Annotated in this window: 414 protein-coding genes, 3 tRNA genes, 1 other RNA gene, 17 pseudogenes and 3 riboswitches (1 of these 438 cut by a window edge); of the genes and pseudogenes, 224 read left to right on the forward strand and 211 right to left on the reverse strand. The window is 63.9% G+C overall.

The features are described from left to right. Nucleotides 1–171: 171 nt before the first annotated feature. Nucleotides 172–1,956, forward strand: a complete 1,785-nt coding sequence (locus tag KMZ29_RS01645; RefSeq protein WP_215622192.1) for an alkaline phosphatase — start codon at nt 172–174, stop codon at nt 1,954–1,956. 389 nt (nt 1,957–2,345) lie between these two features. On the opposite strand, the pseudogene KMZ29_RS01650 reads toward KMZ29_RS01645, so the two are convergent. Continuing rightward, nucleotides 2,346–2,836: pseudogene (locus KMZ29_RS01650) on the reverse strand (OmpA family protein); the annotation flags it as partial. A 60-nt stretch (nt 2,837–2,896) separates the two neighbouring features. Then, nucleotides 2,897–3,484: a TetR/AcrR family transcriptional regulator gene (locus KMZ29_RS01655; RefSeq protein WP_215622193.1), complete on the reverse strand. Its 588-nt coding sequence runs from the start codon at nt 3,482–3,484 to the stop codon at nt 2,897–2,899. Between the two features lie 99 nt (nt 3,485–3,583). Here KMZ29_RS01655 and KMZ29_RS01660 point away from each other — a divergent pair, with 99 nt between their 5' ends. After that, a complete protein-coding gene (locus KMZ29_RS01660; protein WP_215604418.1) occupies nt 3,584–3,949 on the forward strand; it encodes a nuclear transport factor 2 family protein in 366 nt (121 codons plus the stop codon). A 151-nt stretch (nt 3,950–4,100) separates the two neighbouring features. Here KMZ29_RS01660 and KMZ29_RS01665 read toward each other — a convergent pair whose 3' ends face one another. The 8 genes from KMZ29_RS01665 to sdhC all read right to left on the reverse strand — a co-directional run bounded on the left by KMZ29_RS01665 (nt 4,101) and on the right by sdhC (nt 11,544). Continuing rightward, nucleotides 4,101–6,053 carry an OmpA family protein gene (locus KMZ29_RS01665; protein WP_215622194.1) on the reverse strand — a complete coding sequence of 651 codons (1,953 nt, stop codon included), beginning with the start codon at nt 6,051–6,053 and terminating at the stop codon, nt 4,101–4,103. 246 nt (nt 6,054–6,299) lie between these two features. Then, complete coding sequence (locus KMZ29_RS01670; protein ID WP_215622195.1) at nt 6,300–6,527, reverse strand: hypothetical protein; 228 nt, start codon at nt 6,525–6,527, stop codon at nt 6,300–6,302. Between the two features lie 116 nt (nt 6,528–6,643). After that, a complete protein-coding gene (locus KMZ29_RS01675) occupies nt 6,644–7,030 on the reverse strand; it encodes a VOC family protein (protein WP_215622196.1) in 387 nt (128 codons plus the stop codon). A 51-nt stretch (nt 7,031–7,081) separates the two neighbouring features. Beyond that, on the reverse strand, nt 7,082–7,936 hold the full coding sequence (locus KMZ29_RS01680; RefSeq protein WP_249779806.1) for an FkbM family methyltransferase: 855 nt from the start codon (nt 7,934–7,936) through the stop codon (nt 7,082–7,084). A gap of 83 nt (nt 7,937–8,019) precedes the next feature. After that, nucleotides 8,020–8,802 carry a succinate dehydrogenase iron-sulfur subunit gene (locus tag KMZ29_RS01685; protein WP_215604421.1) on the reverse strand — a complete coding sequence of 261 codons (783 nt, stop codon included), beginning with the start codon at nt 8,800–8,802 and terminating at the stop codon, nt 8,020–8,022. Between the two features lie 103 nt (nt 8,803–8,905). Then, nucleotides 8,906–10,741: a succinate dehydrogenase flavoprotein subunit gene (gene sdhA / locus KMZ29_RS01690; RefSeq protein WP_215622197.1), complete on the reverse strand. Its 1,836-nt coding sequence runs from the start codon at nt 10,739–10,741 to the stop codon at nt 8,906–8,908. Nucleotides 10,742–10,744: 3 nt separating this feature from the next. After that, on the reverse strand, nt 10,745–11,119 hold the full coding sequence (gene sdhD, locus KMZ29_RS01695) for a succinate dehydrogenase, hydrophobic membrane anchor protein (RefSeq protein ID WP_369810154.1): 375 nt from the start codon (nt 11,117–11,119) through the stop codon (nt 10,745–10,747). A 26-nt stretch (nt 11,120–11,145) separates the two neighbouring features. Beyond that, complete coding sequence (sdhC, locus tag KMZ29_RS01700; RefSeq protein ID WP_215622199.1) at nt 11,146–11,544, reverse strand: succinate dehydrogenase, cytochrome b556 subunit; 399 nt, start codon at nt 11,542–11,544, stop codon at nt 11,146–11,148. 247 nt (nt 11,545–11,791) lie between these two features. On the opposite strand from sdhC, the gene KMZ29_RS01705 reads away from it, so the two are divergent. Further along, entirely contained in the window at nt 11,792–12,646 is an 855-nt protein-coding gene (locus KMZ29_RS01705; RefSeq protein ID WP_215622200.1) for a sulfite exporter TauE/SafE family protein, read from the forward strand. Between the two features lie 162 nt (nt 12,647–12,808). Here KMZ29_RS01705 and KMZ29_RS01710 read toward each other — a convergent pair whose 3' ends face one another. Beyond that, on the reverse strand, nt 12,809–14,335 hold the full coding sequence (locus KMZ29_RS01710; protein ID WP_215622201.1) for a malonate--CoA ligase: 1,527 nt from the start codon (nt 14,333–14,335) through the stop codon (nt 12,809–12,811). Nucleotides 14,336–14,423: 88 nt separating this feature from the next. On the opposite strand from KMZ29_RS01710, the gene KMZ29_RS01715 reads away from it, so the two are divergent. From KMZ29_RS01715 to KMZ29_RS01730, 4 genes are all read left to right on the forward strand, one after another. Next, nucleotides 14,424–15,185 carry an SDR family oxidoreductase gene (locus tag KMZ29_RS01715; protein WP_215622202.1) on the forward strand — a complete coding sequence of 254 codons (762 nt, stop codon included), beginning with the start codon at nt 14,424–14,426 and terminating at the stop codon, nt 15,183–15,185. 596 nt (nt 15,186–15,781) lie between these two features. Further along, nucleotides 15,782–16,366 (forward strand): fasciclin domain-containing protein, encoded by a 585-nt coding sequence (locus tag KMZ29_RS01720; protein ID WP_215622203.1) that lies wholly within the window; start codon nt 15,782–15,784, stop codon nt 16,364–16,366. Between the two features lie 193 nt (nt 16,367–16,559). Further along, a complete protein-coding gene (locus KMZ29_RS01725) occupies nt 16,560–17,192 on the forward strand; it encodes a cytochrome b/b6 domain-containing protein (RefSeq protein WP_215622204.1) in 633 nt (210 codons plus the stop codon). A 27-nt stretch (nt 17,193–17,219) separates the two neighbouring features. Further along, the gene (locus tag KMZ29_RS01730; protein ID WP_215622205.1) at nt 17,220–18,005 is read left to right on the forward strand and encodes a molybdopterin-dependent oxidoreductase; all 786 of its coding nucleotides are present in this window, start codon (nt 17,220–17,222) and stop codon (nt 18,003–18,005) included. Here KMZ29_RS01730 and KMZ29_RS01735 read toward each other — a convergent pair. Next, entirely contained in the window at nt 17,992–18,951 is a 960-nt protein-coding gene (locus tag KMZ29_RS01735; RefSeq protein ID WP_215622206.1) for a shikimate dehydrogenase, read from the reverse strand. The genes KMZ29_RS01730 and KMZ29_RS01735 overlap by 14 nt on opposite strands. A gap of 174 nt (nt 18,952–19,125) precedes the next feature. Then, on the reverse strand, nt 19,126–20,316 hold the full coding sequence (locus tag KMZ29_RS01740; RefSeq protein WP_215622207.1) for a YbfB/YjiJ family MFS transporter: 1,191 nt from the start codon (nt 20,314–20,316) through the stop codon (nt 19,126–19,128). A 262-nt stretch (nt 20,317–20,578) separates the two neighbouring features. Here KMZ29_RS01740 and leuB point away from each other — a divergent pair, with 262 nt between their 5' ends. After that, nucleotides 20,579–21,691 carry a 3-isopropylmalate dehydrogenase gene (leuB, locus tag KMZ29_RS01745; RefSeq protein ID WP_215622208.1) on the forward strand — a complete coding sequence of 371 codons (1,113 nt, stop codon included), beginning with the start codon at nt 20,579–20,581 and terminating at the stop codon, nt 21,689–21,691. Between the two features lie 66 nt (nt 21,692–21,757). Here leuB and KMZ29_RS01750 read toward each other — a convergent pair whose 3' ends face one another. Together KMZ29_RS01750 and KMZ29_RS01755 are read right to left on the reverse strand one after the other, a co-directional pair. Further along, a complete protein-coding gene (locus tag KMZ29_RS01750; RefSeq protein WP_215622209.1) occupies nt 21,758–22,144 on the reverse strand; it encodes a hypothetical protein in 387 nt (128 codons plus the stop codon). Between the two features lie 159 nt (nt 22,145–22,303). Further along, entirely contained in the window at nt 22,304–23,008 is a 705-nt protein-coding gene (locus KMZ29_RS01755; protein ID WP_369810065.1) for a hypothetical protein, read from the reverse strand. Nucleotides 23,009–23,215: 207 nt separating this feature from the next. Between KMZ29_RS01755 and KMZ29_RS01760 the strand changes: the two genes are divergently transcribed. Together KMZ29_RS01760 and KMZ29_RS01765 are read left to right on the forward strand one after the other, a co-directional pair. Next, nucleotides 23,216–24,250, forward strand: coding sequence for an aspartate-semialdehyde dehydrogenase (locus KMZ29_RS01760; RefSeq protein WP_215624096.1), 1,035 nt, complete (start codon nt 23,216–23,218; stop codon nt 24,248–24,250). Nucleotides 24,251–24,302: 52 nt separating this feature from the next. After that, on the forward strand, nt 24,303–24,869 hold the full coding sequence (locus KMZ29_RS01765; protein WP_215622211.1) for a TIGR00645 family protein: 567 nt from the start codon (nt 24,303–24,305) through the stop codon (nt 24,867–24,869). A gap of 21 nt (nt 24,870–24,890) precedes the next feature. On the opposite strand, the gene KMZ29_RS01770 is transcribed toward KMZ29_RS01765, so the two are convergent. Further along, nucleotides 24,891–25,538 carry a carbonic anhydrase gene (locus KMZ29_RS01770; protein ID WP_215622212.1) on the reverse strand — a complete coding sequence of 216 codons (648 nt, stop codon included), beginning with the start codon at nt 25,536–25,538 and terminating at the stop codon, nt 24,891–24,893. A 132-nt stretch (nt 25,539–25,670) separates the two neighbouring features. Between KMZ29_RS01770 and KMZ29_RS01775 the strand changes: the two genes are divergently transcribed. Next, nucleotides 25,671–26,552, forward strand: coding sequence for an HpcH/HpaI aldolase/citrate lyase family protein (locus KMZ29_RS01775; RefSeq protein ID WP_215622213.1), 882 nt, complete (start codon nt 25,671–25,673; stop codon nt 26,550–26,552). 6 nt (nt 26,553–26,558) lie between these two features. On the opposite strand, the gene KMZ29_RS01780 is transcribed toward KMZ29_RS01775, so the two are convergent. From KMZ29_RS01780 to KMZ29_RS01800, 5 genes are all read right to left on the reverse strand, one after another. Then, the gene (locus tag KMZ29_RS01780) at nt 26,559–26,906 is read right to left on the reverse strand and encodes a c-type cytochrome (protein WP_215604440.1); all 348 of its coding nucleotides are present in this window, start codon (nt 26,904–26,906) and stop codon (nt 26,559–26,561) included. Nucleotides 26,907–26,936: 30 nt separating this feature from the next. Next, nucleotides 26,937–27,350: a DUF6455 family protein gene (locus KMZ29_RS01785; protein ID WP_215622214.1), complete on the reverse strand. Its 414-nt coding sequence runs from the start codon at nt 27,348–27,350 to the stop codon at nt 26,937–26,939. Nucleotides 27,351–27,454: 104 nt separating this feature from the next. Beyond that, on the reverse strand, nt 27,455–28,246 hold the full coding sequence (locus KMZ29_RS01790) for a glycosyltransferase family 32 protein (RefSeq protein WP_215622215.1): 792 nt from the start codon (nt 28,244–28,246) through the stop codon (nt 27,455–27,457). Between the two features lie 48 nt (nt 28,247–28,294). Then, the gene (leuD, locus tag KMZ29_RS01795) at nt 28,295–28,900 is read right to left on the reverse strand and encodes a 3-isopropylmalate dehydratase small subunit (RefSeq protein ID WP_215622216.1); all 606 of its coding nucleotides are present in this window, start codon (nt 28,898–28,900) and stop codon (nt 28,295–28,297) included. Between the two features lie 146 nt (nt 28,901–29,046). Next, a complete protein-coding gene (locus KMZ29_RS01800) occupies nt 29,047–29,445 on the reverse strand; it encodes a metallopeptidase family protein (RefSeq protein WP_215604444.1) in 399 nt (132 codons plus the stop codon). Nucleotides 29,446–29,562: 117 nt separating this feature from the next. On the opposite strand from KMZ29_RS01800, the gene KMZ29_RS01805 reads away from it, so the two are divergent. Then, a complete protein-coding gene (locus KMZ29_RS01805) occupies nt 29,563–29,880 on the forward strand; it encodes a hypothetical protein (RefSeq protein ID WP_215622217.1) in 318 nt (105 codons plus the stop codon). Nucleotides 29,881–30,133: 253 nt separating this feature from the next. Continuing rightward, the gene (locus tag KMZ29_RS01810; RefSeq protein ID WP_215622218.1) at nt 30,134–30,487 is read left to right on the forward strand and encodes a hypothetical protein; all 354 of its coding nucleotides are present in this window, start codon (nt 30,134–30,136) and stop codon (nt 30,485–30,487) included. A gap of 9 nt (nt 30,488–30,496) precedes the next feature. Here KMZ29_RS01810 and KMZ29_RS01815 read toward each other — a convergent pair whose 3' ends face one another. Further along, nucleotides 30,497–30,799, reverse strand: a complete 303-nt coding sequence (locus KMZ29_RS01815; RefSeq protein WP_215622219.1) for a DUF1330 domain-containing protein — start codon at nt 30,797–30,799, stop codon at nt 30,497–30,499. A gap of 191 nt (nt 30,800–30,990) precedes the next feature. On the opposite strand from KMZ29_RS01815, the gene KMZ29_RS01820 reads away from it, so the two are divergent. Further along, on the forward strand, nt 30,991–31,617 hold the full coding sequence (locus tag KMZ29_RS01820) for a hypothetical protein (protein WP_215622220.1): 627 nt from the start codon (nt 30,991–30,993) through the stop codon (nt 31,615–31,617). Nucleotides 31,618–31,697: 80 nt separating this feature from the next. Here KMZ29_RS01820 and KMZ29_RS01825 read toward each other — a convergent pair whose 3' ends face one another. The 7 genes from KMZ29_RS01825 to ffh form a co-directional block, all read right to left on the reverse strand. Then, nucleotides 31,698–31,898 carry a hypothetical protein gene (locus KMZ29_RS01825; RefSeq protein WP_215622221.1) on the reverse strand — a complete coding sequence of 67 codons (201 nt, stop codon included), beginning with the start codon at nt 31,896–31,898 and terminating at the stop codon, nt 31,698–31,700. A gap of 167 nt (nt 31,899–32,065) precedes the next feature. Continuing rightward, entirely contained in the window at nt 32,066–33,472 is a 1,407-nt protein-coding gene (leuC, locus tag KMZ29_RS01830) for a 3-isopropylmalate dehydratase large subunit (protein ID WP_215622222.1), read from the reverse strand. Between the two features lie 418 nt (nt 33,473–33,890). Beyond that, nucleotides 33,891–34,271 carry a 50S ribosomal protein L19 gene (rplS, locus tag KMZ29_RS01835; RefSeq protein ID WP_215622223.1) on the reverse strand — a complete coding sequence of 127 codons (381 nt, stop codon included), beginning with the start codon at nt 34,269–34,271 and terminating at the stop codon, nt 33,891–33,893. A 227-nt stretch (nt 34,272–34,498) separates the two neighbouring features. Then, nucleotides 34,499–35,233 (reverse strand): tRNA (guanosine(37)-N1)-methyltransferase TrmD, encoded by a 735-nt coding sequence (trmD, locus tag KMZ29_RS01840; protein WP_215622224.1) that lies wholly within the window; start codon nt 35,231–35,233, stop codon nt 34,499–34,501. 106 nt (nt 35,234–35,339) lie between these two features. Then, nucleotides 35,340–35,855, reverse strand: coding sequence for a ribosome maturation factor RimM (gene rimM / locus KMZ29_RS01845; protein WP_215622225.1), 516 nt, complete (start codon nt 35,853–35,855; stop codon nt 35,340–35,342). Between the two features lie 19 nt (nt 35,856–35,874). Continuing rightward, entirely contained in the window at nt 35,875–36,210 is a 336-nt protein-coding gene (gene rpsP / locus KMZ29_RS01850) for a 30S ribosomal protein S16 (protein ID WP_215622226.1), read from the reverse strand. A gap of 133 nt (nt 36,211–36,343) precedes the next feature. Continuing rightward, nucleotides 36,344–37,894 carry a signal recognition particle protein gene (ffh, locus tag KMZ29_RS01855; protein ID WP_215622227.1) on the reverse strand — a complete coding sequence of 517 codons (1,551 nt, stop codon included), beginning with the start codon at nt 37,892–37,894 and terminating at the stop codon, nt 36,344–36,346. A 438-nt stretch (nt 37,895–38,332) separates the two neighbouring features. Here ffh and KMZ29_RS01860 point away from each other — a divergent pair, with 438 nt between their 5' ends. Continuing rightward, entirely contained in the window at nt 38,333–39,307 is a 975-nt protein-coding gene (locus KMZ29_RS01860; protein ID WP_215622228.1) for an MBL fold metallo-hydrolase, read from the forward strand. Nucleotides 39,308–39,594: 287 nt separating this feature from the next. On the opposite strand, the gene KMZ29_RS01865 is transcribed toward KMZ29_RS01860, so the two are convergent. Both KMZ29_RS01865 and KMZ29_RS01870 read right to left on the reverse strand, forming a co-directional pair. Then, complete coding sequence (locus KMZ29_RS01865) at nt 39,595–40,296, reverse strand: SIMPL domain-containing protein (protein WP_215622229.1); 702 nt, start codon at nt 40,294–40,296, stop codon at nt 39,595–39,597. A 5-nt stretch (nt 40,297–40,301) separates the two neighbouring features. Beyond that, nucleotides 40,302–41,054 carry a GyrI-like domain-containing protein gene (locus tag KMZ29_RS01870; protein ID WP_215622230.1) on the reverse strand — a complete coding sequence of 251 codons (753 nt, stop codon included), beginning with the start codon at nt 41,052–41,054 and terminating at the stop codon, nt 40,302–40,304. 227 nt (nt 41,055–41,281) lie between these two features. Between KMZ29_RS01870 and dapF the strand changes: the two genes are divergently transcribed. Together dapF and mtaB are read left to right on the forward strand one after the other, a co-directional pair. Next, the gene (gene dapF / locus KMZ29_RS01875) at nt 41,282–42,154 is read left to right on the forward strand and encodes a diaminopimelate epimerase (protein ID WP_215622231.1); all 873 of its coding nucleotides are present in this window, start codon (nt 41,282–41,284) and stop codon (nt 42,152–42,154) included. Nucleotides 42,155–42,157: 3 nt separating this feature from the next. Then, nucleotides 42,158–43,447, forward strand: coding sequence for a tRNA (N(6)-L-threonylcarbamoyladenosine(37)-C(2))-methylthiotransferase MtaB (gene mtaB, locus KMZ29_RS01880; RefSeq protein WP_215622232.1), 1,290 nt, complete (start codon nt 42,158–42,160; stop codon nt 43,445–43,447). A 121-nt stretch (nt 43,448–43,568) separates the two neighbouring features. Here the strand turns inward: mtaB and KMZ29_RS01885 are convergent, their stop codons facing one another. Beyond that, a complete protein-coding gene (locus KMZ29_RS01885) occupies nt 43,569–44,267 on the reverse strand; it encodes an RluA family pseudouridine synthase (RefSeq protein WP_215624097.1) in 699 nt (232 codons plus the stop codon). A 52-nt stretch (nt 44,268–44,319) separates the two neighbouring features. On the opposite strand from KMZ29_RS01885, the gene ftsY reads away from it, so the two are divergent. Together ftsY and KMZ29_RS01895 are read left to right on the forward strand one after the other, a co-directional pair. After that, nucleotides 44,320–45,267, forward strand: coding sequence for a signal recognition particle-docking protein FtsY (gene ftsY / locus KMZ29_RS01890; protein WP_215622233.1), 948 nt, complete (start codon nt 44,320–44,322; stop codon nt 45,265–45,267). A 126-nt stretch (nt 45,268–45,393) separates the two neighbouring features. Continuing rightward, nucleotides 45,394–45,996, forward strand: coding sequence for a septation protein A (locus KMZ29_RS01895; RefSeq protein ID WP_215624098.1), 603 nt, complete (start codon nt 45,394–45,396; stop codon nt 45,994–45,996). 124 nt (nt 45,997–46,120) lie between these two features. Here the strand turns inward: KMZ29_RS01895 and KMZ29_RS01900 are convergent, their stop codons facing one another. The 6 genes from KMZ29_RS01900 to ccmA form a co-directional block, all read right to left on the reverse strand. Continuing rightward, nucleotides 46,121–46,486, reverse strand: coding sequence for a ComEA family DNA-binding protein (locus tag KMZ29_RS01900; RefSeq protein WP_215604465.1), 366 nt, complete (start codon nt 46,484–46,486; stop codon nt 46,121–46,123). A gap of 266 nt (nt 46,487–46,752) precedes the next feature. Next, nucleotides 46,753–47,340, reverse strand: a complete 588-nt coding sequence (locus KMZ29_RS01905) for a DsbE family thiol:disulfide interchange protein (protein WP_215622234.1) — start codon at nt 47,338–47,340, stop codon at nt 46,753–46,755. Beyond that, entirely contained in the window at nt 47,340–47,516 is a 177-nt protein-coding gene (gene ccmD, locus KMZ29_RS01910; RefSeq protein ID WP_215622235.1) for a heme exporter protein CcmD, read from the reverse strand. The genes KMZ29_RS01905 and ccmD overlap by 1 nt, the downstream gene beginning before the upstream one ends. Nucleotides 47,517–47,521: 5 nt before the next feature. Continuing rightward, nucleotides 47,522–48,253, reverse strand: coding sequence for a heme ABC transporter permease (locus tag KMZ29_RS01915; RefSeq protein WP_215624099.1), 732 nt, complete (start codon nt 48,251–48,253; stop codon nt 47,522–47,524). Nucleotides 48,254–48,346: 93 nt separating this feature from the next. Continuing rightward, nucleotides 48,347–49,015, reverse strand: coding sequence for a heme exporter protein CcmB (gene ccmB, locus KMZ29_RS01920; protein ID WP_215622236.1), 669 nt, complete (start codon nt 49,013–49,015; stop codon nt 48,347–48,349). After that, on the reverse strand, nt 49,012–49,614 hold the full coding sequence (gene ccmA, locus KMZ29_RS01925; RefSeq protein WP_215622237.1) for a heme ABC exporter ATP-binding protein CcmA: 603 nt from the start codon (nt 49,612–49,614) through the stop codon (nt 49,012–49,014). Before ccmA ends, ccmB begins: the two co-directional genes overlap by 4 nt. A 223-nt stretch (nt 49,615–49,837) precedes the next feature. Here ccmA and acnA point away from each other — a divergent pair, with 223 nt between their 5' ends. The 3 genes from acnA to KMZ29_RS01940 all read left to right on the forward strand — a co-directional run bounded on the left by acnA (nt 49,838) and on the right by KMZ29_RS01940 (nt 54,304). Beyond that, nucleotides 49,838–52,558, forward strand: coding sequence for an aconitate hydratase AcnA (acnA, locus tag KMZ29_RS01930; protein WP_215622238.1), 2,721 nt, complete (start codon nt 49,838–49,840; stop codon nt 52,556–52,558). Nucleotides 52,559–52,682: 124 nt separating this feature from the next. Continuing rightward, on the forward strand, nt 52,683–53,447 hold the full coding sequence (locus KMZ29_RS01935; RefSeq protein WP_215622239.1) for a DUF1223 domain-containing protein: 765 nt from the start codon (nt 52,683–52,685) through the stop codon (nt 53,445–53,447). A 485-nt stretch (nt 53,448–53,932) separates the two neighbouring features. Further along, a complete protein-coding gene (locus KMZ29_RS01940; RefSeq protein WP_215622240.1) occupies nt 53,933–54,304 on the forward strand; it encodes a DUF2794 domain-containing protein in 372 nt (123 codons plus the stop codon). 173 nt (nt 54,305–54,477) lie between these two features. Here the strand turns inward: KMZ29_RS01940 and KMZ29_RS01945 are convergent, their stop codons facing one another. From KMZ29_RS01945 to KMZ29_RS01960, 4 genes are all read right to left on the reverse strand, one after another. Next, complete coding sequence (locus KMZ29_RS01945) at nt 54,478–55,008, reverse strand: GNAT family N-acetyltransferase (protein WP_215622241.1); 531 nt, start codon at nt 55,006–55,008, stop codon at nt 54,478–54,480. 83 nt (nt 55,009–55,091) lie between these two features. Beyond that, the gene (locus KMZ29_RS01950; protein ID WP_215622242.1) at nt 55,092–55,883 is read right to left on the reverse strand and encodes a Bax inhibitor-1/YccA family protein; all 792 of its coding nucleotides are present in this window, start codon (nt 55,881–55,883) and stop codon (nt 55,092–55,094) included. Nucleotides 55,884–56,127: 244 nt separating this feature from the next. After that, on the reverse strand, nt 56,128–58,698 hold the full coding sequence (locus KMZ29_RS01955; RefSeq protein ID WP_215622243.1) for an ABC transporter permease: 2,571 nt from the start codon (nt 58,696–58,698) through the stop codon (nt 56,128–56,130). Then, entirely contained in the window at nt 58,695–59,429 is a 735-nt protein-coding gene (locus KMZ29_RS01960) for an ABC transporter ATP-binding protein (RefSeq protein WP_215622244.1), read from the reverse strand. The genes KMZ29_RS01955 and KMZ29_RS01960 overlap by 4 nt, the downstream gene beginning before the upstream one ends. On the opposite strand from KMZ29_RS01960, the gene KMZ29_RS01965 reads away from it, so the two are divergent. The 13 genes from KMZ29_RS01965 to KMZ29_RS02025 all read left to right on the forward strand — a co-directional run bounded on the left by KMZ29_RS01965 (nt 59,428) and on the right by KMZ29_RS02025 (nt 73,797). Then, nucleotides 59,428–60,132, forward strand: coding sequence for an arylesterase (locus KMZ29_RS01965; protein WP_249779807.1), 705 nt, complete (start codon nt 59,428–59,430; stop codon nt 60,130–60,132). The genes KMZ29_RS01960 and KMZ29_RS01965 overlap by 2 nt on opposite strands. A 135-nt stretch (nt 60,133–60,267) precedes the next feature. Beyond that, nucleotides 60,268–60,804: an RNA 2',3'-cyclic phosphodiesterase gene (gene thpR, locus KMZ29_RS01970; RefSeq protein ID WP_215604478.1), complete on the forward strand. Its 537-nt coding sequence runs from the start codon at nt 60,268–60,270 to the stop codon at nt 60,802–60,804. A gap of 136 nt (nt 60,805–60,940) precedes the next feature. Then, nucleotides 60,941–62,122 (forward strand): cell division protein ZapE, encoded by a 1,182-nt coding sequence (gene zapE / locus KMZ29_RS01975; RefSeq protein ID WP_215622246.1) that lies wholly within the window; start codon nt 60,941–60,943, stop codon nt 62,120–62,122. A gap of 267 nt (nt 62,123–62,389) precedes the next feature. Then, entirely contained in the window at nt 62,390–63,358 is a 969-nt protein-coding gene (mdh, locus tag KMZ29_RS01980; protein WP_215604480.1) for a malate dehydrogenase, read from the forward strand. Nucleotides 63,359–63,513: 155 nt separating this feature from the next. Then, entirely contained in the window at nt 63,514–64,710 is a 1,197-nt protein-coding gene (gene sucC / locus KMZ29_RS01985) for an ADP-forming succinate--CoA ligase subunit beta (RefSeq protein ID WP_215622247.1), read from the forward strand. 4 nt (nt 64,711–64,714) lie between these two features. After that, nucleotides 64,715–65,194 (forward strand): DUF1579 family protein, encoded by a 480-nt coding sequence (locus KMZ29_RS01990; RefSeq protein ID WP_215622248.1) that lies wholly within the window; start codon nt 64,715–64,717, stop codon nt 65,192–65,194. 34 nt (nt 65,195–65,228) lie between these two features. Further along, nucleotides 65,229–66,113, forward strand: coding sequence for a succinate--CoA ligase subunit alpha (gene sucD / locus KMZ29_RS01995; protein WP_215622249.1), 885 nt, complete (start codon nt 65,229–65,231; stop codon nt 66,111–66,113). A gap of 134 nt (nt 66,114–66,247) precedes the next feature. Next, on the forward strand, nt 66,248–69,205 hold the full coding sequence (locus KMZ29_RS02000) for a 2-oxoglutarate dehydrogenase E1 component (RefSeq protein ID WP_215622250.1): 2,958 nt from the start codon (nt 66,248–66,250) through the stop codon (nt 69,203–69,205). 119 nt (nt 69,206–69,324) lie between these two features. Beyond that, complete coding sequence (gene odhB, locus KMZ29_RS02005; protein WP_215622251.1) at nt 69,325–70,551, forward strand: 2-oxoglutarate dehydrogenase complex dihydrolipoyllysine-residue succinyltransferase; 1,227 nt, start codon at nt 69,325–69,327, stop codon at nt 70,549–70,551. A gap of 67 nt (nt 70,552–70,618) precedes the next feature. Then, entirely contained in the window at nt 70,619–71,023 is a 405-nt protein-coding gene (locus tag KMZ29_RS02010) for an MAPEG family protein (protein ID WP_369810066.1), read from the forward strand. Nucleotides 71,024–71,050: 27 nt separating this feature from the next. Then, nucleotides 71,051–71,797, forward strand: a complete 747-nt coding sequence (locus tag KMZ29_RS02015; RefSeq protein WP_215622252.1) for an SDR family oxidoreductase — start codon at nt 71,051–71,053, stop codon at nt 71,795–71,797. Between the two features lie 35 nt (nt 71,798–71,832). Continuing rightward, the gene (lpdA, locus tag KMZ29_RS02020) at nt 71,833–73,236 is read left to right on the forward strand and encodes a dihydrolipoyl dehydrogenase (RefSeq protein WP_215622253.1); all 1,404 of its coding nucleotides are present in this window, start codon (nt 71,833–71,835) and stop codon (nt 73,234–73,236) included. Between the two features lie 30 nt (nt 73,237–73,266). Beyond that, nucleotides 73,267–73,797, forward strand: a complete 531-nt coding sequence (locus KMZ29_RS02025) for a hypothetical protein (protein ID WP_215622254.1) — start codon at nt 73,267–73,269, stop codon at nt 73,795–73,797. 10 nt (nt 73,798–73,807) lie between these two features. Here the strand turns inward: KMZ29_RS02025 and KMZ29_RS02030 are convergent, their stop codons facing one another. Together KMZ29_RS02030 and KMZ29_RS02035 are read right to left on the reverse strand one after the other, a co-directional pair. Next, complete coding sequence (locus tag KMZ29_RS02030; protein WP_215622255.1) at nt 73,808–74,398, reverse strand: DUF4337 domain-containing protein; 591 nt, start codon at nt 74,396–74,398, stop codon at nt 73,808–73,810. A 104-nt stretch (nt 74,399–74,502) separates the two neighbouring features. Next, nucleotides 74,503–75,405: a tyrosine recombinase XerC gene (locus KMZ29_RS02035; RefSeq protein ID WP_249779985.1), complete on the reverse strand. Its 903-nt coding sequence runs from the start codon at nt 75,403–75,405 to the stop codon at nt 74,503–74,505. A gap of 231 nt (nt 75,406–75,636) precedes the next feature. Between KMZ29_RS02035 and KMZ29_RS02040 the strand changes: the two genes are divergently transcribed. Next, the gene (locus KMZ29_RS02040; protein WP_215622256.1) at nt 75,637–77,847 is read left to right on the forward strand and encodes a primosomal protein N'; all 2,211 of its coding nucleotides are present in this window, start codon (nt 75,637–75,639) and stop codon (nt 77,845–77,847) included. A gap of 166 nt (nt 77,848–78,013) precedes the next feature. On the opposite strand, the gene KMZ29_RS02045 is transcribed toward KMZ29_RS02040, so the two are convergent. Next, entirely contained in the window at nt 78,014–78,523 is a 510-nt protein-coding gene (locus tag KMZ29_RS02045) for a septal ring lytic transglycosylase RlpA family protein (RefSeq protein ID WP_215622257.1), read from the reverse strand. Nucleotides 78,524–79,183: 660 nt separating this feature from the next. Here KMZ29_RS02045 and KMZ29_RS02050 point away from each other — a divergent pair. The 5 genes from KMZ29_RS02050 to KMZ29_RS02070 all read left to right on the forward strand — a co-directional run bounded on the left by KMZ29_RS02050 (nt 79,184) and on the right by KMZ29_RS02070 (nt 84,237). Further along, entirely contained in the window at nt 79,184–79,744 is a 561-nt protein-coding gene (locus tag KMZ29_RS02050; protein ID WP_215622258.1) for a F0F1 ATP synthase subunit delta, read from the forward strand. Beyond that, entirely contained in the window at nt 79,744–81,273 is a 1,530-nt protein-coding gene (atpA, locus tag KMZ29_RS02055) for a F0F1 ATP synthase subunit alpha (RefSeq protein WP_215622259.1), read from the forward strand. Before KMZ29_RS02050 ends, atpA begins: the two co-directional genes overlap by 1 nt. A gap of 88 nt (nt 81,274–81,361) precedes the next feature. After that, complete coding sequence (locus KMZ29_RS02060; RefSeq protein ID WP_215622260.1) at nt 81,362–82,240, forward strand: F0F1 ATP synthase subunit gamma; 879 nt, start codon at nt 81,362–81,364, stop codon at nt 82,238–82,240. Nucleotides 82,241–82,288: 48 nt separating this feature from the next. Further along, nucleotides 82,289–83,719, forward strand: a complete 1,431-nt coding sequence (gene atpD, locus KMZ29_RS02065; RefSeq protein WP_215614248.1) for a F0F1 ATP synthase subunit beta — start codon at nt 82,289–82,291, stop codon at nt 83,717–83,719. 110 nt (nt 83,720–83,829) lie between these two features. After that, entirely contained in the window at nt 83,830–84,237 is a 408-nt protein-coding gene (locus tag KMZ29_RS02070) for a F0F1 ATP synthase subunit epsilon (protein WP_215622261.1), read from the forward strand. A gap of 54 nt (nt 84,238–84,291) precedes the next feature. Here KMZ29_RS02070 and KMZ29_RS02075 read toward each other — a convergent pair whose 3' ends face one another. The 13 genes from KMZ29_RS02075 to KMZ29_RS02135 all read right to left on the reverse strand — a co-directional run bounded on the left by KMZ29_RS02075 (nt 84,292) and on the right by KMZ29_RS02135 (nt 96,254). After that, nucleotides 84,292–84,792: an RNA pyrophosphohydrolase gene (locus KMZ29_RS02075; RefSeq protein WP_215622262.1), complete on the reverse strand. Its 501-nt coding sequence runs from the start codon at nt 84,790–84,792 to the stop codon at nt 84,292–84,294. A gap of 101 nt (nt 84,793–84,893) precedes the next feature. Next, complete coding sequence (locus KMZ29_RS02080) at nt 84,894–85,397, reverse strand: RNA pyrophosphohydrolase (RefSeq protein ID WP_215622263.1); 504 nt, start codon at nt 85,395–85,397, stop codon at nt 84,894–84,896. Nucleotides 85,398–85,476: 79 nt separating this feature from the next. Beyond that, nucleotides 85,477–86,679 (reverse strand): divergent polysaccharide deacetylase family protein, encoded by a 1,203-nt coding sequence (locus KMZ29_RS02085; protein WP_215622264.1) that lies wholly within the window; start codon nt 86,677–86,679, stop codon nt 85,477–85,479. Between the two features lie 164 nt (nt 86,680–86,843). Next, nucleotides 86,844–88,196: a S41 family peptidase gene (locus KMZ29_RS02090; protein ID WP_215622265.1), complete on the reverse strand. Its 1,353-nt coding sequence runs from the start codon at nt 88,194–88,196 to the stop codon at nt 86,844–86,846. Then, nucleotides 88,193–89,566 carry a murein hydrolase activator EnvC family protein gene (locus KMZ29_RS02095; protein ID WP_215622266.1) on the reverse strand — a complete coding sequence of 458 codons (1,374 nt, stop codon included), beginning with the start codon at nt 89,564–89,566 and terminating at the stop codon, nt 88,193–88,195. The genes KMZ29_RS02090 and KMZ29_RS02095 overlap by 4 nt, the downstream gene beginning before the upstream one ends. Before the next feature lie 41 nt (nt 89,567–89,607). Beyond that, a complete protein-coding gene (gene rlmH, locus KMZ29_RS02100; protein ID WP_215622267.1) occupies nt 89,608–90,090 on the reverse strand; it encodes a 23S rRNA (pseudouridine(1915)-N(3))-methyltransferase RlmH in 483 nt (160 codons plus the stop codon). A 138-nt stretch (nt 90,091–90,228) separates the two neighbouring features. Then, nucleotides 90,229–90,576 carry a ribosome silencing factor gene (rsfS, locus tag KMZ29_RS02105; RefSeq protein ID WP_215604503.1) on the reverse strand — a complete coding sequence of 116 codons (348 nt, stop codon included), beginning with the start codon at nt 90,574–90,576 and terminating at the stop codon, nt 90,229–90,231. A 214-nt stretch (nt 90,577–90,790) separates the two neighbouring features. Continuing rightward, complete coding sequence (locus KMZ29_RS02110) at nt 90,791–91,372, reverse strand: nicotinate-nucleotide adenylyltransferase (protein ID WP_215624102.1); 582 nt, start codon at nt 91,370–91,372, stop codon at nt 90,791–90,793. A gap of 85 nt (nt 91,373–91,457) precedes the next feature. Further along, nucleotides 91,458–92,750 carry a glutamate-5-semialdehyde dehydrogenase gene (locus tag KMZ29_RS02115; RefSeq protein ID WP_215622268.1) on the reverse strand — a complete coding sequence of 431 codons (1,293 nt, stop codon included), beginning with the start codon at nt 92,748–92,750 and terminating at the stop codon, nt 91,458–91,460. Nucleotides 92,751–92,876: 126 nt separating this feature from the next. Continuing rightward, on the reverse strand, nt 92,877–94,019 hold the full coding sequence (gene proB, locus KMZ29_RS02120; RefSeq protein ID WP_215622269.1) for a glutamate 5-kinase: 1,143 nt from the start codon (nt 94,017–94,019) through the stop codon (nt 92,877–92,879). 86 nt (nt 94,020–94,105) lie between these two features. Beyond that, entirely contained in the window at nt 94,106–94,474 is a 369-nt protein-coding gene (locus KMZ29_RS02125) for a VOC family protein (protein ID WP_215622270.1), read from the reverse strand. A gap of 89 nt (nt 94,475–94,563) precedes the next feature. After that, entirely contained in the window at nt 94,564–95,619 is a 1,056-nt protein-coding gene (gene obgE / locus KMZ29_RS02130; protein WP_215622271.1) for a GTPase ObgE, read from the reverse strand. 152 nt (nt 95,620–95,771) lie between these two features. After that, nucleotides 95,772–96,254 (reverse strand): MaoC family dehydratase, encoded by a 483-nt coding sequence (locus tag KMZ29_RS02135; protein WP_215622272.1) that lies wholly within the window; start codon nt 96,252–96,254, stop codon nt 95,772–95,774. A 230-nt stretch (nt 96,255–96,484) separates the two neighbouring features. Between KMZ29_RS02135 and KMZ29_RS02140 the strand changes: the two genes are divergently transcribed. Further along, the gene (locus tag KMZ29_RS02140; RefSeq protein WP_215622273.1) at nt 96,485–97,399 is read left to right on the forward strand and encodes a DMT family transporter; all 915 of its coding nucleotides are present in this window, start codon (nt 96,485–96,487) and stop codon (nt 97,397–97,399) included. 92 nt (nt 97,400–97,491) lie between these two features. On the opposite strand, the gene KMZ29_RS02145 is transcribed toward KMZ29_RS02140, so the two are convergent. From KMZ29_RS02145 to rplU, 3 genes are all read right to left on the reverse strand, one after another. Next, nucleotides 97,492–98,088, reverse strand: a complete 597-nt coding sequence (locus KMZ29_RS02145; protein WP_215622274.1) for a GNAT family N-acetyltransferase — start codon at nt 98,086–98,088, stop codon at nt 97,492–97,494. Between the two features lie 189 nt (nt 98,089–98,277). After that, entirely contained in the window at nt 98,278–98,550 is a 273-nt protein-coding gene (rpmA, locus tag KMZ29_RS02150; protein WP_215622275.1) for a 50S ribosomal protein L27, read from the reverse strand. Between the two features lie 81 nt (nt 98,551–98,631). Then, complete coding sequence (gene rplU / locus KMZ29_RS02155; RefSeq protein WP_215604511.1) at nt 98,632–99,117, reverse strand: 50S ribosomal protein L21; 486 nt, start codon at nt 99,115–99,117, stop codon at nt 98,632–98,634. A gap of 424 nt (nt 99,118–99,541) precedes the next feature. On the opposite strand from rplU, the pseudogene KMZ29_RS02160 reads away from it, so the two are divergent. Together KMZ29_RS02160 and KMZ29_RS02165 are read left to right on the forward strand one after the other, a co-directional pair. Further along, nucleotides 99,542–99,852: pseudogene (locus KMZ29_RS02160) on the forward strand (ROK family protein); the annotation flags it as partial. Nucleotides 99,853–100,170: 318 nt separating this feature from the next. After that, nucleotides 100,171–100,260: transfer RNA gene (locus KMZ29_RS02165), tRNA-Ser, on the forward strand. A 149-nt stretch (nt 100,261–100,409) separates the two neighbouring features. Here KMZ29_RS02165 and KMZ29_RS02170 read toward each other — a convergent pair. Further along, a complete protein-coding gene (locus KMZ29_RS02170) occupies nt 100,410–101,333 on the reverse strand; it encodes a DMT family transporter (RefSeq protein ID WP_215622276.1) in 924 nt (307 codons plus the stop codon). Nucleotides 101,334–101,445: 112 nt separating this feature from the next. Here KMZ29_RS02170 and KMZ29_RS02175 point away from each other — a divergent pair, with 112 nt between their 5' ends. The 3 genes from KMZ29_RS02175 (at nt 101,446) to KMZ29_RS02185 (ending at nt 106,536) form a co-directional block, all read left to right on the forward strand. Continuing rightward, nucleotides 101,446–102,051 (forward strand): TetR/AcrR family transcriptional regulator, encoded by a 606-nt coding sequence (locus tag KMZ29_RS02175; RefSeq protein WP_215624103.1) that lies wholly within the window; start codon nt 101,446–101,448, stop codon nt 102,049–102,051. 551 nt (nt 102,052–102,602) lie between these two features. Next, nucleotides 102,603–103,562, forward strand: a complete 960-nt coding sequence (locus KMZ29_RS02180) for an AraC family transcriptional regulator (protein WP_215622277.1) — start codon at nt 102,603–102,605, stop codon at nt 103,560–103,562. A gap of 331 nt (nt 103,563–103,893) precedes the next feature. Beyond that, nucleotides 103,894–106,536, forward strand: a complete 2,643-nt coding sequence (locus tag KMZ29_RS02185) for an autotransporter outer membrane beta-barrel domain-containing protein (protein WP_215622278.1) — start codon at nt 103,894–103,896, stop codon at nt 106,534–106,536. A gap of 217 nt (nt 106,537–106,753) precedes the next feature. On the opposite strand, the gene KMZ29_RS02190 is transcribed toward KMZ29_RS02185, so the two are convergent. The 4 genes from KMZ29_RS02190 to KMZ29_RS02205 form a co-directional block, all read right to left on the reverse strand. Then, complete coding sequence (locus KMZ29_RS02190; protein WP_215622279.1) at nt 106,754–107,089, reverse strand: DUF3240 family protein; 336 nt, start codon at nt 107,087–107,089, stop codon at nt 106,754–106,756. Beyond that, the gene (locus KMZ29_RS02195; protein WP_215622280.1) at nt 107,086–110,163 is read right to left on the reverse strand and encodes an efflux RND transporter permease subunit; all 3,078 of its coding nucleotides are present in this window, start codon (nt 110,161–110,163) and stop codon (nt 107,086–107,088) included. The genes KMZ29_RS02190 and KMZ29_RS02195 overlap by 4 nt, the downstream gene beginning before the upstream one ends. After that, the gene (locus KMZ29_RS02200) at nt 110,163–111,242 is read right to left on the reverse strand and encodes an efflux RND transporter periplasmic adaptor subunit (RefSeq protein WP_249779986.1); all 1,080 of its coding nucleotides are present in this window, start codon (nt 111,240–111,242) and stop codon (nt 110,163–110,165) included. Before KMZ29_RS02200 ends, KMZ29_RS02195 begins: the two co-directional genes overlap by 1 nt. Nucleotides 111,243–111,534: 292 nt before the next feature. Next, a complete protein-coding gene (locus KMZ29_RS02205) occupies nt 111,535–112,230 on the reverse strand; it encodes a TetR/AcrR family transcriptional regulator (protein ID WP_249779808.1) in 696 nt (231 codons plus the stop codon). 95 nt (nt 112,231–112,325) lie between these two features. On the opposite strand from KMZ29_RS02205, the gene KMZ29_RS02210 reads away from it, so the two are divergent. The 7 genes and pseudogenes from KMZ29_RS02210 to KMZ29_RS02240 all read left to right on the forward strand — a co-directional run bounded on the left by KMZ29_RS02210 (nt 112,326) and on the right by KMZ29_RS02240 (nt 117,698). Then, nucleotides 112,326–113,510: a lipid-transfer protein gene (locus tag KMZ29_RS02210; RefSeq protein ID WP_215622281.1), complete on the forward strand. Its 1,185-nt coding sequence runs from the start codon at nt 112,326–112,328 to the stop codon at nt 113,508–113,510. A 10-nt stretch (nt 113,511–113,520) separates the two neighbouring features. Beyond that, entirely contained in the window at nt 113,521–113,976 is a 456-nt protein-coding gene (locus tag KMZ29_RS02215; protein WP_215622282.1) for a MaoC family dehydratase N-terminal domain-containing protein, read from the forward strand. Further along, nucleotides 113,973–114,389 (forward strand): MaoC family dehydratase, encoded by a 417-nt coding sequence (locus KMZ29_RS02220; protein ID WP_215622283.1) that lies wholly within the window; start codon nt 113,973–113,975, stop codon nt 114,387–114,389. The genes KMZ29_RS02215 and KMZ29_RS02220 overlap by 4 nt, the downstream gene beginning before the upstream one ends. A gap of 13 nt (nt 114,390–114,402) precedes the next feature. Next, nucleotides 114,403–115,229: pseudogene (locus KMZ29_RS02225) on the forward strand (SDR family NAD(P)-dependent oxidoreductase). Nucleotides 115,230–115,344: 115 nt separating this feature from the next. Continuing rightward, the gene (locus tag KMZ29_RS02230; protein WP_215622284.1) at nt 115,345–116,490 is read left to right on the forward strand and encodes an acyl-CoA dehydrogenase family protein; all 1,146 of its coding nucleotides are present in this window, start codon (nt 115,345–115,347) and stop codon (nt 116,488–116,490) included. 75 nt (nt 116,491–116,565) lie between these two features. Continuing rightward, a complete protein-coding gene (locus KMZ29_RS02235; protein WP_215622285.1) occupies nt 116,566–117,345 on the forward strand; it encodes an enoyl-CoA hydratase-related protein in 780 nt (259 codons plus the stop codon). Between the two features lie 146 nt (nt 117,346–117,491). Further along, nucleotides 117,492–117,698, forward strand: coding sequence for a hypothetical protein (locus KMZ29_RS02240; protein WP_215622286.1), 207 nt, complete (start codon nt 117,492–117,494; stop codon nt 117,696–117,698). A 69-nt stretch (nt 117,699–117,767) separates the two neighbouring features. Here the strand turns inward: KMZ29_RS02240 and KMZ29_RS02245 are convergent, their stop codons facing one another. Beyond that, a complete protein-coding gene (locus KMZ29_RS02245; protein ID WP_215622287.1) occupies nt 117,768–118,973 on the reverse strand; it encodes an EAL domain-containing response regulator in 1,206 nt (401 codons plus the stop codon). 461 nt (nt 118,974–119,434) lie between these two features. Between KMZ29_RS02245 and KMZ29_RS02250 the strand changes: the two genes are divergently transcribed. After that, the gene (locus tag KMZ29_RS02250; RefSeq protein ID WP_215604524.1) at nt 119,435–119,644 is read left to right on the forward strand and encodes a cold-shock protein; all 210 of its coding nucleotides are present in this window, start codon (nt 119,435–119,437) and stop codon (nt 119,642–119,644) included. 434 nt (nt 119,645–120,078) lie between these two features. On the opposite strand, the gene KMZ29_RS02255 is transcribed toward KMZ29_RS02250, so the two are convergent. Beyond that, nucleotides 120,079–121,242 (reverse strand): hypothetical protein, encoded by a 1,164-nt coding sequence (locus tag KMZ29_RS02255; protein ID WP_215622288.1) that lies wholly within the window; start codon nt 121,240–121,242, stop codon nt 120,079–120,081. Between the two features lie 331 nt (nt 121,243–121,573). Here KMZ29_RS02255 and KMZ29_RS02260 point away from each other — a divergent pair, with 331 nt between their 5' ends. Then, nucleotides 121,574–122,197 carry a LuxR C-terminal-related transcriptional regulator gene (locus KMZ29_RS02260; RefSeq protein WP_215622289.1) on the forward strand — a complete coding sequence of 208 codons (624 nt, stop codon included), beginning with the start codon at nt 121,574–121,576 and terminating at the stop codon, nt 122,195–122,197. Nucleotides 122,198–122,203: 6 nt separating this feature from the next. On the opposite strand, the gene KMZ29_RS02265 is transcribed toward KMZ29_RS02260, so the two are convergent. Next, entirely contained in the window at nt 122,204–122,446 is a 243-nt protein-coding gene (locus KMZ29_RS02265) for a hypothetical protein (protein ID WP_215622290.1), read from the reverse strand. A gap of 274 nt (nt 122,447–122,720) precedes the next feature. Then, complete coding sequence (locus KMZ29_RS02270) at nt 122,721–123,113, reverse strand: response regulator (protein ID WP_215604528.1); 393 nt, start codon at nt 123,111–123,113, stop codon at nt 122,721–122,723. A gap of 196 nt (nt 123,114–123,309) precedes the next feature. Between KMZ29_RS02270 and KMZ29_RS02275 the strand changes: the two genes are divergently transcribed. The 6 genes from KMZ29_RS02275 (at nt 123,310) to KMZ29_RS02300 (ending at nt 129,362) form a co-directional block, all read left to right on the forward strand. Next, on the forward strand, nt 123,310–123,705 hold the full coding sequence (locus KMZ29_RS02275) for a flagellar biosynthesis repressor FlbT (protein WP_369810155.1): 396 nt from the start codon (nt 123,310–123,312) through the stop codon (nt 123,703–123,705). A gap of 507 nt (nt 123,706–124,212) precedes the next feature. Further along, entirely contained in the window at nt 124,213–126,963 is a 2,751-nt protein-coding gene (locus tag KMZ29_RS02280; RefSeq protein WP_215622291.1) for a hybrid sensor histidine kinase/response regulator, read from the forward strand. Between the two features lie 57 nt (nt 126,964–127,020). Then, complete coding sequence (locus KMZ29_RS02285; protein ID WP_215622292.1) at nt 127,021–127,494, forward strand: chemotaxis protein CheW; 474 nt, start codon at nt 127,021–127,023, stop codon at nt 127,492–127,494. Between the two features lie 44 nt (nt 127,495–127,538). After that, entirely contained in the window at nt 127,539–127,916 is a 378-nt protein-coding gene (locus KMZ29_RS02290) for a response regulator (protein ID WP_215622293.1), read from the forward strand. A 234-nt stretch (nt 127,917–128,150) separates the two neighbouring features. Then, entirely contained in the window at nt 128,151–129,032 is an 882-nt protein-coding gene (locus tag KMZ29_RS02295) for a CheR family methyltransferase (protein ID WP_215622294.1), read from the forward strand. A 3-nt stretch (nt 129,033–129,035) separates the two neighbouring features. Next, on the forward strand, nt 129,036–129,362 hold the full coding sequence (locus KMZ29_RS02300) for a PilZ domain-containing protein (RefSeq protein ID WP_215622295.1): 327 nt from the start codon (nt 129,036–129,038) through the stop codon (nt 129,360–129,362). 31 nt (nt 129,363–129,393) lie between these two features. Here the strand turns inward: KMZ29_RS02300 and KMZ29_RS02305 are convergent, their stop codons facing one another. Continuing rightward, on the reverse strand, nt 129,394–129,753 hold the full coding sequence (locus KMZ29_RS02305) for a hypothetical protein (RefSeq protein ID WP_215622296.1): 360 nt from the start codon (nt 129,751–129,753) through the stop codon (nt 129,394–129,396). Nucleotides 129,754–129,912: 159 nt separating this feature from the next. Here KMZ29_RS02305 and KMZ29_RS02310 point away from each other — a divergent pair, with 159 nt between their 5' ends. Continuing rightward, complete coding sequence (locus KMZ29_RS02310) at nt 129,913–130,548, forward strand: response regulator transcription factor (protein WP_215622297.1); 636 nt, start codon at nt 129,913–129,915, stop codon at nt 130,546–130,548. A gap of 42 nt (nt 130,549–130,590) precedes the next feature. On the opposite strand, the gene KMZ29_RS02315 is transcribed toward KMZ29_RS02310, so the two are convergent. Together KMZ29_RS02315 and KMZ29_RS02320 are read right to left on the reverse strand one after the other, a co-directional pair. Then, the gene (locus KMZ29_RS02315) at nt 130,591–134,100 is read right to left on the reverse strand and encodes a PAS domain S-box protein (protein WP_215622298.1); all 3,510 of its coding nucleotides are present in this window, start codon (nt 134,098–134,100) and stop codon (nt 130,591–130,593) included. 69 nt (nt 134,101–134,169) lie between these two features. After that, nucleotides 134,170–134,604 (reverse strand): response regulator, encoded by a 435-nt coding sequence (locus tag KMZ29_RS02320; RefSeq protein WP_215622299.1) that lies wholly within the window; start codon nt 134,602–134,604, stop codon nt 134,170–134,172. Between the two features lie 257 nt (nt 134,605–134,861). Between KMZ29_RS02320 and araD the strand changes: the two genes are divergently transcribed. Further along, on the forward strand, nt 134,862–136,598 hold the full coding sequence (gene araD / locus KMZ29_RS02325) for an L-arabinonate dehydratase (RefSeq protein WP_215622300.1): 1,737 nt from the start codon (nt 134,862–134,864) through the stop codon (nt 136,596–136,598). A gap of 99 nt (nt 136,599–136,697) precedes the next feature. After that, nucleotides 136,698–137,417 (forward strand): ribonuclease activity regulator RraA, encoded by a 720-nt coding sequence (locus KMZ29_RS02330; RefSeq protein ID WP_215622301.1) that lies wholly within the window; start codon nt 136,698–136,700, stop codon nt 137,415–137,417. Nucleotides 137,418–137,435: 18 nt separating this feature from the next. Here KMZ29_RS02330 and KMZ29_RS02335 read toward each other — a convergent pair whose 3' ends face one another. The 6 genes from KMZ29_RS02335 to KMZ29_RS02360 all read right to left on the reverse strand — a co-directional run bounded on the left by KMZ29_RS02335 (nt 137,436) and on the right by KMZ29_RS02360 (nt 146,551). Further along, entirely contained in the window at nt 137,436–139,592 is a 2,157-nt protein-coding gene (locus tag KMZ29_RS02335; RefSeq protein ID WP_369810156.1) for a S9 family peptidase, read from the reverse strand. A 234-nt stretch (nt 139,593–139,826) separates the two neighbouring features. After that, complete coding sequence (locus KMZ29_RS02340; protein WP_215622303.1) at nt 139,827–141,014, reverse strand: pyridoxal-phosphate-dependent aminotransferase family protein; 1,188 nt, start codon at nt 141,012–141,014, stop codon at nt 139,827–139,829. A 198-nt stretch (nt 141,015–141,212) separates the two neighbouring features. Beyond that, entirely contained in the window at nt 141,213–142,055 is an 843-nt protein-coding gene (locus tag KMZ29_RS02345) for an LssY C-terminal domain-containing protein (RefSeq protein ID WP_369810157.1), read from the reverse strand. Nucleotides 142,056–142,121: 66 nt separating this feature from the next. Next, nucleotides 142,122–142,847 carry a thermonuclease family protein gene (locus KMZ29_RS02350; RefSeq protein ID WP_215622305.1) on the reverse strand — a complete coding sequence of 242 codons (726 nt, stop codon included), beginning with the start codon at nt 142,845–142,847 and terminating at the stop codon, nt 142,122–142,124. Between the two features lie 679 nt (nt 142,848–143,526). Further along, on the reverse strand, nt 143,527–144,696 hold the full coding sequence (locus tag KMZ29_RS02355; RefSeq protein ID WP_215620307.1) for an IS110 family RNA-guided transposase: 1,170 nt from the start codon (nt 144,694–144,696) through the stop codon (nt 143,527–143,529). Between the two features lie 121 nt (nt 144,697–144,817). Then, nucleotides 144,818–146,551 carry a hypothetical protein gene (locus tag KMZ29_RS02360; RefSeq protein WP_215622306.1) on the reverse strand — a complete coding sequence of 578 codons (1,734 nt, stop codon included), beginning with the start codon at nt 146,549–146,551 and terminating at the stop codon, nt 144,818–144,820. Nucleotides 146,552–147,007: 456 nt separating this feature from the next. On the opposite strand from KMZ29_RS02360, the gene KMZ29_RS02365 reads away from it, so the two are divergent. After that, on the forward strand, nt 147,008–147,868 hold the full coding sequence (locus KMZ29_RS02365; protein ID WP_215622307.1) for a caspase family protein: 861 nt from the start codon (nt 147,008–147,010) through the stop codon (nt 147,866–147,868). A gap of 209 nt (nt 147,869–148,077) precedes the next feature. On the opposite strand, the gene KMZ29_RS02370 is transcribed toward KMZ29_RS02365, so the two are convergent. Together KMZ29_RS02370 and KMZ29_RS02375 are read right to left on the reverse strand one after the other, a co-directional pair. Further along, the gene (locus KMZ29_RS02370) at nt 148,078–148,359 is read right to left on the reverse strand and encodes a GIY-YIG nuclease family protein (protein WP_215622308.1); all 282 of its coding nucleotides are present in this window, start codon (nt 148,357–148,359) and stop codon (nt 148,078–148,080) included. A 232-nt stretch (nt 148,360–148,591) separates the two neighbouring features. Beyond that, complete coding sequence (locus KMZ29_RS02375; RefSeq protein ID WP_215622309.1) at nt 148,592–149,494, reverse strand: efflux RND transporter periplasmic adaptor subunit; 903 nt, start codon at nt 149,492–149,494, stop codon at nt 148,592–148,594. 401 nt (nt 149,495–149,895) lie between these two features. On the opposite strand from KMZ29_RS02375, the gene KMZ29_RS02380 reads away from it, so the two are divergent. The 3 genes from KMZ29_RS02380 (at nt 149,896) to KMZ29_RS02390 (ending at nt 154,088) form a co-directional block, all read left to right on the forward strand. Further along, complete coding sequence (locus KMZ29_RS02380; RefSeq protein ID WP_215622310.1) at nt 149,896–152,997, forward strand: HsdM family class I SAM-dependent methyltransferase; 3,102 nt, start codon at nt 149,896–149,898, stop codon at nt 152,995–152,997. After that, nucleotides 152,994–153,689, forward strand: coding sequence for a Fis family transcriptional regulator (locus KMZ29_RS02385; protein WP_215622311.1), 696 nt, complete (start codon nt 152,994–152,996; stop codon nt 153,687–153,689). Before KMZ29_RS02380 ends, KMZ29_RS02385 begins: the two co-directional genes overlap by 4 nt. 72 nt (nt 153,690–153,761) lie before the next feature. After that, a complete protein-coding gene (locus tag KMZ29_RS02390; RefSeq protein ID WP_215622312.1) occupies nt 153,762–154,088 on the forward strand; it encodes a transcriptional regulator in 327 nt (108 codons plus the stop codon). 139 nt (nt 154,089–154,227) lie between these two features. On the opposite strand, the gene KMZ29_RS02395 is transcribed toward KMZ29_RS02390, so the two are convergent. After that, nucleotides 154,228–156,690, reverse strand: coding sequence for an adenylate/guanylate cyclase domain-containing protein (locus KMZ29_RS02395; protein ID WP_215624107.1), 2,463 nt, complete (start codon nt 156,688–156,690; stop codon nt 154,228–154,230). Nucleotides 156,691–156,857: 167 nt separating this feature from the next. Continuing rightward, a complete protein-coding gene (locus tag KMZ29_RS02400) occupies nt 156,858–158,924 on the reverse strand; it encodes an AsmA family protein (protein ID WP_215622313.1) in 2,067 nt (688 codons plus the stop codon). Between the two features lie 216 nt (nt 158,925–159,140). Between KMZ29_RS02400 and KMZ29_RS02405 the strand changes: the two genes are divergently transcribed. After that, complete coding sequence (locus KMZ29_RS02405; RefSeq protein WP_215604555.1) at nt 159,141–159,815, forward strand: Crp/Fnr family transcriptional regulator; 675 nt, start codon at nt 159,141–159,143, stop codon at nt 159,813–159,815. Between the two features lie 14 nt (nt 159,816–159,829). On the opposite strand, the gene KMZ29_RS02410 is transcribed toward KMZ29_RS02405, so the two are convergent. The 4 genes from KMZ29_RS02410 to KMZ29_RS02425 form a co-directional block, all read right to left on the reverse strand. Further along, the gene (locus KMZ29_RS02410; RefSeq protein WP_215622314.1) at nt 159,830–162,967 is read right to left on the reverse strand and encodes an efflux RND transporter permease subunit; all 3,138 of its coding nucleotides are present in this window, start codon (nt 162,965–162,967) and stop codon (nt 159,830–159,832) included. Beyond that, a complete protein-coding gene (locus KMZ29_RS02415; RefSeq protein ID WP_215614317.1) occupies nt 162,967–163,881 on the reverse strand; it encodes an efflux RND transporter periplasmic adaptor subunit in 915 nt (304 codons plus the stop codon). Before KMZ29_RS02415 ends, KMZ29_RS02410 begins: the two co-directional genes overlap by 1 nt. A gap of 178 nt (nt 163,882–164,059) precedes the next feature. Continuing rightward, entirely contained in the window at nt 164,060–164,719 is a 660-nt protein-coding gene (locus tag KMZ29_RS02420) for an OmpA family protein (protein ID WP_215622315.1), read from the reverse strand. Nucleotides 164,720–164,886: 167 nt separating this feature from the next. Continuing rightward, entirely contained in the window at nt 164,887–166,365 is a 1,479-nt protein-coding gene (locus KMZ29_RS02425) for a caspase family protein (protein ID WP_215622316.1), read from the reverse strand. 211 nt (nt 166,366–166,576) lie between these two features. On the opposite strand from KMZ29_RS02425, the gene KMZ29_RS02430 reads away from it, so the two are divergent. The 4 genes from KMZ29_RS02430 to KMZ29_RS02445 all read left to right on the forward strand — a co-directional run bounded on the left by KMZ29_RS02430 (nt 166,577) and on the right by KMZ29_RS02445 (nt 170,545). Continuing rightward, the gene (locus KMZ29_RS02430) at nt 166,577–167,893 is read left to right on the forward strand and encodes an ISNCY family transposase (RefSeq protein ID WP_215620016.1); all 1,317 of its coding nucleotides are present in this window, start codon (nt 166,577–166,579) and stop codon (nt 167,891–167,893) included. Between the two features lie 391 nt (nt 167,894–168,284). Then, nucleotides 168,285–169,091, forward strand: coding sequence for an N-acyl homoserine lactonase family protein (locus KMZ29_RS02435; RefSeq protein WP_215622317.1), 807 nt, complete (start codon nt 168,285–168,287; stop codon nt 169,089–169,091). Nucleotides 169,092–169,135: 44 nt separating this feature from the next. Further along, nucleotides 169,136–170,044 carry an NAD(P)-dependent oxidoreductase gene (locus KMZ29_RS02440; protein WP_249779987.1) on the forward strand — a complete coding sequence of 303 codons (909 nt, stop codon included), beginning with the start codon at nt 169,136–169,138 and terminating at the stop codon, nt 170,042–170,044. Nucleotides 170,045–170,200: 156 nt separating this feature from the next. Continuing rightward, on the forward strand, nt 170,201–170,545 hold the full coding sequence (locus KMZ29_RS02445) for a RidA family protein (protein WP_215622319.1): 345 nt from the start codon (nt 170,201–170,203) through the stop codon (nt 170,543–170,545). Nucleotides 170,546–170,581: 36 nt separating this feature from the next. On the opposite strand, the gene KMZ29_RS02450 is transcribed toward KMZ29_RS02445, so the two are convergent. Continuing rightward, a complete protein-coding gene (locus KMZ29_RS02450) occupies nt 170,582–171,097 on the reverse strand; it encodes a MarR family winged helix-turn-helix transcriptional regulator (RefSeq protein WP_249779988.1) in 516 nt (171 codons plus the stop codon). Nucleotides 171,098–171,234: 137 nt separating this feature from the next. Here KMZ29_RS02450 and KMZ29_RS02455 point away from each other — a divergent pair, with 137 nt between their 5' ends. The 5 genes from KMZ29_RS02455 to fahA all read left to right on the forward strand — a co-directional run bounded on the left by KMZ29_RS02455 (nt 171,235) and on the right by fahA (nt 176,978). Continuing rightward, nucleotides 171,235–172,851, forward strand: a complete 1,617-nt coding sequence (locus KMZ29_RS02455; RefSeq protein WP_215622321.1) for an FAD-dependent oxidoreductase — start codon at nt 171,235–171,237, stop codon at nt 172,849–172,851. A gap of 10 nt (nt 172,852–172,861) precedes the next feature. Further along, nucleotides 172,862–173,092 carry a DUF2783 domain-containing protein gene (locus tag KMZ29_RS02460; RefSeq protein ID WP_215622322.1) on the forward strand — a complete coding sequence of 77 codons (231 nt, stop codon included), beginning with the start codon at nt 172,862–172,864 and terminating at the stop codon, nt 173,090–173,092. A 156-nt stretch (nt 173,093–173,248) separates the two neighbouring features. Beyond that, nucleotides 173,249–174,202 carry an MBL fold metallo-hydrolase gene (locus KMZ29_RS02465; protein WP_215622323.1) on the forward strand — a complete coding sequence of 318 codons (954 nt, stop codon included), beginning with the start codon at nt 173,249–173,251 and terminating at the stop codon, nt 174,200–174,202. Nucleotides 174,203–174,204: 2 nt separating this feature from the next. Then, nucleotides 174,205–175,551 (forward strand): homogentisate 1,2-dioxygenase, encoded by a 1,347-nt coding sequence (gene hmgA, locus KMZ29_RS02470; protein WP_215622324.1) that lies wholly within the window; start codon nt 174,205–174,207, stop codon nt 175,549–175,551. Between the two features lie 152 nt (nt 175,552–175,703). Beyond that, nucleotides 175,704–176,978, forward strand: a complete 1,275-nt coding sequence (fahA, locus tag KMZ29_RS02475; protein WP_215622325.1) for a fumarylacetoacetase — start codon at nt 175,704–175,706, stop codon at nt 176,976–176,978. 102 nt (nt 176,979–177,080) lie between these two features. Here fahA and KMZ29_RS02480 read toward each other — a convergent pair whose 3' ends face one another. Together KMZ29_RS02480 and KMZ29_RS02485 are read right to left on the reverse strand one after the other, a co-directional pair. Beyond that, nucleotides 177,081–177,392, reverse strand: coding sequence for a DUF1272 domain-containing protein (locus KMZ29_RS02480; protein WP_215622326.1), 312 nt, complete (start codon nt 177,390–177,392; stop codon nt 177,081–177,083). A 96-nt stretch (nt 177,393–177,488) separates the two neighbouring features. Beyond that, entirely contained in the window at nt 177,489–177,932 is a 444-nt protein-coding gene (locus KMZ29_RS02485) for an Lrp/AsnC family transcriptional regulator (protein ID WP_369810067.1), read from the reverse strand. Between the two features lie 157 nt (nt 177,933–178,089). On the opposite strand from KMZ29_RS02485, the gene hppD reads away from it, so the two are divergent. Continuing rightward, a complete protein-coding gene (hppD, locus tag KMZ29_RS02490) occupies nt 178,090–179,208 on the forward strand; it encodes a 4-hydroxyphenylpyruvate dioxygenase (RefSeq protein ID WP_215622327.1) in 1,119 nt (372 codons plus the stop codon). A gap of 134 nt (nt 179,209–179,342) precedes the next feature. Here hppD and KMZ29_RS02495 read toward each other — a convergent pair whose 3' ends face one another. From KMZ29_RS02495 to KMZ29_RS02515, 5 genes are all read right to left on the reverse strand, one after another. Continuing rightward, a complete protein-coding gene (locus KMZ29_RS02495; protein WP_215622328.1) occupies nt 179,343–180,455 on the reverse strand; it encodes a CaiB/BaiF CoA transferase family protein in 1,113 nt (370 codons plus the stop codon). Nucleotides 180,456–180,485: 30 nt separating this feature from the next. Beyond that, nucleotides 180,486–181,802 carry an LLM class flavin-dependent oxidoreductase gene (locus KMZ29_RS02500; RefSeq protein WP_215622329.1) on the reverse strand — a complete coding sequence of 439 codons (1,317 nt, stop codon included), beginning with the start codon at nt 181,800–181,802 and terminating at the stop codon, nt 180,486–180,488. A gap of 209 nt (nt 181,803–182,011) precedes the next feature. Next, nucleotides 182,012–182,812, reverse strand: a complete 801-nt coding sequence (locus tag KMZ29_RS02505) for an FAD binding domain-containing protein (RefSeq protein WP_215622330.1) — start codon at nt 182,810–182,812, stop codon at nt 182,012–182,014. A 164-nt stretch (nt 182,813–182,976) separates the two neighbouring features. Next, nucleotides 182,977–185,316: a xanthine dehydrogenase family protein molybdopterin-binding subunit gene (locus KMZ29_RS02510; RefSeq protein ID WP_215622331.1), complete on the reverse strand. Its 2,340-nt coding sequence runs from the start codon at nt 185,314–185,316 to the stop codon at nt 182,977–182,979. A gap of 105 nt (nt 185,317–185,421) precedes the next feature. Next, nucleotides 185,422–185,922 (reverse strand): (2Fe-2S)-binding protein, encoded by a 501-nt coding sequence (locus tag KMZ29_RS02515; protein ID WP_215622332.1) that lies wholly within the window; start codon nt 185,920–185,922, stop codon nt 185,422–185,424. Nucleotides 185,923–186,440: 518 nt separating this feature from the next. On the opposite strand from KMZ29_RS02515, the gene KMZ29_RS02520 reads away from it, so the two are divergent. Continuing rightward, nucleotides 186,441–188,411, forward strand: a complete 1,971-nt coding sequence (locus tag KMZ29_RS02520; protein WP_215624108.1) for a methyl-accepting chemotaxis protein — start codon at nt 186,441–186,443, stop codon at nt 188,409–188,411. Nucleotides 188,412–188,479: 68 nt separating this feature from the next. Here KMZ29_RS02520 and KMZ29_RS02525 read toward each other — a convergent pair whose 3' ends face one another. Next, a complete protein-coding gene (locus KMZ29_RS02525) occupies nt 188,480–188,860 on the reverse strand; it encodes a DUF3175 domain-containing protein (RefSeq protein ID WP_215622333.1) in 381 nt (126 codons plus the stop codon). 187 nt (nt 188,861–189,047) lie between these two features. Between KMZ29_RS02525 and KMZ29_RS02530 the strand changes: the two genes are divergently transcribed. From KMZ29_RS02530 to KMZ29_RS02540, 3 genes are all read left to right on the forward strand, one after another. Continuing rightward, nucleotides 189,048–190,544 (forward strand): MFS transporter, encoded by a 1,497-nt coding sequence (locus KMZ29_RS02530; protein WP_215622334.1) that lies wholly within the window; start codon nt 189,048–189,050, stop codon nt 190,542–190,544. A gap of 48 nt (nt 190,545–190,592) precedes the next feature. Further along, complete coding sequence (gene otsB / locus KMZ29_RS02535; protein ID WP_369810158.1) at nt 190,593–191,402, forward strand: trehalose-phosphatase; 810 nt, start codon at nt 190,593–190,595, stop codon at nt 191,400–191,402. Between the two features lie 205 nt (nt 191,403–191,607). Next, on the forward strand, nt 191,608–193,068 hold the full coding sequence (locus KMZ29_RS02540; RefSeq protein WP_215622335.1) for a trehalose-6-phosphate synthase: 1,461 nt from the start codon (nt 191,608–191,610) through the stop codon (nt 193,066–193,068). A 138-nt stretch (nt 193,069–193,206) separates the two neighbouring features. On the opposite strand, the gene KMZ29_RS02545 is transcribed toward KMZ29_RS02540, so the two are convergent. Further along, nucleotides 193,207–193,515, reverse strand: a complete 309-nt coding sequence (locus tag KMZ29_RS02545) for a hypothetical protein (protein WP_369810159.1) — start codon at nt 193,513–193,515, stop codon at nt 193,207–193,209. Between the two features lie 235 nt (nt 193,516–193,750). On the opposite strand from KMZ29_RS02545, the gene KMZ29_RS02550 reads away from it, so the two are divergent. The 14 genes from KMZ29_RS02550 to KMZ29_RS02615 all read left to right on the forward strand — a co-directional run bounded on the left by KMZ29_RS02550 (nt 193,751) and on the right by KMZ29_RS02615 (nt 205,084). After that, a tRNA-Ser gene (locus tag KMZ29_RS02550) sits at nt 193,751–193,840 on the forward strand. A 129-nt stretch (nt 193,841–193,969) separates the two neighbouring features. After that, complete coding sequence (locus KMZ29_RS02555) at nt 193,970–195,193, forward strand: tyrosine-type recombinase/integrase (protein WP_215622336.1); 1,224 nt, start codon at nt 193,970–193,972, stop codon at nt 195,191–195,193. Next, nucleotides 195,190–195,600: a hypothetical protein gene (locus KMZ29_RS02560; protein ID WP_215622337.1), complete on the forward strand. Its 411-nt coding sequence runs from the start codon at nt 195,190–195,192 to the stop codon at nt 195,598–195,600. Before KMZ29_RS02555 ends, KMZ29_RS02560 begins: the two co-directional genes overlap by 4 nt. A 97-nt stretch (nt 195,601–195,697) precedes the next feature. Then, nucleotides 195,698–195,931 carry a helix-turn-helix transcriptional regulator gene (locus tag KMZ29_RS02565; protein WP_215622338.1) on the forward strand — a complete coding sequence of 78 codons (234 nt, stop codon included), beginning with the start codon at nt 195,698–195,700 and terminating at the stop codon, nt 195,929–195,931. Nucleotides 195,932–196,205: 274 nt separating this feature from the next. Beyond that, nucleotides 196,206–197,288, forward strand: a complete 1,083-nt coding sequence (locus tag KMZ29_RS02570) for a hypothetical protein (protein WP_215622339.1) — start codon at nt 196,206–196,208, stop codon at nt 197,286–197,288. A 753-nt stretch (nt 197,289–198,041) separates the two neighbouring features. Then, on the forward strand, nt 198,042–198,563 hold the full coding sequence (locus KMZ29_RS02575; protein WP_215622340.1) for a hypothetical protein: 522 nt from the start codon (nt 198,042–198,044) through the stop codon (nt 198,561–198,563). Between the two features lie 25 nt (nt 198,564–198,588). Further along, nucleotides 198,589–199,035 (forward strand): hypothetical protein, encoded by a 447-nt coding sequence (locus tag KMZ29_RS02580; protein WP_215622341.1) that lies wholly within the window; start codon nt 198,589–198,591, stop codon nt 199,033–199,035. Then, nucleotides 199,032–200,621 (forward strand): terminase large subunit domain-containing protein, encoded by a 1,590-nt coding sequence (locus KMZ29_RS02585; RefSeq protein WP_249779810.1) that lies wholly within the window; start codon nt 199,032–199,034, stop codon nt 200,619–200,621. The genes KMZ29_RS02580 and KMZ29_RS02585 overlap by 4 nt, the downstream gene beginning before the upstream one ends. Further along, entirely contained in the window at nt 200,618–201,004 is a 387-nt protein-coding gene (locus tag KMZ29_RS02590) for a hypothetical protein (RefSeq protein ID WP_215622342.1), read from the forward strand. The genes KMZ29_RS02585 and KMZ29_RS02590 overlap by 4 nt, the downstream gene beginning before the upstream one ends. Nucleotides 201,005–201,047: 43 nt before the next feature. After that, nucleotides 201,048–201,866, forward strand: coding sequence for a hypothetical protein (locus KMZ29_RS02595; protein WP_215622343.1), 819 nt, complete (start codon nt 201,048–201,050; stop codon nt 201,864–201,866). A gap of 505 nt (nt 201,867–202,371) precedes the next feature. Further along, nucleotides 202,372–202,587, forward strand: a complete 216-nt coding sequence (locus KMZ29_RS02600; protein WP_215622344.1) for a hypothetical protein — start codon at nt 202,372–202,374, stop codon at nt 202,585–202,587. Nucleotides 202,588–202,782: 195 nt separating this feature from the next. Then, complete coding sequence (locus KMZ29_RS02605) at nt 202,783–203,139, forward strand: hypothetical protein (RefSeq protein ID WP_369810068.1); 357 nt, start codon at nt 202,783–202,785, stop codon at nt 203,137–203,139. A 68-nt stretch (nt 203,140–203,207) separates the two neighbouring features. Then, a complete protein-coding gene (locus KMZ29_RS02610) occupies nt 203,208–203,837 on the forward strand; it encodes a hypothetical protein (RefSeq protein WP_215622346.1) in 630 nt (209 codons plus the stop codon). Then, nucleotides 203,834–205,084 carry a DUF445 domain-containing protein gene (locus tag KMZ29_RS02615; protein ID WP_215622347.1) on the forward strand — a complete coding sequence of 417 codons (1,251 nt, stop codon included), beginning with the start codon at nt 203,834–203,836 and terminating at the stop codon, nt 205,082–205,084. Before KMZ29_RS02610 ends, KMZ29_RS02615 begins: the two co-directional genes overlap by 4 nt. Nucleotides 205,085–205,231: 147 nt before the next feature. Here the strand turns inward: KMZ29_RS02615 and KMZ29_RS02620 are convergent, their stop codons facing one another. Further along, nucleotides 205,232–206,035, reverse strand: a complete 804-nt coding sequence (locus KMZ29_RS02620; RefSeq protein ID WP_215622348.1) for a hypothetical protein — start codon at nt 206,033–206,035, stop codon at nt 205,232–205,234. A gap of 495 nt (nt 206,036–206,530) precedes the next feature. Here KMZ29_RS02620 and KMZ29_RS02625 point away from each other — a divergent pair, with 495 nt between their 5' ends. After that, nucleotides 206,531–207,361 (forward strand): acyl-CoA dehydrogenase family protein, encoded by an 831-nt coding sequence (locus KMZ29_RS02625; RefSeq protein ID WP_215622349.1) that lies wholly within the window; start codon nt 206,531–206,533, stop codon nt 207,359–207,361. Nucleotides 207,362–207,444: 83 nt separating this feature from the next. Here KMZ29_RS02625 and KMZ29_RS02630 read toward each other — a convergent pair whose 3' ends face one another. After that, entirely contained in the window at nt 207,445–208,356 is a 912-nt protein-coding gene (locus tag KMZ29_RS02630) for a helix-turn-helix domain-containing protein (protein ID WP_215614379.1), read from the reverse strand. A 144-nt stretch (nt 208,357–208,500) separates the two neighbouring features. Here KMZ29_RS02630 and KMZ29_RS02635 point away from each other — a divergent pair, with 144 nt between their 5' ends. From KMZ29_RS02635 to KMZ29_RS02645, 3 genes are all read left to right on the forward strand, one after another. Continuing rightward, nucleotides 208,501–208,893 carry an MAPEG family protein gene (locus tag KMZ29_RS02635; RefSeq protein WP_215622350.1) on the forward strand — a complete coding sequence of 131 codons (393 nt, stop codon included), beginning with the start codon at nt 208,501–208,503 and terminating at the stop codon, nt 208,891–208,893. Between the two features lie 221 nt (nt 208,894–209,114). Next, complete coding sequence (locus tag KMZ29_RS02640; RefSeq protein WP_249779680.1) at nt 209,115–209,261, forward strand: tryptophan-rich sensory protein; 147 nt, start codon at nt 209,115–209,117, stop codon at nt 209,259–209,261. Nucleotides 209,262–209,320: 59 nt separating this feature from the next. Beyond that, entirely contained in the window at nt 209,321–209,797 is a 477-nt protein-coding gene (locus KMZ29_RS02645) for a hypothetical protein (RefSeq protein ID WP_215624111.1), read from the forward strand. Nucleotides 209,798–209,874: 77 nt separating this feature from the next. Here the strand turns inward: KMZ29_RS02645 and KMZ29_RS02650 are convergent, their stop codons facing one another. Continuing rightward, a complete protein-coding gene (locus KMZ29_RS02650; RefSeq protein WP_215622351.1) occupies nt 209,875–210,552 on the reverse strand; it encodes a nitroreductase in 678 nt (225 codons plus the stop codon). 240 nt (nt 210,553–210,792) lie between these two features. Here KMZ29_RS02650 and KMZ29_RS02655 point away from each other — a divergent pair, with 240 nt between their 5' ends. The 3 genes and pseudogenes from KMZ29_RS02655 (at nt 210,793) to KMZ29_RS02665 (ending at nt 214,497) form a co-directional block, all read left to right on the forward strand. Next, complete coding sequence (locus tag KMZ29_RS02655) at nt 210,793–212,307, forward strand: IS1182 family transposase (protein WP_215620168.1); 1,515 nt, start codon at nt 210,793–210,795, stop codon at nt 212,305–212,307. Between the two features lie 373 nt (nt 212,308–212,680). After that, nucleotides 212,681–213,427 carry a DUF2786 domain-containing protein gene (locus tag KMZ29_RS02660; RefSeq protein WP_215622352.1) on the forward strand — a complete coding sequence of 249 codons (747 nt, stop codon included), beginning with the start codon at nt 212,681–212,683 and terminating at the stop codon, nt 213,425–213,427. 107 nt (nt 213,428–213,534) lie between these two features. Further along, nucleotides 213,535–214,497 (forward strand): annotated as a pseudogene (locus KMZ29_RS02665) (alpha/beta hydrolase). Between the two features lie 24 nt (nt 214,498–214,521). Here KMZ29_RS02665 and KMZ29_RS02670 read toward each other — a convergent pair. Next, complete coding sequence (locus KMZ29_RS02670; protein ID WP_215622353.1) at nt 214,522–216,591, reverse strand: ATP-dependent helicase; 2,070 nt, start codon at nt 216,589–216,591, stop codon at nt 214,522–214,524. Nucleotides 216,592–216,958: 367 nt separating this feature from the next. Here KMZ29_RS02670 and KMZ29_RS02675 point away from each other — a divergent pair, with 367 nt between their 5' ends. Further along, on the forward strand, nt 216,959–218,011 hold the full coding sequence (locus KMZ29_RS02675; protein WP_215622354.1) for a hypothetical protein: 1,053 nt from the start codon (nt 216,959–216,961) through the stop codon (nt 218,009–218,011). Nucleotides 218,012–218,024: 13 nt separating this feature from the next. On the opposite strand, the gene recQ is transcribed toward KMZ29_RS02675, so the two are convergent. From recQ to KMZ29_RS02690, 3 genes are all read right to left on the reverse strand, one after another. After that, a complete protein-coding gene (recQ, locus tag KMZ29_RS02680; protein ID WP_215622355.1) occupies nt 218,025–219,908 on the reverse strand; it encodes a DNA helicase RecQ in 1,884 nt (627 codons plus the stop codon). A gap of 179 nt (nt 219,909–220,087) precedes the next feature. Continuing rightward, entirely contained in the window at nt 220,088–220,519 is a 432-nt protein-coding gene (locus KMZ29_RS02685; RefSeq protein WP_215622356.1) for a limonene-1,2-epoxide hydrolase family protein, read from the reverse strand. Between the two features lie 5 nt (nt 220,520–220,524). Continuing rightward, nucleotides 220,525–220,857, reverse strand: coding sequence for a c-type cytochrome (locus KMZ29_RS02690; RefSeq protein WP_215622357.1), 333 nt, complete (start codon nt 220,855–220,857; stop codon nt 220,525–220,527). A 168-nt stretch (nt 220,858–221,025) separates the two neighbouring features. On the opposite strand from KMZ29_RS02690, the gene KMZ29_RS02695 reads away from it, so the two are divergent. Genes KMZ29_RS02695 through KMZ29_RS02705 form a run of 3 tightly spaced genes read left to right on the forward strand, consistent with a single transcriptional unit; the run spans nt 221,026 to nt 225,108 of the window. Beyond that, entirely contained in the window at nt 221,026–221,901 is an 876-nt protein-coding gene (locus KMZ29_RS02695; protein WP_215622358.1) for an S-methyl-5'-thioadenosine phosphorylase, read from the forward strand. Nucleotides 221,902–221,926: 25 nt separating this feature from the next. Beyond that, nucleotides 221,927–223,036 carry an S-methyl-5-thioribose-1-phosphate isomerase gene (mtnA, locus tag KMZ29_RS02700; protein WP_215622359.1) on the forward strand — a complete coding sequence of 370 codons (1,110 nt, stop codon included), beginning with the start codon at nt 221,927–221,929 and terminating at the stop codon, nt 223,034–223,036. 17 nt (nt 223,037–223,053) lie between these two features. Beyond that, complete coding sequence (locus tag KMZ29_RS02705; protein ID WP_215622360.1) at nt 223,054–225,108, forward strand: bifunctional aldolase/short-chain dehydrogenase; 2,055 nt, start codon at nt 223,054–223,056, stop codon at nt 225,106–225,108. A gap of 49 nt (nt 225,109–225,157) precedes the next feature. Here KMZ29_RS02705 and KMZ29_RS02710 read toward each other — a convergent pair whose 3' ends face one another. Next, nucleotides 225,158–225,790, reverse strand: a complete 633-nt coding sequence (locus tag KMZ29_RS02710) for an HAD-IA family hydrolase (protein WP_215622361.1) — start codon at nt 225,788–225,790, stop codon at nt 225,158–225,160. A 153-nt stretch (nt 225,791–225,943) separates the two neighbouring features. Here KMZ29_RS02710 and KMZ29_RS02715 point away from each other — a divergent pair, with 153 nt between their 5' ends. The 3 genes from KMZ29_RS02715 to KMZ29_RS02725 all read left to right on the forward strand — a co-directional run bounded on the left by KMZ29_RS02715 (nt 225,944) and on the right by KMZ29_RS02725 (nt 229,387). Then, complete coding sequence (locus tag KMZ29_RS02715) at nt 225,944–226,882, forward strand: hypothetical protein (RefSeq protein ID WP_215622362.1); 939 nt, start codon at nt 225,944–225,946, stop codon at nt 226,880–226,882. Nucleotides 226,883–226,893: 11 nt separating this feature from the next. After that, nucleotides 226,894–227,655, forward strand: a complete 762-nt coding sequence (locus tag KMZ29_RS02720) for a S1 family peptidase (protein ID WP_215624112.1) — start codon at nt 226,894–226,896, stop codon at nt 227,653–227,655. Nucleotides 227,656–227,875: 220 nt separating this feature from the next. Continuing rightward, nucleotides 227,876–229,387 carry a flavin-containing monooxygenase gene (locus tag KMZ29_RS02725; RefSeq protein WP_215622363.1) on the forward strand — a complete coding sequence of 504 codons (1,512 nt, stop codon included), beginning with the start codon at nt 227,876–227,878 and terminating at the stop codon, nt 229,385–229,387. Between the two features lie 183 nt (nt 229,388–229,570). Here the strand turns inward: KMZ29_RS02725 and KMZ29_RS02730 are convergent, their stop codons facing one another. Further along, nucleotides 229,571–231,118 (reverse strand): acyl-CoA synthetase, encoded by a 1,548-nt coding sequence (locus tag KMZ29_RS02730; RefSeq protein WP_215622364.1) that lies wholly within the window; start codon nt 231,116–231,118, stop codon nt 229,571–229,573. Between the two features lie 470 nt (nt 231,119–231,588). Between KMZ29_RS02730 and KMZ29_RS02735 the strand changes: the two genes are divergently transcribed. The 9 genes and pseudogenes from KMZ29_RS02735 (at nt 231,589) to mddA (KMZ29_RS02780) (ending at nt 238,696) form a co-directional block, all read left to right on the forward strand. Further along, the gene (locus KMZ29_RS02735; RefSeq protein WP_215622365.1) at nt 231,589–232,725 is read left to right on the forward strand and encodes an acyl-CoA dehydrogenase family protein; all 1,137 of its coding nucleotides are present in this window, start codon (nt 231,589–231,591) and stop codon (nt 232,723–232,725) included. Nucleotides 232,726–232,928: 203 nt separating this feature from the next. Then, complete coding sequence (locus KMZ29_RS02740) at nt 232,929–234,086, forward strand: acyl-CoA dehydrogenase family protein (RefSeq protein ID WP_215622366.1); 1,158 nt, start codon at nt 232,929–232,931, stop codon at nt 234,084–234,086. Nucleotides 234,087–234,196: 110 nt separating this feature from the next. Further along, complete coding sequence (locus KMZ29_RS02745; protein ID WP_215622367.1) at nt 234,197–234,877, forward strand: hypothetical protein; 681 nt, start codon at nt 234,197–234,199, stop codon at nt 234,875–234,877. A gap of 435 nt (nt 234,878–235,312) precedes the next feature. Further along, entirely contained in the window at nt 235,313–235,678 is a 366-nt protein-coding gene (locus tag KMZ29_RS02750; RefSeq protein WP_215622368.1) for a fibronectin type III domain-containing protein, read from the forward strand. 89 nt (nt 235,679–235,767) lie between these two features. Next, nucleotides 235,768–236,091 (forward strand): alpha/beta fold hydrolase, encoded by a 324-nt coding sequence (locus KMZ29_RS02755; protein ID WP_215622369.1) that lies wholly within the window; start codon nt 235,768–235,770, stop codon nt 236,089–236,091. Then, a complete protein-coding gene (locus KMZ29_RS02760) occupies nt 236,088–236,405 on the forward strand; it encodes a hypothetical protein (protein ID WP_215622370.1) in 318 nt (105 codons plus the stop codon). Before KMZ29_RS02755 ends, KMZ29_RS02760 begins: the two co-directional genes overlap by 4 nt. A gap of 88 nt (nt 236,406–236,493) precedes the next feature. Beyond that, nucleotides 236,494–236,787 (forward strand): response regulator transcription factor, encoded by a 294-nt coding sequence (locus KMZ29_RS26915; RefSeq protein ID WP_305855083.1) that lies wholly within the window; start codon nt 236,494–236,496, stop codon nt 236,785–236,787. 163 nt (nt 236,788–236,950) lie between these two features. Then, nucleotides 236,951–237,778, forward strand: a pseudogene (locus tag KMZ29_RS26555) (DMT family transporter); the annotation flags it as partial. A gap of 151 nt (nt 237,779–237,929) precedes the next feature. Next, a pseudogene (mddA, locus tag KMZ29_RS02780) lies at nt 237,930–238,696 on the forward strand (methanethiol S-methyltransferase). A 16-nt stretch (nt 238,697–238,712) separates the two neighbouring features. Here mddA (KMZ29_RS02780) and KMZ29_RS02785 read toward each other — a convergent pair. The 9 genes and pseudogenes from KMZ29_RS02785 to KMZ29_RS02810 all read right to left on the reverse strand — a co-directional run bounded on the left by KMZ29_RS02785 (nt 238,713) and on the right by KMZ29_RS02810 (nt 246,300). After that, nucleotides 238,713–240,262, reverse strand: a pseudogene (locus KMZ29_RS02785) (AMP-binding protein). A gap of 156 nt (nt 240,263–240,418) precedes the next feature. Next, nucleotides 240,419–240,883 (reverse strand): annotated as a pseudogene (locus tag KMZ29_RS27060) (dehydroquinate synthase/iron-containing alcohol dehydrogenase family protein); the annotation flags it as partial. A 21-nt stretch (nt 240,884–240,904) separates the two neighbouring features. Continuing rightward, a complete protein-coding gene (locus tag KMZ29_RS27065; protein ID WP_440131712.1) occupies nt 240,905–241,318 on the reverse strand; it encodes an iron-containing alcohol dehydrogenase in 414 nt (137 codons plus the stop codon). Nucleotides 241,319–241,600: 282 nt separating this feature from the next. Then, nucleotides 241,601–241,991: pseudogene (locus KMZ29_RS02795) on the reverse strand (MAPEG family protein). Nucleotides 241,992–242,128: 137 nt separating this feature from the next. Then, nucleotides 242,129–242,839, reverse strand: coding sequence for a lipocalin-like domain-containing protein (locus KMZ29_RS26835; RefSeq protein ID WP_256442524.1), 711 nt, complete (start codon nt 242,837–242,839; stop codon nt 242,129–242,131). Then, a complete protein-coding gene (locus KMZ29_RS26840; RefSeq protein ID WP_501986036.1) occupies nt 242,734–243,000 on the reverse strand; it encodes a lipocalin-like domain-containing protein in 267 nt (88 codons plus the stop codon). The genes KMZ29_RS26835 and KMZ29_RS26840 overlap by 106 nt, the downstream gene beginning before the upstream one ends. Further along, nucleotides 242,982–243,188, reverse strand: a complete 207-nt coding sequence (locus KMZ29_RS26570) for a hypothetical protein (protein WP_249779811.1) — start codon at nt 243,186–243,188, stop codon at nt 242,982–242,984. Before KMZ29_RS26570 ends, KMZ29_RS26840 begins: the two co-directional genes overlap by 19 nt. Then, a pseudogene (locus tag KMZ29_RS02805) lies at nt 243,178–245,648 on the reverse strand (FtsX-like permease family protein). Before KMZ29_RS02805 ends, KMZ29_RS26570 begins: the two are co-directional and overlap by 11 nt. Further along, a pseudogene (locus KMZ29_RS02810) lies at nt 245,645–246,300 on the reverse strand (ABC transporter ATP-binding protein). Before KMZ29_RS02810 ends, KMZ29_RS02805 begins: the two co-directional pseudogenes overlap by 4 nt. A gap of 378 nt (nt 246,301–246,678) precedes the next feature. Here KMZ29_RS02810 and KMZ29_RS02815 point away from each other — a divergent pair. Together KMZ29_RS02815 and KMZ29_RS02820 are read left to right on the forward strand one after the other, a co-directional pair. Further along, a pseudogene (locus tag KMZ29_RS02815) lies at nt 246,679–247,890 on the forward strand (MFS transporter). Between the two features lie 294 nt (nt 247,891–248,184). Next, nucleotides 248,185–248,418: an HAD family hydrolase gene (locus KMZ29_RS02820; protein ID WP_249779812.1), complete on the forward strand. Its 234-nt coding sequence runs from the start codon at nt 248,185–248,187 to the stop codon at nt 248,416–248,418. Nucleotides 248,419–248,482: 64 nt separating this feature from the next. Here KMZ29_RS02820 and KMZ29_RS02825 read toward each other — a convergent pair. From KMZ29_RS02825 to KMZ29_RS02835, 3 genes and pseudogenes are all read right to left on the reverse strand, one after another. Then, nucleotides 248,483–250,224, reverse strand: a pseudogene (locus KMZ29_RS02825) (N-acyl-D-amino-acid deacylase family protein). 89 nt (nt 250,225–250,313) lie between these two features. Next, entirely contained in the window at nt 250,314–251,525 is a 1,212-nt protein-coding gene (locus tag KMZ29_RS02830; protein WP_215622371.1) for an MFS transporter, read from the reverse strand. A 234-nt stretch (nt 251,526–251,759) separates the two neighbouring features. Beyond that, complete coding sequence (locus tag KMZ29_RS02835; protein WP_215622372.1) at nt 251,760–251,918, reverse strand: hypothetical protein; 159 nt, start codon at nt 251,916–251,918, stop codon at nt 251,760–251,762. A gap of 254 nt (nt 251,919–252,172) precedes the next feature. On the opposite strand from KMZ29_RS02835, the gene KMZ29_RS02840 reads away from it, so the two are divergent. Then, nucleotides 252,173–252,418: a hypothetical protein gene (locus KMZ29_RS02840; RefSeq protein ID WP_215614433.1), complete on the forward strand. Its 246-nt coding sequence runs from the start codon at nt 252,173–252,175 to the stop codon at nt 252,416–252,418. A 148-nt stretch (nt 252,419–252,566) separates the two neighbouring features. Here KMZ29_RS02840 and KMZ29_RS02845 read toward each other — a convergent pair whose 3' ends face one another. From KMZ29_RS02845 to KMZ29_RS02860, 4 genes are all read right to left on the reverse strand, one after another. Further along, complete coding sequence (locus tag KMZ29_RS02845) at nt 252,567–252,851, reverse strand: hypothetical protein (protein WP_215622373.1); 285 nt, start codon at nt 252,849–252,851, stop codon at nt 252,567–252,569. Next, nucleotides 252,852–253,091, reverse strand: a complete 240-nt coding sequence (locus tag KMZ29_RS02850) for a transcriptional regulator (RefSeq protein WP_215622374.1) — start codon at nt 253,089–253,091, stop codon at nt 252,852–252,854. Nucleotides 253,092–253,216: 125 nt separating this feature from the next. After that, a complete protein-coding gene (locus tag KMZ29_RS02855; protein WP_215622375.1) occupies nt 253,217–254,221 on the reverse strand; it encodes a DUF6925 family protein in 1,005 nt (334 codons plus the stop codon). Nucleotides 254,222–254,371: 150 nt separating this feature from the next. Beyond that, nucleotides 254,372–256,606, reverse strand: a complete 2,235-nt coding sequence (locus tag KMZ29_RS02860) for a TonB-dependent receptor (protein WP_215622376.1) — start codon at nt 256,604–256,606, stop codon at nt 254,372–254,374. 113 nt (nt 256,607–256,719) lie between these two features. Further along, nucleotides 256,720–256,920: riboswitch (cobalamin riboswitch) on the reverse strand. A gap of 168 nt (nt 256,921–257,088) precedes the next feature. Here KMZ29_RS02860 and KMZ29_RS02865 point away from each other — a divergent pair. From KMZ29_RS02865 to KMZ29_RS02875, 3 genes are read left to right on the forward strand one after another with little or no spacing between them, the layout of a single operon-like run. Next, on the forward strand, nt 257,089–258,114 hold the full coding sequence (locus KMZ29_RS02865) for a FecCD family ABC transporter permease (RefSeq protein ID WP_369810108.1): 1,026 nt from the start codon (nt 257,089–257,091) through the stop codon (nt 258,112–258,114). Next, nucleotides 258,111–258,893, forward strand: a complete 783-nt coding sequence (locus tag KMZ29_RS02870) for an ABC transporter ATP-binding protein (protein ID WP_215622378.1) — start codon at nt 258,111–258,113, stop codon at nt 258,891–258,893. The genes KMZ29_RS02865 and KMZ29_RS02870 overlap by 4 nt, the downstream gene beginning before the upstream one ends. Further along, nucleotides 258,893–259,735, forward strand: coding sequence for an ABC transporter substrate-binding protein (locus KMZ29_RS02875; protein WP_215622379.1), 843 nt, complete (start codon nt 258,893–258,895; stop codon nt 259,733–259,735). The genes KMZ29_RS02870 and KMZ29_RS02875 overlap by 1 nt, the downstream gene beginning before the upstream one ends. A 94-nt stretch (nt 259,736–259,829) precedes the next feature. On the opposite strand, the gene KMZ29_RS02880 is transcribed toward KMZ29_RS02875, so the two are convergent. The 6 genes from KMZ29_RS02880 to KMZ29_RS02905 form a co-directional block, all read right to left on the reverse strand. Beyond that, the gene (locus KMZ29_RS02880) at nt 259,830–260,870 is read right to left on the reverse strand and encodes an MBL fold metallo-hydrolase (RefSeq protein ID WP_215622380.1); all 1,041 of its coding nucleotides are present in this window, start codon (nt 260,868–260,870) and stop codon (nt 259,830–259,832) included. A 33-nt stretch (nt 260,871–260,903) separates the two neighbouring features. Further along, nucleotides 260,904–261,389, reverse strand: a complete 486-nt coding sequence (locus KMZ29_RS02885) for a GlcG/HbpS family heme-binding protein (RefSeq protein WP_215622381.1) — start codon at nt 261,387–261,389, stop codon at nt 260,904–260,906. A 47-nt stretch (nt 261,390–261,436) separates the two neighbouring features. Then, complete coding sequence (locus KMZ29_RS02890) at nt 261,437–261,895, reverse strand: DsrE family protein (RefSeq protein WP_215622382.1); 459 nt, start codon at nt 261,893–261,895, stop codon at nt 261,437–261,439. Nucleotides 261,896–261,907: 12 nt separating this feature from the next. Next, nucleotides 261,908–262,381, reverse strand: a complete 474-nt coding sequence (locus KMZ29_RS02895) for a DsrE family protein (protein WP_249779813.1) — start codon at nt 262,379–262,381, stop codon at nt 261,908–261,910. Then, on the reverse strand, nt 262,378–264,126 hold the full coding sequence (gene soxB, locus KMZ29_RS02900) for a thiosulfohydrolase SoxB (protein ID WP_215622383.1): 1,749 nt from the start codon (nt 264,124–264,126) through the stop codon (nt 262,378–262,380). Before soxB (KMZ29_RS02900) ends, KMZ29_RS02895 begins: the two co-directional genes overlap by 4 nt. A 352-nt stretch (nt 264,127–264,478) precedes the next feature. Continuing rightward, a complete protein-coding gene (locus tag KMZ29_RS02905; RefSeq protein WP_215622384.1) occupies nt 264,479–265,690 on the reverse strand; it encodes an acyl-CoA dehydrogenase family protein in 1,212 nt (403 codons plus the stop codon). Between the two features lie 238 nt (nt 265,691–265,928). Here KMZ29_RS02905 and KMZ29_RS02910 point away from each other — a divergent pair, with 238 nt between their 5' ends. The 7 genes from KMZ29_RS02910 to KMZ29_RS02940 all read left to right on the forward strand — a co-directional run bounded on the left by KMZ29_RS02910 (nt 265,929) and on the right by KMZ29_RS02940 (nt 275,227). Then, nucleotides 265,929–266,579 (forward strand): glutathione S-transferase family protein, encoded by a 651-nt coding sequence (locus KMZ29_RS02910; protein WP_215622385.1) that lies wholly within the window; start codon nt 265,929–265,931, stop codon nt 266,577–266,579. 162 nt (nt 266,580–266,741) lie between these two features. Beyond that, nucleotides 266,742–267,563, forward strand: coding sequence for a helix-turn-helix domain-containing protein (locus tag KMZ29_RS02915; protein WP_215622386.1), 822 nt, complete (start codon nt 266,742–266,744; stop codon nt 267,561–267,563). Nucleotides 267,564–267,687: 124 nt separating this feature from the next. Further along, entirely contained in the window at nt 267,688–268,554 is an 867-nt protein-coding gene (locus KMZ29_RS02920) for a beta-keto acid cleavage family enzyme (RefSeq protein WP_215604602.1), read from the forward strand. Nucleotides 268,555–268,667: 113 nt separating this feature from the next. Continuing rightward, on the forward strand, nt 268,668–270,269 hold the full coding sequence (locus KMZ29_RS02925; protein WP_215622387.1) for an AMP-binding protein: 1,602 nt from the start codon (nt 268,668–268,670) through the stop codon (nt 270,267–270,269). 126 nt (nt 270,270–270,395) lie between these two features. Continuing rightward, nucleotides 270,396–272,012, forward strand: a complete 1,617-nt coding sequence (locus KMZ29_RS02930) for an acyl-CoA carboxylase subunit beta (RefSeq protein ID WP_215622388.1) — start codon at nt 270,396–270,398, stop codon at nt 272,010–272,012. 8 nt (nt 272,013–272,020) lie between these two features. Then, nucleotides 272,021–273,991: an acetyl/propionyl/methylcrotonyl-CoA carboxylase subunit alpha gene (locus KMZ29_RS02935; RefSeq protein WP_305855084.1), complete on the forward strand. Its 1,971-nt coding sequence runs from the start codon at nt 272,021–272,023 to the stop codon at nt 273,989–273,991. A gap of 195 nt (nt 273,992–274,186) precedes the next feature. Beyond that, entirely contained in the window at nt 274,187–275,227 is a 1,041-nt protein-coding gene (locus KMZ29_RS02940) for an IS110 family RNA-guided transposase (RefSeq protein ID WP_215621526.1), read from the forward strand. A 269-nt stretch (nt 275,228–275,496) separates the two neighbouring features. On the opposite strand, the gene KMZ29_RS02945 is transcribed toward KMZ29_RS02940, so the two are convergent. The 5 genes from KMZ29_RS02945 to KMZ29_RS02965 are packed head-to-tail and all read right to left on the reverse strand — an operon-like array spanning nt 275,497 to nt 281,052. Further along, nucleotides 275,497–276,519, reverse strand: coding sequence for an ABC transporter ATP-binding protein (locus KMZ29_RS02945; protein ID WP_215622389.1), 1,023 nt, complete (start codon nt 276,517–276,519; stop codon nt 275,497–275,499). Next, the gene (locus tag KMZ29_RS02950) at nt 276,516–277,520 is read right to left on the reverse strand and encodes an ABC transporter ATP-binding protein (protein ID WP_369810109.1); all 1,005 of its coding nucleotides are present in this window, start codon (nt 277,518–277,520) and stop codon (nt 276,516–276,518) included. The genes KMZ29_RS02945 and KMZ29_RS02950 overlap by 4 nt, the downstream gene beginning before the upstream one ends. Before the next feature lie 8 nt (nt 277,521–277,528). After that, nucleotides 277,529–278,422, reverse strand: a complete 894-nt coding sequence (locus KMZ29_RS02955; RefSeq protein ID WP_215622391.1) for an ABC transporter permease — start codon at nt 278,420–278,422, stop codon at nt 277,529–277,531. A 26-nt stretch (nt 278,423–278,448) separates the two neighbouring features. Then, nucleotides 278,449–279,396, reverse strand: a complete 948-nt coding sequence (locus tag KMZ29_RS02960) for an ABC transporter permease (protein ID WP_215622392.1) — start codon at nt 279,394–279,396, stop codon at nt 278,449–278,451. 60 nt (nt 279,397–279,456) lie between these two features. Beyond that, nucleotides 279,457–281,052 carry an ABC transporter substrate-binding protein gene (locus KMZ29_RS02965; protein ID WP_215622393.1) on the reverse strand — a complete coding sequence of 532 codons (1,596 nt, stop codon included), beginning with the start codon at nt 281,050–281,052 and terminating at the stop codon, nt 279,457–279,459. Nucleotides 281,053–281,259: 207 nt separating this feature from the next. Between KMZ29_RS02965 and KMZ29_RS02970 the strand changes: the two genes are divergently transcribed. After that, a complete protein-coding gene (locus KMZ29_RS02970) occupies nt 281,260–282,576 on the forward strand; it encodes an ISNCY family transposase (protein WP_215620016.1) in 1,317 nt (438 codons plus the stop codon). A gap of 311 nt (nt 282,577–282,887) precedes the next feature. On the opposite strand, the gene KMZ29_RS02975 is transcribed toward KMZ29_RS02970, so the two are convergent. The 3 genes from KMZ29_RS02975 to KMZ29_RS02985 form a co-directional block, all read right to left on the reverse strand. Beyond that, complete coding sequence (locus KMZ29_RS02975; protein ID WP_369810069.1) at nt 282,888–283,883, reverse strand: HD-GYP domain-containing protein; 996 nt, start codon at nt 283,881–283,883, stop codon at nt 282,888–282,890. 107 nt (nt 283,884–283,990) lie between these two features. After that, nucleotides 283,991–284,158, reverse strand: a complete 168-nt coding sequence (locus tag KMZ29_RS02980; protein WP_215622395.1) for a hypothetical protein — start codon at nt 284,156–284,158, stop codon at nt 283,991–283,993. A 1-nt stretch (nt 284,159) separates the two neighbouring features. Next, nucleotides 284,160–284,480 (reverse strand): PilZ domain-containing protein, encoded by a 321-nt coding sequence (locus KMZ29_RS02985; RefSeq protein ID WP_215622396.1) that lies wholly within the window; start codon nt 284,478–284,480, stop codon nt 284,160–284,162. 419 nt (nt 284,481–284,899) lie between these two features. Between KMZ29_RS02985 and KMZ29_RS02990 the strand changes: the two genes are divergently transcribed. Both KMZ29_RS02990 and KMZ29_RS26575 read left to right on the forward strand, forming a co-directional pair. Further along, nucleotides 284,900–285,757 carry a helix-turn-helix transcriptional regulator gene (locus KMZ29_RS02990; RefSeq protein WP_215622397.1) on the forward strand — a complete coding sequence of 286 codons (858 nt, stop codon included), beginning with the start codon at nt 284,900–284,902 and terminating at the stop codon, nt 285,755–285,757. Nucleotides 285,758–285,891: 134 nt separating this feature from the next. Beyond that, nucleotides 285,892–286,137 (forward strand): PilZ domain-containing protein, encoded by a 246-nt coding sequence (locus KMZ29_RS26575; RefSeq protein ID WP_249779814.1) that lies wholly within the window; start codon nt 285,892–285,894, stop codon nt 286,135–286,137. Between the two features lie 146 nt (nt 286,138–286,283). Here the strand turns inward: KMZ29_RS26575 and kce are convergent, their stop codons facing one another. The 5 genes from kce to KMZ29_RS03015 form a co-directional block, all read right to left on the reverse strand. Next, nucleotides 286,284–287,207, reverse strand: coding sequence for a 3,5-dioxohexanoate:acetyl-CoA acetone transferase (kce, locus tag KMZ29_RS02995; RefSeq protein ID WP_215622398.1), 924 nt, complete (start codon nt 287,205–287,207; stop codon nt 286,284–286,286). 65 nt (nt 287,208–287,272) lie between these two features. Beyond that, the gene (locus KMZ29_RS03000) at nt 287,273–288,301 is read right to left on the reverse strand and encodes a 3-hydroxyacyl-CoA dehydrogenase (protein ID WP_215622399.1); all 1,029 of its coding nucleotides are present in this window, start codon (nt 288,299–288,301) and stop codon (nt 287,273–287,275) included. A gap of 23 nt (nt 288,302–288,324) precedes the next feature. Continuing rightward, the gene (locus KMZ29_RS03005; protein ID WP_215622400.1) at nt 288,325–290,844 is read right to left on the reverse strand and encodes a branched-chain amino acid ABC transporter ATP-binding protein/permease; all 2,520 of its coding nucleotides are present in this window, start codon (nt 290,842–290,844) and stop codon (nt 288,325–288,327) included. Nucleotides 290,845–290,854: 10 nt separating this feature from the next. Continuing rightward, the gene (locus KMZ29_RS03010; protein ID WP_215622401.1) at nt 290,855–291,733 is read right to left on the reverse strand and encodes a branched-chain amino acid ABC transporter permease; all 879 of its coding nucleotides are present in this window, start codon (nt 291,731–291,733) and stop codon (nt 290,855–290,857) included. A gap of 117 nt (nt 291,734–291,850) precedes the next feature. Then, on the reverse strand, nt 291,851–293,107 hold the full coding sequence (locus KMZ29_RS03015; RefSeq protein WP_215622402.1) for an ABC transporter substrate-binding protein: 1,257 nt from the start codon (nt 293,105–293,107) through the stop codon (nt 291,851–291,853). 187 nt (nt 293,108–293,294) lie between these two features. On the opposite strand from KMZ29_RS03015, the gene KMZ29_RS03020 reads away from it, so the two are divergent. Together KMZ29_RS03020 and KMZ29_RS03025 are read left to right on the forward strand one after the other, a co-directional pair. Further along, complete coding sequence (locus KMZ29_RS03020) at nt 293,295–293,993, forward strand: GntR family transcriptional regulator (RefSeq protein ID WP_215622403.1); 699 nt, start codon at nt 293,295–293,297, stop codon at nt 293,991–293,993. 30 nt (nt 293,994–294,023) lie between these two features. Beyond that, a complete protein-coding gene (locus KMZ29_RS03025; RefSeq protein ID WP_215622404.1) occupies nt 294,024–294,800 on the forward strand; it encodes an SDR family oxidoreductase in 777 nt (258 codons plus the stop codon). Nucleotides 294,801–294,822: 22 nt separating this feature from the next. Here KMZ29_RS03025 and KMZ29_RS03030 read toward each other — a convergent pair whose 3' ends face one another. Then, nucleotides 294,823–295,299, reverse strand: a complete 477-nt coding sequence (locus tag KMZ29_RS03030) for a DUF6789 family protein (protein ID WP_215622405.1) — start codon at nt 295,297–295,299, stop codon at nt 294,823–294,825. Between the two features lie 209 nt (nt 295,300–295,508). On the opposite strand from KMZ29_RS03030, the gene KMZ29_RS03035 reads away from it, so the two are divergent. The 5 genes and pseudogenes from KMZ29_RS03035 to mddA (KMZ29_RS26590) all read left to right on the forward strand — a co-directional run bounded on the left by KMZ29_RS03035 (nt 295,509) and on the right by mddA (KMZ29_RS26590) (nt 300,781). Continuing rightward, nucleotides 295,509–296,183 carry a spermidine synthase gene (locus KMZ29_RS03035; protein WP_215622406.1) on the forward strand — a complete coding sequence of 225 codons (675 nt, stop codon included), beginning with the start codon at nt 295,509–295,511 and terminating at the stop codon, nt 296,181–296,183. 98 nt (nt 296,184–296,281) lie between these two features. Continuing rightward, complete coding sequence (locus KMZ29_RS03040; RefSeq protein ID WP_215622407.1) at nt 296,282–297,700, forward strand: extracellular catalytic domain type 2 short-chain-length polyhydroxyalkanoate depolymerase; 1,419 nt, start codon at nt 296,282–296,284, stop codon at nt 297,698–297,700. Between the two features lie 156 nt (nt 297,701–297,856). Further along, nucleotides 297,857–298,873 (forward strand): alpha/beta fold hydrolase, encoded by a 1,017-nt coding sequence (locus tag KMZ29_RS03045; protein ID WP_215622408.1) that lies wholly within the window; start codon nt 297,857–297,859, stop codon nt 298,871–298,873. A 162-nt stretch (nt 298,874–299,035) separates the two neighbouring features. Continuing rightward, a pseudogene (locus KMZ29_RS26585) lies at nt 299,036–299,863 on the forward strand (DMT family transporter); the annotation flags it as partial. A gap of 138 nt (nt 299,864–300,001) precedes the next feature. Then, nucleotides 300,002–300,781 carry a methanethiol S-methyltransferase gene (gene mddA, locus KMZ29_RS26590; RefSeq protein ID WP_249779912.1) on the forward strand — a complete coding sequence of 260 codons (780 nt, stop codon included), beginning with the start codon at nt 300,002–300,004 and terminating at the stop codon, nt 300,779–300,781. A 16-nt stretch (nt 300,782–300,797) separates the two neighbouring features. Here the strand turns inward: mddA (KMZ29_RS26590) and KMZ29_RS03055 are convergent, their stop codons facing one another. The 6 genes from KMZ29_RS03055 to KMZ29_RS03080 all read right to left on the reverse strand — a co-directional run bounded on the left by KMZ29_RS03055 (nt 300,798) and on the right by KMZ29_RS03080 (nt 308,384). After that, nucleotides 300,798–302,348 carry an AMP-binding protein gene (locus tag KMZ29_RS03055; protein WP_215622410.1) on the reverse strand — a complete coding sequence of 517 codons (1,551 nt, stop codon included), beginning with the start codon at nt 302,346–302,348 and terminating at the stop codon, nt 300,798–300,800. A 16-nt stretch (nt 302,349–302,364) separates the two neighbouring features. Beyond that, nucleotides 302,365–303,519, reverse strand: coding sequence for an iron-containing alcohol dehydrogenase (locus KMZ29_RS03060; protein WP_215622411.1), 1,155 nt, complete (start codon nt 303,517–303,519; stop codon nt 302,365–302,367). 169 nt (nt 303,520–303,688) lie between these two features. Continuing rightward, entirely contained in the window at nt 303,689–304,081 is a 393-nt protein-coding gene (locus KMZ29_RS03065) for an MAPEG family protein (RefSeq protein WP_215622412.1), read from the reverse strand. A gap of 112 nt (nt 304,082–304,193) precedes the next feature. Further along, nucleotides 304,194–305,282 carry a lipocalin-like domain-containing protein gene (locus tag KMZ29_RS03070; protein WP_215622413.1) on the reverse strand — a complete coding sequence of 363 codons (1,089 nt, stop codon included), beginning with the start codon at nt 305,280–305,282 and terminating at the stop codon, nt 304,194–304,196. Continuing rightward, nucleotides 305,272–307,734: an FtsX-like permease family protein gene (locus KMZ29_RS03075; protein ID WP_215622414.1), complete on the reverse strand. Its 2,463-nt coding sequence runs from the start codon at nt 307,732–307,734 to the stop codon at nt 305,272–305,274. Before KMZ29_RS03075 ends, KMZ29_RS03070 begins: the two co-directional genes overlap by 11 nt. After that, entirely contained in the window at nt 307,731–308,384 is a 654-nt protein-coding gene (locus KMZ29_RS03080) for an ABC transporter ATP-binding protein (RefSeq protein WP_215624116.1), read from the reverse strand. Before KMZ29_RS03080 ends, KMZ29_RS03075 begins: the two co-directional genes overlap by 4 nt. 319 nt (nt 308,385–308,703) lie before the next feature. On the opposite strand from KMZ29_RS03080, the gene KMZ29_RS03085 reads away from it, so the two are divergent. Both KMZ29_RS03085 and KMZ29_RS03090 read left to right on the forward strand, forming a co-directional pair. Continuing rightward, entirely contained in the window at nt 308,704–309,975 is a 1,272-nt protein-coding gene (locus KMZ29_RS03085; protein WP_215622415.1) for an MFS transporter, read from the forward strand. 294 nt (nt 309,976–310,269) lie between these two features. Beyond that, nucleotides 310,270–310,503 (forward strand): HAD family hydrolase, encoded by a 234-nt coding sequence (locus tag KMZ29_RS03090; RefSeq protein ID WP_249779812.1) that lies wholly within the window; start codon nt 310,270–310,272, stop codon nt 310,501–310,503. A 63-nt stretch (nt 310,504–310,566) separates the two neighbouring features. Here the strand turns inward: KMZ29_RS03090 and KMZ29_RS03095 are convergent, their stop codons facing one another. The 3 genes from KMZ29_RS03095 to KMZ29_RS03105 form a co-directional block, all read right to left on the reverse strand. After that, a complete protein-coding gene (locus tag KMZ29_RS03095) occupies nt 310,567–312,309 on the reverse strand; it encodes an N-acyl-D-amino-acid deacylase family protein (protein ID WP_215622416.1) in 1,743 nt (580 codons plus the stop codon). A gap of 89 nt (nt 312,310–312,398) precedes the next feature. Further along, nucleotides 312,399–313,610: an MFS transporter gene (locus tag KMZ29_RS03100; RefSeq protein ID WP_215622371.1), complete on the reverse strand. Its 1,212-nt coding sequence runs from the start codon at nt 313,608–313,610 to the stop codon at nt 312,399–312,401. A 234-nt stretch (nt 313,611–313,844) separates the two neighbouring features. Further along, on the reverse strand, nt 313,845–314,003 hold the full coding sequence (locus KMZ29_RS03105; protein WP_215622372.1) for a hypothetical protein: 159 nt from the start codon (nt 314,001–314,003) through the stop codon (nt 313,845–313,847). 254 nt (nt 314,004–314,257) lie between these two features. Here KMZ29_RS03105 and KMZ29_RS03110 point away from each other — a divergent pair, with 254 nt between their 5' ends. Further along, nucleotides 314,258–314,503 carry a hypothetical protein gene (locus tag KMZ29_RS03110; RefSeq protein ID WP_215614433.1) on the forward strand — a complete coding sequence of 82 codons (246 nt, stop codon included), beginning with the start codon at nt 314,258–314,260 and terminating at the stop codon, nt 314,501–314,503. Between the two features lie 148 nt (nt 314,504–314,651). Here KMZ29_RS03110 and KMZ29_RS03115 read toward each other — a convergent pair whose 3' ends face one another. The 4 genes from KMZ29_RS03115 to KMZ29_RS03130 all read right to left on the reverse strand — a co-directional run bounded on the left by KMZ29_RS03115 (nt 314,652) and on the right by KMZ29_RS03130 (nt 318,691). Continuing rightward, nucleotides 314,652–314,936: a hypothetical protein gene (locus KMZ29_RS03115; RefSeq protein WP_215622373.1), complete on the reverse strand. Its 285-nt coding sequence runs from the start codon at nt 314,934–314,936 to the stop codon at nt 314,652–314,654. After that, nucleotides 314,937–315,176, reverse strand: coding sequence for a transcriptional regulator (locus KMZ29_RS03120; RefSeq protein ID WP_215622374.1), 240 nt, complete (start codon nt 315,174–315,176; stop codon nt 314,937–314,939). Between the two features lie 125 nt (nt 315,177–315,301). Further along, a complete protein-coding gene (locus tag KMZ29_RS03125) occupies nt 315,302–316,306 on the reverse strand; it encodes a DUF6925 family protein (RefSeq protein ID WP_215622375.1) in 1,005 nt (334 codons plus the stop codon). A 150-nt stretch (nt 316,307–316,456) separates the two neighbouring features. Next, entirely contained in the window at nt 316,457–318,691 is a 2,235-nt protein-coding gene (locus KMZ29_RS03130) for a TonB-dependent receptor (protein ID WP_215622376.1), read from the reverse strand. Nucleotides 318,692–318,804: 113 nt separating this feature from the next. Further along, a riboswitch (cobalamin riboswitch) is annotated at nt 318,805–319,005 on the reverse strand. Between the two features lie 168 nt (nt 319,006–319,173). Between KMZ29_RS03130 and KMZ29_RS03135 the strand changes: the two genes are divergently transcribed. Genes KMZ29_RS03135 through KMZ29_RS03145 form a run of 3 tightly spaced genes read left to right on the forward strand, consistent with a single transcriptional unit; the run spans nt 319,174 to nt 321,820 of the window. Continuing rightward, complete coding sequence (locus KMZ29_RS03135) at nt 319,174–320,199, forward strand: FecCD family ABC transporter permease (protein ID WP_369810108.1); 1,026 nt, start codon at nt 319,174–319,176, stop codon at nt 320,197–320,199. Next, nucleotides 320,196–320,978: an ABC transporter ATP-binding protein gene (locus KMZ29_RS03140; RefSeq protein WP_215622378.1), complete on the forward strand. Its 783-nt coding sequence runs from the start codon at nt 320,196–320,198 to the stop codon at nt 320,976–320,978. Before KMZ29_RS03135 ends, KMZ29_RS03140 begins: the two co-directional genes overlap by 4 nt. Next, nucleotides 320,978–321,820, forward strand: coding sequence for an ABC transporter substrate-binding protein (locus tag KMZ29_RS03145; RefSeq protein ID WP_215622379.1), 843 nt, complete (start codon nt 320,978–320,980; stop codon nt 321,818–321,820). The genes KMZ29_RS03140 and KMZ29_RS03145 overlap by 1 nt, the downstream gene beginning before the upstream one ends. A 94-nt stretch (nt 321,821–321,914) precedes the next feature. On the opposite strand, the gene KMZ29_RS03150 is transcribed toward KMZ29_RS03145, so the two are convergent. The 12 genes from KMZ29_RS03150 to soxC form a co-directional block, all read right to left on the reverse strand. Next, a complete protein-coding gene (locus KMZ29_RS03150) occupies nt 321,915–322,955 on the reverse strand; it encodes an MBL fold metallo-hydrolase (RefSeq protein WP_215622380.1) in 1,041 nt (346 codons plus the stop codon). Nucleotides 322,956–322,988: 33 nt separating this feature from the next. Further along, a complete protein-coding gene (locus tag KMZ29_RS03155) occupies nt 322,989–323,474 on the reverse strand; it encodes a GlcG/HbpS family heme-binding protein (protein ID WP_215622381.1) in 486 nt (161 codons plus the stop codon). Between the two features lie 47 nt (nt 323,475–323,521). After that, nucleotides 323,522–323,980, reverse strand: coding sequence for a DsrE family protein (locus tag KMZ29_RS03160; RefSeq protein WP_215622382.1), 459 nt, complete (start codon nt 323,978–323,980; stop codon nt 323,522–323,524). Between the two features lie 12 nt (nt 323,981–323,992). Then, nucleotides 323,993–324,466 (reverse strand): DsrE family protein, encoded by a 474-nt coding sequence (locus tag KMZ29_RS03165; RefSeq protein ID WP_249779813.1) that lies wholly within the window; start codon nt 324,464–324,466, stop codon nt 323,993–323,995. Beyond that, nucleotides 324,463–326,211: a thiosulfohydrolase SoxB gene (gene soxB / locus KMZ29_RS03170; protein ID WP_215622383.1), complete on the reverse strand. Its 1,749-nt coding sequence runs from the start codon at nt 326,209–326,211 to the stop codon at nt 324,463–324,465. Before soxB (KMZ29_RS03170) ends, KMZ29_RS03165 begins: the two co-directional genes overlap by 4 nt. A 201-nt stretch (nt 326,212–326,412) precedes the next feature. Continuing rightward, complete coding sequence (locus tag KMZ29_RS03175; RefSeq protein WP_369810070.1) at nt 326,413–326,727, reverse strand: hypothetical protein; 315 nt, start codon at nt 326,725–326,727, stop codon at nt 326,413–326,415. After that, a complete protein-coding gene (soxA, locus tag KMZ29_RS03180; RefSeq protein WP_369810110.1) occupies nt 326,724–327,572 on the reverse strand; it encodes a sulfur oxidation c-type cytochrome SoxA in 849 nt (282 codons plus the stop codon). The genes KMZ29_RS03175 and soxA overlap by 4 nt, the downstream gene beginning before the upstream one ends. A gap of 93 nt (nt 327,573–327,665) precedes the next feature. Next, nucleotides 327,666–327,977 (reverse strand): thiosulfate oxidation carrier complex protein SoxZ, encoded by a 312-nt coding sequence (soxZ, locus tag KMZ29_RS03185; RefSeq protein ID WP_215622418.1) that lies wholly within the window; start codon nt 327,975–327,977, stop codon nt 327,666–327,668. A gap of 23 nt (nt 327,978–328,000) precedes the next feature. Then, on the reverse strand, nt 328,001–328,492 hold the full coding sequence (soxY, locus tag KMZ29_RS03190; RefSeq protein WP_215622419.1) for a thiosulfate oxidation carrier protein SoxY: 492 nt from the start codon (nt 328,490–328,492) through the stop codon (nt 328,001–328,003). 40 nt (nt 328,493–328,532) lie between these two features. Further along, nucleotides 328,533–328,871 (reverse strand): sulfur oxidation c-type cytochrome SoxX, encoded by a 339-nt coding sequence (soxX, locus tag KMZ29_RS03195; protein WP_215624118.1) that lies wholly within the window; start codon nt 328,869–328,871, stop codon nt 328,533–328,535. Nucleotides 328,872–328,966: 95 nt separating this feature from the next. Then, a complete protein-coding gene (locus tag KMZ29_RS03200) occupies nt 328,967–329,638 on the reverse strand; it encodes a c-type cytochrome (RefSeq protein ID WP_215622420.1) in 672 nt (223 codons plus the stop codon). Further along, nucleotides 329,622–330,908, reverse strand: coding sequence for a sulfite dehydrogenase (gene soxC / locus KMZ29_RS03205; RefSeq protein WP_215622421.1), 1,287 nt, complete (start codon nt 330,906–330,908; stop codon nt 329,622–329,624). Before soxC ends, KMZ29_RS03200 begins: the two co-directional genes overlap by 17 nt. A 251-nt stretch (nt 330,909–331,159) precedes the next feature. On the opposite strand from soxC, the gene KMZ29_RS03210 reads away from it, so the two are divergent. From KMZ29_RS03210 to KMZ29_RS03235, 6 genes are all read left to right on the forward strand, one after another. Next, a complete protein-coding gene (locus tag KMZ29_RS03210; RefSeq protein ID WP_215624119.1) occupies nt 331,160–331,453 on the forward strand; it encodes an ArsR/SmtB family transcription factor in 294 nt (97 codons plus the stop codon). Then, nucleotides 331,450–332,451 (forward strand): MBL fold metallo-hydrolase, encoded by a 1,002-nt coding sequence (locus KMZ29_RS03215; protein WP_215622422.1) that lies wholly within the window; start codon nt 331,450–331,452, stop codon nt 332,449–332,451. Before KMZ29_RS03210 ends, KMZ29_RS03215 begins: the two co-directional genes overlap by 4 nt. Nucleotides 332,452–332,484: 33 nt before the next feature. Beyond that, nucleotides 332,485–333,165: a DUF938 domain-containing protein gene (locus KMZ29_RS03220; RefSeq protein ID WP_215622423.1), complete on the forward strand. Its 681-nt coding sequence runs from the start codon at nt 332,485–332,487 to the stop codon at nt 333,163–333,165. Nucleotides 333,166–333,283: 118 nt separating this feature from the next. Next, nucleotides 333,284–334,525 (forward strand): MFS transporter, encoded by a 1,242-nt coding sequence (locus KMZ29_RS03225; RefSeq protein ID WP_215622424.1) that lies wholly within the window; start codon nt 333,284–333,286, stop codon nt 334,523–334,525. A gap of 41 nt (nt 334,526–334,566) precedes the next feature. Further along, nucleotides 334,567–334,929, forward strand: coding sequence for a nuclear transport factor 2 family protein (locus KMZ29_RS03230; protein ID WP_215622425.1), 363 nt, complete (start codon nt 334,567–334,569; stop codon nt 334,927–334,929). Between the two features lie 169 nt (nt 334,930–335,098). Next, nucleotides 335,099–336,328 (forward strand): MFS transporter, encoded by a 1,230-nt coding sequence (locus KMZ29_RS03235; protein ID WP_249779815.1) that lies wholly within the window; start codon nt 335,099–335,101, stop codon nt 336,326–336,328. Between the two features lie 38 nt (nt 336,329–336,366). Here KMZ29_RS03235 and KMZ29_RS03240 read toward each other — a convergent pair whose 3' ends face one another. Continuing rightward, nucleotides 336,367–336,912 (reverse strand): carboxymuconolactone decarboxylase family protein, encoded by a 546-nt coding sequence (locus tag KMZ29_RS03240; RefSeq protein ID WP_215622426.1) that lies wholly within the window; start codon nt 336,910–336,912, stop codon nt 336,367–336,369. Between the two features lie 160 nt (nt 336,913–337,072). On the opposite strand from KMZ29_RS03240, the gene KMZ29_RS03245 reads away from it, so the two are divergent. Together KMZ29_RS03245 and KMZ29_RS03250 are read left to right on the forward strand one after the other, a co-directional pair. Then, complete coding sequence (locus KMZ29_RS03245) at nt 337,073–338,257, forward strand: acyl-CoA dehydrogenase family protein (RefSeq protein ID WP_215622427.1); 1,185 nt, start codon at nt 337,073–337,075, stop codon at nt 338,255–338,257. Between the two features lie 119 nt (nt 338,258–338,376). Beyond that, nucleotides 338,377–339,516 (forward strand): acyl-CoA dehydrogenase family protein, encoded by a 1,140-nt coding sequence (locus KMZ29_RS03250; RefSeq protein WP_215622428.1) that lies wholly within the window; start codon nt 338,377–338,379, stop codon nt 339,514–339,516. Between the two features lie 148 nt (nt 339,517–339,664). Here the strand turns inward: KMZ29_RS03250 and KMZ29_RS03255 are convergent, their stop codons facing one another. The 15 genes from KMZ29_RS03255 to KMZ29_RS03325 form a co-directional block, all read right to left on the reverse strand. Further along, complete coding sequence (locus KMZ29_RS03255) at nt 339,665–340,705, reverse strand: amino acid ABC transporter substrate-binding protein (protein WP_215622429.1); 1,041 nt, start codon at nt 340,703–340,705, stop codon at nt 339,665–339,667. 54 nt (nt 340,706–340,759) lie between these two features. Beyond that, nucleotides 340,760–341,353, reverse strand: a complete 594-nt coding sequence (locus tag KMZ29_RS03260) for a L,D-transpeptidase (protein ID WP_215622430.1) — start codon at nt 341,351–341,353, stop codon at nt 340,760–340,762. Between the two features lie 221 nt (nt 341,354–341,574). Beyond that, the gene (locus KMZ29_RS03265) at nt 341,575–341,703 is read right to left on the reverse strand and encodes a DUF2474 domain-containing protein (protein ID WP_215622431.1); all 129 of its coding nucleotides are present in this window, start codon (nt 341,701–341,703) and stop codon (nt 341,575–341,577) included. Continuing rightward, entirely contained in the window at nt 341,703–342,716 is a 1,014-nt protein-coding gene (cydB, locus tag KMZ29_RS03270; protein WP_215622432.1) for a cytochrome d ubiquinol oxidase subunit II, read from the reverse strand. Before cydB ends, KMZ29_RS03265 begins: the two co-directional genes overlap by 1 nt. Then, a complete protein-coding gene (locus tag KMZ29_RS03275) occupies nt 342,716–344,122 on the reverse strand; it encodes a cytochrome ubiquinol oxidase subunit I (protein ID WP_215622433.1) in 1,407 nt (468 codons plus the stop codon). The genes cydB and KMZ29_RS03275 overlap by 1 nt, the downstream gene beginning before the upstream one ends. A gap of 158 nt (nt 344,123–344,280) precedes the next feature. Beyond that, entirely contained in the window at nt 344,281–344,847 is a 567-nt protein-coding gene (locus KMZ29_RS03280) for a thioredoxin family protein (RefSeq protein WP_215622434.1), read from the reverse strand. A 24-nt stretch (nt 344,848–344,871) separates the two neighbouring features. Continuing rightward, nucleotides 344,872–345,573, reverse strand: coding sequence for a cytochrome c biogenesis CcdA family protein (locus tag KMZ29_RS03285; protein ID WP_215624121.1), 702 nt, complete (start codon nt 345,571–345,573; stop codon nt 344,872–344,874). 148 nt (nt 345,574–345,721) lie between these two features. After that, nucleotides 345,722–346,201, reverse strand: a complete 480-nt coding sequence (locus KMZ29_RS03290; RefSeq protein ID WP_215622435.1) for a cupredoxin domain-containing protein — start codon at nt 346,199–346,201, stop codon at nt 345,722–345,724. A 193-nt stretch (nt 346,202–346,394) separates the two neighbouring features. After that, on the reverse strand, nt 346,395–346,598 hold the full coding sequence (locus tag KMZ29_RS03295; protein WP_215622436.1) for a hypothetical protein: 204 nt from the start codon (nt 346,596–346,598) through the stop codon (nt 346,395–346,397). A 183-nt stretch (nt 346,599–346,781) separates the two neighbouring features. After that, nucleotides 346,782–347,393 carry a sigma-70 family RNA polymerase sigma factor gene (locus KMZ29_RS03300; protein ID WP_215622437.1) on the reverse strand — a complete coding sequence of 204 codons (612 nt, stop codon included), beginning with the start codon at nt 347,391–347,393 and terminating at the stop codon, nt 346,782–346,784. A gap of 562 nt (nt 347,394–347,955) precedes the next feature. Next, nucleotides 347,956–348,996: an IS110 family RNA-guided transposase gene (locus KMZ29_RS03305; protein ID WP_215621526.1), complete on the reverse strand. Its 1,041-nt coding sequence runs from the start codon at nt 348,994–348,996 to the stop codon at nt 347,956–347,958. Between the two features lie 189 nt (nt 348,997–349,185). After that, nucleotides 349,186–349,929 carry a response regulator gene (locus tag KMZ29_RS03310; RefSeq protein ID WP_215622438.1) on the reverse strand — a complete coding sequence of 248 codons (744 nt, stop codon included), beginning with the start codon at nt 349,927–349,929 and terminating at the stop codon, nt 349,186–349,188. Next, the gene (locus tag KMZ29_RS03315) at nt 349,926–351,671 is read right to left on the reverse strand and encodes an ATP-binding response regulator (protein ID WP_215622439.1); all 1,746 of its coding nucleotides are present in this window, start codon (nt 351,669–351,671) and stop codon (nt 349,926–349,928) included. The genes KMZ29_RS03310 and KMZ29_RS03315 overlap by 4 nt, the downstream gene beginning before the upstream one ends. Then, nucleotides 351,641–353,725: a sensor histidine kinase gene (locus KMZ29_RS03320; protein WP_369810071.1), complete on the reverse strand. Its 2,085-nt coding sequence runs from the start codon at nt 353,723–353,725 to the stop codon at nt 351,641–351,643. Before KMZ29_RS03320 ends, KMZ29_RS03315 begins: the two co-directional genes overlap by 31 nt. A 7-nt stretch (nt 353,726–353,732) precedes the next feature. Continuing rightward, nucleotides 353,733–354,728 (reverse strand): TRAP transporter substrate-binding protein, encoded by a 996-nt coding sequence (locus tag KMZ29_RS03325; RefSeq protein WP_215622440.1) that lies wholly within the window; start codon nt 354,726–354,728, stop codon nt 353,733–353,735. Nucleotides 354,729–354,943: 215 nt separating this feature from the next. Here KMZ29_RS03325 and ugpB point away from each other — a divergent pair, with 215 nt between their 5' ends. The 10 genes from ugpB (at nt 354,944) to KMZ29_RS03375 (ending at nt 365,881) form a co-directional block, all read left to right on the forward strand. Further along, nucleotides 354,944–356,272, forward strand: a complete 1,329-nt coding sequence (gene ugpB, locus KMZ29_RS03330; protein ID WP_215622441.1) for a sn-glycerol-3-phosphate ABC transporter substrate-binding protein UgpB — start codon at nt 354,944–354,946, stop codon at nt 356,270–356,272. Nucleotides 356,273–356,320: 48 nt separating this feature from the next. Then, entirely contained in the window at nt 356,321–357,271 is a 951-nt protein-coding gene (locus KMZ29_RS03335; RefSeq protein ID WP_215622442.1) for an aminoglycoside phosphotransferase family protein, read from the forward strand. 259 nt (nt 357,272–357,530) lie between these two features. Next, nucleotides 357,531–359,150: an ABC transporter substrate-binding protein gene (locus KMZ29_RS03340; protein ID WP_215622443.1), complete on the forward strand. Its 1,620-nt coding sequence runs from the start codon at nt 357,531–357,533 to the stop codon at nt 359,148–359,150. 118 nt (nt 359,151–359,268) lie between these two features. Then, nucleotides 359,269–360,282: an ABC transporter permease gene (locus KMZ29_RS03345; protein WP_215624123.1), complete on the forward strand. Its 1,014-nt coding sequence runs from the start codon at nt 359,269–359,271 to the stop codon at nt 360,280–360,282. Between the two features lie 10 nt (nt 360,283–360,292). Further along, entirely contained in the window at nt 360,293–361,192 is a 900-nt protein-coding gene (locus KMZ29_RS03350) for an ABC transporter permease (RefSeq protein WP_215622444.1), read from the forward strand. Between the two features lie 8 nt (nt 361,193–361,200). Further along, nucleotides 361,201–363,045, forward strand: a complete 1,845-nt coding sequence (locus KMZ29_RS03355) for a dipeptide ABC transporter ATP-binding protein (RefSeq protein WP_215622445.1) — start codon at nt 361,201–361,203, stop codon at nt 363,043–363,045. A gap of 135 nt (nt 363,046–363,180) precedes the next feature. Beyond that, nucleotides 363,181–363,336 (forward strand): DUF4089 domain-containing protein, encoded by a 156-nt coding sequence (locus KMZ29_RS03360; protein WP_369810111.1) that lies wholly within the window; start codon nt 363,181–363,183, stop codon nt 363,334–363,336. Nucleotides 363,337–363,343: 7 nt separating this feature from the next. Beyond that, nucleotides 363,344–364,741, forward strand: coding sequence for an AtzE family amidohydrolase (locus KMZ29_RS03365; protein ID WP_215622447.1), 1,398 nt, complete (start codon nt 363,344–363,346; stop codon nt 364,739–364,741). A 1-nt stretch (nt 364,742) separates the two neighbouring features. After that, nucleotides 364,743–365,147, forward strand: a complete 405-nt coding sequence (hpxZ, locus tag KMZ29_RS03370; protein ID WP_215614481.1) for an oxalurate catabolism protein HpxZ — start codon at nt 364,743–364,745, stop codon at nt 365,145–365,147. Then, nucleotides 365,144–365,881 (forward strand): GntR family transcriptional regulator, encoded by a 738-nt coding sequence (locus tag KMZ29_RS03375; protein ID WP_215622448.1) that lies wholly within the window; start codon nt 365,144–365,146, stop codon nt 365,879–365,881. Before hpxZ ends, KMZ29_RS03375 begins: the two co-directional genes overlap by 4 nt. Nucleotides 365,882–365,988: 107 nt before the next feature. On the opposite strand, the gene atzF is transcribed toward KMZ29_RS03375, so the two are convergent. The 3 genes from atzF to KMZ29_RS03390 are packed head-to-tail and all read right to left on the reverse strand — an operon-like array spanning nt 365,989 to nt 370,177. Next, nucleotides 365,989–367,812, reverse strand: a complete 1,824-nt coding sequence (gene atzF, locus KMZ29_RS03380) for an allophanate hydrolase (RefSeq protein WP_215622449.1) — start codon at nt 367,810–367,812, stop codon at nt 365,989–365,991. Then, nucleotides 367,809–369,461, reverse strand: a complete 1,653-nt coding sequence (locus KMZ29_RS03385) for a regulator (RefSeq protein ID WP_215622450.1) — start codon at nt 369,459–369,461, stop codon at nt 367,809–367,811. The genes atzF and KMZ29_RS03385 overlap by 4 nt, the downstream gene beginning before the upstream one ends. After that, nucleotides 369,458–370,177: a cysteine hydrolase family protein gene (locus KMZ29_RS03390; protein WP_215622451.1), complete on the reverse strand. Its 720-nt coding sequence runs from the start codon at nt 370,175–370,177 to the stop codon at nt 369,458–369,460. The genes KMZ29_RS03385 and KMZ29_RS03390 overlap by 4 nt, the downstream gene beginning before the upstream one ends. A 276-nt stretch (nt 370,178–370,453) precedes the next feature. Here KMZ29_RS03390 and KMZ29_RS03395 point away from each other — a divergent pair, with 276 nt between their 5' ends. Next, the gene (locus KMZ29_RS03395) at nt 370,454–370,933 is read left to right on the forward strand and encodes an SRPBCC family protein (RefSeq protein ID WP_215622452.1); all 480 of its coding nucleotides are present in this window, start codon (nt 370,454–370,456) and stop codon (nt 370,931–370,933) included. A gap of 54 nt (nt 370,934–370,987) precedes the next feature. Here KMZ29_RS03395 and KMZ29_RS03400 read toward each other — a convergent pair whose 3' ends face one another. Then, a complete protein-coding gene (locus KMZ29_RS03400) occupies nt 370,988–371,479 on the reverse strand; it encodes a MarR family winged helix-turn-helix transcriptional regulator (RefSeq protein WP_215624124.1) in 492 nt (163 codons plus the stop codon). Nucleotides 371,480–371,686: 207 nt separating this feature from the next. Between KMZ29_RS03400 and KMZ29_RS03405 the strand changes: the two genes are divergently transcribed. Next, nucleotides 371,687–373,555 carry a feruloyl-CoA synthase gene (locus KMZ29_RS03405; protein WP_215622453.1) on the forward strand — a complete coding sequence of 623 codons (1,869 nt, stop codon included), beginning with the start codon at nt 371,687–371,689 and terminating at the stop codon, nt 373,553–373,555. Between the two features lie 135 nt (nt 373,556–373,690). Here KMZ29_RS03405 and KMZ29_RS03410 read toward each other — a convergent pair whose 3' ends face one another. Together KMZ29_RS03410 and KMZ29_RS03415 are read right to left on the reverse strand one after the other, a co-directional pair. Further along, on the reverse strand, nt 373,691–374,974 hold the full coding sequence (locus tag KMZ29_RS03410; RefSeq protein ID WP_215622454.1) for an NAD(P)/FAD-dependent oxidoreductase: 1,284 nt from the start codon (nt 374,972–374,974) through the stop codon (nt 373,691–373,693). A gap of 59 nt (nt 374,975–375,033) precedes the next feature. Next, the gene (locus tag KMZ29_RS03415) at nt 375,034–375,396 is read right to left on the reverse strand and encodes a hypothetical protein (RefSeq protein ID WP_249779817.1); all 363 of its coding nucleotides are present in this window, start codon (nt 375,394–375,396) and stop codon (nt 375,034–375,036) included. Nucleotides 375,397–375,769: 373 nt separating this feature from the next. On the opposite strand from KMZ29_RS03415, the gene KMZ29_RS03420 reads away from it, so the two are divergent. The 6 genes from KMZ29_RS03420 to KMZ29_RS03445 all read left to right on the forward strand — a co-directional run bounded on the left by KMZ29_RS03420 (nt 375,770) and on the right by KMZ29_RS03445 (nt 381,427). Further along, nucleotides 375,770–376,942 (forward strand): ABC transporter substrate-binding protein, encoded by a 1,173-nt coding sequence (locus tag KMZ29_RS03420; RefSeq protein WP_215622455.1) that lies wholly within the window; start codon nt 375,770–375,772, stop codon nt 376,940–376,942. 320 nt (nt 376,943–377,262) lie between these two features. Further along, complete coding sequence (locus KMZ29_RS03425; RefSeq protein WP_215622456.1) at nt 377,263–378,180, forward strand: branched-chain amino acid ABC transporter permease; 918 nt, start codon at nt 377,263–377,265, stop codon at nt 378,178–378,180. Next, nucleotides 378,177–379,124, forward strand: a complete 948-nt coding sequence (locus KMZ29_RS03430) for a branched-chain amino acid ABC transporter permease (protein ID WP_215622457.1) — start codon at nt 378,177–378,179, stop codon at nt 379,122–379,124. Before KMZ29_RS03425 ends, KMZ29_RS03430 begins: the two co-directional genes overlap by 4 nt. Next, nucleotides 379,117–379,884, forward strand: a complete 768-nt coding sequence (locus KMZ29_RS03435; RefSeq protein WP_215622458.1) for an ABC transporter ATP-binding protein — start codon at nt 379,117–379,119, stop codon at nt 379,882–379,884. Before KMZ29_RS03430 ends, KMZ29_RS03435 begins: the two co-directional genes overlap by 8 nt. Then, the gene (locus KMZ29_RS03440; protein WP_215622459.1) at nt 379,877–380,611 is read left to right on the forward strand and encodes an ABC transporter ATP-binding protein; all 735 of its coding nucleotides are present in this window, start codon (nt 379,877–379,879) and stop codon (nt 380,609–380,611) included. Before KMZ29_RS03435 ends, KMZ29_RS03440 begins: the two co-directional genes overlap by 8 nt. A gap of 639 nt (nt 380,612–381,250) precedes the next feature. Beyond that, on the forward strand, nt 381,251–381,427 hold the full coding sequence (locus tag KMZ29_RS03445; protein ID WP_215604681.1) for a hypothetical protein: 177 nt from the start codon (nt 381,251–381,253) through the stop codon (nt 381,425–381,427). Between the two features lie 19 nt (nt 381,428–381,446). Here KMZ29_RS03445 and KMZ29_RS03450 read toward each other — a convergent pair whose 3' ends face one another. Both KMZ29_RS03450 and KMZ29_RS03455 read right to left on the reverse strand, forming a co-directional pair. Then, nucleotides 381,447–382,883 (reverse strand): glutamine synthetase family protein, encoded by a 1,437-nt coding sequence (locus KMZ29_RS03450; RefSeq protein ID WP_215622460.1) that lies wholly within the window; start codon nt 382,881–382,883, stop codon nt 381,447–381,449. Nucleotides 382,884–383,026: 143 nt separating this feature from the next. Further along, nucleotides 383,027–384,382 (reverse strand): aromatic ring-hydroxylating dioxygenase subunit alpha, encoded by a 1,356-nt coding sequence (locus tag KMZ29_RS03455; RefSeq protein ID WP_215622461.1) that lies wholly within the window; start codon nt 384,380–384,382, stop codon nt 383,027–383,029. A gap of 118 nt (nt 384,383–384,500) precedes the next feature. On the opposite strand from KMZ29_RS03455, the gene KMZ29_RS03460 reads away from it, so the two are divergent. Together KMZ29_RS03460 and KMZ29_RS03465 are read left to right on the forward strand one after the other, a co-directional pair. Beyond that, entirely contained in the window at nt 384,501–385,286 is a 786-nt protein-coding gene (locus KMZ29_RS03460; RefSeq protein ID WP_215622462.1) for an IclR family transcriptional regulator domain-containing protein, read from the forward strand. Between the two features lie 45 nt (nt 385,287–385,331). Continuing rightward, nucleotides 385,332–385,676, forward strand: a complete 345-nt coding sequence (locus tag KMZ29_RS03465) for a 5-carboxymethyl-2-hydroxymuconate Delta-isomerase (protein WP_215622463.1) — start codon at nt 385,332–385,334, stop codon at nt 385,674–385,676. A gap of 23 nt (nt 385,677–385,699) precedes the next feature. Here the strand turns inward: KMZ29_RS03465 and KMZ29_RS03470 are convergent, their stop codons facing one another. Continuing rightward, nucleotides 385,700–385,861: a hypothetical protein gene (locus tag KMZ29_RS03470; protein ID WP_215622464.1), complete on the reverse strand. Its 162-nt coding sequence runs from the start codon at nt 385,859–385,861 to the stop codon at nt 385,700–385,702. A 55-nt stretch (nt 385,862–385,916) separates the two neighbouring features. Next, a complete protein-coding gene (locus tag KMZ29_RS03475; protein ID WP_215622465.1) occupies nt 385,917–386,816 on the reverse strand; it encodes a helix-turn-helix transcriptional regulator in 900 nt (299 codons plus the stop codon). Nucleotides 386,817–386,975: 159 nt separating this feature from the next. Between KMZ29_RS03475 and KMZ29_RS03480 the strand changes: the two genes are divergently transcribed. The 7 genes from KMZ29_RS03480 (at nt 386,976) to boxB (KMZ29_RS03510) (ending at nt 396,183) form a co-directional block, all read left to right on the forward strand. Beyond that, the gene (locus KMZ29_RS03480; protein ID WP_215622466.1) at nt 386,976–388,520 is read left to right on the forward strand and encodes a benzoate-CoA ligase family protein; all 1,545 of its coding nucleotides are present in this window, start codon (nt 386,976–386,978) and stop codon (nt 388,518–388,520) included. A 189-nt stretch (nt 388,521–388,709) separates the two neighbouring features. Next, nucleotides 388,710–389,528: an alpha/beta fold hydrolase gene (locus KMZ29_RS03485; protein ID WP_215622467.1), complete on the forward strand. Its 819-nt coding sequence runs from the start codon at nt 388,710–388,712 to the stop codon at nt 389,526–389,528. Nucleotides 389,529–389,552: 24 nt separating this feature from the next. Next, the gene (locus tag KMZ29_RS03490; protein WP_215622468.1) at nt 389,553–390,077 is read left to right on the forward strand and encodes a DUF309 domain-containing protein; all 525 of its coding nucleotides are present in this window, start codon (nt 389,553–389,555) and stop codon (nt 390,075–390,077) included. Nucleotides 390,078–390,183: 106 nt separating this feature from the next. Beyond that, entirely contained in the window at nt 390,184–391,872 is a 1,689-nt protein-coding gene (gene boxC, locus KMZ29_RS03495; RefSeq protein WP_215622469.1) for a 2,3-epoxybenzoyl-CoA dihydrolase, read from the forward strand. 97 nt (nt 391,873–391,969) lie between these two features. Further along, nucleotides 391,970–393,424: a benzoyl-CoA 2,3-epoxidase subunit BoxB gene (gene boxB / locus KMZ29_RS03500; protein WP_215622470.1), complete on the forward strand. Its 1,455-nt coding sequence runs from the start codon at nt 391,970–391,972 to the stop codon at nt 393,422–393,424. 19 nt (nt 393,425–393,443) lie between these two features. Further along, on the forward strand, nt 393,444–394,649 hold the full coding sequence (boxA, locus tag KMZ29_RS03505) for a benzoyl-CoA 2,3-epoxidase subunit BoxA (RefSeq protein WP_215622471.1): 1,206 nt from the start codon (nt 393,444–393,446) through the stop codon (nt 394,647–394,649). Between the two features lie 82 nt (nt 394,650–394,731). After that, nucleotides 394,732–396,183 (forward strand): benzoyl-CoA 2,3-epoxidase subunit BoxB, encoded by a 1,452-nt coding sequence (boxB, locus tag KMZ29_RS03510; protein WP_215622472.1) that lies wholly within the window; start codon nt 394,732–394,734, stop codon nt 396,181–396,183. 83 nt (nt 396,184–396,266) lie between these two features. Here boxB (KMZ29_RS03510) and KMZ29_RS03515 read toward each other — a convergent pair whose 3' ends face one another. Together KMZ29_RS03515 and KMZ29_RS03520 are read right to left on the reverse strand one after the other, a co-directional pair. Then, nucleotides 396,267–397,073, reverse strand: coding sequence for an SDR family oxidoreductase (locus tag KMZ29_RS03515; RefSeq protein WP_215622473.1), 807 nt, complete (start codon nt 397,071–397,073; stop codon nt 396,267–396,269). A gap of 105 nt (nt 397,074–397,178) precedes the next feature. After that, nucleotides 397,179–398,237 carry a polysaccharide deacetylase family protein gene (locus KMZ29_RS03520; RefSeq protein WP_215622474.1) on the reverse strand — a complete coding sequence of 353 codons (1,059 nt, stop codon included), beginning with the start codon at nt 398,235–398,237 and terminating at the stop codon, nt 397,179–397,181. 251 nt (nt 398,238–398,488) lie between these two features. Here KMZ29_RS03520 and KMZ29_RS03525 point away from each other — a divergent pair, with 251 nt between their 5' ends. The 10 genes from KMZ29_RS03525 to phoB all read left to right on the forward strand — a co-directional run bounded on the left by KMZ29_RS03525 (nt 398,489) and on the right by phoB (nt 408,230). Further along, nucleotides 398,489–399,883, forward strand: a complete 1,395-nt coding sequence (locus KMZ29_RS03525) for an OmpA family protein (protein ID WP_215622475.1) — start codon at nt 398,489–398,491, stop codon at nt 399,881–399,883. Nucleotides 399,884–399,888: 5 nt separating this feature from the next. After that, on the forward strand, nt 399,889–400,185 hold the full coding sequence (locus KMZ29_RS03530) for a hypothetical protein (protein WP_215622476.1): 297 nt from the start codon (nt 399,889–399,891) through the stop codon (nt 400,183–400,185). Nucleotides 400,186–400,441: 256 nt separating this feature from the next. After that, entirely contained in the window at nt 400,442–401,497 is a 1,056-nt protein-coding gene (locus KMZ29_RS03535; protein ID WP_215622477.1) for a lysylphosphatidylglycerol synthase domain-containing protein, read from the forward strand. Nucleotides 401,498–401,531: 34 nt separating this feature from the next. Next, a complete protein-coding gene (locus KMZ29_RS03540; RefSeq protein ID WP_215622478.1) occupies nt 401,532–402,833 on the forward strand; it encodes an ATP-binding protein in 1,302 nt (433 codons plus the stop codon). 142 nt (nt 402,834–402,975) lie between these two features. Next, the gene (gene pstS, locus KMZ29_RS03545) at nt 402,976–403,986 is read left to right on the forward strand and encodes a phosphate ABC transporter substrate-binding protein PstS (protein WP_215622479.1); all 1,011 of its coding nucleotides are present in this window, start codon (nt 402,976–402,978) and stop codon (nt 403,984–403,986) included. A 116-nt stretch (nt 403,987–404,102) separates the two neighbouring features. Further along, a complete protein-coding gene (gene pstC / locus KMZ29_RS03550; RefSeq protein ID WP_215624125.1) occupies nt 404,103–405,092 on the forward strand; it encodes a phosphate ABC transporter permease subunit PstC in 990 nt (329 codons plus the stop codon). A gap of 2 nt (nt 405,093–405,094) precedes the next feature. After that, nucleotides 405,095–405,940 carry a phosphate ABC transporter permease PstA gene (pstA, locus tag KMZ29_RS03555; protein WP_215622480.1) on the forward strand — a complete coding sequence of 282 codons (846 nt, stop codon included), beginning with the start codon at nt 405,095–405,097 and terminating at the stop codon, nt 405,938–405,940. Further along, on the forward strand, nt 405,937–406,758 hold the full coding sequence (gene pstB, locus KMZ29_RS03560) for a phosphate ABC transporter ATP-binding protein PstB (protein WP_215622481.1): 822 nt from the start codon (nt 405,937–405,939) through the stop codon (nt 406,756–406,758). Before pstA ends, pstB begins: the two co-directional genes overlap by 4 nt. Nucleotides 406,759–406,768: 10 nt before the next feature. Further along, nucleotides 406,769–407,482 (forward strand): phosphate signaling complex protein PhoU, encoded by a 714-nt coding sequence (gene phoU, locus KMZ29_RS03565; protein WP_215622482.1) that lies wholly within the window; start codon nt 406,769–406,771, stop codon nt 407,480–407,482. A gap of 46 nt (nt 407,483–407,528) precedes the next feature. Continuing rightward, entirely contained in the window at nt 407,529–408,230 is a 702-nt protein-coding gene (gene phoB / locus KMZ29_RS03570; RefSeq protein ID WP_215604705.1) for a phosphate regulon transcriptional regulator PhoB, read from the forward strand. A 152-nt stretch (nt 408,231–408,382) separates the two neighbouring features. Here the strand turns inward: phoB and KMZ29_RS03575 are convergent, their stop codons facing one another. Then, on the reverse strand, nt 408,383–408,895 hold the full coding sequence (locus KMZ29_RS03575; RefSeq protein WP_215604706.1) for a GcrA family cell cycle regulator: 513 nt from the start codon (nt 408,893–408,895) through the stop codon (nt 408,383–408,385). Nucleotides 408,896–409,340: 445 nt separating this feature from the next. On the opposite strand from KMZ29_RS03575, the gene KMZ29_RS03580 reads away from it, so the two are divergent. The 5 genes and pseudogenes from KMZ29_RS03580 to KMZ29_RS03600 all read left to right on the forward strand — a co-directional run. After that, on the forward strand, nt 409,341–410,549 hold the full coding sequence (locus KMZ29_RS03580; RefSeq protein ID WP_215622483.1) for an aspartate aminotransferase family protein: 1,209 nt from the start codon (nt 409,341–409,343) through the stop codon (nt 410,547–410,549). Then, a complete protein-coding gene (argF, locus tag KMZ29_RS03585) occupies nt 410,549–411,475 on the forward strand; it encodes an ornithine carbamoyltransferase (RefSeq protein ID WP_215604708.1) in 927 nt (308 codons plus the stop codon). Before KMZ29_RS03580 ends, argF begins: the two co-directional genes overlap by 1 nt. 177 nt (nt 411,476–411,652) lie before the next feature. Then, nucleotides 411,653–412,660 carry an Hsp33 family molecular chaperone gene (locus KMZ29_RS03590; RefSeq protein ID WP_215622484.1) on the forward strand — a complete coding sequence of 336 codons (1,008 nt, stop codon included), beginning with the start codon at nt 411,653–411,655 and terminating at the stop codon, nt 412,658–412,660. 229 nt (nt 412,661–412,889) lie between these two features. Beyond that, nucleotides 412,890–414,527, forward strand: coding sequence for a hypothetical protein (locus KMZ29_RS03595; protein ID WP_215622485.1), 1,638 nt, complete (start codon nt 412,890–412,892; stop codon nt 414,525–414,527). A gap of 4 nt (nt 414,528–414,531) precedes the next feature. Beyond that, a pseudogene (locus KMZ29_RS03600) lies at nt 414,532–414,690 on the forward strand (Hsp33 family molecular chaperone HslO); the annotation flags it as partial. Nucleotides 414,691–414,906: 216 nt separating this feature from the next. Here KMZ29_RS03600 and apaG read toward each other — a convergent pair. Then, nucleotides 414,907–415,299 carry a Co2+/Mg2+ efflux facilitator ApaG/CorD gene (gene apaG, locus KMZ29_RS03605; RefSeq protein ID WP_215622486.1) on the reverse strand — a complete coding sequence of 131 codons (393 nt, stop codon included), beginning with the start codon at nt 415,297–415,299 and terminating at the stop codon, nt 414,907–414,909. Nucleotides 415,300–415,537: 238 nt separating this feature from the next. Here apaG and KMZ29_RS03610 point away from each other — a divergent pair, with 238 nt between their 5' ends. From KMZ29_RS03610 to KMZ29_RS03620, 3 genes are read left to right on the forward strand one after another with little or no spacing between them, the layout of a single operon-like run. Then, nucleotides 415,538–416,779, forward strand: coding sequence for an OpgC domain-containing protein (locus KMZ29_RS03610; RefSeq protein ID WP_215622487.1), 1,242 nt, complete (start codon nt 415,538–415,540; stop codon nt 416,777–416,779). Next, the gene (locus tag KMZ29_RS03615; protein WP_215622488.1) at nt 416,779–417,540 is read left to right on the forward strand and encodes an SGNH/GDSL hydrolase family protein; all 762 of its coding nucleotides are present in this window, start codon (nt 416,779–416,781) and stop codon (nt 417,538–417,540) included. The genes KMZ29_RS03610 and KMZ29_RS03615 overlap by 1 nt, the downstream gene beginning before the upstream one ends. 22 nt (nt 417,541–417,562) lie before the next feature. Next, a complete protein-coding gene (locus tag KMZ29_RS03620; protein WP_215624126.1) occupies nt 417,563–418,504 on the forward strand; it encodes an SGNH/GDSL hydrolase family protein in 942 nt (313 codons plus the stop codon). 84 nt (nt 418,505–418,588) lie between these two features. On the opposite strand, the gene KMZ29_RS03625 is transcribed toward KMZ29_RS03620, so the two are convergent. Then, nucleotides 418,589–419,782 (reverse strand): O-succinylhomoserine sulfhydrylase, encoded by a 1,194-nt coding sequence (locus tag KMZ29_RS03625; RefSeq protein WP_215622489.1) that lies wholly within the window; start codon nt 419,780–419,782, stop codon nt 418,589–418,591. 70 nt (nt 419,783–419,852) lie between these two features. Further along, nucleotides 419,853–419,932, reverse strand: a riboswitch (SAM riboswitch). Nucleotides 419,933–420,045: 113 nt separating this feature from the next. Here KMZ29_RS03625 and KMZ29_RS03630 point away from each other — a divergent pair. The 5 genes from KMZ29_RS03630 (at nt 420,046) to KMZ29_RS03650 (ending at nt 427,114) form a co-directional block, all read left to right on the forward strand. Beyond that, the gene (locus KMZ29_RS03630) at nt 420,046–421,152 is read left to right on the forward strand and encodes a 2'-deoxycytidine 5'-triphosphate deaminase (protein WP_215622490.1); all 1,107 of its coding nucleotides are present in this window, start codon (nt 420,046–420,048) and stop codon (nt 421,150–421,152) included. Between the two features lie 210 nt (nt 421,153–421,362). Then, on the forward strand, nt 421,363–423,135 hold the full coding sequence (locus tag KMZ29_RS03635) for a PHA/PHB synthase family protein (protein WP_249779918.1): 1,773 nt from the start codon (nt 421,363–421,365) through the stop codon (nt 423,133–423,135). A gap of 287 nt (nt 423,136–423,422) precedes the next feature. Then, nucleotides 423,423–424,118, forward strand: coding sequence for a VIT1/CCC1 transporter family protein (locus KMZ29_RS03640; protein ID WP_215624127.1), 696 nt, complete (start codon nt 423,423–423,425; stop codon nt 424,116–424,118). Nucleotides 424,119–424,316: 198 nt separating this feature from the next. Further along, nucleotides 424,317–425,369, forward strand: a complete 1,053-nt coding sequence (locus KMZ29_RS03645) for a hypothetical protein (protein WP_215622492.1) — start codon at nt 424,317–424,319, stop codon at nt 425,367–425,369. A gap of 302 nt (nt 425,370–425,671) precedes the next feature. Continuing rightward, nucleotides 425,672–427,114, forward strand: a complete 1,443-nt coding sequence (locus KMZ29_RS03650) for an MATE family efflux transporter (RefSeq protein WP_215622493.1) — start codon at nt 425,672–425,674, stop codon at nt 427,112–427,114. Nucleotides 427,115–427,269: 155 nt separating this feature from the next. Here the strand turns inward: KMZ29_RS03650 and KMZ29_RS03655 are convergent, their stop codons facing one another. From KMZ29_RS03655 to KMZ29_RS03675, 5 genes are all read right to left on the reverse strand, one after another. Continuing rightward, complete coding sequence (locus KMZ29_RS03655; RefSeq protein WP_215622494.1) at nt 427,270–427,764, reverse strand: hypothetical protein; 495 nt, start codon at nt 427,762–427,764, stop codon at nt 427,270–427,272. A 117-nt stretch (nt 427,765–427,881) separates the two neighbouring features. After that, nucleotides 427,882–428,283 carry an SRPBCC family protein gene (locus KMZ29_RS03660; RefSeq protein WP_215622495.1) on the reverse strand — a complete coding sequence of 134 codons (402 nt, stop codon included), beginning with the start codon at nt 428,281–428,283 and terminating at the stop codon, nt 427,882–427,884. Between the two features lie 238 nt (nt 428,284–428,521). Beyond that, on the reverse strand, nt 428,522–428,881 hold the full coding sequence (locus tag KMZ29_RS03665; protein ID WP_215622496.1) for a VOC family protein: 360 nt from the start codon (nt 428,879–428,881) through the stop codon (nt 428,522–428,524). Between the two features lie 56 nt (nt 428,882–428,937). Continuing rightward, nucleotides 428,938–429,777 carry a helix-turn-helix transcriptional regulator gene (locus KMZ29_RS03670; protein ID WP_215622497.1) on the reverse strand — a complete coding sequence of 280 codons (840 nt, stop codon included), beginning with the start codon at nt 429,775–429,777 and terminating at the stop codon, nt 428,938–428,940. 9 nt (nt 429,778–429,786) lie between these two features. After that, a complete protein-coding gene (locus KMZ29_RS03675) occupies nt 429,787–430,368 on the reverse strand; it encodes a methylated-DNA--[protein]-cysteine S-methyltransferase (RefSeq protein ID WP_215622498.1) in 582 nt (193 codons plus the stop codon). Between the two features lie 144 nt (nt 430,369–430,512). Between KMZ29_RS03675 and KMZ29_RS03680 the strand changes: the two genes are divergently transcribed. The 5 genes and pseudogenes from KMZ29_RS03680 (at nt 430,513) to KMZ29_RS03700 (ending at nt 433,317) form a co-directional block, all read left to right on the forward strand. After that, nucleotides 430,513–430,586: transfer RNA gene (locus KMZ29_RS03680), tRNA-Gly, on the forward strand. Nucleotides 430,587–430,863: 277 nt separating this feature from the next. Next, nucleotides 430,864–430,983 (forward strand): annotated as a pseudogene (locus KMZ29_RS03685) (VOC family protein); the annotation flags it as partial. A 67-nt stretch (nt 430,984–431,050) separates the two neighbouring features. Then, nucleotides 431,051–431,413, forward strand: a transfer-messenger RNA (tmRNA) gene (gene ssrA, locus KMZ29_RS03690). Between the two features lie 118 nt (nt 431,414–431,531). Next, a complete protein-coding gene (locus KMZ29_RS03695) occupies nt 431,532–432,104 on the forward strand; it encodes a hypothetical protein (protein WP_215622499.1) in 573 nt (190 codons plus the stop codon). A gap of 46 nt (nt 432,105–432,150) precedes the next feature. Continuing rightward, nucleotides 432,151–433,317 carry an NADH:flavin oxidoreductase/NADH oxidase gene (locus KMZ29_RS03700; RefSeq protein ID WP_215622500.1) on the forward strand — a complete coding sequence of 389 codons (1,167 nt, stop codon included), beginning with the start codon at nt 432,151–432,153 and terminating at the stop codon, nt 433,315–433,317. Nucleotides 433,318–433,574: 257 nt separating this feature from the next. Here the strand turns inward: KMZ29_RS03700 and KMZ29_RS03705 are convergent, their stop codons facing one another. Beyond that, nucleotides 433,575–433,925: a RidA family protein gene (locus tag KMZ29_RS03705; protein WP_215622501.1), complete on the reverse strand. Its 351-nt coding sequence runs from the start codon at nt 433,923–433,925 to the stop codon at nt 433,575–433,577. Between the two features lie 120 nt (nt 433,926–434,045). Next, on the reverse strand, nt 434,046–435,704 hold the full coding sequence (locus KMZ29_RS03710) for an FAD-binding dehydrogenase (protein ID WP_215622502.1): 1,659 nt from the start codon (nt 435,702–435,704) through the stop codon (nt 434,046–434,048). Nucleotides 435,705–435,984: 280 nt separating this feature from the next. Here KMZ29_RS03710 and KMZ29_RS03715 point away from each other — a divergent pair, with 280 nt between their 5' ends. The 6 genes from KMZ29_RS03715 (at nt 435,985) to KMZ29_RS03740 (ending at nt 441,347) form a co-directional block, all read left to right on the forward strand. After that, nucleotides 435,985–436,527 (forward strand): hypothetical protein, encoded by a 543-nt coding sequence (locus tag KMZ29_RS03715; RefSeq protein WP_215622503.1) that lies wholly within the window; start codon nt 435,985–435,987, stop codon nt 436,525–436,527. 131 nt (nt 436,528–436,658) lie between these two features. Further along, on the forward strand, nt 436,659–436,850 hold the full coding sequence (locus tag KMZ29_RS03720; protein WP_215622504.1) for a hypothetical protein: 192 nt from the start codon (nt 436,659–436,661) through the stop codon (nt 436,848–436,850). Between the two features lie 22 nt (nt 436,851–436,872). Beyond that, a complete protein-coding gene (locus KMZ29_RS03725; protein ID WP_215622505.1) occupies nt 436,873–437,484 on the forward strand; it encodes an SCO family protein in 612 nt (203 codons plus the stop codon). 83 nt (nt 437,485–437,567) lie between these two features. After that, nucleotides 437,568–438,473: a transporter substrate-binding domain-containing protein gene (locus KMZ29_RS03730; RefSeq protein ID WP_215622506.1), complete on the forward strand. Its 906-nt coding sequence runs from the start codon at nt 437,568–437,570 to the stop codon at nt 438,471–438,473. 151 nt (nt 438,474–438,624) lie between these two features. Continuing rightward, the gene (locus KMZ29_RS03735) at nt 438,625–440,265 is read left to right on the forward strand and encodes a lysine--tRNA ligase (protein ID WP_215622507.1); all 1,641 of its coding nucleotides are present in this window, start codon (nt 438,625–438,627) and stop codon (nt 440,263–440,265) included. Between the two features lie 296 nt (nt 440,266–440,561). Beyond that, complete coding sequence (locus tag KMZ29_RS03740) at nt 440,562–441,347, forward strand: class II aldolase/adducin family protein (protein ID WP_249779819.1); 786 nt, start codon at nt 440,562–440,564, stop codon at nt 441,345–441,347. Nucleotides 441,348–441,480: 133 nt separating this feature from the next. Here KMZ29_RS03740 and KMZ29_RS03745 read toward each other — a convergent pair whose 3' ends face one another. Then, a complete protein-coding gene (locus tag KMZ29_RS03745; RefSeq protein ID WP_215622509.1) occupies nt 441,481–442,242 on the reverse strand; it encodes a carbonic anhydrase in 762 nt (253 codons plus the stop codon). Nucleotides 442,243–442,356: 114 nt separating this feature from the next. After that, a complete protein-coding gene (locus KMZ29_RS03750; protein WP_215624128.1) occupies nt 442,357–442,983 on the reverse strand; it encodes a S24 family peptidase in 627 nt (208 codons plus the stop codon). Between the two features lie 209 nt (nt 442,984–443,192). On the opposite strand from KMZ29_RS03750, the gene KMZ29_RS03755 reads away from it, so the two are divergent. Beyond that, nucleotides 443,193–443,537, forward strand: coding sequence for a DUF952 domain-containing protein (locus KMZ29_RS03755; protein ID WP_215622510.1), 345 nt, complete (start codon nt 443,193–443,195; stop codon nt 443,535–443,537). Beyond that, nucleotides 443,534–444,628 carry a quinone-dependent dihydroorotate dehydrogenase gene (locus KMZ29_RS03760; RefSeq protein WP_215622511.1) on the forward strand — a complete coding sequence of 365 codons (1,095 nt, stop codon included), beginning with the start codon at nt 443,534–443,536 and terminating at the stop codon, nt 444,626–444,628. The genes KMZ29_RS03755 and KMZ29_RS03760 overlap by 4 nt, the downstream gene beginning before the upstream one ends. Before the next feature lie 153 nt (nt 444,629–444,781). On the opposite strand, the gene KMZ29_RS03765 is transcribed toward KMZ29_RS03760, so the two are convergent. From KMZ29_RS03765 to KMZ29_RS03775, 3 genes are all read right to left on the reverse strand, one after another. Then, entirely contained in the window at nt 444,782–445,516 is a 735-nt protein-coding gene (locus tag KMZ29_RS03765) for an MBL fold metallo-hydrolase (RefSeq protein WP_215622512.1), read from the reverse strand. A 17-nt stretch (nt 445,517–445,533) separates the two neighbouring features. After that, the gene (locus KMZ29_RS03770) at nt 445,534–446,808 is read right to left on the reverse strand and encodes an MATE family efflux transporter (protein ID WP_215624129.1); all 1,275 of its coding nucleotides are present in this window, start codon (nt 446,806–446,808) and stop codon (nt 445,534–445,536) included. A 189-nt stretch (nt 446,809–446,997) separates the two neighbouring features. Further along, nucleotides 446,998–447,297, reverse strand: a complete 300-nt coding sequence (locus tag KMZ29_RS03775) for a DUF6460 domain-containing protein (protein WP_215604739.1) — start codon at nt 447,295–447,297, stop codon at nt 446,998–447,000. Nucleotides 447,298–447,548: 251 nt separating this feature from the next. Between KMZ29_RS03775 and KMZ29_RS03780 the strand changes: the two genes are divergently transcribed. The 3 genes from KMZ29_RS03780 to KMZ29_RS03790 all read left to right on the forward strand — a co-directional run bounded on the left by KMZ29_RS03780 (nt 447,549) and on the right by KMZ29_RS03790 (nt 452,658). Continuing rightward, the gene (locus tag KMZ29_RS03780) at nt 447,549–448,475 is read left to right on the forward strand and encodes a class I SAM-dependent DNA methyltransferase (protein ID WP_215622513.1); all 927 of its coding nucleotides are present in this window, start codon (nt 447,549–447,551) and stop codon (nt 448,473–448,475) included. A 138-nt stretch (nt 448,476–448,613) separates the two neighbouring features. Beyond that, on the forward strand, nt 448,614–449,846 hold the full coding sequence (locus tag KMZ29_RS03785) for an ABC transporter substrate-binding protein (protein ID WP_215622514.1): 1,233 nt from the start codon (nt 448,614–448,616) through the stop codon (nt 449,844–449,846). A 100-nt stretch (nt 449,847–449,946) separates the two neighbouring features. Then, on the forward strand, nt 449,947–452,658 hold the full coding sequence (locus KMZ29_RS03790; protein ID WP_215622515.1) for a ligase-associated DNA damage response DEXH box helicase: 2,712 nt from the start codon (nt 449,947–449,949) through the stop codon (nt 452,656–452,658). A gap of 189 nt (nt 452,659–452,847) precedes the next feature. Here the strand turns inward: KMZ29_RS03790 and KMZ29_RS03795 are convergent. Beyond that, nucleotides 452,848–453,732 (reverse strand): annotated as a pseudogene (locus KMZ29_RS03795) (IS4 family transposase) (its annotated part continues 228 nt past the right edge of the window); the annotation flags it as partial.

The raw sequence follows: 453,732 nt of genomic DNA on the forward strand, positions 1-453,732 counted from the left end.
TGCGCACACTCGGCCAGCGCAAGAAGAAGCTGGGGCTGTGAGGCTCTGCTGCGGGCGTCCGTAATCAAGACGTCATTCGGGGCAGTTAGACTTGCGCGCCCGGTCGTGAGAATGCTTGCGGAGGCGCGGCCGTCGCCGCCCGCGGGCAGATTTCGACGCGGAGCCTGGATCATGAACAAACTTGCCGCCGCAGTATCCTTCGCCGTGCTGCTTTCGGGATCGCCGGTTGCTGCCCAAACGGTGTTTCCGATCGACCGCGCCACCATTCTCTCGGGCGCGCGGTTCGACTTCAAGATTGAATTCCCCGATCGCGTCGACCCGGCGAAACTGAAAGTCACGATCAACGGAGAGGATTATTCCACCGTCTTCGGCCGGACTGCGACGTTCATCGAACGCGAAGACGGCAAGGAGCAGTCCGCGCTGATGCTTCGCGATGTCGCGCTGGCCAGGCCCGGGCCCGCCACCGTGGAAGTCAGCGACGGCACCCGCAGCCGCAGGGTGGAATGGACGGTCTACGACACAGGGCCGCGCAAGGCGAAGAACGTGATCCTGTTCATCGGCGACGGGCTTTCCCCGGCCCATCGCACCGCCGCGCGGCTGCTTTCCAAGGGAATTACAGAAGGCAAGAGCCTTGGTAAACTTTCCATCGACGACATGCCCCACATGGCGCTGGTGGCGACCGCCGGCTTGGATTCGATCATCACCGATTCCGCCAACGCGGCCAGCGCATACGCCACGGGTCACAAGACTGCCGTGAATGCGATGGGCGTCTATGCCGACCGCACCGCCGATCCGTTCGACGACCCCAAGGTCGAAACTATCACCAGTCTCGCGAAGCGGCGGCTCGGCCTGGGCGTCGGCCTTGTCACGAACACCGAAGTCGAGGATGCTACGCCGGCCGCGATGGTGGCGCATACCCGCCACCGCGCTGCCTATGACGGGATCGTCGAACAGTATTTTGCCGCCAGGCCCGACGTGTTGATGGGCGGCGGCAGCGCGAATTTCCTTCCGCAGGGCGCGCCCGGCTCCAAGCGCAAGGACGACATCGATTACATCGCCCGGTTTCGCGAAGCCGGCTACCCGGTGGCGACGACCGCGGGCGAACTCAATGCGCTGGCGGCCAAATCCGATACGCGCCAATTGCTCGGTCTGTTCGCCACCGGGAATATGGATGGCGTGCTGGACCGCAAATTTCTGAAGGGCGGCGGCGTCAAGAAGTTTCCCGAGCAGCCGGATCTGACCGAACAGGTCCAGGCCGCGCTGAACGTCCTGTCGAGGAAGGATGCCGGCTTCTTCCTGATGGTGGAATCCGGAATGATCGACAAGTACGCGCATTTGCTGGATATGGAGCGCGCGGTCTACGACACCATCATGCTCGACAATGCGGTACGCCTCGCTCGCGACTGGGCGCGGGCGCGCGGTGAGGACACCCTGATCCTGGTGTTGGCGGATCACAATCATCCCAATGGCCTTGTTGGCACCATCAATGACGACATGAGCGTGACGCCGAACGTGCAGCTGCGCGAGCGTGTGGGCGTCTATGACAAGGCGGGATTTCCCAATTATCCGGCTCCCGATGCGGAGGGCTATCCGTCGCGCGTGGATGTCAGCCGGCGGCTCGCCATCTTTTCTGCCAGCCTGCCGGATCACTACGAGACCTTCCGCCCGAAGCTCGACAACCCGAATGAACCGACGGTGAAGGGTGAAGCGCCGGGGACCTTCAAGGCCAATGAAAAATACAAGGATGTTCCGGGCGTCGCGCTGCGTTCCGGCAATCTGCCGGCCATGATGCGTGCCAGCGTGCATTCTGGAGAGGACGTGATTCTGACCGCGACCGGGCCGGGCAGCGAACGGGTCCACGGATCGATGGATAACACGGACGTCTTCCGCGTGATCGCCGATGCGCTTGGCCTGGCGCCGACGGCGTCCGGCGCGATCGAAATGCCCGCGCGCTAGAAGAGCATGATCCGGAAGAAAGTGGGAACCGGTTTTCCGAGAAAATCATGCTCAAACAAAGCGATGAGATCATGAACCGATTCAATCTAATCGGATCATGATCTAGGCGAGCGGCGGCGCCGAGAACATCAGTTTGATGAAACTGCGAAAAGTCAAAATCTGCCGTTCCAGCCGTCGCGGATCGTTCAGCGTCTTCGACATGATGATGCCGCCATCGACGATGCAGGACAGCATGTCGGCGAGATCATCCAGGTTGACCGCCTCCCGCGGAGGATAGACAGCGGCAATGCCGTTGAAGATTTTGCGAAAGCGCGCATTCCAGTCGCGCACCGCCAAAAAAACGGCCGGGATTGCTCCCGGCCGCTTCCGTTTGGCGAATACTTGCCCTGCCGCGGCGGCGCGGTGCCCGGCGGCGGGGGCGGCAGCGATGCCGCTCCGCCGTTGAGCAATGGCGTGATGTTGCGGATCGTGACGCGGCGATTGATGCGGCTCGGTCCGTCGATCTGCTCTTTCAGATATTGTTCGCCGTAGCCTTGCGAGGTCAGGTTTTCTGCCGGCACGTTGAATTGCTGGGCCAGCAGCGTGGCGGCGGATTCGGCGCGGCGGTCCGACAGCGACAGATTGTCGACGTCCGATCCCACCGCGTCGGTATGACCCTCGATCAGGAACACGGCGCGCGGGTTGGTCGCGATCGCGCGATTGAGGCCGTCCGCGATCGCCTGCAACTTCGCCGCCTGGTCGGGGGAATCTCCCACGATCCGGTTTCGAAGTTGATGCTGTTGAGATCGATGCGCGGCATGCGCTGCCGCACCGACGCACTGTAGCGGATTTCGTCGAGCGTGTAGCGATGTTCGATCCGCTCCACCGGCGGCGCGATCATGCGGCTGCGCACGCCCGGCCAGCGCAAGAAGAAGCGGGGGCTGTAGCGGTCGCCTCGGTTCTATTTCACCCGCAACGCGTCCAGCAGCGAGCGGAACGCACGCGCGTACTCGGCGCCGGCCTTGCCGATGTCCTGACCAGTTGAGCAGGCAACTGCGGCTTCCGTCACCGCACCGAGCAGGAGCCGCGCCAAAGGCTCGACCGGCTGGCGCGCGATCAGGCCAGCGTCCATCGCCGCGGCGAGCGCGCGCGGAAACTTGCCGCCGAAATGCTTGGCATCGATGTCGCGCCAGCGCTCCCATCCGAGCACGGCAGGTCCGTCGCGCAGGATGATCTGGCCAGTCGCCCCCTTTGAGCAGGCCGAAAAATAGGCCTGTGTTCCCGCTGCTATCGCGGCCAGCATGTCCTTCTCAGCGCGCGAGATGCGGTCAAGGTCGGAGACGAGTTCGAGGGAGGCCTGTTCGAACACCGCCTCGAACAGCGCCTCCTTGGTCGGGAAATGATGATAGACCGCGCCCTTCGCGACGCGCGCGCCGGCGGCGATATCATCCATCGTTGTCGCGGCAAATCCACGCTCACCGAAAATGCGCTTCGCCGCCCTGACGATCGCCGTCCGTGTTTTCTCGCGCCGCTCGGCCTGTGTTGCCATGATTGCTGTCTAGCGCAGTTTCGTGTCCGGGCCAATTGACTTGTCGACCGACAGTCGGTAAATGCCGACTATTGGTCGGTATCTAGAGGAGACTTGACTATGCCGTCGCTCGCCACACTGCAAGCTTTTGCTGCCACCGTCGAATCCAACGACCATGTCGGCGCCATCCTGAAATTCTATGCGCCTGATGCTCAAACGCAGGAGAACGACCGTTCCCCCCGGGTTGGCCGCGATGCGCTGGCAGAGCGGGAACGCGCTGTGCTCGCGTCCGTTGCCGGCGTCAAGACCACACGGCTCGGGCCGCTCTTGCTCGACGGCGACCAGTCGGCGATCCGCTGGCGGTTCGAATTCACGGGCAAGGACGGCAAGGTGCGGACAATGGAAGAGGTCGCGTGGCAAACCTGGCGCGGCGAGCAATTGATCGAGGAGCGCTTCTTTTTCGACCCGCAGCAGATGAAGGGATGAGGTGAAGATCGAGCCGGCATTTGGAATTCATTTGCTTCGCCAAAGTGATCCACGGTGCGGCGATCTGGTCCTGCGCCCAAGCCCGCCTCGCGATCAGATATGGAAATGGCCGGGATCGCTCCCGGCCATTTCAGTCTTGAAACTATTTGCCCTACCTCGGCGGCGCGGTGCCCGGCGGCGGGGGCGGCAGCGATGCCGCTCCGCCGTTGAGCAATGGCGTGATGTTGCGGATCGTGACGCGGCGATTGATGCGGCTCGGTCCGTCGGTCTGCTCTTTCAGATATTGCTCGCCGTAGCCTTGCGAGGTCAGGTTTTCCGCCGGCACGTTGAATTGCTGCGTCAGCAGCGTGGCGGCGGATTCGGCGCGGCGGTCCGACAGCGACAGATTGTCGACGTCCGATCCCACCGCGTCGGTATGACCCTCGATCAGGAACACGGCGCGCGGATTGGCCGCGATCGCGCGATTGAGGCCGTCCGCGATCGCCTGCAGCTTCGCCGCCTGGTCGGGGGGAATCTCCCACGATCCGGTTTCGAAGTTGATGCTGTTGAGATCGATGCTCGGCATGCGCTGTCGCACCGACGGGCTGTAGCGGATTTCGTCGAGCGTATAGCGACGATCGATCCGCTCCACCGGCGGAGCGATCATGGTGTCGTAGATCAGATCCGGCGACGCTTCGTCGGCTTCGACGATGTAGCGATTCTGCGGAATGCGCAGGATCGGCGGCGGCAGGTCGACATAGAAGCCGCCGATCGCGCGCGGGTCGCGATAGCTGTTGTCGATGATGATGATCTCGCGGCCGCGCTCATCCCGGCGAATCCGGCGCAATAGCTGACCGTCACGACCGACAACGGTGATGATCTGGGTGCCGTCGGGACGGATCACGATGGTGCGCGTTTCACCGCCGACTTGCTGGGTCCGGATGTCACGCGCGCCATAGCGGAAGCGATCCATTTCGTCGTGGCGGATGAACGCCTGCCCGCCGGGATCACGAACGATGATCCGGCCCGGCTCGGTAATCACCGTGCGTCCGCCCTGCTCGACTTCGCGTCGTTCACTCCGGAAGCCCTCCAGGGTCTTGGACCCCGGTGCTGGCGCCGCGCCCGGAGCGATCGGGGTCAGCGCCTGGGTGGGGGGCGGTGCGGGCGGAATCGGCGCGGTTACCGTCGGCGGTGGGCGGCGGGCTACCGGCGCGCCGGCCGGCAGTGACGTCTGTCCGCCAGCGCCGGGTGTCGGCGCGGCATTCGGCGTTGCCGGGGGGGCTGTCGTCGTTCCCGGAGCCGGCGGCGGAGCGGCAGTTGCCGGGCTGCCCGCGGGCGGCGGGGTTTGCTTGGCTCCTGCCGGCGGCGGCGGCGGAGGTGGCGTGACTGCGCCAGCGCCTGCCGGGGGTGGCGGAGGCGGGGGGGCTTGAGTCCGTGGCGCTGTTCCGGGCGGCGTGCCCGGAGGCGGTGGGGCCTGCTTGGCTCCTGCTGGCGGCGGCGGAGGTGGCGTGACTGCGCCTGCGCCCGCCGGGGGCGGCGGCGTCTGCGTTGCCGGCGCGGTTGTGGGCGGCGGCAATTGCTTGGCGCCCGCGGGCGGCGGCGGCGGTGGCACGGAAGTCGGCGCGCTCTTCTGCTGCGGCACCACAGGTGCGGTGCTCGGCGGGGCCGGGGGCTTCGGCGGAACGGGTGCTGCCGTCGGCGGAGGCGGCGGTGCCGTCCGCGCCGCTGGAGGCGGCGGGGGAGGTGGAGGCGTCGCAGGCTTGGGCGGCGGCGGCGGTGCAGCCGTTGGGGGCTTCGGCGGCGGCGGCGGCGGCGGTGCCACGCGCGCAGGCGGGGGTGGTGGCGGCGGGGGTGCCTGGCGCGGAGGCGGAGCCGAGACAGGGGGCGGCGGCGGAGGCGGCGCAACCCCGGGCGGTGGCGGCGGGGGAGGCGGTGGCGGCGCTTGACGCGGAGCAACAGCGGGCGGTGCCGCCTTCGGCGGGGCCTTGGGCTTGCCGTCGGGACCAAGTTCCTCCTTGGCCTGCGCCACCACCATTGGGGCGGTTTGCGCGTGCGTTGCAGGCGCCGCGAATTGCATTGCCGTAAGGGCTGTCGTGGCGAGCAGCACGAGGCGAAGGTGTGTCATGATGGTCTGGTCCCGGGAATTATTGGCAACAAAGTCTGACGATCAACAAATAAGCGTGGGGCCGGATTGTGGCGGCCTTTGATGGCAAAGCGGCTTTTATTTCGGAACGTGCAACGTCCGAATGCGCAATTGTTCATGGCGCATTCAGACGCTTGTTTCGAATCGCATACTAGACCGTATTACATCGTCTCCTGCGGCAAATCAGGTGTGCCTGGATTCACATCCGGCTCCGAGCCCGGCAGATCGTCAACTCCGGCATCGGTCGCGGGGATAGGGCGTGTGCGGACCTTGCGGTCCCGGCACCGGCAATTCCTCGGGCGTGCGGCCCGGCAGTTCCTCCGGCTGCGGCGGCTCACCCGGCTCCTGCATCGGCGGCGGCACCTCGGGCCGCGGACTGCCCGGCGGATTCTCCTGCGGCGGCTCGGATGGCTGTCCGGGCTTGATCGGCGGATCTTCCGGCGGATCGATTGGCATTTACATCGCCGCCCAGGCGGAGTCGGTGTTGTCGTTGGTCATGTCATCGCTCCCTCGGGCTGGAGCGATAACGGCGGCGATGCCGCGATGTTCCTCATTCGGGCTGCGGGAACCGGTCACTCCGGCGCGTGGCACACGGCTTCGATGTTGTGGCCGTCGGGATCGAGCACGAAGGCGCCGTAATAATTGGGGTGATAGTGGGCCCGGATGCCGGGCGCGCCGTTATCGCGTCCACCGGCCGCCAATGCAGCTCTGTAGAACGCGTCGACAGTGGCGCGGTCCTTGGCGTGGATCGCAACATGCAACGGCTTGTTCAAGCCGCCCTCGCCGCCGATCCAGAAATCCGGCTTGCCGTCGGCGCCGAAACCGGCCGCGGGGTCATGGCCGGTCTGCTCCTGCGTCACTTCCATCACGAGGCTATAGCCGAGCGGCGCCAAAGCCTCGAGATAGAAAGCCTTGGCGCGCGCATAATCGGAAACCGGAAAGCCGACATGGTCGATCATCGAGAATCTCCTGCGGTTGAGGACTGCGACACCTATTGATGTAGGCGGAATTCAGCCGCGAACCAGCAGCGTGTTGCTGCGGGTCTTGCCGGTCTCGGCGTAGCCGCGCGCGCGCATGTCGGCGATACAGTCTTTCAGCCATTCGTTTCGCGACAAATGCTCGATCACAACCGCGCGCGGCCACAGCGATGACGGCGCCTGTTCGAAGAAGCCGGTCAGAACGCGATCCTCAAAGCCCTCGACGTCGATCTTCAGCGCATCGACGTGATCGACGCCTGCGTCGGCGAGAATGCGCTGCAACCGCAACGACGGCACCCTGATGGCGTTGCCTGCGGGATCGCCGGACACGATATGGCTGGCGCCGAGATTGTCGCCGTCGGTCTCGATCATCAGCTCGCCGTCCGAAGGGCCTGCGGCGGCGGCCACCAGCGTGACCTGGGTGTAGCCGGATGCGGCGCAGTTGAACTTGAGCCGCGCATGCGTCACCGGATGCGGCTCGATCGCAATCACCTTGCCGGTCGCGCCGACCCGGCGCGCCAGCACCATGGCGTAGGTGCCGACATTGGCGCCGACATCGACGAACACGCCACCGGCAGGCGTATGCGCGCGCAGAAAATCCAGCTCCTCGATGTTGTAATCGGGATTGAACAACGCGCCGCGCTCGGTGGCGCTGGCCTGATGATAGAAGCGGAACGACGCACCCTGATAATGGACGTCGACCGGACCCGCGCGCAGCAGGTTGACCAGCCGCGACAGCATCGGGCGGAACGCACCGCGTTTCAGCCGCGAGCGTTGCGCCAGCCGGATGATCGCCGCCTGCGCGGCATTCGGCGCGAAAGCGCCGAATGGAGGGGAGGTGGGATCGTTGGCCGCGGCAGTGCCGGGGGGCAGGGTTGGCAGGGTCAAGATCTTCTCGCCGAAGAATTGCGAACGCCGCGCCTACATAGCCGGTTTCGCGGACGACTCCAACGACGCGGGCGGGGTCCGCGTCAGATCTGGCGTTCGACCATCTTCAGCTTGAGTTCGGCGATCGCCTCGGCGGGATTGAGGCCCTTCGGGCAGGCCTTGGCGCAGTTCATGATGGTGTGGCAGCGATAGAGACGGAACGGGTCCTCGAGATTGTCGAGCCGCTCGCCGGTCGCTTCATCGCGGCTGTCCTTGACCCATCGGTTCGCCTGCAGCAAGGCGGCCGGCCCGAGATAGCGGTCGCTGTTCCACCAATAGCTCGGGCATGAGGTCGAGCAGCAGGCGCAGAGAATGCATTCGTAGAGACCGTCGAGTTTTCCGCGATCCTCGTGGCTCTGCCGCCATTCCTTCTGCGGCGTCGGCGTGACGGTCTTCAGCCAAGGCTCGATCGAAGCGTATTGCGCGTAGAAATTGGTGAGGTCGGGCACCAGGTCCTTGACCACAGGCTGGTGCGGCAGCGGATTGACCTTGACCGCACCGTCCTTCACGTCGTGCATCGACTTGGTGCAGGCCAGCGTGTTCTGGCCGTCGATATTCATGGCGCAGGAGCCGCAGACACCCTCGCGGCAGGAGCGGCGGAAGGTTAGCGTCGGGTCGATGTGATTCTTGATCCAGATCAGGCCATCAAGGACCATCGGCCCGCAATCCTTGGTGTCGACATAATAGGTATCGACGCCGGGATTTTTGCCGTCGTCCGGGTTCCAGCGATAGACCTTGAATTCGCGCGTCTCGGTCGCGCCGGCCGGCTTCGGCCAGGTCTTGCCGCCGGTGATTTTCGAATTTTTCGGAAGCGCGAATTCAACCATCTCTCTAGCCTTTCGTCATTCCGGGGCGCTGCGAAGCAGCGAACCCGGAATCTCGAGATTCCGGGTCTGGTCCTTCGGACCATCCCGGAATGACGGGTTATCCTCAATACACCCGCGCCTTCGGCGGGATGTACTGAACGTCGTTGGTCATCGTGTAGTCGTGCACCGGGCGATAATCGATTGTGGTCTTGCCGCCATCGTCGATCCACGCCAGCGTGTGTTTCATCCAGTTCTTGTCGTCGCGGTCCGGGAAATCCTCGCGGGCATGGGCGCCGCGGCTCTCGGTGCGGTTCGCGGCCGAGTCCATCGTCACGACCGCCTGCACGATCAGATTGTCGAATTCCAGCGTCTCGATCAGATCGGAATTCCAGACCAGCGAGCGGTCGGTCACCCCGATGTCGCTGATGCCGCTATGCACCTTGTGAATCAGGTTGTGCCCTTCGTTCAGCACCTCGCCGGTGCGGAACACCGCGCAATTGTTCTGCATCACATGCTGCATGCTGTCGCGCAGCTTCGCCGTCGTCGTGCCGCCGGCGGCATAGCGGTAACGATCGAGCCGGCCGAGCGCCTTGTCGGCCGATCCTGCCGGCAATTCCGGCTGCTTGCCGTTCGGCGTCAGCTTTTCGGCGCAGCGCAAGGCGGCGGCGCGGCCGAACACCACGAGATCGATCAGCGAATTGGAGCCGAGACGGTTGGCGCCATGTACCGAGACGCAGGCCGCTTCGCCGACCGCCATCAGGCCGGGCACCACGAAATTGTCGTCGCCGTTCTTCTTGGTCAGCGCTTCGCCGTGGAAGTTGGTCGGAATCCCGCCCATGTTGTAATGCGCGGTCGGCACGATCGGGATCGGCTCGCGCGTCACATCGACGTTGGCGAAAATCTTTGCCGATTCGGAAATCCCCGGCAGCCGCTCCTGCAGCACCTTGGGGTCGAGATGGTCGAGGTGCAGGAAGATGTGGTCCTTGTTCTTGCCGACGCCGCGGCCTTCCCGGATTTCGATGGTCATCGCGCGCGAGACGACGTCGCGCGAGGCGAGGTCCTTGGCGGATGGCGCATAGCGCTCCATGAAGCGTTCGCCCGCGGAATTGACGAGATAGCCGCCCTCGCCGCGCGCGCCTTCGGTGACCAGACAGCCGGCGCCGTAAATTCCGGTCGGGTGGAACTGGACGAACTCCATGTCCTGCAGCGGCAGGCCGGCGCGCAAGGCCATCGCGCTGCCGTCGCCGGTCTGGGTGTGGGCGCCGGTGCAGGAATGATAGATGCGCCCATAGCCCCCGGTGGCAAGAATGGTGGTTTGCGCGCGGAAGCGATGCAGTGTGCCGTCGTCGAGCTTGAGCGCGACCACGCCGCGGCAGGTGCCCTGGTCGTCCATGATCAGGTCGATGGCGAAGAACTCGATGTAGAATTCGGCGGCGTGGCGCAGCGCCTGGCCGTACATGGTGTGCAGCATGGCGTGGCCGGTACGGTCGGCGGCGGCGCAGGTGCGTTGCGCCTGGCCCTTGCCGAAGTCCACGGTCATGCCGCCGAACGGCCGCTGATAGATCCTGCCGTCTTCGGTGCGCGAAAACGGCACGCCCCAGTGCTCGAGTTCGTAGACCGCCTCCGGCGCCTGGCGCACCATGTATTCGATCGAATCCTGGTCGCCGAGCCAATCCGACCCCTTGACGGTGTCGTACATGTGCCAGCGCCAGTTGTCCTCGTGCATGTTGCCGAGCGCCGCCGAAATGCCGCCCTGGGCCGCCACCGTGTGCGAGCGGGTCGGAAAAACCTTGGTGATGCAGGCGGTGCGCAGGCCCGCTTCGCTGCAGCCGACTACGGCGCGCAGGCCAGCGCCGCCGGCGCCGACAACCACGACATCGTAGGTATGATCTTCAATCGGGTAGGCGTGGCCATTGGTGGCAGGCGCGCCGTTCCCCTTGCCATTTCCGCCAACGGCCATGGGCTAAACTCCAGATGACAGTTTGAGAATGGCGTAGATCGAAGCCAGCGCCACCGCGATCGAGAAGAAGTTATTGGCCATTACGCTGGCGAGCTTCAGCTTCTCGTTATGGATGTAATCCTCGATCACTACCTGCATGCCGATCTTCATGTGCCAGGCGCTGGCGACGATGAACAGAAGCAGGATGATAGCGATCGGCAGCGAGCCGAGAATCTGCGCGGCACCGGCCTGGTTGCGGCCGAGCAGCATCAAAACCACCACGATGACCGGCACGATCAGCAGCGTCATCGCCACAGCGGTGAGGCGCTGGCGCCAGAAATCGCTGGTGCCGGAATGCGAAGCGCCGAGGTTGCGGACGCGGGCGAGCGGCGTGCGCATGGATTTTGCGGGTGAAGTTGGCGCGGTCATCGTCCGCCTCCGATGGCATAGGCGGCGATCCAGACCAGCACCGTCAGCGAAACGCCGCCGATCAGCGCGCCCCAGGTCAGCGTTTCACGTTCGCTGGCCTTGAAGCCGTAGCCGAGGTCCCAGACGAAATGCCTCAAGCCCGAAAGCAGGTGATGCAGCAGCGCCCATGTGTAGCCGAATACGATCAGCTTTCCGATGATGCTGCCGGTAAAGGCCTGCACATTGGCATAGGCGGCCGGGCCGGAAGCCGCCGCGATCAGCCACCATGCCAGCAGCAGAGTACCGAAATACAGCGCGACGCCGGTAACGCGGTGGACGATGGAAAGCGCCATCGTCAGGGTCCAGCGATAGGTCTGCAGATGGGGCGAAAGCGGTCGTTCGATCCTGGCGGTCATCGGCGGCTTTGACGGTTGGCGGGCCCGCGATGGGCCCTTCGGGGGATCGCGATAGACGAGGTCTATTTACGAAGTCGAAACAGTGAGCGCAACGATGAAAATCGCCAATTCCGAACCGCGGTTCACATCTATGGATGAGCCTTGCAATTAGGGGCGTTGACAAGCGCGGCGAGCACTGGTGGCTGGTATACCTGAAGCACGATTCATGAACGCGCGCAGACCTGGCGCGGGCCGAAGGAAACCGGAGATGGCAATCGCTGGCCTTGATGTCCTGGAGCTTGCCGAACTGGCGCTCCTGCTGGTGGCGGTGGGGGCGCTGTCGGGCTTTCTGGCCGGGATCTTCGGGATCGGCGGCGGCGCCATCCTGGTGCCGGTGTTTTACGAATCCTTCCGGCTCGCCGGCGTGCCGCTGGAAGTGCGGATGCCGCTGTGCATCGGGACATCGCTCGCCATCATCATTCCGACCTCGATCCGTTCGTATCGCGCCCATTACGCCCGCGGCGCGGTGGATATAGCTATTCTGCGGACCTGGTGGCTGCCGATAGTGACCGGCGTGATCGCCGGCAGCGTCACCGCGCGCTACGCGCCGGAGCGGCTGTTCAAGATCGTGTTCGTCATGGTGGCATGGTCCGCCGCGGCGCGGTTGCTGCTGTCGCGCGAGACTTGGAAGTTCGGCGACGACTTGCCGCGGGGGCCGCTGATGAAGCTTTACGGCTTCTTCGTCGGCCTGCTCTCGACGCTGATGGGCATCGGCGGCGGATTGTTCTCCAACCTGTTGATGACCTTTTACGGCCGGCCGATCCATCAGGCGGTTGCGACCTCCTCGGCGCTGGCGGTGCTGATCTCGATTCCCGGCGCCATCGGTTACATCTATGCCGGCTGGCCGGCGGCGATGCGCTATCCCGAGGTCGCCGCGCTGCAATTGCCGTTTGCGATCGGCTATGTCTCGCTGATCGGCGCCGTGCTTGTCATGCCGACCAGCCTTTTGACCGCGCCGCTCGGCGTCAAGGCCGCGCACGCGATGTCCAAGCGCACGCTGGAAATGGCGTTCGGAACTTATCTGTTTCTCGTCGGCGGCCGGTTTGTGATCAGCCTGCTCTAGCGGCAGAGCAAGTTCGTGAACATGTCTATCGTCATTGCGAGGAGCAAAGCGACGAAGCAATCCATCCTAGATGCGGACCGAGCTTTGGATTGCTTCGCGGAGCCTGTCATCGGGCGCGCGTTCGCGCGACCCGTTGGCTCGCAATGACGGTTACGGGTGAACCTATTTCGCGTAAATCTTCGAATAGGTATCGCGCAGAATATTCTTCTGTACCTTGCCCATGGCGTTGCGCGGCAATTCCTCGACCACGATCACCCGCTTCGGCATCTTGAATTTTGCCAGCCTGCCGTCGAGCGCTTTCAGCACCGAGGCTTCGTCGACCTTGGCGCCCTTGTCGCAGACCAGGACCGCAGTGACGCCCTCGCCGAAATCGGCGTGTGGCACGCCGATCACGGCGGATTCGATCACGCCCGGCATGGCGTCGATCTCGCTCTCGATTTCCTTCGGATAGACGTTGAAGCCGCCGGATATCACGAGATCCTTGCCGCGGCCGACGATGTGCACATAGCCCTTGCCGTCGATCTTGCCGAGGTCGCCGGTGATGAAGAAGCCGTCGTCGCGGAATTCGGCCTTGGTCTTCTCCGGCATCCGCCAATAGCCCTTGAACACGTTGGGGCCCTTGACCTCGATCATGCCGATGGTTTCGGGCGCCAGCTCCTTGCCGGTTTCGGGATCGGTGACGCGCACCGAGACGCCGGGCAGCGGGTGGCCGACTGCGCCAGGCACCCGCTCGCCGTCATAGGGATTCGAGGTGTTCATGTTGGTCTCGGTCATGCCGTAGCGCTCGAGCACGGCATGGCCGGTACGTGCAAACCATTCGCGATGGGTGTCGGCGAGCAGCGGCGCGGAGCCCGAGATGAACAGCCGCATATGGCTGGTGGCTTCCCTGGTCAGGTCAGGGCTTTGCAGCAGCCGCGTATAGAACGTCGGCACGCCCATCAGCACGGTTGCGCGCGCCATCAGCCTGATAATCAGGTCGGGGTCGAATTTCGGCAGGAAGATCATCGACGCGCGCGCGAACAGCGTGACGTTGCTCGCCACGAACAGGCCGTGGGTATGATAAATCGGCAGCGCGTGGATCAGGACGTCCTTGTCCGTGAAGCGCCAGTAGTCGACCAGCGAGAGCGAATTCGACGCAAGATTGTCGTGCGTCAGCATTGCGCCCTTGGAACGGCCTGTCGTGCCCGAGGTGTAGAGGATCGCCGCGAGATCGTCATTGGCTCGCGCGACGGTGTCAAACTCCGGCTTCGCCGTGGCGGCGGCGTCCGTCAGCGAGCCCTTGCCGTCGGCGCCCAGCGTCTCGACCCTGGCGCCGACCTTCGCGGCGATCGCGCCGATGCCTTCCGCCTTCGACGGATCGCACACCACCAGCGACGGCTCGGCGTCGGTGATGAAATATTCCAGTTCGTTCAGCGTATAGGCGGTGTTGAGCGGCAGATAGACGGCGCCGGCGCGGACGGTTGCGAGATACAGCACCAGACCCGGCACCGATTTCTCGGTTTGCGCTGCGACGCGGTCGCCGGGCTTGACGCCTCGCGACACCAGCACATTCGCCATCTGCCCGGCGCGGGCCACGAGATCGCCATAGCTGATGCGCTGGCCATCGAGCATTTCGATCGCGAGGCGCGAGGGATCGTCGATGCCGTCGAACAGGCGGGAAAACAGATTGGCGTTGACGTTGGCGTTCATGCAACATTCCCTGAGGGGGCAAAGGCCGGAAAATTCCGCTGGCTGGATTAGCAAAAAGGCCCTTCACAAAGCAACGGAGACAGTTTGCATGTCAAATAACGGGAAACGCGTGGCCTGGGTGACGGGCGGCGGCAGCGGCATCGGCGAGGCCGGTGCGGAAGCCTTGGCCGCGGACGGCTGGACGGTAGTGGTTTCCGGGCGCCGGAAGGATGCGCTCGACGCGGTGGTGGCGAAAATCACCGGGAGAGGCGGCAAGGCCGAGGCGATTCCGCTCGATGTCAGCAAATCCGACGACGTGACCAAGGCCGCGGAACAGATTCTTGCCAAGTACGGCCGCATCGATCTGCTGGTCAACAGCGCCGGCATCAACGTGCCGAAACGCAGCTGGGCCGACATGGAGCTGGAAGGCTGGAACAAACTGGTCGATATCAATCTCAACGGCGTGCTGTATTGCATGCACGCAGTGCTGCCCGCGATGCGCAAGCAGAAGGACGGCTGCATCATCAACGTCGCGTCCTGGGCCGGACGTCACGTGTCGAAAATGCCGGGGCCGGCCTACACCACGACCAAGCATGCGGTGCTGGCGCTGACCCATTCCTTCAACATGGATGAGTGCGTCAACGGGCTGCGGGCCTGTTGTCTGTCGCCGGGCGAGGTCGCAACCCCGATCCTGAAGCTGCGGCCGGTGGTGCCGAGTGAAGCCGAACAGGCGAAGATGCTGCAGCCCGAAGATTGCGGCCGCACCATCGCCTTCGTCGCCAGCATGCCGCCGCGGGTCTGCATGAACGAGATCCTGATCAGCCCGACCTGGAACCGCGGCTTCATCCAGACCCCTGGTAACAGGGACTAGCTGGGGCGGGGCGGGGTCAGGCCGGGGGCACGACGGAGCACTTTCTTCCCGTGGCCGGACCCGCCGCGGCACGAGTGCCGCGAGCCCAGAATTCTACTTTGCATGGGCTCGTTTTCGCGTTTTTGGCAGAGGCCGCGGCAGGCGCTTCGCCGCGTTCACTTCGAATGTGTCATCCTTCGCCATGCAACGCCTGGCGATGCTCTGCTCCCCCCTCCACGCGCCCTTGCGCGTGGCGGGGTCGAGACGAGCGAAGCTCGCTGTTAGGGGGCGGGGGTGGGGGGTGTCTCCGCAAACTCGCTGGCAGAATACGCGCTGACAGACCCCCTTTCGATGACGTGCGATTGATAGTTCGGGCGCAGCGGCTTCTCGCCGACGGCGATATCGCCGAGGGCGGTTGCGCTTCGGTGCGGCCCCACACGGGCTGCGTCGAAAATAGTTTCAGGCATCACGATAAATTATTCTGCGAAACCGGTCCGGCAACATCCCGTAACTCGGCCCAACGGCGACGCTCTGATCACCCACGGACAAGCGTCGCTGTTGCCCCTTCATCGCCGGCGGACCTCCGCCGGTCACCTCAATCATCGGGAGACGTTTCCATGTCCAAGCGTATTGCACTCTTTTCCGCCGCCGCCTTCGGCGCCCTGGCTCTGACCGCCGCCGTCGTCGCGCCCGTCAGCGCGCAAGACAAGATGATGAAAAGCGAAATGTCCGGCGAGAAGACCGTGATGGTCGGCGGCGCCGCGATGTTCCCCTCGAAGAACATCATCCAGAATGCCGTCAACTCCAAGGATCACACCACGCTGGTTGCGGCGGTGAAGGCCGCCGGCCTGGTTGCGACGCTGGAAGGCAAGGGCCCGTTCACGGTGTTCGCGCCGACCAACGCCGCCTTCGGCAAGCTGCCGGCCGGCACCGTCGACACCCTGGTGAAGCCCGAGAACAAGGCGACCCTCACCAAGATCCTCACCTACCACGTGGTTCCGGGCAAGCTCGAAGCCGCCAGCCTGACCGACGGCAAGAAGCTCAAGACCGCTGAAGGCGAGGAACTGACAGTGAAGCTCCAGGACGGCAAGGTCTGGATCGTCGACGCCAAGGGCGGCACCTCGATGGTGACGATCTCGAACGTCAATCAGTCGAACGGCGTGATCCACGTGGTCGACACCGTCCTGATGCCGGCGTCGTAATACCGCACGTATCCTGACCTTGTCCCAACAGGATGCGCGAGGCGCGAGCCGGGGCAACCCGGCTCGCTTTTTTGTGACCGCCATAGGCCACAGGCATCAACCTGATAGCTGCCTTGGCAGTAACGAAGCGCCTTCTTCCGGCGTATAAGCATGTATCGGCCTCTCCTCAGCGTGGAACAGCCAGGGAATCACCATGTCCAGCCTCGCAGTCAACGACCAGCACACCGTGGCCGCCACGCCGGCGAAGGTCATCCAGCCGGCCTGGGTCCGGACCCTGCACTGGATCAACGCGGTGGCGATGATCCTGATGATCATGTCGGGATGGCAGATCTACAACGCTTCGCCGCTGTTCGATTTCAAGTTTTCGAGCTCGATCACGCTTGGCGGCTGGCTCGGCGGCGCGCTGCTCTGGCATTTCGCGGCGATGTGGCTGCTGATGGTCAACGGCCTCGTCTATCTCGCGCTGGGTCTTGCAACCGGTCGCTTCCGCAAGAAGCTGCTGCCGATCACGCCGGAGGGCGTGATCTCCGACGCCAGGGCGGCGCTGACCGGCAGACTGTCGCATGACGACCTCACCAAATACAATTACGTGCAGAAGCTGCTCTATGCGGGGATCATCGTGATCGGCGTCCTCGTCGTGCTGTCGGGTCTGGCGATCTGGAAGCCGGTGCAGCTGCAATATCTGACGGCGCTGTTCGGCGGCTATGACGCCGCGCGCTACGTCCACTTCATCTGCATGGCGGCAATCGTCGCGTTCCTGATCGTGCATGTCGCGCTCGCGGTGCTGGTGCCGAAAAGCCTGCGCGCCATGATCATCGGCCGCTGAGTCCAAATCTATCTGGGAGCATATGTCATGGGCCGACTTCGTTCGCTTCTGATCCCCGGCGTCGACAAGCAGTTGCTTGTCAGGGACGCCACCAGGCTGATGCCGGACCTGACGCGCCGGCGCTTCATATCCGGCGGCGCCAGCCTCGGCGCGCTGACGCTGCTGACCGGCTGCGACGTCTCCGACTCGTTCTCCGCCGAGGAGATGCTGAAGCAGATCTCGAAATTCAATGACGGCGTGCAGGCGGCGATCTTCAATCCGAATGCGCTGGCGCCGACCTTTCCGGAAAGCGCCATCACCAAGCCGTTCCCGTTCAACGCCTACTACGGGCTCGACGACGCGCCGACCATCGACGGCAGGGAATGGAAATTCGAGGTGCGCGGCCTCGTCGACAACAAGAAGTCATGGACGCTGGAGGAGCTTTACAACCTGCCGCAGGTCAAGCAGGTCACGCGCCATATCTGCGTCGAGGGCTGGAGCGCGATCGGAAGCTGGACCGGCACGCCGCTGCGCGACTTCCTCAAACTGGTCGGCGCCGACACCCGCGCCAAATATTGCTGGTTCCGGTGCGCCGACGCGGAGGGCTACAACTCGCCGCTCGACATGGCCACCGCGCTGCATCCGCAGACTCAGATGACCTTCAAGTTCGGCGACGAGATCCTGCCGCGCGCCTACGGCTATCCGATGAAGATTCGCGTGCCGACCAAACTCGGCTTCAAGAATCCGAAATACGTGGTCTCGATGGAAGTCACCAACGACTACAAGGGCGGCTTCTGGGAAGACCAGGGATACAATTCGTTCAGCGGGAGCTAGAGCGAGCGTTCATCTTCTTCTTCCCTCCCCACCACGCGCAAGGGCGCGTGGAGGGAGGGGGAGACGACGAGGCGGCGTATCTCGTCGCCATCATGCCGTCGAATGCCATTCCCAGTTCGGCGATCGACGGCGCCAGTCCCGTGAACAGTTCGAACGCATCAGCGGCTTGATGGATTGCAAGTTCGCGCCCGGTCATCACGCGGGCGCCTTTGGCCTTTGCCGCCGTCAATAGCGGCGTCCAGAGCGGTGAATAGACCGCGTCGGCGACCCACAGCCCGGCATGCAGCAGGGTGTCCGGAACCGGCGTGCCAACGCCCGGCAACATCCCGACCGGCGAGGCGTTGACCACTCCCGCGACCGCGTACAGCGCATCCTCGACGTTGGGAGGAACGCTTGCTATTGCCCGACCTTCCAGCCGGGCAGCCAGCTGCGCGGCCTTGGCGTGGTCGCTATCGAAGATCCGCAGTTCGGGGACGCCGAGCCCGGCCAGCGCGAACGCGATCGCCTTGCCGACACCGCCGGCGCCGATCACGGCGACGGCGCCGCGTGGGGAGACGGTCACGAGTGGGGTAACGGCTCGCGCGAAACCGGTCGTATCGGTGTTGTGGCCGATCAATCGTCCGTCGCGAACAATGATGGTATTGACGGCGCCGATCAGTGCCGCACCCGGCGACAATTCGTCGAGCAGATCGAGCACGGCTTCCTTGTAGGGAAACGTGACGTTGATGCCGGCGAAACCCAGTCGCCGAACGCCCTCGAGCACCATCTTCAGCTCTTCGCGCCCGGCGCCGGCTATCTCGACGAGCTGATAATGGCAGCGAAGGCCCAGCGCCTCGGCAGCCCGTTCGTGCATGGCCGGCGCGGCCGACTGCGCGATCGGCGCGCCGAGTAAACCGGCAAGAAAGCGGCGGCCTGAGGCGCGCGGGCTGTGCGTGGCGGATGTCATCGTCTCAGGCACCAGGCATCGACATGGGTCGTGCAGAATAGCACATCAAGACTAACGTAACGACAGCCCAGCGATGATCCAGCTCAATTGATTTGTCAGGCGACCAGCCCGACATCGCCGCTGTCGTCTCGAGATGAACGTCGCGGGCAGCGCAAGAAGGCGCTCTGGGCGGATCTATGATTTCCGCGCCAGCCGTCCCTGAAACGCGGCGGCGATCGCGCCCACCGCCAGCATCGCCGCCGAGACGTTCAGCGCATAGGACAGGCTGCCCATCGCGTCCGTGACGGCGCCGACTGCAATCGGCCCCAGTGTCTGGCCGATCCCGAACGCGATGGTCATCGCCGCGATGCCGGCCGGCCATGCCGCCGGCGGATAGTTGAAGCGGACGAAGGCCGTGGTCGATCCGACCACGGCGAAGAAAGCGACGCCGAACACCAGCGCCGAGATCGCCAGCAGGAATGCGGAATGGCCGAAAATCGGCAGCGCCGCCCCGACCGCGTTGACGCCGAGAATGATGGTCGTGGAGAGGCCGCCGCGGTCGAGCGCCAGCACGCGGCGCCATACCCAGGGTGTGACGAAGGCGCTGAGGCCGATCAGGCTCCAGAACGCGCTTTGCGCCGCAGCACCCCCGCCGGCGTCGCGGACATAGGCGATCATGAAGGTCATGTAGGCGATGTATCCGGCGCCGAACAGAAAATAGCCGACGAGATAGGTCAGCACCGGGCGGATCGCGAATTTGGTGGCCGCCGCATCGCCGATGCTGGCGGTGGTATCGAGCGGCGCCAGCAGCAGCGGAACGGTCATGGCGACCGCAAGCAATGTCATCGCCCACCACACGATCCACCACGATCCCGGCCCGAACGCCTGCAGCACGAACGGTGCGACCAGTCCTGACGACAGGATGCCGACCCCCGGCCCGGCGTAAAACAGGCTCAGCAGGAAATTGGCGCGCTCGGGCCGCGATTGCGCGATCGTCGCCGCCAGCGCCCCGCCGCCGACGAATCCTGCGGCCGCGCCGAGCCCCGCCAGCAGCCGTGCAAAACTCAGCACGATGAAATTGTCCGAGAAGGCGCACAGCGCCAGCGACAGCACGCAGGCGAGCGTTCCCCAGCGCACCGTTGCTGCGAGGCCGAAGCGCTTGATCAGGCGCGACGCCAGCAGTGCACCGGCGAGATAACCGGCGGCGTTGATGGTGTTCATGAAACCCGCCGCGGAATAGGACCAGCCGAGCGTGTCGCGCATGTCCGGCAGCACCAGCGCATAGGCGAAGCGGCCGATGCCGAGACCGACGGTGGGCCCGAGCGACAGGATCAGGATCAGCCGCGCGGGGTGCGTGAGCGGCGAGGGACGGTCGGGCGCGTGCAAGGGGATTCTCCAGCCGGCATTCTGGCAGGCAAAGCCGTGGTTGCACAGGCTCGCGGCCGGCAAAGGTGTCTTGCTGTCAGCGCAATGCCGCGCCGGCGGCCTTACGATCCGGCCTGGCGGCGGGGCGATTCAGGGCATTTGTCGCCCGCCGGTGCCTCCTTGCCAATCCGCTTCCGGCGCTTTAGCACTCCCCGCGCGGATTTCGCGGTCTTCGTCATGCCCGGGACGAAGCCCGGACGACGAGTTGGATGAGGAATGATCAATGGCGACCCATAAACTGCTGCTTCTCCCCGGCGACGGCATCGGCCCCGAAGTGATGGCGGAGGTGAAACGCCTGATCGACTGGCTCAACGCGCAGGGCATTGCGCATTTCGCGACCGAGCAGGGGCTGGTCGGCGGCTCGGCCTATGATGCCAGCAAGCAGAGCATTACCGATGCCACCATGGCGCAGGCGATGGCTGCCGACGCCGTGATTTTCGGCGCGGTCGGCGGTCCGAAGTGGGACAGCGTTCCCTATGACGCGCGCCCCGAGGCCGGGCTGTTGCGGCTGCGCAAGGACCTCGCTCTGTTCGCCAATCTCCGCCCGGCGGTGTGTTATCCGGCGCTGGCCGACGCCTCGAGCCTGAAGCGCGAAGTGGTCGAGGGCCTCGACATCATGATCGTGCGCGAGCTCACCGGCGGCGTCTATTTCGGCGAGCCGAAGACCATCATCGATCTCGGCAACGGCCAGAAGCGCGCCATCGATACCCAGGTCTACGATACCTATGAAATCGAGCGCATTGCGCGGGTCGCGTTCGATCTGGCGCGCAAGCGCCGCAACAAGCTGACCTCGATGGAAAAGCGCAACGTCATGAAGTCGGGCGTGCTCTGGAACGAGGTGGTCACCCAGGTCCATGCGCGCGAATACAAGGACGTCCAGCTCGAGCATCAACTGGCCGATTCCGGCGGCATGAATCTGGTGAAATGGCCGAAGCAGTTCGACGTCATCGTGACCGACAACCTGTTCGGCGACATGCTCTCCGACATCGCGGCGATGCTGACGGGCTCGCTCGGCATGCTGCCGTCGGCCTCGCTCGGCGAGGTCGACGTCAAGACCAAAAAGCGCAGGGCGCTGTACGAGCCGGTGCACGGCTCGGCGCCGGACATCGCAGGGACGGGTGCGGCCAATCCGATCGCGATGATCGCCTCGTTCGGGATGGCGCTGCGCTATTCCTTCGACATGGGCGCGCTGGCCGACAAGCTCGATGCCGCGATCGCGGCCGTGCTGGCCAACGGCCTGCGCACCGCCGACATCAAGTCGGAGGGCACCACGTCAGTGAGCACGACGCAGATGGGTGAGGCGATTCTGAAAGAGCTGCAGGCGCTGCACGCGTAAGCAACTATCGCACCCGCCATAAAAAATGCCCGGCCTGGCCGGGCATTTTCGTCTGAAGCGATGCGCTCAATACAGCGGGAACCGCTGCGGATATCCGCCCATGTCCGACGGCGGGTTCAGCGGCTGGCGGTCGATCGGGCGGTTCAGGTTCTCGCGGGCGAACGATGGGTACCCGAGCTCCGGCGGAAATGCGTAATCCTGGAACTTGCGCTCGCCGGGCAGCACTTCGGTGCCGGCATCGAGCCAGGAGCGCGTGGTGACATAGACGCGGGTCCGCGGTCCCTGCTGGTAGGATCGGTTGGGACCGTTCGCGCCATAGTAGGGACGGCCGTCCCGGTCGTATCGCTGCTTGGACTGCGCGCTCGCCGGCGTCATGTCGAAGCTGATCGCGACAACCGCGGTGGCGGCGAGCAAGGCTGCGAGCTTGGTCGCAGCGGGGAATTTCAGGGTCATCAGGTCCTCACGGGCGGCCGGACCGCCATATCCGATTTGCAACCATCTTAGCTGTGGTGGGTATAGCGCCACTAGGTCAATTGGGCCACACCGCATCATAATAATGCGGCGCGAAACCGGGAAGTTGCATGAAAACCAATATCTTGCCGGAGTGCCGCCTCAAAGTGTGCCGCGCAGCCCCGGGTTTTCCGGGCCCGTTACCCAGTCGGATGACGGGGCGGCGGCGCAGCTGCTGCGCCTGAGTTCGGCGCGTGCGAACAATTCAGCCAGTTTCGGGTCGTTTCCGGCCGTCAACAGCATCAGCCGGCTCAGAATACAGGAGATCGCGGCGCGCCGCGCCGGCAGGGTCTCCCCCTGGCATGACCAGCCGGAAATCTGCAGATCGGGGTCATTGAGACGCTTGATGAAGCCAAGGCAACCCCGGCCGCTTCCGGCGGTGCCGGCGAGACGAAGCAGCGTCACCATGCCGAATTTGCTGTCGACGACGCCAGCCGCCTCCGGCTCTGACCGGCCCGCGAAGCTCATTCGCTCGGCGATTTCGGCCATGGCGAGCCCTGACTGGCTCGGTTCGGCCCCGCGACGATAGATCTCGAGTTCGGCAACCGGCCTTTCGCCCGGGGTACCCCAGCGGAGGATGTCCTTGCGACCGCCCTCAGGATGCCGAAGGACCTCATAAGAGACTGTTTTATCTAACGAATCGAACTTGCTAACGGCAAATGCCGGATGCGAGCGCGGAGCCTCGCTCCAGCCCGTCTCCGCGGCGGGCTCGGCATCGGCAATCTCGGGCAGCTGGTCCCACACATGCGCGCCGAGGATGGCAAGCAAGGCGAGCGCCCCCACATAGGCCGCAAGACGCGCCAGCATGCCGCAGCATTCGTCGGCGAAGCTGCTCAGCGCCGGATGTATCCTGTTCGGGTAATATGAGTTGGCAGGTAAAGCCACAAACGATCGCATCGAATGCCCAAGGGCCGCGGTCTAACGTTGTCTTGAGGGCATTTCTCGCATAGAAGCGCTGCCTCTTCCCTTTCCGCCTGGAGCGGTGGGCAGGCATTTTTCGTCGGAGAGTGAATGATGGGTTACAAGATCGCGGTGGTCGGTGCGACCGGCAATGTCGGGCGGGAAATGCTCAACATTCTGGACGAACGCAAATTCCCGGCTGACGAGGTGGTGGCGCTGGCGTCGCGCCGCAGCATGGGCGTCGAAGTGTCCTATGGCGATCGCACCCTGAAGGTCAAAGCGCTCGAGAATTACGACTTCTCCGACGTCGATATCTGCCTGATGTCGGCGGGCGGTTCGGTGTCGAAGGAATGGTCGCCGAAGATCGGCGCCGCCGGCGCGGTCGTGATCGACAACTCGTCGGCCTGGCGGATGGATCCGGACGTGCCGCTGATCGTTCCCGAGGTCAATGCGGATGCGGTGGCGGGCTTCGTCAAGAAGAACATCATCGCCAATCCGAACTGCTCGACGGCGCAGCTCGTGGTCGCGCTGAAGCCGCTGCACGACAAGGCCGTGATCAAGCGCGTGGTGGTCTCGACCTATCAATCGGTGTCGGGCGCCGGCAAGGACGCCATGGACGAGCTGTTTTCGCAGACCAAGGCGGTCTACACCAACGACGAGCTGATCAACAAGAAATTCCCCAAGCGTATCGCCTTCAACGTGATTCCCGAGATCGACGTGTTCATGGAGGACGGCTACACCAAGGAGGAGTGGAAGATGATGATGGAGACCAAGAAGATTCTTGATCCCAAAATCAAGCTCACCGCCACTTGCGTGCGGGTGCCGGTGTTCGTCGGTCATTCCGAAGCGGTCAATATCGAGTTCGAGAATCCGATCTCGGCCGATGAAGCGCGCGACATCCTGCGCAATGCACCCGGTTGCCTGGTGATCGACAAGCGCGAGCCCGGCGGTTACGTTACGCCATATGAGGCGGCCGGCGAGGATGCGACCTACATCAGCCGCATCCGCGAGGACGCGACGGTGGAGAACGGCCTCGTGCTTTGGTGCGTGTCGGACAATCTGCGCAAGGGCGCCGCGCTGAACGCGATCCAGATCGCCGAATGCCTGATCAACCGCAAGCTGATCAGTGCCAAGAAGAAAGCAGCTTAAGAAAGCAGCGTAAGAGCGGCGCGAGCGCCGGGACCGCGGAGCCGGAATCGCGATGACCGAACAGCCTGCTCCCTACCGGCCGAATCCGAAGCTCAAGCGCGTCGAAACCGGATTCGAAGGTATATTGTTCAGCAGCCGCTGGCTGATGGCGCCGTTCTATCTCGGCCTCGTCATCAGCCTCGCAGTGCTGTTGTACAAGTTCATCTTGGAGCTGTGGGAGTTCATTCTGCATGTGCCTCACGCCAAGGAGGCCGATGTCATCCTCGGCGTGCTCAGCCTGATCGACATTTCGCTGACCGGCAACCTGATCCTGATCGTGGTGTTTTCCGGCTACGAGAATTTCGTCTCGAAAATTGATCCCGGCGGCCATCCGGACTGGCCGGAATGGATCACGAAGGTCGGTTTCGGAGGGTTGAAGCAGAAGCTGCTCGCCTCGATCGTCGCGATTTCGGCGATTCAGGTGCTGAAGGCATTCATGAACATCGACGCCGCCTTCGACGCCCAGAAGATGGGCTGGCTGGCAGGCGTGCATCTGCTGTTCGTGATCTCGACGTTGCTGCTGGCACTGTCGGACCGGTGGGGCGGCGATCACGGGGCCGGCGACAAGGCCGGGCATTAGCGAGCAGAGTTTCGCTATTCCCTACTTCCTCACTTGATCCCTGACGCTGCGAAACTCCTTCGCCGCCCGATCGAGTACCAACAGCGAGCCCTCGGCGACTCCGAAATAAGCGCCGTGCAGGCCCAGCCCGCCTTCTTCCACCAGCGCCCGGACGAACGGAAACGTCATCAGGTTCTCCAGGCTGCGGAAGATCGCGGCCTTCTCGATCCGGATGGTGAAGTCCTGCATCGACTCGCGCTCGCGCTGTTCGACCACTTCGCCCGGCTTGATGAACATCTGCATCCACCTGCCGATGAAATCGCCGGGCGACAGCGGTTCGATATTGTCGATGAAGGCGCGGATGCCGCCGCATTGCGCATGGCCGAGCACCACGATGTGCTTGATGCGGAGAACGTTGACCGCATATTCCAGCGCCGCCGACACGCCGTGCGCGCCGCCGTCGGGCTGATACACCGGCACCAGATTGGCGACGTTGCGCACCACGAACAATTCGCCGGGGCCGGCATCGAAGATCACTTCCGGTGACACCCGGGAATCGCAACAGCCGATCACCATCACCGCCGGCGACTGGCCGCGTTCGGACAATTCACGATAGCGCGTCTGCTCGGTGGGCAGCCGCTGCGAAGTGAAGGCCCGGTAGCCCTCGAGCAGATGTTTCGGGAATGCCATGCGAGTTGCTAACCATATGGCGCGAGCCGGAACAAGGCTTCCGGACGACCCGCCGAAATGTTATCGCCTGAGGCTCGAACCGCCAAGGAACTGCCCAAGCAACCGCCAAGCGAACGCCGAGGGAACCAGCCGATGATCCGACCGCGCCGCAGCCTTCTGTTCATGCCCGGGTCAAATGCGCGGGCGCTGGAAAAAGCGCGTAATCTCCCCGCCGACGGCATCATTCTCGACCTCGAGGATTCCGTGGCGCCCGACGCCAAGGCGATAGCGCGTGACCAGATCGCGGCAGCCGTCGCCGCGGGCGGTTTCGGCAGGCGCGAGGTCCTGATCCGGGTCAATGCGCTGGACTCGCCGTGGTGGATCGACGACGTCGGCATGGCCGGCAAGGTGCGGCCCGACGGCATCCTGGTGCCGAAGATTTCCAGCGTCGATGATCTCACGGCCATCGCCAATCGCCTCAGCGACATCAACGCCGACCTGTCGATCCGGGTCTGGGCAATGATCGAGACCGCGCGCGCGGTGCTGCATGCCGAGGAACTCGCAGCCGCCTCGCGCGATTCCGAGACGCGGCTTGCCGGCTTCGTGTTCGGACCGAACGATATTTCCCGGGAGACGCGGATACGGATGCAGCCGGGGCGCGCGACGATGCTGCCGATGATCACGCACTGCATTCTTGCGACGCGCGCTTACGGTCTCGAAATTCTCGACGGCCCCTACAGCGATTTCAGCAATTTCAACGGCTTCGGCCAGGAATGCACACAGGCGCGCGATCTCGGCTTCGACGGCAAGACCCTGATCCATCCGGGCCAGATCGAGGCCTGCAACGCGATCTTCACGCCGCCGGCGGAGGAAGTCGCCCTCGCCCGCAAGATCATCGCCGCGTTCGAACGGCCCGAGAATGCCTCACGCGGTGCGATTTCGCTCGACGGCCAGATGGTGGAACGGCTGCATGCCGATATGGCCAGGCGCACCATAGCGATCGCCGACGCGATCACGGCGATGGGGCGCAACTAAGCGGGATCAATTGCGCTTCAGGCTCAGGATGTAATTGATGAGGTTGTCGGTCTCATCGGGTTTCAGGATGAGATTCGGCATGCTTCGGTGGCTGGTCTGAAGGAATACCCGCAGCGAAAGCGCCGTGGTCGATAGCTGGTTGGCTACCATGACGAAGTCCGGTCCGGGCTTTGCCGCCCCGATGGTTGCCGCTTCGATGGCGTGGCACTCCTTGCACCAGGCCTCCGCCAAACGATGCCCCGCCGCGGCGCTGGAAGATTGTGCGCCGCCGGCATTGTGCATCCGGATGAGGAACAGCGCCGCCAGCGCAATCACGACGGCCAGCACAATGCGTATCCAGACAGTGCGCGACATGTTCATTCCGCCTGACGCCGTGCGCCGACCTTACTGCTTCACCAGCCGCTCCAGGCTATCGATGGTCGGCGCGTTGAGGCAATACTCCTCATAATGCTCGGCGGCGGTGCCGGCGGCAAGATCGCGGTCGCATTCGCGCTTGTTCGCGCACAGGGCGCAGACGCGCTCCATGTCGCGCAGCACCAGAGGCTGGGTGCGCGCCAGATCGGCTTCGTCGATGCCGAGAACCTTGAGCATTTTCGGCAGCTCATCGGCGGCATGCGGTCCCTGACGGACCAGCGTATCCAGCACGCCGGGTGAAACCCGCAGGTCGCTGGCGATTCGGTCGAAATCGGCAGTGTCCATCTGACGGATCTCGCTCAGCTCCCGCCGGTGCCGCAGCCAGTCGGCAAACGTATTCATCAGCAGTTCGACGCGAGGAAACGGGTGTTCTTGGGCGGTCATCGGACCCTCCGCTGGTAAGCAGGATTTAATCCATATGAGCGCAAGGAAACAAAATGTCGTTGCGTTAGATCAAACAAGTCCGGCGGACCGGCCCGCCGAGGGCGTCAAGGCTGGCCGAACCGTTCCGCCGCCCACGCATACAGGCTGCCTGGAAGGGGCGGCTGGCCGGCACGGCCTTTCGGCGAGATGTGAAGCCCTGTTATGTCGGGATCGCCGATCAGGGCCGTGAAATCCGTAGGCTCGAAGAACAGTCTTGGTTCGGCATGAATCGCGTAGAACGATTTCTTCGGCAAGGCGTAACCGAGCTCGCCGTGGCGGGCCGCGAGCGCGGTCAGCGCTGCCGGACCATAGATCGCGACGCGGATATCGGAGAGGCGGTTCGATTTGCCGCGCAGCTTGCGCAGGCCGAAGATCACACGATGCCGCAGCGCCAGCCAGTCCGGCGTCAGTTCGTCCTGCCGCATCAGCCCTTCGAACGCCGTGACGATGGCGTCGTCTGAGGGCAGATAGAGCACGGAGTTGCCGAGCTGGCGCGGCCGTTCCCAGGCGAAGTAAGGTTTGCCGGGATCGATATCGACCGGCTTCAGCAGCAGCACGTCGGCGTCGAGCCACAGTCCGGCGCCGCGCGCCATCAGCCGCATCCGGAAAAAATCCGAGAACTGCAGCGTGGTCCAGTCGCGCCAGGTGCCGTCCGGCTGCGGCGGGCGGAGTTTTTCGGAGAAGGCGTGCGGCAGGATCGCTTCGGCTTCGGCATTGCCGACGCCGTCGGGCAATCCCGCCAGCGGTTCGAAACTGTAGACGGTGACCTTGTGGCCTGCCGCGACCTGCGATCGCAGACAGGTCTGCCGGAGCCGATCGAGCGGACCATGCCAGAAGGTAACGACATCAGGCCGCATGCACGTCACCTTCCGCGGCGCTTTCGAGCGAAGGGGCTTGCGGTGGGATCAGGCCCAGGCGCGCGCGGTCTTCGCCTTCGCCTCATAGGCGTCGATCGAGGCCTTCTTCTCCATGGTGAGGCCGATATCGTCGAGGCCGTTCATCAGGCAGTGCTTGCGGAACGGATCGATCTCGAACTTCACCGTGCCGCCGTCAGGGCCGCGGATCTCCTGCTTGGCGAGATCGATGGTCAGCGTCGCATTGGCGCCGCGTTCGGCATCGTCGAACAGCTTGTCGAGGTCTTCCTGGGTGACACGGATCGGCAGAATGCCGTTCTTGAAGCAGTTGTTGTAGAAGATGTCGCCGAACGAGGTCGAGATCACGCAGCGGATGCCGAAATCGAGCAAGGCCCATGGCGCGTGCTCGCGGCTTGAGCCGCAGCCGAAATTGTCGCCCGCGACCAGCACCTTGGCGTTGCGATAGGCCGGCTTGTTGAGGATGAAATCCGGGTTCTCGCTGCCGTCATCCTTGTAGCGCTGTTCCGAGAACAGGCCTTTGCCGAGGCCGGTGCGCTTGATGGTCTTGAGGTACTGCTTGGGGATGATCATGTCGGTATCGACATTGATGATCTTCAGCGGCGCCGCGACGCCTTCCAGCGTGGTGAACTTGTCCATCGGGTGCACTTTCCGGCTAGGATGAAAGGATAGGCCGTTTCGGGCGGTGGTTTATCGCGAATACGGCCGGTATTAAAGGGTAAATCGCGCGTATTCCGCAAAAGTGGGCACCGGTTTTGCGATAGAGAATACGGGCCAGAATTGAGCTAATCGACGGTCGCCTCGATCGCCTCCATGTCGGCGTCGGAGAGGCCGAAATGGTGGCCGATCTCGTGAATCAGCACGTGGCGGACGATGTGGCCGAGCGTTTCGTCATGTTCGGCCCAGTAATCCAGGATCGGGCGGCGGTAGAGCCAGACCATGTTGGGCAGCCGGGCGATGTCGTCGTTGCTGCGGAATGGCAGCCCGACCCCCTGAAACAGGCCGAGCAGGTCGAATTCGCTCTGCGCCTGCATCTCGTCGAGCACTTCGTCGGTCGGAAAGTCGTCGACGCGGACGATCACGCCCTCGCACAGCTTGCGAAAGCCCTTCGGCAGGCGCTCGAAAATCTCGTGCGCCATGGCTTCCATTTCGGCCAGCGACGGCGCTTTGGCTTTGGTCCACATGGCGCCTGTTTAACGCGGGTTCCGCCAGTATGCCTACCGGTTTTGCGCTTCCGGTGGAGTTGACCTCGGCGCGGCAATCGGTGACGTTGCGCCGACCAACAGGTTCGGGTGGGCGTCATGATGCGGATTGGGACGGCGGCACTATTGGCTGCTTTTGTCGGGCTCTTGCTGCCTGGGGCGGCCGCGCAGGCGCAGACCGCGCCGTCGGGGATCAGGGCTGCGCAGGCAGCGCCCACCGATATCTCGGCCCGGCAGCGCCGCGTGATCCGGCGCGTGCCGGTCTATCCGCGTGAGCAGTGGGAGCCCGACGTCTATCCCCGTTACAATCCCGGCCCCAATGCGGTGCGGGACTGCACCGCCACCTATGTGCAGGAATACCGGCCGAGCGGTATCGTCATCACGCCTCGCATGAACTGCTACTGGCGGCGGGGCTGAGGTTCTCCTCAACGCATCAGTCGGACGCGTCCTCCCTGCATCGGTTCTGCACCATGCTCGTGCGCGTCAAGCAAGGGCGGGAACCGGCTGGCGCGTTCCGCGTTCATCGATGCGGCTCAACGTTGATTTAAATCATGGTGCCGCTGGTGATATCCGCGCAACTGAAGTCTGTTCTTTTGTTGGGCATGGTGTGCCCGCCGGAAACTCGCGGGAAGACCCGGAGTTGATCAGTCGAGGAATGGAGGAGGCTTTCATGAAGAAATGGACTGGTACGGCCATCCTGGCGCTGACGCTGATGATCGGCGGTTCGGCTGCGATCGATTCTGCCGCGGCAGCGCCGTTGCAGACCGAGGTGCAAAAATCGCAAGCGTCGAGGGCGACCGACTTCAGCGCGCACCGCTACTATCGGCGCTATTACGGCTACGGCTATCGGCCCTATTACCGTTACGGCTATCGGCCGTATTACCGGCGCTATTATTACGCGCGGCCATACTACTATCGGCCGTATCCGTACTACTATGCGCCGTATCCCTACTACTATGCACCGGCGCCGTTCGCGCCCGGTTTCGGCTTCGGGTTTGGGTTTGGGCCACGGTGGGGGTGGTAACCGTCGAGGTCAGCTAGCCCCCGGCGCAAAGCCTTTCGCCAGCAGCACGACGCCGTGTGCGCCGGCTTTGCGGTCTTTCGAGATTTCCAGATATTCCGGCGAGGTCGCCCAGGCCTGAAAGGCGGCCTCGTCCGGAAACGACATCAGCACCAGCTTGTCGCGATCCCACGCGCCTTCCAGTACCAGCGGATTTTCGTCTGCCGACAGCAGCCGCCCGCTGAACTTTTTGAACACGTCGAAGAAGCGCGCCTGATAGCGGTCATAGGCCGCGCGGTCGGTCATCTTCAGTTGCACGATCGCATAAACGGTCATCTCGAATTCCTGTCCGGCATTGCCGCGCGCTTGCTGCCGCAAGCCGCGTTCATTTTCAAGCTCGCTCCCATTCATGGGGCGTTCACATCGTCAACTTTAATTTAATGTTGGGAGCGACCGCAAATGAACGTGCCGAAAGGCATGCCGCTGCATGGCTTCGCCTTCGTCACCGATTCCGGGAGGTTTCACGCATGATGAAGGTTCCAGATCCGAGGCGCGGCGTTCGTCGCTTCGGTGTTGCGGCAGCCGCGATGCTGGTGCTCACGGTTGCGACGGGCCAGCGCGCCGAGGCGCTCTCTCTGATCAATCCGGGCGCTGCGCCATCGGCGAAATATGCTTCCGACGCACTGACGACTGAAGTCAAAGGCGGTCATGGCGGCGGCCGAGGCGGCGGCGGTTTTCATGGCGGCGGTGGCGGTGGCTTCCGTGGTGGAGGCGGCAGCTTTCATGGTGGCGGTTTCCGGGGCGGCGGTGCGGCCATTCATGGCGGCAGCTTCCGCAGTGGCGGCGCCGTGTTTCGCGGCGGCGGGTATAGCGCCCCTCATATCTACCGCGGCGGCGGCTACCGTTATGGTGGGGCGGCAATCGTCCGGCATCATCATTTCGCGCCGCGGCGGGCCTACTGGCATCATCGCCACCATATCCGTCCGCGCTACTACGGCTACGCGCCGGTTTACTATCCGCAGCGCTATTATTACCCGCGCCGCTACTGCCGGATCGTCTGGACCTATTACGGCCCGCGCAAGATCTGCCGCTATCGCCCGTGGCATCATCACTGGCGTTACCGCGGGCATCACCGCTACCCGATCTATTGGTGATCGTCGAAACGTCGGCTGAATGATTCAGGCGCCCGCTTGGGCGCCTGATGTCTGCTTGCCAAGAGCAAGAATTGCCGCGCTCAATCCCAATCCTTGAATTTCCAGGGCCTGAGCTTCCAGGGCGTGAACGTCTCCATCCGCCACTGTTCCATCCGGTCCGAGCGGTGACCGAGACGCGACCCTTCCTTGACCACCGGCTCGACGGCGCGCCGCACGACGCGCCGCCGCACCTGGCGCGTCGCATCGCTGATCATATCGACGAATTCGGACTTGTCGGCCACGGCGCGCTCCTTGCGAAGCTTCATCTCCGCATAGAGCAGTCTGCTCCCGGTTCTTTAACGAGAGGTTGCCGGGAAGTGTCGAGGTTGATGCAAGAGTGGGCGCATTCTCTTGAGCGAACCGGTTTCTGCCCCGGATCATCTCCGGGGCAGGCTTTCGCTCGAAAACGCTACCGCCACTCCCTGATATCGACGAAGTGCCCGGCGATCGCCGCCGCCGCCGCCATCGCCGGCGACACCAGATGGGTGCGGCCCTTGAAACCCTGACGGCCCTCGAAATTGCGGTTCGAGGTCGAGGCGCAGCGCTCTTCCGGCGCCAGCTTGTCGGGGTTCATGGCGAGGCACATCGAGCAGCCCGGTTCGCGCCATTCGAAACCGGCCTTGATGAAGATCTTGTCGAGGCCTTCGGCTTCCGCCTGATCCTTCACCAGCCCTGAGCCCGGCACGATCATCGCGTTGAGATTGGCGTTGACGGTCTTGCCTTCGACCACCTTCGCCGCCGCGCGCAGATCCTCGATCCGGCCGTTGGTGCAGGAACCGATGAAGATACGGTCGAGCTTGATGTCGGTGATCTTGGTGCCGGGCGTCAGGCCCATATATTTCAGCGCACGATGTTTCGACAGCCGCTTGGCTTCATCCGGAATCTTGTCGGGATCCGGCACCACGCCCGATATCGACACCACGTCCTCGGGTGAGGTACCCCAGGTCACGATCGGCGGCAACTTTGCCGCGTCCAGCCTGATCTCGTGATCGAAATGCGCGCCCTGGTCGCTTCGCAGCGTTTCCCAGTAGCGCATCGCGGCATCCCAGGCGTCGCCCTTCGGCGCCTTCGGGCGGCCCTTCAGGAACTCGAACGCCTTTTCATCCGGCGCGACCAGGCCGGCGCGCGCGCCGCCTTCGATCGACATGTTGCAGACGGTCATGCGGCCTTCCATCGAGAGCGCGCGGATCGCCTCGCCGGCATATTCCAGTACATAGCCGGTGCCGCCGGCGGTGCCGATCTCGCCGATGATGGCGAGGATGATGTCCTTGCCGGTGACGCCGTCGGGCAATTTGCCGTCGACGACGGCGCGCATGTTCTTGGCCTTCTTCTGGATCAGGGTCTGCGTCGCCAGCACGTGCTCGACTTCGGAGGTGCCGATGCCGTGCGCCAGCGCGCCGAATGCGCCATGCGTCGAAGTGTGGCTGTCGCCGCAGACGATGGTGGTGCCGGGCAGCGTGAAGCCCTGCTCGGGGCCGATCACGTGGACGATGCCCTGGCGCTTGTCGAATTCGTTGTAATATTCGATGCCGAACTCCCTGGCGTTCTCCGCCATCACCCGCATCTGTTCGATGCTCTCGGGATCCGGATTGGGCTTGGAACGGTCGGTGGTCGGGATGTTGTGGTCGACCACGGCCAGCGTTTTCTCCGGCGCGTGAACCTTGCGGCCGGTGGCGCGCAAGCCTTCGAAGGCCTGCGGCGAAGTCACCTCATGGACCAGATGGCGGTCGATATAGAGCAGGCAGGTGCCGTCGTCGGCCTCGTGAACCAGATGGTCGTTCCAGATCTTGTCGTACAGCGTGGTCGGTTTGGACATGGTGTCAGGCCTCGAAGCGAGAATTCAAATCGGAAAATTCAGTCGCGCGCGGTGAAGCGGCGCGCAGGACGTCAGGCCGCGAGGGCGGCCGTCGTCAGCCGGCCGAAGAAACGCCAAGGCAAACGACTGCGATCGTCGAGCACGACGCGAGCTGCGATTATTTGGCGATCCGAAAACATTCTAATCTTATAGCACACGGGGTGTTGGAGCGCGATATGCGTTTGCAGCCACCGTCATTGCGAGCCAACGGGTCGCGCGAACGCGCGCCCGATGACAGGCTCCGCGAAGCAATCCATACCTTTTGCAGGAGCCAGGAGATGGATTGCTTCGTCGCAAGCGCTCCTCGCAATGACGACTCCCGCAACAAAAAAGCGCGGGGTGAGCCCCGCGCTTTTCGTCACATCTCCATGAGGGAGAACTACTCGCCGACGGCGGCGGCGCGGTCGGTCTTTTCGGTGATGCGGGCTGACTTGCCGCGCAGGCTGCGCAGGTAATACAGCTTGGCGCGGCGCACCTTGCCGCGCCGGACCACCTTGATCGAGTCGATCATCGGCGACATCACGGGGAAAACGCGTTCCACGCCTTCGCCGTAGGAAATCTTGCGTACCGTGAAGCTCTCGTTGAGCCCTCCGCCGGAGCGGCCGATGCAGACGCCTTCATAGGCCTGCACGCGCGAGCGGTCGCCTTCGACCACCTTCACGTTGACGATCACGGTGTCGCCGGGGCCGAATTCCGGAATGGTCTTGGTGGCGGCCAATTTGTCGAACTGCTCTTTTTCGAGCTGTTGAATTAGGTTCATCGCAAAATCTCCATCGGCGTCGCGCCCCAGCCGCCAAGGCGCGGGCTGCGCGGGTGTTCGTTTATCCTGTAGCGCGTATTCCGCAAAAATGGACACCGGTTTTGCGGAAAGAATACGCGCAGTTCAATAAATTCGAGCATTTTCTGGCGGCAAACCGGAATGCCACTTTGCCGGAAAATGCTCGGTGCGCGGATTTGGCGCCCGTATACGGCAAAGGCAACGGCTTGTCACCCGTCCGTCGTGTTTTTTGGACGTTTTTGGCCGGGCCGCTTGGCCCACAGATCGGGCCGCCGGGTCCTGGTGAGGGCCTCGGCTTCGGCCTGCCGCCAGGCCGCCACCTTGGCGTGGTCGCCGGAAGTGAGGACTTCCGGGATTTGCCGGCCCTCGAAGGCCTGCGGGCGGGTATATTGCGGGTATTCCAGTAGGGAATCGGAAAAACTCTCCTCGGTCCCGGAAGCGAGCTTGCCCATCACGCCGGGCAACAGCCGGACGCAGGCGTCGATCAGCGCCATGGCGGCGATTTCGCCCCCCGACAGCACATAGTCCCCTATTGAAATCTCCTCGAGCCGGCGGGCCTCGATCACCCGCTGGTCGACACCCTCGAACCGGCCGCAGACGATCAGCGGCCCGGGTCCGGCGGCGAGTTCGACCACCCGGGACTGGGTCAATGGCTGACCCCGCGGGCTCATCAAAAGGCGCGGCCGATCCGGCGCGATCTCCGCCGCGTCGATCGCGGCGGCCAGCACGTCGGCGCGCAGCACCATGCCGGGGCCGCCGCCGGCCGGGGTATCGTCGACGCTGCGATGGCGGTCGGTCGCCGAGTCCCGGATATCCCGCGCCTCCAGCGCCCACAGCCCGGATGCCAGCGCCTTGCCCGCCAGACTGACGCCGAGCGGGCCGGGGAACATGTCCGGAAACAGCGTCAGCACGGTCGCGCGCCAGGATTTTGTCTCGGAAGCCATCTTCGAACGATCGCGAATGATTTCAGACCGTCATACGCGGGCTTGACCCGCGTATCCATCGCCTTTGCAAGAGATGGATCGCCGGGTCGAGCCCGGCGATGACGAGTTAGGAGTGATCTTCGCCCTCAACCTCCCGCGGCAATTCGATCACCACATGCCCGGCCTTCAGATCGACCGTCGGCACCACGGCGTTGGTAAACGGCAGCAGCAGCGTTGCGCCATAGGGCGGCTCGATCTCGATGATGTCGCCGGCGCCGAAATTGTGGATCGCGATCACGCGGCCGATCGGCTCATTGGCGGCGTTGACCGCGGCGAGTCCGACCAGGTCGGCGTGGTAATATTCGTCTTCGTCGGTATCGGGCAGTTTTTCCCGCGCGACGTAGAGCTCGAGGCCGTTGAGCCGTTCGGCATCCTCGCGGGTGGCGACGCCCTTCAGCGTCACCACCAGATGGCCCTTGGCTTCCCGCGCGGTCGCCACTTCAAATTGCCGCGCGCCGTCCTTTGTCATCAGCGGCCCGTAAGCCTGCACGGCAAACGGGTCCTCGGTGAAGGTCCATAGCTTCACCGCGCCGCGCACGCCATGCGCAGCGCCGATCCGAGCGACGCAGATCGGTGCTGCCACCGTCGCGCGCCGTTACGCTTTAAGCCGACTTGGCGGCGGCTTCGGCGTTGGCCTTGCGCTCCTTGCGCGGCACGGCCTTCTCCGGATTGTTACGCGCGGTGCGCTTGACGACGCCGGCGGCGTCCAGGAAGCGCGACACGCGGTCCGACGGCTGCGCGCCCTTGGCGAGCCAGGACTTGACCTTGTCCATGTCGAGCTTCAGCCGCGCTTCGTTGTCCTTCGGCAGCAGCGGATTGAAGTGGCCGAGACGCTCGATGAAGCGGCCGTCGCGCGGGAAGCGCGAGTCGGCGACGACAACGTGATAGACCGGACGCTTCTTGGTGCCTGCGCGAGCGAGGCGGATAACGACTGACATTGAGTTCTCCTGGTTGAGTTCGAAATTCAATACGCGAGTGATTTCCGTCATTGCGAGCGCAGCGAAGCAATCCAGCTTTCTTGCCTGTGGCACGATGGATTGCTTCGCTGCGCTCGCAATGACGAACGAGAGGTCATTTCTTCTTCCCCAGACCGGGGAAGCCGCCGAGGCCCGGCAGGTTCGGCTTGCCGCTCAGGCCCGTCAGCCCCGGCAAATTAGGCAGGCCGGTGCGCAGGCCCGCGGGAAGGTCCTTCGGCAGCGCGGGCATGCCGCCCGGTCCGGCGCCGCCCGGCATTTTCTCCGCCAGCGCCTTCATCTGTTCCGGCGACGGCATGCCGCCGCCAAAACCCATGGCCTGCGCGATGCCGGCCAGGGGGCCGCGCTTGCCCGAACCCATCGCCTTCATCATGTCGGCCATGTTCCGGTGCATCTTCAAGAGCTTGTTGACTTCCTCGACCTTGACGCCGGCGCCGGCGGCGATGCGCTTCTTGCGGCTCGCTTTCAGGATATCGGGGCTTTTGCGCTCCTGCCGCGTCATCGAATCGATTACCGCGATCTGGCGCTTGATGATCTTGTCGTCGATCCCGGCGTTGGCGATCTGGTTCTTCATCTTGGCGATGCCGGGCATCATGCCCATCAGCCCGCTGATGCCGCCCATATTCGCCATCTGCAGCAATTGTTCGCGCATGTCGGCGAGGTCGAACTGGCCCTTGCGCATCTTCTCGGCGACGCGCGCGGCCTTTTCCGCATCGATGTTCGCCGCCGCCTTCTCCACCAGCGACACCACGTCGCCCATGCCGAGAATGCGGCCGGCGATCCGGCTCGGATGAAAATCTTCCAGCGCGTCGGTCTTTTCGCCGGTGCCGATCAGCTTGATCGGCTTGCCGGTGACCGCGCGCATCGACAGCGCCGCGCCGCCGCGGCCATCGCCGTCGACCCTCGTCAGCACGATGCCGGTGAGGCCGACGCGCTGGTCGAAGGAGCGCGCGAGATTGACCGCGTCCTGGCCAGTCAAGGAATCCGCGACCAGCAGCACCTCATGCGGATTGGCGGCGGTTTTGATTTCCGCGGCTTCCGTCATCATCTCTTCGTCGAGCGTGGTGCGGCCGGCGGTGTCGAGCAGCACCACGTCGTAGCCGCCGAGCTTGGCGGCTTCCAGCGCGCGCTTGGCGATCTGCGCCGGCTTCTGGCCGGCGACGATCGGCAGAGTCTGGATCTCGAGATCGCGACCGAGCACCGCGAGCTGCTCCATCGCCGCCGGGCGGTAGATGTCGAGCGAGGCCATCAGCACCTTGCGCTTGTCGCGTTGGGTCAGGCGGCGCGCGAGTTTCGCGGTGGTGGTGGTCTTGCCGGAGCCCTGCAGGCCGACCATCATGATCGCGACCGGCGGCACCGCGTTGAGGTCGATGGTCTGGCCGTCGGAACCGAGCGTGGCGATCAGCTCGTCATGGACGATCTTGACCACCATCTGGCCGGGGGTCACCGACTTGACCACGGTGGCGCCGACCGCCTGCTCGCGGACCCGGTCGGTGAAGCTGCGGACCACGTCGAGCGAGACGTCAGCCTCGAGCAGCGCGCGGCGCACCTCGCGCATCGCCGCGTCGACATCGGCTTCCGACAGCGCCCCGCGCCCCGTCAGCCGATCGAGAATGCCACCAAGCTTTTCCGACAGATTGTCGAACAATTCAGCACTTCCTTCGTCATGCCTGTCGCAGGCACTGCATTACTCACCGTCGTCATACCCCGCGAAAGCGGGGTATCCAGTACGCCGCAGCTTCTCGGCTCAAGCGAGCTGCTCTGGGATACTGGATCACCCGCTTTCGCGGGTGATGACGACCTGTTGTGTCTCGGCAGTACGCCGGGACCGCATTCCAAACAATTTTGCGCCCGAGGGCGCATCGCGCTGTCGGGCGTTGACCTCCGGCCTCCTGGGCCGGGCGGCGGGTCGAAAAGAACGTCTTTCCGAGAGTTGCGGCGGTTAAACCTCCGCAAGCCCGGAAAGTCAAGGAAAGTCGCGGCAAAATGGCGTTTTCGTGAAGCCGGAAGGCCAGCCACCCCCTTGCCGATACGGGCATTTTCAGGCCAATCGGGACCATTGAATGCGGCAGTCTGGATTTGCAGCATGTATGACGGGCCTGTCTCCGACCACTTCGACGGCAAGCAGTTTTTCGATCCCGACGGCGTGCCGCCGAAATCGCTCCGCGAGGTGCTGCGCTGGCAATTCGGCTGGGACCGGCAGCGGCGCGCCTGGCCGGAATGGGTGCCGAGCCCGCACGCCGACACGCCGCCGCCGCGCGTCGATGGCGGCAAGGTGCGGCTGTCGTTCGTCGGCCATGTCAGCTGGCTGATCCAGACCTCGGGGCTGAACATCCTGATCGATCCGGTGTGGTCGGAGCGGGCCTCGCCGGTGCGCTTTGCCGGACCGAAGCGCCGCAACGATCCCGGCATTGCCTTCGACGCGCTGCCGGAGATCGACATCGCGCTGGTGTCGCACGGTCACTACGACCATCTCGACCTCGCCACGCTGTCGAAGCTCGCGGACAGGCACGCCCCGCGCGTGATCACGCCGCTCGGCAACGATGTCGCGATGCGCCGTGCCAATGCCGCGATCAAGGCCGAGGCGTTCGACTGGCACGACCGCGTCGAACTCGGCGGCGGCATCGCGGTAACCCTGGTGCCGACGCGGCACTGGACCGCGCGCGGCCTGTTCGACCGCAACAGGGCATTGTGGGCGAGTTTCGTGGTCGAGACGCCGGCGGGCAAGATCTACATCGTCTGCGATTCCGGCTATGGCGAGGGCAAGCATTTCCGAAAGGTGGCCGAAGCGCACGGCCCCTTGCGGCTGGCGATCCTCCCGATCGGGGCCTATGAGCCGCGCTGGTTCATGAAGGACCAGCACATGAATCCGGCTGACGCTGTAAAGGCGCTGGCCGACTGCGGCGCCGAGCAGGCGCTGGCGCATCACCACGGCACCTTCCAGCTCACCGACGAGGCGATCGACGCGCCGGCCGCGGCGCTGGGTCAGGCGCTGGATGAGGCGAAGATTCCGCGCGAGAAGTTCGTGGCGCTGAAGCCGGGCCAGGTGTTCGAGATCTAGAGAAGGCAACGCGCGTGCCGAAGCAGCCCTTCTGACGAGCAGGCGCACTTGGAGCGGGATGGTATCGGGTTGGGGGCGACGACGGACCATTCCCCTTTTCGGGCCCGGACGCGGCGCAGCACGCGTGCTGCGAGACGGGGAACTCTACTTTGCATGGGGTTGTTTTCGCGTTTTTTTGTCGCGGCCCTAAGGCAGGCGCCACGCCCCGGCCGGGGCCCGGATCGCCGGTGCTTCGCGCTGAGGGCGAATCGATTGAACTCCAACCCATCATGCTCTGGCTGGAACAGCTACGGCTCTCTCGCCTTGATCGCCCAGGACACGCTCACCGTCACCGAAAGCGTCTCCTCGCCTTGCGCCACAGGGGCTGCCGCCACCATGCCGGCGGCCATCCTGCGATAGGGCACCGGCGGGGCATTGCCCTCTTCGGAAATGCTGAGCGGCGCGCCGAGCGTGACGCCGGCGGCCCTGGCGTAGATCTCGGCCTTGCGGCGGGCATCGGCGACCGCCTTTTCGCGGGCCTCGTCGAGCAGTTTCGACGCCTGCAACACCATGAAATTGATGCCGCCGATCTCGTTGGCGCCGGCGCCCACCAGCGTGTCGATCACGCCGGCGACCTTGCTGACGTCGCGCACCTTGATCGTCACCCGATTGCTGGCGCGGTAGCCGACGACGGCCGACGGCCCGGCGCGGTTCGGCGCATATTGCGGCTGCAGCGACAGCCGCGAGGTCTGGATGTCCTTTTCCTGGATATTGGCGGCCTTCAGCGCCAGCAGCACCTTGCCCATCGCGGCGTTGTTGGCCTCGGACGCCTCGCGCGCGGTCTTGGCTTCCGAGGTGACGCCGCCATCGACCTGCGCCAGATCGGGCGGCACCGATACGGTGGCTTCGCCGGTGACGGAGATCGCCGGCGGCGCGGTTTCGGCCAGCGCGGGCGCGGCAAGCAGCGCAATCGCGGCGAGGGCGGCGGCGAGGGGACCAGGATGTTTCATGGCTCTCACTTCAGCGGCACGTAGACGTTGATGACGAGCTTGTCCTCGGCGGTCTTCAGGGGATCGGTGAGGTATTCCTCGATGAAGGTGTCCTTGGCTTCGAGCTTCTTCTCGTCGAGGTGGTTGGTGATCGCCTCATAGGTATTGTCCATATTGTCGTAGGACCCGCGATGGACGAATTTCAGCGACTTGCCCTCGGGCGATTTGCCGATGCTCATGTCCTTGGTCAGGTTCTTAGGATCCTGCTCGATCGGGATTTCGGCGAGGAAGGTGAAGCCGGTATCGTCGGTCGAGGTGTAGACGATCATCGGATTGCCCGTTGCCTTGATGCCCTGCTTTTCGAGCAGCGCGGTCAGCGCCTTGAAGGAATCGATCAGGGTGTCGAATGCCGAATCCCAGCCGGCGTTGCCCTTGATGATGACGACCTTTTTGGGCTCCAGCGTGATCTGTTCGCCGAAGGGATCGGCGGTCTGAACCGGCGCGGCCGCCGGCGGCGTTGCCGGGGTCTGCGCGGTGGCCGGGGGAGCCGCGGGCGGGACGGAAGGGCTTGCTGCCGGGGCGGGGGTCTCCGTCGGCGCCGGGCTCGGGGTCGCCGACGGGGCCGGCGCCGGTGTCGCCGGACTGCTCGCTGCGGGAGGGGCCGGCGTGGCTGTTGGGTTGGCCGCCGGCGATTGCGCCAGCGCGGCGCCACCCCAGGTCAACGCCGCCAGCGGTATCAGCGCGATCATGGTGGTGCGGTAAGAACGCATAAAATTCATTCGGATGGTCCCCTGGGCCGTGTGGCTGCTGCCGTTTGCCGGCCCGCCCCGGATCGGGCCCGGCAAAATGCAGACATCGCAACGTTAACACGCAAGGGTCGATTCCGTCTCATGACAGATATGTCATGCGCGCCGCCCGCCGGGCGCGGGGGTCAGACACAGATTCGCCGCACTGGCCAATCGGGGGATATTCGCCATATAAGACAGGCATAATTTACGGAAACTCGATGAGCGCGCTCGCCAACCACGCATTCGCCAAGATGAACGGTATCGGCAACGAGATCGTCGTGGTCGATCTGCGCGACAGGCCGGGCCCCGTCACGCCGGAGGACGCGCGCGCGGTCGCTTCCCCCGCCGGCGTGCACTACGACCAGCTGATGGTGCTGCAGCCGCCGCGGCTTGCGGGCACCGAGGCTTTCATCCGCATTTTCAACAATGACGGCTCCGAATCGGGCGCCTGCGGCAACGGCATGCGCTGCGTGGTGCGGCGGCTGTTCGAGAAGACCGGCCAGACCGCCGTCACCTTCGAGACCAGGGCAGGGCTGCTGAACTGCTGGCAGGGGCCGCGTCCGGATCTCTACACCGTGGACATGGGCGCGCCGAAGTTCGGCTGGCAGGATATTCCGCTGGCGGAAGAGTTCCGCGACACCCGCTACATCGAACTGCAGGTCGGGCCGATCGACGCGCCGGTGCTGCATTCGCCGTCCGCCGTCAACATGGGCAATCCGCACGCGATCTTCTGGGTCGACGACGTCAACGCCTACGACCTCTCCCGCTTCGGGCCGCTCTTGGAAAACCATCCGATCTTTCCCGAGCGCGCCAATATCACGCTGGCCCATATCGTCGATCGCGATCACATCACGATCCGCACCTGGGAGCGCGGTGCGGGGCTGACCAAGGCCTGCGGCTCGGCGGCCTGCGCCACCGCTGTTGCCGCGGCGCGGCTGAAGCGCGCCAACCGTGCCGTCGAGATCACGCTTCCCGGCGGCAAGCTCTCGATCGAGTGGCGCGAGGGCGACGATCACGTGCTGATGACGGGCACCGCCGATTTCGAATATGAGGGGCGGTTCGATCCGGCGCTGTTCGCCAGCGTCGCCTGAATCATGAGCGTCGAGATCGTCACCTTCGGCTGCCGCCTCAATGCGTTCGAATCCGAAGTGATCGCGCGGGAGGCGGAGCGCGCCGGGCTTGCCGACACCATCGTCATCAACAGTTGCGCCGTCACCAACGAGGCCGTCGCCCAGGCGCGGCAATCGATCCGGCGGCTGAAGCGCGAGCGGCCGGAGGCGCGCATCGTCGTCACCGGCTGCGCGGCGCAGACTCAGGCTTTGATGTTCGCCGACATGGCCGAGGTCGATCGCGTCGTCGGCAATGACGACAAGATGCGCGGGCAAGCCTGGCGCAATGCGCGGGCGGCGTTCGATACGGCGCCGGCGTTCGGCATCGAGGCAAGCGAAAAGATCGCAGTCGCCGACATCATGGCGGTCAGACAGATGGCGCCGCATCTGCTGGAAGGCTTTGCGAAGGGCTTGCCTCGCGTATTCGTGCAGGTGCAGAACGGCTGCGATCACCGCTGCACCTTCTGCATCATTCCCTATGGCCGCGGCAATTCGCGCTCGGTGCCGATGGGCGCGGTGGTCGATCAGGTCCGCGTGCTGGCCGAACGCGGCCATGCCGAGATCGTGCTGACCGGCGTCGACCTCACGAGCTACGGCGCCGACCTGCCGGGCGCGCCGAAGCTCGGCCAACTGACCAAACAAATCCTGCGGCATGTGCCGGAATTGAAGCGCCTGCGGATTTCTTCGATCGATTCCATCGAGGCCGATCGCGATCTGCTCGACGTGATCGCCGACGACGAGCGGCTGATGCCGCATCTGCATCTGTCGCTGCAGTCGGGCGACGACCTGATCCTGAAGCGGATGAAGCGGCGGCATTCCCGCGCCGACGCGATCGAGTTCTGCGCGCAGGTGCGGCGGCTGCGGCCGGACATCGCTTTCGGCGCCGACATCATCGCGGGGTTTCCGACCGAAACCGAAGAGATGTTCGCGCGTTCGCAGGATCTGGTGCAGGAATGCGGGCTCACTTTCCTGCACGTGTTCCCCTATTCGCCGCGGCCGGGCACGCCGGCGGCGCGGATGCCGCAGGTGAACGGCAACGCGATCAAGGAACGCGCCCGGCGATTGCGGGCAACCGGCGAGGCCGCGCTGCAAGAGCGATTGGCATCAGAGGTCGGCGCGACGCGTCAGGTGCTGATCGAGAGCGCCACGCAAGGCCGCACCGAACATTTCGTGCCGGTGGCGATCGAGGGCGAGGTGCCCGGCGCGGTGCTGGAGTTGGCGATCACCGGACATGACGGCGCGCGGCTGATCCCAGACTGTCGTCGCACGGCTTGACCGGGCGACCCAGTACGCCGGGACTTCTCGTTTGATTTCAGACGTCTCTGGAATACTGGGTCCCCCGCTTTCGCGGAGGACGACGGCGGTGTGTTTGGCGGTACTGCGCCACTTCCCGCAGTCACTCCCCGTTCCACCCGCACGCTCTAAGCCGCTCCTGCAAATGCCCCGGCGCAGGCGCCACCACGCGCACCGGTTCCTTGTTCTTCGAGATCGGGATCACGATTTCGCGGGAATGCAGGTGCAGGGTCGGTTCGCCGAAACGGGGGCCGTTGCCGTAGATATTGTCGCCGACGATCGGCCAGCCCGAGGCCGCCGAATGCACGCGCAATTGATGGGTGCGGCCGGTGACCGGTTCGAGCGCGAGCCAGGTGAGGCCATTGCCGCGCCCCAGCACCCTCCAGTTGGTGACCGCTTTCTGCCCTTCCGGATCCGGTTTCTGCCACCAGCCGCGTTCGGCGTTGAGGCGGCCGAGCGGCATGTCGATGGTGCCTTCATCTTCGGCAGGACCGCCCTCGACCACCGCCCAATAGGTTTTTGAAATCTTGCCATGTTTGAACAACAGACCGAGCGAGGCCGTGGCCTTGCGGTGGCGTCCCAGCACGAGACAGCCAGAGGTGTCGCGGTCGAGCCGGTGGGCCAGCACCGGCGGCCGCGGCAGGCCGAAGCGCAGCGCGTCGAAGGAGGATTCCAGATTGGCGCCGCCCTTGGGGCCGCGATGCACCGGCAGCCCCGCCGGCTTGTCGATCACCAGCATCAGCCCGTCGCGGTGGAGCACGCGGGCCTGGATTTCATCCGCCGTTAATTCGGGAACAACCATCGATCGGTCGAGACTTTCGCTCATGGCGCGAAACCGCTAACACACCCCCAGCATGAACGATACCACTCCCGAAAAGACAAAACTGAGCTGGTGGCGGCGGCTGTCCGGCGGCCTGAAGCGCACCTCGAGCTCGCTCGGCTCGGCGGTGGCCGATCTCGTCACCAAGCGCAAGCTCGACCGCGCGATGCTCGAGGATATCGAGGACGTGCTGCTGCGCGCCGATCTCGGCACCGAGGTCGCGGCACGCATTTCGGCCGCGGTCGGCCACGGCCGTTACGACAAGACGATTTCGGCTGACGATGTGAAGACCGTGGTCGCGACCGAGGTGGAGAAAGTTCTGTCGCCGGTGGCGAAGCCGCTCGTGATCGACGAGACGCAAAAGCCGTTCGTCATTCTGGTGGTCGGCGTCAATGGCTCCGGCAAGACCACCACGATCGGCAAGCTTGCCGCCAAATTGAGCGCCGAGGGGCGCAAGGTGATGCTGGCGGCCGGCGATACCTTTCGCGCCGCGGCCATCGAGCAGTTGAAGATCTGGGGCGAGCGCACCGGATCGCCGGTCATTGCCGGCGCGCAGGGTTCGGATTCCGCGAGCCTTGCCTTCAATGCGCTGACGGCGGCGCGCGAGCAGAAGCTCGACGTGCTCTTGATCGATACCGCCGGCCGGCTGCAGAACAAGGCCGAATTGATGAACGAACTCGAAAAGGTCGTTCGCGTCATCAAGAAGGTCGACGCCTCGGCGCCGCATGCGGTGCTGCTGGTGCTGGATGCCACAGTGGGACAAAATGCGCTGTCGCAAGTGGAAGCGTTTCATCGTACCGCAGGCGTCACCGGTCTGGTCATGACCAAGCTCGACGGCACCGCGCGCGGCGGCATCCTGGTGGCGCTGGCCGAGAAGCACAAACTGCCGGTGCACTTCATCGGCGTCGGCGAGGGCATCGACGACCTCGCGCCGTTTACCGCGCGGGATTTTGCGCAGGCGATCGCAGGGATTGAGTCTTAGGTTTTTCTTGTCATGCCTCGCGAAGGCGGGGCATCCAGTACGCCGCGCCGCTGGTTGGAATCGAGGCGCCTCTGGAATACTGGATCATCCGCCTACGCGGATGATGACAGCAACATGGGATACGTTATGGACAAGACCACGCCGCATCCGCTGTTCAAGCTCGCGACCGAACTCGGTCCGCTGATCGTCTTCTTCGTCGCCAACGCCAAGTTCAACCTGTTCGTCGCCACCGGCGCGTTCATGGTGGCGATCGTCGCGGCGATGATCGCGTCCTACGTGGTGGTGAAGCATGTGCCCATGATGGCGCTGGTCACCGGCGTTATCGTCATCGTGTTCGGCACGCTCACCCTGGTGCTGCACGACGAGACCTTCATCAAGGTCAAGCCGACCATCATCTACGGCCTGTTCGCGGCGATCCTCGGCGGCGGGCTGTTGTTCGGCCGCTCCTTCATCGCGATCATGTTCGACCAGATGTTCAACCTCACGCCGCATGGCTGGCGTATCCTGACCATGCGCTGGGCGCTGTTCTTTTTCGCGATGGCGATCCTGAACGAAATCATCTGGCGTACCCAGAGCACCGATTTCTGGGTCGCGTTCAAGGCGTTCGGCGTGATTCCGCTGACGATGGCCTTTGCGATTGCGCAGATGCCGCTGACCAAGCGTTACCATCTGGCGCCGGCCTCGCTGGAAGCGAGCGAAGCCGACGCGGGCGACGTGACGAAGGGGTAAAGCCCGTCATTGCGAGGAGCGCAAGCGACGAAGCAATCCATCTTGCCTTGCTATGGATTGCTTCGCGGAGCCTGTCATCGGGCGGCGCTGCGCGCCGACCCGTTGGCTCGCAATGACGGAAAGATCAGCTCTTCTGCTTGGCGATGATCTTGTCCTTGATGCCGTCATAGGTCTTCTCGGGCAGGATCTTCTTCTGCACCAGCTCGTCCTTGCCCTTGTAGGGCCGGCCCTTGATGATCGCAGCAGAATAGGCCTTGCCGACACCCGGGAGCGCATCGAGCTGTTCGGCGGTTGCCGAATTGATGTCGAGCAGTTCGACCTTGGGGGCGGGCGCCATCTTCGATTCGGCGGCAGGCGCTTTCGGCGCGGGAGCCATTTTACTGTCGGATTTGGCGGCGGGCTGGGTGGCCTGGGCCATGACCGGCGTAGCCGTCAGCAAACCAAGGGTGAGTGCAGTTGCAGCAAGTGAAGCAAGCGTGAAATGACGCATCGGGTGTCCCTCCAAGGACGGTTCAAGTAACGCCCATCAAGCTAGCTTCGAATTCGTGGCGGCGCCATGGCCGCCAAATGAACGGCAGATAAAAGCGAAAATATATTTGCTGTTAGCGTCATTCCGGGGCGGCTCCAACGGGTCGGCGCTTTTGCGCCGCCCGATGACAGGCTCCGAGCCGAACCTCGGATGTGCCATTGCACATCGGGGAATCTCGAGCTTCCGGGTTCATCGCTGTGCGATGCCCCGGAATGACGACTGCGTCGTCACTTCAGCGCCTTGTCGATCTCGGCCCTGAGCACGCTGTCGAAATTCGCCGGGGTCACCGGGCCGACCATCTTGTAGACGATGGTGCCGTCGCGTCCGACCACGAAGGTTTCCGGCACGCCATAGACGCCCCATTCGATCGAGGCGCGGCCGTTGCCGTCGACGCCGACAATGCCGAACGGATTGCCGTAGCGGCCGAGGAAGCGCCGGGCGTTGTCGGGCGAATCCTTGTAGTTGATGCCGACGAGCTGCAGCCGTTTGTCCTTGCCGAGTTCGGTCAAGAGCGGCGCCTCGTCGTGGCACGGCACGCACCATGAGGCCCAGACGTTGACGACGCTGACCTTGCCCTTGAAGGCGGCGGGATCGAGCCCGGGCACCTGGACGCCGTTGTGGACGAGACCCTGCAGCGGCGGCAGCGCGGTTTGCGGCGCCGGGCGGCCGATCAGGGCGGAGGGGATTTTGGAGGGATCGCCGCCGTACAGCCGCAGCAGGAACAGGCCGGCCAGCGCCATGAAGGCGACGAGCGGCAGCGCCACCAGCCAGCGCCGGCTTCGCGGCGATCCGTCCGGGGACCGGGGCTCGCTCATCAGATCTCCGTCGCGCCGCGCCCGGAGCGCCGGGTGACGCCGCTGGCTTCGAGCTCGCGCAGCCGCGCCTTCTGGCGACGATAATCGATCGCGATCCAGACGATCAGGATCAGCACCACGGCTGTCGCCAGCACGTAGGATGTCACGACGAAGGAAGCGTAGGGACCGAGCGACATCGGGTTCACGCTGAACGCTGGCTGGCTTGCATCATCTGCAAGCTGCGCACCCGGCGGCGCAGGATTTCGTTGCGCATCGCCGCCAGGTGCAGCGTGACGAACAACAGCGAAAACGCCACCGCCATCACCAGCAGCGGAACCAGAAAGGCGCGGTCGAGCGCGGGTCCGCCCATCCGCATCACCGATGCCGGCTGGTGCAGCGTGTTCCACCAGTCGACCGAGAATTTGATGATCGGCAGATTGAGGGCGCCGACCAGCGTCAGGATCGCGGCGGCGCGCGCCGCGCGCGACGGATCTTCCACCGCGCGCCACAGCGCGATCAGGCCGAGATACATCAGAAACAGGATCAGCACCGAGGTCAGCCGCGCATCCCATTCCCAATAGGTGCCCCACATCGGCCGCCCCCACAGCGAGCCCGTGACTAGCGCCAGGAAGGTAAAGGCGGCGCCGATAGGTGCTGCGGCCTTGGCGGCGACGTCCGCGAGCGGATGGCGCCACACCAGCGTGCCCAGTGCGGCCAGGCTCATCACGCCCCAGACGAACATCGACAGCCAGGCATTCGGCACGTGCACGAACATGATCTTCACGGTCGAGCCCTGCTGGTAGTCGTCGGGCGCCATCGCCGATTGATAGAGGCCGACCAGCAGCAGGACGGCAGTCAGCGCCGCAAGCCACGGCAAGACGCGCGCGGTCAGCGCCAGGAATTTCGTGGGGTTGGCAAGGTCGATCAGCGTCATGGCATCCCTGATAATCGCCGCGGGTGCGGCGGGCAACGTGACTTCCTTTGTGTCATTTAGCCTCTGCGAGAGTTGATCGGTGTCAATTGGGGCTTAGTCGAGGCCGTGCCGGAGGCTCGCCGCGGCAGCGAATGGTCCGATCACGAGGCTGACGAGCGAGAGCGCGCACAGGATCGAAAACGGGGTTCCGAACGACAATGGCCCGGTAATCGCGGCTTGCGAAGCGGAGACGCCGAAGATCAGCACCGGGATCGACAGTGGCAGCACCAGCACCGCCAGCAGCAGTCCGCCGCGATGCAATGTCACGGCGAGCGCCGCGCCAATCATGCCGGTAAAGGTCAATGCCGGGGTTCCCGCCAAAAGCGTCAGCGCGACGGCTGAGGTCGCTGTCGCATCGAGATTCAGCAACAGGCCGAGCACCGGGGTGGCGACGATCAGCGGCAATCCCGCGGCCAGCCAGTGCGCCAGCGCCTTTGCGGCGCAGGTCAGTTCGAGCGGCGTCCGGCTCATCACGATCAGGTCGAGCGAGCCGTCGTCATGGTCGGCCATGAACAGCCGGTCGAGGGTGAGCAGGCTGGCGAGCAGCGCGCCGAGCCAGAGAATCGCAGGCCCGAGCCGTGTCAGCAGCGCGAGGTCGGGCCCGACCGCGAACGGCATCAGCACCACCACGGTGAGGAAAAACAGCACGCCGATCAGCGCCCCGCCGCCCACCCGCAGCGCGATCCTGATGTCCCGTCGAATCAGGGCGGCCAGCACGGTCATGACGCGCCTCCGATCCGCAGTTCGCGGGCGGCAATTCCCAGCGGTGCATGGGTGGCGGCGATGATCAGGCCGCCGCGGGCGAGATGGTCCGCCATCAGGGCGGCGAACATGGCCTGCCCGGCGGTATCGAGCGCGTTGGTCGGTTCATCCAGCAGCCAGATCGGCCGCCTGGCGGTGAGCAGCCGGGCGATCGAGAGCCGCCGCCGCTGCCCGGCCGAGAGGAATGCCGCCGGCAGGTGGGCGGCATGATCGAGTCCGACTGCGGCAAGGCTCTCAGCGACGGGGAAGGCCTCGCCGCCGAGGAAATCGCGCCAGAAGGCGAGATTTTCCGCCACGCTGAGGGCAGGTTTCAGCGCGTCGCGGTGGCCGAGATAATGGGCCTGTTCGGGCAGGGTCAGTTCGCCTTCGCCGCCCTCGAGCCCGATCGACCCGCCCGCAGCCGCCAGGAGGCCCGCGATCAGCCGCAACAGCGAGGTTTTGCCGGAGCCGTTGGGGCCGATAATGGCCAGGGCCTCGCCTGCGGACGCCTCGAAATCGAGACCCGAGAACACCTCCCGGCCGCCCCGCACACACCTGACGCCCCGTCCCGAGAGCCGCATTTTGCCCTTTCACAGCCCTTTGGAAACTATCGGTACCGCATCGGAATTTGTGGGTACCGCGATGCTGCAGCACGATTGCCGGTGTGGCGGTGCCCTTGGAAAGATTCTATAAGCCGGAACTTGATGCAGCACACAATCCGCCGCTGCAAGCCATCAGGCCCAGCCTCTCCGACGGTGTTTAAATACCCTTGCCGGGTATAACTGACAATTGGGATTGCCTCACATGACCTCGCTCGACAGCTTCAAATGCCAAAAGACCCTCAAGGTCGGCGCCAAGACCTACGTCTATTACAGCCTGCCCGCCGCCGAGAAGAACGGTCTGAAGGGAATCTCCAAGCTGCCCTATTCCATGAAGGTGCTGCTGGAGAACCTGCTGCGTAACGAAGACGACCGCACGGTCAAGAAGGCCGACATTCAGGCGGTCGCGAAGTGGCTGAAGAAGCGCGCGCTCGAGCATGAAATCGCATTCCGCCCCGCGCGCGTGCTGATGCAGGATTTCACCGGCGTGCCGGCGGTGGTCGATCTCGCCGCGATGCGCAACGCCATGCAGGCGCTCGGCGGCGACGCCGAAAAGATCAATCCGCTGGTGCCGGTCGATCTCGTCATCGACCACTCGGTGATCGTAAACTTCTTCGGCGACAACAAGGCGTTCGGCAAGAACGTGACCGAGGAATACAAGCAGAACCAGGAGCGCTACGAGTTCCTGAAATGGGGCCAGAAGGCGTTTTCGAATTTCTCCGTGGTGCCGCCCGGCACCGGCATCTGCCATCAGGTCAATCTCGAATACCTCGCCCAGACGGTGTGGACCAGGAAGGAGAAGATGACCGTCGGCAAGAAGAAGGGCACCTTCGAGGTCGCCTATCCGGATTCGCTCGTCGGCACCGATTCGCACACCACCATGGTCAACGGCCTCGCCGTGCTCGGCTGGGGCGTCGGCGGTATCGAGGCGGAAGCCTGCATGCTCGGCCAGCCGCTGTCGATGCTGCTGCCGGAAGTGGTCGGCTTCAAGCTCAAGGGTCAGCTCAAGGAAGGCGTTACCGCCACCGACCTGGTGCTGACGGTCACGCAGATGCTGCGCAAGCAGGGCGTGGTCGGAAAGTTCGTCGAATTCTTCGGCCCCGGCCTCGATCATCTCTCGGTCGCGGACAAGGCCACCATCGGCAACATGGCGCCGGAATACGGCGCGACCTGCGGCTTCTTCCCGGTCGACGCCGCGACCATCGATTATCTCAAGACCTCGGGCCGCAAGTCCGACCGCGTTGCGCTGGTGGCGGCTTACGCCAAGGCGCAGGGCCTGTTCCGCACCGCCAAATCGGCGGACCCGGTATTCACCACGACCCTGACGCTCGATCTTGCCGACGTGGTGCCGTCGATGGCCGGTCCGAAGCGTCCCGAGGGCCGCGTCGCGCTGCCCGCGGTCGCCGAAGGATTCGCCGCTGCCATGACCAGCGAATACAAGAAGGCCGCGGATTCTGCGACGCGCTATCCTGTCGAGAACCGCAATTTCGATCTCGGCCATGGCGACGTCGTGATCGCCGCGATCACCTCCTGCACCAACACGTCCAATCCGAGCGTGCTGATCGGCGCCGGCCTCTTGGCGCGCAACGCCGCCGCCAAGGGCCTGAAGGCAAAGCCGTGGGTCAAGACCTCGCTGGCGCCCGGCAGCCAAGTGGTCGCGGAATATCTCTCCAATTCCGGACTGCAGGCCGATCTCGACAAGGTCGGGTTCAACCTGGTCGGCTTCGGCTGCACCACCTGCATCGGCAATTCCGGCCCGCTGCCGGAAGAGATCTCGAAGTCGATCAACGACAACGGCATCGTCGCCGCTGCCGTGCTGTCGGGTAACCGCAACTTCGAAGGCCGCGTCAGTCCGGATGTGCAGGCCAACTATCTGGCCTCGCCGCCGCTGGTCGTCGCTTACGCGCTGGCCGGAACGGTCACCAAGGATCTTGCGGTGGAACCGATCGGCACCGGCAAGGACGGCAAGCCGGTCTACCTGAAGGACATCTGGCCGAGCACCAAGGAGATCAACGCCTACATGAAGAAGTTCGTCACCGCGACGATCTTCAAGAAGCGCTACGCCGACGTGTTCAAGGGCGACACCAACTGGCGCAAGATCAAGACCACCGAGAGCGAGACCTATCGCTGGAACATGAGCTCGACCTATGTGCAGAACCCGCCTTATTTCGAGGGCATGAAGAAGGAGCCGGAGCCGATCGTCGACGTCGTCGATGCGCGGATTCTCGCAATGTTCGGCGACAAGATCACCACCGACCACATCTCGCCGGCCGGCTCGATCAAGCTGACCTCGCCCGCCGGAAAATTCCTCAGCGAGCATCAGGTGCGCCCGGCCGACTTCAACCAGTACGGCACACGGCGCGGCAACCACGAGGTCATGATGCGCGGCACCTTCGCCAACATCCGCATCAAGAACTTCATGCTGAAGGGCGCCGACGGCAATATTCCCGAGGGCGGCCTGACCAGGCACTGGCCCGACGGCGAGCAGATGTCGATCTACGACGCGGCGATGAAGTACCAGGCCGAGCAGGTGCCGCTGGTGGTTTTCGCCGGCGCCGAATACGGCAACGGCTCGTCGCGCGACTGGGCCGCGAAGGGAACGCGGCTGCTCGGCGTCCGCGCCGTGATCTGCCAGAGCTTCGAGCGCATCCACCGCTCCAACCTCGTCGGCATGGGCGTGCTGCCGCTGACCTTCGAGGAGGGTGCGTCGTGGTCGTCGCTCGGATTGAAGGGTGACGAGAAGGTAACGATCCGCGGGTTGCAGGGCGATCTGAAGCCGCGGCAGAAGCTGACGGCGGAGATCGTGTCCGGCGACGGCGCGCTGCAGCGGGTGTCGCTGCTGTGCCGCATCGATACCCTCGACGAACTCGATTATTACCGTAACGGCGGCATCCTGCATTACGTCCTGCGCAAGCTGGCCGCGTAATCGTGATCGGTGGCTCACCTCGAAGTGAGTAGCGAGTGAAGCGAAGGCGGCCTATCAAAGGCCGCCTTCGCGCGTTTAGGCCTTAATTCTTAACGCCGATGCAGGTATTCCTCGGTTTCCCAGAATGACAGTGATGATGGCCTATAATTGCATTTCGCGGTGGTCGAGTGCGCTCGGCGTCTGCGCGATCATCGCGATCATCCGCCCCGCCCATGCCGAGCCGCGCGCGGTGGTGGAGCTGTTCACCTCGCAGGGATGTTCGTCATGTCCGCCGGCCGACAGGATCATCGGCGAACTGGCCAAGGATCCATCCATCATCGCGCTGAGCATGCCGATCGACTACTGGGATTATCTCGGCTGGAAGGACACCTTGGCGGATTCGCGCTTCAGCGCGCGCCAGAAAGCCTATTCGAGGATGCGTGGTGACCGCGACGTCTACACGCCGCAGGTCATCGTCAACGGATCGGTGCATGTGATCGGCAGCGATCGCGGCAAGATCGAAGGTGCGATCGGCGACACCAGCAAGGCCGAGCGCGTGATGTCGGTGCCGGTGTCGATGACGCTGGCCGGCAAGCAGATTACCGTTTCGGTCGCGGACTCGAACAAGGGCCCCGCGGCCGCGCATGGCGAAGTCTGGATCTGCTCGGTCTCAAAAGCGGTGCCGATTGCGATCGGGCGCGGCGAGAATCGCGGCCAGAAGGTCACCTACTACAATGTGGTGCGCAACCTGCTGAAAGTGGGCGACTGGAACGGCTCGTCCGGCAGCTGGACCGTGCCGCTGGAAAACATTTCCCGCGAAGGCGTCGATGCCGCGGTGGTCTATCTCCAGGACGGCAGCCGCGACAAGCCCGGGCTGATGCTCGGCGCGGCCTACACGCCGCTGCACTGAACTCTCCCTACCCGTCATTCCGGGGCGCGCATCAGCGCGAACCTCAGATGTGCAATTGCACATCGGGGAATCTCGCGCGAATGACTTCCGGATTCCTTCGCTCGTTTTCACTCGCGCCCCGGAGTGACGCCGCTTCCTGAAGAGACAACATCCCCCAAAAAGAAAAAGGACCAACTTTCGCTGGTCCAGTATGGGGATAAACTATCCTGCGAACTGGCCCGATCCCGACGACCCCGGGGGGCTGGGGGCTGAGGAATCCGGAACCGAAAGGACCGGGCCGACGCAGTGATTCTTTCTCGCAATCCAGCGGGGCGGTCGCTGGGCGGAAGTAGGGCGGCATTATGATTCCGCTAACGATCCCGTGACGGCCGATTCCGGGCCGGAAAAGGTTCCGTTGCGCGCGAATCCCGGCGGCGCCGCCATCGCCTCTTGCAGCCGCCCGCAGTTGGCGCGATCATGTCGGCCGGATGACAGGAGGCGCTCCCATGAGTTCAATATCGGAGGAAGCCGACCCAAGCGAAATTCGCGCAGCGGCGCGCGGTGCCGCTGCGAGCCCGTTGCCGGGCCTGGTGACGTTCAATCGTGTGGAACTCAACCGTATCCTGAATCTGTACGGGCGCATGGTCGCCGACGGCGAATGGCGCGACTACGCTATCGACTTTCTCAAAGACCGTGCGGTGTTCTCGGTGTTCCGCCGCGCTTCGGAAGTGCCGATCTATCGCATCGAAAAAGATCCGCGGCTGGCGCGCAAGCAGGGGATCTACAGCGTGATCTCGGCTGGCGGGCTGATCCTGCGCCGCGGCCACGAACTCGACCGCGTGCTGCTGGTGATCGACCGCAAGCTGGCGGTAGTGTGACGTTCAGATCGATCCTGTAGTCTGTAGACCGGATGTAGCGAAGCGAAATCCGGGGCAGAGGTCGCATTGGTCCCGGATTACGCCCATCGGGTTACTTTGCATGGGGTTGTTTTCGCGATTTTTTGACTAGGTCCTGCGGTTGCATCGCCAAAGGGCCGGGTCCGGGACACGGCTTATCCCGCGGGCAGCGTCTTGCCGCCGTCGCCGAGGGCGCGCTGCATCATCACGGTGTCGAGCCAGCGGCCGAATTTGAAGCCGACATCGGGATGGGTTCCGATCATCTGGAATCCGCACTTGGCATGCACGCCGATCGATCCGGCGTTGGCGGAATCGCCGATCACCGCGATCATCTGCCGGTAGCCGCGGGCCTCGCATTCGGCGATCAGCCGCTGCAGCAATTTCAGGCCGACCCCGCGCCGATGGATCGCGGGCTGCAGATAGACCGAATTCTCCACCGTGAAGCGGTAGGCCGGCCGCGGCCGGTAGGCGCCGGCATAGGCGTATCCGACCACCCGGCCCTCGAGGGCGGCGACGAAATAGGGAAAGCCGCCCTCCGTCAGCACGTTGAAGCGCCGCGTCATCTCGTCGAGGTCAGGCGGGATCAGCTCGAAGGTCGCGGTGCCGTAGCGGACCGCGTGCTCGTAGATTTCGGTGATGGCGGGGAGGTCGGCCGTGGCGGTGGGCCGGATTTCGAGAGTCTGCATGGCCGGAGATTATTTTTGCCTGCCGCAAAAGAAAAGCCCCGGCCGCAGGGCCGGGGCTCGAATTCGTCCGCTCAGGCCGGCGGTCAGTCGCGCTGGCCGAGCAGCTGCAGCAGCAGCGTGAACAGGTTGATGAAGTTCAGGTAGAGCGACAGTGCGCCGGTAATCGCCGCACGCTCCGCCACTTCACCGCCCTGCGAGGCATAGCCGTAGATGTAGTCGTTCTTCAGCCGCTGGGTATCCCAGGCGGTGAGGCCCGCGAACACCAGCACGCCGACCACCGACACCACGAACTGCAGCATCGAGCTGGCGAGGAACAGGTTGACCAGGCTCGCGATGATGATGCCGAACAGGCCCATGATCAGGAACGAGCCCATGCCGGTCATGTCACGTTTGGTGGTGTAGCCGTAGAGGCTCAGCGCGCCGAAGGTGGCCGCGGTGATGAAGAACACCCGCACGATCGAGGTGTGGGTATACACCAGGAAGATCGACGACAGCGAAATGCCCATCAGCGCCGAGAACACCCAGAATAGCATCTGGGCGGTCGCGGGCCGCAACCGTTCGATGCCGGCCGAGATCGCGAACACCATGGCGAGCGGCGCCAGGATGAACAGCCATTTCAGCGGGCTGACATACATCGCGTAGCCGAACGGCGTCAGGAAGGCGTTGCCGAACTTGGCCGCGGCGCCTGCCTGGTCGGTTGTCACCGCCGCCATGTAGACGCCGAGCGCGGCCAGGCCGGTAATGGCCAGCCCGATACTCATGTAGTTGTAGATGCGCAGCATGTAGGAGCGCAGACCGGCGTCGACGGTCGCAGCGTCAATGCGCCCGGCGGCCCGGCCGAAAGGAGAAGCGTAGTTGCGGTCTAGGTCCGACATGGTCGAATTCCCGTTGGTTGGCCCGGCGGAACGCAAAGGGTTTGCGGCGCCGGTTCGAAACTATCCCAGATAGCGCGGCTCGCTGACATTAATTTCATGTCATCGAGCCTGCGTCTGGCTCAGGCTGGTATGTGGGAAACTAACACATTCATCGCAAGCTTCGATGCGCGGCTGAATGTCGCTCCGCGGTACTAATTCGGCCAAATTGCCCGTTAACCCTGCGGCCAGTCGCCGCTGCAAATTGTCATAAATTCCGCAGCACGGTGGCCGGCTTCTGATTCAGGGCCAGCAGGGTGCCGGCGAGCCCCAGTCCCACCGTCACCACCAGCGCCGCCGCCACCACGCCCGCGGCGCTGCCGGCCTGCCAGATGAAGCTCAGCGTCATCAGCCGGGTGACGATCAGCCAGGCCGCAATGGAACCGGCGATCACCCCGAAAACGGCGGTCGCCAGCCCGATCAGCAGATATTCCAGCGCGTAGGCGCCGAGCAGCCGCACCCTTGTGGCGCCCAGGGTCTTGAGAATGACGGCGTCGTAGACCCGGTGGCGATGGCCGGCGGCGAGCGCGCCGCCCAGCACCAGAATGGCCGAGATCAGCGTCACCGCGCTGGCGCCGCGGATCGCCAGCACCAGGTTGGTCACGACCGTGCCGATGGTCTCCAGCGCCTCGCGGACCCGCACGCTCGTCACCATCGGGAAGGCGTCGGCCACCGATTTGATGATCCTGGCGTCGCCGGCCGAGTCCGGGTGGGTCTCGGTCAGGGTCGCGACATGGGTATGGGGCGCGCCCCTGAAGGCGTTGGGTGAGAACACCAGCACGAAATTGATGCCGAGGCCCTGCCAGTCGATGGTGCGCATATTGCCGATCCTGGCCGGGATGTCGCGGCCAAGCACGTTGACGACGATCTCGTCGCCGATCTTGAGCTTGAGCCCGTCGGCGATCTTTTTCTCGATCGAGACCAGCGGCGGCCCGTTATAATCGGCGCCCCACCATGCGCCCTCGACCACCTTGGAGCCCTTGGGGAGTTCGCCGGTATAGGTCAGGCCGCGGTCGCTCTGCAGCACCCATTCGGTGTCGCTCGAGGGCTTGAGGTCTTCCGCCTTGACGCCGCGGGCGGCGACGATGCGGCCGCGCAGCATCGGCACGTCCTCGACGGTGGATTGCGGCGCGGTCTCTTTCAGGAATGCGCCGAAGCGGTCGGCCTCGTTGGTCGGAATATCGATGAAATAGAACGACGGCGCGCGCTCGGGCAGCGCGGCCAGGAATTGCCGCCGCAAATTGCCGTCGATCTGGGTGATGGTGACCAGCACCGCCAGGCCCAGCCCGAGCGACATCACCACCGACGGCGTCAGCGCGCCGGGCCGGTAGATGTTCGCGATCGCCAGCCGCAGCATGGTGATGCGGCTGCGCGGCAGGCGGCGGGCCAGCGCCATCAATCCGGCGGCGATGCCGCGCAGCAGCGCGAACACCAGGACCGAGGAAGCGACGAACACGGTGGCGACGCGCTTGTCGTAAGCGAGCCCGATCGCCACCCCGACCAGCAGCGCGATCACCACCGCCATCAGCGCCAGATAGCGCCAGCGCGGGCGATGCCACTCGCTGGTGACCGCCTCGCGGAACAGCGCCGCGACAGGCACGTCATGGACCCGGCCGAGTGGCCACAGCCCGAAGGCGAGCGCGGTCAAGAGCCCATAGACGAGTGACAGCGCCAGTTCATCCGGATGCAGCGCCGGCACCACCGGCAGCGGCAGAAGCTTGCCTAACATGCCGACGATGACGAACGGCAGCGCCGCGCCGGCGGCGAGGCCGATCGCCGAGCCGATGGTGGCGAGCACGACCACCTGCGTCAGATAGATGGTGAAGACGTCGCGGCCGGTGGCGCCCAGCGCCTTGAACGCGGCGATGACGTCGCGCCTACGATCGATATGGCTCTTGACGGCGTTGGCGACGCCGACGCCGCCAACCAGCAGGGCGGCCAGGCCGACCAGCGTCAAAAACTGGGTGAAGCGGTTGATGGTGCGCTCGAGCTGCGGCGAGGCGTTGCCGCGGCTGCGAATCTCCCAGCCGGCCTCCGGCAGGGTGCTTCGCGCATCGTTGGCGAGCGCGGTCGCGGCGCGATCGTCCGCGGCGTTGTCCGGCAGCCTGACCCGGTAGATCCAGCGCACCAGGCTGCCAGGCTGCAGCAATTCGGTCGCGCGCAGGCCGGCTTCGCTGACCAGGAAGCGCGGGCCGAGGCCGACGCCGCCGGCGAGCTTGTCGGGTTCCGCGCCGACCACGCTGCGGATCTGGAAGGTCGCGCTGCCGATGCCGATGCGGTCGCCGACCTTGAGGTCGAGCCGCGCCAGCAAGGTCGAATCGGCGGCTGCGCCGAATGCGCCGTCACGCTCTGCAAGCAAATCCGCCACCGGCATTTTGGGATCGAGCGTCAGTTCGCCGAGCATCGGGTAATTGCGGTCCACCGCCTTCATCTCGACCAGGGCGAGGCGGCCGTCGCCGCTGCGCGCCATGCCGCGCAATGTCGCCGCGACGGATACTTCGCCGCGCGAGCGCAGAAATGCGACTTCCTCCGGCTTGGCTTCGCGCTGGATCAGGGAGAAAGCGACATCGCCGCCGAGCAGCGTGCGGCCTTCGCGCGCCAGTCCCTCGCCGAGGCTCGCCGCGACCGAGCCGACGCCTGCAATCGCCATCACGCCGAGCGCGATGCAGGCGATGAAAACGTAGAAGCCGCGCAGGCCGCTGCGCAGTTCGCGGAGCGCGTAGCGCAGCGCCAGCGATGCGGCGCGGCTGCCGGAGGCGGGTTCGGCGGCCATGCTCATGAAGCGGCTTCGCGATCCGCTGGCTGGGCTTCGATGCGGCCCGAACGCAGCCGCACCACGCGGTCGCAGCGATGTGCCAGCGAGGTGTCGTGGGTGACCAGCACCAGCGTCATGCCGCGCTCGGCATGTTTGGTGAAAAGGAGATCGACGATCTGCCTGCCGGTGGTCTCATCGAGATTGCCGGTGGGCTCGTCCGCCACCAGGATCGCGGGGTCCGGCGCCAGCGCGCGGGCGAGCGCCACGCGCTGCTGTTCGCCGCCGGACAATTGCGTGGGATAATGATGCAGCCGGTCGCCGAGGCCGACCGACGCCAGCTCCTCGGCCGCGCGCCGCGCCGCATCGGGGTTGCCGGCGAGTTCCAGCGGCACCGCGACATTTTCCAGCGCCGTCATGGTCGGGATCAGATGAAACGACTGGAACACGATGCCGACATGGCGGCCGCGAAAGCGGGCCAGCGCGTCCTCGTCGAGGGCATTGAACGGGGTGCCGTTGACCACCACCTTTCCGCTGTCAGGACGCTCCAATCCCGCCATCACCATCAGCAGGGTGGATTTTCCCGAGCCTGACGGTCCGATCAGGCCGATTGCTTCACCCGGCGCCACGCGCAGGCTGATATCCTTCAGGATATGGACGCGGGCCGCGCCGGCGCCGAGCGAGAGATTGACGTCCGAGATGGCAATGGTGTCCGGCTCAAGGCCGGCCAGTGAAGAGGATTCGATGAGACTGTCCATGGTCCGGTCATATGGCACTTCCTTGAGCGAGGTCGAGGGGGCGGCGCGGATGTTCGTGCACATGCTCGTGTTGGGCCTGGTCCTGCTGGTGCCCGGAACGGCCCTGGCCCAGACCACCGCGACCCGGGAGAGCAGGCCGGTCAAGATGGTCGTATTGGGCGATTCGCTGAGCGCCGGCCTTGGCCTGTCGGCCTCTGCCGCATTCCCGGGCCGCTTGCAAAAAGCTCTGGAGTCCAAGGGGATAGCGGTCGACATGATCAATGCCGGGGTGTCCGGCGACACCAGTTCGGGGGGCCGCGACCGGCTCGACTGGTCGGTGCCGCAGGGAACCGATGCCGTGATCGTCGAGCTCGGCGCCAACGACGCCCTGCGCGGTACCGACCCCAGGATCACCCGATCGGCGCTTTCGGATATTCTGACCCGCCTGAAGGCGCGCAAGATCGCGGTCCTGTTGTGCGGGATGGTTGCGCCGCCGAATTACGGGGCCGACTATTCGGCCCGCTTCAACGCGATCTATCCCGATATCGCCAGGGAATTCGGCGTGCCGCTTTATCCGTTCTTTCTGGAGGGCGTTGCCGCTGACGCGAGACTCAACCAGGCCGATGGGCTGCATCCGACCGCGGAGGGGATCGATGTCATCGTCAAGAACATCCTGCCTACGGTGGAGGCATTTCTCGGTGCGGTCTCCGGGCAACGCAGTTGAAAAACAGGCAGCGATAACCCTTGAGCACCGTGTTTTCCCGGATGCGTGCGCCGGATGCTTCGCAGAGTCACATAAGTCGGGTAGAAATTAGTAATCGGTGATTCGTCACCGGGTTTCAGCATCGGGAGTCGTGCGATGCCGCGTTTGTTTACTGGACTGGAAATTCCGGCCGAGATCGGCCAGACGCTTTCCGGCTTGCGAGGCGGCCTACCGGGCGCCCGCTGGATCGACCCCGAAAATTATCACGTCACCTTGCGCTTCATCGGCGATATCGATGGCGTCGCGGCCAACGAGATCGCCTCCTTGCTGGTTCGAATCAACCGCAAGCCGTTCGAAGTAGCACTGCAGGGCCTGTCGAGTTTCGGCGGGAAAAAGCCGCGCGCGGTGGTCGCTTCCGTGGTGCCGAGCCGGCCGCTGATCGAGCTGCAGGCGGAACTGGAACGCCTGATGCAGCGCATCGGGCTCGATCCCGAAGGCCGCAAATTCACGCCGCATGTGACGCTGGCGCGGCTGCGCGATGCCTCCAACCAGGATGTCGCGGATTATCTCTCGGTGCGCGGCTATTTCCCGACCAAGGTGTTCACGGCTTCGCGCTTCGTGCTGTTCTCGTCGCGCGCCTCCACCGGCGGCGGGCCCTATGTGGTCGAGGATTCCTACGCGCTGAGCGCGTGAGTCGCACTTGCGCCGGCTTGACTGGGCGAGCGCGTATCCCGGAGCCGCCGCTGCATGGGTCGGTGCCTGCCCCTGCATACCCCTCACACCATTTCACGGCTTGCAATTTTCCTCCCGCTGGGGCCGTTAGCGGGCCATGCTGTCTCCGCCCTACGCCTCGTTCCGCGCCCATTACCAGAGCCTCCTGTCCTCGGGCGCGATCGAGCCCGACGCCGCGCAGGCGGACGCTGCCGATGCGTTCGCGGACCTCGAACAGCGGCTGACCGGCTACAAGCCGCTGCGCAAGCAGGGCCTGCTGGGCCGGCTGTTCGCCGACAAGGACGGGCCGCCGCGCGGCCTCTATGTTCACGGCGAAGTCGGGCGCGGCAAGACCATGCTGATGGATCTGTTTTTCCAGCAGAGCCCGGTCGTGCACAAGCGCCGTGCGCACTTCCACGAATTCATGGCCGAGGTGCATGAGCGGATCTATGGCTACCGCCAGAATATCGCGCGCGGCGAGATCGTCGACGCCGATGTGATCGGGCTCACCGCCGCGTCGATCTTCGACGAGGCCTGGCTTTTGTGTTTCGACGAATTCCATGTCACCGACATCGCGGACGCGATGATCCTGGGCCGGCTGTTCTCGAAACTGTTCGAGCTCGGCACCGTCGTGGTCGCGACCTCCAATGTCGCGCCGCCCGAGCTCTACAAGGGTGGTCTGAACCGGGCGCTGTTTCTGCCCTTTATCGCGCAGATCTCGGCGCATATGGACGTGATGCGGCTCGATGCGCGCACCGACTTCCGGCTGGAAAAACTCGTCGGCGTGAAGATGTGGCGGGTGCCGCCCGATCTTGCCGCCGATGCCGCGCTCGACCAGGCCTGGGCGAAGATGACCGGCAACGCGCCCTGCAAGTCGCGCGACATTTCGATCAAGGGCCGCATCCTGCATGTGCCGTGTTCGGCGCATGGCGTGGCGCGGTTTTCGTTCCCGGACATCTGCGAAAAGCCGCTCGCCGCTTCCGACTATCTGCGGCTCGCGCACGACTATCACACCCTCATGATCGACCGCATTCCGGTGATGGATTACGCCGACCGCAACGCCGCCAAGCGGTTCATCACGCTGATCGACACGCTCTATGACAACGCGGTGAAGCTGATGGCCTCGGCTGAGGCCGATCCGCTGTCGCTGTATGTCGCGACCGAGGGCCATGAGGCCAACGAGTTCAAGCGGACGTCGTCGCGGCTGATCGAGATGAGCTCGGAATCCTATCTGGCGCTGCCCCACGGCCACAAGGATTCCGCAGCGAGCGGGTCCAGCACCGGATTGGTGGAGACGTGACGGCGTCAGCCGTCATTCCGGGGGCGCTAGCGCGAATCCGGAATCTCGACCGATAACCTTGGGATTCCGGGTTAGCGTCTTCGACGTGCCCTCAGACGCGCAATGGCGCGTCGGGGAATGACGAGGGTTGGATGTGGCCCCTGACTGAAATCGAGGCAGGGCCGATAATTGGGCATAGGTTGACTTGAACGGGTCCCGCGAAAGGGATAACCAGCCGTCCAGCTTCCTCTCACCCTCCTCCTTAGACCTCTGAAGGACAGATTTCCCATGGCGCGCGACAAGATTGCTTTGATTGGCTCCGGTCAGATCGGCGGAACGTTGGCTCATCTCATCGGCCTGAAAGAGCTCGGCGACGTCGTCATGTTCGACATCGCCGAGGGCGTGCCGCAGGGCAAATCGCTCGATATCGCGCAATCCTCCCCGGTCGACGGCTTCGATGCGCATTTCACCGGCGCCAATTCCTATGAGGCGCTCGACAACGCCAAGGTCTGCATCGTTACCGCCGGCGTGCCGCGCAAGCCCGGCATGAGCCGCGACGATCTCCTGAGCATCAATCTCAAGGTGATGGAGCAGGTCGGCGCCGGCATCAAGAAATACGCCCCCGACGCCTTCGTCATCTGCATCACCAACCCGCTCGACGCCATGGTATGGGCGTTGCAGAAGGCCTCCGGCATGCCGCACAAGAAGGTGGTGGGCATGGCGGGCGTGCTGGATTCCTCGCGCTTCCGCTATTTCCTGGCCGACGAGTTCAACGTCTCGGTCGAGGACGTCACCGCCTTCGTGCTCGGCGGCCATGGCGACACCATGGTGCCGCTGGTGCGATATTCGACGGTGGCCGGCATTCCGCTACCCGATCTCGTCAAGATGGGCTGGACCTCGCAGGCGCGGATCGACGAAATCGTCGACCGTACCCGCAACGGCGGCGCCGAGATCGTCAACCTCTTGAAGACCGGTTCGGCATTCTATGCGCCGGCCGCTTCCGCGGTGGCGATGGCCGAGAGCTACCTCAGGGACAAGAAGCGCGTGCTGCCCTGCGCCGCCTATCTCAACGGCGAATACGGCGTGAAGGACATGTATGTCGGCGTGCCCGTCGTCATCGGATCGAAGGGCGTCGAGCGTATTGTCGAGATCGAACTCGCCGGCAAGGACCGCGAGGCCTTCGACAAGTCGGTCGGCGCGGTGCAGGGTCTGGTCGACGCCTGCAAGAAGATCGCGCCTGACCTGCTCGGCCGTTGATCGGCTTCATCTAAATCCGCCGGCGATCGAGCCGATCTTCGGCGGGCTAACTTCCGGCACGGCTAGTATTGCAGTCCCTGTGGTATATGGTATACCAGCCGCAAAACCGGGGTGGAATTCCAAATTCACCACATGAGGGTTCGGGGAACGTCCAGATGAATATCCATGAATACCAGGCCAAGGCGTTGCTGCGGGAGTTCGGCGTGGCAGTGCCGCGCGGGGTCGCCATTCTCAAGGCGTCCGACGCCGATCTCGCCACCGATGAGCTCGGCGGACCGGTCTGGGTGGTGAAGAGCCAGATCCATGCCGGCGGCCGCGGCAAGGGCAAGTTCAAGGAAGCCTCCGCCGGCGACAAGGGCGGCGTCCGCGTCACCAAATCGGCCGCCGAGGTCAATCAATTCGTCAAGCAGATGCTGGGCGCCACCCTGGTTACCGAGCAGACCGGGCCGGCCGGCAAGCAGGTCAACCGGCTCTACATCGAGGAAGGCTCGGAGATCGACAAGGAGTTCTATCTCTCGATCCTGGTCGACCGCGAAAGCTCCGAAGTCTCGTTCGTGGTTTCCACCGAAGGCGGCGTCAATATCGAGGAAGTCGCGCACAAGACGCCGGAGAAGATCGTGACCTTCTCGGTCGATCCCGCCACCGGCATCATGGGCCATCACGGCCGCACCGTCGCGAAAGCGCTGGGACTTGGCGGCGACCTCGCCAAGCAGGCGGAGAAACTGGCGGCGCAGCTCTATGCCGCCTTCGTCGCCAAGGACATGGCGATGCTGGAAATCAATCCGCTGGTCGTCACCAGGCATGGCGATCTGCGCGTGCTCGACGCCAAGGTGTCGTTCGACGACAACGCGCTGTACCGCCATCCCGACGTGGTGGCGCTGCGCGACGAGACCGAGGAAGACGCCAAGGAAATCGAGGCGTCGAAATACGATCTCAACTACATCACGCTGGACGGCACCATCGGCTGCATGGTCAACGGCGCCGGCCTTGCGATGGCGACCATGGACATCATCAAGCTCTACGGCTTGGCGCCGGCGAACTTCCTCGATGTCGGCGGCGGCGCCGACAAGAACAAGGTCACCGCGGCGTTCAAGATCATCACCGCCGATCCCAATGTGAAGGGCATCCTGATCAACATTTTCGGCGGCATCATGAAATGCGACATCATCGCCGAAGGCGTGGTGGCGGCGGTGAAGGAAGTCGGCCTGAAGGTGCCGCTGGTGGTGCGGCTGGAAGGCACCAATGTCGAAGCCGGCAAGAAGATCATCGCCGATGCCGGGCTCAACGTGGTGGCCGGCGACAATCTCGACGATTCCGCGCAGAAAATCGTCAAGGCCGTAAAGGGAGCCTGATCCGATGCCCCAGGACCATCTCGCCGCACCGACGCCGCTGGAGGAGCATCGCAAGCTCGCCGCGTTCGCGGGCGAGTGGAGCGGGGAAGAGATGGTGTATCCGTCGCGCTGGAACGAAGGCGGCCCCGCCACCTCGCACGTCTCGGCCCGTATCGATCTCAACGGCTTCTATCTGATCCAGGACACCAGGCAGACCCGCGACGGCAAGGAAAGCTTCGCCACCCATGGCGTCTTCACCTACGACCGGGAAGACCGACTCTACAAATTGTTCTGGCACGATTCGCTCGGCTATTACCCGCCGTCGCCGGCCTCCGGCGGCTGGACCGGCAAGACCCTGATCCTGGTGCGCGGCTCGCTGCGCGGCAATGCGCGCCATGTCTATGAGATCATCGACGACAACAGCTACACCATGAAAATCCAGTTCTCGCCCGACGCCGAAGGATGGGCCGACGTCCTCACCGGCGTGTACCGCCGCATTCACTGATCCCTGCCGCTCTTCCGCGAAAGCAATCCCAACCATGTCCATCCTGATCGACAAGAACACGAAAGTCATTTGCCAGGGCTTTACCGGCAAGAACGGCACGTTCCACTCCGAGGCCGCGATCGCCTACGGCACCAGGATGGTCGGCGGCACCTCGCCGGGCAAAGGCGGTTCGAAACACCTCAATCTGCCTGTCTTCGACACCGTAAAGGAAGCGCGCGAGAAGACCGGCGCCAACGCCAGCGTGATCTACGTGCCGCCGCCGGGTGCGGCGGACGCGATCTGCGAAGCCATCGATGCGGAAATTCCGCTGATCGTCTGCATCACCGAAGGCATCCCGGTGCTCGACATGGTCCGGGTGAAGCGCTCGCTGTCGGGCTCGAAGTCGCGGCTCATTGGCCCCAATTGTCCGGGCGTGATGACCGCGGGCGAATGCAAGATCGGCATCATGCCGGCCAATATCTTCACGCCGGGCAGTGTCGGCATCGTCTCGCGCTCAGGCACGCTGACCTATGAAGCGGTGTACCAGACCAGCCAGGAAGGCCTCGGCCAGACCACCGCGGTCGGCATCGGCGGCGACCCGGTCAAGGGCACCGAATTCATCGACATACTGGAGATGTTCCTGGCCGACCCCAAGACCACCTCGATCGTGATGATCGGCGAAATCGGCGGTTCGGCTGAGGAAGACGCCGCCCAGTTCATCAAGGACGAGGCCAAGCGGGGCCGCAAGAAGCCGATGGTCGGCTTCATCGCTGGCGTCACCGCCCCTCCCGGCCGCCGCATGGGCCATGCCGGCGCGATCATTTCCGGCGGCAAGGGCGACGCCGGTTCCAAGACCGCGGCGATGGAATCGGCCGGAATCACGGTCTCGCCATCCCCGGCGCGGCTCGGAAAGACTCTTGTCGAAAAATTGAAGTCTTAATTCAATTCTTGGTTCTTTTCGAGGCGAACATTCGCCTCAAATAGGGTAAAAGACGTCCTATGACGCTGATCCGGTGTCCGGATCGGCCGTTGCGCCGTATTCCATGCGCTATCGAAATTACCCAGGACGCCAGTATGTCTCGCCAGGACGCGAACGCCGCCTTTGCCCTCTCCTCTTTTTTGCAGGGCACCAATGCTCCCTACATCGATGATCTCTATGCCCGTTACGAGAAAGACCCCGCCTCGGTCGACGCCGATTGGCAGGCGTTTTTCAAGAGCCTGAAGGACGCGCCGGCCGATGCCCGGAAGAACGCCGAAGGACCTTCCTGGGGGCGGGACAACTGGCCGCTGACGCCGCGCGACGACCTGACCTCGGCGCTCGACGGCAACTGGGCGCAAGTCGAAAAGGCCGTCGGCGCCAAGCTTGCGGCCAGGGCGCAGCCCAAGGGCGCCGAGCTGACGGCGGCCGACATTCATCAGGCGACGCGGGATTCGGTGCGCGCGCTGATGCTGATTCGCGCCTACCGCATGCGCGGCCATTTCCACGCCAAGCTCGACCCGCTCGGGATCGAGCCGCTGCGCGACCACGAGGAACTCGATCCGCGCTCTTATGGTTTCACGGAGGCCGATCTCGACCGGAAGATCTTCCTCGATCACGTGCTTGGCCTCGAATACGGGACCCTGCGCGAGATCGTCGCGATCTGCGACCGCACCTATTGCCAGACGGTCGGCGTCGAATTCATGCACATCACCAACGCCGCGCAGAAGGCCTGGATTCAGGAGCGCATCGAAGGTCCGGACAAGGAAATCAGCTTCACCCGCGAGGGCCGTCGCGCCATCCTGATGAAGCTGATCGAGGCCGAGGGCTTCGAGAAATTCTGCGATCTCAAATTCACCGGCACCAAGCGGTTCGGCCTCGACGGCGGTGAATCGCTGATCCCCGCGCTGGAACAGATCATCAAGCGCGGCGGCAATCTCGGCGTGAAGGAAATCGTGCTGGGCATGCCGCATCGCGGCCGCCTCAACGTGCTCACCCAGGTGATGGGCAAGCCGCATCGCGCCCTGTTCCATGAGTTCAAGGGCGGCTCGGCCAATCCCGACGCGGTCGAGGGGTCCGGCGACGTCAAGTACCACCTCGGCGCCTCGTCGGACCGCGAGTTCGACAACAACAAGATCCATTTGTCGCTGACCGCGAACCCTTCGCATCTCGAGATCGTCGATCCGGTGGTGCTCGGCAAGGTGCGGGCCAAGCAGGACCAGCATGGCGACCCGCCGGACATGCGCATTTCCGTGCTGCCGCTTCTGATGCATGGCGACGCCGCGTTCGCCGGCCAGGGCGTGGTCGCGGAATGTTTCGGGCTGTCCGACCTCAAGGGCTACCGCACCGGCGGCTCGATTCATTTCATCGTCAACAACCAGATCGGCTTCACCACCTATCCGCGCTATTCGCGCTCCTCGCCCTATCCGTCGGACGTGGCGAAGATGATCGACGCGCCGATCTTCCATGTGAACGGCGACGATCCCGAAGCCGTGGTGTTCGCGGCCAAGGTCGCCGTCGAATTCAGGCAGAAGTTCCACAAGCCCGTCGTCATCGACATGTTCTGCTACCGCAGGCATGGCCATAACGAGAGCGACGAGCCGGCATTCACCCAGCCGGTGATGTACAGGAAGATCGCGGCGCATCCGTCCACGCTGGCAATCTATTCCAAGCGGCTGATCGCCGAAGGCGTGATGACCGAGGGCGAAGTCGAGAAGGCCAAGGCCGACTGGCGGGCGCGGCTCGATGCCGAACTCGATGCCGGCTCCGGCTACAAGCCGAACAAGGCCGACTGGCTGGACGGCAAATGGGCCGGCTTCAAGTCCGCCGATCAGGAAGAAGATCCGCGCCGCGGCGTCACCGGCGTCGACGTCGCGGTGCTCCGGGATATCGGCCGCAGGATCACCAAGGTGCCCGACGGTTTCAGGGTCCACCGCACCATCCAGCGCTTTCTGGAAAACCGCGAGAAAGCCATCGACAGCGGCGCCGGCATCGACTGGGCGACCGGCGAGGCGCTGGCGTTCTGCACGCTGCTGGAGGAAGGCCACCACGTCCGGCTGTCCGGCCAGGACTCGGAACGCGGCACCTTCTCGCAACGGCATTCGGTGCTGATCGATCAGGAGGACGAGAGCCGCTATACGCCGTTCAATCATCTCGGCGTCGATCAGGGGCATTACGAAGTCATCAACTCGCTGCTGTCGGAAGAGGCGGTGCTCGGCTTCGAGTACGGCTATTCGCTGGCGGAGCCGAAGGCGCTGGCAATCTGGGAAGCGCAGTTCGGCGATTTCGCCAACGGCGCGCAGGTGCTGTTTGACCAGTTCATCTCCTCGGGCGAGCGCAAATGGCTGCGCATGTCCGGCCTCGTCTGCATGCTGCCGCACGGCTATGAGGGGCAGGGACCGGAGCATTCCTCCGCCCGGCTCGAGCGCTTCCTGCAGATGTGCGCCGAAGACAATATGCAGGTGGTCTATGCCACCACGCCTGCCAATTTCTTCCACGTGCTGCGGCGTCAGCTGCATCGCGAGATCCGCAAGCCGCTGATCCTGATGACGCCGAAGTCGCTGCTGCGGCACAAGCGCGCTGTCTCGCGGCTCGACGAAATGGGCGCGGGAACCACGTTCCACCGCATCCTCTACGATGACGCGGTGATGCTGCCGGACGAGAAGATCAAGCTGGTGCCGGACGACAAGATCCGCCGCGTGGTGCTGTGCTCGGGCAAGGTCTATTACGATCTTTACGAAGAGCGCGAAAAGCGCGGCATCGACGACGTCTACCTGATGCGGGTCGAGCAGCTCTATCCGGTGCCGCTGAAGGCGCTGGTGCAGGAACTCGGGCGCTTCAAGAGCGCCGAACTGGTCTGGTGCCAGGAAGAGCCGCGCAACATGGGCGCGTGGCATTTCATCGAACCCTATCTCGAATGGGTGCTCAACCAGATCCACGCGCCGCACAAGCGTCCGCGTTACGCCGGACGTGCCGCGGCCGCGGCGACCGCCACCGGTTTGATGTCGAAGCATCTGGCGCAGCTCAAGGCTTTCTTGGACGAGGCGCTGAACTAGCATTTACCTACGTCGTCGTGCCCGCGCTTGTCGCGGGCATCCACGTCTAACTTTTGAAAACCGACTAAGGCGTGGTTGGCCGGGACGAGCCCGGCCATGACGCAAGAGGAAAACCAACGATGACTGAAATTCGCGTTCCGACACTCGGCGAGTCCGTGACCGAGGCCACCATCGGCCGCTGGTTCAAGAAGGCCGGCGATGCCGTGGCGGTCGATGAGCCCTTGGTTGAGCTCGAGACCGACAAGGTCACGATCGAGGTTCCGGCGCCGTCCGCCGGCACCCTCGGCGACATCATCGCCAAGGATGGCGAAACCGTTGCGGTCGGCGCTTTGCTCGGCCAGATCAATGAGGGCGCTGCCGCCAAGCCGGCTGCTGCCCCCGCCAAGGTCGCGGCGCCAGCGCCCGCTGCCACGCCCGCCGCCGCGCCAAAGGCGCCGCCGTCAGACATGCCGCTGGCGCCGTCGGTGCGCAAGATTTCCGCCGAGAGCGGCATCGACGCCGCCACCGTCCCCGGCTCCGGCAAGGACGGCCGGGTGACCAAAGGCGACATGCTGGCGGCGATCGAGAAGGCGGCCTCGGCGCCGACACCGGTCAATCAGCCCGCAGCCTCGGTGCAGGTGCGCAGCCCCTCGCCCGCCGACGATGCCGCACGCGAAGAGCGCGTGAAGATGACGCGGCTGCGCCAGACCATCGCCCGCCGCCTCAAGGACGTGCAGAACACCGCCGCGATGCTGACGACCTTCAACGAGGTCGACATGACCAACATCATGGCGATGCGGGCCCAGTACAAGGACGTATTCGAGAAGAAACACGGCAGCAAACTGGGCTTCATGGGCTTCTTCACCAAGGCCTGCGTGCAGGCGCTGAAGGACATTCCGGCCGTCAATGCCGAGATCGACGGCACCGATCTGATCTACAAGAATTACTATCACATCGGCGTTGCGGTCGGCACCGACAAGGGCCTGGTGGTGCCGGTGCTGCACGACTGCGACCACAAGTCGATCGCCGACATCGAAAAGGGCATCGCCGATTTCGGCCGTCGCGCCCGCGACGGCCAGCTCAAGATCGACGAGATGCAGGGCGGCACCTTCACCATCACCAATGGCGGCATCTACGGTTCGCTGATGTCGACGCCGATCCTGAACGCTCCGCAGTCCGGCATTCTCGGCATGCACAAGATCCAGGAGCGCCCGATGGCGATCGGCGGCAAGGTCGAGATCCGCCCGATGATGTATCTGGCGCTGTCCTACGATCACCGCGTGATCGACGGCAAGGAAGCGGTGACGTTCCTGGTGCGGGTCAAGGAAAACCTCGAGGATCCGGCGCGGCTGGTACTGGATCTGTAACGGGTTGCGGCCCGCGATGTCCGGCTCCGGGCCGGCATCAGCGATGCCGGTGCCAGGCCGAGGGGAAATGATGCAGCCGCTGCCGACCGAAATCGTGATGCTTGGATTGGGGACCATGTTGCTGTTGGTGCAGCTGTTCCTGCAGTCGATTTCCTCCACCGTGGAGATGGGCGGCGACTACAAGGCCGGCCCGCGCGACGAGCCGAGGGTGGTGCAGGGGATATTCGCAGGGCGCGCCGATCGCGCCTTCCGCAATCTGCTGGAGACGTTTCCGATCTTTGCCGCATTGGCGCTGGCGCTGGTCGTCACTGGACGGAACGGTGGCCTCGGGACGCTCGGCGCGGAAGCGTGGGTTGTCACCCGCGTCCTGTACGTGCCGCTCTATGTCATCCAGATTCCGTACGCGCGCAGCCTGGTCTGGCTCGTCTCGGTGCTGGCCTTGGTGGCGATGCTGGTGCGGCTGTTTCAATAGAAGGCGTTTGACTGTGGGGGGTGAATCTTGACGGACAGGGTTGTAGTCATCACCGGTGGAAGCCGCGGCATCGGCCGCGCCACCGCGATTGCGGCCGCCGCGCGCGGCTTTCGGGTTTGCGTCGGCTATGCCAGCAATGAAACCGCGGCGCGCCACGTCGTCGCCGCCATCGAGGGCAAGAACGGCAAGGCGATCGCGGTGAAATGCGACGTCGGCAGCGAGAGCGACATCCTCGCGATGTTCAAGGCGGCGGATGCCTTCGGCACGCTGGGCGCGCTGGTCAACAATGCCGGCATCGTCGGGACTACGTCGCGGGTGGACGAGATGTCCGCCGAGCGCATCCAGCGCATGATGGCGGTCAATGTCACCGGCAGCATTCTGTGCGCGCGCGAGGCGGTGAAGCGGATGTCGACCCGCCACGGCGGCAAGGGCGGCGTCATCGTCAACCTGTCGTCGGTGGCCGCAAAGCTCGGCTCGCCCAACACCTATGTCGATTACGCGGCGTCCAAGGGCGCGATCGATTCCTTCACCATCGGCCTCGGCCACGAGGTCGCCGGTGAGGGCATTCGCGTCGCCGCGATCCGGCCCGGACTGATCGACACCGAAATTCACGCCAGCGGCGGCGAACCCGATCGCGCCCATCGGCTTGCGAATGCGGTGCCGATGAAGCGCGTCGGCACCGCGGACGAAATCGCCAGCGCCATCGTCTGGCTGATGTCGGACGACGCGTCCTACGTGACCAGCGCCATTCTTGACGTATCGGGCGGGCGCTAACACCCGCCACACCATCCAGCTACAGGACTTCTATCATGGCCTCCTACGATCTCGTTATCATCGGCACCGGACCCGGTGGATATGTCTGCGCGGTGCGCGCGGCGCAGCTCGGCATGAAGGTCGCCGTGGTCGAGAAGAACGCAACCCTCGGCGGCACCTGCCTCAATGTCGGCTGCATGCCGTCGAAGGCGCTGCTGCATGCCTCCGAAATGTTCGAGGAGGCCGGGCACTCCTTCGCGAAAATGGGCGTCAGCGTCTCCGCGCCGAAGCTCGATCTGCCCGCGATGATGAATTTCAAGCAGCAGGGCATCGACGGCAACGTCAAGGGCGTCGAGTTCCTGATGAAGAAGAACAAGATCGACGTCATTCACGGCAAGGGCAAGGTGCTCGGCGCCGGCAAGGTGGAAGTCACCGGCGGCGACGGCAAGGCGCAACTGGTCGAGACCAAAAACATCGTGATCGCCACCGGCTCCGATATTGCGCGGCTGAAGGGCATCGAGATCGACGAGAAGCGCATCGTGTCGTCGACCGGCGCGCTGTCGCTCGACAAGGTGCCCGGCAAGCTCCTGATCGTCGGCGCCGGTGTGATTGGGCTCGAACTCGGCTCGGTATGGCACCGGCTCGGCGCTGAGGTTACCGTGGTGGAATTCCTCGACCGCATCCTGCCCGGCATCGACGGCGAGATCGCCAAGCAATTCCAGCGCATCCTCGAAAAGCAGGGTTTTGCATTCAAGCTCGGCGCCAAGGTCACCGGCGTCGACACCTCGGGCAAGACGTTGTCGGCCACCGTCGAGCCGGCCGCAGGCGGTGCTGCGGAAAAGCTGGAAGCCGACGTGGTGCTGGTCTGCATCGGGCGCGTTCCCTACACCGACGGCTTGGGTCTCAAGGAAGCCGGCGTCGCGCTCGACGATCGCGGCCGCGTGCAGATCGACGCGCATTTCGCGACCAGCGTGAAGGGCGTCTACGCGATCGGCGACGTCGTCGCGGGTCCGATGCTCGCGCACAAGGCTGAGGACGAAGGCGTTGCCTGCGCCGAAATTCTCGCCGGCCAGGCCGGGCATGTGAACTACGACGCTATCCCAGGCGTTGTGTATACCACTCCGGAAGTGTCCTCCGTCGGCAAGACCGAGGAAGAGCTGAAGCAGGCCGGCGTGGCTTATACATCAGGCAAATTCCCGTTCACCGCCAATGGCCGCGCCAAGGTCAACCAGACCACCGAAGGTTTCGTGAAGGTTCTCGCAGATGCGAAAACCGATCGGGTGCTCGGCGTGCACATCATCGGCCGCGAGGCTGGCGAAATGATCCATGAAGCGGCAGTATTGATGGAGTTCGGCGGTTCCGCCGAGGACCTGGCGCGCACCTGTCATGCCCATCCGACCCGATCGGAAGCCATCAAGGAAGCCGCGCTTGCGGTCGGCAAGCGCGCGATCCATATGTGATCGACGCCCGGCCGGGCGGGAACAAAACTCATGATGCACCGCCTGCTACAGCCACTCTGGGTTCTGCTTGCGATCATATTTTTGATCGAGGCCTGGCTGTGGGATCATCTCGAGCCGATCGTGGCCTGGGTGGTCGAGCGGATTCCGCTGCGCGAGTTCAAGCATTGGCTGACCGCACGGATCGACAGGCTGTCGCCGGCGATGACGTTGATCGTGTTCATCGTGCCGGTGATTCTGCTGTTTCCGCTGAAGCTGTTCGGCCTCTGGCTGCTGACTCACGAATACTGGCTCAGCGCGATCACGACGATCGTGTTCGCGAAATTCCTCGGCGTCGGCGTCACCGCCTTCATCTTCGATGTGACGCGGCCGAAACTGCTCGAGATGGAGTGGTTCGAAAAGCTCTATGAACTCGTGCTGACGCTGCGGGCGAAAGCCGCCGCATTGGTCGATCCGATCAAGCGGCGGATCAAGGAAATCCTGCGCGGCGACGGCGACGGCTGGTCATCGCGGACGCTGCGGCTGATCCAGCGTTTTCGCAAGAGCGTGCACGAGGCACGCTGAGTTCGCCCCGCTACATCAGATGCACGGCATGCGGCGCGAACAGGCCGATCGCCGTGAAGGCGAGTCCGGCGATTGCCAGCAAGCCTGATACCCAGGCCAGCGCGATCATGCCGGTGATGATGGTCGCCGACGCCAGCACGATGCCGATCTGAAACGCCGCCGAGGCGACCTCGTAATGATGGTATCGCGCCATCGCGAGGTCGCGATCGTGCTCGGCATGCTTGGCGCGTTCGGCCAGTTGCTCCGAGCCTTCGCCGGTTTCCGGCTCCGAGCGGTAGCGCGCCGCGGTCTTCTTCCAGGCCTCGATCTGCTTCTGCAGCGCCGCCTTGGTGGCATCGTCGCCCATGACACCGAGACTTAGCCTGGCCTGATCAGATGTCGCCTCGACCACGGTGCGGCGGATGCTCTTGGCCTGGAAGAACGCCCAGAGGTTCGAGGCTTCGACGTTCTTGCTGATGGACAGGGTCTGCGCGCCCTTGCCCAGCGTCTCCGACAGAGCCAGAAACAGCGCGATCACCGCGATCAGCAATGCGATGTTCTTGTTGGAGCCGGATGCGTGCTCGGCGTGCTCCGCGTGCTCCATGCTTTCATGTGCGCCCATGATTCTCTCCCCCGTGTGGACTCATCCACGATTGACTGAACAATACCGCCTGCGCAAGAGCCAAGCGGATATGACGGAAGTGTGTCAGGTTTGAAGGGATGCGTTCAGGCCCGGGGGTGCGCGGTGTTGTAGACTTCCAGCAGCCGCTCGCTGTCGATCCCGGTATAGATCTGCGTGGTCGACAGCGAGGCGTGACCGAGCAATTCCTGGATAGCACGCAGGTCGCCGCCGCGGCTCAAGAGGTGGGTTGCGAAGGAATGGCGCAGCGCATGTGGCGTCGCACTATCGGGCAGGCCGAGCGCGCCGCGCAGCCGCTCCATGGTCAGCTGAATGATTCGCGGGCTGAGCGGACCGCCGCGCGCGCCGACGAAGATCGGCCCCTCCGGCGGCAGCGAATGCGGGCACACCGCGACATAATCCTGAACCAGCGCCAGCACATTCTGCAGCACCGGCACCATGCGGGTCTTGTTGCCCTTGCCGGTCACGACCAGTACGTCGCCCGCGCCGGGCAGCGGCACGTCACGGCGCTTCAGGCCCAGCGCCTCGGAAATGCGCAGGCCCGAACCGTAAAGCAGCGCCATCACCGCGGCGTCGCGCGCCCAGATCCAGGGATCGCGGGTCTCGCCGGCGCGTTCGTCGGCGTCGGCAAGACGCCTGGCCGCCGCCATCTGGATCGGTTTCGGCAGGCTCTTGCCGATCTTGGGTGCGCGGATGGCGGAGAGGGCGCCGACCTTGCCCACGCCCTCGCGTTCGAGGAAGCGGCCGAACGAGCGCAGGCCCGCCAACGCCCGCATCAGCGAACGGCCGCCGATATCGTCGGCGCGGCGCATTGCCATGAAGGCCCTGACGTCGCTGGCTTCGAGCGCCGCAAACCGCGCCAGCGTCACGCGCGCGCCCCAGTGTTCGCTGAGAAAGACCAGGCACTGGCGGACATCGCGGCAATAGGCTTCCAGCGTCTTCGGCGACAGCCGGCGTTCGGCGCGCAGATGCGACAGCCAGCGCGTCATCTGCAGCGCGATGTCGTCGGCGGCGCAGTCGAGCTCGATCGGCTGAATCGATGGAATTGGCAATGGAATTGGCTTGGCCATGGCGCTGCCTTGCTGATTCTGATGGACTATATCGCATCTCTTTCGTTTACCGTTCGCTAACTTGGCCAGGCCGCAGGGCCCTGACACTGGCCGCCACCGGCGCCGGGCCTTAAGTTAGTCCGGCCTTCGATCTCGAGCCTGATTCTCACGATGGACCATTCCGCGCGCCCCAGTTCGTCAAACGCATCGTCGACCCGCGTCGTCGATGTGCTGGTGCCGGTCGCGCTCAACCAGAATTATTCCTACCGCGTGCCGCGCGGCATGGAGCTGGCGCCGGGTGACGTGGTGGCCGTACCACTGGGACCGCGCGAGGTGGTCGCGGTGGTCTGGGCGGAAAACGCCAACCCCGATCCGCGCCTGCATAACCGCCTCAAGGACGTCGGCGAGAAGCTCGACGTGCCGCCGCTGAAGCAGGAGCTGCGTGCGCTCGTCGACTGGGTCGCCAACTACACGCTGTCGGCGCGCGGCATGGTGCTGCGGATGTGTCTGCGGATGGGCGAACATCTCGGGCCCGAACGGGTGCGGATGGGCGTGCGGCTGGTCGGGGCGGCGCCGAAGCGCCTGACACCGGCCAGGCGGCGGCTGATCGACATTCTCTCCGACCGCCTGCTGCACGGCAAATCCGACGCCGCGAAGGAAGCCGGCGTCAGCGCCGGCGTGATCGATGGCCTCGTCGATGAAGGCACGCTCGCGACTGAACCGATGCCGCGCGCGCTGGCGCCGCCAGCGCCCGATCCGTCCTTCGCCGAGCCTGAGTTTTCCCGCCAGCAGCGCGCCGCTGTCGATGCCATGCGCGCGCTGGCGGCGAACGGCAGTTTTCATGTCGCGCTGCTCGACGGCGTCACCGGCTCGGGCAAGACCGAAGTTTATTTCGAGGCGATTGCGGAAGTCATCCGCCGCGGCAAGCAGTCGCTGATACTGATGCCGGAGATCGCGCTGACCGGCCAGTTCCTCGACCGCTTCGCGCAGCGCTTCGGGGTGCGGCCGCTGGAGTGGCATTCCGAACTGACCCCGCGCACGCGGCAACGCAATTGGGCGGCGATCGCGGCGGGCGAGGCGCCTGTCGTGGTGGGCGCGCGCTCGGCGCTGTTTCTGCCTTACGCGAATCTCGGATTGATCGTGGTCGATGAAGAGCACGACCAGGCCTACAAGCAGGACGAGGGCGCGCATTACCACGCCCGCGATATGGCGGTGGTGCGCGCGCATATCGCCAAAATCCCGATCGTGCTGGCCTCCGCGACGCCGTCGGTCGAAACCGAGGTCAACGCCCGCAAGGGCCGCTACCAGCGCGTGGTGCTGCCGTCGCGGTTCGGCGGCCAGCACATGCCGCATATCGAGGCGATCGATCTGCGCCGTGAAGCGCCCGCGCGCGGCCGCTTCATCTCGCCGTTTCTGGCCGAGCAGATCAAGATTGCCATCGAACGGCGCGAGCAGGCGCTGCTGTTCCTCAATCGCCGCGGCTATGCGCCGCTGACATTGTGCCGGGCTTGCGGGCATCGTTTCGCCTGTACGATCTGCGACGCCTGGCTGGTCGATCACCGCTTTCGCCAGCGTCTGGTCTGTCATCACTGCGGCTTCTCGATGCCGCGCCCGCATGTCTGCCCGCATTGCCAGGCCGAGGAATCGCTGGTGGCGGTCGGCCCCGGCGTCGAACGTCTGCAGGAGGAAGCCGCTGCGCTGTTTCCGGATGCGCGCACCATGGTGCTGTCGAGCGACCTGATCACCTCGATCGAAACCATGCGCAGCGAACTCAACGAAATCGCCGAAGGCCGCGTCGACATCATCATCGGCACCCAACTGGTGGCGAAGGGTCATAATTTCCCGCGGCTCAATCTGGTCGGCGTGATCGACGCCGATCTCGGGCTCGGCAATGGCGATCCGCGCGCCGCCGAGCGGACGTGGCAATTGCTCAATCAGGTGATCGGCCGCGCCGGGCGCGACCAGGGCCGCGGCGTCGGCTACCTGCAGACCCACCAACCCGAGCATCCCGTGATGAAAGCCCTGGTGGCCTGCGACCGCGAGGCTTTTTATGCCAGCGAAATCGAGGCCCGCGAACGCGCCGGCTATCCGCCGTTCGGGAGGCTCGCGAGCCTGATCATCTCCGCGGGCGACCGGCCCACGGCGGAAGGCTTTGCGCGCAAGCTGGCGGCGATCGCGCCGATCGACGAGCGGATCCAGGTGCTCGGCCCCGCCGAAGCCCCGCTCGCGGTGATCAAGGGCCGCTATCGTTTCCGGCTGCTGGTGAAATCGTTGCGCAATGTCGACCTCTCGGAATATCTGCGCGAATGGCTCGCCACGGCGCCGAAGACAAAGGGCAATCTCAAGCTCGAGGTCGACGTCGATCCGCAAAGCTTTTTGTGAGCGAGCCGCAATTCGGGTTCTGGCTGAGAAGCCGGCGAAACAAAAAAGCCTGCCGTCATTGGCGACGGCAGGCTCTGTTTCGGCAGGCAGGAAGTCCTGCCGCCGTACGCTACGCAACGCTTACCGAACTCGGAGGACGGAAGAGGCGTTCTGAATGCCGGACAGGTTAGATGACCTCGGCGGTGACCCGGCCGACGCCGGCGTTGGTCAGGCCGACCGCGCGGGCGGCGCCGGTCGAAAGGTCGAGCACGCGCCCCTTAATGAACGGGCCGCGATCGTTGATGGTGACGACGACGCTGCGGCCGCCATGAGTCACCCGGAGCTTGGTGCCGAACGGCAGGGTGCGGTGGGCCGCGGTCATGGCGTTCTCATTGAAACGCTGGCCGGACGCGGTCTTGCTGCCGGACTCGTTGCCATAGAACGACGCGATCCCGGTGAAGCTGCGCCCGGAACCGGACGACGGAGCGATCGCGGCGTTGGCGTCGCGCCAGGAAGCCTTGGACGAAACGTCGGTGGTCTTGGCCGCGTGGTGGGAGTGGTGATGACGATGATGGTTCCTGGATTTTGCGGAAGCTTCGGTGACGCTGCCACCGACCAGGAGAGTTGCGGCGAGGAGTGCGATCGCCGTACGCGACTGGGTTACATTTCCCAGCGTCGGGTTCTTAGAAGTCAGCATATAGTATGTCCCTCGAGATAGTATTGCCACATATGTGACAAGTGGAACCCCCGTCCCAATTTGAGTGATTGTCATTTGGTGGCTCAATAAGGCATAAAATGGGCAGTAGAATTGATTTATATCCCGCTGAAATATCTTGTGACCGAGTTCCGGTAATCGGTTAATGTTCCGTAATCCTACGTTTTACTCGGATGTTAACCTATTCATTACATATTAATATTGAAGACCGAAGTCATCGCCGGTAATGGCGAGCGTTCGGCAAGTAATGTGAGAAGGGCATCGCGCCGGCCCCCCTGCCGTCCCCTGCCGACCGATCATGGCGGGCATGCGTTCGCAGGGGCAGAGCGATTGTCCCTGCCGGTGACCGCGACATGGAAATCCGGGCCGACGGTGCCGCTCAGTTGGCGTCGCGAATCCGCCGAAAATCCGCGGCGCGGAACGGAGCCAAAGAACCTGCGACAAGGCATCGCCAAGCGACGCCGTCATGTTGCACCTGCGCTCTTGCTATGTTAGCAAAGCCGCGATTTTAACGGTCCCGGTATCACTCGTGCCGGTCGAAAATCGAAGTCCCGCTTGAATTCCAAGGGCTTGGATCGCTAGGCGCCGCATCGTGGCGATGGTTTTTCCCTTGCGAGTTTAACAGCTAAAAAGAGCGCGCTAGTGGCTGCTGAAGATCCGTCGGTTTCGGGAGTATCCGGTCGTTATGCAACGGCCTTGTTCGAGTTGGCGCGCGATGAAAAATCCATCGACGCAGTCAAGGCCGATCTCGATCGGTTCGAGGCTATGCTGGCCGACAGCGCCGATCTGAAGCGCCTGGTCCGCAGCCCGGTGTTCTCGGCGGAGGCGCAGTCGAAGGCGCTCGCGGCCGTGCTCGAAAAGGCCGGTATTTCCGGCATTTCCTCCAATTTTCTCAAGGTCCTGACCGCCAACCGCCGGCTGTTCGCCGTCTCTGACGTGATCCGCGCGTTCCGCGCGCTGGTGGCGAAGTTCAAGGGCGAGGCCACCGCCGATGTGACGGTTGCCGAAAAGCTCAGCGACAAGAATCTCGACGCCCTCAAGGCCGCCCTGAAGTCGGTGACGGGCAAGGACGTCGCGCTCAACGTGAATGTCGATCCCTCAATCATCGGCGGCCTGGTAGTCAAGCTGGGCAGCCGCATGGTGGATAGTTCGCTTCGCACCAAACTCAATTCGATCAAGCACGCGATGAAAGAGGCAGGCTGATGGACATCCGCGCCGCGGAAATTTCCGCGATCCTGAAGGACCAGATCAAGAATTTCGGCCAGGAGGCTGAAGTTTCCGAAGTCGGACAGGTGTTGTCCGTTGGCGACGGTATTGCCCGCGTCTACGGCCTCGACAACGTCCAGGCCGGCGAAATGGTCGAATTCGAAAATGGCACCCGCGGCATGGCGCTGAATCTCGAAACCGACAACGTCGGTATCGTGATCTTCGGCGCCGACCGCGAGATCAAGGAAGGCCAGACCGTCAAGCGCACCCGCGCCATCGTCGACACCCCGGTCGGCAAGGGCCTGCTCGGCCGCGTGGTCGATGCGCTCGGCAATCCGATCGACGGCAAGGGCCCGATCCAGGCCGACAAGCGCATGCGCGTCGACGTCAAGGCGCCCGGCATCATTCCGCGCAAATCGGTCAACGAGCCGATGGCCACCGGCCTGAAAGCGATCGATGCGCTGATCCCGGTCGGCCGCGGCCAGCGCGAGCTGATCATCGGCGACCGCCAGACCGGCAAGACCGCGATCGCGCTCGACACCATTTTGAACCAGAAGCCGCTCAACTCGCAGCCCGACGAGAAGATCAAGCTGTATTGCGTCTATGTCGCGATCGGCCAGAAGCGCTCCACCGTCGCGCAGTTCGTCAAGGTGCTCGAAGAGCAGGGCGCGCTGGAATATTCGATCGTGGTTGCCGCCACCGCGTCCGATCCGGCGCCGATGCAGTACATCGCGCCGTTCACTGGCTGCACCATGGGCGAATACTTCCGCGACAACGGCATGCACGCCGTCATCATCTATGACGACTTGTCGAAGCAGGCCGTCGCCTATCGCCAGATGTCGCTGCTGCTGCGCCGCCCGCCGGGTCGCGAAGCCTACCCGGGCGACGTGTTCTATCTGCATTCCCGCCTGCTCGAGCGCGCGGCCAAGCTGAACGACGAGCAGGGCTCCGGCTCGCTGACGGCGCTGCCGGTCATCGAAACCCAGGCCAACGACGTGTCGGCCTACATCCCGACCAACGTCATTTCGATCACCGACGGCCAGATCTTCCTCGAGACCGACCTGTTCTTCCAGGGCATCCGCCCGGCGGTGAACGTCGGTCTGTCGGTGTCGCGCGTCGGATCGTCGGCGCAGACCAAGGCGATGAAGAAGGTCGCCGGCAAGATCAAGGGCGAGCTCGCGCAGTACCGCGAAATGGCGGCGTTCGCCCAGTTCGGAAGCGACCTCGATGCCTCGACGCAGCGCCTGCTCAACCGGGGTTCGCGCCTGACCGAACTCCTGAAGCAGCCGCAGTTCTCGCCGCTGAAGATGGAAGAGCAGGTCGTGGTGATCTATGCCGGCGTCAACGGCTACCTCGATCCGCTTCCGGTTTCCAAGGTGCGCGCGTTCGAGGATGGCCTGCTGTCGCTGCTGCGCGGCAAGAACGTCGATATCCTCAACACCATCCGCGATAGCCGTGACCTTAGCGACGATACTGCCGCCAAGCTCAAGGCGGTGGTCGAGGGTTACGCCAAGACCTTTGCTTGATTTGCCGTCGTGGCCCGGCGCACGCCGGGCCTGACGTAAGAGTGGCTTGCGGTCGGATCGAGGATCGGATCGCCGGGGTGAACTGAGAATGGCTTCACTTAAAGACATGCGGGTCCGCATCGCCTCCACCAAGGCGACGCAGAAGATCACCAAGGCCATGCAGATGGTCGCAGCCTCGAAGCTGCGCCGCGCGCAGACCGCCGCCGAGGCGGCGCGGCCCTATGCCGAAAGAATGGACGCGGTGATTTCCAATATCGCGACCGCAGCCGCGGGTTCGCCCGGCGCGCCGGCGCTGCTGGCTGGAACCGGCAAGGACCAGGTGCACCTGTTTCTGGTCTGCACCGGCGAGCGCGGCCTGTCCGGCGCCTTCAATTCGTCGATCGTGCGTCTCGCCCGCGATCGTGCCCTGGCGCTGATGAACCAGGGCAAAGAGGTCAAGTTCTTCTGCGTCGGCCGCAAGGGCTACGAGCAGCTGCGCCGCAACTTCGAGAAGCAGATCGTCGAAAACATCGAGCTGCGCTCGGTTCGTCAGCTCGGATTCGTCAACGCCGAAGATATCGCCAACAAGGTGCTGGCGCGCTTCGATGCCGGCGAGTTCGACGTCTGCACGTTGTTCTATTCGCGCTTCAAATCCGTGATTGCGCAGGTCCCGACCGCGCAGCAGATCATTCCGCTTGTGGTGGAAGCCCCGGCTGCCAATGCCGGTCCGGCGACGGCTTACGAATACGAGCCGGAGGAAGACGAGATTCTGGGCAGGCTGCTGCCGCGCAATCTCGCAGTGCAGGTCTTTCGCGCGCTCCTGGAAAACAACGCCTCGTTCTACGGCGCGCAGATGAGCGCGATGGACAACGCCACCCGTAACGCCGGCGACATGATCCGCAAGCAGACCTTGATCTACAACCGCACCCGTCAGGCGATGATTACCAAGGAGCTGATCGAGATCATCTCCGGCGCCGAGGCGATCTGACCGCCGCAACGGTCGTCTGAGATTTAAGAATTCGAAGGAGAGAGTTTCATGGCCACACCCGCCAACCAGACCGGACGCATTACGCAAGTCATCGGCGCAGTCGTCGACGTGCAGTTCGAGGGCCATCTGCCGGCCATTCTGAACGCGATCGAAACCAAGAACGGCGGCAACCGCCTCGTGCTCGAGGTCGCCCAGCATCTCGGCGAATCCACGGTGCGTACCATCGCAATGGACACCACCGAGGGTCTGGTCCGCGGTCAGGAAGTCAGCGACACCGGCTTCCCGATCCGCGTTCCCGTCGGCGCCGGCACGCTCGGCCGCATCATGAATGTGATCGGCGAACCGGTCGATGAACAAGGCCCCGTCAAGGCCGAGGATATGCGCGCGATCCATCAGGAAGCGCCGCTGTATACCGATCAGTCCACCGAAGCCGAAATTCTCGTCACCGGCATCAAGGTCGTCGATCTGCTGGCGCCTTACGCCAAGGGCGGCAAGATCGGCCTGTTCGGCGGCGCCGGCGTCGGCAAGACCGTGCTGATTCAGGAGCTGATCAACAACGTGGCCCGGGCGCATGGCGGTTATTCGGTGTTCGCCGGCGTCGGCGAGCGCACCCGCGAAGGCAACGACCTCTATCACGAGTTCATCGAGTCCGGCGTCAACAAGAAGGGCGGCGGCGAAGGCTCCAAATGCGCGCTGGTATACGGCCAGATGAACGAGCCGCCGGGCGCCCGCGCCCGCGTCGGCCTGACCGGCCTCACGGTCGCCGAACATTTCCGCGACCAGGGCCAGGATGTGCTGTTCTTCGTCGACAACATCTTCCGCTTCACCCAAGCCGGCTCCGAAGTGTCGGCGCTGCTCGGTCGTATCCCTTCGGCGGTGGGTTATCAGCCGACGCTCGCCACCGACATGGGCGCGCTGCAGGAGCGCATCACCACCACGCACAAGGGCTCGATCACCTCGGTGCAGGCGATCTACGTGCCGGCCGACGACTTGACGGACCCGGCGCCCGCGACCTCGTTCGCGCACTTGGACGCTACCACGGTGCTGAACCGCGCGATTTCGGAAAAGGGCATCTATCCTGCGGTGGATCCGCTCGACTCCACCTCGCGCATGCTCTCGCCGCTGATCGTCGGCGAGGAGCACTACCAGACCGCGCGCATGGTCCAGCAGGTGCTGCAACGCTACAAGTCGCTGCAGGACATCATCGCCATTCTCGGCATGGACGAACTGTCCGAAGAGGACAAGATCGCCGTGGCGCGCGCGCGCAAGATCGAACGCTTCCTGTCGCAGCCGTTCTTCGTCGCTGAAGTCTTCACGGGTTCGCCCGGCAAGTTCGTCGACCTCGCCGACACCATCAAGGGTTTCCGCGCCATCTGCGAAGGCAAGTACGATCATCTCCCCGAAGCGGCCTTCTATATGGTCGGCAACATCGAAGAGGCGGTCGAAAAGGGCAAGAAGCTCGCAGCTGAGGCAGCCTAAGGGGCGAATGGCGAATAGGGAGTGGCGAATAGCAGAGATCTTCGCCGTTCCATTCGCTGCTCGTCATTCGCTACTCGCCAACCCCTATTCGCCATCCGCAGGACTACTCCATGGCCACCTTCCACTTCGATCTCGTCTCGCCTGAAAAACTCGCCTTCTCCGGCGAAGTCGAGCAGGTTGACGTGCCCGGCATCGAGGGCGATTTCGGCGTGCTCGCCGGCCATGCGCCGGTGGTGGCCGCGATCCGGCCGGGGATCCTGACGGTTACATCGGGCGGTGCGAAGCAGAAGGTCATCGTGCTCGGCGGTCTCGCCGAAGTGTCCGACAAGGGGCTCACGGTGCTGGCCGACGTCGCCACCTCGCTCGAGGACCTCGATCGGGCCCGGTTCGCCGATACCATTGCCGAGATGGAAGCCAAGCTCACCGAGAAAGACGGCTCGGAACTGGACCGCGAGATCGAGCGGCTTGATCACTTCAAGAGCATCCAGAACGAGCTCAGCACGACGGCGATGCACTAAGCGGCCGGCTGCGCCAGACGCGGCCTGCACTTTATTGCCAAGCCGAGCAGTTGGTCACTGCGCGAAATTCGCAAATTCCCGCGCCACCGTCCGGTACACCTCGCGCCTGAACGGCACCACGAGATCGGCGACCCGATCGAGCCGTTCCCAGCGCCACTGATCGAATTCCGCCGGCTGGCCGTTGCGCGGTGTCAGCGGATCGATCTCGTCGTCACTTCCGGTAAAGCGCAGCGCGAACCATTTCTGGCGCTGGCCGCGGAATTTCGCCAGCCGGTGTGTGGACGGTCCGGGGAACGGCGGAAACTCGTAACTCAGCCAATCGGTTTCACCGAGATAGGTCGCGCTCTTGACGCCGGTCTCCTCCCACAGTTCACGCATCACCGCGTCGCGGGGATTTTCATCGGCGTCGATGCCGCCCTGCGGCATCTGCCACTCCAGGCCCGGAAGGATGATCTCCGGTCCGTCGTCCCGGAAACGCCGGCCGATCAGAACCCGACCGGCCGCGTTGAACAGGGCGATCCCCACATTGGGGCGGTAGGGCTTGCTATCTGCCATGAACACCCGTCATTCCGGGATGGTCCGAAGGACCAGACCTCAGGTGCGCAATTGCGCATCTGAGGTTCGCTCGTTTCACTCGCGCCCCGGAATGACTCACGTCAGCTGCCCGCGAGTTTCGAAAATTCCTTCACCACGCGCTCATAGACCGGCCTCTTGAACGGCACGATCAGGTTGGGAAGATTCTTCATCGGCTCCCAGCGCCAGCTCACGAACTCGGCCTTATGGCCGCCGCCGGGGCTGGCGACGTTGATCTCCTTGTCCTGCCCCGTAAACCGGACCGCGTACCATTTCTGCCGCTGGCCGCGGTAGCGTCCCTTCCAGGTCCGCCCCGCCACCGTGCGCGGAATGTCGTAGATCAGCCAGTCGGCAACCTCGCCGAGCTTTTCCACCGAGCGGACGCTGGTCTCCTCATAGAGTTCGCGCTTCGCCGCCGCCCAGGTATCCTCGCCGGGATCGACGCCGCCCTGCGGCATCTGCCAGACGTGAGTCTCGTCGACATGCTCGATGCCTCCGGCGCGGCGACCGATGAAGACCAGCCCCGCTGCGTTGATCAGCATCATGCCGACGCATGTCCGATAGGGCAGGTCCTCGTAACGCGCCATTACGTCTAAGCCTCTCGTCGTCAAAGCTTCAAGCAGTCTACGGCCGGGTCTGGCGGAGACGGCCCCCCGTCCGCTTTTCTCAGCCCGATTTTGATTTCAGCATCGCGGTTGTCAATGGCACAAGCATGATGCCACGGCTATCGAGCGCCCTGATCCAGACGCCGAGCCGCTCGATCGAAATCGGCAGCGCCGAGGCGACCCCGATCGCGGTTCCGCGTTGCTTCGCCAGGCTCTCGAGCTTGGCCAGGGTACGGTCGATCTCCACAGCGGTTGGCACCGCGTCGATGGTGAAATCGGCCTTGGCGAAGGGCATCGCCTGGGCAGCCGCCAGGGTGGGGGCGGTGCTGCGCGGCGAACCATCGTCGAAATAGCCGAGCCCGCGCTTGGCGGCCTCGCGGATGATGGGCTGCATCACGGCGTCGGTGGCCACGAAGCGGGCGCCCATAAAATTGGCGATGCCGGCATAGCCCTGAAACCGGCTCATATGCCAGTACATCCGGTCGATGTTCTGTTCGGGCGCCAGCGTCGTCAGCAAGGTTTGCGGGCCGGGGTCGTTGTCGGGATAGTCGAACGGCTCCATCGGCACCTGCAGCAGAATTTCATGGCGCTGCGCGCGCGCCCGTTCGGCCAGTTTGGAGGGATCGGAGCCGTAGGGCGTAAACGCCAGCGTCACCGCGGGCGGCAGCTTCATGATGGCGTCGGTGGTCTTGGCTGCGCCGACTCCAAGGCCCGCGACGACGATCGCCACTATCGGCATTTTGGCCGCCTTGGCGCGGTCGGCTTCGGCGGCGTAGGCCGTGAAGGGCTTTAGTCCGTCTGCCACCACCGGGATCATGCCATAGCGCGATTTTTCCAGCAGTCGCTGATCGACGGCTGCCATCATGGCGGGCGCGGCGCTCGCCTCGGCCTTGTCGGCGGCGTCGCCGGCCCCGATCACGACGTCCTGGCGCTTGCCGCTGGAGCCGTCGATGATGGTTACGGTCTTGTGTTCGCCCGGCGCGGCCTGCTGGGGCGCGGACTTGGCGCTACCCGCATGATCGCCCGGCACCGCCGTAACGGGTTTTTCGCCCGACGGCGCGGTCTGTCGGATCGCGATGCGCGCGACGGGCTCGCCGCCCAGCGGATTGTCACCGAAAATGGCGAAGCCGGCAAAAGCGAGCAGAAACAGACCGAGCAGAACGGCCAACACCTGGATACCGGTAAACGGAAGCCGAAAACGGCGCTCCCGGCGCACCGAATCCTGTCCGAGCGGCGCGCTCAGATCGTCGGCCGTATCTGCCATGGGCCTCCCCGAATCAACCAATTTGACGATACCACGGCGGAGCAAGGGCGCGGCAGAGCGCCGCTGCGAGAGCCCGTGATTCGGGCCCGGCCGGAGGGATCCCCTCCCAACAAAAAGGGCGGCCCAAGGCCGCCCTGTTCGCATCAGCCCGTCAGGGGCTCAAATCAGTTCGCCACCTTGTTGGCGGGCTTGTCGATCGCGGCCTTGTCGCCAGTCGGCGCGGACGCATTGACCTTGACGCCGTGCAGCAGGTCGGCGGCCATCTTCAGCGCTTTGTCGTTCTTGGCGTCCGGCGGCACGTAGGATTGCGAGCCGGTCTTCTCGTCGCCCTCGGACTTCAGATGGCCGCGCAGCGAGGCTTCGCCCTTGGTGTCAGTCCGCGCCTTCAGTTCGTCGGGCACGTCCTGCACCACCTCGATATCGGGAACGATGCCCTTGGCCTGGATCGATTTGCCCGACGGCGTGAAGTAGCGCGCAGTGGTCAGACGCAGCGCGCCGTTGCCGCTTCCGAGCGGAATGATGGTCTGCACCGAACCCTTGCCGAACGAGCGGGTGCCGACCAGCGTCGCACGCTTGTGATCCTGCAGCGCGCCGGCGACGATTTCGGAAGCCGAAGCCGAACCGCCATTGATCAGCACGATCACCTGCTTGCCCTTGGTCAGGTCGCCCGCATGCGCGGCGCGGCGCTGGGTCTCCTCGGCGTTGCGGCCGCGGGTCGAGACGATCTCGCCGCGCTCCAGGAAGGCGTCGGAAACTGTCACTGCTTCCTCCAGCAATCCGCCGGGGTTGTTTCTGAGGTCGATGATGAAGCCTTTCAGCTTGTCGCCGAGCTGGGTCGAGAGGTTGCCGATTTCCCGCTTCAATCCTTCGGTGGTCTGCTCGTTGAAGGTGGTGATGCGGATATAGGCGATGTCGTCGCTTTCGACGCGCGCGCGCACCGAGCGGACGCGGATGTTGTCGCGGACCAGCGTGACCTCGATCGGATTGTCCTGGCCCTTGCGAACGATCTTCAGCCGGATCTTGGTGTTGACGGGGCCGCGCATCTTCTCGACGGCCTGGTTGAGGGTGAGGCCCTGCACGGCTTCGTCGTCGAGATTGGTGATGATGTCGTTGGCCATGATGCCGGCCTTGGACGCAGGCGTGTCGTCGATCGGCGAGACCACCTTGATCAGCCCGTCTTCCATCGTGACTTCGATGCCGAGGCCGCCGAATTCACCGCGGGTCTGCACCTGCATGTCGCGGAAGCTCTTGGCGTCCATGTAGCTCGAATGCGGATCGAGGCCGGTCAGCATGCCGCTGATGGCGGATTCGACCAGCTTGCTGTCATCGGGCTTCTCGACATAGTCGCTGCGGACCCGCTCGAACACGTCGCCGAACAGATTGAGCTGGCGATAGGTGTCCGAGGTCGCGGCGCGCGCGCTCGATCCCATCAGCACCGCGCGGGGCTGGGTCACGAAGAGCGTCAAAGCCGCACCGGTAGCGGCGCTAAGGAGAATTACAGAAGTCTTGCGCATCATCCGCGAACCTTTTCGCCTTCACTTGCGGCCCACCATGGGCCTGGATCGATTGGAGTGCCGTCCTTACGGAACTCGACATAGAGCACGGGCTGACTCGCGTTCGTCGCGAGGATGGATGCAACCTGGGATCTCGTTCCCATGGTCGCGACCGGCTCCCCCGTAAGTACAAACTGGCCGATGTTGACCGAAATGCGCTCCATCCCGGCGATCAAGACATGATACCCGCCCCCGGCATTAAGGATCAAGAGTTGTCCGTAGCTGCGGAACGGGCCGGCATAGACAACCCAGCCGTCACACGGTGTTGTGACCTGGGCCCCTGCCCGGGTTGCCAAAGAAATGCCTTTTTCTACGCCGCCGGCACCGTCGGAACCGCCAAATTCCCTGATCTTGGTGCCGTTAACCGGCAATGCGAATAGCCCCTTGGCGGAGGCAAAGGCGATGGCCGGGCTAAGCCGGGCCGGGTCCTTCAAAGCCCCCAGATTGGGCTTGCCGGCCGGCGCGCCCTGCAGGCTGGCGGTTGCAGCCGCCTTCGCGGCGCTCTTCAAGTCCTGCTCCATTTTGCCGATCAGGCCCTGCAGGCTGTCGACCTGCCTGGACAGCGCGATGGCGCGCGCGCCTTCCGCCTCCATGTCCTTCTCGATCGCGCTCTGCTTGCGCTGCCGCTCGTCGACCAGGGCGGCGAGCCTCGTCTGGTCATCCTTCAGTTTGTCGCGGTCGATCGCGAGCCGGTCGCGCTCGGCGGCGATGGTCTTGCGCAGCGTCACCAGCTCGGTGAGATCGCCGGCCAGCTTCTCCGCGCGCCCGCGCAATTCGGGCACCACCGATCCGAGCAGCATGGCGGTGCGCAGCGATTGCAGCGCATCTTCAGGTCTTACCAGCAGGGCTGGCGGCGTGCGCCTTCCCGCGCGTTGCAGCGCTGCCAGCACTTCCACGATCTCGGAACGGCGCGAATCCAGCGAGCCGCGAATCTGCTGCTCGCGGCTATCGAGCGGGCGCAGCCGTGCTTCGGCGTCGTCGATCCGCGTCTCGACGCCGCGCACCTGGGCGGCGATGTCGATCAACTGCGCATTGAGCTTGCTGCGATCCTGCCCGATCGCGGCGATATCAGCCTTGAGACGGGCCTGCAGTTCCGCGGCGCTCTTCTGCTGCGCGCGGGTGGCTTCGAGTTCCTGCTCGCGCTGCTTGATGGCGTCGGGTGAAACCGCCGCCGCCTGCGGCGGCGCCGCAGCGACCTGGGCGGCCGCCGGCAAGGGATGGATGCCGGCAAAGCCTGCGGACAATAATGCGATCGAAAGCGGAATGCGGACCGAACACAGCAGGCCGCGGCGGGCGGTGTCTGGGTACGAATGAATGGTCCGTGTCGGCCGCATCGATCCCGATCTGTGCTCTCTAAAGTTTCCGCCGGTGCCGTTCAGGCGCGGTGATAGGGGTGACCCGCCAGAATGGTCGCGGCCCGATAAACCTGTTCCAGAAGCATCACGCGAACTATCTGGTGCGGCCAGGTCGCTGCGCCGAACGCAAGCCTGAGCTTTGCCTTGCGCCGCAAATCGGGCGAAAGTCCGTCGGCGCCGCCGATCATGAAAATAGTGTTGGCGACCTGGTCGTCCCGCCAGCGGCCAAGGTGCCGCGCAAACGTCGCACTGTCGATATTGTCGCCGCGCTCGTCGAGCGCCACCAGCGCCGATTTGTCTGGAATCGCAGCGGAAATCGCCGCGGCCTCCTCCGAAATCCGGGTTGCGGCGTCGCGCGCGCGGCTCTCCGGAATTTCATGAACTTCGAGCCCACGAAAGCCGAGTTTGCGGCCGATGTCGTCGAACCGTTCGCGGTAGCGCTCGGCGAGTTCCCGCTCCGGGCCCTGCTTCAGCCGGCCGATCGAGATGACGAGAAGGCGCATGGCTGTTCTTCCGGCAGTCTGGAAACTCGTGTGCCCCAGAATGCGTCAAAGCGACAACTCACGCGCGCTCCAACGCGCGTGCCCCCACGCCAGCATGCGCCCGAGCCGACTTCACATCGGCTCAGCAGCCCGGATCGCCTACGCCGCCGTCGGGCCCTGCGTCCACAATCTTTCCAGATTGTAGAATTCGCGCACCTCGGGTCTGAACACGTGCACGATCACATCGCCGGAATCGATCAGCACCCAGTCGCAGTTGGGCAAGCCCTCGACGTGGAGATTCTTGATTCCGTTTTCCTTGAGGCCTTTGGCCACATTCTCCGCGATCGCGCCGACGTGCCGGTTGGCCCGGCCGCTGGTGACGATCATGTAGTCGGAAAAGGCAGATTTGCCGCGAAGGTCGATGGTGACCGTTTCCTCCGCCTTCATGTCGTCGAGGCGGGAGAGGATCATATTCAGCGTCTTGTCGGCGTCGGGTTGCGCCTTCAAGGCTGCAGCTTGGGTCGATGTTTTACGCGCGGTTTTGGCAGTCGTCTTGGAAACCTTGGGTAAAACAGACTTGGACAATACAGATGTGGCCAGGGACCATTCCTTTCACTGTATCGCGAACACCGAATCTCGGCGTCCACGGGCTATTCTAGGCATGTGGGGTTAATGGTTTCAATATTCCAGTGAACCCCGGCATTTACTTCCATCCCGACTGTTACTTCTTTGCCTTCCAGCTGCCGTCCGGGTTCCGCAGGCCGGTCGATGACAGGCTCAGTTTCATGCCGGTCAGAAACACCCAAGCCGGTGCGCGGTGGTCCGCGAGCCTGGCTGCCTGGCTCTCGGGCAGGCGATAGCGCGCCAGCGCCTGCGCCGCGGGCGCCGCCAGCGCGCGAAAACTCTGCGGCGGCCGGTCGATCACCGCGATCGGCACCTCGGATGCGATGCGCCGCCAGTTTTGCCAGCGGTGGAATTGCGCAAGGTTGTCGGCGCCCATGATCCAGACAAAGCGCAGGCCGGTGGCGCGGCGGCGCAGATAGCTGATGGTGTCGACAGTGTATCGGGTTCCGATGACGGATTCGAGACAGCTGATGTCGATGCGCGGATCGTTCGCCACTTGCCGTGCCGCCTCGGCGCGTGCGTCGAGATCGTGCAGGGCCCCATGCTCCTTGAGCGGATTGCCGGGCGTCACCAGCCACCAGACGCGGTCCAGCTTCAACCGCTTGATCGCGAACAGGCTGATGGCGCGATGCGCGAGGTGGGGCGGATTGAACGAGCCGCCGAGCAGGCCGATGCGCATGCCGTTGGTATAGAGCGGAATAGACTGAGCAACCGAAAGCGCGGCGACTGAAGCTGGCTTCAACGGGACCACCGCGATGTTGTTATCACGGCCGCGTCTGTCCGGTGCCGTGGACGCGATATTTGAAGCTGGTCAGTTGCTCGGCGCCGACCGGGCCGCGGGCGTGGAATTTCCCGGTGGCGATGCCGATCTCCGCGCCGAAGCCGAACTCGCCGCCGTCGGCGAACTGGGTGGACGCGTTATGCAGCACGATCGCCGAATCGACTTCGTTGAGGAATTTGCGGGCGATGTTTTCGTCCTCGGTCACGATTGCATCGGTGTGGTGCGAACCGTGGTTGTGAATATGCGCGATCGCCTCGTCGACGCCGTCGACGACCTTAGCCGACATGATCGCGTCCTCGTATTCGGTGTCCCAGTCTTCGTCGGAAGCCGGTTTCACTCTGGCGTCGGCGCGCTGCACGGCGTCGTCGCCGCGCACCTCGCAGCCGGCGTCGATCAGCATCGTCACCAGCGGCTTGAGCGCGGTGGACGCGCCGGCGCGATCGACCAGCAGCGTTTCGGCCGCGCTGCACACGCCGGGGCGCCGCATCTTGGCGTTCAGCACGATCGACTTCGCCATTTCGAGATTCGCGGCTGAATCGACATAGACGTGGTTGACGCCTTCCAGATGCGCAAACACCGGCACCCGCGCTTCGGCTTCGACCCGCGCCACCAGGCTCTTGCCGCCGCGCGGCACGATCACGTCGATGCCGCCGTTCAATCCGGTGAGCAGCAGGCCCACGGCGGCGCGGTCGCGCGTCGGTACCAGCGTGATGGCGGCTTCGGGCAGGCCGGCTTCGCGCAAACCCTGCACCAGGCAGTCGTGGATCGCGCGGCAGGAGCGGAAGCTGTCGGAGCCGCCGCGCAGGATCACCGCGTTGCCGGATTTCAGGCACAGCACGCCGGCGTCGGCGGCGACGTTGGGGCGGCTTTCGAAAATCACGGCGACGACGCCGAGCGGAACGCGGACGCGTTCGATGATCATGCCGTTCGGGCGCTGCCAGCTCTCGGTGACGACCCCGACGGGGTCGGCGATGCCGCGCACGGTGGCGACGCCGTCGGCCATAGCATCGATGCGCGCCGGCGTCAGCGTCAGGCGATCGATGAAAGCTGAGGTGGCGCCGGTGCTGCGGACTTCCACGACATCCTCGGCGTTGGCTGCGAGGATGGCGGCCGCGTTGGCGCGGATCGCGCGTTCGATCGCTTCCAGCGCCTGATTTTTCTGCTCCGGCGAGGCCAGCGCCAGCACCCGCGCGGCCGCGCGCGCCCGGCCGGCCAGCTCGGTCATCAGGACCGGCAGATCGGCAGTTCCGTCGATAGCCTTCAGTGGCGCGCTCATGGCCGTTCCGTGGTCAGTTAAGGTCATGTCCTAGCACGGAAATCCACGTTCTGCGAAGTGCGGAGAGGGCATGGCTGGCGGGCGGCGCTCGACACGGTTGCCCGCCGGGCCGGCTAGGCCATTGGCCTACTTGGCGGAAAGGGCGCCGCTCCGGCCGACCACGAGGTCGTCGCGGTGGATCATCTCCGCCCGGCCGCTGATGCCGAGGATCATCATCACATCGGACGAGGAGCGGCCCTTGATCTTGTCGGCATCCTCGGCGTCGTAGGCGACGAGGCCCCGGCCGATCTCATGGGTGTCGGGCCCGCGCACGACGACGGCGTCGCCGCGCGCGAACTGCCCGTCGACCCGGATCACGCCCGCTGGCAACAGGCTTTTCCCCGCCCGCAGCGCCGTAACTGCGCCGGCGTCGATGGTCAGCGTGCCCTTCGGCTCCAGCGAACCCGCGATCCAGCGCTTGCGCGCGGTGACCGGATTGGCGGGGGTCAGGAACCAGGTGCAGCGCCCGCCCTCGGCGATCGCCTGCAGCGGATGCTCGATCTTGCCGGAGGCGATCAGCATATGCGTGCCGGCGGTGGTGGCGATCTTGGCCGCCTCGATCTTGGTGTACATGCCGCCGCGCGACAGTTCGGATTCGGCGGCGCCCGCCATCGCCTCGATTTCGGAGGTGACGGATTCCACGATCGGAATCAGCTTGGCGTTCGGATTGGCGCCGGGCGGCGCGTCGTAGAGGCCGTCGATATCCGACAGCAGGATCAAGAGGTCGGCGCTCGCCATGGTGGCGACGCGGGCGGCGAGCCGGTCGTTGTCGCCATAGCGGATTTCATTGGTGGCGACGGTGTCGTTCTCGTTGATCACGGGCACTGCGCGCCATTCCAGCAATTTGGCGATGGTCGAGCGCGCATTGAGATAGCGGCGGCGTTCCTCGGTGTCCTGCAGCGTCACCAGAATCTGCCCGGCGCCGATGCCGTGATCACCCAGCACCTCCGACCAGATCCGCGCCAGCGCGATCTGTCCCACCGCCGCGGCGGCCTGGCTCTCCTCAAGCTTCAGCGCGCCGCGCGGCAGCTTCAAGCGGCTGCGCCCGAGCGCGATCGAGCCCGACGAGACCACAAGCACGTCGCGGCCCTCGCCGTGCAGTTTGGCGATATCGGCGGCCAGCGCGGAAAGCCACGCCGCCCGCACTTCGCCGGCGTCGGAATCGATCAGCAGCGAGGAGCCGACCTTGACGACGATGCGGCGGAAATTCTTGAGCTTGGGGCGGGCCATGGATGCAGTCGGGTGAAGCGGGCGATTGGCAAGCAATACGCGCCACCTCCATGATTTGGAAGTGGCGCGGGGAAGTTTACGGAAGCTCAGCCCACGACATAGGCGTTGAGCTTGTTGCCTTCGGGGTCGCGGAAATAAGCCGCGTAGAAACCCTCGCCGCGCGGGCCGGGAGGGCCTTCGTCGGTGCCACCGAGCGACAGCGCGAGCTGGTAGATGCGATCGACCTGGGCCTTGTCCTTGGCGGCCAGGGCAGCCATCACGCCGTTGCCGACCGTCATGGGCTTGCCGTCGTATGGCTTGGTCAGCGCCAGGCCCGCGCCACGCCCCGGCTTGCCCCAGGCAATAAACGTCTCCGAGTCGATAAAGCGTCCAATGCCCATCTCGGCAGCGATCTTGTCATAGAAGACCGCGGCCTTCTTGAGGTCGTTGGTGCCCAATGTGACGTATCCGATCATCGATCGTTCTCCCGGCGAGAGTTCTGGAATGGCGGATTTTCGCAGCCCGAGAGAATCGGCGCAAGTCAGACACACGCAAGCATTGAAAGTCAGCCCTGCGGCGTCGCCGGGCTCCAGGGCTCGGCCTTCGCCGGTCCCTTGGCTTTCGCCGACACCGGGGCCTCGCCGATCACCTCGACCAGCGCCCGCAGCGCTTCCTTGACGCCGTCGCCGGTAAAGCCCGAGATCAACAGCGGCGTCTTCTTGGCGGCGCGCTTCAGCCGGTCCTTCTGCTTCTTCAGCTCGTCCGGCGTCACCGCATCGATCTTGTTGAGCGCGACGATCTCGATCTTGTCGGCGAGATGTCCCTCGTAGGCCTCGAGTTCGTTGCGCACGGTCTTGTAGGCCTTGCCGGCATGCTCGCAGGTCGCATCCACCAGATGCAGCAAGACACGGCAACGCTCGACATGGCCGAGAAAGCGATCGCCGAGGCCTGCGCCTTCATGCGCGCCCTCGATCAGGCCGGGAATATCCGCCAGCACGAATTCGCGGCCGTCGACGTTCACGACGCCGAGCTGCGGATGCAACGTGGTAAAGGGATAGTCGGCGATCTTCGGCTTGGCCGCGCTGACCGCGGCGAGGAAGGTCGACTTGCCGGCATTGGGCAGGCCGACCAGGCCGGCGTCGGCAATCAGTTTCAGCCGCAGCCAGATCCAGCGCTCTTCGCCCGGCTGGCCGGGATTGGCGTTGCGCGGGGCGCGGTTGGTCGACGATTTGAAATGCGCGTTGCCGAACCCGCCATTGCCGCCTTCGGCGATGACGAATTTTTCGCCGAGCGTGGTGAAGTCGTGCAGCAGCGTTTCGCGGTCCTCGTCGAAAACCTGCGTGCCGACCGGCACCTTGAGCACGATCGGCTTGCCGTTGGCGCCGTGGCGGTCCTTGCCCATGCCGTTGGTGCCCTTCTGGGCCTTGAAGTGCTGCTGATAGCGGTAGTCGATCAGCGTGTTCAGTCCATCGACCGCCTCGATGACGACGTCGCCGCCGCGGCCGCCATTGCCGCCGCTTGGGCCGCCGAACTCGATATACTTCTCGCGGCGGAATGCCACGCAGCCGTTGCCGCCGTCGCCGGAGCGGATATAGACCTTGGCTTCGTCGAGGAATTTCATGTTGTATAGGTAAGCCAGAGGGGCCGATGCGGCAACCTCTGGCCGGTCCAAATATCGCAAAAAGCCAATATTTTAGGGCTTTCCCGGATGCCTGCGGCGGCTGTTAACTATCTCGCCGAGCGGAACGCGCTTCCTTACGCATCAGTCCCGATTTACGGCTGTGGCCGCCGGCGGATCAGGAACTTCTGCAGTCCCTCCAGCACCAGCTCGCGGCGCTGATTGAACACGGTGCTGCGCAGCGTCACCACGCCGGTGGTCCGGCCGGGCACCAGCTCCGTTACTTCCAGCGCCGGATAGATGGTGTCGTCGGCGTAGACGGGTTTGAGAAACCGGCTCGACTGCTCGAGAAAGCCGACCAGCGACTCCTCCACGATATAGGGAAACAGCCCCGCGCCGGGCGCGGTGTGGACCAGAGTCTGGAAACCATGCGCCAGCAGGTTGGGCATGCCGCGCGCGCGGCAATACTCGACGTCGTAATGGACAGGATGGGTGTCGCCGCTGGCGGTCTGGAACGCCGCGAACACCGCCGAGGTCTGGGTCCGGCTGGGGATCACGAAGCGCTCGCCGAGCACGAAATCCTCGAACCAGCGTTGCTGCGGCACCATGCGGTGCCCGGCGGGATCGAACTCGGTCATAGGCGGTTTCCTGCAGTTTCTTGTATGGCCGCTAATGGCATACGGTTATCGCAGGGCTGGTCCTGCGACAATTGGTTCAATTCGTCATGCCCGGGCTTGTCCCGGGCATCCACGCCTTTAAAACAGCGCGGCACAGAAGACGTGGATGGCCGGGCATAGGCGAGCGGAAGCGACGCCGTCCTTCAGACGGCTATGCCCGGGCATGACAAGAGTAACCGCGCGGTTCATTCATGAGTCTCTTCGCAAGACTTTCGACCTATGACGAACCCTCTGCGCGGCTTGCCGGCATCGGACTGATGCTGCTGGCGATCTTCATGTTCTCGTTCGGCGATGCGCTGGGCAAGTTCATGGTCGCGACCTATTCGGTCGGGCAATTGCTGTGGCTGCGCGCCTGCGCGGCGCTGGCGGTGCTGGCACCATTGATCTGGCGGCAACGCGCCGCGTTCACGCAGCTGGAAAGGCCGTGGCTGCAATTGCTGCGGGTCACGCTCTCCACCCTCGAAGTCGCGGCGTTCTTTCTCGCCACCGTCTATCTGCCGCTCGCCGACGTCATCACCTATTACCTGGCGGCGCCGATCTTCGTCACCGCGCTGTCGCCGCTGGTGCTGCGCGAGCATGTCGGCTGGCGGCGCTGGAGTGCGGTGCTGGTCGGGTTCTGCGGCGTGTTGATCGCGCTACGGCCGTCGGCGCAAACGGTGAGCTGGCCTGCCATGATCGCGCTCGGCGGCAGCCTGTCGTTTTCGCTGCTGATGCTGATCACCCGCTTGCTGCGGGCGACGCCCGATATCGTGCTGGCGTCGTCGCAATTTGCCGGCACCTTTGCGCTCGGCGCGCTGCTGTCGCCGTTCGGCTGGGTGACGCCCAGCCTCGGCAGCCTCGGCCTGTTCGCCGCGGCCGGCTTCATTTCGGTCGGGGCGCTGTTGTGCGTCAATCGTTCGCTCAAGCTCGCGCCGGCCAGCGTGGTGGTGCCGTATCAATATTCGATGATCGTCTGGGCTGTGATGTTCGGCTATTTCGTTTTCGGCGACGTGCCGGAACTCGCCACCATCGTCGGCGCGGCCATCATCATCGGCGCGGGGTTCTATATTTTCCTGCGCGAGCAGCGGCTCGGGCGCAAGGAAGCGGTGGTCAGCCCGCCGGTGTGAGGGCAACCCCGTCATTGCGAGCGAAGCGAAGCAATCCATCTACCCGCAAGACAAGTATGGATTGCTTCGCTGCGCTCGCAATGACGAGGAATTCAACCCTCCCGCCGCGTCGAACTGCCCCAGTTCTTCAGCGACGACCAGACGCTGCGCGAGAGCCTGAAGCGATCGACCGGGGTCGACGAGCCCAGCGCCTCGAAGCGGTGCAGCTCGACGCCGCTCCACTGGAAGCCGCATTTCTCCAGAATGTTGCGCGACGACGGGTTGGCGACCCGCGCGCCGGAGACGAGGTGCTCGACCTCGAATTCCTCGAAGGTGAAATCGATCACCGCCCGCGCCGCCTCGGTGCCAAAGCCCTGGCCCCAATGCTCGACGCCGAGCCAGTAGCCGAGTTCCGGCGTCTCCGGCTCACGCCAGTCGACGCCGACCATGCCGACCGGCACGAAATTGTTTTCGATCAGGAACACGGTCTCGTGAGGGTCGTTCGCGGTCGCGCGCACGAACTCGATCGCATGATCCTGCAGGTAGGGATGCGGCAGGCGGCGGGTCATCTCCGCAATGCGGCGGTCATTGGCCAGACGCGCGATCGCTTTTACGTCCGCGAGCGTCGGCCTGCGCAGCATCAGCCGTTCGGTCTCGAGGACGCAACTACTCGCCTCGCGCCATGTCGGAGTCGGGATATCCTGCAGCATGTCGGGCTCCTGGTTGCGAACGCAATACGCAATTCTTGAATTATGGCGCGTGTTCCGGTCGAAAACCGGTGTCCGCTCTTGCGGAACACGCGCAATAAAAAAGGGAGGCCGGTTTCCCGCCTCCCCTTAGGAGCCTTTCAGGAGCTCCGCCGGTTCATCAGGACCCGGCGGACTCGATTTGCCCACCGTTTACTCGGCCGCGGCTTCCGTCATCGGAACCACCGATACGAAAGTGCGGCCGTTGGCTTTTGCGCGGAACTCGACACGGCCTTCGACCTTGGCGAACAGAGTATGGTCGGTGCCCATGCCGACATTAAGGCCGGGATGCCAGGTCGTGCCGCGCTGACGTGCAATGATGTTGCCGGGGATCACGTGCTCGCCGCCATACGCCTTGATTCCGAGGCGCTTGCCTGCCGAATCACGTCCGTTCCGCGATGAACCGCCTGCTTTTTTGTGAGCCATGGCCCGTCTCCAACTTCGCTTTAATCTCTAGATCAATTCCCTGACGGAATCATTTCACTTTTTGTCACGCTTCAAAATTTATCACTTCTTCGCGGCGGGCTTCTTCGCCGGGGCCTTCTTGGCAGCGGGCTTGGCCGCGGCCTTTTTGGCGGGCGCCTTTTTCTTGGCGGCCTTCGGCGCCTCGTCGTCGCCATCGGCGGGGGCGGCCACAACCGGCTTCTCGCGCTTCGGACGCGGGCCGATGGTCGGCTTGTTGTCGTTGGTCAGGATCTCGGTGATGCGCAGCACCGTGATCTCGTCGCGATAGCCGCGCTTGCGGCGCGAATTCTTGCGGCGGCGCTTCTTGAACGCGATGACCTTGGGGCCGCGCTTGTGCTGCAGCACTTCGGCCGCAACGGAAGCACCGGCCACCGTCGGCGTGCCGAGCACCGGCGAGTCACCGCCGACCAGCAAGACTTCACCAAGCTGCACGATCGTTCCGACATCGCCGGCGATCTTGCCAATCTCGAGCACATCATCCGGAACGACGCGGTATTGCCGGCCGCCGGTTTTGATGACTGCGAACATCGTTTTATTCCTTCGTGTTCGATCCCGGCCTCGGACGGATCCGGGCCGGCTTTTTCTTCAGTCGTTATGGGTTCAATTTTCGCGCGGGCCGGGGAGCGATCCCCTGAATTTCGCGCAAAAACAAACAGCGCGAGAAGAACCCGCGCCGGATTGGCCGGACTTATAGCCGGTGGAGGCCCTGAGTCAAGGAAAAGCGGGGCAAAAATGGGCCAAATCTGCCGGATTCGAGGTAAAAATGACGAATAGCGAGTGGCGAATGGAAGGCTCTATTCGCCACTCGCCACTCGCCACTCGCCATTCGCTACTCGCTCCCATGAAACCATCGGGTTCCCGCGCCGTTGTCGAAGCGACCGACCACGGGCAAGGGCAAAATGGCTGAAGAGATCATAGCGGCCACCGGCATCGCCCGCCACGGCGCCACCCGGGCATCGCCTGCCCCGGCGTCATCGGCGAGGACGGTTCGATCGAGAAGGGCGCGCAGAACCTGCCGGGCAACTGGGAGAGCAGCAAATTCAACTTGCCGGTGAGCCTGGTCGAGCGATTCCGGCGATCGGCGATCACGACACCGCGGTCCTGATGCACAATGACGGCGTGGCCCAGGGCCTCTCGGAAGTTCCGTTCATCCAGAACGTCGGGCGCTGGGGTGTGCTCACCATCGGCACCGGATTGGGCAATGCGCGCTTCACCAACCGGCGCAAGGACAAGGACGACAGGAAAGAGAAGGGCAAGGATTGAGCGGAAGAAGCGGGAGCCGGGCCCGGTAACCTTGACCGGTTACGTTAAAACCGGGTTCGCGTTGCCGTTCGCGCGCGGATCGCTACCGTCGAATTGTCGCTCAGCCTGGCCAGCGAAGCCGCACTTCCGGCCAGAATTTCAATGCGGCGACACGGGACCGCCAGGGTTTTGTCGCGTCTGGCGGTCCCACCCTTGCGGTGCGCAGCCTTGAACCCCGGGACCGGCATTTTCCCGCCGTCAGCGCCTTGTCTGCCCCGCCGTCCTCGCCTAGAACTCGCCCCGACCGCGGGTCCGATGAATCACCCGAAAATGGCGCCTGGAGAGGTGGCAGAGTGGTCGAATGCACCGCACTCGAAATGCGGCATAGGTGCAAGCCTATCGGGGGTTCGAATCCCTCCCTCTCCGCCATCGCTCAAAAGGCTATTTCTCAGTGTTTTCTGACATCAGCTGTTCGGCAGTCCATATTCTCGCCCTTGGGGCGTCGCGCCAAGCCACGTCATCGCGAACTGACGGCGGCGTTTGAACGGGAGGTGGCCAAACACAGATAAGCGCGCCAATCAACGCCGACGCGCAGAGAGCTGAAATAGAACAATGCCGAGTGCGATCATGATGGCCGCCGTCCCGAAGCCATCAGGCAATCGCTCGTCGAAGATAGCGACCGCAATGAATGTACCGGAAATGGCCGCCACCGACCCGATCTGGCTCAGATAGGTTGGCCCTGCTATCTGCTGAAGGCGCAGGACGGCCACATATTGGATCGTGAACGAGAGGGTCGCGAGCGCCGTGATCGCCGTGACCGCCGGCATGGTCCATAGGGAACGCACCGCGCCTCCCTCGATCCAGATCGCAAAGGGAAAGGTGGCGAGAGCCCCGCACAGCAGTATTGAACCGGCCAGCAGCAACGGCGTTGCGCCGTGCGGCCAGTACCGGGAGCGGAAGATGTTTCCAATGGCCAGAACGACCGGCATCATGCAGGCGACAAGAATCGCCAGCCGATCGACGGGAACGATCTCCCCGCCCTTGGCCCGTGCCAGCAACAGGCCGCCAGCAAGGCTCAGCGCAACGCCGGACAACCGGAATCCGCTGTGGCGTTCCATCCGGAGAGCGAGTGACATCAGGTAGGTCAGGAGGGTCGGGAAGGCCATGGCCAACGCGATGAAGGCAGCCCCGACATGTCCCACGGCGAGATAGCCGAGTGCCATGCCCAAGGCCAGCAGGGCCCCGGCCGCGATGCTGTAGGGAAGGACGCCCACCAGTTTTCGCCGCAGATCGCCGCCGCGCGCCGCCAAGAGGATGAGGACCAGCCCTGAAGCGCTCAACGAGACCGTAAGATACCAAAGCATCGCCGCACCGCTTGCGGCAGCCTGTTTGGACAGGATGACGTTGAACGCAAGCAGTGTCCCGACGAAGACCAGAAGGGCGGGAGCCTGCCTGGATTTGCCAGACAACGATATGGCTGTTTGGTTCTGCGAAATGGTCATTGCGTCTCGCCTTCCTTCTGTAATGGCACCGGTGACGGCTCGTCTCTGCACCCGGTTCATTCGTGCCGTGATTGTTCTTGACCTACAATACGTACGTACGTATTGTAAAGACATGCCGAAGCCATCCTTGAAAAACGAGATCATCGCCGCCGGATTGCGGGTCATGTTCCGCAAGGGCTACGAGGGCGCGAGCGTGCGCGACGTCGTGGCCGAGGCCGGGGCGCCGCAAGGCTCATTCACCAATCATTTCCGCTCGAAGGAGGCGTTCGCGGAGGCGGTTCTCAATCACTATTTCGACCGCACGCGCGGGCTTGTGATGGCTGCCCTGGGCGATTCCTCGCTGACGCCGCGCGACCGGCTTCGCCGTTACCTCGATGTCATCACGGATCGTCTGGCCGCCGACAACTATATGCGCGGCTGTCTGATCGGCGATTTCAGCATCGAAGTCTCGCAGGCAAGCGATGCGCTTCGGCAGCAGCTCGCGGAAATCTATCGGGAATGGCTCGTCCCTTTCGCGGATTGTATTGCCGAAGGGCAGCGATCGGGGGAGATTGACGACCGGTTTTCTCCGCAGGATTTGGCGGAATTTCTGCTCACCTCCTGGGAAGGAGCGATCCTGCGAATGAAGGTCGAGCGCGATCCCGAGCCGCTAGAGCGCTTCAAGCGCATTGCATTCGCGACGGTGTTTTCAAGTGCTGAAAGGACGGTCACGAAGTGATTAACCTGATCGGATGCTCGCGCGGGCAGGTCGCTCGCCTCGCCACGCCAATCCGCTGTGACGTCAAGTAGAGTTCGAACTGCTGACCAGGGTATGCTGCTTGCGACAGCGGCAATGCGTGCTGCCGTTTGAGCGCGAACGATACCAGTTTACGCCATCGGCTCCACGAGACTGGTGCGGATCGAGTTCGATGATGTTGCGCCGATTTCAAGCAATGTGAAGAACGCGCATCGTTGACTTATTGTGCGCGCTCCGAAATGGAAAGTATCCATTTTAGGAATTGCGAACATTTCTTTCGCCTGAACTCGAACCGACTGCAATCTCAACGCGACAGATTCGATCGGGCGTTCTTGCTACGTCGTAACGCTGATCTACGGACCGGTCTACGAAGTTGTTGAGTCCGATGAGTCGGTTGTGATTCCGTGAATGTAGTTGGTTTTCATGGGAGTGCGCCGATGTGGCAGCCCAAGCACCGTGTTGCCGTATCGCATGGTTGGGGCTTTTCGTCGAATATCATGAGAACTTTTTGAATAGTGAGAAGGGCCCGCTCGGTGCAAAAAACTGTGTTTTCATCCAACGACCTGCCGGATCATCTTGGCGAGAAGGCCAGGTTTGACCTTTGGCAGGACATCCATGTCGCGGAGATATGGTCGGTCGAATACGGCGTGTCTGAAAAGCTGCCTTTCGAAGCTGATATCGAAGCCACGGCTCTCGGGCCATTGGTTCTTGGCCACATGGCCGGAACGATCAAGCACGCGACTAGGAAATCGAGCAATATCGCCGACGATGGCAATGATAGTTATCTCCTGCTGATCAACAAGGCCGACACTCTGCTGACGGGGCTACAAGTTGGCCGCGAATACGCCGTCGGCCAGGGAGAAGCGGCCCTGGTCACTGCGTCGGAATCGCTAAAGATGCTCGGTGCCGACAAGAATGTCTGGATGAACGTGGTGATCCCACGAGATGTCCTTACGCGTGCATTCCCACAGATCGATACCAGACTGGCGTTGAAGATCGGCGTCGAAAACGAAGCTCTCGATCTTCTCAAGCGCTATTGTCAACTTCTTGAAACCGGCTGCCCTCTCACGGCGTCCGATCTCGTAACACATGCAACAACAACGATCGTCGATCTAATCGGCCTCGCGACCGGCGCGAAAGGCGAGATGGCCGAGTTGGCGGGCTTGCGCGGCCTGAGAGCAGCCAGGTTGCAGGCGGTTCTGACCAAGATCGCAGACAATTTCACCGTCCATGACATCTCTGCACAGGACATCGCGCAGGAACTCAAGCTATCGGGACGCTATGTCCATGATCTCTTGCAGGAGACCGGTGTGAGTTTCTCCGAGCGCATTCTCGAATTGCGCCTGCAGCAAACTTACAAGATGCTGTCGGAACCCCGTTGCGATGGGATGCGGATCAGCGAAATTGCCATGATGTGCGGCTTCAACGACGTGGCGTATTTCAATCGCTGCTTTCGCCGCCGCTTTGGCTGCACACCAACGAGTGCGAGATAGGCGTCGGCCAAAAAGGTACTCAATTCCAAAAAAGTATTGATGGGCCGCCTTTGCCCCACGGAAGGAGGCAGGCAGTCGCATCTCCCCGGGACTGAACATCTAGCAGATATGGCGCCGGTGTCCCTGCGATGATGGTGGCGCGGTTGCGCGGCCACCTCCGTAAGTTGACTGCATAGTGTCCTGACGAACGTGTTGCCTTACGGGTACATCGCCTGGGAAAGCACTGCGTCTCTCTCCAGGACAATTCCAGAGCATTCCAGCCCAAGACGGCAGCGGTGGGACAATGCGACATACGGCGCAAGTGTCGCCGTATGTCGCATGGGATGGGTTTATGTCGTCGAAGATCATAGGAAATTACCTGGCGAACTCCAGCCATCTGGCGTTGGCGATCGGTTCCGCCGCGCTCGTCGGTGTTGCCTTGTCCGCTCCCGCTGCGGCGACCGATTGGACGGGAGCCACGTCCACGGACTGGTTCACTGCCGGAAACTGGGACACCGGCGTCGTCCCGACATCGGGCAACGATGCTCTTATCAACACGACGGCGCCAAATCCAACGGCAGTGAACGGGGCGAATGCGGTCGCCAAGGTCGTATCGGTCGGCGTGACCGGCTCCGGCATGCTGACGATTTCGAACGGCGGTACCCTGAATAGCAACCTGGCCTTGGTGGGTAACATGGTCGGATCGACCGGCACCGCGACGGTCACCGGCGCGGGCTCGGCCTGGGCGGCCCAAGGCATGGCTGTCGGTTACCATGGTGCGGGCACGCTGACGGTTTCGAATGGCGGCGCGGTCACCACCTCCGTCTGGGAGGTCTCTATAGGGGACTCTGCAGGTTCTACAGGCGCGGTGACAGTCGACGGCGCGGGCTCGACCTTGACCGGCAGCGATGTTGTTGTCGGCAACCATGGTGCGGGCACGCTGATGATTTCGAACGGCGGCGCGGTCGCCGCCACCACCTGGACTAGCCGCTTGGGGAACTCTGCTGGCTCGACCGGCACGGCGACGGTCACCGGCGTGGGCTCGACCTGGACCAACGGCAGCAACCTATATATCGGCGTTGCCGGCACCGGCGCGCTGACGATTGCGAATGGCGGCGCGGTATCGGCTGGTGGCATCGTCACCCTTGCCTTCCAGGCGAGTTCCGTCGGCACGCTCAACATCGGCGGCGCAGCCGGCGCGGCGGCGGTGGCGGCCGGCACGCTCAACGCTGCGACCGTCCAGTTCGGCGCCGGCGCCGGCGCGATCAATTTCAACCACACGAGCACCAGCTATGCCTTCGCCTCGGCGATCAGCGGTCTCGGCACAATCAACCAGGTCGCCGGCACGACGATCCTGACCGCCGATTCGAGCGGCTTCACCGGCGCAACCAATGTGAGCGGCGGCCGGCTGGCCGTGAACGGCTCGCTGGCCAACTCGATTGTGACGGCGTCGGGCGGCGGCATGTTGGGCGGCAATGGCATCGTCGGGGGCATCGTTGCCAATGCCGGCGGCATCATCGGGCCGGGCAATTCCATCGGTACGCTGAACGTCAACGGCAACGTCGCCTTCGCAGCCGGTTCGACCTATCAGGTCGAGGTGAACGCGATGGGGCAGTCCGACAAGATCGCCGCATCGGGAACCGCGACGCTGAACGGCGGCACGGTGTCAGTGCTCATCGCACCCGGCGCCTTCACTCTCGGCGGCCAATACACCATCCTGACGGCAGCCGGCGGCATCAATGGCGCCTTTGCCGGCGCGAGCGCGGCGACCGCGACGCCCTTTCTGGCCTTGGGCCTGACCTACGATCCCAACAACGTCTATCTCGGTATCAGCCGCAGCAATGTCACCTTCGCCTCGGCGGGATTGACCCCGAACCAGATCGCCACCGGTGGCGGCGCGGACAGCCTTGCGCTTGGCAGTTCGCTGGTCGGTGCCCTGGCGTATCTCGATCTGACGCAGGCCCGCGGGGCCTTCGACCAGCTCTCCGGCGAGGTGCATGCCTCGGCCAAGGGAGTGATGGTTGAGGATAGCCGGTTCCTGCGCGAAGCCGCCATGGATCGCCTGCGCGCGGCCTTTGATGGCGTCGGCGCGGTCTCGATGCCGGTCATGGCCTATGCCGATGGCGAGCCCATGCTTGCGTCCGCCACCACCGACCGCTTCGCGGTCTGGGGCCGCGGCTTCGGTTCCTGGGGTCAGTGGAACGGCGACGGCAACGCCGCCACCATCAAGCGCGATATCGGCGGCTTCTTCATCGGCGCCGACGGTCTCTTCGCCGACACATGGCGCGTCGGTGCTGTCAGCGGCTACAGCCGATCGAACTTCCGCGTCGCCGATCGCAACTCCTCCGGCTCCAGCGACAACTATCATGCTGGCCTTTATGGCGGCACGCAGTGGGGCGATCTCGCCTTCCGCTCCGGCCTCGCCTACACGCGGCACGATATCTCGACCGGTCGCTCCGTTGCTTTCCCGGGCTTCGCCGACACGCTCAAGGGCGATTACAGCGCCGGCACCACCCAGACCTTCGGCGAACTCGGCTACCGCATCAAGGCTGGGCAGACTCCTCTCGGCAATCTCGCCTTCGAGCCCTTCGCCAATCTCGCCTATGTCAACCTTTCGACCAATGGGTTCACCGAGAAGGGCGGAGCCGCGGCGCTCACCAGCCAGGGCGACAATACCGGCGTCACCTTCACCACGCTCGGCCTTCGGGCCTCGACGGGCTTAACCCTCGGCAATGGTGAGAACATGACCGCGCGCGGCATGCTCGGCTGGCGCCACGCCTTCGGTGACACCACACCGGTCTCGACCGTGGCCTTCACGGGCGGATCGCCCTTCAGCATCGCTGGCGTGCCGGTCGCCAGGGACGGCGCCGTCGTCGACCTGGGTCTCGATCTCAACCTCACCCGGAACGCCACACTCGGCCTCACCTATGGCGGCCAGTTCGGCTCCGGTGTCACCGACCAGACCGTGCGCGGCAACTTCGCCGTGAGGTTCTGAGGTGATCATGAATCAAGATATCATCGCTCAAGTCTTATCAAACGGCTGATACCAAAACCGAACTGAAAACTTCAGACATAGCGCGAAAGGCACGAGCATTTGCTCTCTTGATTTCCTGCGTCGCGACAGATCAAGGCGCGAGCGCGAAGAAACCAGGCGATTAGGCATATCTACTGTCGCGGTTTGGGTAACGCGCAGCCCCTCATGGAGTTGGACGTCAGTTTTCCGTTTCGTCCTCGTGGTCCTCAATCACACCAAACTCCACGACCGGCGTGATCCAATAGACGAGTCTCGTTCCCGCAAAGGCCGTCTTGAGCCGGGCGAGCAATCGCGCGGCGTCCTGCCGTTCCAGAATGGTCCGCACCAGCACCTCGTCGGCGTGACCTTTGACCTGCTCGGTCGTCGAATGCAGCTGTACCGTCGGGCCGTGACCGGCGCCGTCGGAGGCCGTGAATCCGGATACCAGGTCGCGCTGCTCGCTGAGATAATCGAACAGCTCCTCGCGAAGCGTGCGAGCGGCGATCAGTGTCAGGCAAACAGGCTCAGTCGTCATTTGGTCCCCTTCGCGACGCTGCCGAAGCGGCGATAAAGGATCGGCAGAAGGATCAGCGTCAACAGCGTCGACGACAGCAACCCGCCGATTACCACGATCGCCAGCGGCTTCTGGATTTCCGATCCGGGGCCGGAAGCGAACAGCAGCGGGATCAGTCCGAGCGCGGTAATGCTGGCGGTCATCAGCACCGGCCGAAGCCGGCGTTTGGCGCCCTCCACGACGATGCGATCCTCCGGGATGCCACGGGCGCGCAGCTGGTTGAAGTAGGAGACCAGCACCACGCCGTTCAACACGGCGATGCCGAGCAGCGCGATGAATCCAACTGAGGCCGGAACCGACAGGTACTCGCCCGTCAACACCAGCGCAAAGACCCCGCCGATCAGAGCGAAGGGGATATTCACCAGGACCATCAGCGCCTGGCGGATCGATCCGAACGTGGTGAAGAGCAGAACGAAGATGAGTCCAATGGCAACCGGCACCACGACCGACAAACGCGCAGCGGCGCGTTGCTGGTTTTCGAACTGGCCGCCCCAGGTCAGCCGATAGCCCTGCGGCAGCGCCAGTTCTGCCGCCACCTTCTGCTGTGCAGCCTCGACGAAGCCGACCATGTCGCGCCCTCGGACATTGGTCCGAACCACGCTCATTCGGGCGCCGTCCTCGCGGTCTATCTTGACGGGACCGTCGACCCGATGAATGCGGGCAACCTGGGAGAGCGCCACGTGCTGCCCCGACGCCAACGTCAGGGGCAGATTGGCCAGCAAGGTAGGCGCCTCGCGGGTCTTCTCGCTGCCGCGAACCAGGATCGGGGTGCGGCGTCCGTCTTCCAGCGCCGTGCCGATGGTCCGGCCCTCGATCTGGGTGCGCAGCGAGGCGGCAATCGCATCCACCGCCAGACCGAGACGGCCCGCCTCCAGCCGATTCACCGCGACCGTATAATACTGCGCGCCTTCGTTGAGCGTGGTGTATACGTCCTCGGCGCCATCGATGCCGGACAGGATCGCGGACAGTTTGCTTGCGATCTCGTTGAGCCTGGCGATGTCAGGACCGAAGATCTTGATTGCGACGTCGCCGCGCACGCCGCTGATCATCTCCTGGACACGCATGTCGATCGGTTGCGTGAAGCCGAGTGACAGTCCCGGAAAGTCATTGAGCACCTCGCGAAGCTGCCGAATGAGAGCGGGCTTGTCGGCGGTCTTTCTTTCCTCCTGCGGTTTCAGGACCAGAAACGTGTCGGTCTGATTGAGCCCCATCGGGTCGAGGCCGAGTTCGTCCGATCCGGTTCGGGCGATGATTCCCGCGACGTCGGGTACCCTTGCGAGAATCGCGGCCTGAAGCCTTGCGTTGATCGCATTGGCTTGATCGAGATTGACGGACGGAATGGCTTCGACACTGACGATGATGTCGCCTTCGTCCATGGTCGGCATGAAGGTCTTGCCGAGCTGGGTGTAGGCAAAGCCCGCCGCAACGAGGGCCGCCACTGCCGCGGCCATCACCTTGCGCTCATTGGCCAGTGCCCAGCCAAGCGCGGGCGCATAGCCGCGTGAGGCCAGGCGGATCAGCCAGGGTTCCCGGTGCGGAGCCGCCTTGAGAAGAAACGAGGTCGCTACCGGAATGACCGTGAGCGCCAGCAACAGCGAGCCGGCCAGCGCAAAGATGATGGCGAGCGCCACGGGGATGAACAGCTTTCCCTCGAGGCCCTGCAGCGCAAGCAGCGGCACAAAGACAATGATGATGATGAGCACGCCGGTTGAAACCGGCTCCAGCACCTCGCAGACCGACCGGAACACGATATGGACGAGCGGCGTCGTCTTTCCGTCCGGATCCTTGCTGAGATTTCCAACGATGTTTTCGACCACCACCACCAGCGCGTCGATCAGCATGCCGATGGCGATCGCGAGGCCGCCCAGGCTCATCAGGTTGGCCGACATGCCGACCGCGCGCATGACGATCAGTGCGATCATGATCGCAAGCGGCAGGCTGAGCGCGATCACCAGCGAGGCCCGCCAGTTGCCGAGAAACAGCAACAGCAGGACGATGACCAGAACCGTGGCTTCGCCCAATGCCCGGACCACGGTTCCGACGGCGCGGCCGACCAGCCGGCTGCGGTCGTAAAACACGTTGATGGAAACGCTCTTCGGCAGCGAAGGCTGCAGTTCCTGCAGGCGCTGGCGGACGTCGCGCACGAGCTGGCCGGCATTGGCGCCGCGCAAGCCGAGCACGAGTCCTTCGACCGTTTCGCCGCGGCCGTCAATCGTGACGGCGCCATAGCGCGTCAGCGAGCCCACCTGGACGCGGGCTATATCGTTGACCCGGATTGGAACGCCGTCCCTGGTGTCGACCACGATCGCCTTGATGTCATCGATCGAGCGGATGCTGCCCTCGATGCGGACGAGTGCGCTGTCTTCGCCCTGGTTGACGCGGCCGGCGCCGTCATTGCGGCTGTTGGTCTCGATCGCTCGCCGGAACAGGTCATACGAAATGCCGCGTGCCGCGAGGGCATCGCTGATCGGGACGATCTCGAAGGCGCGGACATGACCGCCGAGCGAGTTGACGTCGGCGACCCCCGGAACGGTTCGCAGCGCCGGGCGGATCACCCAATCGAGCAGGCTTCGCCGCTCCGCCAGCGAGAGATCGGGACTGTCGATCGTAAACATGAACATTTCGCCGAGCGGGCTTGTGATCGGAGCAAGCCCGCCGGTCACGCCATCCGGAAGATCGCGCGCGATATTGGACAGGCGTTCCGAGACCTGGTTGCGCGCCCAGTAGATGTCGGTGCCGTCTTCGAAATCGACGGTGATGTCGGCGAGCGCGTACTTTGTCGTCGAGCGAAGGATCTTCTTGTTGGGCAATCCCAGCAATTCAAGCTCGATCGGAACCGTGATCCGCTGTTCGACCTCCTCCGGCGTGAGGCCCGGCGCTTTCATGATGATTTTCACCTGCACGGGTGAGACGTCGGGAAACGCGTCGATCGGCAGACCAGGCAGAACGACGAAGCCCGCGCCGATCAGCAGCAGGACGCTCAAGCCGACGAACATGCGCTGCGAAAGCGCGAATGCGACCAAGCGCGCGAGCATCACTCGCCGGCTCCGAGCCGCAGCAAGATCCCCCGCAAGGCAGAGATGCCGCTGACGGCCACTTCATCCTTGTCCGTGATCGCGCCCGCGACCACGACATGGTCCTGATCCTCGGCCAGCAGCGTCACGGGAACCAGACGAAATCCATCCTCGGTCGCAACGAAGACCGATGTCGCTTCCCCGCGCCGGACCAGCGCGCTGTAGGGGATTTCCCAGGCACTTTCGCCGGCGGAAAGAAAGCCGATCCGTGCCGCGGCGGTCTGCCCGGGGCGCAGCTCACCGGTATTCGGCACTTCCGCCCGCACCAGAATGGTTTGGGTCGCAGCGTCAGTCGTCTCCGAAACCAGTATGACCTGGCCCGGGGTGGCGTAGCCGTCGATTTCCACCCGCGCGCCCGGCCGGATGGCGCGGACGCTCGATGCCGGAATCGCAATTTCGGCCCACAATGCCGACAATCGTGCGAGCTTGACCAGCGGTGCCGATTGCTCCACCCGCTGGCCCGGGGAGACCACGATTTCAACCACCGTTGCCGGCTGCGGTGCCGCCACAGAAAGTGTCGCCGTAATCGCAGTCTCGCCGGTCAGGCGCGAAATCGCCGCATCAGAGAGGCCGCTGAGCCGAAGCATTTGCCGTCGTTCCGCCACCGCAATGCTTGCCTGCCGGGCTTCGGTTTGGCTGGTTTCCAGAACGCGCAGCGGCACCGCCTTCGCTTCAAACAGTTCGGTGTTGCGTTTGAGCTGCTGGGCGGCAAGAACCTCCTGCGCAAAGGCATGCAGGTATTCCCGCTGCAGCGATACAAAGCCCGGACTCTCGAGCGTGACCAGCGGCTGGCCGGAGTTGACCCGGTCGCCTCGCGCCACCGAAAGATTGGTGACCATGCCGGCCTGGGGAGCGCTCACGACCCACAATTGGGGGGTGGGGATGACGATCTGGGCGGGATAGGGCAGCGTCTGATCGGTTCGGCTCGAGACCGGATGGGTGACGCGAACGCCCAGGGTTTGGGCCTGCGCGGGACTGAGCTTCACCGCGTCCTCGGCCATCAAAACGGATGGAAGGCCCATGAACGCGAGTGCGAGCATGGCTCGCGCCGGGCTCTGCCAAGAGCGCAGACACAAGCTCGCCTGGCGGAGATGCATCATCAGTTCCATGTATTGGCGATCGAGCGAAATCGGGCTTTCGTCGGGAGGTGGCTTATTCCGGTCCGCCCCTGCAGCCGTTGATTTGTGTCAATCAAGTCGGCCAGTTGTGGGCCGTGCGAACTACTATGTCCATGAGGGCTGACAGGATGCTGTTGAACCATGTCAGCTGATTGTCAGCTATGTCTTTTTCCGATTCGACTGGGCCGGTCTGTTGGCTTCCCGGCCGCGGCGTTCACCGTGATCCGCCGCCGGTCCGCCTGCGCTTGGCGGGTGCCGCCGCCGCCCGCTTTCTTGCCGGTTTCGCGGCAAGCCCCTCGGTGAGCCGGAGCGCGAATTCTTTGGCGATGGCTTCCGCCGACAGTTCACCGCCGGGCTGGAACCAGTGGCCGATCCAGTTCAGGGATCCCGCGATCATGAAAGCGGTCATCTTGGGGTCGCACGGCTTGATCGAGCCGTCCGCCATTCCTTCCGCGATGTACTTGCGGAACGTCCGGTCGATGCCTCGCTTGGCGGCGCGGACGACCCGGCTGTTCTTCTCGCTGAGATCGCGCGGGTCGAACCGCACCAGGCTGGCGCCGTAGTCGGTCGCCATGTTCTCGGCATAGGCGCGCACCAGTCTGCGAAGCTTGACGAGACCGTTGTCGCCGCTGGCATTGATCTCGGCGATGAAGTCGTCGACCTGCTCCTGCCCGATCGCCCAGCATTCGAACAGGATCTCTTCCTTGCTGCGAAAGTAGTTGTAGAGCGCGGGCTTGGTGATGTTCAGCCGCTCGGCCACCTCGTTCAGGGTCGCGCGATGATAGCCCTGCTCGAGAAACAGCTGCACCGCGGTCCGCAGCACGGCATCGCGCTTCTCGTCGCGGGCGCGGCGGCGGCTCTCGAACGGCATCCAGGGCGAAGAATCGGAAGGCAGGTCCCGCGCGTCCATATCGATTTCCGGCCGCCTCGCGTTGACTCGATCGTATCCGACGTATATTACCCACGGGTAATAAAAAGTCCAACGGGTAATTTACGGAGGGTCCGATGTCATCTCGCGCCTATGTTGCCGGTGTCGGCATGATCCCGTTCGTCAAGCCCGGCGCCAACGAGCCGTATCATGTGATGGGCGCCGAGGCGGCCAGGCTCGCGCTCGGCGATGCCGGCCTCGACTACGGCCAGATCCAGCAGGCCTATGTCGGCTACGTCTACGGCGATTCCACCTGCGGGCAGCGCGCGCTGTACCCGGTGGGGATGACCGGCATCCCGATCGTCAACGTCAACAACAATTGCTCGACCGGCTCGACCGCGCTGTTCCTCGCGCGTCAGGCCATCGAATCGGGTGCCGCCGATTGCGTGCTGGCGCTCGGGTTCGAGCAGATGAAGCCCGGTGCGTTGGGTGCGGTGTTCACCGACCGGCCGAGCGCGTTCGACGATTTCGACTCCGCTGCGGACAAGCTGGTCGACGCCCCCGGCGTCCCGCTGGCGCTGCGCTATTTCGGCGGCGCCGGCCTCAGCCACATGAACAAGTACGGCACGCCGCTGGAGTCCTTCGCCAAGGTCCGCGCCAAGGCGAGCCGTCACGCCAAAAACAATCCGCTGGCGCTGTTCCGCAAGGAAGTCACCGCCGACGACGTGATGAAGGATCAGGTGATCTGGCCGGGCGTGATGACGCGGCTGATGGCCTGTCCGCCGACCTGCGGCGGCGCGGCCGCTATTCTGGTGTCGGAGAAATTCGCCAGCCAGCATGGCCTGCGCAAGGACGTCCGGATCGCCGCGCAGGCGATGACCACCGACACGCCGTCGACCTTCGGCGCAAGCGACATGATGCAGGTCGTCGGCTTCGACATGGCGCGCGACGCCGCCAGCAAGGTGTATGAAGCCGCGGGCATCGGCCCTGGGGATCTCGACGTGGTCGAGTTGCACGATTGCTTCGCCCAGAACGAGTTGATCACCTACGAAGCCCTGGGTCTCTGTCCCGAGGGCGGCGCGGCGCAATTCATCGATGATGGCGACAATACCTATGGCGGCAGAATCGTCACCAATCCTTCCGGCGGCCTGCTGTCGAAGGGCCATCCGCTCGGCGCGACCGGACTGGCGCAATGCTACGAGCTGACGCGTCAATTGCGCGGAACGGCCGCGGCCACCCAGGTCGACGGCGCGCGGTTGGGATTGCAGCACAATCTCGGCCTTGGCGGTGCTTGCGTAGTGACTTTGTACGAGCGCGCGTGAGGCAGCAGACATGGTCGATCAATCCGCCGTCGGGCGCAACTTCACGCCGGTCGTCGCGCGCGTCGAGCCCGGACGCCTGCGCTATTTCCTCAACACGCTCGGCGAGCGCAATCCGGTCTACCGCGATGAGGCGGCCGCGCACGCCGCGGGCTATTCCGCGATTCCGGTGCCGCCGACCTATCTGTTCTGCCTCGAACTGATGGATAACGAGCGCCCGTTCGAGTTCCTGACCGACCTGAACATCGATCTGGCCCGCGTGCTGCACGGCGAGCAGCGCTTCACCTATCACGCCCCCGTGGTGGTCGGCGACACCCTGACCTTCAAGTCGTGTGTCACCGACGTTGCCGACAAGAAGGGCGGCGCGATGACGATGGTGGTCGTCGAGACCGAGGTCACCAATCAGCACGGCGTTCGCGTCGCCGATACCGCGCGCACCATTGTGGTGCGGAACCAGGGGGCATCATGAGCGAAACGGCAACCAACGCTCCTGATGTCGGCGAGCGGATCGTGCACAAGACCTTCCCGCCGATCTCGCGTCACACGCTGGCACTCTATTGCGGCGCCTCGGGCGACCACAATCCGATCCATGTCGACATCGATTTCGCCAAGGCCGCGGGTTTCCCGGACGTATTTTCGCACGGCATGCTGGTCATGGCCTATCTTGGCCAGGCGCTGACCGATGCGGTTGCCCCGGATCGCATTCGTTCCTTCTCGACGCGCTTTGCGGCGATCACGCAGCTCGGCGCACGCCTGACCTGCGAGGGCCGCGTCACCGAATTGTTCGAGGACAAGGGCGAAAAGCGAGCCAGGCTCGCTTTGACCACCAAGGACGACAGCGGCGAGATCAAGCTCGCCGGCGAAGCCATCATCGCGCTTTGATCAAGGAAACCAAATGCCGAAACTCAAGGGGAAAGTCGCGCTCGTCACCGGATCGGGACGCGGCATCGGCCGCGCCATCGCCCTGAAGCTCGCGAGCGAGGGCGCCAAGGTCGTGGTCAACGATCTCGATGCGGCGCCCGGCGACGCCGTTGCCGCTGAAATCAAGGCGGCCGGCGGCGAGGCGATCGCGGTCAATGGCAGCGTGTCCGAGGCCGGCTTTGCCGATCGTTTCGTCAACGCGGCCATGGAGACCTTCGGCGGCCTCGACATCATCGTCAACAACGCCGGCTACACCTGGGATTCGACGATCCAGAAGATGACCGACGAGCAGTTCCAGGCCATGCTCGATGTGCATCTGGTCGCGCCCTTCCGCATTCTGCGAGCCGCGTCCGAACCGATCCGGATCATGGCCAAGAAGGAGGCCGAAGCCGGCCGCGAGGTCTTCCGCAAGGTTGTCAACATCTCGTCGATTGCGGGGCTCTACGGCAATGCCGGGCAGGCGAGCTACTCTTCGGCCAAGGCATCGCTGATCGGGTTGACGCGCACGATGTGCAAGGATGGGGACGCTACAAGGTCAACGTCAATTGCGTGGCCTTCGGCCTGATCAATACCCGCCTGACCCAGCCGATCGAGGTCCAACAGAAGACCATCGATGTCGCCGGGCGCGACATCAAGGTCGGCGTCCAGCCGCAAATGCTCGACGCCATGTCGCGGATGATTCCGCTCGGCCGCGGCGGCACGCCGGAAGAAGCCGCCGACGCCGTCTACCTCTTTTGCAGCCCGGAATCGAACTACATCAGCGGCCAGGTGGTGGTCGCCGGCGGCGGCCTCCTGATTTGAGGCGCGGGCATTTCGAAGCGGGAAGCTCTGGTCCCGTTGCAGATATTGGCGTTACATGCGGTTGCCGTTGCGCAACGCGTTGTTGCAACCATTCTCTCGTGTGAGGCGATACCGAATGACCTACCGTTCGTCCTGGATGACCGAGGAGCTGGACGTCTTCCGCGACCAGTTCCGCAAATTCCTCGCCAAGGATCTGGCGCCGCACGCCGAGACATGGCGCAAGCAGAAGATGGTCGACCGCTCGGCCTGGCGGGCGCTCGGCGAGATGGGTGCCTTGCTGCCGAGCGTGCCGGAAGCCTATGGTGGCCTCGGCGCCGCCTTCGCCTATGACGCCGCCGTGATCGAGGACATCGAAAGCGTGGTGCCGGAAGTCACCACAGGGGTTTCGGTGCATAGCGGCATCGTGGCGCATTACATCCTGAATTATGGTTCCGAGGAACAGAAGCGCCGCTGGTTGCCGAAAATGGCAAGCGGCGAGTTCATCGGCGCCATCGCCATGACCGAGCCCGGAACCGGCTCCGATCTCCAGGGGGTGCGGACGACGGCGCGCAAGCAGGGCAATAACTACGTGATCAACGGCCAGAAGACCTTCATCACCAATGGCCAGGCCGCCGACCTGGTCATCGTGGTGGCGCGAACCGGCGGGCCGGGCGCCAAGGGCCTCTCCCTGATCGTCGTCGAGACCGCTGATAATGACGGCTTCAGGCGCGGGCGCAATCTCGACAAGATCGGTTTGAACGCTTCCGACACCTCCGAACTGTTTTTCGACAATGCGGTGGCGCCTCCCGAAAACCTTCTCGGCGGCGAGGAAGGCAGCGGCTTCGTTCAGTTGATGCAGCAATTGCCGCAGGAGCGGCTGTTGCTCGCCATCGGCGCCGTGGCTTCGATGGAGCGCGCGATCAAGCTGACGGCCGATTATACCAAAGAGCGCAAGGCGTTCGGTCAGCCGATCATCGAATTCCAGAACACTGCGTTCACGCTTGCCGAACGCAAGACCGAAGCCACGATCGCGCGGGTATTCGTCGACTGGTGCATCGAGCGGCTGATTGCCGGCGAACTCGATACCGTCACCGCGTCGATGGCGAAGTGGTGGTGCTCGCAAAAGCAGGTAGAAACCGCCGACGAATGCCTGCAGCTTCATGGCGGCTACGGCTACATGCAGGAATATCCGATATCGCGGATGTTTGTCGACGCTCGCATCCAGAAGATCTACGGCGGGACCAACGAGATTATGAAGCTCTTGATCGCGCGTTCCCTGTAGCGGGCATCGCGGTCCGCAAGCGGACAGCCAGACGGCGGCTGGCGGCGCCAGCGATTGACGAGGGAACGAGATAGCATGTCGATGGTTCTCACCGAACGGCGCGGTTCCGTCACGGTCCTGACGCTCAACAACCCCGCGCAGTACAACGCTCTCGCCGCCAGCCTGCTGGGCGATCTGGGCCAGGCGCTCGATGCGGCAATTGAAGATTCCGACGTGCGGGCGATCCTGCTGACCGGGACCGGCAAGGGCTTCTGTGCCGGGGCGCAATTGGGCGGCGGCAACACTTTCGCGGCGGGAGAGCAGATCGGCGCGAGCATGCGCGCGAGCATCAATCCCGTGATCGAGAAGATGCGCGCTTCATCCAAGCCGATCGTGGTCGCCGTGAACGGCGCTGCGGCGGGAGCGGGGGTCGGTATTGCGCTTGCGGGCGACATCGTGATCGCCGCGCGCTCGGCGCGCTTCATTCTGAGCTTCGTGCGGCTTGGCGCCGCGCTCGATGGCGGAACGTCCCTGTTCCTGCAAAGGTCGATCGGCGTCGCGCGAGCCCGCGCGCTGGCGCTGACGGGCCAGCCGCTCCCTGCCGAAAAGGCGGAGCAATGGGGCTTGATCTGGAAAATGGTGGAAGATGCCGACTTGCTGAACGAGGCCCTGGCGATCACGCAAGGGCTTGCCGACGGCCCGCCCGTCAGCATCGGCCTGATCAAGAGCCAGATCGACGCTGCCTGGAACGCGTCGCTGGCGTCCACGCTCGATGACGAGGCCTCCTCGCAGAGCCGTGCCTTCGTCACGGAGGACCTGCGTGAGGGGGCGGCGGCCTTTGTCGAGAAGCGTCCGGCGCGCTTTACCGGTCGGTAGCGGCGGCTGACGGGCGGCGCCGGCAGGCCGGAAAACCGCCGGAACCGCGCCGAATACCGTATCTGCATCCCTGTTAACCAGTGAAGTTTGTTGCGTTTTCGGCCTATTGCGCCTAAAAGCCCGGTCTCACCCGGAAAGATCAGGCGATGGCCCATAATTACGCGATCAACGACGACGTCCTCCACCAGTTGCAGGGGCCGCAGGGCCGCGCCAGCGTCAAGCCGCGCAGCGTCTACACCATCGTCACCTGCCTGCCGATCGAGGCCGACGGCCGCCCGCGCTACCGCATCAAGAGCAAGACCGAGAACGTCGAGCGCGTGGTGACCGAGGAACAGATCAGCCGGCTCGGCTGATCTGCCGCCTCTGCTTCGGCGCCTGACGAGGACGGAATTCGACCGCAGCCCCTTGCTGCGCCGATCGGTTCACTTCGTCACGAGCACCGGATGGATCAGGGCGGAGCGCGCGAATTTCTTGAGCCCCATGGGCTTGCCCAACAGATAGCCCTGGACCTGGTCGAAACCCATCTCGTTCGCCGCGACAAAATCGGCGCGGCTCTCGATTCCCTCGGCAACGACCCGGACGCCAAGACTCCTGGCGAGTTCAATGATGCTGCGGCATACCGTCTGCTTTAGCCGGTCGTTTGCGCAGCCCGTGACGAACTGCCGGTCAACCTTGAGTTCGGCGAAGGGAAAGGTTTCGATCCCCATCAGCGCCGGCCAGTCGGCTCCAACATCGTCGATCGAAATTGCAACGTTGTGAAGGCGCACTTCCCTCGCGACATCAATCAGCAGCTTCTGATTGAGGATGACCTCGGCGCTGTTGATCTCGATGAGCAGGCCACCGAACGCCGGATGAGCCGGCATCCTTCGACAGAGATCGCGCACGGCCTGGCGATCCATGAGAAAGGAGGCCGGCAGATTGATCGAGATATCCGTCGGATTGTGCTTTTCGAGCAGGTGGTGCCAATCCTCCATGGCGCGGTCGATCACGAATTCCGACAGGCGCAGCAGGTGCGGATCGTCGTCTTCCGGGATGAAATAGGCCGGTGGGACCACGCCCCAGGTCGGATGCCGCATTCGTACCAGCGCTTCGGCGCCGCAGCGCACGAGGGTGCGGGCATCGATCTTCGGCTGGTACCACAATTCGAGCCAGCCGGCGTGCAATGCTTCCGCCACGTGAACTGCCGGGCTCGGTACTGGATCCTCCGGCAGGAGCATGGCAATGCGTTCGCGCAACGTCTCGGCGGCGAACGGCGTGGTGATCGGCGGTAGCATCGCAAGGCCGTATTCCTCGCCGACCTGGCGTACCGCCTTGACGATGATCGACTCGCGGGCGCCGATGGCGAGAACCTTGCCGCTGAACTCTCGGCGGACAAGGATTTCGAGAAGTTTGCCGGCCTCGATTCCATCGACCGACACTCCGAGGATAATGATATCCGGAAGTTGAGTCGCGAGGATCTCTCCCAATTCGTCGGCCTTCGCGCATTCGCTGGTGACGAAGCCGAGATCTTCAAGGACGTCGGCAAGGAACGCGCGGAGGTGCTTCTTGCTGTCTGCAACACATGCACGAGGAGAGACTTTGCGGCGCCCAAAGGTTGCGTGAATTCCCTCCGGCTTGCCGCGGAACATCGGATCCGTCATCGCTAGTCTCCTCCTCCTGAAGCGGAAAGTTTCTTAGCGGCGTGCGTGGCTTCAAATATGGTGATCTTGCGCGCAGAATTGAATTATTCGAGTAACGTTAAACTGCGCAATGTGAGTAAAATTTGCGGAGGTTGCGTGCAAAGATTTCACGATTGCAGCGTGCCCGGATCGAGCAGGACGGGAACATCGGGCATGGCCGACGATCAGGAACCGGATCGGCGGCCCCCATTGAACGACGGCCATTGCTCTTATTAGCATTTTATCATGCTGGCCGGTTTCGCTTGCTATTTCGGGTGGTGTGGCGTAAACGGACGTCATTCGAACAATCGATTTGCTTGTTGATCGCGCCGAACCGGCTCTACTCCCCAAGACATCGCTGAAATCGGATCTAAGCTCGCGCGAAGGTCGTGCGGGCAGTTCGCGCTTTTGCGCATCTTGGAGAAGTAAAAATGGCTACCGGAACAGTTAAGTGGTTCAACGCGACCAAGGGCTTCGGCTTCATTCAGCCCGACGATGGCGGCAACGATGTGTTCGTGCACATCAGCGCCGTTGAGCGCGCCGGCATGGGCTCGCTCAACGAAGGCCAGAAGCTTTCGTTCGAGGCGACGGTCGACAGCAAGCGCGGCAAGACCAGCGCGGAAAACCTCCGCGCGATGTGACGCAGGCCGATTCGGGATTACCGCGGACGTACCGGGGTCCCAGATCGGTCGCGCTTGCAGCGACACGAGATCAGAGCCCGCCGGCTGAAACCGGCGGGCTTTTTCGTGCGCCAAATTGCGCGCGTTTGACTGGCGCCGCCCGGCGCGTTTGTTGGGCCAAATGTGAAGCATGTCACATGCGGCAGAGGGGTTCGGCGCTAATCACGGGCCGGCCGGGGACGCTCCCAGCATCGAGGACCGGGCAGATGAACACACGGCGGATGGCGTATTGGTGGCTGAGGTTCGTGGTCTCGGGACGCTTTCTCGAGAAGTTCCTGAACCTGCGTCGCGTCAAGAATTCATAAGGCGCCCTGTGGCCGGATCACGCCGCAGCCGCGCAACGTGCGCCTTGCGGAAGCGCCGATCGGACGCCGCCGTTGAGGCGCGCGGATTTTTCAGGCCGCGCGGACCAGCTTGCGGCAAAAGGCGGCTCCTTCGGCCAGCGCGTCGCGCCCCTTCCACGCCAGATAAGTCAGACGACCGGAAAGCGATTGGTGGCTGCGCAGGCTGCGCGATCCCAGCACGTGGCCGATCTTTTCGGGAAACCGGCTGATCTCCAGTGCAACGAGAGCGGCGATGGCGTCGATCAGCCTGTCGAGCCGTTGCCCCCATTCGGATTCGTCGAGCCGATCGATGCGGACCCGCAGGGCATATTCGGTGTCGTAGAACTCGGTCAGGATTTCCTTGGCGACGAGCACGCGGTTGTTCTTCAGGGCGACGCGCAGCGTCGTCCGCCTGTTGTCGAGCCGGTCCAGCACCATCGAGACCGTGATTGCGTAGGGCGTGGCGGCGATGTCGGAGGCGTTCTTGCTGGGCGCCGCTTTGGTGGCAAGGCGGATCAACTGCCAGGGAGTCTTCAGACGCTTGGCCACCAGCGTCAGGGCAAAGGGGAGAACCTCGGCGTTCTTCCTGGCGAACGCATCCAGCAGAGTCGCAATCTTGGCGACCTGTGCGTCGTCGAATTTGGCGATCCTGTCCGGCAGCCCCTCGTTGAACTTGGCAAGAGCTTCCTGCGCGCGTATCACGGCAAGCATCTTGACCAGATCGTCATAGGCCGAACGCGCGGTGGTGTAGGCCGCGAGCTTGGCGCGAGTCTGGGTGGCGGCATCCGGCGATCCGATCGTGTTCTCGAGAGACTTGACGACCTTGATCTGGAACGTGGCGGCCGCCTTGCGGGCGCCTCGCTGATTGTCGCTGGCGATCAGATCGTTGATCTCCTTGATGTAGTCGCGCGCCATCGTCGGCAGCAAATCCCGGCTGATCCACTCCCATGTCGGAGCCAGCGAACCGCGCGATATCCGTCCCGAATTGGCGTGCTCCGGATCGGCGTCGATCAACAGCGGCTCCAGCGGCGCGAAGAAATATCGCGAGGGATTGCTGACGCGGATTTGAGTCGATCCGTCCTTGCGGAACTCTGCGCGCAATTTCTCCAGCACCGGAGCTGCGCCGGGAATTTCAGCGCCGCAGATCTCCAGCCGTTCGAGTTCGGTCAGCAGGGTGCCGCGCGTCACCGGCGACAGACGCTGCAGAAATTCCTGGATCCGGTCGGCTAGTGCCATTGCCACATGATTTCGCGATTGGAGTCGGCGATCGGCCCGTCGCCCGCGGGCGGGACCGTGCCGTGCATAGAAGCATGAAAACAGTTGGCGGCAGATTAAGACGTTAAAGGACGGTCCCGTGAAACTACGGGGATATGCCCGGCGCCCAGGGGGGACTTCTACGACCCGTCGAAATACGGGGTTTCTGGCACAAGTCGCATATTTCTGGCGCTGGACGAATGGTTTGGCGGAAAATCGCTGCCGGCGGCGACTGACGGTTCGCTAAAATCCCCGTAGTCTTACTGAGTACAAAATTAACCCTCATACAGGACCGGCTCGTTAAACAAATTGTATGTCGCAGCAGGAAAACCGAATCGCCGATTCGCCCTTTTCGAAGTGGACGGAGGGCGACACGCCGGCCGGCAGCGACGAACTCGAGATGATCCGGCTGTCGGCCGCGCGATCCAAGGCGATGGACGAAGCGGGGGCTGCAATCGCGCGCCAGCTCAACGGGCCGCTGACCGCGCTGCTGCTCTACATGGGCGAAATCAAGCAGCACAGCCACCAGCTTTCGCAGACCGACGGCAATCGGGTTTACCTGCAGAAAGTGGTGGAGAATGCGCTTCAGCAAACCGAGCGCGTCTGCGCCATGATAAAGCAAATTGCCGGAACGACTGAGGAAACCGTCACCGCGCCGGGCCGCGCGGCCGGGTGGGAGGCGCGAACCGGCCGCTCCAATGAGCGCGCACCGGGCGTCATGTTTGCGTCGGAGCCAGGTCAGAAACCCCTGACCAGGCGGGAGCGTGAGGTTCTGAACCTCATCAGCGAGGGGTGCTCCAACAAGGAGGGGGCCTTGCGGATGCGCATCAGCCCGAGGACCTTCGAAAGCCATCGTGCCGAAGCCATGCGAAAGCTCGGCGCGCGCAATACGGCGGACCTCGTCCGCACCGCGCTGCTGCATCCGGGCGCCGTATAGAGCCGCTCAGTAGAGGTCTTCCACGAAGGCCCGAACGCGGGACGAGGGCCGCAGCGTCCTGGTCTTGGCCTCGGCCGGGACGATCGTGATGGTCCACCGCGGCGGAACGCTCGACTTGCTTTCCAGCACCGATCGCACGTAGCCCGTGACCGCCGACCCGTCGGATCTGGCCGTTGCGGTGCGGCCGTTGAACTGCGCGATGCGAAAACGCCGGACTTCTTTCTGGTCGGTCGTTTCGAACGTAAACATCAGGTTCTCCTTTGTTTACGCAAATATCGTCGCTTATCGTTATCCGTGTGTGAAAATCATAAACCGTAGAAGTACTGCCGCACGCCCGGCCGCGGCGGCAAAGAGCGAGATCGGCCTCGGCGGTCCGCAGTGCAAATCCGCGCAGACCGAGGATGAAGATCAGGAAAATGCCGGGGAGTGATTGAACCTGCTCAGCGTCCGGATCGGGCAGCGGCGGACGGTTGCCGTCCAGTCGCCCGTGCCTTGGTTAGGTGCTCAAGATCGCGCGAGAGGACTATTCGGCCGACCCCGGAAACACCGCTTCCATCTTGGTCTTCAGCGTGGCGGCGTTGAACGGCTTGACGATGTAATTGCTTACGCCGGCCTTCTTGGCGGCAATGACGTTTTCGGTTTTCGATTCCGCGGTGATCATGATGAAGGGCGTTTGCGATAGCTCCGGGCTGGCGCGGACTTCCCTGAGCAGGTCGTAGCCGGTCATCGGCTCCATGTTCCAGTCGGAGATCACCAGGCCGTATTTCTTGCCCTGCATTTTGGCGAGCGCGGACGATCCATCGCTGGCGTCGTCGACATTCTCGAAGCCGAGCTGCTTGAGCAGGTTGCGGATGATCCGGATCATGGTGTTGTAGTCATCGACCACCAGGATCGGCATCGATAAATCAAAGGCCATGTCATCTACTCCGCGCGGTTCGCAAATTGCCGGACACGGGTGAGACACTCGCGGCATGCGAAAGGGAAACTTCGATGCATTTTGTAGCGAATTCGCACCCGTCAGCCTATAACAACTACCAGCGGTCATTGAACAGCGCGTTAATTCAGGTAAAACACCACGCGCGTTGCAAGGTGCCCGTAGTTTTACGGCTTCGATCGAGGCCGAGGTTGGAGAAACTAGATGCCGGGCCGCGAGGGCGAACCAGCCGCTCATACTGGGGCTTGACCTCATCAATTCCGGTACCCGCACCTCATTTGCGATCGACGGCGAGGCGCCGATCCTTCGCGAGAGGGATACCGTAACTGCGGAGACCGCCAACACGCCGGTCAAGCGGCTCTATTTCTGCGTTCAGATGATGTATCTGAAAAACGACGATCCGCGTTATCGGACTCAATATCTCGGCCTCATCAGGGATCTGCGGGCCGGCCTTCCGGGGGCGGGCGAACAGATCGATGCCGTCAACACCCATGTTGCGAGCGGCGCGCTCTACAAGGCGCTCAAGGAAATCGGGCATATGATGAAGCGCGAGCAAGAACTGCAGGCGGCCTGAGCCGCCCGGCGCCCGCCTTGCGCGCCGGATCATTGTCCGGACCGGATCGGTGCCGACACTCCGGCGCTTGCCGGAACACCGAAGCCGGCCGGCGGGCCGTTCCGGCTTCCCGCGATCCGATCGAGATCGCCGGCTCCCGCATTCCCGGCACCGCCTTCCAATTCCCCGGGATGGCCGGGGCCAGCCGATCAAGCGCAAGGACGAGTTGGTTGTGGCCGATGTTCGGGGCAACCAATGTCATTCGCGTTTACCCCGTCTTCATCTCGCCCTGTAACCAATGTGTTTGGTTCATCCGTATTCGCACGGAGACCAAAATTAACGTGGTTGTGAAACCGGCAAGGTTACCGATTGCAAGGACGAATATCCGCTGAACGCGCTTAAGCGACGCCACCGACCCAATCCGATCCGCGCCGCTCGATAATGAATACCGGTCGCTGGGGCCGTTGAAGATCTGACGCGAAATACGGTTGACGGTCGCCCGCAACCACACTTGGAAGGCGTATTCTGATGGACGATCTGTTGCGGGAGTTTTTGACCGAAACCAGCGAGAGCCTGGATACGGTCGACAACCAGTTGGTGAAGTTCGAGCAGGATCCGAACAACGCCAAGATTCTGGATAATATTTTCCGGCTGGTCCACACCATCAAGGGCACCTGCGGCTTTCTCGGCCTGCCGCGCCTCGAAGCGCTCGCCCATGCCGGCGAGACGCTGATGGGCAAATTCCGCGACGGAATGCCGGTCACCTCCGAAGCCGTCTCGCTGATCCTCTCCAGCATCGATCGCATCAAGGAAATTCTCGCAGGGCTCGAGGCCACCGAGGCCGAGCCCGAGGGCACCGACCAGGATCTGATCGATCCCTTGGTCGAACTGAGCATGCGCGCCTTCGAGCCGGAATCGCCAGCGTCGGCTTCGCCGATCGCGTCAGCGTCGGCTCCGCCGATCGCGCCGGCCGCTGCCATCGCCGATGCTCCCGCGGTGGCGCAGGGCACGCTGGTGCCGCAGGTGCTGGAGCGTCCGCTGCGTCCCGGCGAAGTGTCGCTGGATGAACTGGAGCGCGCGTTCCGCGAGACCGCCATCGAGGCCGCGCCTCCCATGGCGCCCGCGCCCAAGCCCGCGCAGCACGCTGCGCCAGCGGAAGAGAAGAAGCCGGCGGCGAAGAAGGCCGTTGCCGAGAAAAGAGCTGCTGCCGATCCCGAGGCAGCCGAAAATTCCGTCGCCAACCAGTCGATCCGCGTCAACGTGGACACGCTGGAACACCTGATGACGATGGTGTCGGAACTGGTGCTGACCCGCAATCAGCTGCTGGAGATCTCGAGGCGCAACGAGGACACCGAGTTCAAGGTGCCGCTGCAGCGGCTGTCCAACGTCACCGCCGAACTGCAGGAAGGCGTCATGAAGACGCGGATGCAGCCGATCGGCAACGCCTGGCAGAAGCTGCCGCGGATCGTGCGCGACCTTTCCGGCGAACTTAACAAGCAGATCGAACTGGAGATGCACGGCGCCGACACCGAGCTCGACCGCCAGGTGCTCGATTTGATCAAGGATCCCCTGACGCACATGGTGCGCAACTCGGCCGACCATGGCCTGGAGACCCCGGCCGAGCGCGCCGCGGCCGGCAAGCCCGAGCAGGGCACCATCCGGCTGTCCGCCTATCACGAAGGCGGCCACATCATCATCTGCATCGCCGACAACGGAAGAGGCCTCAACACCGAGCGGATCAAGGCCAAGGCGGTCGCCAACGGCCTCGTCAGCGAAGCCGAACTCGAGAAGATGACGGAAGCGCAGATCCACAAGTTCATCTTCGCGCCCGGCTTCTCGACCGCAGCCACCGTCACCTCGGTGTCCGGCCGCGGCGTCGGCATGGACGTGGTGCGCACCAATATCGACCAGATCGGCGGCACCATCGACGTCAAGTCGGTGGCCGGCGAGGGCTCGTCCGTCACCATCAAGATCCCGCTGACGCTCGCCATCGTCTCGGCGCTGATCGTGGAAGCCGCCGGCGACCGCTTTGCCATTCCCCAGCTCTCGGTGGTCGAACTGGTGCGCGCCCGCGCCAATTCCGAGCACCGCATCGAGCGCATCAAGGACACCGCGGTGTTGCGGCTGCGCAACAAGCTGTTGCCGCTGATGCACCTGAAGAAGCTCTTGAAGATCGACGACGGCTCCTCCTCCGATCCGGAGAACGGCTTCATCGTGGTGACGCAGGTCGGCAGCCAGACCTTCGGCATCGTGGTCGACGGCGTGTTCCACACCGAAGAAATCGTGGTCAAGCCGATGTCGACCAAGCTGCGCCACATCGACATGTTCTCCGGCAATACCATCCTGGGCGATGGCGCCGTGATCATGATCATCGATCCCAACGGCATTGCGAAAGCGCTCGGCGCCGCAGGTTCAGCCTCCCACGAAATCGCCGACGAGAACGCCGCGTCCCGCGCCAGCGCCGCCGAGCAGCTGACCTCGCTGTTGGTGTTCCGCGCCGGCTCGACCCAGCCCAAGGCGGTGCCGCTCGGGCTCGTCACCCGGCTGGAGGAGCTGGCCACCGACAAGATCGAACTCTCCAATGGCCGCTACATGGTGCAGTACCGCGACCAGCTGATGCCGCTGGTGCAGATGGAAGGCGTCAGCGTCCAGAGTTCCGGATCGCAGCCGATCCTGGTGTTCGCCGATGACGGCCGCTCGATGGGGCTGGTGGTCGACGAGATCATCGACATCGTCGAGGAACGGCTCAACATCGAGGTCGCCGGTTCCAGGGATGGCATCCTGGGCTCGGCCGTGATCAAGGGCCAGGCCACCGAAGTGATCGACGTCGGCCACTTCCTCCCGATGGCGTTCGCCGACTGGTTCTCCCGCAAGGAGATGCGCCCCTCGGTATCGGCGCAGTCGGTGCTGCTGGTCGACGATAGCGCGTTCTTCCGCAACATGCTGGCGCCGGTGCTGAAGGCTGCGGGCTACAAGGTGCGGGTGGCGCCCAGCGCCCAGGAGGGCCTCTCCGCGCTGCGCTCGGGCCAGGCCTTCGACGTGGTGCTGACCGACATCGAGATGCCCGACATGAACGGCTTCGAGTTCGCGGAAGTTATCCGGGCCGATGCGCATCTGAGTTCGGTGCCGATCATCGCGCTGTCCTCGGTGGTGTCGCCGGCGGCGATCGAGCGCGGCCGGCTGGCCGGCTTCCACGACTACGTCGCCAAGTTCGACCGCCCCGGCCTGATCGCCGCGCTGAAGGAACAGACCGCCGAGATCTCCAGGGCTGCGGCATAAACAAGTTTAGCCGGACGGCATGAACAAGTTCAGCCTCGGGCCTAAAGGAAGAAGACCATGACCGACAAGACCCAGAGCACCGAAGGCGCCGTCTCCGAATACGTCACCGCGATGATCGGCGGCCAGCTGTTCGGCTTGCCGATCTCCCGCGTCCAGGACGTGTTCATGCCGGAACGGCTGACCCGGGTGCCGCTGTCGTCGAGCGAGATCGCCGGCGTGCTCAATCTGCGCGGCCGCATCGTCACCGTGGTGGACATGCGCGCCCGGCTCGGCCTGCCGAAGAACGACGACGGCAAGCCGCCGATGGCGGTCGGCGTCGACCTGCGCGGCGAATCCTACGGCCTCCTGATCGACCAGATCGGCGAGGTGCTCAAGCTTAACGACGACGGCCGCGAGGAAAACCCCGTCAACCTCGATCCCCGCATGGCCAAGCTCGCCGGCGGCGTGCATCGCCTCGACGGTCAGCTCATGGTCGTCCTCGACGTCGATCGCGTTCTCGAAATCGTGCCCAAGACCTCGCTTGCCGCATAGCTCGAATTGCCGTTGCAACCGCCCAGCTGGGAGAAATGGCTAAAATGAAGACATGTCTGGTCGTCGATGATTCCAGCGTCATCCGCAAGATCGCGAGGCGCATCCTGGAGGAGATGGATTTTCAGATCATCGAAGCCGAGGACGGCGAGAAGGCGCTCGAGGTCTGCAAGCGCGGCCTGCCCGATGCGATCCTGCTCGACTGGAACATGCCGATCATGGACGGTTACGAATTCCTCGGCAATCTGCGCCGAATGTCCGGCGGCGCCGCGCCCAAGGTGGTGTTCTGCACCACCGAAAATGGAATCGATCATATCGCGCGCGCCATCGATGCCGGCGCCAACGAATACATCATGAAGCCGTTCGACAAGGACATCGTTGCGGCCAAGTTCCAGGAAGTAGGCCTGCTCGCGGTGCCGGTGTAGCCGGCACCGTCGTTTCGTAAGTCTGTATTGGGTTGCGTCGGGTAAAGATATGCGTGCTGCACCAGCTGCCGGGGGAAATCCCCGCCAAGACTGCATTCGGAGAGGCGACTATCCGCATTGCCGGATCTCTCGCCTGCGATCGGCGCACCCAGCCTTGCTGACGGGCCTTCCCGATACGCCGCCCTCGTCCGGCGATATCAACGCAATTTTCCCGATCCGCTTGAGAGGCCGCCAGTGACCCCGTCAGATTACGAATACCTGCGCAAGCTTCTCAAGGACAGTTCCGGTCTCGATCTGTCTGCCGACAAGCAATATCTGATCGAAAGTCGGTTGCTTCCGCTTTCGCGGAAGACAGGCCTGTCCGGCATCAGCGAACTCGTGCAGAAGATGAAGGGAGGATCCGCATCTCTCATCTCCCAGGTGGTCGAGGCCATGACCACCAACGAGACGTTCTTCTTTCGCGACAAGGTTCCGTTCGATCATTTCCGCGATTCGATCATGCCGGAGATCCTGCAGGCGCGCGCGAGCCGCAAGAGCATCCGGATCTGGTGCGCCGCCGGTTCGACCGGTCAGGAGCCGTATTCGCTGGCGATGTGCCTGAAGGAAATGAGCGCCGCACTCAGCGGCTGGCGCGTGGAAATCGTTGCGACCGATCTGTCGCAGGAAGTGCTCGAGAAGTCGAAGGCGGGAATCTACAGCCAGTTCGAGGTGCAGCGCGGCCTGCCGATCCAGATGCTGGTCAAGTATTTCAAGCAGACGGGGGAGTTGTGGCAGCTCAATGCCGATATCCGCGCGATGGTTCAGCACCGGCAGCTCAATCTGCTGCACGACTTTTCCCAGCTCGGCGTCTTCGACGTGATCTTCTGTCGCAACGTCCTGATCTATTTCGATCAGGACACCAAGATCAACATTTTCAACCGGCTTGCCAGGGCGACCGAATCGGACGGCTTTCTGGTGCTGGGCGCTGCGGAAACCGTGGTCGGGCTGACCGATGTCTTCAAGCCCTTTCCGGACCGGCGTGGTCTGTACCGGCCCAACGGTGCGCGAGCGACGCCGGCAAAGCTGCCGGCCGCCGGCGCGGTCGCTCCGAAGGTCGCTGCGATGGCGGGGTTGTGACGAATGGCGGACGACGCCAAAGCACCTGAACGCGTGACTTTCAGCCGCGGCTATGGCGTCTGCATCATGGGCATCGACGGGACCTGGCGCCGCGACTGCCTGCTCAACGCCATTTCCGACAACGACGCCATCCTCACGGTCGAAGGCTCCATCCAGGGCCTCAATCTCAAGGAGTTCTTTCTGCTGCTGTCGTCGACCGGACTCGCCTATCGGCGATGTGAACTCGTTCGCGTCAACGGCGCCGAGATCGACGTCTCGTTCCTGAAGGGAAAGCACAGGAAGAGAAGACCGGGCGCGTCGTCGGCGCAGGATGCTCTCGCCGAATCCTGACGGCAGCGGCGGCAAATTGCCGGAAGTATCGCTATCCGGTGCCTTTCAGCTGCGGCCGGTTCGCCCGGTTCGGGAGGCGGTCGCTTCCCGCGAAGCCGCACGCACCGTGGTTTGACGGCCTGGCATCCAGCAAGAAGCGCAGGGCGGCGCCAAGACCCGCGTTGCAGGTATGCAGGGCATCGCTCGCTTTTACGTAGCGAGGTGTGACGTCATCCAGGACAACAACGTTGGCGGCAGCTTCCTGGTGGCCGAGAGCCGTTTCCCTTGCGAGCGTCGCTTCGAGCATGCTGGCCTGGACGTGCTCGATCAGCGACACCAGTTCCGAGATGATCGAATGATGGCCGCCATCTCGAACGTCGGACTGGATCGAAGCTCCTGCGGCCTTCTGCATGACCGCTCTCCTTCGCTCCGTTCTACGTCCGTGCCGCTACTTGTGCGTTAAGTCCTCGTCCCGTACAAATACGGTGGGCTTAAATCTGTACTGCCTGCAGTCTGGTGCAGTGCTGTGCGGTGAGTGTGCGTCTTTTTTCACGATCGATGGACATGGCACATGGCTGAGAATCCTGCTCCCCGAGGTGAGATTTTCGTGGTCGACGACGATCCCGCCGTCCGTGAGACGCTGTCGATGGTGCTGTCCGCAGGGGGCTACCAGGTGATTTGCTTTGCGGACGGCGCCGCGCTGTTGGCGGTGGCGCGGACGCGAACGCCCGCCTGCATCCTGCTCGACGTGCATATTCCCGGCAAATCCGGCCTCGATATTCTGCGCGAACTTCACGGCGAAGACTATCCCGCACCGATCTTCATGATCTCCGGTCAGGGCGACATCGCTATGGCGGTCAGTGCGATCAAGAATGGTGCGCTGGACTTCATCGAAAAGCCGTTCCGCGGCCGCGAAATCGTGGCCCGGCTGGACGAGGCGATCGGGGCATATGCACGCCGCCAGGCGGAAAGCTCCGCGTCGAAAATCGCATCGCTGCATTTTCCGGGACGCGAACCGTTGACGCGGCGCGAACGCGAGGTGCTGGAGCAATTCACGTTGGGCGCTTCCAACAAGGAAGCCGGGCGTCATCTCGGAATCAGCCCGCGCACCATCGAGGATCATCGCGCCAACATCATGAAGAAGCTCGGCGCGAGGAATGCCGCCGATCTCATTCGTATCGTGATGACCGCATCGCGCAGTTCCTGACCGGCGGCCCGTCAGATCCACGCCTGCGCCGGTGCGCGGCCCTTAACCGTCGAGCGCTTTCCGGATCATCGCGGCCATGTCCGACTTGCGATACGGCTTGGCCAGCAGCAGGACGCTGGAGTCGAGCCGGCCGTGATGGATGATTGCATTTTCGGTGTAGCCCGAGGTGAAGAGCACCTTCAGGTCGGGCTTGGTCTGTTGCAGTTCGTTGGCGAGTTGGCGGCCGTTCAGGGCCCCGGGCATGATCACGTCGGTGAAAAGCAGGTCGAATTTGTTGCCGGCCTCGACGATCGCCAGCGCCTCCGCGGCATTCGCCGCATCCAGCGTGACGTAACCCAGGGAATGCAATTGCGTCAGCACATAGTCCCTGACCAGCTTGTCGTCCTCGACGACGAGGATGGTCTCGCAGCCGCCTTGCACGGCGGGTGCGAGGCCGACATCGGAAGCGAGCAGGGCTCCGGTGGCCGGCGGCAGATACATCTTGATCGTGGTGCCGTGGCCCTCCTCGCTGTAGATCATGATGTGTCCGGCGGACTGCTTCACGAAGCCATAGACCATGCTGAGGCCGAGGCCGGTGCCCTTGCCGGGCTCCTTTGAAGTAAAGAACGGGTTGAATACCTTGTCGAGCATGGCGGCGGGGATGCCGGTTCCGGTGTCGCTCACGGCGATCAGCACGTAGCGTCCGGGTCGCACGTCGCTGTGCATGTTTGCGTAGCTTTCGTCGAGAACGGCCGTGCTGGTTTCGAGGATGAGCTTGCCGCCGCCGGGCATCGCGTCGCGGGAGTTGAGCGCGAGATTGAGGATGGCGGTGGCCAGCTGATTGGGATCGACCGTCGCCATGCACGTTTCGTCGTCGAATACCGATTCGATCTCGATCTGCTCACCCAGCGTCGGCCGCAACAGTTTGGCGGTGTCGATGATCAGCGTATTGACATCCGTCTCCCGCGGCTGAAGCGGCTGCCTGCGGGCGAATGCAAGCAGATGCTGGGTGAGATCCGCGCCTCGCGACGCGGCTTCGTCGATCATCCTGGTGATGGCGGCGAGTTGCGGCTCCTTGGCGACCGCGTCGGCCAGAATTTCGATGGTGCCGGTAATGACCGTCAGGATATTGTTGAAGTCATGTGCAATTCCGCCGGTGAGCTGGCCGACCGCTTCCATCTTCTCGGCCTGGCGAATCCGGTCTTCCGCCGCGATCTTGTCGGTCAGGTCGCGGATGAATCCGTTGAACACGACCCCGTCACGGCGCCGCAACGCGGTGATGCTCAGTTCGACCTTGACCTCTCTTCCGTCGCGTCGCAGCGCTTCGATCTCGATACGGCGTCCGAGGATCGGGCCTTCTCCGGTGCGCAGGAAGCGCTCCATACCCGCATTGTAATCGGCACGATGGGTCTCCGGAATGATCAGGTCACCGAGCTTTTGCCCGAGCGCTTCGCCGTGCGACCAGCCGAAGATCTTTTCCGCCTGGGAATTCCAGTTCCGGACGCGGCCGCTCTCGTCGATCTGGACGAAAGCGTCGAGCGCGGTATCGATGATGCCGCGCGCCAGTTGTTCGCTTTCGCGCAGTGTTTCCTGGGCCCGGCGGCTTTCGGTCATGTCGCGGCCAACGAAGAAATACCGCCTCACCGGCTCCGACCATGTGCCCATCCACGACAGCGTCACGATCCGCCCGTCCTTGTGGAGGTAGCGTGAATCGGTGTTTCGCGCGCGTTTTCCGCGACGGGCCAGCCGCATCTCCTCGCGGCTGATGTCGAGGTCGTCAGGGTGGAGGAATTCGCTGGCGTTGCGGCCGATCATTTCTTTCGGCGTAAATCCCAGAATGGCCTCGGAGCTCGGGCTCACCTGAACCAGAACGCCCCTCGGATCGATCACCAGGATCAGGTCCTGGGAAGTTTCGAAGATGCGGCGGCGCTCCTCGATCTGCTGGCGGAGCGCGTGCTGGGTTCGCCTGTTTTCCGTGATGTCGCGGGCGGTCTTCGATGCGCCGATGATCTGCCCCGACGGCGACTTGATCGGCGATATGCTGAGCGAAACCTCGACGGTGCGGCCATCCTCGCGCAAGCGCTCGGTTTCGTAATGCTCGATCGTTTCGCCCCAGCCGATCCGGCGCAGGATGTCATGCACCTCGGCGGTGCGGGTGGGCGGCACGATCAGATCGATGCTCTTGCCCACCGCTTCGGCCGCGGAATATCCGAACAGCCGTTCGGCGGCCGGGTTCCAGCCGGTAATCGTGCCGTCGAGGGATTTCGTCACGATGGCGTCGTTGGAGGACTCGACGGCGGCGCTGAAAAGACGCTCGCGCGCGGCGTGGTGGTCGCGCGCGGCTTCGGTGCGGCGGTGGTCCTGAACCTCGCGTTCGAGTGCGGTGGTTTTTGCATTGGCTTCGTCGATCACCCGCGCAAACGCCCGTGCGAGCACCCCCGTCTCACCGCCCGCATCGACCGGAATGGCGGCCGGTCCTCTGCCGCCGGCCCCCTCGACGGCCGCCGTCAATCGAATGATCGGCCGGGTCAGCGACCTCGCGATCAATACGGCGAGCACGGCCGCGCACAGCACCGCGATCAGTCCGACCAGTGTCGAGCTGTTCTGGATCGCCGCGGCCGGCGCCATGATGACGGCGTTGGGGACGCTCTCGATCACGCCGACCCATTCCCTGCCGGCCAGAACCGCGGGAGCCAGGGCTACACCGCCCCGCCGTCCGGCGCGATCCGCCACGGCCCGCGCCACCACTTGTGTCGTTCCGGGCAAATTTGCCAGGTCCGGCAGGTCGGTCTGCCAGTTGGCCGCCGTGCCGACCTGCGAGCCGAATTCCCGGGCCGGATCGGGGTGAACGAGATAGTCGCCGCGGCCGTTGACGACGTATATCGCTCCACCCTGCTGCGCCGATGACCGGACGCGATCCAGCGCCGGCCGCATGTCGACGTCGACGATGACGATACCGAACGGTTTGCCGTCGGGCGCGAAAACCGGCGTCGCGACCCGCAGCGTCGGAACATGCGGTGTCTCGACTGTGCCGTTCTCCTCGTTCAGATCGATCGACGAGACGTATGTTTCACCTGGATGCAGCCCGATCGTGTTCTTGAAATAGGACCGGTTGCCGGCTCGCTGCAAATCCGCATCGGGTGCGATCCGAACCGCTCCGTTCGGGCCTGAGCGATCGACACGGACGACTTCACGCCCGTCGTTTTCGATTCCGATGATGCGGAATCGCGAGTAAACAGGCTTGGCTTCGAGTTCAGCCGAGAGACGTTCTGCGATCCGTTTGAGCCACGCCGCTTCGGAGGTGCCTCCGACGGGATCGATGCCGCCCGCCAGATGTCCGCGGATGAACGCATTCAAGCCGGGCGCAGACCGATAGCTGGCGACATCGCCACGTGCCCCCGCCGCGTGGGATTCGAGATCGGCCGCAACCAGCCGCGAATGCGTTTCGATCCGATCGAGGGCGCGCGGCAGCAGTGCTTGCTCCAGATTGCGATAGCTCAGCCACCCGACTGCGGACACCGCGATCGCAACCAGCAATATCATGGCGATGGATAGTCTGGTTGTCAGCGTCATCTCTGGTTTCGCACCATTACCATGCCGTCGGCGCGCACAGCTGAACGGAACGGGCAACGTCGTTTGGCATCACAGGCCGGAAGCGACGTCACCGGTTGCGATGGATGATGACGATGGACGTTTTGCTGCCTCGAGACAACCCGCAACGGCCGCCAGCAAGGCGGCCGGTTTGAAGGGCTTTTGCAGGCTCCTGACCGCGCCAAGCTTGGTCGCCATGGCCAGGAAATCCGGCCCCGAACCGGCATCCCAGCCGACCGGATTGCCGGAGATGACGATGACCGGGATCCGCGGCTGCTGTTGTTGAACCAGCCGCATGGTTTCCAGGCCGTCCATTCCCGGCATGAAGATATCCAGAAACAGCAGGTCGAAATCTCCGGTTTCGAAAATCGCCAGCCCTTTGCGGCCATCGCCGGCGACGACAACGCTGTGGCCGGCCCGTTCCAGCAGAAGCCGGATGGTCGCTTGCACTGCACGATCATCGTCCACGACCAGGATCTTTGCCAAGGCGCTTCGAATCCAGAATCAGGTCAACAGCAAGTTGAAAAAGATTCGCCGAATTCGCGTTCCTGCGCAAGCACTTCCGGGGGCGGGGGATCTGCCGCTGCTGTTGAAGACGATCGCTGGCATCGCCTCATCCGCCCGGTTCGGCGCCGACAACGGAGAGATTGCCGGGCCGGGGGGTGATTCGCTCACCCGGAACGGGACTTGCTCCGCATGGAGCGCCTGTGAGATGACCCGTGGGGTCTCGAACAGGTGTGATCATGGAAAAAAAGAAAAGCCCGGAAACGCTCCGCAGCGCGCGCTGGTTCGCGCCCGACGATCTCCGCGCCTTCGGCCACCGCTCTCGCGCGATGCAGATGGGCTATGCGCCGGAGGAGTGGAAGGGCCGCCCGGTGATCGCGATCCTCAACACCTGGTCGGACGCGCAGCCTTGCCACATGCATTTCAAGAGCCGGGTCGACGACGTCAAGCGCGGCGTGCTGATGGCGGGCGGCTTCCCGATGGAATTGCCGGCGCTGTCGTTGTCGGAATCCTTCCTGAAGCCGACCACCATGCTCTATCGCAACATGCTCGCCATGGACGCTGAGGAATTGCTGCGCGGCCACCCGGTCGATGGCGTGGTGCTGATGGGCGGCTGCGACAAGACCACGCCGGGCCTGCTGTTAGGTGCCACCTCCATGGGCCTGCCGACGATCTATCTGCCGGCCGGGCCGATGCTGCGCGGCAACTGGAAGGGCAAGACGCTGGGCTCCGGGTCGGACGCCTGGAAATACTGGGACGAGCGCCGCGCCGGGAAGATCTCAGACAAGGACTGGGTCGATGTCGAGGCCGGTATCGCCCGCAGCTACGGCACCTGCATGACCATGGGCACCGCCTCGACCATGACCGCGATCGCCGAATCGATCGGCATGACGCTGCCGGGCGCCTCTTCGATTCCCGCCGCCGACGCCGGCCACATCCGCATGGCCTCGGAATGCGGCCGCCGGATCGTGGAGATGGTGTGGGAGGATCTGACGCCGCAGAAGATCCAGACCCGCAAGGCGTTCGAAAACGCCATCACGGTGGCGATGGCAATGGGCTGCTCGACCAATGCGATCATCCATCTGATCGCGCAGGCACGCCGCGCCGGCCAGGACATCGGGCTCGACGATTTCGAAACCGCCAGCCGCAAGGTGCCCGTCATCGCCAATGTGCGGCCCTCAGGCGACAAGTATCTGATGGAGGATTTCTTCTATGCCGGCGGCTTGCCCGGGCTGATGAGCCGGATCAGGCAGCATCTGCATCTCGATGCCATGACCGTGACCGGCCGGACGCTCGGCGACAACATCGCGCGCGCCGAAGTCTACAACGACGACGTGATCCGCACCGTCGAAAATCCGATCTATGCCGAGGGCGCGCTCGCCGTGCTCAAGGGTAACCTCGCCCCGGATGGCTGCGTGATCAAACCCAGCGCCTGCGAGCCGCGCTTCCTCAAGCACAGCGGCCCCGCGCTGGTGTTCGACGATTACCCCGCGATGAAGAAGGCGGTCGACGATCCAGATCTCGACGTGACCGCCGATCACGTCATGATCCTGCGCAATGCCGGTCCGCAGGGCGGGCCGGGCATGCCGGAATGGGGCATGCTGCCGATCCCCACCAAGCTGGTGAAGCAGGGCGTGCGCGACATGGTGCGGCTGTCGGATGCGCGCATGAGCGGCACCAGCTACGGCGCCTGCATCCTGCATGTGGCGCCGGAATCCTATGTCGGCGGCCCCCTGGCGCTGGTGAAGAACGGCGACCGCATCACGCTCGATGTCGCTGCCCGCACCATCAATCTCGATGTGCCGGAAGCGGAATTGGCAAAACGCCGCGCCGAATGGAAGCCGCCGGAAACGCGCTACGAGCGCGGCTATGGCTGGATGTTCACCAGGCACATCAAGCAGGCCAATGAAGGCTGCGATTTCGATTTTCTCGAAACCGGATTCGGTGCGCCGGTTGGCGAACCGTCGATTTACTAACACCGTCATTCCGGGATGGTCCGAAGGACCAGACCCGGAATCTCGAGATTCCGGGTTCGATGCTTCGCATCGCCCCGGAATGACAAGGGGATGGAAACCATGACCATGCTCAGCGACGCGACCCGCAACAAGCTAAAAACCGTCTCGACCGCCACGGTCGCGACCGCGCTGTTCAAGCGCGGCTTCCGCACTCAGTGCATTCAGGACGTGCATCCGCTTTCTCCCGATCAGCCGACGCTGGTCGGCGAGGCCTTCACCTTGCGCTACATGCCGGCGCGCGAGGATCTCAACAAGCTCGACGTGTTCCGCGACCGCTCGCATCCGCAGCGCAAGGCTATCGAAGACTGCCCGCCCGGCGCGGTGCTTGTCATGGACAGCCGCAAGGACGCCCGCGCGGCGTCGGCCGGCGCCATCCTGGTGACGCGGCTGATGCAGCGCGGCGTCGCCGGCGTCGTCACCGATGGCGGCTTTCGCGACTCCGCCGAGATTGCAAGACTCGGCTTCCCCGCCTTTCACCACCGGCCAAGCGCGCCGACCAACCTGACGCTGCATCAGGCGATCGAGATCAATGGCCCGATCGGCTGCGGCGACGCGCCGGTGTTTCCCGGCGACGTGATCCTCGGCGACAGCGACGGCGTGATCGTGATCCCGGCGCATCTCGCCGACGAGATCGCCAATGAAGCCTTCGAGATGACCGCGTTCGAGGATTTCGTCACCGAACAGGTGCGCCACGGTCGCGGCATCTTCGGGCTTTACCCGGCGACCGACGAGCAGACGCTGATCGATTTTGCCGTTTGGAGAAAGATGAAGGGGCGGTAGTCCTTGGCTTCTCCCGGGTTACGAAATTGCCTCGCCCTTCTCCGCCATTCCCACCGCCCACAGCGCAAACGCGTAGGCGATCGCGACTTCATCGAGCCGGTTGAAGCGGCCCGAGGCGCCGCCGTGGCCGGCGCCCATATTGGTGCGCAGCAGCACCGGGCCGCCGCCTCGCATGGTGGCGCGCAGCCGCGCGATCCATTTCGCCGGCTCCCAATAGGTCACGCGCGGATCGGTCAGCCCGCCCATCGCCAGGATCGCCGGATAGTCCTTCGCCGCGATGTTGTCGTAGGGCGAATAGGACAGGATGGTGCGAAAATCCTTTTCGCTCTCGATCGGATTGCCCCATTCCGGCCATTCCGGCGGCGTCAGCGGCAGGGTGTCGTCGAGCATGGTGTTGAGCACGTCGACGAACGGCACCTCGGCGACGATGCCGGCGAACAATTCGCCGGCGCGGTTGGCGACCGCGCCCATCAGCATGCCGCCGGCGCTGCCGCCATGGCCGACGATGCGTTTTGCGCCCGTGTATTTCGCTTCGACCAGCGCGCGGGCACTCGCTGCAAAATCGTCGAAACTGTTGGTCTTCTTCTCGCGCTTGCCGTCGAGATACCAGCCCCAGCCCTTGTCGGCGCCGCCGCGGATATGCGCAATGGCATAGACGAAGCCGCGGTCGACCAGCGACAGCCGGTTGGCGGAGAACGAGGCCGGCATCGCCATGCCGTAGGAGCCGTAGCCATAGAGCAACAGCGGCGCGGTGCCGTCGCGCTTGAGGTCCTTGGCGTGCAGGATCGACACCGGCACCAGCGCGCCGTCATGCGAGGGTGCCATGATGCGGGTGGTGACGTAGTCGGCGGGGTTGTGGCCGGACGGAATTTCCTGGCGCTTGCGAAAGGTTCGGGTGCGGCTTGCCATGTCGTAGTCGTAGACTTCCGACGGCGTCGTCATCGACGAATAGGCAAAGCGCAGATTGGTGGTGTCGAATTCGTAGCCGCCCATGGTGTCCAGCGAATACGCCGCCTCGTCGAAGGCGATGGCGTGCTCCTCCGAAGTCTTGAGATCGCGGATGATGATGGCGGGCAGCGCATTGGCGCGTTCCAGCCGCACCAGGTGGCCGCTGTAGAGTTCAATATCGAGGATATAGATGCCGGCGCGGTGCGGAATCAGGTCGCGCCAGTTGGCGCGCTCCGGCGAGGCCAGCGGCGCGGTGACGATCTTGAAGTCGATGGCGTCATCGGCGTTGGTGAGGATGAACAGTTCATCGCCGCGGTCGGTGACCGAGTACTGCACGCCATCCTCGCGCGCCGCGACCACGCGCGGCGGGGAAGCCGGATCGGCGAGATCGACCAGCCGCTGTTCGGAGGTCTCATGATCGCCGCCTGATATCACGCAGAAACGGCCGCTGGTGCTCTCATGGATATGGGTGAACCAGCCGGCATCGTGCTCTTCATAGACCAGCACATCGTCGGCCTGCTTTGTGCCGAGCCGATGCAGCCAGACCTGCATCGGGCGGTGGTTGTCGTCGAGCTTGACATAGAGGAAGGCTCTGCTGTCCGCGCTCCACACCACCGTGCCGTCGGTCTCCTCGACGAGGTCGTCGAGGTCGCTGCGATCGGCCCAGTTGCGTATCCGGATCGTAAAATATTCCGATCCCTTGATGTCCGCGCTCCAGGCCTCCAGCTTGTGGTCCAGCGAATGCCGGCTGCCGCCGAACTTGAAATAGTCGTGGTCGGCGGCGAGCTTGTCGCCGTCGAGCACGATCTCGGTCTCGCCGCCGCCTCGCGGCATGCGGCCGAACATTTCGTGCTGCCCGCCCTCGCGGAACTTGCGCAGATAGGCGTAAGGACCATCCGGCGCCGGCACGCTGGAATCGTCTTCCTTGATGCGGCCGCGCATTTCCGCGACCAGTTTTTTCTGCAAGGCAGCGGTGTGGCCGAGCAGGCTTTCGGTGTAGTCGTTTTCCGCCTCGAGATATCTTCGGATATCGGGGTCGAGGATCGAGGGATCGCGCAGCACCTCCTGCCATTTGGCATCCTTCAGCCAGGCATAATCGTCGACGATGGTGATGCCATGGGTGGTGAAGGAATGCGGCCGGCGCGGCGCCGCCGGCGCGGGCGTTGAAGTCTTTCCTTGCGTCACTTGGTCCTCGTTCGGTTCCGCTGAGATCGCGGCTCGACCCATCATATCGGTTTCAAGCCAGCGGATTGCCAGAACCGCCGCCATTACGCCAGAGGGACGCCTCATCCTTGAGGAGTGCGCCTCTTGGCGCGCGCGTCTCGAAGGATGAGTAACACGGGCCTCATGGTTCTCCCGGCGAGGCGAAGCATCGTCCGGAGACGGCGCAAGAGCGCCTCCTCACCATGAGGGGAGAGAGCGCCTAGCTATCCGCTTGCCCCGGCGCCAGCGCCGAACACTTTAAGGGCTCACACTTTCCCCGAGCCAGTCGATCGCGGCTTCGGTGCCGCCCTTGCCGTGCGGAATACCGAGCGCATTGAGGCCGACCTCGATGACCCCGAGCGTGCCCAGGATCATCGGCGCGTTGACGTGCCCCATATGGGCGATCCGGAACGCCTGGCCCGAGAGTTCGCCGATCCCGACGCCCAGCACCACGCCGCATTTATCCTTGCAGTAGCGCTGCAGCGCCACCGGATCGTGGCCGTTGGACATCACCACGGTGGTCACGGTGTTGGAGCGTTCGTTCGGCTCCGCGACGTTGAAGCCGAGCACCTGGCCCTCAGCCCAGACCGCGACCGCGCGGCGCACCGCTTCGGCGAGCAGGCGATGGCGCTGGAACACGTTCGGAAGCTGCTCCTCGAACAGCATGTCGATGGCCTGGCGCAGCGCGAACAACAGATGCACCGGTGCTGTGCCGGCATATTTCTGGTAGTGCTCGCTGCCTTCGCGCTGGGTCCAGTCCCAATAGGGGGTGCGAAGTCCGGCCGTCTTGTGCACCTCGCGGGCGCGGTCGTTGGCAGCGACGAAGCCGAGGCCGGGCGGCGCCATCAGGCCCTTCTGCGAGCCGGACATCGCGACGTCGATGCCCCACGCATCCATCTCGAACGGCATGCAGCCGAGCGAGGCCACAGCATCGACCATGAACAGCGCCGGATGACCGGCCGCCTTGATCGCCTTGCCGATCGCCTCGATGTCGTTATAGGCGCCAGAGGCGGTATCGACCTGCACCGCGAGGATCGCCTTGATCCTGTGATCCTTGTCCTGCCGCAGCCGCGCCTCGACCTCGGCCGGGCGGATGGCGCGGCGCCAGTCCCCCTTCAGCACCTCGACTTCGACGCCCATCTCGGCGGCAGCATTGCCCCAGCCGATCGCGAACCGGCCGCTTTCCAGCACCAGAATCTTGTCGCCGCGCGACAGCACGTTGGTGAGCACCGCTTCCCAGGCGCCATGGCCGTTGGCGATATAGATGTAGGAGCGGCCCTTGGTGGCGAACAGTTTCGACAGATCGCGCAGCAGGCTGTCGGTCATGCCGATCATCTGATCGGAATAGATGTCCAGCGCCGGACGATGCATCGCCCGCAGCACTTCGTCGGGCATGGTGGTAGGCCCGGGGATAGCCAGAAATTCCCGGCCCGCGCGAACGGTCATTTTCTTGTTCCTTTTTGGGTCTGCTCTAGGAGGGGATGCAGGGGAATGAAGGGAAATTCAAGTTGGAATAGGATGATAATAGATTGAACCCGTCATTGCGAGGAGCGAAGCGACGAAGCAATCCAGCTTTTTTCTTCGCGCTGTAAGCTGGATTGCTTCGCTGCGCTCGCAATGACGGCGGTTATGGCGCGCTCCCCGCTATTTGCGCAACGCCCCGGCCACCGCCTGCCAGACCTGATCCTTGATCTCGGTCGCGGTCGGGCTCGGAATCACGACGGCGGGGCCGGTGCGCTTGCGGCAGGCCTCGACCAGCCGCAAAATCCACACCTCGCCGTCGGTGTAATAGGGATCGCCGCCGCCATTGCGCCCGGCCATGGTCGGCCCGACGCCGGTGACCTGGTATTTCGCCTGCACCATTCCGGCCGCCTCCAGATCGGTGGCGAGAAATTTCCGCTCGGCGTCGACATCGGCGTCGATGTGATGGGTGACGGCGCCGGTGTAATGGCTGACGCCGACGCCTTTGTCGAAGGCGGCGTCGCCGAGCCAGACCGGCCGCTTTTCCTCGCCCTGGTCCAGTACCTTCCAGAACCGCACATGATGGCGGTGATCGGCGCTGCGTCCATCCGGCTTTTCGAAGGCGAGGTCCTCGCGGCGGCCGAGGTAATAGAGATTGCTGACCGGCGCGTCGTGATAGGGGCGGTCGAGCAGCACGCTGCCGGCGATTTCGACCGATGATTTCAGCGTGATCGGGTCGGCGGGATACCAGCCGGCGGCGTGCATGGCGCACAGCACGTCCTTGGTGTCGCCGACCAGCCCGACATTGATCGGATCGCCGGGAATGCCCTGCGCGGTCTTTGTCACCATCGGCAGATCGGCGAGGCCCTTCTGGTGCTCGTAATGGGTCCAAAGCGCCGGCAGCACGAGATAGGCGACAATCGCGTAGGCGGCGACCGCCGCAAGCGCAATCAGCGCCGCGCGCTTCAGCCGCCGGTGTTTCGGTGCGGCCTTGGGTTGCACGATATCGGTGTCGGTCACATCCAGCGCTCCGCGATCCCGGATTGCTCCGCAATCCCGGATCGCGAAGCCTAGCACGATTGGGCAATCGCGCTATCGCCGCGTCTCGCGGCAGCCGGCGGCTTCGGCGTCCTCGACCGAGCAGAACCAGCGCGTGCCCTTGCTGACTTTCATCTGGATCTTGGCGTACCAGCGGCTGGTAGGCTGGTGATAGATGCATTCGCCGGAGCGGTTGACGTTGCCCTTGATGGTGCAGTCCGGCGAGGGCGCCACCGGCCCGGACGCGGACGCCAGCAGGATGGCGCGTGCGTTTTCCGGCGGGTTCACGGCGCCGAGAATGGCGGTCTTCTTGTTGCGGACGCGCCAGTCCCACGGCGCGATGAACGCGCCCTGCCACATCCCGGCCTTGGCCTCGCGCGCGGCCTTCTCGTCCGCCTCGTAGTCTTTGGAAAAGCGCAGATAGGCCAGCGCCCAGCCGTTCGCCACCATCCATTTCTGGATGTCCTCGCCGCCGACCTCGCAGCGCGCCACCTGGCGGCCGCGGCGGTCGGTCTGCCTGACGTGGCAGGCCCAGCTCTTGCCGCCGGCATGCTTGATCAGTTCGTCGCGCGCCACGACCCCGCAGGTCCAGCGCTCGCCCTTGGTGTTGAGGCAAAGTTGGTCCGCCGCCGGCGCGTCGATGCCGCCGAGCCGGATCCGGGCATGGCCGATCTGGATGTGATCGCCCTCGCGGATCCTGGGAACCCCTGAAATGTCGGCGGCGCCGGCGATGGCGGGCAGCAGCAACAGAACGAGCGCGGGCAGGAATTTCATCAACATGCAATCAGGTCGCATCAAAGAAGCGAATCGTTATCAGCGTACCCGAAGATTGTGGTGCGGATTGGGCTCGCGTACCAGCGCTGACGCGCCGCGGGCGCTTTCAACTTTTCGCTACCGTCATTGCGAGCGGAGCGAAGCAATCCATGGGGCCACAAGGAAGGTGGATTGCTCACATGGGGAATGTGTGTGTCAAGGATGAGCAGTCACCTTTTTGTTCGACTGCGGCCACCTTTCCGTCCCGACCGTGGGCTGTGCAGGATGACGCGCGCAGATCAAGTCAAGGCCGGCCCGTTAGGGCCGCCGCGCAGCGGCTTGGCCTTGAGTTGAGCGAGCACGTCATCATGCTTGGTGCGTCGGGCACGACAGGAGCTCCTGGTGTTGGCGGTTCCGTCAGGGCATCTGCAATCCTCGCAGTTACGATCCAGGGTTCGAGCCGGTTCGGCGATCTGGGTTGCTTGCCAGATCAAACTCACATTCGGTCGTCGCTTGATGCGACTGCACCAGGATTCCGCTTGCGGCGGGCAGGCTCGAGAGGACGAGACCATTCTTCGTTGCGGCGTTTGAAGCCATGCAATCCATCGGTTCGTCCACCCGGATCTTCCGAGGCTGATCGGGCCTCGGCAGATGGGTTATGGTTGTTTCGTTGCGTCCGGGGCTTGCTGTTGGGCTCGGTTCTGGATCAGGCGGCGGGCTTCATCACGGCCTCCTCGAGGATGACGCCCTGGGTGACATACTTCCACAACGCCACGAGAAGCTTGCGCGCCAGCGCCACGATCGCGCGCTTGCGGCCTTGCGGGCTTCGCTCCTTGAACCAGCGCGTCAGGGCCGACTGCGGCTGGTGACGTACCCACAGCCAGGCGAGCTGGATCATCGTGGTCCGCAGCCTGGGATTGCCGGCCTTCGACACGCCTTGCTCGTGTCGGATGCGTCCGCTTTGCCAGGGCGTTGCCGCAAGGCCCGCATAGGCGGCGACCTGGCGGCGGTTGGCGAACTGCCGATAGAACGCCTCCGACCAGAGCACGGCGGCGAAGTTGGCGCCCACTCCCTTCAAGGCGAGCAGCATCGTGACCGGGTCCGGCGCGGCCTTCTCGCTTGCAGGCATTCTCGCCGCCGCCAGCAGGGCTTCCTGCGCGGCCTCGACCGACTTGATCTGGTCCAGAAGCAGCTCGATCCGATCGAGCTCGCGGCCGATCTGAGCCTTCAGATGCGACGGCAGCTCCCGTCCATCTCCGGTGCGCAACGCTTCAAGCCGCGCCCGCCGGTCGCGCCGCAGCGGTCCGTAGTCGGATATCCCCTGCGCGAACAGAAGCCCCTTGATCCGGTTCACATGCGTGACGCGCTCCTCGATCAATGTCCGCCGTTCGCGGCAGAGCCTCCGGCGATCCTCCTCCTCGGGCGAGGGCGCAACCACCATCGCGCAGACCCGCGGCTCGCCGCGCTTGTAGGCCAGAAGCGCCCGCAGCAGCGTCTCGCCGTCGAGCCTGTCCGTCTTGGCCCGCCTGCGCCGCCGCGGCGTCGCGATCGAAGCGGGATCGACCACGTGGCTCTCGATCCCCTCCTGTTGCAGAACGCGGTGGAGCCAGAACCCATCCAGCCCGGCCTCCTGGATCGTGATGATCGGATAGCTTTGGCCGGTCCGGACCTCCGCCTTGCGCTTGAGCTCCGCAAACAGCGCCAAAAGCTCGGCCACATGGCCAGCTGCGACGCTGCGCTTGGACATCTTTTCGCCTTTGCCCGGCGACAGCGACGTCACCAGCCAATTCGAACGGCTCAGTTCCAACGACACAAAAATTGCGCCAATATGCGTGCGGATAGCGGTCGGTTCGTCGGAAGGATGATCGAGCAACATCGTCGTCTCCAGGTTGAGTGGTTTCAGCAACCTCAGTCTGGCTCCAGACCCGGCCGCTATCCACTCCCCATGGAATCTTCGTCGCTTGCGCTCCTCGCAATGACGGCTAGTGGTTCAGGTCCTACGCTCTTGCCTCCATCATCGCCTTTCGCGCCAGCGCCAGTCCCATCAGCACGAAGGCCGAGGTGACCTCGGGGCCGCCGACCAGGATGCGGGTCGGGGTCTTCATCTTGTTCCACTCATAGGCCTTGAACGGCCCATGCCGGCCGCCTTCGCCGAGACCGCCGACGATGCAATGCAGTGCTGCGGTGAAGGTCGCGGGGTCGGCGCCGAGATGGCCGAGCGCGATCAGCGCCAGTGCGGCGTCGAACGCGTTCATCTCGTGGGCGGTGAGCTCGGTCTGCACATAGGCCAGCACCCGGCCGCGGATGAAATCGAAGCTGTCGTCGGGATCGATCGCGCGCTGCGCGGCAGGAGGCAGCGCGATGAAGGCGGCGTAGCAGCGGCCGAAATAGGCGCAGTAGAGTTCCGGCAGGTAATAGATATGCGAGCGCGGATCGGCGAAGGCGCCGCTTGCGGCCAGCCGCTTCTGGAAACCGATGATGCGCTGCACGGTCTTCAGCCGCGCCGGCGTCTCCAGCACCTTCCACCGCGCCAGGTTGCGGAAACTGACCTCGAGGATGTCGAGATTGAGCGTCGGGTCGAGATCGTTGCCGAAGGGACGTTCGCCTTCGAGATTGTCGATCCAGGTGACGACGCCGCCCTCGTAATCGATGTTGTCGTTGAGCGGCACCGTCACCTTGGGCTCGTTGGCGCCTGCCGTGACCTGATAGCCGGCATAGAAATCGAGCAGCGGCTGGTCGAGGATCGGATCGGTGCAGCCCGCCTGCGTCGCCGCCGAGAACGAACAGGCGGTGGTGTCGCAATCCGGCACGTAGATGCCGAAGCCGAGGTCCTGCTTGATCTGGGCGAAGAACTTCGAGAACCGCGGATGCGGCAGCGGCGCCAGCGCGGTGATCACGTTGAAGGCCGCGCCGTCATGGGCGCGCACTTCCTCGCGGCTGGTGGCAAGGCAGAACTCGACCATGTCGGCGATCGCGCGCCGCGACGCGCCGGCCTGATCCTCCGAGGCCAGCCCGGTCTCGACGAAGCTCAGCAGCGCCTCGGTGAAGAAGGCGTCGTAATAGGCCGAGCGGTGCCGGATCTGCATCGGCTCCCACATCGGCTCGGCGATGCCTTTCCACGGCGGGTTGATCAGCGCGCGCGCCGGCGAGCGGGCGATGAAGGTCCGCGCCAGGTTGAACAGCAAGGTCGAATTCTTGTAGCCGCGCGAATTGAGCCCGGTCAGCGCCATCGCCATTTCGCGGCCGCGCAGGTCGGGATCGCCGATCAGGTTGAAGGCGGCATAGGTCGGGATGAAGCCGTTGCGCCCGAACGATTTCAACAGATGCTCGCCGCAGCTGCGGATCGCGCCGTCGATCCTGGCGAGATCGGGCGCGCGCGACGGCGGCGGCGCTGCCCTCGGCCGGGGATGATTGAGCTCGATGGTGTCCAGCAGTTCGGCGACCGGCGCGCCGATTGCGGCCCAGTCCGGCGTCTCGTCGTCGCGCGCCTGCCGCAGGGCCGCGCGCAAGGTCCGCAGCTTCGGCTCGTCGCGCAATTCGGAAAGCCCGGTCCGGCGCAGCAGCGGCCGCAGCGCCGGATTGCCGAGCGCGGTGCGATAGAACTTGCCGAGATGCGGGTCGCCGCCGGCGTATTTCAGCAGCAGGGGATCGCACACATCGTAGAGGGACGGGCCGTCCTTCCGGGCCGTCAGCGCGCGGAAGGCGGCGCCGGCGATGCTGTGCAAGGTCATGAGGTTTCTCTCGGAGCTTCTTTGTCGCGGTCCGTTTCGCACGTCCCGCCAGGCTGCCTGGAACACCGCTGACCGCGCGGCTGCCGCCTTCGAAACCCTGCACGCCCTGAATTTTCAAGTTATTCGAAAAACTATACGAAGGCCCGCGAATTACAAATGTGACCGACGTCACAGCGAAAAAGCGCGATCTGGCGGCAATCTCGGCCCAATAAAGCAGCACGACGGGAAACGTAACTCACTGTAGTATCGAAGGAATTTACATCAACCCCGCGGTCCGCAGGGGCCCATTCGCCAAACGAGGTTGCCGGAAATGCCCCTACAGGCTAAAGCTTTCCCTGTTGCAGCGCCGCAAATTGAGCGCAATTGGGCGGCAAACCCCCGGCAACCCCTCAAACCTAATTGGCGTTGACGCGACTAACGGAGCGCGGCTGCGCCGATGAGCAGGAATGAACCGAGATGAAGTTCTGGCATATCAGCATCTCCCGCCGCTCGCTCACCATTGCCGCTGCACTGGTCGGCGTGCTGTCGCTGGCGATCGGCGCCCATGCCGCGCTGAACAAGCGCGCGCTCGATGCGGCCAAGGCGATCGCCTCGGAGCAGGGCGCTGATACCGCCGGCAAGGCTTCCAGGATCGCGCTCGTCATCGGCAACGGCCATTATCCCGACGCCAATGCGCCGCTGGCCCAGCCGATCAACGACGCCCGCGCGCTGACCGCGAGCCTGCGCCAGTCCGGTTTCGACGTCGACGTCATCGAAGACGCCACCAAGGACGACATGCGCCGCGCCGTCGCCCGGATGAAATCCAGGATCAAGAAGGATTCCGTGGTGATGCTGTTCTTCGGCGGCTATGGCGTGCAGGCCGGCCGCGAGAGCTACATGATCCCGGTCGATGCCAAGATCTGGAAGGAATTCGACGTGCGCCGCGACGGCGTCAGCGTCGAATCCGTGCTGTCGGCGATGAAGGAGCAGGGCGCCCGCGCCAAGCTCGTCGTGATCGACGCCTCCCGCCGCAACCCCTATGAGCGCCGCTTCCGCGCCTATTCCCACGGCCTCGCCCCGATCGTCGCTCCCGACAACGCGCTGATCCTGTCCTCGGCCACGCCGGGCAAGGTCGCCGACGATTCGAAAGCGCCCAACAGCGTGCTGATGACCGAGCTGCTCACGCATCTCAACCCGGAGCTGACCGGCATCGAGGCCGCCTTCAACAAGACCCGCATCGCCATCTCCCGCGCATCCGAAGGCGAGCAGGTGCCCTCGGTGTCGTCGTCCCTGCTCGAAGACGTCACCTTCGCTGCCATGGCGAATGCTGGCAGCTGAACCCCGTCGTCCCTGCGAACGTAGCCGGTTAAACAAGCGAAACTCCATCAGCACGTCGTCCCTGCGAACGCAGGGACCCATACTCTGCGGCCCCAATTGTTTGGCGTGGTGGATATTGCCTTCATCTATTATCGGCATCGGTGGTTATGGGTCCCTGCGTTCGCAGGGACGACGATAGTGGTGTGTTGCTTCGCAGGGGCGACGGATCGCTAAATAATCAAATCGCTGAGATCGCGCCATTCGAGATTCTCGCGCTCGATCAGCTCGATCTTCCAGTCGCGTTTCCATCGCTTCAATTGCTTCTCCCGCGTGATCGCCTCGTCCGCGCGCTCGTAGGATTCGACATAAACGAGCCGGTAAACGCCGTAGGCCTTGACGAACGAGGAGCCCTCGCCGTTGCGATGCTGTTCCAGCCGCTTCCGCAGCGAATTGGTCACCCCGATATACAGGGTGCCGTGACGCCGGCTCGCGAGAATGTAGACGTAATACATGCTCGAAACACACTTACAGCGAACTACATCCGTCGTCGCGGCGAGAGCGCCGCTGACTGGTAGCGCACCCTCTCAACCCGTCGTCCCTGCGAACGCAGGGACCCATACGCCGCGGCCCCTCGGTTTAGGCGCCGGCGGACGACGGCTTCCTTGAATCGCCAACACGTGCTTATGGGCCCCTGCGTTCGCAGGGGCGACGATAGTTGGTTGTCCCGTAGGGGCGACATAACCCCTACTTCTTCGCGCCCGCCGCGCTCATCGCCACCGGCCGCACCGGATCGCCTTCGCGCAACAGCGCGCCGGCGCGGGCCACCACGGTGTCGCCTTCCTGCAGCCCCTCGCGGATTTCGACCTGGCCGGCCGACATCAGGCCGACCTCCACCCGCTTGGTCTCGACCCGCGCCCGCCGCACCACCTGCACCACGGTGCCGGCCGAGCCGTAGAGGATCGCGGTCAGCGGCACCGAGATGCCGCAGCTCTGCCCGGTCTTGATCAGCGCGCGGCCGGACGAATTCACCAACAGCCGCCGCGGCAGCACCACCGAGACGAACACCTGGCCGAGCTGGCTGTTGGGCTCGATGGTCGAGGCCACCCGCCGCACCTTGCCCTCGACCTCGCCGGCGCCGATGATCTTGATCCGCGCGGTCTGGTTTACCGCGAGTTTGGAAATATCCCGCACCGGCACCATGCCGACCAGGTCGAATTCGCTGCGCGCGATGATGGAAAACAGCGCCTCGCCCTTGCCCCCTGCGATCGAGCCGATCACCGCCGAGGACGTCGAGATCAGCCCGGCCACCGGCGACTGCACCACCTGCATGCCGCCCTCGGGCAGCGCCAGCCGGGCCAGCGCCTGGCCGGCGGTGACGGTGTCGCCCGGCTCGGCCAGGATTTCGGAAACCTTCAGGCCCGGCCGCTCCGGCCGCACCGACGTCTCCTCCCGCGCGATCAGGATGCCGGAAACCTCGACGATATCGGAGAAACAGGCCTTGGCCGCCTTGAACACCGTGACCGCGGCGCCCTTCGGCGCGGCCTCGGGCTCCTCGGCGGCGAGGGCGGGGGAGGCGAGAAAGAGCAGGGCGGCGAGGGTGGGGGCGAGGAGGTGGCGTGAGGCGTGGTGTGCGGGAAAATTGTTCATCGGCAATCCAGTCCCGTTTGGGGGCCTATCGATATCAGAAGGGGGGCTCGGACGCCAAGCGGTATGGCCCCCATGTGGGTGAAGCGCTTACCCCTCGCCGACATGGCCGGGCTTCATCCCTCCGATGCTGTCTTTGATTCCAATGAAGCGAAAGGGGTAGCTTATTAGCGCTGCCACTCAAAGAGTTCGGTTGCCGCATAGCAAGATCGGACGTTCGAATTCGCCAGCTTCCGCGTGGACGGCTGATCGACCCCGCACAATGCCATCGCTCCGGTTGTTTGGCAGTATGCTCCGGCCGATTCGTGCTTGGCTTGCGGGAATGCTTCCTTCGGCAACTTTGTGTCGATAGGATGTTAATCCGTGGGAACTAGAATTCGTCCGCATCGGGTTGGAAAGTGGGTATGGCAGGTACTGAACTCAATCAGTGGATGACGGCTCTGGGCTACAACTTGGCCTCGGACTCGATGCACCGCGCCAGTTCCCAGCTTCGAGCCCGTCATCCGTATGCTCCCGAATTGCTTGATCTGTTGAACCCGGCCGGTGAAATTCGCGCTGAGGCGGTGTTCGATGTCGAAGGCGTTCCGACGGTCTGTTTCTTCGTTGACGATGGATCGTTGATAAACGATGCGCATCGTTTGGCGGAGATTCGGCAGCGCATTTGGAATCAGAACCTCATTTCCTTGATCTTGATCTTGACTCCGACGCACCTCGTGCCGGTGCCTGTCACTCGCAAGGTGCCGGCCGCCGATCCCATTCTCAAATCACAAGTTCGTCCGGATGGCCCGCTCTCGTGTGCGGACATTCAATCCGGGGATGTATGGTCCCGTTTCAAGTCATGGTTTCAGGTCGATGATCGTGTCGACCGGAAGCTGCTGTCGAATCTGCGCGTTACAGTACGTGAACTCTGCGAGAAAAAACGCGGACAATTGGCGATCGACGACGCTCAATACTTAGTCTCTCAACTGCTATTTGTTTCCTATCTCGAACATCGTGGAATTGTTGGTGATCGCTACAGGGCTGAACGAAAGGTGGGTCGTCTATTCGATCTTATTCAAACTCGAAACCGACAAGGCGTTGTTCGTCTGCTCGGCAAACTGAAATCAGACTTCAATGGCGACTTCCTAGAGCCGAAGGTCGGCTCGAAAGACCTATGGCTCGACCTCCAAGACAGCAGTTTCGAGGTGCTCCTGGCATTCCTCGCCGCAAACGATATGGAGACCGGACAGCTCAGCATTTGGCCTTACAATTTCCGTTTCATCCCCGTCGAACTGCTGTCTGGCATATACGAAGCGTTTCTCGGAAAGGAGTCGCAGAGAAAGGCTGCTGCGTTTTACACGCCCCGTCATCTGGCCAACCTCGTCGTTGATCAAGCGCTAAACGACTCCGTCGATCTGCTGAGTGAGCGTATCTACGACGGCGCCTGCGGGTCGGGCATCTTACTAACAACTGCTTTCCGAAGAATAATCGGTGAAGCTGAAGCCCGAAAGAAAGGGGCGCAGGTCTCGCTATCCGAACGTATTGCACTGCTCAGGAGTTGCATCTTCGGAAGCGATATCAGTGATTCTGCTTGTCGCGTAACCGCATTCAGTCTCTACCTGTCGCTACTTGAACGGTTGGAGCCGACAGATATTGCGGCGTTGTGTGACGACGAAAACGTAAAGCTACCAAACCTGCGCGGCTCCAATCTATTTGGTGGCCCACAGGCGGGCGAATTCTTTTCTCGCAAGAATCCTCTAGTCAAACGCGGCGGCTTCACGTTGTTTCTCAGCAATCCGCCCTGGGTTGAGCCAAAGCAGAACGAAAGCTCAGCTGCCGACGATTGGGCGGCGGAAGAGGGCGCGCCACGTGCGCTGCGCCAACTAGCTGCTGATTTTGCTTGGCGGGCGGTGGATTGCCTTTCGCCGTCGGGTCGACTGTGTATGATTCTTCCAATGAGCCTTTTGTTGAAACCTACGAGTCAGGAATTCCTGACCGAGTGGTTGCAACGCATTAAGTGGCACCGCGTCATCAATTTCGGTGATCTCAAAGAACTACTCTTCGATCAGGGCCGTAAATCCTGCGTCGTTTTGATCGGTACACCAAGGCCCGAGAACGAAAATGCTAGATGGATAATCCCCCCGAACGAAATATTCGAGTATTGGGTGCCGAAGGCAGATGTGAGCCTCGCCTTCGGTCGCCTCACACTCCATAGCGGCGACCGACATCGGGTGCAGACGCAAGCGATCGCGCTGTCCAACAAGCAGTTGACGACACGAATGTGGGGTGACGACTTTGATTTGGCTCTCTGGGCCGATTTGCGTCTGCGAGGCACGTTCAATGACCTTGTCTCGGGTTCGAATAGACGGTGGGCTCGTCGAAAAGGATTTCATCGCACCGATAACGCCGTACCTGCCGACAAATGGGTTAGCAGCAAACCGCTTTGGGAAATGATGTTTGTTCGGCCGGGCGATCTTTATCACAATGTCGTTCCTGATTTGTCGAGCAGACGTGCTTTTCCAAAAGGCGAAATCCAAAGAGTGCCCAAACTTAGTGCTGAAGTGCTGGATGCATTCGACGGCCCGCGGATTTTGTTTCCAGATGGTCCGTCGCCAGACCTCGAGATTCGCGCTGCATTTATCGATAAGCCTGCGTCTTTCATGAGCAGCGTAGGTGTCATCGCGGGCCCCATGGAAGATGCCGATTATCTCCGTTTTGCAACCGTTTTCTTGCGTTCGGATCTCGTTAGATATTTTATGGTGACGCAGCTCTACCAGCTCCTGAGCGACCGCGACCGAGTCTCGCTTAGCGACGTGGGCAACTTTCCATTTTATCTGCCTGAACGGCATCCTGATCCCGCGAGAGCAAGAAAGATCGTCAAAGAGTTGGCGGGCTACGTTCAAGAAATTGAGAACACGAGCGTGTTGATGCGTAGCCATCGGTGGGAGACGCTGCGGCCGATCGCAGAGACGAAGTTATTGGAGTATTTTGGGCTAAGTGAATCAGCTCAGGCAATTGTCAAAGAAACGATCGAGGTCGTTCTTCCCGCAATCCGCCCTTATGGCATGTCAGACGTATTTGAACGTGCTGGAAGACGGCCGTCAAATGATGCGATACGATCTTACGTGGGAACGCTCATCGCCGAGTTGGAATCATGGCGTGACGCACGAAAAGGGAAGGGCAAATTTTCGGTTGAGGTGCTGCTGACAATCCGGGAGAGGTCCGGCCCGTTTGGTATTGTTCGTGTCCATGTGGGCTCGAGCAGGAAGAGCAAGGCGGAGATTCAAAGAAAGGAAGCTGCGGCGAACAGTGCTATTGCAGAGTTGCAGGCTCGCAAATTGCTGCCGATGTCGCTTTCAGAAGATTTGTATTTCGTTGCTGATACGGTCATTGTAGCTGACGATACAGTGTTTCTCGTAAAGCCACAGAATGAGCGTGCTTGGTTACGCCGGCAAGCATTGCGAGATGCCGAGCGAATCGTCGAAACAACGACGCGTCCCGCTGCGCTAGCTCAGGACGTGGCATGACGAAGTCGGGCAGCTGGCTTTCGGCATTTCCCCAAGAGGACGTTCGAGTCGCGGTCGACGCTTTGCGCGGAGTATGGGCGGAGCTCACGACGCTGAGCCCAGAAACATTTCACGCCGACGCAAAAGAACCCCGATTAACCGAATTACTGTGCGAGCATATTCGGTCGGTCTTTAAGACGCGCACGAAGCTTACCGGACAGTGGAGTTACGAGAGAAGAATCGGCAAGATCAAGCAACGCAAGGGCGGCGGTGTTGAAATTGCTGATAGAAGGCGCACAGACATCGAATATTTCTCTGATCGATACGATCCAGCACTTGAGCTCGTATTTGAATTCAAGAAAATCAACGGAAAGGCCGCGCGCAGGAATACATATGTAGGTTCAGACGGAATGCTTCGCTTTGTAACTGGCAGCTATAGTGTCAAGCAACCGCTTGCGGTCATGGTCGGAATTTTGACTGATAAGGAAACGGCCTGCGTAAAGCCTCTTATTGATCTGCTGAAAACGCCAGAGCTAATGACGTCGTTGCAGATGAAGCCGGCGCCTTCCGAATCGCTGAAGGTTCCATCGCTCATTTTGCCAAGAATCGCTCAATTTGACACGGAGCATCAACGCGCGGCAGAGCTCGCGGCGGAGCACGGGACGATAACCATCGCCCATCTGTTCCTTGGTTTTCCCGTTGCGACAACGTAGTAGAGTGCGGTCGCTTGGGGTTGCAGTATGCTATGTGGCATGAACCATCCAATCCGAACAAGGGAGCAAGCAATGCCCCTGACCAGAAGCTTTCGCGAGACGGTGCAGGCGCGCGCTCGCCGCGACATCAAATTCCGGCAGGCCTTGCTTGCCGAGGCGATGCAGGCGTTGCTCGATGGTAATCTCGACGAAGGGCGCGCCACGCTGCGCTCGTGCATCAACGCCACCGTCGGTTTCGAAAAACTCGGCGCCGCGCTCGGCCGGTCGCCCAAGAGCCTGATGCGCATGTTCGGGCCATCGGGCAACCCTACGGCCGAAAACCTGCTCGGCGTCATCGGCGTGCTGCAGGAGAAAACGGGCGTTCGCCTGCAGGTGCGCGCGGTCGCCGACGCGGCCTGACGGGAAGCTGCCTACCCCCGATTTTCCGAAATTACGCCCTCCGAGCCGGGCATTTTACTTTGCATGGGGTCGTTTTGCGATTTTTTGTTGAGGCCCTGCGGTAGGCGCTGCGTCTGGGGCGGGAGGCGGCGCGCTTAAGTCACGACGGCAGCTTCCGTCGCCGGTCCGCCACGGGCTGCGCTTCTTTCGCCGCCGCCGCGCCTTCTTCCTTCCAGCGCAAAATCTCCACCGCCAGGATCGGATGGTTGAAGCCCTTCAGCGTCAGATCTTCCAGCTGCCGGCCTTCGGCCCATGGCTCGACCATGCCGAACACGCGCTGGCTGACCACGATCTGGCCGGCCTTGGCTTCGTCACACAGCCGCGAGGCGAGGTTGGTGACGCTGCCGATCGCGGCGTATTCGAGCCGCTGCTCGAAGCCGATCTGGCCGAGCGTCGCATAGCCGAGCGCGATGCCGACGCCGAAGCCAAGACTATGCCCGCGGTTGCGCCACTTCTGCGTCAGCTGGCCGATGGTGTCGCGCATCTCGACCGCCATCTTCACCGCGCGCTTGACGTGATCGTCGAACTGGATCGGCGCGTTGAACAGGATCATCACGCCGTCGCCGGCATAGCGGTCGAGCGTGCCCTCGTAGCGGAAGATCAGCTCGCCGAGCGCGGCGTGATATTCGCGCAGCACGTTCATCGCCTCTTCCGGCTCGGTCGCCTCGGTGAAGGCGGTGAAGCCGCGCAGGTCGCAGAACACCACGGTGACTTCGCGGCGGTGGCTGTCGAGCAGCGAATCATGGCCGTCGGAGGAGGCGATCAGCTGCGCCACCTGCGGCGGCAGGAAGCGCTCCAGCCTTCGGATGCGCTCGATCTCGCCGAGCTGCTTCTCGACCCGCTCCTCCAGCGACTTGTTCCAGTTCTTGAGCTGCTCGGTCTGTTCCTGCAGTTTGGCCGCCTGCTGCTGCACGGTGGTGTGCGCGGTTTCCAGTTCGCGGCCCTTCGCGTCGACTTCGGTGAACAGCCGCGCATTGCGCATCGCCAGCACCGACTGGTGTGCGAACGTCTTCATCAGCCCGATCAGATTGGGCGAGAATTCGCCGGCCGCGCGGCGCAGCACCACCAGCGAGCCCAGGATGCCTTTTTGATCGACCAGCGGCACCACCAGCACGGAATGAAAGCCGGCCTCGGCCGCGACGTCGCGCAGCCGATCTTCGGCAACGCTCGCGAGATCGGGGATCGCGATCGGCTCGCCCTGGCTTGCGGCCTGGCCGAGCACGCTGGAATCCTGGTCGATCTGCAGGTGCCGGCCTTCGGCCGTCTTGTCGATGCCGATCGCCTCGGTCAGGTTGAATCGCTGTCTGGTCGCGTCGTAGCCGTAGATCAGCACGGCGTCGGCATGGGTGATTTCCAGCGCGCGCGCCGCCACCGTCGGCAGCACCGCGTTGAGATCGAGCGAGGACGACACCGCGCGGCCGACCTCCTCGAGCACCTTGAGCTCGTTGATCGAGCGCGCCAGGTCGCGGGTGCGCTCCTCGACCTTGGTCTCGAGGCCCTCATAGGTCTCCTGCAGCCGGCCGGCCATGCTGTTGAACTGGTCGGACAGTTCTTCCAGTTCGTCCTTGGTGTGCACCTCGATGCGGTGGCTGAAATCGCCGGCGCCGAGCCGCCGCGCGCCGGCGCGCAGCGCGGTGATCGGAATCAGCATCCGCCGCGCCAGCACCGTGCCGGCGAGGATCGCAACCAGCAGGCCGAGCGCGATCAACAGCGCGCTCCGCACCAGCTGGTCCCGGATCGGCGCCAGCGCCTGCGCGGTCGGCTGCTCGAACAGCACGTACCAGCCGAGTTTCGGCACCGCGCTCGATGTCGTCAGCACCGCCTGGCCGTCGATGCCGGTGCCCGAGGTGGGCGGCACGCCGTCCGGCTTCAGCAGGGCGGCGACCTGCGGCAGGGCGGCGAGTTCCCTGCCGACCTCCGGGCCCTTCGAGCCTGCCAGCACCTGGCCGCGCGCATCGGCCACATAGGCGTAAGCGGCCTTGCCGACCTGGGCGTCGCCGAGGAAATCGTTGAGAAAGCGCAGGTCGATCTCGGCCAGCGTCACCCCGGCGTTGAAGCCGGAATGCGACACCGCGATCGACATGAAGGGGCGCGAGCCGACGAAATAGGCCGGCGCGAAGATGACCCCCTTGGCGGCGGTTTCGGAAAAGCGGATGTCGCGGGAAAAGTCGGCGTTGCTGTTGGTCGAGATCGTCGTGCGCGTCAGCCGCAGCTGCTCGCGGCCGCTGCCGTTGAGGAAGGAAAGCTGGCTCACCGCCGGCACCTGGTTCAGAAGCTGGGCGTAGTCGGAGCGGTGCTGTTCCAGCGTGGTCGCGCTGGCGCGGGTCACCCAGCTGATCTGCCGTTCCAGCTCCGAAATCGCCTGCTCGATCCGCAGCGCGGTGGCTTCCGCCTTCTCGCCCATCGCGTCGACCAGCGCGACCCGGGTGCCGCGATAGCTGATCCAGGTCTCCATCGCGCCGTTGACGGCCAGCACGAACACCACGAGCCCGACCAGCGCGGCGACGTATTTGGCGAACAGGCCTTCGCGGAGAAACCAGATTTTGTCCCTGACGCCGTTCATCCAGATCCTCATGCGCTCCCCATCAGAGGTTTGCGCTCAGCCGGGCTGTGTTTAGCACAATTCGAGGGGGTTGGCCGGGCTGTCGGCCAGCGTGGTTAGCCGCCATTTTGGCTAGCGGGGGAGGGCCGGGGTGGGGATACCGCGGCGGCGGTGGGGAGGTGAGAATGTCAGCGGTTGAACAATTGCCGCAGCACCTCGTTCATCGCCGGGCTGTCCTGCGGGGCTTGCGGGATGGTCTCGTTCTGCGGCGCAGGCGCCGGCGGCGCGGCCGGAACGGGGGAGCCCGGCGCGGGAATGCTGCGGCCTTGGCTTGGGACTTGGCTTGGGACTTGGCTTGGGACCTGGCTTGGACCCTGGCCTGGCGGCGCTTGTCCGAGCCCCAGCCCGAGGCCCTGCTGGATCAGATTGCCGAGGGTTTCGCCGAGCTTGTCGGCGGACAATCCGCCGCCGGCCGCTCCGCCGCTACCCGATCCGCTGCCGGCGGTTCCGCCTCCGGTCAATCCGCCGAGCAGCCCCCCCAGGCCGCCGCCGTCCTTGCCGAACAGGCCCTTGCCCATCTCCTTGAGCTTGGCATAGGCGGCGTCGGGATTGTCGAGGATGCCGGCCATGTCGGGATAGATGCGCGGCTGCGCCCACGGCCCGTCGATCATCACGGGAATGCCGAGCCCGACCGGATCGGAGGCGCGGCCCTGGCCTTCGGTGGTCATCACCAGTTTCGGGTCGACCCGGAACGCGATCTGCTTGGTGCCGAGGTCGATGGTGCCGACGCCGGTCATCTTCACCAGCGGTCCCACCAAATTGAGATCGGTGGTGACGGCCTGGCCCTTGTCGATGCGGAACGAGGCGGACAATTGCGAGAGGTCGGTGACCTGGTCCTGCTTCTCCTGCCAGCCCGACAGCGTGCCCGAGGTCAGCGAGCGGATCATCTTGGCGACGTTGAGCCCGATGATGGCGCCGTCCTGGAACACGACGAACGCCGTGCCATTGAGGTTCGCCATGATGGCGCGCTGGCTCGAGCCCGTGGCGCGCACGGAGATTTTCGCCTGCATCTTGCCGTCGAGCTTGTCGAAATCGGCGGTACTGGTCAGCAGCGGCAAGGCGCGGACGCCGGCAAGGTCGCTGTGCAGCGTGAAACTCGGCTCGGCCGCGGCGGCGTCCGCAGTGACCTCGCCGCTGGCCTGGCCGCCATAGGCGCCGAGATTGGAGAACCGCACCTTGAGCACGCCGCTGCCGAGCGTGGCATCGATCGCGGCCGGCGCGAAATGCGCGCCCGCAATGTTGAACTCGGCGGCGGAAGCCCGCACCTGCGCGTCGACATAGTTCAGTCCGCTGATGTCGAACGTCGCATTGCTCCAGGCCTGCGTAGCGGGCGAGGGCGTCGCCTTGGCGCCGGAAATGTCGAGCCGCTGGAAGTCGAGATCGAGCTTGACCAGCGGTTTGCTGGCGAGATCGACCGATGCCCAGCCGTTGAACGCGCCGTCGCCGAGCGTGCCGGACAGGCCGTTGATCATCACGGTCGAACCATTGAGCCGGACCTCGGCCTTGGCCGCCAGCGAGGCCTGCAACAGGCTGGGCGCGTCGAGGCCGATCTCGACCGGAATGTTCTGCCGTTCCAGCGGCGGTGGCGGCGCGGTGGCGCGGATGTCGAATTTGAGCGGATGGCCGCCGGTCTTCGCAGCGCCGGTGATCTTGATCTTGCGATCGGCGCCCATCCTCATCTCGGCGTCGATGCCGTCGATGCGATTTTCCACGCGGTCGCGCAGGTTGGAGAACACCACCACGCCGTCGGTCACGGTGATGCGATCGATCGCGGCCTTGCCGGCTTCGCTCGGGGCGGCCGCCGGCCTGGCGGATGAAATCAGCTGTCCCGAGCGTTCGCGCAGCAGCGGCAATTGCAGCACCGGCTTGTTGATGACGAGTTCGGTGACTTGCGGGCGGCCCGACCACAGGCTCGACAGCGTCACGTCGGCCTGGAGGCTGCCGACGGTCAGGCGGCTCGTGCCGTTGCGGTCCTTGGGGTCCTGCAGCGTGACGTCGTTCAGCTTGACGTTGAGGGAAGGCCAGATCCCGATCCTGGTGGCGCCGGCAATGGTCAGTTTGTAGCCGGTCTCGCGCTCGACCCGGGTCTGGATCTCCGACGTCAGGAATCCCGAGGGGACGCCGACGATCAGCAGCAATGCCGCCACCACGATCACGGCGGCGACGGCGGCTCCGGCGATTTTCAGTGCTTTCATCTCGACATTCCAGACCGGGCAGCTGCGCTCGAATTCGGCCCGGCCATAGCGGCGGGCCACGTAAATTGAGCTTATCCCGGAAGGGGAAACGGCTCAAAGCCAGTAAAAATAGTCCGGGGGTGCTGCAAAGTTATGTGACTTATGACACACTTCACAGGCCACAAGCTTCGCTAACGGTTATTTTGTCGATCTCGAATCCTTCTGGAAGGCATTGCAATGAGCAAAGCGGCCGAATTTGCGGTCATTCTCAAGATGAATCCGATGTTCGCGGACTTGGGTTCCGACGAATTGCAGCGGATCTCGAGCCTCTGCCACACCCAGCACCTCGGGGTGGGCGAGATGCTGTTCCAGAAGGGCGACGCCGGCGACGCCCTGTTCGGGGTCCGGCGCGGGCAGATCCGCATCGAGACCGGAGCATCGGACGGCAGCCGCCTGACCCTGAACTTTCTCGGCCCCGGCGACCTGTTCGGCGAGGTCGCGGTGCTCGACGGCCAGAGCCGCACCGCGGACGCCACCGCCGGCGAGCCCACGGAACTATTCGTGCTGCGGCGCGAGGATTTTCTCAGCTTTCTCGAACGTGAGCCCCGCGTCGCGGTCAAGATCATCGCGCTGTTGTGCCAGCGCATCCGCTGGATGAGCGAGCGGATGGAGGAATCCATGCTGCAGCCGCTGCCGGTACGGCTGGCGCGCCGGCTCTGCGCGCTGTCGTCCGATTTCGGCTCCGAGGTGCACATCTCGCAGGAACAGCTCGGCGTGTTCGTCGGCGCCGCCCGCGAGAGCGTCAACCGTCAACTGCAGCTGTGGCGCAAGGACGGCATTCTCGACCTGCAGCGCGGCCGCATCCTGCTGCAGAACATGACCAAGCTGACGGCGGTGGCGCGAAACGAATAGGGCTATAGCGCCGCCTACTCCGCCGCGGGCGAATGCACGATGCTCGGCGGCGGCTTGTGGTCGCCCGGCTCCTGCTCGTTCTCGCCGCTGGAGACCAGCAGTTTCCTGCCGAAGCGCCAGATCAGCGCGCCGAGATCGTCCATCATCATGAACATCGCCGGCACGAACACCAAGGACAGCACGGTGGAGAACACCAGCCCGCCGATCACGGCGAGCGCCATCGGCGAGCGGAATTCGCCGCCGGCGCCGAATGCCAGCGCGGACGGCATCATGCCGGCCGCCATCGCGATCGTGGTCATGACGATCGGGCGTGCGCGCTTGATGCCGGCATCGATGATCGCAAATTCGCGCGGATTGCCCTCGCGGATCGATTCGACCGCGAATTCCACCAGCATGATGGCGTTCTTGGTGACGATGCCCATCAGCATCAGGATGCCGATCCAAACCGGCGTCGTCAGCTGCTTGCCGGTCAAGAGCAGCGCCGCGATGGCACCGCCGATCGAGAGCGGCAACGAGAACAGGATGGTGATGGGCTGCAGGAAGGTGCCGAACAGCAGTACCAGCACCGCATAGACCATCATCAATCCGGTGGTGATCGCGGTGGCAAAGCCTTCCGACAGTTCGTTCAGGCTTTCGGCGTCGCCCGAGGGGCTGACCTTCACGCCCTTGGGCAGGCTCTTCATGACCGGCAGGTCGTAGATCAGTTTGGTGGCGTCGCCGAGCGCGGCGGAGCCGACGAGGTCGGCCGCCACCGTGGCCTGGCGTTCCCGGTCGTAGCGGTTGATGCTGGTCGGGCCCTGATCGAGCTTGATGTCGGCGACGACGGAGAGCGGCACGCCGCCCTTCTCGCCGCGCTGGCCGAGCGGCACCCGCAACTGCTCGAGGATCTGCAGGTCGCCGCGCGCGGCGTCCTCGAGCTGCACGCGGACCGGCACCAGCCGGCCGCCGGCGTCGAACTTCGCCAGCGCCGGGCCGACGTCGCCGATGGTGGCGACCCGGATGGTCTGCGACAGGCTCTCGGTGGAGACGCCGAGCCTTGCTGCGAGCTCCGCCCGCGGCTGGATGCGAAGCTCGGGGCGGTCGAGCGAGGTTTCGGAGATCACGTTGGCGATGATCGGAATCCGTTTCATCTGCGTCGCCAGCTCGCTGGCGACGTTGCCGACGATGTTGCTGTCGACGCCGGTGACCACCAGCGAGATCGCGCGCAAGCCGTTTTCGTCGAGGAACCAGAATCGGATGTCGGGAACGCTTTCGAGGTCCTTGCCGATATCGAGTTCGAGCAGGCGTTGCGTGTGTGCATCGTCGCGGTCGGCCTTTGGCGTGTAATTGATGATCAGCGCGGCTCGGCGCACCTCGAAGATGCCGGGCGGCACGCGGCCGCCGTCGACGAACACGCTCTTGACCTCGGGCCGCTTGCGCAGGCGCGCGACGATCTCCTCGGTCACCTTCTCGGTGTAGGCGAGTTGTGTGCCCGGCGGCAGCTCCATCGCCAGCAGCGAGCGCGCGGTATCCTGCGCCGGCAGGAAGCCCTGCGGCAACAGCGTGATGCTCCAGATCGAGGCGGCGAAGATACCGAAACCGGCCAGCACGGTAATGAAGTAGTGCTTCACCGACCAGGTGACGAGCCGCGTATAGGTTTGCAGGATGCGCCCCGGCGGCGGGTCTTCGTGCGGATGATCCTTCAGGAAATAGGCCGCCAGCACCGGCGTGACGAAGCGCGCGGCGAGCAGCGAGAAGAACACCTGCACCGACACCGTGATGCCGAATTGCTTGAAGAATTGCCCGGCGATCCCCGACATGAAGCTTGCGGGCGCGAAGATCGCGATGATGGTGAGCGAGATCGCGATGACGGCGAGGCCGATCTCGTCGGCGGCCTCCAGCGCGGCGCGATAGGGCGACTTGCCCATCCGCATGTGGCGCACGATGTTCTCGATCTCGACGATGGCGTCGTCGACCAGAATGCCCGTCGACAGCGTGATGGCGAGGAAGCTGACGAGGTTCAGCGAGAATCCGAGAAGATCCATCGCCCAGAACGCCGGGAAGATCGACAGCGGCAGCGAGATCGCGGCGATGATGGTGGCGCGGATGTCGCGCAGGAACAGCAGCACGACGATGACGGCGAGGATGGCGCCTTCGAACAAGGTCGAGATCGCGGCTTCATAGTTGCCCTTGGTGAATTCCACCGAGGTGTCGATCAGCTTGAGGTCGACGTCGGGATAGGCAACCTTGAGCGCATCGATGCGCTTCTGCACGGCCGCGGCTACGACCACGTCGCTGGCGCCCTTGGAGCGCTTGATGCCGAGCGCCACGACGGGCTCGCCGTTCAAGCGCGCGAAGGTCCGGCGATCGGCGATGGTGTCGGTGACGGTGCCGAGATCGTCGAGACGAACCTCGCCGCCGCCGAACAGCGGGATCATGGTGCCGGCGAGATCGTTGAGGGTCTTGGCGCCGGCCAGCGTGCGGATCGCCTGGTCGTTCTTGCCGATCTCGGCGCGGCCGCCGGCGAGGTCGACATTGGTGCCGCGCAGGATCTGGCTGACATTGACGGCGGTCAGCCCCGCGGCCTGCAGCCGGTCGGGATCGAGCGACACCAGGATTTCGCGCTCGACACCGCCGATGCGCTCGACCTGGGCAACGCCGCGCACGCCCTGCAGCGCGCGTTTGACGACGTCGTCGACAAAATAGGACAGTTGCTCGGGCGTCTTGCCGGGCGAGATCGCGGCATACGTGACGATCGGCAGGCCGATCACGTCGACGCGCTGGATCAGCGGCTCGTTGACGTTCTGCGGCAGGTTGGCGCGCACGCGGGTGACGGCGTCCTTGACGTCGTTCAGCGCGCGATCGGTGTTGGTTTCGAGCGCGAACTGGATCGTAGTCAGCGACAGCCCGTCCGTGATCGAGGATGAGATATGCCGCACGCCCTCGACGCCGGAGACGCCGTCTTCGATGGTCTTGGTGACCTGCGACTCCAGCTCGGCCGGCGCCGCGCCGAATTGCGAGACCGCGACCGAGATCACGGGGATGTCGGCGCTCGGCAGCCGCGTCACCGCGAGTTTGGTAAAGCTGACCCAGCCCAGCACCAGCAGGATGATCGAGAAGACGATCGAGGGAAGCGGGTTCCGGATCGACCAGGCCGAGATATTCAGAGCCATCAGCGCACCCGTACCCGATCGAGTTCCTCGGCGAACATGGTCTTGATCTGGTCGCCGTCATGCAGCGAGGTGCCAGCGTCGGCCACGACGATTTCGCCGACGTCGAGGCCCTCGAGGATTTCCGTCGAAGTATCGGACACCAGTCCGACCTTCACTTTGCGCGTCTCAATCGTGTTTCCTTTAACCACCTGCACGGTCAGATGGTCGATGGCGGTACGCGGAATGGCGACGCCGCAACTGCGCTTGGCGTCGATATTGGCGCGCGCAAACATGCCGATCTTGAGCGACGGGTTATTGGTCAGCGAGATCCGGATGTGGCCGAGCTGGGTGCTGCGGTCGATCTGCGGCGAGACCAGCCGCACGCGCCCGATCAGGTCGGGCACATTGTCCCGGCTGACGCGCGCCGACGCGCCGGGATTGAGTTTCAGCATGTGGATCGCCGGTACTTCGGCATCCAGTTCGATTTCGTTGTTGACGGAGATCCGGAACATCGGCCCGGCTTGCGGCGAAGCGGGCGCGCCGGCGATGGTCCTGACTTCGGTGACGAGGCCGGCCGCCGGGGCGCGCAGCACCGTCGGCCCGGGTCGTCCGCCGGCCTGCTGAGGTGGAGGTGTCAGCCGCGCCAGTTCCTGATTCTCGGTGACCATGTCGCCTTCGCGGACCAGCACTTCGGAAACCCTGGAGCCTTCCTGTTCGACGCCGACCACCGCTTCCCGGCGCGGCACGATGAAGCCGGTGACCCGCACCATGTCGGAGAAGCAGGCGTTGGTGGTCTTGGTGACGATGACGAGGGCGTTGGACGGGGTGTCTTTTTCCTCCGGCCGCGGACGGTGCTCGAACCAGTAATATCCGGCCCCCAGCACGACAACGACGACCACGCCGATCGCAGGTTTGAGATATTCGGAGAGCTTCATCGCCGGATCAATCCAGACCTATCGGGTGGGACGGGTGGAGACGCTTTTATAGCGTTTTCCAGCGACGTGGATACCGGCTCGCGCCAGGAAAATGCGTCAAATAAACACAGAGCCTCCGATCCGATCTGGTCGGAACGGAGGCTGCAGCCGCAAAACTCTACTCGGCACCACAATTCACTTACTTGGATGCGGTGGTCGTGCTCGCCATGTTGACGACCTGTACGCGGCGGTTCACTTCCGCGAGCGGGTGGCCGGGATCCTTGAGCTTGCTCTTGCCGTATCCGACGGTCACGAGGTCAGCGCCGGCAATGCCGAACTTGTCGGTCAGGTAGCGCTTGATCGAGTCGGCGCGCCGTTCGGACAGGTCTTGATTGTACGCCTCGCCGCCGGCGGCGTCGGTATGGCCTGCCACCACGAAGGTCGAGCCCTTCAGATCGGGATTGGAAAGGGCCTTTCCGAGAGCCTGAACCGAGGGCAGCGACTTGGCGCTGATGTCGGCCGAGTTGTAGTCGAAGGTGATTTCCAGATCGATATTCGGCTTGTCCTTGGCGAGGGTGGCGATTTCCTCGCGCTCGTTGACCGACAGCGAACGCGAGGGCCGGCCACGGATCTTCTGGACAAAGCGTCCTTCCTCGGCGCTGACCGCCGGGTCGACCTTCGGACCCACGGAGAGGCCGCGGGTCAGCGGCTTCTTGGCCGGCGCAAGCGCGCGGACGATCTGATCCTCGGTGACGTCCTCGGCGGCGACGGCCTTCGCCATTCCGAAAGAAAGCGCGGCGCCAATCGTCACGATCGAAAGGATTGCGGTGAGATTCTTCCTTCCAGACGTCTTGGTCATTTGCCAGTCCCTCCTGCGCCGTCGGCGCGGTTCCAATCGATGCTCGATGAGCCGCCGGACAGAGCGGGCGGAGCCCGGCCACCTCCCGGCGTGGCTACTTCCTTGGGTTTGTCTCTGGCGCCTGCCTGGGGGTTCGAGGCCGCGCCGGCCCCTTACTCAAATAATCGTTAACGTACCCCGTAACTCGCGAATTCCTTGACAATATTCGGATCCATGGCCTTGGCATTGGATATATCCAATTCGCCCTCGGAAATCGAGCCGTTTCGCTGCTTGGCGAGGCCGCGTCCGTACAGCGACGAGGTCAATCGCGGGTTGATCTTGAGGGCGGCGTCGAAATCAGCAATTGCATTCTTGGTCTGCCCGCTCTTCAGGTTGACGAGACCGCGGCTGTCGAGGGCATCGACAAAGTTCGGGCGCAGCCGCAGCGCTTCGTTGCAATCCTTCAGGGCGGCCTGCAGGTCGCCGATCACGGTGCGGGCCCAGCAGCGGTTGTTATAGGCTTCCACATCCTTGGGGTTGAGCCGCAGCGAGTTGTCGAAGTCCTTGATGGCAAGGCTGTAGGCGCCCTTGCTGGCATAGACCTGTCCGCGCCGGTACAGCGCGCCGGCGTCGTCGGGATTGGCGGCGAGCTTCTGGGTCAGGCTCTTGATGGTCGGGTCATCGGCCAGCGCGACGGCAGTCGGCCCCTCGGCCGGCTTTTCAGGCGGAGCGAGGGTGACTTCGGCCGGCTTGGGCGGCGGCGGCAGGACCGGCGTCTCGACCCGCGGCGGCGGTGGCGGTTCGACGCGCGGCAGCGGCGGGGGAGTAACCTGGGGAGCGGCTTGAGGCGGCGCTGGAGGAGTCGCCGGGGGTAATGCCGCCACCGGACCCGGGGCGGCCGGCTTGGCGGCGGTGCCCGGAATGAAGGAAAAATCCTCGGCCAAAGAGGAGGAGATCCACGGCACCTGCTCGCTGCGGGAGGCGCGGGTGACGCCGACGCGGGTGCGGTTGAGGGTTTCCTCGGCCATCAGGTCGGGAACGCGAATTTCCTTGAGCAATTCCCGCACGAACAGGCTGCGGTCGCTGCCATTGTCGCTGACCACCGAAGAGAGCGCGGCCGAATACATCACCAACGTTCCGTTCGGCGCAATCACAGGCGCCAGCCCCGCGGAAAAGCTGCGGAACCGGCGTTCGAACGGGTTGCGCCTGGAGGCGTCGATCAGGGCGATCTTGACCCCGGCGCCGCGGCTGTTGATTTCGCCCAGCACCGTCTCCAGGCTGAAGCCGTCGCGGCGAACGTCCGGCTCGGTCCAGATCTGGGCATCGACCGGAATCATGTAGCTTTGGCGGCCGGACTGGACGCCGAACCCGCTGAAGAACAGCAACACGACCGAGCCGGGCTTGATCCGTCCGTAAAGCTTGTCGAAGGCGCGCCGCATCGCGTCGCCGGTCAGATTTTCTCCGACCTCGACGTTGAAGCCGTCGCGCTTGAGTTCGTCGGCGATGGCGCGGGCGTCGTTGATCGGTTCCTTGAGCGGCGCCTCGGCGTCGGGATATTTCGCGTTGCCGACGACAAGCGCAAAGCGCTCCGCGCCCGCAGCGACCGACGGGACAATCGGGATAACCGACAAAACCGAAATCAGAAATAATGCGAGGCGGATTTTCATAAAACGGCAGTCCAGCCAACAAAGCGCCGACACCAGCTTGCGCCTCGGCGACCTTACTCTACGCAAACCGCATTATCAAACCGGGGGCGCCGAGCTGTCAGTAGCTCGTGATCTGTCGCCTGTTTGTAGCTCGTGAAGTGTCGTGTTTTTGGTGCCCCGGAACAAAGGGGGCACGATGGGCACGGCATCCATTCACGAGGGTGTACGACGGATGCGGTTTTCGAGTTTGCTGGATCGGACTGAGGCGAAGGAGCTGACGCAGGAGGCGGCGTCTGAGCTTCTGGGGATCAACGTGCGGACGTTCCAACGTTGGGCGGAACGCTTTGAGGCGGAGGGCGATGACGGGCTGGTCGACCGGCGCATGGGCCGGCGATCACCGAGGCGTGCGCCGGAGGAAGAGCTGGAGCGGATGCTGGGGCTGTTCCGGGACAAGTACGCCGATTTCACGGTGAAGCACTTCCACGAGCAGCTGCAAAAGCGACATGGCTATGTGCTGGGCTACACGGTGACGAAGCTGGCCTTGCATGCTGCGGGCTTGGTGCAGAAGGCGCCGAAGCGTTCGGCGCACCGCAAGAAGCGTCCGCGCCGGCCGCTTCGGGGCATGCTGCTTCACCAGGACGGGTCGCGCCACGTCTGGATCGAAGGTCTGCCGGCGATGGACCTGATCGTCACGATGGACGATGCGACGAGCGAGATCTACTCGATGCTGCTGGTCGAGGAAGAAGGGACGGCGTCGACGTTCCGGGCCTTGGGCGAGGTGATTGGCGAGCGTGGTCTGTTCTGCGCGCTCTACACCGATCGCGGCAGCCATTACTTCTACACCCCGAAGGCCGGCGCGAAGGTCTCGAAGACGCAACAAACCCAGGTGGGACGGGCTTTATCGCATCTTGGGATCGAGCATATCGCGGCCTATTCGCCGCAGGCGCGCGGGCGTTCAGAGCGGGTGTTCGGCACGCTGCAGGGCCGGCTGCCGAAGGATCTGCGGCTCGCCGGGATCAGGACGGTCGAGGCCGCCAATGCGTGGTTGAAGGCGCATTACATCGCCGAGCATAATGCGGCGTTTGCGATCGTGGCCGAACAGCAAGGCACGGCGTTCGTAGCCGACCGGCACGAGGCCTGGCGCGAAGCGCTGTGCGTGATCGAAGAGCGAACCGTCGCCAACGACAACACGATCGCATGGAGCGGCCGGCGGCTGCAGTTGCCGGAGAGCCGGCTCAGGCCCCACTTCGTCAAGGCCGTGGTGCGGGTTCACGGGTATCCCGATGGCACCGTGGGCGTGTTCCTTGGCCCGCACCGATTGGCGAGGTTTGCCGCCGATGGACAGCAGATCAGCCCCGACGCGCCTCAGCCTGGCAGCGTGCTCGGAGCCGTCAAGGACAAGCCCTTACGGGCGCGCAAGTGCGCGTCCTTGACCGCTCCTGCGCGCGCCGCCGTCGAGATAGCGCGGGTCGGGGCGGAGAAACGGGCTTCAAGTCAAACAAAGAAACCAACCCGAGGGGCTAACCTGCCACCAATATCCATGGCATGACCAAACCGGCGGAACCGTCCACGCCTTCCGGCTCCTCCGAAACTCAATAACGAAGGCGACAGATCACGAGCTACAAAAATACGACAACTTCACCCGCTACGGACAACCGGGGGCGCCGAGCCTGTCAACTGGTTGTGAAGCTGATCGTAATTGCGACAATTAATCGCGACGAGGCATGGGAATAAACCGTGACACGGATCGGGCGGTCCCGTGATCGCGGGTGCAGGCGTTCGGGTGCGGGTGCATTGCAGCGGGCAGGGCAGGGGATCGGGCGCATCGCGGGTTCTCCTGCCGCGCGACCGTGGAGCCGCCGCGAACCGTTCGGTTTGACCTTTCGGATCGGTGGTGGCTTGGTGCCGCAATCGGAAAATCAGGAAGAAAAGTACAGCCGATGGGAAACGCCTACGAGATCTACGCCCTGCGCTATGCGACGATGTCGCCGCGCACCCCCCACATGAACTACCTGCTGCCGGATCCCCACGAAACCACGGCGCAAGACCTCGATTATTTCGTCTGGCTGATCCGCGGAAACGGCCGCGATATTCTGGTCGACACCGGCTTCAATGCGGAGGAGGCGCAGGCGCGCAGCCGCAAGCTCACGCTCAATCCGGTCGATGCGCTGGCGCGCTTCGGCGTCGACGCCGGCGCCATCAGGGATGTCGTCGTCACGCATCTGCATTACGATCACGCCGGCAATCTCGATCGCTTCCCCAATGCGCGGTTTCATCTGCAGGACCGCGAGATGAGCTATGCGACCGGGCGCTGCATGTGCCAGGGCCTGCTGCGGCATCCGTTTTCGGTGGAGCACGTCACGCTGATGGTGCGGCACGTCTTCAGCGAGCGCGTCACCTTCCACAACGGCGATGGCGAGGTTGCGCCCGGCGTGACGCTGCATCGGGTCGGCGGCCACTCCGACGGCCTGCAGGTGGTGCGGGTCGAGACCGCGCGCGGCCCGGTGGTGCTGGCGTCGGACGCCTCGCATTACTACGGCAACATGCATCGCCGCAGCCCGTTCCCGATCATCTACAATCTCGGCGACATGTTCGAAGGCTGGGATATCGCGCAGCGCCTGGCCGGTCATCCCGACCGCGTCATTCCCGGGCATGATCCCCTGGTCTGCGACATCTATCCGCGCGCCGGCGACAACGCCGATGCATTTGCCCTGCACCTGCCGCCGTCACGTTCCTTCGTCAAATAACAAGGCGTTTTCGAGCGAAGCGGGTACCGGTCCGCAATCGGGAAATCGCCAAAACAATAAAGAGCAAACTCATGCCAGACTACAAGACCATCGGTTTCATCGGCCTCGGCGTGATGGGCGAGCCGATCTGCCGCAACCTCGTCAGGAAAAGCGGCGCGCCCGTGATTGCCTTCGACCTTTCACCGGAGCCGCTGGCACGGCTGGCCGCCGATGGCGCCGCTGTCGCCGTGTCTGTCGCCGACGTCGTCAACAACAGCGACATCGTGTTCCTGTGCCTGCCCAGCGCCAAACACGTGCACGCGGTGTTCAATGGCGACGGCATCCTGAAGAATATCCGCAAGGGCCAGGTCGTGGTCGATCTCGGCACCTCTTCGGTCAACCAGACCCGGGATTTCGCAAAACAGTTGCAGGCCAGGGGCGCGACCTGGGCCGACGCGCCGATCGCGCGCACCCGCCAGGCGGCGCAGGACGGCACGCTCAGCGTCATGGTCGGCGCCACGGGCGAAATCTTCGCCGCGATCGAGCCCCTGATCCGCTGCTTTGCCACCGACGTCACCAACTGCGGCGGCGTTGGCGCCGGGCAGGTGACAAAAATCCTCAACAACATGGTGCTGTTCGAAACCGTCAATGCGCTTTCCGAAGCGGTGGCGCTGGCCAAACACAACGGCGTCGATCCGGCGCTGCTGCTCGATACCCTGTCGAAGGGATCGGCCGACAGCTTCGCGCTGCGCAATCACGGCATGAAGGCGATCGTACCGGGCAGTTTTCCCGAACGCGCCTTCTCGACCGAATATGCCTTGAAGGATCTGTCTTACGCGCTGGAACTGGCCCGTGACGCCGGCATCGAAATCCGCGGCGCCGAGCTGACCGGCAGGATTTTGCAGGAAGCGATCGATGCCGGCTCGGGCGGGGCGTATTTTCCCGTCATCGCGAAGTATGTTGATCGGGGATAGTTGTCGTCATTCCGGGGCGATGCCAACGGGTCCGCGCAAAGCGCGGCCCGATGACAGGCTCCGCATCGAACCTCAGATGTGCAATTGCACATCGGGGAATCTCGAGATTCCGGGTTCGCATCTCCGATGCGCCCCGGAATGACAATGGAGCTAGCCATGATCACCCGCTTTCCCGGCCTTACGCCGACACGCAGCCGCGCCGTCGTTCATGGCGACCTCGTGCTCACGGTGGCGGTCGCGCCCGATCCGGTGACCTCCTCGATGTATGAACAGAGCGCAAAGGCGCTGGCCCGCATCGACGAGAGCCTCGCGCTGTGTGGCTCGGACAAGAGCAAGATCCTTTCGGCGATCGTCTACATCACCGACATGAAGCGCAAGAGCGAGATGAACCGCGCCTGGGACGAATGGGTCGACGCCAGGAATCCTCCGATGCGGGCCTGCATCGGCGTCGATCTCGAACCGCCGCATATTGTGGAGATCGTGGTGACGGCAGTGAAGTGAGCCGGCCTCTATGGCGCCCGGCCGTGACGCAAACTGTCAATACGCGTCCTTGACGCCCGCTTCCTTCGCCGTCTGCACCAGGTCGAGGCTTTTCTCGATCTTGCCGAGCATGGCTGCGAAAGTTTTCCGCTCCTGCGCCGAGAGGCAGGACAGGATCTCCTGCTCCCGGCGCAACAGGCGCGGGATCAGTTCCCGGTACAGCGCCTTGCCCTTTTGCGTCATGCGCAGCGCAAACTCGCGACGGTCGTCCGCGTTCGCGACCCGTTCCACGAGCTGCCGCTGCATCAGCGTGGTGACGGCGCGGCTGATGGTGGATTTGTGGGTTCGGGTGCAGTGCGAAATGTATTGCGCGCTGCAGGCCTCGTCGCGGAAACCGAGCGTCGCCAGCACGCGCCATTCCGGAATGTCGAGCCCGTAGCGCTCCTGATATTCGCTGGAGAGCGCGGAGGAGACCTCGGCCGCCAGCCGGTTCAGCCGGAACGGCACAAAGCCGAAGAGGTCGAGCTTCGAGCTTTCTCCGGGCACGTCTTCTTCGCGCGAACCGGCGCCCACTTCGCTCGAAAACGCCTTTGGCAAGAATCGCTCCAATTTGAGTTGACGGCCGCACACCCAAAGGGTTTAAGATAGTTGCAGGTGCGACTAATTAGCAGAGTCGCAGGCCCTTGGCTAGTCGCAAGGTTGGTAGCCGCATGGCGCAGCAGTCCCACATCCAGTTCGGTTACCAGCGTCATTCCGATCAGGATCGCCGTGACGGCGACGCGGCGCGTCATCAGGTGGTCGTGGTCGGCGCCGGACCGGTCGGGCTGTCGTTCGCGATCGATCTGGCGCAGCGCGGCCATCGCGTCGTGCTGCTCGACGATGCCGACCGGATCGGCGAGGGCTCGCGGGCGATCTGCTTCTCCAAGCGCTCGCTGGAATATTGGGACCGGCTCGGCATCGGCCAGCGCATGGTCGACAAGGGCGTGGTCTGGAGCGTCGGCAAGATCTTTCACGGCGCCTCGCAGCTCTACCAGTTCAACCTGCTGCCGGAGGAGGGGCACAAGCGGCCCGCCTTCATCAACCTCCAGCAATTCTATGCCGAGGCCTATCTGGTGGACCGGGTGCGGGAGCTTGCCGCGATCGACCTGCGCTGGCGCAACAAGGTGACCGGGCTGGAGCAGCGCAACGATCATTCGGTGCTGACGGTCGACACCCCCGACGGACCCTATCGGCTGCGCGCCGACTATCTCGTCGCCTGCGACGGCGCCCGGTCGCCGCTGCGGCAGATGGTGGGCGCGGAATTCGCCGGCAAAGTCTTCGAGGATCAGTTTCTGATCGCCGACGTCAAGATGAGCGCGGAATTTCCGACCGAGCGCTGGTTCTGGTTCGACCCGCCGTTCCATGCCGGCCGGTCGGCACTGTTGCACCGGCAACCGGACGACATCTGGCGGATCGATCTGCAGCTCAGTCCGGATGCGGATCCCGCGGTCGAGAAACGGCCGGAGAATGTGCGGCCGCGGATCGCGCGCATGCTCGGGCATGACAAGTTCGATTTCGAATGGATATCGCTGTACAAGTTTCAGTGCCGGCGGATGGACAAGTTCATCCATGGCCGCGTGATCTTTGCTGGCGATTCCGCGCACCAGGTCTCGCCGTTCGGCGCGAGGGGCGCCAATTCGGGTCTTGAAGACGCCGAGAACCTCGCCTGGAAACTCGACCGCGTGCTGCGGAAGTTGTCGCCGGAGGCCTTGCTCGAGAGTTATCATCTCGAGCGCAGCGCTGCGGCCGACGAGAACATTCGCGAATCGACCCGATCGACCGACTTCATGGCGCCGGTTTCGCGGCAGGAAGCGCGGCTGCGCAAAGCGGTGCTGTCGCTCGCCAAGGAAACCGAATTCGGCAAGCGCATGATCAATGCCGGCCGGCTCTCGGTTCCCTCGATCTACGATTCGCCGTTGTCGACGGCCGACTCAGAGACGTGGCGCGGCGGCCCGCGGCCCGGCGCTTCGATGCCGGACGCGCCGGTTGCCGAGCGATCCGGCGATCCCACATATTTGACCGACGCCTTCATCGAAGCGGGAAAGCGGTTCACGTTGCTGGAGTTCGCCAATGGCGCGGCGCCCGAGGTGCCTGATGGCGTCGGCGTGATCCGGATCGGCGGCAAGGATGGCCTTGCCGATCCCGCCGGCCTGGTTGGCGCGCGCTACGATGCCGAGCCCGGCACCGCCTATTTGCTGCGGCCGGACGGCTATGTCGCCGCGCGCTTCCGGCAGCCGACTCGATCAGCGCTCGACGCCGCGCTGGCGCGCGCTACCGGCACGAATTGAGGTTCCGGTCATGGCATTATCCACCTCATCGAATTTCGCCAAGCCGGACGATGCGTTTCGCGCCGTGGTCGAAGCGCATCGCGGCCTGAGCGACGAGCAGAGCGCCGATCTCGACGCGGCGCTGGTCCTCATTCTGGCCAATCACATCGGCGATCTCGCCGTGCTGCGCGAAGCGATTTCGCTGGCGCAGCGGCGGATGGCGGATGCGAGCCAGCAACAACAGCAGCAACAACAGCAATAGTAGCATGAACATGCCCAAGACCGTCATTGCGAGCGAAGCGAAGCAATCCATCTTTCTCGTTTCTTGCGAAGAGAAAGAGAAAGCTGGATTGCTTCGTCGCTTCGCTCCTCGCAATGACGGGAATGGACACAGAGTCTCACACAGGGAATTGAACTAATGGCAAAAGGTTTCGCATCGACGACCGACATGGCGGAGAAGAAAATCACCTTCTCCGAGATCGGCACCGACCTCTATGCCTTCACCGCCGAGGGCGATCCCAATTCGGCCGTGATCGTCGGCGACGACGGCTGCCTCGTGTTCGACGCGCAGGCGACGCCGGCGATGGCCAACAAGGTGATCGAGCGGGTGCGCAAGGTCACCGACAAGCCGATCAAATATGTGGTGCTGTCGCATTATCACGCGGTGCGGGTGCTTGGCGCCTCCGCCTACAAGGCGCAAGGCATCATCGCCTCGCAGGAAACTTACCGGCTGATCGAAGAGCGCGGCCAGCAGGACTGGGATTCCGAATACGGCCGCTTTCCGCGGCTGTTCCAGGATGCCGAGAGTATCCCCGGCCTGACCTGGCCGACGCTCACTTTCGAAGGCGAGATGTCGATCTATCTCGGCAAGCGCGAAGTGCGGCTGATGCAGCTCGGCGCGGGGCACACCTCCGGCGATATCGTGGCGTGGGTGCCGGATGCCGAAGTGATGTTTTCCGGCGACCTGATCGAATATCATTCCGCCTGTTATTGCGGCGACGCGCATCTGCGCGAATGGCCGATGACGCTCAACGAAATTCGCGCCTTCAATCCCAAGGCGATCGCGCCGGGACGCGGCGACGCGCTCAAGGGTGTCGCCACCGGGCGCGAGGCGATCGCGATGACGCGCGATTTCGTCACCACGCTCTACGGCGCGGCCGAATCGGCGGTCGCCAAGGGGCGCAGCCTCAAGGAAACCTGGGCGGCGGCCCGCGAGGTGATGGATCCGAAGTTTTCCAGCTTCGCGATCTACGAGCACTGCCTGCCGTTCAACGTCTCGCGCGCGTTCGACGAAGCGTCGGGGATCGACGATCCCGTGATCTGGACCGACAAACGCGACCAGGAAATGTGGGCCGCCTTGCAAGGAGGATGACCATGAACATAAACACCTCTCCCGACGTGATCGGCCGGAGCTCCGTCAATATCACGCCGGGCTACATGTCCGGCTTCGGCAACAGCTTCGAGACCGAGGCGCTGCCCGGCGCGCTGCCGATCGGGCGCAACTCGCCGCAGCGTTGCGCCTATGGGCTCTATGCCGAGCAACTCTCGGGCTCGCCGTTCACGGCGCCGCGCGGCAGCAATGAGCGCTCCTGGCTCTATCGCATCAGGCCGTCGGTGAAACATTCCGGCCGCTTCGCCAGGGTCGATGCCGGGCTGTGGCGCACCGCGCCGTGCTTCGAGCAGGAAATATCGGTCGAGCAGTTGCGCTGGGACCCGGCGCCGATTCCGAAGGAAGACAAGACCTTCCTGCAGGGCGTGCAGACCATGACGACGGCGGGCGACGCCAACACGCAAGCAGGCATGGCGGCGCATGTCTACCTCATCACCAAATCGATGGTCGATCAGCATTTCTACAATGCCGACGGCGAGATGATGTTCGTGCCGCAGCAGGGAAGCCTGCGCTTCGTCACCGAGTTCGGGCGGATCGATGCCGGGCCTGCCGAGATCGTGGTGATCCCGCGCGGCGTCAAGTTCCGCGTCGAACTGTCAGGCGGTCCGGCGCGCGGCTATCTCTGCGAGAATTACGGCGGCGCCTTCACGCTGCCGGAGCGCGGCCCGATCGGCGCCAATTGCCTCGCCAATCCGCGCGATTTCCTCACGCCGGTCGCGGCCTACGAGGACAAGGACACGCCGACCGAACTGTTCGTGAAATGGGGCGGCTCGCTGTTCAAGACCACGCTGCCGCATTCGCCGATCGACGTCGTCGCCTGGCACGGCAATTACGCGCCGTATAAATACGATTTGCGCACCTTCTCGCCGGTCGGCGCGGTCGGTTTCGACCATCCTGATCCGTCGATCTTCACGGTGCTGACGGCGCCTTCGGAAACCCCGGGCACCGCCAACATCGACTTCGTCATCTTCCCGGAGCGCTGGATGGTGGCGGAAAACACCTTTCGTCCGCCGTGGTATCACATAAATATCATGTCGGAATTCATGGGGCTGATCTACGGCGTCTACGATGCCAAGCCGCAAGGCTTCACGCCCGGCGGCATCAGCCTGCACAACATGATGCTGCCGCACGGCCCGGACCGCGAGGCCTTCGACCATGCCAGCAACGGCGAATTGAAGCCGGTCAAGCTGACCGGCACCATGGCCTTCATGTTCGAGACGCGCTTTCCCCAGCGCATCACCGCGCATGCGGCGAAGTCGTCGACATTGCAGCACGATTACGCGGATTGCTGGAAGGGACTGGAAAAGCGGTTCGATCCGAACAAGCCGTAGGTTCCGACCCATTCCCTGAGCGTCATTCCGGGGCATCGCGCCGCGATGAACCCGGAATCTCGAGGTTCCCCCGATGTGCAATTGCACATCTGAGGTCTGCGCCTGGCGGCGCATCCCGGAATGACGGTGAACAACAAGCAGGACCGACAAATTTGCCCCACCCCAACGATCCCACCCTTCGCTCCTTCATCCCAGTCGATCCCGCTTCCGACTTCCCGATCCAGAACCTGCCTTACGGCGTGTTCTCGACCGCCGCCGCGCCTGCACCCCGAGTCGGGGTCGCGATCGGCGATCATGTTCTCGATCTCGCGGTGCTGGAGGGGGAAGGGCTGATCGATCTCGCGCCGGCCTTCGACGTATTCGCGCAAGGCTCGCTCAACGCTTTCATGGCATTGGGGCCTAAGGTGTGGTCGCGTACCCGGGCGCGAATCAGCGAGCTATTGCGTCACGACAATCCGCAGCTGCGCGATAACAAGATCCTGCGCTCCAGCGCGCTGGTGCCGATGGCGGACGCCAGGCTGCACCTGCCGATCGCGGTCGCCGGCTACACCGATTTCTATTCGTCGAAGGAACACGCCACCAATGTCGGCGTCATGTTCCGCGGCAAGGACAACGCGCTGCAGCCGAACTGGCTGCACATGCCGATCGCCTATAACGGCCGCGCCTCCACGGTCGTGGTCTCCGGCACCAAAGTGCGCCGGCCGCGCGGCCAGTTGAAGCCGCCGAGCGCCGAGGTGCCGAGTTTTGGACCGTGCAAGCGGCTCGACTTCGAGCTGGAAATGGGCGTGGTGGTCGGCCAATCCTCGGTGATGGGCGAGATGCTCACCGAGAAGCAGGCGGAGGCGATGATCTTCGGCTTCGTGATGCTGAACGACTGGAGCGCGCGCGATATCCAGCAATGGGAGTACGTGCCGCTCGGGCCGTTCCAGGCCAAGGCCTTTGCGACCTCGATCAGCCCGTGGATCGTCACCCGCGAAGCGCTGGAGCCGTTCCGCGTTCAGGGCCCGGTGCAGGATCCGGCGCCGCTGCCGTATCTGCGGCAGACCGAGCCCAACAATTACGACCTGCAGCTCGACGTCGCCCTGCGCGCGGCGCAAATGAATGAAGCCGCCAACATCTGCCGCACCAACTTCAAATACATGTACTGGTCCTCGGTGCAGCAACTGGTGCACCACGCCTCATCCGGCTGCGCCATGAACGTCGGCGATCTCTTAGGGAGCGGCACCATCTCCGGCCCGGACAAGCACCAGCGCGGCAGCCTCCTGGAAATCAGCTGGAACGGCACCGAACCGGTCGAGCTGGCTGGTGGCGTCAAGCGGACGTTTCTCGAAGACGGCGATTCGCTCAGCTTCCACGGCTGGTGCCAGGGCGACGGCTACCGTGTCGGCTTCGGCGAGGTCGAGGGGACGATCGTGGCGGCGGAATGACTTTGCCGTCATTGCGAGGAGCGATAGCGACGAAGCAATCCATCGCGCCGCAGGCGGAAAGGTGGATTGCTTCGCTTCGCTCGCAATGACGATGTGGGCGCGTCAGCGCATCTCCGGCGCAATATTCCGCAGCTTCGCCGAATGCGCGGCGACCTCGTCGGGGCTGTATTTGAGGTGCACGCGCTTGTCCGACGGCGGATGCTTCTGCACGGATACGCCGGGCCGCCATTCATTCGCGGGGCGGATCGGCCGCGGCACGAAACCGCCGCCGCAGTTCGGGCATACATTGTGGAGCCTGGTCTCCACGCAGTCCGCGCAGAACGTGCATTCGTAAGAGCAGATCCGTGCTTCCGTTGAATTGGGCGGCAGGTCCTTGTCGCAATATTCGCAGTTCGGCCGGAGTTGCAGCACCATGGGTGTCTCGTCAGGTTGAGGCGAGGCGGATCATTGCAAATCGGCGGCTTGATTCGAATGCCGAATCTCCCTCGATTTCGGCCATCTCCCTCGAAATTACCGCGCCAATTCCTTGAGCGGCAGCCTTGCGCTCTCCTTCAACCGGTCCAGCACGATCGAGGAGCGGACATGCGCCACGCTCTGGTGCGGCATCAGCACGTTGTTGACGATGTCCGACAGGCTCTTGAGGTCGCGCAGCACCGCTTTCAACAGATAGTCGGCGTCCCCGGTCAGCGAATAGGCCTCCTGGATATCGTCAACGCGGTTGACCAGCGCGCGAAACTTCTTCGCATTGTCGGGCGAGTGGGTCGCGAGCGTAATCTGAATGAAGGCGATGACGTTGAAGCCGAGCGCCTCGGCGGCGAGGTCGGCGTGATAGCCGGCGATCAGCTTTTCCTCCTCCAGCCGCATGCGCCGCCGTGAGCATTGCGAGGCCGACAGGCCGGCCAGATCGGCGAGCTGCTGGTTGGTCAGGCGGCCGTCATCCTGCAGCGCGCTCAATATCTTGAGGTCAAAGGCGTCGACCTAGATCATGCGCGAAAATCCTGATTTGTGCACGAACCGTGCATGATGTGGCGACATTGCCAACCATTTGCACGCACATTGCGCCTCCGGCGACCGACTATTCAAGCTTCAAATCAGGGGAGATTCGCCAGCCATGGGTCCATTTCCGCACGACGCGCCGGCGGCCGCGATATCAGCCGACAATCCCATGGGCACCGACGGCTTCGAGTTCGTCGAATATGCCCATCCTCGGCCCGAAGAGCTGCACGCGCTGTTCCGGCTGATGGGCTATGCGCCGGTCGCCCGCCACCGGACCAAGAAAGTCACGGTCTATCGCCAGGGCGATATCAATTATCTGGTCAACGAGCAGCCGGGCACGCACGGCGCCAACTTCGTTGCCGCGCACGGACCCTGCGCGCCGTCGATGGCGTTTCGCGTCGTCGACGCAAAGCGGGCCTACGAGCGCGCGCTGTCGCTCGGCGCCGAGCCTGCGGACATATCTCCTGTTCAGGAGGTGCTCGATGTCCCCGCCATCAAGGGTATCGGCGGCAGCCTGCTGTATTTCGTCGACCGCTACGGCGCCAAGGGCTCGGCCTATGACGCCGAGTTCGAATGGACAGGAGCGAAAGATTTGCGGCCGGAGGGTGCCGGGCTGCATTATATCGATCATCTCACCCACAACGTCCATCGCGGCCGGATGGATGTCTGGACCGGCTTCTACGAAAAACTGTTCAACTTCCGGCAGATCCGCTTCTTCGACATCGAGGGCCGCGCTTCCGGCCTGTTCTCGCGGGCGCTGACCAGCCCCGACAGCAAGATCCGGATTCCGATCAACGAGGACGCCGGCGATTCCGGACAGATCGAGGAATATCTTAGCGTATATCGCGGCGAGGGCATCCAGCACATCGCCTGCGGCTCGAGGGATATCTACCGGACCGTCGAGAGGCTGCGCGCGGATGGCCTGCCGTTCATGCCGTCGCCGCCCGACACTTATTTCGAGAAGGTCGATGCGCGGCTGCCCGAGCACGGCGAGGACGTCGCCCGGCTGAAGCGCGACGGCATCCTGATCGACGGTGAAGGCGTGGTGGAGGGCGGCCACACCAAGGTGCTGCTGCAGATCTTTTCCGCCAACGCGATCGGGCCGATCTTCTTCGAGTTCATCCAACGCAAGGGCGATGACGGCTTCGGCGAAGGCAACTTCAAGGCGCTGTTCGAATCGATCGAGGAAGACCAGATCCGCAGGGGCGTACTGAAGGTGGATAACGCGGCGTAGGTTTCGCTACGTCATTCCGGGGCGACGCGAGAGCGTCGAACCTCAGATGTGCAATTGCACATCGGGGAATCTCGCGCCAATTCTTCTGGATTCCGGGTTCGCGCTAACGCGCGCCCCGGAATGACGCTGGAGCGTCATCTCCCCGCCTTCCACTCGCTCGCAAGGCTCGCGATGTCAGCCGCTTCCGGCTCGCGGATCGCGGACGGCGTGCGGGAAAAACGCGGCGCGGGCGCGGGCTGGGTGACGCCGTGGCGCTCGACGAAGATCTTGCGTGCGGCCATGTGCGGATGTTTCGGGGCTTCCGCCATGGTCAGGATCGGCGCGAAGCAGATATCGGTGCCTTCCATGATCCTGCACCACTCCTCGCGTGTCTTGCTCTTGAACACTTTTGTGAGCTTTTCCTTCAGCGCGGGCCAGGCCTTGCGGTCCATCTGGGCGTCGAAGGCGGCGTCGGCGAGGCCGGCATGCTGGCGCAGCAGCGCGTAGAATTGCGGCTCGATCGAGCCGATCGAGATGAAATTGCCGCAGGCGCATTCGTAGACGCCGTAGAAATGCGCGCCGCCGTCGAGGAAATTGCTTTCGCGGCCTTCGCTCCAACGGCCGATCGCGGTCATGTCGAAGAACATCGACATCAGCGACGCGGCGCCGTCGCACATCGCGGCGTCCACCACCTGTCCCTTGCCGGACTTCGAGGCTTCCAGCAGGGCGGCGAGCACGCCGACCATGAGGTAGAGTGCACCGCCGCCGAAGTCGCCGACCAGGTTGAGCGGCGGCACCGGCTTTTCCTTCGGGCCGATCGCGGCCAGCGCGCCGGTGACCGAGATGTAGTTGATGTCATGGCCGGCGGCCTGCGCCAGCGGACCTTCCTGGCCCCATCCGGTCATGCGGCCATAGACCAGGCGCGGATTGCGCGCCTGCACCATTTCGGGCCCCAGTCCCAGCCGCTCCATCACGCCGGGACGAAAGCCTTCGATCAGCGCATCGGCATTGGCCAGGAGGTCGAGCACCTGCGCCACCGCGGCCTTGTCCTTGAGGTCGAGCTCGACCACCTTTCGTCCGCGGCCCGCGACCGACTTCATGTTCTTCTTGGCGCCGACGCGATCGAGCGTGACCACTTCCGCGCCCATGTCCGCCAGCATCATACAGGCAAAGGGCCCGGGCCCGATGCCGGCGAATTCGACGATGCGGAATCCCGCCAGCGGGCCGGAGGTGCGGGTGGAGGATTTGGGGGCTGATTTATCGAGCACGTTGTTTTTTCCGTTGATGAAGTAGGAGGATTAGGAGGTTGCGGAGGTCTTGCCGCCGTGGCGGGCAGGATCGCTGAGGGTCACCTTGGCGGCATCGGCCCACAGCTTGGCGTTCTGCTTCTGGCGCTCGGTGGCGGCGCCTTCTTCGGCGATCTTGCGGCCGAGCGCGACATAGACCGGAATTTCCTCATCGCGCATCGGCTCCATCGCCTGTTTGCGCGCCATCGCCTTCTCGATATAGGGCGCGAGCTCTTCCTGTTTCTGCTTCTCGCGTTCGATCTCGCGCTGACGGAATTCCGGCATCACGTCCTTTGCGAACAGCTCGAGCGCCTCGCAGATATGCTTGTGCTGGTTGCGGCCGCCCTGCTGGATGAACACGGTCTGGTCGACGCCTGACTCCTCGAAGTGCCGCAGATGGGTCCGCAGCTGGTCCGGCGTGCCGATGCCGTGATCGGCGCCGGCCGGCGGCAGCGCATGCCGCGCCTTTTCGAAATTGGCCCAGATGTCGGTGCGGCCCGGTTTGTGTTCGCCGAAGATATAATGATGTGCGAGGCCGTAGCGGAAGAACCGCAGGCCGTCCTCGCCGCGGCGGCGCGATTCCATCTCGTCCGGATGTACCGAGAAGCCGGTCACCATCGCGACGTTGGGATTGACCGCGTGACCGATCGGCACGCATTCCTCCTTGAAGATGCGGTAATAGTCATCGACCCACTGCCTTGCCTCGCGCGGATCGACGAAGGCAAAGGTCAGCGCGCCGATGCCGCAGCGCGCCGCCATCTTGATGGTCTCGCGGTTGGAGCAGGCGACCCACAGCGGCGGATGCGGCTTCTGCAGCGGTTTCGGCACCACGTTGCGGCAGGGCATCTCGAAGAACTCGCCCTTGAAGCCGGGATAGGGGTCCATCGCCATCATGTTGGTGCACTGCTCGACGCCCTCCTTCCACATCCGGCGCTTCTCGACCGGATCGAAGCCGACATTGAAGCCGCCGAGCTCCATCAGGGAGGCGCTCTCGCCGGTGCCGAATTCGACCCGGCCGTTGGAGACGAGGTCCAGCGTCGCGATACGCTCGGCGACCCGCGCCGGGTGGTTGTATTTCGGCGGCATCAGGCAGATGCCGTGGCCGAGGCGAATCTTCTTGGTGCGCTGCGAGCAGGCCGCGAGGAAGATTTCCGGCGCGGAGGAGTGCGAATATTCCTCGAGGAAATGGTGCTCGACTTCCCAGGCGTAGTCGATGCCGAGCCTGTCGGCGAGTTCGACCTGGTCGAGCGCCTCCTGAAACAGCCTGACCTCGTCGCCCTCGTTCCACGGCCGCGGCAATTGGTGCTCGTAGAAAATGCCGAACTTCATGGTTCCTCCCGGGAGCCGCGCATTCCGCAAAGGTGGGTACCGGTTTTGCGATCAGAATACGCGCAAGATTATTTCGTTTAATTAGTTGATTAGCTAAATTGTCTCGCCTTGTGGGCAGCGTGGCAAGCGTCTTTTGACCGCAATGGTGGCAAATGCAGAGCGGCGCGCTGCTAGCGCGCCGCTTGCATGAGCCTTGTGTTTAGACGCTATCAGCCGGCGGCGGTCACCGCGCGTTGCGCCATCACTTTGATCAGATTGGCGCGATAGTCCGACGAGCCATGGATATCGCTCATCAGGCCATCAGCGGAAATCTTGACGCCGTCGAGCGCGCTCGCCGACCAGTTGGCCTTCAGCGCCGCCTCGATCGCCGGCACCCGCATCACGCCGCTCTGCGAGGCGCCGGTGGCGGCGACGCGGACGTCGCCCGCCTTGGTCTTGACCACGAACACGCCGGTCAGCGCGAAGCGCGATGCCGGATGCGGGAACTTGGAATACCCCGCCTTGGCCGGAACCGGGAACGACACCTGGGTGATGATCTCGCCGTCCGCCAGCGCGGTCGAGAACAGGCCCTTGAAGAACTCGTCGGCGGAGATCGAGCGCTTGTTGGTCTTCACGGTGGCGCCGAGGGCGAGCACCGCCGCCGGATAGTCCGCCGCCGGATCGTTGTTGGCGATCGAGCCGCCGATGGTGCCGCGATGGCGCACGGCCGGATCGCCGATCTGCGAGGCCAGATGGGCGAGCGCGGCGATGGCCTTTTGCACAGGGCCGCTGGTGGCGACGTCGTAATGCGTCGTCGCCGCCTTGATGGTCAGCATGTCCCCGGAAGCCTCAATGCCGATCAGGTCCTTGAGTTTGCCGAGATCGATCACGTCGGATGGCGAGGCCAGCCGCTGCTTCATGACCGGGACCAGGGTGTGGCCGCCGGCGAGATACTTCGACTCCTTGCCCTTCGAAAACAGTGCTGCCGCTTCGTCGACGGAAGAGGGGCGATGATAAGTGGTCTCGTACATGGTGTTGCTCCCTGTAACTTTCCCTTTGACCCTCTCCGTCATTCCGGGATGCGCGCCTTGCGCGCAGACCCGGAATCTCGAGAGGTCTAGCCGAGTTTCAGATTCTCAGATGTGCAATTGCACATCCTAGTTCGACGCTTCGCGTCGCCCCGGAATGACGAATGCTAACCGTGAATGGCGTGCCACACCCGATCGGGTGTCGCCGGCATCTCGAGCTTGTTGTTGCCGATGGCGTCGGTGATGGCGTTGATGACGGCGGCGGATGCGCCGATCGCGCCGGCCTCGCCGCAGCCCTTGACGCCGAGCGGATTGCCCGGACACAGCGTCGTGGTGTGCGACAGTTTAAACGACGGCAGGTCGTCGGCGCGCGGCATGGTGTAGTCCATGAACGACGCGGTCACGAGCTGGCCGGAGCTGTCATAGACGGCGCCTTCGAGCAGCGCCTGGCCGATGCCCTGGGCAAGGCCGCCATGGACCTGGCCTTCGACGATCATCGGATTGATCAGCCGTCCGAAATCGTCGGCCGCGACGAAGTTGACGAAGGAGGTCTTGCCGGTAGCGGAATCGACCTCGAGCTCGCAGATATAGGCGCCGGCCGGGAAGGTGAAGTTGGTCGGGTCGTAGAACGCGCCCTCCTTCAGGCCGGGCTCCATGCCGTCGGGCAGATTGTGCGCGGTGTAGGCTGCGAGCGCGACCATCGGCAGCGCGATCGACTTGTCGGTGCCGGTGACCTTGAACTCGCCGTTCTCGATCACGATGTCGTTCTCGGACGCCTCGAGCTGATGCGCGGCGATCTTCTTGGCCTTGGCTTCGACCTTCTCCATCGCTTTCAGGATCGCGGTCAGGCCGACGGCGGCCGAGCGCGAGCCGTAGGTGCCCATGCCGAACTGCACCTTGTCGGTATCGCCATGGACGATCTGCACCTGGCTGATCGGGACGCCGAGGCGTTCCGCGACCAGCTGGCAGAAGGTCGTCTCATGGCCCTGGCCGTGGCTGTGCGATCCCGTCAGGATCTCGATGGTGCCGACCGGATTGACGCGGACCTCGGCGGATTCCCACAGGCCGACGCCGGCGCCCAGGCTGCCGACCGCCTTCGAGGGTGCGATGCCGCAGGCCTCGATGTAGCAGGAGACGCCGAGGCCGCGCAGCTTGCCCTCGGATTTGGCCTTCGCCTTGCGCGCGGGGAAGCCGGCATAGTCGATCGCCTTCATCGCGGAATCGAGCGAAGCGCCGAAATCGCCGATGTCATAGGCCATGATGACCGGGGTCTGATGCGGGAATTGCGTGATGAAGTTCTTGCGGCGCAATTCCGCCGGATCGACCTTCAACTGCCGCGCCGCCGTCTCCATCAGCCGTTCCACCACGAAACTGGCTTCGGGCCGGCCCGCGCCGCGATAGGCGTCGACCGGGGTGGTGTTGGTGTAGACGCTGATCACCTCGGCGAAGATGTTGGGGATGTTGTACTGGCCCGACAGCAGCGTCGCATAGAGATAGGTCGGCACCGAGGAGGAGAACAGCGACATGTAGGCGCCGAGATTTGCGTAGGTCTTGACGCGCAGGCCGGTGATCTTGTTGTCCTTGTCGAACGCCAGTTCGGCCTTGGTCAGATGATCGCGGCCATGGGCGTCGGTCAGGAAGGCCTCGGAACGATCGCCGGTCCACTTCACCGGGCGCCGTACCTTCTTGGAGGCCCACAGCGCCACCATTTCCTCGGGATAGATGAAGATCTTCGAGCCGAAACCGCCGCCGACATCGGGTGCGACCACCCGCAGCTTGTGCTCCTGTGCGATGTTGTAGAACGCCGACAGCACGAGGCGCGCGACATGCGGATTCTGCGAGGTCGTGTACAGCGTGAAATGCTCTTCGGCCTCGTTATATTCCCCGATCGCCGCGCGCGGCTCCATCGCGTTCGGCACCAGCCGGTTGTTGGTGATGTCGAGCGAAACCACGTTGGCCGCGGCCTTGAACGCCGCGTCTGTCGCCGCTTCCTCGCCGATGGTCCAGTCGTAGATCACGTTGCCCGGCGCTTCCGGATGCAGCTGCGGCGCGCCCGGCTTGATCGCGGCGCGAATATCGGCGGCGGCCGGGAGTTCTTCGTAATTGACCACGACGGCTTCCGCGGCGTCGCGGGCCTGGTTCTTGGTCTCGGCGATCACGACCGCGACCGCCTGTCCGACGAAGCGCACGGTTTCCGGCGCCATCGCCGGCCATGCGCCCATCTTCATCGGCGAGCCGTCCTTGGAGGTGATGGCCCAGCCGCAGATCAAATTGCCGACCTTGTCATCGACGATCTGCTTTCCCGTGAGCACGTCGACCACACCGGGCATCTTCTTCGCCGCCGAGGCGTCGATGCTCTTCACCTTGGCATGCGCGTGCGGGCTGCGGATGAAATGCGCATAGGTCATGCCGACGAGCTTGATGTCGTCGACGTAGCGGCCCTTGCCTGTGATGAAACGCCGGTCTTCCTTGCGCACTACGCTGGCGCCAATACCCTCAACACCCATCGCATCTCTCCCTGTCGGACCGCATCGCCGGCGCCAAAATGCTGTGGGCGCAGACCGCAGTCGGTTTTTCCGAATTCCGAAGCTCTCGTCGTGCAGGACGCGGGACTATTCCGCCGCCTGCGCGACCTTCATGCGGCCGGCGGCGTCGAGCACCGATTTGACGATATTGTGGTAGCCGGTGCAGCGGCAGATGTTGCCTTCCAGCTCGTGCCGGACGGTGGCCTCGTCGAGCTTGCCGCCAGATCCTTGAGAATGATGGCGGTTGACGATGTCGATCGCCGACATGATCATGCCCGGCGTGCAGTAGCCGCACTGCAGTCCGTGATTGTCGCGGAAAGCGGCCTGCATCGGATGCAATTCGTCGCCCTTCGAGATGCCCTCGATGGTGGTGACATTGCTGCCTGCGGCTTGTCCCGCCAGCACGGTGCATGACTTGACCGCCTTGCCGTCGATATGGACGACGCAGGAGCCGCACTGGCTGGTGTCGCAGCCGACGTGGGTGCCGGTCAGGTTCAGTTGCTCGCGCAGGAGATGGACAAGGAGAGTCCGATCCTCGACCTCGGCCGACACGGCCTTGCCGTTCACTGTCAATTTGACTGTAGACACGCGTGATCCCTCCCGATGATTTTTAATTGTTCTAATTAGAAGCACGGGGACGGAACTTTGCAACTAGGATTTTCGTCGCGGAGGTCATTGTGATGTCGTCTTTCAGCCATCGCCCGGGCGAAGGCCGGGACCGATACGCCGCGGCTTCGCCGTGTGGACGCGGGGCCTCGTGGTGCAGGAAATGATTCCGGGAATGGCGCTCGATAAGCTTCAGGCCTTGACCGGGCCCAGGCTGCAACGGTCCCCAATTGGCCGGCGCTGGCGCCGCCGGCCGCCCCCGAGGCCCGCGCCGCATCGGCATTTCGGGCTACGAAGTCGCGCCTTGGATGAGGAATTTGGTCCAAATTTACGCCCCTTTATTGATTCTGCCCTAGTTTTCGGCACCGGGTCGGGGGCCGCGCTCCCGATTCCGCTGGTTCTTGGAACGAAGACGGGGGCTTGGGGTGGGATTGTCTGAACATACCGCATCAACATCGATATCGTCGAAACTCCCGACTTTGCGATTCCGCGCCAAGATCATGCTCGGCTTCGCCGTCGTGCTCGCCATCTCGGCCGCCAGCATGGGCATCGCCTATCTCGGCTTCGAGCGCGTCGCCGCCGGCGTGGCGTCCTACCGCAACAGCGTCTCGGAAGCCGATCTTGCGCGCAATATCGACCGCGAGCTGATCTCATATCGCGCGCTGGCGCGATACTTTATGATGACCGGCAAGGAAGACGACGGCAAGGCGGCGCTGTTCGCCGAGGCCAGCTTGAAGGATGCCATCGACCAATCGATGAAGGGCACCGCCGATCCGGCGCGGCGCGATCAGATCGCCCAGCTTGCCAAGGAATTCGGCACCTTCTCCGGGATTTTCGCGGGCATTCTCAAGGCCAAGCAGGAAAGTGCGCTCATCGCGCAAAACCAGCTCATGCGCAGTCAGATGTCCCTGCACTACAAGCTCGACGATCTCGCCAGTGCGGCGGCGGAAGCCGAATTGCCGGCGGTCGAATTCGGGGCAAAGCAGGTGCTCGGCCAGTTTCAGGCCATCAAGGAGCTGGCCAACACCTTCGTCATCAACGGCGACTATGCGACTGCGACCAGCGCATTGGCCCGCCTGAACTTCATCCTGAACGCGCTGCACGCGATACCGACGAGCGACGAAAAGATAAAGTCCACCATCAAGGAGGTCGATTCGCTGTTCGCGGACTTCCGCAACGCCCTCGGCAAGCTCGTTGAAAACACCAAATTGGCCGAGAAGCTCAGCGGCGAAATGTCCAAATCCGCCGATGCGATCATGCAAGGTGCGAGCGCCTTGAAGGTGGGCCTGGTCTCCGACCAGCAACGGCTGGAGGCCGAATCCAATGCGAGCATCGGCGACACCGAACGCCTGATCCTGATGCTGGCGGCCGGCGGCTTCCTGCTCGGCGGGGTGTGGGCGCTGCTGCTGGGGAGGGGAATTTCCAGGCCGATGATCGCGATGTGCAAGGCCATGCGGGAGCTCGCCGGCGGCAATTTCGATGTCGTGCTGCCCGGCCTCGGGCGCAAGGACGAGCTCGGCGAGATGGCAGGCGCGGTGGAGGAATTCAAGATGCAGGCCATAGCCAAGGCCGAGCGCGATGCTGCAACCCAGGAGGCGCAGAACAAGGCGAGCAGCGCGGCACGCCGTGCCGAACTCATTCGCTTCGCCGACGATTTCGAATCGGCGGTGGGCGCCATCGTCTCAAACGTTTCGGCGTCGGCGGTCCAGCTCGAGTCCGCAGCCGGAACGCTGACGCGCACCGCCGAAACCACCCAGAGCCTGTCCAGCCAGGTTGCCGGCGCATCGGAAGAGGCCTCCAGCAACATGCAGTCGGTTGCCACCGCGACGGAGGAGCTTTCCGCTTCCGTCGACGAGATCGGCAGGCGGGTGCGCGAATCCAACAAGATCGCGGAAGCCGCGGTGACTCAGGCCCAGCAGACCGACGGCCGCATCGGCAAGCTGTCGCGCGCGGCTCAGGAGATCGGCGACGTGGTCAAGCTCATCACGGCGATCGCCGAGCAGACCAATCTGCTGGCGCTGAACGCCACCATCGAAGCCGCCCGCGCCGGCGAGGCCGGCCGCGGCTTCGCGGTCGTCGCCTCCGAGGTCAAGTCGCTGGCCAGCCAGACCGCAAAAGCGACCGACGAGATATCGTCGCACATTTCCGGCATGCAGGGTGCGACGCAGGAATCGGTAGCCGCGATCAAGGAAATCGGCGGCACCATTGGCCAGATCTCGGACATTGCCGCGTCGATCGCCAGCGCTGTGGAGCAGCAAAGCTCTGCGACGCAGGAGATCGCGCGCAGCGTTCAGAACGTCGCGCAAGGCACCCACGAAGCGGCTGCGAATATTATGCAAGTCAATCGCGGCGCCACCGAAACCGGGTCCGCCTCCGAGGAGGTGTTGAACTCGGCCAAGACGCTTTCCAGCGAGAGCGCGCGGCTGCGCGAAGAGCTCGATCGCTTCATGGCGAATATCAGGGCGGCTTGAGACAGACTCTCTCGATGTCGTCCCGGCCTTGCGCCGGGACGACGATGAGATATTCGCGGCGCCGAAAGTCACTCTCTCCCAAACTGTCGCTTCAACTCCGTCTTGGCCCGCTCCAGCCGCCCGCGCTGGGCCTTCGGCAAGGTCCTGCCGGCGCGGTTGATGTAGAAGGTCAGCATCGAGAGCGCCGAGCGGTAGGCGCCTGCCTTGCGGCGTGAACTGCGTTCCGCCGAGTGCTTCAACGACGCCGCGATCTTCTTCGGATCGGTCAGTTTGAAGACGCCTTGCTCCAGATCGAGCGCGTTGCTTTCGCGGGTCACCCGCTGCGACCAGCGTTTCTCTGACGCCTTTCTCACAGTCGTCTTTTGTCGCGCCGGGCCTGCCTTTCGTGGAGTGGTCTTCTTCCGTACAGGGCTTGTGCGCGAATGCGCTGGTTTCCGTGATGCAGCCATGATTCAGCTCCATGTTATTGCTGCGAAAAACATAAACGCTGACGATCGGTTCCCTTGCCGCAGTGCGGGAACCCCTGACCCATCCAAACGTTGTTAAATATGGCAGGATGACCGTAGCCGCAATTCGAGCCGGGTGGAGGGCCCTGGAACTCAGCGTTCCCGGGTGGTTTTGCATTGGTCCGATTCAATGGATTTGCAACTGGCACAGCGTAACTCGGTCTTGAATCACGGCGCTTCCGCGCCTGCGCCAGCAAACAGCGACGGCATCGTCGAAACCGACATTCCCTCGCGGCTCGATGGCCTGCGCTGGAGCGGCTTTCACACCCGCGTGGTGCTGGCGCTCGGCATCACCTGGATTCTGGATGGGCTCGAGGTCACGCTGGCGGGCGCGCTCTCCGGCGCGCTGAAGGAAAGCCCGGCGCTTCGCTTCAGCAATCTCGATGTCGGCTTTGCCAACAGCGCCTATCTCGCCGGCGCCGTGCTTGGCGCGCTCGGGTTCGGCTGGCTGACGGACCGGATCGGGCGCAAGAAACTGTTCTTCATCACGCTCGCGCTCTATCTGACGGCAACCGCAGCCACCGCGCTGTCATGGAATGTCGGGAGCTACGCGCTGTTCCGCTTTCTCACCGGCGCCGGCATCGGCGGCGAATATACCGCGATCAATTCGACGATCCAGGAACTGGTGCCGGCGCGCTATCGCGGCTGGACCGACCTTGTGATCAACGGCAGCTTCTGGATTGGTGCTGCGATGGGCGCGGTGAGCGCCATTGTGCTGCTAGATCCCGCGGTGATCGATCCCGATCTCGGCTGGCGGCTGGCATATCTCGGCGGCGCCGGTCTCGGCCTCGTGGTGCTCCTGATGCGGATGTGGATTCCGGAAAGCCCGCGCTGGCTGATGATTCACGGTCGTCCCGATCAGGCGCATGCTGTTGTCGCCGATATCGAGCGGTCGGCGACCGGCAACGCGCAAGATCGGCCGCAGCACGCCTGGCCGAAGATCAGATTGAAGATGCGCCATCACACCCTGCTGCGCGAAGTGGCGCACACGCTGTTCTCGCTTTATCGCGCGCGTTCGCTGGTCGGACTGGCGCTGATGACGGCGCAGGCGTTTTTCTACAATGCGATCTTCTTCACCTTCGCGCTGGTGCTGACCGATTTCTTCGGCATCGCGTCGAACCAGGTCGGCTGGTACATCCTGCCGTTTGCCGCCGGTAATTTTCTCGGGCCGCTGTTGCTCGGCCGCCTGTTCGACACGCTGGGACGCCGCGCGATGATCGCGTTCACCTATGGCGTCTCGGGCGTGCTGCTGGCGCTGTCGGGCTATCTGTTCTCGATCGGCCTGCTGAGCGCCGAGACCCAGACCATCGCCTGGATGGTGATCTTCTTTTTTGCGTCCCCGGCCGCCAGCGCGGCCTATCTCACCGTCAGCGAAACCTTTCCGCTGGAGGTCCGGGCGCTGGCGATCGCGCTGTTCTATGCGATCGGCACCGGCATCGGCGGCGTCGCCGGCCCCGCCTTGTTCGGAGCGCTGATCGATACCGGATCCCGCGACAGCGTGTTCGCCGGCTATCTCCTGGGATCCGGATTGATGATTGCGGCCGCCGCGATCGGGTGGCGTTACGGCATCGCTGCCGAGCGCCGGGCGCTGGAATCGGTTGCGCGACCGCTGGCTTTTGTGGAGTAGGATGAAATGGATCAGGACTTGATCGATCAGGATTTGGCCGACTTGCCGATGCAGGAAGACATGTCATCAGATGACGATGGGTCGCCGGAGACCGTTCCGGTGCCGCGCGCGCTGCTGCCGCATCTCGAGCGATCCGCGATCCTGCTCGACATCGACGGCACGCTGCTCGATCTGGCGCCGACGCCGCGCGAAGTCTGGGTGCCGCCGGGTCTCGCTGAAACCCTGAACCGGTTGCTGGAGCGCACCTCGGGCGCGCTGGCCTTGGTCAGCGGACGTTCGTTGAACGATATCGACCTGATCTTTGCGCCCGGGCAGTTTCCTGCGGTAGGCGGTCACGGCGCGGAGATGCGGGTTACGGCCGACAGCGAAGCGGTCGCCACCCATGCGCCGCCGATGGACAAGGAATTGAAGCGGAGGCTCGCGGCCATTGCCAGGCTCAGCCCGGGAATCCTGCTCGAAGACAAAGGCTATTCGCTGGCACTGCACTACCGTCTCGCGCCGCAGGCGGAGCAGGCGATCTATGAAGCGGTGTCGTTGATCCGGGCCGATCTGCCCAACGCGCCGATCGAAGTCCTGCCCGGAAAATGTGTCTGCGAGATCAAGCATTCCGGTTTCACCAAGGCGTCGGGCGTGCGGGAACTGATGACGCATGGACCGTTCAGGGGGCGCCGCCCTCTGTTCATCGGCGATGATGTCACCGACGAATCGGTGTTCGCCATCATGCCCGATCTCGATGGCCTCGCATTTTCGGTTGGCAGGCGGGCCAAGGGTGTGGCCGGTCATTTCGACGAGCCCGGCGATGTCCGGCAATGGCTTGCGCGTCTGCTCGACGACGAAAAAGCCGCTTCGCGGCCATGATTTGAAAAGCCCGGAATTTCTTGCGGCTCGATGCCGCGGCAGTTTAGCGAACATCGCGCTGTTCCACGCGGAATCTTCCTGCAGCAAGTTGGTCCGGTTCCATCGCGGCAGCGCCTGAATTTGGTTTCATTTCGTTGAAAGGGTGACCAGGAACCATATTGATGAATGACCGTTAACCCGCGAGTGACCAACAGGAGGGGACCCTGTGAACCTCGTCGTCGTTTCAAATCGCGTCGCGCGCGGCATGGCCAACGAACCCATGACCGGGGGCCTCGCTGCCGCTCTCTTGCCGGTGGTGGAAAAATCCGGTGCGATCTGGGTCGGTTCCAGCGGCCGCGTCCGCGATGGCGCGCAGAAGGAACCGTTTGCCGAGATCGAAGCGCTGGGCGCAGGCGCGGTGGCGCTGCTGGATCTGCCGGCCGCGCATTACGGCGGCTACTACGAAGGCTTCGCCAATTCGGCATTGTGGCCGGCACTGCATTCGCGCACCGACCTGATCCGCGCTTCCAGGGAAGATTACCTGTCCTATCGCGAAGTGAATGCGTTCATGGCGCGCGCGCTGCTGCGGTTCCGCAAGACGGACACGGCGTTCTGGATCCAGGATTATCATTTCCTGGCGCTGGGCGCGGAACTGCGCGATCTCGGCGTCAGCCAGCCGATCGGATTTTTCCTGCACACCCCCTGGCCCGACCGCGCCACCATCGGCGCCGTGCCGCAGCATCGCGACCTGGTCGCTGCGATGCTGGCTTACGACCTGATCGGCTTCCAGACCGAACATGATTGCGAGAATTTCCTGTCCTATGTCCAGTCGGACCTCGGTCTAACCGTGGCGGATGGCGTCGTCGCCTCGCGCCACGGCATTTCGCGCGTTGCGGTATTTCCGATCGGCATCGATCCGGAAAAATTCGCCCAACAGGCCGCCAAGGCAGCGTCGCATCCCGACGTGTCGCGGCTGCGGCGAAGCCTGAACGGCGAGAAGCTGGCAATCGGCGTCGACCGGCTGGACTATTCCAAGGGGTTGGTGAACCGCATCAACGCGTTCGACCGGATGTGGACCTTGCAGCCGTCGCTGGCGCGCACGGCTTCGCTGCTGCAGATCGCAACGCCGTCGCGCGGCGCCATCGAAGCCTATGGCGATCTGCAGAGCGAACTTGCGAGATTGGTCAGCGACGTCAACGGCCGCCACGGCGAGGTGGACTGGACGCCGATCCGCTATCTCAACAAGGGCTTTGGCCAGACCGTGCTGGCTGGTCTTTATCGTACCGCCCAGGTCGGCGTCGTGACCCCGCTGCATGACGGGATGAATCTCGTCGCCAAGGAATATGTCGCGGCACAGAACCCGGCCGATCCCGGCGTGCTGGTGCTGTCGAAATTCGCCGGTGCGGCCAACGAGCTCGATGCGGCGCTGTTGGTCAATCCGCACGATATCGAGGGCATGGCGCGAACCATCGCGACCGCGCTGTCGATGCCGCTGACCGAACGGCGCATGCGCTGGGAAGCGATGATGGCGAAACTGCGCGCGAGCACGATCCAAAGCTGGTTCGCCGATTTCGTCGATGCGCTGCAGGAAAGCCATGCCGACAAGGAGGCGAGCGTGCCGCTGATGGCGGAGCCGCCGACCCTGTGGCCGCTCCACTCGGCCAATCTCGGCGCGCGGTATCATTAGAGCGTTTTCAAGCGAAAGCCTGCCCCGGACTTGATCCGGGGTGGATACCGGTTCGCGTGAAGAAAACGCGTCAAGACAAAAAGACAGAGCCCCGTTCCGATTCAATCGGAACGGAAGGCTCTAGCGGGTGAGTGCAGGTCAGTAGCAGTACGATACGCCATCGAGGACGGCGCAGCGCGCCTTGTTCGGCGCGCTCGGATTATCCATCGGCACCACGCCGTTGCCCTTGCCGACGAAGACGCCCGGCCCGACGATGACCGATGACTTGTTGCCGATGATGACGCCCGGATTCGGCGAGGTCAGGCTCGAGCGCGAACCATCGGTCCAGATGATGGCGTCGCCGGACAGGATGCCGCGCCGGCCGTCATCGCAGGCGACATCGACGCCCTGGCGGGTGCAGGCCTGTGCCAGCGCCGGCCCGGCGCAAACGGCCGGTATCGCGGACATCAGAACCGAGAACACCAGCGCCCGATGGATGGTCATGCCGCGCCCCGCTTGTTGAATCGCCACGATCATTCATCGTCGCCGGTAACCGGTTTTCGGTTCAAGGGTCTTTGAGATGCACCGCCCCGGCGTTAGCCCTCATAAATTATCAAGATTATTCAATATGTTGCGGAAATGTCGCCGGCCGCGCCCACAGTCCCTTGCAAAAGTCGCCGGGCCCCTTCAAGAGAAGCCATCCGGAGAGATGGCCGAGTGGCTTAAGGCGCACGCTTGGAAAGCGTGTGTGCGGGAAACCGTACCGTGGGTTCGAATCCCACTCTCTCCGCCAGCCCCACCATAAAAGCCCAGTATTCAGCGGCTTTTTGCGCGCCGGCTTCAATCTACCCCTGCCTGTGCCCATTAAGCATATTGCCCAATCTGGGTGGGGCCGCGGTGCCGCAGGCGATAAGCTTTCGGCATGCTCGAAAAGCTCAGCCCCGCCGCGATCACGCGCAAAGCCGAATACCGCAAGCCCGGCAGATATGCCGACGGCGGTGGCCTTTACTTGCAGGTCACGCCCAAGCGCGGAGACGACGGCGTCACCCGCGCATGGCTCTTTCAATACTCATGGCAGGGCAAGGTGCGCCAGATGGGCCTCGGCTCATTCGTCAATGTGTCGCTGGCGCAGGCTCGGAAGCGAGCCAAGGCGGCGCGCGACAAGGTAGCCGATGGCATCGATCCGATTGGCGAGAAGAAGGCCGAGCGCAAAGCGGCGTCCGTGAAGGTAGCCCAGCCCCAGAGCTTCGAAGCTTTTGCTAACGATTATATCGCTACCCACTCGCCCTCATGGCGCAGCGAGATACACCGCAAGCAATGGACCTCGACGCTAAAGACCTACGCATTTCCGATCATCGGCAGGATGGCCGTCCCTGATATCGAGACCGCCGATGTGCTTCGCGTCGTCAAGCCGATCTGGACGACCAAGCAGGAGACCGCTGATCGTGTGCGCGGCCGAATTGAGAAGATCCTGCACGCTGCGAAAGCGCAAGAGCTTCGCTCCGGCGACAACCCCGCAGTCTGGAGAAATCATCTATCCCACCTGCTTCCCAAGAGGAAGAAAAAGACCAAGGACGATCATTTTCCGGCGATGCCTTACGAAGAGCTTCCGGCATTCATGTGCGAGCTTATCAAGCGGCAAGGTATCTCGCCAAGAGCGCTTGAGGTGTGCATCCTCACCGTCGCTCGGACAGGCTCCCTGATCGGGATGAGGCAAGACGAGCTCGACATGCGAAATGAGCACACATGGACTATTCCGGCTTGGCGCATGAAGCGAAGCGAGGAAGAGCATATCGTGCCATTGCCGGAGCGAGCGCGAGAAATCATCAAGACCATTCCGCGCGAAAAAGGCAGCCCCTACATCTTCATGGGCACAAAGCCGCAGACCCACCTTTCGAATATGGCAATGCTCGAACTACTTCGTGGAATGCTGCCGGACAAGGATTACGTCGTGCACGGGTTCAGGTCTTCTTTCAACGATTGGGCTAGCGAGCAGACCGACGCGAAGCATATCGTCGTCGAGAAGGCTATGGCGCATGCGATCAAGGACAAGACCGAGGCTGCGTATCGGCGTGGCGAATTGCTGGAATTGCGTCGCACGCTCATGGATCAATGGGCCAACTACATCTATGGCGGCAAGCAATGACGCCGGATGATGCCGACAATGAGCGCGCTCGTCTCAATGCGGAGATTGCCGCGCTCATGGCGCGAGTAAAGAAATTGGAGGCCGAGCGTGACGCATTGCCGAAAAGAAAAGTGGGGCGACCTGCCGGCTATCAATCGCCGGAGGAGAGTGTCAAGCATAATTATTCTGCGACGCGCCGCGTCTTGAGTGCGATCCAGCGCCACGAGATCGCGCAACGAAAGCTCAAGCTCTCCGTCAAGGTGCCGCTCCGCAAGATGGACGAATTTATTGAGATCGCTTGCAAAGCATTTCCAAAGGCCAAGGCCGAGCGGGTGCGCACGCTTGTCAATATTTATCGCAAGAGCGGTGAGGACAAGGTATTTTCCGGAGGTCGCCTCAAGCGATTGATCGCCGACTTTGATGCTTAATCCGGCGGCTCGCTCGAATAAGCCAGCATTTTAAATCGACCAGCAAATCTTACGATGCTCCTCGGCTTCTGACGAAGCTCACCGAGGAGTAAATTCGATGAGTATAGTATTCCTGCGCCTGCCTGCCGTGAAAGAGCGGACCGGCTTGAAAGAGACGACGATCTACAAAGGAATTGCCGAGCGCACCTTTCCGCCATCCATTCCCTTGACCGAGCGCTGCGTCGGCTGGCGCGAAGATCAGATAGTCGCATGGTGCGAGGCGAAGGCTGAGGGCAGGGCCATCCGCTTCGATGCGCCGGCCCCTGCCAAGCGCAAGCGATTGCGGGCATGATCTCGCCCCGGTTGCTTCACTCGATCCAAAAATGCCAGCTTGAATGCAGAAGGGGCGCACCCCGACCAAGGATGCGCCCCGATAATTGATCGGAAAGCCTCGCCAGCTTTGCCGATCCGCATCAGCCGCCCGCCAAGGCGCTGATGCTGCAACCGCATGATTAGGATGCGCTGCCGTGCAGCAAAGATGCCATAGAGCGCCTTCCGGTGCCACCCGTGCCAAGATCGGCCAGCAGACGCGCTCGGCTGACGCCCAGAGACAACCGTCAGAGGGCTTGCGGCCTGATGACGGCTCCGATCCCGCGCCACATTATCCGACGGCATCAGACGGCCTCGGCCGCCCGACAGCGCTGCACCCCTATCGCGATGTTGTCGGCGTCTGGCTCCGTGATCCGCTCGGACCCGATGATCTGGCCCAACTTCAAAGCCTTTGCGGCGGTAAGCTCGGCCATCGCATTCGCAAGCCGCGCTTCCGGCGCGACGATCGGCCCGATCTTGAATATGCGCAGCGCCTGACCCTGCGACAGCCGACCGCCGCCGCCCTCGAATATCTCGGCAAGCGCAATGACGTGCTGCTCGTCTATTCCGAACTCGCCTTGGACCGCATTTATGACAGTAGAGATGACCAGCAAGCCGCTCTGCAATTTGTTATTGAGCACTCGCTGATAAGGGATCGGCGGGGTCAATTCATGCGCGTCTGCCTCGGCCCGAAAGGCCTGACGCTTTATTCCGGCCAGCGCGGCTCCAAGCATCTGGCCGTCACCTATGCCGATAAGAAATCCAAGGTAGCCAAATCGTCAGTTCCGCCGCTGCATGATGAACGACGCACCCAAGGCCCTCAGGCCCACCGGCGTAAGGGCATATCCACCTTGGCCGACTTGCTGCGATTGGATGAGCAGCAATTCTGGAACCAGCATCAGCACTATTACCGCGTCCATGATGTCGAAGGGCTTGGCCGCGCCTACCTCAACTATCTGGATCGCCAAGAAAACCCAACCAGTCTCGCGCGGAGGAAGGCCAAGCTCAAGCGGATCGGCAACACCGTCATCAATATCGATAAGCGGATGGGCCACCAGCTTATCCGGACGCTTGGCTCATTCAGGCCTGCGCAGATCACGCTCAGCAAAGCAGCCAAGAAAGCCGGAACGCCGATACAGCGGATGCTAGGGTATTGGAGCATCCATGCGGCGCATTCCATCCAGAACCTCTATGACCGGCTAAACCACATCATTCCACTGGATCGCTTCATCAGCCGCATCAGTGTGGATGCTAATTCCGAGATGCGCTGCTCGATCAGGGGCCCGGACTTGAAGCCGCCGCGAGCTTCCGGCCGAGCCACGCCCCGACGGATGTCATAATCAGCAAAGCGCCGAGAATAACGCAGAAGGTAATTGGATCGAATGCATTTGGATGCCTAACCCACCAACAGCCGATGAATGCCCCTATCAAGCTTACCGAAAAGCAGGCTAGGAAGCTGCTATCACGGCGCGTCACAAACACCCCAATTGGAAAGCCCAGCACGAGCCCGGGAATTGCTGCGGCCAAAAGCGCACCCACGCCGAACGCTAGAAAAATGATGACTACACCAGCATCAGTCATTGGGATTGCCTCAACCAGAATTTGATATCATCGCGACCAATCCTCAATAGAACCTAAATGCTCCAAGAATGCTGGTCGCCCGGAACTCATCAGATGCTAGCCATAACTTAGCAGCACGATCCCCAGCCCAGAATTTCTCCCAAGCTCCGCGCGAAGAAAACAGCAGCCAGCACACGCGCCAGCAACAGCGCAATGAACAGCACGCCGCCCGCGCAAGCGAGAAAGCGACGATGCCAGCGCATAAGCGGCGATGCACCTCGCACAATCCAGCCATTGTGAACCTACCCATGATCCGGATTTGGCACGGATCGAAATCGATCATTTTGACGATGATCCGGACAAACCTAGCCAACTGAGAAGCAAAGCGATTTGCTCGATTGAGGGAAAGCCTGCGGACATGCAGTCCGCCTAACCGGTAAGCAGAAGCACGCTAATTTAAAGCGGTTGATCACGACAAGCGCGATGACGCTAGCTCTACCCATGACGCGCTGCCCATTAGCTCGCAGCGAGAATTGGGTAAAATCGAGATGCTGAAAAGACTAAGAGCGAATGCGAGAAAAGCACCTGCGCCTTATCGAGGCAGCAGCGCCGATGGCCGTCATTCATCACGCATCAGCACAGGCCGCGATCTACTGCCCAATGAAGATGGGCGATCACGATGGGCTCGATTGCTCAAGGCAACCTATCGAGCGCTGATCCAGCATTGCGGTGGTGATGATATCATCAGCGATATGCAGCGCATGGCATGCCGCCGCGTCGCTGCACTCGAGGCCGAGCTTATCCATATCGAAGATCGGATAGCGAAGCTCCGGCGCTCTCGCAGAGAACCACCAGCCTCATTGCTGGCGACCTATGCATCGCTGACTGCCCAGCAGCATCGATTGAGCAAAGAGCTTGGGTGGTCTCGGCATGCGAAGCCGCTCAATGATGAACCGAAGGACCTACAGAGCTATCTCGCGAGCAAGGCCAATGCTCATCACCATCGCAATGGACGCATTCATGCGCTGACCATCGAGCATGAGGACATCGACTGATGCCCCTCGCTCGCAAATTGATCCGATGGTGGAAGCGGCTCTTGCGATGCCGGAGGCCATGATGGTCAACCGGATCATTCATCGCATCAGGCCGGGCTACCCTCGCTACCTGACCCAGGATCGTCTGCGCAAGCTCCGCGAGGATTTCAATCTGCATCGCTGGAACGCCCGGGTGCGGGGCATCGAGTTCACTCTGTCGTTCGGCGAATGGCTCGGCATCTGGATTGCGTCTCGCAAGCTTTTGCGGCGTGGATGCCGACGCGGGCAATATGTGATGGCGCGGATCGGAGATCGCGGTGCTTATGCCGTGGGTAATGTGAACATCGTCCTCGCCACCGAGAATATTGCGGAGGCTCGTCGCGGCAAGCCCGGCACGCCCCACTCGGCGGAGACCCGCTGCCTCCTCTCGCTGAACTCGATCCTTTGGTGGTCGGCACGGCGCGAAGCCGCTCGCACGGAGGCGCGTCCATGATCGCGCGCATCAGGCCAGCCCCAAATCCCCGCCATCGCGCGGCACAGCCCCCGACGAGCCGCGCTGGAAAGCCGGATGGCATCTCAATCCTTGATGCCGTCCGCGATGAGCGGCTTTTCTGGCCTTGGTTCTCTAAACGGCCGAATAGCTGGGCCGCTTGGCTGACCTTTCTGTGTGCACTCTTCGCGCTGGAAATGACGCCAGACCAATTGCGGCTCTACCGGCAATGCACAGGCCGCAAGATGCCGCCGCAGGGGGTGGCGCGTTTTTCGTACCTCATATGTGGGCGAAGGGCTGGGAAGTCCTTCATTCTGGCGCTCGTCGCCACCTTCTTGGCTTGCTTCTTTAACTACGCGCCCTATCTGGCGCGCGGTGAGCGCGGCACCGTCATGATTGTCGCCAGCGACCGCCGCCAAGCTCGGACCATCCTCCGGTATATCCGCGCCCTGCTCAAAGAAGTGCCGCTACTCAAGCGCATGATCGAACGCGAGACGGCGGAAGGCTTCGATCTCACGAACCGGGTGACAATCGAAATCAGCACCGCCTCCATGAAATCGGTGCGCGGCTATACGGTGGTGGCCGCATTGCTCGACGAGGCCGCCTTCTTCTCGACTGAGGAAGGATCGGCATCACCCGACGCGGAGATCGTGAAGGCCATCAAGCCCGCGATGTCCACCATTCCGAATGCCATGCTGCTGGTCGCAAGCTCGCCCTATGCCAAGCGCGGGATCCTTTACGAGGCCTATCGCGATCACTTCGGCAAGGAGGGCGATCCGACGCTCGTCTGGCAAGCGGACACGCGCACCATGAACCCGAGCGTGCCGCAAAGCGAGATCGATGACGCCTACGCGGCCGATCCGGCCTCAGCCTCCGCAGAATTTGGCGCGCAATTCCGGACCGACATTGAAAGCTATATAACCGTTGAGGCTGTGCTGGCCTGCGTCTCGGAAGGCCTCTTTGAGCGGCCTCGCGTGAGCGGCGTCACCTATTCCGCATTCATTGACCCGTCGGGCGGCTCCGGCCAAGACAGCTTCACCTTAGGCATCGGCCATTTCGATAAGGCGACCGATATTGCGATCGTCGATGCGATCCGCGAGCGCAAGCCGCCGTTTTCGCCGCAGGCTGTCATTGAGGAATACGCCGCGCTGCTCAAGTCTTACAACATCACCAAGATCGTCGGAGATAAATTCGCCGGTGAATTTGCGCGCGAGCCCTTCCGCGCTTTCGGCATCACCTACGATCCGAGCGCCAAGCCTAAATCGGATTTGTATAGAGACACCTTGCCTCTGATTAACAGTCGCAAGGTAGACTTGCTGGATCACAAGCGAATGGTCCAGCAATTCGTCGGCCTCGAACGGCGAACCGCGCGAAGCGGCAAAGACAGCATCGACCACGGCCCCAATCAGCACGACGATATAGCCAACTGCGTCGCCGGATTGATCGCGACCATGAAGATCAGACCTTTCAGGTACGATAGTGACCTTCATTGGGTGTGCGGTGATGATGACACAGACTTCAATGCCGAGTGGCGCGCCGAAGGCCTCCGGCATCATCTCCTATTCGGCGGAAGAGGACTATTCAGATGATCGAACTCTATGACGAAAAGGGCCACAAGCTGGCTTCGGGCACGATCGTGCCGGATGGCGGCAAGATCAAGGTGCCGGTGCAATTGATGGATGCCGACCGTGATCTCGCGGACATCAGGGACATTGTGGACATCGCGAGGCTTGCGGCCAGTCAGCCCACCGTCACAGTGACGCGAAATCGGCCCGGCTCGGTGGCGCTGACCGATGCCGACCGGGCCACCCGTGAGAAAGCGCTGGATGCTCGCGATAAGCGGCTCGTCGATGCTTGGAAAAATCCTCAGGCGGCGGATATCGCCAAATCCGAGACAAAGCAGCCGACGACGCCGACAGGCGATGCGGCAGATCGGCGCGACGCTCGCCTCCGCGACGCATGGAGGAACTGACATGCAGCTTCCGACCCTAGCACGAGTAAAGCTGGATCGGCTCATGGCGCGCGAACAGGAGGCACGCGATGCCGCGTCTTCTGTTACGCGTCGAGCATCCGATCTCGGCAGAGCGCTGGCGACGGCTCCGGCATCAGAAGCCGCCAATATCGAACACGAACTGACCCGGCTTCGCGCTCGGCAATCGGAGCTTGCCGCCAAGCACCGGAACCAAGCCGATCTGATTGCCGCGATCACTCACTGGCTTTCGAGCGCGACCGGCACCCTGGAAACGGTGAAGCCTGCGAAGGCGGCGCTGCAAAAGGGAGAGACGATATCGGCGGCGGTCGTCCGTCTCCGGGCGCGTATCCACGCGCTGACGACGGAGCGCGTCAAAGTCATGCAGGCCGGAGTACCGATCGCCGACCTCAAGGCGCAAGCCGCTGCTTACGTCGATGCTCTGGTAGACCGCGGTCGCCCGCGGATCATCGCGGATCATCGTCGCGACTTTGAGGTGCAATTTCGTGTGGGCGAGACTTGGAGCGATGCCGGACTTGCCGGACGCCTTCCGGCGATCCTCGCGTGGCTTGATCCGGATCAATTCCTAGCCAAGCTGAACCAGACCATCGATGCGATGCCGACGCCGCCATTCGCCATGTCAGGGAAGGCCCGCGCGCAAAAACTGATCGCGCTCGAGGCCTCGCTCCTGCAATGCGAGCGCGAGGAAGAGGCATTGATCGAAAGCTCCGAAGAAACCGGACCAGTGATTTTGCGCCGCCTGACGGCCGATCCGCGCGCCGTGCTCTGTCTCGGCATCAATCGGGGTCAAGCGGCAAAGCAAGAAGGGAAAGTGGAGCGAGTCAAAGCAGACGACGCAGCATGATCTTCAATCCCCTCTCGTGTCCCAAAGCGAGCCACCAGCGAGAGGGCGGTCTCCCGGATTGTACGTCGATCCGATCCGGGAAGCGGACAAGTCGGCGAGTGTCCGTTTTCATGAAACAACCCCGACATCCCATGGCCGAATTCCAGCGGCGCGATGGGCTGGCCCGTCGCCGCTCTCTCACCTGCCAGCGGCGACGGGAGCAGTTTCGGATGGTGATGCATGACCGCCATCCGGTTCGAGCGCTGGTGGTCGCGCTCGCGGGAAGGCCGTCGCTGCGATCTAGGGGAATGGATCGGCAAGTGGCGGCCTTCTCGCTTGGGCATGCCAGTGGACGCCCTTGCTGGCGCGTCCAGAGGCCGACTGACGCATTACTGCAACTCGCCGCCTATCTCGGCTCCCGGACTGGCTGATATCGGGCTGGACGGAGCGCGCGGCTAGATTTTTGAGGTGGCCCTATTGCAGCCGTGAGAATCGCGTCTAGGTGTTCCTTTAAAGGAGCCACTCAATGTACCAAGTTTCATTTTTTAAGGATAAGTCAGACCCTTTTACCTTCGCAGTGACGCCGGACAAATCTGGATCGGTCTTGCCATCACCGGGTAAATGGCAGCACTGGTTTTCGCAGATGGTTTATCCAGAGCACGCCATGCCGGAGAGCGAGCTAAAAAAGCTTGAAACCGGCTTTAAGAGCGACGGCTATTACGTCTTCCCGCGCAGAAAATAAGGGAAGCGGGCAGCAACGCCCGCATACTGAAAGGTCGCGGCCTCCGTTAGCGCCAAGCGAAGTTGGCGATTTCCTGTGCGCTGGATTTTCATGAGCCACAATCCCTAGGGGCTGGACTCATCGTTCCCTTTTTGTTCTAATTCGCTCATGGCGAATGAGCGACCCGCTAGCTGGCGAATGCCCTCCCCCAAGCAGATGGAAAAGCTGGCGCGGGAGGCTGCGCGTCAGCCGGATCGCGAGAAGCCGGAACCTGGCCCCGGCGATCCCCTGCCGGATGAATTATGGGATGCGGTCTTGGCCGACCCGCGCGCGGCTGGAAGGCCGCCGCTGCCGGTCCAGCAATGCTGCCTCTCGGAAATTCCGCGCCATGTCCTGCGAGTCGAATGCATGCGCTGCTTTCGCATTATCGAAATTCAGAAGGCCGATGCGGTCAAATATTATGGGCCGCACGCCGTCTGGAAGGATGTCGGCCAGCGGCTGCTAGACCAGACCTGCAGCAACCGCACAGGCCGGCACGAGGAGGACGGATGCTGGCCTGATTGGAGGGGATGACGCCTTAGCCGATACTCCACCTTATCGAGGGGCTCAACCCATGCTAGAGTTGAGTGGGGAGAAATTTCATGAGCCGGGGCATCATCGGACTTTTTATCACGCTGACGATTGTCTGGCTTGCCTTCAGCGCGAACAAGGATACGTCTACGGCGACGAAATTACCGCCGCCGGATCATGCGAACACTGTGGTCGCCGCGTCGCAATTGAACGAGCAGTGGGAAAAGTCTTTCGACAAGACAGGCAAATATCCCGAGCGCCAAGACCCGAGTTTCCATCACTCAATGTATGGATCACTGCTCCGCATTCCAGAAGAAAGCGATAGCTACTCGGCTGCGCGGCAGCTCGTCGACAAATTCGCTGTCCGACAATTGAAGATCAATGCTCAAGAGCGCAAGGCCAAGATAGAGCGCATCAGTAACGATGCTGACGGCCGCAAGCGCTTCGCTGACACACTCGACACCGGTTTCCTAAAAGCTGGCCGCGACGCTTCCTTCAAAGTCTCCGGAGCGAAGAACACGACGCTAGAAATGGTCTACATACTCATCAATCGACCGTTCGTTTACCAGATAACTAACGAAAGCAAATTCCTCGAGAATGCTTGGAACATGGGCTTCAAGAAAGTGATTTTCAGAAGCGGCTATGGATATGGGAGCAATGCTTGGACCTATGATGTCCCAAAAGAATGGGCCTTCAATTGAATACCATACCGGCGCAATTCGATTGGGAGCGCGGCTTCAATCGTAACCTCATTTTGGGGAAGCTTAAAGAAGCTAGAAAGCCCGATGGCCGATCATTCGATGCAGGAGAATATGAATATTGGCTGCCCGTGCTCAGTTCGGCAATTCGATCAAAGCGAGAGGCGGAGCCACTTAAGGCAAAATGCATCCGCGCGTCCTTATCCGATGCCTCGCTTACGCTGAACGATCCCGACGCATTCATCGTTCGGTGCGATCAAGAATTTGAAAGGCTTTCGAAAAGGCCGCTGTCGAAGTTTATACTTTATACCACCGTTACCTACTCGGGCCCGAAACTAATCGATTGGATAGGGGACGATAACGCCCGCATCTATTGGCAGCCGAGCATGAGCGGCAATTTTATGCGCAAGGCAAAGAAAGCGCAGAAAGTCCAGGAATATCATCGAAAGGCTAATAAGGTCGCTGCCGAGCATGATGCGCTTACTCCTATAATTGTGCATGTATTTGCCTATGATGCCTTCGACGCATTCGAACGAGCGAATGATTATGTCGATCGCTTTCGCGGAATGCTGAATTTGCTCATCAATTCGGGCAACTCTATCAACCCTTTTGGCCGGCTAGCAGCCCCTCATGCAGTGAACAAATTCCGCCGCGGGCCTTTTCATTCGATCCATCGCCCGGACGGATCGCTAGCTACTGAAACTTTTTGGTATGAGCCGCGCTGGGCGCACAATGCGTCATCAGTAGAATTTAAAGATCCTCCTGATTATAGGCGAAGCCTGCAGCGCTGGTGGCGCAAACTTCAAGAAAATCCTATGCGCGAATTCATTTCGGATGCTCTCCTGCGATATTGCCGGGCGCTTGACCTTCATGAGGCTGACGCTTCCCTCCTTGGGATGTGGCAAGTCTTGGAGAAGGTGACTGGCACAGACAAATATGATCTTCTGATTGATCGATTGGTCCGCCTATTCCGAGATCATGAAGATGCGCGGGAGATAGCGAACCATGTTCGTCTTCGTAGAAATCAGACCGTGCATTCTACCCACAACATCAGCCGCGAAGCGGGCGCAATTTTGATGCAGACCGAAATGCTTGCCAGCCAAGCAATCTTTTTTTATCTGGAAAATGCTGCCAAATTTGAAAATCAGAGAGAGATTTTTGACTTTCTCGATCTTCCATTGGATCGACAGAAACTTCGGCGGCAACGCAAAATTTCAGACTTCTTCGTTCGGTACCAGAGCGGGCCATGAGGGGGGCTGTGCCAATATTCGCAATCGGAGCTTTCGTCTCCCAGGATCATCCCTCAGGTCATTGTCGGCGTCACTTCGCTGCGGGGCATGGCGCAAAGGGAACGCCGATCCCCGAAGCTAGATTGCCGAGCGCTTTCCACATATGCCTCAATTAAGGAAGCGATTGGAGCGTGACTTGCCGCGACCTGCTCGCATCTCTTGATACTCTTTGAGTTCTCTGGCGAGTTCGGTCCAATGGTCAGCAGCGCGGGAGACGGCTGAAACTAATTCGTCGACCGTGTTTTCATCTGCCTGCTCTAAAGATGCAGAATTGAAGACCAGACTTAATACTCTCCTTGCTCGCTTCAAGAGGTCCGACACACACTCAAAATGGTCAAGGTCTGCAAAGCTGGAATTGTGGCCTCCCACAAGGGAGAGACTCTCAGCGCCTTCCTCCAGACTACTATCTTTGCGGCGGACGTCATCCAGCCCTGCACGCTCGCGCCGAGCAGCAAGCGCTCCTTGTAGCTTACTAACGGACCATTCTAACTTGACCGACCTCTCCAAATATTTCTTCTGATCCTCTGGCGGTAGAGCGGCTACTGCGACATGGTGACTGTAGCTGAGAGCCTCATTACGAAATGAGCTTGTGACGCGGCGAGCGACACGGCCAAGGTTCATCAAGCTTCCGAACTCATAAGGTAGTTTTTTGGCGATGGCAGCGGCTTTGCGCTGGCCATATTTTTCATCACCGTATGCCCACCAATCGCCGATGGCCCACTGCATACCTCCGTGAATGTCGCTAAGCTTGGTCCCTAGTTCTTTCCACTGATCGGGATCGAGGCTGTAAGGTAGTATCAGCCCTTTAGCCGATATCTCCGCGCCGTGAGGTAGCGTCCTGTCGATTGGATCGCCAGATTGCGGGGGGCTGACATATTCTTCGCCTTTGGCATCTCTTGAGTAATCTGCCAATCTTCCTTTCCCGAGGTACATGGCTTGTGTCCTTCTTTGATTTGAAGGCGTCATTCAAGCCGATCCGGAAGCTCCTGCCATTGTTCGGTTATTGAAAATATCTGCCGAATTAAACGACAACGTGCCGTGCCCATCGAATTACCCATGATGCAGGCGCGGAATAGGGCGAGCTTCTGCGGACCCTAACGGGCTTGCGTCGCCAGTAACTATTTGGGGATCAATGGCTTGCCGGGCTTAGACGGGCCTAGACGGCGGCTATCTGAATGGACACTCTCTCCGCCAGCATTCTGCCGCTTGGTCGTGGACGTTTTTTGCTGCCCATAATCCGCTGCTGGGTCTTATCAATATCGTTCCGCAAGTATGGCGGATTGGGCTTGGGCTGGCTCACGCATCTCATGCTTTGCGAGGAACTCGCCTATACGTCCAACGATCTTGCTGCTGTTGTGCTGATTAACGGTCGGCGCTTCGATGTTGGAAGCACTAGGAAATGCTCAATTGCGTCAGCGCTACCTTGACGGCCTGGCGCGAGGCGAGTTGATCATGAGCGTCGGTGTTTCGGAGCCTTCAGCCGGATCTGACGTTCGCGCAGTGCGGACGCGCGCAAGGCGCGAAGGAGATGTCTGGGTCATCGACGGGGAGAAGACCTGGATCACAAACGGCGCGCATTTCGATCTCATGATTTGCACGTGCCGCACCAGCGACGATCCCGCGCGTGGTCTCAGCCATTTCTTGATAGATCGGGACGAGCATCCTGTTGCAACACGGCCTATCGAGAAACTGGCGCTCAATCGGCACTCGACGGCGCAGGTTTTCTTCGATGGTGTGGGAGTGCCGGCCGCGAATATGATTGGACGCGAAGGCGATGCCCTAAAGAACACACTCGTTCTGTTTGAGCGGGCGAGGCTCCATGTGGCGGCTGGATCTCTCGGTATCGCGCGTCGCGCGCTCGACGAGTCTGTTCGGTACGCCCATTTGCGCAAGCAGCGCGGGAAACCGATCGCCGCACATCAGCTGATCGCGGCAAAACTGGCGGACATGGCTATTTGGGTTGACGCTGCGCGGCTGCTGATTCACCGGGCCGCGCAGATGCTCGATGCCGGCCTTCGCGCTGATATGGAGGCAGCTATGGCCAAGGCGTTTGCGACCGAAGCTGCTGTGGACATCTGTCGCCAGGCAGTACAGATTCACGGTGGCAATGGGGTAACGCGCGGCTACATCGTCGAGCGGTTGGCGCGCGAGGCGCTTCTGTTGCCGATTCCCGACGGCACGACGGAAATCCAGCAACTGATCATCGGCCGCGCACTGACGGGCATCTCGGCATTCTGACGTGGGGGCCTCGTGTGTCCGATCGTCGGCGACCACGGGCGGTCCGCCGAGCGGGAGACGTGTGCAGCTTGTCGCAGCTTCTCCTAGGGCGCGGAATCAGCCCGAACGAGTGAGGCGAAATGCGAGCCGAAGAGACGATAACACCAAAAAGGCTCTTCCTCTAAACGTCCAAAGAGAGATTTGGGACTGAAGCCGGTCAAGCGTCTCATGTCTCTGATCATATGCGATTGGTCCGAAAAACCTGCGTCGTAGGTAATCGCGGACCATTGCGGTTCGGCACGCCCCATAGCCAGCGTCTGTTCGAGAAGGCGTTCCGCGCGCTGGTAGAATTGAAGTTTTCTGCGCGAATGCCCTGTCCACTTCTTGATCCGACGTTCAGCTTGGCGTGCGCTGAGCGATGTAACGAGGCCGGAAGCCTTGCGCCCAATGCCGTGCACCCAATCCTGCACGCTGCGACCCAGGTCATCATGTGGTAATCGCCCTGTTTGCTGGCACCGCTCGATGTAGTCCTGCAAGAGGTCGAAAGCAGCCTGCGGCTTTCCAGTACTCAGCGCCTTTGCGAATGTGTCGACGATCTCATCGTTGGGTATCCGGCTCAAGGGCACTGTTTGATCGACGAGGCTCGAGATGTCACAGCGCGACAGGGCGGCGAACGTCGCCGGATAAAGGCCGACCGACAGAGAGACCACGCCCGAGGGGTTCCAAATGACCGAGGAGTTTGTCTGCGGACCGCTGAGGTAAATCCGTGGCAAAGGCTTCTGAACCTGGAGGCTCGTCTGTGCGGTTGAGCCTTTGAGCTTGAAGCCTGCCCCCTCGAAAAACAGCGTCAGCACACAGAACGGGAAAGCCGGATAAAAGTTGAATCTCTCGTTCGGCGCTAGCTCCCGACCGCGAGTATCACGAACAAACCCAGCAAAAATGTTGTGCGCGACCGACGGGCGCGGTGAGAATATGGCGCAAGGCTCAGAGTGTTCCGGAAACTGTGGCCTTCCCATGCGTTCCCCACCGGCAGTGTCGTTTCCATTCTATCTCGTCGGGGAAGGGGATATCAGACTCCTGGCGAACACCGCAACGCCACCTAAGCCAACACGCGCGAGGCATTGAGCCAGAGGCGATTTTCCTCCGAGGACTTCTCCACAATGACAACCGACATTATTTCGCTCGTAGCAACAGCGCTGCTCTGCCTTGGAATACCGTTGATCTATGGGGCAGGACGATTTCTTCAACCCGGTGGTTTCGCTTGGGCGGCGGGCAATCGTGAGTCGAAGCTGGACATCCCAGCCTGGACCCAACGCGCCGTCCAAGCTCACGCTAACTTGGTTGAGAACCTGGCTCCCTTTGCCATCCTGGTGTTGGCGGCCCAGGTATCCGGCAAGGCCAACGCTGCGACCGCGCTCGGAGCGACAATCTTCTTTTGGGGGCGCGTGGCGCACCTCTTCGTGTACATCGCAGGCATCAAGTACCTGCGATCGCTCATCTGGTTCGGCGCGTGGGGTGGTGGCGCCTTGATAGTTGCGCAGCTTTTCAGATGATGGCGCTAGGAAGATCGCCCCCGAAACAGGCTCGGTCGGGCCATCTTCGGCAGACGAAACTCCATTTTCCGGCCGTTGCTCAAATAGTGGGTTTTGCTCCAGAAAGGTCGAAAATGCTTTGCCTTTCAATGGGAGCTGACTGACACTCTCTCCGCCAGCATTCTGCCGCTTGGTCGTGGACGTTTTTTGCTGCCCATAATCCGCTGCTGGGTCTTATCAATATCGTTCCGCAAGTTCTGGTGAACATTGCAACCATCGTGGCCTTCTCTCGGATTGACCGGATGGCGGGCTGGTGCCTCATGCCTCTGGCGGCATGGGTTTGCTTTGCGACCGCTCGTAACTTTGCGAGCTGGAAGCTGAACCCGTGAAGCGAAGCGTCAAACGGTCGCGCCTGAGCAGAAAGAAATGGGTGACCGTGAATGACCGTATGCAGGCGGGATATCGCTACGAGCTGACCGATCCCGTCGGTCGCAACTTCGATCCGGAATTCAAGCCTGAACTGACGCCCGCAGAAATGCTCGCGCTTGGTGTGTTCTGCGGCAAGTACATGACCGACTGCCGCAAGGAGTTCCCCGCGAGCTGGTTCAAGAAAGCAAAACTGTCGCCGAAAGGCCGCGACTGCTCGCTCAACTATTTTGGCGTCGACGCCAGCCGGCCGCTATCGGAGTGGCGCTCCAAAGGCTGGCTTCATGACGATGATCCGCGCGGCTGGTTTCAATGGTACTGCCGCTACTACATGGGTAGGAGGATGCCTGATGAGGACAGACGGCAGATCAAGCGCTGGAAGGCATTTCGCCGCCACGTCAGTCAAATCAAAATGAACTGCGAGCCTGGCGATCCGTTTTGCCGCCCGCGGCAACGGCAAGCTCTGTTGCACTGGGCGTACGATAGTCGGAAGATTTGAAACTCAACATTTTTCGCACCCGGAATGTTGAGCCACATTACGACATGGGTTTTCGACCGGGAAACGCCTGCGCGCGCCTACTTATCAAACCCGACGAACACCGTAGCTTCCTCGACGGACTTTCGCTCCGACACGACCGCATTTGCCGGAAACGTTTCATCCGGCCAGCCCAGCGCGATGCTTTTCATGATGATCTGATCGTCGGCTATTCTCGCGTGCTCGCGCACCACGGGGGATTGCATGATGCCCTGGCTGTTGATCACGGCGCCCAGCCCGCGAGACCAGGCGGCATTGACCAGCGCGGTCGCCACGGCGCCGCAATCGAAGGGCGTGTCGTCGCTGCCGTCCAGCACCCTGTCGTAGGTAATGATCACGCATACCGGCGCGTCGAATTGACGGAATCCGCGCAGCACCCAGTCCTGGCGCTTGTCCTTGTTGTCGCGCTCGATCCCCATCGCGGCGAACAATTGCTTGGCGACGCCGATCTGCCGGTCGCGGTGCTTGCCTGCAAAGGCCTGCCCCGTGCGGAACTCGCGCGACTGCGGTATGCCCGCCACCATCCGCTCGGTGTTGCCGGCGCGGATTCGATCCAGCGGCTCGCCGGTAATGACGTAGAAATTCCAGGGCTGGGTGTTCATCGACGACGGGGCGCGCATCGCCAAACCAATGATTTCCGCAATCAACGCCTTGGGTACTGGATCGGGTTTGTAACCGCGGATACTCCGGCGACCGAGAATAACATCATCAAACTGCATCTGTGCCGAATTCCCCTGACAAGTTCTGAAACAGCTCGGATTTTCGCGGCTTCTGCACCCTCGCGCAAGCGGCAGCGGCGTGTCCTCAACGGTCCAGCCACGCGGAACATGATCGCATCAATATTGCGCGCGCACGCAGTCGTCTAGCGAATTCCGGGATGATGAAATTGTGCCGCTGATTTGCCCGACGAGGCTGAGCAAGAACTCGGCATTTTGAGGAGTTGATGTACGATTCGGTTCATGACGAATCGCACATTCAAGACCGGCGCGAGCCGGGATCAGACCAGCCTGCTTCCTCCACGGATTGAGGATTATGTCGGGCCGAACAACCCGGTGCGGGCGATCGAGAGCTTTGTGTGTGCCCTCGACCTTGCAAAGCTCGGTTTCCTCCATGCGGCGCGCGGGGCGGACGAGATGGGGCAGCCACCGTACGATCCGGCCGATCTGTTGAAGCTGTATCTGTACGGCTACATCAACCAAGTCAGATCATCGCGCCGGCTGGAACGGGAAGCAGGTCGCAATCTGGAGCTGATCTGGCTGTTGAAGAACCTGAGGCCGGGCTATCGGACGATCGCCAACTTCCGCAAGGAGAACTGGGCAGCGCTGAAGGCCGCGAACCGCAGTTTCGTGCTGCTGCTTCGCGAACTCGATCTGATCGGAGGGAGCCTTGTTGCGCTCGACGGCGCCTTGTTCCACGGCAACGCCAGCAAGGGAAGCATCTTCACGCAAAGGAGGCTGACCAAACAGATCGCCGCCTTGGACAAGGAGATCGAGGCCTATGGCAAGGCTCTCGAAGCCAATGATGCGGAAGAGGCCAAGCAGCGAAGCGACGGTTCGCGGGGCGACGGCAAGGGTGGTAGTGGCGACGTCGGCGAGAAGGTGAAGGAGCTGATGGCCCGGCGCGAACGCGCGCAAGCCGACCTCAAGGACTTGGAGACAAGCAACAAGGGGCAACTCTCGAAGACCGATCCCGACGCGAGGCTTCTGAGCAAGGGCGATCAGACCATTGCGGGCTACAACGTGCAGAGCGTTGTCGACGACAAGCACATGCTCATTGTTACCAGCGAGGTCGTCAATCGCAGCGATGCAGGCCACCTTCATGAGATGGCAAACGCGGCAAAAGAGGTTCTCGATGTGGAGACCCTGCGGGTGGCGGCCGATACCGGCTATTACAATAGCGAGGACCTGAAGGCCTGCGAGGATGACGGCATCAAAGCCTATGTGCCGATGCATGAGGGCAATGGCAAGCTCGAGGAGGGTCGCTTTAGCCGCAAGGATTTCCGCTACGATGCGAGCGCCGACGTCTACCGTTGCCCGACCGGAGAACTGCTGCGTCCAACGGAAGGGCGCTGGAAGAATGCGAGCGGCCGCGTCGAGATCCGCTACCTGGGGCGCAAGGCGGCCTGCGCAGCCTGTCCTCTGAGAGCGCAGTGTCTCGCCCCGAAGGCACCTTACCGGAGCATCGCTCGCTGGGAACACGAGGATGTTCTCGAACGTCACCGCGCGAGGATGGAAAGTGAGGAGGCCAAAAAATTGATGCGCCGCCGTTCCGCCATCGTCGAGCATCCCTTTGGAACGCTCAAATGCCGCGCCGGGTATCAGCACTTTCTCGTGCGCGGCTTCGACAAGGTCCGTGGCGAATGGAGCCTGATGGCCCTCTGCTACAATTTCACTCGCGTGCTCAACATTCTCGGCTTCGACCGCTTCGTCGCGTACCTTGAAAAGGCGCCATTGCCCGCGAAAACCTTCCTATAAGCACTCTGCGCGCCCTTCAGCTTGCTTTGCGGCCCTTCCGGACTAGAATCCTGCTGTGGCTCGCAGTCAGTCCTTTCCGCGCCACCCCAGCCTCATAATTAGCATTCTTGCCCAGCCTCGTCGTGTCAAGTTTTGGGTCCAAACCGTCGTTTGCAGCGGCTGCCGGCTACTTTGCATGGGGTTGTTTTCGATATTTTTGATAGGAGCCGCGGCGACCCGGCGCGACGGCGCACAGGCCTCTTCAGGCTGTTGCTCAAATCGTGGGTTTTGGCCTAAGAAGGTCGAAAATTCCCGATCTTTCAACGGGGATTGACTGACACTCTCTCCGCCACGCCTTGGCCGTCAGTTTGGTCGGAGCTTCCTGGGGTAATCGGTGGACCAAAGCTCCAAGCTCGCCGAGCTCGACAAGCTCAAGATGCGCATCCAGGCCTTGCGCGCAAAGACCATCGACAACGGCTGCACCGAGGACGAGGCGCTGTCCGCCGCCGCCAAAGTCGCCGAGCTGCTCGATCGCTACGACTTGTCGCTGACCGACATCGACATTCGCGAGGCGCCTTGCGATCGCCGCGTGTACGAGACCCACCGCAAGAAGCGAATCCCGCTCGACGACTGCATCGGCGCCGTCGCGAATTTCTGCAACTGCCGGGTCTGGCGCGAGAAGAACCAGGCGGGCGAGAACCGCTATGTTTTTTTCGGTCTCCGTTCGGATATCGAAGTCGCGCACTACCTGACCGAACTGATCGACATCGCCGTCCGCACCGAGCTCGGCCGCTACAAGACCACGTCAGGCTACGGGCGGTTCCGGCACAATCAGCGGCATTTGGCCAACGCCTCGTTTGCGCTGGGAATGGTCGCGTCGATCGCGGACAAGCTGACGGCGATGAAGGCCGGCCGCGACAAGGTAAACCACAGCACCGGGCGCGGGCTTGTCGTCCTCAAGACTTCGATCGTCGATGCCGAGTTCGGCAAGCTCGACTTGAATTTGCGGTCGTCGCGCAGCGCCGGCCGCATGGTGTCGCTGACGGCCTATGAAGCCGGGGGCGTCGCCGGAGCGTCGCTGGCCATCAATCCGGCGCTCGGCGAGCGGGCGAAATCAGGGCCGGCGAAAGGCAGCCGCTAGGCGTGCGCAAGGCGCGATGTGGTGCTCCCGCCAGATGCGGCTGGATCGTTGCCGGGGCGGCGAACCGAACCTATGCTGACGCAAAATGAAACCGTCCGGGAGACCCCATGATTACACCGCTCGATCCCGTCATTGCCGAGATCATTCCGAAATTGCCGCTGCGCGATCCCGATACGATGACGCCGCAAAGTGCGCGCGATGCCCTCCGCGCGCTGGCCGCCGCGCGCGCCGCCGTTCCGCCGCCGCCGGTCGCGAGCGCGATCGATGCGGAAGTGCAGGGCGCGGCCGGGCCGCTCGCCGCCCGCGTCTATCGTGTATCGGACGAGAAATCGCCGACCGTGGTGTTTTTCCACGGCGGCGGCTGGGTCGCCGGCGACCTCGAAACGCATGACCGGCAGGCCCGGCTGCTCGCGATCGAGACCGGCGCCGTCGTGGTCTCGGTCGACTACCGGCGCCCGCCGGAAACGCGCTTTCCCGGCGCGTTCGAGGATGCCTTCGCCGCCGTGCGCGACGTTGTCGGGCGCATGGGTGAATTCGGCGGAGACCCTGCGCGCGTCGGCGTGGCCGGCGACAGCGCCGGCGGCAATCTGGCGGCGACGGTTGCGATCGCCTGCCGCGACGCCGGCGTCGATCTTGCCGCGCAGCTGCTGGTCTATCCCGTCACCGATGTCGCCGGCAATTTCGCGGACGCAGAAGAGAACGCACGCTTTCCCTCGCGCACGGAAAACGCCGAAGGCTATTTCCTGTCGCGCGCGGTGATGGAGTGGTTCTCCGGTCATTATCTCGAAGACGCCAAACACGGCGCGGACTGGCGGGTTTCGCCGTTGCGCGCGACGAGCCACGCCGGGCTGGCGCCGGCGGTGGTGTGCACGGCGTGATTCGATCCCCTGCGCGACGAGGGCAAGGCCTATGCCGATGCGCTCGCCGCCGCCGATGTTCCGACCAAGTACCACCATGGCGCCGGCCTGATCCACGGCTATTTCGGCCTCGGCGACGCGTCCGACATCGCGCGGCGCGAGGCGCAACGCGCCCGTGCCGATTTCAGGGCGATGCTCGAACGGGGTGCGTAGAAGCAGGAGCGCGTCGGCGCAGGATCAGCGCCACATGCCGCGCATGCGCGCGCCGACGTCGATGCGCGGGCCGCTGCTGGCAGCGCGGGCCGCGGTCCCGGCCGTGGCCTGCGGCCAGGTCGTCTTTTCGAACAGGTGAAGCAGCCGGTCCGGAATGAACCGCGTCCGCGAGGCATAGACATGGCGATCGCCCTGCGCGCTCTGGCCGTGGGTGAAGAACCGTTGCGGCACCATCAGATGCAGGTCGTCCTTGGCCCGGGTCATCGCGACATAGAGCAGGCGGCGTTCCTCTTCGAGTTCGGCGGAGGTTCCGGTGCCGAGATCGGACGGCATGCAGCCGTCGACCACATTGAGCACGAATACCGATTTCCATTCCTGTCCCTTGGCGGAATGGATGGTCGAGAGGATCAGATAGTCCTCGTCCAGCAGCGGCACGCCGGCCTGGTCGCTGGTCGCATCGGGAGGATCGAGCGTCAGCTCGGTCAGGAAGCGCTCGCGTGACGGATAGCCGCCGGCGATCTGTTCGAGCTGGATCAGATCGGCCCGCCGGGTCTCGGCATCCTCGTGGATCCGGTCGAGATGCGGCTCGTACCACAGGCGGGCGCGCTCGATATCGGCCGGCCAGCCGGAACGGCCGATATCCGCAATGGCGGCGATGAAGTTTGTCCAGTCGTCGCCGGCGCGGCGAGGCGCGGGTGACGACGCCAGCGCGGCCAGCGGGTCGGCGCTGCCGGCCATGTCGTCGAGAACCTTCTGCGCCGAGGCGGGGCCGACTCCCGGGATCAGGTGCATCAAGCGGAAACCGGCGACGCGGTCGCGCGGATTCTCGACGAAGCGCAGCAATGCCAGCATGTCCTTGATGTGAGCGGCGTCGAGGAATTTCAGTCCGCCGAACTTGACGAAGGGGATATTGCGCCTGACCAGTTCGAGTTCCAGCGGCGCGCTGTGGCTGGAGGTTCGAAACAGCACCGCCTGCTGCTTCAACAGCGTGCCGGATTCGCGGTTTTCCAGCACGCGTTCGACGATGCAGCGGGCCTGGTCGGCTTCGTCTCGTGTCGTGACCAACTGAGGCTTGAAGCCGGATGTCCGGTCGGTCCACAGGTTCTTGGTGAAGCGTTCGCGCGCGAGATCGATGACGCCATTGGCGGCGGCGAGGATGGTCTGCGTCGAGCGATAGTTGCGGTCCAGCGTGATGATGCCGGCCGGAGGACTGAACTGGCCGGGGAAGTCGAGAATATTGCGCACGGTCGCGGCGCGAAATGAATAGATCGACTGGGCATCGTCGCCGACCACCGTCAGCCCGTGGCCGTCGGGCTTCAGCCCCAGCAGGATCGAGGATTGCAGCCGGTTGGTGTCCTGGTACTCGTCGACCAGAACGTGGTCGAACCGGCCGCCGATCTCCCGGGCAAGGCCGGGGTCGCTCATCGTCTGCGCCCAATACAGCAGCAGGTCGTCGTAATCGAGCACGTTCTGCTTCTGCTTGGCCTCGACATAGGCCGCGAACAATTCCTTCAGTTCGCCCGCCCAGCCGGCGCACCAGGGGAACGATGCGCCCAACACCTGCTCGATCGGCGTCTCGGCATTGACGCATCGCGAGTAGATCGCAAGGCACGTCCCCTTGGTCGGGAACCGGCTCGCGGTCCTGGAGAAGCCGAGCTCGTGCCGGATCAAGTTCATCAGATCGGCGGAGTCATCGCGATCGTGGATCGTGAAGGCGGGATCGATGCCGATCTGATCCGAATAGTCGCGAAGCAGACGCGCGCCGATGCCATGGAAGGTGCCGGCCCAGTGCAGGGCGTCGGTCATGACGCTGGCATTGCCGCCGAGCACCTTGCGGGCGATCCGTTCGACGCGCTTGGTCATTTCGGCGGCGGCCCGTCGTGAAAACGTCATCAAGAGAATGCGCCGCGGATCGGCGCCGCTGACGATGAGATGGGCGACCCGATGCGCCAAAGTGTTGGTCTTGCCCGATCCGGCGCCGGCAATCACCAGTAGCGGCATACCGGGACGGCCGCCATTCTTCAACGTGACGCCGTGCTCCACGGCCCGCCGCTGCTCAGGATTGAGGCCTTCCAGATAGTTCGCCGCTGGCACGTTCGAATCGTTCCCCGAGGTTGGGCTTGACCGTCACTGATTCCCGCTTTGTTCGCAATGGCGTAGCAAAGCTTCCTGCGCGGGCGCGTTCCCTATGCGCGCAAATTCACAGCGCAATCGGCCCCGCGATCACTGCTTCGCCATCGGCCTCGCCAAACGACGTCTCCGCGTCTAGAGATTCCGGATTTGATGCGGACGCCCTATTTTTGCCGCCGCCGAACTGGAGAACCATCGGCACGTCCGGCCTGCCGATCGAGCTCTCGGGAGTATATTCCCGTCCGCATTGCAGAGAGCCCGGACGGATGGGTGACGCGTTCTGTCTCCACGCACGGCGTATCAAGCCGTGCGCCCCAGGAAAGCAAGCTTCATGACGGATCCCTCCATGACGCCTGAGACACCCGGTATTGCCGAAACCGCACATTTCCTCCGGCGTTTTGCCGACCTGATGTCCGTTGGGCAAAACGCGACCTATCTGCACCACGCCGCGGTTCTGCTCGAAGACCTGATGGCCCGCCTGACCGCGGCATTGGATGAAGAACAGCTCTGGCGCTACAAGTATGAGACCATCGCCCAACACGCCGACGAGCTGGAAACCGAGTGCGGGGCGCTCAAGAATGACATCGACGGGCACCTGGACATCCTTTCGTCGACCGTCACCGAGCGCGATACGCTGAAGGCAACGCTGCAGGGGCGAGAGACGGAGCTCTCCGGGCTCCGCGGCGAGATCGCGGCGAAATCGCAAGCGCATCAAGATGCTCTTGCCGAGATACGTGGTGCTTTCGACCGGGAGCGCCAGGCGCTGAACGCCGCGGCAGAGGCGCGCGGCAAGGAACTTGACCAGCTTCGCCAGCAACTCGCCGAACAGGCGAGGGCGCGTGAGACGGAACTCTCCGAGTTTCGTCGCGACTTTGCCCACGAACGTGACGACCTCGCGGCGCGGCTGAAGGTGAGCGGCGATGAACTTGCGGCGCTTCGCATCGTCTCCGAGCGGGAACATGAAGCGCTGCGGGCCAAGGTGGCATCGCTCGAAGCCAAGCGCGCCGAACTCCGCTCGGCATTCGATCGGATCAGCCAGCTCAAGAACCAGACCGTCGAACCCCAGGACGGCGCCGGCCGTGCCGTTTCCGCAGCGCCGGGGCCGGAAGCGCCGTCGCGACCGGCGCTTGCCGTCGGTGAAGCCGACGTGGTGGTGCCGCGCGCCACGCTGCGCCAGGTGCGTTCCCAGTTCGAATACCTCGCCAACGAATTCACCTTCGCCGGCGACGTCGCCTCGCAGGTGATGTGCGAACTCGGCGCCTTCACTATGGAGTTGGCCCTAGGCGCCGGCCGCAAGGCCGATCCGCTGCCGGTCGGCGATGTCGCGCTGAGTATCCTGGCGTCCCCCGGCTCGGCGGCTCCGGTTGGCGCCGGGACGAGGTGAGGGGGCCGCCGGCTCACGCCTCGGCGCTACCAGCCTTCACCAGCGCGATCAGCTCATCCCCGTAATGTTCGAGTTTCTTGTCGCCGATGCCGGGGATGTCGCGCAGTTGCGTCAGCGTTGCGGGACGCGAGGCGGCGATGCCGTCGATGGTGGCGTCGTGCAGCACCACATAGGCCGGCACGCCGCGCTGGCGCGCCACTTCGGAGCGCCACGCCCGCAGCGCGCCGACCAGGGTCGGGTTGGCGGCGGCGCCCCGGCCGGCGATATCAGGTGCAATATCGCCGCGCCTTGATTTGGTTCGCGTCGCCCGGACACGGGTACCGGCGGCCTGCTCGCGCAGCATTACCTCGGTCTCGCCCTTCAAGACGCCGCGCGCGCTCTCCGTCAGCTTCAGCGCGCCGAAGGCCTCCGAGTCGGCGGCGAGATGGCCCATCGCCACCACCTGGCGGATCACGCCGCGCCACTGCTTTTCGTTGAGTTCGGCGCCGATCCCGAACACCGACAGTCTGTCGTGACCGAATTGCGTGACCCGTTCGGTCATGCGGCCGACCAGCACGTCGATCAGGTGCATGGCGCCGAAACGCTGCCCGGTGCGGTAGGCGCAGGACAGCAGTTTTTGCGTGACGACCTTGCCGTCGCGCACCACCGGCGGCGACAGGCAGTTGTCGCAATTGCCGCATTTGGCGGCCTTCGGCGTCTCGCCGAAATAGCCGAGCAGGCGGGTGCGCCGGCAGTCCGCGGTTTCGGCGAGGCCGACCAGCGCCTCCAGCTTGCCGATCGACACCCGCTTGAACGCTTCGGCGCCATTGGACTCCTCGATCATGCGGCGCTGCTGCACGATGTCCGAGAGGCCATAAGCCATCCAGGCGCTGGACGGCTTGCCGTCGCGGCCTGCGCGCCCGGTCTCCTGGTAATAGGCCTCGATGCTTTTCGGCAGATCTAGATGCGCCACGAAGCGCACGTCGGGCTTGTCGATGCCCATGCCGAACGCGATGGTGGCGACGATCACCACGCCGTCCTCGTTGATGAAGCGGTCCTGGTTGCGGGCGCGAATGTTTGCGTCGAGGCCGGCGTGATAGGGCAGCGCGGCGATGCCGGCCTTGTTCAGCGCGGCTGCGGTATCCTCCACCTTGGCGCGCGACAAGCAATAGACGATGCCGGCATCGCCCGGGTGACGCTCGGCGATGAAGGCTTTCAGTTGCGCCGGTGCATTCTGCTTCTCGACGATTTCATAGCGAATATTCGGGCGGTCGAAGCTGGCGACGAAGCTCGGCGCGCCGCCAAGCCCGAGCCGGTCGACGATCTCCTTGCGGGTGAGTTCATCGGCGGTCGCGGTCAGCGCAATCCGCGGCACGTCGGGAAAACGCTCCGGAATCACCGTGAGCCCGATATACTCAGGGCGAAAATCATGCCCCCATTGCGACACGCAATGCGCCTCGTCGATCGCAAACAGCGCGATGTCGGCGCGGCCGAGCAAGGCGAGGCAGCGCGGCGTCAACAGCCGCTCCGGCGCGACGTAGAGCAGGTCAAGCTCGCCGGCCACAAGCTGCGCCTCGACTGCCGAAGCTTCCTCGTAGGACAGCGTGGAGTTCAGCACCGCCGCCTTGACGCCGGCCTCGAGCAGGCCGGCGACCTGGTCGCGCATCAGCGCGATCAGCGGCGAAACCACAATGCCGCAACCCTTTCGCAACAATGATGGCAATTGATAGCACAGCGACTTGCCGCCGCCGGTCGGCATCAGCACCAGGCAATTGCCGCCGCCGGTAACGTGCCGCACGATCTCTTCCTGCGCGCCGCGAAAGCCCGGCAGGCCGAACACGTGATTGAGCACCGAGAGCGCGTCGGGCGCCGCGTCGGACTTGGCGTTACGGGCTGCGGCCTTGGCGGGAACGGGCATGCGGGACAGGTGGTTCGATTGCTTGCGAAGGCCGGGTTTCGGGGCCGGCGCGCCGAAAGGATGGAGCTCAATAGAGGCGATCAAGGTCTATTTGATTCGGGCCGCCGCCCCTATTCACTTCCAGGCCGGCTGTGAGGAAATTCCGGCCAAAGGCGGCCAAAAAGCCCGACTTTGCGGCGCTATTTCGGCTCGACGATCGCACGAGCGTAGGTTGCGAGATCGAAGTAGTCGCGCCAGATCCTGATCTTGCCGTCGGCCAATTCGAACACGCCGCAGCAGGGCAGATCGACACTCTTGGCCCCTAGGCGGGTTCTGTCGAGACGCTCGGCCATGACGATGTCGCCTCGTGAGACGATGTTCAGGACATCCCAATTCGTCTCTGTCCAATCCTTGATGAACCCGCCGATGAACCTGCGCAGGTTGTCGTGACCGCTGACCGGCTTGTTCATCATGTTGTGATAGGTGCCGTCGGGGGCGAAGAATGCGACGATCTCGTCAACGTCCAGTCGCGACCATGCGGCGATGAAATCCCGTACGGTCTGTTCGTTGGTTCTCATGGTTATTCCCCTTGAAATGTCGCGAATGGAAAGGTCGCGGGCAAGCCGCAGCAATCGAGCTATTTTGGCTTTTTGCGTTGCTGGATGGCTTTGAGGTAGTTGACCGCCGCCTCGGCGTCAGGCCGGTCAAACCGGAACGTCGGCATGCCCGGGTGAATGGTGATCAGGCCGTCCTGCAGTCGTTGCACGAAGTCGGTGTCGTACAGTTTATCCCCGAAGGTGCGGAACGGCGGCGCCTCGGCGAGGGGGCTTTGGCCAGTTGAGCCGACAGCGTGACAGCGGGCGCACATGGATTCGAGTAGAGCCTTGCCGTGTCGCTGCTCGCGGTCGAGGGCGTGGCCGGCCTGGCTCCAGGCCACCGTCAGCAACAGCGCGAGACAAATTTTGTTCATGGCCAGTCCCTATGTTGGCGGCAATCTAGCACCGGGATTCGCCATCGGGGCGACTGATTTGCCCTTGTCGACAAGCCTCCGAAAATACTCGATATTGCAGAGACATGGATACAGTTGTGAGCGCTTCGCCGGCATGCTGAATCGCCACCAACGAGGCGGAAGAGAGTCATGACCAAGGCGGTGCTCGGTATCATCGGCGGCTCCGGCATTTATGACCTGCCGGGGCTGGAAAATGCGCACGAGGAGGCGATTTCGAGCCCTTGGGGCGTGCCGTCGGCGCCGGTCCGCCGCGGCTCTATCGCCGGCCTTCCGGTCGTGTTTCTGCCGCGCCATGACAAGGGCCATCGGCTGTCGCCCTCCGACATCAACTACCGCGCCAATATCGATGTGCTGAAGCGCGCCGGGGTCACCGACCTGGTCTCGTTGTCGGCGTGCGGTTCGTTCAGGGAGGACTTGCCGCCCGGCACCTTCGTGCTGGTCGATCAGTTCGTCGACCGCACCCACAAGCGCGAGAGTTCGTTCTTCGGCAAGGGCTGCGTCGCGCATGTCTCGATGGCGCACCCGGTGTCGCCGCGGCTGCGCATCCATCTGGCCGCCGCCGCCGAGGCCGAGGGCATCGCGATCGCGCGCGGCGGCACCTATGTCTGCATGGAGGGACCGCAATTCTCCAGCTATGCCGAGAGCATGACCTACAAGAACCTGGGCTATTCCGTGATCGGCATGACCAACATGCCGGAGGCCAAGCTCGCCCGCGAGGCGGAGATCTGCTACGCCACCGTTGCCATGGTGACCGATTTCGATTGCTGGCATCCCGACCATGATGCGGTGTCGGTGCAGGATATCATCCGCGTGCTGTCCACCAACGCCGAGAAGGCGAAGAGCCTAGTGGCGCGGCTTGCCCGGGAATTCCCCCAGGCGCACGAGCCGTGCCCGATCGGTTCGGACCGCGCGCTCGATACCGCCTTGATCACCGCTCCGGAAGCGCGCGATCCGGAGCTTCTGAGCAAGCTCGATGCGGTGGCGGGACGGATTTTGCACGCGTGAGACTTGAACCGTCGATGAGTGCGTCATGAAGGTCGGGGACAGGCACTTCCGAAGCATCTGGCTCGAGCAGGACGGCTGGTCGGTCGGCGCGATCGACCAGCGCCGGCTGCCGCACGATTTTGTCACGGTCCGGCTGGCAACCTCCGACGCCGCGGCGGATGCGATCCGGTCAATGCTGGTGCGCGGTGCGCCATTGATCGGCGCGACCGCGGCCTACGGGATGGCGCTGGCGATGCGGGCCGACTCGTCGGATGCCGCGCTCGATCAGGTCTATCAGACGCTAATTGGCACGCGGCCGACGGCGATCAACCTGCGATGGGCGCTCGACGAGATGCGGCGCCTGTTGCGGCCGTTGCCGCCGCAGCAGCGGACCGAGGCCGCCTACGCGCGCGCGACCGCGATTGCCGAAGAAGACATCGCCATCAACCAGGGTATCGGCCGGAACGGCCTCGAGCTGATCGAAAAGATCGTCGCCACGAAGCAACAGGGCGAGCGCATCAACGTGCTGACCCATTGCAACGCCGGCTGGCTGGCGACGGTCGACTGGGGCACCGCGACCGCGCCGATCTATCTGGCGCACGACCGCGGCCACCCCATCCATGTCTGGGTCGACGAGACCCGCCCGCGCAATCAGGGCGCCTCGCTGACCGCCTGGGAGCTCGGCCATCACGGCGTGCCGCATACCGTCATCCCCGACAACACCGGCGGGCATCTGATGCAGCATGGCATGGTCGATCTCGTGATCGTCGGCACCGACCGCGTCACCGCCGACGGCGACGTCTGCAACAAGATCGGCACCTATCTGAAAGCACTTGCCGCGCATGACAACGGCGTGCCGTTCTATGTGGCGCTGCCATCGCCGACCATCGATTTCAGCGTCGCTGACGGGGTCAGGGAGATTCCGATCGAGCAACGCGGCGCCGAGGAAGTCACGCACATGACGGGGCGGACCGCCGATGGCAGGACCGAGACGGTGCGGATTGTGCCTGACGGTTCGCCGGTTGCGAATTATGGTTTCGATGTCACGCCGGCGCGGCTGGTGACGGGGCTGATCACCGAGCGCGCGGTGCTGAAGCCCGATCGCGCCGCGCTGGCAGCCGCGTTCCCCGAGCGGACAGCGGCAGCGGCCGAATAGGAGAGGAAAGAAAACGCATGCAGAGCGCCTGGAACGATCGCGACGCCGAAGCGGCGGTGGCCCGCTACGAAAACCTCGGCCGCGACGTGGCGCTGCGGGTCTATACCACGCGGCTATTGGGCCAGGATCCGCGGCTGGTGCTGCATGGCGGCGGCAATACCTCGGTGAAGACGGAAGTCGCCGATCTCAATGGCGATGCGGTGGACGTGCTCTGCGTCAAGGGCTCCGGCTGGGACATGGGCTCGATCGAGCCGGCCGGCCTGCCGGCGGTGCGGCTGGCGCCGCTGATCAAGCTCCGTGCCCGCGAGAAACTTTCCGACGAGGAAATGGTGCGGCTGCAGCGCGCCAATCTGATCGACCCGATGGCGCCGAATCCTTCCGTCGAGGCGCTGCTGCATGCCTTCATCCCGCACAAATTCGTCGATCATACTCATTCGACCGCGGTGCTGGCGCTCACCGACCAGCCGGACGGTGAGGCGCTGTGCCGTGAAGTCTACGGCAAGCGCGTCGGCTATGTGCCCTACATCATGCCGGGCTTCGGTCTGGCAAAGGCCGCGGCGGATGTGTTCGCCGCGGACCCTTCGGTCGAGGGCCTGGTCCTGGTCAAGCACGGCATCTTCAGTTTCGGCGCCGATGCGCGGGAGGCCTATGAGCGCATGATCGCGCTGGTAAGCCTGGCCGAAGCGCGGCTGGCGAAAAATCGCAAGCCTGCCTTCGTCAGCGCGAAGCTGCCGGCCCGCCCGGCGCCGGTCGCCGCGGTCGCGCCGATCATCCGCGGCGCCTGCAGCCTGCCGGACGGCAAGGTCGACGGCGCCTGGAAACGCTTCGTGCTCGATTTCCGTGGCGATGCTGCGGTGATGAATTTCGTCAACGGCGCCGACGTGGCGCGCTACGGCCAGGCCGGCGTGGTGACGCCGGACCACAATATCCGCATCAAGAACAAGCCGCTGGTGGTCGCCGCGCCCGAGGATGGCGATCTAACCGGTTTCAGCAACGCGGTCCGCGACGCGGTCGCAGTCTATGGCGAAACCTACAAGGATTATTTTGCCCGCAACAACGCCCGTGTCGGCGGCATCAAGACCATGCTCGATCCCTCGCCGCGCGTGGTGCTGGTGCCCGGCGTCGGCCTGTTCGGGCTCGGTCGCAGCAAGAAGGACGCGAAGGTCGCCGCCGACCTCGCCGAGGCCGCGATTGCCACCATCACGGACGCGGAAGCGGTCGGTCGTTTCGAGCCGCTGCCGGAATCTGATCTGTTCGACGTCGAGTACTGGTCGCTGGAGCAGGCCAAACTCGGCAGCGCCAAGGAGCCGCCGCTCGCCGGGCAGGTCGCCATCATCACCGGCGCGGCCGGCGCGATCGGATTCGCAACCGCCAAGGCGTTTGCGGCGGCCGGCGCCGAAGTGGCGCTGCTCGATGTCGACGAGGCCGCAGCAAAGGCCAAAGCCAAGGCGATCGGCGGCGCGGCGCTTGGGCTGAAATGCGACGTCACCGATGCCGCATCGGTGCGCGATGCGTTCGCGCAGGTCGCCGCTGCCTTCGGCGGGGTCGATATCGCCATATCGAATGCCGGCGCCGCCTGGCAGGGCCGGATCGGCGAGGTCGACGAGGCGGTGCTGCGAAAAAGTTTCGAGCTGAATTTCTACGGCCACCAGCGCGTGGCGCAGGCCGCGGTCAAGATCATGCGGACGCAGGGCACCGGCGGCTGCCTGCTGTTCAATGTCTCCAAACAGGCGGTCAATCCCGGCCCCGACTTCGGTCCCTACGGCCTGCCCAAGGCGGCGACGCTCTTTCTGGTGCGGCAATACGCGGTCGATTACGGCAACGAAGGCATCCGCGCCAACGCCGTCAATGCCGACCGGATCCGTTCCGGGTTGTTGACCGAGGAGATGATCGCGTCGCGCTCGAAGGTTCGCGGGCTGAGCGAGCAGGCCTATATGCGCGGCAACCTGCTCGGCCGCGAAGTGGAGGCCGAGGATGTCGCGCAGGCGTTCCTGGCGCAGGCGCTGGCGCTCAAGACCACCGCCGACGTCACCACCGTCGACGGCGGCAACATCGCCGCCGCGCTGCGGTGAATGGCGCCGACGCCAAACGCCTCAAACGTCGGGAAGAGGCGCAGCAGCGCTAGCGCAGTGCCAGTCCCGTCGCCGCCTCGAGTTCGGCGATGGCCTGCGGCGCATTGGCGACCTTGATCGTGGTCATGCCCATGTCGCGCGCCGGCTTCAGGTTGACGCCGAGATCGTCGAGATAGACGCAACGTTTGGGATCGACGCCGAGCGTTTCCACCATCATTTGATAGATTCGCGGATCGGGCTTGCGCAGGCCGATCTTGGCGGACTCGATGATGTGATCGAACAGCGCCATCACCTCCGCGACATAAAGCGAGCGGCCGCTGTGGCTGCCGATCGCGTTGGCGGGAAGGTTGTTGGTGATGCAGCCGGTCTTGAAGCTGGACTTCACCCGCGTCAGCGCCTCGACCATTTCTGGCCGCAGATCGCCCGACAGCAGCGGCAACACCTCCTTGCCGCGCACCTCCGCGCCGAGCGCCCGCGATTCCGCGGCGAATAGCTGGTCGAAGGTTTCGAGGTCCACCTCGGCGCGCTCGAACTTCGCCCAGGCATTCTCCCAGTGATTATGGGCGTTGGTGCGCCGGATGATGTCGGCGGGCAGCCCGCGTTCGGTCTCGAACCGCGCGAAAGCCTCGAACGGCGAAGTGGTGAGCACCCCGCCAAAATCCCAGATTATTGCCTCGATCATCTTTTCCCGCCAATGCGAACGCCGATTTTGCAAGACGGCTAACACGGCCTCCGGGCAAGGACCAGCCCGCCGGCCTTTTGCCGCTCTGCAGAATTTGGAGTGGCTAGCGCCTTCCTGTAAGTTGCTGCCGCCGTCCCGCCGCGAGGAAACGCCATGAAAGCCTTTGACACCATCATTACTGAGTCTGCGGGTTTTATCGCCGGGCCGTGGCGGCGGCCGCGCCAGATGCTGCATGCGCAGGTCTACGATTCCCATGCCTCGATCCACGACGATGCGACCGCGCAGAAACTCGGATTCCAGGGCGGCACCATCGAGGGGCCGACGCATTTCAGCCAGTTTGCGCCGCTCTGCGTGAGCGTGTGGGGCAATGCCTGGTTCGAGACCGGATGCATCTCCGCGCATTATCGCAATCCCTCCTTCGAGGGCGAGGAGGTGCAGGCCGTCATGGCAAAGCCGGCCTCGGGTGAGACGCAATGCGCGATCCAGATGGTGAAGCGCGACGGCACCGAAGTGCTGCGCGGCACGGCCTCGGTCGGCGACGCCAGGCTGCCCACCGCGCTGGATCAGCGGTTGACCGAGCTGAAGCCGCTCGCCGATCCCGTGATCCTGCGCGACGTCAAGGTCGGCATGAAGACCAAACGTCAGACCGTGCGGATGGATGTCGACCAGAACATGGGCGACCTCTATCCATTCTCGCTGGCGGAAAAGCTCAAGCTGATCACCGAGCCGAGCCCGTTTTACGCCGGCGCCGGCAATCCCTGGGGCCATCAGATTATTCCGATCGAGATGCTCAGCGTGCTCTTTCAATATAGAGCGAGGGAGGATCGCCTGCCGGTCAGGGGCCCGGCCGTGGGCCTGTTTGCCGACCAGGAAATCCGGCTGCTGCGGGGCCCGCTGTTCGCCGGCGAGGACTACCAGACCGAGCGGGAAGTCGTCGCCTTGAGCGGCAGCCGCCGGACCGAGAGTCTCTGGGTGCGGACCACGGTGTTTGCGTCTGGTAATTTGCCGGTCGCCACCATGTTGCTGAACCTCGCCAGCATCAAGGATTCCTATTCGCCGTATCAGAAGGAACATAGCGAGCTCTACGCGTGACGCCTGCTGCGATGAAAATCCCGGCCGCGATGATCACAGGCCTGGCGCTGCTGCTCACCGCGCCGGCTCACGCCATCGTCGGCGGCGGCGCGCCGTCGGCCGAGAGCGTCGGCCGCGCTGTTGTCACCATTGTCGGCTCGCGCGGCAATTTTTGTACGGGCACGTTGATTGCACCGAAACTGGTATTGACCGCGGCGCATTGCGTGCAGCCGGGGGCGACCTACAAGATCGTCGACTATGGCGCGGACCGGCAGCCGCAACTGCAGGACGTGAAGAATGTCGCCATCCATCCGGCCTTCAGTATGAAGGCGATGAATTCGCATCGCGCTACTGCCGACGTAGCGTTGCTGCAGCTCGATGCCGCTGCGAAGGGGAAGAGCCCGGCGCTGCTCGGCATCCCGGCTATTCCCATTGTCGTCGGCAGCCGCTTCACCATCGCCGGCATCGGTGTCGCCGTTCGCGGCGATGGCAAGAGCGGCGGGACCATTCGTGCCGCCGGCCTGGTCGCGACCGGCAAGCCGGGGACGCTGCAAATTCGCCTGGTCGATCCAGTCGGGCAGGGCACGCGCGACGGACTTGGCGCCTGCACCGGGGATTCCGGCGGACCGGTGTTCGAGGACAAGCAGGGCGGCCCCGCCATCGTCGGCGTTGTCAGCTGGTCGACCGGGCCGAACGGCGCCGCGGGCTGCGGCGGCCTCACCGGCGTCACGCCGCTGACGCTCTACCGGGACTGGATTCTGCAGACCGCGCGCCAATGGGGCTCTGTGCTGTGAATTCGCCGATTGATCTGGCGCATTGTGCGGCCGATCATTGGTCATTAGAGCGTTTTCAAGCGAAGCATGTCCTCGGACTTGATCCGGGGGTGGATACCGGTTCGTGTGAAGAAAACGCGTCAAAACAAAAAGATGGAGCCCCGTTCCGATTCAATCGGAACGGAAAAGGCTCCAGAGGCAAGCTGCTAACGAGTTGCAAATCGGGAGAAGAACGAAAACCATGAATGTAACCGCGCCCCTCCGCACCATGTCCGCCGCGCAGGCGGTCGAGCATTTCGATGTCCTGATCGTCGGCGCCGGCATTTCCGGCGTCGGCAGCGCCTATCACCTCACCAAGCAGCTTCCGGGCACCAGCTTCGTCGTGCTGGAAGAGCAGGAAAGTTTTGGCGGCACCTGGCTGACCCACAAATACCCGGGCATCCGCTCCGACAGCGACCTGCACACCTTCGGCTATCGCTTCAAGCCCTGGGTCGGCCCGCCGATCGCGACCGCCGACGAAATCCGCGCCTATATGAGCGAGGTGATCGACGAGAACGATCTCGCAAGGCACATCCGCTACCGCCATCGCATCAATTCGGCGAAGTGGTCGAGCGAAACCAATCGGTGGACCGTCGAAGCGGTCGACCAGGCCAGCGGCGAGGCCCGCGCCTTCACCGCGAACTTCCTCTGGATGTGCCAGGGCTATTACCGTCATTCGGAAGGCTACACTCCGGAATGGCAGGGGATGGCGGACTACAAGGGCCGCATCATCCATCCGCAGCGCTGGCCCGAGGATCTGGACCTGTCGGGCAAGAAGGTCGTCGTGATCGGCTCCGGCGCGACCGCGGCGACGCTGATCCCGGCGATTGCGGACAAGTGCGAGCATGTCACCATGCTGCAGCGTTCGCCGACCTATTTCAGGACCGGCCGCAACGCCATCGAACTGGCCGAACAGCTCCGGCAGTTGCAGGTCAAGGAAGAATGGATCCACGAGATCGTGCGCCGCAAGATCCTGTTCGATCAGGATCTGTTTACCCGCCTCTCCTTTACCGAGCCGGAGAAGATCAAGCAGGAACTGCTCAACGGCATTCGCGCCGCGCTCGGGCCCGGTTCGGACGACATCGTCGAGAAGCATTTCACCCCGAAATACCGGCCGTGGCGGCAACGCATCGCCTTCGTGCCCGACGCCGACCTGTTCGAGGCGGTCAAGAGCGGCAAGGCTTCGGTGGTGACCGACGAGATCGACCGCTTCACCAAAGACGGCATTCTGCTGAAATCCGGCGAGACGCTGGTCGCCGACATCATCGTCACCGCGACCGGGTTCAACCTCAATGTGCTCGGCGACATCGCTTTCGAGATCGACGGCAAGCCGCTCGATTTCTCCGACACCGTCACCTATCGCGGCATGATGTTCACCGGCATCCCGAACATGGCCTGGGTGTTCGGCTATTTCCGCGCCAGCTGGACGCTGCGCACCGATCTGGTGGCGGACTTCGTCTGCCGGCTGCTGGCGCACATGAAGGAGAAGGGCGCGAAGAAGGTGGTGCCGGCGCTGCGGCCGCAGGAAGGCAACATGCCCTTGCATTCCTGGATCGACCCGGAGAATTTCAATCCCGGCTATATGATGCGCAATATGCATCTGTTGCCCAAGCGCGGCGACAAGCCGGAATGGCAGCACAGCCAGGATTACTGGGCCGAGAAGGATGAAATCCCGGCGATCGATCTCGACGATGCGGCGTTCGTGTACGATTAGGAACAGCATCGACCATCGTCGTCCCGGCCTTGAGCCGGGACCCAACCCCGGTTGTCTGTTGTGGGATGAAGGTCTCTACTCCGGAGCTCGAACGATAAGTCGCGGCGCCGCGATGAGCGCTTGCGCTCACGCTGGGGTCCCGGCTTGAGGCCGGGACGACGGAGAGGGTATTTCGCGAGTTCCTTACGAGGCTGTGGCCTGATCGGTGACTTTCGCCGCGCCGAAATTCGCGCGCAGGGTCGGCTTGTGGATCTTGCCGGTGGCGTTGCGCGGCAGCGCGTCGATGAATTTTATCAGGCGCGGGCGCTTGAAGCGCGCCAGGTTGTTCTCGCAATGCGCGTGAATTTCCGCTTCGGTGATGCTGTGGCCGGGCTTGACCGCGATGATGGCCATTCCGGTTTCGCCCCATTGCTCGCTCGGGATGCCGATCACGGCGGCTTCGGCGATCGCGGTGAGCTGATGCAGCACGTTCTCGACCTCGGCCGGATAGACGTTCTCGCCGCCGGAGATGTACATGTCCTTCCAGCGGTCGACGATGTAGTAGAACCCTTCGTCGTCGATGCGCGCGGCGTCGCCGGTATGCAGCCAGCCGTCGGTGAATGACGAGGCGTTGGCGTCCGGCCGGTTCCAGTAGCCGGGCGTGATGTTCGGCCCCTTCACCCATAATTCGCCGAGTTCGCCGACCCCGGCATCCGACCCGTCGGGGCGGACGATCCGCACTTCAGTATGCAGCACCGGCTTGCCGGAGGAGCCGGCCTTGCGCGCGGCGTCCTCCTTGTCGAGCGTCAATACCGCCGGCGACGTCTCGGTCATGCCGTAGCCCTGCTGCAGCGCGACGCCGCGCTGTTCCCACACTTTCAACAGCGGCACCGGCATCGGCGCGCCGCCGACGCCGCCGATGATGAGGCGGCTGAAGTCGGACGTCGCGAACGAAGGATGCTGCGCCATGAACTGGTAGATCGAGGGCACGCCGAAGAACTGGTTGATGCCGCGTGCGGGATCGCTGATCAGCTGCAGCGCTGCGCCGGGATCGAAGGCGCGCATGATCAGCACGGTGCCGCCGGCATGCAGCACCGGGTTGGTGTAGCAATTGAGCCCGCCGGTATGGAACAGCGGCAGCACCGTGAGCAGCACCGTCGACGGCGAGACATAGGCCGGGCCGCCGAGATTGACGCAGTTCCAGAACGTCATGCCGTGGGTGATGATGGCACCCTTGGGCTGGCCGGTGGTGCCCGAGGTGTACATGATGGTCGAGATGTCATCGAGCGTGACGATTTCGCACTGGTCGAGCGGCTCTGCGGCGGCGATCGCCGCCTCGTAGGACCCGTCGGGTCCGAGCAGCAGTGCGGAGGCCACGTTGCACTTTTTCGCCACCGTCAGCGCGACTTCGGCCAGCTCCGCATCGTGGATCATCAGCACAGGCGCGGCGTCACCGACGATGTATTGCAGCTCGGGCACGGTGAGGCGGGTATTCAGCGGCAGGAACACCGCGCCGATCCGCCCACAGGCGAACTGCACCTCCAGCGTATCGGTCGTGTTCAGCGCCAGCACGGCGACGCGGTCGCCGCGCTTGACCTTCAACCGGTCGCGCAGATGCGCGGCGAGGCGTGAAATCCGGGAATCGAATTGCGCGTAGGTGAAACTGCGTCCGCTGCCGAGGTCGACCACCGCCGGCTTGTCCGGCGTGCGGCGGCCGTAATGCGCGATCCAGTCGTAATGGCGAACCGGCAAAGCTTCCTCCATGTCCAGCGGTCTGGCGCCGCCTGACCGCTTCGATGATACTCTAGCAGATCAAGGGGATATGGGGATTCTGTCTTGCGCGGAGTAGCTGCGGTAGGGTGCGATCATTCATCTCTCAGCGTCGTCCCCGCGAACGCGGGGACCCATAATCCCGGTCGTCTGTTGTTGCAGAAGGTATCTCACACCGGGGTCTCACCGATAGGCCGCGGCGTATGGGTCCCTGCGTTCGCAGGGACGACGGAAGAGGACTTTCCAACAAACTACAAACACGGTTTCGCGATCTCGCGGCTCTTGCCGCCCAAAAACTTCGCCCTCCCCTTGATCCCGGCCACCTGATGCTGCGACGGTTGGCGGCCCGGCAGAAGCGGATGGCGGACTCCGCGGCTCCAGCCACTCGACGCAAGTTAGAGCAGCCGTTTCCGGACATCGTGCACCGCAACAGAATCAACGGAGGCAAGCGAATGGCCAGTCCATTCTACACCGCCGAACACGAAGCCTATCGCGACGTGGTGCGCCGCTTTGTCGAGAAGGAAATCGAGCCCTACGCCCATGAATGGGACGAGGCCGGCGAGTTTCCCCGCGAGCTCTATGCGAAGGCCTCGGCGATCGGCCTCTTGGGTCTTGGATTCCCGGAAGAATATGGCGGTGTCGACGCCGACCAGTTCATGAAGATCGTGGCCTCGCAGGAGCTGGCCCGGGCTGGCGCCGGCGGGGTCAATGCGAGCTTGATGAGCCACACCATCGGCTCGCCGCCGATCGCGCGCGCCGCCCGTCCCGAAATCAAGGCGCGGGTGCTGCCGCAGGTGCTGTCGGGCCAGAAAATCTCCGCGCTCGCGATCACCGAACCGAGCGGCGGATCCGACGTCGCCAATCTCAGGACCAAGGCGCGCCGCGACGGTGACCATTACGTCGTCAGCGGCGAAAAGACCTTCATTACCTCCGGCATGCGCGCCGACTATCTGACGGTAGCGGTGCGCACCGGCGGCGAGGGCCCGGGCGGCGTCAGCCTGCTCTTGATCGAGGGCGATACGCCGGGCCTGTCGCGCACCAGGCTGAAGAAGATGGGCTGGTGGGCGTCGGACACCGCGACGCTACATTTCGACGATTGCCGCGTGCCGGCCGAGAACCTGATCGGCGAGGAAGGCCAGGGCTTCAAGCTCATCATGCAGAATTTCAACAGCGAGCGCATGGGCATGGCGGCGAGCTGCACGGCCTATGCCCGCGTCTGCGTCGAGGAGGCGATTGCCTATGCCAAGGAGCGCCAGACGTTCGGCAAGCCGATCGCCCAGCACCAGGTGATCCGCCACAAGCTGGTGGACATGGCGCAGAAGGTCGCGGCGTCGCAAGCGATGCTGGAAATGCTGGCGTGGCGTCTCGGGCAGGGCGAAAGCCCGGTTGCCGAGATCTGCATGATGAAGAACCAGGCGACCCAGACCATGGCGTTCTGCGCTTCCGAAGCGGTGCAGATTTTCGGCGGCGCCGGCTTCATGCGCGGCATCAAGGTCGAGCGCATCTACCGCGAGGTCAAGGTCAACGCCATCGGCGGCGGCACCGAGGAGATCATGAAGGATCTGGCCTCAAGGCAGATGGGATTGTGAGCGATTAGCTCCCCTCCCTCCACGCGCGTTGCGCGTGGAGGGAGGGGAGCAGAACGAAGCGGGCGAGCCCGGAATGACGCGCAACAAGAGTGCCGTCATTCCGGGGCGCGCGTCAGCGCGAACCCGGAATCTGGAGATAAGTAAAGCAACATCGAGATTCCAGGTTCGACGCTCCGCGTCGCCCCGGAATGACAGGAGAAAAAATGCTCTTCACCGCAGACCACGAAGAACCCCGCCGCATCCTGCAAAAATTCATCGCGGCCGAGATCAATCCCTACGTCGACGAATGGGAGAAGGCGGAACAGTTCCCCTCGCATGAGCTGTTCAAGAAGCTCGGCAATCTCGGCTTTCTCGGCCTCAACAAGCCCACCGAATTCGGCGGCCAGGGGCTCGATTACAGCTATGCGCTGATGATGGCGGAAGAGCTCGGCGCGATCCATTGCGGCGGCGTGCCGATGGCGATCGGGGTGCAGACCGACATGGCCACCCCGGCGCTGGCGCGGTTCGGCTCGGACGAAGTACGGCGCGAATTCCTGGCGCCGGCGATTTCAGGTGACGCGGTCGCCTGTATCGGCGTGTCGGAGCCGGGCGCCGGCTCGGACGTGGCGTCGATCAAGACCAGCGCGCGTTCCGACGGCGACGATTACGTCATCAATGGCGGCAAGATGTGGATCACCAACGGCGTCAAGGCCGACTGGATCTGCCTGCTCGCCAATACCGGCGACGGGCCGGTCCATCGCAACAAGTCGCTGATCTGCGTGCCGATGAAGAGCAAGGGCGTCGAGGTCGCGCGCAAGCTCGACAAGATGGGCATGCGCTCGTCCGACACCGCGCAGATCTTCTTCGACAATGTGCGGGTGCCGAAGCGCAACCGCATCGGCGAGGAAGGCAAGGGCTTCACCTACCAGATGATCCAGTTCCAGGAGGAGCGGCTGTGGGGCGCCGCCGCCTGTCTCAAGGCGCATGAAACCATTATCAACGAGACCATCGAATACACCCGCAACCGCAAGGCGTTCGGCCAGAGCATCCTCGATAACCAGACCGTCCACTTCAAGCTGGCGGAAATGCAGACCGAGATCGAGCTGTTGCGCGCGCTGATCTACCGCGCCGGCGAAGCGCTGGTCGCGGGCGAGGACGTGACGCGGCTCGCGACCATGGCGAAACTGAAGGCCGGCCGGCTCGGGCGCGAACTCACCGACGCCTGCCTGCAGTTCTGGGGCGGCATGGGCTTCATGAACGAGACGCCGGTCAGCCGCGCCTATCGCGACAGCCGCCTGACCTCGATCGGCGGCGGCGCCGACGAGGTGATGCTGTCGGTGCTGTGCAAGATGATGGGCACGCTGCCGGGAATGAAGCCGTAAGGCGGAGGGATTGATGCCCCAACGTCATTGCGAGGAGCGATAGCGACGAAGCAATTCGACTTTCCTGTTTGCCCGCAAGCTGATAGCATGCCGTTCAACGGGAGCGTCCCATGGTCGTTGCAGCGTTGCGCCGGACTTCCGTCGCGATTGGCTGCGCGGCGTTTATCGCCGGACCGGCGCTGGCCCAAGCGCCCGCGGCGCTCCCCGGCTACAATGCCGCCATCGGTGAAAGCTCGATATCCGGCATTTCCTCCGGCGCGTTCATGGCTGTCCAGTTCGCCACCGCCTGGTCTTCGGTGATCAAGGGCGTCGGCGTGGTCGCCGGCGGGCCGTATTGGTGCGCGAAAGCCGGCGGGTTCTTCAGCTACTGGTCTTCCATTACCAACGCGACAGGCCCATGCCTGTCCGGGCCGCCTCCCGGAATGAGCAGCTTCTTCGCCAAGGCCGACGCCAAGTCGGCTTCCGGCGCGATCGACTCGCTGCAGTTCGTGCGGCGCAGAAAATTTATCTGTTCCATGGCTATAACGACAAAGTGGTGGCACGATCGGTCGCCGATGCGGCTGCGGATTTCTATCGCCACTCTCGGCGAGGCCAATCGCGGCAACCTCTACTACCAGACCACGATCGGAGCCGGGCATTCGCTGGTGGTTGCGCAGGATCCGCCCCGCGCCGACCTCAATGAATGCAAGGCGAGTATCAGTCCGTTCATCGATCAATGCGGCTATGACCAGGCCGGAATCATTCTCCAGCACATTTACGGCGCGTTGAGTAGCCGAATGCCGGTCCGTTGAGCGGGACGATCAGGCCGTTCGATCAGTCGCTTTACACCAAACCCGGCAGCGCGGGTTCGTTGAGCCTGGGCAAGACCGGCTACGTGTTCGTGCCCAGGGAATGCGAGAATGGCGAGGCGTGCCGCGTCCATATCGCCTTGCACGGTTGCAACCAGCAAGAAGGCCCCGAAATCGGACGCGTTTCGTCGAGCGCACCGGATACAATGCCTGGGCAGATACCAATCGTCTGATCGTGCTCTATCCGCAAACCACTGCGAAATGGTACCCTACAATCCCCACGCTTGCTGGGACTGGTGGGTTACGTCAATTACGACGACAGTTATGTCACCAAGTCCGGGGCGCAGGTCAGGACGATCAAGGCGATGCTCGACGCGTTGACCGCGCGCGCCGCGCCGGCGGCCGTTTCCTCGCCGGCGCCCCGCCGCGACATCGATCATGCTCAGGGTCATCGACCGGTCGGACACCGGCGCCGATCTGGCATGGGCTCCGCAGGCTGGCGCGACAGCCTACCGCGTGTTCCGTGCCGGCGCCGACGGCCCGTTTGCAGCGGTGGCGGAGGTGGCCGGGCCGAGTTTCGCCGATTCCGGCCTGACGCCAAAAACCGCCTATCGATGGCGCGTCGCGGCGATCGTGAACGGGGTTGAAGGCCCGGCTTCGGGTGAAGCCGCGGCTACGACGCGACCGGTTCCCGCCACCCTGCGCCATACCCGGCGCTTGCCCGATTGGCGAATGATGAATGGGCGCAGACTGCTAATTCTGCATGCTGCCGGGTTTTTGATGGCAGCATGCATCAGCTCATAAGAGTGCTATATTTATTTATCAGGAGTTCCATGTCGAGGTCTGGCCAACAGGTAAGATTCTGCAAGTCTCGTGACGGCGCCCAGATCGCGATGGCTTCGATCGGCCGCGGACCGCCATTGCTGCGAACCGCCCACTGGCTCAGCCACGTCGAGCACGACGCGCGAAGCCCGGTCTGGACGCACTGGCTTGAGGAGCTGTCGCGCGACCACACCTATATTCGATATGACCAGCGCGGCTGCGGATTGTCCGACCGCTCGCCGCCGTCCACCTCTTTCGAGGCATGGATCGAGGACCTGGAGGCCGTCGTCGAGGCGCAAGGCTTGAAAAAATTTCCGCTGTTTGGGATGTCCCAGGGTGGCGCAATCGCAATTGCATACGGCCGCTCGGCATCCGGAGAGGGTGTCACATCTTGATCCTGTTCGGCGCCTATGCCAGGGGCATGCTGCGCCGGAATGTAACGGAGCAAGAGCGCGAGGAGGCCGAGACCCTCATCAAGCTCATCCGGCTTGGTTGGGGACGCGACAAACCGGCGTTTCGGCAAGTTTTCACATCGCAGTTTATTCCGGACGGGACCCGCGAGCAGCACCAGTGGTTCAACGATCTGGAGAGCATCTCGGCATCGCCGGAGAACGCGGTAGCAATTGTCGAGCAGTTGTATCAGGTCGACGTCAGTGCGGAAGCGGCAAGCCTGCGTGTCCCGACATTGGTGATGCATTCGCGAAAATGACGCGCGGGTTCCCTTCGAACAGGGGCGGCAACTGGCGGCGCTCATCCCGTCGGCCCGTTTCGTTCCGCTGGAAGGGCGCAACCATGTCTTGCTCCCCAGTGAACCTGCATGGGAACAGTTTCTCGATGAGTTCCGCTCGTTCCTGGGCGGCGCCGGCGGCACTTCGCCGGCCTTGCGCCAGGCCGGCCTGACGGCGAGTGAGCACGCCGTTCTGACGTTGATGGCGCGAGGCCTCGACAATACGGCGATTGCCACAGCGCTGACCAAGAGCGAGAAGACCGTCCGCAATCAGGTTTCGAGCATTTTTGCCAAGCTGGGAGTCCGCACACGGTCCCAGGCCATCGTGCTTGCCAGAGATGCAGGCATTGGCGAGGCGTCATAGGACAACCGGCTCAGGCCCTCTCGTAATTTCGAGCGGTTTACCGCCGCCACGTGGGACGCCGGCCTCATGACCGCCGGCCGTTAGCGGGCACACTTCCCAACGCTCAAAAAGCGGTGTGAAGCATGACCGGCGACGGCGGCGGTTCCCTCTGACATTATCTGAGATGAAGGCAGCCAGGGTCGGCGCGGTGCTTCGATCTCCAGCCTTGGCCCTCGCCTTGGCGGCTCTATTCTGGTCGGGAAATTTCGTGGCCGGCCGGGCGCTTAGCGGCGCCGTCGATCCGGTGACGCTCAACTTCCTGCGCTGGCTGATCGCGCTCGCCATCATCGCGCCTTTCGTCTGGAGAAGCGCATTCGCCGCTCTGCCGGCGCTGCGCCGGGAATGGCGGCTCATCCTCGCGCTTGGCGCTACCGGGATCGCGGCGTTCCACACCCTGATTTATGTTGCGCTGCAAAGCACGACCGTAACCAGCGCCCTCCTGATTCTGTCGCTTGCCCCGATCGCGACGCTTCTCGGGTCCGCATTGCTGGGATTGGAGCGGCCGTCCGGCAGGCAAATCGGCGGCGCGCTGATCTCGATTGCCGGCGCCTGTGTCCTGATCACGCGCGGAGAGCTTGCCGGTATCCTTTCCCAAGGCTTCAGTGCCGGAGATTTGTGGATGCTGGCGGCGGTCGTGATCTGGGCGGCCTATTCGCTGATCTTGCGCCGTCGTCCCTCGGATCTGCCGCCATCGGTCGCGCTGGCCGCAAGCGTGGCTGCCGGCATTGCTCATGATGCTGCCGCTGCTGTTGCTTGCCGCGACGAACCCGCTTGCGGCCCTCGGCTCCGTCAGCGTGCTGCTGAGCATCGGATACATCGCGGTATTCGCTTCGGCGATCGCATTCCTGCTGTGGTTCCGGGGGTGTCGGAGCTGGGACCGGTCCGGGCCGGACAGTTTGTCAATTTGATGCCCGTCTTCGGTGCAGGCCTGGCGTTCCTGGTGCTGGCCGAAGCGCCGACTTGGGCACAGGCGGCGGGCGCCGCGCTGGTGCTGTCCGGTATCGCCTTTGTCGAGCGCCGTCCCCGCAATGAGAGCCCTATCCACGACGACGCGCGGTTTGCGCGTCACGTTTACAGCCAGGAGGAGCACATGAGGCCGACTAATCATATTTCTCTACGGTCTCGCATCCTACGTCGTATTCTTCGTCACGTTTCTCTACGCCATTGGTTTCGTCTCGGGCTTGATGGTGCCGAAGACCATCGATACCGAACGGTCGGTGCCGGTGACGGAGGCGCTGATCGTGAACATCCTGCTGATGTCGCTGTTTGCCATCCAGCACAGCGTCATGGCGCGCAAGCAATTCAAGCAATGGTGGACGCAGTTCGTGCCGAAGTCGGTCGAGCGCAGCACCTATGTGCTGTTCGCCAGCCTCGCGCTTGTCCTGCTGTTTTGGCAGTGGCGACCGATCCGGCGGTGGCGTGGCAGATCGCCGATCCGCAGATCGCCATGGCGATCACCGGCCTGTCATTCGTTGGCTGGCTGATCGTGCTGACCAGTACCTTCCTGATCAATCACTTCGAGCTGTTCGGACTGCATCAGGTCGCGAACAATCTCGCCGGCCGCGCGATGCCCGCGCCGCGCTTCCGTACGCCGCTTTACTATAAGTTCGTGCGGCACCCGATCTATCTCGGCTTCATCATTGCGTTCTGGTCGGCGCCGACGATGACGGTCGGACACCTTCTGTTCGCGGCGGTCACCACCGCTTACATATTCGTCGGAATTTGGCTGGAAGAACGCGATCTGGTCGATCTGTTCGGCGACGACTATCTTCGGTACAGGAACCGCGTGTCGATGCTGCTGCCTTGGCGCAAATCCGCACCAAGCGACGCAGCGGATGGACGCATCGTTGGTGTGGGGCGCGGGCCTTAGCGCGCTCCCGGCGCCGTCACACGATGCGCGTCGTCTTGTCGCCCCAATAGCGATCGCGCAGCAGCCGCTTGTAGAGCTTGCCGGTCGGCAGCCGCGGCAGTTCCGCTTCGAAGTCGATCGAGCGCGGCACCTTCTGGCGCGACAGCGACTGGCTGCAGAACTGGATCAGTTCCTCGGCAAGCTCGGGGCCCGGCTGAATGCCCGGCATCGGCTGCACCACCGCCTTCACCTCCTCGCCGAGATCGGCATTGGGGACGCCGAACACCGCGGCGTCCGCGATCTTGGGATGGGTGATCAGGAGGTTCTCGCATTCCTGCGGGTAGATGTTGACGCCGCCGGAGATGATCATGAAGGTCGAGCGGTCGGTCAGATAGAGGAAGCCGTCGCTGTCGACATAGCCGACGTCGCCGACCGTGCTCATGGTGCCATCAGGCGAGCGGGCTTCCTGGTCTTGTTCGGATCGTTGAAATATTCGAACGGGGTGGCGGTCTTGAACCAGACCGTGCCCGGCGTGCCCATCGGGCACGGCTTCATGTCTTCGTCGAGAATGTGCAGGTCGCCAAGCAGCACCTTGCCGACGCTGCCGCGGTGGGCGAGCCATTCCGCGCTGTTGCAGGCGGTAAAGCCGAGCCCTTCGGTGGCGCCGTAATATTCGTGGATGATCGGGCCCCACCACTTGATCATGTCTTCCTTCACCGCCGCGGGGCACGGCGCCGCCGCATGGATCGCGATCTCGAGCGACGACAAATCGTGGCGCTTGCGCGCGGCCTCCGGCAGCTTCAGCATCCGCGAGAACATCGTCGGCACCAGCTGGGTATGGGTGACGCCCCATTTCTCGACCAGCTCGAGGTAACGCTCGGGATCGAAGTGCTCCATGATGATGGCGGTGCCGCCGCTGCGGATCGTGAGATTGACCGCGGCCTGCGGCGCCGAGTGATAGAGCGGCGCCGGCGACAGGTAGATCATGCCTTCGCGGTAGTGCCAGAGCTTTTGCAGAAAATCGAAGATCGGCAGTTGCTGGGTCGCCGGTTGCTCCGGCAGCGGGCGCAGAATGCCCTTCGGCCGGCCGGTGGTGCCCGACGAATAGAGCATCGCGGGTGCCGATGCATTCATCCGCGATCGGCGTCTTCGGCAGCCCGCGGGTTGCTTCCTGCAGGCCGACGATGCGCTCGCTCTCGCCCGGACCATCGGCGACGATGCAGAGTTCGACCTTGGGGCATTCCTTCAGCGCTTCGCGGGCCACGTCGAGCTTGGCAACCGAGGTGATGAGGATGCGGGATTCGCTGTTGTTGACGATGTAGGCGAGTTCGCCGGGCGTCAGATACGAATTGACGCAAGTGTAATACAGCCCGGACCGTTCGCCGGCGCCGCAGGCTTCCAGGTAGCGGCCGTTGTTCTCCATGAATACGGCATAATGGTCGAGCCGCTTCAGGCCGCGTTGACGCAACAGGTGCGCCAGGCGATTGCAGCGCGCCTCGAGCTCCCGATAGGTCACGGCCTCGCCGGTACTCGCCATGATGAGGCGGGCTGCAGCGGACGAAGATGAGCATGCTTGCCGGTGTACATCGTGTCTCCAATTTTCTTATGCGGCCAGAAGAAGAATTTCGCGCACCTGCGCCGGTGAATCGATCTTGCGCGGGTTGCGCGGATCCACGGCGTGCCCATCGCCTGTTCCGCGATGCGGTCGAAATGCTCGGGACCGATCCGGACGTCCTGCAGGCTGCAGGGCATGCCGAGGGCCGCGGATGAAGGACTCCAGCACGTCGCCGGCGTCCTTGCGGGTTGACCCATCGCCGCGGCGACCAGCGCCTGCCGCCCGGCATTGGCGGATTTGTTCCAGCGCAGCACCGACGGCAGCATCACGCAGGAAGTATATCCGTGCGGCACGTCGTAGACGGCGCGAGCACATAGCCGATGCCGTGGCTCGCCCCCATCGGCACCCCCGACGACAGCGGGCCCATCGAGAGGCCAGGTGCCGAGCTGGCAGTCCATCCGCGCGTCGAGATCGCGCGCGTCGGCCTTCACGCGCGGCAGGCCCTCGGCCAGCATCGACAATCCCTTGATCGCCTGGGCGTCGGCGTAGGGATGCGCCTCGCGCGAACACAGGCCTTCGACGCAATGGTCGACGGCGCGGATGCCGGTCGAAAGAAACAGCCATTCCGGCGTGTGTACGGTCAGCGCGGGGATCGAGGATCGCCGCGCGCGGCATCACCAGGTCGTGGCGTAGCATTTCCTTGACCTTGGTGCGCCCGTTGGTGACGCCGGCAATTGCGCTGAACTCGCCGCCGCAATCGTGGTCGGCACGCTGACCTGGCGCACGACAGGCGGGTTGATCGGCGGCGCGACGCCCTTGTGGGCCCGGACCCTGTCGATATCCTCGACGCTGCGAACATCGTTGGCGAGGCAGATCTGCACCGCCTTGGCGCCGTCGGTGATCGAGCCGCCGCCCACCGTGACGATGAGATCGGCATTGGCGGCGCGGGCCTGTTCGGAAGCCGCGATCACCCCCTCCCGCGGCGTATGCGGCCGCATCGCATCGAAGGTGCCCACGCAACGCGGGCCGAGCGCCGTTCGGATTTTCTCGATCTCGTCGGTCTCGCGGTTGAGCGTGCCGCTGACCATCAGGAAGGCGCGGGTCGTGCCCAGGCGGTTTCATCTGCGCGACCACAGCCTCGGCGGCGGCAGTCCCGAAAACCACCTCGTCCATGGCGCCGAAACGACGCGGCCCTTGTACACGCTTGTCCTCCCGGACGTTTGGCCTTGTTACGGCCCTTGGAGAACAATCTAGCGGAGTCCGCGCGGAGGGAAACCACAAAATGACGACGGTCCTCCGCGGCCGTTCTTTGGCGAACGCCCCTCCGAGACCATTGCCCGGACCCGCCGCTGATCGGGCGGCGTCCACGGTCACGTATGAATGAGGCGCCAGACGATGGCGCCGAGCGCGCCAGCCAGAGGACGCCGGCCGCGAGCCCCTGCACCGCAAAGCCCGGCCCGCGCTTCGCCGCGGCCCGCGAATAGCCGGCTAGGTAGAGAATGCGGCCGGCGATCCACACTAGGCCCAATACGGCTGCGGCGGCATCGCTGATGTAGACCGCAAACAGCCAGAGCGAGGGCAGGAAGACCGGCATCCATTCCAGCGTGTTCATCTGCACCCGGAACACCCGATCGAAATCGGGATGGCCCGACGTGGCCGGCGCCTTCACGCCCAATGCAACGCGCGCCTTCGATACCTGAATGCCGGTGACAAGTAGAACAGGATGGCGAAGCAGGTGACGAGCGCGGTGAAATGGTACATCGCATATTCCCCATTTTCGAGTCATTCCGGAGGCGCGAACGGAGTGAGCGAACCGGAATCTCGAGATTCCGGGTTCGCATCTTCGATGCGTCCCGGAATGACGGATTCAACTCAATAGCCGGTCAGCTCCAGATATCCTAATCCGGTGTGGCTGCCGGCGAAGCTGATCGGTCCCTCCCAGTAAGGAAGCTCGTACCCATCCAGCTCCTCGCGTTCAGAGGCGTGGTCTCGATGCGCAGGCCGCGCGCGGGATGACGATGCTCCATCCGGTCGGGATCTTGCGGCCTTCGATCTCGGTCGAGGCCCGTCGGCGTCATCGTGTTTTCGCTGGATGCGATTTCGCTGGAGCGGCCGTCGGGCTCGATCCAGTTGCCGAACAGATCGGCGCGGCCGTCCTTCTGACGCAGCCGGTACAGCATGAGCTTTTCGCCGGAGTCGAGATGCAGCGAGAACCAGTCCCAGCCGGTCTGATCCGGGCGAGCGGCTGGCTGCTCCATTCGCGGTCCATCCAGGCTTGCCCAGCGACCTCCCGCGGGTTTGTCGCCGATGCTGATGCGGCCGGTCGCCTTGAAGAAGGGCTGGCTGTAATAATACGAGGCCTGCCCGCGCTCCGATTTGCGGCTGTAGCCGGCGTTGCCCTGCAGCACCAGCGGCCGGTCGGCATCGAGCCGCAGCGTGTAGCTGAAAATCGGCGCCCGATGCGGTGAGTTCGAGCGGCGCGAGCATGGCGTCGCGCATCGCTTCACCCCGCGCATTGCCCAGGAATCGATCCAGGCTTGAAACGGCTTTGGTTCGACGCCGGCCTGACCGACGCCGCCGCGGGCGAAGGCTTCGCTATAGCGGTGAATGTCGGCGCGGGTGACGCGGCGTGGCCCATCCAGATCTGCTGGTTGGCCCAGCCCTCTTGTTGCGCACCCGGCCGCGAGGCTTGGCGAAACAAGGTCCACTGCGCGCCATAGGCCGCGCCGGTCGAGTCCTTGAGATTAGCCGTCACGTACCACCACTCGATGCGAAACTCCGGATGCGGACCGTGATCGGCGGAAACGCGAAGGTCTTGCCGGGCACCACGGGCGCGAACCCTTCCGCGTTTTCGCCGAGACCGGCAAAGCCCTGTGCCAGCGCCGGAACTCGGCCGAACCCGATCAGGGCAAGGCCGCCCGCGAAGGCGCGGCGGGATATTCTGACACTATCGTTCATCGGCGAAGATCTTGATCAGGCTGGTCGGCTGCATCCGCGCCAGCTTGAGAACCGGCAGCAGCGCGGCCAACAGCGAAGCCGCCATCGCCACGCCAAGTAGTTGGCAGCAATTGCAGCGGGAACACGTGAAACGGCAGCCGCCAGCCGAAGGCCTTCACGTTCACCACCGCGATCAGGCACCACGCCACCAGCAGGCCAGCGGCAGCGCCAGCAGGGCGGTGATCAGCGCCACCGACAGGGTTTTGACAAGCTCGATCGACGCCAGCTCCCGCCGCGTGATTCCGATCGCCCATAATGGCGCCAGCTGCGGCAGCCGCGAATTGCTCAGCGTCAAGAGGCTGGTGAGGCAGCGCGATGCCGGCGACGCCGAGGGTGAAAGTATTGAGCGCTGCCGTCACCGCGAAGGTGCGGTTGAAGATCCGCTTCGACTCCGCCTTCATCGTGGCCTGATCGGCGAGGTTGCGATCGTCGAGGCCAAATCGTTGGCGCAGGCCGGAGATCAGCGCCGGAATTTCCGCAGGCGGGACCCGCAAGCCAAATCGGGTAGTGGGGATGGCGGGGAAGCGCCGTGTCAGCGCCGCGTAATTGACGGCGATCTGACCCTTCGGGTTGCCATAGTCGGCGTAGATGCCGATCACCTCGAGCGGCCAGTTGCCTCCGGGGGCGGGCACTTCGATGCGGTCGCCGATTCCAAGTTTCAGGCGCCGCGCCAGTTGCTCGCTGACGAGGCCGGCATCGCCTGCGCGGAGGCGAACCCAGGCGTTCGCAGTTGATTCCAGCAACGGCCAGTGCTCGCTATAGGTGGGATGATCGGGCAAGCCCAATATCTCGATCGGCGCGCCGGCCATTTGCGATTCGGCCCGGCCGCCGGGCAGGATCGCCTGCACTTCCGGCCGGTTTCGCAGCCATGTCTTGATCTCGGTGGCCTGGGCATCGCTGGCCGCGTTGACATAGACATCCGCCGCCAGCCGTCCGTCGAGCCAGCCGACAAAGGTCCGGCTGAAACTTCGACCATGGTGCCGACCACCGACATTGACCGCAAGCGCGAGCAACAGCGCCATCAGCGCCAGCGGACAATCCGGAAAGCTGCTGGCGGCTGTCGGCCCAGAACCAGACCGCGAGCGGGCGACGCGCGTTGCGCTGGTCGAGCGCGAGCAGGCGCTCCAGGATCGCCGGCAGCAGGAAGCGCGGCCGCCAGCATCAGCGTCGCCAGCACGGCAAATCCCGATACCAGGGAATCGCCGAACCATAGAAAGCCTCCGGCGGCGGCGAACACGGCGAGCGCGACCGCGCTCTGCACGATCAGCCAGCGCTGCTGCGCCTGTTGCCACGCCTGGGGTTGGGCGGCCACCAGCACCGGAAGGCGGATCGCTTTGGTGAGGACTGGCGGCTGCCGCCGCCAGCGCGCCGATCACGCTGATGGCGAGGCCGGCAACCACCATTCGCTCTCAGCGTCAATTGGCCGGGGATCTGCGCGCCATAGAGTCCGCGCAACGATGCTGCGACATCGGGCAGCAGCGACGCCGCAATTCCGTAGCCGCAGACCAGGCCGCTGGCGCCGGCCACCAGCGCCAGCGATACCAGTTCGATCACCAGCACCGCGTTCAGCATGCGGGCGGACACGCCGCAGGCGCGCAGGGTTCGCAGCATCGGCCGCCGCTGTTCGAAGGCAAGGCCCACAGCCGAATTGACGATGAACAGTCCGACCACAAAGGACAAGAGGCCGAACGCCGCCAGGTTGAGGTGAAAACTGTCCGGTGAGGCGTTTCGAGGGTCGCTTTCCCGCATCCGCCTTGATCAAGTGAAGCCTGTCCGCCGACGACGTTCTCCAGCGGCGCCCGGTTTGCCCTTGATCTTGCCGACCACGAGGCGGGAGAGCTGGTCCGGCATGTCGAGGAGCCGCTGGGCGATGCCGATATCGACCACCAGCACGCCGGGCGCGAGCTGCGCCTGCACGCGCAGCGGCGGCAGCTCGGTGCCGCCGCTCGCCAAAGGCCGCGCGCCTTCCGGCAGATGGAGATCGGAGAGCACTTCCGGCGCCACCAGCATTTCTCCCGGCGGCGTGACAAAGGACTGCAGGCCGGCGCGTCCGATCGTCGGCGCATTGCCGACCTCGGCGGGCAGCGTGACCGGCTCGATGCCCAACAGGCGGAACGAGCGGCCGCCGATCTGGATACGGCCTTCGAGCACCGGCGACACCGGCCAGCCGGCGCGGCGCAGGCTGACGAACAGCGCCTGCGGGAAGTTCGCGCCGTCGCGGCCGACCAGCATGGCGGTTCGGGCGCCGCCGAAGGTCGCGGCCGCACGGTCGTAACTCGAGCGCGCCTGCGCGTTCAGCGCCTGCACGCCGCTCCACAACGCGGTCGCGGAAATCAGCCCGATCAGCAAGGTCGCAAGCTGCATCGGATGCCGCCGCCAATGGCTCAGGAGAACCGCGAGAGTCCAGACTGCGCGCTTCATGCGACCAGTCCGGCATGGAGATGGATGCGGCGGTCGAGCGTGGCGGCGAGACGCTCGCTGTGCGTCACCATCAGAAAGCCGCAGCCGGTTCGCGTCACCAGGTCGCGCGTCAGCGCCAGCACATCATCCGCCGTCGCCTCGTCGAGATTGCCGGTGGGCTCGTCGGCGAGCAGCAGCAGCGGCTTTGTCCGCCAGCGCGCGGCCGATCGCGACGCGTTGCTGCTGGCCGCCCGACAATTGTTCGGGATAGCGCTTCAGCAAGGCGCCGAGCCCGAGCCGCTCCACCAGTTCGGCATGCCAGGCCGGATCATGACGGCCGGCAATGCGGGACTGAAACACGAGGTTGTCTTCGACGCTGAGACTCGGGAATCAGGTTGAAACTGCTGGAACAACCAGTCCCGCCGGTCGCGCCGCAATGCCGCCCGGCCGGCATCGCCGAGGTCGGAGACGGAAATGTCGGCGAGCGTGATCTCGCCGCCATCGGCCGCATCAGCCCGGCGATCAGGTGCAACAGCGTGCTCTTGCCGCTGCCGGATTCGCCGGTCAGGGCGACGCGCTCGCCTGCCGCAACGGTGAGATTGACCCCGCGCAGCACCACCACCTCCTCGCCGGCAGAGCGATAGGTCTTGGTCAGATTTCTGACGCTCAGCACGATGGGGTTGCCGGTTGCCATGCCAAGACGGATGCGAAGCCTCTCGAAAGTCCATACTCACGTTCTGGTCCAGCATACCAAGCCCCTTGCGGGAGATCACGGGCTCAATCATGGCGGCGACGCGACCGTGTTCCGGTTGCAGGGCGGGCCGAAACAGCGTCAGGCGGCATCCGGCAAACCAATGCCGAGGTGCCGCGCACGGCAGGCGCCTGGGCCGCGATCCCTCAGAAAATGCCGGGTTGCATTGCCGTATGTCCCACAGGTAGCATTGCAGGCAGGCCGATCAACAGGCCAGCAAATGAAATCGGGGAGAAGGCATGACCGCGCAAAACGACGCCCAAGGGCGCCTGGAAAATCACGTTTCTCCTGTTTCTGTTCATGCTGGTCAATTTCGCCGACAAGATCGTGGTGGGCCTCGCCGGCGCGCCGATCATGGACGAATTGAAGCTGCAGCCGGAGCAGTTCGGCCTGCTCGGCTCCTCGTTCTTCCTGACTGTTCTCGATTTCGGCGATCGTCGTCGGCTTCATCGTCAACCGCGTCGCCACCCGCTGGGTGCTGCTGGCGATGGCGGTGATATGGTCGCTGGCGCAGTTCCCGATGGTCGGCACCGTCAGTTTCACCACGCTGCTGATCTGCCGCGTGATCCTCGGCGCCGGCGAGGGGCCGGCGTTTTCGGTGGCGGCGCATGCGATCTACAAATGGTTTCCCGACGAGAAGCGCACCCTGCCGACCGCCATCCTGTCGCAGGGCTCCGCGTTCGGCGTGATCCTTGCGGTGCCGGCGCTGAACTGGATCATCGTCAATCACAGCTGGCACTATGCGTTCGGGGCGCTCGGCATCGTCGGCCTGATGTGGGTGGTGGCGTGGATGGTGATGGGCAAGGAAGGCCCGCTGGTGCAGACCGTCGCGATGGCGGCGGCCGATCCCCGTGTGCCCTATTTCCAGCTCCTGACCTCGCGGACCTTCATCGGCTGCTGCGCCGCGACCTTCGGTGCTTATTGGCGCTGTCGCTCGGGCTGACCTGGTTTACGCCCTTCATCGTCAAGGGCCTCGGCTTCTCGCAGAAGGACGCCGGGTGGATTTCGGTGCTGCCATGGGTGTTCGGCGCCGTCGTCGTGCTGCTCACGGGGTGGATTTCGCAGGTGATGCTGGCGCGCGGCTTCACCACCCGCGGCGCCCGCGGCGTGCTCGGTTCGGTGCCGTTGATTGTCGGCGGCGTGATCCTCGCGGCTCTTCCGCATGTCAACGGCGCCGGCCTGCAGATCGCCTTTCTGGTGATCGGCTCCGGGCTCTGCGGCTCGATCTATGTGGTCTGCCCGCCGATGCTCGGCGAGTTCACGCCGGTGCAGCAGCGCGGCGCCGTGATCGCGATCTACGGCGCGATCTACACGCTGGCGGGCATCCTGGCCCCTTGGGTAATGGGCAGCATGATCCAGCACGCCGCGGTGCCGCTCGACGGCTACATGACCGGCTTCACCATCAACGCCGTCGTCCTCGTGGTATCGGGATTGCTCGGCCTGTTGCTGCTGTGGCCCAACACCGAGCGCGCTCGGCTGATGGCCCTGGCCGCGCAGCCGAAGTTCGCGTGAGGTCACAACTATAGCAGCGTCGTCCCTGCGAAAGCAGGGACCCATAACCACCGATGTCGATTGTGCGAAAGCAACTAACCTCATCGCCCTGCGGATAAGCCGCGGCGTATGGGTCCCTGCTTTCGCAGGGACGACACCGAGTGTGTGTTGTTACCTACTGCAAACCACCCTGCGCGCCGCGTACCAGCCGGCCCGGCCGCGCGTCGGTGGCCGCGCCGTTGCGTTGCGTCACCATGCCTGAGACAATGGCGGCGACGCGGCCACGCTACCTGAGGTCGCCGGGACGCATGCCGTATGACCGAACTCGTCATTTTCGATTCCGACGGCGTTCTGGTCGACAGCGAGGGGATCGCCAATACCGTGCTGGCTCGGGCGGCGGCTTCGGAAGGTGCCGCGATCAGCGCCGAGGAATCGCTCCGTCTGTTTCGCGGCTTGAAAATGGCGGACTGCGTCGTCGAAATCGAACGCCAGTCGGGACGGCGGGCTACGCTTGCTTCGCGGGGGGAGGGGAGAAGGAAAGCGGGATGAGCCGGGCATTCTACTTTGCATGGGGTTGTTTTCGCGATTTTTTTGTAAACCCCTGCGGTAGGCGCTAGCTCGCTGCGGCGCCGAACTTCCGCGCGTCGCCCTGCGCGCCGCGCACCAGCCGGCCCGGTCGCGCGCCGGTGGCCGTTCCATTGCGCTGCGTCACCACGCCGGAGACGATGGTGGCGTCATAGCCGTCGACCTGCTGCAGCAAACGGCGGCCGCCTACGGGTAAGTCGTAATGTACCTTCGGCGGATGCAGATGCAGTTTGTCGTAATCGATGACGTTGAGATCGGCCTTGTAGCCTGGCGCGATGACGCCGCGGTCGGTGAGGCCGACCGACAGCGCGGTCTTGCGCGACTGCGCGGCTACCACGAACGGGATCGACAGTCTTTCGCCTCGCGTCCGGTCTCGCGTCCAGTGCGTCAACAGATAGGTCGGGAAGCTGGCGTCGCAGATGATGCCGCAATGCGCGCCGCCGTCGGAGAGGCCCGGCACCGCATTCGGATCGGTCAGCATCTCGCGGGTGGCATCGAGATTGCCGTCGGCGTAATTCAAGAACGGCACATAGAGCATGCCGCGGCCATCGTCCGACAGCATCGCCTCATAGGCCAGTTCTTCCGGCTGCCGGCCCTCGCGGCGGGCCGTGCGCCCAGCGCGTTCTCCGGCGGCTGTTCGTAGTCCGGGGGATCGCCGAGCAGATACATCTTGTCGTAGTTCGGCCGGAAGAACAGCGGGTCGTCGGTCGAGGTCGGCGTCTCGCTCAGGATCGCGGCGCGGACGTCGGGCTGATGCAGGCGCTTCAATCGCTCCGTCAGCGGCAGGCTGGCGATCGCCTTGTAGCTCGGATGGGTCTGGAACGGATTGCGCGACAGTTCGAGGCCGAGCAGCAGCCCGACCGGGCGCGCGGCGATCTGTGCGGTGATCGACAGCCCGCGCGCGGAAGCCTCATTGATGGCGTCGAGCGTCTGGCGCCAGCGCCGCGGCGCCCTGTCGTTCTGGGTGATCGAAAACGACACCGGGATCCCGGTGTTCTCGGCCACCCGCAGCATCATCGGCAGGTCTTCGTGGATGGTCGACAGATCGAGCACGAACTGGAACACGCTGCGGCCGGTCTTCTGCATGGCGCCGGCGATCGCCGTCAGTTCGTCCTCGCCGGCCTTCAGCGTCGGCGTGAAGTCGCCGGTGGAGGTGCGGTGGTTGAGGGTGCGCGAGGTCGAAAATCCCAGCGCGCCGGCGCGCACGGCATCGCCGGCGAGCGCCGCCATGGCGGCGTTGTCTTCGGCGGTCGCGGGATCGCGTCGCGCGCCGCGTTCGCCCATCACGTAGACGCGCAACGCGGCGTGCGGCAGTTGCGCGCCGATATCCATGTCGAAGCGGCGCTGCGACAGCCAGTCCATGTAGTCCGGAAAACTCTCCCAGGCCCAGGGGATGCCGGCGCTCAAGACCGGCTCGGGAATGTCCTCGACGCCCTCCATCAGCTGGATCAGCCGCTGATGATCGGACGGTCTGCACGGCGCGAAGCCGACGCCGCAATTGCCCATGATCGCGGTCGTGACGCCGTTCTGCGACGATGGCGTGATGTCCTGGCTCCAGGTGACCTGGCCGTCATAATGGGTGTGAACGTCGACGAAGCCGGGGGTCACCAGTTTGCCGCGGGCGTCGATCTCTTCCTTGCCCCGGCTTGCGACCTTGCCGACCTCGGTGATGCGGCCGCCGGTGACGGCGACATCTGTTTCGAACAGGTTGCCGCCGAGGCCGTCGGCAATGCTGCCGCCACGGATCACGAGGTCTGGATCGGAGGTCATGCGTTTCATCCCGGATTTGAACTTTTGTTGCCGCATCATGGGTTGTCGCTCGAAGCTGTCAACCGCACGGGATGAGGTTCAGGAATGCGTCAGGCGGGGCGGGCCTGCGGTTTGCGGTCGGTGGCCAGCGCCAGCAGCACCGTCAGGATCATGAAGACGACGGAAGCGCCGAATACCCAGTGCGGCATGCTCTGGTCCATGATCCAGCCGAACAGCAGCGGACCGAGGATGCCGCTGAAGTTGAAACCGGTGGAGACGATGCCGAAGGCGCGGCCGGCCGCGCCCGGCGGCGCCGCGTCGCGGACCATCATGTCGCGCGACGGCGCGATCACGCCGCCGAGGAATCCGGCGATCGCCATCATCGCCGTCAGCAGCAGCGATGGCAGCGCGACCGTCGCGATGATGAGCACGATCATCGCATTGATGGCGAAACAGCCGGCGGCGACCTGCCCGTGACGCCTTGTGCGGTCGGCGAGATGGCCGCCGGCCAGCACGCCGATGGCGCTGGCGGCGAGATAGGCGGTCAGCGCCATGTTGGCTGCCGAGAATGATGCGCCATAGCCGCTCATCAACGCGACCACGCCGAAATTGCTGATGCCGGCGTTGGACAGGCCAAGCAGCATGAAGAAGATCGTCAGCATGATGATGGTCGGCGTGATGATGTTCTGCTTCGGCGCGTGCACGCCATCGACCTTGCGGTCGGCGGCGCTGGCGTCGGGCAGGCCCATCGCGATCAGCAATAGCGCCGCCAGCGGCCCCACCGCGCCGGCCGCGATCAGCGCGCCGAGCCCGCCGACGGTCGCCACCAGGGCCGCGATGATGGCGGGCGCCACCGCGCCGCCGAGGAAGCCGGCAAAGGTGTGGATCGAAAAGGCGCGGCCCATCCGTGCCTCGTCCATATGCGCCGACAGGATCGCGTAATCGGCCGGATGATAGACGCTGTTGGCGAGGCCGAGCAGTGCGGCGCAGGCGATCAGCCAGAAATAACTCAACTGCAGGCCGAGCATGATCAGCGCGCAACCGCCGAGCATGAGGCCCATCAGCAGGACCTTGCGCGCACCGATATGGTCGGCGAGGTATCCGGTCGGCGCCTGCGTCAGGCCGGAGACGACGCCGAACACCGTGAGCGCGAAGCCGAGTTCGATATAGCCGACGCCGAGCTGCTCCTTCAGGAACGGGAACAGCATCGGCAACACGAACAGATGAAAATGGCTGACCCAATGCGCGATCGAGATCGCCACCAGCGTGCGCAGCGAGGTGTCCGACTTCGCTTGTTGCGGTGCGGCCAGAACGTCGGCCATATTGAACTGAAACCCCGTTGAAATGAACGGCCCGGCAAGGCAGGCGCCAAATTATCGGCTGGGCCGGTTATTTGTCCATGAATACCGCTGCATGGCAGCCCTCGCGAAGCGCGCCGGAACGGCGAAGTTCGGGAAGACAACGCCGCTTCCTTGCGCGACGGTAGTGTGCTCCCGATGGGAGAGGTGCGATCGAGATTCGCAGCGCCCTCCGATCTCAAGCTTAAGGAGGCTTCTCTACAACGGCTCGTCGTCCTCGCCGCTGCGATCGCGCTTCGGCGTGGCGATGTCGCCATCCTCGTAGTCGTCATCGTCGGCTGGCGCCGGCGGTGGTTCTTTCTTCGATTTGCTGTCGTCCTTGTTCGGACGTTCGGTCTTTTTCCCGATTCCACCCATTTCGTTCCCTTTTGATCGGGTCGGTCACATCGGCGGATCGACCTCAATGTCACCGCCTTTTGCTGGGCATATTAGGCCTAATCCGACAATATTTCCTGCCTTTTTCCGTTGTTCGGTGTAAACGGAAGCATAACCCCGAGCATGATCCAGAAAATGGAGACCCTCAGGACAAACGCGTAGCGTTTGTCCCGGGCATGCTCAAACAACAGATGAGATCATGATCCCGTTCAATCGGATCATGATTTGGAGCCAAGATGAAAAAACCTAAGATCGAAGCCGTCGAAGAACAGCAGCCCCGCAAGATCCTGCGCGCCGATAAAGCGCCGACCACCGGGTACTCGCTGGTCGTGGACGGTCACTTCAAGTCGCACCACGACACCGTCGAGGCCGCCGAAGAGGCGGGCATGGCGCTGAAGAACAAGTTCCCGATGCTTCAGGTGCAGGTCTACGATGCCGCGACCAAGACGCGGTCGATGGTGCAATGGCCGGTGCCGGCCTAAGCATTCGCGCCGGGCGTCATCCTTCGGGACGCGCGCAGATGCGCGCTCCCCTTAGGATGAAGTCTTAGACCCTCATGGTGAAGAGCGCGGCAACGCCGCGCGTCCCGAACCAAGAGGCCGGGCAGGTGCGACCAGGCAACATGATCGCTTAAGTCCGGTGTCCGCCCTTCTGCTGGCTCGCCAGCCAATCCGACAGTGCCGGGGCTTTTTCGCCCGACTTCTTCGGTGATTTGGCGCGCGTCGTTTTCGCGGCGGGAGGTCGCAGCGGCTCGGCGGCTTCGCGGGCGAGCCGCAGTGCTTTCAGCCTGGCCATGTTGTCGAGCACGGCTTTCGTTGCGGCGTCGCGCTCGGTGCCGCCGGCCCTGGCCTGGCTTGCTGCGCGCGTAGCCTTGTTGAAACGCGCATCGGCGCGGTCGCGATCTTCTTTTGTCATCTAGGTCGTTTTCTTTTTCTTGGGTTTGGCCTTGGCCTTTACCTTCGGCTCCGGCGGGTTTTCTCGGTCGGCGGCTTCCTTTGCCAGTCGCAGCGCGCGCAGGTCCGCCGTCCGCTTCCGAATCGCGATGTCGGCCGCCGCGATATCGGCCATCGCCTTGATGCCTTCGGCATTCTGGGCGGCCTTTCGGCTCAGTCTGATCTCTCTCAGTTCGGCCGGCGTTTTCGGTTCGTCGTTCATCGGGTGCCTCAAATTCACGGCGCCCAGCATGGGTGCAGCAACCTGTCCAATAACACTATATATGCATCTGGACAGGGCAAGTTTAGGCCGCCTTTCGGAGCAAAAGAGCCGCTTTTCGGCCCAAATCAGCGATCGTGGTGAAGGTCGGCTTCGTCCGCGTCGCTCTCGAGGCCAGCCGGATCGAAGTTCTCGATCCAGGACTGCAAGGCCGGCGAGAGGTGTCCGGCGGCCTTCATCTGCCGCAAGGCGATCCGGATCGTGGTGCGGCCATGGCGGTCCTGCGCCAGCGCCGATGGCGGCTCGTTGGCATCGATCGCTTCCATGATGCGCCGCTTGATCGCTGAGGTCTCGGGCTGTCCGAACCGCTCGATTATTTCCTGAAACGAATCATGGCGGGCCGCGTCGAACGGCCGGGGCTCGCCCAACCCATCGCGCGCCGGATGCGGCGGATAGAGATGCGCGCAGGGAACCCAGCCCTCGGGGATCGGCTCGGTCGCGGGATGGGTCCGGCCGCTCTTCAACAGCTTCGGCAGGACATGGGTGTGCGGCCCGTCGGGGCTTTTTCCCGAAGCGTGCGGGATCGGTTGATAGACCTCGATCCGGCCGAGCCGGCTGAGGAAGACGCGGTGCGGATTGGCCGCCAGAATCAGTCCCATCGCGGGATTGCCGGGCTCGAACACCGCCCGGCCGGCGTGCTGGCGCAACTGTGCCGCGGTGTCGCTATCGCCGACGCGGACGCAGAAATCCGCATGTGGCGCGCCGAGGCCAAGATCGAACAGAACCGATTCGCGATCCTCCGCGCGCAGGGCGTCTCGGTCGGCGCCGAGTTCGGTCAGCACGGTTCGGCCGCCCATCGCGCCATCGTCGTCGGTCAGGCACAGCGCGATGCGCTGATTCCAGCCCGATTTGGTGATGCTTTCGGAGGCGAGAGGCCGGTTACGCGGATGATGCCTGATGACGATGCCGCCGCGCGGCGTGACGGCCGACACGGCGTCGTCGGCCTGCCGCAGTGCGACCGGCTCATCGCGGTCGCGCGAGAATTCGGCGATGGCGCCGAAGGTGCCGAGGCTCCATTGCGTGTCGGGATCGGCGATCGCCCCCTGCAGCAGATCGATCGTCGCAACACGCATCGTTCGCTATTCTCCCGGCATCCGGCCGGGGAGAATAGCGTCACGGGAGATCGGGGCAAGCCGGTCCGGGCAGGACCGGCTTTAGTTCTTGTTTTGACGCGTTTTCTTCACGCGAACCGGTATCCACTTCGCTCGAAAACGCTATGGCCGTCAGAACGTTGCGCCGGCCTTCACCATGTAGGTCCGGCCCGGCAGCGGGTAGGCGCTGAAGCGGCCGGCGGTAAAGCTGCTCGCCACCGCGTAGTCGTAATACAGCGCGTCGAGGATGTTGTTCACGGAGAGCGACCAGTAGAAGTGCTCGTATTCGCCGCTCAGCTTGAAGTCGATGGTGGCGCTGGCCGGAATCCGCCGCTGGGTGTTGGCCTGGTCGTTGTCCATGAAGCGTTCGCTCCAGCCGCGCACGGTGGCATCCGCAACCAGATATTTCTGCCAGATGTTCCAGGTCACGCCGCCGCTGGCGGTATATCGGGACACCAGCGGAACGTCGTTGCCGGCAAACTGGCCTTCGCGGAACACCGCGCGGGTATAGGCCATGCCGCCCCGCAGCATCACGCTGTCGCTGACGCGCAGCGATGCGCTGGTCTCCGAGCCGTAACGGCGGGTCGGATCGAGGTTGACGTTGTAGAACAGCGCCGGGATGAAATGGATCTCGTTCTCGAGGTCCATGCCGTAGATGCTGGATTGCATCTGGAAGCCGCCCGACCTGACGCGGAAGCCGCCTTCGATGTCGTGCGAGGTCTGGGTCTTCAGCCTGAAGTCGCCGGGGAGCGCGTTGAAGAATGGATCGAAGGCGGGTCCGGAGGACAATCTCTCATCGACATTCGGCGTGCGGAACGCACGGGCGGCGCGGCCGAATACCGAGAAGACATTGTTGAAGCGATGTTCGAGGCCGATATGCAGGGCGTATTGGCCTTCCTGACTATCCAGCGGCAGGTTTTGCGCACTGCAGGTAAAGAAAAATGCGCAATTCGGATCGTTGTTGAGAATATCCCTGGCTTTCAGCGTCGTTTGCTGCACACGGGCGCCATACGAGAAATCGGTCGTCGGCAACAGTCCGATGGTCTGCTGCCAGTAACCGGCCAGCGTCTGCTGCTGGAGATCATAGGTGTGGATCGGCGGCGTGCCCTTGTTTACCGGGCGCTCCTGGTGAAAGGTCGCGTCGTAGTAGTCGACGCCGGTCAGGATCGACGACGGCAGCCCGAAGATCACGTTCTTGATGCTCAGGCGCGGGGTGATCGCCCAGGTCTGCAGATGGCTGTCGACGTAACTGTTACCGAAGGGATTGAAGAACCCGGCCTGCTGCTTCTTGTCGCGCACGCCGCCGTCGACGATCAGATCGACGCCGTTCATCAAGGTCTTGGTGAAGCCGGCGGTGGCGTTGGCGCCCTGCTGGTTGCCGTAGTCGAACGGCGTGTTGGTGCCGCGGCGATTGGTGACGAGCTCGTTGAGACCAATGGATGGATCGACCAGCCGGCCGCCGGGGAAGCCGAGCTTCTGGTCGTCGCCGGACAGGGTCAGGAACGCGGTGAGATCGGACGTGGTGTAATTGAGGTTGCCGATGCCGTTGCGCTGGTCGAGGGCATTGTTGACCCGGTAGCCGTCGGACTTGATGCCGTTGCCGTAGAACGACGCCGACCACGGGCCGTAATTGGTCGCGGCCGAGAACGAAACCATGCGGGCGTTGAAGGATCCGGCGCCGCCCTCGGCGCGGATCGCGGCCGGCGGGCCGCCGACGCCGTTTTTCAGGATGATATTGATGACGCCGCCGACCGCGTTGTCACCGTAGAGCACCGCGCCGCTGTTGCCGCGGGTGATCTCGATGCGTTCGATCGAATCGCGCGGAATGGTGGAGAAGTCGACGCCCTGCATGTCGATGTCGTTGACCCTGCGGCCGTTGATCAGGAGCAGGGTATTGGAGCTGGCGAAGGCGCCGAATCCGCGCAGGTCGACGCTGGTCTTCACGCCGTTGACGCCGCCATACAGGCTGGTCAGTTGCACGCCCGGCGTCTGCGCGATGATTTCCTGCAGCGTCGCTGCCGGCGAATGCGCGATCTCCTCCGCGGTGATCACGGTCGCGGATGTGCCGACGATGCCGTTGAATTGCCGGACAGCCGTGGCGCCTGCGGTTCTGCCAGCGGACGGCGCGGCATTGCGCCGGCTGGTCGGCGCGGGCGCTATGCGGCGCGACCCCTGTTCCTGATCGGTCCTAGGCTTGGCCCGGGTGCGGTTCTCGTCATTGGGGGCGCTGATTTCGATCGGCGGCAGGGCGGCCGCGACCTGCTGCGCGCGTGCCGTGGAAACGCCGAAAGACAGAACGGGCACAAGGAAAGTGGTGGCAAGCCAACAGCTGCGGCGCCGCTGTGCGGCCAGAGAGATGGAAGACATGGTTAGACCTCGGTATGACGTCAGTGGCACGTCACAGCGAACGAAGTCTCACCTTTGTGCTTCAAGCACTTCTGGTGAAGCTAATGTCTGTACTCCCCGACCGACATCTTCGCGTGTGACCACGATTGACGGCAGGTCTCCTGGCTCGCGGGTCGTAACCCTTCGTCGCCTTCCCAGGACCGAGATTCCCAGTGGCATAGGACGAAAGATTCACCGCTTACAGTTGCGGGGGCAGCCGCGGCATTGGGGAAGTTTCCCCGCACCGCATTCCCTTTTGATCCCCAAACGAGGGAACCGTCGCGGACATCTAGAAGTTTGCCGGGCGAGGAGTCAATGCTCATCGTTCGGGCCACCGCCTGCGCGGGATCGGGTACGCATTTTGTTCGCGGCCCCGCTTGTGCCCGACCTCAATCGTTGTAAGAGCATGGGAAAGCGGCACGGCTTGCCGCCCCGGGAATGAATTGATGAGCATTCAGAACGTCATGGCGATGGCGGACATCGCGGCGCGGCGGCGCGCCGGCGTGATGGCCGCGCTCGTGATGCTGGTCGTGCTGCTGGTGCTGATCTCGCTCGGGACCGGGCCGGTGTGGCTGTCGCCACCGGCCGTGGCCGAGGCGCTGTTCGGCGGCGGCAGCGACGTGGCGCAGGTGATCGTGCGCGAGATCCGGCTGCCGCGTACGATTTTGGGATTCGCGATCGGCGCGATACTCGGACTGTCCGGCGCTGCATTGCAGGGATTGCTGCGCAATCCCCTGGCCTCGCCGTCGTTGTTCGGCGGGCCGCAGTCGGCGGCCTTCGGCGCGGTGCTGGTGATCGCGCTCGGGCTTGCCGACGTGCGCTCCTACGCGCTCCCGGTCGCGGCGATTTTTGCGGCATTCGCTTCCGTTTTCGTGCTGCTCGCGATCGCCGGCCGCAACGCCGGCCTCTTGATCCTGATTCTGGCGGGCCTTGCGATCTCGAGCCTTGCGGGAGCCGCGACCGCATTGGTGATGAACCTGTCCAGCAATCCCTTCGTGGTGCTGGAAATCGCGTTCTGGCTGCTCGGCTCGCTGGAGGATCGCAGTTTTCAGCATGTTGCACTGGCGCTGCCGTTCATCGTCGCTGGCGCGATCATCCTGATGAGCCAGCGCAGCGCCTTCCGCGCGCTCAGCCTCGGCGAGGAGACCGCCCAAAGCCTCGGCGTCGATGTTGGCCGGCTGCGGCTGGTGGTCATTGCCGGCGTTGCGCTCGGCGTCGGCGGCGCGGTCGCGGTGTCAGGCACCATCGGCTTCATCGGCCTGGTCGCGCCGCATCTGATGCGGCCCCTGATCGGCCACGATCCGGCGCGGCTGCTGGTTCCAAGCGCGCTCACCGGAGCTGCGCTGCTGCTGGCCGCCGATATCGCGGTGCGCATCATTCCATCGACCAGCGACATCAAGGTCGGCGTATTGACCTCGATCATCGGCGTGCCGTTCTTCCTCTATCTGATCATGCGCGAACGCCGCGCGCTCGGCGGAGGCGTCACATGACCGCTTCCGCCTTTCTCACCGCGCAGGGTGTGAACGTCCGGCTGGCCGGCCGCGCCGTGCTCAACGATATCTCGCTGTCGCTATCGCCGGGGCATCTGGTCGCGCTGGTCGGACCGAACGGCGCCGGCAAGACCACGCTGTTGCGCGCATTGGCGGGGCTGCTGCCGTCGGACGGCGCCATCCACATCGGCGGCGAGGCCTTGTCGTCGCTCTCGCTGCGCGAGCGCGCCCGGCGCTTCGGCTATCTGCCGCAGGGCCACATCGTGCACTGGCCGCTGCCGGCACGCGATATCGTGGCGCTCGGCCGCTATCCGCATGGTGCGACCGACCCGGCGCGGCTGAGCCCCGGGGATGTCGAGGCGGTGCAGCGGGCGATGCAGGCCGCCGACGTCGTTGCCTTCAGCGATCGTCGCGTCACCGAGCTGTCCGGCGGCGAACGCAGCCGCGTTGCGCTGGCGCGCGTGCTTGCGGTGGAAGCGCCGGTGATCCTGGCCGACGAGCCGACCGCCTCGCTCGATCCGCGTCACCAGTTCGACGTCATGAAAGGCCTCCGCGCCGCTGCCGATCGCGGCGTGCTGGTGATCGTGGTGACGCACGATCTCGGGCTTGCCGCGCGGTTCGCCGATCATGTCCTGGTGCTGTGCGAGGGTCGCCTCGTCGCGCAAGGCGCGCCCGCCGTGGCGCTGTCGGAACAGGTGATGGCCGATGTGTTCAGGATCAGCGCCTATCGCGCGGAATACCGGCACGAGGCCGTGATCGTGCCGTGGGCGGAAATCTGATGCCGGAGCGCCCCGGATCGCTGGCTGCTGCGGTCGCCATCGCTGCGTTGGCGACGTTCGGCGCTGCGCCGCCCGCGTCCGCCGTGGGCCCACGCATCGTATCGATGAACGTCTGCACCGATCAGGCGCTGCTGACGCTCGCCGATCCCGACCAGATCCTCGGCCTTAGCCGGTTTTCCAGGGATGCCTGGGTGGCCGGCGACGTCAACCGTTATCCGACGCTGTCCGGAGGCGCCGAGGATGTGCTGGTGCTGAAGCCCGACGTGGTGGTCGCCAGCCTGTTCGACAAGCGCTCGACGCGGGAACTGTTGAAGGCGAACGGGCTGCATCTCGCCGAGCTTGCCGTGCCGCGCAATCTCGCCGAGGTGAAGGCCCAGATTCGCGAGCTCGGCGCCATTGCCGGACATCCCGATCGCGCCGCGCAACAGGTCGCCCGGCTCGATGCGGCGCTCGCGCGCGCGCGGCAGGCCGTCGCCGACAGGCATTACCGGGTGCTGCCGCTGTCGCGGCGCGGCTGGGTGGCGGGCAGCGACAGCTTTGTCGGCTCGCTCCTGGCCGAGACCGGGCTGTTCAACACCGCCCGCGAACTCGGTTTTGCATCTGGCGGATTCGCCTCGCTCGAGGAAATCGTGAAGCTGAAGCCAGATCTGCTGCTGGTGTCGCAGGCCGGCGACGTCGCGCGCGATGACGGCCAGGCCTTCCTGCTGCACCCGGCGCTCGAGCGGTTCTATCCGACCGCCAATCGCATCGTCATCCCGGAACGGCTGACCGAATGCGGCGGCGTGATGCTGGCGGAGGCACTGGACGTGCTGGTCAAGGAGTTGAGGCGGGTGGGGAAGTAAGGGTTTCAAATCGTCATTGCGAGCGAAGCGAAGCAATCCAGCTTCACTTGAAGAAAGCTGGATTGCTTCGTCGCTTCGCTCCTCGCAATGACGGTCACCCCGTCAGCACCGGGCCGCCGGCCTTCTTCCAGGCGTCGATGCCGCCGGCGATGTGCGCGGTGTTGGCGAGGCCCGCTTCCTTGGCCGCAGTCACAGCCATCGCGGAACGTTCGCCGAAGGCGCAGAAGAACACGATGCGGCGTCCGGTCGCCGCCGCCACCTCGCGCAGCATGCCGCCGGGCCTCAAGGCTTCGCCGATGCCGGGATAGGGCGCGTGCAGCGCGCCCGGCAGGGTGCCATGCTTGGCGCGTTCGCTGGTTTCGCGGAGATCGACCAGAAGGATGTCTGGCCGGCCGAGGCTGTCGATTCCCTCGCGCGCGGTGAGCGATTGCCCCTGTTTGGCCAGATCGTCCTGATGCAGGCCGACATGCATGTTGGCCGGCACCGCCACGTCCATCAATTTCGGGTTGGGCAATTTCAGATTGCCCATCAGCTCGATGTATTCATCGACCGAGCGCACCTGCAGCCGCGGATTGAAGCGCTTTTCCTCGCCGATAGTCGAGACGGTATCGCCCTTGTAGTCATGGGCGGGGAATACCATCGTCTCGTCGGGCAGCTTGAGCAGCCGGTTGAAAATGGAATCGTATTGCGCCCGCGCGCTGCCGTTCTGGAAATCGGTGCGGCCGGTGCCGCGGATCAGGAGCGTATCGCCGGTGAAGACGCGGTCGCGCATCAGGAAGCTGTAGGAATCGTCGGTATGGCCGGGCGTGTACATCACATCGAGGCCGAGGCCCTCGATCATCACCTTGTCGCCGTCACTGACCCGCATCGCCACCACGTCGGCCTTGCTCTGCTCGCCCATGATGGTGACGCAGTGGGTGCGGTCGCGCAGCTCGCCTAGCCCGGTGACGTGGTCGGCGTGCAGATGGGTATCGACCGCCTTGACCAGCCGGAGATCGAGCTCCCTGAGCAATTGGCAATAGCGATCGACCTTCTCCAGCACGGGGTCGAGGATCAGCGCCTCGCCGCCGGCGCGGCTGGCCAGCAGGTAGCTGTAGGTGCCCGAAACGCTGTCGAACAATTGCCGAAAGATCATGGTCGCCTGTTACCGTTGTGGTTCGGCATCATATCAGAAATCGAGCTTGTCGCGGATAGCATCGATCCCCGCCTTGGCGCATTCGTCGTCCTTGTCGCCGCCGGGCGCGCCGGAGACGCCGATGCCGCCGAGCAGCGTTCCGGCGGCCTCGATCATCAGCCCGCCGCCGAGCATGGCGACATTCGGCAAGCGGGCCAGGCCGGGGTCCAGCTGACCGGATTTGATCGACTTCGAAAGATCAGTGGTGGAGGCGCGGAAACTCAGGGACGTATAGGCCTTGCGGGTGGCGGTATCGGGCGCGGGCAGCCCGGCATAGCGGTCGCGCAGCATCACTTGCGGCTGGCCGAAGCGGTCCACCACCGCGACCGCGACCTGAAAGCCGTTGTCGCGGCACTTCCTCAGCGCCGCCTGCGCCGCTTCCAGCGCCACTTCCGGCGACAGCGATTTATAGACCACCAGCGCATCGTCGCCCGCCGCGGCCGGCGCCACGCCGAGCGCAAGCATCATCGCGCCGATCATGGCTGGATATCGCAGCTTCGGTCTTTCAGGTCTTGCGTGCTTCATCGTCACGGCCGGATATAGCTCCAGCCCTGCTCCTGCAGCTCCATCAACTGAACCACGCCCGAAGGGACGATGGTGGCGTCGGACAGGATGGAAACCGCCTTGCCTTCGGCCTTCTCCATGCCCTGCTTGGTGTTGTTGCAGGCCGAAAACTGGATCTTGCCGGGAAAGGCCAGCTCCTTGAGGCGCTTGATGCGGTCCTGCACCGGTGAGGTGTCGGCCCGCAGCATATGGAGGCCGGGCCCATAGGTGACGATGTCGACATCGACGTCTTCGCCCTTGCCGCGATAATATTCGATCACGTTGGTGGCGTTGTTCAGCGCGAGGTTCATGACCTGCGGATCGTTCTGGTCGACCTGGATCGCGAGGCGATGCGGTTTTTTCTCCTCGGCCGCGGAGCCGGCCGAGGCCAGCGCCAGCGACATGAAGGCCACGGTGGCCAGACGGTGAAGGAAGCCGCGCATCACAAAACTCCTCTAAGGCCGAACCAAGGTATAGCCGTTCTCGGTGAGCGACAGGATTTGCCCGACGCCGACCTGTACCGGCGTCGCGGCGGCGATGAATTCCGGCCGTTTGCCGGTGTCGCGCTCGACCGAATCCACGGTATTCAGGCAGACATCGAAGCGCACGCCCTGCGCGACCAGGCTCTCGACCAGTTTGCGGTTGCTGTTGCCGGGGGACAGCAATTCGATGCCGGGGCCGAACGTCACCACTTCGACCGCGACCTTGTCGGGATCGTAGAGTTTCAGAAGGTTATTGGCGACGCTGATGACGAGGCCCTGCTTCTTCGGATCATTGTCCGAAAGCTGCAGTACGATTCGATGCTCGGCGAACGGCTTGTCCGGCAGCGGCGCCTGCTCCGCGCGGGCGAGCGACGCGAACGTTGCCGCGATCACGGCAAAACCGAAGGCGCGAGCGATCGATCGTCCATGTGCCGGGATAGTTCTCATCCCTGTTCCGTAATGCCTGGATTGCCTTCAACGCCCTTCAGGGTGACGCCGGTGCCGCGCTGGGTCGACGTTTTCCCCGAGCGCAGATGTTTTGCGAATACATCCCACACCGGCACGCCCTGCTGCTCGTTGACGGAAGCCCATCCCGCCACCTTGTAGCTCTTGCCGGCCTCGAGCGGCTTGCCGTTGCCGAGTTTCAGGTCGGAAATCCGGCGACCGACGCTCTCGGTCGGAGCGCAGGAATAGGCGAGGCCGCCGACGCGAACCATGTCGCCGCCCTGCTGATAATAGGGATCGACGTTGAAGAGATTGTCGCAGACGTCTTCGAGGATGTCCTTGATCTGGCCGCCGGTCATGCTCAGCGCGTAGGTCTCGGGGTAGGCAATGGCGGTTTCCGACAGCACGTCTTCCATGGTCACCGGCTGGCCCGGCAGCACGCTGTTGCCCCAGCGGAAGCCCGGCGACAGCGCGATCTCGGCGTCGAACTCGGCGAGCAGCGCATCGCAGATCAACTGGTCCACGGTGCCGCCAAAATTGCCGCGGCGATAGAGCAAGCGATCCGATGTCGCGACCTTCGCGGCGTAAGCGGCGGCGTGCGGCTCGCGCATCTTCGCGATCAGCGACTGCATCGCCGGATCCGGCTTCAGCAGCTCCGAAAACACCGGCAGCAGCCGGTAGCGCACGCCGGCGACTTTGCCCTTGGCGATATCGAGATCGAGCACGCCAAGGAATTTTCCGCTGGAGCCGGCATTGGTCACGAGCGTCGTGCCGCCGGCATTGGTCACCGGGATCGGCTGCGGAACGGCGTCGTGGGTGTGGCCGCCGAGGATGACGTCGATGCCGGTGACGCGGCTCGCCAGCTTGAGATCGACATCCATGCCGTTATGCGACAACAGCACCACGGCGTCGACCTTGTCGGTGTTGCGCAAGCTATCGACCAGCTTCTGCAGTTCGGCGTCGCGGATGCCGAACTTCCAGTCCGGTGTGAACCGCTTCGGGTGCGCGATCGGCACATAGGGAAATGCCTGCCCGATCACGGCGACGCGGCTGCCGCCGATCTCCCTGATGGTGGCCGGCTTGAACACCCGCCCCGAGGCCGGATCGAACGCCTTGGCGTCGTTGAAGGCGGCTTCCTCGGTGAGGAAGACGTTCTGCGCCAGGAATTCGCCCTTGAAGCGATCGAGGTTGCTGCGCAGCGCCTTTTCGCCATAGGTGAATTCCCAGTGGCCGGTCATGGCCTCGATGCCGAGCAGATTGGCGGCCTCGACCATGTCGGCGCCCTGCATGGTGTTGGAAAGGCCCGAGCCCTGCCACAGATCGCCGCCGTCAAGCAGCAGCGAGCGGCCCGGGCCGACGTCGCTGCGCAGGCGATCGATCAGCGTCTTCAGATGTGCGAAGCCGCCGAGCTTGCCGAATCGAACGGCTGCCTTCTCGAAATCGAGAAAAGTGAAGGCGTAAGCGTCGGCGCTGTCAGGCTTGATGCCGAAGCGGTCGAGAAAGGCGCGGCCGACCAGATGCGGCGGTTTTCCGGCCATCGCGCCGATCCCGAGATTGACGCTCGGTTCGCGAAAATACAGCGGCAGCAGCTGCGCATGGGTGTCGGTCATGTGCAGGATGCGCGCATTGCCGAAGCGCTCGAGATCGTAGTTTGCGGCACCTTCGGCGCTGCGCGCCAATCGCGGCAGCCCGCCCGCAAGCGCGGCTGCGCCCGCAAGAGCAAGAAAATCCCGGCGGCGGATGGTCATGCGATGTCTATTCCTGTCAACAGAACTGGAGCCCTCACCTCGTCATTGCGAGGAGCCAACGGGTAGCGCGAATGCGCGCCCGATGACCGGTTCCGCGACGAAGCAATCCAGTTGTTCTCCCGGTGAGACTTCTGGATTGCTTCGCGGAGCCTGTCATCGGGCGCGCGCTCGCGCGACCCGTTGGCTCGCAATGACGTCATCTCTCAACGTCGTCCCTGCGCACGCAGGGACCCATAGCCACCGGTGCTTGTTGTTGCAGAAGCCGTCTCACACCGAGTCTCACCGCGAAGCCGCAGCGTATGGGTCCCCGCCTTCGCGGGGACGACGATGAAGTTAGTGGCTCGGCCCGCAATCACGCCGGCGCGCCGTAGCGTTTCAGCAGTCCTCGCCCGAGCTGCGCGAGATGGACCTGATCCGGGCCGTCGCCGAGCCGCATGAAGCGCGCATAGGTATAGGCCTCGGCCAGGAAGGTGTCCTGGGAAACGCCGGCGCCGCCATGGATCTGGATGGCGCGGTCGATCACGCGGGCGGCCATGCTCGGCACCACGACTTTCGCCGCCGCGATCATGTCGCGCGCCGCCTTGTTGCCCTCGCGGTCCATCTTCTCGGCAGCCCGCAGCGTCAATAGACGCGCCTGTTCGATTTCGCACCAGGAATGGGCGATGTCCTCGCGCACCGATCCCTGCTCACCCAGCGGTTTGCCGAAGGCGATGCGCGATTGCGCGCGGGCGCACATCAGTTCCAGCGCACGCTGCGCGCAGCCGATCAGCCGCATGCAATGATGGATGCGGCCGGGGCCGAGGCGGCCCTGCGCAATTTCGAAACCGCGGCCCTCGCCGAGCAGCATGTTGCTGACGGGAACCCGGACATTGTCGTAGATGATCTCGGGATGGCCGACCGGCGCGTCGTCATAGCCGAACACCCGCATGTCGCGCACGATGCGGATCCCCGGCGTCTCCCGGGGCACCAGCACCATCGATTGCTGCAGATGCTTGTTGGGATTGTCGGGATCGGTCTTGCCCATCACGATCAGGATCCTGCAATCCTCGCTCATCGCGCCCGAGGTGAACCACTTGCGGCCGTTGATAACGTAGTCGTTGCCGTCGCGGCGGATGCTGCACTGGATATTGGTGGCGTCGCTGGAGGCCACCTCGGGCTCGGTCATCGAGAAGGCCGAACGGATTTCGCCCGACAGCAGCGGCTCGAGCCAGCGTTTCTTCTGCTCCGGGGTGCCGTACAGCGCGAGCACTTCCATGTTGCCGGTATCGGGCGCCGAACAATTGAAGATTTCGGAAGCCCAGGAAATCCGCCCCATGATCTCGGCCAGCGGCGCATATTCGAGATTGCCGATGCCGGCGCCATGATCGCCGGGCAAGAACAGATTCCACAGCCCCTCGGCGCGGGCGAGGCGCTTCAGGTCTTCCAGGATCGGCGGGCGGTGATGGCGATGTCCGTTCTCGACCTGCTCCTGATAAAGGCCTTCCACGGGATAGACGTGCCGGACCATGAAGGCCGACAGCTTCGCCTGCAGCTCGATCGCCCTGGGACTGTGCTCGAAATCCATCTTCGCGGTCTTTCTTCTCGGGAGTGAGCAAACGATATACGCCGGAGTGTATCGGCGAGCAGCGGAACGAACGTGTCTCTTCGACTGGATGCGCCGCATTGGTACCCCGTCTTGCGCTGAGTAGCTGATGGGCGCGTTCGATCGCATCGACCGCGGCCTCCCAGAGCAAAAAGATATCGTTGCGGACGGCGTGTCGGCGTTCCAAACTGGCTTGAATCAACATCAAGGGAAACGCCGGATGATCACGCTTTATCACTGCCACGCCGCGCGCTCGTTCCGGCCGCTGTGGATGCTGGAAGAGATGGGGCTGCCGTACGATCTGAAGATGCTGCCGTTTCCGCCGCGGGTATTGGCCAAGGAATATCTCGCCATCAATCCGCTCGGCACCATTCCGTTCATGATCGACGGCGATACCAGGATGACGGAGTCCTCGGGCATCTGTCACTATCTCGGCACAAGGCACGGACCGACGCCGCTGATTGTCGGGGTCGACGAGCCGGCCTATGGCGCGTTCCTGAACTGGATGTATTTCAGCGACGCGACGCTGACCTTTCCGCAGACGCTTGTGCTCCGCTACAGCCAGCTGGAGCCCGAGGAAAGGCGCAATCCGCAGGTGGCGGGAGACTACGCCAAATGGTTCCTGGGGAGGCTGCGGGCGGTCGAAGCCGCCACGGCGAACGCGGAGACGCTGGTCGCCGGCCGCTTCACCGCGGCCGATATCGTCATCGGCTATGCCTTGCGGCTGGCCGAAAACATCGGGCTATCCAAGGATTTCGGGCCCAATGTCGCCGCCTATTGGCAGCGCCTGCAGGCGCGCGACGGCTACAGAAGGGCGGTCGCCGCCGAGACTCTGGCCGGCGAGCAGCAAAAGGTCGCGCGGCGCTCCTGAAGGGTTCCCCCCGGAGCGTCCAAATCGGCCGAATCCTGAGCATTCCCCGGTATTTATCGCGGGTGACATCCGCCGCGATTTCTGTATTCTGCCGTTCGCTCCACCAGAGAGCTCCGCACCAACGCGGCAAGAAGTAGATCTCGCTCCCGGGAGGGAACGCTTATGAACGATTACGACCGCCGCGAATCCGGGCGGCTGATGCTGATCAGCCCCGAACGGGTGTTCTATGCGGGCCTGCTCGGCAGGCCGCGAAAGCGCACCAGTGGCGGATACAACATCTACGCCGCGATGCGCGGGCAGCTCAAAATCACCGAAGGCAAGTCGGAGGTAACGGGCGAGGTGGCGGTGGTGTCGCCCTATTCGACCCACAGCGTCGAGAGCGATCACACATCGATCATCTGCCTCGTGATCGAACCGGAAACGGTCGAGCCCGCGGCGATGGCGGCCCTGAGCGCCAGGATTTCCGGGACCGATGCGCCCGACTTCGCGCGGCGGATTCGCGATGCCTACGAGGCCTTGCGCCTCGGCGAGCGCAACGGCGGCTTTACCACCGCCGATTTCGACCAGCTCTGTTTCGGCGAGAATTTGCCGGACCGCAACATCGATTGCCGCATCCGGCGAGCGGCCGCAAGACTCAACGACTTCTCCGGCGTCAAGATGACCGCGGCCGACTGCGCCGCATCGGTCAGCCTGTCGCCGTCGCGCTTCCTGCATCTGTTCAAGGAACAGACCGGCGTATCGTTCCGCGCGTTTCGCGCCTGGAAGCGGGCGCGGCATCTCTTGCATTTCGTCAACGAGGACATCAACCTCGCGCATCTGGCGCAGGACATCGGCTATCCCGATTCGACCCATTTCAGCCATTCGATCCGCCGGTTCTACGGCCTGCAGCCGCGCGCGATCTTTTCGGGCTCCAGGGATCTGGCGATCTATCGCAGCGACGCGGGCGTGCTCGACAGCGCCGGATTCCGTCAGGGACGGCCCTGATGCCGATCGTCACGGGGCAATAGCGGGTGGACGCAAGAAGCCGATGACGGCGCGACGCATGATCCGCCGCGAACATCATGCATGCGCGCGCCCCCCGCGACCTGAACCGATCGAAAGCTGATCCATGAGCGACAAGGCTGTCATCACCTGCGCGCTGAACGGCGTGCTGACCGATCCGAAACAGCACCACGTTCCCGTTACCCCGGAGGAAATGGCGCGCGAAGCCAGGGCTGCCTTCAACGCCGGCGCCAGCGTGATGCATATCCATCTGCGCCAGCAGGCGCCGGGCAAGGGGCATCTGCCGTCCTGGGAGGTCGGCGTGAGCAGAGAGATCCAGCAGGCGATCCGCGAGGCCTGCCCGGGGGTGATCATCAATCACACCACCGGCACATCGGGACCCAACTACCAGGGCGCGCTCGATTGCGTGCGCGAGACCAGGCCGGAAATGGCGGCCTGCAACGCAGGCTCGCTGAATTATCTCAAGGTGAAGGCCGACAACACCTGGGCCTGGCCGCCGATGATGTTCGATAACGCGGTCGAGAAGGTGCAGGACTATCTCGACGTCATGAAGCAGGCGAACACCATTCCGGAATTCGAATGCTTCGACGTCGGCATCGTGCGCTGTGTCGGGATGTACCGGCAGACCGGCATGTATTCCGGGCCGCTGGAATACAATTTCGTCATGGGCGTTGCCTCCGGCATGCCGGCCGATCCGGAATTGCTGCCGATCCTGTTGAAGCTGAAACTGCCGGACGCGCATTGGCAGGTTACCGCGATCGGACGCGCCGAAATCTGGCCGCTGCACCAGCGCTGCGCCGATCTCGGCGGCCATCTGCGCACCGGGCTGGAGGATACGTTCTATCTCGGCGACGGCACCAAGGTGACCTCGAACGGCCAGCTGATCGAGGGCATCGCCGCCTGTGCGCGCAAGGCCGGCCGCGAGATCGCAAGCCCGGCCGAAGCGCGGCAGATTTTCGGGATCAGGCATTAGTCAGCCGATCGTCATTGCGAGCGAAGCGAAGCAATCCATCTCGCCACGCAAAGAAAGAATGGATTGCTTCGTCGCTTCGCTCCTCGCAATGACGAAATGAGGGAGTTAACCGAATGACCAATCTCGCAGCGACCGGCGGCGTGCCGGGACCGGGCCGTATCGGCCGGGTGGCGATCGGCGATCTCCTGAAACGCGCCGCGGCGCGGTTTCCAGACCGGGTCGCGCTGACCGACGGCGCGCGGCGCGTGACCTTCACCGAGCTCGAGCGCGACGCCAATCGCTTTGCCAACTATCTGGTGGCGCGGGGCCTCAAGCCCGGCGAGAAGATCTCCACCATCAACAACAATTCGGTCGAATTCGTCAAAGCGCTGTTCGGCATCCATCGCGCCGGCCTGGTCTGGGTTCCGATCAACACCATGCTCGGCCCGGCCGACATGGATTACATCCTCGATCATGCCGGGGTGCGCTTCGCGCTGATCGACGATAATCTGCATGCGCAAGAAGATCGCCGCGCCGCGCTGCAAAAGCGCGGCATGGACTTGATCGCGGTCGACCTCGCCGGCACCGCCGCCGCGCAGGGGCTGCAGAATTTCAACGACCTCCTGAAAGGCCAGTCCGAGATCGAGCCCGAGATCGAGATCGACGATCGCGATCTCGCCATGATCATCTACACCTCGGGCACCACCTCGCGCCCGAAAGGCGCGATGCATTGCCATCTCGCGGTGGTGATGGCGGTGATGAGCAACTGCGTCGAGATGCATCTCGACCGCACCGACGGCATCACCGGGCAGTTCCCGCTGTTCCACTGCGCGGGCCATGTGCTGCTCCTGAGTTACCTCTCGGTCGGCGGGCGCATGGCGCTGATGCGCGGCTTCGATCCGGTGGTCTGCATGGAAGCCATCGTGCGCGACAAGCTGACCGTCTTCGTCGGGCTGTCGCTGATGTATCAGGCGATTCTCGATCACCCTCGCCGCAGGGAATACGACCTGTCCGGCCTGCGCACCTGCATCTATACCATGGCGCCGATGGGACGCCCGCTGTTGGAGCGCGCGATGGCCGACCTCTGTCCGAACTTCGTTCTGTCGAGCGGCCAGACCGAGATGTATCCGGCCACCACGATGTCGCGGCCGGAAGTGCAGCTCAACCGCTTCGGTAATTACTGGGGCGAATCGCTGATCGTGAACGAGACCGCGATCATGGACGACGACGGCAACCTCCTGCCGCACGGCCAGGCCGGCGAACTGGTGCATCGCGGACCCAACGTGATGATGGGCTATTACAGGGATCCGAAGGCGACCGAAGAGGCGCGCAAGTTCGGCTGGCACCACACCGGCGATCTCGCCGTCATCGACGAGAACGGCGAGGTGCTGTTCCTCGACCGCAAGAAGGACATGATCAAGTCCGGCGGCGAGAACGTCGCTTCCGTCAAGATCGAGGAGACATTGCTGGCCCATCCCGCGGTGCAGAACGCCGCCGTGGTCGGCCTGCCGCATCCGCAATGGGGCGAGGCGGTGTCGGCCTTCGTCAAATTGAAGCCGGGCGCGGTCGCCGACGAGGCCGGGATAGCCGAGCATTGCCGCAAGCATCTCGGCGGCTTCCAGGTGCCGAAATTCATCAAGATCGTCGATGAAATGCCGATGACGGCGACCGGCAAATTGCGCAAAGTCGAACTGCGGCAGGCCTACAGCGAGCATTTTGCGAAGAAGAGCGCATGACCAGACACCGTCATTCCGGGGCGCGCGAAGCGCGAGCCCGGAATCTCGAGCTAATTATCTCTGGATTCCGGGTTCAGCCCTGCGGGCTGCCCCGGAATGACGGGGCAACAGGAATGATCGACATTTATGGCCGTCATTGAATCGACCATCGCCACGGGCAGCGCTGCCTACCAGGCCAACCGCGAAGGCATGCTGGCGCTGATCGCGCGGATGCGCAGCCTCGAAGAGCGGGCGCGCGCCGCCTCGGCCGCCGCCAAGGACCGCTTTCACAAGCGCGGGCAGTTGCTGCCGCGCGAGCGCGTGGCGCTGGTGCTCGATCCCGGCGCGCCGTTCATCGAGCTGTCGACGCTGGCGGGTTACATGTTCGACGTGCCCGACGCCGCCAGGAGCGTTCCCGGCGGCGGCCTGATCGCCGGCATCGGCTTCGTCGCCGGCATCCGCTGCATGGTCAGCGCCAATGATTCCGGCATCGATGCCGGTGCGCTGCAGCCGTTCGGCCTCGACAAGACCTTGCGGGTGCAGGAACTGGCGCTGGAGAACAAGCTGCCTTTCGTGCAGCTGGTCGAAAGCGCCGGCGCCAATCTGTTGCGCTACCGGGTCGAGGATTTCGTCCGCGGCGGCAACATCTTCCGCAACCTGGCGCGGCTGTCGGCGGCAGGCCTGCCGGTGGTGACGGTGACGCACGGCTCATCGACCGCGGGCGGCGCCTACCAGACCGGCCTGTCCGATTACATCGTGATGGTGCGCGGCCGCACCCGCGCCTTCCTCGCCGGACCGCCGCTGTTGAAGGCGGCAACCGGAGAGATCGCCACCGAGGAAGAACTCGGCGGCGCCGAGATGCACACCAGCATTTCCGGCCTCGGCGACTATCTGGCCGAGGACGACCGCGATGCGCTGCGCATTGCGCGCGACATCATGGCCAATCTGCAATGGGACCGGCCGGCCCCGGACCAGACCTCGCATCGGCCGCCGCGCCATGATCCGGAGGAATTGCTCGGCATCATGCCGATGGACCACAAGCGGCCGGTCGACATGCGCCAGGCGATTGCCCGGTTCATCGACGACTCCGATTTCACCGAGTTCGGCACCAATTACGGACCGGCCACCGTATGCGGCCACGCCCGCATCGAAGGCCAGGCGATCGGCATCATCACCAATAACGGCCCGCTCGATCCCGACGGCGCCAACAAGGCGACGCATTTCATCCAGGCCTGCTGCCAGTCGCGCACGCCGCTGCTCTACCTCAACAACACCACCGGCTACATGGTCGGCAAGGCCTATGAAGAGGCCGGCATGATCAAGCACGGCTCCAAGATGATCCAGGCGGTGACCTCGGCCACCGTGCCGCAGATCACGATCTATTGCGGCGCGTCGTTCGGCGCCGGCAATTACGGCATGTGCGGCCGCGGCTTCCATCCGCGCTTCTGCTTCTCGTGGCCCAACGCCAAGACCGCTGTGATGGGCGGCGAGCAGGCCGCCGAAACCATGGCGATCGTCACGGAAGCCGCCGCCATCAGGCGCGGCAAGCCGATCGAGAAGGAAAAGCTCGACGCCATGAAGGCGCAAATCATCGGCGTGTTCGACGGCCAGATGGACGTATTCTCCACCAGCGCGCGGGTGCTCGACGACGGCGTCATCGATCCCCGCGATACCCGCAAGATCCTGGCCGAGGTGCTGGCGATCTGCCGCGAGGCCGAGGCGCGCAACCCCCAGCGCATGCAGTTCTCGGTCGCGCGGCCATGAAGGCTCAAATGAAGAAGATGCCGTTCCACAAGATACTGATCGCCAATCGCGGCGAGATAAGCTTGCGGATCATGCGTACCGCGCGCCGCCTCGGCTATGGCGTGGTCGCGGTCTATTCCGACGCCGACCGCGAGGCTTTGCATGTGCGCGAGGCGGATCAGGCCATCTGCATCGGCGAGGCACTGCCGGCGCAATCCTATTTGCGGATCGAGGCGATTATCGCGGCGGCCAAGGCCAGCGGCGCCGACGCTATTCATCCCGGCTACGGCTTTCTCGCCGAGAACGAGGAGTTCGCCCAAGCCTGCCGCGACGCGGGTCTGGTGTTCATCGGGCCGTCGCCGGAAGCCATCAAGGCGATAGGCAACAAGGCCGGCGCCAAGGACATCATGCGGGCGGCCGGCGTGCCCTGCGTGCCCGGCTATCAGGGCGTCGACCAGAGCGACGGCGCGATGTTCGCCGAAGCCGAGCGGATCGGTTTTCCCGTCATGATCAAGGCCGTCGCGGGCGGCGGCGGGCGCGGCATGCGGCTGGTCACGGATGCAGCGATGTTTCTCGACACGCTACGCAGCGCGCGGTCCGAAGCGCAAGGCGCGTTCGGCGACCCGACCGTGATCCTGGAGCGGGCGATCGCCGATCCCCGCCACATCGAAATCCAGGTGTTCGGCGATCGTCATGGTAACGCCATCCATCTCGGCGAGCGCGACTGCTCGGTGCAGCGGCGGCACCAGAAGCTGATCGAGGAGGCACCGTCGCCGGCGGTCACGCCGGATTTGCGGGCGCGGATGGGCGCCGTCGCGGTGGCCGCGATCAAGTCGATCGGCTACGAAGGCGCGGGCACGCTGGAGTTTTTGCTCGATAAGTCAGGCGAATTCTATTTCATGGAAATGAATACGCGGCTGCAGGTCGAGCATCCCGTCACCGAGGCGATCACCGGGCTCGACCTGGTCGAACTGCAATTGCGGGTCGCCGGCGGCGAGCCGCTGGGGCTCAAGCAGGAAGACATCCGGTTTTCCGGCCACGCCATCGAGGTGCGGCTGTGTTCGGAGGATGCCGGCCACGATTTCATGCCGCAATCCGGCCGGATGGCGCTGTGGCAGATGCCGCAAGGCATCCGCGTCGAGCACGCGCTGCAATCCGGCTCCGAGATTCCGCCGTTCTACGATTCGATGATCGCCAAGCTGATCAGCCATGGCGAAAGCCGCGACGAAGCCCGGGGCAAGCTGATTTGCGGTCTCGAGCAGGTCGCGGCCTTCGGCGTCACCACCAATCAGGGATTTCTGATCGACTGCCTGCGTCATCCCGCTTTTGCGGGGGGCGAAGCCACCACGGCGTTCATCGGAGAGCATCGCGACGAACTATTGGCGGGAACAAAGGATCCGTCGTCCGAGGCGACGCTGGCGGCGTTGCTGCTCTACGTAACTGCTCCTGACGCGCCGCCGTGGCGCAAGGGCCGGACGCTGGCGACGGCGTTCCCGCTTCCCGTTCGCCTGGAGCTCGACCATGGCAACTATGATCTCGAAGTCGTGCGCGAGCGCGACGGCGGCTATGTCGCAAGCCTCGGCGGCAGCGCGCACCGTTTCGAGATCGACGACCTCGGCGGCGATACCATCCGCTTCCGCAGCAACGGTGTGATGGAGACCGCGAAGTTCCTGCGCAACGACGACCGGCTCTATTTCCTGCACCGGGGAACGACCATAGCGGTGCGCGATCTTACCCTGGCCGCGCCGGCAACGGCGGCGGCAACCGGCGGCGACGGCAAGGTTCGCGCGGCGATGAACGGCCGCGTCGTCGCGGTGCTGGTCAAGCCGGGCGACAAGGTCGCGGCCGGCCAGCCCGTGATGACGCTGGAAGCGATGAAGATGGAGCATGTCCACACCGCAGGGATCGCGGGCACCATCTCCGCCATCGATGTCGCTGAGGGCGAGCAGGTGACGACGGGGAAGATCGTCGTCGAGATCGAGGCGGCGGCGGCAACATAGTTCTCCGTCGTCCCGGCCAAGCGAGCATCGCGAGCGCCGAGCCGGGATCCATACCGCGTGATTTATCGATTTTGGAAAGCCGTTCGACGACCTGTCGTAACCACGAAGGCCGGTGGTTGATGGGGTGGACGGCCCCCTACGGCATCAGTTGTGCCAGAATGAGGTTGTTGCAAATCTCAGACAAAGGAGCCGTCCGTGGAACAGATTATCCGAATTGGCATGGATACGTCGAAGCATATTTTCCAGCTGCATGGGGTTGATGCGACCGAACGGCCGGTGTTGCGCAGGCGGCTCGGCCGGGCGCAAATGGTGGCATTTTTTACCAAGCAGCCGCCGACCGTGATCGGGATCGAGGCCTGCGGTGCGGCGCATTATTGGGCGCGCGAGCTTGGCAAGCTCGGCCACGAGGTGAAGCTGATCGCGCCGCAACACGTGAAGCCTTACGTCAGGCGGAACAAGAACGACGGGCGAGATGCCGAGGGGCTGTGTGAAGCGATGGGCCGACCGACGATGCGGTTTGTGCCAGTGAAGACGGCCGAGCAGCAGGCAGCTTTGATGCTGGCAGGTCTCCGCGAGCAGATGGTCGCCCGTCGCACCCAGCTCAGCAATATGATCCGGGGCTATGCGGCAGAGTTCGGCCTTGCGGTGGCCAAGGGCCTCGACAAGATCGAACCGCTTTTAGCTGGCATCGCGCAAGATGACAGCGTGCCGGCGCTGGCGCGCGAGTCGTTTGCGGTCCAGGGCCGCGAGTACGCGCAGTTGCAGGGAGAGTTGAAGGCAATCGAAGCCAGGCTGAGGGCCTGGCACCGCGGCAATGCCGATAGCCGGCGCTTGGCGAAGATTCCAGGAGTCGGGCCGATCGGCGCCACGGCGCTGGTGATGAAGACGCCTGATCCGCGTGCCTTCTCCTCGGGCCGGCATTTTGCGGCCTGGCTCGGACTGACCCCGAAAGACCACTCCACTGCCGGCAAAACCCGGCTCGGCAAGATCACCCGTGCCGGCGATGAGAGGTTGCGCAGCGTGCTGGTGGCAGGAGCGACCGCCGTGATTCAGCAGGCGAAGTACGGCCGTGGCCATCCATCGCCCTGGCTGATCGCTTTGCTCAAGCGCAAGCCGCCAAAACTCGCGGCGGTGGCGCTCGCCAACAAGATTGCCCGCATCGCCTGGAAACTGATGGTTACGGGGGATAATTACGACGGCGCGCGGATGTCTGAGGCATCGGCGTCAGCCGCCTAAGAGATCAGCCGGTAAGTTCGTCTTATCGGCTGAGCCGGAGCTGCAAGAGGAGCAGATGGTAGGATCGATCGATCCGAGGTGCGAGACAATCCGTGGGACCCATTGGCCCAAGACAGGTCGTGTGGTTGTTTGGAACTCGCGTCGCGGAAGCCATCTTGGCCAGCGGTCCAAGCGACCGCACCAACAGGCCGGACATATGGATGCAAGCGATCCGATCAGACCTCAAAAAACTCTTGTGGCACGGGGGCCGTCCACATATGGGTCCCGGCTCAAGGCCGGGACGACGTTGATAGAACGATTTCAGCCTCTCGCCCCGTGCCCTCATTGAGGAAACACGCCACCTGGTGCTTGGTCCCGGCTTCCGCCAGTACGGGACGCTCGACCTTGCAGCGGTCCATCACGTAGCGGCAGCGGGTGTGGAAGGCGCAGCCGGAGGGCGGATTGATCGGGCTCGGCACGTCGCCGTCGATCAGCGGCTTCAGCCGCCTCGTCTTCGGATTGGCCACCGGAACCGACGACAGCAGGGCCTGGGTATAGGGATGGCGCGGGTTGGCGAACAGCTCGGCTTTTTCGGCGACTTCCACGATGCGGCCGAGATACATCACGGCGACGCGATGGCTGATATGGGCGACCACGGCGAGGTCGTGGGCGATGAACAGATAGGAGAAGCCGTGCTTGCGCTGCAGATCGATCAAGAGATTGATCACCTGGGCCTGGATCGAGACGTCGAGCGCCGATACCGGCTCGTCGCACACGATCAGGCTTGGTCCGAGCGACAGCGCGCGGGCGATGCAGATGCGCTGCCGCTGGCCACCGGAGAACTGGTGCGGATAGTTGTTCATCTGGTCCGGCCTTAAGCCCACCTGCTGGAACAGTTCGGCGACCCGTTCCTGCTTTTGGCGGCCCGATGCCAGCCCGTGCACGCTGAGCGGCTCGCCGACGATATCGCCCGCCGTCATGCGCGGGTTCAGCGATGCGAACGGGTCCTGGAACACGATCTGCATCGAACGGCGGTGCGGACGCAGATCCGTCTTGCCGAGGTGGGTGACGTCGACGCCATTGAGACGGATGCTGCCGCTGGTCGGCTCGACCAGCCGCAGCACGCTGCGCGCGACCGTCGATTTGCCGCAGCCGGATTCGCCGACCATCCCCAGTGTTTCGCCGACCCCGACCGAAAAGCTGACGCCGTCGACGGCATGCACCGTGCCGACGCGGCGGCGCAGGATGCCGCCCCGCACCGCGTAATGTTTGACGAGGTCGGTGACCTCGAGCAGGGGACGCGCGTCGGTCATAGCGGCACCGCCGTTTCCGCCGCGCGCCAGCACGCCGCAAAATGGTGGTCGCCCCAGTCCTGCAACGGCGGATATTCGGCGCGGCAACGGTCGACTGCCAGCCCGCAGCGCGGCGCGAAGGCGCAACCCGCCGGCAGGTTGGTCAGTGACGGCACCATGCCGGGAATTTCCACCAGCCGGGCATCGTTCTTCGAGCCGAGCGCAATCACGGCCGGCATCGATGCCATCAGGCCGCGGGTGTAGGGATGCCTGGGGCTTTCGAACAGCGCCTCGACGGTGGCCTCCTCGACCTTCTTGCCGGCATACATGACAATGACGCGCTGCGCCGTCTGCGCGACGACGCCGAGATCGTGCGTGATCAGGATCAGCCCGGTGCCGAGTTCCTTCTGCAGTTCGACGATCAGCGCCAGGATCTGGGCCTGGATGGTGACGTCGAGCGCGGTGGTCGGCTCGTCCGCGATCAACAGCGCCGGCCGGCACGCCAGCGCCATCGCGATCATCGCGCGCTGGCGCATGCCGCCGGAAAGCTGATGCGGATACTCGGTTGCCCTTCGCTCCGGTTCCGGAATCCGGACCAGGCGCAGCATTTCGACGGCCTTGGCCCATGCCTCCTTGCCGGTCGTCTTCCGATGCAGCCGCACCGCTTCGGTGATCTGGTCGCCGATCCGCATCACCGGGTTGAGCGAGGTCATCGGCTCCTGGAAGATCATCGAGATGCGATTGCCCCGGATCGCGCGCATCGCGGCATCGTCGAGATCGAGCAGATCGGTTCCTTCCAGCGTCACCGATCCGCCGACGATGCGGCCGGGCGGATCGGGCACCAGCCGCATCACCGACAGCGCGGTCACGCTCTTGCCGCAGCCAGACTCGCCGACGATCGCCAGCGTCTCGCCGCGGCGGACGCTGAAGGAGACGTCGTCGACCGCCTTGAACAGTCCGGAGTTCGTGAAGAACACCGTCTGCAGGTTCTTCACGTCGAGAACCGCTTCTTCCGCTTGCATTTCGGTCATCAGCCGCGCTGCCTCGGATCGAGAATATCGCGCAGCGCGTCGCCGAACAGATTGGTGCCGAACACCGCGAGGCTGATGGCGATGCCGGGGAAGATCACCAGCCACGGCGCGGTGCGGACATACTCCGCTGCCGATTCGGACAGCATGCGTCCCCACGACGGGTAGGGTTCGGGAATACCGAGGCCGAGAAACGACAGCGAGGCCTCGGTGAGGATGGTGGAGCCGAGCTGTGCGGTGGCCAGCACGATCAGCGGCGCCAGCGTGTTGGGCAGCACATGGCGTATCGCGATGCGCGTTTCGCTCATCCCGATCGATTTGGCGGCTTCGACGAACGGCAGCTCGCGCAGCGCCAGCGTATTGGCGCGGATCACGCGGGCGACGGTCGGGATCAGCGGGATTGCGATCGCCAGGATCACGTTGGGGAGCGACGGTCCCAGCGCCGCGGTCATGACGAGGGCGAGGACCAGGAGCGGCAGCGCCTGCAAAATGTCGGTCACCCGCTGGAACACCAGATCGACCCAGCCCGACAGATAGCCGGACACGAGCCCGACCAGCACGCCGATCGACGATCCCAGCGCCGTCGAGCCGATACCAACGGCCAGCGATATGCGCGCGCCGTGCACGATCCGGCTCCAGACGTCGCGGCCGAACGAGTCGGTTCCCAACCAATGCTGCGCACTGGGGGCCGCCAGGCGATGCGCGGAATCGACGCTGAGCGGATCGAAGCGGCAGATCAGGTCGGCCGCCGCCGCCACCCACACGAATGTCAGCATGATGAACAGGCCGATGGTGCCGAGCAGGTACCGCTGCCCGAGGAACGCCAGCCGGCGCCAGCCGTGCGTTGCATGAGCGCCGGCGCGCCTCAGTTCGCTGTCGTAGTTGATAACGGCCAAACGGTGTCTCCAAATCTTCCTGAAAGTCAGTCCGTATACCGGATACGTGGATCGATCGCTGCGTAGAGCATGTCGACGGTGAAGTTGGCGACCACGACCACGACCGCGATCAGCATCACGAGATTTTGCACGATCGGATAGTCGCGCCAGCGCAGCGCCTCGACCAGGAAGCGGGCGACGCCGGGAATATTGAACACCGTTTCGGTGACGATCAATCCGCCGATCAGGAACGCCGCCTCGATGCCGATCACGGTGATGACAGGAAGGATGGCATTCTTGAGCGCGTGATGATAGTTCACCGCCGTTTCGGAAGCGCCCTTGGCGCGCGCGGTGCGGATGTAATCCTGCCGCAGGATTTCGAGCATCGAGGAGCGGGTAATTCGCATGGTCAGCGCGGCGCTGCGAAAGCCGACCGCCATCGCCGGCACGCAATAGATCGCGAAGGCCTCGGTCCATGTTGCCGGGTTCGGGTTGAAGATCGGCATCGATCCGAACAGCGAGACCGACGCCATCAGGATCAGCAGGCCGAGCCAGAACGACGGCAGCGACAGGCCGCTCAGGCTGACGACGCGCAGGGCATAATCGAGCCGCGTGCCCTGATGGACCGCGCTGATGACGCCGAGGGGAATGCCGATCGAGGCGGAGAACAACAGCGCGAGGCCGGCCAGCCGCGCGGTGATCGGAATCCGCGGCAGGATCTCCTGCAGCGCGGGCTTCTCGGAAACGTAGGAATAGCCGAGGTCGCCATGCAGAAGCCCGCCGATCCACTGCATATACTGCACCGCAATCGGCTGGCTGAGGCCGAGCTCTTTTTCCAGGTTGGCCTTGTCGGCCTGGTCGACGAAACCCGCGGCGTCAAACAGGATGTCGACGATATTGCCCGGCACGACGCGCAGCAGCACGAAGATGATGACCGAGATCCCGAACAGGGTCACGAGCATCAAGGCGAGGCGCCGCACGATATAAGCAAACAACCTGGCTGCTCCCGTTAACGCGGATGAGTGGCTGGCAGATTCTTCCGCTGACGGCGGATGCTACTTGTCCATCCACACATCCTCGTAGCGGTAGCCATTGTAGGAGCTGTTCACCATGATGGTGATGCCCTTGACGTAGGGCTGCCAGCACGAACCGGCGCGGCTGTGGTAGATAATGGGACGGGCGACGTCCTCCTGAAGCTTCTTGTCGATTTCCCAGACCAGTTTCTTGCGCTTGGCGGCGTCGGCCTCCTGGGATTGCTGGTCGATCAGCTTCTCGATGTCCTTGTTGCAATAGTTGGTGTAGTTGCGCTCCGAACCGCAGGAATAGTTCTCGTAGAACGACTGGTCGGGATCGTCGACGGCATTGCCGGTCAGGTTGAGGCCGAGCGAATAATCCTTGCGCGCGACTTTCGAGAACCAGTTGGCGGTCTCGACCACGTCAAGCTCGCCATCGATATAGATGCCTTTGAGCTGATCGATCAGGATGACGGCGGGATCGCGGTAAATCGGAATGTTGCGGGTCGCGATCTTGACCGCGAGGCGCTTCTCCGGTCCATAGCCCGCTTTCTCCATCAGCTTGCGCGCCGTTTCCCGGTTGGCGTTGATATCGGGGCCGTAACCCGGAATCGATTCCAGCATTTCCTTCGGCATGGCCCACAACCCGCCCGGCGCGGGAAGCATGGTGCCGCCGATATCGGCCTGACCCTGGAACATGATCGAAATGAACGCCTTGCGATCGAGCGCCAATGCCATCGCGCGGCGAATGTCCAGATTGTCAAAGGGCGGCGAGGACGAGTTGACGATGATATTGGTGCTGACGTTGACCGGCTCGACCACGCATACCGCGTTCGGCGCCTGCGTCTTGACGTCCTTGAGAAGCGGAATCGATACCTCGGTCGGGAACGTCATATCGAACTTCCCGGCAATGAAGGCGAGAATGGCGGTCGAACGGTTGGTGATGATGGTGTACTCGATGCCGTCGAGATGAGGCAGGCCCTTCTTCCAGTAATCCGGATTGCGGGTGATCTTGATCGATTCGTTGGCCTTGAACTCGACGAACTTGAATGGACCGGTGCCGATCGGCTTGGTGCGCATGTCGCCGGGCGAAACATGGCAGGGATAAACCGGCGTATAGCCCGAGGCCAGCAGCGCCAGCAGCGCCGGTTGCGGCCGCTTCAGGTTGAACGCGACCTCGAAGTCGCCGTTCGGCGTGATGTCGGCAACCTGATTATACCAGGATTTGCGCGGGTTCTTGCGGAACTTCTGCTCGGACTTGCCCATCAGCATGTCGAATGTGCATTTGACGTCGGCGGACGTGAAAGGCTTGCCGTCGTGCCATTTGACGCCCTGCCTGAGCTTGAAATTGAGGGTCTTGCCGCCGTTGGCCCAGGCCCAGCTCTCCGCAAGATCAGGGACGATCGACTCCAGGCTGTTCTGCTTCACGTCCTGCTTGTACATGACGAGATTGTTGAAGACCGCCATGAAGGGACCGTTGACCGAGAAGGTCGCCTCCTCGTGGATCGAGGCGCTGGCCGGACTGTCGCGGTGATAGACCTTCAGGATACCGCCCTGCTTCGGCTCGCCGGCGAGCGCAAAACCAGAGACAGTCAGCAACGACGCCACGACGGCAGCAAGCGCACGGACGCTCCGCATGTTCCCCTCCCTCATATTTCAGCCTCATCGGGCCGATTGCGCAGGAGGTTACCCATGACGATGCGTCCACGCAACCGGCAAGGCCGGGGTGTGTCAGTAGCTCGTGATCTGTCGCCTGTTTGTAGCTCGTGAAGTGTCGTGTTTTTGGTGCCCCGGAACAAAGGGGGCACGATGGGCACGGCATCCATTCACGAGGGTGTACGACGGATGCGGTTTTCGAGTTTGCTGGATCGGACTGAGGCGAAGGAGCTGACGCAGGAGGCGGCGTCTGAGCTTCTGGGGATCAACGTGCGGACGTTCCAACGTTGGGCGGAACGCTTTGAGGCGGAGGGCGATGACGGGCTGGTCGACCGGCGCATGGGCCGGCGATCACCGAGGCGTGCGCCGGAGGAAGAGCTGGAGCGGATGCTGGGGCTGTTCCGGGACAAGTACGCCGATTTCACGGTGAAGCACTTCCACGAGCAGCTGCAAAAGCGACATGGCTATGTGCTGGGCTACACGGTGACGAAGCTGGCCTTGCATGCTGCGGGCTTGGTGCAGAAGGCGCCGAAGCGTTCGGCGCACCGCAAGAAGCGTCCGCGCCGGCCGCTTCGGGGCATGCTGCTTCACCAGGACGGGTCGCGCCACGTCTGGATCGAAGGTCTGCCGGCGATGGACCTGATCGTCACGATGGACGATGCGACGAGCGAGATCTACTCGATGCTGCTGGTCGAGGAAGAAGGGACGGCGTCGACGTTCCGGGCCTTGGGCGAGGTGATTGGCGAGCGTGGTCTGTTCTGCGCGCTCTACACCGATCGCGGCAGCCATTACTTCTACACCCCGAAGGCCGGCGCGAAGGTCTCGAAGACGCAACAAACCCAGGTGGGACGGGCTTTATCGCATCTTGGGATCGAGCATATCGCGGCCTATTCGCCGCAGGCGCGCGGGCGTTCAGAGCGGGTGTTCGGCACGCTGCAGGGCCGGCTGCCGAAGGATCTGCGGCTCGCCGGGATCAGGACGGTCGAGGCCGCCAATGCGTGGTTGAAGGCGCATTACATCGCCGAGCATAATGCGGCGTTTGCGATCGTGGCCGAACAGCAAGGCACGGCGTTCGTAGCCGACCGGCACGAGGCCTGGCGCGAAGCGCTGTGCGTGATCGAAGAGCGAACCGTCGCCAACGACAACACGATCGCATGGAGCGGCCGGCGGCTGCAGTTGCCGGAGAGCCGGCTCAGGCCCCACTTCGTCAAGGCCGTGGTGCGGGTTCACGGGTATCCCGATGGCACCGTGGGCGTGTTCCTTGGCCCGCACCGATTGGCGAGGTTTGCCGCCGATGGACAGCAGATCAGCCCCGACGCGCCTCAGCCTGGCAGCGTGCTCGGAGCCGTCAAGGACAAGCCCTTACGGGCGCGCAAGTGCGCGTCCTTGACCGCTCCTGCGCGCGCCGCCGTCGAGATAGCGCGGGTCGGGGCGGAGAAACGGGCTTCAAGTCAAACAAAGAAACCAACCCGAGGGGCTAACCTGCCACCAATATCCATGGCATGACCAAACCGGCGGAACCGTCCACGCCTTCCGGCTCCTCCGAAACTCAATAACGAAGGCGACAGATCACGAGCTACAAAAATACGACAACTTCACCCGCTACGGACACCGGCAAGGCCGGGGTGGGCATCGATCCTTCGGACTAAATGCAATTCCGCGTGGCGGCTAATTCGATGGCGGGGCCATTTTGGTGCAGCGCGCAAGCGGGTTTGACCTGCTGGAACCGGTCAAACCTCCAGTTTGTCGCCGCCCTTCAGGTCGAGAATTTCGTGGCCTTCGTCCGAGGTCGCCACCTGTAATCCAAGCCAATCTCTTCAGCGGTTCAGCGCTACGTCCCTGAATGCGGCTACGAGCGGCCTCTCCAGCTTTCCTTCCATGCTGCGAAGGATTTCATAGGCCTGTTCCCGGGGCATGGTCGGCTTGTAGTTGCGGTGTTCGATCAATGCCGCAAAGATATCGGAAATGGTCAGTATCCGAACGATGTCGGATATGCTGCCGCTACAAAGCGCGTCGGGATAACCACTTCCATCGAGATATTCGTGGTGATGCCGCACTGCATCAAGGATCTCCGGGGAAATGCCGGCATTCCCCTTCAGCACGTCGTATCCAGCTGCGGGATGGGTTTCGATCAGCGCGCGCTCCTGGTCGTCGAGGCGCCCAGGCTTGTCCAGGACCGCGAGCGGAATTTTGGCCTTGCCAATGTCATGAAACATCGCGGCCGAATACAGCCGCTCGAGGTCCGCTTTCGGCACACCCAGGCTCAGTCCGAAATCGACAGCTATGCCCGTAACCAGAAGGCAGTGTTGATAGGTGCCCTCGTGGTGACGGCGAACCGTCTCGAGCCAGCTGGACAGCCCATCCTCAGCGATGCTGTCGGCAATCTTGCCGGCGGCACCTTTCGCGCCCCTGATATCGATGGCCTTGCCGCTCAACACTGCCGAGAACATCGAGGACAGGGCGGTCGCACCAGCCGTCGCGGCTTCGCAGGCGCCCGGCAAAGCCTCGGTAGAGATCGTCCGGGAAGGATTGGTATCGACCAGTGCGGCCAGCAAGCTCGCCTGATTGACGGGATTGACAAGTACGCGCGTCGCCCCAAGCGCATAGGCCTGAACGGAAAACAGGCGCGCCTTCTGATCAATGACGAAAATGCGCCTGCGCACGTGACTTGATTTTCCAAACATCTCCTTAAGTGCCGCAATATTGTCAACGGCCCGCAGGTCCGCCGTGACGACGACGGCATCGGATTCGTTGCGTCGAGTGCTAGCGTCGTTCAGCAACTCGGTTGTTACGGCGTAATGCTGCTCCAGCATGGCGCGGAGGCCCGTAAGCTTGCTAACGGTATCTGCGACAACATGAACGGGCATGGACGTCAGGTCTCACTTCTGTCTGTCGTCATCCAAAGTGATGATGATTGCAGTCATCGTGTAAGAAAGCGTTCGAGTTCGGTGCATATCTGGTGGGCCAGATCCTCCGTGATTTCGAATCGTATTTCTTCATCGGCGGTATTGATCTGCACGATGCCGGAAAGCGGTTCGGTCGATTTGGTCAAGACAAGGATTTCGGTTATCTTGTGTGGGTCGCTCATCTCAGGCTGGCTCGTTGGTTGTTTGGGGTTTCAGAGGTTTCTTCCGGATGAGCTTCCGCTCCAGGAATTCGACACCGATCTGGTCGCCGGCGACCCGCACCAGTTTGCAGCGGCGGAACGCGCTGCCCGTGGACGAAAGCAGCAGGAAAAATTCCTTGAGGTCCAATCCCTCGATGGACCCATCGATGCACAGGCGCGCGCCGGTCTGTGAAACGTCGATCATCACGCAGTCTCGCCGCCAGGTGCCGTCAATTCCCATGACATAAACATGGATGCCGCGTTCGAAATTGACGCGCTCGCTCTTTCTGTCTCCAAAAGCCATCTGCAAAATCCGATCGATAAAATATCCTCGTCAGGCGCTCCTCGCATTTACTTCGCAGAGCTGCGAAAAATCGCCGCAGTCGCGGGGCGTTTGATTTCGACGGCTTCGCGAAATCAATCTTGTGCTCTTCGTATCCTGCCTTCTGGTCTCGATTCTCCCGATCGGCAGCGCGGCAAGGCCGTCGGACAAATGTGAGGCGCCGGCGTCTTGCAGGACTGCTATCCAAAATTGTCCGCAGCGGGCATCGTTGCCCTTGCTACGCTATGCAGCCCCGGCGGGAGCCGTATTCACAACTAGAACTCGACAATTTCCATAGGATGCTCTCTAAACTACAACGTACGGTAAATTACCTCGACTACGTCGATTTTCATCAGTGCCAATTGTGAAAAGTAATTTAGTCTGCGCTCGGGGAACTTGAGATGGGAAGCTCTCCGGAAGATTATGGAGGGACAAAATATCCTATGATACGCACTGCGGTGCGACAACGAGCTCTTGCCGAATTCCTGCGCAAGCATCGCGAGTCGATCGTCAAGCCAGTCGATGACAAGCACGTCGGCGAACGGAGACGAAGAACGGTAGGACTTCGCCGCGAAGAAGTTGCTGAGATGGCGGCGATTAGCTCTACCTGGTACACGCGGCTGGAGCAGGGAAAGGAAGTAGCGCCTTCCAGCGCTGCGCTCGGACGCATTGCCGACGTGCTGCAGTTGGCACCCGCAGAGCGGGCTTACCTTTTCGAATTGGGCCGACGAGTTGATCCGAACGATGCTTCGAACTTCGCCGATGATCTCGTCGGCAAAACGATCGAGAGCTGTGTCCGTTCCATCTCGTACCCGGCCTTTGTGCTCGACAGATATTGGACGATGCTGTTCTGGAATGACGAATTGGCGGAACTGTTCCCGCCATGGCTGAACGATCCGGAAAGGAACTTGCTGCGACTTATGTTTCTCAATTTGAATGCGAGAACGCTCGTCGTCGATTGGGAGCCTCGGGCGCGCAGCCTCCTGGCACAGTTCCGGGTTGATTTCGGCAAGTATATTGATGATCAGAAGATGCTTGATCTGGTCAGCAAGCTAAGCGAGGAGTCGGATCACTTTCGGAGATTGTGGCAAGAACAGCGGGTTCTGTCTTCGGACGGGATCGAAAAGTCATACAATCATCCCCAGTGGGGCTTGCTGAAATTTCGTCAAACAACCTTCCTCGCCGCCAGTGATTCCTCGATCAAGCTGGTCATCTTGAAGCCGTGCAATGAGGCTGCGATCACCTGCCTCGGGCGATGAGACTTGTCGTGGGACGTGTTATCCCAGGATAAGAAGGCAAGTGCACCCTATGCATTTTCCTAACCATAAAGCTCCACGAAGCGTTTAGACCATTCTGCGAAACTGTGTGTGAGATTCAGTCACAGGAAGCAGCGATGCACCCGAGACGCTTCACACGAGTGCGGCCGACAGGCAGAAATGCCGATGTGGCCAAATTGATCGTTGGCCCGAAGGATCCCGTCATTGATTGCAGGGTCATAGACTATTCCCCTGGCGGCGCGTGCCTCGAAGTGTTCGGACAGCCCAGATTGCCCAATCGATTTGAGCTGCTATTCGGCGGCACCAGGAAGCGTTGCCGGATTGTCTGGAACTCCGGCCGCCGCCTTGGGGTTGCCTTCTGACAGAATTGCGTATCGCGTCGAAAGGCGGGGCTCAACGCCGCGCCTCTCGATCCGCACTCAATATATGCCGGTCACGAACACATGCAGCAGCGGCCACTTCCGCAGACGTCGGGTGCTGGGTTGGCGCTGCAGGCTTGACGAACCGGTCAAACCTCCAGTTTGTCGCCGCCCTTCAGGTCGAGAATCTCGCGGGCCTCGTCCGAGGTCGCCACCTCGAGGCCCAGCCCCTCGATGATCTTGCGCGCGAGCGTTACCTGCTCGGCGTTTGAGGCCGCCATCCGTCCGGGCGCCGCCCACAGCGAATCCTCGAGCCCGACGCGGATGTTGCCGCCCATGGCGGCGGCCATCGCCGCGATCGGCAATTGGTTGCGGCCTGCGCCCAGCACGGACCACACCATCTTGTCGCCGAACAGCCGGTCGGCGGTGCGCTTCATGTGCAGCACGTCTTCCGGATGCGCGCCGGTGCCGCCCTGCAGGCCGAACACGGTCTGCACGAACAAAGGCGGCTTCACCATGCCCTGCTCGAGGAAGTAGTTGAGGTTGTAGAGATGCGCGGTGTCGTAGCACTCGAATTCGAAGCGGGTGCCGGTCTCCGACAGCGTCTTCAGGACATATTCGATGTCCTGGAAGGTGTTGCGGAACACGATGTCCTTGTTCTGCAGATGCTTCAGTTCCCACTCGTGCTCGAATTTCTTGAAGCGGTTCAGCATGCCGAAAAAGGCAAAATTCATCGAGCCCATGTTCAGCGACGCTACTTCCGGCTTGTAGACCGCGGCGGGGCGGACGCGCTCGTCCACCGTCATGGTCGGCGCGCCGCCGGTGGTGAGGTTGATCACGCAGTTCGAGCGCTGCTTGATGATTTTCAGGAACGGCGCAAAGGCCTCGGGGCTCTGGTCGGGCTGACCGGTCCTGGGATTGCGCGCGTGCAGATGAACGATGGCCGCACCCGCTTCGGCGGCATCGACCGCGGCGTCGGCGATTTCCTGCGGCGTCACCGGCAGAGCCTTCGACATCGAGGGGGTGTGGATCGCGCCGGTCACGGCGCAGGTGATGATGACTTTTCGGCTCATGTCTTGTTCACTTTCTTCGCGGTCGTATCTAATTCGTCATTCCGGGATGGTCCGCAGGACCAGACCTAAGGTGCGCGATTGCGCACCGGGGAATCTCGAGATTCTTTGATGTGCAAGTGCACATCAGAGTTCGTCGCTGTCGCGACGCCCCGGAATGACGTTTGAGTAGCCTTGTGGGCTGCCAGCGCCGCCAGGCGCTCGTTGCGCCGCTGCGTCAGTGCGGCGATGCGCTCCGGCGTCGGCTGATGCGGCCACGCCGCGATCACCCGGTCCACATTCGGGCTTTGGTAGACTTCGGGGCCGGCGCAAGCCGAGGCCAGCTCCTTGTAGAATCCGGTATAGCGCGCGCAATAATCGGGAATGCCGCCGGGCGCATTAAGCTCGATGGTCTCGAACGGTCCGAGAAACGACCAGCGCAGCCCGAGGCCGTCCTTGACGGTGTGATCGAGGTCTTCCGCGGAGATATAGCCTTCGCCGACGAGACGAAATGCTTCCGCCAGCAGCGCGCCCTGCAGCCGGTTCAGCACAAAGCCTGATATCTCGCGGTTGATCGTGACTGGCACCTGGCCGATCTCGCGATAGATCTTTCGCGCGCGCTCGATCGCGTCGGGCGAGGTCCACGGCGCGCCGCACAATTCGACCAGCGGCACCAGATGCGGCGGATTGACGGGGTGGCCGACCAGGCAACGCGCCCGGCCCGGCAGCGTCTCGGTGAAGCGCGATGCCGTAATCGCCGAGGTCGAGGACACCAGCAGCGCGTCTGATGGCGCGAGCTTGTCGAGCTGGGCGAAGATGGCCTTCTTGTCCTCGACGATCTCCGGACCGTTTTCCTGGACGAATTCGACGTCCAGCAGCGCTTCCTGCAGGCTTCCCGCAATCGAGATCCGCGCGACGGCGCCGTCGGGATCGTCGGCGAGGCCATGGCGGGCCAGCGCCTGCAACTCGTCGCGGATCAGGCGGGGCGCCGCCTTCAGTGTCGGAACATGCGGATCGGTGAGTCGCACGTTCCACCCCGCACGCGCGAAGATGGTGGCCCAGGCGCGTCCGATCAGGCCGCTTCCGACGATGGCGACGTTGCGTTCAGTGCTTGCCATTTTTCCTTCTCACAGCCCTCATCTCACAGCCAGAGCACCTTGCGGCGCAAGTCGAGATCGTCGCGCAGGTCCTTCGACGGCCCCTGGTGGATCACCCGGCCGCGCTCCAGCGCCACCGTAGTATCGGACAACGCCAGCGCCAGATCGAGATGGTGATCGACGATGATGATGGCGATTTCCTTGCGCAGCCGGTCGAAGGTCTCGAACAATTGCTCCACCACGGTCGGCGCGAGGCCCTCGAAGGGTTCGTCGAGCAGCAACACCCGGACGTCACCCGACAGCGCGCGAGCGACCGCGACCATCTGCTGCTCGCCGCCGGAAAGATAGTCGGCGGGGCTGTCGAGTCGTTCGCGAATCCGCGGGAAATATTCGTAGATGCGCTCCCGCGTCCAGTGCACGCCGTTGCCGGTCTGGCGCTTCAGCCCGCCAAGCTCGAGGTTCTGTTCCACGCTCATGCCGGCGAACAGGCCGCGGCCCTGCGGCACGTAGCCGATGCCGAGCCGCGCATTCTGCGCCGACGAATGGCCGATCAACTCGCTGTCGGCGAGTTTGATCGACCCGTTCGATGCCGGCGCGATGCCGACCAGCGTCTTCAGCAGCGTCGACTTGCCGGCGCCGTTGCGGCCCAACAGCGCGATGATCTCGTTCTCGTGCAGCGTGAAATTGACGTCGTTGAGGATGTGGCTCTTGCCGTAGAACGTGTCGACGTTGCCGACCGTCAGCAGCGCGTTGACGCGGGCGGCGGTTTCGCGCGGGCGCGCGGCAATTTCCGTCGCGCCGGAGCCGATATAGACTTCCTGCACCTTCGGGCTGGTACGGGCTTCCTCGACGGTGCCGTCAAGCAGCACCCGGCCTTCATTCATGACCGTGACATGGTCGGCGAGCTGGAATACCCGGTCGATATCGTGTTCGACCAGCAGCACCGGCAGATCCGACGATATCCGCTTGATGATGGCGCCGATCCGCTCGCGCTCCGCCGCGGCAAGGCCGGCGAGCGGTTCGTCGAGCAGCAGCACGCGGGGCGCGGTCGCAAGCGCCACGCCCATGTCGAGCAGCCGCTGGCCGCCATAGGACAAGTTGCCCGCTTCGGCCTTCTCGATGCCGGCAAGGCCGAGATAGCGGATGGTGGCGTCGGTCTCGACGTTGATCGCATCGATCGACAGCGCGTTCGCGAGGGGATCGAAGCGGCGGGGATGCCGCGCCTGCACCGCAAGCCTGATGTTTTCGCCGACGCTCAGGGCCGGAAACAGGTTGGTGATCTGGAACGAGCGGCCGATGCCGGCGCGGGCGATCTCCTCCGGCGTTTCGCCGGCGATCGGCTGGCCCATCAGCGATACGGTGCCCTGGTCCGGCGGGAACATGCCGGACAAGAGGTTGAACGCAGTGGTCTTGCCGGCGCCGTTGGGCCCGATCAGTGCATGCAGGGTGCGGTCGGCAATCCTGATGTCGATCCCCTGCACCGCCCTGATGCCGCCGAAATTCTTGACGATGTGTCGGGCCGACAGCACCGGCCCTGCGATGTGGGATTTGGGTCGCAGGAATTCCGGCAGCGGCAGCGCTTCGATGCGGCGCGCCGACATCGCGGCGTCTTCGGTCGTCTTCTTGCGGAACGGCGCGATCAGCTGTTCGCCGACGCCGACCAGACCGGTCGGCGAAAACACGATGAAGCTGACGAATATCAGGCCGAACCAGAACAGCCAGTTCTCGGTGTAGATGCCGAGGAACTCGCGGAACAGGATGAAGAACAGCGCGCCGAGCGCGGGTCCCAGGAAACTGCGCATGCCGCCGATCACGACCATGGCCAGGAGATCGCCGGAGAACGAGACCGAGATCGGATCGGCCGAGGTCATGCGGTTCTGGTAAAGCAGCAGGATGCCGGCAAGCCCGGTGATCCCGGCCGACAGCACGAAAGCGGCGAGCTTGTAGCGGTTGGTCGGATAGCCGAGGAAACGCGCGCGTTGCTCGTTCTCGCGGATCGCCACCAGCACGCTGCCGACCGTCGAGTTATGGAAGCGCCATAGCAGGATCAGCACCAGGAAGGCGATTGCAGCGACGAACCAGTAGTAATTCGTGGAGGATTCCAGATCGACGCCGAGCAGCGTCGGCCGCGTGATGCCGCCGAGGCCGTTCTCGCCGCCGGTGACGTCGGTCCAGCGGAACGCGACCGCGTACAGCATCGCCGCCAGCGCCAGCGTCAGCAGCGAGAAATATACCCCGCGCCGCCGCAGGATCAGGAAGCCGAACGTGGCGGCGATGGCGGTGACGATCAGCACGCCGGCGATGGTGGGACCGAAGAACGAGCCCGGCATCACATTGCGCTGGACCAGCGCCGCCGCATAGGCGGCGAGGCCGAACCAGGCGCCATGGCCGAACGACACCAGGCCGGTATGGCCGACCAGGATGTTCAGCGCCATGCAGGCCAGCGCATAGGTGACGACCTCGGTCGCCGAGGTCATGGTGAGGCCGAGCGCGAGCAGCAGCGGCGGCAGCACAAGCAGTCCGAGGGCGGCGATCAACAGTGGAATCGGCAGGCGCTTCATCATGATCGGCGCCTCACTCGAACCGCGTGATGCGTTCGCCGAACAGGCCGCGTGGCCGGAACAGCAACACCAGCAGCATCAGCAGGTAGATCGCCGCGGTCGATGCCGCGGAATAGCCGATGCCGACCATCACGCCCTTGACGAGGCCGACCAGCAGCGCCGCGGCAACCACGCCCCAGAACGATCCCAGCCCGCCGATCACCACGACGACGAAGGCCGGCGTGATGATTTCCTGGCCCATCGCCGGATGAATCGAATAGATGGGCGCCAGCAGCACGCCGGCGAAGCCGGCAAGCCCGATGCCGAGCGCCGCCACCGCGGACATATAGGGCTGCAGCGAAATGCCGAGCGCGCCGACCATGTCGGGGTTCTGCACGCCGGCGCGCACCACGCGGCCGAAGGAAGTCTTCTGCAGCAGCAGCCACAGTCCGGCGATGCAGGTCGCGGCGATGCCGAGCAGCACCACGCGATAGAACGAATAGATGAAGCTGCCGATCGCAACCTGTCCGCGCAGCCATGGCGGGATCGAATAGGACAGAGGCGGGGCGCCGAAGATCATCCGCAGCGCCTGCTCCGCCACCATGGCGAGGCCGAATGTCATCAGGAGCGAGAGGATCGGGTCGGAGCGATAGAAGCGGCGGAACAGCGTGCGCTCGATAACGATGCCGAGCATCGCCACCGCCACGGGCGCTGCCACGAACGAGCCGCCGAAGCCGAGCCAGGGCGACAGCACCAGCGTGAGATAGGCGCCGATCGCATAGAACGCGCCGTGCGCGAGATTGACGATGCCGCCGAGCGAGAAGATCAGCGACAGGCCGAGTGCGATCAAGAGGTAATAGACGCCGTCGAGCAGGCCGTTGAGGATTTGCTGGGCTAACAACATGGCGGACATGGCTGTGGTCCCGCTGCTGGAATACGCGCGGGCTGCGCGCCAGGGAGATCTATGAGGGGAAGGCGGAGGAAAAACAGCGTCTCCCCGGAATTCCGGAGAGACGCTGATGTCAGTTGGTTAGCTCGGGAACGTGCAGCTGTTCTCTTCCTTGGTAGCGGCGATCACTTCGAGATCCTCGTTGGGGCCGGGCACCGCCGGGCTGGAAGCGAAGATGTCCCACTGGTTCTTGATCTTGTCGGCTGGAAGTGCGGTGACCGCGTACATTTCGTGCATCAATTGATGATCCGATGCGCGGAAATAGCCGGGCCGGGTCTTCAGCAGGTCGAACTTCGCGCCCTTCTCGAAGTGCTGGATGATCTTGGGCGATTCCGCCGATTTCAGCTCATTGATGGTCTGCGCCACGATCTTGATGGCGATGTAGTCGCCCCAGGCCTGGTTCTCCGGCGGCTTGTTGTATTTCTTGGTAAAGGCCGCCACGAACGCCTTGCTGCCGGGGGTGTCGAGCTGGTGATGCCAGACCACCGGCCAGGTGCCGACGAAGTTGCCCTTGCCGGCGGCCCAGGCCAACGCGGTGTCGAAACCAAAGCCGCCGACCGGGATGGTCAGGCCGAACTCGGCATACTGCTTGAGGAAGTTGGTGGTCTGGTTGCCGGCGAGATTGATCGCGACCAGATCGGGCTTGGCTTCGCGGATTTTCAACAGATAGGCGGAGAAATCGGCGGCGTCGGTCGGCACCAGATCGTCACCGACGAATTGGCCGCCATTGGCTTCCATGAAGCGCTTTGAAACCTTCAGCAGGTCGTGGCCGAAGGAATAATCCGCCGTCAGCGAGTACCACTTCTTGCCCTTGACCAGGCCGTCGCGCAGGAACGAGCGGCCGACGGTCTTCACATACATCGAATTCTGCGACTCGACGTGGAACATATAGCGCTGGCAATCCTTGCCGCGCAGCGCGTCCGAATTGCCGCCGGTGTTGATGTACAGGGTCTTGGTGCGCGAGGCGACCTGCGCGATGGTCAGGCACGAGGCGGATGAAATCTCGCCGATGATGCAGGCCACCTTGTCGCGCTCGATCATGCGCTCGGCCTTGGTGGATGCGGTCTGCGGATTGACCGAATCCTCCTTCAACAGTTCCACCTTGCGGCCCATCATGCCGCCCGCGGCGTTGATCTCCTCGACCGCAAGATCGGCCGCCATCGCGGCGTATTCGCCGAGCGGTCCGAGAAAACCGGTGCGCGGCGTCAGATGGCCGATCCTGATGACCTCGGCTGTCTGTGCGCGCAAGATCGCCGGCGCGGAGATGCCCGACACCAGGGCAATGCCGCCGGCGGTCTTCAACAGGCTGCGGCGCGTGAATTGATTATTATTGGACATCGGCCTTCATCTCCCTGGTACGGCCGCGTGAGCTGCGGCAGTTTCTTCTTTCGGCCAGCGCCGCATGGTTCGCCTGAGAAGCGGCCTTGTGTCGCTTGCCGTGATCTGTGATCACAGTTAGAGTTGCAAAAGTCAGGGCCGTTGTCGAGTCCCCTCGGGAGGATCGTGGCCGCATGGGAGATCCGCGTTGAATTTGCCCACCGCCCTCAACCTGGTGGAACCGCTCGACCGTCAGACGCTGGGCGAGCGCGCCTATGCCAAACTGGCCGATCTCCTGATTTCCGGCCGGCTCGCGCCGGGCGAGAAATTATCGCTGCGCGCGGCAGCCGATGTGCTCGGCGTCTCCATTATGCCGGTGCGTGAGGCGGTGTCGCGGCTGGTTGCCGACAAGGCGCTGGAGGTAACGCCGAACCGCGCGGTCCGCGTTCCCCTGATGTCGGCGGCGCAGTTCCGCGACCTGACCAAAGTGCGGATCGCCATCGAGGGCCACGCGGCGGCGCAGGCCGCGCTGCATCGTGACACCGATGACCTCAACTCGATCGCCCGCGCGGAAGAAGCGATGCGGACGGAGAGCGAGTCGTCCGCGCCCGACCTGCCGCGCGCGGTCGAACTCAACAAGACCTTTCACTTTGCGGTTTACGAAGCGGCGCATTCGCCGATCCTGGTGGAAATCATCCGCGCGCTCTGGCTCAAGGCGGGACCGGTGATCAATCTCGATCTGCGAGCCAACCCCGAGCGGCTCGCCAAGGGCGATGCGATCCGGTTTCACGCCAATGTGCGCAACGCCATCGCCGCCGGCAGCGGCGAGGCCGCGCAGGCCGGAATTGCCGGCGACATCCGAAGTGCTGCGGACTTCATCCTGTCGCGCGGCGGCCTCGCCGACTGACATTCTTTCAAACGACATCTCGGAGCGACCATGGATCTCGAACTCAAGGGTTTGCGCGTGCTGGTAACCGCCGGCGCCAACGGCATCGGGCTCGCCATCGCGCGGCGTTTTGCAGCCGAAGGCGCCAGGGTTCATACCTGCGATGTCGATGAAATGGCGTTGTCGGCGCTGGCTGCCAGCGATCCCGCGATCACGTCGACCCCCTGCGATGTCTCCGACCGCACGGCGGTTCAGAAGCTCTTTGCGGACGCGATGGCAAAACTCGGCGGCCTCGACGTGCTGGTGAATAACGCCGGCATCGCCGGCCCGACGGCCAAGGTCGAGGAGATGAATCCGGAAGACTGGGACCGCTGCCTGGAAATCTGCCTGACCGGGCAATTCAACTGCGTCAGGCTTGCGGTGCCGCATTTGCGCAAGAGCAGGAACGCATCGATCGTCAATATCTCCTCGGCCGCCGGCCGACTCGGCTTTGCCATGCGCACGCCCTATGCCGCGGCGAAATGGGGCGTGATCGGCTTCACCAAATCGCTGTCGATCGAGCTCGGACCGGACAACATCCGCGTCAATGCGATCCTGCCGGGCCTGGTCGCCGGCGACCGGCAGCGCCGGGTGCTGGAAGCCAAGGCGCAGCAGCGCGGAATTTCCTACGCCGAAATGGAACGCACGGCGTTTTCCTACACCTCGATCAAGGACTATGTGACGCCGGAGCAGATCGCCGACCAGATCCTGTTCATGTGCAGCCCGCGCGGCAAGACGATTTCCGGGCAGGCGATCTCGGTCTGCGGCGATACCCAGATGCTGGGATGAGCGAGAGAGGATGGCTGGCCGGTTAGCGGCTGTCCTGCTCCGCCGCGCCGCCTGCATTGAGTGCGGAATAGATCAGGCCCAGGATCACGCTATAGGACAGCACCATCAGCAGCGAAAATACGGCCGGCTGAAAGCCGAGGCCGGCTTGAGTGGCGAACAGGCCGCGCCCCAGCATCGGAAAGAACACGAGGCCCATCAAGATCCAGCCGAGCACACCGAAGACGAATCCCTTGGCGGCGCCGCTTTGACCCGGCAACAACGGGTAGGCGTGGCCGAACAGGAAGCCGAGCACGACAGAACCGTTCAGGAACGAAAGCGCCCATAGAACCGACGGATGGACCGCGCTTCCCACCAACTGGCTCAGGGTCTGCTGCAGTTCGTCATAGGGCTGGAACGACGGCAGCCAGCCCATTCTGGATTTCAGGAACATCAGGCCGGAATGAGCAAGGCTTCCGCACAACCCGGCAAATGTCGTTCTCCAGAACCGGTCAGCGTTCATGGGGGATTGCGGCGGCTGTGGCGATCATCTTTCAGCCTTTAGCATATATCAACGATGCCGGGATCGATTTGCCGCCGCTGATGTCACCAAATGGTAGCCGACGCAAACGCAGCGTTTCCAGTTCTGCATTTTCCTCCGGCGAACGGCTTGAGCGGGAATGTTCTGCCGGCCACCTCGCGCGAGATAGCCAAAGCAGCTAAAAGCATCGCATGATTCCATGGAAGCAGATCGATATCGCTCGCGTGCCTGGCGCAGAGGTCGAACTTCGCCTGATGCAGCGCGGCGACGAATTCTCCATGAAGATCGGGCCGAACGAATTGATGAACAGCCGTCTCAGCGGGTCGGAGGAGGCGCTGGCCACGCTCGCCTGCCGAAGGCTGGAAGCCATCAAGGCGCCGCACCTTCTGATCGGCGGGCTCGGCATGGGGTTCACGCTGCGCGCCGCGCTCGCAGTGCTGGGACCGAAGGCGCGGATCACGGTGGCCGAACTGGTGCCGGCCGTGATCGCGTGGGCGAAAGGCCCGATGGCGGAGATTTTTGGTGACAGCCTCAGCGATCCGCGCGCCAGCATCCTGTGCGCTGACGTCATCGAGGTGATTCAGTCTCACCCCGCCACGTTCGATGCGATCCTGCTCGACGTCGATAACGGCCCGGAGGGATTGATCCGGAAAGCGAACGACGCGCTCTACGATCCCAGCGGATTGAAGGCGATCCGCCGGGCGTTGCGGCCGGGCGGCGTCCTCGCGGTCTGGTCGTCGGGGCCGCATCCGGCCTTCTCCAAACGGCTTCGCGACGCCGGCTTCGCGGTGAACGAGGTTGCCGTGCGCGCCACCGCCAGGCGCAGCGGCGCGCGCCATGTCATCTGGTTCGCGACGCGGCCTTGAAGGCGAGTTCCGCGGTCCCGTCATGAAATTGGCACGAAACCGGCATGCGCCCTGAGGTAGGCTTCCTCTGATAGCATGCCGTTCAACGGGAGCGTCCCATGGTCGTTGCAGCGTTGCGCCGGACTTCCGTCGCGATTGGCTGCGCGGCGTTTATCGCCGGACCGGCGCTGGCCCAAGCGCCCGCGGCGCTCCCCGGCTACAATGCCGCCATCGGTGAAAGCTCGATATCCGGCATTTCCTCCGGCGCGTTCATGGCTGTCCAGTTCGCCACCGCCTGGTCTTCGGTGATCAAGGGCGTCGGCGTGGTCGCCGGCGGGCCGTATTGGTGCGCGAAAGCCGGCGGGTTCTTCAGCTACTGGTCTTCCATTACCAACGCGACAGGCCCATGCCTGTCCGGGCCGCCTCCCGGAATGAGCAGCTTCTTCGCCAAGGCCGACGCCAAGTCGGCTTCCGGCGCGATCGACTCGCTGCAGTTCGTGCGGCGGCAGAAAATTTATCTGTTCCATGGCTATAACGACAAAGTGGTGGCACGATCGGTCGCCGATGCGGCTGCGGATTTCTATCGCCACTATCTCGGCGAGGCCAATCGCGGCAACCTCTACTACCAGACCACGATCGGAGCCGGGCATTCGCTGGTGGTTGCGCAGGATCCGCCCCGCGCCGACCTCAATGAATGCAAGGCGAGTATCAGTCCGTTCATCGATCAATGCGGCTATGACCAGGCCGGAATCATTCTCCAGCACATTTACGGCGCGTTGAGTAGCCCGAATGCCGGTCCGTTGAGCGGGACGATCAGGCCGTTCGATCAGTCGCTTTACACCAAACCCGGCAGCGCGGGTTCGTTGAGCCTGGGCAAGACCGGCTACGTGTTCGTGCCCAGGGAATGCGAGAATGGCGAGGCGTGCCGCGTCCATATCGCCTTGCACGGTTGCAACCAGCAAGAAGGCCCCGAAATCGGACGGCGTTTCGTCGAGCGCACCGGATACAATGCCTGGGCAGATACCAATCGTCTGATCGTGCTCTATCCGCAAACCACTGCGAAATGGTACCCCTACAATCCCCACGCTTGCTGGGACTGGTGGGGTTACGTCAATTACGACGACAGTTATGTCACCAAGTCCGGGGCGCAGGTCAGGACGATCAAGGCGATGCTCGACGCGTTGACCGCGCGCGCCGCGCCGGCGGCCGTTTCCTCGCCGGCGCCCGCCGCGACATCGATCATGCTCAGGGTCATCGACCGGTCGGACACCGGCGCCGATCTGGCATGGGCTCCGCAGGCTGGCGCGACAGCCTACCGCGTGTTCCGTGCCGGCGCCGACGGCCCGTTTGCAGCGGTGGCGGAGGTGGCCGGGCCGAGTTTCGCCGATTCCGGCCTGACGCCAAAAACCGCCTATCGATGGCGCGTCGCGGCGATCGTGAACGGGGTTGAAGGCCCGGCTTCGGGTGAAGCCGCGGCTACGACGCGACCGGTTCCCGCACCCTGCGCCAATCCCGGCGCTTGCCCGATTGGCGAATGATGAATGGGCGCAGACTGCTAATTCTGCATGCTGCCGGGTTTTGATGGCAGCATGCATCAGCTCATAAGAGTGCTATATTTATTTATCAGGAGTTCCATGTCGAGGTCTGGCCAACAGGTAAGATTCTGCAAGTCTCGTGACGGCGCCCAGATCGCGATGGCTTCGATCGGCCGCGGACCGCCATTGCTGCGAACCGCCCACTGGCTCAGCCACGTCGAGCACGACGCGCGAAGCCCGGTCTGGACGCACTGGCTTGAGGAGCTGTCGCGCGACCACACCTATATTCGATATGACCAGCGCGGCTGCGGATTGTCCGACCGCTCGCCGCCGTCCACCTCTTTCGAGGCATGGATCGAGGACCTGGAGGCCGTCGTCGAGGCGCAAGGCTTGAAAAAATTTCCGCTGTTTGGGATGTCCCAGGGTGGCGCAATCGCAATTGCATACGCCGCTCGGCATCCGGAGAGGGTGTCACATCTGATCCTGTTCGGCGCCTATGCCAGGGGCATGCTGCGCCGGAATGTAACGGAGCAAGAGCGCGAGGAGGCCGAGACCCTCATCAAGCTCATCCGGCTTGGTTGGGGACGCGACAACCCGGCGTTTCGGCAAGTTTTCACATCGCAGTTTATTCCGGACGGGACCCGCGAGCAGCACCAGTGGTTCAACGATCTGGAGAGCATCTCGGCATCGCCGGAGAACGCGGTAGCAATTGTCGAGCAGTTGTATCAGGTCGACGTCAGTGCGGAAGCGGCAAGCCTGCGTGTCCCGACATTGGTGATGCATTCGCGAAATGACGCGCGGGTTCCCTTCGAACAGGGGCGGCAACTGGCGGCGCTCATCCCGTCGGCCCGTTTCGTTCCGCTGGAAGGGCGCAACCATGTCTTGCTCCCCAGTGAACCTGCATGGGAACAGTTTCTCGATGAGTTCCGCTCGTTCCTGGGCGGCGCCGGCGGCACTTCGCCGGCCTTGCGCCAGGCCGGCCTGACGGCGAGTGAGCACGCCGTTCTGACGTTGATGGCGCGAGGCCTCGACAATACGGCGATTGCCACAGCGCTGACCAAGAGCGAGAAGACCGTCCGCAATCAGGTTTCGAGCATTTTTGCCAAGCTGGGAGTCCGCACACGGTCCCAGGCCATCGTGCTTGCCAGAGATGCAGGCATTGGCGAGGCGTCATAGGACAACCGGCTCAGGCCCTCTCGTAATTTCGAGCGGTTTACCGCCGCCACGTGGGACGCCGGCCTCATGACCGCCGGCCGTTAGCGGGGCACACTTCCCAACGCTCAAAAAGCGGTGTGAAGCATGACGGCGACGGCGGCGGTCCCTCTGACATTATCTGAGATGAAGGCAGCCAGGGTCGGCGCGGTGCTTCGATCTCCAGCCTTGGCCCTCGCCTTGGCGGCTCTATTCTGGTCGGGAAATTTCGTGGCCGGCCGGGCGCTTAGCGGCGCCGTCGATCCGGTGACGCTCAACTTCCTGCGCTGGCTGATCGCGCTCGCCATCATCGCGCCTTTCGTCTGGAGAAGCGCATTCGCCGCTCTGCCGGCGCTGCGCCGGGAATGGCGGCTCATCCTCGCGCTTGGCGCTACCGGGATCGCGGCGTTCCACACCCTGATTTATGTTGCGCTGCAAAGCACGACCGTAACCAGCGCCCTCCTGATTCTGTCGCTTGCCCCGATCGCGACGCTTCTCGGGTCCGCATTGCTGGGATTGGAGCGGCCGTCCGGCAGGCAAATCGGCGGCGCGCTGATCTCGATTGCCGGCGCCTGTGTCCTGATCACGCGCGGAGAGCTTGCCGGTATCCTTTCCCAAGGCTTCAGTGCCGGAGATTTGTGGATGCTGGCGGCGGTCGTGATCTGGGCGGCCTATTCGCTGATCTTGCGCCGTCGTCCCTCGGATCTGCCGCCATCGGTCGCGCTGGCCGCAAGCGTGGCTGCGGCATTGCTCATGATGCTGCCGCTGCTGTTGCTTGCCGCGACGAACCCGCTTGCGGCCCTCGGCTCCGTCAGCGTGCTGCTGAGCATCGGATACATCGCGGTATTCGCTTCGGCGATCGCATTCCTGCTGTGGTTCCGGGGGGTGTCGGAGCTGGGACCGGTCCGGGCCGGACAGTTTGTCAATTTGATGCCCGTCTTCGGTGCAGGCCTGGCGTTCCTGGTGCTTGGCGAAGCGCCGACTTGGGCACAGGCGGCGGGCGCCGCGCTGGTGCTGTCCGGTATCGCCTTTGTCGAGCGCCGTCCCCGCAATGAGAGCCCTATCCACGACGACGCGCGGTTTGCGCGTCACGTTTACAGCCAGGAGGAGCACATGAGCCGACTAATCATATTTCTCTACGGTCTCGCATCCTACGTCGTATTCTTCGTCACGTTTCTCTACGCCATTGGGTTCGTCTCGGGCTTGATGGTGCCGAAGACCATCGATACCGGAACGGTCGTGCCGGTGACGGAGGCGCTGATCGTGAACATCCTGCTGATGTCGCTGTTTGCCATCCAGCACAGCGTCATGGCGCGCAAGCAATTCAAGCAATGGTGGACGCAGTTCGTGCCGAAGTCGGTCGAGCGCAGCACCTATGTGCTGTTCGCCAGCCTCGCGCTTGTCCTGCTGTTTTGGCAGTGGCGACCGATCCCGGCGGTGGCGTGGCAGATCGCCGATCCGCAGATCGCCATGGCGATCACCGGCCTGTCATTCGTTGGCTGGCTGATCGTGCTGACCAGTACCTTCCTGATCAATCACTTCGAGCTGTTCGGACTGCATCAGGTCGCGAACAATCTCGCCGGCCGCGCGATGCCCGCGCCGCGCTTCCGTACGCCGCTTTACTATAAGTTCGTGCGGCACCCGATCTATCTCGGCTTCATCATTGCGTTCTGGTCGGCGCCGACGATGACGGTCGGACACCTTCTGTTCGCGGCGGTCACCACCGCTTACATATTCGTCGGAATTTGGCTGGAAGAACGCGATCTGGTCGATCTGTTCGGCGACGACTATCTTCGGTACAGGAACCGCGTGTCGATGCTGCTGCCTTGGCGCAAATCCGCACCAAGCGACGCAGCGGATGGACGCATCGTTGGTGTGGGGCGCGGGCCTTAGCGCGCTCCCGGCGCCGTCACACGATGCGCGTCGTCTTGTCGCCCCAATAGCGATCGCGCAGCAGCCGCTTGTAGAGCTTGCCGGTCGGCAGCCGCGGCAGTTCCGCTTCGAAGTCGATCGAGCGCGGCACCTTCTGGCGCGACAGCGACTGGCTGCAGAACTGGATCAGTTCCTCGGCAAGCTCGGGGCCCGGCTGAATGCCCGGCATCGGCTGCACCACCGCCTTCACCTCCTCGCCGAGATCGGCATTGGGGACGCCGAACACCGCGGCGTCCGCGATCTTGGGATGGGTGATCAGGAGGTTCTCGCATTCCTGCGGGTAGATGTTGACGCCGCCGGAGATGATCATGAAGGTCGAGCGGTCGGTCAGATAGAGGAAGCCGTCGCTGTCGACATAGCCGACGTCGCCGACCGTGCTCATGGTGCCATCAGGCGAGCGGGCTTCCCTGGTCTTGTTCGGATCGTTGAAATATTCGAACGGGGTGGCGGTCTTGAACCAGACCGTGCCCGGCGTGCCCATCGGGCACGGCTTCATGTCTTCGTCGAGAATGTGCAGGTCGCCAAGCAGCACCTTGCCGACGCTGCCGCGGTGGGCGAGCCATTCCGCGCTGTTGCAGGCGGTAAAGCCGAGCCCTTCGGTGGCGCCGTAATATTCGTGGATGATCGGGCCCCACCACTTGATCATGTCTTCCTTCACCGCCGCGGGGCACGGCGCCGCCGCATGGATCGCGATCTCGAGCGACGACAAATCGTGGCGCTTGCGCGCGGCCTCCGGCAGCTTCAGCATCCGCGAGAACATCGTCGGCACCAGCTGGGTATGGGTGACGCCCCATTTCTCGACCAGCTCGAGGTAACGCTCGGGATCGAAGTGCTCCATGATGATGGCGGTGCCGCCGCTGCGGATCGTGAGATTGACCGCGGCCTGCGGCGCCGAGTGATAGAGCGGCGCCGGCGACAGGTAGATCATGCCTTCGCGGTAGTGCCAGAGCTTTTGCAGAAAATCGAAGATCGGCAGTTGCTGGGTCGCCGGTTGCTCCGGCAGCGGGCGCAGAATGCCCTTCGGCCGGCCGGTGGTGCCCGACGAATAGAGCATCGCGGTGCCGATGCATTCATCCGCGATCGGCGTCTTCGGCAGCCCGCGGGTTGCTTCCTGCAGGCCGACGATGCGCTCGCTCTCGCCCGGACCATCGGCGACGATGCAGAGTTCGACCTTGGGGCATTCCTTCAGCGCTTCGCGGGCCACGTCGAGCTTGGCAACCGAGGTGATGAGGATGCGGGATTCGCTGTTGTTGACGATGTAGGCGAGTTCGCCGGGCGTCAGATACGAATTGACGCAAGTGTAATACAGCCCGGACCGTTCGCCGGCGCCGCAGGCTTCCAGGTAGCGGCCGTTGTTCTCCATGAATACGGCATAATGGTCGAGCCGCTTCAGGCCGCGTTGACGCAACAGGTGCGCCAGGCGATTGCAGCGCGCCTCGAGCTCCCGATAGGTCACGGCCTCGCCGGTACTCGCCATGATGAAGGCGGGCTGCAGCGGACGAAGATGAGCATGCTTGCCGGTGTACATCGTGTCTCCAATTTTCTTATGCGGCCAGAAGAAGAATTTCGCGCACCTGCGCCGGTGAATCGATCTTGCGCGGGTTGCGCGGGATCCACGGCGTGCCCATCGCCTGTTCCGCGATGCGGTCGAAATGCTCGGGACCGATCCGGACGTCCTGCAGGCTGCAGGGCATGCCGAGGCCGCGGATGAAGGACTCCAGCACGTCGCCGGCGTCCTTGCCGGGTTGACCCATCGCCGCGGCGACCAGCGCCTGCCGCCCGGCATTGGCGGATTTGTTCCAGCGCAGCACCGACGGCAGCATCACGCAGGAAGTATATCCGTGCGGCACGTCGTAGACGGCGCCGAGCACATAGCCGATGCCGTGGCTCGCCCCCATCGGCACCCCCGACGACAGCGGGCCCATCGAGAGCCAGGTGCCGAGCTGGCAGTCCATCCGCGCGTCGAGATCGCGCGCGTCGGCCTTCACGCGCGGCAGGCCCTCGGCCAGCATCGACAATCCCTTGATCGCCTGGGCGTCGGCGTAGGGATGCGCCTCGCGCGAACACAGGCCTTCGACGCAATGGTCGACGGCGCGGATGCCGGTCGAAAGAAACAGCCATTCCGGCGTGTGTACGGTCAGCGCGGGATCGAGGATCGCCGCGCGCGGCATCACCAGGTCGTGGCGTAGCATTTCCTTGACCTTGGTGCGCCCGTTGGTGACGCCGGCAATTGCGCTGAACTCGCCGCCGGCAATCGTGGTCGGCACGCTGACCTGGCGCACGACAGGCGGGTTGATCGGCGGCGCGACGCCCTTGTGGGCCCGGACCCTGTCGATATCCTCGACGCTGCGAACATCGTTGGCGAGGCAGATCTGCACCGCCTTGGCGCCGTCGGTGATCGAGCCGCCGCCCACCGTGACGATGAGATCGGCATTGGCGGCGCGGGCCTGTTCGGAAGCCGCGATCACCCCCTCCCGCGGCGTATGCGGCCGCATCGCATCGAAGGTGCCCACGCAACGCGGGCCGAGCGCCGTTCGGATTTTCTCGATCTCGTCGGTCTCGCGGTTGAGCGTGCCGCTGACCATCAGGAAGGCGCGGGTCGTGCCCAGGCGGTTCATCTGCGCGACCACAGCCTCGGCGGCGGCAGTCCCGAAAACCACCTCGTCCATGGCGCCGAAAACGACGCGGCCCTTGTACACGCTTGTCCTCCCGGACGTTTTGGCCTTGTTACGGCCCTTGGAGAACAATCTAGCGGAGTCCGCGCGGAGGGAAACCACAAAATGACGACGGTCCTCCGCGGCCGTTCTTTGGCGAACGCCCCTCCGAGACCATTGCCCGGACCCGCCGCTGATCGGGCGGCGTCCACGGTCACGTATGAATGAGGCGCCAGACGATGGCGCCGAGCGCGCCCAGCCAGAGGACGCCGGCCGCGAGCCCCTGCACCGCAAAGCCCGGCCCGCGCTTCGCCGCGGCCCGCGAATAGCCGGCTAGGTAGAGAATGCGGCCGGCGATCCACACTAGGCCCAATACGGCTGCGGCGGCATCGCTGATGTAGACCGCAAACAGCCAGAGCGAGGGCAGGAAGACCGGCATCCATTCCAGCGTGTTCATCTGCACCCGGAACACCCGATCGAAATCGGGATGGCCCGACGTGGCCGGCGCCTTCACGCCCAATGCAACGCGCGCCTTCGATACCTGAATGCCGGTGAACAAGTAGAACAGGATGGCGAAGCAGGTGACGAGCGCGGTGAAATGGTACATCGCATATTCCCCATTTTCGAAGTCATTCCGGGGCGCGAACGGAGTGAGCGAACCCGGAATCTCGAGATTCCGGGTTCGCATCTTCGATGCGTCCCGGAATGACGGATTCAACTCAATAGCCGGTCAGCTCCAGATATCCTAATCCGGTGTGGCTGCCGGCGAAGCTGATCGGTCCCTCCCAGTAAGGAAAGCTCGTACCCATCCAGCTCCTCGCGTTCAGAGGCGTGGTCTCGATGCGCAGGCCGCGCGCGGGGATGACGATGCTCCATCCGGTCGGGATCTTGCGGCCTTCGATCTCGGTCGAGGCCGTCGGCGTCATCGTGTTTTCGCTGGATGCGATTTCGCTGGAGCGGCCGTCGGGCTCGATCCAGTTGCCGAACAGATCGGCGCGGCCGTCCTTCTGACGCAGCCGGTACAGCATGAGCTTTTCGCCGGAGTCGAGATGCAGCGAGAACCAGTCCCAGCCGGTCTGATCCGGGGCGAGCGGCTGGCTGCTCCATTCGCGGTCCATCCAGGCTTGCCCAGCGACCTCCGCGGGTTTGTCGCCGATGCTGATGCGGCCGGTCGCCTTGAAGAAGGGCTGGCTGTAATAATACGAGGCCTGCCCGCGCTCCGATTTGCGGCTGTAGCCGGCGTTGCCCTGCAGCACCAGCGGCCGGTCGGCATCGAGCCGCAGCGTGTAGCTGAAATCGGCGCCCGATGCGGTGAGTTCGAGCGGCGCGAGCATGGCGTCGCGCATCGCTTCACCCCCGCGCATTGCCCAGGAATCGATCCAGGCTTGAAACGGCTTTGGTTCGACGCCGGCCTGACCGACGCCGCCGCGGGCGAAGGCTTCGCTATAGCGGTGAATGTCGGCGCGGGTGACGGCGGCGTGGCCCATCCAGATCTGCTGGTTGGCCCAGCCCTCTTGTTGCGCACCCGGCCGCGAGGCTTGGCGAAACAAGGTCCACTGCGCGCCATAGGCCGCGCCGGTCGAGTCCTTGAGATTAGCCGTCACGTACCACCACTCGATGCGAAACTCCGGATGCGGACCGTGATCGGCGGGAAACGCGAAGGTCTTGCCGGGCACCACGGGCGCGAACCCTTCCGCGTTTTCGCCGAGACCGGCAAAGCCCTGTGCCAGCGCCGGAACTCGGCCGAACCCGATCAGGGCAAGGCCGCCCGCGAAGGCGCGGCGGGATATTCTGACACTATCGTTCATCGGCGAAGATCTTGATCAGGCTGGTCGGCTGCATCCGCGCCAGCTTGAGAACCGGCAGCAGCGCGGCCAACAGCGAAGCCGCCATCGCCACGCCAAGTAGTTGCAGCAATTGCAGCGGGAACACGTGAAACGGCAGCCGCCAGCCGAAGGCCTTCACGTTCACCACCGCGATCAGGCACCACGCCACCAGCAGGCCCAGCGGCAGCGCCAGCAGGGCGGTGATCAGCGCCACCGACAGGGTTTTGACAAGCTCGATCGACGCCAGCTCCCGCCGCGTGATTCCGATCGCCCATAATGGCGCCAGCTGCGGCAGCCGCGAATTGCTCAGCGTCAAGAGGCTGGTGAGCAGCGCGATGCCGGCGACGCCGAGGGTGAAAGTATTGAGCGCTGCCGTCACCGCGAAGGTGCGGTTGAAGATCCGCTTCGACTCCGCCTTCATCGTGGCCTGATCGGCGAGGTTGCGATCGTCGAGGCCAAATCGTTGGCGCAGGCCGGAGATCAGCGCCGGAATTTCCGCAGGCGGGACCCGCAAGCCAAATCGGGTAGTGGGGATGGCGGGGAAGCGCCGTGTCAGCGCCGCGTAATTGACGGCGATCTGACCCTTCGGGTTGCCATAGTCGGCGTAGATGCCGATCACCTCGAGCGGCCAGTTGCCTCCGGGGGCGGGCACTTCGATGCGGTCGCCGATTCCAAGTTTCAGGCGCCGCGCCAGTTGCTCGCTGACGAGGCCGGCATCGCCTGCGCGGAGGCGAACCCAGGCGTTCGCAGTTGATTCCAGCAACGGCCAGTGCTCGCTATAGGTGGGATGATCGGGCAAGCCCAATATCTCGATCGGCGCGCCGGCCATTTGCGATTCGGCCCGGCCGCCGGGCAGGATCGCCTGCACTTCCGGCCGGTTTCGCAGCCATGTCTTGATCTCGGTGGCCTGGGCATCGCTGGCCGCGTTGACATAGACATCCGCCGCCAGCCGTCCGTCGAGCCAGCCGACAAAGGTCCGGCTGAAACTTTCGACCATGGTGCCGACACCGACATTGACCGCAAGCGCGAGCAACAGCGCCATCAGCGCCAGCGACAATCCGGAAAGCTGCTGGCGGCTGTCGGCCCAGAACCAGACCGCGAGCGGGCGACGCGCGTTGCGCTGGCCGAGCGCGAGCAGGCGCTCCAGGATCGCCGGCAGCAGGAGCGCGGCCGCCAGCATCAGCGCCGCCAGCACGGCAAATCCCGATACCAGGGAATCGCCGAACCATAGAAAGCCTCCGGCGGCGGCGAACACGGCGAGCGCGACCGCGCTCTGCACGATCAGCCAGCGCTGCTGCGCCTGTTGCCACGCCTGGGGTTGGGCGGCCACCAGCACCGGAAGGCGGATCGCTTTGGTGAGACTGGCGGCTGCCGCCGCCAGCGCGCCGATCACGCTGATGGCGAGGCCGGCAACCCACCATTCGCTCTTCAGCGTCAATTGGCCGGGGATCTGCGCGCCATAGAGTCCGCGCAACGATGCTGCGACATCGGGCAGCAGCGACGCCGCAATTCCGTAGCCGCAGACCAGGCCGCTGGCGCCGGCCACCAGCGCCAGCGATACCAGTTCGATCACCAGCACCGCGTTCAGCATGCGGGCGGACACGCCGCAGGCGCGCAGGGTTCGCAGCATCGGCCGCCGCTGTTCGAAGGCAAGGCCCACAGCCGAATTGACGATGAACAGTCCGACCACAAAGGACAAGAGGCCGAACGCCGCCAGGTTGAGGTGAAAACTGTCGGTGAGGCGTTCGAGGTCGCTTTCCGCATCCGCCTTGATCAAGTGAAGCCTGTCGCCGACGACGTTCTCCAGCGGCGCCGGTTTGCCCTTGATCTTGCCGACCACGAGGCGGGAGAGCTGGTCCGGCATGTCGAGGAGCCGCTGGGCGATGCCGATATCGACCACCAGCACGCCGGGCGCGAGCTGCGCCTGCACGCGCAGCGGCGGCAGCTCGGTGCCGCCGCTCGCCAAAGGCCGCGCGCCTTCCGGCAGATGGAGATCGGAGAGCACTTCCGGCGCCACCAGCATTTCTCCCGGCGGCGTGACAAAGGACTGCAGGCCGGCGCGTCCGATCGTCGGCGCATTGCCGACCTCGGCGGGCAGCGTGACCGGCTCGATGCCCAACAGGCGGAACGAGCGGCCGCCGATCTGGATACGGCCTTCGAGCACCGGCGACACCGGCCAGCCGGCGCGGCGCAGGCTGACGAACAGCGCCTGCGGGAAGTTCGCGCCGTCGCGGCCGACCAGCATGGCGGTTCGGGCGCCGCCGAAGGTCGCGGCCGCACGGTCGTAACTCGAGCGCGCCTGCGCGTTCAGCGCCTGCACGCCGCTCCACAACGCGGTCGCGGAAATCAGCCCGATCAGCAAGGTCGCAAGCTGCATCGGATGCCGCCGCCAATGGCTCAGGAGAACCGCGAGAGTCCAGACTGCGCGCTTCATGCGACCAGTCCGGCATGGAGATGGATGCGGCGGTCGAGCGTGGCGGCGAGACGCTCGCTGTGCGTCACCATCAGAAAGCCGCAGCCGGTTCGCGTCACCAGGTCGCGCGTCAGCGCCAGCACATCATCCGCCGTCGCCTCGTCGAGATTGCCGGTGGGCTCGTCGGCGAGCAGCAGCAGCGGCTTTGTCGCCAGCGCGCGGCCGATCGCGACGCGTTGCTGCTGGCCGCCCGACAATTGTTCGGGATAGCGCTTCAGCAAGGCGCCGAGCCCGAGCCGCTCCACCAGTTCGGCATGCCAGGCCGGATCATGACGGCCGGCAATGCGGGACTGAAACACGAGGTTGTCTTCGACGCTGAGACTCGGGATCAGGTTGAACTGCTGGAACACCAGTCCCAGCCGGTCGCGCCGCAATGCCGCCCGGCCGGCATCGCCGAGGTCGGAGACGGAAATGTCGGCGAGCGTGATCTCGCCGCCATCGGCCGCATCCAGCCCGGCGATCAGGTGCAACAGCGTGCTCTTGCCGCTGCCGGATTCGCCGGTCAGGGCGACGCGCTCGCCTGCCGCAACGGTGAGATTGACCCCGCGCAGCACCACCACCTCCTCGCCGGCAGAGCGATAGGTCTTGGTCAGATTTCTGACGCTCAGCACGATGGGGTTGCCGGTTGCCATGCCAAGCGGATGCGAAGCCTCTCGAAAGTCCATACTCACGTTCTGGTCCAGCATACCAAGCCCCTTGCGGGAGATCACGGGCTCAATCATGGCGGCGACGCGACCGTGTTCCGGTTGCAGGGCGGGCCCGAAACAGCGTCAGGCGGCATCCGGCAAACCAATGCCGAGGTGCCGCGCACGGCAGGCGCCTGGGCCCGCGATCCCTCCAGAAAATGCCGGGTTGCATTGCCGTATGTCCCACAGGTAGCATTGCAGCAGGCCGATCAACAGGCCAGCAAATGAAAATCGGGGAGAAGGCATGACCGCGCAAACGACGCCCAAGGGCGCCTGGAAAATCACGTTTCTCCTGTTTCTGTTCATGCTGGTCAATTTCGCCGACAAGATCGTGGTGGGCCTCGCCGGCGCGCCGATCATGGACGAATTGAAGCTGCAGCCGGAGCAGTTCGGCCTGCTCGGCTCCTCGTTCTTCCTGCTGTTCTCGATTTCGGCGATCGTCGTCGGCTTCATCGTCAACCGCGTCGCCACCCGCTGGGTGCTGCTGGCGATGGCGGTGATATGGTCGCTGGCGCAGTTCCCGATGGTCGGCACCGTCAGTTTCACCACGCTGCTGATCTGCCGCGTGATCCTCGGCGCCGGCGAGGGGCCGGCGTTTTCGGTGGCGGCGCATGCGATCTACAAATGGTTTCCCGACGAGAAGCGCACCCTGCCGACCGCCATCCTGTCGCAGGGCTCCGCGTTCGGCGTGATCCTTGCGGTGCCGGCGCTGAACTGGATCATCGTCAATCACAGCTGGCACTATGCGTTCGGGGCGCTCGGCATCGTCGGCCTGATGTGGGTGGTGGCGTGGATGGTGATGGGCAAGGAAGGCCCGCTGGTGCAGACCGTCGCGATGGCGGCGGCCGATCCCCGTGTGCCCTATTTCCAGCTCCTGACCTCGCGGACCTTCATCGGCTGCTGCGCCGCGACCTTCGGTGCTTATTGGGCGCTGTCGCTCGGGCTGACCTGGTTTACGCCCTTCATCGTCAAGGGCCTCGGCTTCTCGCAGAAGGACGCCGGGTGGATTTCGGTGCTGCCATGGGTGTTCGGCGCCGTCGTCGTGCTGCTCACGGGGTGGATTTCGCAGGTGATGCTGGCGCGCGGCTTCACCACCCGCGGCGCCCGCGGCGTGCTCGGTTCGGTGCCGTTGATTGTCGGCGGCGTGATCCTCGCGGCTCTTCCGCATGTCAACGGCGCCGGCCTGCAGATCGCCTTTCTGGTGATCGGCTCCGGGCTCTGCGGCTCGATCTATGTGGTCTGCCCGCCGATGCTCGGCGAGTTCACGCCGGTGCAGCAGCGCGGCGCCGTGATCGCGATCTACGGCGCGATCTACACGCTGGCGGGCATCCTGGCCCCTTGGGTAATGGGCAGCATGATCCAGCACGCCGCGGTGCCGCTCGACGGCTACATGACCGGCTTCACCATCAACGCCGTCGTCCTCGTGGTATCGGGATTGCTCGGCCTGTTGCTGCTGTGGCCCAACACCGAGCGCGCTCGGCTGATGGCCCTGGCCGCGCAGCCGAAGTTCGCGTGAGGTCACAACTATAGCAGCGTCGTCCCTGCGAAAGCAGGGACCCATAACCACCGATGTCGATTGTGCGAAAGCAACTAACCTCATCGCCCTGCGGATAAGCCGCGGCGTATGGGTCCCTGCTTTCGCAGGGACGACACCGAGTGTGTGTTGTTACCTACTGCAAACCACCCTGCGCGCCGCGTACCAGCCGGCCCGGCCGCGCGTCGGTGGCCGCGCCGTTGCGTTGCGTCACCATGCCTGAGACAATGGCGGCGACGCGGCCACGCTACCTGAGGTCGCCGGGACGCATGCCGTATGACCGAACTCGTCATTTTCGATTCCGACGGCGTTCTGGTCGACAGCGAGGGGATCGCCAATACCGTGCTGGCTCGGGCGGCGGCTTCGGAAGGTGCCGCGATCAGCGCCGAGGAATCGCTCCGTCTGTTTCGCGGCTTGAAAATGGCGGACTGCGTCGTCGAAATCGAACGCCAGTCGGGACGGCGGGCTACGCTTGCTTCGCGGGGGGAGGGGAGAAGGAAAGCGGGATGAGCCGGGCATTCTACTTTGCATGGGGTTGTTTTCGCGATTTTTTGTAAACCCCTGCGGTAGGCGCTAGCTCGCTGCGGCGCCGAACTTCCGCGCGTCGCCCTGCGCGCCGCGCACCAGCCGGCCCGGTCGCGCGCCGGTGGCCGTTCCATTGCGCTGCGTCACCACGCCGGAGACGATGGTGGCGTCATAGCCGTCGACCTGCTGCAGCAAACGGCGGCCGCCTACGGGTAAGTCGTAATGTACCTTCGGCGGATGCAGATGCAGTTTGTCGTAATCGATGACGTTGAGATCGGCCTTGTAGCCTGGCGCGATGACGCCGCGGTCGGTGAGGCCGACCGACAGCGCGGTCTTGCGCGACTGCGCGGCTACCACGAACGGGATCGACAGTCTTTCGCCTCGCGTCCGGTCTCGCGTCCAGTGCGTCAACAGATAGGTCGGGAAGCTGGCGTCGCAGATGATGCCGCAATGCGCGCCGCCGTCGGAGAGGCCCGGCACCGCATTCGGATCGGTCAGCATCTCGCGGGTGGCATCGAGATTGCCGTCGGCGTAATTCAAGAACGGCACATAGAGCATGCCGCGGCCATCGTCCGACAGCATCGCCTCATAGGCCAGTTCTTCCGGCTGCCGGCCCTCGCGGCGGGCCCGTGCGCCCAGCGCGTTCTCCGGCGGCTGTTCGTAGTCCGGGGGATCGCCGAGCAGATACATCTTGTCGTAGTTCGGCCGGAAGAACAGCGGGTCGTCGGTCGAGGTCGGCGTCTCGCTCAGGATCGCGGCGCGGACGTCGGGCTGATGCAGGCGCTTCAATCGCTCCGTCAGCGGCAGGCTGGCGATCGCCTTGTAGCTCGGATGGGTCTGGAACGGATTGCGCGACAGTTCGAGGCCGAGCAGCAGCCCGACCGGGCGCGCGGCGATCTGTGCGGTGATCGACAGCCCGCGCGCGGAAGCCTCATTGATGGCGTCGAGCGTCTGGCGCCAGCGCCGCGGCGCCCTGTCGTTCTGGGTGATCGAAAACGACACCGGGATCCCGGTGTTCTCGGCCACCCGCAGCATCATCGGCAGGTCTTCGTGGATGGTCGACAGATCGAGCACGAACTGGAACACGCTGCGGCCGGTCTTCTGCATGGCGCCGGCGATCGCCGTCAGTTCGTCCTCGCCGGCCTTCAGCGTCGGCGTGAAGTCGCCGGTGGAGGTGCGGTGGTTGAGGGTGCGCGAGGTCGAAAATCCCAGCGCGCCGGCGCGCACGGCATCGCCGGCGAGCGCCGCCATGGCGGCGTTGTCTTCGGCGGTCGCGGGATCGCGTCGCGCGCCGCGTTCGCCCATCACGTAGACGCGCAACGCGGCGTGCGGCAGTTGCGCGCCGATATCCATGTCGAAGCGGCGCTGCGACAGCCAGTCCATGTAGTCCGGAAAACTCTCCCAGGCCCAGGGGATGCCGGCGCTCAAGACCGGCTCGGGAATGTCCTCGACGCCCTCCATCAGCTGGATCAGCCGCTGATGATCGGACGGTCTGCACGGCGCGAAGCCGACGCCGCAATTGCCCATGATCGCGGTCGTGACGCCGTTCTGCGACGATGGCGTGATGTCCTGGCTCCAGGTGACCTGGCCGTCATAATGGGTGTGAACGTCGACGAAGCCGGGGGTCACCAGTTTGCCGCGGGCGTCGATCTCTTCCTTGCCCCGGCTTGCGACCTTGCCGACCTCGGTGATGCGGCCGCCGGTGACGGCGACATCTGTTTCGAACAGGTTGCCGCCGAGGCCGTCGGCAATGCTGCCGCCACGGATCACGAGGTCTGGATCGGAGGTCATGCGTTTCATCCCGGATTTGAACTTTTGTTGCCGCATCATGGGTTGTCGCTCGAAGCTGTCAACCGCACGGGATGAGGTTCAGGAATGCGTCAGGCGGGGCGGGCCTGCGGTTTGCGGTCGGTGGCCAGCGCCAGCAGCACCGTCAGGATCATGAAGACGACGGAAGCGCCGAATACCCAGTGCGGCATGCTCTGGTCCATGATCCAGCCGAACAGCAGCGGACCGAGGATGCCGCTGAAGTTGAAACCGGTGGAGACGATGCCGAAGGCGCGGCCGGCCGCGCCCGGCGGCGCCGCGTCGCGGACCATCATGTCGCGCGACGGCGCGATCACGCCGCCGAGGAATCCGGCGATCGCCATCATCGCCGTCAGCAGCAGCGATGGCAGCGCGACCGTCGCGATGATGAGCACGATCATCGCATTGATGGCGAAACAGCCGGCGGCGACCTGCCCGTGACGCCTTGTGCGGTCGGCGAGATGGCCGCCGGCCAGCACGCCGATGGCGCTGGCGGCGAGATAGGCGGTCAGCGCCATGTTGGCTGCCGAGAATGATGCGCCATAGCCGCTCATCAACGCGACCACGCCGAAATTGCTGATGCCGGCGTTGGACAGGCCAAGCAGCATGAAGAAGATCGTCAGCATGATGATGGTCGGCGTGATGATGTTCTGCTTCGGCGCGTGCACGCCATCGACCTTGCGGTCGGCGGCGCTGGCGTCGGGCAGGCCCATCGCGATCAGCAATAGCGCCGCCAGCGGCCCCACCGCGCCGGCCGCGATCAGCGCGCCGAGCCCGCCGACGGTCGCCACCAGGGCCGCGATGATGGCGGGCGCCACCGCGCCGCCGAGGAAGCCGGCAAAGGTGTGGATCGAAAAGGCGCGGCCCATCCGTGCCTCGTCCATATGCGCCGACAGGATCGCGTAATCGGCCGGATGATAGACGCTGTTGGCGAGGCCGAGCAGTGCGGCGCAGGCGATCAGCCAGAAATAACTCAACTGCAGGCCGAGCATGATCAGCGCGCAACCGCCGAGCATGAGGCCCATCAGCAGGACCTTGCGCGCACCGATATGGTCGGCGAGGTATCCGGTCGGCGCCTGCGTCAGGCCGGAGACGACGCCGAACACCGTGAGCGCGAAGCCGAGTTCGATATAGCCGACGCCGAGCTGCTCCTTCAGGAACGGGAACAGCATCGGCAACACGAACAGATGAAAATGGCTGACCCAATGCGCGATCGAGATCGCCACCAGCGTGCGCAGCGAGGTGTCCGACTTCGCTTGTTGCGGTGCGGCCAGAACGTCGGCCATATTGAACTGAAACCCCGTTGAAATGAACGGCCCGGCAAGGCAGGCGCCAAATTATCGGCTGGGCCGGTTATTTGTCCATGAATACCGCTGCATGGCAGCCCTCGCGAAGCGCGCCGGAACGGCGAAGTTCGGGAAGACAACGCCGCTTCCTTGCGCGACGGTAGTGTGCTCCCGATGGGAGAGGTGCGATCGAGATTCGCAGCGCCCTCCGATCTCAAGCTTAAGGAGGCTTCTCTACAACGGCTCGTCGTCCTCGCCGCTGCGATCGCGCTTCGGCGTGGCGATGTCGCCATCCTCGTAGTCGTCATCGTCGGCTGGCGCCGGCGGTGGTTCTTTCTTCGATTTGCTGTCGTCCTTGTTCGGACGTTCGGTCTTTTTCCCGATTCCACCCATTTCGTTCCCTTTTGATCGGGTCGGTCACATCGGCGGATCGACCTCAATGTCACCGCCTTTTGCTGGGCATATTAGGCCTAATCCGACAATATTTCCTGCCTTTTTCCGTTGTTCGGTGTAAACGGAAGCATAACCCCGAGCATGATCCAGAAAATGGAGACCCTCAGGACAAACGCGTAGCGTTTGTCCCGGGCATGCTCAAACAACAGATGAGATCATGATCCCGTTCAATCGGATCATGATTTGGAGCCAAGATGAAAAAACCTAAGATCGAAGCCGTCGAAGAACAGCAGCCCCGCAAGATCCTGCGCGCCGATAAAGCGCCGACCACCGGGTACTCGCTGGTCGTGGACGGTCACTTCAAGTCGCACCACGACACCGTCGAGGCCGCCGAAGAGGCGGGCATGGCGCTGAAGAACAAGTTCCCGATGCTTCAGGTGCAGGTCTACGATGCCGCGACCAAGACGCGGTCGATGGTGCAATGGCCGGTGCCGGCCTAAGCATTCGCGCCGGGCGTCATCCTTCGGGACGCGCGCAGATGCGCGCTCCCCTTAGGATGAAGTCTTAGACCCTCATGGTGAAGAGCGCGGCAACGCCGCGCGTCCCGAACCAAGAGGCCGGGCAGGTGCGACCAGGCAACATGATCGCTTAAGTCCGGTGTCCGCCCTTCTGCTGGCTCGCCAGCCAATCCGACAGTGCCGGGGCTTTTTCGCCCGACTTCTTCGGTGATTTGGCGCGCGTCGTTTTCGCGGCGGGAGGTCGCAGCGGCTCGGCGGCTTCGCGGGCGAGCCGCAGTGCTTTCAGCCTGGCCATGTTGTCGAGCACGGCTTTCGTTGCGGCGTCGCGCTCGGTGCCGCCGGCCCTGGCCTGGCTTGCTGCGCGCGTAGCCTTGTTGAAACGCGCATCGGCGCGGTCGCGATCTTCTTTTGTCATCTAGGTCGTTTTCTTTTTCTTGGGTTTGGCCTTGGCCTTTACCTTCGGCTCCGGCGGGTTTTCTCGGTCGGCGGCTTCCTTTGCCAGTCGCAGCGCGCGCAGGTCCGCCGTCCGCTTCCGAATCGCGATGTCGGCCGCCGCGATATCGGCCATCGCCTTGATGCCTTCGGCATTCTGGGCGGCCTTTCGGCTCAGTCTGATCTCTCTCAGTTCGGCCGGCGTTTTCGGTTCGTCGTTCATCGGGTGCCTCAAATTCACGGCGCCCAGCATGGGTGCAGCAACCTGTCCAATAACACTATATATGCATCTGGACAGGGCAAGTTTAGGCCGCCTTTCGGAGCAAAAGAGCCGCTTTTCGGCCCAAATCAGCGATCGTGGTGAAGGTCGGCTTCGTCCGCGTCGCTCTCGAGGCCAGCCGGATCGAAGTTCTCGATCCAGGACTGCAAGGCCGGCGAGAGGTGTCCGGCGGCCTTCATCTGCCGCAAGGCGATCCGGATCGTGGTGCGGCCATGGCGGTCCTGCGCCAGCGCCGATGGCGGCTCGTTGGCATCGATCGCTTCCATGATGCGCCGCTTGATCGCTGAGGTCTCGGGCTGTCCGAACCGCTCGATTATTTCCTGAAACGAATCATGGCGGGCCGCGTCGAACGGCCGGGGCTCGCCCAACCCATCGCGCGCCGGATGCGGCGGATAGAGATGCGCGCAGGGAACCCAGCCCTCGGGGATCGGCTCGGTCGCGGGATGGGTCCGGCCGCTCTTCAACAGCTTCGGCAGGACATGGGTGTGCGGCCCGTCGGGGCTTTTTCCCGAAGCGTGCGGGATCGGTTGATAGACCTCGATCCGGCCGAGCCGGCTGAGGAAGACGCGGTGCGGATTGGCCGCCAGAATCAGTCCCATCGCGGGATTGCCGGGCTCGAACACCGCCCGGCCGGCGTGCTGGCGCAACTGTGCCGCGGTGTCGCTATCGCCGACGCGGACGCAGAAATCCGCATGTGGCGCGCCGAGGCCAAGATCGAACAGAACCGATTCGCGATCCTCCGCGCGCAGGGCGTCTCGGTCGGCGCCGAGTTCGGTCAGCACGGTTCGGCCGCCCATCGCGCCATCGTCGTCGGTCAGGCACAGCGCGATGCGCTGATTCCAGCCCGATTTGGTGATGCTTTCGGAGGCGAGAGGCCGGTTACGCGGATGATGCCTGATGACGATGCCGCCGCGCGGCGTGACGGCCGACACGGCGTCGTCGGCCTGCCGCAGTGCGACCGGCTCATCGCGGTCGCGCGAGAATTCGGCGATGGCGCCGAAGGTGCCGAGGCTCCATTGCGTGTCGGGATCGGCGATCGCCCCCTGCAGCAGATCGATCGTCGCAACACGCATCGTTCGCTATTCTCCCGGCATCCGGCCGGGGAGAATAGCGTCACGGGAGATCGGGGCAAGCCGGTCCGGGCAGGACCGGCTTTAGTTCTTGTTTTGACGCGTTTTCTTCACGCGAACCGGTATCCACTTCGCTCGAAAACGCTATGGCCGTCAGAACGTTGCGCCGGCCTTCACCATGTAGGTCCGGCCCGGCAGCGGGTAGGCGCTGAAGCGGCCGGCGGTAAAGCTGCTCGCCACCGCGTAGTCGTAATACAGCGCGTCGAGGATGTTGTTCACGGAGAGCGACCAGTAGAAGTGCTCGTATTCGCCGCTCAGCTTGAAGTCGATGGTGGCGCTGGCCGGAATCCGCCGCTGGGTGTTGGCCTGGTCGTTGTCCATGAAGCGTTCGCTCCAGCCGCGCACGGTGGCATCCGCAACCAGATATTTCTGCCAGATGTTCCAGGTCACGCCGCCGCTGGCGGTATATCGGGACACCAGCGGAACGTCGTTGCCGGCAAACTGGCCTTCGCGGAACACCGCGCGGGTATAGGCCATGCCGCCCCGCAGCATCACGCTGTCGCTGACGCGCAGCGATGCGCTGGTCTCCGAGCCGTAACGGCGGGTCGGATCGAGGTTGACGTTGTAGAACAGCGCCGGGATGAAATGGATCTCGTTCTCGAGGTCCATGCCGTAGATGCTGGATTGCATCTGGAAGCCGCCCGACCTGACGCGGAAGCCGCCTTCGATGTCGTGCGAGGTCTGGGTCTTCAGCCTGAAGTCGCCGGGGAGCGCGTTGAAGAATGGATCGAAGGCGGGTCCGGAGGACAATCTCTCATCGACATTCGGCGTGCGGAACGCACGGGCGGCGCGGCCGAATACCGAGAAGACATTGTTGAAGCGATGTTCGAGGCCGATATGCAGGGCGTATTGGCCTTCCTGACTATCCAGCGGCAGGTTTTGCGCACTGCAGGTAAAGAAAAATGCGCAATTCGGATCGTTGTTGAGAATATCCCTGGCTTTCAGCGTCGTTTGCTGCACACGGGCGCCATACGAGAAATCGGTCGTCGGCAACAGTCCGATGGTCTGCTGCCAGTAACCGGCCAGCGTCTGCTGCTGGAGATCATAGGTGTGGATCGGCGGCGTGCCCTTGTTTACCGGGCGCTCCTGGTGAAAGGTCGCGTCGTAGTAGTCGACGCCGGTCAGGATCGACGACGGCAGCCCGAAGATCACGTTCTTGATGCTCAGGCGCGGGGTGATCGCCCAGGTCTGCAGATGGCTGTCGACGTAACTGTTACCGAAGGGATTGAAGAACCCGGCCTGCTGCTTCTTGTCGCGCACGCCGCCGTCGACGATCAGATCGACGCCGTTCATCAAGGTCTTGGTGAAGCCGGCGGTGGCGTTGGCGCCCTGCTGGTTGCCGTAGTCGAACGGCGTGTTGGTGCCGCGGCGATTGGTGACGAGCTCGTTGAGACCAATGGATGGATCGACCAGCCGGCCGCCGGGGAAGCCGAGCTTCTGGTCGTCGCCGGACAGGGTCAGGAACGCGGTGAGATCGGACGTGGTGTAATTGAGGTTGCCGATGCCGTTGCGCTGGTCGAGGGCATTGTTGACCCGGTAGCCGTCGGACTTGATGCCGTTGCCGTAGAACGACGCCGACCACGGGCCGTAATTGGTCGCGGCCGAGAACGAAACCATGCGGGCGTTGAAGGATCCGGCGCCGCCCTCGGCGCGGATCGCGGCCGGCGGGCCGCCGACGCCGTTTTTCAGGATGATATTGATGACGCCGCCGACCGCGTTGTCACCGTAGAGCACCGCGCCGCTGTTGCCGCGGGTGATCTCGATGCGTTCGATCGAATCGCGCGGAATGGTGGAGAAGTCGACGCCCTGCATGTCGATGTCGTTGACCCTGCGGCCGTTGATCAGGAGCAGGGTATTGGAGCTGGCGAAGGCGCCGAATCCGCGCAGGTCGACGCTGGTCTTCACGCCGTTGACGCCGCCATACAGGCTGGTCAGTTGCACGCCCGGCGTCTGCGCGATGATTTCCTGCAGCGTCGCTGCCGGCGAATGCGCGATCTCCTCCGCGGTGATCACGGTCGCGGATGTGCCGACGATGCCGTTGAATTGCCGGACAGCCGTGGCGCCTGCGGTTCTGCCAGCGGACGGCGCGGCATTGCGCCGGCTGGTCGGCGCGGGCGCTATGCGGCGCGACCCCTGTTCCTGATCGGTCCTAGGCTTGGCCCGGGTGCGGTTCTCGTCATTGGGGGCGCTGATTTCGATCGGCGGCAGGGCGGCCGCGACCTGCTGCGCGCGTGCCGTGGAAACGCCGAAAGACAGAACGGGCACAAGGAAAGTGGTGGCAAGCCAACAGCTGCGGCGCCGCTGTGCGGCCAGAGAGATGGAAGACATGGTTAGACCTCGGTATGACGTCAGTGGCACGTCACAGCGAACGAAGTCTCACCTTTGTGCTTCAAGCACTTCTGGTGAAGCTAATGTCTGTACTCCCCGACCGACATCTTCGCGTGTGACCACGATTGACGGCAGGTCTCCTGGCTCGCGGGTCGTAACCCTTCGTCGCCTTCCCAGGACCGAGATTCCCAGTGGCATAGGACGAAAGATTCACCGCTTACAGTTGCGGGGGCAGCCGCGGCATTGGGGAAGTTTCCCCGCACCGCATTCCCTTTTGATCCCCAAACGAGGGAACCGTCGCGGACATCTAGAAGTTTGCCGGGCGAGGAGTCAATGCTCATCGTTCGGGCCACCGCCTGCGCGGGATCGGGTACGCATTTTGTTCGCGGCCCCGCTTGTGCCCGACCTCAATCGTTGTAAGAGCATGGGAAAGCGGCACGGCTTGCCGCCCCGGGAATGAATTGATGAGCATTCAGAACGTCATGGCGATGGCGGACATCGCGGCGCGGCGGCGCGCCGGCGTGATGGCCGCGCTCGTGATGCTGGTCGTGCTGCTGGTGCTGATCTCGCTCGGGACCGGGCCGGTGTGGCTGTCGCCACCGGCCGTGGCCGAGGCGCTGTTCGGCGGCGGCAGCGACGTGGCGCAGGTGATCGTGCGCGAGATCCGGCTGCCGCGTACGATTTTGGGATTCGCGATCGGCGCGATACTCGGACTGTCCGGCGCTGCATTGCAGGGATTGCTGCGCAATCCCCTGGCCTCGCCGTCGTTGTTCGGCGGGCCGCAGTCGGCGGCCTTCGGCGCGGTGCTGGTGATCGCGCTCGGGCTTGCCGACGTGCGCTCCTACGCGCTCCCGGTCGCGGCGATTTTTGCGGCATTCGCTTCCGTTTTCGTGCTGCTCGCGATCGCCGGCCGCAACGCCGGCCTCTTGATCCTGATTCTGGCGGGCCTTGCGATCTCGAGCCTTGCGGGAGCCGCGACCGCATTGGTGATGAACCTGTCCAGCAATCCCTTCGTGGTGCTGGAAATCGCGTTCTGGCTGCTCGGCTCGCTGGAGGATCGCAGTTTTCAGCATGTTGCACTGGCGCTGCCGTTCATCGTCGCTGGCGCGATCATCCTGATGAGCCAGCGCAGCGCCTTCCGCGCGCTCAGCCTCGGCGAGGAGACCGCCCAAAGCCTCGGCGTCGATGTTGGCCGGCTGCGGCTGGTGGTCATTGCCGGCGTTGCGCTCGGCGTCGGCGGCGCGGTCGCGGTGTCAGGCACCATCGGCTTCATCGGCCTGGTCGCGCCGCATCTGATGCGGCCCCTGATCGGCCACGATCCGGCGCGGCTGCTGGTTCCAAGCGCGCTCACCGGAGCTGCGCTGCTGCTGGCCGCCGATATCGCGGTGCGCATCATTCCATCGACCAGCGACATCAAGGTCGGCGTATTGACCTCGATCATCGGCGTGCCGTTCTTCCTCTATCTGATCATGCGCGAACGCCGCGCGCTCGGCGGAGGCGTCACATGACCGCTTCCGCCTTTCTCACCGCGCAGGGTGTGAACGTCCGGCTGGCCGGCCGCGCCGTGCTCAACGATATCTCGCTGTCGCTATCGCCGGGGCATCTGGTCGCGCTGGTCGGACCGAACGGCGCCGGCAAGACCACGCTGTTGCGCGCATTGGCGGGGCTGCTGCCGTCGGACGGCGCCATCCACATCGGCGGCGAGGCCTTGTCGTCGCTCTCGCTGCGCGAGCGCGCCCGGCGCTTCGGCTATCTGCCGCAGGGCCACATCGTGCACTGGCCGCTGCCGGCACGCGATATCGTGGCGCTCGGCCGCTATCCGCATGGTGCGACCGACCCGGCGCGGCTGAGCCCCGGGGATGTCGAGGCGGTGCAGCGGGCGATGCAGGCCGCCGACGTCGTTGCCTTCAGCGATCGTCGCGTCACCGAGCTGTCCGGCGGCGAACGCAGCCGCGTTGCGCTGGCGCGCGTGCTTGCGGTGGAAGCGCCGGTGATCCTGGCCGACGAGCCGACCGCCTCGCTCGATCCGCGTCACCAGTTCGACGTCATGAAAGGCCTCCGCGCCGCTGCCGATCGCGGCGTGCTGGTGATCGTGGTGACGCACGATCTCGGGCTTGCCGCGCGGTTCGCCGATCATGTCCTGGTGCTGTGCGAGGGTCGCCTCGTCGCGCAAGGCGCGCCCGCCGTGGCGCTGTCGGAACAGGTGATGGCCGATGTGTTCAGGATCAGCGCCTATCGCGCGGAATACCGGCACGAGGCCGTGATCGTGCCGTGGGCGGAAATCTGATGCCGGAGCGCCCCGGATCGCTGGCTGCTGCGGTCGCCATCGCTGCGTTGGCGACGTTCGGCGCTGCGCCGCCCGCGTCCGCCGTGGGCCCACGCATCGTATCGATGAACGTCTGCACCGATCAGGCGCTGCTGACGCTCGCCGATCCCGACCAGATCCTCGGCCTTAGCCGGTTTTCCAGGGATGCCTGGGTGGCCGGCGACGTCAACCGTTATCCGACGCTGTCCGGAGGCGCCGAGGATGTGCTGGTGCTGAAGCCCGACGTGGTGGTCGCCAGCCTGTTCGACAAGCGCTCGACGCGGGAACTGTTGAAGGCGAACGGGCTGCATCTCGCCGAGCTTGCCGTGCCGCGCAATCTCGCCGAGGTGAAGGCCCAGATTCGCGAGCTCGGCGCCATTGCCGGACATCCCGATCGCGCCGCGCAACAGGTCGCCCGGCTCGATGCGGCGCTCGCGCGCGCGCGGCAGGCCGTCGCCGACAGGCATTACCGGGTGCTGCCGCTGTCGCGGCGCGGCTGGGTGGCGGGCAGCGACAGCTTTGTCGGCTCGCTCCTGGCCGAGACCGGGCTGTTCAACACCGCCCGCGAACTCGGTTTTGCATCTGGCGGATTCGCCTCGCTCGAGGAAATCGTGAAGCTGAAGCCAGATCTGCTGCTGGTGTCGCAGGCCGGCGACGTCGCGCGCGATGACGGCCAGGCCTTCCTGCTGCACCCGGCGCTCGAGCGGTTCTATCCGACCGCCAATCGCATCGTCATCCCGGAACGGCTGACCGAATGCGGCGGCGTGATGCTGGCGGAGGCACTGGACGTGCTGGTCAAGGAGTTGAGGCGGGTGGGGAAGTAAGGGTTTCAAATCGTCATTGCGAGCGAAGCGAAGCAATCCAGCTTCACTTGAAGAAAGCTGGATTGCTTCGTCGCTTCGCTCCTCGCAATGACGGTCACCCCGTCAGCACCGGGCCGCCGGCCTTCTTCCAGGCGTCGATGCCGCCGGCGATGTGCGCGGTGTTGGCGAGGCCCGCTTCCTTGGCCGCAGTCACAGCCATCGCGGAACGTTCGCCGAAGGCGCAGAAGAACACGATGCGGCGTCCGGTCGCCGCCGCCACCTCGCGCAGCATGCCGCCGGGCCTCAAGGCTTCGCCGATGCCGGGATAGGGCGCGTGCAGCGCGCCCGGCAGGGTGCCATGCTTGGCGCGTTCGCTGGTTTCGCGGAGATCGACCAGAAGGATGTCTGGCCGGCCGAGGCTGTCGATTCCCTCGCGCGCGGTGAGCGATTGCCCCTGTTTGGCCAGATCGTCCTGATGCAGGCCGACATGCATGTTGGCCGGCACCGCCACGTCCATCAATTTCGGGTTGGGCAATTTCAGATTGCCCATCAGCTCGATGTATTCATCGACCGAGCGCACCTGCAGCCGCGGATTGAAGCGCTTTTCCTCGCCGATAGTCGAGACGGTATCGCCCTTGTAGTCATGGGCGGGGAATACCATCGTCTCGTCGGGCAGCTTGAGCAGCCGGTTGAAAATGGAATCGTATTGCGCCCGCGCGCTGCCGTTCTGGAAATCGGTGCGGCCGGTGCCGCGGATCAGGAGCGTATCGCCGGTGAAGACGCGGTCGCGCATCAGGAAGCTGTAGGAATCGTCGGTATGGCCGGGCGTGTACATCACATCGAGGCCGAGGCCCTCGATCATCACCTTGTCGCCGTCACTGACCCGCATCGCCACCACGTCGGCCTTGCTCTGCTCGCCCATGATGGTGACGCAGTGGGTGCGGTCGCGCAGCTCGCCTAGCCCGGTGACGTGGTCGGCGTGCAGATGGGTATCGACCGCCTTGACCAGCCGGAGATCGAGCTCCCTGAGCAATTGGCAATAGCGATCGACCTTCTCCAGCACGGGGTCGAGGATCAGCGCCTCGCCGCCGGCGCGGCTGGCCAGCAGGTAGCTGTAGGTGCCCGAAACGCTGTCGAACAATTGCCGAAAGATCATGGTCGCCTGTTACCGTTGTGGTTCGGCATCATATCAGAAATCGAGCTTGTCGCGGATAGCATCGATCCCCGCCTTGGCGCATTCGTCGTCCTTGTCGCCGCCGGGCGCGCCGGAGACGCCGATGCCGCCGAGCAGCGTTCCGGCGGCCTCGATCATCAGCCCGCCGCCGAGCATGGCGACATTCGGCAAGCGGGCCAGGCCGGGGTCCAGCTGACCGGATTTGATCGACTTCGAAAGATCAGTGGTGGAGGCGCGGAAACTCAGGGACGTATAGGCCTTGCGGGTGGCGGTATCGGGCGCGGGCAGCCCGGCATAGCGGTCGCGCAGCATCACTTGCGGCTGGCCGAAGCGGTCCACCACCGCGACCGCGACCTGAAAGCCGTTGTCGCGGCACTTCCTCAGCGCCGCCTGCGCCGCTTCCAGCGCCACTTCCGGCGACAGCGATTTATAGACCACCAGCGCATCGTCGCCCGCCGCGGCCGGCGCCACGCCGAGCGCAAGCATCATCGCGCCGATCATGGCTGGATATCGCAGCTTCGGTCTTTCAGGTCTTGCGTGCTTCATCGTCACGGCCGGATATAGCTCCAGCCCTGCTCCTGCAGCTCCATCAACTGAACCACGCCCGAAGGGACGATGGTGGCGTCGGACAGGATGGAAACCGCCTTGCCTTCGGCCTTCTCCATGCCCTGCTTGGTGTTGTTGCAGGCCGAAAACTGGATCTTGCCGGGAAAGGCCAGCTCCTTGAGGCGCTTGATGCGGTCCTGCACCGGTGAGGTGTCGGCCCGCAGCATATGGAGGCCGGGCCCATAGGTGACGATGTCGACATCGACGTCTTCGCCCTTGCCGCGATAATATTCGATCACGTTGGTGGCGTTGTTCAGCGCGAGGTTCATGACCTGCGGATCGTTCTGGTCGACCTGGATCGCGAGGCGATGCGGTTTTTTCTCCTCGGCCGCGGAGCCGGCCGAGGCCAGCGCCAGCGACATGAAGGCCACGGTGGCCAGACGGTGAAGGAAGCCGCGCATCACAAAACTCCTCTAAGGCCGAACCAAGGTATAGCCGTTCTCGGTGAGCGACAGGATTTGCCCGACGCCGACCTGTACCGGCGTCGCGGCGGCGATGAATTCCGGCCGTTTGCCGGTGTCGCGCTCGACCGAATCCACGGTATTCAGGCAGACATCGAAGCGCACGCCCTGCGCGACCAGGCTCTCGACCAGTTTGCGGTTGCTGTTGCCGGGGGACAGCAATTCGATGCCGGGGCCGAACGTCACCACTTCGACCGCGACCTTGTCGGGATCGTAGAGTTTCAGAAGGTTATTGGCGACGCTGATGACGAGGCCCTGCTTCTTCGGATCATTGTCCGAAAGCTGCAGTACGATTCGATGCTCGGCGAACGGCTTGTCCGGCAGCGGCGCCTGCTCCGCGCGGGCGAGCGACGCGAACGTTGCCGCGATCACGGCAAAACCGAAGGCGCGAGCGATCGATCGTCCATGTGCCGGGATAGTTCTCATCCCTGTTCCGTAATGCCTGGATTGCCTTCAACGCCCTTCAGGGTGACGCCGGTGCCGCGCTGGGTCGACGTTTTCCCCGAGCGCAGATGTTTTGCGAATACATCCCACACCGGCACGCCCTGCTGCTCGTTGACGGAAGCCCATCCCGCCACCTTGTAGCTCTTGCCGGCCTCGAGCGGCTTGCCGTTGCCGAGTTTCAGGTCGGAAATCCGGCGACCGACGCTCTCGGTCGGAGCGCAGGAATAGGCGAGGCCGCCGACGCGAACCATGTCGCCGCCCTGCTGATAATAGGGATCGACGTTGAAGAGATTGTCGCAGACGTCTTCGAGGATGTCCTTGATCTGGCCGCCGGTCATGCTCAGCGCGTAGGTCTCGGGGTAGGCAATGGCGGTTTCCGACAGCACGTCTTCCATGGTCACCGGCTGGCCCGGCAGCACGCTGTTGCCCCAGCGGAAGCCCGGCGACAGCGCGATCTCGGCGTCGAACTCGGCGAGCAGCGCATCGCAGATCAACTGGTCCACGGTGCCGCCAAAATTGCCGCGGCGATAGAGCAAGCGATCCGATGTCGCGACCTTCGCGGCGTAAGCGGCGGCGTGCGGCTCGCGCATCTTCGCGATCAGCGACTGCATCGCCGGATCCGGCTTCAGCAGCTCCGAAAACACCGGCAGCAGCCGGTAGCGCACGCCGGCGACTTTGCCCTTGGCGATATCGAGATCGAGCACGCCAAGGAATTTTCCGCTGGAGCCGGCATTGGTCACGAGCGTCGTGCCGCCGGCATTGGTCACCGGGATCGGCTGCGGAACGGCGTCGTGGGTGTGGCCGCCGAGGATGACGTCGATGCCGGTGACGCGGCTCGCCAGCTTGAGATCGACATCCATGCCGTTATGCGACAACAGCACCACGGCGTCGACCTTGTCGGTGTTGCGCAAGCTATCGACCAGCTTCTGCAGTTCGGCGTCGCGGATGCCGAACTTCCAGTCCGGTGTGAACCGCTTCGGGTGCGCGATCGGCACATAGGGAAATGCCTGCCCGATCACGGCGACGCGGCTGCCGCCGATCTCCCTGATGGTGGCCGGCTTGAACACCCGCCCCGAGGCCGGATCGAACGCCTTGGCGTCGTTGAAGGCGGCTTCCTCGGTGAGGAAGACGTTCTGCGCCAGGAATTCGCCCTTGAAGCGATCGAGGTTGCTGCGCAGCGCCTTTTCGCCATAGGTGAATTCCCAGTGGCCGGTCATGGCCTCGATGCCGAGCAGATTGGCGGCCTCGACCATGTCGGCGCCCTGCATGGTGTTGGAAAGGCCCGAGCCCTGCCACAGATCGCCGCCGTCAAGCAGCAGCGAGCGGCCCGGGCCGACGTCGCTGCGCAGGCGATCGATCAGCGTCTTCAGATGTGCGAAGCCGCCGAGCTTGCCGAATCGAACGGCTGCCTTCTCGAAATCGAGAAAAGTGAAGGCGTAAGCGTCGGCGCTGTCAGGCTTGATGCCGAAGCGGTCGAGAAAGGCGCGGCCGACCAGATGCGGCGGTTTTCCGGCCATCGCGCCGATCCCGAGATTGACGCTCGGTTCGCGAAAATACAGCGGCAGCAGCTGCGCATGGGTGTCGGTCATGTGCAGGATGCGCGCATTGCCGAAGCGCTCGAGATCGTAGTTTGCGGCACCTTCGGCGCTGCGCGCCAATCGCGGCAGCCCGCCCGCAAGCGCGGCTGCGCCCGCAAGAGCAAGAAAATCCCGGCGGCGGATGGTCATGCGATGTCTATTCCTGTCAACAGAACTGGAGCCCTCACCTCGTCATTGCGAGGAGCCAACGGGTAGCGCGAATGCGCGCCCGATGACCGGTTCCGCGACGAAGCAATCCAGTTGTTCTCCCGGTGAGACTTCTGGATTGCTTCGCTGCGCTCGCAATGATGGTTGCAAATAGGCTGCCCTTGCGGTCAACCTTCGAAAGGCTCAGCGAATTTCCATATCTTTCCAGCGCGTCTTCTCGCTGGTGGCCTGGAAGACCGAAGCTTTGGCCAGCGCCTCGGCTTCCTTCGCCGACGCGACGGCCTTGTCGAAGTCGCCGGCCTCGGCGGCCTTCTTTGCGGCGTTGAGCGTCGCTGCCGTCGTGGTCCATTGATTGCGCAAGCCGGCGGCTTCCTTGTTGGCGGCTTCTGCGGCGGCAAAGGCCGCCTTGTAGTCGGCCTCGGATGCGGCGAGCGCGGATGATGCGCCTGACATCAGCAGGGCGGCGGTCAGGATGGATTTCAGCATCGTGTTGCTCATGGCCGCGCTCCCGGACCGGATATCGGCAACCCGTTGCTGACATAGGACAGGTAGTATTCGACATTGCGGTATTCATCGTCCTGCGGACTGAGCGGCACGCCGCGGATCTGGCTGTTGCAGGTGGTGAACCGCCGGCTGGTGGTGCCCATGCCGCTCCATTCGGAACGATAGATCGGCATCGCATTGAGAATGCCGAGCGCGGGCGCCAGCACCTCGGCGCGAATCCGCTCGCCGCCGCTCTGCACATGGCAGGTCGCGCAGGAGAAGTTGAGCTGGCCGCGCCGCGTGTAGAAATATTCCTTGCCGGCCTGGTAGGCCTGTAGCGCGCGCGGATCGTTCGGGATCTTGATGTCGAACGGCTTGCCGCGCGAGGTGAACGCCATATAGGCGGTCAGCGCGGCCATCTCGTCCTTCACATAGGAGAACGGCGGCTCGCCATTGGCCTCGCGGCAGCGGTTCAGCGCCAGCTCGAGCGTGACGACCTTGCCTTCCTTCTCGTCGAAATAGGGATAGTTCTGCCGGATGCCGATGCCCTTGTTGGGGAAGCAGTCTTCGTAGCTCTTGCCGTTCTTGAACGGTTTGGAGAACATCTCCTTGCCCTTTTCGAGCGCAAACTCGTAAGGCGGGAATTGTTCCTTCTCTTGCCACTGCCTGTGCAGGCCCTCATCCATCGAGTAGGGACCGTTGACGAAGTCTTCCAGCTTCACCTTGGGGAACTTGTCGGTGAAGTATTTCTTGAACGCCTTGGCGTCGGCCACCGGATTGGGGGTGTCGGCGGCGACGGCGGCGGGCGCGGCGGCAAACGTCAGCGCTGCCAACGCGAGAGCGGCCGAGGCAAAATGGATCGCAGGTCGCACGTTCACTTCTCCACCATTGGCGTTTTCAAGCGAAGTGGGTACCGGTTCGCGTGAAGAAAACGCGTCGAAACAAAAGAGCCGTTACTGGATCTTCGCCGTGGTCGTATCGGTCGCGCCCTTGCTGTCGATCCAGCTGATCTTCAGCTCGTCGCCCTTCTTGCCGCCCTTGAAGGCGAACTTGACGTAGGGGTCCTTGGAAACGCCGCCGCCCCAGTTCGCGGCGAACACGGCCTTGCCGTCATATTCGAAGGTCAGTTGCTGGATGAAGTGCGGCGGAATGATCTCGCCCTTGGCGTTCTTGACGAAGCCGGAATCCATCGGGTGCTGGATCAGCGCCTGGACTTCGGTGGTCTCGCCTGACGAGGTGGCGCGTACGCGAATGGTCGATGCCATGAGAATGTTCCCTGTGTGTCTCGTTAACCGCCGCAGCCGCCGACGGTGACTTTGACTTCCTTGGTGGCGCTGTAGAGCTTGCCGCCGGCTTCCACGACGACGATCACATTGCTGGTCTTGGCCATCTTGATGCGATTGGCGACGCTCGGCACGGTCCCTGCGGGGATCTTGTACGACGCCACCAGCGCGTTCGGATTCTCGGCGACCAGAAACGAGATCGATGTCACGTCGGCGAACGTCGAACTCGCCGCAATCGGCACCACCGCGCCGTTCTCGGCGATCTCGGGCGCGTCGAGCTTCACCTTGTCCGATTTCTCGGCGGTCTTGCCGTACAGCAGCTTGATCGCGTCATCGACGCTCTTCTGCTTGAAGGCCTCCTCCGGATATTTGTCGTTGGCGGCGAAGGCAGGCGCAACGCCGAGCGCAAGCTTGCCGAGGCCGACCAGCGCGACCGATGCCACGCCTTGCAGGATCACGCGCCGGGGAAGCGCAAATCCATCGTTCGTCTTTGTCATTCGAAGTCTCCTTGGGTCGCGCGCGGCTGCGATGCAGCGATCATAGTGTCTGCAGGAAGTCCACGACCGCGTTGATCTCCTTGTCGGTCAAAATCCGGTTTCGTCCGAACGGAGGCATCACGGTCAGCGGGTTACGCTTGGTTTCGTCGTAAACGATGGCGACGAGATCGTTACGGTCGGGATACTTGCTCTTGATGTCGGTCAGGGCCGGCCCGATGGTGCCGGGAAGATCGCCGCCCTTGATGACGTGGCAGGTCAGGCAATTGCCCTTGCTGCGGTCGAATGCCAGTTTCTGCCCCTCCGCCACCGCCGACTGGGCGGCCGCGGGAAGCGAAGATGCGAGCGTGCCGAACAGCAATGCCAACGCACAGGCCGGCATCAGGACGGACTTCCTCGGATATGTGATCTTCAAGGGCGCGTTTCCCGTTTGCGTTGTTTGGGTTGCATCACTTGGGCTAGTTCACTTGGGCTGGTTCACTTGGGTTGCATCGTGTCGAGCGGTCCGGTCGTGCGCGGCGTGAGATCTCTGCCTTCCGCCGTGGACGAGATCTTGACGTCCGCAGGGTTGGCACATGCGCTCATGCACGGCTTGGCCATCGTATCAGGTCTTGGGTCGGTCCAGATAAAACTGTCGCGATTGGGCATCTTGACTTTGGGCAGGCTGTCCCGGTCGGCAACGAATTCGCCTGGAACGATGTCGTTCAGGTTCAGAATATAGGCGGTCAAAGCATAAACGTCATCGGCTGACAATGTGTGCGGTGCGGGCATCGGCATGGCGCGGTTGATGTAGTCCCACAGCGTCGGCGCGAACGGCCAGTAGCTGCCCACCGTCAGTTCCGGCCGGTCGTCCTTCAATGTCCCCTTGCCGCCGACCAGCTTGGGAAAGCGGCCTTCGCCTTCGCCGAAAGTACCGTGGCATGCGGCGCATTGCTCGGAAAACACGTCGGCGCCCTTGTTGACGCTGCCGCTTCCCGGCGGCAGGCCGGCGCCATCCTCGCCGCGCACATCGATGTTCCAGCCGGCGATCTCCGCCGGCGAGGCTGGCTTGCCGTAACCGAAATGGCCGGTTTCCGCCGCGCCCGCCGCCGTGGCGGCGATCATGGCGGCGGCGCCGAGCAGCAGGAAGCGCTTAACCGAGCTGGACATCGAACACGCTTCCGTCAGGCTTGACCTGCCAGGTCTGGATCGAATTGTTGTGATAGACCGAATTCATCCCGCGGCTCTTTCGCAGTTGCGCAATCGTCGGCTGGACATAGCCGGTCTCGTCGATGACGCGGGATTCGAGCAGCGCCGGCGTGCCATCCCAGCGCCACGGCAGCGTGAATTTGGTCAGCGCCTTCGACAGCACCGGCTCGTGCAGCCGCGCGGTCTGCCAGTTGACGCCGCCATCCACGGAAACGTCGACCCGCTTGACCTTGCCGTTGCCGGTCCACGCCAGGCCCCGGATTTCATAGAGGCCGGGTCCGCTAAGCGGCTTTTCCGGGCACGGGAAGGTGATCACGGACTTGGCGTCGATCAGCCAGGTGAATCCGCGGCTGGTGCCGTCAGGCAACAGGTCGGTGTATTTCGAAGTTTCCTCGCGGGAATGCCAGGGTTTGTCGCCGAGCTTGATCCGGCGCAGCCATTTGATGCTGACATTGCCCTCCCAGCCCGGCACCACCAGCCGCAACGGGTAACCCTGCTCGGGCCGCAGCGCCTCGCCGTTCTGCGCGTAGACCACCAGGCAATCGTCCAGGCATTTGTTGAGCGGCAGGCTGCGGTTCATATGCGCGCCGTCGGCGCCTTCGACCATGGCCCACTTCGCCTCTTTCTTGACGCCGACCTCTTCCAGCAGGGTCGAGAGCCGCACCCCGGTCCATTCCGCGCAGGAGATCATGCCATGGTTGAACTGCAGCGAATTCAGCTGCGCCGCGCGCCACTCCATGCCGCCGTTGGCCGGGCATTCGATGAAATGGATGCGCGACACCGACGGGAAGCGCACGATGTCCTGCATGGTCAGGATCAACGGCCGTTCGACCAGGCCATGGATCATCAGCCGGTGCTGATCAGGATCGACGTCCGGCCGGCCTGCATGATAGCGCTCGAAAAACAGGCCGTTCGGCGTGATGATGCCGTGCAGATTCTGCAGCGGAGAAAAACTGATGGAGGATTCGGTTCCGGCGGTGAGCCAGGGCACGTTGCGCCGGATGACGCCGGCCTCGGTGTCGGCGGGCCGGCCATACGGCCGGTCGACCACGCCGGCCCCGATTGATTGCGACCATGGCGCGTCCGCGGGCGGGGAAGCCGATGCGGGTTCCGCCTGGCCGGGCCTGGCGCCGAGCGCGAGGCCGCCGGTCAGCGCCGCGCCCATGCCGAGAAATGAACGCCGGGCGAGCCGCGGATCGGGTGAATCCGCTTGCTTCGATACCGCAGGCATGCCGCGTCCCAAGGATGGCCGCACGTTTCCTCCTCACCTCGCGGCTCTACGGCCGCAGCTTTATCGTTTCCCCAGACCTATCGACATGCGCTAATTTAGTCAATGCTAAACAATGGAAAGCGCAGTAGTGTGATATATGGAGTTCCCATACGCACTCTACCTGATCGGGACATCAAGTCATGAGAGCAGTTGCGGTTGCCGCAAGAAATAAGTCCGGCGGGATCAATGCTGCCGATGTGGCGGCATTGAAAATGCTGGCAAAACAGGCCGGCGAGGCGTCGCGGCTGTTGAAGCTGCTGGGCAATGAAAAGCGGCTGTTGATCCTCTGTTTTCTCGCCGCGCGCGGTGAGATGACGGTGGGGGAACTGGTCGATGTGGCGAAGCTAAGCCAGTCCGCGCTGTCGCAGCATCTGGCGCGGCTGCGCGCCGACGGGCTGGTGACGTTCCGCCGGACGTCGCAGACGCTGCACTACAGCGTCGTCGACAAGCGGGCGCTGCGCGTGCTGCAGGTGCTCAAGGAGATCTTCTGCGGGACCATCAAATGAAACGGCTGTTGGCAGCGGCGTGGATCGCCGCATGCATGGTCTCGGCCTCAGGCGCGCAGACCGCGCCGCCCTATCCGCCGATCACTCTCCCGCTGAAGCTCGATCAGGTGCCGGGCAAGCCGGTCTGGTACTCGACCGGCAATCCCGGCATTCCCGGCAAGGACAATGAAGGCAACACCTCCAATGCCGGATTTGTCGTCACCTCCGACGGTGTCGTGGTGTTCGACGCGCTGGGAACCCCGAGTCTCGGATGGGCGCTGCTGCAGCAAATCCGCAAACTCACGGACAAGAAAATCCGCTACGTGGTCACGAGCCACTATCACGCCGATCACATCTATGGACTGCAGGCGTTCCGCGATCATACCGATGCGCTGATCATCGCGCAGGAACGCTCCGGCGAATACAAGGACAATGAAGGGATCGCCGACGAGAAGGCGAGCCAGCGTCTCGATCAGCGGCGCGGCGCGCTGTTTCCCTGGGTCGACGGCAATACCCGCGTGGTGCCGCCGGACATTGCTTTCAGGGAGCGCATGACGATCGTGCTCGGCGACCGGCGGCTGACGCTGCTGTTTGCCGGGCCGGCGCATTCCTCCAGCGACATGATGATGATGGTCGAACCGGACGGCGTGCTGTTCGCCGGCGATATCGTGCAGAACAGCCGCATCCCCTTCATGAACAGCGACGACGTCTCCACCGCGCAATGGCTGGATGCGCTCGGCGAAGTCGAAAAACTCGACCCGAAATTCATCATTCCCGGTCACGGCAGTCCGTCGACCGGGGCGAAGCAGGCCATCGCCTTCACCCGGGATTACATTCAATATCTACGCAAAACGATGGCCGCGGCCGTGCAAAACTGGACCGATTTCGACGCCGCCTACAGCCAGACGGACTGGTCGAAATACCGGGACATGCCGGCCTTTGCCAGCAACAATCGCGGCAATGCCTACCGGATTTTCCTGGAACTGGAGCAATCCCAGTTCAAAGCTGATAAGCCTTGATCCGGACCGGTTTGGATCAAGGCGTGAAGCGATATGGCTGAGTATGTCGTGGAATTCGGCAGGGATGGCCGGCCGGTCGAGCCGGACGGCCGGCTCGACGCGGCGGCGTTTCACCGCAATCATCAGGCGATTCGCACCGTGTTGCAGCGGTTCCTCGCCGGGAAATCCGGCGACGTGCTGGAGGCCGGCAGCGGCACCGGCCAGCATGTGGTGGATTTCGCCCGGCATTTTCCCGACATCGTGTGGTGGCCGAGCGATTTCAACGAGCAGCATCTGAAAAGCATTGCCGCGTGGCGGGCGCATGCGGCGTTGGCGAATATCCGCCCGCCGCTGCGGATCGATTTATCCGATCCCGACTGGTGCCCCGAGTTGCACGACGGACGCGGGCCGGGAAAATTACTCGCGGTGTTCTGCGCCAATGTGATCCACATCGCGCCGTGGCGGGTGGCCGAGGGACTGTTCGCAGGGGCGGCGCGCTACCTTCGAGAGGACGGATGGCTGTTGCTCTACGGCCCGTTCAAGCGTGGCGGCAAACACACCGCGCTCAGCAATGCCATATTCGACACCAGTCTTCGCGAAGGCAATGCCGAATGGGGCGTGCGCGATCTCGGCGACCTGGAAAAGCTGGCGGCAAGCGTCGGCCTCGCCCTGATCGAAATCGCCGAGATGCCCGCCAATAATCTGGTGCTGGCGTTCGGGCGCGCGAAAGCCTGAGCAACGATGCATAGCGTGCGCCCGTTTGCATCGGTTGATTGAGCGGACGCCCCCCTCCATAGTAACGGAAATTAATGACGCCGGAATCGATCCGGCCGCATGAAGGCGGAAATTCCGGATGATCGACGTAACTGCAGCCGAGGAAATTGCCGATGACGCCCGCGCGCGATCCAACGTGGCGCGGCTGGCGGCGGCGCAGGCGCTGACCGGGGCCAATTCGGCTGTCATCTTCGCCACCGGCTCGATCGTCGGCGCAACGCTGGCGCCCGATATCTCGCTCGCGACCGTGCCGCTCTCGATGTATGTGGTCGGGCTCGCGGCCGGCACCTTGCCGACCGGCGCGATCTCGCGGGCCTATGGCCGCCGCACAGCCTTCATCATCGGCACCGGCTGCGGCATGCTGACCGGCCTGCTCGGCGCCTTCGCCATCCTGCGCGGCTCGTTCGCGCTGTTCTGCCTCGCCACTTTCCTCGGCGGCCTCTACGGCGCGGTGTCGCAGTCCTACCGCTTTGCCGCCGCCGACGGCGCCAGTGCTGCGTTTCGTCCCAAGGCGGTGTCGTGGGTGATGGCCGGCGGCGTGTTCGCCGGCGTGCTCGGCCCGCAGCTCGTGCAGTGGACGATGGATATCTGGCCGCCCTATCTGTTCGCCTTCAGCTTCATGGTGCAGGCGGCGGTGGCGCTGGTGGCAATGGCGATCCTGGCGGGCGTCGATGCGCCGAAGCCGGCCTCGTCCGATCTGCATGGCGGCCGGCCCTTGCTGGAGATCGCGCGGCAGCCGCGGTTCATCGCCGCGGCCCTTTGCGGCATCGTCTCCTATCCCATGATGAATCTGGTGATGACCTCGGCGCCGCTGGCGATGCAGATGTGCGGGTTGAGCGTCAGCGATTCCAATTTCGGCATTCAATGGCATATCGTCGCGATGTACGGGCCGAGCTTCTTTACCGGCTCGCTGATCGCGCGCTTCGGCGCGCCGAAGATCGTCGCGGTCGGGCTGATACTGGAAGGCGCCGCTTCGGCGATCGGGTTGTCCGGCATCACCGCGATGCATTTCTGGGTCACGCTGATCGTGCTCGGCGTCGGCTGGAACCTCTCCTTCGTCGGCGCCTCCGCGCTGGTGCTGGAGACGCACCGGCCGCAGGAGCGCAACAAGGTTCAGGCGTTCAACGATTTCCTGGTGTTCGGGATGATGGCGGTGGGATCGTTTGCATCGGGCCAGTTGCTGGCGAATTACGGCTGGTCTGCGGTCAACATGGTGGTGTTTCCGCCGGTGCTGCTGGGATTGGCGGTGCTGGCCTTCGCATCGTTCGTCAGGCGGCGAAGGCCGCGGACCGTGCCGGGACTTCCCGATCCGGGTATTTGACCGGCTATTGCCTTTGCTGGCCGGAAAGCGTTGGAGGTTTCATGCCGTCGCGTGCCCGTGTCGATGAATTCATTGCGGTGGTTGAATCCGGCGACCATGCCGGCGCCATCGAGCGCTATTATACCGAGGACGCCAGCATCCAGGAAAACGCCGCGCCGCCGCGCGTCGGCCGCGACCTGCTGGTCGGCCACGAGCGCGGCGTGCTGGCGCGGATGTCGCACGTCTATTCCAAGGCGGTATCGTCGGTCGTCGAAGGCGACAACGTCGCCATCCACTGGATCTTCGAGCTGACCGACAAGTCCGGAAAAGTGCTCCGGGTCGACGAGGTCGCGTTGCAGCAGTGGCGCGGCGACAGGATTTTCCGCGAGCGGTTCTTCTACGATCCGTCGAAACCGAAGACCTGATGACAACTGCTGACACTTCGTCGGCGATCGAAGCCTTGGTCTTGCCGATCTGCTAGTTGTTGTCGTCATGCCCGGCCTCATGCCGGGCATCCACGTCTTTCTTCCCAGCAAGCATCAAGACGTTGATGGCCGGGACGAGCCCGGCCATGACGGAAACGAGAGACGGGCATTGAACGCTCCCGAGCAAACATCCATCGACGAAACCTCGGCGCGCTACGAGGGCTGGCGGATCGTCGCGGTCTGCTTTCTGGTGGCGACGTTCGGCTGGGGGCTCGGCTTCTATGGCCAGAGCGTCTATGTCGCCGAGCTGCATCGGCTGCACGGCTGGCCGGCGTCGCTGATCTCAGGCGGTACCACCTTCTTTTATCTGTTCGGCGCGCTGCTGGTTGTCTTCGTCAGCGAGGCGATCCGGTCCGTCGGTCCGCGCAACTGCCTGCTCGCGGGGATTTTTGCACTTGCCGCGGCCGCGGTCCTGATCGGCCAAGTGACAAAACCCTGGCAGCTCTATGCCGCCAATGCGGTGCTGGCATTCGGCTGGGCCGGCACCAGCCTCGGCATCATCACCAACACGCTCGGGCTCTGGTTCGACAGGAAGCGCGGCATGGCGATCAGCCTGGCGCTGAATGGCGCCAGCTTCGGCGGCATCGCTGGCGTGCCGCTGCTGGTGGCCGCGATCGGCAGTTTCGGATTTCCCGGCGCGATGGTGGTTGCCGCGATTGCGATGGTCGTGCTGATGGTTCCCGTCATTCTCGTCTTCGTCGGACGGCCGCCGCTGCACCCGAGTCCCGCAATCGCAGCGGCCCGGGCGGATGCGCCGTCGGCGACGCAGGTGCGGGCGCAAGCCTTGCGCGACGTCGGCTTCCTCTCGGTCTCGGCCTCCTTCGCGCTGGTGCTGTTCGCGCAGGTCGGCTTCATCGTCCACCTGATCTCGTTCCTGGATTCGGTGGTGGGGCGGGAACGCGCGGCGTTCGCGGTTGCGCTGATGACCGCGATGGCGGTGGTCGGCCGGGTGCTGTTCTCCTTCGTGATCGACCGGCTCAACCAGCGGCTGGCCTCGGCGATCTCGTTCGTCAGCCAGGCCGTGGCGCTCGCGATCATCATCAATGTACGGAACGACATCGCGTTGATCGGATCCTGCGCGCTGTTCGGCTTCTCGGTCGGCAACCTGATCACGCTGCCGGCGCTGATCGTGCAGCGCGAATTCGACCCGCGTTCGTTCGGCGTCCTGATCAGCCTGATCACGGCGATCAACCAGATCACCTACGCGTTCGGCCCCGGCGTGATCGGCCTCTTGCGCGACGCCTCCGGCAGCTACGCGCTGCCGTTCTACGGCTGCATCGGACTGGAGCTTGCGGCGGCGGTACTGATCATGATCCGCGGGTGGCGCAAGCTCATGTAGATGGGGCTCCGGGGTCCGCTACCCCATCCGCGCATCGCCTATGCAAGCTCCGACACTTCTCCCGCCGGCAGTTCGAATTCGAATGTGTTCAGCGTCATCGACACCATCGTGTAATAGCCGCACAGCCCGATGATCTCGGTCACGCCGCGGACGGTGAGGACTTTGACCGCCTCGTCATACAGCGCCTGCGAAACGCCGCGGCCTTCGTGCAGCGACTTGGCGACGTCATAGATCATCTGGCCCTTGGGATCGTCGAATGTCGGCGTGCGGCGGTTGCGGATGTCGTCGATGATCCCAGGATCCATGCCGCCTTTCAGTGCGAGCCGCTTGTGCGCATACCATTCGTAATGCGCGGTCCAGTGTCGCGCCGTGACCAGGATCGCGATCTCCGACAGTCTCGCCGGAAACATCGTGTCGAAGCGCAGCACCTCGCCCAGCCGCGTGGCATGCCTGGCCATTTCCGGACTGTTGAGCCAGGCCATCATCGGCGCCGGCGGGGCGCCGCGTTTGCCGGCGATCGACTCGTCATAGGTTTCTTTTTGTGCGGGGCTCATTTCGCCAGGCGAAAGCAACTTCAGCCGCATGTCCGTTTCCTCTTGTTTTTCAACCGTTACGCGCTTTGCGAATACACCCGATCGCCGCCGGTGACCACCGCGCCGGCCGCATGGCGCGGCCCTCAGACATATTGAATTCCGCGAGGCGACGGCTAAGGTCGATCCAACATTCCCATATGGAAACGCCATCATGTCCGATCTGGAAAAATTTCGCCGCGAAACCCGCGCCTGGCTGGAGGCCAATTGTCCGCCGGAGATGCGGCGGCCGATGACCTCGGAGGCCGATACGTTCTGGGGCGGCCGCAACGCCAAATTTTCCTCCGAGCCGCAGCGCGTCTGGTTCGAGCGGATGCGCGACAAGGGCTGGACCGTGCCGCATTGGCCGACGGAATATGGCGGCGGGGGTCTCGATGCGGAGCAGACAAAGATCGTGCGCCAGGAAATGGCGGCGATCGGCGCGCGGCAGCCGCTGGTTTCGTTCGGCATTTCCATGTTGGGACCGGCGCTGCTGAAATACGGCACCGACGCGCAGAAGAAGGAGCATCTGCCGAAGATCACCGCCGGCCTGATCCGCTGGTGCCAGGGCTATTCCGAGCCGAACGCCGGATCGGATCTCGCCTCCCTGCAGACCCGCGCCGAGAGCGACGGCGACGACTACGTCATCAACGGCCAGAAGATCTGGACCTCCTACGCCAATTATGCCGACTGGATCTTCTGCCTGGTGCGCACCGACCCCACGGCGAAGAAGCATGACGGCATCAGCTTCATTCTGTTCGACATGACCTCGAAGGGAGTATCGACCAAGCCGATCCTGCTGATCTCCGGCTATTCGCCGTTCTGCGAAACCTTCTTCGACAATGTGCGGGTGCCGAAGTCTCACGTGGTCGGCACCGTCAATCGCGGCTGGGACGTCGCCAAATATCTGCTGCAGCACGAGCGCGCGATGATCTCCGGCATGGGCGAGCGCGGCGTCGGAAGGCCGCTCGGCCAGGTCGCCACCGATTCGGTCGGCAGCGACGAGCAGGGCCGGCTGGAGGATGCGATGCTGCGCGGGCAGATCGCGACCTTCGAGATCGACGAGGCGGCGCTGGCCGCTGCCGCCGAGCGCGCGGTCGATCTCGCCAAGGCCGGGCAAGCGCATCCGGCGTTTTCTTCCGCCATGAAATATTACGGCACCGAGCTCAACAAGCGCCGCCACGAGATCCTGATGTCGGCGGGCGGCGTCGACGCGCTGGAATGGGAAAGCGAGCGCTCCAGGGGCGGCGCGAGACCGCGCGCCTGGCTGCGCACCAAGGCCAATTCGATCGAGGGCGGCACGAGCGAGGTGATGCTCGGCATCGTCGCCAAACGCATTCTCGATCTGCCGGGGGCTTAGGGCTGCCCGTCGTTCCGGGGCGCGTCGAAGACGCGAACCCGGAACCTCGAGATTCCGGGTTCGACGCTTCGCGTCGCCCCGGAATGACAATCATAGAAACTCCTGAACTGGAATCCCTCATGGCACTCGTCCTCAACGAAGAACAATCGATGCTGCGCGACAGCGCGCGCGGGCTCATCAGCGACAAGGCGCCGGTGTCGCATCTGCGGCAGCTGCGCGACGCCAAGGACGCCACGGGGTTTTCCCGCGAGCTGTGGAAGGCGTTCGCCGAGATGGGGTTTTCCGGCCTGCTGGTGCCGGAGAATTTCGGCGGCAGCGGGCTCGGCTGCGTCGAGGCCGGCATCGTGATGGAGGAAATCGGCCGCACCCTGATGCCGTCGCCGTTTTTGTCAACCGCGGTGCTCGCCGCGTCGGCGCTGTCGCGCGGCGGCAGCGATGCGCAGAAGTCGCAGTATCTGCCGAAGATATCCGACGGCTCGCTGCTGGCGGCGCTGGCGATCGACGAGGGCGCCAAGCATCGCCCGCTGCAAACCAGATTGCAGGCCGTTCGTTCCGGCAACGGCTTCAGGCTCTCGGGCGACAAGGCCTTCGTGGTCGATGGCCATGTCGCCGATCTCTTGATCGTGGCGGCGCGCAGCGCCGGCAAAGCCGGAGAACGCGAGGGACTGACGCTGTTTCTGGTCGATCCCAAGACAAAAGGCATCGCGACCGAGCGCACCGCGATGGTCGATTCGCACAACGCGGCGCGCATTGTATTCGATAACGTCGAGGTCAACGCCGACGGCGTGCTCGGCGAGGTCGATCAGGGCCATGGTTTGCTGGACGGCGTGCTCAACATCGGCCGCGGCGCGGTGGCTTCCGAAATGGTTGGCTTAAGCGAGGAAGTGTTCGGCCGCACCGTCACCTATCTCAAGGAACGCAAGCAGTTCGGCAAATTGATCGGCGAATTCCAGGCGCTGCAGCACCGCGCTGCTCAGCTCTATATCGAGATCGAGATCACCCGCGCCGCGGTCCTTAAGGCGCTGCAGACGCTCGACGGCGACTTTGCCAATGCCGCCGCTGCAGTGGCTGTCGCCAAGGCGCGCGCCGGCGCGACGGCGACGCAGGCCGTGCAGGAGGGCGTGCAGATGCATGGCGGCATGGGCATGACCGACCAGTTCGACATCGGCTTCTTCATGAAGCGCGCGCGGGTCTGCCAGGAGTTGTTCGGTGACGCCAATTTCCACGCCGATCAATTGGCGCGGATGAAGAGTTATTGAGTGCTTTAAGCCGTCATTCCGGGATGGTCCGAAGGACCAGACCTCAGGTGCGCAATTGCGCACCGGGGAATCTCGAGATTCCCCGATGTGCAATTGCACATCTTAGGTTCGCGCTAAGCGCGCCCCGGAATGACGGCCTTATCGGCCGTCACCGGATCGGCGGGGCGTACTGGATGCCGCCGGCGCTCCAGAGCTGGTTGAGGCCGCGCGGAATCTTCAGCTTGGATTCGGCGCCGACGTTGCGCTCGTAGACTTCGCCGTAATTGCCGACGTGGCGAATGATGCGTGCGGCCCAGTCCTTCGGCAGGCCGAGCTCCTCGCCGTAGGCGCCTTCGGTGCCGACCAGGCGCATCACGTCCGGCTTCTTCGACTTCAGCGCCTCGTCGATGTTCTTCGAGGTGATGCCGAGCTCCTCGGCGTTGATCATCGCATACAGCGTCCACTTCACGATCATCATCCAGTCGTCGTCGCGCTGGCGCACCACGGGCGCGAGCGGCTCCTTGGAGATGACGTCGGGCAGGATGACGTGATCGTTCGGCTTGGCGAGGTTGAGCCGCAGCGCATAAAGCTGGGAGACGTCGGCGGTGAAGGTGTCGCACTTGCCTTCGTTGTAGGCTTTGACGACTTCGTCCAGTTGGGCGAACTTCACTTCCTCGTATTTCATGTTGTTGGCACGGAAATAGTCCGCAAGGTTGAGCCGCGTCGTCGTTCCATCCTGGACGCAGACCTTGCTGTTGTTCAAATCGAGCGCGGAATCGATCTTGCGGCTCGCCGGCAGCATGAATCCCTCGCCGTCGTAATAGGCGACCGCCGGGAAATAAAGATCGTACGACGTCTCACGCGACATGCTCCATGTCGAGTTGCGCGACAGAATGTCCACTTTCCGGCTCTGCAGCTCCTTGAAGCGCTCGTTGGCGTCGAGCGGAACGAACTTCGTCTTCCCGGGATCGTCGAAGATCGCCGCTGCGACCGCGCGGCAGAAATCCACGTCGAAGCCGGTCCAGTTGCCCTTGTCGTCCGGAATCGAGAAGCCGGGCAGGCCCTTGTTGACGCCGCACAGCACATCGCCGCGACGAATGGTCCGCTTCAGGGTCTTGGTGTCATAGCGCTCGTAGGTAATGGCGGCAGCGGCGACCGCGATTGCGACCGCCAATCCAATCAGGAGGCCGCCTCGAAAAGTGCGAAACATTTTTTCTCACCAATGTCAGGGAAATGGGACGGTCGTGAAACGAGCCGCTGTGGTTTACAGTTCCGGCTTCTGCCGCACGATCACCTTGGTGCCGACCGGGACGCGCTCGTAAAGGTCGCTCACGTCGGCATTGACCAGCCGGAAGCAGCCGGAGGAGACGGCGGTGCCGATCGTGTCCGGTCGGTTGGTGCCGTGGATGCGATAGACGGTGGTGCCGAGATACATCGCACGCGCCCCGAGCGGATTGCCCGGACCGCCGGCCATGAAGCGCGGCAGATAGGGCTGGCGTGCGATCATCTCCGGCGGCGGGGTCCAGTCCGGCCATTCCGCCTTGCGCGTGATGTTCAGCAATCCCTGCCACTGGAAGCCTTCGCGGCCGACGCCGATGCCGTAGCGCAGCGCGCGGCCGTTACCTTGGATCAAATAGAGATGGCGCTCCGCGGTCGCGATGATGATCGTGCCGGGGGCTTCCGAGGTGCGATAGAGCACCGCCGTGCGCCGGAATTGCGGATCCAGTTCGACGCTGTCATCGGCGATGAGGCCCGGCTGGTCGCCGACATCGGGCTTCTGCGCAAAGCTCGGGGAGACCGAAAGCGTCAGTCCGGCCGCGGCGGCCATCGTCCAGATCAGGTGCCGAAACTTCGTCATGCAAATCTCTCCCTGCCGCCTTCGCCAAATCATGGAACCATCAAATCTCAGTGGCAACTTAATGGCAAGTTTTGGGCAGGCACATCCCATATACTTGGTCTTTCCGGCGTTCTTCCCGGGTAAAGCACCCATGCCAGCGACCCCTTGTTACTTTGCATGGGGTTGTTTTCGATATTTTGGTTTTTGTCGCGGCTGCCGCGCCGGAGCTCGGCCGAACGGCCTTATTTCGGTGCAATCCACAGCCTCAGACCATAAGAGAGCAGGGTCACGGTGCCGACGCCGCCGAGCCACAGCGCCGCGAACCACAGCAGGCGCTGCGCCAGCGGTCGCGGATTTGGCTCTGACGGCATCAATGATAACCGCTCCCGGCCTTCACCTTGCCGCGGAATACCCAATAGGCCCAGCCGGTGTAACCGAGAATCAGCGGGATCAGCGCCGCGACGCCGAACAGCATGAAGATCTGGCTGTTCTCCGGCGATGCCGCCTGCCAGATGGTGATGCTCTGCGGCACGATATAGGGCCACATGCTGATGCCCAACCCGGCATAGGACAGTGCGAACAGCGCCAGCGTCAGGAAGAACGGCTGGTAGTCCCATTTGTTGGCGAGGCTGCGCAGCAGCAGGACGGTCACGGCGGCGACCGCGATCGGCACCGGCGCGGTCAGGATGACGTTCGGCCAGCTGAACCAGCGCTGCGTGTACTGGATATGGAGGAACGGCGTGGCGATGCTGACCGCGCCGATGGCGCCGATCATCGCGAACAACAGGAACCAGCAGAGATGATAGGCCTTGTCGCGCAACGGGCCTTCGGTCTTCATGACCAGCCAGGTCGCGCCCAACAGTGCGTAGCCGATCGCCAGCGCGATCCCGGTCAGGACGCTGAACGGCGTCAGCCAGTCCCACCAGCCGCCGGCATAATGCCGCCCCTCGACATGCACGCCCTGCAGGATGGCGCCGAGCGCGATGCCCTGCGCCAGCGTCGCCAGCAGCGATCCGCCGGCAAAGGCGACGTCCCAGCGATTGCGCTTGCCCTGTGTTACGCGCCAGCGAAACTCGAAGGCGACGCCGCGAAAGATCAGGCCGATCAGCATCGCGATCATCGGCGTGTACAGCGCCGGCATCAGCACCGCATAGGCCAGCGGAAACGCCGCCATCAGGCCGCCGCCGCCGAGCACCAGCCAGGTTTCGTTGCCGTCCCAGACCGGCGCGACGCTGTTCATGATCACGTCGCGATCTTCTTTCTTGGGAAACAGCGGAAACAGGATGCCGAGCCCGAGGTCGAATCCGTCCATGACAACGTAGACGAACACCGCAAACGCGATGATGAAGGCCCAGACGGTCGCGAGGTCGATGGCGCCGGTCATCAGGCAGTCCCCCGCGCTGTCGCCCCGGCGGCGGGCGTGATGCCGGCGGCGCGCGCCGGCACATCGCCGCCCGGTCCCCGTTCGCCGTGATGCGGCGGCGCCGCCATCAAACGCAGAAGATAGATGACGCCGGCGGAGAACACCGCGAAATAGACGATGATGAAGGCGATCAGGGAGGATGCGACCGCGGGCGCAGCCAGCGGGGAAGCGGCGTCAACCGTCCGCAACAGCCCGTACACCGTGAACGGCTGGCGCCCGGTCTCGGTGGTGACCCAGCCCGCCAGCACGGCGATGAAGCCCGAAGGCGCCATCGCCAGCGCGAACATGTGCAGCAGGCGGGAATGATAGAGCGTGCCGCGCCAGCGTGCCCACAGGCTGAGCAGGCCGAGCCCCATCATCAAAAATCCCATGCCGACCATGATCCGGAACGACCAGAAGGCGATCGGCACCGGCGGCCAGTCTTTGCGCGGCACGGTGTCGAGGCCGGCAAGCGGCGCATCGAGCGAATGTTTGAGGATCAGCGAGCCCAGCTTCGGCACTTCGACCGCGTATTTCACCTTGCCTGCGGCCTGGTCGGGCAGCCCGAACAGCACCAGCGGCGCGCCGTCCTTGTGGCTCTCGAAATGACCTTCCATCGCCATGATCTTCACCGGCTGATGTTCCAGCGTGTTGAGGCCGTGCTGGTCGCCGGCGACGATCTGGATCGGCGCCACCAAGGTCGCCATCCACATCGCCATCGAGAACATCACCCGCGGACCCGCAAGATGCCGGTCGCGCAGCAGATGAAACGCGCCGACGGCGCCGACCACCAGCGCAGTCGTCAGGTAGGCCGCCAGCACCATGTGCACGAGGCGATAGGGAAACGAGGGATTGAAAATCACCTTGAGCCAGTCGGCGGCGACGAACTGGCCGTCGGCATTGACGGCGTAGCCGGCCGGCGTCTGCATCCAGGAATTGGCCGACAGGATCCAGAACGCCGAGATCAGCGTGCCGACGGCCACCATCAGGGTGGCGATGAAATGCAGCCGGTGGCCGACCCGCTCCAGGCCGAACAGCATGACGCCGAGGAAGCCCGCCTCGAGGAAGAAGGCGGTCAGCACCTCGTAAGCCATCAAGGGGCCGATCACCGGACCGGTCTTGTCGGAGAAGACCGACCAGTTGGTGCCGAACTGGTAGGACATCACGATGCCCGACACCACGCCCATGCCGAACGCGACCGCGAAAATCTTCAGCCAGTAATTGAACAGGTTGATGAAGACCTCGCGCCCGGTCCACAGCCAGAGCGCCTCCAGCACCGCGAGATAGCTGGCCAGCCCGATCGAGAAGGCGGGAAACACGATGTGAAACGACATCGTGAAGGCGAACTGCGCCCGGGCCAGTACCACGGCATCCCAGCCCTCGAACATCGCGAAGCCATCCGTTGCTGCTGATCCGGTGTGAACCTTACCACGCCGGACATGACGACGGTACCTTGCAGATCGCAGTACTGAGCCTCGATTCCGGCCGAATCGGAATCGAGGCTCAATTTTCTGTCTTGGCGCGCTCTTCTTCGAAAGCGCTTTGGTCAGCTATTGGCGTTCAGCAGCCGCGCGATGGTGCGGTCGATCTGGTCGTACTGGCCTTCGCCGTCGTGATGGAACACGATCTTGCCGCTCTGGTCGACGATGTACTGCGCCGGCCAATACTGGTTGCGGTACGCGTTCCAGGTCTTCGAATCATTGTCCTGCGCCACCGGATAGGTGATGCGGTGCCGCTTCAGCGCGGCCTGCACGTTGGAGGCCGACCGCTCGAACGGGAATTCGGGGGTATGGACGCCGACCACGACGAGGCCGCGGTCTTTGTATTTTGCGTAGAGCTCGACGACGTGCGGCAGGGTGTTGACGCAGTTGACGCAGCCATAGGTCCAGAAATCTACCAGCACCACCTTGCCGCGCAGGTCGGCGATGTTGAGCGGCGCGGAATTGAACCAGTTGTTGATGCCGGTGAAGTTTGGCGCGCTGCCCTGCACGGCGGCGACCGCGAACGGCGCGGTCCGGTCGCGCGCCGCCTCGCCGCTGAAGCCGGGGCTGGCTGCACCGATCAGGCAGAGGGCGAGCACCGAGGCGCAGGTGGCGAGCGATCGTGGGGTCATGGTGGTCTCCTTCGTGCGGGTTGATTACAGGCCGAGCTGGCCGTTCGGATAAAATGCCGTCAGCCACGACACGATCAGCGTGTCGTATTGGAGGTAGGACGCGACCGCGAAAGCGATCACGACGACGCCGAAGCCCTGCTGCAGTCTTGGCGAAAATCTCGCGACACTGCGGACGCGGGTGGTGACGGCCTGGCCGCCATAGGCGATCGCCAGCATCGGGATCGCGGCGCCGATCGCGTAAACGATCAGCAGCACGCTCGCCCATGCGGTGTCCGGCGAGGTCGCGACGACGGTGAGGATCGAGCCGAGCACCGGACCGGCGCAGGGCGTCCAGACCAGGCCGAGCGTAGTGCCGAGGACAAAACCACCGAGATTGCCCTGGCGGGACGCCGTGCTGCCGGCCGCGCCGGAATGGAGCAGCCCACTGAGCCGGATCGACAGCCATTCGAACGGCCTGGGCCAGATCATCAGCAGGCCGAACCCGAGCAGCAGCACGGTCGCGGCGGTGCGCAGGCTGTTGGGATCGAAGTCGAAGATGCGGGTGATCGCGCCGAGCGCCAGCGCGGTCGCCGAAAACGACATCACAAAACCCGCCGCGATCATTGCCGGGCGCACTCGGCCGGTCTGGCCGACGGAGGCGCCGAGCAGGATCGGCAGCACCGGCAGCGTGCAGGGCGCGGCGATGGTGACGACGCCGGCGAGCAAAGCGAGAACGAGGTTGAGCATCGAAAATCCCGTCTGACTCTCGATCGGGCCGTCGGGCACGCGAGGTCTCGCTGGGTTCTTCGAGCCGGCAGGGTGGCGCGTTACGTCGGCCGCGTCACGTGTTTGTGAGGCCAATCGCGCGATGATTGCCGGCAGCGTGCGCGCGCCGTTACTCGATGACGATTTCGCCGGTCATGCCGAGTTCGGCGTGGGTCTTGCCGTCCGCGGCCTTGATGTCGCAGCGCAGATCGGTGACGCGGCCGGCCGCGACCGGCACCAGCCACCATTCGGCGGATTGCCCCGGATAAACCTCGATCTCGCGCATCGCGCCCTTGAACTCGGCGAGCGTCACGGCCTTGCCGTCGCGCTGTTGCGTGACCTGCACCTTTCGCGTCCACACCATCTGCGAGAAGGCGTGTGAAGTGAAGTAATGCGGTTCGTTGCTGTCGTTGCGAAGGATCAGTTTGTAGAGCTTGCCGGTCTCGAAGCGCAGTTGTTTCGGCGTGAATTCGTGCTTGCCGGGCGAGCCCAGCGCGACCGTCAGCTCGATCGGGGTCTGCTTCGACAAATCCCCTGCTGCGATCGCCGCGCCTGAGACGAGGCCGAGCACGACAGAAGCGCCAATCGCGGCGCGATACGAGATGAACATCGTGGTCTCCCCCTGATGATTTGAACTCACCGAATAACTCAGGCGCTCAACTTAATGCAAATGAGAATGAGTTGCAAATATCGAGCAGGAGATCCAGTCCAACCTGTTCCCAAACGCAGAGCGACCCGGCTGGGGGGCATCCCGGCCGGGTCGTTGGAGGTTACTTGGGAGGAAAGAAGGCTAAAAAACAGGTTCAGCGGGTGGTGGTCTCGTTGTCGAAGGAGATCACGCAGACCTCGCTGGGATTCTTGTTGCTGCAATCAACCACTTGCTCGCGGACGAACATCGAACCGGTGTCGCGCTGGGCGCGGGGGGCGGTGTTCTGGGCGGACAGCGAGGCCAGGGTGCAGACGGCGCCGAGCGGGATAATGAAGAGGCGGAAGGAGGGCTTCAGCATTTTCGTTCTCCTGTCCGGCGTTGGCGTTGGCGTTGCGTTCGTGAGTGTGGGTGTAACGGCAGAGTTTTTCCGGGTGATGTCGTCAATTGTTTCATTTGTTTCGTGGGCGGTAACGGTTTCGCCCTCGAAAAGCGACGGTTCGGTCGCCTGAACTACACCGTAACTAATTGAAAAGATGTCATTTTATGCGGCGAGGCTGTCCACGCCGGCGCCCTTAAGCAAGTCTGCAAGCTGCTTGCGGGCATAGAACATTCGCGTCTTCACGGTGCTCTGGGGGATACCGATGATCGCACCGGCCTCCTCCACCGATTTCTCGTGGTAGTAGACGAGGTTGATGATCTCGCGATGCGCCGGCGACAGTTTGGCCACGCAGGCGCGCAGGATCGCCGAGGTGTTGCTGCGGTCGAGCGAAGCCTCCGGCGTGTCGGCGTCATCGGCGATTTCAAGCACGTCTTCCTGGTCGATATCCTCATGCCGGCGCTGGCGCAGCGCAGTCAGCGCCTTGAAACGGGCGATCGACAACAGCCAGGTGGAAACCTGCGAACGGCCCTCGAACTGCTTGGCGGTGCGCCACACGTCGAGGAAGACCTGGCTGACGAGGTCTTCGGCCATGCTGGTATCGCGCACGATGCGCAGGATGAAGCGGTAAACCCGGACGTTGTGACGGGAATAAAGGATATGCATCGCGGTTCGGCCGCCATCGGCAATGCTTTCCAGCAGCATTTCATCCGAAGTCGCCCGGGCAGCGATGATGCCTTGACGGGCTGCGGCGTTGATAGCGACGACGTTCTGCATGACAAGCTCCCGGTATTCGCCATTGGCGGCGTCTCGTTAGAGCCGATTGATAATTAACGAAGGTTTCGGGACGTCTGCACGCCAAGGGGAAAATGGTTTCGTGCGCAGGAGAATTGTTTCGTCGCGAGGTCAGCGACGAAACATTCGGCACAAAAAAGCCCGTAATTTCAACGCGCGGAAAATGGAGAGGGCCACGATCGGGGGGGAACCGATTCCCGTTCCGAGGCGCCTTCATCCTCCTGCGGGAGGCGAGAAGCCGACCACAATAGAGATGTCGTCCCGGCCTACGCGCCGGGACCCATCATATGTGGACGGCCCCCGTGCCACAAGAGTTTTTTGAGGTCTGATCGGATCGCTTGCATCCATATGTCCGGCCTGTTGGTGCGGTCGCTTGGACCGCTGGCCAAGATGGCTTCCGCGACGCGAGTTCCAAACAACCACACGACCTGTCTTGGGCCAATGGGTCCCACGGATTGTCTCGCACCTCGGATCGATCGATCCTACCATCTGCTCCTCTTGCAGCTCCGGCTCAGCCGATAAGACGAACTTACCGGCTGATCTCTTAGGCGGCTGACGCCGATGCCTCAGACATCCGCGCGCCGTCGTAATTATCCCCCGTAACCATCAGTTTCCAGGCGATGCGGGCAATCTTGTTGGCGAGCGCCACCGCCGCGAGTTTTGGCGGCTTGCGCTTGAGCAAAGCGATCAGCCAGGGCGATGGATGGCCACGGCCGTACTTCGCCTGCTGAATCACGGCGGTCGCTCCTGCCACCAGCACGCTGCGCAACCTCTCATCGCCGGCACGGGTGATCTTGCCGAGCCGGGTTTTGCCGGCAGTGGAGTGGTCTTTCGGGGTCAGTCCGAGCCAGGCCGCAAAATGCCGGCCCGAGGAGAAGGCACGCGGATCAGGCGTCTTCATCACCAGCGCCGTGGCGCCGATCGGCCCGACTCCTGGAATCTTCGCCAAGCGCCGGCTATCGGCATTGCCGCGGTGCCAGGCCCTCAGCCTGGCTTCGATTGCCTTCAACTCTCCCTGCAACTGCGCGTACTCGCGGCCCTGGACCGCAAACGACTCGCGCGCCAGCGCCGGCACGCTGTCATCTTGCGCGATGCCAGCTAAAAGCGGTTCGATCTTGTCGAGGCCCTTGGCCACCGCAAGGCCGAACTCTGCCGCATAGCCCCGGATCATATTGCTGAGCTGGGTGCGACGGGCGACCATCTGCTCGCGGAGACCTGCCAGCATCAAAGCTGCCTGCTGCTCGGCCGTCTTCACTGGCACAAACCGCATCGTCGGTCGGCCCATCGCTTCACACAGCCCCTCGGCATCTCGCCCGTCGTTCTTGTTCCGCCTGACGTAAGGCTTCACGTGTTGCGGCGCGATCAGCTTCACCTCGTGGCCGAGCTTGCCAAGCTCGCGCGCCCAATAATGCGCCGCACCGCAGGCCTCGATCCCGATCACGGTCGGCGGCTGCTTGGTAAAAAATGCCACCATTTGCGCCCGGCCGAGCCGCCTGCGCAACACCGGCCGTTCGGTCGCATCAACCCCATGCAGCTGGAAAATATGCTTCGACGTATCCATGCCAATTCGGATAATCTGTTCCACGGACGGCTCCTTTGTCTGAGATTTGCAACAACCTCATTCTGGCACAACTGATGCCGTAGGGGGCCGTCCACCCCATCAACCACAGGACGTTCGTGTTGCGCGAAGCTGGAGCGACAGTCCCTTTGACAACGAACAGCGGCGGTCATGGGTCCTCGCGTTCGCGAGGACGACGCTAGAATGTGCTGACGCTCACGCCTTGTCGCCGATCGGCGAAAACAAATAGCCGCCGCCGCGGATGGTGCGGATCACTGCCGGCTTGGTCGGATCGATCTCGATCTTGCGCCGGATCCGCATGATCCGGAGATCGACAGCGCGGTCGAAGGCCTCGGCGTCGCGGGCGTTGGCCAATTCCAGGAGCCGCTCGCGCGACAGCACCCGCTTCGGATTGGCGGCGAACACCTTGAGCAGGCCGAATTCGGACGCGGTCAGCGGATGCTCATTGCCCTCGTCGTCGCGCAGCGCCTGCGCCTCGAGATCGAGCCACTTGGTGCCGAACCGCACCAGCTGATCCTTGGCTTTTGCGCCGGCGGCTTCCGGCGCGGCCGTCGGCGCCTTGGCCGGCGAGGAGCGCCGCAGTACCGAGCGGATCCGCGCCATCAATTCGCGCAGCTCGCACGGTTTTGCGACGTAGTCGTCGGCGCCGAGCTCGAGCCCGACCACGCGGTCGATCGGGCTCGCGGTCGCCGTCAGCATGATGACCGGGACGTTGGTGCGGCTCTTGAGGTCGCGGATGATGGAAAGTCCGTCCTCCTCGGGCATGTTGAGATCGAGCACCACGAGATCGGGGACCGAGACATCGATCGCCTCGCGCAGGGTCTTGCCGCCGTCGCACAGCGTCACGTTGAAGCCGTGCATCTTGAGGTATTCGCCGACCATCTCGCGGGCCGGCGCCTCGTCGTCGACGATGACGATGTGTTGCTGACTTTGGGTCATGACATCTCGGTCGCGGGCAAGATCACGGTGAAGGTCGAGCCCTGGCCGGGCCCGCCGCTGTCGGCAGTGACCTCGCCGCCATGCATGTCGATGATACGCTTGACGATCGACAGGCCGAGGCCGGTCGAGCTTTCGCCGGCGGTGGGTTTCGCGGAGAGCCGCTGGAAGCGGCCGAACAGCCGGCCGAGATCTTCCGGAGAGAGGCCTGCGCCCTCGTCGGCGATGCGGATGATGGTGTTGTCCAGATCGTGAGTCACCAGTACCGTGATCTTGCCGCCGATCGGTGAATATTTGATGGCGTTGCTGACGAGATTGTCGATCGCCTCGCGCATCCGGTCGGCGTCGCACATCGTGACGATATTCGGCGGCGCCGACACCATGATGGTCTGCTGCTTGTTGACCGCCAGGGGCTGGTTGGCGTCGGCGACCTCGCTGACGAGCCCTGCGATATCGACCGGCTCACGGCGGATCGAAATGTCGAAGGCGTCGGCCATCGCATCCGAAATCAGGTGGTCGACCATCGAGGTCAGGCGCTTGGTGGCGTCGCGGATATGCTCGACCTGGGCGGTGACGCTCTCCCTGGAGGCGCTGGCGCCGATCAGTTCGGTCAGCATTTCGGTGCGGCCGAGGATGACGCCGAGCGGATTTTTGAGGTCGTGGGCGACGGTGCCGAGAATCTCGTTCTTGAAGCCGTTGGCGCGCTGCAGCCGCATCCACTGCGACGACAGCCGGCGGTTGGCCTGCATCAGCGCGCGGGTGCGCTGGGCGACGCGGTCCTCGAGCTGGGTGTTGGCCTCGTGCAGTTGCTGATAGAGGATTACGTTGTCGAAGGCGATCGACAGCCGGCTGGAGAAAATCTCGACCAGCGCGCGGTCGGTGTCCGACAGCGGGCGCTCGGCCTGCAGCAGCACCACCACCTCGCGGCCGCTGCCGGTGCGCAGATAGAGCACGGTGCGGTGATCGGCGAACTCGTTCTTGCGGCGCTGGAACGCGGCTTCGACCATCTGGCGCAAATCCGGATCGAGCGATCGCGATCCGGCCGAGCCGATGAAGCGGCTGTAGCAGCCGGAGCCCGCGAGCACCGAGAAATCGGTGCCGGCGCCGCCATCGTCGCGCAACACCAGTATGCCGGCGCAATCGACATTAAGCAGCGAGGCGAGCTGCGTCAGCACGCCCTCGGCGAGCCGCTGCATCGACTTGAAATCGTACAGCGTGGAGGCGGCGTCGATGATGATCTCCAGCCCGCGCCGGGTCTGCACCATGCGTTCGAGCTGCTGGTAGCTGCGCAGCGCCGCGGTCAGCGAGGTAAACAGCTTGTCGGCGGTGAGTTCGGTCTTGGCCTTGTAATCGTTGATGTCGTACTGGACGATGACGCGGCGCTCGGGCGCCTGTCCGGGCTGCCCGGTGCGCAGGATGATGCGGACGGTCTCGTTCTTGATCTCGTTGCGGATGTATTCGACGAGATCGAGGCCCGCGGCGTCGGTCTCCATGATGACGTCGAGCAGCACGGCGGCGATGTCGGGATGCGCGCGCATCAATTTGCGGCCCTCGGCCGCCGAATAGGCCGACAGGATCTCGAGCGTCTGGCCGTTGAGATTGTAGTCGCTCAGCGCAAACCTGGTGCCTTCATGCACGGCCTGGTCGTCGTCGATGACGGCGACCTTCCATTTGCGCGCCGTCGACTTCTCCGGAGCGGTTCCGGAATCGTCGATCAGGTGGAGGACATCGTCCTGTTCGGCCATTGAGGAATCCCGTCGCTAGCTTGTTCTGCAGTGTCGGAGCCGCCCCTGGCGGTCCGCGGCATGATAATGCGAAATGTGGTGCCTTGTCCCAGTCTTGAATCCAGCATCATCCGGCCGCCGAGCTGCTGGGTAACCAGATTATAAACAATGTGCAGGCCGAGCCCGGTGCCGCCCTCGTTGCGGCGGGTGGTAAAGAACGGGTCGAAGGCCTGCCGCTGCACGTCCGGCGTCATTCCGGCCCCGTTATCGGCAAAAATGATCTCGACATCGTCGCTGCCGCGCGGTCGCGCCGAAATCGAGATCGCCCCGCTGCGGCCGTCGGCAAACGCATGATTGGCCGCGTTGAGGAACAAATTGGTCAGAATTTGGCCGTAGGAGCCCGGATAACCGTCGATGATGAGACCTTCCGGCACGTCGACCGAGAGCGAGATCGGCGCTCGCTTCAGCACCGGCCGCAGGCTGGCGATGATCTGGTCGGTGGCCTCCCTCAGGCTGAATTGCCGGCGTTCGGCATGCGAGCGGTCCACCGCGACCTGCTTGAACGACTGGATCAGCTCGCCGGCGCGATGCAGGTTGGCCACCAGCTGCCCCGCTGCGTCGCGCGAGGAGCGGACGAATTCCTCAAGCTGGGAGCGTCGCAGCGCGCCGTCGGATTTCAGCTCGGCCTCGAACATCTCCGCCCGCCGCGCGAAACTCGACGCCACCGTGAGGCTGATGCCGATCGGGTTGTTGACCTCATGGGCGACGCCCGCGACCAGTCCGCCGAGCGCGGCGAGCCGCTCGGCATCGATCAGGTTCTGCTGGGCGGCGTTCAGCTCGAGCAGCGCGCCCTCGGCCTTCTCCTTCGAGGTGCGCAGCTCGTCTTCGGTTTCGCGCTTGGCGATGGCGTTCTCGCGGAACACCTCCACCGCGCGCGCCATCGCGCCGACCTCGTCCCTGGCGTTGGTGCCCTGCACCCGCCGATTGTAGTCGCCGGTGGTGATGGCATGCATCGCCGCCATGATCTGCTGCAGCGGCAACCGGATCGAAAGCGCGATGATGACCCCGGCGCTGAGGATGATGCCGAGGAAGATCACGGCGATCGATAGCACCTTGCGGGAGATGTTGTTCAGCGTGCGGTCGAAGGTCGCCTGCGCCTTCTGCTCGCGCTGGCGCATCTTCACCGACAGATCGTCGATGGCGCCGATGGCCTCGGCCTGGCTGGCGTCGATGGTGTTGCGCAGCAGCTCGGTCCGGTTCGCCAGCTGCTCCGACAATTTGGCGAAGCCCGCGCGCAGCGCGGCTGTTCTGGCCTGCAGCCGCTGCAGCGCCAGCCGCTGCAGATCGTTGTCGGCGAGATCGGACATGACAGGGATGGTTTTCTCGATGGTCTCGGTATTCCTGCGGGCGTCCTCGGCGGAGGCGCTAGCCAGCGACAGATAATAGGAGTTGGCGGCGACCAGCATCGCGGTGAACGCCTCGCGCGATTTGCCGAGCGACGGCCAGATCAGCGCCTCGCGATGCCCGGTGGCGCCCTCGATGATCGAATACAGTCCGGCCATGTCCTTGGCGGGGGCCAGCACCTGGTCCTGGTAGGTCTTCGTGATCGTGGCCTGGACCGCGCGCAACTCGCCGAAGCCGTTGAGGAATTTCTCGGTGACGCGCTCGAGTTCCGCCACCGATCCCGACAGCATCGGGTCAGTCGAGGCGCGGGTGGTCAGCGTGCCCAGCACCGCCTCGCGCAGCAGCAGGATCTCGGCGAACAGTTCGGGGCTCGGCTGGTTGATGTAGCGGTGGATCAGGTTCTGCAGGCGGCCGGTTTCGCTTTCCAGCAGCGCCAGGACCTTGTCGGATTCGCGTACCTGCCGCACGTCGTCCCAGGCGGAGCGAAGCACCTGGGCGCCGTTCCAGATCATGGCGGCAAGCACCACGACCACCGCCGAGTTCAGCGCGGCAATCGACAGGATGCGCCAGCGGATCGGCACTGCGCGGACCAACCCGACAATGCGGGCGCGGGTCCGCGCGGCGAGGCTCGCCGGCCGTTCCACAGCTTCGTCCTGCCGCGGTGTCGCCAAAGCCAATTCACTCCACCTTGCGAATTCGTTCGATCAACTGCGCCGCCGCGGGATCGCGCCGCGCCTTGGCGTAGATGCCGGTCATCGCGGCTTCGAAGGGCTCGCGGTCGAAATCGGTCACGATGGTCACCCCCGCGGCTTCCGCCTGCCGGCGCGACTGCTCCTCGAGATCGCGCCATTTCTCGCGCATGAACCGGCTCGACCGCAGCGCCGCCTCGCGAAAAATCTTGCGGTCCTCGGCCGACAGGCTATCCCAGGCTTTCTGCGACATCACCAGCACTTCCGGCGACATCGTGTGTTCGGTGAGGGTGTAGTAGCCGGCGTACTTGTAATGATCCGTGGTGACGAAGGATGGCCAGTTGTTGTCCGCGCCGTCGACCAGCTTTGTGGCAAGCCCGGTGAGGACCCGTCCATAGGGCAGTTCGACCGGTTCGGCGCCGAGGCCCCTTATCATGGCGGACATCAATTCGGACTGTTGCACGCGAAGCCGCAAGCCTTTCATGTCGGCGGTCGAGCGGACCGGCCGGACGCTGTTGTAGATCGATCGCGCCCCGGAATCATAGAACGCCAGCCCGACAAATCCGTAAGCGTCGAAGCTGCCGAGAATTTCATTACCGATCGGTCCATCCAGCACCTTCTGCAGATGTTCGGCGGAGCGAAACAGGAACGGCATCGCCAGCACGCTCATGGCCGGCACGAAGGTTCCGATCAGCGCCACGTTGCTGCGATTGAGATCGATGGCGCCGGCACGGGTCTGCTCGATGGTTTCCTTTTCCTCGCCGAGCTGGCGCGAGTGAAACACCCGGATCTGGTGCCGGCCGCCGCTCTTCTCCGCGATCATGCGGCCCATGTAACGCAGCGCCTGCACGGTCGGATAATCTTCGCTCTGGGTGTCGGCGGCGCGGAATTCGCGCGCGACCGCGCCCGTCGAGACCGCCGTCAAGGACAACGCGACAACGAGTGCTACCGTCCGCGAAAGTTCGGCGCGGCTGTACACAGGCAAAATCATCCCCTCATGATGGTGTCGCTGCGCGGGAAAAAAGGTTCAACCCCATTTAGCAGAAGCCGGCGAGAGATGGCTATCCTGCCAACGTCGGGGAGGCGTCAATGGTGCGCTGCGGCTTCTCGCTTTTGCCGATTGAAACCGCCGGCGTAGGGTCTTATCAGGGCGCATCACACGCAAAACGCGTATCGGCCGCGACGGATTAGAATGGTTTTATGGTGAATTCGGCTCTCAGGTTCTTGCAACTCGCCGCCATCGCCGCCGCGGTGACCCTGACGTCGCCGGCGTGGGCGGTGACCGAGATCAGGTGGTGGCACGCGATGTCGGGCGAACTCGGCCGGCAGCTGGAGAAGCTAGCTGCGGATTTCAACGCATCGCAATCCGAATACCGGATCATGCCGAGCTACAAGGGCAACTACACCGAAACCGTGATGGCGTCGATTTTCGCGTTCCGCTCGCGCAGCCAGCCCGCCATCGTTCAGGTCAACGAGATCGCGACCGCGACCATGATGGCCGCGAAAGGCGCGATCTACCCGGTGTTCGAATTGATGCGCAACGAAGCCGAGGCGTTTTCGCCGGCCGCGTATCTTCCGGCGGTGACCGGCTACTATGCCGATATCGCCGGCAACATGCTGTCGTTCCCGTTCAACGCCTCGACACCGATCCTTTATTACAACAAGGCCATGTTCCGTGCCGCCGGCCTCGACCCCGAAGCGGCGCCGAAGACCTGGCCGGAGGTCGGCGCGGCAGCAAAGCGGCTGCGGGCGTCCGGCGCGGCCTGCGGCTTGACCACTTCCTGGCCGTCATGGATCAACGTCGAGAATTTTTCCGCATTCCACAATCTGCCGATCTCGACCAGGGCCAACGGCTTCGGCGGCCTCGACGCCGAACTCAATTTCAACAATCCGGTGATGGTGCGCCATATCGCGCAACTGTCGGAGTGGCAGGCCACCAAGGTGTTCGACTACAGCGGCCGGGCGCAGACCGCGGAGCCGCGGTTTCAGAAGGGCGAATGTGGAATCTTCATCGGCTCCTCGGCGACGCGCGCCGACATCAAGGCCAATTCGAAATTCGAGGTCGGCTACGGCATGCTGCCGTACTGGCCCGACGTCGCCGGCGCGCCGCAGAACACCATCATCGGCGGTGCGACCTTGTGGGTGCTGCGCGACCGGCCGCGAGCCGAATACAAGGGCGTGGCGAAATTCTTCGGATTCCTGTCGAGGCCGGAGGTTCAGGCGGCGTGGCACCAGAACACCGGTTACCTGCCGGTGACGCGGGCGGCGTTCGATCTGACCCGCGCGCAGGGTTTTTACGACCGCAACCCGGGTGCGGCGATCTCGATCGAGCAGATCACCCAGAAGGTGCCGACCGAAAATTCGCGGGGGCTCCGGCTCGGCTCCTTCGTGCTGGTCCGCGATACGATCGACGACGAACTGGAGCAGGCCTTCGCCGGCAAGAAAACCGCGCAAGGAGCACTCGATTCCGCCGTCGAGCGCGGCAACCGGCTGCTGCGCCAGTTCGAGCGCGCCAATCCGGACCGGTAGAGGTATGTCGCCGGCATCGAATCAGGAAGGGCGCGGCCTCTGCCATTCATGCACTCACTGCCGGTTCTGACGAACCCTGAGGCTTTCCGGTCGTGGCGAGCCGACGCGTCGCTGTGGTTGCCGGCGGCGCTCGATATTGCACGCAGCCACGGCCTTCCGTGCACGACACCTCAGCCATTCACCAATGGTACCAATCTTGTCGTCGGTCTCGATAGCCGGCTGATCCTGAAGATCTTTCCGCCATTCCTGCGCAGCCAGTTCGCTTCAGAGCGGATCGCGCTGGCGCAGCTTCGCGGACGGCTCAGTATTCCGATTCCCGAAATCGTGTTGGAGGGCGAGCGCGACGATTGGCCGTATCTCGTCATCACGCGATTATCCGGCATCCCGGGCAACGAATCGTGGCCTGCCTTGCCGGAGGAGCAGAAGGAGCGCGTCCTCGCCCAGATCGGTGCGGCCATCGCGGAAGTGCAGCGTGTTCCCTGCGGTGAGCTAAGCCGGATCGAGCCGGGCTGGGACCGGTTCATGCGTGGGCAGATCGAAGGATGCCGGGCAAGACACCGGCGCCTCGGATTGCCGCGAAAATTCCTGGACGGGCTGGACGATCTGCTTTCCGATGCGGAAGCGCTGGTTGTGCTGGAGGCGCCGCCGGTGATCCTGACCGGGGAATACATTCCGGAGAACTTTCTGCTGAGTTGCGAAGGCGGAGGCTGGCGGCTTTCGGGGCTGATCGACTTCGGCGACGTGATGACGGGAAGGGGCGAATACGACCTGCTGGGCCCGAGCGCCTTCATGACCGCCGGGATGCCGCGTCGCGTTCGAAGCCTGTTCGCGGGATTCGGCTATTCCAGCGCGGATATCGATTTCGCCGTGAAGCGCCGGCTGATGGCGCTGCTTCTGCTGCACCGCGCCAGCGATCCCAACAGCCATATCTGTATCGAGGGTTGGCAGCGGAACGCCGATGACCTCTACGAACTGCAGGAATTGCTCTGGCCCGTTTGACCGCGGAGATGACCGCGGCGCGGGCCTATCCGCCGTCGCACAAGAAAATAGCGATCGCAATAATCTGCATACAAAACAGGCAAAGAAGCCTCTTTGTATGCAATGCCATGCGCCGGCGCGAAGCGTTCATGGCCCGGGAATTCCAGCATTCATTTAGAGAATCAATGGATTAGCTGGATATTAGGCCTTCGTTAAGTTCTGGCACAAACCTTGCGAAGTCTGTTCCAAAGCCGATTCCCCTCGTGCGTTGGAGCAGCACATGAAGCGTCGCGATTTTCTGAAATCTGTCACCGGGGTTGCGGCGGGCACGATGGTGCCGGCGCCGGCGATCTGGTCCGCCGCCAAGGCTGACGCCCGTTCCGAGACGCTGTTGATCGTCTCGGAAAGCGGTCCCAACAATCTCGACATTCACGGCGTCGGCACCAATGTGCCCGGCTACGAGGTATCGTGGAATTGCTACGACCGCTTGATCAGCCACGAAATGAAGAGCGGTCCCGGCGGCGTGCCGTATTACGACCGCGACAAGTTCAAGCCCGAACTCGCCGAAGACATGAAGGTCGGCGACATGTCGGTGACCTTCAAGCTGAAGAAGAACGCGAAATTCCACGACGGCGCGCCGGTGACGGCAAAGGACGTCAAGTGGTCGCTCGACCGCGCGGTCTCTGTCGGCGGCTTCCCGACCTTCCAGATGGGCGCTGGCTCGCTGACCAAGACCGAGCAATTCGTCGTCGTCGACGACAATACGGTGCGGATCGATTTCGCCAAGAAGGACCGCCTGACGATTCCCGATCTCGCGGTGATCGTACCCTGCGTGATCAATTCCGAACTGGTGAAGAAGAACGCCAGCGAGAAGGACCCGTGGGGTCTCGAATACACCAAGCAGCAGACCGCGGGCGGCGGCGCCTACAAGGTGACGAAGTGGACTGCCGGCACCGAAGTGATCATGGAGCGCAACGACGCCTGGGTCGGCGGATCCTTGCCCAAGGTCAAGCGGGTGATCTGGCGCATGGTGCCGCAGGCCGGCAACCGCCGCGCGCTCTTGGAGCGCGGCGACGCCGACATCTCCTACGATCTGCCGAACAAGGACTTCGTCGAGCTCAAGGGCGACGGCAAGCTCAATATCGTGTCGGTGCCGTATTCCAACGGCGTCCAGTACATCGGCATGAACGTCAAGATTCCGCCGTTCGACAATCCGAAGGTGCGCGAGGCGGTTGCCTGTGCGATCCCCTATCAGAAGATCATGGATGCGGTGCTGTTCGGTCTCGCCAGGCCGATGTTCGGCGCAGCCGCCAATGCGCCGACCGAGGTGGCGTGGCCGCAGCCGACCAAATTCATCACCGACATCGCGAAGGCCAAGGCGTTGCTGGCGGAAGCCGGCTATCCCAACGGCTTCGAGACCACGCTGTCGTTCGATCTCGGATTTGCCGGGGTCAACGAGCCGCTCTGCGTGCTGGTGCAGGAGAGCCTGGGGCAGATCGGAATCAAGACCACCATCAACAAGATTCCGGGCGCCAACTGGCGCACCGAGCTCAACAAGAAGGTGCTGCCGCTCTACACCAACGTGTTCTCCGGCTGGCTCGATTATCCCGAATACTTCTTCATCTGGTGTTACGACGGCAAGAATTCGATCTTCAACACCATGAGCTACCAGTCGAAGACGATGGACGATTTCATCCATGGCGCCGTCGACGCCGCCGCGATCGGCGACAAGGCGACCTACGACAAGGACGTCAAGGGCTTCGTCGACCTGGCGTTCAAGGATATCCCGCGCATCCCGCTGTATCAGCCCTATGTCAACGTCGCGATGCAGAAGAACGTCTCGGGCTATCAGTACTGGTTCCACCGCCGTCTCGACTACCGCGCGCTGGTGAAAGCGTAACGGGGCGAATGGCGAAATGGCGAATGGCGAATAGGGAGTAGCGAATAGTGACAGAGAGCAGCGACGGTTGTCCATTCGCCATTCGCCATTCGCTATTCGCATGGCGCGCGAGCGCGCCATGCTGACCATGATCGGCAAGCGGCTGATGTTTGCGATCCCGAGCCTGATCGGGGTCGTGATCGTCACCTTCCTGCTGACCCGGGCGCTGCCCGGCGACCCCGCGGCGTATTTCGCAGGGCCGGCGGCGACCAAGGAGGCGGTCGAGCAGATCCGCAAGAAGCTCGGCCTCGACAAGCCGCTGATCGAGCAGTTCTTTCGCTACACCAACGATCTCATCCACGGCGATTTCGGCAGTTCGCTCACTACCGGTCAGCCGGTCGCAACTGAAATCCGCAACCGCCTGCCGGCCTCCGCCGAACTCACTTTGCTCGGTCTCGTGGTCTCGATCGTGATCGCGATTCCGCTCGGCGTCATGGCGGCGACCCGGCCGGGCTCGTGGATCGATCATCTCTGCCGGGTGACGACGACGGCCGGCGTGTCGCTGCCGGTGTTCTTTACCGGATTGGTGCTGGTCTATGTCTTCTATTTCCGGCTCGGGTGGTCGCCGGCGCCGCTGGGGCGGCTCGATGTGTTCTACAGTGCGCCGAATTCAGTGACCGGCTTCTATCTGATCGACGCCCTGATCGCGCGCGACCTCGAGACCTTTCGTTCGGCGCTGAGCCAGTTGATCCTGCCCGCGATGACGCTAGCCGTGTTCTCGCTGGCGCCGATCGCTCGCATGACGCGGGCCTCGATGCTGGCGGTGCTGTCGTCGGACTTCGTGCGCACCGCGCGCGCCAGCGGCCTTTCGCCGGGCACCGTGATCGTCACCTACGCCTTCCGCAACGCCATGCTGCCGGTCATCACCACGCTGAGCATGGTGTTCTCGTTCCTGCTGGGGGCCAACGTGCTGGTGGAAAAGGTTTTCGCCTGGCCCGGCATCGGCTCCTACGCGGTGGAAGCCCTGATCTCGTCGGATTTCGCGCCGGTGCAGGGCTTCGTGCTGACCATGGCGGTGATGTACGTGCTGCTCAATCTCCTGATCGACATCCTCTACGGCGTGATCGATCCCAGGGTAAGGCTAGAAGGGTAGGGGTGGAAGCATGAGCAGCGTGGCGCCTGCCGTCGAACCTGCCGGACCAGCACGCACTTCCGGGCTGGCGGCGATCTTCGAACACACCCGCTATGTGCTCAGCGAGAACCGCGTCACCGCGTTCGCATTCGGCCTCCTGGTCATCATCCTGTTTGCTGCGCTGTTCGGTCCCTACGTCGTTCCCTACGATCCGCTGGCGTCCGACACCGCATCCGCGCTGAAGCCGCCGTCGGCGGCGCACTGGTTCGGCACCGACCAGCTCGGCCGCGACATCTTCAGCCGGGTCATCGTGGCGACCCGGCTCGACACCTTCATCGCGGTGGCGTCGGTGGCGCTGGTGTTCCTGATGGGCGGTCTTGCCGGCATCGCCGCCGGCTATTTCGGCGGCTGGACCGACCGTATCGTCGGCCGCATCGCCGACACCATCATGGCGTTTCCGCTGTTCGTCCTCGCGATGGGCATCGTGGCGGCACTCGGCAATACCGTGCAGAACATCATCATCGCAACCGCGATCGTGAATTTTCCGCTTTACGCGCGCGTCGCCCGTGCGGAAGCCAATGTGCGGCGCGACGCCGGATTCGTGCAGGCGGCACGATTGTCGGGCAATGGCGAGTTCCGGATTCTGCTGGTGCACATTCTGCCGAACATCATGCCGATCATGATCGTGCAGATGTCGCTGACCATGGGCTACGCCATCCTCAACGCCGCCGGCCTGTCGTTCATCGGCCTCGGGGTACGGCCGCCGACCGCCGAATGGGGCATCATGGTCGCGGAAGGCGCCGGCTTCATGGTCTCGGGCGAGTGGTGGATCGCGCTGTTTCCCGGCCTCGCGCTGATGACCGCGGTGTTCTGCTTCAACCTGCTCGGCGACGGCCTGCGCGACATCGTCGACCCGCAACGAAGGACCTGAGGATAATCATGACCGCGCAGCCGCTGCTCGACGTCAACGACCTCACGGTGGAATTCGCCACAAGGCGCGGCATCGTGAAGGCGGTGCAGCACGTCAATATCGCGGTCGCCAAGGGCGAGACGCTCGGCATCGTCGGCGAATCCGGCTCCGGCAAGTCCGTCACCTCCTACGCCGTCATGCGGATCCTCGACCGCGCCGGCAAGATCGCCGAGGGATCGGTGATGTTTTCAGGCATCGACGTCAGGACCGCGACCGAAGACCAGATGCGCGACCTGCGCGGCCGCGAAATCTCGATGATCTTCCAGAACCCGCGCGCCGCGCTGAACCCGATCCGGAAAGTCGGCGACCAGATCGGGGACGTGCTGCGCCAGCATGTGCAGGCCGCCGCCAGCGACCGCGGCGAGAAGGCGATCGAGGCGCTGGAAGCGGTCAAGATCGCCCGGCCGCGCGAGCGCTACCATGCCTATCCGTTCGAGCTGTCCGGCGGCATGTGCCAGCGCGTGGTGATCGCGCTGGCGCTGGCCTGCAATCCGCAGCTTCTGATCGCGGACGAGCCGACCACCGGCCTCGACGTCACCACGCAGAAGGCGGTGATGGACCTGATCGTCGAACTGACCAGGAGCCGGGGCATGTCGACGATCCTGATCACGCACGATCTCGGCCTCGCCGCGGCCTATTGCGACCGCGTGGTGGTGATGGAGAAGGGCCGCGTGGTCGAGACCGCGCTGTCGGCGGATATTTTTGCCAATCCGCAACACGCCTACACCAGGAAGCTGATGCGCGCGACGCCGCGGCTCGGCGTGTCCCTGCGCGACCTGTTGCCGGAGGAGGAGGCGGCAAAGCTTCCCGCGATTGCGCCGCACCCAACACCCGTCATGGCCGGGCATAGCCGTCCGAAGGACGGCGTCGCTTCCGCTCGCCTATGCCCGGCCATCCATCTTTCTTCGGCAGACTCTTCTTCGAAGGCGATGGACCCCCGGGTCAAGCCCGGGGGTGACGATTCGACAGGCGGCGACGCAAAGCCGCTTCTCCTCGTCGAGAAGCTGGTCAAGGAATACCCACGCAAGGGCGCTACGGCGACACTGGCAAAACTGTTCTCGCGCAAGCCGCCGGTTGAAACCGAACAATTCCGCGCCGTCGACGGCATTTCATTCAGCGTCGGCCACGGCGAGAGCGTCGGCCTGGTCGGCGAATCCGGCTGCGGCAAATCCACCACGTCGATGATGGTGATGCGGCTCCTGGACCAGACCTCGGGCCGCATCATGTTCGACGGCGAGGAGATCGGCGCCATCCTGCCCAATGCCTTCGCGCGGCTGCCGTTGCGCAAGAGCATCCAGATGGTGTTCCAGGATCCGACCGACAGCCTCAATCCCCGCTTTACCGCCGCGCGAGCCATCGTCGATCCGATCATGCAGCTTGGCGATATCAGGGGTCGCGACGCGCTACGCGCCCGCTGCGAGGAACTGGCAGGACTGGTCGGCCTGCCGGTCAACCTGCTCGACCGCTTTCCGCACCAATTGTCCGGCGGCCAGAAAGCCCGCGTCGGCATCGCCCGCGCCATCGCGCTGCACCCGAAGCTCGTGATTCTCGACGAGCCGACCGCGGCGCTCGACGTCTCCGTGCAGGCGGTGGTGCTGAACCTGCTGCAGGATCTCAAGGCGTCGATGGGCATGAGCTATCTGTTCGTGTCGCATGATTTGAATGTGGTGCGGTTGCTGTGCGATCGTGTCATTGTGATGCGGTCGGGGCGAATCGTCGAGCAGGGCCCGTCCGAACGGGTGCTGGGCGATCCGCAGGATGACTATACCAGGGAATTGCTGACGGCGATTCCGCATCCGCCGCTGCCGGTTTAGTTGTCATGCTCCGCGAAGGCGGGGCGTCCAGTAAACACTGACGCTGGTGTTTACTGGATCGCCCGGTCAAGCCGGGCGATGACGAGAAGGGAGACAAGGTTGACTGCTAAGAACCCCGATCCGCTCGATGCTTACATGGACGCCGTCGCCAAGGCGCTGGCGCTGCCGGTCGAGGAGGCCTGGCGGCCGGCGGTCAGGGCCAATCTCGAGGTGTCGCTGCGGCTGGCCCGGCTGGTCGACGAATTCCCGCTGCCTGATGAAACCGAGCCGGCCAGTGTCTTCGCAGCCTGATATCGCCATGACCGCAAACTCTGACGAGCTGTCGGCCTCGGCAATCGCGCGGGGCGTCTCTGGTGGCAAGATGTCCGCAGTCAGCGTCACCGAAGCGGCGCTGGCGCGTATCGCAAGGCACGATTCCGTCCTGAATTCCTTCACCGACGTCACCGCTGAACGCGCGCGCGCAAAGGCGCGGGCGGTCGATGATGCGCTTGCCGCCGGCAAGACCGTAGGCCCGCTCGCCGGCGTGCCGTTCGCGGTCAAGAACCTGTTCGACGTGCAGGGGCTCTCCACCCGCGCCGGATCGAAGATCAACCGCGACCTTGCGCCGTCGCGGCGCGACGCTACCCTGATCGAGCGCATGGAAGCGGCCGGCGCGGTGCTGGTCGGCGCGCTCAATATGGGCGAATACGCCTACGACTTCACCGGCGAAAACGTACATGACGGACCGTCGCGCAATCCGCACGATCCGACGCGGATGAGCGGCGGCTCGTCGGGCGGCTCCGGCAGCGCGGTCGGCGGCCGGCTGGTTCCGCTGGCGCTCGGCTCCGACACCAACGGCTCGATCCGGGTGCCGTCGTCGTTCTGTGGTATCTTCGGACTGAAGCCGACCTATGGCCGGCTGTCGCGCGCCAGGTCGTTTCCGTTCGTGGCGAGCTTCGATCATCTCGGTCCGTTCGCGCGCAATGTCGGCGATCTCGCGCTGGCCTATGACGCGATGCAGGGGCCGGATGCCGACGATGCGGCGTGCAGCACGCGTCCCGTCGAGCCGGTCGGGCCGCTGCTCTCGCGGGACATCGGCGGACTTCGCATCGCCATTGCCGGCGGATATTTCCAGAGCAACGTTTTCCCCGAAGCGGTCGAGGCCGTCGCCCGCGTCGCCAAGGGGCTGGGCGCCACGCGCATGATCGAAATTCCCGAGGCCGCGCGCGCCCGTGCCGCCGCCTACGTTATCTCCACGACCGAAGGCGCCTCGCTGCATCTCGATCGGCTGCGCAAGCGGCCGAACGATTTCGATCCGGCGGTGCGCGACCGCCTGCTGGCCGGCGCCATGGTTCCGGCGCCTTTGGTCGACCGCGCGCAGAAATTCCGCCGCTGGTACCGCGCCCAGGTGCTGGAGCTGTTCGAGACGGTCGACGTGATCATCGCGCCGGCGACGCCCTGCGTCGCGCCGAAACTGGGGCAGGCGACCTTCGTGCTCGACGGCGTCGAGTTGCCGGTGCGCGCCAATATCGGCATCCACACCCAGCCGATCTCCTTCATCGGCCTGCCGGTGGTGGCGGTGCCGGTTCCGCTGCAGCCGATGCCGATCGGGGTGCAGCTCATCGCCGCGCCCTGGCGCGAAGATATCGCGCTGCGCGCAGCCTTCGCGCTGGAGCGCGCCGGCGTGGTTGCAGCACCGCAGCCGAGAGGGTTGTAGAATGGACGTCGATCTTCCCGACGTGCTCGCCGAGGTGACCGAGCAGTTCGCGCGGTATGAAAAGGCGCTGGTGTCGAACGACGTCGCCGTGCTCGACGAATTGTTCCGTGCGGATTCCCGCACGTTGCGCTACGGCATCGGCGAAAATCTCTACGGCATCGACGCGATCATGGCATTCCGCGCGGCGCGCTCGCCGGTCGGGCTGATGCGCCGGACGGCGCAGACGGTAATCACCGCCTATGGCCGCGACGCCGCCGTGGCCTCGACCTTGTTCTATCGCGACTCGATGCCCGGCCGCGTCGGCCGGCAGATGCAGACCTGGGTGCGATTTCCCGAAGGCTGGAAGATCGTCGCCGCCCATGTCAGCATCATCGACGAACCCAAGGACGCGGGTCAAAAGCCATGAGCCTCGAAGATCCCCCCACCAGCGCGCCGCAGCGCCCGCTCCATGAGGCGGAGGCGGTGGTTCGCCGCGTCGACCGGCCTTCGCCGATCCCGGACAAGATCACGCGCGCCGAGGAACTGCGGCTGCAGCTCGCCGATGAAATCGTCCGCGGCGCGCTGCCGCCGGGAGCTTCGCTCGATGAGACCGAGATCGCGCGGCGTTTCAACGTTTCGCGCACCCCGGTGCGCGAGGCGCTGCGGCAGCTGGCCGCCAGCGGCCTGGTCGATGCGCGGGCGCATCGCGGCGCCGTGGTGGCGCGGCCCTCGCTCGAACGGCTGACCGGAATGTTCGAGGCGATGGCGGAGCTCGAGGCGTTGTGCGCCGGGCTTGCCGCGGAGCGGATGCCGCCGGCGGAGCGGCAGCGGCTGGAGGCGATCCACGAGGAGTTACGGATGCTGAGCCATGCCGGCAACCCCGACCGCTTTCACGAGGTCAACGAGCGCTTTCACAATGCGATCTATGCCGGTTCGCAGAACGGCTACATCGCCGAGATGACGCTGGCCACCAGGGTGCGGGTGCAGCCGTTCCGCCGCGCCCAGTTCCGCAATCTCGGGCGGCTGGCGAAATCGCATGCCGAGCACGACCGCGTCGTGGTCGCGATCATGCGCGGCGACAAGGCCGGCGCGGCAGCCGCGATGCGCGCGCATATCGAACTGGTGCGCGGGGAATACGAGATCTATGCGGTGTCGGTGTGAGAAGGCGAATGGCGAGTAGCGAACAGAGGGGCGAGTAGGGAGTGGCGAATAGCGAATAGGGAAGGTTTCCTTGCTATTCGCCATTCGCTACTCCCCATTCGCCCCCATCACACCGCCACCTTCTCCGCCATGAACGCGCGCCAGCCGCCGAAGGCGGAAATGTCGCGCGCGGCGCCGATATCGGCGGGCTCGACGAGAAAGCCTTTCACGCCGCGGCCGTCGGCGAGGCGCACGGTGCCGATCGACAGCGGCGGCGGGATTGCGGCGACGAACTTTCCGAAACTCGCCGCCGATAGCGCCCACAGTTCCAGCGTGATCGAGGTTCCAGCGCCCGCCGCAACGCGCAGCATGCCGGGTTTGGGCGGCGTGGTGGGAAGCGCATAGAGCTTGTAGTCGGGCGCCGTCACCGCGGCCTCGATCAGGCGTCCGCCGAGCGCCTTCAATTCGCCGTTCAGCGCCATGCCCGACAGATGTGCGCCGACCACGGCGATGGCGATTTCATCGCTGCTCGCGCCCGCGGCCAGCGCCGCGAGCGGCGGTTGCGGCAGGCCTTTGGCGCCCATCGCAAGTCCAGTGTCGGCATGAAAGACGCGGCCAATCGAGGCCAGCCATGCGTCCTGCCCGGCGGGCGCCAGCAGCGTAATGCCGAACGGAATGCCGTCGGGCCGGATCGCCGCCGGCAGCGCCAGGCCGCAGAGGTCGAGCAGATTGACGAAATTGGTGTAGGTGCCGAGCCTGGAGTTGAGCTCGACCGGATTGGCCAGCACCTGCGCGGTCGTGTAGGCGGTCGGCGCCGTCGGCAGCACCAGCGCGTCGATATTGGCGAAGGCGCGCTCGGCGACCCGGCGCAGCGTCTGCAGGCGGTACAGCGCGGCAAAGGTGTCGGCGGCGGAAAGCCGCGCGCCGGCAATGGTGATTTCGCGCGTCACCGGATGGATCGCGTCCGGCGATGACGCCAGCAGGTCGCGGATCACCAGATAGCGTTCCGCCACCCACGGCCCCTCATAAAGCAGCCGCGCGGTCTCGTAGAACGGTTCGAGGTCGAACTCGACCAGCGTGGCGCCGAGCGCGGTCCAGCGTTTCAGCGCCTCGCCATAGGCCTGCTCGGAAGCCTTGTCGCCGAAATAGATCAGCTGGCCGTTGCGCGGCACGCCGAGCCGGAGCTGGTTCGGAAACGCCGTCATCGGCGCCAAGGGCCGGTTGCGCGAATAGGGATCGGCCGCATCGGGTCCGGCGATGGCGCCAAGCGCGGTCATCGCGTCATCGACGCCGAGCGCGAAGATCGACACGCAATCCAGCGTGCGGCAGGCCGGCACCACGCCCGACGTCGAGATCAGCCCGAGGCTCGGCTTCAGCCCGACGATATTGTTGAGCATCGCCGGCACGCGGCCGCTTCCGGCGGTGTCGGTGCCGAGCGAAAGCGGCACCAGTCCCGCCGACACGGCGACCGCCGAGCCCGAACTCGATCCGCCCGGAATCAGATCGCCGCGCACCGGATTGGCTGGAATGCCGTAGGGCGAGCGCACGCCGACCAGGCCGGTGGCGAACTGGTCGAGGTTGGTCTTGCCGATGACGATGGCGCCGGCCGCGCGCAGTCTGGCGACAGCCGTGGCATCGTGGGCCGGCAGGTAGGAAAACGCCGGGCAGGCCGCCGTGGTGGGCAGGCCGGCGGCGTCGATATTATCCTTTACCGCCACCGGGACGCCGTAAAGCGGCAACTGCGCGGCATCCTTGTTCGATAGCGCCTCGGCCTCCGCCAGCGCTTGTCTCTCGTTGCGCAGGCTGATGAAGACCGCGGGATCGTTGTGATCGCGAATCCGCTGGAAACTGCGCGCGACGGTTTGCGCAGGCGACATGGCGCCGCCGCGATGCGCGGCGACGATTTCGGCGACGGTTTCAGTCACGTGCCGCCCCGGTCGGAAACGACTCATTCTGCGGGTGCGGCAAGGGGCGTCTCCGGTTGCGAAACGGGAAGGGAAGAGGTGCCGAGTTTCGCCAGCGCGAAGAATACCGCAGCCACCAGGACATAGGCCAGCGCGACGGCGGGGGTTACCCCCAATCCGCCGCCGATACCGACGGCCTCGCCATGCATGAAGCCGAAATAGGTCAGCACCGCGCCGGCCAGCGCGAACGCCGACGCCTTGACGAAGTCGCGCTCGATGACGAAGACGCCGATGGCGCCGAGCACGAGGCCGGTGAGGATCGAGCCGCCGCCCATCACGTCGAGCCCGTGATAGAGCACGCCCTGCTGCGGCAGTGCTGCGATCGCCGCGGCCTTGACCGCACCGGCCTTGTCGGCCGCCAGCCCGCCTACTGCCTGCGCGGCACTGAGGGTCGACGCCAGCATGGTGTCGATCTGCAGCTTGGCCCAGGCCGCCAGATGCGGCGTCAGCGCCAGCACGATTGCGGGCGCATGCTTGACCGGCGTGGTCTGGAACGCCTGCGCGCCGATCAGCATGCCGATGTAGAGCAGGATCGGCGAGATCGCGACCACAGGCACCAGCGCCAGCAGCACCGAGATGATGCCGAACCAGGACAGCACCACCACCATGATGCCGGTCGCCGCCGAATAGCCGATCCGGCCGCCCATCGCCTTCCAGCCGGGATGGCCGATATAGACGGCGTTGATGAAGGGATTGCCCATCAGGCAGCCGATCAGGCTGACGACGCCGTCGGCGGTCAACACCCGCGTGGTCGGATATTCGTCGCCCGCGGCTTCCGCGCTTTCGACATTGTCCATGGCTTCGACCAGGTCGTAGATGCCGAACGGGATCGCGGTGACCAGGATGATGCCGAGGAATTCGACGCCGGAAAACACCTGGCCGAACGCCGGCAGCGGCACCGAGAAGCCGAAGCTCGCGAAGGCATCGCCGAGGCCCTTGACGCTGAGGCCGCCGAGGCCGAGGCCGAACAAATTCGAACCCCACGCGATCAGCATGCCGGCGGCGATCGCGACCAGGCCGGCGGGAATCGCCTTCGGATATTTCACGCCGCCGAACCAGCTCGCCATGATGATGGCGAAGCAGACCAGACCGATCTGCGGCGTCATGTACATTTCCAGCGCCGGCCGCATCGAAATGAAGGTCACGGAAACGCCGGCGAGCGTGCCTAGCAGCGCCGCCCGAGGTGTAATCTTGCGAATATACGGCGCGATGAAGCCGCCGATCATCAGGATGAAGCTCTGGAAGAACACCCAGACCAGGCCGGCCGACCAGCCCTTGATGGGGTCGCCGGTCTTCAGCGTGATCGGCAGCATGATCACGAAGGTGACGATGAACATGTGCGGCACGCTGACGCCCGAAGGCAGCGCGCAGACGTCGTTGCGGCCGGTCTTCTGCGCCAGCCGGTAGGCCAGCCACGCATAGTAGAATGTCGAGAGGCACATCATCAGGCCGAGCGCCGGCAGGATGCGGCCGAACACGAGTGAGTCCGGCATCTTCAGCACGAAGCGCAACAGCCCCGTCAGCACCAGCATGTTGACGAGAATGTTGGTGCCGAAGCCGAACAACGCGTTCCAGTCGCCCGGCGTCCATAATGCAGGTTTGAATTCGCCCTTGCTTGCCGTCATGGTCGTGCTCATCGCGATGCCCCCATCGTTGGTTGGTCAGAAGTCTCCGCTGCCATTGCCTTGAGAACCGCGGCGGAGTCCGAGACCCAGCCGAAGATGCCGCCCTGGGCCTTGATCATCTTCAGGCCCATCTCGTGGAATTCGGGGAAATAGGAGGCGCAGCAATCCGCCAGCACGACGCAGCGGTAGCCGCGGTCGTTGGCCTCTCGCACGGTGGTGTTGACGCAGACCTCGGTGGTGACGCCGCACACCAGCAAATTCTCGACGCCGTATTTCCGCAGGGTGTCGCCCAGCTCGGTCGCGTAGAACGCGCCCTTGCCGGGCTTGTCGATCACGATCTCGTCGTCGAGCGGATAGAGCGTGGGGATGATGTCGTGGCCGGCCTCGCCGCGGATCAGGATCCGCCCCATCGGGCCGGGATCGCCGATGCGCTTGCTCGGCGCGCCGCGCTCGACCTTCGCCGGTGGCGCATCGGACAGGTCAGGCAGATGGCCTTCGCGGGTGTGCACCACCAGGATGCCGGCCGCCCGCGCGGCGCCAAGCACGGCGGCGCAGGGTGCGACCGCGCGCGCCAGTTGCGAGACGTCGTTGCCGAGCGTCTCGCCGAATCCGCCGGGTTCGAGGAAGTCGCGCTGCATGTCGATGATGACCAGCGCCGTCGCCCTCCAGTCGAGCGCGATCGGATCGGGCTCCGCGGCAAGCAGGCTGGTGGTTGCTGATCTCGCCATGGCGGACTGCGCTCCGGGAAATTCCTCCCTGATCGAAGCAAGCGGTGTGCCATTGTGTACAGCCGATTCGAGGCATCGAGCCCGACAGATTGATCCATCTTTCCAGATGTTTGGCTTTTTCTTGCAGCCGTGGCCGGAGCCATAAGCGCGCTTCCAGGTAATGCGTTTGATTAATTTATGGGCAGCGCCGTTTGCGATGCTCGGCTGCAATCGTCTAGCTTGGGTGCCAAGCCTCAGTGGCGCGACCTCTTTATCTTGCCTGGCCTGGAGTACCCGATGTCGAATTCCTTCGAACGCCGCCACGATATCCTGATCGAGGCTCCGCCCGAGGCAGTCTACGACTATGTCTGCAATCCGAATTCCTGGCCGGAATGGCTGGCGGCGTCGCACCGCATCGACAGTGCCGATCGCGCGCTGGGCACGGGCGAGACCTTCCGCGAGCAATGGCACATCCGCCGCGGCGAAGTGGTGCTGGACTGGAAGGTCCTGGAGAGCGACCGGCCGAACGCCTGGACCGTGCAGGCCGATACCGATTTCATCGGCCCGATCGTGGTCCGCTACACTTTCGAATGCGTTGGCGATGCCACCCGGTATACGAGGCACCTCCGCAACCCCCGCCGCCCCACGGCGGCAAGCGCCGAGCAGATCCAGCGCGTCGACGAAGAGGCACAGATCGGGCTAGCCAACATCAAGCGGCAGGTCGAGCAGCGCTGGGCTGCCCGGTGGGCGCCTCAATCGGCAGGCAAGCGCGCATGAGCGCGCGCGACGTGCCGTGACGCATGAAGCCGTGGCGCGCTTCCGGCGCCGCGATCAATGGAATGCGGAGAGAATTTCCAGCAGCCGCCTGCGATTCTCCGGCCCGATTTTTTCGTCGACGTGCCGCTCATGTTCGGCGGCGAGCATCTTGAACTGCCGAAGCGAGGTCTGCCCGCTGGGAGTGAGATGCAGCGCGTGCGACCGCCGGTCGGTTCGTGAAGGAACGCGCTTGACCAGATTGCGCGCCTCGAGACTGTCCAGGAGGTGCACCAGCCGGGCGCGCTCGATGCCAAGTCGCTTGGCAACGGCCATCTGGGTCATGCCCGGGTTCGCGCCGATCACCGTCATGACAGAATACTGCGTGGGCTTGATGTCGACGGCGGCAAGCGTCCGGATAAAATCCTGAAAGATCCAGATTTGGAAGCGCCGTACCGCGTAGCCGGCATGGCCGACCAGCCCGTCGAGGCCGATCTCGCCGTCGCGATCCGGGCGGCGCGTCTTGCCGTTTTCCCTCCGCTTGCCGACGGTAGGAACGGGATTTTTCAATACCGGTTGGGCCGCCTTGTTGGACACGTCTTTTCTCCAGCGTCGTTCCTTTAATCTAGCGTTTCCCCGTCGAGAAGAAAAGATTGTTGTTGACGACAACAATTGTTGTGCTCAACAATATGTCGAAAGCGGCCCGCGAGAGGCTGCAGCCGCCAAAGGACGCTGGCGTCCGCGGCCATCCCGAGAAAACGCGCGAGGAGGAAACCGATGACGACAGCTGCTGTCATCAGCCGCAACGACCCCACAGCCCTGTTCGCAACGCCCGCGGTCGTGGCCGATCGCCGCGCCGACGGCAGCATCATCGTGAAATCGGCCACGCCGCTGCAGCCGCATGCGCGCTGCGTCGGCGACTGGCTCGAGCACTGGGCGCGGCAAACGCCCGATAAGATCTTTCTCGGCGAGCGCGCCAGTGTCGATGCGCCGTGGGCGACCGTCAGCTATGGCGATGCGCTGCGGCAGGTGCGCAACACAGCCGCCTGGATCCTGGCGCGGGGCTTGAGCGCCGAGCGCCCGCTGGTCATTCTCTCCGACAACAGCGTCGACCATGCGCTGTTCGCGCTCGCCGCCATGCATGTCGGCGTGCCGGCGGCGGCGATCTCGCCGGCCTATTCGCTGGTGTCGAAGGATTTCGACAAGCTCAAGAGCATGGTCAAGCTGCTCGATCCCGGCGCGATCTATATTTCCAGCATAAGACCGTTCGCGGCGGCACTGGCGGCGATCAGGCCGCTGCACACGGCTGATATCGTCAGCGGCGACGCTGACGGCAGTGATGCGATTTCGTTCCGGTCCATTGCCGCGACTCCGGAAGCCGGCGCGGTCGCAAAGGCCTTCGCGGCGGTCGGGCCGGACACGATCGCCAAATTCCTGTTCACCTCGGGCTCGACCGGCACGCCGAAAGCCGTGATCAACACCCAGCGCATGCTGACCTCGAGCCAGCAGGCCAAGGCGCAGACCTGGTCCTTTCTCGATGCCGCGCGCGACGATCTGGTGATCCTGGACTGGTTGCCCTGGAGCCACACCTTCGGTGCCAACCACAATTTCAACCTGGTGCTGCGCAACGGCGGCACGCTCTATATCGACGGCGGCAAGCCGGCGCCGGGCCTGTTCGCGACGTCGCTCGCCAATCTGCGCAGCGTGATGCCGACGGTGTACTTCAACGTGCCGCGCGGCTTCGACATGCTGATCGCGGCGTTGCGCGGCGACGACGAGTTGCGCCGGAAATTCTTCGGCGAGGTGAAGTTCGCCTTCTATGCCGGCGCGGCGCTGCCGCAGAATCTCTGGGACGCTATGGAAGAGCTGTCGATCAAGACTACCGGCCGGGCTCTGCCGATGGTGTCGGCCTGGGGCTCCACCGAGACCTCGCCGCTCGCCACCGACTGCCATTTCCAGGCGAAGCGATCCGGCAATATCGGCGTGCCGATACCCGGCACCGAACTGAAACTGGTGCCGTCCGGCGACAAGCTCGAGGTGCGCGTGCGCGGACCCAATGTCACGCCGGGCTACTGGAAGGCGCCGGAACTGACCGCGCAGGCGTTCGACGCGGAAGGCTTCTATCTGATCGGCGACGCCGTGACATTTGCCGACCCGGACCGGCCCGAACTCGGACTGTTCTTCGACGGCCGCGTCGCCGAGGACTTCAAGCTCAATTCCGGCACCTGGGTCAGCGTCGGCACCCTGCGCGTCGCCGGCATTACCGCGCTGGCGCCCCTGGCGCAGGACATCGTCGTGACCGGCCATGGCGGCGATCACGTGCGCTTCCTGGTGTTTCCCAATATCGCCGCCTGCCGCGCCCATGCCGGCCTGCCCGACAGCGCCGACATCCATGAGGTGATCGCGAACGAGAAGGTGCGTGCCGCCATCGCGCAAGGCCTCGCAAAGCTCAAAGCGCAGAGCGGCGGTGGCTCCTCCGCGCACGCGACCCGCGCGCTGTTGCTCGCCGAGCCTGCTTCCGTCGACGGCGGCGAGATCACCGACAAGGGCTATATCAACCAGCGCGCGGTGCTGACGCGCCGCGCGGCCGCGGTGGCAGTGCTGGAAGACGATGCGTCGAGTGAATGGATCGGCTGCGCGGGCTAGCGCATTTTTCCAGTGTGCCGCTCATCCTTCGAGATGCGCGGCGTTGCCGCGCTCCTCACCACGAGGAGATAGAGGACCTCATTCCGAGGAGCGGCGCAGCCGCGTCTCGAAGCATGAAGCCACCGCGCTGAAACCTCATCCCACCACCTTGCTGCTGCCCTGCGTGATCAGGCGCGCGGCGCGCTGGTCGCGGGCGTGGATCCAGAGCCAGGAGATCGCGACGCTGAGCCGGTTGCGCAGGCCGATCAGGAAATAGATGTGGGCGATGCCCCAGATCCACCACGCAATGGCCCCGCGCAGCTTGAAGCGGCCGAAATCGATCACCGCCTTGTGCTTGCCGATCTGCGCGAGGCTGCCGGAATGCCGGTAACGAAATGGGCCGAGCGTCTCGCCGCGCAGCCGCGCCTTGATGGTTTGGGCGACGTAGCGCCCCTGCTGCTTGGCCGCCGGTGCAATGCCGGGGACCGGTTTGCCGTCGGGGCCGTCGATCGCAACGGTATCGCCGATCGCGAAGATGTCGGGATGGTTGGGGACGGTGAGGTCGGGATTGACCTGCAGCCGGCCGGCGCGGTCGTGAGGTGCGCCGAGCCATTCGGCGGCCGGCGAGGCGCGCACGCCGGCGGCCCAGATCAGCGTCCTCGCCTGCAGCGCCTTGCCACCGTAGACGACGCCGTCGGCCGAGCATTCGGTGACGGCCTCGTTCAACATCACTTCGACGCCGAGGCTTTCGAGCGAGCGCTGCGCGTAGGCGGAGAGATCGTCGGGAAAGCCCGCCAGCACGCGCGGCCCCGCCTCGATCAGCACGACGCGCGCGCTGTGGGTGTCGATGTTGCGGAAGTCGGGCGGCAGCGTGTCCTTTGCCAGTTCGGCGATGGTGCCGGCGAGTTCGACGCCGGTCGGGCCGGCGCCGACGATGACGAAGGTGAGCAGCGCAGCGCACCGCTGTGGGTCGGTCTCGCGCTCGGCGCGCTCGAATGCCACCAGAATCCGCCGCCGCAGCGTGGTGGCGTCCTCCAGCGTCTTCAGGCCCGGCGCGAACGGCTCCCATTCGTCGTGGCCGAAATAGGCGTGCCGCGCGCCGGTGGCGAGAACGAGCGTATCGTAGGGCAGGCTGTCGCCGTCATCGAGCAGCACGCGCTTGCCTTGTACGTCGACGCCGCTCACCGTGGCGAACAGGGTCGTCACTTCAGGCCGGCCGCGCAGGAGATAGCGGATCGGCCAGGCGATCTCCGACGTCGCCAGCGAGGCAGTCGCGACCTGGTAGAGCAGCGGCTGGAACAGATGGTGGTTGCGGCGGTCGAGCAGCGTGATGCGGACCGGCGCGCCTGCCAGCCGATAGGTTGCCTCCAACCCGCCGAAGCCGGCGCCGACGATCACCACGTGATGACGGTTTGACGATCGCGCCTGCTCGGGGGTCATGGGCTGAGCCTTCGGTTTCAGATCTCTCCGCTGGCCGGATTATGCAGGCATTTGGACCCTCAGTCCAAGCCCGGTTTGCCGATCGATCGATAGTTTGAACGCATCGTCAGCGGATGTTCGATCGCGTTGGTGGCCGGCATCAGGCCCGGGCAAATCGTCGCACGAGCGGTCCGGTCGGATCCCTCAGTCGAGTTCGGGCCTGCCCGCAAAACCGCAATAGCCGTGGGGCTTACCTCTGCCTCGCTGCCCTTGGAGTGCGACAGGTGGTATTGGCGCCAGCTCATGCAGTCGCCGGCAATGCAGTGATACATCTTTTCCAAGTTCTGAAAGCCGTCGGTCATGGTGTTGTTCAGGCGGTTGCCGTTGTCGATGTGCACCAGGGGGCGCCACCTGGTGCGCGCGACGCTTTCGCTGACTGACATCGCGGTCCTCCATCGACATCGACGCGCGAGTCTGGCGGCAAATGGGTTAAGTGGGGGTAAAATGGCCAAGGCCCGGGCCGGCGGCGCGGAAACCGGCCAGGACCGGCCCCGGGGGCTGCGGCGTCCGCGGGCGTTGCCACCTGAACTATAATTCTTGCCATGTCAGGCAGATACGAATTATGGTGCACAAAAGTGTGCATCGGGCCGAAGGTTCTTGGGCAGGGCCTTCGGTTCGTGCTTGCTGCAGACCCGCAATTTCGCGCACAAAACACGTCACCTGCAAAAGAGTGACCCGGGAACGGAGCAAAGTGGGCTGTTCGAACGGGGAAGGCAATTTGACTGACGGCAACGTCTTAGTGAGGAGGGAACGAACATGAAAACGGCATTCTGGCTGGCGGGCGCTACGGTTCTGGCGCTGGCAAACCCCGCGATGGCGGGAGATACCATCAAGATCGGGTTTGTCTCGACGTTCAGCGGCCCGACCGCCGTGATCGGCAACGACATGCGCAATTCGTTCGAGCTCGCGCTCGATCACATGGGCCGCAAGATGGGCGGCAAGCCGGTCGAGGTGATCTACGAGGACGACACCTTCAAGCCGGACGTCGGCAAGCAGAAGACCGAGAAACTGATCCAGTCCGACAAGGTCGACTTCATCGCCGGCTACATCTGGTCGAACGTGCTGCTCGCCTCGCTGAAGCCGATCGTGGATTCGAAGACGATGCTGGTCATCGCCAATGCCGGTCCGTCGCAGGTCGCCGGCGAGTTGTGCTCGCCTTACGTGTTTTCGACCTCGTGGCAGAACGACCAGACCCCGCAGGCGATGGGCGAATACATGAACCAGAAGGGCGTCAAGTCGGTGTTCCTGATCGGCCCGAACTATGCCGCCGGCAAGGACATGCTGGCTGGCGTCAAGAGCGCGTTCAAGGGCGAGATAAAGGGCGAGGAATACACGGTCTGGCCGAGCCAGCTCGACTTCTCCGCCGAGCTGTCGAAGGCGCGCGCGTCCGGTGCGGCATCGATCTTCGTGTTCTATCCGGGTGCCGCCGGCGTGCAGTTCCTCAATCAATATACGCAGGCCGGCCTGAAGGCGCAGATGCCGCTCTACACGGCGTTCACCATCGACGAACTGACGCTGGTGCTGCAAAAGGAGAACGCGCTCGGCGTTCCCGGCGCGCAGCAATGGGTCAACGATCTGCCCAACGAGCAGAACAAGAAGTACGTCGCCGACTACCGCAAGAAGTACACCGGCCTGCGTCCGACCTTCTACGGCGCGCAGTCCTATGACGCCGCGCAGCTGATCGCCAGCGCGGTGGAAGCCGTGAAGGGCGACACCAGCAAGAAGGACGAGATGAAGGCGGCGATGGAGAAGGCCAATTTCAAATCGGTGCGCGGTGCGTTCAAGTTCGGCAACAACCACATCCCGATCCAGAACTTCTATCTGCAGGACGTGGTCAAGGACGCCGACGGCCAGCTTTCGCTGAAAACCGTTGCCACCATCATCAAGGACAGTCAGGACAAGTTCCACGACAAATGCCCGATGAAGTGATCTGACGATCCTCTCCAACACGGCGGCGGCGCTCGCGCGCTGCCGCTGTTTTCCATCCGGCACGTGTCTTGCTTGCAAGTCTTGCAAACACGTCCTGCAATCTGATTTGTAACTCGATGACTTCCAGATCGGTGGCTTCATCCGGGACGGCGCGCAGTCTATCATCGGGCCGCCTGGCGCGGACCAGTTGGCGCCTGCTCAGGATGAGGCTACCAAACCCTCATGGCGAGGAGCGCCGCAACGCCGCGCGTCGCGAACCATGAAGCCCGCGGGATGCCTGACTACGATGCTACGCAACCGGAAGATGACCTAGAACGCGCATGCTGCTTGTCGTCGAACAATTCCTGAATGGGCTGCAGTTCGGGCTGCTGTTGTTCCTGCTGGCGGCGGGATTGACGCTGGTGTTCGGCATCATGGACTTCGTCAATCTGGCGCACGGCTCGCTCTACATGATGGGCGCCTATTTCGCGGCCACCTTCGTGGCGTGGACCGGGAATTTCGTGCTCGGCGCGCTGCTGGCGCTCGGCGCGACCTTGCTGCTCGGCATCGTCCTGGAATTCGTCGCGCTGCGGCACCTTTACGGCCGCGATCATCTCGATCACGTGCTGGCGACGTTCGGGTTGATCCTGTTCTTCAATGACGCGGTGCGGCTGATCTGGGGCCCGGCGGGCCTGGCGCTGCCGCTGCCGGGCTGGCTGACGGTGCCGATCGCGATCATGCCCGGCGTCTATTATCCCGCCTACCGGCTGGCGATCATCGTGGTGGCGCTGGTGGTGGCGCTGTTGCTCTATCTCGTCGTGATGCGCACCCGCATCGGCATGCTGATCCGCGCCGGCGCGTCGAACCGGGAAATGATCGGCGCGCTCGGCATCAACATCAAGCTGCTCTACACCCTGGTGTTCGGGCTTGGCGCCGCATTGGCCGGGCTCGCCGGGCTGATGCAGGCGCCGATCCTCACCGTGCAGATCGGAATGGGCGAGAACATCCTGATCCTCGCCTTCGTCATCATCGTCATCGGCGGCATCGGCTCGATCCGCGGCGCTTTCCTGGCGGCGATCTTCGTCGGCATCATCGATACGCTCGGCCGCGCCTTCCTGCCCGATCTGCTGCGGCAGGTCCTGAGTTCGACCGCCGCCTCCACCGCAGCCCCCGCGCTCTCCTCGATGCTCATCTATCTGTTGATGGCCATCGTGCTGGTGGTGCGGCCGGAGGGGCTGTTTCCAGCCAGCCGCCGATGACCGCTTCGCTCAACGCCCGCAACGTGATCGTGGCGCTGGTGGTCGCCGGCCTCTTGCTGCTGCCGCTCTATACCTCGCTCAGCGGCAACGTCTTCGCGCTGACGCTGTTCACCCGCATCGTGATCTACGCGCTGGCCGCGGCAAGCCTCAATCTCATCATGGGCTATGGCGGCATGATGAGCTTCGGGCATGCCGCCTATCTCGGCATCGGCGGCTACGCGGTCGGCATTCTCGCCCATGAAGGCATCGGCTCCGGCTTCATCCAGTGGCCGGTGGCGCTGGCGGCATCGGCGCTGTTCGCGCTGGTGATAGGCGCGCTCTCGCTGCGCACCCGCGGCGTCTATTTCATCATGATCACGCTGGCGTTTGCGCAGATGGCCTATTACGTCGCCTCCGGGCTTGCCCGCTACGGCGGCGACGACGGCTTGACGATCTACAAGCGCAGCGATTTCGGCGGCCTCATCAACCTGTCGGACCGCGTGCAGTTCTATTATCTCTGCGTCGGCTGCCTGCTCGGCGGCATCTACCTGATCTGGCGCATCGTCAATTCGCGCTTCGGCCTGGTGGTGCAGGGCCTGCGCTCCAACGAGCGGCGCATGCAGGCGATCGGCTTTTCCGTGAACCGCTACCGGCTGGTCTGTTTCGTGATCTCGGGCACCATCTGCGGCCTCGCCGGCGCGCTGCTCGCCAACAACACCGATTTCGTCAGCCCGGCGGCGATGTACTGGACCCGCTCCGGCGATCTCATGGTCATGGTGGTGCTCGGCGGCATGGGCTCGCTGTTTGGCCCGGTGCTGGGTACGATCGTGTTTCTGATGCTGGAGGAATTCCTGTCGCAGATCACGGAATACTGGGCGCTGATCATGGGGCCGCTGCTGCTCCTGATCGTGCTGTTCGGACGCGGCGGCATCGACGGGCTGCTCGGGAGACTGCGCCGTGGCTGAACCCCTGCTGCACGTCGAAAATCTGGTCCGCCGGTTCGGCGGCGTGATCGCGACCGACAACGTCACGCTCGAGGTCAGAAGCGGCGAACTGCACGCCATCATCGGCCCGAACGGCGCCGGCAAGACCACGCTCATCAGCCAGCTCACCGGGCAGTTGCTGCCGCATTCCGGCGCCATCCGCTTCGCCGGTCAGGACATCACCTGGCTGCCGGCCTACCGCCGCAGCCGGCTCGGGCTGGCGCGCTCGTTTCAGATCACCTCGCTGCTGCCCGACTTCACCGCCGCGGACAATGTCGCGCTGGCGGCGCAGGCGCATGCCGGGCACTCCTTCCGATTCTGGGGCAATGCCCGCAAGGAGCCGCAGCTCCGCGAGGCCGCGCGCTCCGCGCTGGACCGGGTGGGGCTCAGTCACCGCGCCGACACCGTGGTATCGGAATTGAGCCATGGCGAGCAGCGCGAGCTCGAACTCGCGGTCGCACTCGCCACCAAGCCGCAACTCCTGTTGCTCGACGAGCCGATGGCCGGCCTCGGCCCCACCGAATCCGCGCGCATGGTGAAGCTGCTGCAGGAATTGCGGCGCGAAGTCGCCATCGTGCTGGTCGAGCATGACATGGACGCGGTGTTCGCGCTGGCCGACCGCATCAGCGTGCTGGTTTACGGCCGCGTCATCGCCTCCGATGTGCCGGCCGCGATCCGCAAGCACGACGAGGTCAAGCGCGCCTATCTCGGCGATCAGCATGTGGTGACCCGCCATGTCTGATGAAGGATTGGTTGAACTGGCGCCGCTGCTCGAAGTCGAAGATATCGAGACCTGCTACGGGCTGAGCCAGGTGCTGTTCGGCATGTCGCTGTCGGTACGGACAGGCGAGATGGTGGCGCTGCTCGGCCGCAACGGCATGGGCAAGACCACGACCATCCGCTCGATCATGGGCCTGACGCCGGCGCGCGCGGGCACGATCCGCTTCGCCGGACATGAGGCGCGCCAGCTGCCGTCGTTCCGGATCGCGCAGCTCGGCATCGGCCTCGTCCCCGAGGGGCGCCAGATCTTTCCCAATCTGACCGTGTACGAGAATCTCGTCGCCGCCTCCGGCAATCGCCTCGGCGCCGCCGATCCCTGGACGCTGGAAAAAATCCACGCGCTGTTCCCGCGGCTCGCCGAACGCGGCGCCAATATGGGCGGCACGCTGTCGGGCGGCGAGCAGCAGATGCTGGCGATCGGCCGCGCGCTGATGACCAATCCGCGCCTCCTGATTCTGGACGAGGCCACCGAAGGCCTCGCGCCCCTGATCCGCGACGAAATCTGGAGCTGCCTGTCGCTGTTGAAGGCGCGCGGACAATCGATCCTGGTGATCGACAAGAACGTCGAGAACCTCACCCGGATCTGCGACCGGCACTACATCATCGAACGGGGACGGGCGGTATGGAGCGGCAGCTCGGAGCAATTGATCGCCGAGCCGGAGCTGCAGCACCGGTATCTCGGGATTTGATAGCAGCGCCGTCATTGCGAGGAGCGAAGCGACCAAGCAATCCGGCTTTTCTCTTTGCAGGGCAAGCTGGATTGCTTCGCTCGCAATGTCGGTTTGAGAGACTGCCGTGAGCCCGTCTTTCACCTCTCCTCTTTTGGGAGTGGGAGTTCCGGCGAGGCCTCAGCGCCGAGGTGCTCGCCAGATATGACGAGGCGCGCGAGCATCTCGATGCAGGCGACCATGTCCCGAGCCTGGGCAGGGTTGCATTTCCGTCAGGGCCCCTGTCTTGCATCTGCCGCAGATGGGATCATGGTTTCTCAGTCGATCTTTCATCGATCGGCGATTAGCAACGCATTGCGCGTGGCAAGGTTTGGTCGCCTTCACGTGGTGCGGCTCCGCGGAGCACCCCGACCGACGCGGCCAACCTCAAGTCAGCGAGCCGTCAGGGGCAACCTTGGCGGCTCACTTGCGTCGATCGGTCCGAGCGCCAGCCAGCGTATCTTTGCACGTAACGCCGTGACGATGACCCGGGCTTCACAGCAATGCTTCGCCGAATTACGCTCAGCCGCAGCGCGTCCTTACAGCTCGCATTGATCTGGAACAAGTCGAGTTCGCGTCCTGGCGTCCAACTTGCCGAACTCTGCAACGGAGGTGGGGAACATGGCGGAAAATCGCTACTATGGTGTCCGGGTCGAGGGAGCAAAATACGGTGTGGGCTTTGGTTCCGCCCTTGCCATCTCGATATCCTATACTGCCAACCATTCGATCCTGTGGGCAATCATCCATGGCATTCTGGGCTGGCTGTACGTGATCTACTTCGCACTGTTCCGGTCATGATGCATCGGTTTTGCAGGCTTCAAAGCATCTCGAAATATTCGCGCTGCTCCCAGTCCGACACTTCCGCCTGAAACCGCTCGATCTCGGCGTTCTTGATGTGGACGTAGTAGTCGACAAACTCGGCGCCCAGCGCGTCGCGGAAGAACGGATCGTCCTTCAGCGCGAACACCGCTTCGCGCAGTGTCTTCGGCAACAGTTCGGCCTTGGTTTCGTACGGCGTATCTGCCGACGGGCCGGGATCGAGCTTGCGGTCGACGCCGTCGAGGCCTGAGAGAATCTGCGAGGCCATGTAGAGATAGGGATTGGCGGCAGGCTCGCCGATGCGGTTTTCCAGCCGGGTCGCGGCATCGCCCGCGCCGCCGAGCACGCGGATCATGACGCCGCGGTTGTCGCGTCCCCAGATCGCGCGATCCGGCGCCAGCGAATAGGAACGGTAGCGCTTGTAGCCGTTGATGGTCGGCGTCGTGAATACCGTCGAGGCGCGGGCGTGCTGCAGCAGCCCTGCAAGATAGGCGCGGCCGAACGGGCTCAGCGCCTCGCCGCCGTCCTTGGCCATGAAGGCGTTCTCGCCGCTCGAACGCGACACCAGCGACTGATGCAGATGCCAGCCGGAGGCGAACACGTTCGGCAGTTTCGGCCGGCACATGAAGGTGGCGTGGTAGCCATGGCGGCGGGCGATCTGCTTCACGGCGCTGCGGAACAGCACCATGTTGTCGGCGGGCTCGAGCCCGGCTTTTGGCGCAAAGGTGAATTCGCACTGGCTCGGGCCGAACTCGACCTCGACCGAGCGCAGGGGCAGGCCGAGCGCCAGCACGTCGCGCCGGATGATTTCCAGCACCGGCTCCATCTGGTCGTAGCGCTGCTCGGTCAGGTACTGGTAGCCGTGCGACAGCAGGCTGACATCGGGCGGCGTGCCCGGCTGGCCGGCATGCTCCGGCGACATTTTCGAATCTTCGAGCTTGAAGATGTGGAATTCGACTTCCAGCCCGGCGACGAAGTCGTAGCCGCGTTTGCCGAGCCCGTCGAGAACCGACCGGTACAGGTTCCGCGTCGCGAACGGCACCGGGCGCCCGTCGGCAAAATGCAGATCGCACATCAGCCATCCCGTGCCCGGCGCCCACGGCAGCGCGCGGAAGGTCGTGGGATCGGCCACCATCAGCACGTCGGCGGCGCCCTCCATCTCCTTCATGCCGAAGCCACCGCCGGACGTGAACACCGGAAACACCGTGCGGTGCGAGGTGTCCTTGGCCAGCATGGTGGTGGTGATCGAGCAGCCGCTCTCCAGCGAGGCCAGCGCTTCGCTGGCGACCAGGGTCTTGCCCCGGAGAATGCCGTGCTGGTCGGGGAACGACAGCCGGATCACCTCCAGCTTCTGCTCCTCGACGATTCGGCGCAGGCGGCCTGCCGCCTCCTTCTGCTCTTTCGACCAGAGTCCGTGACGCTCGACAAAACTCAACGCGTCACTCCCTCAGAGTCCGACACGAACCAATGGAATTGTTGCATATGGGGGCCGTCATTGCGAGCGAAGCGAAGCAATCCATTCTTTCTTTGCGCGGTAAAGCTGGATTGCTTCGCTTCGCTCGCAATGACGATGAAGCGCTAAACCGCCTTCAGATGGCGGATTTTTTCGGCGATCTCGCTCGGCACCGGCGCTGCCCATGGCGCGCTGCGGCGGCGCTTGACGTCGACCTCCATCCAGAAGGTCTCCCAGCCCCGCGTCGGCCCGATGCCGTCCATGGTGGCGGGGCCCTGGATGCTGCGCGCGCGGCCGGCGTCGAGGAACAGCATCGGCTGGCCGCCGCCCGTGACTGTCTCGATTTGCTGCCGCAGCAGCCGGCGATACTGCACGATCGCCTTGTCGGCCTGGCCGAGATGTTCCCTGGTGCGGTCCTGGATCGCGCCCATCGATTCCACCGCCCACTGGTCGTGCACGTTGATGTCGTTGCCCATGCCGGTGTAGGTCGCCGTCAGCTGTTCCTGCGGATCGAAGCCGTAATCGTTGGTCTTGTTCTTGCGCGACTTGTAGTCGGGCAATTCGTAGAGTTCGAGGCGCTGGTCGCGCATCTTGTTCTTGTCGACCGGCGTCGAATAGGAGGTGAAGACCGCGTACCAGTAGCAGTTTTCGTCGTCGACCGGCACGTGCCACTGCGTGATCGTCATCTCGGTGCTCATCGGTATGACAAAGCCGTGCGGGAACAGCTGGTTGGTGACGCGGACATGGGTGCGCTCGTCGTCGATCTCGCGCAGCGTGATCAGGCGCAGCCCGTATTCGGTGTGCTCGACATTGATGATGGGGCGGTCGTATTCGCGCAGGATCTTGGTCATCGGCAGGTCGCTGCCGGCGGAAGCGCCGCGGAACTGCTTGCCATAGGCGGTCGAGGTGTCCTCGTCCTCGAAGAAGCGGTGCAGGAAGGAAGCATGCGACGGGTCGATGCCGACCTCGAGCGCCTGCAGCCAGTTGCAGTTGATGTGGCCCTTGAATGCAAAGGTGTGGCTGTCCGGCGCGACGAAGCAGTCGATCTCGGGAAAGGCCGGCGGCTCGCCTTCGCCGAGCCAGGCCCAGAGGATGCCGCTTCTTTCGACCACCGGGTAGGCGCGCTGCCGGATGCCCTTGCACAGCTGCGAGTCCTTCGGTTCGGCCGGCGTCTCCAGGCATTGGCCCGACGCGTCGAACAGCCAGCCATGGAAGGCGCAGCGCAGGCCGCCGTTTTCCAGCCGGCCGAAGGCGAGGTCGGCGCCGCGATGCGGGCAGCGGCGGTCGACCAGGCCGTAGCGGCCCTCTTCGTCGCGAAACAGCACGAGGTCCTCGCCGAGCAATTTGACCGGCCGCACCGGGCGCGGCCCCTGCAGTTCGTCGACCAGGGCGGCCGGCTGCCAGTACATCCGCATCAGTTTACCGCACGGGTCCTTCGGTCCGGTCCGCGTGATCAGGTCGTTCTGCTCCTGGCTCATCATGGCGGCTTAAATCCTCTTGTCGCGCGATTTGTTCGCCTATTGAACTAATGGGCGAATTATGACATGCATTGGCGAAGCGGCAAGCACAATCTTTGAACGACGTCGGCGGAACGCTCCAATGCCAAAGCCAAAGCGTGGGGATCGCGAAGCGCGCGCCACCGATTTCGTCGAGAGCCTCGACCGCGGCCTGCGCCTGCTGCAGAAGTTCGGCGCCGTCAGCGGCCCGGCGACGCTCAGCGATCTCGCGCGCGCCGCCGAACTGCCGCGCGCCACCGCGCGCCGCATCCTGTTCACGCTCGAGCGCGGCGGTTTCGTTGCGACCGACGGCAAGCTGTTCAGCCTCACCCCGCACGTCCTCACGCTGGCGGCGTCCTATCTGCGTTCGAGCCAGGTGGTGGCGGTGCTGCAGCCGGTGCTCGACCGGATCGCGACGGCCGCCCAGGAGATCAGTTCGCTGGCGGTGCTGGACGGCGAGGAGGTCGTGTTCATCGCGCGCGGCAGTCCGGCGCGGGTATTCTCGACCGGCCTCGACATCGGCTATCGCCTGCCGGCCTTTTGCACCTCGGTCGGCCGCGCCATGCTCGGCCAGTTCGACGATGCCGATCTCGCGATCAGATTGGCGAAGATGCGCCGCGAGCCGATGACCGCGCACACGGTGACCGATCCGGAACGGCTGCTCGCCGCCATCGCCACCGACCGGGAGCAGGGCTATTCGCTGGTGGATCGCGAAGCCGAGCCGGGGTTTCGCTCGATCTCGGTGCCGATCCGCCGTTACGACGGCGCCATCATCGCCGCGATCAATATGGGCGCCCATGTCGATCGCGTCTCCACCGGCGAAATGATCGACCGCTTTCTGCCGCTGCTTCGCGAGGGCTCGGACTCGGTAAAGTCCATGTTGCTGTGATCCTGTCCGGATTCAGTTCACCCCAACCATCGGATACTGGAACAGATGCCTCATATCGTCGTCGAATATTCCGCCGATGCCGGCTTCGACATCATTGGCTTGATGCAAGCCCTGCACAACGCCGCCGCATCGACCGCCGTGATGCAGGCGACGGATATCAAGGTCCGGGCGCTGCCCTATGCGGATTATCTGGTGGCCGGGAAACGGGACAGCTTCTGCCACGTCTCGGTCTATCTGCTCGAGGGCCGCACCCCTGCGCAGAAGCTGACCCTGAGCGAGACGCTCCGCACCGCCATGGCGACCTTGGTGCCGGACGCGAAAAGCCTCAGCGTCGATATCCGTGACATGGACGCATCGGCCTACAAGAAGCGGCTGAATGTGGACCAATGAGGCCAGCGCTTGCGTGCAGGAATTCAGGGGCTCTGTGCGGTGCTCAATCCAAAATGGCCAATGATTTCCCGCGCGGTCGCCTCCGCCGGTCGCCCTTCGGTGTCCAGCTCGAGGCAGCCGGCGCGCGGCACCGGCGTGAGTTGGTAAGCGTCGAGATACTTGGCGAGGCTTTCCTCTGACGTCATCTTGCGCCGTTCGGCCCGGTCGGGATTGCATAGCCGCGGCGGACAAGAGGGAGGATCACCCCCGCGCGAACCGTCGCGCTTCGTTTTGCAGCACCGGCGATACCGCGTCGATCAGGCGCGCGGCTGCGGCATCCACGGAAAGGCCCGCGGTGTCGACCACGGCGTTGGCGCGGGCATAGAGCGGCTCGCGGCTGAGCAAAATGGTGCGCAGTTCCGCCATCGCCGAGCGGTCGTCGGCCATCGGGCGCAGGTCGCCCTGGCCGCGCACCCGCGTCATGTGTTCTTCTGGCTCGGCCTTCAGCCAGATGGTGTAGAACGACTGCAGGATCAGGTCGAAGGTGAGGGGCTCGGAGACGATGCCGCCGCCGGTCGCCAGCACCATCAGCTCTTTTCGCGCCAGCAACTGGTTCAGCGCGGTCTGCTCCATCCGGCGAAAACCTTCCTGGCCGTAGAGCGCGATGATCTCGGCGACCGACAATCCGTTCTGCCGCTCGATCTCCTTGTTCAATTCGACGAAGCTCCAGCCGATCTTCTTCGCCAGCATCCTGCCGAGGGTGGACTTGCCGGCGCCGCGCAGCCCGATCAGCGCGATGCCGGAAAACGATGCGCGCTGCGCCGAGGCGCCGCCCGCATGGCCGGCGAGAATTTCCCTGGCCTGCGCGACCTGGTTCGGCGTTGCCTTGCGCAGGAGGTCGCGGATCACCGGCCAGTCCGGCGCCGGTTCGCCCGCGGGAATGAGGTCTTCCAGATGCGCGCCCATCGCGTCCGACACCCGGCGCAACAGCACGATCGAGACGTTGCCCTTGCCGCTTTCGAGCTGGGCGATATAGCGTTCGGAAATGCCGGAGACTTTGGCCAGCACCTTTCGCGACATGCCGCGAAGCGCGCGCATGGTGCGGACACGCTGGCCGAGCTGCTCGAGAAAGCCGGTTTCGGGATCGAGATTTTCGGTCATGTCCCCGTTCGAATCGGGCAGCGGATGCGCCGTTTCTGGAAACATAATGCCGACGAGGATTGACAGCAAGCGCGTCTGTCTGCATTTATATGAATTATAATTCTTAAAATCCTGGGGGGGAGAAGACGTCGTGACAGGCTTAGAGCTCAGGAGCGCGGCATGAGCGGCGGTTCCTACAACGCGGTGACCTGGCTGCTCGACCGCAATGTCGACGAAGGCCGCGGCGCAAAACTCGCCTTTACCGACACCGTTTCCGAGCTGACCTATGGCGGCCTGCAGCAGCAGAGCCGGCGCGTCGCCAACATGCTGCGCCGCCTCGGCGTCCGCCGCGAAGAGCGGGTCGCCATGATCATGCTCGACACCGTCGATTTCCCGGCGGTGTTTCTCGGCGCGATCCGCGCCGGCATCGTGCCGGTGCCGCTCAACACGCTTTTGACGTCGGATCAATATGCCTATGTGCTGGCGGATTGCCGCGCGCGGGTGCTGTTCATCTCCGAAGCGCTGCTGCCGGTCGTGAAGGATATGGTCGGGCGGCTGCCGGATCTCGAGCATGTCGTCGTCTCCGGCAAGGATGCGCTCGGTCACAAGAAGCTGTCCGACGAACTCACGGGCGAAAGCGACGTCTTTGCGACCGCGGCGACCCATCCCGACGAGCCGGCGTTCTGGCTGTATTCGTCGGGCTCGACCGGCATGCCCAAGGGCGTGCGGCATCTGCATTGCAATCTGGCGGCGACCGCGGACACCTACGCCAGGCAGGTGCTCGGCATTCGCGAGGACGACGTTTGCCTGTCGGCGGCGAAACTGTTCTTCGCCTACGGCCTTGGCAATGCGCTGACCTTCCCGATGTCGGTCGGCGCCACCACCGTGCTCAATTCCGAGCGGCCGACGCCGGCGCTGATGTTCGCGCTGATGAACAAGTACAATCCCACCATCTTCTTCGGCGTGCCGACGCTGTATTCCTCGATGCTCAACGACGAGACCTTGAAGAACGAACCCGCCGGCTCACGCCTGCGCATCTGCACCTCCGCCGGCGAGGCGCTGCCGGAGTCGGTCGGCAATGCCTGGAAGGCGCGCGTCGGCGTCGACATTCTCGACGGCGTCGGCTCGACCGAACTCTTGCATATCTTTCTCTCGAACGCGCCCGGCGACATCAAATACGGCACCTCGGGCCGTCCGGTGCCGGGCTACAAGGTGCGGCTGGTGAACGACGCCGGCGACGACGTGCCCGACGGCGAGGTCGGCGAACTCCTGGTCGATGCGCCCTCCGCCGGCGAGGGCTACTGGAACCAGCGCAGCAAGACCCGCCAGACCTTTGCCGGCCACTGGACCCGCACCGGCGACAAATACGTTCGCGATGCCGACGGCCGTTACACCTTCTGCGGCCGCGGCGACGACATGTTCAAGGTGTCCGGCATCTGGGTGTCGCCGTTCGAGGTCGAGAGCGCGTTGATCACCCATCCTGCGGTGCTGGAAGCCGCCGTGGTGCCCGAGGCCGATCCGGAAGGCCTTTTGAAGCCGAAGGCATTCGTGGTGCTGCGCCCGGGCGCCAGCGCGGCCGGCCTGCACGAGGCGCTGAAGGAGCACGTCAAGCAGAAGATCGGTCCGTGGAAATATCCACGCTGGGTCGAGGTCGTCGATAGCTTGCCGAAAACCGCGACCGGAAAGATCCAGCGGTTCAAGCTGAGGGATGCGAAGGCAAAATAGAAGGGAGCACGATCGTCTCCACGCGTCGTCCCGGCGCACGCCGGGACCCATAACCACCGCCGTTCATTGTTGCGGAAGGTGTTGGCCGGTCTGCCCATACGAGAGGCCGCGGAGTATGGGTCCCGGCGTGCGCCGGGACGACGAGCGAGTGGATTGAAGCGTCTCGATCACCTTCGGAAAGCCAATTTCATGACCACGCTCTCCCCTTCTGGCTTCCTCCGCATCGGCGCGTCCGATCTCGAATACCGCATGATCGGCCCGATGCCGGACGCCGCGCCGACCATCGTCATGCTGCACGAGGGTCTCGGCTCGGCCGGGCTGTGGGGCGATTTTCCGGACCGGCTGCAGGCGGCGACCGGGGCCGGCGTGTTCGTCTATTCGCGCGCGGGCTACGGCGCCTCGAGCCCGGTGCAGCTGCCGCGCCCGCTCGACTACATGCACATCGAGGCGCGCGAGACCCTGCCGAAGCTGCTCGAGACCATCGGCTTCCGCCGCGGCCTTCTGGTCGGCCATTCCGATGGCGCCTCGATCGCCGCGATTTACGCCGGTGGCGTTCAGGATTACCGCGTGCGCGGGGTCGCGATGATCGCGCCGCATTTTATCGTCGAGGATATTTCGGTGGCCTCGATCGCGGAGATCAAGAAGACCTACGAGACGACGGAGCTGAAGTCGAAGCTCGCCCGCTGGCACAAGGACGTCGACAACGCCTTCTACGGCTGGAACGCCGCCTGGCTCGACCCGAAATTCCGCAGCTGGGATATCTGCGAATATCTCGCCTATATCCGCGTGCCGGTGGCGATCCTGCAGGGCGCCGACGACCAGTATGGGACATTACGGCAGGTCGAGATTGCCGAGGAAGAGTGCTATTGTCCGGTCGATGTGACGATCATCCCGGGCGCCGGACACTCGCCGCATCGCGAAGCGCCGGAGGCGACGCTGCATGCGATCTCGGATTTCGCAGGACGCATTCTGCACACCCATGAAGGCTCGCAGGGGCGGGCCGCCTAAGGCGTCAGCCGGGGCGAGGCCGCGATGAGCCCGCCTCCGTCAGCCGCGAACCAGCTTCCGCTGCCGCAATGGGCCTATGTCCCCGGCGAGACCGCGGAGGCCGACGCCGATCACGATACGCTGTGGCAGGCCAAGGCGCTGGTGCCCTCCCGGTTTCGCGATTTCGTCCCGGCGCGGCATCCGGCGCTGCGCTACGGGCTGGCGCTCAACGATCACGGCTTCTTCTGGGAGTCGCAGCAGATCCTCGAAGCGGTATGGGCGGCAGCGCCGCAAGGCGGCCGCGAGCGCATCCTGCTGCGGGCCTGCATCCAGATCGCAGGCGCCAATCTCAAGCTGCGGATGCTGAAGCCGCACGCCGCCGTGCGGCTGTTCGGCGAGGCGCTGCGGGAACTCACCACGCTCAGCCTTCGCCAGGCGGTTGCCGGCGGCGACGGCTTTGCCGACACCTTCCCGACCGCCGCGCTGGCGGCGCTGTTGACGGGGAAACTGGCGCAGCCGGCGCTATCCAAGGCGGATTGGGTGAATATCGGCGCCGCCGGCCGCACATGAAACAAAATGCATCTTTTTGCATTTTTGGGTAGACAAACCAAAAAAACATGCACTATTGTGCATCAAACGTTAAATAGTTCAAACTTCAAAAACCCAAGGGTGGCCCATGGCCGGTGAAGATCGCGTCCTTTCAGGCGGCGCGAAATACATCGATTTTCAGACCGATCCGTCGCGCTACCGGCACTGGAAGCTGGAGGTCGCAGGCGATGTCGGGACGCTGACCATGGATGTCGACGAGAACGGTGGCCTGTTCGAAGGCTACCAGCTCAAGCTCAATTCCTACGATCTCGGCGTCGACATTGAGCTCGCGGACGCGGTGCAGCGGCTGCGCTTCGAGCATCCCGAGGTCAAGGTGGTGGTGATGCGCTCGGGCAAGAACCGCGTGTTCTGCGCCGGCGCCAATATCCGCATGCTGGCCGGCTCCACCCACGCCCACAAGGTCAATTTCTGCAAGTTCACCAACGAGACCCGCAACGGGCTGGAGGACTCATCCGAGAATTCCGGCCAGCGCTTCATCACCGTGGTCAACGGCACGGCGGCCGGCGGCGGCTATGAACTGGCGCTGGCGACCGATCACATCATCATGGCCGATGATGGTTCGGCGGCGGTGGCGCTGCCGGAAGTGCCGCTGCTGGCGGTGCTGCCGGGCACCGGCGGCCTGACGCGGGTCGTCGACAAGCGCAAGGTGCGCCGCGACCACGCCGACTTCTTCTGCACCATCGAGGAAGGCATCAAGGGCAAGCGCGCGGTGCAGTGGCGCCTGGTCGACGAGATCGCGCCGAACAGCAAGCTGGAGGCCAAGGTCGCCGAGCGCGCCAGGGAATTCGCCGCCGCCTCGAAGCGCAACGGCGCCGGCAAGGGCATTGAGCTGACGAGACTCAGCCGTACCATCGACGAAAACAGCATCCGCTACGGCTTCGTCAGCGTCGACATCGACCGCGCGGCGCGCATCGCCACCATCTCGATCAAGGCGCCGGAGGAGGCCCCGCCCGCCGATATCGACGGCATGATCGCCAAGGGCGCCTCGTTCTGGCCGCTGCAGGTAGCGCGCGAACTCGACGATGCGATCCTGCATCTTCGCATCAACGAACTCGAGATCGCGATGCTGGTGTTCAAGTCGCATGGCGATGCCGCCAATGTGCTGGCCTGCGACGCCTTTCTGGAAGCCAACAAGGCACAATGGCTGGTCAACGAGATCAGGCAGTACTGGAAGCGGGTGCTGAAGCGCATCGACGTCACCTCGCGCACGCTGGTGACGCTGGTCGAGCCCGGCTCCTGCTTCGCCGGCACACTGGCCGAACTCGTGTTCGCGGCCGACCGCTCCTACATGCTGATCGGCTCGCGGCAGGGCGATAACCGCAGCCCCCCGGCCATCAAGCTCTCGGCGATGAATTTCGGGCCCTATCCGATGAGCCACGGCCTGACGCGCCTGCAGTCGCGTTTCCTGGCCGATCCTTCCGACCTCGATCGTGCCAAGGCGAAGATCGGCGAGGCGCTCGACGCTGAGGAGGCCGAGGCGCTCGGCCTCGTCACCTTCGCGCTCGACGATATCGACTGGGACGACGAAGTCAGGGTGTTCTTCGAGGAGCGCGCCAGCTTCTCGCCCGACAGTCTCACCGGCATGGAAGCGAATCTGCGCTTCGTGGGCCCTGAGACCATGGAATCGAAAATCTTCTCGCGCCTGACTGCGTGGCAGAACTGGATCTTTCAGCGCCCCAACGCGGTCGGCGAAGAGGGCGCGCTGCGCCGCTACGGCACCGGCCAGAAGGCGCAGTTCGATATGACGAGAGTTTAGCGGCGAATAGCGAGTGGCGAATAGCGAATAGCTGTTCGTTTCCATTCGCTACTCGCCATTCGCCAAACAAGATCGCTCCAACACGGGAGGCACCACCATGAACGTCAACATCATGAACGTCGACTACTCCACCAAGATTCCCAACAACGTGAATCTCGCGGAGGACCGCCAGGTGCTGAAGGCCCTGGAAGGCTGGCATCCCGGCTATCTCGACTGGTGGAACGACATGGGTCCGGAAGGTTTCCAGGAATCGCTGGTGTACCTGCGCACGGCCGTCAGCGTCGATCCCAAAGGCTGGGCCAAGTTCGATTACGTGCGCATGCCGGAATACCGCTGGGGCATCCTGCTCGCTCCGCAAGACCCGGACCGAAGGGTGAATTTCGGTCAGCACCTGGGAGAAAAGGCCTGGCAGGAAGTACCTGGCGAGTATCGTGCCATGTTGCGCCGTCTCGTCGTGGTCCAGGGCGACACCGAGCCTGCATCCGTCGAACAGCAGCGCCATCTCGGGAAAACCGCGCCGTCGCTTTACGACATGCGCAACCTGTTCCAGGTCAACGTCGAGGAAGGCCGCCATCTCTGGGCCATGGTCTACCTGCTGCAGAAATATTTCGGCCGCGATGGCCGCGAGGAAGCCGACGAATTGTTGCGCCGCCGTTCCGGCGATGCCGATTCGCCGCGCATGCTGGGCGCCTTCAACGAGGCCACGCCGGACTGGCTGTCGTTCTTCATGTTCACCTTCTTCACCGACCGTGACGGCAAGATGCAGCTCGAGAGCCTTGCGCAATCCGGCTTCGATCCGTTGTCGCGCAGTTGCCGCTTCATGCTGACCGAGGAGGCACATCACATGTTCGTCGGCGAGACCGGCGTCGGCCGCGTGCTTCAGCGCACCTGCGAGGCCATGAAAGAGGCAGGCATCGACGATCCCTATGCGATCGAGAAGGTGCGTGCGCTCGGCGTGATTGATCTGCCGACCGTTCAGAAGAAGCTGAACCTGCACTATACGCTCTCGCTCGACCTGTTTGGCTCGGAAGTCTCGACCAATGCCGCGAATTTCTACAATGCGGGCCTGAAGGGCCGCTTCCAGGAAACCAAGATCGACGACGATCACCGCCTGACCAACGACTTCTACAAAGTCCTGAAGCTGGTCGACGGCAAGATCGCGCTGGTCGACGAGCCGGCGCTGACCGCGCTGAACATGCGGCTGCGCGATGACTACTCGGCCGACTGCGAAAAGGGCGTCGAGCGCTGGAACAAGATCATCGAAAAGGCCGGTGTGAACTTCCGTCTCGAATTGCCGCATACCGCGTTCCACCGCCAGATCGGCGAATTCAGGGACGTCAACGCGACTCCCAAGGGCGTCATCGTCAGCGCCGCCGAATGGGCCAAGGTCAGGAATGACTATCTGCCCTCGCCCTCCGATGGAGATTTCATCGCCTCGCTGATGGAGCCTGTCAGCGAGCCGGGCCAATACGCGAAATGGATTGCCCCGCCGAAGATGGGCATCGACAACAAGCCGGGCGATTTCGAATATGTGAAGATCGAGGCGGCGTGACCGGGCCGGGCTGAACGAAATGGACGCGCCTGTTCAGGAGGTGATCAAGCAGCATCTCATCGACCCCGAAATATGTATTCGCTGCAATACCTGCGAAGAAACATGTCCGGTCGATGCGGTGACGCATGACGGCAACAACTATGTTGTTGACGCCGGCATCTGCAATCACTGCATGGACTGCATTTCGCCCTGTCCCACCGGGTCGATCGACAACTGGCGCGTGGTCACCAGGCCCTATTCGCTGCAGGAGCAGTTTTCCTGGAGCGAACTGCCGACGCAGGAGGATGTCGCCGTCAATGCCGGCGGCGCCGCCGCCATCGATGCGCTGGAGGACGACGTCAGCAGGCTGCTCGAGGAGGCGCGCAAGGGATTGGGCGGCAAGCCGGTTGCCCCGCATTCCGCCGGCAAGCCGACCGTCAATCTCTACAGCCGCGGCAAGCCTGCGACCGCGACCGTGACTGGAAACTTTCGGTTGACCGATGCGGCCTCGGATTCCGACATTCGGCATATCATCCTGGATTTTGGCAATCAGCCGTTTCCGGTTCTGGAAGGCCAAAGCATCGGCATCGTCGTGCCCGGCGTCGATGCCGGCGGCAATGCCCATCATCCGCGACTGTATTCCGTCGCCAGTTCGCGCGACGGCGAGAAGCGAAACGCCAACAACCTCGCCCTTACCGTGAAGCGGGTAGATGGCGGCTTGTGCTCGAATTATCTCTGTGACCTTCCGCGCGGTGCGAAGATCCAGGTTACCGGTCCCTTCGGCGCGACCTTCCTGATGCCGGACGATCCCGCCGCGAATATCATCATGATCTGCACGGGCACCGGTTCCGCGCCGTTCCGCGGCTTCACCGAGCGCCGCCGCCGTGCGATGCCGGACGCCGCGGGCAGGCTGCTTCTGTTTTTTGGCGCACGGCGGCCCGAAGAATTGCCGTATTTCGGGCCGTTGCAGAAGGTGCCGGAGAAATTGCTCGGAAAATTCTTCTGCTATTCGCGCGTGCCGAACGAGCCTCGCGTCTATGTGCAGGACCGTATCCGCTCCGAGGCGGGAGAAATCGCGAAACTGCTCGCCGATTCCAATACGCACGTCTATATTTGCGGGCTCAGGGGCATGGAAAGCGGCGTCGACGAAGCTTTCGCCGATGCCTGCCGTGCCGCATCGCTCGACTGGTCGGCGCTGAAGCCTGCCATGCGCGAGAGCGGACGCTATCATGTCGAGACATATTAGTATCTCGAGACATACTAGCATCTGTTGGTGACGGAAGCTGCGAGTTTCGCCAAACGCCGCCGCCCAACACGGGAGAGCTGCCATGAACGTCAACATCATGAACGTCGACTACTCCACCAAGATTCCCAACAACGTGAATCTCAGCGAGGATCGGCAGGTGCTCAAGGCGCTGGAGGGCTGGCACCCCGGTTACATGAACTGGTGGGGCGACATGGGCCCGGAAGGCTTCCAGCAGTCGCTGGTTTACCTGCGCACGGCCTATTCGGTCGATCCGCGCGGCTGGGCCAAGTTCGACTATGTGAAGATGCCGGATTACCGTTGGGGCATCCTGCTGGTTCCACAGGAGGAGAACCGCGTCATCCCGTTCGGCGAGCATTACGGCGAGCCTGCGTGGCAGGAAGTCCCGGGTGAGCATCGTGCCATGCTGCGCCGCCTGATCGTGATCCAGGGCGACACCGAGCCGGCTTCGGTCGAGCAGCAGCGCCATCTCGGCAAGACCGCGCCCTCGCTCTACGATCTGCGCAACCTGTTCCAGGTCAATGTCGAGGAAGGCCGTCATCTCTGGGCCATGGTCTATCTTCTGCAGAAGTATTTCGGCCGCGACGGCCGCGAGGAGGCCGATGATCTGTTGCGCCGGCGTTCTGGCGACGCCGACGCGCCGCGCATGCTGGGCGCCTTCAACGAGGCGACGCCGGACTGGCTGTCGTTCTTCATGTTCACTTATTTCACCGACCGCGACGGCAAGATGCAGCTGCACTCGCTGGCGCAGTCCGGCTTCGATCCGTTGTCGCGCACCTGCCGCTTCATGCTGACCGAGGAGGCGCATCACATGTTCGTCGGCGAGACCGGCATCAGCCGCGTGGTGCAGCGGACCTGCGAAGCCATGAAGGCCGCCGGGATCAGCGATCCCGCCGATATCGCCAGGGTCCGCGCGCTCGGGGTGATCGATCTGCCGACCATCCAGAAGAAGCTCAACCTGCACTACACGCTGTCGCTCGACCTGTTCGGCTCGGAGGTCTCCACCAACGCGGCCAACGCCTTCAATGCCGGCATCAAGGGCCGCTATCACGAGACCCAGATCAAGGACGATCACCAACTGAAGAACGATACCTATCCGGTGCTCAAGCTGGTCAACGGCGAGATCAAGCGCGTCGACGAGCCGGCGCTCACCGCGCTCAACATGCGGCTGCGCGACGATTACAGCCAGGACTGCGTCAAGGGCCTGTTGCGCTGGAACAAGATCATCTCGACATCAGGCTACGACTACAAGCTGACGCTGCCGAACGTCGCGTTCCACCGCCAGATCGGAGAGTTCAAGGACGTCCACGCCACGCCCGACGGCCTCCTGATCGACGACGCCACCTGGAACAAGCGGCGGAACGATTGGCTGCCCTCGCCTGACGACGGCGATTTCATCGCCTCGCTGATGCAGCCGGTGACCGAGATAGGCGGCTTCGCCCCCTGGATCTCGCCGCCCAAGGTCGGCATCGACAACAAGCCCGGCGATTTCGAGTATGTGAAGATCGAGACGTAAGTTGGCGAATGGCGAGTAGCGAGTAGAGAAACTTCCATTCGCCATTCGCTATTCGCTATTCGCCACTCGCCCATCGCCGCCCCTCAATCCCAGCCCTCACCCTTGATCCCCGGATTGGCATAGACGATGCCGCCGTCGACCGCGATCGTCGCGCCGACCACGTAATCGCCGGCGCGCGAGGCGAGATAGATCGCGGCCCCCGCCATGTCCTCGTCGGTGCCGATGCGGCCCGATGGCACCCGCGTCGACACCTCGTCGGCATTGTCGCGCGCCGCCTTGTTCATGTCGGACTTGAACGGTCCCGGCGCGATCGCCGTCACCACGATGTGGTCGCGGATCAGTTTCACCGCCATCCGCCGGGTCAGGTGAATCAGGCCCGCTTTGCTCGCGGCGTAGGAATAGGTCTCCATCGGGTTGACGAAGATGCCGTCGATGGAAGCAATGTTGATCACCTTGCCGGGCTTGTCCGCGGTGGCGGCAGCGCGCAAGGGGGCGGCCAGCGCTTTGGTCAGAAAGAACGGCGTCTTGACGTTGAGGTTCATCACCTTGTCCCAGCCGCTCTCCGGAAATTCGTCGAAATCGGCACCCCAGGCCGCACCCGCATTGTTGACGAGGATGTCGAGCTTGGGCTCGCGCTTTTTGATCTCCGCCGCCAGCATGTCGATGCCGGCCATGGTCGAAATATCGATCGGCAGCGCGATGCATTCGCCGCCATATTCGGCCGAAAGCTCCTTCGCGGTCGCCTCGCAGGGCCCGGCCTTGCGCGCGGTGATGTAGACCTTGGCGGCACCCTGCGCGAGAAACCCGGCCGCGATCATCTTGCCGATGCCGCGCGATCCCCCGGTCACGAGCGCAATGCGCCCCTTCAGCGAAAACAGATCCTTGAACATGATGCCCTCCGGTTGATTTTGCCGGCGGTTTTTGGGCGTGGGAGGAAGATGAGTCAAGGAACACTCGTCGCCCCTGCGAACGCAGGGACGACGAGGGAAGGAAAATCACGCCGCGTCGATGCGCCGAAAACCGTTCCACACTGCGGTGGCCGCGCCTGATGTCAGCACGGGAAGAATCCGCGCGTCCTGGTAGTTGCCGTTGAGCGAGACCCGCTGCAGAGCGGTCAGGTGATCGGCGCTTTCGGGAAAGATCATGCCCGGCCGCGTCGTCACCGCGGTCTTGAATCCGGCCGCGCGGGCCAGCGCGAATTCGCGCGGGCCGGCCGCGATCCGGTCGCCATAGGGATAGGCGAGATGCAGCACGGGACGCTGCAGCGCGTCTTCGATTCGCGCGCGGCTTACGGCCATTTCATGGCTCGCCGTTTCCTCGGTCTGCCGCGCCAGATTGCAATGGGTGATGGTGTGCGCGCCGATCGTGACCAGGGGCTCGTCGGCGAACGGCTTCAATTCATCCCAGGACATGCAGAGCTCGCGGCAAATCGCGCGCTCGTCGATGCCGTGATGTGCGCACAGCGCCGTGATCTCGCGCGCAACGTCGAGTTCGCCGGGCAGCGAGCGCAGCCAGTCGTGCATGCGGTCGAACGCCGCCTGCTTGGCAGCCGGGGTGGAAGTATCTATGTGGGTCGCAACGTCGCCGATCCTGGCCTCGATCGAGGAGGCCTTGGCGATCACCCGCTCCAGCGCCACCCACCACAGCCGCCCGGCGCCTTCGGCGAAATCGCTGGCGACGTAGACGGCAAAGGGCGCGTCAAACTCGCGCATCACCGGCAGCGCGAAGTCCCGGTTGTCCCGATAGCCATCGTCGAGGGTGAAGCAGGCGAAACGCCGAGAAAAATTGCGGTCGATCAGCCGCTGGTACACCTCATCCATGGTGATGACGTCGACGTCATGCGACCGCAGGTGCGTCAGCATCGTGCGCAGGAAGTCGGGGGTGACCTCGAGGTGATGGTTGGGCTGGAAATCGCCGTCGCGAGCCGGGCGAACGTGATGCAGCATGAAGATGGCGCCGACGCCCGCGAAGATCGGCCGCATCAGATAATGCGCGCCGGTAAAATACAGTGCTTCCAGGCCAACCCGGATCACGTTGTTGCGTAGCTGCTTCATTCCAAGTCTGGCCTGTTGGGACGTGCGCCTGAAACTAGCGGGTGACCGCTGAAGAAACTGTTAGCCGGCGTGCGCCCCGACACCGTACAATTTTCGTGCTATTTCCAGTTTGACAGCCTCGCAAGGGTTTGTTTTCTCTCTGTTCTCCAGTGTGCCGGTGCCCCTTCTTTGTTTCCGAAGTTCGTGTCATGGGGTGTCGCGATAGCTCACGAACTTCGGAAAATGGGGCGCCTAGGCCCCGCAGGACGCCAATGCACGGACTTTTCAGGTGGAGCAGCAAATGGTGGCCGGGCACAATTCCACTGGTCGTCTTTTGGGCAATTGCGGCCTGGACCAGCACCCCACCGCTGGAAGCCGATCTGGCGGCGCGCTCTAATGCCGCACTGAAGGATACCGTGCTCGACAAGCGGCGGATCGCGGTAGCCGGCCGCGACGTCACCTTTGCGGCCGACGCATTCTCCGAGGAAGGCCGTCAGAGCGCGGTGGCGTCGGTCGAAGCCGTGCCGGGCGTGCGGCAGGTCAATGACGAAACCCGGCTGGTCCCCGAGGCCAAGCCGTTCGTCTGGTCGGCCGAACGGGACGTCGTCCGGGTCACATTGGGCGGCAGCTCGTCCCTGCCGGCCAGCAAGACCAGGTTGTTCGAGGCCGCCCGGGCGGCGCTCGGCGGGGTCGAGGTGGTCGACCGGATGAATTTGTCGCGGGGCGCGCCGCCGCGCTTCGACAATGCCGCGCTGTTGCTGCTCGAGCAGATCGGGAAATTGAAGGACGGCAAGATCACGATTTCGGACAACAAGGTCAGCCTTTCCGGCATGGCGCGCGACCTCGGCGGCCGAGAGGCCATCGCCGCGGCGCTGAAAAATCTCCCCGAGGGGTTTTCGGTCGCCGCCAATGAGATCAAGGCGCCGCCCTATGTGTTCCAGGCCTACAAGGATCCGGTCGCGGTGACGGTGACGCTGACCGGCTATGTGCCCGACAACAACGTCCATGTGGCGATCGCGGTCGCTGCCGGGCGCAAGTTCTTCAACGAAGTGGTGGTCGACAACCTCAAGGCCAGCGTCGGCGCACCCTCGGGCTTCACTAATGCGGTGGTGCCGGCGCTGGGCGCGCTGTCGCGGCTGTCGACCGGCACTTTGGTGGTGTCCGACCGGGAAGTGAAGCTTTCCGGCGACGCCCTCTACGAAGCGGCAGCGGTTCAGATCCGCGCCGGCCTGGGCAAGGATTTCCCGCAGGGCTGGCAGTTCAAACCGGAAATTTCGGTCAAGCCCGCGGCGGCGCCGGTGGATGCCACCGTCTGCCAGCAGCTGTTTGCGAATTTGCTGGCCAAGGCGAAAATCCGCTTCGAATCCGGCAGCGACGCCATCAATGCGGATTCGGCGGGACTGCTCGACCGCCTGGTCGAAACCGCGCAGCGCTGTCCGACCGTCAATATCGAGATTGCAGGGCATACCGACGGCGCCGGCGAGACTGCCGCCAACCAGACGCTGTCCGAAAAGCGCGCACAGGCGGTGATGGACGTTCTGGTCAAGGCAGGCCTGCCCGCTAACCGGTTCACCCCGGTCGGCTACGGCAGCACCCAGCCGGTGGCGTCGAACGATACCGAAGACGGCAAGGCGCAGAACCGCCGCATCGAATTCGTGGTGAGGTAACGAGGATGGCTTATCTCGTGGCGTTTCACTGGGGCTGGCTCTTGGCGTCGCTGCTGCTGGGTTTTGCCATGGGCTGGATCGCGGTGGTCCAGCGCGGTCAGGGCGTGTCGAAGGTGCTGGTGCGATGGCTGGCGGGAGTGGCGGCGGCGCTGGTCGCGGCGGCGGTCGCGCGCGTAATCCCCGGCCGCCCCGGCTATTGGCTCGACCTCGGCCTGATCATGTTTGCCATGTATCTGGCCGGCTGCGCGGTGGGATCCTGGCTGCGCGACTGGGTGGTTTCGCGGCCCAAGCCCGCGGCATGATGTCACGAAAACTTCATTGCCGCCGCGCAGTCTCGCAGGCCACCGCATCGGCCGGCCGGCGCGAATACTGCAAGACTGTGCATCTGGTGTCACGAATTCCCCCTAATATATTGAAGGAACGCGTTTTATTTCGGCTTGCGCGAATTCCACTCCGGCTCAAAACGCGCTACCACTCCAATTCAGGGAGCAGGCGTGGCGCCGGGGCGGCAGAGATCGTCGGGCAGCCGCCGTCGTGGGTTCGCAGTTAGAGGTGGAGATGCTGGAAGCAATACGCAGGGCGATCTCGTTTCTGCGCCAGAAGCAAATCCTGCACAAGCTAGGTGTAGCGATCAGCATCACGGTGATCGGGATCGCTTGCTACGTGCTCTATCACATGCTGCGCGGCATCGACACCAACGAGGTGATCGGCGCCATCAAGGCCACCGAGCCGCGCCAGATCGTGCTGGCGGCGCTGTTCGTTGCGGCGGGTTATTTCACCCTGACATTCTATGACCTGTTCGCGGTCCGCGCGATCGGCCATTGCGAGGTTCCCTACCGCATCAATGCGCTTGCCGCGTTCACCTCCTATTCGATCGGGCATAATGTCGGCGCCAGCGTCTTTACCGGCGGCGCGGTGCGCTACCGGATCTATTCAGCATGGGGATTGAATGCGATCGACGTCGCCAAGATCTGCTTCCTGGCCGGCCTGACATTCTGGCTGGGCAATGCCGCGGTGCTCGGGCTCGGCATCGCCTATCATCCGGAAGCCGCAGCCTCGATCGACCAGTTGCCGCCCTGGCTGAACCGGCTGGCCGCGTTCGCCGTCATTATCGGGCTGGTGTCCTATGTGGCCTGGGTCTGGGTGCAACCGAGGGGGGTCGGCCGCGGGCCCTGGACCGTGACGCTGCCGGGCGGGCCGCTGACGCTGCTGCAGATCGCGATCGGGATCGTCGATCTCAGCTTTTGCGCGCTGGCGATGTACGTGCTGGTGCCGGATGAACCCAATGTCGGCTTCATCGTGGTCGCGGTGATCTTCGTGTCGGCGACGCTTCTGGGCTTCGCCAGCCATTCTCCCGGCGGGCTCGGGGTGTTCGACGCGGCCATGCTGGTTGGCCTGTGGCAGATGGACCGCGAACAACTGCTGGCGGGGATGCTGCTGTTTCGCGTCCTCTATTACCTTGCGCCGTTCGTCATATCTGTAATCCTGCTGACGTTCCGGGAAGTCGTCCTCGGCGCGCGGATGAAGCGGCTGCGCCGGGCGGAGCCCGGCCCCGAGGTGACGCCGAAACACGGGGCGGTATACGTGCGCGAGCGCGGGGAAACCGGGACCTGACGTGACCCACCCGAACGGGAAGAGAGCCGGCCCGATGGCGTTGCACGATTCTTCTCCTGCTTCCTTTTTCTCGCCGTGGCCGGACCGGCTGCGGCATTCAGCCATCATCCTGCTGGCCGCGGCTCTCGCTCTGGCGGTGCTGGTCGTATTCGGCGACCTGGCGCCGTTGCGTGCCGCGGCGGTTTTCTTCTGCATCGGCGCGGCTGCGCTGGTGCCGTGGCGGTTGCATGGTGCCGTGGCGTCCCGGGAAGATGTCCGCGCGGTCAATCCGGTCGAAGCCGCAGCCGTCAGCGCCGTCGTCGCCGGCATGCCGGATCCGGCCGTGCTGCTCGACCGCGCCGGCCGCGTCCTCCACCTCAATGCAGCGGCAGCACAGCTTGCGCCGGCGCTGCGCAAGAACGAGCTCGCGCAATTCGCGCTGCGCTCGCCCGAGATCATCACCGCGTTGCGCGAGGCCATCGCCACCACGGAATCCAGGCGCGCGACCTATCTCGATCATGTGCCGGTCGATCGCTGGATGGAGCTGATCATCACCCCGGTGCCGGTGCCGACGCTGTTCGGCGGCACCGAAAAATGCATGCTGATGACATTCCACGACCAGACGCCGCTGCGCCGGGTCGAGGAGATGCGCGCCGACTTCGTCGCCAATGCCAGCCATGAACTGCGCACGCCGCTGGCGGCGCTGTCGGGCTTCATCGACACGCTGCAGGGGCCGGCCAAAGACGACGCCAAGGCGCGCGAGCGCTTTCTCGGCATCATGCATGCCCAGGCGACGCGGATGGCGCGGCTGATCGACGATCTGTTGTCGCTGTCGCGGGTCGAACTGTCAGCGCACGTCCGCCCCGACACGCTGGTGGATATCGTGCCCATCATCCGCCAGGTCGCGGACGGGCTGGAGCCCCTGGCGCGCGAACGCCATGTCACGATCGACATCGACCTGCCGGATACGCCGGTCGTGATCGCCGGCGATCGCGAGGAGTTGCTGCGGCTGTTCGAGAACCTGATCGAGAACGCGCTGAAATACGGCGCTTCCGGCGGCAAGGTCATCGTCTCGCTGGTCTCGGCGATGTCGGGCGAAGGCCAGCCGGAGGTCCGGGTGATGGTGCGCGATTTCGGTCCCGGCATCGCACCCGAACACCTGCCGCGGCTCACCGAGCGGTTTTACCGGGTGGATGTCGGCGACAGCCGCGCCCAGGGCGGCACCGGGCTTGGTTTATCGCTGGTGAAACATATTCTTAACCGCCATCGCGGCCGGCTGTTGATCGAAAGCGTGCCCAAACAGGGAGCCACTTTCACCGCCGCTTTTCCCCAGTCGAAGCCTCCGGAAACGGCATAAATACCAGCGATTTCAATTGCTTGTTGCTGTCATCCAAGTGTCACCAAAGCGTCGTAAAAGCAAACGTGAACCGATCCTAAACGGACCGGCGTGAGCGCAGTCGGGCGCGTCAGGCGCTTCGCTCACCCATATGGAGACAGCCATGAATTTCATGAGAGCTATCGTCGCTGCCGGCCTGGTCGCCGCATCGACGTCGGCATTCGCCGCCGACATTACGGGCGCGGGCGCGACGTTCCCGTTCCCGCTCTATTCGAAATGGGCCGATGCCTACAAGAAGGAGACCGGCAACGGCCTGAACTATCAGTCGATCGGCTCCGGTGCCGGCATCAAGCAGATCGTGGCCAAGACCGTGACGTTCGGTGCGAGCGACATGCCGCTCAAGCCGGAGCAGCTCGAAAAGGAGGGGATGATTCAATGGCCGCAGGCGATGGGCGCCCTGGTGCCGGTCGTGAACCTCGAAGGCGTCAAGCCGGGTGAGCTGGTGTTTTCCGGCGAACTGCTCGGCGACATCTATCTCGGCAAGGTCAAGACCTGGAACGACCCCGCGATTGCCAAGCTCAATCCGAAGCTGAAGCTGCCCAGCGACGCCATCACCGTGGTGCGCCGTTCGGACGGCTCCGGTACCACGTTCCTCTGGACGGACTATCTCTCGAAGAGCAACGCCGAGTGGAAGGCCAAGGCAGGTTCCGGTACCGCCGTCGAGTGGCCGACCGGCGTCGGCGCCAAGGGCAATGAAGGCGTCGCCGGCAATGTCAGCCAGACCAAGAATTCGATCGGCTATGTCGAATACGCCTATGCCAAGCAGAACAAGCTGACCTACGGCGCTGTCATCAACAAGGCCGGCAAGACCGTGCTGCCGACCATTGCGGCGTTCCAGGCTGCTGCGGCCAACGCCGATTGGGCTGGTGCCAAGAACTACTTCGTGATCCTGACCGACCAGCCCGGTGAAGCCTCGTGGCCGATTACCGGCGCGACCTTCATCCTGATGCACAAGGATCCCGCCGACAAGGCGGCGTCGGGCGAAGCCATCAAGTTCTTCAAATGGGCTTTCGCCAAGGGCGACAAGATGGCTGAGGAACTCGACTACATCCCGATGCCCGACTCCGTGGTCAAGCTGATCGAGAAGACCTGGTCGGCCGACATCAAGAGCTGAAGCATTTCCGGAGGAGAGGTTTGCCTCTCCTCCGGCCTCTTCTGCCGGGCGGCATCAAGCTCTGGCCGGCGCATGTCGAGTAGCATAAAGTGCAAAAGGGGATTGGCGTGGCAGACATGGCCGTTCAGAGCGACGTGATGGAAGCCACTGGGCCTTACGACCGCGCGAAAGCCCTCAACGCGTTCAAATTCGGCGACGTTACCTTTTACTGGATCACCCGCGCCTGCGCGATCTCGGTGCTCTTGATCCTCGGCGGCATTATCCTGTCGCTGATCGCGGGCGCATGGCCGGCGATGAAGCAGTACGGCTTTTCCTTCCTGTTCACGGCGCGCTGGGCGCCGTCGGCCGACCCGCCGGTGCTCGGCGCGCTCGGTCCGATCTACGGCACGATGGTCACCTCCGTCATCGCGATGATGATCGCGATTCCCGTAGGGCTCGGCATCGCGATCTTCCTCACCGAGCTTTGTCCGCAATGGCTGCGTCGTCCGATCGGCATCGCCGTGGAACTGCTCGCCGGCATCCCCTCGATCATCTACGGCATGTGGGGGTTCTTCGTGCTCGGCCCGTTCCTGGCCGACAGCTTCCAGCCGTTCATGATCCGCCTGTTCGACGGCGTCCCGGTGCTGGGATCGATTTTCGCCGGTCCGCCATCCTATCTCAGCCTGTTCAACGCGGCGCTGATTCTCGCGATCATGGTGCTGCCCTTCATCACCGCGATTTCGGTCGACGTGTTCAAGACGGTGCCGCCGGTCTTGAAGGAGGCAGCCTACGGCGTCGGCTGCACCACCTGGGAAGTCGTCCGCAATGTGGTCATTCCCTACACCCGGGTCGGCGTGATCGGCGGCATCATGCTGGCGCTCGGCCGCGCGCTCGGCGAAACCATGGCGGTGACCTTTATCATCGGCAATGCTTTCCGCATCACGGGTTCGGTGTTTTCTCCGGGCACCACGATCTCGGCGGCGATCGCGTCCGAATTCGCCGAGAGCGACGGATTGCATCAATCCGGCCTGATCATGCTCGGACTGTTGTTGTTCGTGCTGACCTTCTTTGTGCTGGCCTCGGCGCGGCTGATGCTGATGCGGCTGGAAAAGCAGGCGGGGAACTGACCATGAACCCGATTTACACCCGCCGCCGCCGCTTCGATGTCATCGTCAAGTTCCTGTGCCTCGGTGCGGCGATCTTCGGCGTCACCTGGCTGGCGCTGATCCTGTTCACGCTGTTCTACAACGGCCTTGCCGGGCTCAATTGGCAGGTCTTCACCCAGAACACGCCGCCGCCGGGGTCGACCGAAGGCGGTCTTCTGAACGCCATCACCGGTTCGATCATCATGACCGTGATCGGGGTCGGCATCGGTGCGCCGCTCGGCCTGTTCGCCGGCACCTATCTCGCGGAGTACGGCAGGAACGACCGGCTCACCTCGGTGATCCGCTTCATCAACGATATCCTCTTGAGCGCGCCCTCGATCATCATCGGCCTGTTCATCTACGGCGCCATCGTGGTTCCGATGGGTGGGTTCTCGGCCTTCGCCGGAAGTCTGGCGCTGGCCGTGATCGTCATTCCCGTGGTGGTACGCACCACCGAGGACATGCTGCTGCTGGTGCCCAATCCGCTGCGCGAGGCAGCAAGCGCGCTCGGCCTGCCGCGTTCGCTGGTCATCAAGCGCATCGCCTATCGCGCCGCGCGCGCCGGCCTGATCACCGGCGTGTTGCTGGCCACCGCCCGCGTCGCCGGCGAAACCGCGCCCTTGCTGTTCACCGCGCTAAGCAATCAATTCTTCAGTCTAGATCTGACCAAGACGATGGCCAACCTGCCGGTCACCATCAACAATTTCGTGCAAAGCCCCTATGTCTACTGGAAGCAACTCGCCTGGAGCGGGGCCTTGCTGATCACCCTGACCGTTCTTGCCCTGAATATTGGCGCGCGGATTCTCGGCGCCGAGAGGACAGCAAAATGAATGAACTTGCCGTATCGATGAGTACCGCGGGCGGATCCGTCCCGTCGGTGGTGTTGCCCGAAGCGCCGGCCAAGATTACCGCGCGTGGTCTGAATTTCTATTACGGCGAAAACCACGCGCTGAAGGACATCAACATCGCGCTCGGCACCCATCGCGTCACCGCCTTCATCGGGCCGTCCGGCTGCGGCAAGTCGACCCTGCTGCGGATTTTCAACCGGATGTACGACCTCTATCCTGGCCAGCGCGCCACCGGCCAGGTGATGCTGGACCAGACCAACATCCTCGATCCCAAGCTCGATCTCAACCTGCTGCGCGCCCGCGTCGGCATGGTGTTCCAGAAGCCGACGCCGTTTCCGATGACGATCTACGAGAACATCGCGTTCGGCATCCGGCTCTATGAGAAGATCTCCAAATCGGAAATGGACGGCCGGGTCGAAAAGGCGCTGCGCGGCGGCGCGCTGTGGAACGAGGTCAAGGACAAGCTGAACGCCTCCGGCCTCAGCCTGTCCGGCGGCCAGCAGCAGCGGCTCTGTATCGCCCGCACCGTGGCAGTGCGGCCCGAGGTCATCCTGTTCGACGAGCCGTGCTCGGCGCTTGATCCGATTTCGACCGCCAAGATCGAGGAACTGATCACGGAACTGGCGGAGGACTACACCATCGCCATCGTCACCCATAATATGCAGCAGGCCGCGCGCGTCTCCGACAAGACCGCCTTCATGTATCTGGGCGAGCTGGTCGAATTCGACGACACCAACAAGATCTTCACTTCGCCAAGCGACCGGCGCACCCAGGACTACATCACCGGCCGGTTCGGCTGAGGAGAGAAAAATGCCTTCTGAACACACCGCCAAGGCGTTCGACAGCGATCTGCAGGAATTGACCCGGCTGGTCTCGGAGATGGGCGGTCTCACCGAGCGCATGATCGTCGACTCCGTCGACGCGCTGATCCGCCGGGATGTCGCACTCGGCAATCGCGTCGTTGCCGCCGACGCCGAAATCGACCAACTGCAGCACGTCATCGAGGAACGCGCGGTGCTCACCATTGCCCGGCGTCAGCCGATGGCGGTGGACCTGCGCGAAATCGTCGGCGCCATGCGGGTCGCCATTGATCTCGAGCGGATCGGCGACCTCGCCAAGAACATCGGCAAGCGGGTCTCGGCGCTGGAGAGCGATTTCCAGCCCCTGAAACTGATCCGCGGCCTCGAGCACATGACCGACCTCGTGCAGGGCCAAATCAAATCCGTGCTCGACGCCTATGCGGCGCACGATCTGCCGGCGGCGATGAGCGTGTGGAAGGGCGACGAGGAGGTCGACGCCATCTGCACATCGCTGTTCCGCGAACTCCTGACCTATATGATGGAAGATCCGCGCAACATCTCGTTCTGCATCCATCTGATGTTCTGCGCCAAGAACATCGAGCGGATCGGCGATCACGCCACCAATATCGCGGAAACCGTGTTCTACATGATCGAAGGCCAGCAGATGGTCGACAAGCGCCCGAAAGGCGACATGACGACCTTTGCCGCGACCGTGCCGGACTGAAAGAGCGTCGCGTGAACAGAATATCACAAGAGAGAAGGCCAAGAATATGAGTGCGCGCATTATGGTGGTGGAAGACGAGGAAGCGCTCACCACGCTGTTGCGCTACAACCTCGATGCCGAAGGCTACGACGTCGAAACCGTCGGGCGCGGCGACGACGCCGACACGCGGCTGAAGGAGCGCGTGCCCGATTTGGTGGTACTGGACTGGATGCTGCCGGGCCTGTCCGGCATCGAGCTGTGCCGCCGCTTGCGGGCGCGGCCGGAAACGCGGCAACTGCCGATCATCATGCTGACCGCGCGCGGCGAGGAGAGCGAGCGCGTGCGCGGGCTCGCCACCGGCGCCGACGACTATATCGTAAAACCCTTTTCGGTGCCGGAATTGCTGGCGCGGGTGAAGGGCCTGTTGCGCCGCGCCAGTCCCGAGCGGCTGGCCACCGTGCTGACCTATGGCGACCTCGAACTCGATCGCGAAAAGCGCCGCGTCGCGCGCTCCGGCCGTCCGATCGATCTCGGCCCCACCGAGTATCGCCTGCTGGAATTTTTCCTCGAGCATCCCGGCCGGGTGTTCAGCCGCGAGCAGCTGCTCGACAGCGTCTGGGGCCGCGACATCTACATCGACGAGCGCACCGTCGACGTGCACATCGGCCGCCTGCGCAAACTGCTCAACCCCGGCCGCGAGCAGGACCCGATCCGCACTGTCCGCGGCGCCGGCTACGCGCTGGACGACAGGTTCGCCAAGGCGGAGTAATTCCCAGCCGTCGTCCTCGCGAACGCGAGGACCCATAACCACCGATGTTGATTGTTTGAAAAGCTGGAGCCCCAGCTCGGCATAACCACAAGCACCTGTGGTCATGGGTCCCTGCGTTCGTTCGCAGGGACGACGACGTTTAGATACCGCGCTTACCGCGTCGGCTTCGCCGGTTGCCGGCGGCGGTCGCTGGCCGGCTGGTAGGCGATGCGCGAGTGGTGCGCGCAATAGGGCAGGCTGGTCAGCGCCTTGCCGCCGCAGAAGAAGAATTCCGGGCTCGAGGGATCGCCGACCGGCCAGTGGCAAGTGGCCTCGTTCAACTCCAGCAGCGACAGGCGCTGGCTCATCGGCACCACGTTGTCGTAGGCGATCGGATCCGGCTCCATCTCGACTTCGAAGGCATGGGCCAGCGCGGTATTGCCGCGCGACACCGGACGCGACACCCGCATCATGTGCTGGGCCGGGCGCGCCTTGCGCTGGCGGGGAGCGGCCGAGGTGGAGGGGCTCTTGGCGCGGCCGGACAGGCCGAGCCGGTGGACTTTGCCGATTACCGCATTTCGCGTCACATTTCCGAGTTCCGCGGCGATCTGGCTGGCCGAAAGTCCGGCCTCCCAGAGCTTTTTCAACTGCTCAACGCGATCGTCGGACCAGGTCAATACCGTCATCGCACTCTTCCCTTCGCGTCGCGCCGGCCAGTACGAGGGCGGCGCTGCGATGCCAAATCTCAAAAATCCCTGCCGGCAGAATCCCTTAGCCCTCGCCGGGCGCGAAAACCGCGCCCGAACGTGTACGCTGAACACCAACGACTAGAGGATCAGAACCGCCGCACGAGATGTCGTACCCGACAGCAGAGAAGCTACAATATGGCGTGACTCCGGCGCAAGAGTCAGCGCGGTTGCGTCCACATGTTCCGTCGCCCAGACATCGCCGCACCGCAATCTTTCGAGCTATTTTGGCCTCCGCGTGACCGATTGACAGTTATCGCCGCGCGCCTAGAATGCTTTTTACGTGCCGCCCGAAAAGGCGGCACGTTTTGTTTTCCGGGACTTGTTGCGATGCAAATAGCGCCAATGCGCGGCATCGCGGCCGGCCTAACCGTCAGTGATCGCCATGACCAAGAGCGCGACGTCGCATCTGCTCCCCGTATTCGCCAGGGTCGATCTCGGTTTCGAGCGCGGCGAGGGCGCGTGGCTGATCGCGACCAACGGCGAGCGTTATCTCGATTTCACCAGCGGCGTCGCGGTCAATGCGCTCGGCCATTGCCATCCGCATCTGGTCGCCGCATTGCAGGAGCAGGCGACAAAGCTCTGGCACATGTCGAACCTGTTCAAGAGCCCGGACGGCGACAAGCTTGCCGCGCGGCTGTGCGAAGAGAGCTTTGCCGATTTCGTGTTCTTCTGTAATTCCGGCGCCGAAGCGATGGAATGCGCGATCAAGATCGCGCGCCGCTATCACGCCGCCAAGGGACACCCCGAACGCTATCGCCTCGTCACCTTCGAAGGCGCGTTCCACGGCCGCACGCTGGGGACGCTGGCAGCGACCGGCTCGGCGAAATATCTCGAGGGTTTCGGTCCGCCGCTGGACGGCTTCGACCAGGTGCCGCACGGCGATCTCGAAGCGGTCAAGAAGGCGATCGGTCCGCAGACCGCGGGCATCCTGATCGAGCCGGTGCAGGGCGAGGGCGGTGTGCGCACCGCGCCGAATTCATTCTTCAAGGCGCTGCGCCAGCTCTGCGACGACAACGGCCTGCTGCTGATCTTCGACGAAGTGCAGACCGGCATGGGCCGCACCGGCGATCTCTTTGCCTATAAGCGCCTCGGCGTAGTGCCCGACGTGATGCCGCTGGCCAAAGCGCTCGGCGGCGGCTTTCCGATCGGGGCCTGTCTCGCGTCAGCGGAGGCGGCCTCCGGCATGACGCCGGGTTCGCACGGCTCGACCTTCGGCGGCAATCCGCTGGCGGTCGCCGCCGCCAACGCGGTGCTGGATGTGATGCTGAAGCCCGGCTTCTTCGAGCATGTGCAGAAGATGTCGCTGCTGCTCAAGCAGAAACTGGCTTCCGTGGTCGATCGTTATCCTGAAGTGCTCGCGGAAGTTCGCGGCGAGGGCCTCTTGATCGGCGTCAAGGCAGTGGTGCCCTCGGGCGATCTGGTCACGGCGCTGCGCGAGCAGAAACTGCTCACGGTCGGCGCCGGCGACAATGTGGTGCGGTTCCTGGCGCCGCTGATCGTGAGCGAAGCCGAGATCGAGGAATCTGTCAGCCGCCTCGAGCGCGCCTGCATCGCGCTGTCGGGCGACCAGTTGAAGAAGGCGGCGGGGTAATGAGCAAGGCCCTTCGTCATTTCCTCGATATCAACGAGCTGCCGCCCAAGGAGTTGCGCAACATGCTGGCCGCCAGCGTCGCCATGAAGGCGAAGCTGAAGGCGCATGAGAAGGGCAAGAAGCCGCTTGAAGGCAAGACGCTGGCGATGATCTTCGAACGGCCTTCGACCCGCACGCGGGTGTCGTTCGACGTCGGCATGCGCCAGCTCGGCGGTGAATCGATCATGCTGACCGGCGCGGAGATGCAGCTCGGCCGCGGCGAGACCATCGCCGATACCGCGCGCGTGCTGTCGCGCTACGTCGACGCCATCATGATCCGCATCCTCAACCACGATGCGCTCTTGGAGCTCGCCGCCCACGCCACCGTGCCCGTGATCAACGGGCTGACGCGGCGCTCGCATCCCTGCCAGGTGATGGCAGATCTGATGACCTTCGAGGAGCATCGCGGCCCGATCGAGGGCCGCACCGTGGCCTGGACCGGTGACGACAATAACGTGCTGGCCTCCTGGGCGCATGCGGCGGAGCGCTTCAAGTTCACGCTCAACGTCGCCACCCCGCCGCAGCTGGCGCCGAACAAGGCGATGAAGGACTGGATCAAGGCGACGCAGGCGCCGATCGTGCTCGGCAACGACCCGGAGGCCGCCGTGCGCGGCGCCGACTGTGTCGTCACCGACACCTGGGTGTCGATGGGCGACAAAGATGGCGAGCACCGCCACAATGTGCTGAAGCCCTACCAGGTCAACGCCAAGCTGATGTCGCTGGCCAAGAAGGATGCGGTGTTCATGCATTGCCTGCCCGCGCATCGCGGCGAGGAAGTCACCGACGAGGTGATCGACGGCCCGCAATCGGTGGTGTTCGACGAAGCCGAAAACCGCCTGCACGCGCAAAAGGGTATTTTGGCCTGGTGTTTCGACGCGGTGGCGTGAGCGAAAATTCTGTCGTCGTCCCGGCGAACGCCGGGATCCATACCGCGTGATCTCTCGTTTTTGCGATGTGGTAGACGTTTCGAGCAACGATAACAGCGGTGGTTATGGGTCCCGCTTTCGCGGGGACGACAGATTGCCCCCTTTCGTTTTGCCCTCGCCGACCCCAGATAAAGCGCCATGACGTCACAATCCCCCGACATGAAAACCTCCCAGGAAACCCCGATCCGCGCCCCCTCGGCGGTTCCGGTCGACGATGCGGTGCTGCCGTTCGAGGTCGCTTCACTCGATCTGCGCGGTCGTTTGACCCGGCTCGGCCCCGCTCTCGACGACGTCCTCACCAAGCACGATTATCCGGCCCCGGTCGGCAAGCTGCTCGGCGAGGCGATCGTGCTGACGACGCTGCTTGGCTCGTCGCTGAAATTCGACGGCCGCTTCATCCTGCAGACCCAGACCGACGGCCCGGTGTCGTTCCTGATCGTGGATTTCCAGGCCCCGGACCGCCTGCGTGCCTATGCGCGCTACGACCCAAAGCGGCTGAAGGAGGGCCAGGATTCCGGCGCGCTGCTCGGCAAGGGCCATCTCGCCATGACCATCGATCAGGGCCCGGACATGAGCCGCTATCAGGGGCTGGTAGCGCTGGACGGCGGCAGCCTCGAAGACGCCGCGCACGAATACTTTTTGCGTTCCGAGCAAATACCGACGCGGGTGTGTCTCGCCGTCGGCGAGGAATGGCGCGGTGGCGGCGCGGGACCGAAACACCGCTGGCGCGCCGGCGGCGTGCTGCTGCAATTCCTGCCCAAGGCGCCGGAGCGGGCGCGGCAGGCCGATCTGCATCCGGGTGACGCGCCGGAAGGCGTCGCCGCCCACACGGTGGCGGAAGACGACGCCTGGATCGAAGGCCAATCGCTGATCTCGACGGTGGAGGATATCGAGCTGATCGATCCGGATCTGTCCGGCGAGCGGCTGCTCTATCGTTTGTTCCACGAGCGCGGCGTTCGCGTGTTCGCGCCGCTGCCCTTGCGCGCGCAATGCTCCTGCTCGCGCGACGCGGTGTCGGCGATGCTGAAGAGCTTCGCACCCGATGACCGCGCCGCGATGGTGAAGGACGACAAGGTGGTGGTGACCTGCGAGTTCTGCTCGTCGGTCTACCAGTTCACCCCGCACGAGGCGGGGGTGGAGGAGTAGGGGCGTGGGGCAAAACTCCCCTCTCGACCGTCATTGCGAGTGCAGCGAAGCAATCCATCGAGCGGAGAAACCGGTTTTGGGTTGCTCCGCTAAGCTCGCGCGAGGAGGCGTGCTTGCGCTGTGTCGAACCATGAAATGTTGTCTCCCAAGTGTCCGCTTCTCCAACCTTGCCATACAACCTTAATGATGTGCTAGTTTGTAGCTGTCAGGTGCCGAACTTGGAGAAGCCATGGCTACGTTGACGACAGCGCCGACCGGGAAAGGTGAGGGGCCGAACCCGAACGATAGACAGGCTTTCAGTAATTGGCTCGTGAAGCAGCCGCGCCAATGGTCGGTGACAATTGCAGCGCGCGCGGCGTTAAGAGTCCTTCCGCTTTTGCGTGACCAGGGTAATCCCGAGGCGAGCATTTTGTCGGCGTTTCGTGCCACGGCAATTGCACGATTTGCGGCTAGATTTCCTAATAAGGCAGTAGCAACGGCTGCTATTGCCGCTGCCTCCACTCCAAATGTGCCTGCTGTCGCCTCCATCGCAGCGACCGCTGCCGCCGATGTCTTCAGCGAGGGTCGCGACGCAGCTTCTGCTGCCTCCGCTGCTTCTCTCGTCGCTTCCACGGCCGCTGCGGCAGCCTTCGCCGCTTCCGCTGCTGCCGTCTCCGAAATGTTTGCAGCCGTCAAACGTGACGCAGAGCAACTGCGCGATGGCAGGCTGCGCCCCGAGCAACTCGCATCCGCTCCGCTTTGGTCCAAGCGCACGCCGAAGGATATCGGCGGCGCATGGCGGGAACTGGCACCGCAACTTCGTGCGCGCGGCGAACATTGGTCGGTTTGGATTGATTGGTACGATGACGTTCTTGCCGGCGCGGTTCACGCTGGACGCGGAGAAGCTCAGGATGCTGCATATACTGATATCGTTGGCGAACTTCCTTGGGGGGGCGGCGCAGAAGCGGTGAACACCGCGATTGCTCGGCGGCTGGAGGTGCTCAGAGCCGATCCGGATCCAGCGCCTATTGAAGGGATCCCCAGTCCAATCGCAATCCGCCGCATGGTCGACGGCCGCATCGGGGCAGACGCCGGCGCATTGGCTGAGCCGACGCTGCGAGGCTCCCTCACGCTTGATGATCATTCACACGCTCTAGCTGCTTGCCGCAGTCGTGCCGATCAATTGCGGACGATGGCAACGTCTCCGAAATTTCAGGGACGCTCCGAATATGCCGAAGTGCTAGCGTCATATCTGGAGTGGCTTCCGACCAGGCCCGGTGTGGGCAACATCTTACTCGCTGACGGCGAAGCACGGGTTCTGAACAAGCTGTTTGTAGCTGATGAAGAAATACTTTCGACGGGTTTTGCGGGGCGTCTTTCTGTCCTGCTCGAAGACCATATCGGTCTTAGGCCCTATTATCCCGAACTCGAACGGCATTATGTCGCGGTGAGGACGGGGCGTCTCGTAACGCCGCTTGCGCGCGATGCCGTGGAAGCAATACGGCAGATGATCCGTGCGAACACGCCCAATGTCTTTCATGAATCGGTTTCGCCTGCGATGGATGAGACGGCAAAGCCGGTGCCGGACATCAAGCCGCTAGCTCCGGAAGATGCGCCTCCCCCGGATCCTAATCGCCCCAGACCTCCGAGGGATCCTGTTGCGGAGGTGGATCCGGCAAAGTCGCGCAATTTTGCATTTGCGAGCGCAGCAAACAGGATTTGGGAAATCCTGAAAAGTGGAAAGAACATTCGCGAAAACGTCGAGGGCTGGCAAGCGACATACGAACAGTTCAAGCCGCATATCGGAACGGTTTTGCAATGGCTGAGAGACTTTTGGCCTGGTGGGGGCGACGGCATACCGCCCCTGCCTCCGGCGATGTCAGCCTGAGGGTGCGCAATGCTCCTGTTCGCGCGACGCGGTGTCGGCGATGCTGAAGAGCTTCGCACCTGACGACCGCGCCGCGATGGTCAAGGACGACAAGGTGGTGGTGACCTGCGAGTTCTGCTCGTCGGTCTACCAGTTCACCCCGCACGAGGCGGGTGTGGAGTAGGGGGCGGGCGCGGTCAGTCGCAGTTCTTCACTGCGAGGAGCGGTAGCGACAATTTGAAAAGTTGAACTCTCTTGCGTCGTCCCTGCGAACGCAGGGACCCATACGCTGCGGCCTCACGATGAGACGACGGTGTTAGATACCTTCTACAGCAACAGGCACCGGTGGTTATGGGTCCCTGCGTTCGCAGGGACGACGGATAAAGCAGCGCTCCTCCGCCTAGTTCAACACCCGCTTGCTGTCGGGGCTGTCGAGCGAAAATGCCGGCACGTCGATCTCGAATTTCTCGCCGCTCTCGCTGACCATCTGGTAACGGCCGCTCATGAAGCCCGAGGCGGTCGGCAGCGGCACGCCGGAGGTGTATTCGAAGCGCTCGCCGGGCGCCAGCACCGGCTGTTCGCCGACCACGCCTTCGCCGCGGACTTCCTGCATGCGCCCCGCCGCGTCGGTGATGATCCAGTGCCGGGTCCGCAACTGCACGGTCTCTCCGCCGGTATTGGTGATGACGATGGTGTAGGACCAGAAATACTGACGGTTTTCGACCGACGAGCGCTCGGGGAGGAAGTTCGGCTCGACGGTAACCTCGATCTGGCGGGTAACGGCGCGGTACATGCGAACAATCCAGAATCCTTGAGGCCCATCATAGCGAAAAGTCCCGACGGAACCAACCGCCGGGCCGCTATGTCGGCAGCCATGCAATTGTAATTCCAATCGCGGTTTCAACAAAGTTCCGGCCTAAAGCGCACCCGTGCGCCCGACGGCTCTCGTATCTTGCTTGCAACTGGCGGGCCGGTACTATCTTTCGTGTCGGACGGGCGCTTAAAGTCCACGTCCCGAGACGGTGCCAGAGATGTCCATTGCCGATCGAATTGCCGGATCACCGCTGGCGGGCGCCGCTGCAGCCGGCACGCGCGATGCGGCGCCGGCGATTGCCATCCCGTCCGGCGCAGAGCGGGAATTGCGGCTCGATCTGTTCCGCGGCATCGCGCTGTGGCTGATCTTCATCGACCACCTGCCGCCCAACGTCCTGACCTGGTTCACCATCCGCAATTACGGATTCAGCGACGCCACCGAAATCTTCATCTTTATCTCCGGCTATACCGCGGCGTTCGTCTACGGCCGCGCCATGCTCGAGGCGGGCCCCGTGATCGCTACTGCGCGCATCATGCGGCGGGTCTGGCAGATCTACGTCGCGCATGTGTTCCTGTTCACGATCTTCCTCGCGGAAATTTCCTACGTCGCCACCCGTTTCGAGAACCCGTTGTACGCGGAAGAAATGGGCATCATGGATTTCCTCAAGCAGCCGGACGTCACCATCATCCAGGCGCTGCTCTTGAGATTCCGTCCCGTCAACATGGACGTGCTGCCGCTCTATATCGTGCTGATGCTGTTCCTGCCGCTGATCCTGTGGCTGATGAAGTGGCGGGCCGACGTCACGCTGGCGCTGTCGGTCGCGCTCTATGCGGCGACCTGGCACTACGATCTCTATCTGTCGGCCTATCCGAACGGCTTCTGGGCCTTCAATCCGTTCGCCTGGCAGTTGTTGTTCGTGTTCGGCGCCTGGTGCGCGCTGGGCGGCGCCGGGCGAATGTCGCGGATTCTCTCGTCGCGGATCACGATGTGGATCTGTTTTGCCTACCTGCTCGCCGCGTTCCTGGTCACGCTGACCTGGTACGTGCCGCAGCTGCACCATCTGATGCCGAAGCTCATCGAGCAGTGGATGTATCCGATCAACAAGACCGATCTGGACGTGCTGAGGTTCGCGCACTTTCTGGCGCTGGCGGCGATCACCGTGCGCTTCCTGCCGAAGGACTGGCCCGGACTGACGTCGCCATGGCTGCGGCCGCTGATCCTGTGCGGGCAGCATTCGCTCGAGATTTTCTGCCTCGGCGTGTTCCTCGCCTTCGCCGGGCATTTCGTTCTGGCTGAAATCTCCGGTGGAGCCGGGCTGCATTTCATCATCAGCGTCTCCGGAATCCTCATCATGTCCGGCATGGCGTGGATCATTTCATGGTACAAGCATTCTGCCGACAAGGGTGCATCGCGGAAAAAGGGCGCCGTCGGCAACGCCGATATGGCGGGAGGGGGTTGATGAAGTCCAACCCGGTGACCATCCTGGGCCTGATCGTGTTTGCCGGCTTGCTGGCCGCGGCTCCCGCGCGTGCCGAGGATGCCCCGGCCCCGGCGAATTGCGAGGTTCCGGCCTATCTGCTCACCACCGAGAGTCCGCTGTCCAAGGTCGAGGACGCCATCAACCACCGCAAGCTGGAAATTCTGGTGGTGGGCAGCCGGTCGTCGACCATCAATGCATCCGAGGCCAGCGCCTATCCCGGCCGGCTGCAGGCGATGCTGCAGGAGCGGCTGCCGAAAGTCGCGGTCAGCGTCTCCGTAGAACTACAGATCAAGAAGACCGCCGAAGAAGTTGCCAGCGGTCTCGGTAAGCTGGCGGAAGCAAAAAAGCCTGCTTTGGTGATCTGGCAGACCGGCACCTACGATGCTATGCGATCCATCGATCCCGATGATTTTCGCAGCGCCGTCGGAGAGGGCGTTGCTGCGCTGCAAAATGCCGGGGCCGACGTGGTCCTGATGAATTTGCAATACAGCCCGCGCACCGAGACGATGATTTCCACGCCGCCGTACCTAGATAATATGCGTGTGGTGGCACAGGAGCATAACGTTCCGCTGTTCGACCGCTTCGCCATCATGCATCACTGGAGCGACTCCGGGGATTTCGACCTGTTCAGCACGTCGCATGGTCTCGACCTTGCCAAGCGCGTGCACGATTGCCTCGGCCGCGCGCTGTCGAAATTCGTGATCGAGGCGGCGCATGTGAGCCCGGCGCAGCAGAATTGAGGATCCAGCGTTAATGACGTCAATGAGTTGCTACCGCCCTTTTTGCCGAATGGCATTTCTGGCCGCGCCCGCCGTGGCGGCGCTCGTACTGCTGGCACCTGGCTCGATGGCGCCCGCGCGGGCGCAAGCCGCCCAGGCTGCCCATCCAGATCCTGCCAAACCGCCGCAGCAAAAGGGCCTCACTTCCAAGGCGATCGACAAGGTCAAGGAAGTCGCGAAATCGGCCAGCGATATCTTCAACCGCGTTCCCTGCCTGCCGCCGAAGGGCGGCGCCAGAAAGATGGGCTCGCTGCCGCATGTCGCGGGCAAGCTCGCCGCCGGGGAGCCGGTGGTGATCATCGCGTTCGGCTCGTCCTCGACCTCCGGCTACGGCTCGACCTCGCCCGAATTCACCTATCCCAACCGGCTGGCGGCGCAGTTGCGCCGGCAATATCCGACCGCCGATATCACCGTGATCAATCGCGGCCAGGGCGGCGAAGACGCGCCCGAAATGATGAAGCGGCTGCAGACCGCGGTGCTCGACATGAAGCCGGACCTGGTGATCTGGCAGGTCGGCACCAACGCGGTGCTGCGTAATCTCGATCCTACCGAGACCATCAAGCTGGTCGAGGAAGGCGTCGCGCGGATTCAGGCCGCCGGCGCCGATCTGGTGCTGGTCGATCCGCAATATTCGCCGGCGGTCAACGAGCGCGCGGAAAGCGCAGGCAAGATGATCAAGCTGCTCAACGGGGTGGCCGAGCTGCGTCACGTCGGCATCTTCCCGCGTTTCGAGGTGATGCGCGACTGGCACGAAAAGCAGTCGATCCCGATGGACAATTTCGTCATCGCCGACGGCCTGCATATGAGCGACTGGGGCTACGCCTGCTTCGCGCAACTGCTCGGCGACGACATCATCAAGTCGGTCGGCCAGATCAAGCTCGGCGTCAACGTGCCGTCCAACGTGCAGACCTACCGGCCGATGTGAGGGAGTGGGCGAATAGGGAGTAGCGAATAGCGAATAGGGTGGTTATTTTTCTACTCGCCATTCGCTACTCGCTACTCGCCCCCTTCACGCCATCTCCAGCGCGGCCACAAGATCCTCGATCAGGTCGTCGCGGTGTTCGAGCCCGGCCGAGAAACGAATGAAGCCTTCGCTGATCCCGAGTTCGGCGCGCGCCTCCGGCGTCAGTCGCTGATGCGTGGTGGTCGCGGGATGGGTGACGAGACTCTTGGCGTCGCCGAGATTGTTGGAGATCCGCGAGATCTTCAGCGCGTTGAGCGTGCGGAACGCCGCCGCCTTGCCGCCATTGACCTCGAAGCCGACCAGCGTCGATCCGGCGCGCATCTGCTTCTTCACCAAGGCGGCCTGCGGATGATCGGACCGGCCGGGATAGATCAGCCGCGAGATCTTCGGATGCTGCGCCAGCACATCGGCGATCGCCGATGCGGTTTCGGTCTGGGCGCGGACGCGGACCGCCAGCGTCTCCAGTCCCTTCAGCAGTACCCAGGCGTTGAACGGCGACATCGACGGGCCGGTCTGGCGCATGAAGTTGTGGATGTGCTCGGCAATGAACGCTTCCGACGACAGGATGATGCCGCCGAGGCAGCGGCCCTGGCCGTCGATGTGCTTGGTCGCGGAATAGACCACGACGTCGGCGCCGAGGGAGAGCGGGCTCTGCCAGATCGGCGTCGCAAACACATTGTCGACGATCAGCCGCGCCCCGCCCTGATGGGCGATCTCGGCAATCTCCGAGATGTCGAGCACGTCGAGCGTCGGATTGGTCGGGCTCTCCAGGAAGCAGGTCCTGGTGTTCGGCCGCATCGCCTTTTTCCACTGGTCGAGATCGAGGCCGTCGACCAGCGTGGACGAAATGCCGTAGCGCGGCAGCAGGTCTTCCACCACATAGCGGCAGGAACCGAACATCGCCTTCGCCGCCACCACGTGGTCGCCGGCCTTCAGCGGCGCGAGGATGGCCGTGGTCACCGCGGCCATGCCGGTGGCGGTGGCGCGCGCGGCTTCGGCGCCCTCGAGCTCGATCATGCGGCGCTCGAACATCGAGATGTTGGGGTTGGAAAAGCGCGAATACAGAAAGCCGGGATCCTCGCCCTTGAACCGCGCCTCGCATTGTTCGGCGCTGTCGTAGATGAAACCCTGGGTCAGGAATAGCGCTTCCGACGTTTCGCCGAATTGCGAGCGCAGGGCGCCGGAATGCACCAGCCGGGTTTCGGGGCGGTAGCGGGCGGTGGATTTAGTCTCAGACATGTGACCTCCATCGTGACCACCCATGAAAATGGTCACAAAAAACCGGCCTGGAAAAATTCCACAGGCCGGGATCACACTGTCCCCGGCCTGTTTAGCGACTTATTTAACGTGGCTGCAAGCCGGCCGGCTCAAATCACCACGGGATAAGTCATGCTGATATTCGCTTGCGCCCTTTCAGTCAAGGCGGCCATCGGATAACCGGTAAAAGTCCGTATTTTCAGCGTCTGGATGGCGGAAGCCCGGCCATCCTGAGGACCCCACTCGTGACCTTCACGCTTCCGCCCGACGCCAATGGCATTCTGCCCGACCGCATGATTGCGGCGATGGCCGATGCCGGCCTGATCCTGCCGGCCTATCCCTTTGTCGAAAGCCAGATCCAGCCGGCGAGCCTCGATCTGCGGCTCGGCGATGTCGCCTACCGGGTGCGCGCGAGCTTCCTGCCGGGGCCGGGCGCCACGGTGGCCGAGCGCATCGATGAGTTGAAACTGCACGAAATCGATCTCACCGACGGGGCCGTGCTGGAGACCAACTGCGTCTACATCGTGCCGCTTTTGGAGAGCCTGGCGCTGCCGCCGGAAATCGTCGCCGCCGCCAATCCGAAAAGCTCGACCGGACGGCTCGACGTGTTCACCCGCGTGATCGCGGACGGCACCCGGCGCTTCGACATGATCGGCGCCGGCTATCACGGCCCGCTTTATGCCGAGATCAGCCCGAAGACATTTCCGGTGCTGCTGCGCGAGGGATCGCGGCTGAGCCAGGTCCGCTTCCGCACCGGCGACGCCGTCCTCAATGCCGATGAACTCGAGGCGCTGCATGACGCGGAGCGGCTGGTCGACGTCGACGACGCCGATCTCGTCAATGGCGTGGCGCTGAGCGTCGACCTTTCAGGCGAGAACGCCAACGGTTTCGTCGGCTACCGCGCCAAGCGTCATACCGGCGTGGTCGATATCGACCGCCGCGGCGGCTATGCGGTCGGTGAGTTCTGGGAGCCGATCGCGGCGCGGCCCGACGGCAGCCTCATTCTCGATCCCGGCGAGTTCTACATCCTGGCGTCGAAAGAGGCGGTGCAGGTGCCGCCGGATTATGCCGCCGAAATGGTGCCGTTCGATCCCCTGGTCGGCGAATTCCGCGTCCATTATGCCGGCTTCTTCGATCCCGGCTTCGGCTATGCCGGCGCCGGCGGGCAGGGCTCGCGCGCGGTGCTGGAAGTGCGCTCGCGCGAGGTGCCTTTCATTCTCGAGCACGGCCAGATCGTCGGCCGGCTGGTCTACGAGAAAATGCTGGCCCGGCCCGACGCCATGTACGGCCAGCGCATCGGCTCGAACTATCAGGCCCAGGGCCTGAAGCTGTCGAAGCATTTTCGCGCATAGGCCTAAAGCGGCTCGCTCGTCGGTGCGGAGAGTAACTGCAATCTCTTAAAATTGATTCAGATCGTTGCCGAAAGCGCTTCGGTCCGGAAAGCTATCGAGTGGTAATATGCGCCCGCCAGAAGGTTTGATGCCGCCGGATGAATGGACGCCCACCCACAGGTTTGAGAAAGGCTCATATCCATGAAGAGAGTGGCAAGCCCGGCGGCAAAGATGAATCTGGTCCCGGCGGTATCGTTGCCGCCGGTCGAGGAAAGCGTCGGCAGCGAAGCCTTCCGCGCGATCGACCGGATGCGCGAAGCCCTTACCGCCCAGGCGACGGGAGGGCTTTCGCCGGCCTCGCTGGCTCTTGCCTACTTCGATTGGTTCATTCATCTCGCGTCGGCTCCCGGAAAACGCCTGGAACTGATCGACAAGGCGTCACGGAAAGCGGGTCGTCTGCTGGCTCATTGCGCAGCGGCAGCGCGCAATCCCGATACGCCGCCGTGCATCGAACCGTTGCCGGGCGATTACCGGTTCAGCGCCGAGGAATGGCGCAAACAGCCGTACAATTTCCTGGCCCAAGCCTTCCTGCTCAATCAGCAATGGTGGCACAACGTCACCCGCGAAGTGCCCGGCGTCACGCCGCATCATGAAGACGTGGTGTCTTTCGCCGCGCGTCAGTTCCTTGACATGTTCTCGCCATCGAACTTCCCGTTCACCAACCCCGAAGTGATGGAGAGGACCATCGAGACCGGCGGGGCCAATTTCGTCCGGGGATTCCAGAACTGGGTGGAGGATGTCAGTCGGCTCGTCTCCAGGCAGCCCCCGGTCGGCACCGAGAATTTCCAGGCTGGCAGAAACGTTGCCGTCACGCCGGGAAAGGTCGTTTACCGGAACCACCTGATCGAACTGATTCAATATGCGCCATCGACGGAGACGGTGATGGCCGAACCGGTGCTGATCGTGCCGGCCTGGATCATGAAATACTATATCCTCGACCTGTCGCCGCAGAATTCGCTCGTCCGCTACCTGGTCGGACAGGGCCACACCGTGTTCTGCATCTCCTGGCGCAATCCAGGCGCCGAAGATCGCGATCTCACCATGGACGATTACCGGCACAGCGGCGTCATGGCAGCGCTGGCGGCCGTCAGCGCCACCGTTCCCGGACGCAAGATCCATGCGGCCGGGTATTGCCTCGGCGGAACGCTGCTGTCGATCACCGCCGCCGCTATGGCGCGCGCCGGCGACGACCGCCTGGCGACGGTTACGCTGTTCGCAGCCCAGATCGACTTCACCGAGCCCGGCGAACTCGCCCTCTTCATCGACCACAGCCAGATGCATTTTCTGGAGAGCCTGATGTGGAACAAGGGCTACCTCTCCGCCGATCAGATGGCGGGCTCCTTCGAGCTTCTGCGCACCAACGACCTGATCTGGTCGCGGCTCGTGCACGACTATCTGATGGGCGAGCGGACGCCGATGACCGATCTGATGGCGTGGAACGCGGACTCCACCCGCATGCCTTACAAGATGCATGCGGAGTATCTGCAACGGCTCTATCTCGACAACGAACTCGCGGCCGGCAACCTCATGGTCGACGGACACGCGGCAGCGCTCCAGAACATCCGCGCACCGATGTTCGTCGTCGGAACCGAACGCGACCATGTGGCGCCATGGCGGTCCGTCTACAAGATCCACTATCACACCGACACCGACGTCACCTTCGTGCTCACGAGCGGCGGGCACAACGCCGGCATCGTCAGTGAGCCCGGCCATCCGCACCGGCATTTCCGTATCGCCTTGCGGCGTGCCGCCGATATTTGTCTCGACCCCGACGAATGGGCTGTCGCGGCGCTATCGAAAGAGGGGTCTTGGTGGGAGGACTGGGCCAATTGGCTCGCCGGCCATTCCGCGCCGGAACGCGTGCCGCCGCCTGCCATGGGAGCCGCCGGGAAAGGCTTTGTACCGATCGCGGACGCGCCAGGCACCTACGTCTTCCAGCGGTGAACGGCGGCTGATGCCATTCGAAGCCACGCGGTATTCCCCGTTATGAGGAATACTTCTTCGCGATGAGAGGCGGGGCGCCTATCGCATCAGCAGGGCGCCGGCCCGGGCCGCGATCAGGCGCTATGCGAAGGACCGGCTTCCGCTGCTCCAGGCAAGAACGATCTTTCTGATGGTGTGACTGTAATCCTCTGATATTGATTCAGATCATCGCCGAAAGCGTGCCCCTTTGGGAAGCTGTTCAAACTAACGGGTGTGCGCGAGCGAACGCCGCCGCAGAAAGTTTGAAAATGAGCCGTCTGCATCGGGAGAACCACCTTGTCGAGCGCATCGGCTGGCTGCGGGCGGCGGTGCTCGGCGCCAACGATGGAATCATCTCGACTGCCAGCCTGGTGCTGGGTGTGGCGTCGGCGGCTGCTTCCCAGAATGATATCCTGTTGACCGGCGTTGCCGGGCTGGTCGCCGGCGCGATGTCGATGGCGGCCGGCGAATATGTTTCGGTCAGTTCGCAGTCCGATACCGAGCATGCCGACCTCGCGCGCGAGAAGCGGGAGTTGGCGGACGATCCCCTGTTTGAGCGCGAAGAACTGGCTCAGCTCTATGTCGCGCGCGGCGTCAAGGCCGATCTCGCCCGCGAGGTAGCGAAGCAATTGATGGCGAAGGACGCCGTCGCCGCGCATGCGCGGGACGAACTCGGCATTTCCGAAATTACGACCGCGCGTCCGGTACAGGCGGCGCTGGCATCGGCCGCGACCTTCTCCGTAGGGGCCGCGGCGCCGCTCGCGCTTGTCCTGGTTTCGCCATCCAGCGTCTTGATTCCGGTCGTGTCGGTCGGATCGTTGCTGTTCCTTGCCCTGCTCGGCGCGATCGGTGCGAAGGCCGGAGGCGCTGGCCTGGTGAAGCCGACCCTGCGCGTGACGTTCTGGGGGGCCTTCGCGATGGCACTGACGGCCGGAATCGGTGCCGTCTTCGGCAAGGTGGTCTGAACGCCGGGCGCGCCCGCCACCGCAACCTGTTCGTTGCACGCGGCAAGCGGCAGCGCCAATGCCCCGATGCACATCGCTGCCATCAGCTTTTCGCACATGGCGGCTCACCGCCTATCGCAGCTATAGTGCCGCAAGGCGGCCGCCGTTCGCGGCGGCCAAAGCATGGCGTAAGGGTTCAACAAGGGTTCGGGGATGGCGATGACCGAGGCGACCGACGGTGCGCGCGAGGCGCAATGGCTGAAATGGCGCAGCGTCGCCGATCTCTATCATGCTTTTTTCACCGGCCTCATTCTGACCGTGGTGACGCGGCGCGGCACGGCGGATGCCGCGGAATTCGTGTTCCGGGTGTTTCGCCGCCAGCAGCAGGAGCGCTTCCTGCCCGGCCTGGAAAAACTCGGCCTCAGCCATCTGCCGCCGGCGGTGGCGGCGGCGCAGTATCACTATCTCTCCAACTGGATCGGCGGCGTCCATGTCGAATATATGTATGAGACCGATCGCAAGGCCTGGATCCGCTATCCGCCGCCGCGCTGGATCTGGCGCGGCACCGCGATCTGCGGCGTGCCCGGCGAAGTGTCGCGGGCGATGCTGCGCGGCTGGCATGCCAATAACGGCGTTGCGCTCGGCAATCTGAAGCTCGGCTTCGTCTGCACCAAGCAGAGCGTCGACGGTCAGGACGGGCTGGAAGGCTATTACTGCGAATACGACCACCCGCTCGAGATCGATGCGCGGCTCAAGTTCGCGCGGCATCTCGAAGCGCCCTTGTTCGATTTCGCCGGCGCACCGGCGTTGCCGGTTGCGAGCTGGCCGAAGCCGCGGCTGGAAAAAGCCTATCGCAACTACGCCATGGAATATGTGCGGACCGCAGCACCGGTCATGGTGCAAGTATTCGGGCCCGAAGACGCCGGCTACCTGCTGCATCTGACCGGCAGACTGATCGGCATGCAGTATTTCGACGAGATCGCGCGCAGCTTCGGCGCGGACCGGGGATCCGCCAGGGAGTTCGCGGTTTTCCTGCACACGTTGCTGGAAGCGCAGGACGATACCGCCGGCATTGACGATTCCGGTGGCGTCTTCGAAATCCGGCAGCAGAGCTGGAAGCTGATGGCCGATGTCGGCGATTATCACCCGGCCTGCGCAAAAGTCCTCGAAGGATTGTTCGAGGGGCTTGCGGCCGGCTGCGGGCGTCACATTCCCGTGTATTTGAAACCGGCGACAGGCGGCCAGCCGCCCTTCGTCTGGTCGATCGGCTGATTTGTACGATTACTCGCATCTTGCACAGCTGCGCCCCTCTCCCGCTTGCGGGAGAGGGTTGGGGGTGGGCGCCTCAACGGGCACCAACGCCAGTGGAGAGAGCTTCCCCCACCCGCCGCGCTCCGGCGCGCAATTGCGCTGCCGAGCGCGGCGACCTCCCCCGCAAGCGGGAGAGGTAAGAAAGCCCCCCGGCGCAGGCGGCCCATGCGCCTGACGCACATGGAATCGCGCGGGATCGTGCTAGGAAACGGCCAGCACGGAACCAGATCGGGCTGGAGCGCGGCAGAGGCGCGGGAGAAGAAATGTCCGATATCGGTGTCGCCGAAATCCCCGTAGACGACGACGAACGCCCGCTTCCGCCGCCCGAAGCGCCGGTGAAGAATGCGCTGGTCGAGGGTCCGATCCTGCGCACGCTGTTGTGGCTGGCATGGCCGAACGTGATCGCGCTCTCAGCCGGCACCTGCGTGGTGATCGCGGAAACCTCCTATATCGGCCGGCTCGGCGTCGAATCGCTGGCGGCGATGGCGCTGGTGTTCCCGTTCGTGATCCTGACCATGACCATGTCGGGCGGCGCGATGGGCGGCGGCGTGGCGTCGGCAATCGCGCGAGCGCTCGGCGCCGGCGACATCGACCGCGCATCGACGCTGGCGGCGCATGCGCTGTTGATCGGCCTCTGCCTCGGACTGGCGTTCATGCTGGGCATGCTGATCTTCGGGCCGAGGCTATTGGAAATGCTCGGCGGCCGCGGCAATGTGCTGGCTTACGCCATCGGCTATGTGCAGATCTTTTTCGGCGGCGCGGTGGTGCCCTGGCTGATGAACACGTTCGCGGGAATCCTGCGCGGCACCGGCAACATGAAGCTGCCGTCGCTGCTGATGCTGTCTTCGGCCACCTGCCAGATCATTCTCGGCGGCATTCTCGGCCTCGGCCTCGGACCGATCCCGTCATTCGGCATGCGCGGCGTTGCCGCCGGGTCGCTGGTCGCATACGTGATCAGCGTATCTGTGATGGCATGGTACATCTTTTCCGGACGCGCGCGCGTGGTTCCCAAGATCAGGGGCCTTCGCATCCGGTGGTCGATGTTTTTCGATATCCTGAAGGTCGGCGCCGTCTCCTGTTTCTCGCCGCTGCAGTCGGTGCTCACCGTCACCATCTTCACCCACATGCTGGCGCAGTTCGGCACCGAGATCCTCGCCGGCTACGGCGTCGGCGCCCGACTCGAATTCATGCTGACTTCGATCGCGTTCTCGGTCGGCATCGCCTCGGTGCCGATGGTCGGGATGGCGATCGGTGCGCGGCGGGTGGCGCGGGCGCGGCGGATCGCCTGGACCGCGGGTTGCGTCGCGTTCCTGTCGGTCGGCATGGTCGCCACCGTGATCGCGATCTATCCCGATCTCTGGGTCAGCATCTTCACCAGGGACGAGAGCGTGCGCGCCGCCAGCCGTCAATATCTGTCGACCGCAGCGCCGATGTACGCCTTCCTCGGGCTGTCGATCTCGATGTATTTCTCCTCGCAGGGCGCGGCGAAAGTGCTGGGACCGGTGCTGGCGCAAACCGCGCGGCTGGTGTTCGTCGCCGCCGGCGGCTGGTGGTTGTCGACGTATGCTCCGACCGCCGCGAACTTCTTCGCGCTGGCGGCGGCTTCCATGGTGGTGCTCGGCGTGCTGTCCGCCGCGAGCGTCATCTTCACGCGATGGGGACCGAAGGGCGCTCCGGTTACGGAAGTCCGCCCTGCCTTGTCCTGAACGTCATTGCGAGCCAACGGGTCGCGCGAACGCGCGCCCGATGACAGGCTTCGCGAAGCAATCCAGAGTCGGGAAACAGCTGTTGGATTGCTTCGTCGCTTGCGCTCCCTAGCGCAAACGCTTCGCGTTTGTCGCAGGCAATGACGAAAAGAGGATCAATGTCGCCGCCGGTGTCGGCGGTGGCCGCCGCCGACATTGGCCATCCGCATCAACTGCGGAATCATGCCCATCATGTCGCCGCCGCCGGCGCCACCGAGCATGCCCATGATGTCGCCGCCACCCATGAAGTCGCTACCGCCCATGCCGATCCCGTAACTGGCGGGCGCATAGGCTGCGCCGCCGCCGAAACCGACCGGGATTCCGCCGCCGATGCCGCCGAACCCGCCGCCGCCCATCGTGCCACCCATGCCGCCGCCTTCCATCATCTGGCTCATCATCGGGCCCATGGTCTGCATCATCATGCCGAAGCGGCGCTTGCCCATCTTCGCCTTCATCATTTCCAGCATCGGCGCCATCTGGGTCATCATGTCGCCGCCGCCACCGCCTCCGGCGCCAAAGCCCGCGAACTGGGCCTTCGCCGGCACCGTCGTCAGCGTAAACAACAGCAGCAGCGTGGCTGCCTGGCACACCACTTTGTCAGCTCCAGTCATGATTCCGCTCCCTGTGCGCAAGCCCCGCGAGGGCGCGGCGCAAACCGGACGCACGCGGCGATGCTAGGAGCGGGCGGGGGGCGTTTCTGTGAGAAGGATCACGTTTGCTGAAGGCCGTTATGCGGCGTCACGGTTCAATGCCTTCTGCATGGCCAGCGCCGCCTGGTCCATCTGGGCGTTGATGTAAGGCGCAATTTCGTTGGGCAAGACGTCGACAGTCCAGATCAGCCGGCTGCCCGCCTCGCCATCGGCGACGACCTGCACCGAGGCGCTGTGCTGTTTCAGCCGCTCGCTGATGACCGCGTAGACCAGCCGACGCCGCGCCTCATCGCAATCGACCAGCAGCTCGCGCGCCACCGTGCCGTTGGCAAACGTCACGATCCGCGCGTCGCCGTCGAGACGCGCGTCGAGCACGAAGCCCGGCGCCAGCCGCGTATGCACCGCGCCGAAATCGCGCACCGCGGACCAGACGTCGTCAGGATGGGCGTCGAGGGGGATGTCTTTGTGGATGGAAGCCATGGGTGGTCTTTCTTTTTTGAATGGAGGTGCCTATGCCGTCATTGCGAGCGGAGCGAAGCAATCCATGGAGCCGCAAGGGAAGAATGGATTGCTTCGTCGCTTCGCTCCGCTCGTAATGACGGCGAAAAAAGTCGGTAGGGTGGGCAAAGGCGCATCAGCGCCGTGCCCACCATCTATCCGGTCGCTGATGCTATTGGTGGGCACGCTTCGCTTTGCCCACCCTACGATTCCTCGCAATTCACGTGCAAACCGCCTCGACATTGTTGCCGTCGGGATCGATCAGGAACGCGGCAAAGTAGCTCGGGCCGTAGTCGGCGCGCGGGCCGGCGCCGCCGTTGTCGCGGCCGCCGGCCTTGATGCCCTCGCTGTGGAATTTCTCGATGGCGGCGTGGTCGGGGGCGCGGAAGGCGACATGGGCGCCGCCATTGGCCGGTCCCTTGTGCAGATGCAGCCACAGCGCCGGCTGGCCCTTGGGCCCGAAGCCCGCGTAGGAATCGTCGCGCGAGCACAGCACATAGCCGAGCGGCGCCAGTGCGGCGGTGTAGAAATTCACGCTGCTGTCGAGGCCCTTAACCCTCAATCCGATATGGTCGTACATGGCGATCTCCGATTTTCGGCGCGTTCCAGCAACGCGCGGTTCGGAGACGACCCTAGTCAGTGCAGGGCGAGGCGTTCTTGGAAAATCTTGCGCATCCCGCGCGAGGCCTCGCGGAACCGGCGCGGCGAGACGCCGGCGGCGCGGTGGAAGGTGCGGACGAAGTTGGAGAGATCGCCAAAACCGACGTCATAGGCGACGTCGGTGACGGAGAGACCGTCGTCGGCCAGAAGGCGCGCGGCATGGCGCAGCCGCGAGCGCACCAGATATTGGTGCGGGGTGACGCCGAGCACGCCCGAGAACAGCCGCAGGAAGTGGAACGGGCTGATATCGGCTTGCGCTGCGGCCTGTTCGAGATCGATCTCCCGGTGCGAATGCGCGTCGATCCACAATGCGGTTTCCACTGCGCGGCGGCGATCCTTCGCCCCCGCCGCCATCGGCTTTTGCGCCCGCCCGGAAACCGTTTCGACGAACCGGCTGGCGAACAGCTGGCCGACCTCGTCGAGCCCGATATCGCTGCGGCCATCGGCTGCGGCCTGCGCCAGTTCGCCCAGCACCATCAATTCAGGCAGCGGCGGCGCGACGCCGACCTGCCAGATCTGGGCGCGGTCGCCGATCGCTTCCACCAGTTCGGGCGAGAGGAAGAACGACAGGCACTCGTCGCCGCAGACATGGTCGTGGGTGCACATGTATTCGCCGCCGGGATGGCCGACCAGCACCGACCCCGCCACCAGTTCAAAGGTCTGGCCGCGGCTGCGGCAGCCAAAACTGCCCTTGCGGACATAGGACACCGAGTGGCAGCGATGCTGCTCCAGATACGGCTTGTCGCCCGGCGCGGCGGTGCAGCGGAAGTCGAATACGGAGATGGAGTCGCACTGGAAAAGCGGTGTTGCCGTCATGCGGCGATTTTAGCCCTGCAGGCGCGGCGGGGCAACGGGGAGCAGCACGTCGAACAGCGTCTTGCTAATGATGCCGCCGCGCGCGCCCTCGATCGAAAGCAGGGTGCGCTTTGAGATACTGCCGCCATTCGCTGACATCTTGTCCGCATAGCTGCCGGCTTCGAGGACGCGGTGGCAGGGCACGATGATCACGAAGGGGTTACGGGCCAGCGCCTGTGCCACCGAATGCACGGCGCCGGTCGCGCCGAGCCGTGCGGCGATTTCGGCATAGGTGCGGGTTTCTCCGCGCGGGATCGCCTGCGTCAGCTGGTAGACCCGCCGGTTGAAGGCGTGGACGCCGGTCGTATCGAGGGTGACGTCGGAAAAATCGGCAAGGCCGCCGCGCAGCAGCGTCACGATGCCCTCGATCGCGATTTCGACGTTCGGCGGCGGGCGCTGTTCGCGGGCGTCGGGGTAGATATGATACAGCCGCCGCCGGGTTTCGATCTCGCGCGCCTCGGGCAGCTGCACGCCAACGATGCCGGCAAGGCCCCATGCAATGCCGCAACGGCCGATCATCGTATCGAAAATGGTGTACCCACGCCCCGCCATACGCAACCCACCCCGGCGGGGATCATAGCACCGTCACAAAAGGCTGCACCTGGAAAATTCGGGTCCGGTTAAGGTTGCCGAGGGGGCGTATCGAACCCGCTTGGCGGACCGCGCGGTCTCGGCTAATGAGAGGGGCAAGCGACCGCGGGCGTAGTTCAATGGTAGAACGGCAGCTTCCCAAGCTGCATACGAGGGTTCGATTCCCTTCGCCCGCTCCATCCTGCTTCGCGCCAGGGCGCTTCGCAGGACTTTAATTTTTCGGCAGCGCGAAGCAGGATGCCCTTCGAAGCTTTAGCGGAGAAGGGCGACCTGGCAAAAAATTCAGACCCCTTGTCGGATTCCCGTCCCCCCGTTCGTCCTCCGGGCGAGCCACGCAAGAGGGGCCGAGCTGATCTTCGTTTATGTGCCCATTGCTGATCTCGAAGGCGCCGCGGCCTTGGAGATAAGGCACGATGGGCACCAGCTCAACTGAACCCAGCCAACAAGGACTCCGTCATGACTTCCATCACCCCGTTTCTCTGGTTTGACAACAACGTCCCCGAGGCTGTCGCCTTCTACAAATCGGTGTTTCCCAATGCGAAGGTCGAAACTGTCAATGACTTCATGGCGAGCTTCGTCATCGCCGATCTCGACAAGGCCTATGCCGGCTGATGCCCGAAGGGCGTTGGTTCCCTTCGCCTGCAGCCTAGTATTTCCTCCCATTCACGCCTATATCTGGGGTGTCGAAAGACGATGGCGCTGAAACTCAGAGCGGACTGCGGGCAGACCCGGGGGCAGTACCCGGCGCCTCCACCTTAGCAGCTTGAGCTTAAAGGTCTCATTTCGGTGAGATCGATTCCGTCGCAAGGCGGAATTCCTAAGCTGTTAAGGCGGGGGCGAAACAGGATCGATGGTCGCGAAGAAGCTCTGAATTGTTCCCGGCATGATACCGCCGTTATCGGGTCAAAAACCTAAATGCAAACGATAACGTTGCATTGAACGAAGTGCGCCTCGCGGCGTAACCTGTTCGGGGTAGGTACCACCTGGCAACAGAACGGCCATCGCCGCGTCAGCCCTCGGGCTGGCGCGGCTTTATTTTGTGGAGGCTTTCGCATCTGCGCGTTGCCTTCAACTTGGGCCGTCGCCGTGCTAGACAATGGCTTGCCGCAACAGGGAGGTGAACGTTGACCGAGGCGATCGCTTCCACCGACCAGTCCCGCAGCGGCTTGCTGAAGATCGCGGCTTTCGGCGCGCTGTCGGGCATTCTCACCCCGCTGCTGCCGCCTTTGATCGACAAGCTCAACGGCGCGCCCGGCGATGTCAGGATCGCGCTGGTCGCGGTCCCGTTCGCGGTGCTGGTCGGCATTCTGGTGCGGCGCTGCTCGGCAAATCCGTGGTGGGCGGCGCTGGCGGCCGCCATCATCACCATGGTCGCCTTCGTCTGCGCGGTGAACGCCGCGATCTTCATCGACGGGCAGGCCAATGGCCTGGCGAAGGCGTCGAGAAATATCCTGGCTGGCCTGACCGGCGGCTTCGTCGGCGCCGGCGTGATGGCGCTCGGGATAGCTCTGCTGCCATCCGGCCCGCGCGCCCCCGCGGCGTGGCTGCCGATGCTGATATCAGGCACCGTCACCGGCGCGCTGCTGGCGCTCGACAACGCGCTCGACCTCGACCTGACCTCGGTGCTGTTTCCGGTCTGGCAGGCATGCGTCGCGGTCGGGCTGACGACGGCCCTGCAACGGGCGAAATTGTCCTGACCGATTTTCCGCCGTTCCACCTCCCGTTCAGGCCAGCAAGGTTTCGATGTCGCAGCCGCTATTGTTCCAGCCGATCACGTTCCGCGGCGTCACCGCCAGGAATCGCATCCTGATCTCGCCGATGTGCCAGTACTCGGCGGCCGACGGGCTCGCCAGCGACTGGCATCTGGTGCATCTCGGCAAGTTCGCGCAAGGCGGCGCCGGCATCGTCATGACCGAGGCCGCCGCGGTCACGGCGGAGGGCCGCATCACCCATGGCGATGTCGGGCTGTGGCACGACGGCCAGATCGCGCCGCTGGAACGGATCGCCACCTTCCTGCGCGACAATGGCGCGGTGCCGGCGATTCAGCTGGCGCATGCCGGGCGCAAGGCCAGCATGCAGCGGCCGTGGTACGGCAACGCGGCGCTCAACGCCGATGACCACGCGCGCGGCGACCTGCCGTGGCGGGTGGTGGCGCCGAGCGCGATTGCGATGGACGAGGGCTGGCTGACGCCGGATGCGCTCGATCTCGACGAGCTTGCCAGCCTGCGCGAGCATTGGCGGCTCGCCACCTTGCGCGCGGTCGAGGCCGGGTTCGACCTGCTCGAAGTGCACTGTGCCCACGGCTATCTGCTGCACGAATTCCTGTCGCCGCTGTCGAACCGCCGGCCCGACGGCTACGGCGGCGATCGGCAGGGGCGGATGCGCTATCCGCTCGAGATCATCGAGACCGTGCGCGCGGCATGGCCGGCCGACAAGCCGCTGTCGGTGCGGATCTCGTCGGTCGACGGCGTCGAAGGCGGGCTCGAACTCGCCGACCAGATCGCGTTTGCGATCGAGGCCAGGGCGCGCGGCGCCGACCTGATCGACTGCTCCTCCGGCGGGTTGCTGGGTTCGGCGACCGCGGCGCGGATTCCGCGCGGCTACGGGTTTCAGGTGCCCTATGCCGATGAAATCCGGAAATCCGCCGGCATCGCCACCATTGCGGTCGGCCTGATCCTGCATCCGGAGCAGGCCGAGCAAATCCTGGCGAACGGGCAGGCGGACCTGATCGCCGTCGGCCGCGAAGCGCTGTTCGATCCGAACTGGCCGCTGCACGCGCAGCTCGCGCTGACCGAGCCCGGCGGTGAAGTGTTTGAATCCTGGCCGCGGCAATATGGCTGGTGGCTGGAGCGCCGCGAGCCCGGCCTGCGCAGGCTCGGTGGCCCGCCCCTGCCGTTCCGCAAAGGCTGAGCGCGCTGGACGCGGCTGAACCCTCTCCAGTGTGGTGGCCTCATCCTTCGAGACGCTTGCTTCGCAAGCTCCTCAGGACGAGGGACTCTCTATCCTCTCATGGTGAGACACGCGCGCGTTCCCAGGGACGAGCGATGCTCCATCCCTCATGGTGAGGAGCGCGGCAACGCCGCGCGTCTCGAACCATGAAGCCCGCAGATGTGAAAACGTCCGAGGCCGGGAAAAAGCCCGGCCGCGGCTCCATCATCTGGATGGCGTTACCGCGCCGCGATCACCATGATCTCGACGTTGTATTGCGGCGCCGCCAGCTTGACCTCGACGGTGGCGCGCGCCGGGGTATTTCCCGCCGAGACCCAGCCATCCCACACCGCGTTCATTTCCGGGAAGGTCTTCATGTCGGTCAGATAGATCGTCGCGGTCAGCAGCTTCGACTTGTCGCTTCCCGCTTTCGCGAGATGGCCATCGATGATCGACAGAATGTCCTGCGTCTGCCTGGTCACGCTTTCGCCGGCCGCCTTGTTGGCGACGACGCCGGCGAGATAGACGGTGTTGCCGTGGACCACGGTCTGGCTCATGCGCGGGCCGGTATCGAAACGCTGGATGGTCATATTGTTCTCCTGAAATGTGGGGCCGGTTACTTAGCGCGCGGGCGCGTCATTGGCAAAGCTCGTCAAGCCCGGCCATGACGAGTTACTGAAAAGGCTGGACGCATTTTCTTGTCAGAATTTCTACCCCGCCGCCTTTGCCGCCGCCCGTCCGGCGTTTCTCCCCGAAAACAAACAGCCGCCGAGAAACGTGCCTTCCAGCGAGCGATAGCCGTGCATGCCGCCGCCGCCGAAGCCGGCGGCTTCGCCGACAGCGTAAAGGCCGTTGATGATCTTGCCGTCCTGGCCGAACACGCGGGAGTCGAGATCGGTCTCGAAGCCGCCGAGCGTCTTGCGGGTCAGGATGTTGAGCTTGACCGCGATCAGCGGGCCCTGCGCCGGATCGAGGATGCGGTGCGGCTTGGCGGTGCGGATCAGGCGGTCGCCGACATACTTTCGTGCGTTGTGGATGTTCATCACCTGCGTGTCCTTGACGTAAGGATTTGCGATCTCGCGGTCGCGCGCCTCGATCTGGGCCTTGACCTGTTCGAGCTCGAGCAGGTTGTCGCCGCTGAGTTTGTTCATGGCTTCGACGAGGGCTTCGAGATTGTCGCGGACGATGAAGTCGACGCCGTGGGTCTTGAATGCCTCCACCGGCGCCGGCGCGCCCTTGTTGGTGGCGCGGCGCGCGGTCGCGAGCCAGCTCTTGCCCGTCAGATCTGGGTTCTGTTCGGAGCCGGAGAGGGCGAACTCCTTCTTGATGATGCTCTGCGTCAGCACGAACCATGAATAGTCGTAGCCGGTGCCCATGATGTATTGCAGCTGGCCGAGGGTGTCGGAGCCGGGAAACAGCGGCGAAGGCAGCCGTCTTCCTGACGCGTCGAACCACATCGACGATGGTCCAGGCAGGATGCGGATGCCGTGGCGCGGCCAGATCGGCGACCAGTTCTGGATGCCCTCGACATAGTGCCACATCCGGTCGCGGTTGATCAGCCGCGCGCCCGCGGATTCCGTAATGCCGATCATCCGGCCGTCGACATGTTCGGGCACGCCGGAGATCATGAATTTCGGCGGCGCGCCGAGGCGCTTCGGCCAGTTCTGCCGCACCAGGTCGTGATTGCCGCCGATGCCGCCGGAGGCGACGATCACGGCCTGTGCGCGCAAGCTGAAATCGCCGGTGACCTTGCGTGAACTGCTCTTGCCGCGCTCGACATTGTCGGGCGCGAGGACCGCGCCGCTGACGCCGTCGACGGTGCCGCCGGTGACGCTGAGCGCATCGACGCGGTGGCGGAATTTGAAGGTCAGGCGGCCGCTGGCCTGGGCTTCGCGCGCGCGCCGCTCGAACGGTTCGACGATGCCGGGACCGGTGCCCCAGGTGACATGGAACCGCGGCACCGAATTGCCGTGGCTCATCGCGTCATAGCCGCCGCGCTCGGCCCAGCCGACCACGGGGAAGAAGCGATGGCCCATCGCCCGCAGCCAGCCGCGTTTCTCGCCGGCGGCGAACGCCACATAGGCTTCCGCCCATTTCCGCGGCCAGAGATCCTCGTCGCGGTCGAAGCCCGCCGATCCCATCCAGTCCTGCAGCGCGAGTTCGTAGCTGTCCTTGATGCCGAGCCGGCGCTGTTCGGGACTGTCGACCAGGAACAATCCGCCGAACGACCAGAACGCCTGGCCGCCGAGGCTCTGTTCGCCCTCCTGGTCGATCACGATGACGCGCTTGCCGGCGTCGGCGATTTCGGTTGCGGCAACGAGGCCTGCGAGGCCGCCGCCGACCACGATTACATCCGCATCATATGCCATCGCGCCATTCCCCCAGCCTTGCGCGATAGAAGCCCGCGCCCTTTACCGCGGTCAACGGCAAACGAACGTGCGAAGCGGTCGCAGCCAGCAAGGATTTGTTAACTTGTTCCAGTTTGGGACCATTTGCCGCGCCGGGTGCAGCGCGCCTGCAACACTTGATTTGAATTTGTTTGGAGCGGTGCCGGCCATCTGGACAAAATCCCGATCCGGCAACACGCTGGCGAAACGCCTTGCATCACCCAAGGCGCTCGGGTTCGACGGGTTTGGACTGGGGCTGGATATGAAGTTCGTGACCGGATTGCTCGCGGCGGTGCTGTTGCTGGCGGGGGGTGGCGCCAGCCAGGCGGTGGTTCGCATCGCCGACGACCGCGGCGGCCGGATCGGCACTTATGTGGACAAGTATCAGGGCCTTCGTACCTCGGGCGAGCAGGTGATCATCGACGGTCTGTGCGCCTCGGCCTGCACCATCGTGCTGGGCGCGGTTCCTCACGACAAGATCTGCGTTACCTCGCACGCCAATCTGGGCTTCCACGCGGCATGGGATTTCGGCGCCAATGGCCGCGCCGTGACCAATCCCGAAGCCACGCAGATGCTGTATTCGATGTATCCGACCCCGGTGCGGCGCTGGATCGCGCAGCGCGGCGGGTTGAAATCGCAGATGATTTTCCTGCGCGGCAAGCAGTTGCAGGCGATGTACAAGCCCTGCTACCTCGACGCCCAGGCCTCCTCGCCGCGGCCGGGGCCGGCGCGCAAGGATCGCGCCGCCGGTCAGCGTGAAGTGATCACGCCCACCCCCGCCGCGCTTGCCCGGCAGCCGGACTAGCCCTATCTGAACGGAACAGGCTGACGACCGGCGGTGACGCCGGCCGTCGATGCCTTTGTTTCAGCGCACGTATTCCGCAAAACTGGCCTTCCGGTTTTGCGACTGGAATACGCGCCCCTTAGAGTTCGCCCATGGCTCAGCCGGTTTCCACGCAGCAACTGCCCTCGATCTTGCCGCCCGGCCGCAGGGTCGCGACAGCGATCGCCGTGGGCGCCGCGGCGCTCGGCGCCGTGGCCGTGCTCGGCGCGCTGGCGCTGTGGGTCCATTACGGCACCGCGGTGTTTTTCGAGATGATCGCCTCGGGCATCTCGGCCTGCTTCTGATCCCCGGACATAAGGAACTTTCATGACGGATCGGACCCCCCGCATGCTGGCCAGCCGGCCGCTGGTCATTATCGCCGCATTCGCCGGAAGCCTGGTGGTTGGCCTCCTGCTGATGCTGTGGGCGGTTGGCGGCTTGCGCAATGTGGCGACGCCTGCCGCCATCGGCGGGCCGTTTCAACTGGCCGACCAGGCCGGTCAGATCGTGACCGAAAAGAACCTCAAGGGCCGCCCGACGCTGATCTTCTTCGGCTTCACCCATTGCCCCGACGTGTGCCCGACCGCGCTGTTCGAGATTTCCGAGGTGTTGAAGGCGATGGGCAAGGATGCCGACCGCGTCAACGCCTTCTTCGTCTCGGTCGATCCCGAGCGCGACACCCCCGCGGCCATGAAGGATTATCTGTCGAGCTTCGATCCGCATCTCAAAGGGCTGACCGGCGATCCCGAGGCGGTGGCCAAGGTGATTTCCGCCTATCGGGTCTATGCCCGCAAGGTCCCGACCAAGGATGGCGGCGACTACACCATGGATCACACCGCCCTGATCTACCTGATGGACCGCGACGGCAAGTTCGTCTCGCCGTTCAATATCAAGCGGACGCCCGAGGAGGCCGCGGCCGACCTCAAGCGTTACCTCTGAGCCACACGCCGCGACGACAAACGGCGTTCGCGTCGCCAGCCGGATGGTCTATAAGGCCGTCCAATCCGGAAAAACCGCCGTCAATGCAGCCGCAGATCATCCCGCTTTCAGCGCTTCGAACCGCCCGTGCCGTCCTGGCGGCGGCCGGCATTGCGCTGGCTGTGGCGCTGTCCGGCGGCACGGCGCTGGCGCAAATCCCGGCCAAGCCCGCGGTGGAGGCGGCCCCGCAGGCGGTGCCCGGCTTCTGGGACCCGCGCCGGCGTCCGGACCGGCCGGACCTGTCCCGCCTCACGGTGATCCGGTTCCTGACCGAAACCGATTATCCGCCGTTCAACTTCACCGGTCCCGACGGCAATCCGGCCGGCTTCAATGTCGACCTGGCCAGATTGCTTTGCGAAGAGATCAAGGTCACCTGCACCATCCAGATGCGGCGCTTCGAAACGCTATTGGATGCGATCGCGAGCAACCGCGGCGACGCCATCATCGCCTCGCTGGCGGTGACGCCGCAACTGCGCGCCCGGGTCGATTTCACCGATCCCTATTACCGCGCGCCGGCGCGGTTCGTGTCGCGGCGCGACGCCGTGATGCCGGAGGTGCGCCCCGAATATCTCGAAGGCAAGAAGATCGGGGCCGTCGCCGGCACTTCGCATGAGGCCTATCTCAAGGCCATGTTCACCGACGCCGAACTGCATCCCTACCCCAACGACGACGCGCTGCGGCTGGCGCTGCGACGGGGCGAGGTCGATTTCATTTTCGGCGACGCGATCTCGCTGGCGTTCTGGATCAACGGCACCGACTCGGCCGAATGCTGCGCGTTCTCGGGCGGACCGTTCGTCGAGAGCCGCTACTTCGGCGAGGGCATCGGCATCGGCGTGCGCAAGGGCAACGACCTGTTGCGGCAGGCGCTGAACTGGGCGCTGTTCCGGCTCTGGGAAAAAGGCCGCTACACCGATCTGTGGCTGCGCTATTTTTCGGTCAGCCCGTTCTAGCCCCGTCATTGCGAGGAGCGTAGCGACGAAGCAATCCATTCTTCCTTTGTGACCATGGATTGCTTCGCTTCGCTCGCAATGACGGGTGCATCCTAAAATTTGCATTTGCCTGCGGAAGCGCTAGTTTCCGCGGTCCTGGAGACCCCTTTAGATGTCCACGATCGATCTTGCCGTCAGCCCGGGCGATTTGCGCGCGCTCGCCGAACAATCCAACGCCTGGCCGTTTGAGCAGGCAAAAACGATTGTCGCGCGGCTGAAAAAGCAACCGAAGGACGAAGTGCTGTTCGAGACCGGCTATGGTCCGTCGGGCCTGCCGCATATCGGCACCTTCGGCGAGGTCGCGCGCACCACCATGGTGCGCCACGCCTTTCGCGTGCTGACCGAGGACAAGATCAAGACCCGGCTGCTGGCGTTTTCCGACGACATGGACGGCCTGCGCAAGGTGCCGGACAACGTGCCGAACAGGGAACTGCTGGAAAAGAATATCGGCAAGCCGCTGACGCGGGTGCCGGATCCGTTCGGCACCCATCCGAGTTTCGGCGCGCACAACAATGCGCGGCTGCGCGCGTTTCTCGACACCTTCGGCTTCGACTACGAGTTTGCCAGCTCGACCGATTACTACACGAGCGGAAAATTCGATGCGGCGCTGCTGCGCATGCTGGAGCGGTTCGACGCAGTGATGAAGGTAATGCTGCCGTCGTTGCGCGAAGAACGCGCCGCGAGCTATTCCCCGTTCCTCCCCATTTGCCCGCGGACCGGCGCGGTGCTGTATGTGCCGATCGTCGAACATGACGTGAAGGCCGGGACGGTCTCCTACGACGACCCCGAAACAAAAGAGCGCGTCACGCTCCCGGTCACCGGCGGCCATTGCAAGCTGCAATGGAAGCCGGACTGGGCGATGCGCTGGTTCGCGCTCGGCGTCGACTATGAAATGGCCGGCAAGGACCTGATCGATTCGGTCAAGCTGTCGGGCAAGATCTGCTCAGCGCTCGGCGGCCTGCCGCCGGAAGGCTTCAATTACGAGCTGTTCCTCGACGACAAGGGCCAGAAGATTTCGAAGTCGAAGGGCAACGGGCTCACCATCGACGAATGGCTGCGCTATGCCTCGCCGGAATCGCTGTCGCTGTTCATGTATCGCGAGCCGAAGGCGGCGAAGCGGCTGTATTTCGACGTGATCCCGCGCAACGTCGACGACTACCAGCAGTTCCTCGAAGGCTTTCCGCGCCAGGATGGCAAGCAGCAGCTCGCCAACCCGGTCTGGCACATCCATGCCGGCCATCCGCCCAAGGCCGACATGCCGGTCACGTTCCAGCTGCTGCTGACGCTGGTGTCGTCGTCGAATGCGGAGAATGCCGAGACCCTGTGGGGCTTCATCGGCCGCTATCGCCCCGGCGTCACGCCGCAGAGCCATCCGAAGCTGGACGCGCTGGTCGGCTACGCCATCAACTATTATCGCGACTTCGTGGCGCCGACCAAGAAGTTCCGCGAGCCCACCGACAGCGAACGCGCGGCGCTGCAGGATCTGCGCGACGCGCTGTCGAACATGCCGGCGGCATCGACCGCCGAGGATATCCAGAACGTGGTCTACGAGATCGGCCGCCGCGAGCCGTTCCTCGACGCGATAAAAAAGGGCAAGGATGGCCGGCCCGGCGTCTCGCTCGACTGGTTCAACATGCTTTACCAAGTGCTGCTCGGTCAGGAAAAAGGCCCGCGCTTCGGCTCCTTCGTCGCGGTCTATGGGCTCACGAATGCGGTGGCGATGATCGACGGCGCGCTGGCAAGATCGGCTTGATTTGTCGTTCCTGCGAACGCAGGAACCCATAACCACCGGCCCTGGTGTTGCGAAGAACGTCTGCCACATCGCGAAAACCAGAGACCTCGCGGTATGGATCCCTGCGTTCGCAGGGACGACGCTGAAGAGGGACCGCGCTTCCGGACTTCCCTTCGCAGCGCATCATTGCGAACTGCGCCAAATCGAGATGGCAGCTCCGCGGCGATTTCAGCCGGGCGCCCGTTCAAATCGCGCTATACTTCCAAAAAACAAACCAAGCCTCCGCCGAGGGGCAGGCCAGCACAGGGAGCATGCTCATGCAGTTCAGGGTTTCGCCGAAGTCGCTTCAGGACAGTGTTGATGCCGAGCAATGGCGGGCGCGGGTCGACCTCGCGGCGGCGCACCGGCTGGCCTACATGCATGGTTTCAGCGAAGGCATCTTCAACCATCTGACCTTCGTGGTGCCGGGCCGCAGCGACCGCTACTACCAGATCCCGTTCGGGATGCACTGGTCGGAGGTCACCGCCTCGTCCTTCATGGAGGTCGGCGTCGACGACGGCGAGGTCAAAAGCGGCGAGGGGGAGGTGGAGCGCTCCTGCTATTGCATCCACGCGCCGATCCACAAGGCGCTGCCGCAGGCGAAAGCGGTGTTCCACACCCACATGCCCTATGCGAGCGCGCTGACGCGTCTGGAAGATCCGCGCATCAAGGAGATCGGCCAGACCGAGGTCGGCCTATCCGGCGCCATTGCCTATGACGACGAATACACCGGCCCGGCGCTCGATCCTGCCGAGGGCGCCCGGCTCGCCAGGGTGATCGGCGACAAGACGGTGCTGTTCATGGCCAATCACGGCATCTCGACGGTCGGTGCAACCGTCGCCGATGCCTATGACAAGCTCTATTATGTCGAGCGCGTCGCGCAGGTTCAGATTTACGCGATGTGGACCGGGCAACCCCTGAAGCGGCTTCCTGCCCATGTGGTCGAGAAGACCCGGCGCGACTTCATGGACGATCATCTCTACAAGGGGCCGACCCCGGCGCAGCGGCACTTCGATGCCTTGAAGCGCATCCTCGACCGCAAGGAGCCGGACTACGCGACGTAGGAATTATCGTCGTCCCGGCGAACGCCGGGACCCATACTCCGCGGCTTCTCGATTCTGGGCGGTGGCGGTCGACACTTCCCGCAACAATCACCATCGGTGGTTATGGGGCCCGGCGTTCGCCGGGACGACGTTGTCAGCTCGACTGCAGCACGTAGCGGCGGTTGTCCTTCTGCACCGGGCGGGCGTTCATCGGATAGAGCCTGGCGAAAGCCGCGACATTGGCTTCCGCTACCTGGATCGGTTGGGTCAGCACCAGCCATTCGACGGTCTCCGAACAGGGCGGCGTCGTCAGCGAACCGGGATAGCGGTAGTAGCCGAGCTTGGCCGGAAGCAGTGCATTGGGATCGATGCCGGGGTCGGCCTTGACGGCCGGCCCTTCCTTCATGGGCATGGTCGAGATGATCTTGCTGAAGGCGGCGTTCGGCTTGCCGGTCGCCATCAACACGCCGACCACGGCAAGCGCGCCGGTTTCGGCACGGTGCACGAAATGGGCCTCCATCGGAAAATTCCTGCCTCCGATCAGATGCTCGCTCGGCCGGTGAAAATGCACCTGCTGCAATTCATATTTGACGTCGCCGAGCGTCAGCGTGCTGCCTTTGGCGAAATTGAGCTGGATGGTGTGGCCGTTGTTGACGATGGTGTCGGCGGCGGCGGTTTTGGCCCAGTTGAACTTGAGCGCCGGCAATTGCGACTTGACCGTCGTGCCGATATCGATCGGCGATTGCTGCGAGCCGATGCCGCAGACCTTGCTGGCGGCGTCGAGGTCGCCCCATTTCGCCGGGCCGCCGGCGCCTTCATAACTCCAGTGGTGGCCTTCCGCGGCAATTCCCTGTTGCGTGCAGAGCGGGCAAAGCGCGAGGCCCGCCAACGCCCTCAGCGCATGGCGACGATTCATCGTCAGTCTCCTTTTTTATGCAAATTGAAACGCCGGCCGGCTCAACTCGGGCGCGAAACTATTGAACGGGATGTGCCGCTGCAAGTTCATCGGGCGGGCAGTCTTACCGGCTGGTTACTGGCTCGCCCACACGATGCGCGCGATCCACGCTACGTCGCCCGCCGCCAGCGTGCGGTCGGCATGGGCCGGATTCAGCGATGCCAGCTCCAGCGTCTTGGCGGTCCGCCGCTTCAATTCCTTGACCATCACCTCGCCGCCGGTGGTTTTCACCACCACGCGGTCGCCGCGGCGGATCGGCGTGCCCGGCGACACCACGATGATGTCGCCGTCGCGATAGGCCGGTCTCATCGAATCGCCGGAGATCTCCAGCGCGTAGGCGTGCTCGTCGTTGACGGCGGGCAGGCCCACTTCGTCCCAGCCCTTGCCGGCAGGGTGTCCGCCATCGTCGAAATAGCCGCCGGCTCCCGCCTGCGCGAAGCCGAGCAGCGGCACCGACTGCACGGCCCGCGGGCTGTCGCCGATCAGCTGCACGAAGGTGTCGATGGAGGTGTTGGTGGCGGCGAGCGCCTTGGCGACCGATTCGGTGGAAGGCCAGCGTTCGCGGCCCTCGGGGGTGATGCGCTTGGACTTGTTGAAGGTGGTCGGGTCGAGGCCGGCGCGCTTGGCGAGCGCCGAGGCCGTAATTCCGGCGCGTTCGGCCAGCCGGTCCATCGCGGTCCAGACCTGCTCGTGGGTCAGCATTCGCGGCGCTTTGGAATGTTTGGCCATGGCTCGATGGCGCCCAAATCTAGGAATTATTACCTCAATAAACCGGTTTTCGCCCCAACGCGCAAGGGAGCAAAAGCGACCCTTGAAGTGTGGAAGTTGCGCCGATACGGTCGGCGCGCGAGGTCCGGAAGTTCCGGAAGAATCCCAAGAGACTCAAACAACAAGCAGGACTTTCGGCCGCCGTGCGCAGGATCTACAAAATCTGTCCCGCCTCGGCCTGGCGCGAGGCCGAGCGGCAAGGCGTGTACCGCGGCAGCGCCGACGATGCGCGCGACGGCTTCATTCATTTCTCGCTCGCCTCGCAGGTGGCCGAGACGGCGAGGAAGCACTTCTTCGGTCAGATCGGGCTGTTCCTGGTCGCGGTCGATGCCGATGCGCTGGGTGAGGCGCTGCGCTGGGAACGTTCGCGCAATGACGAGCTGTTTCCGCATCTCTACGGCGAACTCGACCTCGGCGTGGTGATCGCCATCTTCGACATGCAGGCGCGCGCCGACGGATACCATCACATTCCGGAGCTGGAGCCGTGATCCGCGCCTTCGACGCCTTTTCGCTGCCGCTGTTGCGCTGGTTCGATCCGGAGGACGCGCATCGCCTGGCGATCCAGGGGCTGCGGCTGCTGCCGCCGGTGCGGCCGCGGCCGGACGATCCAAAACTGGCGGTGCGGGCGTTCGGGCTGAATTTCCCCAATCCGGTCGGCATGGCGGCGGGCTTCGACAAGAGCGCGGAAGTCCCCGATGCGCTGCTGCGGCTCGGTTTCGGCTTCGTTGAAATCGGCACGGTGACGCCGCGTCCCCAGGGCGGCAATCCGCGGCCGCGGCTGTTCCGGCTGGAACGCGACGAAGCCGTCATTAATCGCATGGGGTTCAACAATGACGGCGCCGAAGCGGTGCTGCGGCGGCTGGCGGCGCGCGCCAATCTCGGCGGCATCGTCGGGGTCAATGTCGGCGCCAACAAGGATTCCGCAGATCGTGTCGCCGACTATGTCAAACTGATCGAAACCTTTGCGCCGGTGGCGAGCTATTTCACCGTCAACGTGTCGTCGCCGAATACGCCGGGCCTGCGCAATCTGCAGCAGGCATCCGCGCTCGACGATCTCCTGGCCAAGGTGATCGATGCGCGCGAGCGGGTGCGGCGGAACGCCGGCGACTCGCCGGTGCTGCTCAAGATCGCGCCGGATCTCAGTCTCGCCGAGCTCGACGATGTCGTTAACATCGCCCGCTCGCGCCGCGTCGACGGCATGATCGTGGCCAATACCACGCTGGCGCGGCCTGCCACCTTGCGCGAACAGGCCCGCGCCAGGGAGCAGGGCGGCCTGTCGGGCCGGCCGTTGTTCCGGCTGTCGACGCGGATGGTGGCCGAGACCTACGTGCGCGCCGAGGGCGCGTTTCCGCTGATCGGCGTCGGCGGCATCGATTCCGGCGGCGCCGCGCTGACCAAGATCCGCGCCGGCGCCAGCCTGATCCAGCTTTATTCGTCGCTGATCTACAAGGGCCTCGGCCTGGTCGAGAACATCAAGAACGACCTTGCCTCGACGCTGCTGCGCACCGGCCGCGACTCGCTGTCGGAAATCGTCGGCGCCGATGCCGCGACCATCACCGCCGAGGACTGGCCGGTTTAGTTGACACCGTCATTGCGAGCCAACGGGTCGCGCGAACGCGCGCCCGATGACAGGCTCCGCGAAGCAATCCAGCTTGCGGCGCAAAGAAGGAAGCCGGATTGCTTCGTCGCAAGTGCTCCTCGCAATGACGAACCCAATACCATCCATTTTCATCTATAACTCGACAATCATACCGTCGCTCGCCGCGGCGTAGGCCAGCGTATCCAGCCGTCCCAGCATGTCGTCGCTCATGTGGGTGAGCACCAGCCGCTTCGGCCTGATCTCGGCGAGATGCGCCTCCAGCGTCGTCAGGCTGAGGTGGTTCTTCACGATCCTGTCGTAATAATAGGCTTCGGCAATGAACAGGTCGGCGTCGCGCGCCGCCGGGATCAGCGTCTCCGTCCATTCGGTGTCGGCGCTGTAGGCGATGACGCGGCCCCCGGCTTCGACCCGGTAGGCCAGAAAGGGCCCGCCGGATTCGCCATGCACCACCGGGTAGGGCGTGACCTCGACCGCGCCGAAACTGCGCTTTTCTTCCGGCCTGAGCGCGACGACCGACAGCTCGAAGCGCTGTTTGGTCTTCGATGAATTCTCGAACAGCGCTTCCATCACTTGCGCCAGCCGCGCCTCGATTCCTTCCGGCCCGGCGACGACCAGCGGGCGGGTCCGGCGGGCGAACTGCGCATCCAGCAGCAGGAACGGCAGCCCGCCGAAATGATCGCCGTGGAAATGCGTGATCAGAATGAGGTCGATGCCGTCGCGGATAATGCCCTGCCGCTTCAGCGCCGGCAGCGACGAGGCGCCGCAATCGATCAGGAAATTGACGTGATCGCCGGTGACATGGAAGCAGGTATTGGACCTGCCGCCGGAGCCGAACGCGTCGCCGCAGCCGACAAATTGCAGTTGCATCGGGCGATCCTCCTGGTTCAGCCGGGCAGCGGCGCCTGCCGGAACGAAGCCCGCAGCATCGCCGGATAGCGCAGTGCCTGCAAGCCGCCGCGCGCGGCGTAGTGCACCAGCAAGGCCCCCCACAGCCCCGTGTTGCCGAATGAACGCAGCGCCAGCCAGGCCGCGAGGAAGATCGCGAGCGAGGCGACCATCAGATTGCGCATGTCGCGCGCCCAGGTCGCGCCGATATAGACGCCGTCAAAGGCAAAGGCGAACACGGCAAGCGACGGCGACAGGATCACGAATACCAGAAAATCCCGCGCGATGCGGCGCACGTCGGGGCTTGCGGTCATCATATCGATCAGCGCGGGGCCGAACAGCGCGAACGCGGCAGTGACCGCCAGCGCAAAGCCAAAGCCCCAGAACACGACCAGCCGCACCGCGCCAGAAAATTCATCCCGCGCGCGGGCGCCATAGGCGCGACCGCAAAGCTGTTCGGCGGCGTTCGCCAGCCCGTCGAGGAAGAAGGCGCTGATCAGCAGGAAATTGTGCAGCACGGCATTGGCCGCGAGCGTGACGTCGCCGGAGCGCGCGCCCTGCGCGGTGAAGAACAGGAACGCCGCAATCAGCGCCGCGGTGCGGATCATGATGTCGCGGTTGACGGCCAGCATTCGCATGAGCGTGTCGCGGTCGAACAGGGTGGCCCGCGACAGCGGCAAATGATCCTGCGCGAGATTGTGCGCGATCGCGACGCCGATCAGGAGCCCGAGGGCTTCGGCGATCAGCGCGGCCATCGCGGCGCCCGCAATGCCAAGATCGAGCGTCAGCACCAGCAGCAAGGTCGCCACCATGTTGATGAGATTGATCGCGATCTGCACCCCGAGCGCCAGCGTCGCGCGGGCCTGTCCGATCAGCCAGCCGAGCACGACATAGTTCGCCAGCGCCAGCGGCGCCGACCAGATCCGGATCGCAAAATAGGTTCTTGCCGCTCGCGTCACGCCCTCGCTGCCGCCCATGGCGCCGAGCAGGATGGCGGCAAGCGGGATCTGCAGGGCAATCAGGCCGGCGCCGACCAGCGCCGCGACGATCAGTCCGCGCACCAGGATCGCGCGCAGTTCGTGCATCTCGCCGGCGCCGAGCGACTGCGCGGTGAAGGCAACGGTGCTCATGCGCAGGAAGGCGAACAGCCAGAACAGGCAGTCGAACAGCACCGACGCCATCGCGACCCCGCCCAGCGACGTGGCGTCGCCGAGCCGGCCGATCGCGGTGGTCGAGACGATGCCGATCAGCGGCGTCGTCAGGTTCGCGACCATCGCCGGACCTGCGATGGCAAAGACCTGCGCGGTCGTAACCCTGGATGCGGGAGCCAACAATTGCTTGCGCGCGGGCTAGATCACGATCCGACGGATCGTGATCTCATCTCTATGTTTGAGCATGATCTCCGGGCAAGCGCTTCGCGTTTGTCCCGCGGAATACCGCGTCCCACGTTTACGGATCATGCTTTAACGTCCGCGCGGCGTGATCAGCCGCGTCACCAGCCAGATCGGCACCACGATCACGGCGCCGAGCAGGAAGTATCGCCACAGCCAGTTGATGGCGTCGAAGCCGAGATCCCAGAGCCGCTGGAACAACAGCCGGATGCTCTGGATGATATTCCAGGGATCGAAGCCGATGGCGGCGAGCACCACGCCGACCAGGATCGACAGCAGCACCAGCCGGAACGCCACCGCCAGCGGCGAACCGCCCAGAAAACGGGAAAGGCCGTCATTGGCTGCCGGCAGTTCTCTGGTGTCGTTGGGCATTGATGGTCTCCCGCGCGGATTGGCCCTCGCACTATAGCCTGATCGCCCTGACATGGGGAACCCGCCTGCCGCCGTCAATGGCCGCCGGCCAATACGGCGCTTCTTGCGGGCGCATCCTGGCTATATAGGGCGTGTTGCAGCGATTTTTACCCGTCATGCGCGGGCTTGACCCGCGCATCCATCTTCCGGAAAAGTTCCTGCTGGATGGATTGCCGGATCAAGTCCGGCAATGACAACTGTGGATTCCGATCATGCCCGCGCGCCTGTTCCTGTCCTCCGGCGATTTGATGGCCGATCGACGGTTTGATTTTGCGCGCGATCTGCAGCTGAAGGGCGATCTCGCCGCCGCCGCCGATCTGTTGCTGCAGGCGACCGAGCTTGCGCCGAACTTTGCTTCGGCCTGGTTTACGCTCGGCGAAATCCGCGAGCGGCTCGGCGAGCGCGATGCGGCGATTGCGGCGTTTCGGAAAGCACGCGCCGCCGACCCCGATGACCGGCACGGTGCCGGCCTGCGGCTGATGCTATCGGGCGCGGAGCAGCTCTCGGCGATGCCACAGGCCTATGTGCGGGCGCTGTTCGATCAATATGCGCCGAAATTCGAGGCGGCATTGGTCGACGATCTCGGCTATCGCGGTCCGGCGCTGTTGTTCAAAGCCGTGCTGTCGGCGCGCGCTGCCGTCCGCAAGCCAGCCTTCTTCAAGCGCGCCATCGATCTCGGCTGTGGCACCGGATTGGCGGCCACTGCCTTCGCCAGGGAGGTCGACCATTTCACCGGCATCGACCTGTCGCCACGCATGATCGAGCGGGCGCGCGCCACCGGGCTCTATGCGCAGCTCGAGGTGGGCGAGATGCTGCAAGGCCTGCGCCGCAAGCCCGACGCCGGCGCCGATCTCATTCTCGCCGCCGACGCGATGGTCTATGTCGCGGATCTCGCGTCGCTGTTGCACGAGGCGAGGCGCGTGCTGGTGCCCGGCGGCCTGCTGGCCTTCACCGTCGAGACCCATCGCGGCGACGGCGTCATCCTCGGCGAGGGCCTGCGCTATGCGCACGGCGCCGGTCATGTGCGTGCGTCGATCGCCGATGCCGGCCTCGTGCTGTCGCGGCTGGAAGATCTGTCGGCGCGCAATGAGGACAACGAGCCGGTGCCCGGCCTGGTCGTGGTCGCGGCGAAGGGCTGACGTCTGGTTGGCACAGCCTCGAAGCATGCGCCGGAACAGGGCGGCATTGCGTCGCAAGCTATTGCCTGACGTGACGGAATGTCAGATCAAGACATTCACGCCCTGCAACAAGAACAACAAGTTTCGGGAGAAACAACAATGAAGAAGAACAGACAGACCCGGCGCGAATTCGGCGCCACCGCGCTTTCCGCAATCGCAGCCTCCGTCCTGCCCGCGCCCTATGTCTGGGCGGCAGAGAAGAAATACGACGTCGGCGCGAGCGATACCGAAATCAAGCTGGGCCAGACCGTGCCGCACAGCGGCCCCGGCTCGCTCTATGGCGTGCTGGGGCGGGTCGGCGAGGCCTATTTCCAGATGCTGAACGAAAAGGGCGGCATCAACGGGCGCAAGGTCAAATTCCTTACCATGGACGATGCCTACAGCGCGCCGAAATGCGTCGAGGCGACGCGGCGGCTGGTCGAGCAGGAAGAAGTGCTGGCGCTGTTCGGCTCGCTCGGCACCGCGCCGCAGACTGCGGTGCATAAATATCTCAACTCGAAGGGCGTGCCGCAGCTTCTGCTCAACACCGGCGCGTCGAAATGGAACGATCCGAAGAACTTCAAATGGACCATGGCGGGCCTGCCGCTGTATCCGACCGAAGCGCGAATTCTCGCCAAGCATGTCGTTGCCGCGAAACCGAATGCGAAGGTCGGCATTCTCTACCAGAACGACGATTTCGGCCGGGACTTCCTGGGACCGTTCAAGAAGGTGCTGGAGGAAGCCGGCGGCACCGCCAAGGTGATCATGGAGCAGACCTACGACCTGACCGAGCCGACCATCGATTCCCAGCTCATCAATCTTTCGAAGTCCGGCGCGGATGTCTTTTACAACATCAGCACCGGCAAGGCGTCGTCGCAGTCGATCCGCAAAGTCGCCGAACTCGGCTGGAAGCCGCTGCACCTGCTGTCCGCCGGCTCGACCGGACGTTCCATCCTGAGCGCGGCGGGCCTGGAGAACGCCACCGGCATCGTCGCCATCCGCTATGCCAAGGAAGTCGGCGTGCCGCGCTGGGTGAAGGATCCCGACGTGATGGCGTTCGAGGAATTGCGCAAGAAGTATCTGCCCAATGTCGATCCGGACAACACCATCGCGTTCGCCGGCTATGGCCAGGTGGCGTCGATGGCCGAAATCCTGCGCCGCTGCGGCGACGATCTGACCCGAGCCAACGTCTTGAAGCAGGCGTCCAACCTCAACGGCTTCCATTCGCCGTACATGCTGGACGGCGTGACCTACAGCTATACGCCCGACAACTACACGCCGATGAAGACGCTCTACATCTCCACCTTCAACGGCAAGGATTGGGATATCTCCGATAAGCCGGTCACGGAGTAATCGCTGGCGGCGTCAATCTCACCTCGCCCCGCAAGCGGGGCGAGGTGAAGTGCGCCCGTAGCCCTCGACGAAAGCCCTGCAACGGCTTACCTGTTGGGCCGTGCCGCCCCGCATCCTTAACCTTTCCCCGGCCGAGCCGGACGCGCTGCTGCCGGACCGTTTCGTCAAATGGTTTGCGGGCCGCGGATGGTCGCCCCGTGAGCATCAGCTCGCCTTGCTCGCCAAGGCCCGCGCCGACGCTTCCGCGCTGCTGATTGCGCCGACCGGCGCCGGCAAGACGCTGGCGGGATTCCTGCCGACGCTGGTGGAGCTGAGTGCTACACCGCGCGCCTCCTTGTTACCTCCCCCCTTGTGGGGGAGGTCGACGCCCGAAGGGCGGCGGGAGGGGGGTGTGCCGCTTGCTCCGAACGATACGGCTTACCCCCCACCCCAGCCCTCCCCCGCAAGGGGGGAGGGAGCTGATACGGCAAGTGGCGGCGTGATCTCCACCGGCCGCAGCCTGCAACGCAGCCGCGGCCTCCACACCCTCTACATCTCGCCGCTGAAGGCGCTCGCGGTCGACATCGCGCGCAACCTGGAGACGCCGATCGCCGAGATGGATCTGCCGATCAAGGTCGAGACCCGCACCGGCGACACGCCGGTGTCGCGACGGCAGCGGCAGCGGCGCTATCCGCCGGACATCCTGCTCACCACGCCCGAGCAACTGGCGCTGCTGCTGTCGTCCGACGACGCGCCGTTTCTGTTTTCACAGCTCAGGCGCATCGTGCTCGACGAGTTGCATGCGCTGGTGACCTCCAAGCGCGGCGACCTGCTGTCGCTCGGCCTGGCGCGGCTATGGCGGCTGGCGCCGCAGCTGCGCGCGATCGGACTGTCCGCCACCGTCGCCGAGCCGGAATCGCTGGCGCGGTTTCTGGTGCCGCAGCGCGACCGCCAAGGCGAAGCCGCCAACATCGTCGTCGCCGGTGGCGCGGCTGCGCCGATCGTCGAAATGCTCGACACCAGGGAGCGCCTGCCATGGGCCGGCCATTCGGCGCGCCACGCACTCAACGAGGTCTACGACCTGATCAAGGCCAACAAGACCACGCTGGTGTTCGTCAACACCCGCAGCCAGGCCGAGATGCTGTTTCAGGATCTGTGGCGGATGAACGACGACGGCCTCGCGATCGCGCTGCATCACGGCTCGCTCGACGTCGCGCAGCGCCGTAAGGTCGAGGACGCGATGGCGGCGGGCAGGTTGCGCGGCGTGGTCTGCACCTCGTCGCTCGACCTCGGCGTCGACTGGGGCGACGTCGATCTCGTCATCAATATCGGCGCGCCGAAGGGCGCCTCGCGGCTGATGCAGCGCATCGGCCGCGCCAACCACCGCATCGACGAAGCCTCGCGCGCCGTTCTTGTTCCCGCCAATCGCTTCGAGGTGCTGGAATGCGCGGTCGCGATCGACGCCGTCGCGGAGAACGCGCAGGACACCCCGCCGCTGCGCTCCGGCGCGCTCGATGTGCTGGCGCAGCACGTGCTCGGCTGCGCCTGCGGCGAACCGTTTCTGTCGGACGAGCTCTACGAAGAGGTGCTGACGGCGGCGCCCTATTCCGATCTCGCGCGGACCGATTTCGACGACGTCGTCGATTTCGTCGCCTCCGGCGGCTATGCGCTGAAGACCTATGAGCGCTTCGCCCGCATCAAGCAGGACAAGGCGGGTCGCTGGCGCGTGACCAACCCCAGGGTGCGGCAAAGCTATCGCCTCAATGTCGGCACCATCGTCGAGGAATCCATGCTGAAGGTGCGGCTGGTGCGCTCGCGCGGCGGTCAGGGAAATAGCAAGGGCTCCACCGGCGCGCTCGGCCGCGGCGGCCGCATGCTGGGAGAGATCGAGGAATATTTCATCGAGGGGCTGGTGGTCGGCGACACTTTTGTGTTCGGCGGCGAGGTGGTGCGCTACGAGGCGCTTGCCGAGGACCAGGTCTACGTTTCCCGGGCTAACGATAAAGACGCGAAAGTGCCGTCCTATATGGGTGGCAAGTTTCCGCTCTCGACCTATCTGGCCGAACGGGTCCGCAACCTGCTCGCCGACAGGCGTGCGTGGACGGCCTTGCCGGACCAGGTGCGCGACTGGCTGTCGCTGCAGGCGCGTCTGTCGCGCGTTCCCGGCGCCCGTGAGCTGGTAGTGGAAACGTTCCCCCGCGCCGACAAGCACTACCTCGTCTGCTATCCCTTCGAAGGGCGGCTGGCGCATCAGACGCTCGGCATGCTGCTGACGCGGCGGCTGGAGCGCGCCCGCGCCCGGCCGCTCGGATTCGTCGCCAATGAATATGCGCTGGCGGTGTGGGGACTGGGCGACATGTCATTCATGATCCGGCAGAACAAGCTCGATCTCAACGCGTTGTTCGATCCGGATATGCTGGGCGACGATCTCGAAGCCTGGCTTGCGGAATCCGCGCTGATGAAACGCACCTTCCGCACCTGCGCCATCATCTCCGGGCTGATCGCCCGGCGCTTCACCGGCGAGGAAAAGACCCGGCGTCAGGTGCTGTTCTCGACCGACCTGATCTACGACGTGCTGCGCAAGCACCAGCCCGACCATGTGCTGCTGCGCGCCGCGCGCGCCGATGCCGCGACCGGGCTGCTCGATATTCGCCGGCTCAGTGATATGCTTTTGCGAATCAAGGGGCGAATCACCCACCGGGAACTGGACCGGATTTCGCCGCTTGCGGTGCCCGTGATGCTGGAAATCGGCCGCGAAGCGGTCTATGGCGAAGCATCCGACGAACTCCTGGCGGAAGCCGCCGAAGAACTCGTCAAAGAGGCGATGTCGTAGAAGAAAAATGCATCTATTGTGCTCCCATGCATCAACGCCGTCATGGCCGGGCTTGTCCCACGGCTGTCCGGCACGGGTTATGCTTCATGCCGCCTTCTCCAATGTGACGCAACCGCGGGCGGTGCGACGACGTCGCGCCGTCCGGGTAGCGGAGGGCTCGAAATCGAATTTGGCCTGGTGTGGTGTTGGGCCTGGCGGGGAGGCTTTTTGAAGAAGTCCTGCAATCGGCCGCCGATGCATAAGATTGGCACGGATCAGCCTGGTGAAGGCGAGCGGGCTTTTGACGATCTTGTTGGCGTCGTGAGCCAGGCGCAGCAACAGGAAGGCAATCAGGGCGACCGTGATCTGAATGCGAACCGCATTTTCGGATGTGCCGAGGAAGTGAGTGATCTTCAAGGTCTGTTTGACCCATCGAAAGAACAGCTCGATCGCCCAGCGACGCTTGTACAAATCGGCGATTTCCTCTGCGCTGGCGGTCAGATCGTTGGTGAAGATGCGCAGCACCTTGCCGGTCTCTATCGTGACCTGGACTTCGCGGACCAGGCCCGACATTGGATTGCAGCGGGAGGCGGCGAGCCGCTTCGGAAGATATCCGGTCCGATCGCTCAGGACCGGCGATCCCACCGCAACCGGCCGATCCTCGACGACCTCAAAGGGCGTGTTGCGCTTCAGCCGCGTTACGATACGGCAGCCGGCCTGATCGAGCGTCGCCCACCACCCGTAATCGTAATAGCCGAGATCGAAAACATAGGTCGCCCCCGCCTCGATCGGCATCGCTTTGGCCGCCGTGATGTCATTGACGTTGCAAGGCGTCACCATCAGGTAGAGCGGCTGGTCGGCATCGGGATCGTAGATGATGTGGGCCTTGGCGCCGCAAACGCCGGCCGAAAATGTCGCCCAATGGCCGCTCAGGCTGCTCAGCCGCACGCTGGTCGAATCGATCAGGCGAACGCAATCGCCGATCTTCCTGCGATAGCCGTTCTGCAACTGAGCGATCAGCGCCGAGAGCAGGTCGGCAAACACTTCCACAGGGCGCGAAGCGTTCGCGGTCGACAAGGCCGACTTCGAGATCGT

The organism is Bradyrhizobium sediminis, assembly GCF_018736085.1.
GTDB classification, from domain to species: Bacteria; Pseudomonadota; Alphaproteobacteria; order Rhizobiales; family Xanthobacteraceae; genus Bradyrhizobium; species Bradyrhizobium sediminis.

Excerpts from the sequence above, each read along its gene's own strand:
- KMZ29_RS02930 (WP_215622388.1), top strand. The coding sequence starts at position 270,396 with ATGGCCGTCATTGAATCGACCATCGCCACGGGCAGCGCTGCCTACCAG.
- KMZ29_RS02860 (WP_215622376.1), bottom strand. The coding sequence starts at position 256,606 with ATGTCTTCCATCTCTCTGGCCGCACAGCGGCGCCGCAGCTGTTGGCTT.
- KMZ29_RS01725 (WP_215622204.1), top strand. The coding sequence starts at position 16,560 with ATGTCCAGCCTCGCAGTCAACGACCAGCACACCGTGGCCGCCACGCCG.
- KMZ29_RS02330 (WP_215622301.1), top strand. The coding sequence starts at position 136,698 with ATGACCATGCTCAGCGACGCGACCCGCAACAAGCTAAAAACCGTCTCG.
- KMZ29_RS03250 (WP_215622428.1), top strand. The coding sequence starts at position 338,377 with ATGGCACTCGTCCTCAACGAAGAACAATCGATGCTGCGCGACAGCGCG.
- KMZ29_RS02095 (WP_215622266.1), bottom strand. The coding sequence starts at position 89,566 with ATGCGGCCGACACGGACCATTCATTCGTACCCAGACACCGCCCGCCGC.
- KMZ29_RS02830 (WP_215622371.1), bottom strand. The coding sequence starts at position 251,525 with ATGGCCGACGTTCTGGCCGCACCGCAACAAGCGAAGTCGGACACCTCG.
- boxB (WP_215622472.1), top strand. The coding sequence starts at position 394,732 with ATGAACGTCAACATCATGAACGTCGACTACTCCACCAAGATTCCCAAC.
- KMZ29_RS03765 (WP_215622512.1), bottom strand. The coding sequence starts at position 445,516 with ATGCAACTGCAATTTGTCGGCTGCGGCGACGCGTTCGGCTCCGGCGGC.
- KMZ29_RS01715 (WP_215622202.1), top strand. The coding sequence starts at position 14,424 with ATGTCAAATAACGGGAAACGCGTGGCCTGGGTGACGGGCGGCGGCAGC.
- KMZ29_RS03390 (WP_215622451.1), bottom strand. The coding sequence starts at position 370,177 with ATGGCGAGATCAGCAACCACCAGCCTGCTTGCCGCGGAGCCCGATCCG.
- KMZ29_RS03395 (WP_215622452.1), top strand. The coding sequence starts at position 370,454 with ATGTCGAATTCCTTCGAACGCCGCCACGATATCCTGATCGAGGCTCCG.
- KMZ29_RS03075 (WP_215622414.1), bottom strand. The coding sequence starts at position 307,734 with ATGAAGCGCGCAGTCTGGACTCTCGCGGTTCTCCTGAGCCATTGGCGG.
- KMZ29_RS02390 (WP_215622312.1), top strand. The coding sequence starts at position 153,762 with ATGCCCCTGACCAGAAGCTTTCGCGAGACGGTGCAGGCGCGCGCTCGC.
- KMZ29_RS02565 (WP_215622338.1), top strand. The coding sequence starts at position 195,698 with ATGAGTATAGTATTCCTGCGCCTGCCTGCCGTGAAAGAGCGGACCGGC.
- KMZ29_RS02905 (WP_215622384.1), bottom strand. The coding sequence starts at position 265,690 with ATGGATTTCGAGCACAGTCCCAGGGCGATCGAGCTGCAGGCGAAGCTG.
- soxZ (WP_215622418.1), bottom strand. The coding sequence starts at position 327,977 with ATGGCATCGACCATTCGCGTACGCGCCACCTCGTCAGGCGAGACCACC.
- KMZ29_RS03265 (WP_215622431.1), bottom strand. The coding sequence starts at position 341,703 with ATGCCGTCAGAGCCAAATCCGCGACCGCTGGCGCAGCGCCTGCTGTGG.
- odhB (WP_215622251.1), top strand. The coding sequence starts at position 69,325 with ATGACTGAAATTCGCGTTCCGACACTCGGCGAGTCCGTGACCGAGGCC.
- KMZ29_RS02990 (WP_215622397.1), top strand. The coding sequence starts at position 284,900 with ATGGGAAGCTCTCCGGAAGATTATGGAGGGACAAAATATCCTATGATA.
- KMZ29_RS03785 (WP_215622514.1), top strand. The coding sequence starts at position 448,614 with ATGAAGAAGAACAGACAGACCCGGCGCGAATTCGGCGCCACCGCGCTT.
- KMZ29_RS02040 (WP_215622256.1), top strand. The coding sequence starts at position 75,637 with ATGGACCATTCCGCGCGCCCCAGTTCGTCAAACGCATCGTCGACCCGC.
- KMZ29_RS02400 (WP_215622313.1), bottom strand. The coding sequence starts at position 158,924 with ATGAAAGCACTGAAAATCGCCGGAGCCGCCGTCGCCGCCGTGATCGTG.
- KMZ29_RS02885 (WP_215622381.1), bottom strand. The coding sequence starts at position 261,389 with ATGATCGGCGCGATGATGCTTGCGCTCGGCGTGGCGCCGGCCGCGGCG.
- KMZ29_RS02380 (WP_215622310.1), top strand. The coding sequence starts at position 149,896 with ATGGCAGGTACTGAACTCAATCAGTGGATGACGGCTCTGGGCTACAAC.
- KMZ29_RS03200 (WP_215622420.1), bottom strand. The coding sequence starts at position 329,638 with ATGTCCAGCTCGGTTAAGCGCTTCCTGCTGCTCGGCGCCGCCGCCATG.
- KMZ29_RS03410 (WP_215622454.1), bottom strand. The coding sequence starts at position 374,974 with ATGACCCCCGAGCAGGCGCGATCGTCAAACCGTCATCACGTGGTGATC.
- recQ (WP_215622355.1), bottom strand. The coding sequence starts at position 219,908 with ATGCCCGTTCCCGCCAAGGCCGCAGCCCGTAACGCCAAGTCCGACGCG.
- ftsY (WP_215622233.1), top strand. The coding sequence starts at position 44,320 with ATGAACGATACCACTCCCGAAAAGACAAAACTGAGCTGGTGGCGGCGG.
- KMZ29_RS02455 (WP_215622321.1), top strand. The coding sequence starts at position 171,235 with ATGGCGCAGCAGTCCCACATCCAGTTCGGTTACCAGCGTCATTCCGAT.
- KMZ29_RS03360 (WP_369810111.1), top strand. The coding sequence starts at position 363,181 with ATGGACGCCGTCGCCAAGGCGCTGGCGCTGCCGGTCGAGGAGGCCTGG.
- KMZ29_RS03725 (WP_215622505.1), top strand. The coding sequence starts at position 436,873 with ATGACGGATCGGACCCCCCGCATGCTGGCCAGCCGGCCGCTGGTCATT.
- KMZ29_RS03700 (WP_215622500.1), top strand. The coding sequence starts at position 432,151 with ATGTCGCAGCCGCTATTGTTCCAGCCGATCACGTTCCGCGGCGTCACC.
- KMZ29_RS01990 (WP_215622248.1), top strand. The coding sequence starts at position 64,715 with ATGCCCCAGGACCATCTCGCCGCACCGACGCCGCTGGAGGAGCATCGC.
- rlmH (WP_215622267.1), bottom strand. The coding sequence starts at position 90,090 with ATGCGCCTTCTCGTCATCTCGATCGGCCGGCTGAAGCAGGGCCCGGAG.
- KMZ29_RS02650 (WP_215622351.1), bottom strand. The coding sequence starts at position 210,552 with ATGCAGTTTGATGATGTTATTCTCGGTCGCCGGAGTATCCGCGGTTAC.
- KMZ29_RS03010 (WP_215622401.1), bottom strand. The coding sequence starts at position 291,733 with ATGTCCGCCATGTTGTTAGCCCAGCAAATCCTCAACGGCCTGCTCGAC.
- KMZ29_RS02430 (WP_215620016.1), top strand. The coding sequence starts at position 166,577 with ATGCGGTTTTCGAGTTTGCTGGATCGGACTGAGGCGAAGGAGCTGACG.
- KMZ29_RS03255 (WP_215622429.1), bottom strand. The coding sequence starts at position 340,705 with ATGTTTCGCACTTTTCGAGGCGGCCTCCTGATTGGATTGGCGGTCGCA.
- KMZ29_RS02235 (WP_215622285.1), top strand. The coding sequence starts at position 116,566 with ATGTCGATGGTTCTCACCGAACGGCGCGGTTCCGTCACGGTCCTGACG.
- KMZ29_RS03460 (WP_215622462.1), top strand. The coding sequence starts at position 384,501 with ATGCCAAAGCCAAAGCGTGGGGATCGCGAAGCGCGCGCCACCGATTTC.
- KMZ29_RS02645 (WP_215624111.1), top strand. The coding sequence starts at position 209,321 with ATGCAGGCGGGATATCGCTACGAGCTGACCGATCCCGTCGGTCGCAAC.
- KMZ29_RS02375 (WP_215622309.1), bottom strand. The coding sequence starts at position 149,494 with ATGAACAATTTTCCCGCACACCACGCCTCACGCCACCTCCTCGCCCCC.
- boxA (WP_215622471.1), top strand. The coding sequence starts at position 393,444 with ATGGACGCGCCTGTTCAGGAGGTGATCAAGCAGCATCTCATCGACCCC.
- KMZ29_RS03475 (WP_215622465.1), bottom strand. The coding sequence starts at position 386,816 with ATGACCGAAAATCTCGATCCCGAAACCGGCTTTCTCGAGCAGCTCGGC.
- KMZ29_RS01790 (WP_215622215.1), bottom strand. The coding sequence starts at position 28,246 with ATGCGGCCTGATGTCGTTACCTTCTGGCATGGTCCGCTCGATCGGCTC.
- KMZ29_RS03275 (WP_215622433.1), bottom strand. The coding sequence starts at position 344,122 with ATGTTCGAGGGCTGGGATGCCGTGGTACTGGCCCGGGCGCAGTTCGCC.
- KMZ29_RS03065 (WP_215622412.1), bottom strand. The coding sequence starts at position 304,081 with ATGTACCATTTCACCGCGCTCGTCACCTGCTTCGCCATCCTGTTCTAC.
- sdhD (WP_369810154.1), bottom strand. The coding sequence starts at position 11,119 with ATGCGCACGCCGCTCGCCCGCGTCCGCAACCTCGGCGCTTCGCATTCC.
- KMZ29_RS03030 (WP_215622405.1), bottom strand. The coding sequence starts at position 295,299 with ATGAACGCTGACCGGTTCTGGAGAACGACATTTGCCGGGTTGTGCGGA.
- KMZ29_RS02750 (WP_215622368.1), top strand. The coding sequence starts at position 235,313 with ATGCTCAGGGTCATCGACCGGTCGGACACCGGCGCCGATCTGGCATGG.
- KMZ29_RS27065 (WP_440131712.1), bottom strand. The coding sequence starts at position 241,318 with ATGGTCAGCGGCACGCTCAACCGCGAGACCGACGAGATCGAGAAAATC.
- KMZ29_RS01735 (WP_215622206.1), bottom strand. The coding sequence starts at position 18,951 with ATGACATCCGCCACGCACAGCCCGCGCGCCTCAGGCCGCCGCTTTCTT.
- KMZ29_RS03005 (WP_215622400.1), bottom strand. The coding sequence starts at position 290,844 with ATGATGAAGCGCCTGCCGATTCCACTGTTGATCGCCGCCCTCGGACTG.
- KMZ29_RS01750 (WP_215622209.1), bottom strand. The coding sequence starts at position 22,144 with ATGACCCTGAAATTCCCCGCTGCGACCAAGCTCGCAGCCTTGCTCGCC.
- KMZ29_RS03160 (WP_215622382.1), bottom strand. The coding sequence starts at position 323,980 with ATGCGCGGCTTCCTTCACCGTCTGGCCACCGTGGCCTTCATGTCGCTG.
- KMZ29_RS03100 (WP_215622371.1), bottom strand. The coding sequence starts at position 313,610 with ATGGCCGACGTTCTGGCCGCACCGCAACAAGCGAAGTCGGACACCTCG.
- KMZ29_RS02745 (WP_215622367.1), top strand. The coding sequence starts at position 234,197 with ATGGTCGTTGCAGCGTTGCGCCGGACTTCCGTCGCGATTGGCTGCGCG.
- KMZ29_RS03405 (WP_215622453.1), top strand. The coding sequence starts at position 371,687 with ATGACGACAGCTGCTGTCATCAGCCGCAACGACCCCACAGCCCTGTTC.
- KMZ29_RS03665 (WP_215622496.1), bottom strand. The coding sequence starts at position 428,881 with ATGTACGACCATATCGGATTGAGGGTTAAGGGCCTCGACAGCAGCGTG.
- rpsP (WP_215622226.1), bottom strand. The coding sequence starts at position 36,210 with ATGTCAGTCGTTATCCGCCTCGCTCGCGCAGGCACCAAGAAGCGTCCG.
- KMZ29_RS01685 (WP_215604421.1), bottom strand. The coding sequence starts at position 8,802 with ATGGTTGAATTCGCGCTTCCGAAAAATTCGAAAATCACCGGCGGCAAG.
- atpA (WP_215622259.1), top strand. The coding sequence starts at position 79,744 with ATGGACATCCGCGCCGCGGAAATTTCCGCGATCCTGAAGGACCAGATC.
- KMZ29_RS01945 (WP_215622241.1), bottom strand. The coding sequence starts at position 55,008 with ATGCAGACTCTCGAAATCCGGCCCACCGCCACGGCCGACCTCCCCGCC.
- KMZ29_RS02690 (WP_215622357.1), bottom strand. The coding sequence starts at position 220,857 with ATGAACAAAATTTGTCTCGCGCTGTTGCTGACGGTGGCCTGGAGCCAG.
- KMZ29_RS02190 (WP_215622279.1), bottom strand. The coding sequence starts at position 107,089 with ATGACGACTGAGCCTGTTTGCCTGACACTGATCGCCGCTCGCACGCTT.
- KMZ29_RS02110 (WP_215624102.1), bottom strand. The coding sequence starts at position 91,372 with ATGCGCATCGGCCTGCTCGGCGGCTCGTTCAATCCGCCCCACCTCGCG.
- leuD (WP_215622216.1), bottom strand. The coding sequence starts at position 28,900 with ATGGACAAGTTCACCACGCTGGAAGGCGTCGCGGCGCCGCTGAAGATC.
- KMZ29_RS02875 (WP_215622379.1), top strand. The coding sequence starts at position 258,893 with ATGCCGGAGCGCCCCGGATCGCTGGCTGCTGCGGTCGCCATCGCTGCG.
- KMZ29_RS01950 (WP_215622242.1), bottom strand. The coding sequence starts at position 55,883 with ATGTCGGACCTAGACCGCAACTACGCTTCTCCTTTCGGCCGGGCCGCC.
- KMZ29_RS01655 (WP_215622193.1), bottom strand. The coding sequence starts at position 3,484 with ATGGCAACACAGGCCGAGCGGCGCGAGAAAACACGGACGGCGATCGTC.
- KMZ29_RS02600 (WP_215622344.1), top strand. The coding sequence starts at position 202,372 with ATGTACCAAGTTTCATTTTTTAAGGATAAGTCAGACCCTTTTACCTTC.
- acnA (WP_215622238.1), top strand. The coding sequence starts at position 49,838 with ATGACCTCGCTCGACAGCTTCAAATGCCAAAAGACCCTCAAGGTCGGC.
- rplU (WP_215604511.1), bottom strand. The coding sequence starts at position 99,117 with ATGTTCGCAGTCATCAAAACCGGCGGCCGGCAATACCGCGTCGTTCCG.
- KMZ29_RS03750 (WP_215624128.1), bottom strand. The coding sequence starts at position 442,983 with ATGCTGACCCACGAGCAGGTCTGGACCGCGATGGACCGGCTGGCCGAA.
- KMZ29_RS02230 (WP_215622284.1), top strand. The coding sequence starts at position 115,345 with ATGACCTACCGTTCGTCCTGGATGACCGAGGAGCTGGACGTCTTCCGC.
- KMZ29_RS02280 (WP_215622291.1), top strand. The coding sequence starts at position 124,213 with ATGGACGATCTGTTGCGGGAGTTTTTGACCGAAACCAGCGAGAGCCTG.
- KMZ29_RS02500 (WP_215622329.1), bottom strand. The coding sequence starts at position 181,802 with ATGAAGTTCGGCATTTTCTACGAGCACCAATTGCCGCGGCCGTGGAAC.
- KMZ29_RS02820 (WP_249779812.1), top strand. The coding sequence starts at position 248,185 with ATGACCGAACTCGTCATTTTCGATTCCGACGGCGTTCTGGTCGACAGC.
- KMZ29_RS03355 (WP_215622445.1), top strand. The coding sequence starts at position 361,201 with ATGACCGCGCAGCCGCTGCTCGACGTCAACGACCTCACGGTGGAATTC.
- KMZ29_RS03445 (WP_215604681.1), top strand. The coding sequence starts at position 381,251 with ATGGCGGAAAATCGCTACTATGGTGTCCGGGTCGAGGGAGCAAAATAC.
- KMZ29_RS02145 (WP_215622274.1), bottom strand. The coding sequence starts at position 98,088 with ATGCTGCAGGATATCCCGACTCCGACATGGCGCGAGGCGAGTAGTTGC.
- pstB (WP_215622481.1), top strand. The coding sequence starts at position 405,937 with ATGAATGAACTTGCCGTATCGATGAGTACCGCGGGCGGATCCGTCCCG.
- mdh (WP_215604480.1), top strand. The coding sequence starts at position 62,390 with ATGGCGCGCGACAAGATTGCTTTGATTGGCTCCGGTCAGATCGGCGGA.
- KMZ29_RS02915 (WP_215622386.1), top strand. The coding sequence starts at position 266,742 with ATGAACGATTACGACCGCCGCGAATCCGGGCGGCTGATGCTGATCAGC.
- KMZ29_RS03425 (WP_215622456.1), top strand. The coding sequence starts at position 377,263 with ATGCTGCTTGTCGTCGAACAATTCCTGAATGGGCTGCAGTTCGGGCTG.
- boxC (WP_215622469.1), top strand. The coding sequence starts at position 390,184 with ATGGCCGGTGAAGATCGCGTCCTTTCAGGCGGCGCGAAATACATCGAT.
- soxB (WP_215622383.1), bottom strand. The coding sequence starts at position 264,126 with ATGACCATCCGCCGCCGGGATTTTCTTGCTCTTGCGGGCGCAGCCGCG.
- KMZ29_RS02365 (WP_215622307.1), top strand. The coding sequence starts at position 147,008 with ATGAAGTTCTGGCATATCAGCATCTCCCGCCGCTCGCTCACCATTGCC.
- KMZ29_RS02980 (WP_215622395.1), bottom strand. The coding sequence starts at position 284,158 with ATGAGCGACCCACACAAGATAACCGAAATCCTTGTCTTGACCAAATCG.
- KMZ29_RS03415 (WP_249779817.1), bottom strand. The coding sequence starts at position 375,396 with ATGTCAGTCAGCGAAAGCGTCGCGCGCACCAGGTGGCGCCCCCTGGTG.
- KMZ29_RS03295 (WP_215622436.1), bottom strand. The coding sequence starts at position 346,598 with ATGCTGAAGCCCTCCTTCCGCCTCTTCATTATCCCGCTCGGCGCCGTC.
- KMZ29_RS26570 (WP_249779811.1), bottom strand. The coding sequence starts at position 243,188 with ATGAACGATAGTGTCAGAATATCCCGCCGCGCCTTCGCGGGCGGCCTT.
- KMZ29_RS03130 (WP_215622376.1), bottom strand. The coding sequence starts at position 318,691 with ATGTCTTCCATCTCTCTGGCCGCACAGCGGCGCCGCAGCTGTTGGCTT.
- zapE (WP_215622246.1), top strand. The coding sequence starts at position 60,941 with ATGCTGTCTCCGCCCTACGCCTCGTTCCGCGCCCATTACCAGAGCCTC.
- KMZ29_RS02135 (WP_215622272.1), bottom strand. The coding sequence starts at position 96,254 with ATGACCGAGTTCGATCCCGCCGGGCACCGCATGGTGCCGCAGCAACGC.
- KMZ29_RS02975 (WP_369810069.1), bottom strand. The coding sequence starts at position 283,883 with ATGCTGGAGCAGCATTACGCCGTAACAACCGAGTTGCTGAACGACGCT.
- KMZ29_RS02200 (WP_249779986.1), bottom strand. The coding sequence starts at position 111,242 with ATGCTCGCACTCGCGTTCATGGGCCTTCCATCCGTTTTGATGGCCGAG.
- KMZ29_RS03520 (WP_215622474.1), bottom strand. The coding sequence starts at position 398,237 with ATGAAGCAGCTACGCAACAACGTGATCCGGGTTGGCCTGGAAGCACTG.
- KMZ29_RS03280 (WP_215622434.1), bottom strand. The coding sequence starts at position 344,847 with ATGACCCCACGATCGCTCGCCACCTGCGCCTCGGTGCTCGCCCTCTGC.
- KMZ29_RS03045 (WP_215622408.1), top strand. The coding sequence starts at position 297,857 with ATGGCTTCGATCGGCCGCGGACCGCCATTGCTGCGAACCGCCCACTGG.
- KMZ29_RS03705 (WP_215622501.1), bottom strand. The coding sequence starts at position 433,925 with ATGACCATCCAGCGTTTCGATACCGGCCCGCGCATGAGCCAGACCGTG.
- otsB (WP_369810158.1), top strand. The coding sequence starts at position 190,593 with ATGCAGGAAGACATGTCATCAGATGACGATGGGTCGCCGGAGACCGTT.
- KMZ29_RS02210 (WP_215622281.1), top strand. The coding sequence starts at position 112,326 with ATGTCATCTCGCGCCTATGTTGCCGGTGTCGGCATGATCCCGTTCGTC.
- KMZ29_RS02385 (WP_215622311.1), top strand. The coding sequence starts at position 152,994 with ATGACGAAGTCGGGCAGCTGGCTTTCGGCATTTCCCCAAGAGGACGTT.
- KMZ29_RS02185 (WP_215622278.1), top strand. The coding sequence starts at position 103,894 with ATGTCGTCGAAGATCATAGGAAATTACCTGGCGAACTCCAGCCATCTG.
- KMZ29_RS02520 (WP_215624108.1), top strand. The coding sequence starts at position 186,441 with ATGCTCGGCTTCGCCGTCGTGCTCGCCATCTCGGCCGCCAGCATGGGC.
- KMZ29_RS02855 (WP_215622375.1), bottom strand. The coding sequence starts at position 254,221 with ATGCGTGTTGCGACGATCGATCTGCTGCAGGGGGCGATCGCCGATCCC.
- KMZ29_RS03350 (WP_215622444.1), top strand. The coding sequence starts at position 360,293 with ATGAGCAGCGTGGCGCCTGCCGTCGAACCTGCCGGACCAGCACGCACT.
- KMZ29_RS01720 (WP_215622203.1), top strand. The coding sequence starts at position 15,782 with ATGTCCAAGCGTATTGCACTCTTTTCCGCCGCCGCCTTCGGCGCCCTG.
- KMZ29_RS03375 (WP_215622448.1), top strand. The coding sequence starts at position 365,144 with ATGAGCCTCGAAGATCCCCCCACCAGCGCGCCGCAGCGCCCGCTCCAT.
- KMZ29_RS03220 (WP_215622423.1), top strand. The coding sequence starts at position 332,485 with ATGGCTGAGTATGTCGTGGAATTCGGCAGGGATGGCCGGCCGGTCGAG.
- KMZ29_RS02395 (WP_215624107.1), bottom strand. The coding sequence starts at position 156,690 with ATGAACGGCGTCAGGGACAAAATCTGGTTTCTCCGCGAAGGCCTGTTC.
- KMZ29_RS03070 (WP_215622413.1), bottom strand. The coding sequence starts at position 305,282 with ATGAACGATAGTGTCAGAATATCCCGCCGCGCCTTCGCGGGCGGCCTT.
- KMZ29_RS02695 (WP_215622358.1), top strand. The coding sequence starts at position 221,026 with ATGACCAAGGCGGTGCTCGGTATCATCGGCGGCTCCGGCATTTATGAC.
- ugpB (WP_215622441.1), top strand. The coding sequence starts at position 354,944 with ATGGTGAATTCGGCTCTCAGGTTCTTGCAACTCGCCGCCATCGCCGCC.
- boxB (WP_215622470.1), top strand. The coding sequence starts at position 391,970 with ATGAACGTCAACATCATGAACGTCGACTACTCCACCAAGATTCCCAAC.
- KMZ29_RS01785 (WP_215622214.1), bottom strand. The coding sequence starts at position 27,350 with ATGACCGCCCAAGAACACCCGTTTCCTCGCGTCGAACTGCTGATGAAT.
- KMZ29_RS01710 (WP_215622201.1), bottom strand. The coding sequence starts at position 14,335 with ATGAACGCCAACGTCAACGCCAATCTGTTTTCCCGCCTGTTCGACGGC.
- phoU (WP_215622482.1), top strand. The coding sequence starts at position 406,769 with ATGCCTTCTGAACACACCGCCAAGGCGTTCGACAGCGATCTGCAGGAA.
- KMZ29_RS01940 (WP_215622240.1), top strand. The coding sequence starts at position 53,933 with ATGAGTTCAATATCGGAGGAAGCCGACCCAAGCGAAATTCGCGCAGCG.
- KMZ29_RS01865 (WP_215622229.1), bottom strand. The coding sequence starts at position 40,296 with ATGAAACATCCTGGTCCCCTCGCCGCCGCCCTCGCCGCGATTGCGCTG.
- KMZ29_RS03165 (WP_249779813.1), bottom strand. The coding sequence starts at position 324,466 with ATGAGAACTATCCCGGCACATGGACGATCGATCGCTCGCGCCTTCGGT.
- KMZ29_RS01800 (WP_215604444.1), bottom strand. The coding sequence starts at position 29,445 with ATGTGGACCAAAGCCAAAGCGCCGTCGCTGGCCGAAATGGAAGCCATG.
- KMZ29_RS01900 (WP_215604465.1), bottom strand. The coding sequence starts at position 46,486 with ATGCGTCATTTCACGCTTGCTTCACTTGCTGCAACTGCACTCACCCTT.
- KMZ29_RS03365 (WP_215622447.1), top strand. The coding sequence starts at position 363,344 with ATGACCGCAAACTCTGACGAGCTGTCGGCCTCGGCAATCGCGCGGGGC.
- KMZ29_RS02950 (WP_369810109.1), bottom strand. The coding sequence starts at position 277,520 with ATGCAAGCGGAAGAAGCGGTTCTCGACGTGAAGAACCTGCAGACGGTG.
- KMZ29_RS03590 (WP_215622484.1), top strand. The coding sequence starts at position 411,653 with ATGACGTCACAATCCCCCGACATGAAAACCTCCCAGGAAACCCCGATC.
- thpR (WP_215604478.1), top strand. The coding sequence starts at position 60,268 with ATGCCGCGTTTGTTTACTGGACTGGAAATTCCGGCCGAGATCGGCCAG.
- KMZ29_RS01960 (WP_215622244.1), bottom strand. The coding sequence starts at position 59,429 with ATGGACAGTCTCATCGAATCCTCTTCACTGGCCGGCCTTGAGCCGGAC.
- KMZ29_RS02845 (WP_215622373.1), bottom strand. The coding sequence starts at position 252,851 with ATGACAAAAGAAGATCGCGACCGCGCCGATGCGCGTTTCAACAAGGCT.
- KMZ29_RS02545 (WP_369810159.1), bottom strand. The coding sequence starts at position 193,515 with ATGTCCGCGATACCGGCCGTTTGCGCCGGGCCGGCGCTGGCACAGGCC.
- KMZ29_RS02340 (WP_215622303.1), bottom strand. The coding sequence starts at position 141,014 with ATGACCGTTCGCGCGGGCCGGGAATTTCTGGCTATCCCCGGGCCTACC.
- argF (WP_215604708.1), top strand. The coding sequence starts at position 410,549 with ATGAGCAAGGCCCTTCGTCATTTCCTCGATATCAACGAGCTGCCGCCC.
- KMZ29_RS03625 (WP_215622489.1), bottom strand. The coding sequence starts at position 419,782 with ATGTCTGAGACTAAATCCACCGCCCGCTACCGCCCCGAAACCCGGCTG.
- KMZ29_RS01765 (WP_215622211.1), top strand. The coding sequence starts at position 24,303 with ATGACCGAACAGCCTGCTCCCTACCGGCCGAATCCGAAGCTCAAGCGC.
- KMZ29_RS03345 (WP_215624123.1), top strand. The coding sequence starts at position 359,269 with ATGCTGACCATGATCGGCAAGCGGCTGATGTTTGCGATCCCGAGCCTG.
- KMZ29_RS02265 (WP_215622290.1), bottom strand. The coding sequence starts at position 122,446 with ATGTTTACGTTCGAAACGACCGACCAGAAAGAAGTCCGGCGTTTTCGC.
- KMZ29_RS01935 (WP_215622239.1), top strand. The coding sequence starts at position 52,683 with ATGACAGTGATGATGGCCTATAATTGCATTTCGCGGTGGTCGAGTGCG.
- KMZ29_RS02080 (WP_215622263.1), bottom strand. The coding sequence starts at position 85,397 with ATGGCGCGTTACGAGGACCTGCCCTATCGGACATGCGTCGGCATGATG.
- KMZ29_RS03340 (WP_215622443.1), top strand. The coding sequence starts at position 357,531 with ATGAAGCGTCGCGATTTTCTGAAATCTGTCACCGGGGTTGCGGCGGGC.
- KMZ29_RS03285 (WP_215624121.1), bottom strand. The coding sequence starts at position 345,573 with ATGCTCAACCTCGTTCTCGCTTTGCTCGCCGGCGTCGTCACCATCGCC.
- KMZ29_RS02125 (WP_215622270.1), bottom strand. The coding sequence starts at position 94,474 with ATGATCGGATACGTCACATTGGGCACCAACGACCTCAAGAAGGCCGCG.
- KMZ29_RS03310 (WP_215622438.1), bottom strand. The coding sequence starts at position 349,929 with ATGACCCAAAGTCAGCAACACATCGTCATCGTCGACGACGAGGCGCCG.
- KMZ29_RS03085 (WP_215622415.1), top strand. The coding sequence starts at position 308,704 with ATGACCGCGCAAACGACGCCCAAGGGCGCCTGGAAAATCACGTTTCTC.
- araD (WP_215622300.1), top strand. The coding sequence starts at position 134,862 with ATGGAAAAAAAGAAAAGCCCGGAAACGCTCCGCAGCGCGCGCTGGTTC.
- KMZ29_RS02300 (WP_215622295.1), top strand. The coding sequence starts at position 129,036 with ATGGCGGACGACGCCAAAGCACCTGAACGCGTGACTTTCAGCCGCGGC.
- KMZ29_RS02255 (WP_215622288.1), bottom strand. The coding sequence starts at position 121,242 with ATGGCACTAGCCGACCGGATCCAGGAATTTCTGCAGCGTCTGTCGCCG.
- KMZ29_RS03660 (WP_215622495.1), bottom strand. The coding sequence starts at position 428,283 with ATGGCTTCCATCCACAAAGACATCCCCCTCGACGCCCATCCTGACGAC.
- KMZ29_RS03775 (WP_215604739.1), bottom strand. The coding sequence starts at position 447,297 with ATGCCCAACGACACCAGAGAACTGCCGGCAGCCAATGACGGCCTTTCC.
- KMZ29_RS26575 (WP_249779814.1), top strand. The coding sequence starts at position 285,892 with ATGCACCCGAGACGCTTCACACGAGTGCGGCCGACAGGCAGAAATGCC.
- KMZ29_RS03470 (WP_215622464.1), bottom strand. The coding sequence starts at position 385,861 with ATGACGTCAGAGGAAAGCCTCGCCAAGTATCTCGACGCTTACCAACTC.
- KMZ29_RS01705 (WP_215622200.1), top strand. The coding sequence starts at position 11,792 with ATGGCAATCGCTGGCCTTGATGTCCTGGAGCTTGCCGAACTGGCGCTC.
- KMZ29_RS03215 (WP_215622422.1), top strand. The coding sequence starts at position 331,450 with ATGAAACGGCTGTTGGCAGCGGCGTGGATCGCCGCATGCATGGTCTCG.
- sucD (WP_215622249.1), top strand. The coding sequence starts at position 65,229 with ATGTCCATCCTGATCGACAAGAACACGAAAGTCATTTGCCAGGGCTTT.
- KMZ29_RS02555 (WP_215622336.1), top strand. The coding sequence starts at position 193,970 with ATGCTCGAAAAGCTCAGCCCCGCCGCGATCACGCGCAAAGCCGAATAC.
- KMZ29_RS02710 (WP_215622361.1), bottom strand. The coding sequence starts at position 225,790 with ATGATCGAGGCAATAATCTGGGATTTTGGCGGGGTGCTCACCACTTCG.
- pstS (WP_215622479.1), top strand. The coding sequence starts at position 402,976 with ATGAATTTCATGAGAGCTATCGTCGCTGCCGGCCTGGTCGCCGCATCG.
- KMZ29_RS02220 (WP_215622283.1), top strand. The coding sequence starts at position 113,973 with ATGAGCGAAACGGCAACCAACGCTCCTGATGTCGGCGAGCGGATCGTG.
- KMZ29_RS02740 (WP_215622366.1), top strand. The coding sequence starts at position 232,929 with ATGCTCTTCACCGCAGACCACGAAGAACCCCGCCGCATCCTGCAAAAA.
- KMZ29_RS02355 (WP_215620307.1), bottom strand. The coding sequence starts at position 144,696 with ATGTTGCTCGATCATCCTTCCGACGAACCGACCGCTATCCGCACGCAT.
- KMZ29_RS01820 (WP_215622220.1), top strand. The coding sequence starts at position 30,991 with ATGATGAAGGTTCCAGATCCGAGGCGCGGCGTTCGTCGCTTCGGTGTT.
- mtaB (WP_215622232.1), top strand. The coding sequence starts at position 42,158 with ATGAGCGTCGAGATCGTCACCTTCGGCTGCCGCCTCAATGCGTTCGAA.
- trmD (WP_215622224.1), bottom strand. The coding sequence starts at position 35,233 with ATGGCTTCCGAGACAAAATCCTGGCGCGCGACCGTGCTGACGCTGTTT.
- KMZ29_RS01730 (WP_215622205.1), top strand. The coding sequence starts at position 17,220 with ATGGGCCGACTTCGTTCGCTTCTGATCCCCGGCGTCGACAAGCAGTTG.
- KMZ29_RS02725 (WP_215622363.1), top strand. The coding sequence starts at position 227,876 with ATGAATGTAACCGCGCCCCTCCGCACCATGTCCGCCGCGCAGGCGGTC.
- KMZ29_RS03225 (WP_215622424.1), top strand. The coding sequence starts at position 333,284 with ATGATCGACGTAACTGCAGCCGAGGAAATTGCCGATGACGCCCGCGCG.
- apaG (WP_215622486.1), bottom strand. The coding sequence starts at position 415,299 with ATGTACCGCGCCGTTACCCGCCAGATCGAGGTTACCGTCGAGCCGAAC.
- rpmA (WP_215622275.1), bottom strand. The coding sequence starts at position 98,550 with ATGGCTCACAAAAAAGCAGGCGGTTCATCGCGGAACGGACGTGATTCG.
- KMZ29_RS03175 (WP_369810070.1), bottom strand. The coding sequence starts at position 326,727 with ATGAGCAACACGATGCTGAAATCCATCCTGACCGCCGCCCTGCTGATG.
- KMZ29_RS02350 (WP_215622305.1), bottom strand. The coding sequence starts at position 142,847 with ATGTTGATGAAATTCCTGCCCGCGCTCGTTCTGTTGCTGCTGCCCGCC.
- KMZ29_RS02115 (WP_215622268.1), bottom strand. The coding sequence starts at position 92,750 with ATGAGCGCGCCACTGAAGGCTATCGACGGAACTGCCGATCTGCCGGTC.
- KMZ29_RS01665 (WP_215622194.1), bottom strand. The coding sequence starts at position 6,053 with ATGACACACCTTCGCCTCGTGCTGCTCGCCACGACAGCCCTTACGGCA.
- KMZ29_RS03720 (WP_215622504.1), top strand. The coding sequence starts at position 436,659 with ATGGCTCAGCCGGTTTCCACGCAGCAACTGCCCTCGATCTTGCCGCCC.
- KMZ29_RS02605 (WP_369810068.1), top strand. The coding sequence starts at position 202,783 with ATGGAAAAGCTGGCGCGGGAGGCTGCGCGTCAGCCGGATCGCGAGAAG.
- KMZ29_RS02560 (WP_215622337.1), top strand. The coding sequence starts at position 195,190 with ATGACGCCGGATGATGCCGACAATGAGCGCGCTCGTCTCAATGCGGAG.
- KMZ29_RS03335 (WP_215622442.1), top strand. The coding sequence starts at position 356,321 with ATGCACTCACTGCCGGTTCTGACGAACCCTGAGGCTTTCCGGTCGTGG.
- KMZ29_RS02425 (WP_215622316.1), bottom strand. The coding sequence starts at position 166,365 with ATGAAAATCCGCCTCGCATTATTTCTGATTTCGGTTTTGTCGGTTATC.
- KMZ29_RS03385 (WP_215622450.1), bottom strand. The coding sequence starts at position 369,461 with ATGAGCACGACCATGACGGCAAGCAAGGGCGAATTCAAACCTGCATTA.
- phoB (WP_215604705.1), top strand. The coding sequence starts at position 407,529 with ATGAGTGCGCGCATTATGGTGGTGGAAGACGAGGAAGCGCTCACCACG.
- KMZ29_RS02735 (WP_215622365.1), top strand. The coding sequence starts at position 231,589 with ATGGCCAGTCCATTCTACACCGCCGAACACGAAGCCTATCGCGACGTG.
- KMZ29_RS03055 (WP_215622410.1), bottom strand. The coding sequence starts at position 302,348 with ATGTACACCGGCAAGCATGCTCATCTTCGTCCGCTGCAGCCCGCCTTC.
- KMZ29_RS02715 (WP_215622362.1), top strand. The coding sequence starts at position 225,944 with ATGAAAGCCTTTGACACCATCATTACTGAGTCTGCGGGTTTTATCGCC.
- KMZ29_RS02000 (WP_215622250.1), top strand. The coding sequence starts at position 66,248 with ATGTCTCGCCAGGACGCGAACGCCGCCTTTGCCCTCTCCTCTTTTTTG.
- KMZ29_RS01755 (WP_369810065.1), bottom strand. The coding sequence starts at position 23,008 with ATGCTGGCGCGTCTTGCGGCCTATGTGGGGGCGCTCGCCTTGCTTGCC.
- KMZ29_RS01770 (WP_215622212.1), bottom strand. The coding sequence starts at position 25,538 with ATGGCATTCCCGAAACATCTGCTCGAGGGCTACCGGGCCTTCACTTCG.
- KMZ29_RS03150 (WP_215622380.1), bottom strand. The coding sequence starts at position 322,955 with ATGATCTTTCGGCAATTGTTCGACAGCGTTTCGGGCACCTACAGCTAC.
- KMZ29_RS03465 (WP_215622463.1), top strand. The coding sequence starts at position 385,332 with ATGCCTCATATCGTCGTCGAATATTCCGCCGATGCCGGCTTCGACATC.
- atzF (WP_215622449.1), bottom strand. The coding sequence starts at position 367,812 with ATGAGTCGTTTCCGACCGGGGCGGCACGTGACTGAAACCGTCGCCGAA.
- KMZ29_RS01645 (WP_215622192.1), top strand. The coding sequence starts at position 172 with ATGAACAAACTTGCCGCCGCAGTATCCTTCGCCGTGCTGCTTTCGGGA.
- ccmD (WP_215622235.1), bottom strand. The coding sequence starts at position 47,516 with ATGTCGCTCGGTCCCTACGCTTCCTTCGTCGTGACATCCTACGTGCTG.
- KMZ29_RS03015 (WP_215622402.1), bottom strand. The coding sequence starts at position 293,107 with ATGTCCAATAATAATCAATTCACGCGCCGCAGCCTGTTGAAGACCGCC.
- KMZ29_RS02445 (WP_215622319.1), top strand. The coding sequence starts at position 170,201 with ATGATCACCCGCTTTCCCGGCCTTACGCCGACACGCAGCCGCGCCGTC.
- KMZ29_RS03040 (WP_215622407.1), top strand. The coding sequence starts at position 296,282 with ATGGTCGTTGCAGCGTTGCGCCGGACTTCCGTCGCGATTGGCTGCGCG.
- KMZ29_RS02245 (WP_215622287.1), bottom strand. The coding sequence starts at position 118,973 with ATGTTCCGCGGCAAGCCGGAGGGAATTCACGCAACCTTTGGGCGCCGC.
- KMZ29_RS02030 (WP_215622255.1), bottom strand. The coding sequence starts at position 74,398 with ATGGGCGCACATGAAAGCATGGAGCACGCGGAGCACGCCGAGCACGCA.
- KMZ29_RS02525 (WP_215622333.1), bottom strand. The coding sequence starts at position 188,860 with ATGGCTGCATCACGGAAACCAGCGCATTCGCGCACAAGCCCTGTACGG.
- KMZ29_RS02890 (WP_215622382.1), bottom strand. The coding sequence starts at position 261,895 with ATGCGCGGCTTCCTTCACCGTCTGGCCACCGTGGCCTTCATGTCGCTG.
- KMZ29_RS03745 (WP_215622509.1), bottom strand. The coding sequence starts at position 442,242 with ATGAATCGTCGCCATGCGCTGAGGGCGTTGGCGGGCCTCGCGCTTTGC.
- KMZ29_RS03095 (WP_215622416.1), bottom strand. The coding sequence starts at position 312,309 with ATGACCTCCGATCCAGACCTCGTGATCCGTGGCGGCAGCATTGCCGAC.
- mtnA (WP_215622359.1), top strand. The coding sequence starts at position 221,927 with ATGAAGGTCGGGGACAGGCACTTCCGAAGCATCTGGCTCGAGCAGGAC.
- KMZ29_RS02045 (WP_215622257.1), bottom strand. The coding sequence starts at position 78,523 with ATGCTGACTTCTAAGAACCCGACGCTGGGAAATGTAACCCAGTCGCGT.
- KMZ29_RS03240 (WP_215622426.1), bottom strand. The coding sequence starts at position 336,912 with ATGCGGCTGAAGTTGCTTTCGCCTGGCGAAATGAGCCCCGCACAAAAA.
- KMZ29_RS01660 (WP_215604418.1), top strand. The coding sequence starts at position 3,584 with ATGCCGTCGCTCGCCACACTGCAAGCTTTTGCTGCCACCGTCGAATCC.
- ccmB (WP_215622236.1), bottom strand. The coding sequence starts at position 49,015 with ATGACCGTGCTGGCCGCCCTGATTCGACGGGACATCAGGATCGCGCTG.
- KMZ29_RS02205 (WP_249779808.1), bottom strand. The coding sequence starts at position 112,230 with ATGGACGCGCGGGACCTGCCTTCCGATTCTTCGCCCTGGATGCCGTTC.
- KMZ29_RS02965 (WP_215622393.1), bottom strand. The coding sequence starts at position 281,052 with ATGCGGAGCGTCCGTGCGCTTGCTGCCGTCGTGGCGTCGTTGCTGACT.
- KMZ29_RS03105 (WP_215622372.1), bottom strand. The coding sequence starts at position 314,003 with ATGGGTGGAATCGGGAAAAAGACCGAACGTCCGAACAAGGACGACAGC.
- KMZ29_RS02170 (WP_215622276.1), bottom strand. The coding sequence starts at position 101,333 with ATGACCATTTCGCAGAACCAAACAGCCATATCGTTGTCTGGCAAATCC.
- KMZ29_RS01775 (WP_215622213.1), top strand. The coding sequence starts at position 25,671 with ATGATCCGACCGCGCCGCAGCCTTCTGTTCATGCCCGGGTCAAATGCG.
- KMZ29_RS02010 (WP_369810066.1), top strand. The coding sequence starts at position 70,619 with ATGATGCAGCCGCTGCCGACCGAAATCGTGATGCTTGGATTGGGGACC.
- KMZ29_RS03575 (WP_215604706.1), bottom strand. The coding sequence starts at position 408,895 with ATGACGGTATTGACCTGGTCCGACGATCGCGTTGAGCAGTTGAAAAAG.
- rplS (WP_215622223.1), bottom strand. The coding sequence starts at position 34,271 with ATGAACCTAATTCAACAGCTCGAAAAAGAGCAGTTCGACAAATTGGCC.
- KMZ29_RS03000 (WP_215622399.1), bottom strand. The coding sequence starts at position 288,301 with ATGGCAAGCACTGAACGCAACGTCGCCATCGTCGGAAGCGGCCTGATC.
- KMZ29_RS01670 (WP_215622195.1), bottom strand. The coding sequence starts at position 6,527 with ATGCCAATCGATCCGCCGGAAGATCCGCCGATCAAGCCCGGACAGCCA.
- KMZ29_RS03535 (WP_215622477.1), top strand. The coding sequence starts at position 400,442 with ATGCTGGAAGCAATACGCAGGGCGATCTCGTTTCTGCGCCAGAAGCAA.
- KMZ29_RS02420 (WP_215622315.1), bottom strand. The coding sequence starts at position 164,719 with ATGACCAAGACGTCTGGAAGGAAGAATCTCACCGCAATCCTTTCGATC.
- atpD (WP_215614248.1), top strand. The coding sequence starts at position 82,289 with ATGGCCACACCCGCCAACCAGACCGGACGCATTACGCAAGTCATCGGC.
- soxC (WP_215622421.1), bottom strand. The coding sequence starts at position 330,908 with ATGCCTGCGGTATCGAAGCAAGCGGATTCACCCGATCCGCGGCTCGCC.
- KMZ29_RS03675 (WP_215622498.1), bottom strand. The coding sequence starts at position 430,368 with ATGGCGGGGCGTGGGTACACCATTTTCGATACGATGATCGGCCGTTGC.
- KMZ29_RS01805 (WP_215622217.1), top strand. The coding sequence starts at position 29,563 with ATGATGCGGATTGGGACGGCGGCACTATTGGCTGCTTTTGTCGGGCTC.
- KMZ29_RS02655 (WP_215620168.1), top strand. The coding sequence starts at position 210,793 with ATGACGAATCGCACATTCAAGACCGGCGCGAGCCGGGATCAGACCAGC.
- KMZ29_RS02895 (WP_249779813.1), bottom strand. The coding sequence starts at position 262,381 with ATGAGAACTATCCCGGCACATGGACGATCGATCGCTCGCGCCTTCGGT.
- KMZ29_RS03290 (WP_215622435.1), bottom strand. The coding sequence starts at position 346,201 with ATGTTCATCTCGTATCGCGCCGCGATTGGCGCTTCTGTCGTGCTCGGC.
- KMZ29_RS02585 (WP_249779810.1), top strand. The coding sequence starts at position 199,032 with ATGATCGCGCGCATCAGGCCAGCCCCAAATCCCCGCCATCGCGCGGCA.
- KMZ29_RS02435 (WP_215622317.1), top strand. The coding sequence starts at position 168,285 with ATGGGAAACGCCTACGAGATCTACGCCCTGCGCTATGCGACGATGTCG.
- KMZ29_RS02315 (WP_215622298.1), bottom strand. The coding sequence starts at position 134,100 with ATGACGCTGACAACCAGACTATCCATCGCCATGATATTGCTGGTTGCG.
- KMZ29_RS03430 (WP_215622457.1), top strand. The coding sequence starts at position 378,177 with ATGACCGCTTCGCTCAACGCCCGCAACGTGATCGTGGCGCTGGTGGTC.
- KMZ29_RS03420 (WP_215622455.1), top strand. The coding sequence starts at position 375,770 with ATGAAAACGGCATTCTGGCTGGCGGGCGCTACGGTTCTGGCGCTGGCA.
- KMZ29_RS02505 (WP_215622330.1), bottom strand. The coding sequence starts at position 182,812 with ATGTACGAGACCACTTATCATCGCCCCTCTTCCGTCGACGAAGCGGCA.
- KMZ29_RS02070 (WP_215622261.1), top strand. The coding sequence starts at position 83,830 with ATGGCCACCTTCCACTTCGATCTCGTCTCGCCTGAAAAACTCGCCTTC.
- KMZ29_RS02865 (WP_369810108.1), top strand. The coding sequence starts at position 257,089 with ATGGCGATGGCGGACATCGCGGCGCGGCGGCGCGCCGGCGTGATGGCC.
- KMZ29_RS03115 (WP_215622373.1), bottom strand. The coding sequence starts at position 314,936 with ATGACAAAAGAAGATCGCGACCGCGCCGATGCGCGTTTCAACAAGGCT.
- KMZ29_RS02285 (WP_215622292.1), top strand. The coding sequence starts at position 127,021 with ATGACCGACAAGACCCAGAGCACCGAAGGCGCCGTCTCCGAATACGTC.
- KMZ29_RS03615 (WP_215622488.1), top strand. The coding sequence starts at position 416,779 with ATGAAGTCCAACCCGGTGACCATCCTGGGCCTGATCGTGTTTGCCGGC.
- sucC (WP_215622247.1), top strand. The coding sequence starts at position 63,514 with ATGAATATCCATGAATACCAGGCCAAGGCGTTGCTGCGGGAGTTCGGC.
- KMZ29_RS03155 (WP_215622381.1), bottom strand. The coding sequence starts at position 323,474 with ATGATCGGCGCGATGATGCTTGCGCTCGGCGTGGCGCCGGCCGCGGCG.
- KMZ29_RS03480 (WP_215622466.1), top strand. The coding sequence starts at position 386,976 with ATGAGCGGCGGTTCCTACAACGCGGTGACCTGGCTGCTCGACCGCAAT.
- hppD (WP_215622327.1), top strand. The coding sequence starts at position 178,090 with ATGGGTCCATTTCCGCACGACGCGCCGGCGGCCGCGATATCAGCCGAC.
- KMZ29_RS03595 (WP_215622485.1), top strand. The coding sequence starts at position 412,890 with ATGGCTACGTTGACGACAGCGCCGACCGGGAAAGGTGAGGGGCCGAAC.
- KMZ29_RS03770 (WP_215624129.1), bottom strand. The coding sequence starts at position 446,808 with ATGGTCGCGAACCTGACGACGCCGCTGATCGGCATCGTCTCGACCACC.
- kce (WP_215622398.1), bottom strand. The coding sequence starts at position 287,207 with ATGAGCCGAAAAGTCATCATCACCTGCGCCGTGACCGGCGCGATCCAC.
- KMZ29_RS03640 (WP_215624127.1), top strand. The coding sequence starts at position 423,423 with ATGAGCCGTCTGCATCGGGAGAACCACCTTGTCGAGCGCATCGGCTGG.
- KMZ29_RS03140 (WP_215622378.1), top strand. The coding sequence starts at position 320,196 with ATGACCGCTTCCGCCTTTCTCACCGCGCAGGGTGTGAACGTCCGGCTG.
- KMZ29_RS02530 (WP_215622334.1), top strand. The coding sequence starts at position 189,048 with ATGGATTTGCAACTGGCACAGCGTAACTCGGTCTTGAATCACGGCGCT.
- leuC (WP_215622222.1), bottom strand. The coding sequence starts at position 33,472 with ATGTCCAAACCGACCACGCTGTACGACAAGATCTGGAACGACCATCTG.
- KMZ29_RS01870 (WP_215622230.1), bottom strand. The coding sequence starts at position 41,054 with ATGAATTTTATGCGTTCTTACCGCACCACCATGATCGCGCTGATACCG.
- KMZ29_RS02675 (WP_215622354.1), top strand. The coding sequence starts at position 216,959 with ATGACGGATCCCTCCATGACGCCTGAGACACCCGGTATTGCCGAAACC.
- hpxZ (WP_215614481.1), top strand. The coding sequence starts at position 364,743 with ATGGACGTCGATCTTCCCGACGTGCTCGCCGAGGTGACCGAGCAGTTC.
- KMZ29_RS02060 (WP_215622260.1), top strand. The coding sequence starts at position 81,362 with ATGGCTTCACTTAAAGACATGCGGGTCCGCATCGCCTCCACCAAGGCG.
- KMZ29_RS03490 (WP_215622468.1), top strand. The coding sequence starts at position 389,553 with ATGAGCCCGCCTCCGTCAGCCGCGAACCAGCTTCCGCTGCCGCAATGG.
- KMZ29_RS03145 (WP_215622379.1), top strand. The coding sequence starts at position 320,978 with ATGCCGGAGCGCCCCGGATCGCTGGCTGCTGCGGTCGCCATCGCTGCG.
- KMZ29_RS01810 (WP_215622218.1), top strand. The coding sequence starts at position 30,134 with ATGAAGAAATGGACTGGTACGGCCATCCTGGCGCTGACGCTGATGATC.
- KMZ29_RS02970 (WP_215620016.1), top strand. The coding sequence starts at position 281,260 with ATGCGGTTTTCGAGTTTGCTGGATCGGACTGAGGCGAAGGAGCTGACG.
- KMZ29_RS03120 (WP_215622374.1), bottom strand. The coding sequence starts at position 315,176 with ATGAACGACGAACCGAAAACGCCGGCCGAACTGAGAGAGATCAGACTG.
- KMZ29_RS02465 (WP_215622323.1), top strand. The coding sequence starts at position 173,249 with ATGGCAAAAGGTTTCGCATCGACGACCGACATGGCGGAGAAGAAAATC.
- KMZ29_RS02635 (WP_215622350.1), top strand. The coding sequence starts at position 208,501 with ATGACAACCGACATTATTTCGCTCGTAGCAACAGCGCTGCTCTGCCTT.
- KMZ29_RS02580 (WP_215622341.1), top strand. The coding sequence starts at position 198,589 with ATGGTGGAAGCGGCTCTTGCGATGCCGGAGGCCATGATGGTCAACCGG.
- KMZ29_RS02305 (WP_215622296.1), bottom strand. The coding sequence starts at position 129,753 with ATGCAGAAGGCCGCAGGAGCTTCGATCCAGTCCGACGTTCGAGATGGC.
- KMZ29_RS03740 (WP_249779819.1), top strand. The coding sequence starts at position 440,562 with ATGCAGTTCAGGGTTTCGCCGAAGTCGCTTCAGGACAGTGTTGATGCC.
- KMZ29_RS03670 (WP_215622497.1), bottom strand. The coding sequence starts at position 429,777 with ATGACGGCAACACCGCTTTTCCAGTGCGACTCCATCTCCGTATTCGAC.
- KMZ29_RS02410 (WP_215622314.1), bottom strand. The coding sequence starts at position 162,967 with ATGGCTCTGAATATCTCGGCCTGGTCGATCCGGAACCCGCTTCCCTCG.
- KMZ29_RS03315 (WP_215622439.1), bottom strand. The coding sequence starts at position 351,671 with ATGGCCGAACAGGACGATGTCCTCCACCTGATCGACGATTCCGGAACC.
- cydB (WP_215622432.1), bottom strand. The coding sequence starts at position 342,716 with ATGACCGGCGCCATCGACCTCGCGACCGTCTGGGCCTTCATCATCGCG.
- KMZ29_RS03515 (WP_215622473.1), bottom strand. The coding sequence starts at position 397,073 with ATGTTCAAGGATCTGTTTTCGCTGAAGGGGCGCATTGCGCTCGTGACC.
- KMZ29_RS02360 (WP_215622306.1), bottom strand. The coding sequence starts at position 146,551 with ATGACCTTGCACAGCATCGCCGGCGCCGCCTTCCGCGCGCTGACGGCC.
- KMZ29_RS03230 (WP_215622425.1), top strand. The coding sequence starts at position 334,567 with ATGCCGTCGCGTGCCCGTGTCGATGAATTCATTGCGGTGGTTGAATCC.
- KMZ29_RS01815 (WP_215622219.1), bottom strand. The coding sequence starts at position 30,799 with ATGACCGTTTATGCGATCGTGCAACTGAAGATGACCGACCGCGCGGCC.
- KMZ29_RS02370 (WP_215622308.1), bottom strand. The coding sequence starts at position 148,359 with ATGTATTACGTCTACATTCTCGCGAGCCGGCGTCACGGCACCCTGTAT.
- soxY (WP_215622419.1), bottom strand. The coding sequence starts at position 328,492 with ATGACAAAGACGAACGATGGATTTGCGCTTCCCCGGCGCGTGATCCTG.
- KMZ29_RS03635 (WP_249779918.1), top strand. The coding sequence starts at position 421,363 with ATGAATCTGGTCCCGGCGGTATCGTTGCCGCCGGTCGAGGAAAGCGTC.
- KMZ29_RS03530 (WP_215622476.1), top strand. The coding sequence starts at position 399,889 with ATGGCTTATCTCGTGGCGTTTCACTGGGGCTGGCTCTTGGCGTCGCTG.
- KMZ29_RS03710 (WP_215622502.1), bottom strand. The coding sequence starts at position 435,704 with ATGGCATATGATGCGGATGTAATCGTGGTCGGCGGCGGCCTCGCAGGC.
- KMZ29_RS02085 (WP_215622264.1), bottom strand. The coding sequence starts at position 86,679 with ATGGCAGATACGGCCGACGATCTGAGCGCGCCGCTCGGACAGGATTCG.
- KMZ29_RS03610 (WP_215622487.1), top strand. The coding sequence starts at position 415,538 with ATGTCCATTGCCGATCGAATTGCCGGATCACCGCTGGCGGGCGCCGCT.
- KMZ29_RS03135 (WP_369810108.1), top strand. The coding sequence starts at position 319,174 with ATGGCGATGGCGGACATCGCGGCGCGGCGGCGCGCCGGCGTGATGGCC.
- ccmA (WP_215622237.1), bottom strand. The coding sequence starts at position 49,614 with ATGCGGCTCTCGGGACGGGGCGTCAGGTGTGTGCGGGGCGGCCGGGAG.
- KMZ29_RS02215 (WP_215622282.1), top strand. The coding sequence starts at position 113,521 with ATGGTCGATCAATCCGCCGTCGGGCGCAACTTCACGCCGGTCGTCGCG.
- KMZ29_RS02310 (WP_215622297.1), top strand. The coding sequence starts at position 129,913 with ATGGCTGAGAATCCTGCTCCCCGAGGTGAGATTTTCGTGGTCGACGAC.
- KMZ29_RS03090 (WP_249779812.1), top strand. The coding sequence starts at position 310,270 with ATGACCGAACTCGTCATTTTCGATTCCGACGGCGTTCTGGTCGACAGC.
- KMZ29_RS01905 (WP_215622234.1), bottom strand. The coding sequence starts at position 47,340 with ATGAGCGAGCCCCGGTCCCCGGACGGATCGCCGCGAAGCCGGCGCTGG.
- KMZ29_RS02705 (WP_215622360.1), top strand. The coding sequence starts at position 223,054 with ATGCAGAGCGCCTGGAACGATCGCGACGCCGAAGCGGCGGTGGCCCGC.
- KMZ29_RS02415 (WP_215614317.1), bottom strand. The coding sequence starts at position 163,881 with ATGAAGCTCTCCGAATATCTCAAACCTGCGATCGGCGTGGTCGTCGTT.
- KMZ29_RS02925 (WP_215622387.1), top strand. The coding sequence starts at position 268,668 with ATGACCAATCTCGCAGCGACCGGCGGCGTGCCGGGACCGGGCCGTATC.
- KMZ29_RS01780 (WP_215604440.1), bottom strand. The coding sequence starts at position 26,906 with ATGTCGCGCACTGTCTGGATACGCATTGTGCTGGCCGTCGTGATTGCG.
- KMZ29_RS03025 (WP_215622404.1), top strand. The coding sequence starts at position 294,024 with ATGGATCTCGAACTCAAGGGTTTGCGCGTGCTGGTAACCGCCGGCGCC.
- KMZ29_RS03110 (WP_215614433.1), top strand. The coding sequence starts at position 314,258 with ATGAAAAAACCTAAGATCGAAGCCGTCGAAGAACAGCAGCCCCGCAAG.
- hmgA (WP_215622324.1), top strand. The coding sequence starts at position 174,205 with ATGAACATAAACACCTCTCCCGACGTGATCGGCCGGAGCTCCGTCAAT.
- KMZ29_RS02910 (WP_215622385.1), top strand. The coding sequence starts at position 265,929 with ATGATCACGCTTTATCACTGCCACGCCGCGCGCTCGTTCCGGCCGCTG.
- KMZ29_RS03735 (WP_215622507.1), top strand. The coding sequence starts at position 438,625 with ATGTCCACGATCGATCTTGCCGTCAGCCCGGGCGATTTGCGCGCGCTC.
- KMZ29_RS03455 (WP_215622461.1), bottom strand. The coding sequence starts at position 384,382 with ATGATGAGCCAGGAGCAGAACGACCTGATCACGCGGACCGGACCGAAG.
- KMZ29_RS02510 (WP_215622331.1), bottom strand. The coding sequence starts at position 185,316 with ATGGGTGTTGAGGGTATTGGCGCCAGCGTAGTGCGCAAGGAAGACCGG.
- KMZ29_RS01760 (WP_215624096.1), top strand. The coding sequence starts at position 23,216 with ATGGGTTACAAGATCGCGGTGGTCGGTGCGACCGGCAATGTCGGGCGG.
- KMZ29_RS01860 (WP_215622228.1), top strand. The coding sequence starts at position 38,333 with ATGTATGACGGGCCTGTCTCCGACCACTTCGACGGCAAGCAGTTTTTC.
- KMZ29_RS02480 (WP_215622326.1), bottom strand. The coding sequence starts at position 177,392 with ATGGTGCTGCAACTCCGGCCGAACTGCGAATATTGCGACAAGGACCTG.
- KMZ29_RS02195 (WP_215622280.1), bottom strand. The coding sequence starts at position 110,163 with ATGCTCGCGCGCTTGGTCGCATTCGCGCTTTCGCAGCGCATGTTCGTC.
- KMZ29_RS02405 (WP_215604555.1), top strand. The coding sequence starts at position 159,141 with ATGAGCAAAGCGGCCGAATTTGCGGTCATTCTCAAGATGAATCCGATG.
- KMZ29_RS03440 (WP_215622459.1), top strand. The coding sequence starts at position 379,877 with ATGTCTGATGAAGGATTGGTTGAACTGGCGCCGCTGCTCGAAGTCGAA.
- KMZ29_RS02610 (WP_215622346.1), top strand. The coding sequence starts at position 203,208 with ATGAGCCGGGGCATCATCGGACTTTTTATCACGCTGACGATTGTCTGG.
- KMZ29_RS02270 (WP_215604528.1), bottom strand. The coding sequence starts at position 123,113 with ATGGCCTTTGATTTATCGATGCCGATCCTGGTGGTCGATGACTACAAC.
- KMZ29_RS02595 (WP_215622343.1), top strand. The coding sequence starts at position 201,048 with ATGGCGCGCGAACAGGAGGCACGCGATGCCGCGTCTTCTGTTACGCGT.
- KMZ29_RS03245 (WP_215622427.1), top strand. The coding sequence starts at position 337,073 with ATGTCCGATCTGGAAAAATTTCGCCGCGAAACCCGCGCCTGGCTGGAG.
- soxB (WP_215622383.1), bottom strand. The coding sequence starts at position 326,211 with ATGACCATCCGCCGCCGGGATTTTCTTGCTCTTGCGGGCGCAGCCGCG.
- KMZ29_RS03485 (WP_215622467.1), top strand. The coding sequence starts at position 388,710 with ATGACCACGCTCTCCCCTTCTGGCTTCCTCCGCATCGGCGCGTCCGAT.
- KMZ29_RS02035 (WP_249779985.1), bottom strand. The coding sequence starts at position 75,405 with ATGACGCGCTGGCTGTCGCATCTGCGCGCCGAACGCCGGCTGTCGCCG.
- pstC (WP_215624125.1), top strand. The coding sequence starts at position 404,103 with ATGGCCGTTCAGAGCGACGTGATGGAAGCCACTGGGCCTTACGACCGC.
- KMZ29_RS02920 (WP_215604602.1), top strand. The coding sequence starts at position 267,688 with ATGAGCGACAAGGCTGTCATCACCTGCGCGCTGAACGGCGTGCTGACC.
- KMZ29_RS02460 (WP_215622322.1), top strand. The coding sequence starts at position 172,862 with ATGGCATTATCCACCTCATCGAATTTCGCCAAGCCGGACGATGCGTTT.
- KMZ29_RS02250 (WP_215604524.1), top strand. The coding sequence starts at position 119,435 with ATGGCTACCGGAACAGTTAAGTGGTTCAACGCGACCAAGGGCTTCGGC.
- KMZ29_RS03125 (WP_215622375.1), bottom strand. The coding sequence starts at position 316,306 with ATGCGTGTTGCGACGATCGATCTGCTGCAGGGGGCGATCGCCGATCCC.
- KMZ29_RS03655 (WP_215622494.1), bottom strand. The coding sequence starts at position 427,764 with ATGACTGGAGCTGACAAAGTGGTGTGCCAGGCAGCCACGCTGCTGCTG.
- KMZ29_RS03300 (WP_215622437.1), bottom strand. The coding sequence starts at position 347,393 with ATGCAGAACGTCGTCGCTATCAACGCCGCAGCCCGTCAAGGCATCATC.
- KMZ29_RS02840 (WP_215614433.1), top strand. The coding sequence starts at position 252,173 with ATGAAAAAACCTAAGATCGAAGCCGTCGAAGAACAGCAGCCCCGCAAG.
- obgE (WP_215622271.1), bottom strand. The coding sequence starts at position 95,619 with ATGAAATTCCTCGACGAAGCCAAGGTCTATATCCGCTCCGGCGACGGC.
- leuB (WP_215622208.1), top strand. The coding sequence starts at position 20,579 with ATGGCGACCCATAAACTGCTGCTTCTCCCCGGCGACGGCATCGGCCCC.
- KMZ29_RS03780 (WP_215622513.1), top strand. The coding sequence starts at position 447,549 with ATGCCCGCGCGCCTGTTCCTGTCCTCCGGCGATTTGATGGCCGATCGA.
- KMZ29_RS02175 (WP_215624103.1), top strand. The coding sequence starts at position 101,446 with ATGCCGAAGCCATCCTTGAAAAACGAGATCATCGCCGCCGGATTGCGG.
- KMZ29_RS02755 (WP_215622369.1), top strand. The coding sequence starts at position 235,768 with ATGGCTTCGATCGGCCGCGGACCGCCATTGCTGCGAACCGCCCACTGG.
- KMZ29_RS02985 (WP_215622396.1), bottom strand. The coding sequence starts at position 284,480 with ATGGCTTTTGGAGACAGAAAGAGCGAGCGCGTCAATTTCGAACGCGGC.
- KMZ29_RS03730 (WP_215622506.1), top strand. The coding sequence starts at position 437,568 with ATGCAGCCGCAGATCATCCCGCTTTCAGCGCTTCGAACCGCCCGTGCC.
- KMZ29_RS03210 (WP_215624119.1), top strand. The coding sequence starts at position 331,160 with ATGCTGGCAAAACAGGCCGGCGAGGCGTCGCGGCTGTTGAAGCTGCTG.
- dapF (WP_215622231.1), top strand. The coding sequence starts at position 41,282 with ATGAGCGCGCTCGCCAACCACGCATTCGCCAAGATGAACGGTATCGGC.
- KMZ29_RS01965 (WP_249779807.1), top strand. The coding sequence starts at position 59,428 with ATGGTCCGGTCATATGGCACTTCCTTGAGCGAGGTCGAGGGGGCGGCG.
- KMZ29_RS03715 (WP_215622503.1), top strand. The coding sequence starts at position 435,985 with ATGAAGTTCGTGACCGGATTGCTCGCGGCGGTGCTGTTGCTGGCGGGG.
- KMZ29_RS01675 (WP_215622196.1), bottom strand. The coding sequence starts at position 7,030 with ATGATCGACCATGTCGGCTTTCCGGTTTCCGATTATGCGCGCGCCAAG.
- KMZ29_RS02880 (WP_215622380.1), bottom strand. The coding sequence starts at position 260,870 with ATGATCTTTCGGCAATTGTTCGACAGCGTTTCGGGCACCTACAGCTAC.
- KMZ29_RS03620 (WP_215624126.1), top strand. The coding sequence starts at position 417,563 with ATGAGTTGCTACCGCCCTTTTTGCCGAATGGCATTTCTGGCCGCGCCC.
- KMZ29_RS03540 (WP_215622478.1), top strand. The coding sequence starts at position 401,532 with ATGGCGTTGCACGATTCTTCTCCTGCTTCCTTTTTCTCGCCGTGGCCG.
- KMZ29_RS02090 (WP_215622265.1), bottom strand. The coding sequence starts at position 88,196 with ATGATGCGCAAGACTTCTGTAATTCTCCTTAGCGCCGCTACCGGTGCG.
- mddA (WP_249779912.1), top strand. The coding sequence starts at position 300,002 with ATGAGCCGACTAATCATATTTCTCTACGGTCTCGCATCCTACGTCGTA.
- lpdA (WP_215622253.1), top strand. The coding sequence starts at position 71,833 with ATGGCCTCCTACGATCTCGTTATCATCGGCACCGGACCCGGTGGATAT.
- proB (WP_215622269.1), bottom strand. The coding sequence starts at position 94,019 with ATGGCCCGCCCCAAGCTCAAGAATTTCCGCCGCATCGTCGTCAAGGTC.
- KMZ29_RS02335 (WP_369810156.1), bottom strand. The coding sequence starts at position 139,592 with ATGGGTCGAGCCGCGATCTCAGCGGAACCGAACGAGGACCAAGTGACG.
- soxX (WP_215624118.1), bottom strand. The coding sequence starts at position 328,871 with ATGCCGGCCTGTGCGTTGGCATTGCTGTTCGGCACGCTCGCATCTTCG.
- KMZ29_RS02260 (WP_215622289.1), top strand. The coding sequence starts at position 121,574 with ATGTCGCAGCAGGAAAACCGAATCGCCGATTCGCCCTTTTCGAAGTGG.
- KMZ29_RS01895 (WP_215624098.1), top strand. The coding sequence starts at position 45,394 with ATGGACAAGACCACGCCGCATCCGCTGTTCAAGCTCGCGACCGAACTC.
- KMZ29_RS02075 (WP_215622262.1), bottom strand. The coding sequence starts at position 84,792 with ATGGCAGATAGCAAGCCCTACCGCCCCAATGTGGGGATCGCCCTGTTC.
- KMZ29_RS02240 (WP_215622286.1), top strand. The coding sequence starts at position 117,492 with ATGGCCCATAATTACGCGATCAACGACGACGTCCTCCACCAGTTGCAG.
- pstA (WP_215622480.1), top strand. The coding sequence starts at position 405,095 with ATGAACCCGATTTACACCCGCCGCCGCCGCTTCGATGTCATCGTCAAG.
- KMZ29_RS02630 (WP_215614379.1), bottom strand. The coding sequence starts at position 208,356 with ATGGGAAGGCCACAGTTTCCGGAACACTCTGAGCCTTGCGCCATATTC.
- KMZ29_RS02590 (WP_215622342.1), top strand. The coding sequence starts at position 200,618 with ATGATCGAACTCTATGACGAAAAGGGCCACAAGCTGGCTTCGGGCACG.
- KMZ29_RS03645 (WP_215622492.1), top strand. The coding sequence starts at position 424,317 with ATGACCGAGGCGACCGACGGTGCGCGCGAGGCGCAATGGCTGAAATGG.
- sdhC (WP_215622199.1), bottom strand. The coding sequence starts at position 11,544 with ATGACCGCCAGGATCGAACGACCGCTTTCGCCCCATCTGCAGACCTAT.
- KMZ29_RS02935 (WP_305855084.1), top strand. The coding sequence starts at position 272,021 with ATGAAGAAGATGCCGTTCCACAAGATACTGATCGCCAATCGCGGCGAG.
- KMZ29_RS02870 (WP_215622378.1), top strand. The coding sequence starts at position 258,111 with ATGACCGCTTCCGCCTTTCTCACCGCGCAGGGTGTGAACGTCCGGCTG.
- KMZ29_RS02835 (WP_215622372.1), bottom strand. The coding sequence starts at position 251,918 with ATGGGTGGAATCGGGAAAAAGACCGAACGTCCGAACAAGGACGACAGC.
- KMZ29_RS03260 (WP_215622430.1), bottom strand. The coding sequence starts at position 341,353 with ATGACGAAGTTTCGGCACCTGATCTGGACGATGGCCGCCGCGGCCGGA.
- KMZ29_RS02720 (WP_215624112.1), top strand. The coding sequence starts at position 226,894 with ATGAAAATCCCGGCCGCGATGATCACAGGCCTGGCGCTGCTGCTCACC.
- KMZ29_RS03650 (WP_215622493.1), top strand. The coding sequence starts at position 425,672 with ATGTCCGATATCGGTGTCGCCGAAATCCCCGTAGACGACGACGAACGC.
- KMZ29_RS02850 (WP_215622374.1), bottom strand. The coding sequence starts at position 253,091 with ATGAACGACGAACCGAAAACGCCGGCCGAACTGAGAGAGATCAGACTG.
- KMZ29_RS01955 (WP_215622243.1), bottom strand. The coding sequence starts at position 58,698 with ATGAGCATGGCCGCCGAACCCGCCTCCGGCAGCCGCGCCGCATCGCTG.
- KMZ29_RS01885 (WP_215624097.1), bottom strand. The coding sequence starts at position 44,267 with ATGGTTGTTCCCGAATTAACGGCGGATGAAATCCAGGCCCGCGTGCTC.
- KMZ29_RS01915 (WP_215624099.1), bottom strand. The coding sequence starts at position 48,253 with ATGACGCTGATCGACCTTGCCAACCCCACGAAATTCCTGGCGCTGACC.
- sdhA (WP_215622197.1), bottom strand. The coding sequence starts at position 10,741 with ATGGCCGTTGGCGGAAATGGCAAGGGGAACGGCGCGCCTGCCACCAAT.
- KMZ29_RS02945 (WP_215622389.1), bottom strand. The coding sequence starts at position 276,519 with ATGACCGACGCGCGTCCCCTGCTCGAGGTCACCGACCTCGTCAAACAT.
- KMZ29_RS03035 (WP_215622406.1), top strand. The coding sequence starts at position 295,509 with ATGATTCCATGGAAGCAGATCGATATCGCTCGCGTGCCTGGCGCAGAG.
- KMZ29_RS02140 (WP_215622273.1), top strand. The coding sequence starts at position 96,485 with ATGAGTCTCTTCGCAAGACTTTCGACCTATGACGAACCCTCTGCGCGG.
- KMZ29_RS03525 (WP_215622475.1), top strand. The coding sequence starts at position 398,489 with ATGCACGGACTTTTCAGGTGGAGCAGCAAATGGTGGCCGGGCACAATT.
- KMZ29_RS02025 (WP_215622254.1), top strand. The coding sequence starts at position 73,267 with ATGATGCACCGCCTGCTACAGCCACTCTGGGTTCTGCTTGCGATCATA.
- KMZ29_RS02290 (WP_215622293.1), top strand. The coding sequence starts at position 127,539 with ATGAAGACATGTCTGGTCGTCGATGATTCCAGCGTCATCCGCAAGATC.
- KMZ29_RS03580 (WP_215622483.1), top strand. The coding sequence starts at position 409,341 with ATGACCAAGAGCGCGACGTCGCATCTGCTCCCCGTATTCGCCAGGGTC.